The following is a 461,373-nucleotide window of genomic DNA, read 5'->3' on the forward strand; positions in this document are numbered from 1 at the left end:
ATCAAATCCAGGGCCGCTATTTTTGCCAAATAGCTTATAAAAAACCGAATAAATAACACAATTTAGCGACATATTAGACCAGTTTTTTATACCTTAGTCGCACGATTAGTGTTTTAATTGCAAAAATTTTCTGCGCCGTTCAAAGCAGATATAGCAGTGAGAGAGATTTAAATGAGCTGGTTAGAAAAGATCTTACCAAAAACAACCAAGTCTACAGGTCGTAAAGAAATTCCTGAAGGTGTTTGGGCTAAATGTGGTGATTGTGACACGATTGTTTACAAGGCAGAACTAGAAAAACAACAACATGTTTGCCCTAAGTGTGATCATCATATGCGCATTGGCGCTCGCAAGCGTCTTGAACAGTTTTTAGACGATGGCGAACAAGTAGAATTGGGTCAAGATTTAGAACCAAAAGATGTTCTTAAATTTAAAGATTCAAAAAAATACTCAGATCGTATCACTAGCGCACAAAAAGTAAGTGGCGAAAAAGATGCATTAGTTGCAATGACAGGTCGCTTAAAAGGTGTACCAGTTGCTGCGGTGGCATTTGAATTCTCATTTATGGGTGGTTCTATGGCATCGGTTGTAGGTGCGCGCTTTGTTGAAGCGGTAAATGCATGTCTTGAGCGTAAAATGCCGTTAATCTGTTTCTCAGCTTCAGGTGGTGCGCGCATGCAAGAAGCACTTATGTCATTAATGCAAATGGCAAAAACAAGTGCAGCACTTGATAAAATGAGTGAGCAAGGCTTGCCGTTTATTTCAGTACTTACTGACCCTACCATGGGTGGTGTATCTGCGTCATTAGCGATGCTAGGAGATATTAATATTGCTGAGCCAAAAGCACTTATTGGTTTTGCAGGTCCACGCGTAATTGAGCAAACAGTTCGTGAAACTTTACCAGAAGGTTTCCAGCGTTCTGAATTCTTATTAGAGCATGGTGCAATCGACATGATTGTTGACCGTCGTGAAATGCGCGACACCATTGCACGTCTTGTTGCGAAATATATGCACTTGCCGTCAACTGAACAAGAGCATAGAATTGCATAATCTAAACTGATTTAGCAACTTATTGCACTATGACACATGTTGTACCAAGCCAATCGTCGAGTCTAGATGATTGGCTTTGTTATTTAGAAAGTATTCATCCTTCAAACATTGATATGGGTTTAACTCGCGTTCGCCAAGTAGGCGAAAAGCAAGGTTATACCTCACTTCCAAATGTTATTTTAATTGCTGGCACAAACGGTAAAGGCACTACAGCCCGTTGTTTAGAGGCCATTCTACTGGCGCAAGGTTACTCTGTTGGTACCTATGCTTCGCCGCATCTTATTCGCTATAACGAACGCGTACGCATTAATGGCGCCGAATTACCCGATCAAGACCACGTAGATGCATTTCATGCACTTGAACAAGGGCGCGGTGACATTAGCCTGACTTATTTTGAGTTTGGTACACTGGCGGCACTTGAAGTATTTAAGCAGAAAAAACCTGACTACATCTTATTAGAGGTAGGTTTAGGTGGTCGATTGGATGCTACCAACATTGTTGAGCCAATTGCTTCTGTTATAACCACTATCGATTTAGACCACAAAGAATACTTAGGTGATACTCGAGAGTTAGTGGGTAGAGAAAAAGCCGGTATTTTTAGAGCGCATGCTCCGGCAATTGTTGGTGATTTAGCGATTCCTAATTCAATTTGGCAATACGCAGAAGAATTAGGCACTCAAGTAATTGCAGCGCAAAGAGATTATTCATTCGAGTTAAGCAGTGATGCGCTTGACTATAAAAATGACAAATTAGCCTTTCAATTGCCTGTGCCAAATATTCCGGCACAAAATGTTGCAACGGCAATCACAACGCTTGATACATTAGGCCTATTACCTAACGAGCAAACACTCCGTGAGGTGCTAACTAACCTTGTCGTTGAAGGGCGTTTTCAGCGTTTAAGTGAAAAGCCGTTGGTGTATGCAGATGTTGCTCATAATCCTGAGTCTGCTCGCTATCTAGCAGCTAAATTGGCACAATTTAAAGCGTGCGGTAAAAATATTATTGCTTTGACTGGTATGTTACAAGACAAAGACCAAAAAGCCGTATTTAACGCAGTTAAAGCACAAGTAGATGAATGGCATTTAGCGACGCTGTCATGCTTTAGGGGCGATAAGGCTGAAAATCTTTCAGCTAATTTACAAAGTGAAATTGAATCGCCAAAACAGTCTTTACACGCAAGTGTAGCGCAAGGTTTAAACACTATTTTAAACACCATGGATGATGAAGATTTGCTAATTGTATTTGGCTCATTTTACACTGTGGCTGATGCAATTGCGTTTTGGCAAAATAAGGAGTGAGGGTGACTAGTCAATTTATCAACCGTTTAGTGGGTACCATTATCGTTGTAACAGCAGCGATTGTGTTTATTCCTAATATTTTGGATGGTGAAAAGGTACAAAAAAGAGAAACCTTTAAAGACATTCCTGAGCGCCCTGAATTTAAAGCGATAGAACTTGATCCTGAGCCTGACCAAACGCTTGCTCGTGAATCACTGCCAAGTACGCCTGTGATTGAAGAAGCGGCGATTGATGAAGGTCAAAACTCACCTTTTAACAACGAACTCTCAGCCGATCAGCAAATAGCACAAACAGAAGCTGAAATCATTGAAGAAAAGCAAGTGGCTACGGTTGAAGTTGATGCAAAACCAGCTGTAAATGAGGTTGAAGTTGAGCCTAAAGTTGCTGTTAAACGTGCTGAGCAAAGTAACCTTAATGAGTTTGCTTGGGTGATTCAATTAGGCAGTTTTTCGCATAAAGCAAATGTTGATTCTTTATTGGCTAAATTGAAAAGCGCAGGCTTTACAGCATTTACCAAACCAATTAAAACACCCTCAGGCACGTTAACAAAAGTGTTTGTAGGCCCTGAGCTAGATAAGCAAAAGTTAGAATCGCAATTACCTCAGTTAAAAAAATTAACCAAGCTAAATGGTCGAGTAACACAATTCGAAATCACAAATTGAGCTGGCAATTAAGCGTAAGCTTATATAAAATGCGCGCGAAACATAAAAGGGCAGGTTAATATGATCTGGGTAGATTACACCATTCTGGGTATCATCGGGCTTTCATCCTTGATAAGTTTGATGCGCGGCTTTGTTAAAGAAGCAATGTCGCTAGCTGTTTGGATTGCTGCCTTTTTTATCTCAAGCATGTTTTATGAACACCTCGCTGTTTTTCTTACAGACCAAATCTCCGAACCCCTAGTACGTAATGGTGCTGCAATTGCAATCTTGTTTTTCTCAACTTTGATTGTCGGCAGTTTAGTCAATTATGTGCTTGGAGAATTAGTCCAAAGAACAGGGCTGTCAGGCACTGACCGAGTAATTGGTTTGGTATTTGGCGCTTTGCGTGGCGTGCTTATAATTAGTGCACTATTATTTTTTCTCGATGCTTTCACCAGTGCCCCAAGTAAAGACTGGTGGAGTCGTTCAAATTTAATTCCAGAGTTTAGCTTTATTATTGAATGGTTTTTTGAATACCTAGAAGATAATTCAAGCTTCTTAACTCAGTAACCCCTTATCAGGCGAGGATTTTTCTCATGTGTGGTATCGTTGGTATCGTCGGAACTACCCCGGTAAATCAAACCCTTTATGACGGTCTAACCGTTTTGCAACACCGTGGTCAGGATGCGGCGGGTATTATTACCATTGACAATAACACCTTTAGCTTACGTAAAGATAATGGCCTTGTGAAAGATGTATTTCACACACGCCATATGAAACGTTTACAAGGCGATATGGGTATTGGTCATGTTCGTTACCCAACGGCTGGTTCTTCAAGCTCAGCTGAAGCACAACCGTTTTATGTAAACTCGCCATTTGGTATTGCGCTTGCGCACAATGGCAATCTAACAAATGCTGAAGCGTTAAAAGAAGATTTATTCAAAACAGCAAAGCGCCACGTTAACACCACATCAGATTCAGAAGTGTTACTGAATATCTTAGCCCATGAACTTGCAAAGCCTAATAAACTAGAGCTTTCGCCTGAAGATGTATTTACTGCGGTAACGACTGTAAACAGCAAAGTAGTTGGTGGTTATGCATCAATCGCGATGATTATCGGTCACGGTATGATTGCATTTCGTGATGCTAATGGTATTCGTCCACTGGTATTCGGTAAACGCGAAACAGAGCAGGGTGTTGAATATATGTTCGCATCTGAAAGTGTTGCTCTTGATGCGTGTGGTTTTGCATTTATTCGTGATGTTGCACCAGGTGAAGCTATTTTTGTTTCTAACGATGGTCAATTACATTCACAGCAATGTGCATCGAACGCTTCTTATAGCCCGTGTATTTTCGAATTTGTTTATTTTGCTCGCCCAGATTCTACAATTGATAAAATCTCAGTTTATGCAGCGCGTGTAAACATGGGTACTAAACTTGGCGAAAAAGTTAAGCGTGAATGGGCTGATAAAGAAATTGATGTAATCATTCCAATTCCTGAAACGTCATGTGATATTGCGTTAGAAATGGCAAATGTACTTGAACTGCCTTACCGTCAAGGTTTCGTAAAGAACCGTTATATTGGTCGTACCTTTATTATGCCGGGTCAGGAGCTGCGTAAAAAGTCGGTACGTCGTAAACTTAATGCAATTGCACAAGAGTTTAAAGGTAAAAACGTATTACTTGTTGATGATTCAATTGTACGTGGTACAACATCTGCGCAAATCGTTGAAATGGCACGTGAAGCAGGTGCTAAAAATGTTTACTTCGCATCTGCGGCGCCAGAAATTCGCTTCCCGAATGTGTATGGTGTTGATATGCCATCAGCGCAAGAACTGATTGCTCATGGTCGTGAAGTTGAAGATATCAATGCAAGCATTGGTGCAGATGGCCTAATCTATCAATCACTAAATGATTTGATCAGTGCTGTAAGCCAAGAAAATCCAGAAATTACGAACTTTGAAACATCGGTTTTTGATGGTAATTATGTAACTGGTGATATTGACCAAGCTTACCTAAACCGTATTGACGCACTGCGTAACGATGCTGCAAAATCTGACCGCGAATCAGCAATGTCTTCAGGTTTAGAGCTTCATAACCAAGATGCTAGTGAATAATATTTACTAAATTAATCGATAAAAAAAGGAGCTTTAAGCTCCTTTTTTGTTTATTAACTATGTTAGCTAGAAATTTTTATTCAGCCCGATGTAAACATGGGTCCGAAGCCTGATGTCCACATAATCGCAGTTGCAGCAAGAATAATAACCAGTAGCACTAGGCCGCAAGTCACAACAGAGCTTGCATATATAAAGCCACGTTCTTCTGGAATATGCATTAGAATTGGCACTCCGGTGTAAAGTAAATACACTGAATAAGCGACAGCACCGCAGCCTACCAAAACAATAAACCATAATTCAGGATACACCGCAGCAAGCGCAGACATAAAAATAGGTGTTGATGTATACGCTGCTAATTCAAGTGTTTGTGTATAACTTGGTTCAGCTCCAAATGTAACCGCCATCCAATGTGCAAGGTATGCCAGTGTAAATACGCCTGCAATAAGAGCGAAATACATTGAAATCGCAAGTAACATAGCGCTTGATTCAGTTAGGAATATGCGATCTCCAACACCGACACTCCAACCTAAATAAACTGCTGAAAAATAACCCATTACACTTGGTACTAGTGCAATAAGCAAGATATGAGACATGCTATAACCAAAGCTTTCGTGGCGAGCATCAATAGTTTGCCACTCTTCTTTTGGGTGGGCGTATAAACCCCAAAGGTGATTTAAAATCATATTGTGTTCCTTGTATTACCCTAAATTGATTGGCTAATGTGATTTTTGACTTCAAATTCAACAATTAGCGTTTGTTGTTTTTTTAAACAGGTCATTACTACTTATTGGTGATTGTTAATAAAATGTCAAGAAATATAATTGAAGGTTTTCTTTAAAATCTGATGAAGATCAATGCAAACAAAGGTGAAATAAGAAGATTCAAGACTTAGTTTAAGTTGTTATGATAAAATTAGTTATTATTCATTTTTGTCTAACGTAGATATGAGTTTAGCTAAATATCAAGATTTACTAGCCCCCATTTATCAGTTTTTACAGTGTGAAACCCCAGATGAATGGGTAACTGAAGCCAAGAGAACTGAAAATTTACCCGTTTTGTTACTAGACCATTTAATTTGTGAATTAAAAGCTGGGCAAACGGCAATGTGGCTTATTCGTAAATATGCCGCAGACAAAAAAAGCGGCGAAGCCTTACTTGAGTGGTTTCAGCCTTATGAAAAGTTTGTTTATAAGAAAGAAGGTTCGTTAGAGTCACTCGCTGAGCATTACAAGCTTAGCAAAGAAATCGTGCCCAAAAGCGATTCGAATTTTGGCCAAGACTTGATTGATAAAATGGTGTTGCTAATTAAAGAAGAGCTTCATCACTTTTACCAAGTATTAGAGATTATGGTAGCGCGTGGCATCCCTTACGAAAATATCACAGCGAGTCGATATGCTAAGGGAATGATGACACATGTGCGTACCCACGAGCCTGCAATTTTAGTTGATAAGCTGATCTGCGGTGCTTATATAGAAGCTCGTTCTTGTGAGCGTTTTGCCAAGCTAGCCCCACACTTAGATGATGAATTGTGTAAATTCTACATTTCATTGCTTCGCTCAGAAGCCCGTCATTATGAAGATTATCTAGCTCTTGCTCAGCAGGTTGCGGGAGAGGATATTTCAGAACGAGTGAAATTTTTCGGTGAGATAGAAGCCGAGCTTATTTCATCACCTGATGATGATTTTAAATTTCACAGTGGAAAACCAAAAGAGCGCAGTTAGCGCTCTTTTTGATTGTGTTCAGTTTATAAAGGCTCACTAATCAGTTTTATGCCTTGTTGTGATGCCTCGATATACCATAAATCGGTATACCAATCGCCAAGTACATAACGTGTTTTATTGTTGTAGTTATGCACATTAGGGCGGTGAGTGTGACCGTGGATCATCTGACTAACATTAAATTTAGTAAAATATTCTGACACAGTTTGTTCGTTCACATCCATAATGGCTTGCGACTTCATTTTTTTTGATTGTTTACTGTGGGCACGAATTTTAGCTGCTTTCTTTTGGCGAAAACTGAGCGGTAAATTAAGCATTAAAGTTTGCCACCACCATGAACGGCTTTTTTTACGAAATTTTTGGTATTCAATATCATCAGTGCAAAGCTCATCACCATGACAAATTAGTGTCGGTGTGCCGTATAAATTAATGACCGTTTGTTCCGGCAGCAATGTCATATCGCATGCTTTGGCGTAGTGCTTTTTAATTAAAAAATCGCGATTACCATGGGTAAAAAAAAGTTTTATGCCTGATTGGCTTAATTTATTTAATTCATGGGCGACTTTTTGATTGAGTGCTGTATGGTTGTCATCACCAATCCAGGCTTCAAAAAAATCCCCAAGAATATATAGCGCGTCTACCGATTTGGCGTTTTGCTGTAATTTATTAAGAAAGGAAAAGAAACCTTGATTAATCAAGGAAGTGTCGTCGCTTAAATGAAGATCTGCAATAAAATAGGTTTTATTCATAGTAGGCCAGAAATTGCCCCGCGAAACGCAGGGCAAAAGATGCTAATTAAGCGTCGATAGTTGCGCTTTCAATCACAACAGAATCAAGCGGCACGTCTTGGTGGAAACCATAGCTACCTGTTGGTACAGCTTTGATTTTCTCAACAATATCCATACCTTCAACTACTTCACCGAATACACAGTAGCCCCAACCTTGTGATGTTTCACTAGTGAAGTTTAAGAAGTCGTTGTTGTTCACGTTAATGAAAAACTGTGCTGTAGCTGAGTGTGGATCTGGCGTACGTGCCATTGCAATCGTACCTACTTTGTTTTGTAGGCCGTTATTTGCTTCGTTTTCAATTGGTGCTTGCACGTCTTTTTGTTCCATATCCGCAGTGAAGCCACCGCCTTGCACCATAAAACCGTCGATAACACGGTGGAAGATAGTACCGTCATAAAAACCCGATTTTACGTAGTTAATAAAGTTTTCTACTGTTTTCGGAGCTTTTTCTGCATTTAAAGCGATTTTGATGTCGCCAAAATTGGTTTTAATAGTAACCATGTTTATTCCAACTGTTAGTTTTTAATAAGTGTCAGGCTATTTTATAAAATATCTGGTAATAGAACAAAGAAAGATTTATCCGTTAACCACAACCATGTTAAAATGCCGCTTTAGTATGCGCAAACATAGAGGAAATTATAAATGTTGCAGATTTACAACACACTTACACGACAAAAAGAAGCCTTTAAACCACTAGTAGCTGGCAAAGTAGGCATGTATGTGTGTGGTATCACCATTTATGATTACTGTCATGTGGGTCATGCACGCACTTATGTGTCGTTTGATGTGATGAATCGCTTTCTTCGTCATGCTGGTTTTGATGTAACTTATGTACGAAATATCACAGACGTAGATGATAAAATCATCAAGCGTGCAAATGAAAATGGCGAAGCAATTGATGCGCTTACGGTGCGCATGACTAAAGCAATGCATGAAGATTTTGATGCGCTGAATATGCTACCTGCAGATATTGAGCCTACTGTAACCGGTCATATGGATGAAATCATTGCGATGATTGAACGTTTGATTGAGAAAAAGCATGCCTATGTAGCAAACAATGGTGATGTACTCTTTGATGTATCAACCTTTGAACAGTACGGTGCATTATCGCAACAAGACTTAGATATGCTTCAAGCGGGTGCGCGCGTTGAAGTTGCTCAAGACAAAGATGATCCGCTTGATTTTGTACTTTGGAAAAAAGCCAAAGTAGACGAGCCATCATGGTCAAGCCCGTGGGGTGAAGGACGCCCTGGTTGGCATATTGAGTGTTCGGCAATGAGTAACAAGCATTTAGGTGCGCATTTTGATATTCATGGTGGTGGCTCAGATTTACAATTCCCTCACCACGAAAATGAAATTGCACAGTCATGCTGCGCAACCGGTGAAAAGTATGTAAATACTTGGATCCACACTGGCATGGTGCAAGTAAATAAAGAAAAAATGTCTAAGTCGTTAGGCAACTTCTTTACGCTGCGTGATGTATTAAAAGAGTATGATCGTGAGTCGGTACGCTTTTTCTTGATTAATGGTCATTATCGTAGCCAGCTGAATTACTCAACGGAAAATTTAGAACAAGCGCGTGCAGCAATGGAACGTATTTACACAGCACTTCGCGGTGTTGAGTTAGTTGAAACGTCACTTGAAAATGATTATGTGGCGCGTTTTAACGCAGCGATGAATGATGATTTCAATACGCCTGAAGCACTACCGGTAATTTTCGAACTTGCAAAAGAAATTAACCGCTTAAAAGATGAAGATGCAAACCAAGCTGGTCAACTTGCATTTATTCTAAAAACGCTGGGTGAAATATTAGGTATTGCACAGCAAGATCCTGAGAGCTTTTTACAAGGTGAGCAGGATGATAATGAAGTGATAGAAATTGAAGCCTTGATTTTACAGCGTAATCAAGCCCGTGCAGACAAAAACTGGGCACTTGCCGACGAAGCCCGTGATAAGCTAACCGCTATGGGCGTTGTGCTTGAAGATAGCGCAGGTAAAACAACTTGGCGTAAAGCTTAATTAAGCTTAAACAATAAAAAAGGTTGCCACGGCAACCTTTTTTATTTCGGCTAGATTTAAATCTAAACTCTAGCTGTGATATGTTTCACACGCTTCAAGTGTGTTCGCAATTAAGCTTGCAACTGTCATAGGACCAACACCACCTGGTACTGGGGTGATAAAGCTGGCGTTTTGTGCAGCTACATCATATGCCACATCACCCACTAATTGACCTGATTCTAAGCGGTTAATACCTACATCAATAACAATCGCACCTTTTTTAATCCACTCACCAGGAATAAACTCTGCTTTACCCACAGCAACAACAACTAAATCAGCGCGGCGTACATGTTCTTCAAGGTTTTTAGTAAACTTATGACATACCGTTGTTGTACAACCAGCAAGTAATAGCTCCAATGCCATTGGACGACCAACAATGTTTGATGCACCAACAACAACAGCATCCATACCTTTGTACTTAACGCCTGTAGAATCAAGTAATGTGATAATGCCTTTTGGTGTACACGGACGAAGTGCAGGCATACGCTGTGCTAAGCGGCCTACATTATATGGGTGAAAACCATCAACATCTTTATGTGGTGTAATTCTTTCAAGAATTTGTTCAGCATCTAGACCTTCCGGTAATGGAAGCTGTACTAAGATACCATCTACTTCTGGGTCATTATTTAACTGCTCAACTAAATCCAGCAATTGTTGTTGTGTTGCATCACCAGGTAAATCAAAAGATTTAGAAACAAAACCCACTTCTTCACATGCTTTACGTTTTGAGCCAACATAAACTTGGCTGGCAGGATCTTGTCCTACTAATACAACCGCAAGACCGGGTGCGCGTTGACCTTGTTCTTTACGTTCTGCTACGCGCTGTGCAACAGATGTTCTAACTTGTTTTGCAATTGCTTTGCCGTCAATGATGTTTGCTGACATTAAAAAAACCTACATATAAGATACTAAAGTGTGGAGTGGGGCGCATTTTCTCATGAATTTACCCAATAGCCAACAGTGCAAAGCGGACAAATGTCCGATAAATTTGTTTATCTTTTATTCGTTACAATAGGGGGTATAACAAAAACTGAACACTTAGTGCTAAAATTAACCACTTAAACACTTTTTTCAAAAAAAAGGTTTGACGGGACTAGGTCAAATCACTATTATGCACCCCGTTGTTTACGAGCACTCACATGAATGTTCAAAAGCAGTCGGCGTTTAGCGCAGCTTGGTAGCGCACTTGGTTTGGGTCCAAGGGGTCGCAGGTTCAAATCCTGCAACGCCGACCATTTTTATAAAGGGTTTCTGCACTATAGGTGTGGTTCGAAATGCGCCCGTAGCTCAGCCGGATAGAGCAACGGCCTTCTAAGCCGTCGGTCGAAGGTTCGAATCCTTCCGGGTGCGCCATTTATAAAAATATAACAACACACTGCATAAAGTAGTGGCGGCTGTAGCTCAGTTGGTAGAGCCCTGGATTGTGATTCCGGTTGTCGCGAGTTCAAGTCTCGTCAGTCGCCCCATCTTACTTTATTACTGTATCGGCGTTTAGCGCAGCTTGGTAGCGCACTTGGTTTGGGTCCAAGGGGTCGCAGGTTCAAATCCTGCAACGCCGACCATTACAGTAACACATCTTTTGTCGGCGTTTAGCGCAGCTTGGTAGCGCACTTGGTTTGGGTCCAAGGGGTCGCAGGTTCAAATCCTGCAACGCCGACCACTTTACTCTCTCAAAAATTTCTAAATTTACACTCTAATTTCCTTAAAAATACTGCTATATCTAACCATTTTTATTAATTTCGTTAGGATACTCGACTATCTCAATTATTGCGTTATAATGCCGCGTCTAAAGTTTAACTTGAAACGCTTCATACCAATCTGGTAAGCAAATTTTAGGGTTTGATTATCAGATTGGTATTAGGTTTATTCCACAGTGGGCACAGGGTTTAGCAAAAATATTAATAAACTCTCACTGGGTAAAGGAAGGCGTAGAAACGCCAAATTAAAAAGATTGAGGTAAAACATGCAAGTTTCTGTTGAGACTACTCAAGGCCTAGAGCGCCGTATTACGATCACTGTTCCTGCTGAGAACATTGATACTGAAGTTAAAAAACGCTTACAACAACTTTCTAGAACACAGCGTGTAGATGGTTTCCGTCCAGGTAAAGTACCTGTGTCTATCATCAACAAGCGTTACGGTGCAGCAGTTCGTCAAGAAGTAGCTGGTGATCTAATGCAACGTAAGTACATCGACGCTGTAATCGCTGAGAAACTAAACCCAGCAGGTGCTCCTTCATTTGAGCCAAAAGCGCTTGAAGCAGGTAAAGATTTAGAGTTCTCTGCAACGTTTGAAGTTTACCCAGAAGTTGAAATCAAAGATTTAGAAAAAATCGCTGTTGAAAAGCCAGTTGTTGAAGTAACAGATGCTGATCTTGAAAACATGCTAGTTACACTTCGTAAGCAACACGCTACTTGGGTTGAAACTGAAGAAGCAGCAGCTGCTGATAACCGTGTAACAATTAACTTTGTTGGTACTATCGACGGTGAAGAGTTTGAAGGCGGTAAAGCTGAAAACTTCCCATTAGAACTTGGTCAAGGTCGTATGATCCCAGGTTTTGAAGATGGTATCGTAGGTAAGAAAGCAGGCGAAGAAGTTGTTGTTGACGTAACTTTCCCTGAAGAGTACCACGCAGAGAACCTAAAAGGTAAGCCAGCGCAGTTCACTATCACAGTAAACAAAGTAGAAGTTCAAGAATTACCAGAACTAACAGACGAGTTCGCTGTTAACTTCGGTATTTCAGAAGGCGGCCTAGACGCACTTAAAGAAGAAGTTAAGAAGAACATGAGCCGTGAACTTGACCAAGCTGTTAAAGCACAGGTTAAAGATCAAGTAATCAAAGGTCTTCTTGAAACGAACGAAATTGATGCGCCTAAAGCACTTATCGCTCAAGAAATCGATGTACTTCGTCAGCAAGCTGCACAGCGTTTTGGCGGCAACGCACAAAACATGCCTGAGCTTCCAGCTGAGCTTTTCCAAGATCAAGCGGCAACTCGTGTTAAAACTGGTCTACTTCTAGGTGAAGTAATCAAGTCAAACGAAATCAAGCCTGATGACGCTAAAGTTGAAGAGCTAATCGCAACTATGGCTTCTGCATACGAAGATCCAAACGAAGTTGTTGAATACTACAAGTCAAACGAGCAACTAATGCAACAAATGCGTAACGTAGCTCTTGAAGAAGCTGCAATTGATTCAGTACTTGCAAAAGCGACTGTTTCAGAAGTAGCTAAAGGCTTTGATGACATCATGAATCCACAAGCTGCGCAATAAGTCATTGACTTAAACGTTAGCTAACGATTAAATGGCTCGTGTATCTCTGCAAAATTTGCAGTTTGTACCGGGCCATTTTTATTGCCGGTAATCTGATAATCAGTTGGAATGTGAATTCCGCATTGTTTCAGCGTCATATGTTAACAAAACTAGGTTAGGACTTTGTTAGCACAAAAGGAAAGTATTAATAATGTTAAATAACCCACTCGATCCTTTAAATGCATTAGTACCAATGGTTGTTGAGCAAACAGCTAAAGGTGAGCGCTCTTACGACATCTACTCGCGATTATTAAAAGAACGTGTTATCTTTTTAACAGGTCAAGTTGAAGACAATATGGCAAATTTAATTGTTGCCCAGCTATTGTTTTTAGAATCAGAAAATCCTGAAAAAGACATTTTTATTTATATTAACTCGCCGGGTGGTTCAGTAACGGCGGGTATGGCAATTTACGATACAATGAACTTTATCAAGCCAAATATCAGTACGGTATGTATTGGTCAAGCGGCTAGTATGGGTGCATTCTTATTATCAGGTGGTACAAAAGGTAAGCGTTTCTGTTTACCAAATTCACGCGTGATGATCCACCAACCACTTGGTGGTTTCCAAGGTCAGGCTTCTGATTTTGAAATTCATGCTAAAGAAATTTTATCAATTAAAGATAAACTAAATAGATTAATGGCTGAGCACACAGGACAGCCACTTGAAGTTGTCGCAAACGATACTGATCGAGATAACTTTATGAGTGCTCAACAAGCAGTTGACTATGGTTTAGTTGACGGCATACTTTCACAACGAGATTAATATTTAGCGCTGCTATAAATCCTTTGCCATACTGGTAAAGAAGCTCGTTGTAAATTAGTTACCTTTTGTTTTTAAAAACATAAAGGTCGAGAAGAATATTAAGAGGTAGCTTAATGTCTGAAAATCGAAGTGACGGCGATAAGAGCGGTAAATTATTGTACTGTTCATTTTGTGGTAAAAGCCAGCACGAAGTTCGTAAACTTATCGCAGGGCCATCAGTTTATATCTGTGATGAATGTGTGGAACTGTGTAATGACATTATTCGTGAAGAAATAAAAGATATTGCGCCAGCACAAGCAAGCCAAGATAGTTTACCAACACCAAAAGAAATTCGCGGTAATTTAGATGACTATGTTATTGGTCAAGAACACGCGAAAAAAGTGTTGTCGGTAGCGGTATATAACCACTACAAACGCCTACGTCATTTAGGTGGCAAGAACCCTGTTGAACTAGGTAAGAGTAATATCTTACTTATCGGTCCTACAGGTAGTGGTAAAACACTCCTTGCTGAAACTATGGCGAAGCTACTTGACGTGCCATTCACGATGGCTGATGCAACCACATTAACTGAAGCAGGTTATGTGGGTGAAGATGTTGAAAACATTATTCAGAAACTACTGCAAAAATGTGATTATGACGTTGAAAAAGCACAGCGTGGTATTGTGTATATCGATGAAATTGACAAGATTTCTCGTAAAGCAGATAACCCGTCAATCACACGTGATGTTTCAGGTGAAGGTGTTCAGCAAGCTTTGCTTAAACTGATTGAAGGTACAGTTGCTTCTGTGCCGCCGCAAGGTGGTCGCAAGCACCCACAACAAGAATTTTTACAGGTAGATACCTCTAAGATCCTCTTTATTTGTGGTGGTGCGTTTGCAGGCCTTGATAAAGTAATTGAAGCTCGCAGTACTAAAAATACCGGTATTGGTTTTGGTGTAGACGTTAAATCAAGTGATTCTAAACGTTCACTAACAGAAGCGTTCCAAGATGTTGAACCAGAAGATTTAGTAAAATATGGTTTAATACCAGAATTTATTGGTCGTCTGCCAGTTGTTGCTACATTAGGTGAGCTTGATGAAGCAGCGCTTATTCAAATTCTAAGTGAACCGAAAAATGCACTGACAAAACAGTATGCATCACTCTTCGAAATGGAGAATGTTGAATTAGAGTTCCGCGAAGATGCGCTTAAAGCAATTGCTCATAAAGCAATGGAGCGCAAAACGGGTGCTCGTGGTCTTCGTTCAATTGTTGAAGGTGTGCTACTAGATACCATGTACGAACTTCCATCAATGGAAGAGGTATCAAAAGTTGTGATTGATGAAACCGTGATTAAAGGTGAGTCAGATCCTATTCTGATTTATGAAAATGCCACGCCTGACAAAGCAGTTTCTGAATAATTGACTGATTATTGAACGAAAAAGGGGCCTAATGGCTCCTTTTTTTATAAAAGCATTGATCTCTTTAAAAGAGATCCCCATATTCACAATTAATCTAAAAATTTATAATTCGCTGACTAAACTGAATACAGTTTAATGCAGCCTAAGTTACCAGTTTTACGCAAGGAACAAGTATGACCCTTGAACGTACCGATACGATTGAAATTCCAGTTCTCGCGCTTCGTGATGTTGTGGTGTATCCGCACATGGTTATTCCGCTATTTGTTGGCCGTGAAAAGTCAATAAAATGCCTTGAAGCCGCAATGGACAACGATAAGCAAGTGTTGCTTGTCGCACAAAAAGATTCGAATATCGATGAGCCAGAATCATCAGATATTTATGAAGTGGGTACAGTTGCCACTATTTTACAACTTCTAAAGCTGCCTGATGGCACTGTAAAGGTGCTAGTTGAAGGTACGCAACGCGCAGCAGTGAAGGAATTTGTATCTACGGAAGAATTTTTTGTAGCTAACGCAGAGTTTTTACAATCCACTGAAATTCCTGAAGCAGAGCAAGACGTCTTTATGCGAAGTGCTATCAATCAGTTTGAAGGTTACGTCAAACTGAATAAAAAGATAGCACCTGAAGTACTCAGTTCGGTTTCTGGTATTGAAGAAACAGCGCGCTTAGCAGACACCATGGCTGCACATATGCCGCTTAAAGTTGCTGAAAAGCAAAAAGCACTTGAGCTTGCTGATGTGAAAGAACGTCTTGAATACTTAATGGCACTGATGGAAGGTGAAATTGATGTATTACAAGTTGAGAAGAAAATCCGTTCTCGCGTTAAAAAGCAAATGGAAAAGAGTCAGCGTGAGTATTACCTCAACGAGCAAATGAAAGCGATTCAAAAAGAATTAGGTGATATGGATGATGTCCCTGACGAATTTGAAGGTTTGACTAAAAAAATTGAAGAAGCGGCAATGCCAACCGAAGCTGAAGACAAAACTAAGTCTGAGCTTAATAAACTTAAAATGATGTCGCCAATGTCGGCAGAAGCTACGGTGGTAAGAACCTATATTGATACCATGATTGGCGTACCTTGGAAAAAACGTTCTAAGGTGAAAAAAGACCTGGCTAAAGCACAGGAAATTTTAGATGCCGATCACTATGGTTTAGACAAAGTTAAAGAACGTATTATCGAGTATCTAGCGGTTCAGCATCGCACCAATAAATTAAAAGGGCCAATTTTGTGTTTAGTAGGTCCTCCAGGTGTAGGTAAAACCTCTTTAGGCCAATCGATTGCGCGTTCAACGGGGCGTAAGTATGTACGTATGGCGCTCGGTGGTGTGCGTGATGAAGCGGAAATTCGCGGTCACCGTCGTACTTACATTGGCTCTATGCCGGGTAAAATTGTTCAGAACATGTCTAAGGTGGGCGTTAAAAACCCGTTATTCTTGCTTGATGAAATCGATAAAATGTCATCAGATATGCGTGGTGACCCAGCATCAGCACTACTTGAAGTACTAGACCCTGAACAAAATACCAGCTTTAACGATCACTACTTAGAAGTTGATTACGACTTAAGCGACGTTATGTTTGTGGCAACATCAAACAGCTTTAATATTCCAGGGCCATTACTAGACCGTATGGAAGTAATTCGTTTAGCGGGTTATACCGAAGACGAAAAGCTGAATATTGCAATTCGCCATTTAATCCCTAAACAAATTAAACGTAATGGCTTAAAAGACGAAGAAATTTCAATTGAAGATAGCGCTATTATCGGCATTATCCGTTACTACACCCGTGAAGCAGGTGTGCGTAGTCTTGAGCGTGAAATTTCTAAACTGTGTCGTAAAGCGGTTAAAAACATCCTTCTTGATAAGTCACTTAAACAAGTTGTTATTAACGAAGACAACCTTGAAGACTACTTAGGTGTTAAACGCCACGATTACGGAAAAGCAGAAGGTAGTAATAAAGTAGGCCAAGTAACTGGTCTTGCTTGGACAGAAGTTGGCGGTGACTTACTGACAATTGAATGCGCTTCTATGGCGGGTAAAGGTAAATTAAATTATACCGGCTCGCTGGGTGATGTGATGCAAGAGTCAATTCAAGCGGCAATGACAGTTGTACGTAGCCGTGCTGAAGCGCTTCGCATTAACGAAGATTTCTATGAAAAGCGTGATATACACGTACACGTTCCAGAAGGCGCTACGCCAAAAGATGGACCAAGTGCGGGTATTGCAATGGTAACAGGTTTAGTTTCGAGCTTAACAGGTAATCCTGTACGTTCAGAGGTTGCGATGACAGGTGAAATCACCCTGCGTGGCGAAGTGCTACCAATTGGTGGCTTAAAAGAAAAGCTGTTAGCGGCACACCGTGGTGGCATTAAGACCGTAATTATTCCAAAAGAGAATGAGCGTGACTTAAAAGAAATTCCTGAAAACGTGATGGAAGGCCTATCAATTCACCCTGTGAAGCAGATTGAAGAGGTGTTAGAGCTCGCTTTAGCCGAGCCAATTGCTAGTTTTTCAATCGAAACGGCAAAAAATTAAAAAAATTCATCAAAAACCATCGAAAAGGGCTTTTCAAATAAAATCTCTGTGCTAAGTTAGGCACTGTAATTTTTTGCTAGCCCTTTAACGACGGTGATTAGCGCGAATTTTTATCGTTAATTTAACGCATTATTTTGGTGCATTAACTTAGCCTTTGTGTGGTAATAAACCACGATTAAATAATAACAATGGAAGGGGATGATATTGTGAACAAGTCTCAACTAGTTGATCAAATCGCAACAGATGCAGATATTTCTAAAGCAGCGGCTGGCCGTGCGTTAGATTCATTCATCGAAGCAGTAACAGGTGCACTAAAAGACGGTGATTCTGTTGCATTAGTAGGTTTTGGCACTTTCTCTGTACGTGAGCGTGCAGCACGTACTGGCCGTAACCCACAAACTGGTGAATCAATTGAGATTGCTGCTGCAAATATTCCTTCTTTTAAAGCGGGTAAAGCTCTAAAAGACGCAGTAAACTAATTGACTGTAGAAGGCTAAACTTGCCGTTTTCAAATTAACCTTTGAAACAGCAATTTTAATCTTCAAGTAAAAAGGCGCATCTGATAAGATGCGCTTTTTACATATATAGCGTCCTGTAATTATGTTCGCTTAGTTGTACAAAAGATGTACGTTTAACGAATGTAGTCACTAATAAACTCGGCAGTGATGCAGTCATTTCAGTACTAACTGAAACAGAAATAAGAGAAAAAACAATGCTAGAGAGAATCAGAGAAGGTTCACAAGGTGCAACGGCAAAAGTCATTTTAACCTTGGTGATTTTATCATTTGCTCTTGCCGGTATTGGTAGTTATTTAGGTCAACCTACGGAAACGCCTGTTGCAACTGTCAATGGCAAGGAAATTAGCCAGATGAGCTTCGCTCGTGCTTATGAGAACGAACGCAGCCGTCTAGAACAGCAATTTGGTGAATATTTTTCACAAATCGCCTCAGACCCAGCATACACAGCACGTATGCGTGAAAATGTTATCCAGCGCTTAGTACAACAAGAATTACAAATGCAACTTGCGCAAGAGCTTGGATTACGTGTTAGCGATGAAGCAATCAAAAAAGAAATTCGTAACATTCCTGCATTTCAGGTTGCTGGTGAGTTTAATAACGACCGCTACCTGCAAGTAATCCGTCAGATGAACTATCAGCCAGATGGTTTCCGTGATTACCTTCGCAAAGAAATGACACTTAACCAGCTAGCGTCTGCATTAATTGCGACAGATTTCACTTTAGAAAACGAATTAGCAGCAACGGTTAAATTACAAAATCAATTACGTGATATTGAGTCTGTAACTTTGAGTGCGGCAAATTTCAAATCAGAAGTTACGGTTTCTGAAGATGAAATTAAAGAGTATTACCAGCTTAATCAAAACCAATTTATGGCACCTGAAATGGTGGCGCTGGATTACATTGAGCTAAAAGGCACAGAACTACCGCTTGAAGAAGCCGTAACTGATGCTGAAATCGCAGCAAATTATGAAGAGAATAAAGCACTTTACATGGAACCTGAGCGTCGCCGTGTAGCGCATATTCTTGTTGAGAACTTAGAAGACGATGCAGCAGCGCAAGCTAAAGCAGAAGAAATTCTTGCTGAATTACAAAATGGTGCTGATTTCGCTGCAGTTGCAAAAGAGAAGTCAGACGATTTAGTAAGTGCTGAAATCGGTGGTGATCTTGAGTGGATTGACCGCGATATGATGGACCCTGAGTTTGAAGCAGCCGCATTTGCACTTGAGAATGTGGGCGATTTATCAGAAGTGGTTAAATCTGAATTCGGTTATCACATCATCAAGCTAACTGATTATGAACCAGAGCAAGTAAAACAGCTTGCGGATGTTTCTGCTGAAATTAAAGCACAATTAGAGCTTGATAAGCGTTTAAACCATTTCTATGAAGTGCAAACACGTGTTGCTGATCTTGCATTTGAAGTGGCAGATAGCTTAACAGATGCAGCTGAAGCTGCCGGTGTTGAAGTAAAATCAACGGGTCTTTTCTCGCGTAACAATGCGCCTGCACCTTTGAATAACCCTAAGGTGTTAAACACGGCATTTTCTGTTGAGATTTTAGAAGACGGCGTTAACTCTGAGCTAATTGAAGTTGCTGATGAGCATATTGTGTTTATCCGTGCAAAAGAACATAAAGCTGCTGCAGTTAAACCACTTGAAGAAGTATCAGCAGGTATTCAACTTACGCTTGAAAACCAAAAAGCGAGCGAGCTTGCGAAAGAGAAAGCACAAGAGCTTTATGCAAGTTTACAAGCAGGTACAGCATTGAGTGATATTGCTGCGAAGGCAAATGCAGAAGTAGTAGCGACTGCAGGCGTGAAGCGTCAATCGTTTGCTCCTTCATACGAAGTTGTTCAAGCGGTATTCAAAATGCCAACTCCAAGTGCTGAAGTGCAAAGCTCTGAACTAGTAACATTAGGCAATGGTGATGTTAGCTTAGTGGTACTAAATAAAGTATACGATGCTCCAGCAGCTGAAATTAGTGAACAAATGCGTGACGGTATTGCTCGTCAGCAAGTAAATAAACACTATGAAGGCTTTATTAAAGCGCTACAAGATAGTGCTGATGTAAAAACAGCGTCAGTTGCTGCACAAGAGCCAAACTTATAAAGTTTAGCTAGTAAAAAAGCGCCAATTTGGCGCTTTTTTTGTTTCTACTAGATTAATTTAATTAAGCGTAATCTCTGAATAGTTAGCAGGCGAGCATACGCTCTGCAAGTTTGGTTTGAGGGCTATTAAATACCTCGTGCGTTTCACCATATTCAACAACTTCACCTTTATGAAGAAGCAGTAAACTATCACTCATATGTTTTACCAAGCTTAGATGGTTGGTAATTAATACATAGCTCAATCCAGTTTCGCGTTGAAGGCGCAATAATAGATTAACCGTTTGGGCGCGTACCGATGGATCTAGCGAAGATAACGCTTCATCTAACACCAGCACCTTAGGATCTAAAATAATCGCACGAGCAAGCGCTACACGCTGGATTTGACCGCCTGAGAACATATGCGCGTAATAGTTACGGTGTTCAGCAAGCAAACCAACATTTAACAGGGTTTGGTTAATTTTCTCGCGACGGGCTTGGCTATCAAGATTTGTATTCAAAACTAAAATTTCATTTAGAATACTGCCAATTGGCGTGCTGGGGTTTAGGCTTTTCATCGGATCTTGGAAAATTAGGCGAATATCTTTGGTGTTTTCCACACGTCCACCATCATCTTCAATGATTTGCCCATTCAGCAAAATTTGACCGGAGCTAGAATTATCTGCCCCAGCAAGTATTTTTCCTAACGTGCTTTTACCTGAACCAGTTTCCCCAATAACAGCCAACGTTTCACCTTTACCAAGGCAAAAAGAGACATCTGATACAGCATTAAACTGTTTGCTTCGGAAAAGTCCCGCACGCACGTTAAAATGCTTATGCAGGGCTTGAACTTTTAAGATCGGCTCCATTAGCATTTTTCCTTATTGATATTTAATGGGAAATGGCACGCGTAGGTATGTCCATGGCTATCAGTCAAACGTGGCGTCATAACACACTCACGCTGCGCTTGCGGACAGCGGGGGCCTAAACGACAGCCTATAGGTAAATGCTGTAGTGTAGGAATTGTGCCTTTTAGGGCATAAAGCGGCGCTTTATGGGCAAGGCTCTGGTTATATTCAGGTAAGCTTTTTAATAATGCTTGAGTATAGGGATGCTTTGGTTTAGTAAAAAGCGTTTGTGTACGGCCAGCTTCAACCATCTGTCCACAGTACAAAACATGCAAGCCATGTGTCCAATCACTGAGTTCTGCTAATTCATGGCTGATCATCAAAATCGACATGCTTTTAAGTTGATTTAAACTGCGGAGTAAGCGGAATATTTGGGCACGGGTTGTACTTTCGAGTGCGGTTGTTGGCTCATCGGCAATTAACAGCTTAGGTGAGCGAGCAATTGCCATTGCAATCATCACCTTTTGACAGATCCCCTCTGACAATTCATGGGGGTAGCTATCAAATACATGGGCGTGTTCTTTAATACCTACTTTATGAAGCAGTGCCATTGCCCTTTTTTTCAGAGCTTTTCGTTTTTGTAAAAAGTTACCTTTTAAATTATTACGTGGAATACACTCAATCAGCTGATTATACACTTTGGCTGTCGGGTCAAGGCAGCTACTGGGTTCTTGGTAAATCATGGCAATTTCATTACCAATTAACTGGCGACGTTTTTCATTACTTAAACGCATTAAGTCGATACCACGCCAGTGCATTCTATCGGCAGTTATGCGCCAGCGCGCATTTAACACACCCATTAATGCTTTTGCTATTAGACTCTTACCAGAACCAGACTCACCCACCAGTGCATGCACTTCGCCTTCTTTTAAACTGATACTGACTCGGTCAACCGCGCGGATCACGGTATCACCGGTATCTAGTTCAATGGTTAAATTGCGAATATCGAGTAATTGCATTAGCTGGCCTTTCTTTTTTGTAGGGCTTGGCGTAAACCATCACCAACAAGATTAGTCGATAGAATTGTGATAAAGAGTAAAAAACCGGGAAGGGCAACAGTCCAAGGTGCCAGGTAAATTAGGCTTAGGTTCTCCGCCAAAATTGCACCCCATTCGGCAGTAGGAGGCTGCGCACCTAATTGCAAAAAGCCAAGTGCTGCAATATCCAAAATTGCGGTAGAAAGTGACATTGTAAAGATCAGCACTATTTGCTCATAAATATTCGGCAAAATGCCTTTACCTAAAATACGCCATTTACTTGCACCATCTAGGCGGTGAGCAATTACATAATCTTTACTCATTTCTTGGCTTACAATATTTCGAATGGAGTGAATATATTGTGGCAGCAGTGACAAAATAATCGCCCACACTGTATTCATTAAGCCTGGGCCTAAAATTGCTACGATAATAATGGCAAGTAATAGACTCGGAATAGCGAGCGTCACATCAAGTAAATGATTTAATACAGAAGAGCGCCAGCCTTTACTCAGTGCTGCCATAATACCTAAAATTACGCCAAAGAGTGTGGTGAGAAGGGCTGTAACAATAGCTAAACCAAACGTGGTGGTGGCACCATTCATTAAACGTGATAGCAAGTCACGCCCTAAGCCATCCGTACCAAGTAAGAAGTTAACACTGCCTTGGTCGTCCCAAGAGGGGGGTAAAATTAACGAATTGTTATGTTGTTCGTTAATACCATAAGGCGCAATTAATGGGGCAAGTATGGCCAGCACCGTTAAGAATAAAAAGATCCACAAACCCAACAAAGCAAGGTGATTTGACTTAAAGTTACGCCATAAATGACGTAATGGCGACTTGTTTGAGTCTTCTGTAAATAACTTAAACTTGGCCATGGCTTTGGTTTCTCGAAACAGGATCTAATAAATTATGCAGAATATCGGCTGCTATATTGGCAATAATCACAAACAATGAAACGGTTAATAAGCCGCCTGAAATCGCAGGGTAATCACGTTGGTAAATACTGTTAATTAGCCATTGACCAACACCTGGCCAAGAAAAAATAACTTCAGTAATCATTGCCAATGTAATCAGTGTACTAAATTGCAAACCAATCTGTTTAATAATTGGTAATAAAGCGTTTTTTAGCGCATGACGAGTGATAATTTCATAGCGGGTTAATCCCTTGGCGCGGGCTGTTTTGATATAAGGCTTATCAAGTACTGTAAGCGTTGAATCTTTAGTAAAGCGTGTTAGAACGCTTGTGGGATAAGTTGCCAGCACAAGAGTTGGTAGCGTTAAATGTTGAAATGCATCTAAAAGAGCTTGTTGTTTGTAATCTATATCACTTAACAAAATATCAATTAAGATAAAACCTGTGGTGTCTGGGATTTCATATAGCAAACCTATACGCCCACTCATCGGAAGCCAACCAAGGTGTAAACAAAAAACCATAATTAGTACTAACGCTAACCAGAAAATAGGCGTAGATATCCCAATTAGCGCAAATGAGTTAACAGTGTGATCAGGCAATTTTTTATGGTATGCAGCAGATAAAATTCCTGCTGGAACACCAATAATGATTGACACAATTAAGGCATAAAAAGCCAGTTCAATGGTCGCGGGAAACAGCTCTTTTATATGCTCAAATACAGGTTGTCCCGACGAAAAAGAAGTGCCCCAATCACCATGGAAAATATGTGTTATAAACTTAATATATTGAGAAAAATAACTCTTATCGAGTGCGTACTTTTGCTCTAACGCATCGCGTTCGAACGAATTTGGCGATTGCACACCGCTTAAATTCGAAACTGCTTCACCTGGGAACAAATACGCTAACGAAAAGGTAAACGCACTAAGTAACAACAGCATAAAAAAGAATAGCGTCAAGCGTCTTGCAAGGTAATCACGTAACATCAGTCTTTCCTCGCGTTGGCTAGTGAAATACCACCAAACGGCGGAACTTCAACCCCTTTAATATGGGTTGATTTTGCTTGTAAACGCAGCCCATGGGCAATGGGTAGTAAAGGAAGCTCTTGAGCAACCATTTGTTGGGCAGCGAAATACACTTCTTTACGCGCATCAATATCATTTGTGTCATGTGCTTTGGTTAGCAGTAAATCAAATTCGGCATTACACCAATTTGACGGGTTTTTACCACTAAATACAGAAGCACAACTAAGAATTGGGTTTAGAAAATTATCGGGCTCAGGCGAATCCGCCGCCCAACCAATTAATACAGAGTCATGTTGATGAAGCGTTAAGCGCTCTAAAAACGTATTCCACTCATATTCAACAATATTTACCTTAATGCCAATTTGTTTTAATTCACTTTGAATAAGCTCTGCCATTTTTCGTGCATTTGGGTTGTAAATACGGCTCACTGGCATGGCCCATAAGTCCATAGTAAAACCGTCTTTATAGCCTGCAGTTTCAAGTAACGATTTAGCTAAATCTAGGTTGTAACTAGGGTAATTCGGTTGTGCCTGATAAGCCCAAGATTCTGGAGGTAAAATCGACTGGGCAAGATCTGCATTATTAAAATAAACCGCTTGCAGTATTTTTTGTTTGTCGATGGCGTGAGAAATAGCACGGCGAACTTCAACTTTATCAAATGGCGGTTTTTGCGTATTAAATGCCAGATAGCCAACATTTAAGTTGGCCAGTTTTTCAACATCAATATCTGCGCGATTATTTAATACTTCAATATGTGCACTGCTCGGGTGCGCCGCAATATCACATTCGCCTGTAAGTGCTTTTGCAATTCGCGTGTTGGAGTCTGAGGTGATATCAAATACCAACTGTTCAATTGCGACGTCACTGCGCCAGTAATGTTCATTACGGTAAAAGCGAACAAACGCATCGCGTTTAAAACGTTTATATTTATAGGGGCCGGTGCCAACAGGCAAGCGATCAATATCTTCTAACGACTCGTTTTTTGTTAATTTATCAGCGTATTCTTTTGAAAGCACAATGGCAAAGTCAGTAGCCATATTTGATAAAAAGCTGCTGTCTGAACTAAAAAGTTCAAAAGTAACTTGGTATTCACCAGTTTTGGTGACTGATCGAAATGATTGATCTAAACCGATACTTTGAAAATAAGGGTAATTGCCACCGCCAACAAAATGAAAGGGGTTATATACATCAAATAAACGGGTAAACGTAAAAACCACATCATCGGCATTTAATTTTCGCGAAGGAATAAAGTAATCCGTTTGATGAAAATCGACATCATCCCGTAAATTGAAAACGACTTTTTTGCCATCATCTTCAAATGACCAACTGGTCGCCAGTTCAGGAATAAATTCACCATTTGAAGGGTCAATAGAGAGTAAACGGTTATAGAGTTGATGTGAGATAATATCAATGGTTGAACCGGTAGTGGTTAATTGTGGATTAAACGAAACAGGATTTGCTTCGGAACAATAAACCAAACCGTTGATGTTTTTTTGTTCTTCAAACGAACAGGCAGCAAGAAAAGTGCAAGCAATAATAGCCGACACCTTTTTGCTGTTACTTAGAAGTAACTCTTTTATTTTTAGCAAGTTACTTCTTTTCTTGTAAGTTAATTTTGCTGCTTTATAGCGTTCGCGCACTGGCATCTAATAGATTGTATTTTTTTAAGTAGCCCCGCAGCTGATGATAGGTTAATCCTAAACTGTCAGCTGTTTTTCTTTGATTATATTGGCAATATTTAAGTGCGTCATTAATTAAATCAATTTCGTACTGATTTGAGAGTGTTTTTAAATCACATGGAAAGCTAAATTCAGATTTCGCAGTGACGATATTTTCACTCACAGCTTCAGTGGGTGTTTCATTTGACTCAACTAAAGGTGTCGAAATTCTATCGTTAGTTTTGACCTTTTGTTTTGGTCTAAATGGGCTAACAAAGGGGTCAAGAATAATATCATGTACCGGCACGTGCGGATTTGCTGCGCGATAAACACTGCGCTCCACAGCATTTTTGAGTTCACGGATATTGCCCGGCCAATGATATTCCAATAAGGTTTCTTGCGCTTTACGTGTAAACCCGCTGAATAATTCCCACTCTAAATCCCGTGCCATATTAATTGCAAAGTTTTCTGCCAGTAGCATAATGTCTTCTTTGCGCTCCCTTAGCGGTGGTAGGGTAATTACATCAAAGGCTAAGCGGTCGAGTAAATCACTGCGAAACTCGCCTTGTTCAGCAAGACTGGGTAAATCTTCATTGGTTGCACACACTAAGCGTGTGTTAACACGAACGGTAGACTTACCACCTACACGTTCAAATTCGCCATATTCAATAACGCGTAAAAGCTTTTCTTGAATAAGCCCTGATGTATTGGCTAATTCATCTAAAAACAGTGTGCCACCATCCGCGCGTTCAAAACGGCCTTCATGGCGTTTGCTTGCGCCGGTAAATGCGCCCGACTCGTGGCCAAATAGTTCGCTTTCTAACAAGTTTTCATTCAGTGCTGCACAGTTGAGTTTTACGTAGTTCTGATCCCAGCGACTGGATAGAAAGTGTAAACGTGCTGCTATTAGTTCTTTACCTGTACCACGCTCGCCAATAATCAGTACTGGTTTATTTAATTGTGCCACCTGAGAAACATGCTCTAATACTTCTAAAAAGCTGTTAGACTGGCCTAAAAGATTGTCCTGTTGATTAGTTCGACTCATTTTTACTAACTCTTGGTCAAATTTGCTAACATCTAGTGTATTTTAATTCTAACTGTGTTTAAAGTTTTTTATATTTCAAAATATTTCTATTTAAAAACATTGGGTTAGTTGTTATTTAAAAGTTGGCAAGCATCTTGATAATGTAATATCGGTCAGTCATAAATTTTAAATTTGAGGAAAGTATTATGGGAATTTTTTCACGCTTTGCAGATATTGTGAATTCGAACATTAATGCACTTTTAGATAAGGCAGAAGATCCAGAAAAAATGGTTCGTCTGATTATTCAAGAAATGGAAGACACGCTTGTAGAAGTGCGTTCAACTTCAGCGAAAACGATTGCTGAAAAGAAAGAATTAGCACGTCGTGTTGAGAAACTTGAACAAGAAGCTGCGGATTGGCAAGCTAAAGCAGAACTTGCGTTAAGTAAAGATCGTGAAGATCTTGCGCGTTCAGCGTTAGTTGAAAAGAAAAAATCGACAGAAGCGGCAAGTGCTGTTGCACATGAACTTGCTCAAGTGGAAGAGCATATTGAAAAGTTGCAACATGAAGTGGCTGCACTGCAAGACAAACTTGCAGATGCAAAAGCACGTCAAAAAGCGATTATTCTTCGTCAACGTTCTGCTGAATCTCGTTTAGGTGTTAAAAAAGCGCTAGATTCTTCTAAAGTTGAAGATGCGTTAAGTCGCTTTGAACATTACGAAAACAAAATTGATGGCTTAGAGTCACAAATTGAATCGTATGAAATGGGTAAAAAGTCATTATCCGATGAAATCGCAAGTCTTCAAGACGAAGAGAAAATTGATGATGAACTAGCTGCTCTTAAGAAAAGCATGGCTAAAAAAGATAAGTAATAATTAAAGCTTGGGAGAGCAGGAGGGCACTATGAGTGGGTTTGAAGTTATAGCAGTTCCAACAATCTTGTTTATGATATTTGTTGCGCCATTGTGGTTAATTCTACATTACCGTAGCAAAAAACAAGTCAGTCAAGGATTAAGCGAACATGAGCACCGCCAGCTAATTGAATTAGCAAATAAAGCAGAAAAAATGGCTGATCGCGTTAAAACGCTAGAAGCAATTTTAGATGCGGAGGCGCCTGAGTGGAGGGCTAAAGTATGAGTAGACGCAGAGGTGAGTTATATCGCGACCCGAAACGCGGCAAGTTAGCAGGTGTGTGCGCAGGGTTAAGTGATTACTTCAATATGGAGCTGTGGCTAGTAAGGATTATCTTTATTTCAGCAGTACTCTTGCTCGGTGGCCCATTCTTTATTGTTGCTTATATTGCATGTTGGTTTATTTTGGAGGTAAAGCCGGAAACCTTACCTCATCAAGGTAAAACCGAAACGATTGATACTGAAAGACCAATCGAAGTTAAATCGAAAGTGTGGCAAGCGGGTGAACCACCACGTCGTGCACTACACGATTTGAAAGAACAGTTTGATCGTATTGATGGCCGCTTACAAGCGATGGAAAAGTACGTTACTTCACCGGAGTTTACAGTGAGCCGTGAAATCAACAAACTATAGTCACTCAGCGAACAATTGAAACGGGTAAGTTTATGAAAATAACTTACCCGTTTTATATGCAAGGAGAGGGTTATTAAGCATTCAGACCAATTGCAAAAATTGCGTGCAAAAGCCACAAAGCTGGTTAAGCGTGGATTAGATCAACATGTTAAGCTGGCGGTTACTGGACTCAGTAAAAGCGGTAAAACAGCCTTTATCACATCACTCATTCATCATCTGACAAACGCAAAAAGTCAGATGCCATTTTTTTCACTGCAGCAACAAGAGCGTTTTATAGCTGGTAAATTAGTTGGTCAAGATGATTTAAGTGTAGCAACGTTTGATTATGTGCATGCACTCTCTGAACTGCAGGCTGGTAGATGGCCTGAATCCACTAATCGGTTGAATACGTTGCGACTAAATTTGAAGTACAAGCCAAGTAGTGGTTTGCGCTCGCACTTAACGGATGTTGCCACACTGACAATTGATATTTTTGATTACCCTGGGGAGTGGTTGCTCGACTTACCCATGCTCGATGAGTCATTTATAGAGTGGAATAACCGCCAATTTGCATTGTTAAAAAAATCGCCAAGATACCCGCATAGTGAAGCATTTTTAGCAAAGCTTAATCAGTTTGATTGGACACAAGAAGTTGATTACAGCCAGTTAAAAGCTCTGGCACTGGAATACCGTGATTTACTTTTGCTATTTAAAAATCAATGCCAGTTAACAGAGTTACAACCGGGCCGTTTAATTATGCCGGGTGAATTGGAAGACGCTCCGATTACGCTGTTTTTCCCGGTGAAAACCATTGATCACCAAACACTGGCAAATGCTCCTGAAAATAGTTATTTATTCACCTTAAAACAACGTTTCGAACAATATAAAAAAGACGTGGTGAAAACCTTTTACAGTAACTTTTTTGGTGGCTTTGACAGGCAAATTATTTTAGTTGATTTATTGGGTGCGCTGGATAAAGGGCGTGATGCATTAGTGGAACAAAGTGATGTTTTAAAGTCGTTACTTAAACATTTTGATTACGGTAAAAGTGGTTTCTTAAGTCGCTTATTTTCCCCAAAAATAGACAAAATTCTATTTGCTGCTAATAAAGTTGACCATTTAAGTGTTGAGCATCATAAAGATTTAGCGCTGCTATTAAACAACTTAATTCTTGATGCGCAAAATGATTTAAATTACCAAGGTGTGACCGTTGAAACCATGGCGATGAGCTCAGTCAAGGCAACCAAACAGGTTAAAGTGACTGAAAATGGTCAAGTGCTCAATTGTATTTTTGGTAAGTCAGTTGATAGTGAGCAGTTGCTTACCTATTTGCCGTCACAACCACCGATGCGATTGTTATCAGAAGAACAATGGCCAGAGAATGGGTTTTCGTTTCCTAGTTTTTATCCGTTATTGTCAAAACAAAACACGCTTGAACATGTCAGGCTAGATCATGCCATTGAGTATTTAATTGGGGATAAAGTGCTATGAGTGAATTGCAAAAAGGGCGTGTAATTAATCAATTTACTGAAGAGCAAGATCAACAATTACAGTCAATCTTGGAAAATGTAGAAACACTACAACAAGGAAAGGTGATTGAACCGACTGAAATTGAGCTTTTAGAAGATGAACATCAATTTGAGAACGAACTTGAAGCCCTTGCTACATCTTCTAAGCCAAATTGGCTTGGACGAATTTTTGTTTTATCTTTGATGGTTTTAGTATTTAGCGAAGTGATTTTTTCACTGATTGATGCAATAAATTCATCGCCTGTACTTGCTGGCGTTTACGGCATTGCAATAACAACGGCGCTTGCTTTGATAGGCAAGGTTGTTTTCCGCGAATTTACTTTGTTACGCAAACTTAAATCGACAAAAAATCAACAGTTAGCTGGCGCGCGCTTGATGGAGTCGGTGCAAATTGGCGAAGCTAAACATTTTATAACCTCGATAAATCAGCATGTAAGCAATGAAAAATTAGCGATGATGCTGTCTCAAATAGATGAGCACCATACCGATAAAGAAGTGATGTCGCTTTATGCTAATACTGTTTTAGCAGAACAAGATAAACAGGCTCAAGATATCATTAAAAAATACGCATCAACTTCAGGGGTGATGGTAGCCATATCACCTATTGCATTAGTAGATATGGCAGTGGTGCTATGGCGCAGCACTAAAATGATAGAAGACATAACCAAAGTGTATGGTTTGCCGCTAGGCTATGTTAGCCGCATAAAGTTGTATCGAATGACCTTAAAACAAATGCTGTTTGCAGGCAGCGCCGAATTGATTAGCGATTTTGCCACAACAGCCCTCAGTGCCGAGCTTGCAGGAAAATTATCTGCACGTGCAGCACAAGGGGTGAGTGTAAGTATCTTTACCGCACGTATTGGCTATAAAGCAATGGAATTAAGCCGTCCGTTACCTGGCTTACCTAGCAAGAAAAACTTGTTAACATCATGCGTTAAACTTGCAATCGACAGTGTTAAAACAAAAGATAATAGCCAAAGTGGAAAATAAACTTTACGCATTTTTGGGCTTTTGTATACAATTTTAGCCGTCTAACAATCTAGCTTGCTTGTTGTTTTTTCAGTTGTGCATTAATTATGTAATTAATAATTATGACAACAATTTAAGCAAGTAGTATGAAATCACAACTTTCGGATAAGAGCTTATGTATTCATGGTGGCAAACAGCATGATCATGCACATGGCCCTTTAAGCACCCCAATCTATCAATCATCCACCTTTGTTTTTGATAACGCAGAGCAAGGCGCAGCGCGCTTTGCTGGCGAAGAAGCAGGCTATATTTATTCGCGCCTTGGCAATCCAACTACGCGTGAATTAGAACTGAAAATAGCGGCATTAGAAGAAATGGAAGATGGCGCAGCTACAGCGACGGGCATGGGAGCAGTCTCTGCGTCGGTGCTTAGCTTTTTAGAAAAGGGCGATCATCTCATTGCCTCTAAAGCGGTATATGGCTGTACTTTTGCGTTGTTTTCACACATGTTGCCAAAGTTTGGTATCGAAGTAACGTTTGTTGATATGGAAGATCATAGCGCTGTTGAAAAAGCACTAAAATCAAATACCAAAATGATCTTCGCTGAAACTCCAATCAACCCAAACCTTGTGGTGATTGACCTTGCCTTTATTGGTGATTTTGCCAAACGCAATAATTTAATTTCGGTGATTGATAACACCTTTATGACGCCACTTTTGCAAAAACCAAAGCACTTTGGCATTGATATAGTGCTGCACAGTGCAACCAAGTACTTAAATGGCCATGGCGATGTGGTTGCTGGTCTAGTGTGTGGTAGCAAAGACCACATTGAGACAATTAAATTTACTGTACTGAAAGATATCGGCGCAACTATAAGCCCGCATGATGCTTGGTTGATTATTCGAGGTATGAAAACCCTCAGTGTTCGCATGGAAAGACACTGTAGTAATGCACAAAAAGTGGCAGAGTTTTTAGCTCAGCACGACAAAATAGAACAAGTATATTACCCAGGCCTAAAATCTCACCCAGGTAACAAATTTATTGGCACGCAAATGAAAGCGGCTGGTGGTGTGATTGCGTTTGAATTAAAAGGCACACTTGAAATGGGAGCGCAGTTTATCAATGCAACTAAGCTGTGTACTTTAGCTGTAAGTTTAGGTGATGCCGAAACTCTTATTCAACATCCAGCATCAATGACGCATTCGCCTTATACACAAGAGGAGCGATTAGCTGCGGGCATTTCAGATGGGCTTGTGCGTATTTCCGTTGGTCTTGAAGAAGCTGACGATATTATTGCTGATTTAGCGCAAGCGCTTGAGCAAATCTAGTTAAATTATCTTTACATGTGGCTAAGTTAAGAGACGCAAAGCGTCTCTTTTTTTCAAAAAAGTATGCGCTTAAAATTTCTAAAACACTTCATTAACAAAGCAATAAGTTCATAAATCATATTTTTGTAATAAAAGTTGTACACTGTGGTGTTGTAAATTTCCTTAATTTATAAGGCTGTTTATTTTTATATACGCCTATGTAAATTTAATGATACAAACTAAGGTGTGTGCTGCATTTCCAAAAGAGCCATGATCATTACCTTTTATGTAACTTTGTCATAACATCTAGAACATCTTAATCCGACAGTTAATAACATAATTAATCGTTTGGATGTTGTGCTTAAGCAAGCGACTTGCTTGCTGTTAAAGAGTAAATTTTATGGGCAAAAGTAGTAATTATATTTCTAAACAGCCAGATGATAATGGGTTTATCAACTGGACTGACGAAGAAAATCAAATTTGGTCAGAGCTGATCGCACGTCAATTAGAATGTATAAAAAATAAAGCGTGTGATGAGTATATGCATGGCTTAGAAAAGCTAAACCTGCCGCTTGACCGTATTCCTCAGCTAGAAGAAGTAAGTAAAGTACTTCGTGAAACAACGGGTTGGGAATGTGCACCTGTGCCTGCACTTATCGACTTTGATGAGTTTTTCCGTTTACTAGCAAATAAACAGTTTCCGGTGGCGACTTTTATTCGCTCACGTGAAGAGTTTGATTACTTACAAGAGCCAGATATTTTCCATGAAATTTTTGGCCACTGCGCGATGCTAACGCACCCTGCGTTTGCAGAATTTACGCATAAATATGGTCAACTTGGCTTAGCTGCTGAGAAAAAAGATCGTGTGTATTTAGCGCGTTTATACTGGTTTACTGTAGAGTTTGGCTTAATGCAAACCAAAGATGGTTTACGTATTTATGGTGGCGGTATTTTATCAAGCCCAGGCGAGACACAATATGTGTATTCAGATGTGCCTCAAATCAAACCGCTTGAGCCACTTGATGTGCTTCGTACGCCTTATCGCATCGATATTATGCAACCGTTGTATTACACCATTAATGCGATTGAAGATTTATTTGATATTTCTCAGCTCGATATTATGTCGCTTGTTGAAAAAGCAAAAGCGCTAGGGCTCCACGAGCCACTATTTCCACCTAAACAAAAGAAAGCAAGTTAGAAAAGGGTTTATTATGTCTGAATTAAGTGCTCAAAAATGTGAAGCGTGTCGTGCTGACGCACCAAAAGTTTCAGATGAAGAGTTAGCTGTATTAGTTAAGCAAATTCCTGATTGGACACCAATTGTGGTTGACGGCATTATGCAATTAGAGCGTGTTTTTAAGTTCAAGAACTTTAAACTTGCACTAGAATTCACCAACAAATTAGGTGCAATGGCAGAAGACGAAGGTCATCACCCTGGTATCTTAACTGAGTGGGGCAAGGTAACGGTTACTTGGTGGAGCCACTCGATTAAAGGTCTTCATAAAAATGACTTTATTTGTGCAGCGAAAACAGATGCACTGCTAGAAGATTAATCACTTCTAAATAATCAAAAAGAGCGCTAATTAGCGCTCTTTTTTGGTATTGGGATTAGAGACTCATAAATGGATTCTGCCAAAATCGCCGCTTCAGAGTTATCTCGATACTTGTTTTTAAATGTAATATCACATACGTTTTGAAAACAATTGATCGATGTTTCAAGCGTTTCCGGACGTTTAAATTTTGCCATGGTTTTTTCAAGAGTTGAAAATGCATATTTCATTTCGACTCGAACGGTTTTTGTTTGGAAAACTTGGTTTGAAAATGAATTACTGTTAGAGGTTGATAGAATTAAATGCTGATTTAACAACCAATACCCAATACATAATAACAAAGAGAATAGGTAAAACGTCAGTGTTGGTTTAGATAACTCTTGAAAAGAAAATGTTCTGAATGAAGCAATCATTGACTTAATATTTTAGTAGTTTTTTTATACTAAAGCATATAGTTGTAAATTTAACAATAAGTTAAATGAGAAGAAAATAAAAAAGCGCCATTAGGCGCTTTAAAATTAAATTTTAAAACAATTACTCGCTAACAGAGCGAAGAAGGGCGTTGATACCCACTTTTTCACGAGTTTGTTGGTCAACCTTTTTCACGATAATTGCAGCGTATAGGCTGTGTGAGCCGTCTTTTGATGGCAGTGAACCAGGTACAACAACTGCGCCAGCTGGTACGCGGCCATAATGGGTTTCGCCCGTTTCACGGTCATAAATACGCGTGCTTTGGCTAATATAAACACCCATTGAAATTACTGCGCCTTCTTCTACCACTACACCTTCAACAATTTCTGAGCGTGCGCCAATAAAGCAGTTATCTTCAATAATGGTTGGGTTAGCTTGCAATGGCTCTAAAACACCACCAATGCCGACACCACCTGAAAGGTGAACGTTTTTACCAATCTGTGCGCATGAACCAACTGTTGCCCATGTATCAACCATTGTGCCTTCATCAACGTAAGCGCCAATGTTCACATAAGAAGGCATTAACACCACATTTTTGCCAACAAAGCTGCCCTGACGAGCTACCGCATTTGGTACTACGCGCATGCCTTCTTGCTTAAATTGCTCTGGTGTGTAGTCAGTAAATTTAAGTGGTACCTTGTCGTAAAATTGGTTAACACCATCGCTCATTGGCGCGTTGTCACGAATTCTAAATGATAATAAAACAGCTTTTTTTAGCCACTGGTGTACAACCCATTCACCTGAGATTTTTTCAGCCACACGTGCTTTACCTGAATCTAATAGAGCGAGGGATTCGTTAATTGCGTTGAAAACCTCATCTGTAACAGATGATGGTGAAATATTGTCGCGATTTTCCCATGCTTGTTCGATGGTTAATTTTAAATGTTCCATGGTGTGCCTTTAATCGTTTTCGGAATTGAATTTTTCAAGTAAGCGGTTTTTCAACACGCCACTTTCTTGTTCATTTAATGCGTCATAGTCTGCGTTTGATACCACAAAGAAGTCTTCTGCACGTTCACCTATGGTTGTGATGCGCGCAGCGTGGATATGTAACGCTAAACTTGAAAATACATCGGTTATTTTGGTTAATAAGCCAGGAATGTCAACCACTTGAATTTCGACAAGGGTTCTGTCCTTTCGGCCATGCTGCGAGACAATAACGCGCGGTTTGATATTAAAATCTTTAAAGCGCTTTTTACGATCTTTCTTTAAACGAAGCTTTTTATTTGGTTCATCAATGACTTGCTGAATTGACTTCTTGATAGAGCTAGCGCGACTTTGACTTGTTACAGGTTCGCCGTTTTGCTCCAAAATAACAAAATTATCAACCGCATAGCCATCTTTGGTATTCATAATTTGTGCGTGCAAAATATTTGCTTTTTTGGCACCTAAAACCGCTACCAAGCGTGCAACTAAATTGGCTTGATCAGGGCAATAAACAAATACTTGGCTGCCGCCATTTATGGGTTTTCCTGAAAGTAAAACAATGCCTTTGCTAGGATCTTTGGCTGCTAAAATATGTTCGCATTGCCACGCAATCATTTGTGCTGTAAAGCGGGTAAAGTAGTCTGGTTTAAAACGCAGCCATAGCGTATCAATTTGTTCTTCAGCAAAGCCTAAATTAAGTAAACGTTGTTTTGCTTGATCTTTCTTGTCGCGAATTTGGTCACGTAAGTCCATTGGATTTTCAAGTCCGCGTCGTAGCGCGCGCTGTGTATGAACATACAAATCACGAAGAAGCGTGCTTTTCCAGTCATTCCAAAGGTTATCATTGGTGGCGCGAATATCGGCTAGGGTTAAGCAATAGAGATAATCGAGTTGTTTTTCATTTTTAACTCTTGCTGCAAATTCCGCAATTACATCTGGGTCGTTGATGTCTTTACGCTGGGCTGTGACCGACATAAGTAAATGATTTTCAACAAGCCACGCAATAAACTTGCCTTCAAAAGAAGATAAGCCATGGAGTTTTGCAAACTCTCTGGCATCCACTGCACCAAGCTCTGAGTGATCGCCACCACGTCCTTTGGCTATATCGTGGAAAATACCGGCTAAATAGAGCAGCTCTGGCTTCTCCATACGCACCACAATTTCACGGCAAAGAGGAAACGTATTGGCACACTCTGGCTGGAAATAATGATATAGATTTTGGATTAAACGGTGAGTATGTTCATCTACCGTATAGGCATGAAATAAATCAAATTGCATTTGCCCGACAATATTACGCCAGTTTGGTAAATAGGCCGATAAAATGCCGTGTTTGTGCATTAACGTAAAGGCGCGCCCCATGCCATTTGGGTGCGAAATTAGTTTAAGCAGCATCGCACGACAAAGGGAATAATCCTGTAAATCGCCAAGCAAACGGCGCCTTACTTGGCGTAAAAGGCGAATGGTGCTTGGGTAAATATGGGTAATTTGTGGGTTATCTGCAATATGCCAAAACAGCTCAATAATCTTTTCGCGATGGAAAAATACTTGCGGATCTTTAACGCGAATTTGATGACCAATTTGCTCAAAATCGTTATTAATATCACTGACTTTGTAATTTACATGGCCGCTTAAAATGCTTTGCTCAAAATAAGAGAGCAGCATTTGGTTAAGTTCGCGCACGCGTCCCATAATGCGAAATAATCGCTTCATCATACGCTCAACAGCTGCACGTCCATCATCACCAAAGCCTAACAATTTTGCTGCTATTGGTTGATAGTCAAACAGTAAACGGTTTTCCATGCGCCCTGCGGCAAGGTGCAGCGCAAAACGAATATTCCAAAGGTTAACAATGCATTCGAGCAACTCTTGGTGCTCTTCAAAGGTTAAATAGCCATGTTCTACCAACTCTTCGAGTGTTTGCGAACGAAAATGCTTTTTTGCCACCCAAATAATGGTTTGTACATCGCGCAAACCGCCGGGATTTTCTTTTAGATTGGGCTCGAGATTATAGGCCGTACCATGGCATTTTTTATGACGCAGCTCTTGCTCATCGCGCTTGGCAATAAAAAACGTATCAGACTTCCAAGCAGATGTTTCAATTAATTTTTTTTGTAAAGCTTGGTAGTTTTCTTCATCGCCACAAACAAGGCGAGATTCGAGTAAACTGGTGGCAAAATTTACGTCACTCTTTTTTTGCTCGATAGTTTGTTTTAGGGTGCGCACACTGTGACCAATATCAAGGCGAAGATCCCACAAAAAGGTGACAAACTGAGAAATAATCTCTTGTGTTTCTTTGTTAGGTTCTTTGTTTACCAGCAGTAAAAAATCGATATCGGAAAATGGGTGTAATTCGCCGCGTCCATAACCGCCTATAGCAATTAAATCGCCATGTGATTGCAATTGATACTGATGATAGAGACGACTTAAAATCGCGTCGATTAACTGTGCACGCGCCTTAACTAAACGCTCAACAGGTTGATGTGAAAATTGCTCTTCGAGCCACAGGTAAAATTGTTCTAGAAGGTGTTTGTAATCATCGAGTTGCTCGCATTTTGCGAGCAACTGTGTAAATTTTTTTGTTATTGCCATTGATGGCCTTCTTATGCGCTATGTTCGATCACTCTCGGAAGCTCATCATCTGATCGTAGCGTAAGAATTTCAACTCCGTTTTTAGTCACAAGTAGTGTGTGTTCCCATTGTGCTGACAATGAACGGTCTTTTGTTACTACTGTCCATTCGTCTTTTAGCAGCTTACATTGACGTTTACCAACGTTCACCATTGGTTCAATCGTAAAGCACATGCCTTCTTGCAGTACCTCACCTGTACCAGGCTTACCATAGTGCATTACTTGTGGCTCTTCGTGGAACTCAGCGCCAATGCCGTGGCCACAATATTCACGTACAATTGAATAGTTAAAACCTTCAGCGTATTTTTGAATTGCTGCGCCAATGTCACCAAGGCGAACACCCGGTTTAACCATTTCGATAGCAAGGTATAAGCTTTTTTGTGTAATTTCACATAAGCGTTTTGCTTGAATTGATGGCTGGCCTACGTAAAACATTTTTGAGGTATCGCCGTGGTAACCATCTTTAATTACCGTGATATCGATATTAATGATATCGCCATCTTTTAATGGCTTGTCATTTGGAATACCGTGACAGATAACGTGGTTTACTGAGGTACAAATTGACTTTGGAAAACCGTGATAGTTTAGTGGTGCTGGAATAGCATCTTGCTCGTTTACGATATAATCGTGGCAAATTTGGTTTAGTTCATCAGTCGTCACGCCCACTTTAACGTGAGGTTCAATCATTTCTAATACTTCAGCTGCTAAGCGCCCAGCAACTCGCATTTTTTCAATTTCAGCTGGGGTTTTAATCACTGCACTCATTTAAGCTCCAAAATTCTTTAAATTATGGTCAAACACGACATCGATTTGCTTAGTTCGTTTGACTGAAAATCACTCATAAAATTTGAGTTCTGATTGTTAATATGGTATAAAGCGCGCCGTATTTTTACAATTAAAATTTAAATTTCCTCGGGATTTTTAAGTTGATTGTAGTGAATACACTTAAACTTTAATTTTTAACACACACACATATCGGCACATACACTTGGGTGCAGGGCGCTAAATTAAGCAAACTGTTGGTGCTATGGGATATGTGGAGGCCTAACCCAAAATTACAGAGGAATATAAAAATGGCAAACGTTTCTATGCGCGATATGCTACAAGCTGGCGTACACTTCGGTCACCAAGCTCGTTACTGGAACCCTAAGATGAAGCCGTTCATCTTCGGTGCACGTAACCGCGTACATATCATCAACCTAGAGAAAACTGTACCTTTATTCAACGAAGCAATGTCTTTCCTTAAAGGCGTAGCATCAAACAAAGGTAAAATCCTTTTCGTTGGTACTAAGCGCGCTGCAAGCGAAGCAGTTAAAGAAGCTGCACTACGTTCTGACCAGTACTACGTAAACCACCGTTGGTTAGGTGGTATGCTAACTAACTGGAAAACAGTTCGTCAGTCAATCAAGCGTCTTAAAGACCTTGAGACTCAAAGCCAAGACGGTACTTTCGAAAAATTAACTAAGAAAGAAGCGTTAATGCTTACTCGTGAAATGGAAAAGCTTGAAAAGAGCCTTGGCGGTATCAAGAACATGGGCGGTCTTCCAGACGCTATCTTCGTTATCGACGCTGATCACGAGCACATTGCTATTAAAGAAGCAAACAACCTAGGCATCCCAGTAGTATCTGTTGTTGATACTAACTCAAACCCAGATGGTGTTGATTTCATCATCCCAGGTAACGACGATGCTATCCGTGCTATCCAGCTTTACACTAACGCTGTAGCAGACGTGGCTGTTGAAGGCCGTGAAAGCAACATCGCTGTTCAAGCTGAAAAAGACGACTTCGTAGAAGCTGAGTAATAGCGCTTATCAAGCCTTCATGAAAGTATCATAGAAAGCTTGATATTCTGATGATTAGGGGGAGCTTGCTCCCGCTTATTTTAAATAGATTTTGGATTTGAGGACATACTAATGGCTGTAACTGCTGCCCTAGTTAAAGAATTACGCGAGCGCACTGGCGCTGGCATGATGGATTGTAAAAAAGCACTTACTGAAACTAACGGTGATATCGAGTTAGCGATCGAAAACATGCGTAAGAGCGGTGCTGCTAAAGCTGCTAAAAAAGCGGGTAACATCGCTGCAGAAGGTACAATCCTTATCAAGCAAGGTGAAGGTTTCACTGCGCTTCTTGAAGTTAACTGTCAAACTGACTTCGTTGCTAAAGACGAAAACTTCCTAGGTTTTGCAAACACTGTTCTTGATGCAGCTGCTGCGTCAAAAGCTGATATCGATGCACTTAAAGAGCAATTCGAAGAAACACGCGTTGCACTAGTTGCTAAAATCGGTGAAAACATCAACGTTCGTCGCGTTGAGTACATCGATGGCGCTAGCGCTGCTGCATACCGTCATGGCGACCGTATCGGTGTTGTTGTAACTGGTGAAGCTGACGAAGAAACACTTAAGCACGTTGCAATGCACGTTGCTGCTTCTAAGCCTGAGTTCCTTAACCCAGAAGATGTTCCTGCTGAGGTTGTAGAGAAAGAAAAAGCGGTTCAAGTTGAAATCGCAATGAACGAAGGTAAGCCAGCAGAAATCGCTGAGAAGATGGTTGTTGGTCGTATGAAGAAGTTCACTGGTGAGATCTCTCTTACTGGTCAGCCTTTCATCATGGAACCTAAGAAATCAGTTGGTGAGTTCCTTAAAGAGAAGAACGCTACTATCTCTGGTTTCATTCGCCTAGAAGTAGGTGAAGGTATCGAGAAGAAAGAAGAAGACTTCGCTGCTGAAGTAGCTGCACAAATCGCAGCAGCTAAAGGCGAGTAATCGACTTTTTTCACTTAGCAAAATGGCTTTTGCTTTTGCGCTAAGAGATAAAATTCTTTAGAATAACCGCGCTATAATTAGCGCGGTTATTTTTTGCAACTTTTTCAGCCAGGACTACTATGAACACAAATCGTAAGCCAGTATTTAGACGAGTTTTATTGAAATTAAGCGGTGAAGCTCTAATGGGCCAAGAAGGCTTTGGTATCGACCCATCAATTCTTGACCGTATGGCACAAGAAATTAAAGAGCTTGTAGAGTTAGGCGTTGAAGTAGGTGTGGTAATCGGCGGTGGTAACTTCCTACGTGGTGGTACACTTGCTGAAAACGGCATGAATCGTGTTGTTGGTGACCATATGGGTATGCTTGCAACGGTAATGAACGGTTTAGCAATGCGCGACGCGCTGCACCGTGCATATGTTAATGCACGTCTAATGTCAGCAATTCCACTAAACGGTGTATGTGATGCTTATAACTGGGCAGAAGCTATTAGCTTACTGAAAACTGGCCGTGTTGTTATTTTCTCAGCAGGTACAGGTAACCCATTCTTTACAACAGACTCTGCAGCATGTTTACGTGGCATTGAAATTGAAGCTGACACAGTATTAAAAGCGACAAAAGTTGATGGTGTATACAGTGATGATCCGGTGAAAAACCCAGAGGCAACACTTTACCCAACTTTGACTTACAGCGAAGTAATCGAAAAAGAATTAAAGGTGATGGACCTAGCGGCATTTACCCTGGCTCGTGACCACAATATGCCAATCAGTGTATTTAATATGAATAAACCAGGCGCGTTAAAACGTGTTATCCTTGGTGAAGATGAAGGTACGCTGATTACACATAAATCAGCAGAATAAGCTATTAGTTAGGAAGATTAACGTGATTAAAGAAATCCAACAGCATGCTGCAGAACGTATGCAAAAGAGTGTTGACGCGCTAGGCTCACAATTATCAAAAATTCGTACTGGCCGCGCACACCCAAGCCTTTTAGACGGTATTCAAGTATCTTACTACGGTGCTGACACACCACTTAACCAAGTGGGTAACGTGACAATTGAAGACAACCGTACTCTTGCGATCAGTGTGTTTGATAAATCACTTACGCAAGCGGTTGAAAAAGCAATTATGGCGTCAGATTTAGGTTTAAACCCAATGTCAGCGGGTACAGTTATTCGCGTACCATTACCTCCACTTACAGAAGAGCGTCGTAAAGATCTTATTAAGATCGTACGTGGTGAAGTTGAATGTGGCCGTGTTGCAATTCGTAACATCCGTCGCGATGCTAACTCAGACGTTAAAGCACTGTTAAAAGACAAAGAGATTTCAGAAGATGAAGCGCGTCAAAGTGACGACGAAGTTCAGAAGCTAACGGATAAATACATCAAAGAAATGGATGCTATTTTATCTGCTAAAGAAGCTGAATTAATGGAAATCTAAAACAATTTTTGAGCGCTTTTACGCTCAATCATTGAACAACTAAATTATTAGTTTTAAAGCGCCGTCTAGGGTATACTAGACGGCGCTTTTTACTTTAGGAAACGACACTTAATGACAATCACCAAGGATGCTATTACTCAACAAAGCTTACCGCGTCATGTTGCCATAATTATGGATGGTAATGGACGTTGGGCACAAGCAAAGGGTAAGCCTCGCGTGTTTGGTCATAAAAAGGGCGTTGAGTCAGTTAGAAATGCGGTGAAGTTCTGTCGCCAACTGAACATAGAATCGTTAACGCTTTTTGCATTTAGCAGTGAAAACTGGCGCCGTCCTGAACAAGAAGTGACTACCTTAATGGAGCTCTTCATGTTTGTATTGACCAATGAAGTAAAAAAACTCGATAAAAATAATGTTAAGTTGAAAGTGATAGGTGATATTAGTCGCTTTTCTGACAAGCTACAAAAAAGCGTGCAGAAAGCAGAACAATTAACTGCAAATAACACTGGCTTGACACTCAATATCGCAGCCAATTATGGTGGTCAGTGGGATATTGCCCAAGCTGCAAAACAACTAGCAAAACAAGTTGAAGCCGGTGACTTATCCGCTGATGATATTGATGAAAATGTGCTATCACAGTACATTAGCATGCATGAACAAGCGCCACTTGATCTGTTAATTCGCACTGGAGGCGATTTACGCATAAGCAATTTCTTATTGTGGCAAGCGGCTTATGCTGAACTTTATTTTACTGATACACTTTGGCCAGATTTTAATGAACAAGCGTTTGCAGATGCAATCGCATGTTATGTTTCACGAGAGCGTCGCTTTGGTTGTACTGGCGAACAAATAAAAGAACTACTTGCTCAATCGTGATTTTAAAAGGGTAATTTGATTTGTTAATAAAACGTATTTTAACTTCTTTGGTGTTAGCGCCAGCAGCGCTTGCGCTTGTTTTTTTCACTCCTCTTGAGCTTTTCAGCCTAATTGCAGGTTTGATTGTGTTGCTCTCTGCTTGGGAGTGGTCAGCGTTTATGGGGCTTAAGAAATTCGCTGCACGCATGAGCTATGTTGCAGGTACAGCAATTATTTTATTTATTGCAAACCTATTCTGGCCAATTGAAAGCTTATGGCAAAATGGCAAATTAATTGGTTCTGCAAATTATGTCTTTACCTTAGCCGTCGCATGGTGGCTAGTCGCGTGTGCACTGGTATGGACCTACCCAAGAACAGCAAAAGCGTGGCACAGTGGTTTGACGATGCGTGCTATTGCCGGTTTATTAACGCTTCTTCCTATGTGGTTAGCACTTAATGTACTTCGTAGCAGCGAATACGCTACCAATGCAACGCAAGGTTCAATTTTAATTATGGTTGTTCTTGGCATTGTTTGGAGTGCCGATATCGGTGCTTACTTCTCAGGTAAGAATTTAGGTAAACACAAATTAATGCCGTTAGTTAGTCCCAACAAAACAATTGAAGGGCTAGTAGGTGGTTTAATTTGTTCGGGTATTTTTGTACTGGCTTTTTGTTATTTCACCAAAGTACCAACGGATAAATGGTTTCTTTACGCGGCTATGGCTGCGGTAGTCGGACTTTTCTCGGCTGTTGGTGATTTATTAGAGAGTATGTTTAAGCGCGAAGTTGGCTTAAAAGACAGTGGTTCATGCTTACCTGGTCACGGCGGTATTCTCGACAGAATTGATAGTTTAACCGCTGCAGCACCTCTTTTTGCCGCATTTTATGCTTGGACCTTGGTGGCATAATGCAACGTGTAACAATACTTGGTTCAACGGGTTCTATCGGTACAAGCACACTTGATGTCATTGCACGAAATCCAGAGTTGTATCAAGTTTTTGCGCTTGTGGCGGGTAAAAACTGGCAGTTAATGGTCGAGCAATGCAAACAATTTTTACCGCAATATGCCGTCATGCAAGATGCAGAAGCTGCGCAGCAATTATCACAATATGTAGCTCAACAGGGTTTACCAGTTACTGTACTTAGTGGTGAGCAAAGTGCATGTGATGTTGCTAGTGACGAGTCGGTAGACTCTGTTATGGCAGCTATTGTTGGAGCGGCTGGCTTGATGCCGACTCTTGCAGCGATTAAAGCAGGTAAACGCGTGTTACTCGCCAATAAAGAATCACTTGTGATGTCGGGTGAACTGTTTATTAATGAAGTAAAACACTCTGGTGCAACGTTATTGCCTATCGATAGCGAACATAATGCAATATTCCAGGCGATGCCATCGAGTGTGCAAGAAAACTGTTTCAGTGCAAATTTAGCTCAGCATGGCGTAAGCAAAATACTTTTAACGGGTTCGGGTGGACCTTTCAGAACACGCGATTTAAATACCTTTGCCAATATTTCAGTAGATGAAGCGGTAGCCCATCCAAATTGGGATATGGGTAAAAAGATTTCAGTAGATTCAGCCACTATGATGAATAAAGGCTTAGAGTTTATTGAAGCAAAATGGTTATTTAACGCAGAGCCTGACGATATTCAGGTAGTAATCCATCCACAAAGTATTATTCACTCAATGGTGCAATACACTGATGGCTCAGTATTGGCGCAAATGGGTAATCCTGATATGCGTACGCCAATTGCCCACGCTTTAGCTTTTCCAAAACGAATTGACGCGGGTGTTGCGCCACTCGATTTCACGCAAATGGTCGACTTTAGTTTTATTGCACCTGATTTTGAACGTTACCCGAATTTAAAGTTAGCTATTGATGCATGTAGTGAAGGTCAATATGCGACTACTGCGATTAATGCTGCTAACGAGCAGTCTGTAGCTGCGTTTCTTGAAAATAAGATTGGCTTTTTAGATATTTACCGCATTAACTCCCAGGTACTCAATGAGATTGCTAAGCAACACAAACACTTGGCAATAAATAATCTAGATGAGATTTTACAACTGGATAGTGAAGCTCGTGCGCTGGCAAATAACATGATTACAGGGAGTTGTTAGTGGAATTTTTGTGGAACTTACTGTCTTTCGTATTAGTGATTGGCATTATTGTTGTAGTGCACGAATATGGGCATTTTTGGGTAGCGAGACGCTGTGGCGTTAAAGTTATTCGTTTTTCTATTGGCTTTGGTAAACCGCTGTTTAAATGGTATGACAAACTCGGTACTGAGTATGTTGTTGCTGCGATCCCGCTAGGTGGTTATGTAAAAATGCTCGATGAGCGAGTGGAAGATGTTGCGCCTTCTGAGCGCACAGCAGCTTTTAACAATAAATCTGTTTACCAACGTATCGCAGTTGTAGCAGCGGGTCCAATGGCAAATTTTGTATTTGCCATTGTTGTTTCTGCCATTATGTATATGGTGGGTGTGCGTTCATTATTGCCTGTAATAGGTGAAGTGGTGCCTGGCAGTTTAGCGGAGCAAGCACGGCTACAAGCAGGGCAACAAATTACAGCTATAAACGATAAAGAAGTTTACGGTTGGCGTGAAACGTTGTTAATGCTCATGGAAAACATTGGCGAGCAGCAAGTTCGCATTAGTGTTAAAGACGATGATTTAGGCTATCAACAAACCTACCTCAACTTATCCGATTGGCAATTAAAAGATGATGGTAATCCAATTGTTGATATTGGTATCAAACCATTTAGACCATTAGAGACTATGCGCCTTGGTCATGTGCAAAAGGACAGTCCTGCAGCAAATGCTGGACTTCAAGTTGAAGACACAATTCACCTTGTTGATGGTGAACAAGTAACCTCTTGGCAAAGTTTTGTAAGCCGAATTCAACGCTCGCCAAATTCGCCATTATTACTTACTATTAGCCGCGGTGATGAGAAGCTCAATATTGAAGTTACCCCAGGTAGCAAAAAAAATGATCAAGGGCTTAATCAAGGCTACTTAGGTGTGGTACCCTTTGTTGAAAATTGGCCATCGTGGATGATTTCGACACAACAATACGGTGTCTTTGATGCAATTGTTTTGGGTGTTGATAAAACAATTCAATTAATAAAAGTAAGTTTTGCAACAGTAGTAAATTTGATAACAGGACAAGTTTCTGTTGCTAACTTAAGTGGTCCGGTAGGGGTGGCAATCGGCGCCGGAGCCAGCACTAGTAGTGGCATCATGCCATTATTGGAATTCTTAGTATTTGTTAGTGTGAGCATTGGTTTTTTCAATTTGTTACCGCTGCCAATTTTAGATGGCGGCCATTTAATGTATTACATCATTGAACTTATCAGAAAAAAGCCAGTCTCTGAAAAGACACAAGAATTAGGTTTTAGGATTGGTGCGCTAATCCTTATATTGTTAACTTGCCTTGCGCTGTTTAACGATTTTACGCGGTTATAAAGGAAATCAAATAATAACATGGCTATAAGAAAACAATTGGCTGTAATAAGTTTATTGGGAGCAAGCTTTACTGCTCTCGGCCAACAAGACTCCTTTATTGTAGAAGATTTAAGAGTTGAAGGATTGCAACGTGTTGCACTAGGTGCCGCATTAACGCACATTCCTATTAACATTGGTGATAACCTCGACAGTTACACAATTTCAAAAACGATTAAAGCTCTCTATGGTTCGGGCCATTTTGATAACATCAAAGTGGTACGTGATGGTGATACGGTTATTTTCCAAGTGACGGAAAGACCAACCATTAGCGTTATCGAATTTGAAGGCAACAAAGATATTAAAGACGAGCAACTAAATGAAAGTTTAGAGGGGCAAGGTATCCGTAAAGGTGAGCCGCTCGATATGGTTGTTGTCGATGGTTTAGAAAAAGGGCTAATAGAGTTCTTCCACGGCATTGGTAAATACAATGCAGCGATTGATGTTTCAGTTACACGTTTACCGCGTAACCGTGTAAAGCTGAAGCTTGAGTTCAAAGAAGGTGAGGCTGCATCAATTCGTCAAATCAACATCGTTGGTAACGAATTATTCTCTGATGAAGAGCTGTTAGCACTTGCGGAATCACGTCAGGATTTGCCTTGGTATATGTTTATGTCAAACGACAGATACCAAAAGCAAACAGTACAAGGCGATTTAGAGAAAGTACGTAGTTACTACCTTGACCGTGGTTACCTTAAATTTAATATTGATTCTACCCAAGTATCAGTAAGCCCAGATAAAGAATCTGTATACGTAACTGTAAACGTTACCGAAGGTGAGCAGTTTACTGTTAAAGAATTTGATTTTATGGGTGACTTGCTTGGTCGTGAAGAGCTTATTCGCGCAGTTATTCCACTTAAAACGGGCAAGTTATACAACGGTTCTGTGGTAACAGCGTCTGAAGAGTTTATTAAAAACTACTTAGCTCGCTTTGGTTATGCCAATGCTGAAGTGCGAACTATTCCTGATATTGATGAAGAAAACAAAGAAGTAAAACTAACGCTATCGGTAGACCCTGGTAAACGTATTTACGTTCGTCGTATTAACATCGGCGGTAATGAAATTACTTCTGATGAAGTAATTCGTCGTGAAGTCACACAGCTTGAAGGTGCATGGCTTTCTAACAGTACACTTGAGCGTTCTAAGTTACAAATTCAACGTTTAATGTATATGGAAAACGTTGATTTTGAAGTGTCGCCTGTACCGGGTAAAGATGACCAAGTAGATGTGGACTTCACTGTAAAAGAGCAATCAGCGGGTAGCTTTAATGCTGGTCTTGCATACGGTTCATATAACAAGCTGCAGTTTAATATCGGTATCAGTGAATCTAACTTCTTAGGTACTGGTGACCAAGTTGCATTTAATATCAGTACGGCAACCGGTTCACAGAACGTGAGCTTATCGCACACAGACCCATATTTTACAAAAGATGGTATTAGCTTAGGTAACTCGATCTTCTTCCAGAACTTCGATGCAAGTAAGTACAGCCTAATTGACTATAAGAGTAAAAAATATGGCGTTGGCTCAAGCCTAGGTATTCCGGTAAATGCAAATAACCGTCTAAACTTTGGTGCAACGGTTTCAAAAGAATACTTATCAGAACTTTCAGAGTACGAGCAAACACGTATTATGCGTGAGACGTTCTTAGACCCTGAGAATCCAGATGCAGGTTTTGAATTCTTAAAGCTTGAATTAAGTGCTGGTTGGTCACGTGTAACGCTTAACCGTGGTATGTTCCCAACAGCAGGTTCGAAACAAAGCTTAACGCTTAAAGCAACAACACCTAATTCGGATCTTAATTACTTTAAAGTTAATTATGATTCACGTTTCTACTGGCCATTAAGTACAAATCATAAGTGGGCATTCTCTGCGAAAGCAGCGCTTGGTTATGGTAATGGTTACGGTGAAACAAATGGCTATGACCAAATTCTTCCGGTACAAGAGTTCTTCCGTATTTCAGAAATGGATTTACGTGGTTTTGAACGAAATACTATTTTACCACGCGCAATCGTTGTAGGGCCTACATGGCTTCCAGGCACACCTGGTGGTGATGGTTCACAAGGTCAAATCGGTAGTGATCCTAAGTTTGACAATGTTGAACCGTATGGTCGTATTGGTGGTAACGTGAAGGCTGTTGCTGGTCTTGAAATGATTGTACCAACACCATTCTTAGACGATGAGAACAGTAGTTCTGTTCGTACTAGTTTATTTGTTGATGCGGCGAACGTATGGGATACTGAGTTCGATGTAGATCGTTACGCTAACCTAACGCCAGATGAACAAGCATTACTTGAAGATTACTCGGATCCAAGTCGTTTCCGTGTTTCAACAGGTTTATCAATTCAGTGGATTTCGCCAATGGGCCCTATGGTAATTAGTTTTGCCTATCCACTTAAGAAAGAAGAAGATGATAAAACTAAGGGTATTAGTTTTAACATAAGTAACACATTCTAAAAGGAATAAATTCGTGAATAAAATGATTAAAACAACCGCCATGACTTTGTTAGCTACTTTTCTAATGGGTGCTTCAGCAAGCTCTTTTGCTCACAAAGTTGCGATTGTAAATGTACAGCAAGTATTTTCTGGTGCTCCTCAAGCGGCAGCAATTAAAGCAACGTTAGAGTCTGAGTTCCGTGAGCGCAGACAAGAGCTAGAAAAACTGCAAGGAGACATTCGTTTTGAAGTTGAAAAATACCAGCGTGAAAACGCGACGATGAGCAAAGCACAAAAAGAAGCGCATCAGAAGAAAATTCAAGAGTTACAAAAAGCATTACAAGAGAAAGGTCAGCCTTTACAACAAGAAATGCAGATGCGCCAAGCACAAGAAACAAAAAAACTTGAGTCTATTATTTTCCAAGCGATTGAAGCAGAAGCGAAAGAAGGTAAATATGACGAAGTTAAACCTGCTGCTGCAAGCCTTTATGTAAACGAGAAAAAAGTAGATAATATCACTGATAAAGTTGCAGAGCGTGTAGCAAAGGCTAACTAATAAAATTTATGAAATTACAGCAAATTGCTGAGATTTTAAATGCTGAGCTGGTCGGTGATGACTCGCTCAGCATTTCTCGTATAGCAACCCTAGAAAATGCAAAAGGCGATGAAATTAGTTTTCTTGCCAATAAAAAATACCGCGTACAATTAGCATTCACTAATGCAGGTGCTGTCATTTTGTCAGCGAAAGATGCTGAACATTTTTCGGGTAATAAAATCATTGTTGCAAATCCCTATTTGGCTTATGCCTTATTAGCACAAGCAATGGATACAACGCCTTCACCTGCAAGCGATATTCATGCGACAGCAGTTGTAGATGCCACGGCAAAAATTGGCAATAACGTGTCTATTGGTGCAAATGCAGTCATTGAAGCGGGTGTAGAAATTGCCGAAGGCGCATCAATTGGTGCTGGTAGCTTTCTTGGTAAGGGTGCTAAAATAGGTGCCAACACAAAGATTTGGGCTAATGTAACGATTTATCATCAAGTTGAGATTGGTGAATCTTGCTTAGTACATGCTAATACTGTAATTGGCGCTGATGGCTTTGGTTATGCAAATGAACAAGGTCAATGGGTTAAAATCCCACAGCTGGGTTCGGTAATTATTGGCGATAAAGTTGAAATTGGTGCAAGCACCACAATCGACCGTGGCGCGATTGGCGATACCGTAATAGAGCGCAACGTGATTATTGATAATCAGGTGCAAATTGCACACAACGTTGTGATCAAAGAAGGTACTGCAATTGCAGGCTGCGCCGTGGTGGCAGGTAGCACCACCATTGGCAAATACTGTCAGATAGGCGGTATGTCGGCAATTACTGGCCATGTTGAAATTGCGGATGGCGTAATTCTTACAGGTATGTCGATGGTCATTAGTGGTATCGACAAGCCAGGCATTTACTCTTCAGGTGTGCCGCACAGTGACAACAAAGAATGGCGCCGTAATATGGCGCAATTACGTCAGCTTTCAACGATAAACAAACGATTAAAGGCAGTTGAGCAAGCGCTGCCGGAGCGTGATGAATAACCTTCGTCATGTGTTATTGATCGTTTCAGTGTAAAACTGAGACGAGGATATAAGTTAGGTTAAGGAAAAAGATTTTGGCAGAACAATTAAACAGCTTTGATATTCAAGAAATCCTAAAGCTATTACCGCATCGTTACCCAATGCTATTGGTTGATAAAGTAGTTGACTTTGAACCGGGAAAAACGCTTCACGCGATCAAAAATGTCACAGCAAATGAGCCAATTTTTACAGGCCACTTCCCTGGGCAGCCAATTTTCCCTGGCGTAATGATTTTAGAAGCATTAGCGCAAGCAACAGGTTTACTCGGTTTTAAAACAACCGAAAATCGTGGCGATAATGAACTATATTTATTTGCAGCCATTGATAATGCACGTTTTAAGCAACCAGTATTACCAGGTGACACGATGCACCTCCATGTTGAGTTCTTAAAAGAGCGTCGCAATATGTGGAAATTTTACGGTGAAGCGAAAGTTGACGGTAAAGTTGTATGTTCAGCTGAGTTAATGTGTGCAAGAAGAGAGTTATAATACGTGATCCATCCTACTGCAATTATTGAGCCTGGTGCTCAACTTGGCAACAACGTAAAAGTTGGTCCTTACAGTTATATTGGCAACGATGTTGTGATTGGTGACGACTGTATCATTGAATCGCATGTTGTTATCAAAGGGCCTTCTGTGATTGGCACTGGTAACCATATTTTCCAATTCGCTTCAGTGGGTGAAGCGTGCCAAGACAAAAAGTACAAGGATGAACCAACAAAGCTGATTATTGGTGACAATAACGTGATCCGCGAATGTGCCACAATTCACCGTGGTACCATTCAAGATGAAGGCATTACCAAAATTGGCTCAAATAACTTATTTATGGCGTATACGCATGTTGCGCACGATTGTGTGATTGGCAACAACTGTATTTTCGCTAATAACGCAAGTGCAGCAGGCCATGTTCATGTAGGTGACTGGGTGATCCTTGCTGGTAACTCGGGTATTCACCAATTTTGCCATATTGGCTCACATGCGTTTGTTGGTATGTACTCTGGTGTAAACCAAGATGTGCCACCTTTTGTAACTACCATTGGTACGCCAGCACGACCTGTAGCAATCAACACCGAAGGCCTCAAGCGCAGAGGTTTTGAGTCAGACGAAATTATGGCATTACGCCGTGCTTATAAGTTGCTTTACCGTAAAGGTAATAAGCTAGATGAAGCGCTAGCTGAAATGGAAAAAGAAGCAGAGCAGTTTAAAGCCGTGCAAACCATGATCGATTTCGCTAAATCATCTAGTCGTGGACTTATCCGATAATGATATCGGATAAGCCATTACGAATTGCACTTATCGCCGGGGAACACTCCGGCGATATTTTAGGTGCAGGATTAATTAAAGCACTAAAACAACATTACCCAAACGCCTCGTTTGAAGGTATTGGCGGACCGCGCATGTTGGCTGAAGGCTTTAAAACCCATTTTCAAATGGAAGAGTTGGCTGTGATGGGCGTATTTGAAGTACTGCCTAAGCTGTTTCGCTTACTGAGTATTAAAAAGCAAATCGTTCAACACTTTATTGATAATCCGCCCGATATTTTTATTGGTATCGATGCGCCAGATTTTAACCTACGTGTTGAAAAACCACTCAAAGCCGCTGGTATTAAAACTGTGCATTACGTCAGTCCATCGGTGTGGGCATGGCGCGAAAAACGCGTTTTTAAAGTGGCTGAAGCGACTAACTTAGTGCTTGCACTGCTGCCATTTGAAAAAGCGTTTTATGATAAACACAATATTCCGTGCGAATTTGTTGGTCATACGTTGGCTGATGAATTACCACTTGAAGATGATAAAGAAGCAAGCAGGGCACTTTTTAATTTAACTACAAATGATAAAGTTTTAGCGGTACTACCTGGTAGCCGCGGTTCAGAAGTGACTTTACTGAGTGAGCCATACATTCAAGCTGTGCTTCTTGTTAAACAGCAACTTCCCGATTTAAAAGTGCTGGTGCCTCTCGTAAATGAAAAACGAAAAGACGAGTTTTTAGCAGTAGCTAAACAATACCAAGCTGAAGATGTATTTACACTTGTCGATTGTAAATCGCGAGAAGTCATGACTGCAGCTGATGCTGTGCTATTAGCGTCGGGTACAGCTGCGCTTGAATGTATGCTATTAAAACGCCCAATGGTGGTAGGCTACAAGTTAAAAGCCCTGACATACCACTTAGTGACACGCTTATTTAAATTTAACATCGAACATTTTTCACTTCCTAATTTATTAGCGGGCAAGCAATTAGTTCCTGAGCTACTGCAAAATGATCTGACACCAGAAAATCTGGCCAGTACCTTGTTGCCGCTACTTGAGAATGATCAAACTGCACTTAAAGAGACTTTTTTTGAAATGCATAAAGCATTAAGGCTCGACGCAAGTAAACAAGCAGCACTTGCTGTAAGTAACGTTATAGAGAATAAAAATGACTGAGATTATTCGCCCTAATACACAGTTAGTTGCCGGTGTTGATGAAGTAGGACGTGGTCCACTCGTGGGTGATGTGGTAACTGCAGCAGTAATTTTAGATCCAAACAACCCAATTGCTGGGCTTGCAGATTCTAAAAAGCTCACAGAAAAAAAACGTTTAGCGTTATACGATGAAATTATCGAAAAAGCGCTGTGTTTTAATATTGCCAGAGCCACTGTGCCAGAAATAGATGAGCTTAATATTCTACATTCCACTATGCTTGCCATGAAACGTGCAGTAGAAGGGTTATCAATCCCTGCGGAATTTGTGTTTATTGATGGTAATCGCTTGCCAGATATTAATATACCAGCACAAGCTATTGTTAAAGGCGATAGTTTAGTTGCCGAAATTAGCGCAGCATCCATTTTAGCTAAAGTGACTCGCGATAACGAGATGAAGGCGCTAGATGCAGAATACCCGCAATATGGCTTTGCAGGTCATAAAGGTTACCCAACTAAAGCGCATCTTGAAGCGCTTGCACTTCACGGCGTAACACCGCATCATAGAACCAGTTTCAAGCCAATAAAAACGATAATCGCGCAGGCCAATGGCGAGCTTGCGTAAAGCAAAATAGGCAAACAATGCAAGATCCTCGATTTATACACCTGCGTGTACACAGTGACTTCTCGATGGTTGATGGCTTAGCCAAAACTAAGCCAATTGTCAGTAAAATAGCAGAGCAAAAAATGCCTGCATTTGCGATAACCGATCAAATGAACTTGTGTGGTCTTGTGCGCTTTTATGGCGCAGCCCATGGTGCTGGCATTAAACCCATTGTCGGTGCCGATATTTGGCTAAGCAGCCCAGACTTTCCTGATGAACCATGTCGTCTAGTAGTACTTGCCAAAGATAATCAAGGCTATAAAAACTTAACCCTGTTAATTTCTAAAGCGTTTAAGCGCGGTCATGTAATGCAGCGCCCGATGGTTGATAGAGATTGGCTGATTGAACATAAAGAAGGGTTAATTTTACTCTCAGGTGCGAAAGATGGTGATTTAGGTAAAGCCTTATTAAAAGGCAATAACGACCTTACCAAATCCATTGGTAATTTTTATTTAGAACATTTTAAAGATCATTTTTATATTGAGCTAATTCGTACCGAACGCGAACAAGAAGAAGACTACCTCCACAGTGCTGTTGGCTATGCTCAATACTCAGGTTTGCCGGTTGTTGCCACCAATGAAGTGGTTTTTCTTAATAAAGAAGACTTTGAAGCCCATGAAATTCGCGTAGCAATCCATGATGGTTACACCTTAGATGACAAACGTCGTCCTAAACGTTTTTCAGAGCAGCAATATCTAAAAACTGAAGAGCAAATGTGTGAGTTGTTTTCGGATATTCCAGAAGCACTTGAAAACTCAGTTGAGATTGCCAAACGCTGTAACGTAACCATTCAATTAGGCACCTACTTCTTACCGGATTACCCAACCGGTTCGCTGTCGATTGAAGATTTCTTAGTTAAAGTATCGGTAGATGGTCTTGAAGAACGTTTACAATTTTTATTCCCTGATGAACAAGAGCGAAAAGAAAAGCGCGGTGAGTATGATGAGCGCCTAAAAATCGAACTGGATGTAATTAACCAGATGGGTTTCCCAGGTTACTTCTTGATCGTAATGGAATTCATCCAGTGGAGTAAAGATAACATTATTCCAGTGGGTCCAGGGCGAGGCTCGGGTGCCGGTTCATTAGTAGCTTATGCACTTAAAATCACAGATTTGGATCCCTTACAATTTGACTTACTTTTCGAACGTTTCTTGAACCCAGAACGTGTATCCATGCCCGATTTCGACGTCGATTTCTGTATGGATCGACGCGATGAAGTAATTGACCACGTTGCTAAGCTCTATGGACGTGATGCGGTATCACAGATCATTACCTTTGGTACGATGGCGGCTAAAGCGGTAATACGTGATGTGGGCCGTGTACTTGGTCACCCCTATGGTTTTGTTGACCGTATTTCAAAATTAGTACCGGGCGATCCGGGTATGACCTTGGCAAAAGCGTTTGATGTTGAACCGCGTTTGCCAGAGGCCTACGACACAGACGATGAAGTGAAAGAACTTATCGATATGTGCCGAATTTTAGAAGGCTGTACACGTAATGCTGGTAAACACGCCGGTGGTGTTGTTATCTCACCAACAACCATTACCGATTTTGCTGCACTTTATTGTGATGACGAGGGTAAATTCCCGGTTACGCAATTTGATAAAAACGATGTAGAAACAGCAGGCCTTGTTAAGTTTGACTTCTTAGGGTTACGTACCTTAACCATTTTACAATGGGCTATCGATATGGCCAATGAGCGCTTAACGCGTGAGCAAAAAGAACATATCGATATCGCCGCTATTCCGCTTGATGATCCACCGAGTTTTGAATTATTACTGCGCGCCGAAACAACCGCAGTATTCCAGCTTGAATCGCGCGGTATGAAAGATCTTATCCGTCGCTTAAAGCCTGACTGCTTTGAGGATATGATCGCACTGGTTGCACTTTTCCGTCCAGGTCCTCTTCAATCGGGCATGGTAGATAACTTTATCGACCGTAAGCACGGACGTGAAGAAGTGTCCTATCCAGATGCGCAGTATCAGCACGAAAGCCTACAGCCAATTTTGGAACCAACCTACGGTATTATTCTTTACCAAGAACAGGTAATGCAGATTGCTCAGGTACTGGCAGGCTATAGCCTTGGTGGCGCAGACTTACTTCGTCGTGCAATGGGTAAGAAAAAGCCAGAAGAAATGGCCAAGCAGCGTTCAACGTTTGAAGATGGCGCCAAGCAAAATGGTGTAGATGGCGAACTTGCGATGAAGATCTTTGACTTGGTTGAAAAATTCGCAGGTTACGGCTTTAACAAATCTCACTCGGCAGCATATGCGCTAGTATCCTACCAAACCCTGTGGATGAAAACCCATTATCCAGCAGAGTTTATGGCGGCAGTAATGTCGGCTGATATGGATAACACCGATAAGATTGTGACCTTAGTTGATGAATGTGAGAATATGAAACTCACATTGCTTCCACCTGATGTAAATTCGGGTTTGTATAAATTCACAGTTAATCAGCAAGGTGAAATTGTCTACGGTATCGGTGCAATTAAAGGCGTTGGTGAAGGCCCGGTAGAAGCGATTTTAGAAGCGCGACAAGCGGGTGGTCCATTTAAAGATTTATTCGATTTTTGTGCGCGTGTTGATATTAAACGTTTAAATAAACGTGTCATTGAAAAGCTCATTATGGCCGGTGCAATGGATAAATTAGGGCCAGAGCAAACGCAAAGTGCGCGTTCTGTTCTCATTGCCAGTTTACCTGATGCGCTTAAATCAGCGGATCAACACAACAAAGCTGAAGCGCTTGGTCAAAGTGACTTATTTGGCTTATTGGCAACAGAGCCTGAAGAAGTTGCAGCCGCGTTTGTACAAGCGCCAAAGTTTACTGATAACGAATGGCTAGAAGGTGAGCGTGAAACACTTGGCCTTTATTTAACAGGCCATCCAATAAATCAGTACCGTAGTGAACTCAAAAACTACGTTTCAGGGCGACTTGTTGATTTACAACCAACAGACCGTGATGTAACGTCAACAGCGGCAGGCCTTGTGATTAATGCGCGTACCTTAATTAATAAAAAAGGCAAGCGTTGGGGCTTACTCACATTAGATGATAAAAGTGCTCGAATTGATATTCGGTTATTTCCTGAACAGTTCGAAACTTACCAAGATCTGCTGCAAATGAACAATATCTTGGTGATATCTGGTGTGGTCAGCTTTGATAACTTCTCGGGTGGTATTACAATGACCGCTCGCGAAGTTGCGAGTATCGAATCTGTTCGCGAAAAACGGGTTAAAAACATAAAAATGACGGTGAAAATGCAAGAAGTGAATGATAACTTCTTGTCTCGTTTAGAGCATGCCATCACCCCGTACAAATTTGGTACTTGCCCGATAAGAATTCAATATGAACGCCCAGATGCAACAACTGAGCTTTCATTAGGAACACAGTGGTGTGTTACACCCAGTGACGAGTTACTTGCTAATCTCTCACGCTTAGTAGCACAGAATATTGAACTAGAATTTAATTAGGTAGTTTAGAGCATGAGTCTCAATTATCTTGATTTTGAACTTCCAATCGCAGAGTTGGAAGCAAAAATTGAAGAACTTAAAAATGTAGGTCGCGGTGGTGAACTGGATCTGAGTCTAGAAGAAGAAGTATCACGTCTTAAAGAAAAAAGCGTGGAACTGACAAATAAAATTTTCTCAAATCTAGGCCCGTGGCAAGTGTCTCAGCTTGCACGTCACCCTTTACGTCCGTATACCAAAGATTATATCGAACGTATTTTTACAGAATTTGATGAGTTGGCAGGCGATCGTGCATTTGCTAACGACCCTGCAATCGTAGGTGGTATTGCACGTTTTGATGGCGAACCAGTAATGGTCATCGGTCAGCAAAAAGGCCGTGATACAGCTGAAAAAATCAAACGTAACTTTGGTATGCCAAAGCCAGAGGGTTACCGTAAAGCATTGCGCTTAATGGAAATGGCAGAGCGTTTTAATATGCCAATCATTACTTTCATTGATACTCCTGGAGCATATCCAGGTGTTGGCGCAGAAGAGCGCGGTCAAAGTGAAGCAATCGCTAAAAACCTAAAAGTGATGGCAGGTCTGAAAGTACCTGTGATCTGTACGGTAATTGGTGAAGGTGGTTCGGGTGGTGCACTGGCGATTGGTGTGGGTGACCGCGTAAATATGCTTCAGTACAGCACTTATTCAGTAATTTCACCTGAGGGTTGTGCTTCTATTCTTTGGAAGAGTGCAGAAAAAGCGCCATTAGCTGCAGAAGCGATGGGGGTAAGTGCTGATCGCGTTAAGAGCTTAGACTTAATCAACTCAATTGTTGATGAACCGCTAGGTGGTGCACATCGTAACTACGATGCGATGGCCAAGTCGCTTAAAGCACAAATTAAGCGTGACTTAAGCGAACTGAAAGCTTTATCATTAGATGAAATGTTAGAGCAGCGCTATGAGCGTTTAATGTCTTTTGGTTACTGTTAACCTCAAGATTAAGGAAAAAGCCGCATTTTGCGGCTTTTTTTGTTTATGAAAGATATGTATCAAACGTTTAAACACTACCTACTTGCAAACAAGTTTACCAAATTTACAGTTGCGCTTTCGGGCGGAGTTGACTCGGTGGTATTACTACATCTTGCCAAACGTTTTCGTGATGAATTAGGCACTATAGAGCTTAAAGCGGTGCACGTTAACCATGGCTTAAGTGATAATGCCCCAGATTGGCAAAAGTTCTGTCAAGCACTTTGCCAAAGTTGGCAAATCCCATTTGAAGCATCAGAAGTGTCACTTAATCTTAGCCCACGGCAAAGCCTTGAAGCCATAGCCCGAGATGCAAGATACCAAGCCATTAAATACAGTATGCTGACAGGTTCGTGTTTATTGGTTGGGCAACATATCGACGACCAAGTAGAAACGTTTTTTATCAGATTAAAACGCGGCGCGGGTTTGCTTGGGCTTGGTGCAATGACACGCGAAAGTACTAATGATGTTGGGTTATTTATTGTAAGACCGTTATTAGACTTTACGCGAAACGAAATTGAGCAATATGCAACTGAGCACGCGTTGACGCATATTACCGATGAATCCAATACCGATGATCGCTTTGACCGAAACTTTTTACGCAATCAGGTATTACCTTTATTGAATGCACGTTTTCAAGGGTTTAATCGTACCGTACAACGTGTCACACAATTACTGCAATCACAGCAGCAATTACTGGATGAATATATTGCTGAAGATGCCAAATTGTGTGTGCAAGGAAACAAAATCTTCCTTGAAAATCTGCACTCATTTTCGCGCACTCGCATTGAAAATCTCATTCGTTATTGGCTTAAAAATAAGCATCTCAGGTTGCCTTCACAAAAAGTATTAAACCAAATTGTGGAGCAGGGGTTAAATGCAAAAGCGGATGCACAAGTGCAAATACATTGCGGCGATTTTATGGTTTGTCGCTATCAATCTGCGCTTTATGTAGTTTTACCTGAAGCATTTGCCGCAAAAGATGTGTTCAATATCATTTTAGATGAAATTGATACGGCAGGGCGCATATTTAAACGCGTACAATCACACCATGGTATTCGTTTACCGCATGAAAGTGAGAGTGTCAGCTTACGATTTAATATTGGCAGCGAACAGTTTACTTTGAAAAAGCGTAACTGCACTAAGTCTGTCAATACCTGGCTTAAAGAAGAAAAGGTACCGCCTTGGCAGCGCCCTTATGTTGCTGGGGTTTTTTATAATGATAAACTTGTGCAAGTAATTGGTCTTGGTGTTGATAAGCACGCATATGCACAAAATGGCGTGCTTTGGATTGAAGAGGAGTAAAATGAAAACTAGTCAAGCAGTCGGGTTTTCTTTAATTGGGCAGGCACATATTGGATTAATCGTGTTTGCAGTTGTTTTGGCAATTAGTCTTGTGCTGTCGCTTAATTTAACCGTCGTGACTTATGGCGCCGTTTTTGGTGCTGTCACCGCATTGTTACTTTTAGCATATTGGCTCGGTAAAGGCGGTAAGTTCTTTGTATTGGCAGTCATGTGCCCTTTGGTGTGTATTATTGTTACGCCGATAACCAGCTTTTTTGAAATAGCCAATGTACTCGGTGCTTTCTTTGTTGGGCTTTGTTTTATCTTAACGGTTTATCGATTAAAAAAAGGAAGCTAAGCTTCCTTTTTTAGAGGGTTTTACAGCAATCCCGCCCGTCTTTTTTGGCTGCATAAAGTGCTTTATCCGCTCGCTCAAAAATACTACAAGGAATATCTTTTGCGTTACTTAACGAAAAACCAATACTGGTTGTTACCCCATGGGTCTTAAGTAGTTGGTGGTTATGTACACGCTTTTTAATGCGGTTAGCCAAAATATGGCTCACGTCGAAATTATCATCGTCGATTAGAATAGCAAATTCATCACCACCGAAACGAAATACAGTGTCTGTACCACGAACACAGTCAGTCAAAATATTTGCGAAATCAATTAATACTTGATCGCCAATTTGGTGACCATGGCTGTCGTTAACTTGTTTAAAGTTATCTAAATCCAATAGCATTAATCCAAAACTTCTATGGTGACGACGGCTGCGCTCAAGTTTACGGTAAAGGCTATCGTCAAACATGCTGCGGTTGTTTAAACCGGTTAAAGCATCTTTGGTTGCTAATTTTTTGACGCGAGAAAACAACAGTGCATTGCGCAGAGGGTAAACAAGCACAGTATGTAATTTCGCTAATTTTTGTTTTGCGTAGTGTGTTAGATTTTGCGAAAAATAGATTAATTGACCAAGACGTTCGCCGTCAGCAACTAAATCAAACGCGTAATTTTTGCCTTCAGGTTTACTACCAGTCATTTCAATAACGCCTTCGGTGCTATGAAACTGCAGGCCTGCAAATTGCACAAGGCGTGATGCTTCAACCGAAAACATATTAATTAACTTGGTTAATTCGAGCGTTTTCTGTAATTGTGTAACCAACGCATGGGTTTGACTAACCTCATTCTGGTCGGAATAAAGTTGCCCATACGGCAAATAATCGCCGCTATTGTCTGGCTGGCGCGTTAATACATGTACGTTTTCCACTTTAATACCCTCATACTACCGCAAAATATAAAGTACACAGTGATAAAGCAAAAACTAAGCCATTATTACTAACTGGCAGAAAAACAACCACTTGCTATAGTTAATTTAACGCTCAATTGCATTCGCCAATGCGATGACATTTTTTTGTCGCGTTTCTTAAACTTTATACCGAGGTGGTATTTGCAGCATTCGTTTGGTGTTTATTTTTATATTTTAATTGCCGCAGTGGTTTTAATTTGGTTGTTTAAAAGGCTGAATTTACCGCCTATTTTGGCGTATCTAGCTGTTGGTATATTAGCTGGCAAAGATGGCTTTTCTTGGCTTGAACAAAGCGAACAAATCCATTTTATTGCAGAGCTTGGTGTGGTTTTTTTATTGTTTAGTCTAGGTCTTGAATTTTCAATTCCTAGATTACTTGCAATGCGCCATATTGTGTTTGGTGTTGGGGTAATGCAAGTGGTGCTCACTACATTAGTTGCGATGATATTACTGTGGGTTGCAGGCATTTCATTGGTTGCCTCTTTTAGCATAGGCAGTTTAGTGGCACTGTCATCCACAGCCATTGTAGTAAAGCAAGTTAGTGGCTCACCACTGTTGCGCTCGAGGCAAGGGCAGCTTGCTATTGGTGTGCTGCTATTTCAAGATATTGCCGTTGTGCCGCTTCTTATTGCGTTGCCCCTTTTAGCAGGTGGTACTGAGCAATCGTTATGGTTAACAATTTTAACTGCACTTGCGAAAGGAGCTGTGGTTATTGCGTTATTAATGGCGGTAGGTAAATGGGTTTTACCCAAAGTTTTCAGTGAAATTGCGCAAACTCGCAGCGATGAATTATTTGTTTTAACCACTATTTTAGTTGCGCTAATAGCCGCCGCGTTAACATCTGCATTTGGTTTATCAATGGCACTGGGTGCATTTTTAGCGGGTATGATGCTTGGAGAAAGTGAATATCGTCATCAACTAGAGGCTGATATTCGCCCATTTCGCGATATTTTAATGGGTCTGTTTTTTATCACTATTGGTATGCAGCTTGATATGGCATTTGTGCTGACCAATGCGCAGTGGATTGCACTCGGCTTAGTCGGTTTATTGACACTCAAAGTTGTCATTACTTATTTTGTTACCAAAGTAGTGGGTGAAAGTCATGAAAATGCACTCGCTACAGCGCTTATGCTATGCCAAATGGGGGAATTTAGCTTTGTGCTTATTTCATTGGCGCTTAAATTCTCCTTGGTAAATTCAGCGAATGCCTCATTGTTGTTATCGATAGGTGTTTTGAGTATGGCAATTACCCCTTATCTTGTTGATAACGGCGGCATGCTTGCATTAAAAATTCTTAATTTTGTTGCACCAAATCACCTCAATAACAAACAACCAAGTATTGATAGCAGCGATAGTCGTTTTGAAGGTTTAAGCCAACATGTAGTGATTTGTGGTTATGGTCGTGTAGGGCAGATTATCGCTCGATTTTTGAAAACCGAAGCCATTCCATTTGTTGCGATTGACAGCGATACAATTCGGGTGAAAGAAGCACAAGCGGCAGGGGAAAATATTTACTTTGGTCAAGCCAAGCAAAAAGAGGTGTTAAAAGGCGCTAATATAGCGAATAGCCGTTTGGTAATTATCACTATTTCAGATAAAGACAGTGCACTCAGCATTGTAAATTCAATAAAACAGCTGGCGCCTGACGTTAAAATACTCATTCGCATGCGGGATGACAGGCATTTAGCTGAGCTAAAGGCACAAGGTGTTACCGAAGTCGTACCTGAAAAATTAGAAGCCAGTTTAATGCTAGTGTCTCATGTACTCTTTTTAACAGGCGTTCCAGTAAGGCGTATTTTAAGGCGAGTACAAGCAGAGCGGCGCAACCGCTATGGCTTGCTTCATGGCTATTTCCCAGGGGACAGCACCCCCTTATCGCCGGATTCATCAGAGCACCTCGAATTTCTTCATGCAATCGCAATCACCGAAGATGCGTTTGCCAAGGGGAAATCGCTTAATGAGCTGAATTTAACCAAACGAAGAGTGGATGTTACCGGTCTGCGCCGCGATGGCAAAGAGATAAGTTCACCAGGCTTAGATACTGTGCTATTAGCGCAAGATATATTAATTGTGCGTGGTAAACCTAGAAGAGTTGAACGTGCTGAGCGCTACTTACTCGAAGGGCGCTAGCACGATCAACCCCTTTTGCTCTATTGCATATTGGTGAATTCGAGGAACGCCATAATTTCATCAAGTTGAGCAAGACCATCCTGATACCCAATTTCAATTAAATGTTGGGTATATTCTTTTTCGAAAAGTAGATAACTAACCAAAGATGATTCTGAATGCTTTTTAACACCGATGCCACGCAGTAGCATTTTTATTGGGGTTGGCATTAAATCGTAATATTCGGTAGCAATAGCGTTAAAGTTTTGCGACGGGTTGATAACGAAGTGTGCAATACGTTTAAGCTCTTTATGTTTATCACGCGCTGGAATGAGCGATAGGGTACGGTTGATACGTTCTAGGCGCTCGATATCAGCACGTAATGTGTCGGAAAAAATTGTATCAAGTAAATGGCCAGCAATTGTTGAAATACCAGGGTAATGAGGTTGAAAACCAAAGTATTTGTTGTCAAATGGTTGCTCAACCCCAATTACAAATATCTTTTCAGCCCCTAAATGAATAGCCGGGCTAAGTGGAGCGTGTTGGTGTACTGAACCATCACCAAAATAACCTTGGCGGATTTTAGTACTTGGGAACACCATTGGGATCGCACTCGATGCCATTAAGTGCTCAATGTTTATGGTGGTTTTTTCACCGCGCCGTTTTGCTCGTTGCCATGATTCTGAGTGTTTTGCCTGAAAAAATGCAACGGAATCGCCACTTGAATAACTTGAAGCAGTAATTGACAGGGCTTCTAAATAATCGTTACGGATATTATTATCAATCCGCTTTAAATCGAGTACAGAGCGTAGTAAGTTTCTAAGTGGTTGGTTATTAAATAAACTTGCTGGTGGATGGTTTTCATAATCGGATTGAAAACTGCGCAGCATATTGGCAAAAATATGGCCAAACACAGATGAAAAATTAGTGTGGTAAACTTGCTCTGTGCGAAAGTTCTTCCACACATATTCGAGCTTTTTAATTGCTAATTGATAACACGAAGCATAACAACCTAGCGCTGTGGCATTTATTGCGCCTGCTGAGGTGCCATTAATTATTGCAAACGGCGTTATTTGATTACGCGGTAAATTTTGTGCAATGGCTTTTAAAACGCCTACTTGATATGCAGCCCGCGCACCGCCTCCGGTTAGAAGCAACGCAATTTTTGTTTTATGTTTTGAACTATTACCGCTACTATTCATCAGATACTTTGTATTCTCCCTTTATTCTTAATTTAGAGCACTTTAGATCTAAAATAAATATTTAAGCAGTGAAAAATATGACAACACAATCTCAAAGTAAATTACCGTATTTAATTGGCCTCGTGCTGGTGGTTGTAGTAATTAGCGTTGCTGCATGGCAATTGCTTAAAGGTGAAAAACCTATTCCAACTGGTGAGCGCCAAGTTATTGATTTGCCTTCACCTGTGGTAGAAGAAACTCCAACCATAGAAAAAACTGTTGAAGAACCTGAAATTGAGCCACAGCAGCCAACTGAAGTTGTGATTAAAGAGCCTGAAATTGAGCCGCCGGTTGAAACTACTCCTGTTCGTCAATTACCCGCGTTAGATGACAGTGATGCAGTTGTTAAACAATCGCTTGCTGATGTAGTGTCTGTAAATATGCTAAAGCTGATTGTTAATGATGACTTAATTCGCCGTGCGGTGGTGTACACCGAAAATTTAGCCGATGGTAAACTTGCTAAAAAACATCAAGTGTTTGTTGCGCCAAAGCAAAAATTCTCAGTAAACGATGGTGCCATTATCACTGTTAATCCAGAAAGTTTTAAACGCTATGATGCATATGTAGCACTCTTTACAGAGCTTTCTGATACACAAGTAATGGGTTTAATAAACGAATATAAACCTTTAATTCAAGAAGTATATGATGAAATTGGCTTATCTGATTATGATTTTGAGCAGCGATTAGCGTTAGCGATTACACATTTACTCCAAACACCTGAGGTACCTTTAGATACGCCTTTAACAAGCCAATCGGTTAGTTATAAATATGCAGTACCTGAGTATGAAGCACTTTCTGAAGCACAAAAGCAGTTGTTACGCTTAGGACCAGACAATATGAAAAAGGTTAAAGTAAAACTTAACCGCTTGTTAAATCAGCTATAAGGTTAATTGTTGCGCAGTTAGTTGGTGTTAGTAAACTTTTGCTTGAACTTCAAAGGCAAAATAGTGATAATTCATGCGCGCAGTTAAGCAACAATGCTTATCTGAACCACTATGGTGATCTTATTGGTCCTCCCGCAATAATAGCATGTGAACTTGGTCAGGCCCGGAAGGGAGCAGCCACAGCGTGTGACTTATGTGCCGGGATGTGGCTGGTAAGATTGCCACCCATTCTTTTCATAGCTTAACACCCCAAACTCTGCTAAGTTTAAAAAACATTTGTGTGTTGTAATACGTGATGTAACTTCACTTAAGTTGTTTATAGCTGCAGGTTTACTTTGAGCAATTCTTTATTATTTTTACGTTTACTTTTGTGCGTACTGTCGTTTTGGTTAACCCCATTAGTTGCAAAAATTTATATTCATACTGATAGTGCTGATGATTTAAATAATTTTGTTCATAGGCAAATGCAAAGCCTGTCTTCAGCGACAAATCTTTTAGCACTTGATCCAACTAATAACGACCTGCACTTTGAGTTTGTGCCACTTAAGCGTTCTTTAAAGTTTATGCAAAAAGGCGAATCAATTTGTGTGATAAACAAAATCCAAACAGCGCAAAGAACAAAGCAATTTATTTTTAGTAAGCCAGTAAACTTATTTTTAAGTCGACGTTTATATCAACATGCAGACTTACCCTATAACCCCACAAGTGAACCTGTTAACTTAAAGGCACTTTTTGCAACTTTCCCCGAAAGGCGCTTAATCATTTCAGATCAGATATCTTATGGCGACAATCTTGATAAGTTCATTAGTGAACTGCCTGAAAATAATAAAATAATCCGTCGTGGTGCATCGCATATAAGCGGTGTGTTAGATATGTTTTCGGAGAAACGCGGAGACTACGCGTTACTTTATCCTCTTGAACTCAGTAATAGCAGTTTAAATAAGCCAACGTTGAATTTTGAGATAGCTGGGATAGAACCCTATATTCTAGGGCGTTTGATGTGTATAGATAGCGAAAAAACAAAGAAATTAATAGAGCGCGTTAACCAACAAATAGATAGGCTTAATGAAGCGGGGGTGTTGTTAAAAACCCACCTTGAATACTACCCAAAAGACATACATTCACAAGTAACACGCTATTTAATGAAAGAATTTTCTAAAGATTAAAGAGATTCACTTTCTTTTACTTTATTTTCAAAATCTTTTGTCACGATATCAAGCGCCTGTAACACCGTTTTGGCATCAAGATCATGCTGCTCAAGCAACATGATCAAATCCACAGCCAGTTTTACGTGATTAGGCGCATTTTCAAGTGTGTTTTTATCACTCATCGGTGGTGCCGCGTTTAGCTACCGCCGCTTTAGCAAATGCAATGGCATCACGAACTCGCTGCTCCATTTCTAAGCGCTCACTTTGTGATGAGTAAAATGCCATATCTACTTCAAAACGAATATAGCGTGCAGGTAATTGATTTAACGCTGTACAACAGAAATCTGCGAGGGTGTCATTATCATAATCATCTTCAATTTTTTGTCTTTCAATTTCATCAATTAAAAGTTTTTCGTAATAATTATGAATGTCGTCATGTAATTTCATGCTATTCCTTAAGATTACCAATGTGACTGTATTTAGTATTGCTTATATCTCAGCAATCGTCTATCCATTTGTCATGCTTAAATAAAGTTGCTTGTGTACTTTGACCAAATTCATAATATCTCGCTGATACCCTCCACCTGAGACTGTGAATAGTGGGAGCTCATGCTGTTGACAGAAATTAATAACCTCACTGTCGCGTTGTTTAACACCTGCGAGACAAATATCAAAATAGCCTAGCTCATCCAAAGTAAAAATATCTGCTCCCGCGTTATAAAGTACGATATCGGGTTGTTCAATTAAAATTGTTAAAAAGCACTGCTGTAAAGCGTTTAAATAATCAGGTGAAGTGGTTTGTTTCTCTAGGGCAAAATCGTAATCTGAATGCTGTTTTTTTGCTGGGAAGTTTTGTTGGCAATGCATTGATATTGTCACGATATCATCAAACTTTTCAGCACATACTGCTGAGCCATCCCCTTGATGCACATCTAAATCAAGTATTACAACTTTTTCGCACTGTGATGTATCAATTAAATGCCTTGCCGCAATGACTAAGTCATTAAAAATACAAAAGCCACTACCAAAGTTCGGATAACTATGGTGGTAGCCGCCGCTTATTTGACAAGCAAGTTTTGTCGCTAGGGCAGTTTCAGCACCTTGAATGGACGCTCCAATCGAGTAAAAAGTTCTCTCAACCAAGGCTGGCGACCATGGAAAGCCAATTTTGCGTATTGCTTTACTATCGAGCGTTCCGTTCACAAACTGTGAAACATAGTCAGCGTCATGCACACTGGCAATCTGCTCCAAAGTGGCTTTAGAAGGTGTAATAAAAGCGAATTCTTCTGCTAATTCCGTGGTTATAAAGTCATAAATAAGTGCGTATTTTTGTATAGGAAAACGATGGTTTTCGGGTAAATCTAATGCGGAATAACTTGAGTGATAGAAAATGGGAATTGGCATTATCGATTTGATTTTTCTGCGAGTTGGATTTTTTCTTCTACTGCAGTTATCGCTTTGCGACAACGGCCTAACCTGCCATGAAGCACTAAAATTTCATTATTGAGTTCAGTTGCACGAGCATCATTGCAATTAAGCTTTTCGTTTTGCCTTAATTCAATCATTTCGAGCAGGCGTCTTTCAAATTCGTGATTTTGAGATAATTCACGATAGAGTTCTTGAGAAGATTGAACGATTTTTTTTACCACTTTTTTATAGCGTGCAACAGGCTTAAATTGTTGCTCTTTTTGCCATACGCTTGTCGCTTTGAGTGCGGTAATGATCGCTTCAATTTGCTGTGCAATCGTCTCAAGGGCAAAGCGCTGGGCATGGCGTCGTTCAGCAGGGGGGAGGGATTCAATATTTTCGACGACTTCGGTTAAGTAGTCAGTCAGTTTGATGCTTTTAGTGCGAAATAAATGATGCTCAAACAGCCCATGCTGATTCCTTATAAAACGCTCACTTTTAAATAGCTTTTGTTCATCGAATTGCTGACAGCTTATTTTCAGGCGTTCGATTTGCTGTAACAGAGCATTGATTTGCGAATTTGTTTTAAGCATACACATCAATTATCAATTTAATGGCAAGAATTATCACCACAGTATTAAATACTGGCTTAATTAACTTGCTGCCAAACTTTATTGCCGAATGTGCCCCTATCCATGCGCCTAGCATAATAAAGGCTCCCATGGTAAGGCCTAACATAAAATGCACATGACCTAATGCAATAAATGTTGCTAGTGATACCACATTACTAATGAAGTTCATTGAACGCGCAACACCACAATTAAGCAAAATGCCCATTTTGTAGAGAAAACTATTTGATGCAGTCCAAAAAGTACCTGCGCCTGGGCCTGCCACACCATCGTAAAAGCCTAAAATTAATCCCTGCCAGGTTTGCTTTACTTTTAATTGTGGGGTTTGCTCAGGTAATTGCATATTTTCAGCAAATTGGCTTTTATTGAATAAGCTGTAGACGGCAACACAAATAATCACAACAGGTATTAGTAAATTGAGGAATTCTTGCGTTAAAAAATCAACCATTAACGTGCCTAACACCGCACCAAGTGCCGTTGCACAGGCAGATACTAACCAAAAGCGAGGGCTAAACAGTTTCTTTTTGTAATACGTTAAACTCGCAGTAACCGAACCAAAACTTGCTGCCAGTTTGTTGGTGCCGAGTGCTAAATGGGGAGGTAGACCCGCTGTTAACAACGCAGGCACAGTTAACATACCGCCGCCGCCAGCGATGGCATCAATAAAGCCTGCTGCTAAAGCAGCGGAACAAAGCACAAGCCAAGTTGTTGGCTCTAAAGCTATTTCAATCATTAGTACTCGATTTTTCGTTTGAACGGAGGTAGCGAATCCAGCATGGCTTTACCATAGCGTTTAGTGACTAAACGTCTATCTAAAATGGTAATTTCACCAGTATCTGATTCTTTTCGCAGCAGTCTACCACAGCTTTGCACTAATTTCTTTGCCGCTTCAGGTACAGTGATAGACAAAAATGGATTACCACCTTTCGTTTCGATATATTCACTTTGCGCTTGTTCAATGGGTGAAGTCGGAACGGCAAACGGAATTTTGGTAATAATCAAATTAGTTAACAAATCTCCGGGTAAATCCAAGCCTTCGGAAAAACTTTGTGTGCCAAACAAAATAGAACCTTTACCGTTTTTGACTTTATCGCGATGCAAGGTAAGCAATGCGTCACGAGATGCCTCTCCTTGCAACAATAGGCTGAAGCCTTTTTTTCTAAGTCCTTCAGCTACTTGATTCATTTGCCAATAAGAGGCAAAAAGCACTAAATTCGCTTTATCTTTTTTGATGTAGTTTGGCAGTACTTTAATTAGCTCGTCACTAAACTCTTTGTGATTAGGTTCTTTAGCTATATTCGGAATGGTTAAAACGGCATTTTCTTTGTAATCAAAAGGTGATTGCGCTTTTATATATTTTACGCCTTCGATTGGTTTAAGCCCTGCTTCAAAGGCAAAATGATCAAACGAGCCCAGCGCTGAAAGAGTAGCTGAACAAAGCACCGCACCAGCACATTCTTGCCAGAGCTTATCGTGAAGGTAATAGCCAACTTGAATAGGGCAGTCGGCAAGCAGATAATCTACGTGATTTTTATATTCAAGCTGCTTAAGCCAACGTGCATGGGGGGGAGTTGATTGTTCGATTGATAAATTACCCCACAGTTTGGCAAAACTATCTAAGCGGGTTAAATACGTGCCGCTTTCGGCAAGTATCGGCTCAGCCACCTTTTTACTTACATCCCCATCAGATAAATCAAGGGTTAGGGCATCATGCATTTTGGTTAAAAATTTAAGCATATTGTTTGATGATTGCTTTAAATCTTTTACCCAGTTACTAATGCCTTTGGGTAATTGGCCTTGCTCAAAGCGATGTACATTGTCTTCATTAAATTCGAAGTAGTTATCGGCGAAAAAGTTTTTTACGTTTTTGAGATCTTTTGCACTGTCATTTATAGCGTCAGCGAGTTTAAAGTTAAGCCCTGTTGCGCGACTTGAACTAATTGCATTGGCCATTTTTTGGTTAAATTTTGCCAGCTTTTCAAGCCATTCAAGCGTTGCCACTAAGGTACTTGAAGCCGATGAAAAATCTCGTGCTACCTGGGGTAAATGGTGTGCTTCATCAATCACATAAATACTGTCTGCTGGCTCTGGCAAAATAACGCCGCCACCAAGCTCTAAATCAGCAAGTAATAATGAGTGGTTTACAATAATCACATTTGCTTTGGCCAAACGGTCTCGCGCGCTATGAAACGGGCAATGCGCATGGCTTGATAGTTGCCTTTGACACGAATGCTTATCGCTTTGAATTAAACGCCAAACGTTATCTGAAATCACACTTGGCCAAGTATCTCTATCACCTTGCCAAGAGCCTTTTTTATAAGCCGCTTGTAGTTGCTTAATCGTGTCAATTTCTTTATCGCTAAGAGGCGAATCGGTCGTAGCTAAAAAGTTAAGCTGCGCTGGATCATCTATTAATGCGTTGTATAAGCGTTCGGCACATACATAACGTTGACGCCCTTTAGCCAATTCATAACTTACTTCAATGCCAGAGTTCTTTGCAAAAAAGGGCAGCTCTTTATTTATTAACTGTTCTTGAAGTGCCACTGTCGCCGTAGAAATAATTAAACTCTTTTTATGTTGTTTGGCATAGGGTATCGCTGCCAAACAATAGGCTAATGATTTACCAGTACCTGTTCCGGCTTCAATAACGGCAATACGCTCAGTGCGGTGGTAATTGCCTGCAAGTGTTTTTGCGATTTCAGCCACTAAATAGTTTTGGCTTGGACGTGAACGATAATCGGGAAGCTTGGCTGCGATATTGGTGTGAATAGTACGGATCGTTTTTTTTAAGGAATCAGCCAGCATGTAGGGTCCGAGAAAAGGCGTTTTGTTGATTTTAAAGCTGCTGGCAATGAATAACAATGCAATACAGGCAAATTTTCTTTTGTTAGACTGTCGCGATTATTTATTAGTTAGATGTGTTAATGGCATTAGAGCGCACTTTTTCAGGTTTATTGCTAACAAAACAGCAATTTGATCGCGACGGTAAACTGGTTCTTGTTTTTTGGCTTAGAGCTAAAGAAGGGCCAGTACGCGTTGAAATTGAAAATGAACAGATTGTGGTATTTTGTTTAGCTGAAGATGCCAATTGGTTTGCATCAACGCTTTCACGAGAGGGGATTTTTTTTCAGCAAAAGCCATTAACACTTAAACATTTTAATCAAAGTAAAATTGAAGGTTTTTATTTCTCAAGTATAAAAGATTTTTTTGCTGCTAAGGTATGTGCAAATGAAGCAGGCTTGATGCTTTACGAGCAAGATATTCGTCATTGTGACCGCTACCTGATGGAGCGCTTTATTCAAGGGCAAGCGTGGGCAAAGGGGCGTTATCAATTTAAAAATGGCGTACATTGCCTTTATCAAGCAAAGTTGGCTAAAAGTGATGAAGCAAGTTTACATTCGTCTGAACTAACATGTTTATCTATTGATATTGAGTGTAGTGGTTTAGGTGTTTTGTATTCCATTGGCTTTTATAATACGTCGTTTAAAAAAGTAGTGATGATTGGGCAAGGGCAGCAATTGCCTTGGTTAGAGTGGGTTGATGATGAAACCGCCTTACTTAAACGATTTGTCGAAATCATTGATGCGCTTGACCCAGATATTTTTATTGGCTGGAATGTCATTGATTTTGACTTCTCGGTATTATTTAAACGTGCAGAAGAATTAGGACTTAGATTACCAATAGGTCGCTTTTCCAGCCAATTACGGATTAATCAATCCAAAGTAAATAAACTGTCCTTACCCGGCCGAGTTGTGCTTGATGGCATAGACATGCTTAAAAACGCAAGTTATCACTTTTCCAGTTTCCGTTTAGGGCAAGTCAGTTATGAGTTACTAGGTGAAGAAAAGCTCATTCAAGGGGGCGATACTCTTGCTGAAATTGAGCGCCAATTCAAACACGAAAAAGAAGCATTGGCAGAATATAACCTACAAGATTGCAAATTAGTGTGGGATATATTTGAAAACAAATCGCTTATAGAGTTTGCCATTGCCCGTGCAAAGTTAACGGGTCTTGATCTACATCGTTTAGGCGGTTCGGTAGCGGCTTTTACTAACCTTTATTTACCACACCTTCATCGCGCAGGTTACATCGCCCCAAATTTAGGTGAATCACCAGTGCATTTCGAAAGCCCCGGTGGTTATGTTATGGATTCTATCCCAGGGCTTTATCAAAACGTATTAGTGCTTGATTACAAGAGTCTTTACCCCTCAATAATTCGCACTTTTAAAATAGATCCTCTCGGATTAATTGAAGGCCTTAAGCAACAAGACGCTATTGACGGATTTAATGGGGCAAAGTTTTCTCGTGAACACCACTTTATTCCAGCATTAATTTTACAGTTATGGCAAGCAAGGGAAATTGCTAAAAAGAACCAAGACGAAACCATGTCATATGCAATCAAAATTATCATGAACAGTTTTTATGGTGTGTTAGGTTCGTCAGGTTGTCGTTTCTTTGACCCACGTTTATCAAGCTCAATTACCATGCGCGGTCACCAAATTATGAAAACGACAAAGCAACTCATAGAAGCACACGGGTTTACGGTGATTTACGGGGATACTGATTCGACATTTGTTGCTATTGACGACGAAATGTCAAAACAGCAATGTGATGAGATAGGCAATGAATTAGCGCAAGTAATTAATGCATACTGGCGGGAGGAATTAAAAGAAAAAGGATTAGAAAGTGCACTGGAACTTGAGTTTGAAACGCATTATAAGCCTTTCTTTATGCCAACATTACGCGGTGAAACTACTGGGTCCAAAAAACGCTATGCGGGTATCAACCAGTCCGGTGAGCTTATCTTTAAGGGCCTTGAAGCCGCAAGAGGGGATTGGACTGTACTTGCAAAAGAATTCCAAACAGAACTTTATTTGAAACTCTTCACTAACCAAGCTGTAGAAGAATACATTACATCACAGGTGGCATCATTAAAAGCGGGAAAATTTGACGATAAATTAGTGTATCGAAAACGCTTAGGGCAAGACCTTGAAATGTATCGTCGCAATATCCCACCTCATGTAAGAGCAGTTCTTGACTACCAGTTAGTACATCCTGATTTTTTCATTAAACGTGGTGATTGGGTAAATTATATTGTCACACTTGATGGTCCCTTGCTCCTGACTGAGCAGGATGTAAATCAAGTAAACCGTATCGATTATCAACACTATTTAGATAAACAATTAAAGCCGATTGTAGAAGCGATTGAAAAAGAATTGCAGCTAAGTTTTGAGCAATTAGTTAATGAGCAGCAAAGCCTATTCTAAAAAAGTTCAAAAAAAATGTAATTAATTGATTACATCTTTAATTTTACGTTCCTTAGAATTCGAAATTATTTATTTTCAATAAGTTATACTTTGTTATAGAAAGTGTGTCAGATGTTTCCATGTGTGTATAAATGTGATCCCCCTGAAACATTTGGGTCTCAAATGTTAAAACTTTATAAACAGATGTTGACCGATGTTTACCCTTATGATTATTATTGCCCTCGGATAAATGAGTTTCGACTCGATAAAAAATCAATCAACAAATTGTTAGATTGTAAATAAAAGTAAATCCACAAATGTGGTCCAGGGAGAAATCTAAATGTTAAATAATAAACTAGCAAAAGCAGTTCGCTTAGCGATCGCTTTTGGTGGTGCTAGCACTGCTGTATTTGCAGCAAACGCTAACGCTGCTGAAGAACAACAAGCTGCAGAGCAAGTAGAACGTATCGAAGTAACTGGTTCTCGTATCAAGCGTACTGATATGGAAGGCGCAAGCCCTGTAACAGTTATGTCAGCTGAAGAGATTAAACTTTCAGGTTATTCTCGCGTTGAAGATATCTTAAACCAATTACCTCAGATCGAAGCAGCTGAAACTTCTTTCTTAGCTAACGGCGCAACAGGTACAGCGACTCTTGACTTACGTGGTCTAGGTTCAAACCGTACTCTTGTTCTTGTAAATGGCCGTCGTCTTCAAGCAGGTTCAATCACGTCACAATCTCCTGACGTTAACCAAATCCCAGCTTCTCTAATCAAGCGCGTTGAAGTACTAACTGGTGGTGCTGCTGCGGTATATGGTGCTGACGCAGTTGCTGGTGTTGTTAACTTCATCATGAATGATGACTTCGAAGGTCTTCAAATGAACTTCGGTGCTTCTGGTTACCAGCACAACAACGATAACAAATACATCCAAGGTTTAATGGATGATAAAGGCTTTGAATACCCAAGCGGTAGCACAGGTATTGATGGTCGTTCTTACAGCATCGATTTAGCTATCGGTGGTGCATTCGACGGTGATAAAGGTAACGCAGTTGCTTACGCTGTATGGCGTCGTAACGATGAACTTCTTCAAGGTACACGTGATTACTCTTCTTGTGCACTAAACCGTACTCAATCAGCTTGTGGTGGTTCTGCAACTACGCCTAACCCACACTTCGACATGTACCCAATTGTTGATGGTGAAGTAGACTACAGCCAAAACTTCTTTGGTTACCTAAATCCAAATGGTAATGGTTTCATCGAAGATGATGGTTACCGTTATAACTATGCGCCAGTTAACCACTTCATGCGTCCAAATGAGCGTTTCTCATTCGGTACTTTCGTAAACTACGAAATCAATGAACACTTCCGTCCGTACCTTGAAGCATCTTACATGCACAACCGTACTGCGGGTCAGATTGCTGAATCAGGTACTTTCTACAATGAAGAATTTGTATTTGATTACAACAACCCACTTATTTCAGACGTTCAAAAGCAGCAGTTACAAACGTGGTTTGGTCAAACTGATGCAGATCAGTTCGTTGGTTACATTGGTAAGCGTAATGTTGAAGGTGGTGCTCGTGCAGATAACCTAGAACACTCTTCTTACCGTATCATTACTGGTGTTGAAGGTGAAATCAACGACACTTGGTCATACGATGTTAGCTATAACTACTCAGCAACATCTTCTAGCTCAGTATACATCAACGATTTACTAGCTCCGAAGATTGGTCCTCGTGTTGGCGCTGTAGGCACAGAGTGTGTTGAAGCAGATGGCTGTTTATACTACAACGTATTTGAATTAAATGGTGTAACACGTGAACAGGCTGATCAACTAGCTGGTGTTGGTATTCAAACAGGTTTAGTTACTCAACAAATCTTAAACGGCTACGTTTCAGGTGAAATCGAGCAATTACATATTCCTTCAGCTCCAGCTCCTGTAGCTGCGGTATTTGGTTTCGAGCGTCGTGAGCAATCATACGAGCGTATTTCTGATACGGTATATGCAGAAGGCCAATTACTTGGTCAAGGTGGTCCTTCAGCTAGCCTTGAAGGTGATATTGAAGTAACTGAATTCTTCTCAGAATTCCAAGTTCCAGTACTTGATGAGTTAAACATGAACGCGGCTTTCCGTTGGTCTGATTACTCAACTTCAGGTTCTGATACTACGTTCACTGTAGGTGCAGACTACACATTAGCTGACGCTTACAAGTTCCGTGCAAGTTTTGCAAAAGCAATTCGTGCTCCTAACGTAGGTGAACTATTCTCAGCTCAAAACATTGGTCTTTGGACTGGTGATGACCCTTGTGCGGGTACAGATCCTTCTTACTCACTTGAGCAATGTCAACGTACAGGTATGACTGCTGCACAATACGGTACAGGTGCTGTTTCTAAATCTCCAGCTGGTCAATACAACCAAGTTTCTGGTGGTAACACAGAACTTAACCCTGAAGAAGCTGATACAATTACACTTGGATTAGTTGCTAACCCATTTGAAAACTTCAACTTCACTATCGATTACTTCGATATCCAAATGGAAAATGTAATCGCATCTGTAGGTGCAGAGCGTATTCTTAACAACTGTGCTACAACTGGTGATGCGTTCTTCTGTGATAACATTACTCGTAGCCCGTCTGGTAGCCTTTGGTTAGGTCAAGCAGGTTATATTACTAACCTTAGCGACAACATCGGTGGCCGTCACTGGCGTGGTGTTGACCTTACAGCTAACTACAGCATGGAGTTAGGTGAAGGTTCTCTTGATTTCAACCTAAACGGTTACTACAACATCAAGAAATTAGTTCAACCAGTTCTTGCTGATTCAAGCCTAGATTACGATTGTACTGGTACTATCAGCACAGACTGTTTCACTACTCCTAAGTGGCGTCACACTTTCCAAGCTGATTACTCTATGAACGATTGGCGTGTAACAGCTAAGTGGCGTTTCTACGGTGCGGTTGATTATGACGGTACTGCAGATACTAAACTAGTAGAAGAAGGCGGTGTAGATGCATACAACTTCTTTGATGTATCAGGTAGCTACTCAATCAACGAACACGTAACTGTGATCGGTGGTGTGAACAACATCCTTGATGAAGAGCCACCAATGGTAGGTAACTCACTATCTACAAATGCTAACACTATTTCTGGTTTCTACGATACGTTAGGTCGTTTCGTGCACCTAAGTGTTAACATGACATTCTAATTTATGCTTAATCGCTAAATTATTAAAAAGCCTGCTTATGCAGGCTTTTTTTATGAGAGAATAAAAATTAAGTCGTATTTTGATAGAGTAGTCGTTTAATGAAATTTGATAACCACAAACTCACTCCACAACAAGCAAATTTATATGAAATAGCGACCAATGCTAGGCGTAACAAAAACTACTTAGTGGCCTTAAATTGTGTAAATGATATCTTAAATAACTTATCTCATTTCGAACCTGCAGTTTTAGAAGCGGCATTAATATTGTTTGAAACAAAGAATTTTGGAGTTGCTGAAAATATTCTTCTTAAATTAATCGATTCACCTTTTGAAATTTATCCTAAAAGTCATGCGCTTGCGGTAATTAATAAAAACAAGCGCAACTTTAAAAACGCAATTTATTATTATCAAAAAGCATGTGCACAAAAGCCTAATTCCGTAGTGGATTTATTAGGATTAAGCTTTTGTTATGCACAGGTTGGCGATTTTGATAATGCAATTAAGACTTGTAAAACACGCTTGGCTGAAGATGCAGAGAATGCGTTATTGGATGATTATCTTGCCACTTTATATACACAATCAAATCACTATGATGAAGCAGAAACACTTTTATTAAAAACAATTAATGCTAATGGGGAAAATTCAAAGGCGCTTTACACTTTAGCTACCATCAAAAAAGCACAAGGTGATTTAGGTCAAGCGAAAGAATTGTATAAAAGGGCAATTGAGATAACACCTAATCTAGTTATGGCGCATTATGGCCTTTCTGTTGTGACAAATTATAAAAAAGAAGGCAAAGAGCATTTAGCGCAACTTAACAGCTTGTATTCTAATCCACAATTGCATGTTCAAGATCGTATTTTATTAGCATTTGCCTTAGCAAAAGCTTATGAACAAAATGAAGAATATAAACAATCATTTAGTTATCTTAAACAAGGCAATGATTTACGATTTAAAATGTTAAATTATGATGTAAAGGCGGATTTAGCATTTATTGACAGCATAAAGTCTGTTTTTACAAGAAAAGATATCGAACCACTGCAAAAATTCGGTAATAAATCAATTAAACCGGTATTTATAATAGGGATGCCAAGATCAGGTACCACTTTAATTGAAAAGATATTAGGTTCACACACATCGGTATACAGTGCGGGTGAAATTGATACTCTGTTTTCTATTGGTTGCTCTTTGTTAAACCCAACGTCTTATTTATTTAAAGACTTGAGTAATATTCGAAAAGAAGAGATTCATACTTTAAGTCATCGCTATCTCTCAAAGATTGAGAGCTTATCAAGTCATCACGATTTCGTAACGGATAAATTGCCGCTTAATTTTTTAATGGTGGGTGTAATAAAAATTCTTTTCCCAAATGCAAAAATTATTCATTGCAAACGAAATAAAATTGATACTTGCTTATCGATATATAAAAAGAATTTCAGTAATGACAATTATCGTTTTGCATATAACTTAAATACTTTAGCAACTTATTATAATAGTTACGAAAGTTTGATGGCACATTGGCATCAGGAATTTCCTTCAGAAATTATTGATGTTGATTATGAAATCTTGGCTCAAAACCCTAACAAAGAGCTGCCGATTTTAATTGATAAATGCGGCCTTGAATGGCAACAGCAGTGTTTAGACTTTCATAAAACACCTGGTCTCGTACAAACAGCGAGTGCAGCACAAGTGCGCGAACCAATGTATACACGTTCAATTAATCTTTGGCAGCACTATAAAGAAGAGCTAAATGACTTAATCAAACGATTAAATTAATCATACAAATTGAATAATTATGAATTTTCAGAAGCAATACAGCTTCTTTATAAATTAAAAAGGTTATTTTTTTTAAAAAATTATTAAACGTAAAAACTGTTAATATTTTTTTACTAAAATAATCCCTTTTGTACCTCTAGCTGTTTAGATACAAAGCCTGAATCTTGATCTAAAAAACGCTCAATTGTAAATGGAATGTTTACGGTTTTGTGGGTGTTAACTACAAATTTAACTCGAAGCAGTATTTTACTAAGTTTGGCAGTTGACACTTTTGTATCCATTTAGCATTATTGGTGAGTTGGTGCATTTTTAAAGTGCACCCTTCATGATTGAGTTTTAATCAGTTTAAATTCTAAAAAAGTAACATTACTTAATTGGTTGGGAACTATGTCTGTTAAAATCAGAAAAAGTCTTGTAGCTTCAGCGTTGGTTGGCGCGGTTGCACTTACAAGCAGCAATGTGATGGCAGATCCTTTGAAAGACATTCACAATGTTGAAGGTCAGACTATTAAGGCTGCACAAAAGTCTCAGAACAAAATCGATAACGTATTCGAGCAAACAGTTGAACTGAAAGCGGAATATGATTCTACGGTTAACCAAACTGAGATCCTAAAAGTTTATAATGATCACCTAGCGCGTTTGGTTGCTGACCAAAATGCGGGCATTGAATCATTAAATAAGCAAATCAAAGAAATCGATACGACTAAACGTAACGTTGTGCCTTTGATGTATCGCATGATCGATACGCTTGAGCAATTCATCAAAGCGGACGTTCCTTTTGACACTGAAAAGCGTTTAGACCGTGTTGAAAAATTACGTGAATTAATGACTAATGCATCAGTTACTACTTCAGAGAAATACCGTCAGGTTCTTGAAGCATACCTAACTGAAAAAGACTACAGCACAGTTGTTACTGCTACTCAAGGTGCATTAAACCTTGACGGTCGTGATATCACTGTTGACTTCGGTCGTGTTGGTCGTATCGCTTACGTAGCACAGTCTCTAGACCTTAAGAATGCTTGGGTTTGGAACAACTCTACTAAGCAGTGGGACAAACTAGGTGACGAATACCTAAGCCCAATCACTGATCTAATCCGTATGGCGCGTAAGCAAAAAGCGTTAGATCTAGTTGAACTTCCAATCTTTGGCGCGGAGTAATCACGATGAAGAAACTATTTAAAGGTTTAGCAGTTGCTGCTGTTCTTTCTGTTTCTGCAGGTGCTGCGCTAAATGCACACGCAGATACAGCTGCTCTAGATAAAATCCTTGAGCAAGTTAAGCAAGACCGTATCTCGTCTGGTAAAATCAACAAGCAACGTGAGCAAGAGTTCTTATCAGCTCGTGCTGACAAGCAAGCGTTATTAAACACTGCTAAGCGTGATCTAGCTGCTGAAGAAGCACGTGGTGACCGTCTTAAGAAGCAATACGCGCAAAACGAAGCTACACTAGCGGCTAAAGAAGCAGAATTAGAAACTGCTAAAGGTACGCTTGGTGAAATGTTTGGTGTTGTACGTCGTGCAGCTTCTGAAACAATCGGTTCAATCGAAGCATCTCTAGTTTCTGCTGAAAAGCCAGGACGTGAAGAAGTTCTTCGTTCTCTAGCTGCTGCTAAAGAACTACCAACTACTCGCGAACTAGAAGAACTTTGGATTGGTCTTCAAACTGAAATGACTGAGTCTGCGAAAGTTTCATCTTTCGAAGCTAAAGTTGCTCAGTTAGACGGTTCTGAAGTTAACGCTAAAGTAACTCGTATCGGTAACTTTAACCTTATCTCTGATCAAGGTTACTTAATTTACCACCCAGAAACTAAGCAAATCCAGCCGTTAGGTCGTCAACCAGATGGTTACGTTCTTGCATCTGCTGCTGACTTACAGTCTACAGCTGCTGGTTCATACGCAGGTTTCTACACTGACCCTACTCGTGGTTCAATTCTTCGTCTAAACACGCAGAAAGCAACTCACGAAGAGCGCTTCCACCAAGGTGGTACGGTTGGTTACCTAATCGCAGTATTACTAGTTATCGGTTTCATCGTGGCGATCATCCGTCTTGCTGACCTAACAGTAACTACTACTAAGATCAAATCACAACTTAAGAACCTTAACACACCAAACGAGAACAACCCGCTTGGTCGTATTCTTAAAGTTTACCAAGACAACAAAGACCAAGATGTTGAAAACCTTGAGCTTAAGCTTGATGAAGCGATTCTTCGTGAAACGCCTCGCATCGAAGCTGGTGTTAACATCATCAAGATCTTTGCAGCTATCGCACCTCTAATGGGTCTATTAGGTACGGTTGTTGGTATGATCGAAACATTCCAGCAAATCACGTTATTCGGTACTGGTGATCCGAAGATCATGGCTGGTTCAATCTCAATGGCACTTGTAACTACTGCTCTAGGTCTAATTGCGGCACTTCCGTTAATCCTAGTTCACGCTATCGTTGCGAGCCGTTCTAAGTCTGTACTACACATCCTTGATGAGCAAAGCGCTGGTATTATTGCTGCTCACGCGGAGAAGGAGAAAGCCTAATGCTAGTCCTGATAGAGATCTGGGAATCTGTCAGGGATTTTGTTGCTACAGGCGGCCAAGTACTTTATGTGGTCGCAATAGCACTCTTTCTTATGTGGGTATTAATGATTGAGCGCTATTGGTTCCTAACTAGTGTGTTCCCTAAAATGAAAAAAGGGATCATCGCTAACTGGGACGCCCGCCAAGACACTACGTCTTGGTACGCACACAGAATCCGCGAAGCATGGATTTCTGAAGCGTCTGAGAAATTAGATGAGCGTATGTTGTTGATCAAAACATTAGTAGCTGTTTGTCCACTTATCGGCTTATTAGGTACTGTAACGGGTATGATCGCGGTTTTCGAAACCATGGCTACTCAGGGTACTGGTAATGCTCGCTTAATGGCATCAGGTATTTCAATGGCGACGATCCCAACAATGGCTGGAATGGTTGCAGCACTATCAGGTGTATTCTTTAGCACACGTCTAGAAGCGAAAGCTAAGATGGCTAAAGATAAACTGATTGATAGCCTGCCGCATCACTAGAGAGAGATTTGAATATGGCACGTAATAAACGTATCCAAGATGAAGATGCAGCGGTAGATATGACACCGATGCTGGATATTGTTTTCATCATGCTTATCTTCTTTATCGTAACAACGTCATTTGTTAAAGAAGCTGGTATTGATGTAAACAAACCTAAAGCTGCGCAAGCTACCAAGAAGAAAAATGCAAATATCTTTATTGCAATTCGTGGTAACGGCGAAGTTTGGATGGATAAGCGTCAGGTAGATGTAGAACGTGTATCTGCGAACATCGAGCGTCTATTAGCTGAACAACCTACTGAAATCGTAATTATCCAGGCGGATAAAGAAGCGAAACACGGTGTGGTTATGAAGGTTATGGACCAAATCAAGGCCACTGGTGACTTGAAAATTTCAATCGCTGGAGATAAGTAATGATTCGTTTTCTGTTTTCACTGATTGCAGGTGGGGCAGTTACTTTCGGCTTATTCTATTTCATGGCGTTCTTGATCTCTGGCGGCGATAAACGCGCCGCCAATGACCAAGAGCAGATTGTAGTCGAAATTATGACGAATCCGCCTGAATCAAAGGTGCAGGAGAGGAAGCGTGTACCGCCTCCGCCTCCGCCGCCACCTAAGCAGCCGCCTAAACCGCAGCCGCCACAACCTGATAATTCGAGTAATAGTAACTCAGGATTACAGTTTAATATGCCATCAATTAGCGTTGGTGGTACGGCAGGTGGTCTAGATGGCCCAGGCGCATTTGGCCGAGATGGTGACGCAACACCAATCGTTCGAATTGAGCCTAAATATCCGCCACAAGCTGCGCGTGATGGTAAAGAAGGTTGGGTACAACTTCGCTTTACAATCGATGAAGTTGGTGGCGTAACTGATATTGAAGTAATTAACGCTGAACCGAAACGTATTTTTGACCGTGAAGCAAAACGTGCTCTACGTAAATGGAAATACAAGCCTAAGATCGTTGATGGTAAACCACAACGTCAAGCTGGCATCGAAGTTCAACTCGACTTTAAACTTGACCAAGGTAACTAGGAGGCTGTATGAAAACTTTATCTAAAGTAACCGCGCTAGCCTTATTAATTTCGCTTGGTGGTGCAGTTTACTCTGCACCTACTTTGGCAAAAGCTGATCCTGCAAAAGTTGAAGAACGCAAGAAACGCAAAACCAAAGTTATGGGTGAACGTACTGGTAAGAAAGTTGTTAAAGCATTTGATGTTTACAACGGCGACCAGGAAAAAGGAATCGAGGGTGATGTTCCAGCAGCTTTAGCATTGATGAAGGAAATTTCGCCTTCTGATGAATTTGATAAAGCGCAGGTTAATTACTACATGGCGCAAATGAGCTACCAGCTTGAACAGTTTGATGAAGCAATTCGTCTTGCTAAAGCGGCAGCAAAGCCTGATGTTCTAAACTTTAAAGACCAAGCGACGGTAATGAAGCTAATTGCTGACTTACAACGTCAAGAAAAGCAATATAAAGAGGCTCGTGAGTCTTATTATGCTTGGATGGACTTTACGGGTGAGGAAGATGCAAAAGTTTATTTAGCGATTGCAGCTACTTACTACGAAACAAAAGAATACAAGAACATCATTGCTCCAGCAGATCGTGCAATTGAATTGTCTAAGAAAGAGCCAATCAAAAACGCTTACGACTTAAAAGTAGGTGCTTATGTTGAGCTTAAGCAATTCAACAACGCGATTAAAACAAGTGAAGAGCAAGTTAAGATTTGGCCTACAGAATACAAGCTATGGACACGTTTAGCTTCTTTCTATATGACAGTTGAAGACTACAAAAAAGGTCTTGCAGCTGCGAAAGTAGCAGAACGTAATAATGCGTTAGAAACATCTAACCATTTTAAATTCCTAGCTAGCTTATATTCACTTAACGAAATGCCTTACCAAGCAGGTGTTACACTTGAAAAAGCGGTAAAAGCAAACAAAGTTAAGAAAGACAAGTCTACAGTTTCTACACTTGGTGCATATTTCCATAATGCTAAGCACTATGAAAAAGCAGCTAAGTTATATGTTGAAGCAGCTGAATTCGATAATGACTCTGAGTTATATCGTAAAGCAGGTTCAATGTTAGTAACTAGCGAAGACTATGCACTAGCTGTTCAAAACTTGAATAAAGCATTAGAACTTGGCAATAGTAAGAAAGGTCAGATTTACTTAGACCTTGCAGAAGCTTACCTTCAGCAAGAAAAGTACAAACTGGCTTATCAGAACGTTCAGAAAGCGGTAGATTATCCGCAGACGAAGAAATTTGCTAAGAGCTGGTCTCAGTACATTAAAGATAAAGCGATCCGTAAGGGCGTTAAAATCTAATTGATGTACTCTGCAAAAAAGCCCCAATAGGGGCTTTTTTATTGCCTAAAATTTATAAGCGTTTTTAGTTTAATGAAGAGAATAGGTATCTATTTGATAGGTATTTATACCGCTTTCTTCGGCGCAGTGAAGAGCAGTAATTGTCCTCTCAAATACCGTTTCTGGCTCAATACCATTATCTGGTAGAACATTAACTGCACCAATACTAATGTTACAATGCAGTAAACCGAGCTTTTCCTGCTCCTGTAAAGCATGTTGTATTCGCTCCACAATAACTTGTGTGCCACTTGCATCTAAACCAAATAACCCCATTGCAAAACAGTGTTTATTAAAGCGACACGTGATGTCTGTACTGCGTAACGTTTGCTCGGTCAAAATATTGCCGACTTGGATTAAGCGAGCTGTATCTGCTTCATTTAACAACTTGATATGTGGATTAAATAATAAAATGGATAAACTGTCTTTATCGCGGATAAGTCTGTGCCATTCGCGGTTAAAAATTTCCATAAAGTAGGCTTGGTTGTATAATCCTGTTTCTGTATCGCGAAATGAGGCGTTTTGAAATGAAAAAATCATATGCGCTCCAGATTTACATTCTCTTTTAAGGTTAGATTACATTGATTAAATTTACGCAATTATTCATCGCAATTTGTACTGCTTTTTTATTATTAGGGTGTGAAAAGCCAGTTGAAAATAAAAGCCAAGAAGAATTAATTGCTGAATATAAAACTTTAAACAACCTGCTTCAGCCTCTAAAACAGCAAACGAGTGCACCAGTATGGCCATTTAGCGATGATTATTTAACATCACGCGATAATATCCTTAAACAGCTTCTAAGAGCGGATAAGAGCAATACAGAAGTCGCTTTATTAACTATTGAACAGCGCTTTACTGAACGCTTTTTCCCATGGCCTTATAATGCCAATCCAGTTTTGAATTATGTTAATTCGAATTCGCAAATTAATGATGTTGCTTTAGCTGAATTTATTACCTTTACACAAGGCAAAATGCTTTCAGCCTATCAAGACAAGGTAAGACTTAGTCATTTTGAATTAACGAGACTACAGCAGCATGTAGCTCAGGCTAAAAACAAACTTGCAGATTATCCGCATTCAGTTGATGCACTAAATACATTCAATCAGTACTTAGCGGATTATGTTCCAAGACGTAGTCCTGGCATTGGTGCATTGCCAAATGGTAAAGATTGGTATCAAGCTCGTTTGAATTATTTTGTTGTAAGCGCGCAAAAACCAAATGATATTCTTAACCGCTTACTTGCGATTAAAACGGACTTACCAAGTGAAACTAAGTTTATCACTTGCTACACAACCAATCAGTGCAATAACACAAGTGGATTAGACTGGCGAACTGCTTACAGCAATCGCTTGGAAGAGTTTAACAATATTAAGTTTGGCATTGAACAAGCAATCATTGCCGAAGTAGATTATGGTATCCATGCACAAGCATGGAGTAGTGAGCATGCACTTACAGTATTGCTTAATGAATTAAAGATTTCTAACGCTCAGGCAAACTTAATATTAAAAAGAATATTGGAAGAGCCTGCGCTTGCAATGGTGAATATCCCATTAGGTAATTAACCTAATGGGAGCAGCTCTTACAACGTTGTGTTGCAGGGTCATCATTGAGCAATTCAAGCTCAATGGGTTCTTCGCAATCGGCACAGTAGCCATATTGGCCAATATCAAACTGGGCTAATGCTGCTTCTAACTGAACCAAACGGCTCAATTTAGGTTCATGATTCAATAGAAAATGCTTTTCCAGAAAATCTGGCCAATCACTATAGTTGATGGTATGTAAGTCATTAACAATGGCAGGTTGAGCTTGTCCATAATGCTCAATAACGTCTTTACGTAAAGTATCTAACTCTACTTGTAGCCTGCGTTTGAATAACTCAAGTGATACTGTCATTCTCATTCCCCTTTCAATTCCAAGCACATAGATAGTGCAATAATGAATTATAGGGGCGGACTTTTTAACGCGACATGATATGAATCAACAACTCGTAACTTTGTTACTCGCCTGTAAAATTTTATCTAGCACTTCTTGGCTTGATTTTAAGCGTTTAATTTCTTCGAAGAAAATTTCAGCTTCAGGGTAATGCAGCTTTAAGTAAGCTAGCCACTGTTTAGTACGACTCGCAAAATAACGTTCGCTGTTACCGCCATCGCAGTGCATGTTCGAATCAACAATATGCGTTAACACAGCTTGCCATGAAATAGGCTGATAATCTTTTAAGAGTCGCCTTGCAGCAATTTCAGCAGCAAGATCAGGTTGAGCTAATGCGCCTCGACCAAGCATAACGTGTTCGCAACCACTGCGCTCTTTACACAAGGTGTATTGCTCGAAATTCCAAACCTCACCATTAGCAACAACTTCAATATTACTATTTTCTTTAAGAGGTTTTATTTTTTCCCAGTAAGCAGGTGGGCGGTAGCCGTCACGTTTAGTCCGGGCGTGAATAGCAATACTATTTGCGCCGGCACTATTAACAGCATCAAATATTTCTTGGCTTTGCGAACTGTCATCAAAACCAAGACGCACTTTAGCTGAAACCTCATCCTTTTCAGGTACTGCATCACGAACTGCTTTTACGATTTGGTAAATTTGCTCAGGCTCTTTAAGTAAAACTGCGCCGCCTTTACTTTTATTGACGGCTTTTGCAGGGCAGCCAAAGTTTAAGTCTACACCATGAGAGCCTAATTCAACGGCACGAACGGCATTTTCAGCAAGAATAGGCGCATTTTGCCCAAGTAATTGAATACGAACAGGTGTGCCTGCTTTGGTTTTTCCTGAGAAATTAAGTTCAGGACAATAGCGGAAAAATACCCGTGGCGGTAAAAGCGCATCAACAACACGAACAAATTCGGTAACACATAGATCAAACCCACCAAAATCGGTAAGTAATTCTCTCATATGGAAGTCAACAACACCTTCCATTGGGGCCAAAATTAGTTTCATCGCTACGCTTATCTTGTGATTCTCGGCGGCGATTTTAACGAGCTTAAAAGCTAAACACTATTATTTTTTTAATTACAGCGCTAAACTGAGTTTGCTCAATGGGTTAGCTGTACCATAATGAGATTTACTAAGTAATTGACCAAAAAAATTAAATTTATTTGAAATAATATTTATAAAAGCTAGGTCACCTTAAACAATCAAGTAAACGTAAAACGAGACAACTATGAAAACACTTAATAAAAATTCAGTAGCAATGACAGTGGGTGCGGCAGTAATCGGTGCATCAAGCCTAGTAGCAACAGCGGCTCACGCAAACCCATTCCAAGTAACTGCAATGCAATCTGGCTACATGCTAGATGCAGGCGAAGGTAAATGTGGTGAAGGCAAATGCGGCGGCGACAAAAAAGCTGAGAAAGAAGGCAAGTGTGGCGAAGGCAAATGCGGCGGCGACAAAAAAGCTAAGAAAGAAGGCAAGTGCGGCGAAGGCAAATGCGGCGGCGACAAAAAAGCTAAAAAAGAAGGCAAGTGCGGCGAAGGTAAATGCGGTGGCGACCACAAAGCTAAGAAAGAAGGCAAGTGTGGCGAAGGTAAATGCGGCGCTCAAAACAAAGCCAAAAAAGAAGGTAAGTGCGGCGAAGGCAAATGCGGCGGTGACCACAAAGCTAAAAAAGAAGGCAAATGTGGTGAAGGTAAATGTGGCGGTGACAAAAAAGCCAAAAAAGAAGGTAAGTGTGGCGAAGGCAAATGCGGTGGCCACCGTTAGTTAATAGCTTAAAAGGCCAGCTTAGCTGGCCTTTTAGTTAATTAGATAATAAAAAGGTTTGGAGGGGCAGTGAATAAACACGATTTCGGTATGGTAGGGCTAGGGCTTAGGCGTGAAATGCTTGACCCTTTAATCGACAATTACCCAAAGCAAGTGGACTTTTTAGAAGTCGCACCAGAAAACTGGCTTATTTTAGGTGGTGCATTAGGGAAGAAGTTTAAGCGGCTTACTGAGCAACACAACTTTGTCTGTCATGGCCTTTCTCTTTCTATTGGTTCGCCAGAGCCACTTGATATCGACTTTATTAAAGATCTCAAGGTGTTCTTCAAACAACATAATATTAAAGCTTACAGCGAGCATCTAAGTTATTGCTCAGGTAAAGGCCATATGTATGACCTTATGCCAATTCCATTTAGTGAAGAATCAGCACGCTATGTTGCAGAGCGTATTCGTACGGTACAGGACATTCTTGAAATGCCTATCGCCATGGAAAACGTATCGTATTACGCAGCGCCAGCACAGCAAATTTCAGAATTAGATTTTACAAACTTAGTGCTTGAAGAAGCGGATTGTGAGTTATTGCTAGATGTAAATAATATTTACGTTAACGCTATAAATCACGGTTATAGCGCCTCTGAATTTTTAAAAGGCTTACCTTCAAAACGTATCAGTTATGGTCATATTGCAGGCCATTACAACGAAGCAGAAGATTTAATTGTTGATACCCACGGTGCAGATGTGGTTGACCCTGTATGGCAGCTTTTACGTGAGGCCTATCAAATTCATGGTGTGTTCCCAACCTTGTTAGAACGCGACTTTAATATTCCTGAAATGTCAGAATTGTTAGTTGAAGTAGACACAATCGCGACGATTCAAGCCGAACAAAGCAAGCGAGAAAGTGCTTAATGAGTTTTCAAGCAACACAACATGCTTTTATGCAGCATATTCGCGACCCTGAAAATAACGCGTTTCCAAATATTGAAGACCGCCGTTTAGCTATTTACCGCGAACTCTTTTTTAATAATGTTGAAGGCTTTGTTAGCTCCGCATTTCCAGTATTACAGTCACTTTACAGCGAAGAAGATTGGCTGGTATTAGTACGCAAATTTTTTAGCCAGCACGATTGCAAATCGCCTTATTTTTTACAAATTTCAGAAGAATTTCTGGCGTTTTTATCAAATGAATACCAGCGTACAGATGCCGATCCGGAATACATGCTAGAACTTGCCCATTATGAATGGGTTGAACTTGCACTCTCAATTGCAGATCAAGACCCTAATGAAGGGCAAATTAGCGATATACAATCACAGCCTTTGTATTTTTCATCATTGGCATGGCGAGTAAGTTATTCTTACCCAGTACAATTTGCATCAAGTGATAATCCGCAGCTAGCGGCAATGGATGAAGGTAATCACTTAGTGATTTACCGCGATAGCTATGATGACATTCAGTTTGTGGCAATTAACGGCATCACAGCCCATTTATTACAGCAAATTGAAAGCAACCCAGGTATTAGTTTTAGTGCTTTGCTAAATGTGATGTTAGCGGCGTTACCGCAAGTTGAGGCGTCAGTACTTGAAAGTGGTTTAGTAAGCACGCTGATTGATCTTGCTGAAAAAGGCGTATTGGTCACAAAATAACACTTTTGATCTAGATCAACTTCCTCTATCATATGCGGCGATTTTTCGTGCTTAAGATGTAGAGGTAATTATGGCGCAAAAAGGTGATTTTAAAGATCCGTTCAATGCAAAATACTTCATTGGTTTCCTAGCTGTGTTTGCAGGCATTGGTTGTTTAAATGCAATTCTAGGTTGGGCGACTTTACTAAGCGCTTAATTTAAATACCACCACGTATTTTCGTGATGATTTGGCCGATTTATCGGCCTTTATTGTTTCTGAAATACGCTAATCTTACGAATCCTCCGCATTTGATATTCGTTTTTATGTCAAACTTTGTATAATGACCTGTAATTAAAATATTGGGGAAAACCATGACCTTGTCAGTTTCAGACTTAGAACTAGTAAAAAACAGCATTGCGACTGTGCCAGACTATCCAAAGCCGGGCATCATGTTTCGCGATATTACTAGCTTATTAGCTGAGCCAAAAGCATTCCAAACGGTGCAAAAAGCACTGGTTGAAAAATATAAAGACAATGCATTCGATGTGATTATTGGCACCGAATCTCGCGGCTTTATATTTGGCGCGCCACTTGCGCTTGAGTTAGGCATTCCATTTGTTCCTGTACGTAAGCCTGGCAAATTACCACGCGAAACAGTTTCACAATCGTATCAATTAGAATACGGTGAAGACACGTTAGAAATCCACAAAGATGCGATTAAAGCTGGCGATAAAGTGTTACTTGTAGACGACTTACTTGCAACAGGCGGTACTATTGAAGCAACTGTGAAACTTGTTGAAAAGTTAGGTGGTAAAGCAACCGATGCAGCTTTTGTAATTTCATTACCTGAACTAGGTGGTGAAGCGCGTTTAGCTGGCCTTGGTCTAAACATACTTAAACTAGTTGAGTTTGAAGGCGAGTAAATGAGCTATCAAGTTCTGGCAAGAAAGTGGCGTCCACAAAACTTTCATCAGTTAGTTGGGCAGCAACACGTTAAACAAGCCTTGGTAAATGCGCTTGACCAAAAGCGATTACACCATGCGTATTTATTTACCGGTACCCGTGGTGTAGGTAAAACCACTATTGCCAGAATTTTTGCGAAAAGCCTTAATTGTGAATTAGGCATTACTAGCCAGCCTTGTGGTAGCTGTAATGCCTGTATTGATATTGAGCAGGGTCGCTTTATCGACTTGATTGAAATCGATGCGGCTTCACGCACCAAAGTAGAAGATACCCGTGAAATTCTCGATAACGTACAATATGCGCCAACCCGTGGTCGCTATAAAGTGTACCTTATCGATGAAGTACACATGCTCTCAAAACACAGCTTCAATGCGCTGTTAAAAACATTAGAAGAGCCACCGGAGCACGTAAAGTTTTTACTTGCGACGACCGATCCGCAAAAATTACCCGTCACGATTTTATCTCGCTGTTTGCAATTTAACTTAGCAGCACTTTCTGAAAATGAAATCGAAACCCAGTTAACGCATATCCTTAATCAAGAACAACTTGGTTTTGAGCCTGAAGCGCTTAAACAACTCGCGCAAAGTGCCAAAGGCAGTATGCGTGATGCACTGAGTTTAACCGACCAAGCCATTGCACAAACTAACGGTAATATTACCCACCTAGCAACCAAACAAATGCTGGGCTTAATGGACATTACGTGGGCGCAAAGTTTATTGATTGCGGCAATGGCAAGTGACGGCGAAAGTTTATTAGAATTAAGCGCCAAACTAGGCTTACAAAATGGCAATTACGGTGCTGTTTTAGATGACTTAATTAAATTATGCCATTTGATTTTAGTTGCTAAATTAGTGCCAACAGCCGCGCAGTTGAGTGAACAATACGCTGACTTTATTAGCCAGCTGGCAGTAGAGGCAGATACCCGTGAAATTCAGGTGTATTACCAGCTGCTGTTAAACGGTAAAAAAGACTTAATGCTGGCACCGACAGAGCAACTTGGCTTTGAAATGGTTATGCTTAAATTATTGGCGTTTGAACCTGCTGGCATGCAAGCTCAGCAGTCAGCGCAGCAAAACCAACAAGTGCAAACATCACAAGCGACTCCAAACGCACGCGTTTCATTAAAAGAGCAATTAAAAAAACAAAAAGAAGCTCTGGAAAATAAGCCGATTGCGCAACCAGAGCTTCAACAAAAGCCACAACCAGAGCCACAATCTGAACCAGTTCAAACTATTTCTGCTGCACCAGCGGCAGTTGCAACGCCAACAATAGAACAAACGCCACCAGAACATTCTGTACCAGAAGTTGTGCAAGCTGAATTAGAGCAGCAAGTAAATCAGCAAATGGATGATATACTTGCACAAGCTGAGCAGTTGACAGCGCAATCGCCTGCACCTGCAATGTTTGAGCAACAGCAACAGCAACAGCAACAGCAACAGCAACAGCAACAGCAACAGCAACAGCAACAGCAACAGCAACAGCAACAGCAACAGCAACAGCAACAGCAACAGCAACAGCAACAGCAACAGCAACAGTCGTTTGACAGTGCGCCCGTGCCAGAGCAAGCTCCAGAGCCTTTAATCGAGGCCGAGCCGCAAGTTGAAGAATCAACACAGCCAAGCTTTGAGCAAAGCTATAACAATGAAGCCGAAGCCATTGCTAAAATTTTAGCACGCCGCAATGTGTCAGGTTCTGGCTCACTTATTCAGCCGGATGGTAGCGAAACGTCGATAAAAAAGACTGAGCCCCAGCAAAGGGGCGAAAATTTTGCAAAACCAAAACAAAGCCCTCTTGAAAAATACCGCGGTGAAACTCAGCATGTGGCACCTGAGTTAATTGAACAATTAACGCCAGAGCCAAAGCAAGAAGTTGCGCCTGCCCCAGAGCCGCAAATAATTGAAGGCTTCGAAAGCCCAATTTCGCAAGAGCGTTTTGCCCATCAACAAGACGATTGGGCAAACAAAATTGAAATAATGGGGCTTGGCGGTCGCGTGCGACAATTTGCACTGCACAGCATATATCAAGAGCAGGGCGCACACGTTAATTTGCTAGTTGATACTGAGCAAAAGCACTTAGACTCGCCAATGCTGCGCGAACAATTACAACAAGCGTTATCACATTTAAAAAATATGCAGGTTGAACTCGCAATAGAATTTAACGATGTGGTTGAAAATACACCGTTTAAAATTCAGCAAAAGATTGATGCGTTTCGTCATCAACAAGCCGTGCATACCATTAAAAACGATCCAATCATCACTCAGCTCATGACACACTTTGACGCAGAGCTAGATGAAGGTACAATAAAAGCATTATAATTCTGGTGGTAATATCACTGCCATGCATTAAAAGAGAGAAAGAATATGTTTAAAGGCGGAATGGGCAACCTAATGAAGCAAGCGCAGCAAATGCAAGATCGCATGCAAAAAGCCCAAGAAGAAATTAAAAATATGGAAGTAGTTGGTGAATCAGGCGCAGGCCTTGTGAAAGTAACTATGCTAGGTAGCCACAATGTACGTCGTATTGAAATTGATGAGTCATTAATGGAAGACGACAAAGAAATGATTGAAGACCTAGTAGCTGCAGCAATCAACGATGCAGTACGCCGCGTTGAAGAGCAAACGGCAGAGCGCATGCAAGCAGTAACTGGCGGTATGCAGATGCCTCCAGGCTTCAAAATGCCGTTCTAATTTAGAACGCTTTAACGTTTTAAAAAATAGCGCCTTTTGGCGCTATTTTTTTTGCGCCAGTACTTATCTATTCCCGTATTTTTCGTTTGCAGTCTCTTTTAGTGCATATGTGCATGTCATGTATACTGGGTTGAAAACATTTTAAGGATTAATATAAGGGAAATTAACTATGAGCAATCATCGACAAACCTTAACTGAGCTTATGGACAGCCACTTCACCTCTACACCTGCCAAGACTTATGACTGTGATGAGTACGGATCAGCGCATACGCTTACTCCTTTAGAAGCTGATAACTTAATTGCAGAAGCCATGCCTTACTTAGAACAGTACGCTCGAACGGGTAACCCCGCGGAACTTCTGAAGCTTGTTGAGACGCTAACTTCGGTCGGCTGTGAGGATAAAACACAGGTGGCTATTTTGGAATTTGCTAACGGTAAACGTCCTGAGGGGCTAATCACCCAGCTAGCGCCTGATGCGTTTTTAAGTGAAGCATTGATGATGCTGCGAAAGATGATTGATTTGAGCCATTAATATGGCTCCTTTAAATTTGACATGATTTTTGAGGCATCTTCTCTTTAAATATTCTTCATAATTCCTAATCTGCTTCTAACAGCTAAAAACCATTTTGCACCTTGTTTGGCACATATATTGATTTAGTTAAATACTATTTAGTTAAATCGTTCTAAGGATGCATTAATATGGTGCAAGCGCTATCTGCCAAGTTTCTCTCTCATTTTATAGAAAAACATTCGCTTTCTCAGGAAGTTAAAAAAACAATAAAAACTTGGTACGCACCTATCGCAGAGCAAATTGCACTGCACCAAAATAGAACAAAACAGCCAATAGTCATTGGTATAAACGGTTGCCAAGGTTCGGGTAAAAGCACACTTACAGACTTTTTAAATCAATATTTACGCATGTATTTTGGTTTAAATGTGGTGTCGATTTCGCTCGATGATTATTACTTATCTGCTTCTGAGCGCGAAGAACTTGCCACAAACATTCACCCGCTACTTGGCACACGCGGCGTACCGGGTACTCACAAAATTGATCAGCTAGATCATGATTTAGCAGCGCTTACGCGTAAAACGCTAAAACGCCCTTTGTTTATTCGCCGTTTTAATAAAGCCACAGACAATCCATTCCCATCAGATAAATGGACCAAAGTTACATCAGCGCCCGATGTGATTATTTTAGAAGGTTGGTGCGTTGGGCTTAACGCAGAGCCTCAAGACGCATTAAAAACACCTATAAACGCGCTTGAAGCAATAGAAGACCAAAACGGCACATGGCGAGAATACGTAAATAATCAGCTAAGTGGTGTTTACCAAAATGTGTTCGAGCGGGTAGACCGCTGGATTATGCTAAAGGCACCTAGTTTTGATGTGGTGGCACAGTGGCGCAAAGAGCAAGAAGCCAAACTGCGTTTGCAACAAGATAAACTGCCAGCCAGTAAAATTATGAGTGAGCAACAAATAGAGCGCTTTGTGCTGTTTTTTGAAAGGCTTACCCGCGTTGGTTTAGTTGATTTTAGCCAAACCACCGACATCACTTTGCACCTAAATGAAACACGCAAAATAGTTGAGGTAACAGGGCGCTTTAAACAGCTCTGTTTTCCTGAAAAGCTCGCGGTATTTACTGACCTTGATGGCACCTTGCTTGATCATTACAGCTACGAGTTTCAACCTGCAAAAGTCAGCGTGTTTTTATGCCACGAACTGGACTTTCCTATTATTCCTTGCACCAGCAAAACCTATAAAGAAATTATCGCAATTCGTGCTCAGCTTGGACTTGGCACGCCGTTTATTGTGGAAAATGGTGCCGCTGTGTTTTTACCCAAAAAATGGTTAAAAGAAAGCGTAATTGAAACCAAAGATCTGATTGAGTTTGGCGAATTCTACATTAAAGAATTTGGCCAGCCACGCAGCTTTTGGTTAAGCCAGCTAAAACAACACGCCAGCGATTTTGCACATCTTTATAAAGGCTTTGCGCAAATGACGAATAGTGAGCTGGCGGAGCTTACAGGCTTAAGTGAAAAAGACGCGGAAAAAGCCAAACTGCGCCATTACTCCGAACCCTTACATTGGAGGGGGGAAGCCTGCCAGAAAAGCGCATTTATAAAACGCATGCGCGAACACGGCGCAACCATTATTGAAGGTGGGCGTTTTTTACATGTGTGCGGTGACGAAAATAAAGGGCTAGCGCTTAACTGGTTATTTAACCTAATTAAAGGCGAACTGCCAGGTGATTGGCTAAGTGTGGCACTAGGCGACAGCGAAAACGACAGCGCCATGTTAGAGCAAGCCGATATCGCAGTACAAATCAAATCAATGACCCATCCGTTTATTTCGCTTAATCGTGAAAAAGGCGTTATGCGTTCAACTATGCCTGGGCCTACTGGCTGGCACGAAGTAATGATGCAACTTATTAGCGAGCTTGATAACCATCATATTGAGCGCATTAAATCGATTATTAACCACCCTCTGAAGGAGAAAGACTATGGCTGATTTTTACCAAAACGGCATTGTAACCACGCTACATAATCTAACTAATCGAGGTGTGGAAGAATTAGAAAACGAGCTGGTTGAATTTTCTAAAACGCGGCCAATGGGATTAATTTTACCGTCGCTTTACAGCGAGCTAGAAGGTGAAGCGCTGCCTAAAATTGTTGAACATTTAAGTGAAGTGCCATATTTATCGCAAGTGATTATTGGCCTAGACAGAGCCACTGAAGATGAGTTTTGTAAAGCCATTGAGTTTTTTAAATATTTAGGGCAACCGCATCAAATTTTATGGAATGATGGCCCACGATTAAAACAGCTCGACGCCGAATTACAAGCGCTAGGCGTGGCACCAACCGAAATGGGTAAAGGCCGTAACGTGTGGTATTGCATGGGGTATGCATTAGCCACTAAAGAGGCAGAGTCTATCGCTTTGCACGACTGTGATATTTTAACTTACGACCGCAGCTTAATTGCCCGTTTAATTTACCCTGTAGCGCACCCGCAATTTAACTACGAATTTTGCAAAGGCTATTACGCCCGTTATTCCGATGGCAAGCTTAATGGCCGTGTGGCGCGTTTGCTTGTTACACCATTATTAAAAGCACTTAAACGCGTGATAGGCCATAACGACTACCTAGATTATATGGATAGCTACCGTTATTCGCTGTCGGGTGAGTTTTCGTTTAGACGCGATGTGCTAAACGATATTCGCATTCCTAGCGATTGGGGGTTAGAGATTGGCGTACTTTCTGAAATGCAGCGCAACTATGCATCAAACCGTTTATGTCAGGTAGATATTGCCAACGTGTACGACCACAAACACCAAGATTTATCGCTACATAATAGCGAAGGTGGCTTATCTAAAATGTCGATAGACATAACCAAAGCGTTTTTTAGAAAGCTTGCTACCCAAGGTTACACCCTAAACACCGAAACCATGCGCACCATAAAAGCCACCTATTACCGCATTGCGCTCGATTACATCGAAACCTATAAAAACGACGCGATTATCAACGGCCTGCAAGTGGATATTCACACCGAAGAAAAGTCAGTAGAAATGTTTGCTAAAAACATTATGGCGGCAGGGCAGTCGTTTTTAGAAAAGCCCATGGAAACGCCGTTTATTCCATCGTGGAACCGCGTAATTAGCGCCATGCCCGATGTGCTTTCGCGCTTAGAAGAGGCTGTAGAAGAAGATTACCTCGAATTTTCAGCAAAACTGCGCAAAAAGGTAAGCTGATGACCTATCCATTGAAAGAAAAACTGCTTAAGCAACTGCAAGTAATTTATGAAGGGGTCGCAATAGAAGATTCGGTGGATGCCATCGCCGATAAGCTTTTAACCCAAATGGCGTTAAGTGATGATGCGCAAGGGCCAACGCCATTTTTAAATCGCTGGAATGAATCGGATATTGTGATGATCACCTATGGTGACAGCATAGTATGCGACAGTGAAAAACCGCTGGTCACTTTAAAACAATTTATTGATACACATTTAAGTAATGAGCTAAGTGGCGTGCATATTTTGCCGTTTTTCCCCTACAGCTCAGACGATGGTTTTTCAGTGCTGGATTATTCCAGCGTGAATGAATCTCTGGGTGATTGGCAAGACATTAGCGCCATAAGCAAAAGCTATAAGTTAATGGCCGATTTAGTGATTAACCACTGCTCAGCGCGCTCCATTTGGTTTGAAAACTTTATAAAAGGCGAGGGCACAGGCCACAATTACTTTTTTACTGCATCGCCAAGCGACCCGCTTGATAAAGTGGTTAGGCCGCGTACATCGCCCTTATTAAAACCAGTAACCACCAAACAAGGCGAGCAGTTTGTGTGGTGTACCTTTAGTCATGATCAAGTAGATTTAGACTTTTCAAACCCAGAGGTGCTTATTGCCTTTGTGGGTATTATTAAACAATACCTAGATGCGGGCGTGAGAATCTTCCGCTTAGATGCCATCGCTTTTTTATGGAAAGAAATTGGCACAAGTTGCATTAATTTGCCGCAAACCCATGAGGTAGTAAGGCTGTTACGCACGCTGATAGAATGCGCCAATGAAAACGCCATAATAATTACCGAAACCAACATCCCAAATATTCAAAACTTAGCGTATTTTGGTAATGCCAACGAAGCCCATGCAATTTATAACTTTTCGCTGCCGCCGCTACTTATTTACAGCTTAATTTCAGGCGATTGCCAAGCGTTAAAACACTGGTTAATGCGCATGCCACCTGCGCAAAATGGCACCTGCTATTTTAACTTTATTGCATCGCACGATGGCATTGGTTTAAGGCCAGCAGAAGGTTTACTGAGCGAAAGCGAAATTGCCACCATGGTTAACACCATGCAAAACTTTGGCGGGCTTATTTCGTGGCGAACAGGAGAAGATGGCAGCCAAAAACCTTACGAAATGAACATTGCTCTGTACGACGCGCTTAAAGGCACAACAGATGGGCCCGATAAACATCAGTACCAGCGGTTTATTTGCGCCCATAGCATTATGATGAGCCTAGAAGGCATTCCCGGTATTTATATTCATAGTTTGCTTGGCACTGAAAACGACTATGAAAAATACAACAACACCCATCATAACCGCGCGATTAACCGCCACCGCTGGCAAAGCGAATTGTTAAATGAGCAACTTGCCAATCCGTACAGCCATCACAGTAAAGTACTAAGTGGCCTAAAAACCTTGCTAGCAATAAGAAAACAGCAAAATGCCTTTCACCCCAACGCCACCCAATTTGTGTTGCAATTAGGGCCAGAACTGTTTGGTGTGTGGCGGCAATGTATGAATCGCAGCCAAAGTATCTTTTGTATTGCTAATATTACTAATAAGCCAGTATCGCTTCGTTTAAACGAGCTTAATTTAATTGAAACAGAGCACTGGTACGACTTACTCACTGATCAGCAAATTAACGATTTAAACAGCGAGTTTGCGCTGTTGCCATATCAAACTATTTGGCTAACCAATAAACGTAAGGGAGTATAACAATGAAAAAAGTAACCAAAGCGGTGATCCCCGTTGCAGGTCTTGGCACACGTATGCTGCCTGCAACCAAAGCCATTCCAAAAGAAATGCTAACACTGGTAGATAAACCACTTATTCAATATGTGGTGGAAGAAGCGGCCGCTGCTGGCATTAAAGAAATTGTGTTAGTAACCCATGCCAGTAAAAACTCCATCGAAAACCATTTTGATACCAGTTTTGAGTTAGAGGCTCAGCTAGAGTCGCGGGTTAAACGCTCGCTCTTACAAGAAGTTAAAAGCATTAACCCCAAAGGCATTACCATGATTTCGGTGCGCCAAGCCGAGGCAAAAGGGCTAGGCCATGCCATTTTATGTGCGCGTTCGGTAATTGGCGAAGAGCCATTTGCGGTAATTTTGCCCGATGTAATTATTGATAAATACCACTCAGATTTAGGCGTAGAAAACCTCGCGAAAATGGTTAGTAACTACAACGAAACAGGCGTTAACCAAATAATGGTAAACCCAGTAGATATGGCACAGGTGCAAAGCTATGGCGTGGTTGATTTAGACAACCAAACCCTGTGTGCAGGCGAAACTGCTAAAATTATTGGCATGGTAGAAAAACCACCACGCGAAGAAGCCCCTTCAAACCTTGCCATTACAGGCCGCTATGTACTTTCTGAAAGCATCTGGCCAATTTTAGCTAAAACCCCACCAGGTGCAGGCGATGAAATTCAGCTAACCGATGCGCTTTATACGTTATTAGACCAAACAGGGTTAGAGGCGTACCAGCTGGTGGGCAAAACTCACGATTGCGGTAATAAACTAGGCTTTATTAAAGCTAACATAGAATACGCCATTCAACGTGCTGAGTTTAAAGGTGAGCTGACCGATTATATTGAAACCATATTGGCCGAGAACAAGCATTAAGTTACAAGAGCTGTATTTACTCGGCAATTACAACATTACCTGTAGGTAATAGTTCTAAAAAAGCCTGTTTTAAAGCACTTTTTGCACTGTTATCGCCATGGACAATTTTAATTGTGTGCGGCTTACGCTTAATACGTTTTACAAAATTGAGTAAATCGTTTTTGTCGGCATGGGCTGAATAGCCACTAATGGTGTGCACGCCAGCATTAATCGTGACCTTTTCGTGGTTAAGTATTACATAGCCATTGTTTGGGCCATATTGTTGAATATCGCGCCCTGGTGTACCGCTGGCTTGGTAGCCAACAAATATAATATCGGCAGTTTTGTTGGGTAAAAAGGTGGTTAAATAGTTAACAATGCGGCCACCACTGCACATGCCGCTGGCGGCAATTACAATGGCTGGTTGTTTATTTTTGGCAAGGGCACTGACCATGGCGAGGTGCTCTTTATGGCTATCCACAGTTATCAGCTGAGAAAAATCGAGCGGATGCCGATGGGCGTTAAGCTTGCGCTTGGCTTCATCATCCCACAAAGCTTTAAACTGCAAATAATGGGCAGTAAAGTTAGCCGCCATGGGCGAATCTACAATCACATTAAGCGATTGCCAAATAGAGTTGTGTTTGCGTTCTTGATAAATAAATTGTTCTAGTTCGTATAACAGCTCTTGCGTGCGGCCAATACTAAACGCCGGAATGATTACCACGCCATTGTCGGCAACCGCTTTTTCAATCACCTGTTTTAGTACTTTGGCGCGGGTTTTTCGCCCTTGGTGTATTTTATCGCCATAAGTCGATTCAATCACTAAAGTGTCGGCACGGTAAGGGGATTTAGGCGACGGCAATAGCGGTGTGTAAGGTGCACCTAAATCGCCACTAAAAACTACACGATGATTTTGTTTGCCTTGGGTTATGTCAATCTCAACATAACTGCTACCTAAAATATGACCAGCACGCTGTAACCGCATCTTTGCTTTAGATGTTTTACTTGCACATGTAATTGGCTGCCAACAATTAAAATCAAGGGCAACAATTTGCTTTTTAAGTATTTTTAAAAAAGTATTAATAAGTGACTCATCACGGGTAACGCCAATTTTAAGCGCATCTTCAATCACTAATGGCAACAACTGCGCCGATGCCTTAGAGCAATAAATAGGCCCTTTAAACCCCGCCGCAAGTAAATAAGGAATGCGCCCAACATGATCAATATGCACATGGGTAACAACAAGCGCAGCAACAGTTGCAATATCAAACTCGATAGCAAGGGCATTATCACCACCAGTTCGCTGCTCATCCCCCTGAAACAAACCACAATCAATGAGCACACTAGCAGTATCATCAATCATTAGCTGGTGGCAAGAACCGGTAACACCATTAACCGCCCCATGATGAAGAATTTCAATGTCCATATTTCAATTCCGATATTTATTAGTACATTATGTTTAGATAATAGCGTTATAAAATGATATAAATAAACAAATTTATACTGTGAATTTTGCTATGATTTATTTCGATACCGCAGCGTCCTACCCAGTTCTACCTGAAGTGCAAATAGCTTTAAAAGAAGCATTTGAAAATACATTTGCAAATTCTGCATCGAGCCACTTTTTAGGTGAGCAATCTCTTGAGCAAGTTAATAAAGTAAGAGAGCAACTTGCTGAAAAAATTGGTGCGTTTGCTAGCGAAATTGTCTTTACAAGTGGAGCTACTGAGTCGAATAACATCGCATTTAAGAGTGTATTATTCGGTGGTGATGTTGCTGAAAACAAAAAACATATAGTAATTTCAGCGATCGAGCATAAATGTATTTTTTCAATCTGTGACTTTCTTGAGAAGCAAGGGTATGAATTCACAATTGTGAAGCCTAATTTACAAGGAATTATTGAACCAGAATCTATTAGAGATGCGTTAAGAGAAGACACTGCTTTAGTATCTGTAATGCATGTAAATAATGAATTAGGAACGATAAATCCGATATCTGAAATAGGCAAAGTTTGCTTTGAAAAGAATGTTTTATTTCATACTGATGCAGCTCAGAGTTTTGGCAAAATAGAGATTGATGTTGATGATATGAATGTAGATATTATGTCATTCTCAGCCCATAAAATAGGTGGCCCCAAAGGTATTGGTGCAATTTACATCAGAGATTTAAGAAAACACAATTTACAGCCAGTAATACACGGAGCAGGACAAGAAGATGGATTAAGAGGTGGAACAGTTGCTACCCCTCTGATTATGGGATTTGGTACTGCAATCGAATACTTTGAAAAGTACTACCAAGCGTTTAAAGAAAAGAATATTAAACAATACTTATTGCAGCAGCTGGAAGAACAAAATATACATTATCAAATAAATGGACATTTAGACTCTTTACCTCATTGTTTGTCATTAAGCTTATTAGAAGTAAATACGGGTCTGTTGATTAGAGAAAATGAGAGCTTAATGTGCTTGGCACAAGGTTCAGCTTGCTCCTCAAAAGAAATCGAGGCATCTCATGTACTAACTGCACTTGGGTTAACTAGAGAAGAAGCTGAAAATACATTTCGCATTAGCTTTTCGTACGACATAAGTATCAAGGACATTGACCTCTTAATTGACGCCATAAAAAAAGCAGCTTAAAAGCTGCTTTTTTTATTTATAACATGTAACACAGGCTCCACCGCCTTCAGCTTCATCGTAAATATCGTCGAGTTCACCGAACTCACAATACCCTTCAATATCACCTAGCAGTGCATTTCTACGCTTTTTCTTTTGGAAGCGAGCAACTTTTTTCTCATGATTTTCAATTATGCGCTTTTGTACTTCAGGGTCTTCTAAAGTTTCTAGCGGGGTACCTTGTCCCATCCAGTAAAAACGTTCACCAACTGTAGTATTGGTATCATCACCTTTTTCAAAAGCTTTTGCTTCTTCAAATAAGTCGGGGTGCATTTGCATTAATTTCACCCACTCAATTTTACGTTGGTAAAAGCAGAACGTACAACCTGAACGAGAGCGCCATTTATAATATTCCGGCAGTTCTAAACCATTACGTTGTAGTATATTTTCAATATCACTACGCACAATGCCATGTTCACGAAACGGAAAAACCGATTCAATGGGCTTTTCAATAGTCATATATCCAGTACGTTCTGGTTCATCAGCGCGTATGCCAACAAAATTTTTAATTTTATAACCGTCTTTGATAAAACCATCTAACCACTGTTCAAAGGGTTTTAGCTTCATTTGAACAGTACACCAACGATCTCGTTGTGATGGTAAATAGTTACCATGCTCTTTTAGTAAATGGGCGAAATCTTTTTCACCACGTCCTTCAATATTATTTAGTGAACGTGCGTTTAGGCGATGAATATACCCTAATTTCTCTTCTAGCTTATCGATAAAATCATTCGTTTCAGGTAGTTCATACCCTGTGTCAGTGAAAAAATATTCAACTTCTAGTTCGGGGTACATTTCCTTAACAAACAGTGCAAGAGCACTACTGTCTTTACCTCCTGAAAGACCAAGAACATATTTAACTTTTTCAGTCATCAATAGTCTCCTCAGTGACATCATCCATTAAATCAGCAAGTAGCTTAGATAATGCTGCGAGCTGTTTTTCTTTTGAAATATCAGACAAGTTAGACTTAATATTACTAACGGCTTTAAGCACTTGAGTATCATCAGTTAAACCATGTTTTATAAAACTACCAAATTCTTTGTGCTTACCATTGTCATCCAATGTCATTAACGCTAATGGTTTCGACGTACCTTTGTTTTGGATGTTGCCAAAAGATTCTATGCGTCTAAATTGAATGCATAAATTTTGTAGTTCATCAAAACCATTGCGTAAGTGTTTATCTGTCCAGTTACGCTCTGGAGTACCAGTAGTTAAATTGATAATAAATTCGAATTTAGTTTTAGCTGTTGGCTTATCTTGATTATCAATATAGGCAGCGATACGCTTGGCAAATTCTTTGACATTTGGTCGCTTTGCAACTGTGTCGACAAAAATACATCGTTCTTTAAGTTGCTCATTAAAATCTTCACCAAGCATTGAAGTTATGACTTGTTTAAAACCATTAAATAAAATGTCATGTTGCGCAGTAAGTTCTTCGATTGCCCGTTTTAAGCTAGTCGCCAATTGTTTTTCTACTGACGGATCGTCTTTACTAAAACCAAAAACGGTAGGTAAATCATCTAAAATCAACTTAAATGGATCGTTTGCGCCAATTACTTTATTTCTAAAATTCCTAGCTTCTTTAGACAATCCTTGCTGATGTTCTTCCCCAAAATTGTCACCACTTGTTTTCTTAACCCATGAAGGCAACTTATGAACAATGCCAACTATATGTTTGGCGATGTTGAGTATCGCACCATTTGGTTGCGTTTCACCGAGAGTTGCTTTTGCTAGGTTATCCAATAAGTGTGTTTGAATTTCAGATATCTCAAAATACCTTACAGCAGCTTCATGTGGGTACTTGTAAATCTTGTTAACAAGTTCTTCATCTAATTCAGGGATAAATACAAATTGTTTAGTTGAATCAAAATCATAAAAAGCTACTTGGCCCTCTAACGACTTCAATAATGCAAGGCCATAAATACAACATAAACCTGAAGTTAAACCGTAAGGTGGTTTCATCCACATATCATAAAGTGCAGCAAGAGTAACATGCTGGTTTTTAGAGTGTTGCTTAATAAATGTTACGCCATCTTGCCAAAGAGTATGCATTTTAGGGTTGTTATTTATCGCTTGTTTATCCCAATTGTTTGGGAACAGATAACCCTCGCTTGTTTCTAAATGCCACCCTTTACTCTTTAAGCAGGAGAGATAAAGCCCTTTTTCTGGAGGAAAGCTATTTTCATCAAATCCCAGATCTTTTTCATCACCATATTCAAACATTGCGTTCATTAGCTTTCTTATGGCGCTATTTGCACTTCCCGAAGGTTTTGAGCGATTTACTAATTCATTAATAACGCTTGGAGCTTTGGCAAATATAATATTAGCAATCTGAGATGCTAAAACTGTTAGCGATGCATTAGCTAGTTTTTTACCTTTGTATTTCCAACTAGCATCTTTAAATAAACGATGTAACTCTTCTGCAACTTTGTACTTAGCTTGGGTTATTCTCGTTTCTAATTCATTTTTTGCGATGAGATCATGATTTATTTTGCTTTCTTCTTTAGCAATTTGATTAAGTGCAATTAATTCAATAGCTTCAAGCTTTAATGAATCAAAACTTTCTACATTACCAATAGCAATATATGAATCGTCTGTAAGAGAATTTTTTAACTCTTTAGCAACACTCGTATTTGTGGGTAACACAAAGTGTAAAAACGTTTCACCTGTAACAGGTGTGTTTGAAAGAGCAGCAATCAAGTTTTTATCCAGCTTGTTAACAAGCTTAGTGGATGCCCAACGCATAGTACCTGTTTCATGATAATGCGCTGTTGCTAGCGTATTTTGCGGTAAATCACAAACCTGTGTCCAATCCACACCTTCGCTAATGGCCTCAATACGTTCATTGATAAGCGTATTGATATCAATATCACTGCCTTGAAATACGAATAAAGCATCGTGCTTTTGACGGTAAATAATTACTGTCCAATTTTCTAGGTCACTTATGGCGTTATCTACATCTTGTTTAGAATAGCCGCGAGTTACAAAGTAATTCGAGATAAATGCACGTTTAGCGTGTAAATGATGGTGGAAGCCAAAAATGGTTAATAACGCAATTACTTTAGTAATAGCTACGTGAAGCTCAGCCCCTTTTTGACTCGCCCTATGAATTGCATCACAACCTTCTAACCAAGCCTTACTATCATGAGATGTAACAATTAAATGATGTAAGTTATGATGCAAGTAATCCCAATATGCTTCAGGTTGATATAGTGCAAGTGATTCATTTAATTGGTTATAGTTTGTCTCTAAAAATTCTCGAAATGCTAGCTTTTCATGGGATGCTAAAAAGCCAAACAAACTTCTTTCATTTTGAGAAAAACGTCTGCGAGAAACAGGGCCGAGCAATAAACTAACAACGGGATCAAGCGGAAGAGTATTTAAAAGTGCGTTTGCATTTCTCGCTTGATTAACAAAAGACTCGCTGACTACATTAACAAGAGATTTATGTTGTTCTGTTAATGCGTTCGAAACTTTTGCGTGTTTGGCAATTGAATCACCCACAAGAATAAGTGATTCATCAATGGATGGGTTAAAACTCAGGTCACGGTAACGACCCTGCACTTTTGCCCATTCTTGCTGAGTTTTACTGTCTTTATTTTTTGCGTAATCAGAAAATGCCTGATGTAAAAAGCCAATGATAACGACTGGACTTTTAGAGTTTTGTACAATATCTGCTAATGATTGGAATAGGTGCAGATCTTTGTTTGACCTTGATTGATAATCAAGTGCTTTACCCATTTCGTCGAGTAAAATGATCACACCGTCTTTATCAGTATTAGGTGTCGCAAGAAGTTTCTTAATTTCTTTTAAACAAGCTTCATCATCATATGAGCTAATAACGTCTTCATCAAATTCAACACTATAAGCTTTTAATAAGCTCACTAAAATACTATTGCTGGGTGCTTCTAAACCACACACATGTTTAATGGTTTGCCAACCATTTTTAATATTAAAGCGTGAATTAAAGTCAGTAATAATTGATTGCGAATTATCTAATTTTGCTTGAGCGTAATCACGCTCATTTGAGTGTTGGCTTAACAGACAACTTAAAAACAACGCAATAGTTGATTTACCTGAACCATAAGGGCCTGTAATAGTGTAGGCACGCTGGGTACTGCTTTGAAATTCACGGCTAATAGTATCAATTACGTTAACAGCGGTACCATGAACAATAAAATCATCAATAAAAGGTTTTAGATCTGACGTATCAACATCAATACGTGTTGAGCTTTTATAACGTTGGTTAATATTAATTAATAAGTCAGACATTTTATTGGCCATAATAGATATCTAAATACTTGTCAGATTGGTTTTCAGGTGATTGGTTAATGTTAACTTGTCGCAAGCCCAGAGAATCAACCCATGATATTTTACCAGCGCTAAACTCTTGTAATTCATCTAGTTTTTGACCTAAGCCTGACTCTGAAAGGCGAAATATACGACCAGGCGAGCAGGGCTTAGTTAATAGTGAATCAAAGTCAATTGTAGTGACATTAGAATCTACAGTTTCTAGCTTATAAAACTCAAGCAATGCATAGGCAAATATTTCAATAGGTAATTCCGGGCGTTCAGCAAGTGCGCTTACATAAAACCCAGCGCCATTGTCTTGTAATAAATTGAGTTCTGATAATGGGCTTGTAAAATGATCTTCATCAACCTTTATACTTGTTTTTGATTTAGCCAATTTTGCTTTTTTACAATAAGTATTTAAAAAACAGTCAATGTCTTTTTTAATTGTAGAAATGTTACCTACTTCAGATTGAATCAATTGAGTTGCAGCGCTATAACAGTCATCAACAAATTTTGACTTTTCGAAATGCTGAACATTTGCGTAATTAAAGAAGTAACGATATGCCGTTAAGTGCTTGTCATTGAAATTAAGCCAAAAATGTAAAAGCCAAATTGACCCAATTTTTTCAAGGTAAGGATCAGCACCAGGGCTGATACCGTCACCAAATAAGCGTTTACCTTGCGGGGTAATATGATGGACGTAAGAGTTTTGCTCGCGCGAAGCATTAATTACACAGCTTGATTCTGCCCAATACTGTATTGCTTTGACCATGTTTTTACCAACACCTAAACGTACGATCGATTCACGTATGCCTTCTTCGTCAGTACTAGTAAACTTACCTTTTAAATTCAAATGATTAACAGCTTTGTATAACCATCCATAGCGCAGGGGAAAGGTATCGTGCCCTGTAAATTTAGCTTTCATGCTTAAAACTACTCCTGGAGAACTTGTCCAACAGCAGTAATGTTATATGGAATTAAACCTAAGAGAAAGTGCTTTTTGTATATTTATACAGTTATTAAGCAAATAGTCTAATTTGATTGTTTTTTTGCATGCAATTGTGTAAATATATGTATTTAAAGATGATTATGGATAATTATTAGGTACTTCGGTTTAGTTTTAATTTCAATAATCGTTACTTGATTATGTGTTTGCATTATAAGTTAAGGGATTACATGTTAACTAATTTATTAAGCCATTTTTCAGAAGATGAATTGTTGAGCTTTTTACCTCAAAGCGCTATTAAATTTGCTATACGTTACTCTCAAGATGATGAGAATGAAAAAGGCTACAATTTAAAAAAACTTGCTGCAATTGTTGCAAACACAAAGCAAAGCGAGTTTATTTTTAACGCAAGTTTGCGTGAAAAATTAATCAGCAGATTAAGTTCAAATGACTTTATTGCTTTATTCCCTGAATTCAATTTAAGTGCTTCACAAGTAAAAGCTTCACATTTTGATGCTGCAATTAGTTGGGCAAATGTAAACATAGAAAAATTTGCTGAAAAAGTTGGTCTATCTGAGCTATTTGCACAAAACAACGCAACTCACAATGTGCTTGAAAGTATTTCATATATTGAACCAAATTATTCCCTTTACCCCTACCAACAAGACATAAGCCAACAGGTCCTTAAATCTCTAGAAGAAAAGAACAAAAGAGTGCTTATTCACTTACCTACAGGTGCTGGTAAAACACGTACAGCGATGAACATTGCATGTGAGCATTTACGAAAATCACCCAAGAATGTTGTTTTATGGCTAGCAGATCGTGAAGAGCTTTGTACACAAGCATTTGATGAGTTTAACAAAGCATGGCGTTCATTAGGTAACCGCCCGACATCAGCTTATGGGTTTTACTCGAATTCAAATGAAAGTCTAAGTGGCATTGATTCTGGTTTTGTTGTTGCTGGGTTACATAAGTTCTTAAGATTACGTAAATCAGAATCCAAACAGCTAAACATACTTTACAAAAAACTTAGGGAAGTAGTTACTTTAGTGATATTTGATGAAGCACACAAATCAATTGCACCAGAGTTTCAACAAGTCGTTGATGACTTTATTGAGCATGATGAATTTAACGCTGACCTCATTGGTTTAACAGCTACGCCGGGTCGACAATTTGGGGTAAATCGCCAAACTGAAGAAGACAAGCAACTTGCTGATTTTTACTTTAATAATAAAATTTCAATGAGGTTGTCAGGGTATTTATCACCCATTGACTATTTAGTCGAAAATGAATTTTTAGCAAAAGCAAACTTTAAATCTCTTAATTACGATCATTCAAATATTGCAGCATATGAGCTTGTTGATGCAGGAGGTACAGAGACATTAAAAGCACTAGCGAATAATTTTGAGCGAAATCAAAGAATTTTAAATACAGTTAAAGCTGAGTGTGACAAAGGATCACAAATTATTGTTTTTGCATGTAATGTTGAACATGGGATTAATATAGCAACAGCGCTGGCTTACATGGGAATAAAAGCCGCTTCTGTTGATAGCAAGTTTGATACATCAGATAGCCGCCGAGCTAAAATTGCGCAATACAAAGCAGGTGAATTACAAGTGCTTGTTAATTTCAATGTATTGACAGCGGGATTTGATGCACCGAAGACAAATGTAACCGTAATCGCAAAACCAATGAACTCGCTTGTGCAGTATTTACAAATGGCTGGACGAGCAATGCGCGGCTTTAAAAGCGGCGGTAATAAAGAATGTACAATTTATACAGTAATGGATGATATCCCAGAGTTCCAAAGTATTAATCTCGCGTTTGATTATTGGAATGGCATGTGGGCAGATGAGGAGCAAGAAAGTGAGTAACCGATTTTTAAGTGCAGAAACTGTTATCGAATCTTTACGTGATAATGGCTATAACAACACAGCGTATGCATTAGCCGAGTTAATAGATAATAGCTTACAAGCAAAAGCAACACGTGTTGAAGTCGGCTTTATCGAGCAGCAGCCAATAAATAAAAAAAATTACACGGTTACGGAAATCGCCCTTTGGGATAATGGCATTGGTATGTCGCCTGAAACTTTACGTAAGTCTATGCAGTTCGGTGGTGGCACGCATCGCAATGATAGTGAGGGTATGGGTAAATTCGGAATGGGATTACCTAATTCATCCATTTCTCAATGCAAACGCGTTGATGTATGGAGTTGGCAAAATGGTGGAGAAGCTTTTCATACCTTCCTTGATATTGAACAGATGAAAACAGGTGATTTAGAAGAAGTCCCTGAACCATGCAACAAACCGATACCAGAAAAGTTTGCAAAAGCATTTTTTCCTCAACGCCCTGAATCTGGCACCCTCGTCATTTGGTCAGAATTAGACAGACTTAGCTGGAAAACAGGCAAATCTATTTACAAGCATTGTGAACATTTAGTTGGCAGAATGTACCGCCATTTTATTGCTGAGGATAATATCAAAATTGATAGCCTCATATATCGTCATGATGGTGCCGAATCATTAAGTGTGTGGGAGCGTTTAAGTTTTAAAGCAAATGACCCGATGTACCTACTTAAAAACACTTCGTTACCAGAATTGCCTGGTAATTATAAAGATCAACCGTTTTTTGAATTGCAAGATGAAGAAGTCATATCAATCGAGTATTTAGATAAAAACGAAGTACCAAAGCGTGCAGATGTAAAAGTCACAACATCAATGGTTAAAAAAAGCATTGCAGACAAAATACTCAAAAACGAAACAGGTAAGCTTGGGGGAACAAAGTGGGGGAAACACTGTAGTAAAAACGTCGGTGTGTCTATTGTTCGTGCTAATCGCGAGTTAGTACTTCGTGATTCGTTCTTAACATCGGCACTTCGTGAAAGTAAAGGGCGATTTATTGGTATTGAGGTATCTTTCCCACCGGTATTAGATTCTGTTTTTGGTGTTACCAATAACAAACAAGATGCAGTAAAACTCATTCCTTATGACATGAAGTCGATTAGTACGCAGGCAGGCTTCGATACTGAACAAGAGTACCTTCGTGACCTTGAAGAAAACTCAGATTCACTTTTACAAGTATTAAAAGTTGTATCTGTCATAAAGAAACAAATAACCGCGTTAACGAAATCACTGGAAACCATAAATGTTGAGGGTAAAGGTGTAAAGCTAGATCCCGGTCAGCAAAAGCCTTCGGAAAGTGCAGCAACTAAAGCGACAGTGGGATCGCAGCATAGAGCTAAAACAGGGCATCAAGCAAAAGAAGATCATACTGAAGAGCTGAAAAAAGATGATGTTGTTGACCACCTTAAAAATGCTGGTGGGATGACTCAAGAGGAAGCGGAGGAAAAAGCAGATCGTTTGATTTTGACTGGTAATCGTTTCTTAATTGAAGATGTTGCCCGCGATTCAGATGCATTTTTTGATGTTGCAACAAGTAAGGGCTTAACACTTGTGTTATTTAACACCAATCATGTTTTTTATCAGAAGCTTATCAGCAAATTAGATGAAGAGCAGCTTGAGGTTATGCAAACGGCAATAGCGGGTTTCGCAAGGGTCATGAATGAAACAACTGATGAAAAACGTCACAACTATTTAAATACCATTCGCAGAGAGTGGGGCATGGTAATCAAAGAGTTTTTTGATGAACATGAAGGTGATGATGACGAATTTTAATTTTGCTTCAAGGATGAACATTGAAAAAGTTACTTTCAAGCAATGAATTAACGTATGAAATGGAGCGTTTACTGCCAGTAAGCGCTACAGTTAATTTAATTAGTGCATTTGTGACACTACCTGCTGTAGATTGGGTATTAACACACCTGCAGCCTCAAACCACAATATGCGTTGTGGGAAGATTGACCCCTAAAGACTTCATTGATGGCGCAAGTGATATTAATGCCATTAGGAGTTGCCTTCAAAATGGCATCAAGGTTAAAGCGCTGGCTAATCTTCATGCCAAAATTTACCAGTTTGATGATGTGATTTTCCATGGTAGTGCAAACCTTACGGGAAAAGGGTTAGCCCTTGTCGAAAACCACAATGTTGAGTCTTCCTCTAAACTTGAAAACTGCGTTCAATCAAATGCATTTATACAAAAAATAGTAAATAGTGCAATTGAGTTAAATTTAGCTACGCTCGATAAAATGCAGTCGTTTATCAATGAGAAAACATCGAGCACGGAAAAGCCATTGGAATGGCCTGTTGAGATTTTAGCTCCAACAAGCGAGCTATTTGTGAGTGATTTTCCTCTCGGCAGCCCTAGCGAGTTTGTACATGAATATTTACTCAATAATAGCCTTACTTTTGCTCAAATCGAATCGCAAGAAGACTTTGAATTACAGCAAGCATTGTTTAAAAACTCAAAAGTATATCAATGGCTCAAACAACAAATAATTAATAATAGATCAGAACGAGATTTAGGTTTTGGTGCAGTATCGAAGCTCATTCATGATGCATTAGCAGATGACCCCGCACCTTATCGCCAAGAAATAAAAACACTCCAGGCAAATCTATATTCCTACCTTAAAAAATACGCAAGTGATGAGATAGAAATATATATGCCAGGTAGAAGAAGTGAAGTTTTAAGATTTAAATAGGATACAAAATGGATTTAAAAGGCGCGAAAATTGTTAATTTTTATCAGATTAGTGGAGACGTGCAATCTGAAGGATCTGATGTAAATAAAGTTAAGATCCCTCACTATCAACGTCCATATAGTTGGGATAAAAATATGGTAAAAAAACTTATCGAGGATTGGCATAATCAGGATGAAACTGAATATTTCGCTGGCTCTATAGTTACAGTTGCAGACAGAGCTAAAAAAACTCACGATCTTATAGATGGTCAGCAACGTTTTACTACAATATTCCTCACTAATTACGTACTTTTTTTGTTATTACGGGTTACAACAAGACAAGCAATAGCCCAGTCAAAAATACTTCATTTGTCAGATTTATTTGAGCAGCTACAAGAATCAAGTAAATTTCTTTTTGTGCATCCGATTGAAAACTTCGATCGTGGAACTCTTTTAGAGGAGTTCCAAGGAATTGAAGAAATGGATGGTGAAGAGAAAGAAGACGGAAGAAGCAAATTTTCAACTAAATATAGATCTCTAGTGCGTTTACCTGACCTAATGGAAGATAGTGCTGATTTTCAAATAACTCATAGTGAAGAACTAGCTGCATTTATTAGTACTCAACAGACTTTATTGAGTTACGATAGGCAGTCTTTTAACCATAGCTTTTCTAAAGCGTTATCAAGGGTATACATAACATTAAATGATCAAAATAAGCCAAGATTACGAATTAACGAATCTGATCTTACTAGTATAGAACGTCAATATACGGATGCGATTCAGCAGATTTTTGAATCTTTCATGGAATTAAATAAAAAAGAAAAGCCATTTGAGATTGCAAAATCACTTGTGGAGAGAATGGTCTCTTTTTTGAAAGAAATTAAATTATGCCTTGTTCAAACAGGTAACCCTAAGGATGCATATACGTTGTTTGAAGTACTTAATGATCGCTCAATGGCATTAGCTGACTTAGACTTAATTAAAAACCAATTTTATAAGCAATATTGCTTAAAAAATAATGAAAGTGATTCTGTGATTGATTCTAAAATCGAACTTTTAGAAAATCAGTGGGGAGATAGAATATATAATGATACAGCTGACTATAGGAAAAAATATATTACGTACTTCGCTACAACATTCCTAAGCGGGTCAACCTCTGTAGGGTATAACCAAAATGATAAATATCGCGAGGTAATTAAAGCGTATTTAGATACACAAGGTAAATATACATCTAATAGCATAGTTGTCGATTTTAACATTTTCCAAGCGTGTAAGTTAATTGTTAATAGCTTTGATTTGAAAGATCGGGAAAGAGAAAAATTTGCACTTAAAGCTGAATATAATAAAGATAGAAGTCCTGCATATAAGGCTGTCTCACTGTTGTGCGCTCTTAAGTATAATGGTGTTATTGCTGGTTATGTTTGCTTATTATTGAAATATATTCAGAAATATATAACTTCTAGTTTTAGCTATGAGGAAGTTAAACAATTCTTGAGCGAACTTATTGATAATAGTAGCAAGGAAAAGTTTAGCGATCTTAATCAACAAGCTGTCAAGCTGTCACATTTAGCCTTACTTCATAAGGATTATAAAGGTGCTAGAGATGCCTCTAACCGTTTAATTGTTATGAATCACAAGGGGTCAGAAACTATATCCTATTCTGATATAACACCTTTGAATGATGATAACAGGGAAGTTTTCTATTCATGGCTTGATAGTTGGCAATATAGCCCTTCTGAAATTAAAGTAAGAATTTTATTTGCTAAATTACTTTCAACTTCTCTAGATCCTGAAGGACTTACTAGAAAACGAATTAATATAGGGATGTCCGAAGAAGAAGTCGCTAGATTACATTTGGATCATATGGAACCTAAAACTTTTGAAGAGAGTAACTCACACTCATATTTTATGGATGATTCTCGAGATTATCACGTCAACTCTATTGGAAATATGTTTCCTCTTACGCAAAGTGAGAACATAAGTAAATCCAATAAGCCATTTGTTGAGGCTTTTAGCTTTATATCTAAATCTGGACTTGGGGAACATTGGGTTACTCAAGAAACAAAGAAACTGTTTGATGATAACAACTTTAATAAAGTTCCTAAGCAAGAGTTTTTTACTAAAAGGAAAGCTATGTTAAAAGAAAAGTTTTATCAGTCATTAAAATTGGAGTAACTTGAATTAAAGTTTATTGAAACGATAACCTTTAAGCGATAGTGCTTTCAGGTTAAGTAAATTTTCGATTTGAATTTTATTTAGCTTTGTAACTTCGGTAAATTCAAACTCTTTCGAAAGGCGTTTATTAAACGCCTTTTGTTTTTTGTAATCGTCAAACGTTTCATCAATGTAATTAATTTTATCGAGTAGTAGAGGACGCTTTTCTTCTATTATGTAATCGAAAAAATCGACATCTTGTTCTGCCATTTTTATTTTTACGCGTTCTTTAAGTTGTGGCAGTGGGGTTGTTTCAAAACCTTCAAATCCGAGTAATGTTACTTTGCCAGAGTTAATGTGTATTTTAATCAGTTGAATATCGTCAAGGTCACCAAACATTTGAAGAGCAGCGCCAATGTATACCCTAAGCACTAGTGGTAGTTGGGGAATAAAATCTTTATGTAGTGTTAGGGCGTGTGGTAATCCATTCTCATAATCAAGTTTACTGGCAGGCAATGTTTTATTTGCGTCTAAGCAAAGTTGATTAATTAGATCAACATTAGCAATTTCATATAATAGTTCGGTTGCTTGGTTTTGCACTATTTTGTAATTATCAAAAAAAGCTTTGATATCGCGTTTTAAATCTTCCGGCTGTTGTGTGTATGGTTTACGTTTTTCAAATTGGGCGAGTGCAAAGTATAGTAATATGTCCTCTTTTCGCATTTGCTCTGCAAGCGTTAACTCTTCTTTGTTATACCATTTTAATACAAGTTGCAGTGCCTTCTTATTTGAGCCGATTACTTCTTTTATTTTGCTTGAATGGTCAAATTCGTCATTTGCAGGGCTCCTACCTAAACTTAAACAAGTAATCCAAAAAGATTCAAAAAGTTTCTCATGCTGTGTAAATAGTATGCGTGCTTGGTTTTCATTTACAGGTTCAGGGGCGGTAAGGTGTTGCCAATGATAAGCACGCTTATGCCTGTTTTGTAAAAACTGTTGTTCTAGTTGTTTTTCTTTGAATATAAAAAAGATACCGGGTGAAACCGCAATGGCTGTTTCATCAAGTGTCATTTCAATGAAGGTTTTAAGTTCTGTTTGTGTATAGTATTTTTGAAATGTATTTCGGCTAGTAATAACGCCATCTTTATAGGGTTGAAATTGACTTATCAGGCTTTCATTTCCAAGCATGGCTGAAACTACAAGTAACTTATCACTTAGTTCCCAAGCACCTAATATCGCTTCGATACGTTCATCCCTGTCCTCTATCACATTTATTACAAATCCAATGTTAACGATATCAGAGTTTACCTTATCAGCATCGGGTCGGTAGTTAGGGTCCCATCCAAGTGCATCTATACCATGTGCTTCTAATTCTCTTAAATCATCACCACGCCCACAGCCATAATCGAATATAGAGTAGTCTCCAGTTAGGTAGCCATTTTTAGCAAGGGCTTTCATAGGAGCTGAAAGTTCATAACGAACGATAGCAGTTAAATGCCTATCGATGGTTTGTTCATTTTCCAGTTCAGGCAGTGCAGATGCACGAAAAAGGCGCCCGTTTACCAATTCATAGCCTTTTTTCGCTATGAGTCTTAACCATGAATTTTGAAAGCCGATCATCCGTGTATTTTCATATAAACCTGCTTGTTCGCCTTCTGCGGTGATATCACAAAATAACTGATAACTTGGGTGTTCTTCACCTATCATTGTCTCTTTACGGTGAAGTATCGGCGGGTTTTCAGAGCTGTCGTACTTGGTAACTTTATGAGTAAGTTTTACAAGATCTACAGTCACACTTTGATGAAGGGCAGGGTAAGAGTCATTATAAAATTCAGGGTAATGTAAAAGCGATAAGCGGAATTCAGATTTAAACAGCTTTACGAGATTCCATTTATCATCGGGAATCTTAAGTGCTTTTGCGACAATCTCGACAAACTTTTTTAACTCTAATGGTGCATGAGCGAATGCGTCTTTATGAAAGTAAATGGCATCTGGTAATTTCTTGGCTACTTTTACTTTTTTGACTAGTTCTTTAAATTGTTCTGCATTCATAGTTAGTAATTTGATAAGTGGAGCGCATGGACTTTCGAAGGATTAAGCTGTTCTAAACAATAAAGCTCATCGTCTCTGTTTACAATAGCAGGGCATTCAGCAATGTAAAAATCAATTCCATTCTCTTTTTTAACACTACGCAGATACACAGGTACTATTGGCATACTAGGTGGTAATTTTTGCAGTACACTTAATACAGGGTATAACAGTTTGTGTTTTGCAAGTGTATCTAGTTTGTCACCATGTTTTGCTTCAACAACAAATAAATGTTCTTTACCGTTTCTTTTCGCTACAAATATTGCATCAATTTCAACTTGTCCATCTATGTGTTCTAACACAGTTTCATTATGAAGTAATGGTTTAAATTTAAAGGTAAAAATGCTTTGACCAGTTGCAGGGACAATAATATTTTGGTCTTTTTCAAAGTTTAAAGCTTCAGCCAATAAGCCTGATGCAAGCGCTAAATTTACCACAGATGTTTCTGTTACTTTTGGGAGTAATTGAAAGGCAAATAAACTTCTTATTGAAACATTAGGTAAATATAGTTCAGGCGTTAAAGAAGAAAAAAGTGCATTATCATCGAAAAAAAACTGCTTTACATTGTTTGTTTTAATAAGTGAAAAGCGTGTTTGTTTGCAACCTTTGCGAGAGCCCAGCCTCAAGGCCATAGTATTCGATGCTTTTAACTCTTTTGGTAGTTTAGAATAAGAATCAATTGATATGCTTGGTGCTGTCTGTGCTTTGCTTCCTACTGACGCCGCATAGTTTTGAAAACTAATGGGTAGTGTTATTTCTGTATTTTCCGATTCCATTTGAGCAAGTAGCTTGCTAAATACCATACTAATCTTCCTTGCTAGTTATGTTTTCAAAGAAATAAAAGTAGGCTCGACCTCGCTTTTCAAACTTTAGTTCACCACGTTCACGCCTATGCATAAGTTCACAATCACTTATCTTTAGTAGCTTTTTAGTTTCTTTACTGGTTAGCCATTGGCCTTGTTGTTTGCTATCCATAAACCATTTACAGTTTTATAAGTTAATCAAAAGAATAAGGAAGTTTAAGAACTATAACAAGTATGGAGGCGCTACAAAAAGTGATGAGCTCTAAACAAATGCATTGGTGTAGTGAATTCTGTAACGCAGTGAGCACTAAAAAGCACAATTCACAAATTGAAGTGTTATTTGGTTTATATACTCATGGTTTGCTTGCTGAAGACTAAAATATAGATACGGCTTTTTCTCCAAGAACTAAGCCCTTAGTCAATTAATTTTACCTAACGCTAATTTAAAGTAACTATTTCTTGTTTTTACTTTGAAAATTAGCGTTCTAATTTTCAAAACTTACCTTTATCTCACTTGTTCATTTCTTTGTTTTGCATAAATTGAGCAATTATTGTGTGAAATAACCCTGCTTTTATTACAGTTATTAGTCAAAATGATTACTTAATTGTGAAAATTCGTAAACACGATAGATTTAAAAAGAATAGACCTTTTCATTTTGGTTATATGCTTGAGTTTGCTTACTTTGCAAGAGAATAAATTAAATTTACCTATTGTTTACATATGTACCTGATTGGGGTTCCTAATACTTGTTGCCTAGTTTGAATGTGCTAGTAAAAAGGTATTTAAATTAACCTAACTCTATGTTTAATATTGGTTATTTTGTTTTTATTGGCTTGTGAGTGGTGTTGTTGCTCTAATTTCATTAATTGTTAATCATGTGTTATCACTAATGGGGTCGAAAGACAGTTAGCTAAATTCCATTAGGGGGAAGTATGAGTAACAAAACAATCGGCAAGCGCTTATTTAAAATGAGTGTTTTGTCGTTAGCTGTTTCTGGGTGGGCAGCCCAAGCAGCGGTTGATTGCAGCAATATTGCCGAATGGCAATCGGGCGTGGCGTATACTGGCGGGCAGCAAGTACAAAAAGCCAATACCGCTTATGAAGCAAAATGGTGGACACAAGCAGACCCTGTAACACATTCTGGGCAATACCAAGAGTGGAAAAACCTAGGTGCATGTCGCGATGGCCAACAAAACCAAGCGCCATTGGCTGAGGTTTTATCACCTATGAGTGGTAGTTCTTTTACTGAAGGTGACAGCGTTGTCATTGAGGCGCAAGCATCAGATAGCGACGGTACAGTGGCTAAACTGGAAGTGTTGGTTGATGGGGCTGCCATTGCAACGCTAACACAAGCACCTTACACAACTAGTTGGGTAGCGGTGAAAGGGCAGCATCAAATTAGTGTGCGCGCAACCGATGACAAGGGCGCAGAAACAGTGTCTGCTGCAAGCAGCATCAGCGTGGCAGAAGTAGTGCCAGATAACTATGCGCCAACGGCAGGTATTACAAGCAATGCGGGTTCTAATTCTGTTAATTTGAATGACAGCGTTGTCTTAAATTTGACCGGTAGCGATCAAGACGGCACTGTTGTTAGCCTAGAGCTATTCCAAGATGGTGTTTCGGTTCTGCAAGTTGCTGGCGCAAGTGGCAGTTTTACGTTTAATGCAACCACGCTAGGCAATACGCAATTCAGCTTAGTGGCAACCGATGATAAAAACGCAGTGTCACAAGCCGCAGTATTGAGCTTGCGTGTTGTTGATAACACAACCGAGCCTGGCGACCGTGATGCCTGTAAACCAGAAGGGCTTTACCAAACACCGGGTGTAAATACACCTTACTGTACTATTTACGATGCTGATGGCCGTGAAGATATGGGTGCCGATCACCCACGTCGTGTAATTGGTTATTTCACTAGTTGGCGAAATGGCGCTAATGGTCAGCCGTCTTATTTAGTGGATGATATTCCATGGGATAAAATCACTCATATTAACTATGCGTTTGCCCATGTTGATGCAAACAATAAGGTATCAATTGGCGATCCAAATGCAGCTGGCAATGCGGCAACCAATATGGAATGGCCTGGTGTTGAAGGTGCCGAGCTTGATCCAAGCTTGCCATACAAAGGTCACTTCAACTTACTGAATAAATACAAAAAACTGTATCCAGACGTTAAAACACTGATTTCAGTGGGTGGTTGGGCAGAAACAGGTGGTTACTTTGACGCAAGCGGCAACCGTGTTGCTAGCGGTGGTTTCTACACCATGACAACCAACGCTGATGGCTCAGTTAACACGGCAGGCATTAACGCATTTGCGAAAAGTGCCGTTGAATTTATTGAAAAATACGGCTTCGATGGTGTTGATATCGACTACGAATACCCATCATCAATGAATGATTCAGGTCACCCTGATGATTTCCCAATTTCAAATGCACGCCGTGCAGGGCTAAATGCCTCTTACCAAGTGTTAATGAAAACACTACGTGAAGAGCTTGATAAAGCAGGTGAACTCGCAGGTAAACACTACATGCTTACCATTGCATCACCGTCATCAGGTTATTTACTGCGTGGTATGGAAACGTTCCAAGTTACTAAATATCTCGATTACGTAAACATTATGTCTTACGACTTACACGGTGCATGGAACGACCACGTAGGCCATAACGCAGCACTTTACGACACAGGTAAAGACTCAGAGCTTGCGCAGTGGAATGTGTATGGCACCAAAGAGTTTGAAGGTATTGGCTATTTAAATACCGATTGGGCGGTTACGTATTTCCGCGGTGGTTTAAGCGCAGGTCGCATCAACATTGGTGTGCCGTACTATACCCGTGGTTTTAAAGATGTATCGGGTGGCGAAAACGGTTTATGGGGGCGCGCTGCGTTAGCTAACCAAGCTGATTGTGCCAAAGGTACTGGCGTAGGTGAGAAAAACAAATGTGGTAACGGTGCAGTTGGCATCGACAACATGTGGCATGACCTAGACGAAAACGGCAACGAAATGCCAGCAGGCAGTAACCCGTTATGGCATGTTAAAAACCTACAAAATGGCATTTTACCTAGCTACTTAGCTGACTATGGTTTAGATCCAGCTAACGATCCAACTGATAAGCTAGTAGGCACTTACACCCGTCATTACGACTCAGTGGCCGTAGCACCTTGGCTTTGGAATGCAGACAAAAACGTGTTCCTATCAATCGAAGATGAAGAGTCTATGGGCACTAAAGTTGATTATGTTATCAACAAAGGGCTTGGCGGCATCATGTTCTGGGAACTGGCTGGTGACTTCGATTACGATAGCGTTAAAAAAGAGTACTTTATGGGCTCTACTATGACGTCGCTTGCGTACAACAAGTTTGCACAGGCGGCTTCTAAGTACGACATCAACAAAGGTGAAAAAACGCATCAATTACCAGCAGAGGCAGTTGACGTAAGCTTTGTGGTAAAAGACTTCCCAATTGGTGATGACAACTACCCAATTGCACCAACCTTTAGCTTTACCAATAACTCAAATATTGATTTGAGCGGTGCAAAAGTATCGTTTGATGTGCCAGTAGCAACCTCTGCTATTTTCAAATCAAACTGGAATGCACAAGAAAAACTCGGTATGGCAGTTGAGGTTAATCGCTCGAACGCTGCGGGCAATAACATTGGCGGTTTTGAAAACGAGTTCCACCGTTTCTCAATCTCATTTGTTAATGAGTGGGGCGGTGCAGCTAAATCGTTTGCGCCGGGCGAAACCATTAATGCGCAAGTAATGTATTACATGCCAATTACTGGCCCTGTAAACCTTGTATTTGAAAAAGATGGCAAGCAATACGCCGCTAAATTTGAATACCCACACCTTCCAGAGGCAACGCCGGGTAACGGTGGTGGCACAGGCGGTGGTAATACCGATAGCTGTGAGGGTGTCGCAGTTGCAGATATTCCAGTGTATCCAAACTTCCCTCGTACTGATTGGGCGGGCAACCCGTCACACGCTTCAGGCGGTGACTTAATGATTGATGGCGCATCGACTGCGGTTTACAAAGCCAAGTGGTGGACATCAACCGAGCCTGGCAAATCTGCCGATTGGGATAGCGTTTGTACGTTATAAACCAGCCTATGTGAGGCCTTGCGCCTCACAGTTTGGAGAACATTATGAATACTAAATTTACTTTAAGTGTGTTGTCTGGCTCGGTGCTTTTAGCGTGTGCAACGGCATCGCTAAATGTAAGTGCACATGGCTACATGGATAGCCCAAAAGCGCGTCAGGCATTTTGCCAAGCACAGGGCGGATATTGGTGGCCAGCTGATGGCAGCAATATTCCAAATTTGGCGTGTCGTGCGGCATTTTTAGAATCAGGCCATGTGCAGTTTATTCAAGAACATGAATTTGCTGTAAATACACCTGATTACCTAAACCAAGCAGCGGTTGAAGCCAATGTACCAAATGGCACCTTATGTGCCGCGGGCAGTGCAGAAAAACGCGGTATGGATTTACCGTCACCCCATTGGCAAAAAACCGTGGTTACGCCAAATGCTAATGGTGATATTCAAATTCGTTACCGTGCAACTACGCCACACAACCCTAGCTTTTGGCAGTTTTACTTAACCAAACCGGGTTTTAACCCTGCTACCGATACCCTTACTTGGCAAAATATTGAGCTTATTCAAAGCCACGACAATATTGAGTTTGTGAAAGACCCAGATGGTAAACGCTATTACGAAATGAGTGTGGCTATTCCAGCGGATCGCAGTGGCGACGCCGTGCTTTATAGCCGTTGGCAGCGGGTTGATGTGGTAGGTGAAGGCTTTTACAACTGTAGCGACATTGTTATTGAGCGCGACACTGTAATCCCAACGGATTGGTTTGCGCTAGGTTACTTTGTCCGTCAAGGGCAAGACGCAGTCGCAGGCGATAGCGTACATGTACGTTTATTTGATGCGACTGGCAACGAAGTTGTAAATCAGCTGTTTGCTGTAACCGCTGAAAACCAAGCTACTTGGCAAAGCGATCTCGCACAAAAGCTTAACCTTGATTACGCCAGCGAAATGCAAGTAGGTGTTAAAAATAGCGCAGGCGAGATTGTATTTGATGATGCAAATTTAGCGTCTAACCAAGTATTTGCGACGTCAAGTGATCACAGTTTTGCATTATCAATCATTTCAGCGCCTGAAAACACCGCCCCTCAGGTACACCAAGTTTCACCTGTGAGTATGGATGAAGGCACGCAAACACTTGTGCACGTGCACGCGTTTGACGATGAAAACGACCCACTTACGTACCAATTTACGGTGCCAAGTGAGTTTACCTACTCAGTGGATGGGCCAAACTTAACGCTGGTTGCGCCAAGCGTAACGGCAGCCACAAACTTTACCGTAAATGTAACAGTGTCAGATGGCAAGTTATCAACGCCATCAAGCTTTACTGTGACGGTAAACGATGTGGTTGTTAACCCAGATGTACCAGCATGGGATGCCAACAAAGCCTATAACGCAGGTGAAAAAGCAAGCTACCAAGGCAAGGTTTATAAAGCCAAGTGGTGGGTAAAAGGCGAAACACCGGATACAAGCAGCGCATGGGAGCTAGAAACACCCTCTCAAGGTGATGCTTGGCAAGTGGGTAAGGCTTATTCGGCAGGCGATACCGTAACTCACAACAATCAAAAATACCAAGCACGCTGGTGGACGCAAGGCGAAGAGCCGGGCACAGCTGCCGTGTGGCAACAACTTTAACCCGTTACCCCTTGCCGCAACGGCGGCTAGGTTTCGGTCGTTGCGGTTTTTTAATAAATTTAAGAGAACATAATTATGATTAAAAAGTTATCTCTAGCAGTCGCAGCTGCGCTTTGTTCAGGACAAGCATTTGCTGCACCTTCAGCTCCAAGCATTAGCTGGGAAGATCAAAAATATTCGTTTGTTGATGTTAATATCGACGGGCAGGGCTCATACAAGTCGCTTGTTACCCGCAAAGACGTGGTTGATATTGCGATTAAATGGAATTCGTGGAGCGGTGATGGTGGCGATGGCTACAAAGTTAAATTTGATGGTGTTGTCGTAAACGAAGGCAGTCTGCCTGCGGGTACTAAGTCGGGCACTATTACTTTCCCTTACACTAAGTCGGGTCGTCATCAAATGACGGTTGAGCTTTGTGAAGGCACTACCTGTGCTGCAAGTGCACCAAAAGCGATTGTGATTGCAGACACAGACGGTGGTCATTTAGATCCATTACCAATGAATGTTGATCCAAATAATGGCAACTATGGTACATCGCCAGATACAGTTGTAGGCGCGTATTTTGTAGAGTGGGGCATTTATGGCCGTGACTTTGATGTAACAAAAGTGCCGGGCCAAAACTTAACGCATATCTTGTATGGTTTCATTCCAATTTGTGGCGCGAACGAGTCACTAAAAGAAATTGAAAACGGCAATAGCTGGCGCGCACTACAAAAAGCCTGTGCAGATTCACAAGATTATGAAGTGGTTATTCACGACCCATGGGCTGCAATTCAAAAGTCACTGCCAGGTGTTGATGCAAAAGACCCTATTCGTGGTACTTATTCGCAACTAATGGCGCTTAAACAGCGTTACCCAGATTTAAAGATCTTACCATCGGTAGGTGGCTGGACATTGTCTGACCCATTCCATGCCTTCACTGAAAAAGCAAACCGCGATGTGTTTGTGGCGTCTATGAAAGAGTTCTTAAAAACATGGAAATTCTACGATGGTGTGGATATTGACTGGGAATTCCCAGGTGGCGGCGGCCCTAATCCAAACCTTGGAGACCCAGCAAAAGATGGTCAAGCTTACATTGATTTAATGAAAGAGCTGCGTGCCATGCTTAATGAGCTAGAAGCTGAAGTGGGCAAACCGTATCAGTTAACCTCGGCAATCGGCATGGGTTACGACAAAATTGAAGACGTAAACTACCCGCAAGCGGCGCAGTACATGGATTACATTTTTGCTATGACTTACGACTTCTACGGTGGTTGGAACAATGTAACAGGTCACCAAACTGCGCTTTATTGTGGCAGCCATATGAGTGTTGGCGAATGTGATGGTACAGGCCTTGATGACAAAGGCGAGCCGCGTAAAGGCCCTGCTTACACCGCAGATAACGGCATTCAACTGCTACTACAACAAGGTGTAGAGCCAGGCAAAATTGTACTTGGTACAGCAATGTATGGCCGTGGTTGGGAAGGTGTATACCCAGCAAACGCAAGCGATGGCACTAACCCAATGACTGCACCGGGTAACGGCAAGCTAACTGGTACTTCAGCACAAGGTGTGTGGGAAGCAGGCGTTATTGATTATAAAGGCATTAAAGCCCATATGATTGGCGCGGCTGAAACTGGCATTAATGGTTTTGAAGTTGGTTATGATGAAGTGGCTGAAGGTGCTTATGTTTGGAATAAATCAACAGGTAAATTAATTACTTACGATAGCCCTCGTTCAGTAAAAGCGAAAGGCCAATATGCGCGTAATTTAGGCCTTGCAGGTTTATTCGCGTGGGAAATTGACGCAGATAACGGCGATATTTTAAATGCAATGCATGAAGGCTTAGGCGTTGTAGGTGGTAATACTAAACCTGTGGTATCAGTACCGGGTGTAACGACGGTTAAATCAGGTGAAAGTGTTGTACTTTCAGCTACGGCAAGTGACCGCGATAACGACCCACTAACGTACAGCTGGACAGGTGATGCAGCCTTAACTCTTACTGGTGTTAACACCGATACAGTGTCAATTGCTGCACCAACGGTAACGCAAGATACTGATTACACAGTAACCGTTGCTGTATCAGACGGTACTGACACTGTAACTAAATCAGCGATTATTCGTGTGGTTTCAGATGTGGTTGTAATTAACGAACCGCCTGTGGTTTCGCCAATCGCTAATGTAACAGTGGAAGAAGGTAAATCAGTAGCAGTTAGCGTATCGGCAAGCGATGCTGACGGCGATACACTGAGCTATAGCTGGAATGTACCAACTGGTTTAACGCTTTCAGGCAGTGGCGCAAATGTATCACTTGCTGCGGGTGAAGTAACAGCAGATACCAACTACACAGTGTCTGTTACTGTGTCGGATGGTACTGATGAAGTTACAGAAAGCTTTACGGTAACAGTGACAAATGTTGATGCTGGTGGCACTACAACTTGGAATGCCGATGCAATCTACACTGGTGGCGATACTGTGCTTTACAACGGTGTTGAATACAAAGCGAAGTGGTGGACACAAGGTGACCGCCCAGATCTTGGCGGCCCATGGGAAGAAGTGATCTCAAATGATGGTCAAGTTCGCGCATGGCGTGCAGACCTTGTTTACAACGCAGGTGACAAGGTAACCCACAACAATGAAACATATACAGCTAAATGGTGGACCAAAGGCGAAGAGCCAGGCGTTGCAGCTGTTTGGGCAAAGTAAGTTTTCAAAATGAGTAAAAAGGCAGCTTAGGCTGCCTTTTTTATTGCCTTCATTTGCTGCATGCGAAGTTTTAGTAACTATTTGTTTGTTATTTGCTTTTATAAATTTTATTTGTACTAATAAAACAAGTCTCGGTTCTTTATTTAATGTTAAATTAAAAAATCTGTGACGTTTCACCTCTTTGCTTTGTCTTTATAGATAGCACTCATAAATAAAAAGAAAAATGACTGGATTCAATACGCAACTACAAATGGAAGTGATTAAACAAGCGCAAGTGGGTGATCAACTTGCCATGGAGCAAATTTACCGCACTTACTGTAACGCAACATACACCTTGGCATTTCGCATTTGTTACAACCGCATTAGCGCTGAAGATATTACGCAAGAAGCCTTTATTAAAGTGTTTAAAAACATTGCTAATTATGCGTTTGATGGCAATTTTGCCGGTTGGATAAGAAAAATTGTCGTAAATGAGGCGATTAACTTTAATAAATCAAAATTTAATCAAGTAATGGATCTTGAAGAAGATTTAGATTCAGGTTTTGAAAACAGTATTTTTAATTGTGAGTGGGTAATTAATACCAACGAAATTGAGTACTACCTCAGTTTGTTAAGTGAACTTGCAAGAACAGTGTTGATACTGCATCAAGTGGAAGGGTATACCCACAACGAAATAGCAGAAATGTTGGGTAAAACTGAGAGCTTTTCGAAAATGACCTTATTAAGAGCATTTCGCACTATTCATAATGAAATTAAGTCACAGGAGAGACATTATGCACTTAAATGATCTCGCATTATTAGCACCCAGCAAAGCGCAATTTGCTCATTTACAGCAATGTGATGAGTGCCAATCCCGCTTAGACAACTTACAAAAAGTGAATGCACAGTTGAATGCTTTACCTGAGCTTGCACCGTCTGAATTAAGTTGGCAAAGAATACAGAAAACGTTGAAACAAAATGAAGTAGTTGAAGACGCAAAACCCCCAATATTTTTAAATTGGAAGATAGGCGCTCGCGTTGCAGCATGCCTAGGTTTTGTGGTGTTAGCAGGTTATCAATATGTACTTCATAGTTCGCTGAGTAAAACTCAATTGGAATTAGAAAACGTTATTGCCCAAAACGAACAATTATATTTGCAGCTCGAAAATATGCGTTCAAGTGAAAATGCATACGATATTCAGCTAGCAAAAATTGATTACCTAATAAACCAACTCGATAACAAATTGCAGCAGGCATATCTCGAAAATCAAAGTGAGCAGCAAATTCTCCAGTTATGGCAATCAAGACAAGCATTGCTAAAAGAAATTGAACAGTTTTCTGTAAATAATCAGATATAAGGAAGGCTTAAAAATGAAAAAGTACGGATATTTATTATTAAGTATTGCGGCAATTGCATGGCAACAAAATGCGTTTGCAAGTGCAAATACTTATTCGCTTACTGAACAATCAGAACAACTGTTAACTCAGCTTGAAAATGATATTTCTGCGACGTTCTTGTCTTTAGCAAAAAGTGTTAAATCCGATGCATTAGACTATGCCAATTATAGTTTCACAATTCCTGCCAAACGTTACGCAGATTTAGGGGTTGAACTTGATTTTATGAGTGAGCCAACAGGCTTTAAAGTGCTTAAGGTAATTGAAGGCAGTGTAGCTGCAGAGCAAGCGCTGCAGGTTGGCGATATAATTACGCATATCAATCGTGTTTCAATTCAGCGCCTCAAAAAAGAGTGGGACTTTACGTCACTTTGGAATATTCAGCCAAAAAACCGGAAACGCTCTGCAGAGATATTTACCCATTCAAGGCAATTTGACGATATCAATACACTTTGGGATATCACACCTGAAAAATCGCTTTCTTTAACATTATCGAGCAATGGCGAAGAGCGTAAGGTGTCTGTGGTGTTACCTGCAATCTCCGTACCCAGTGTCACAATTAGTATTGGCGATGAAATATCTGAGAATCAATCACACACTGAAAGTGCTGGGTGTAGTGCTGTTGTGCTAGACATTACAAAAATGCCCAAAGGGTTAGGCACGTTACAGGCATTAGACTTTGCCAAAATAAATGGTACGCCTGTTCGAAGTTTAGGAATCAATAAAAATATTCTAAGACGTACTTTCAATAGTGCTGAGCAGCAACAGATTGCTTTTCGCCTTAATAATGATCTGTGGAATGGTCATGAAGAGGATATCCAGATGACTTTGAAGCTTGAGCCTAATACACGTTATTTTATTGTGGGCAAATTAGCGCTCCAAAGCAGCCATTTACGAACACGAAATACTTGGTTTCCACTCGTGTGGAAAACTGAGCCGATGGATTGTAATTAGCCAATATTGAACGGATTAAGTGAGGATAAATATGAAGTTATTTACTAAAAAGGTTTTTTTATTAGCGCTGGTAGCATGTTCAAGTCAATTGGCGGCGGCAGAGTCCAATCATTTTGTGGCTTCACAGCTAGTTACTAAACAACTGAAAGAAGAGTTGATAGATACGTTAATTGAAGTTCAATTAATTGAAGCACGTAAAAGTGGTGTGTCATCTTTAAGTCTAACCCGTATCATACCAGCGAAAAGCTATGCCGATTTAGGCATGCTAGTAAAACCAAGCAAAAAAGCAGCTGGTTTTGAAGTCGTATCAATTTCTAAACTGGGTATGGGGGCTGACCTTGGTTTGAAACGCGGCGATGTTATAACAAGCGTAAATGGTGTTGCAGTTGCAAGTGCAAAAAAACCAAATACCTTATGGCAAGTTGAAGTAGGCGACTCAATCAGCCTTGAATATTTATCCAATGGAAATCTGAAAACAGCGAGTACGACAGTACCTGGGGTTAAGTTGCCGCAAATTAAAATTCAGGTTGGTGGTTAGCGTTAGTTATTGCATTATAAAAAGGCTGCTTAGGCTGCCTTTTTTTATTTTATGGAGAATTAATTCAATAATTTTTAAATTAACATGCGCATGATCTACAAGATTAATATTTAGCGACTATTATTGATATAAGGAACTGAATATATTCGATATTTAAATGGGAAAAACCATCAGGCTAATAATCTACTGGCTGACTTTTACATTATTTGCGTTTGTTGCAAATGATGCCTATTCGAGTGGTCAAACTTCCTCACTGATTAACGAATATTCTGTTAAAAAATTAACTGCAGAAGACGGTTTTGTTTCCTCTGAAATTTATTCCATTATTCAAGACACACAAGGCTTTTTGTGGTTTGGTACCGCTGAAAATGGAGTGATGCGATTTGATGGTCGAAAAGTCGTACTATTTGAATTTGATAAAATGAGTGAGAACGGTTTATCACACAACGATGCCGGTAATTTAATGCTCGATCAGCAAGGCAATATTTGGATTGGCACCTGGGGTGGCGGCGCAAATTTATATAATCCCAAAACGGGTCGTTTTGAAAACTTTATTCACAGTGATTCAGAGTCCAACTCAATTTCATCCAATCGTATTCAATCGCTACTGCATGATCAAACAGGCACGGTTTGGCTTGGTACCTACGATAAAGGACTCAATCAATACTTAGGGAATTACCAGTTTGAATCCATCACGAAAACTGATGACGGCGATACAAGCTTATCGCACAATCGCATTTGGGATATTGCGGACGCAGACGATGAGCACTTGTGGGTAGCAACAAGTTATGGTTTGAACCGATTTAATAAAAATACCAAAACGTTTACGCATTTTTATCCAGATCCAGCTAATAAAACCCCAACAGATGCAAATGAGATAAGAAGTATTTTAATCTCTAAGAAAAATACTTTTTATGTTGCAACACAACAAGGCCCGTTTATGTTTGAGGCGAATACAGGGGTATTTACACCAATATTAAGCACTGAAAAACAACCACTTGGCCAAGTTAATTCGATGATTGAAGACCGCGATGGTTATATTTGGTTCGTTACAGCGTCTGGTATTTATCGATATGATAATAGTATCGAGTCGTTAGAGAAACTCAATTTAGGCTACAGCAATGGCTTTCGCATTATTTTTGAAGATTCGTATGGTGTGATTTGGATTACTAACGAAGTGCATGGCATTTTTAAGTTAACGCCACAACGTAAGTTTAAATCCATTAATAGTCCTAAACTGGCTTCGCCTAATGGGCTTTTAGTGGATGAGAATGGTGACATAGTGATTGCTTCCTCTTCTTCTGCGTTATTTAAATGGCATGTTCGTGCCCAAATGTTAGAAAGCCTTTTCGAACCGATCTTTACAAAAGAAAACGGCCTTATAAATAGTGGTGCAGTTGAAAAGCCAATTTTGTTAAAACAAGACCGCGAAACACTATGGTTAGCGCAAGATCAGGGGCTTGCTAAAATTAATCTTGAGAGCAAACAGGTTGAAATTATTCAGTACCCTAAAACGGCAAAAAATTATCAGGAGTTTCGTGAATTACGTTCGCTTGCTTTTGACAAACAAGGAAACCTTTGGATTGGCACCTACAAAAATGGTGTTTACCTTTACAATACAAAGACAAAAACATTTGAGCATTTAAATCATCTACATGGATTATCTCACCCAGAAGTTTTAAAGCTTTTTTACGATAACGCACACAATATGTGGGTAGGAACGGGGGCAGGTATAAGTCTATGGCTTCCAAAGCAGCAACGTTTTCGTGTGTTTAAAATGGAGGGCTCTGACGAATCTAGTTTACTTGGCAGCATCGTACAAGATATTTACCAAGCAAAAAACGACGATATTTGGATAGCCACACAAAAAGGGTTAAATCGCTACCTACCTCAAAGCCAAAAATTTCAGCGATTTAGCGAATTAAATGGATTGCCTACATCACTTATCAGAGCGGTTGTTGATGATGAAAATGGCAACTTATGGCTCACTACTAATAAAGGTATCTCAAAACTCAACCCGAACTCGGGTGAGGTGACTAATTACGACGGGCGAGAAGGAATTTTAGGCTCAAACTACTATGCCAATAGTTTAGTGGTTGGGGCAAACGATACCTTATTTACAAGCAGTCAACGTGGGGTTGAATATTTCAGTACAGATTTTGAAGAAAAACAAGCTAAATCACCGAATGTAGTGCTTACTGGCTTCAGTAAAATGGGAGAGCGTCAAAAGCTCGCAACACCTTATTCGTATGTCACCGATATCGACTTATCCTATCAAGATTATTTTGTTTCATTTGAATTCTCTGTGCTTGACTTTAGTGCACCAAATAAAAACCAATATGCCTATAAATTAGAAGGTTATGATGATAATTGGATTGAAATTGGCAATAATAATTCAGCATCATTCACTAATTTAGATGGTGGAAACTACACATTGCGTGTTAGGGCTACTAACAGCTCGGGAAAGTGGAATGAAAACGAATTATCAATCAACCTCCATGTATCGCCATCGCCCTTTAAAAGCTGGTGGGCATATACCACTTACTCCATCATTATTTTAGGTTTAATTTTCTTCGTTATTTATTTGAGAACACGCTTACAACAAAATGAAATCGCGAGACAAAAACAGTTTGTAACCACACTTGAAGAGCAAGTAGCTGAAAAAACATCGTCACTCGCGCAGCAAGCCAATGAACTAAAAGAAGCGTTACAAAAAGCAGAAGCCGCCACCAAGTTAAAATCAGAATTTTTAGCGAATATGAGTCATGAAATTCGTACACCAATGAATGGTGTGCTTGGCATGCTGCAATTACTAAAAGACAGCGAGCTGACAACCGAACAAACACATCGGGTGGATATTGCCAGCTCCAGTGCTAAATCACTTCTGACATTGATTAACGATATTCTGGACTTTTCAAAAATCGAGGCGGATCGCCTTGAACTAGAGTACATTGATTTTGATCTGCAAGATGTGATTGAAAAGCTTGCCGAGGCCGCTGCATTAGATGCTGAGCAAAAGGATGTGGATATTATTTTAGATTTAAATGGGCTTTATTTGACTCATGTAAATTCTGACCCTGGTCGTATTCGTCAAATTCTCACTAATATTTTAAGTAATGCGGTTAAATTTACTGACGCTGGGCAAGTGTTAATTCGTGCACAACTCGAAAAGAGCACTCGTTCGGGTTTTCTTCAGTTTAGCTGCGAGATTATTGATACGGGCATAGGCATTTCAAAAGATAAACAAGCAAGCTTATTTGATGCATTTAGCCAAGGTGATGCATCAACGACACGAAAATATGGTGGCACAGGACTTGGTTTGAGCATAACTCGTAGGTTATGTAATTTACTCCACGGGGATGTAGTTGTTAGCAGTGAGCTTGGTAAAGGCAGTTGCTTTACAATTACCTGTTTGGCTAAAAAGGTAAATGTGCCTGTAACACCAGAAGCAGTAGCTCAATTTCCTTCATTAAAGATAATGTTGGCTGACAGCAATGTAGATAATTGTGAGGTATTAAAAGCACAGTTAATGCGTTTATCTGCAAAGGTGGATGTGTGCCATGACATAAACCAAATTACTAACAAATTTAATGCACCTGCAGAAGTCACTGAGATCTTTATTATCGAACGAGCCTTATTTAATGGGTTGGATGAGCATACCAAGCAAAGCCTAAAACGTTTACAAACAAAAGTAGTTTTATTAGTGCCTTTCAGTGAAACGCTTGAAAATCAGGGCTATCAACAACTGGGTATCAATCTTCACTTATTTAAACCGGTAACACCCACACGTTTACGCGCGGCCATAAACACCCTAATGAGAACACATGAACAGTTACCAGAAGAAAATAAGCAGAGCCAAGAGCCAAACAAAAATGAATTGTCGCAGCAACACTTTATAGGCACGCATGTATTGTTAGTTGAAGACAACCCGGTAAATCAAATTGTTGCATTGAATGTGTTGAAAGGTTTAGGAGTCAGTGCCGATGTTGCTTCAAATGGCCACGATGCCCTTGCGTCATTAAAAGCAATGACGGATAAAAATCTCTATGCAGTGATAATAATGGACTGCCAAATGCCTGAAATGGATGGTTATGAAACGTCATCACGTATTAAAGCGGGCGAAGCAGGTGAACATGCCAAGCACATTCCTATTATCGCGATGACTGCCAATGCCATGCAGGGCGACAAACAAAAATGCCTCGAAGCTGGCATGGATGACTACATGACAAAACCAATAGAAAAAGACGTTGTTTATAGCAAATTGAAGCGATGGCTAACGTGAAACAATGTGAATTAAATTACTAGCGTTTACTTTCAGCGTTTATTCCTCGCCATAACGCATTACAAAATTCACTCCTTCTACCTTTTGGGTTATAATCCCCGCCCTTAAATTTCGTGTTTACTGACTAGGGGCTTTATGACAGTCGAACAATTTGATCCAAACAAAACTACGACACTAGAAACGGCTAAAAAAACCATTGCGGCACAAGAGAATACGCAGTCGCAATCTGCCGATAAAGGCTCTAAGGTCGGTTTCGTCTCTTTGGGCTGTCCTAAGAACTTAGTTGATTCTGAGCGTATTCTTACTCAGCTTCGCACCGAAGGTTATGAAGTGGTAAATAGCTACCATGATTCAGACGTGGTGATTGTAAATACGTGTGGCTTTATCGACAGCGCAGTGCAAGAATCGCTTGATACCATTGGCGAAGCGTTAAAAGAAAACGGCAAAGTAATTGTGACGGGCTGTTTAGGCGCGCGCGAAGATGAAATTCGTGAAGTACACCCAAATGTTTTAGGCATTACTGGCCCGCATTCATATGAGAATGTGATGGAGCATGTACACGAGTTTACCTCAAAGCCAAAAGCGAACCCGTTCACCAGTTTAATTCCTGATCAAGGCGTGAAGCTCACACCAAAACACTATGCGTATTTAAAAATATCGGAAGGCTGTAATCACCGTTGTACCTTCTGCATCATTCCATCAATGCGTGGTGATTTAGACTCGCGCCCAATTGGTGATGTGTTATCAGAAGCCGAGCGTTTAAAACAAGCTGGCGTAAAAGAGCTATTGGTAATCAGCCAAGATACCAGCGCTTACGGTGTTGATGTTAAACATAAAACGGGCTTTTGGAACGGCATGCCAGTGAAAAGCGATATGCTTAATCTGTGTCAGGCGCTTAACAAACTAGGTATTTGGGTGCGTTTACATTACGTTTATCCGTATCCGCATGTGGACAATGTGATCCCACTGATGGCAGAAGGTAAGCTATTGCCTTACCTTGATATTCCATTCCAACATGCGAGCCCAAAAGTGCTTAAACTAATGAAGCGTCCGGGCCAGGCTGAGCGCACGTTAGATCGCATTAAAAAATGGCGTGAACTGTGCCCTGAGCTGGTTATCCGCTCAACCTTCATTGTTGGTTTCCCAGGTGAAACTGAAGAAGATTTCCAAATTCTGTTAGATTGGCTTGAAGAAGCACAACTTGACCGTGTTGGCTGTTTTAAATACTCACCAGTTGAAGGTGCAAAAGCCAATGAAATTGAAGGCCAAGTACCAGAAGATGTAAAGCAAGATCGTTTCGAGCGCTTTATGATTAAACAACAAGCAATCAGTAAAGCGCGCCTTGCAAAACGTGTTGGTCAAACCATGCAAGTGCTTATCGACGAAGTTGACGAAGAAGGCGCAATTGGCCGAACTTACGCAGATGCACCTGAAATTGATGGCTTAGTTTACTTAAATGAAGAATTTAATGTAAAACCAGGTGATATTGTGAATGTTGAAATTAAGCATTCAGATGAATATGACCTTTGGGGTGAAGTGATTCGCTAGCCAGAAGGTAAAACTAAGATATAAAAAAGGCCGCAATTGCGGCCTTTTGTTTGTCTTCAGAGATGGATCTAATTAAGGTTTGTATTGCGCATCTAACGTCACGCCAGAGAATGTGCTGTAAGCATATGCACCTAAGTGCCATTTTCCTGCTGCTGGGTTAGTGATAGTACATGTTTCAGTATTACCATTGTTCCAAGAACGGCAGTCATAAGCTGATGTTGTAGGTTGGCTACCGTTACGAATGTAAAGATCGGCATCGCCTGTGCCGCCAGCAAGTGTTACTGTAAAACTAGACATGCCTGCAGGTACATCGATTGTGTAACGAGCCCATGCACCTCGGCTAGCAGATACATTATCTACAGAGCCACCACCACCCGTGTTGCCACCTGATGTTGTAATGTTACCTGTGAGTGAAGCACCTGAGTATGCGCTGTAGGCATTTAGCATAATGTGGTACGTGCCCGCTGTTGGGTTATCAATAGAGCAGGTTTCGCCATTGCCTGAGTTCCAAGAGCGACAATCAAAGCTAGATGTTGTTGGTTTGCTAGCAGAGCGCACATATAAGTCAGCATCACCAGTACCACCTGCTAAGTTGAATGTCACATTCGTAGCACCTGATGGAATTTCCATCGTGAAGAATGACTGTGCGTTTTTAGCGCCTGATAGACCTGTTTTCGCAACGCCATTTTCAAGTACATTGTCACCTGTTGGTGGCGTAGTATCACCTGATGCCGCATTTACTGCTGCAAGTGCATCAACAATACCCGTACCACAGTTTGTACACGTTGCTGGGAATGAACGCGTTGTTGATTTTAAGATTTGCTCAATTTCATCTGGTGTAGCCGTTGGTTTCGCTTGCTTAATTAGCGCAGCAACACCTGCAACATGCGGTGCAGCCATTGATGTACCTTGCGAGTAACCGTAACTGTCGCTACCTGGGCCAGTTGCACCTGAGTTGTAAGTTGATAACACACCTTCAGGGTCGTTAGCGAAACTTTGTGCACCACCTGGCGCTGCAACATCGATGTTTGCACCATAGTTAGAATAGTATGCACGGCCACCGTTACGACCAACAGATGCTACGTTTACAACGCCTGAACAGTTACCTGGGTTGTAATTTGCAGAGTTGTCATTGTCATTACCCGCTGCAATTACGACTACCGCACCATTTGAGCGTGCTGTATTAATCGCTGCTTGGGTTGTTGCGCTACATGCACCTGAACCACCTAAGCTCATGTTAATTACAGATGCAGGGTTGGCATTTGCAGTTGTACCTGACACTGAACCACCCGATGCCCAAATGATGCCGTCAGCGATATCTGAAGTTAAACCACCACATTTACCAAGTACACGCACAGGCACAACTTTAGCGCCATAAGCAACACCAACAACACCTTCGCCATTGTTAGCAACTGCAGCAACGGTACCTGCTACGTGAGTACCGTGCCAGCTTGAGTTTTGATCAGCGCGTGGTACTGGTTGACCTGAACTGTCTGTACCACATTCACCTCTGGTTGTTGCATCACCTGGGTCACGTGCATCGCTATCACGACCGCCACCATCATTTGCCACAAAAGTGTTAGAGATCATATCGTAACCAGGTAGCAGGTTAGCACTTAAATCAGCATGTGGGCGGTAGCCTGTATCAAGTACAGCAACTGTTACACCAGCACCTGTTGCTTTATCCCAAGCACCAGGCAGATTCAAACCACCCGTTGACTCATAGTAGTGCCACTGATCTGAGTATTGTGGGTCGCTTGGTGTTGCAAATGGCTTTAACATTTGGTCGATTTCGATGTACTCAATATCGCCAGACGCAATCATGTCTTGCATATATTGCTGAGTTTGCTCAGCAGATAGCTTACCGTCTACTTTTACAACGTGAAGACCTTCAAGTGCCATTGGGCGAACATAGCGTGATTGCTTATTTAATTTTGTTTTGAAGTTAGAAACAAATGATTGTGCAGAAACACGAGGCACGAATGTTTGTTGATCGGCCTGATGGTCAAACTCAGCTAAGGCTGGGCTTTGATTTTTATATTTAATGATGAACTGTGTTGATAATTGCGTTTGGCCCACAAGTTTTGCTTTTACTTCAGCAAGTTGTGTTGGCTCTGCCAATGTATTTGCATTAGCGCTTATCGCAAGTGGTATTAGCGTTGCTAATAAACTCTTTTTTAATAATTTATTATTATTCATAGTATTCCCTAAGTTATTTTGTTGCTTAATATTTTGTGCCCATAATGGGATCTATTGTTAATTTAATGTGAAAGCTAAACAAATAAATTATTAAAAACGAATAACTTAATAGCAAATAGTTATAAGTAAGAGGAACTCTTGCACAGCGCTGCTTTTTGCAGTGTAAATGGATGTTAATGGATATATTTCAATGGTTTATGAATTGTGCGACAGGGCATTTGTCCGGTTTAAGCATAATTAATACAAAACCATGAGGTGAAATTAAGATAATTTGAAGTGTTATTTTTGCTTTTATCGCAACAATGGTGCTTTATTACGAAAATGGTTGTAGTTATAGTGGGTGATAGCCAAACCAGGCTGGTTTTATATCTTGGCTTTTGCCTGAGTAGGTTAATTCAATAAAATAACCGTCTACTAAATCAATGGGCAGTAGGTCGTCAACTTCCATTAATCGGTCTTTGTGGGTTTTTTGCAGTTGTGTAGGTGCGCGACTGAGCGCGATTTGTTTTGCTTGCTCTGGTGAATTGGCAACAATTAATTCAAAGCTATGCTGCTCCATAATATGTTCAGGATAATAAGCACCTAAGTTGACAAAGTATAACCTCTGCTTTGACTCTGAGTGTTGCTGCGTTAAGGTAATATCAAAGCCATCAACATGCTTGATTTCACAATAACTATCCATGTGAACATTGGCTTTATCGCCGCACCACTGCTGCTTGAGCGTTGTAAATGTGTGCTCAATGCTTTCGCCAATAACAAAGCGAATATCATGCATTTCAATATTACAGCCCGTGACCTTACCGCCTAAACACACCATAAATAATCGATTCATAATATTCACTCACGTTGCAGTTTTAGTTAGTCACGCATAAAAGTTACGCGTTTAATTAAACCGTTTTCAATTTGGTAGCTGGCAATCACCACAACATCGTTATCAAGGTTTTCTGGATTGTTTGATGCGCTGCAAGCACGCTCTTTGTCTACTAAAAAATTGCCATTTACAATACGGCTTAGGGAAGTGGCATTTAAATAAACCAGCGACGCAAATTTAGCGCCATAGCGTTTAATTAGCTCGTCTTTTCCTTGGTATTGTAATCCGCCAGGAAACGCATGAATTTCAACATCATCATGGTAAGTTGCAGCAAATGCATCTATATCGCGGTTGTTATAAGCATCTAGTTGTTTATCAACAATTGCGATTGTTTGTTTTTCTTGTTCCGTAAGCGTCATTTTCTATTCTGTATTAGCCCAAAGAAGGGGATTGTAGTAAAGTTTTACCTTTCAAAATATGATTTTGCGATGAATTTTCACCAATCATCCAATATCAATTATTAGTGAGCCGAAATGAATCAAACACAATTGCAGCAAGCCCTTAAACACCATTTTAACTTTGATGAATTTCGTGAAGGACAAGGGCAAACCATTACTCAATTGCTGAATGGTCATTCAAGCCTGGCTGTTTTCCCTACCGGCTCAGGTAAGTCATTGTGTTATCAGCTCACAGCACTTTTGTTACCGCATTTAACCTTAGTGGTGTCACCCTTACTCGCGCTGATGAAAGATCAGGTGGACTTTCTAAATAGCAAAGGCATCAAAGCAGCTAGTTTAGATTCAAGCCTTGATAAAGATAGCTACTTTGATGTGGTAAACCGCGTAAGACAAGGTGAGATTAAGATTTTAATGGTCTCGGTAGAGCGCTTTAAAAACGAACGCTTTCGACAGTTTATTAATTCGGTTGCCATTTCAATGCTGGTGGTTGATGAGGCCCACTGTATTTCTGAATGGGGCCATAACTTTAGGCCGGATTACTTAAAATTACCTCAGTACCGCGAAGACTTGAAGATTCCTTTGGTATTGCTGCTCACCGCAACAGCAACCAAAAAAGTAAAACTTGATATGGCTAACAAGTTCGCTATCAATGAGTCGCATATTGTGCAAACAGGCTTTTACAGGCAGAACTTAGACTTATCGGTTATTCCTGCGCTTGTAGGGCAAAAAGAGTCGCAATTAATTGAACTAGTACGCTCGCAAAACGGCTGTGGCATTGTGTATGTTACGCTGCAACAAACAGCCGAAAGTGTTGCGGAAAAATTAAGGCAAGCTGGCGTAAATGCGGTGGCTTATCACGCAGGGCTTGGCAGCGACGTGCGCCAGCAATTACAAAACCAGTTTATGCAAAGCAATAACCAAGTGGTAGTTGCGACGATTGCCTTTGGTATGGGGATAGATAAAAGTGATATTCGCTTTGTAGTGCATTACGATTTACCAAAATCAATCGAAAACTATTCACAAGAAATTGGCCGCGCAGGGCGCGATGGGTTGCCATCTAACTGTTTTGTTTTGGGTAATTTAGATGATGTCACCACGCTTGAAAACTTTGTTTATGGCGACACGCCAGAGCAAGCAAGTTTAGAGCGATTTTTTGCAGATATTCGTGAAAATACCGAGGATAACCAGTGGCAGTGCCAAATTTATGCATTGTCGCAATTTACCAATATTCGCCAACTCACTTTAAAAACTTTGTTAGTGCAGTGCGAATTACTTGGTGTACTGGTGCCAAAATACAGTTACTTCGCCGAGTATCGTTATTATTTTAAGTTAGATCGTGCTGCAATTTTGACTAAGTTTAATAGCGAACGCCAAACCTTTTTAAATCAGCTTTTTAATGCTACCGACTTTAAGAAAAAGTGGGGCAGTATTGATGTAAACGAATTTGCGTTGCAATCGGGGCTTGAGCGCTTTCGAGTGTTATCGGCACTTGAGTATTTACATGAGCAAGGTGATATCGAACTTGAAAGTAAACAGCTTATCGATGTTTATCAAGTGGATAGTTCGCAGCTTGAAAACCCTGAGTTGGTATCGCAGTTAGCCACGTATTTTTTAAACAATGAAAAAAGTGAAGTGGCGCGTATTAATACCATGCTGCGCTATTTTCAGTTAGACACCTGTTTAAGCTACAACTTAGCACGTTATTTCGATGACCAAGGTGCGCCACAGCAGTGTGGTCATTGCAGTGTGTGCCGTGGGCAAATTGCTCAGTTGAATTACATTGATACGCAAAAACAGTTAGTTGAAAGCCAAATTAACGATTATTTAGCACCGTTAGATATTGCACTTAATGGGCAAGGATTTGCACTAAGCGACACCCTTGCAGCGCGATTTTTAACAGGCCTAACACAACCTGTATTCACTAAAGTAAAGGCGTCGAAAATGGCAGGGTATGCGGTGTACGATAGCGTGCCATTTGAAGCCGTTAAAAATGCAGTAGCGCGAAATCGCTAAGCGATTTTTTCGATGTATTCAAGCGCGGTCATTTGGTGATAAGTGACATCGCTATGCATTACATGGGTTGGATTTGGGTCAACAATCTCAATAGGAATTTGATTTTGCCGTGCAATTTCGAGCGCCATTTGGGTAATGTTGACACTAAAAGATGTACCCATAAACACCATTTTATCGGCGTTAAACATGCGGTTTTGCGCCTCGGTTATTTGATAAAGTTCGGTATAAAACTCATCAAATAAAAGTACATAAGGTTTTAATGACACATTAAGCTCAGGCCCGTGTTTTGAAATCTTAAAAATATCGAGTAACGATGTTTTAAGATTTTGCTCGTCTACTTCATGCCATGGCGCTTTAAAACGCTCAACCACAGGCCCTTGTTCATGAAAGTAAGTTACTTCATCAATACGCCCGTGAATTGAAATGTAATTTTCATTGCCCGCTTTGCCATCAAGGCCATCAATGTTTTGTGTGATCAGGTCTTTATCGGCAAGCCAATAGTGTGCGCCGTTCGGACCATGGTTTCGGTAAGTCACAAATCGTTTGTAATACCAAGCTAAAAACTCAGCTGGATTGTGTTGATACATGGCGCGGGTAGCCATTTCCTGTGGTGTGTAATTATTACTGCCAATGGTCCAGTAACCATCTTCACCGCGAAATGTAGGAATACCACTGGCGCTACTTACGCCAGCACCAGTGATGTATAACGTGTTATTCATAGCCTAAAGCACTTCTTTTTCGAGTTTTTAGTAGTTTATCGCCAAATTGAAATAAACCAAGGCTGACTAGAATAATCGCTGCACCTACTACTAACGACACTGACAACGATTCATTATTCAGTAATGTACCAAGCGCAATAGCAAACCCCGGAGTTATTAACGTGATAAGCGCAACCGTGCTGGCATCTAGCTTTTGCAGTACGTGAAAATATGCCAAAAAGCCAAGCAATGACCCAAAAACACCAAGGTAAATAATCGAGCCAATAGCGCGCTCACTCCATAAACTTGGATTAAAAGTGCCATCAACTAACAACCAAGTGATAAAAAAGAGTGGCGTTACAATCACCAGCGCGCCAAAGGTAGTTGCCATTGGGTGAATTGCTAATTTTACGGTTTTTACCATGACGCCACTTAAACTAAAACAGCATACCGCAGCAAGTACGCACAAAAGGCCAACATTAAATACCGATTTACCTACCAGTTGATCTTTACATACCAGTGCTAAACCAAGCACCGACATTACCAGTGCGACCACTTTTATTTTGCTGAACTTGGCTTCATTTAAAATACGCTGTGCCAGTAACCCTGACAAAATAGGCGCAAGGCCAAATACCAGCGAAATAACACCTGAAGGCACTGATTGTGCGGCGAAATAGCTCAGCATCATACCGCCATAAATCCCGAGAGCTGAATAGCTGTATAATTTTATCGCTCTGCCATGCCAAGGTAGACGGATATTCGCAATTGCCATCACAAATGCGCCAAGCACAAGCGCGATTAACATGCGTAAAAATACCGACATGGTTGGCGGAATAGAGTCGCTGCTCCAGACAATGCCAAGTGGTGTGGTCGACCAAATTAGCACGACAAAAAAATACGATACCTTAACAGGCATGATAGCGTTCCTAAGTTTGGCAGATAAAAGAAGTGAGGAGGAGAGACTAACCGCTTTTACCTGCGGTTATTACATTTAACCGCGTTAAGTACGACGAAGTAGGGCACTGACCATATTGGCCTGCCATGTGTTCCATACTTGTAGCGAGTTAATTGAGTTCATTGCTATAAAATAAATTTTACTTAAAGAAACTATAGAGTCGTTTGGAATGGGTATGAAGTCAAGCAGAAAAAAGGGTAATTAAATTACCCTTTACGATTTAAATGTAAGTAAAGATTTCTAATTAATTGGCGCTAATAACTTTGGGTTGGTTACTAACTGGCGTACGCCATGCGCGTGGTCTTCTTCAAATACGTTTGCTTCACACCATTTACCAATAGTATTGATGTTTAGCTTTGCACACTGTGGACGTACATTCCATGTAACTTGAAGTGGAGAACATGACTTTTCAGTGAAGCTTGGACCTGTAGTTGAACCTAAAAACTCAACCGGTGCACCTGTATTATTTGGGATGTGCTTTGCTTGATGATAACCATTTACTACATTGCCGTCGTAGCTTAAGTCGTTAAAATCTAACGCATCGTTATCATTTACTAAAGTAAATACTTGAGTCTCTACGCGTAAATCTGGGTTTGCACATTTTTCACTTAAGCATGAGCCTAAACCTTTACCCGGCTTAACATCACATGACGTATGTACCCAGTGTACTTCAATGGTGTCACCCGGCTTTAAACCTTTACAGATTGGCCCTTTTGGTGCTTTTAATTCAGCAGCACTTAATGACTCAGAGATATTACATTGGTAACCGCCATATTTACCATCACCTGCGAACATTGAAAAATCCTTCGCTTTGTGTTCGGCATTTTTATGGAAGTGGATATTACATAAATTAAGTTGTTCTTTTGCTGGCGCTTTGCTGAATACTACTTTGTTTTCGCCAAGTAGGTCATCAATATCACGTGGTGTTTGCGGACCAAAGCCTTCACATGTGTCTGCGATTGCAGCTGCGCTAAAACCAAGTGCTAATGCAGGAAGAAGAGCTTTTTTAATCATATTTAGTTTCCCTTAAAAGTGTTGAAGCACGCAAAATCAACCAAACAAACAACACCTCATGTTTTATAATCTGCTGCGTAATATTGGCGTCTTTACGTTTTGTCTTTTCAGGGGAGTGCGAGTGTACCATGGCTGAAATGGCTTTTTGTGAATTTAATGATTTTTTTAATTGTTTTTTATTTAACATTATCGCAACAATAAAAGCTTGATAAGAGGTTGCTTATTGCCTTATAGGGGCTTATAATCCTCTGCATATTTTTGGTCGCGCTCAGCGCGTCTCACAAGTAAATGTGACGATACAAAGATTGTTTGAATTTCAAACTTTCTTTATCAATGTCACTGTCGAAGGTAAACGACATTAAACTTTACTTGATTGGCGCGGGATGGAGCAGCCTGGTAGCTCGTCGGGCTCATAACCCGAAGGTCGTCGGTTCAAATCCGGCTCCCGCAACCAACACCCTGTTACTTTAGTAACTTGCGCGCATTACTTAATGCGCGTTTTGCGTTTAGGCAAAGTGTATTTGCCTAATTTGGTTTTCGACCCGCACCAAGCTTGGCCGACGGCCACACAGATTAGTTTTTGATGTGACGCCCCGCTTGGTTCGGGGCGTTGTTGTATCTGAAACGCTAGAAGTTGGGGCATATGCCCTTTTTTTGTTTGTATGGAGAGATGTTGTGACTAAACTCGAACAAGATTTAATAGCGATGTTTGAGCCTACCATTGAGGATATGGGCTTTGAATTATTGGGCTTAGAGTTAGCGCAAGCGGGCCGCAATTCGACGCTGCGCGTGTATATCGATCATGAAAACGGCGTTAATGTAGATAACTGTGCCGATGTCAGCAGACAAATTAGCGCTATCTTGGACGTTGAAGATCCGATAACGAATGAATATAACTTGGAAGTTTCTTCTCCGGGCATTGACAGACCATTATTTAAACCAGAACACTTTGTTAAAGCTACAGGTGAAGAAGTACGTTTACGTACCAAGCTTCCACAAGACGGTCGCCGTAATTTTAAAGGCGACTTAACTCAGGTTAATGGCGATATGATTACGCTTAACATCGATGGTGCTGATTTTATGATCATGCTATCGAATGTTGAAAAAGCGAACATCATCGCTAAGTTTTAATCGTGCGAAAGGAATAGGGCAAGCGAGGCAAGAAGATGGCAAAAGAAATACTTTTGGTGGCAGAAGCTGTTTCGAATGAAAAAGCAGTACCACGAGATAAAATTTTTGAAGCACTAGAGTTCGCACTAGCGACAGCGACAAAGAAAAAGCACGAAGGTGATATTGATGTACGTGTAAGTATTAACCAGAAAACTGGTGAGTACGACACTTTCCGTCGTTGGATGGTAGTAGAACCTCAAGAAGACGGTAGTTTAGAGCACCCATTCCGTGAAATTACAATAGAAGCTGCGCAGATTGATGAACCAGAAATCCAGCTTGGTGATTTTGTTGAAGAACAAATCGAGTCAGTTAAATTTGACCGTATTACAACGCAAACTGCGAAGCAAGTAATCGTACAAAAGGTACGTGAAGCTGAGCGCGCACTTGTTGTTGAAGCATACAAAGATCAAGAAGGTGAGATGATCACAGGTGTTGTTAAAAAAGCAACACGTGATGCAATCGTACTTGATTTAGGTAATAACGCAGAAGCGGTTATTTACCGTGATGATATGCTACCACGCGAAAATCACCGTCCAGGTGACCGTGTACGTGGTTTATTATATTCAGTTAAGCCTGAGGCACGTGGTGCACAATTATTTGTGACACGTTCTAAGCCTGACATGCTTATTGAACTTTTCCGCATCGAAGTACCAGAAATTGGTGAAGAGATGATTGAAATCAAATCAGCTGCGCGTGATCCTGGTTCGCGTGCAAAGATTGCGGTTAAGTCAAATGACAAGCGTATTGATCCAGTAGGTGCGTGTGTGGGTATGCGTGGTGCACGTGTACAAGCCGTATCAACTGAGCTATCAAACGAACGTATTGATATCGTGCTTTACGATGATAACCCAGCGCAATATGTAATTAACGCAATGGCACCTGCAGAAGTAGCGTCAATTGTTGTTGATGAAGATTCGCGTTCAATGGATATCGCAGTAGAAGCCGATAACCTAGCGCAAGCGATTGGTCGAAATGGTCAAAACGTACGTTTAGCAAGCCAACTAACTGGTTGGGAACTAAACGTGATGACTGTTGAAGATATGCAGAAGAAAAATGAAGAAGAGTCAGACAAGCTGATCTCATTATTCACTGAAGGTCTGGATATTGATGAAGACTTCGCTCAGTTCTTAATTCAAGAAGGTTTCTCTTCACTTGAAGAGGTTGCTTATGTACCTGTTGCTGAATTCCTTGAAATTCAAGGTCTAGATGAAGCGACAGTGGAAGAACTACGCGAACGTGCTAAAGCGGCATTAACTACGCAAGCACTTAAAACAGAAGAGTCTTTAGAAGGTGCAGAACCTGCAGAAGACTTACTAGGCCTAGAGGGCTTAGATCGTCACCTCGCATTTGTAATGGCGAGCAAAGGTGTAGTTACCCTTGAAGATCTTGCAGAGCAAGGTGTGGACGAACTTGTAGACATTACTGAACTAAGCGAAGAACAAGCGGGTGAGCTAATTATGGCTGCACGTAACATTTGCTGGTTTGGCGACGAATAATTATTGACGGAGGTAAAGTAAATAATGGCAGAAGTAAGTATTGATAAACTCGCCAGCGACATAGGTACAACTGTTGATAAGCTAGTACAACAGTTTAAAGACGCTGGAATTGAGAAATCTCCGTCAGATCAAGTTACTGAAGATGAAAAGAATCAGTTATTAGATCATTTAAGCCGTGCACATGGTGGCGAAGGCACAAGCGCGCCAACGCGCATGACGCTACAACGCAAAAGCAAAAGCACATTAAGCGTGCCAAGCGGTTCGGGTAAAGCGAAATCTGTACAAGTTGAAGTACGTAAAAAGCGCACTTACGTGAAGAAGAGTGCACTTGAAGAGCAAGCGGCTGAGCAAGCAGCAGAGCAAGCACGTATTGAAGCTGAGCAAAAAGCACAGCAAGAAGCAGAGTTAAAAGCAAAGCAAGAAGCTGAACTTAAAGCGAAGCAAGAAGCTGAGCAAAAAGCAAAAGAAGCGGCTAAGCAAAAAGCAGCTCCTGAAGCAAAAGCAAAACCAGCTGAAGCGCCTGCACCAAAACTAACTGCTGAAGAAAAAGCGGAAGAAGAGCGTCTTAAGCGTGAAGCGGAAGAAGTAGCGAAGCGCAAAGTGGAAGAAGAAGCTAAGCGAGCTGAAGAAGAAGCTAAGCGTCTTGCTGAAGAAAACGAAGCGCGTTGGAAAGCTGAAGAAGAAGAGCGTAAGCGTCGCGAAGAGACTGCTGATTACCACAGCACATCTTCACAAGCTGCACGTTTAGCTGAAGACGAATCTGACATGAAAGAAGAACAGTCAGCTCGTCGCGCAGGTAAGAAGAAGAAAAAAGGCAAAGAAGAAGAAGTAGTTGTTCGTGGTAAAGGTAAAGCTGCTAAAAAAGGCAAGCTTAAAGCACCTCAGTCACTGCAACACGGTTTCCAAAAGCCTACTCAAGAAGTAACACGTGACGTTCGTATCAGCGAAACAATCACGGTTTCTGAACTTGCTTCACGTATGGCAGTTAAAGGTACTGAAGTTATCAAGACCATGATGAAAATGGGCGAAATGGTAACAATTAACCAAGTACTTGACCAAGAAACAGCATCTTTAGTTGCTGAAGAAATGGGTCACAAAGTGGTACTTGTTAAAGAAAACGAGCTGGAAGAGAAAGTACTTTCAGACCGTGGTGATGAAGGTGAGCAAGCACCACGTGCACCAGTAGTTACTGTTATGGGTCACGTTGACCATGGTAAAACATCAACACTTGATTACATCCGTTCTAAGAACGTAGCAAGTGGTGAAGCAGGTGGTATTACACAGCACATTGGTGCATACCACGTAGAAACTGATAACGGTATGATCACGTTCCTCGATACTCCTGGACACGCGGCATTTACGTCAATGCGTGCTCGTGGTGCGAAAGCAACAGATATCGTAGTACTTGTGGTTGCAGCAGACGATGGTGTAATGCCACAAACAATCGAAGCGGTACAACACGCAAAAGCGGCTGAAGTACCACTGATTGTTGCAGTGAACAAGATTGATAAAGAAGGTGCGGATCCAGATCGCGTTAAAAACGAACTTTCACAGCACGATGTAATCCCAGAAGATTGGGGCGGCGATGTACAGTTTGTGCACATCTCTGCAAAAGTAGGTACAGGTGTTGATGAGTTATTAGAAGCGATTCTAATGCAGGCTGAACTACTTGAACTAACAGCTGTTCATGATGGTATGGCATCAGGTGTTGTAATTGAGTCTCGTCTTGATAAAGGTCGCGGTCCAATTGCTTCTATACTTGTTCAATCAGGTACGCTTAAGCAAGGCGATATCGTTCTTTGTGGTTTAGAGTACGGCCGTGTTCGTGCAATGCGCGACGAAGATGGTAAAGACATCAAAGAAGCGGGTCCGTCAATCCCTGTTGAGATTTTAGGTCTATCAGGTGTACCTGCGGCTGGTGACGAAGCAACGGTAGTTAAAGACGAGCGTAAAGCACGTGAAGTTGCACTTTACCGTCAAGGTAAATTCCGTGATGTTAAACTTGCACGTCAGCAGAAAGCGAAGCTTGAGAACATGTTCTCTAACATGACCGAAGGTGATGTGTCTGAAGTGAACGTGGTACTTAAAGCTGACGTACAAGGTTCAGTAGAAGCTATCTCTGATGCACTTGTTAAGCTTTCAACTGATGAAGTTAAAGTTAAGATTGTTGGTACTGGTGTTGGTGGTATCACTGAAACTGATGCAACACTAGCTGCAGCGTCAAACGCAATTGTTGTTGGCTTTAACGTACGTGCGGATGTTTCTGCTCGTAAAGTAATCGATAGCGAAAACCTAGATTTACGTTACTACAGCGTAATCTACGACCTAATCGATGAAGTTAAGCAAGCAATGTCAGGTATGCTTGCACCAGAATTCAAGCAAGAGATCATTGGTCTTGCTGAAGTACGTGATGTGTTTAAGTCACCTAAGATTGGTGCAATCGCTGGTTGTATGGTTACTGAAGGTCTTGTTAAGCGCAATAACCCAATTCGTGTTCTACGTGATAACGTTGTTATCTACGAAGGTGAACTTGAATCACTACGCCGCTTTAAAGATGACGTTCAAGAAGTTCGTAACGGTATGGAATGTGGTATCGGTGTTAAGAACTACAACGACGTTAGAGTTGGTGACCAGATCGAAGTATTTGAAGTTGTTGAAGTTCAGCGTAGTCTGTAACTTTCGCTTCAATAATTAGATAATTCTTTGGGGGCTTTATGCCCCCTTTATGCTATTTTTCTCAAATAGTATTTAAGAGGAATAAGAAAAGTTTATGAGAGAATTTTCTCGTACCGATAGAGTGGGTCAACAGATCCAAAAAGAAGTGGCACTAATTTTACAACGTGAAATTAAAGATCCACGTTTAGGCATGATCACCGTAAGTGCGGTTGAAGTATCACGAGATTTATCTTATGCCAAAGTGTTTGTCACAACACTAAGTGATCATGACGAAGAAAAATCAAAATTGATTATGAAAATTTTAGGTGAAGCACAGGGCTTTGTTCGCTCACTGCTTGGTAAACGTATTCGCGCGCGTATCGTACCTGAAATCAAGTTTGTAATGGATACCTCACTATTAGAAGGTATGCGCATTTCAAATCTCGTGGATAAAGTGATCCGTGACGATAATGAAAAGCGTGGCGATGCAGCTCCAGAGGACAAAGAAGACTAATGGGGCGCAGACAAAAAGGCCGTGCAATTGACGGCATTTTACTGTTAAACAAGCCTACAGGTATCTCATCAAGCAAAGCGCTGCAAATTGCCAAAGGCATTTATTTTGCACAAAAAGCGGGTCATACCGGTGCGCTTGATCCTTTAGCAACCGGTATGTTGCCAATTTGCTTTGGTGAAGCGACTAAGTTTTCGCAGTTCCTGCTAGATACAGATAAAACGTATGTGGTACGTGCCAAATTAGGCGTACGTACAGACACCTCTGACTCAGATGGTGACGTTGTTGAAACTAAGCCAGTAAATATCACTGAGCAGCAGTTAGTTGATGCGGTAAAGTCATTCGAAGGTGAATCAGACCAATACCCATCAATGTATTCGGCACTTAAGTTCGAAGGTAAACCACTGTATTACTATGCGCGTCAAGGTATTGAAGTACCGCGTAAATGTCGCAAAATTAATGTGTTTAGTTTAACCCTAGACGAAGTTGATTTTGACAATAACGAAATTCAAATGACCGCGCATGTTAGCAAAGGCACGTATATCCGAACGATTGTAGACGATTTAGGTGAAAAACTGGGCTGTGGCGCGCATGTGATTATGCTGCATCGCAGTGCTGTTGGTCATTATCCTGCCGAGCAAATGATGACGCTTGATGAATTGCAAGCGATTCTTGATGACGCAAAAGCAAACGACATCACACCAAGCGAAAAGCTTGATCCATTATTATTACCAATGGATACCGCGTTACATGGCATGACCGAAGTGTGGGTAACGGATGGCCAAGCGAAAGCATTTAGCCATGGGCAGGCGGCAACCATGCCAAACTTACCGGATGGTGAGTTTAAGGTGATGCGAAAAAGCGACAATCGCTTTATCGGAATTGGTGAGCGTAATAGTGATGGGCAGCTTAAATCTAAGCGTGGCCTGTCGAATACGCAGCCAATCGAAAGCAAATAAAGTTATTGTAGTAATTTAAAATGCTGGTAGAATACGCCAGCTTATTTGCTTTGGCTGAATTAGTGATCGGCTAAAGTAATTTAATTAACTCACTAAATTTTGGAGTCTAAAATGCTAAGCATTCAACAAAAAGCTGAAATCGTAGCTAAATTCGCACGTTCTGAAGGCGACACAGGTTCACCAGAAGTACAAGTTGCTCTTTTAACTTTCGACATCAACAAGCTTCAAGGTCACTTCGCAGATCACAAGCATGATTTCCACTCACGTCGTGGTCTTCTTCGCAAAGTAAGTCAGCGTCGTAACCTACTTGACTACCTAAAGCGTAAAGACGTTGAGCGTTACACTGCGCTAATCAAAGAGCTTGGCCTACGTCGCTAATCAATTTGATTCTAAGAAAGGAGCCTCGGCTCCTTTTTTTGTGCCTGAATTTTATTGTTTTACAGTTAAGTTGCTTACTAAATGAATCTTAGTCGTAATGCACTTATAAATTGATAAAAACCAAGCCTATTAAGTCAGCGTGTGATTTTAACGCTACTTAACACTCTAAAGCGTAAAGACGCTCCGCGTTACACTGCGCTAATCAAAGAGCTTGGCCTACGTCGCTAATCAATTTGATTCTAAGAAAGGAGCCTCGGCTCCTTTTTTTGTGCCTGAATTTTACTTTTGTTCAGTAGAATACTTCATCGGATGGAATCAAAAGACTATCTTAAAGCCCTTTTTTGCGCTGCGAGACTACCATCTTTCGCGCTATGCAGTATACTAGCGCACAAGTTAATGACTTAGCCTCAAACATTGCTAAATCATTTACTTATTAAACTGATGCCAATTGTAGTAGTTAATCGATTTTGACTTTGAAACTGCAAATACGATTACCTACTGTAATTGGTGTTATTCAAATAGTTATACATTTTAAAGGATTTTTTAATGCAACCAATTATTAAAAAATTTCAGTTTGGTCAACATGAAGTGACTTTAGAGACGGGTGCTGTTGCTCGTCAAGCAGATGCAGCAGTTATCGCGAGCATCGGTGATACAGCAGTACTTATCTCTGTAGTAGGTAAGCGTGACGCGGCACCTGGTCAAGATTTCTTCCCACTAACAGTTAACTACCAAGAGCGTATGTACGCTGCTGGTCGTATTCCAGGTGGTTTCCTTAAGCGTGAAGGTCGTCCAAGCGATGGCGAAACATTAACTGCACGTCTTATTGACCGTCCAATCCGTCCACTTTTCCCAGACGGTTTCGTAAACGAAGTACAAGTAATCGCGACAGTTGTTTCAATTGATCCAGAGATCAAGCCAGACATCGTTACATTAATCGGTACTTCAGCAGCACTTGCTATTTCAGGTATTCCATTTAATGGTCCACTTGGTGCGGCGCGCGTTGGTTACATCAATGACCAGTACGTACTTAACCCATCAACAACTGAGCTTGTTGAAAGTAAACTTGACCTAGTAGTAGCTGGTACTGAAAACGCAGTACTTATGGTTGAATCAGAAGCTGAAGTGCTTTCAGAAGACGTGATGCTTGGCGCAGTTGTATACGGCCATGAGCAATCACAAGCGGCTATTCAAGCAATCAAAGAGTTCCAAGCTGAAGCGGGTAAACCTGCATGGGATTGGACTGCACCAGAAAAGAACGTAACGCTTGCAGACAAAATCGCAGCGATTGCAGAAGAGAAAGTAGGCGCAGCTTACTTAATCACTGATAAAGTAGCACGTAAAGAAGCGATTTCTGCTGCAAAAGCTGAAGTAGTTGAAAAACTAACTGCAGAACTAGCTGAAGACGAATCACTTGATGAGCAAGAAGTAGGTAAACTATTTGGCTCATTAGAGAAGAAAATCGTACGTGGCCGCATCATTGCTGGCGAAAAGCGTATCGACGGTCGTGAACCAGACATGGTTCGTGCACTAGACGTAATGACAGGCGTATTACCGCGTACTCACGGTTCAGCTATCTTCACTCGTGGTGAAACGCAAGCACTTGTAACTGCAACACTTGGTACAGAACGTGATGCACAGATGATCGACGACCTAACAGGTACTAAGACTGATCGTTTCATGCTTCACTATAACTTCCCTCCATACTGTGTTGGTGAAACTGGTTTTGTTGGTTCACCTAAGCGTCGTGAAATCGGTCACGGTAACTTAGCAAAGCGTGGTATTGCTGCAGTAATGCCAAGCCTTGAAGAATTCCCATACTCAATTCGTGTGGTTTCTGAAATCACTGAATCAAACGGTTCTTCTTCAATGGCATCAGTATGTGGTACATCACTTGCGCTTATGAATGCAGGTGTACCAACTAAAGCATCTGTTGCTGGTATCGCGATGGGTCTAGTAAAAGAAGGCGACGACTTTGTTGTTCTTTCTGACATCTTAGGTGATGAAGATCACTTAGGTGATATGGACTTTAAAGTTGCTGGTTCATCAGAAGGTGTAACTGCACTACAAATGGATATCAAGATTGAAGGTATCAACAAAGAAATCATGCAAATCGCGCTTAATCAAGCAAAAGCGGCTCGTATGCACATTCTTTCTGTAATGGACCAAGCAATCGACAAGCCAAGTGAAGAGCTTTCTGAGTTTGCACCGCGTATCTATGTTGTAAACATTCCACCTAAGAAAATTGCTGATGTTATCGGTAAAGGTGGCGCAACAATCCGTGCACTAACGGAAGAAACGGGTACAACTATCGAAATCGAAGATGACGGTACAGTTAAAATTGCTGCAACGAACGGTGAAAGCGCACGCGCTGCAATCGCACGTGTTGAGCAATTAACAGCAGAACTTGAAGTAGGTACTATCTACTCAGGTAAAGTTGTTCGTATCGTTGACTTTGGTGCGTTTGTAAACGTATTACCAGGTAAAGACGGCTTAGTACACATTTCGCAAATCAGCGAAGAGCGTGTAAACAACGTAGCTGATCACCTAAAAGTAGGCGACGAAGTACAAGTTAAAGTACTTGAAGTTGACCGCCAAGGCCGTGTGCGTCTAAGCATCAAAGAAGCGATGAAGAAAGACGACGCACCAGCTGAAGTAAATGCTGAAGAAAAAGCATCAGAAGAATAAGTCGATTAAATAGACTTAGCGATAAAAAAGGGGCTGTATAGCCCCTTTTTTTATGCTCTAATAGCAAAGAGGTAAATTTTAAGGATAGATTTTAGTGAATAAATTGAAACGGTTTTTTGCAACGTTAGCGATAGGCGCAAGCCTTGTTGGTTGTCAGGCAACAAATGAGACTGAAACGGGAGATCACCCGGTTGTAAACGTTCCATTTGCAGGCCCATTGCAACATGACTTTCGTAAAGAGTTGGAAATTGCCCGTATCAATCAAGCACTAAATAATGTTGATATCACCACTGAGCAACGAGCTGGTTTGCATCATAAACGTGGTGCCTTATATGACAGTGTTGGCTTATCAACGCTCGCTCGCCTCGACTTTAACTATGCCTTAAAACTAAAACCTGATTTTGCTGAAGTGTATAATTTTACTGGTATTTACTACACGTTAAGCATGCAATATGACCAAGCATATGAAAGTTTTGATGCGGTAATTGAATTGCTGCCCGATCATGAATATGCCTACCTTAACCGTGGTATTGCACTTTATTATGGTTCGCGTCCCGATCTCGCTGAACATGATTTAAAGAAATTCCTCGCAGCAGATAAAACCGACTCTTACCGTGCAGTATGGGTTTATTTAGCAACGCGTAAAGTAGATGCAGAGCGTGCATATAATGAATTAAAGCAACATGCAGTTGAACTTGACCAAACGCGTTGGTCTTATCAACTGGTACAGTACTTTTTAGGCGAGCTTTCTGAGCGTGATTTATTGTTTAATGTGCAAAAAGATTTAACCAGCCATCGTGAGTACCTTGAGCGTCTTTGTGAAGCGTATTTCTACCTTGCTAAAGATGCAGTATCTGACAATAAGCCGTTAAAAGCAGAAGACTATTTTAATTTAGCAATGGCTACTAACGTGTATGAATTTGTTGAATATAAATATGCACGATTAGAATTACGTTTACTTTATAGCGATGATCAAACACCTGACGAAATCCAGTGAAGTGGTTAATTGTTGTTGTTTTAAGTAGCTTACTTTCATCAAGTTACTGTTTTAATGAAAAACGCCTATTACAGGCGTTTTCTGCTTATCCAAGCCAGCTTTATGCTACCTTAGCTCACTTTGCAATTTTGCCCGATGTTGATGATTTTCGAGACTCAACTGATCACCTACGAGTGTATGCTAATTTCAAAAACCCAGATGCAGAAGCTTTATTAGCGCAAGCCTTTATTGAAAATGCGAGCCTCTACCAAAGCACCTTATTAACTGCGGGTAAAAATGGGTCGATGCTTGCCAAACGAAAGCTTGAAGATTATTTAAAATCAACCGAACAATGGTTAGCAATTCAAAATCTACCTTGGCAACTACCCGAACAATTACACACTGATGCAGCGATGTCGTTAAGGCAACCGCTTGATAATACTGTGCTACAAACATCCTTAATTTATCCATCAAAAAACTGTGCTGAAAAAGTGATGCTAGTGGTTAGTGATTTAAGCAGTTTTAATCACGTTAAAGCGCTTAAAAAACGCTTTGAGACAACGTTTGACTTACCAATATGCTTAAGTGAGCCAGTTTATTTTGATGCGACAAAGATCAAGTGCTCAAATAACCCTAAAACTCGTATTCAGTGTGTGCTAAGCAATAATAAGGTGTTGGAGCGTTATACTTACGATAAATTAGCTTTCTTTAGTAAACAGGGGATTGCTAATGCCTTTGCAAATCAGCTGCATATGAGCTACTTGCAATCAGAGCGTGTATTACTGCATGAACTGATGCATTTATATGGCTTTATAGATGAATACCCGCTAAAAAAAGCGCTGGCACAGCGTATGTGTAATGTTGAGAAGAAAACTCGAATTGCCAAAAACATTGTGGTATTGCCAAATCCCGATAATGCAGCAGAGCGAATTTCTTTCAAAGGTCAAGATTGGTATAAAACAAATACCTGCGATAATGCAAAAGGGCAGGCATATAAACCCGTTTCAATAACGTCAAATTTAGAGCTGTTAGACTTGCCATTACCGAGCTTGTATAAAACCTGGTTAACACAAGCAATGCTAAACGAGAACAACTTGTAGTTAATAGATTTACACGGTTTTTCAATAGTCTTTATTCAGTATTTACACTATATTTATTAAAACCATGAAATGGCTCGTTTTGTGTTCAATTACATACGCTTAATCTAGACATGATAGTCGTTTCTAAAGTATAAATAGAAGAATGTATGCATAGCGCAATCACGCGCGGCTACGCAACTTACTTGCTAGCATAACTCATGCTTTAACCTTGTTGTAAAAATAGGGAAAAGCCAAAGGATAAAACTATGTCATTAATGTGGATACCTGTGTTATCCCTGTTAGGCAGCTTATTTGCAGCGACGACGAATAAATTTTCTCGTACAAATGCTGCATTAGCGATTGCGATATTTCCAGTTGTAGCGCTCGCCATCGTTCTCTATCACACTGCGAGTGTATTGGATGGCAACGTCATCCGCGAAAGTGTGCAATGGATCCCACTACTTGGGATCAATATTAGTTTTAGGCTTGATGGCCTCGCATTATTATTCTGCTTAATGATTTTAGGCATTGGCCTTTTAATTATTCTGTATGCCCGTTATTACTTAAGCAGTAATGATAATATGGCGCGCTTTTACACTTTCTTAATGCTGTTTATGACTGCAATGCTCGGCATTGTGCTGTCTAACAACGTTATTCAAATGTGGGTGTTCTGGGAACTTACCAGCATTAGCTCATTTTTGTTAATTAGCTATTGGTGGCATACATCAGAAGCGCGTCAAGGTGCGCGCATGGCACTGACTATTACAGGTGGTGGTGGCCTTGCGCTGCTAGGTGGTTTAATTTTACTTGGTAATATAGTTGGCAGTTATAACCTTGATGATATTTTAAATAATGGCCACATTATTAAAGAGCATGCGCTTTATCCGGTAACGCTTATTCTGATTTTGTTAGGCGCCTTTACCAAATCAGCTCAGTTCCCATTCCACTTTTGGTTACCGCATGCAATGGCTGCACCTACACCAGTAAGTGCGTATTTACACTCAGCTACTATGGTTAAAGCGGGTATCTTCTTACTGGCGCGTTTTTATCCTGCATTATCAGGTACCGAATTGTGGTTTGCGATTGTGACGCTAACGGGTTTAACAACCTTAATTGTGGGCGCTTATGTAGCGCTGTTTAAGCATGATTTAAAGGGCTTGCTGGCTTATTCAACAATTTCGCATTTAGGTTTAATCACGCTGTTATTTGGTCTAGATACCGAATTGGCCGCAGTAGCAGCGATTTTCCATATTATTAACCACGCGACGTTTAAAGCTTCGCTATTTATGGCAACCGGTATTATTGACCATGAGACAGGTTCGCGCGATATGCGAAAGCTAAATGGTTTATGGAAGTATTTACCTTATACAGCAACGCTCGCCATGGTGGCAGCTGCGTCAATGGCTGGTGTACCGCTGTTAAATGGCTTCTTATCAAAAGAGATGTTTTTTGCTGAAACACTGCATCAACATGTTCTTGGTTCAATGTCTTGGTTAATCCCTGTGCTTGCAACGTTAGCAGGTGCTTTCTCAGTGGCATATTCAATGCGCTTTATTCATGATGTTTTCTTTAATGGTGAACCTATTGGCATCAAAAAGGATATTCATGAACCGCCACGATATATGCGCGTTCCAGTAGAAGTGCTGGTTGCCCTGTGTATCATTGTGGGTATGTTCCCGAATTTCGCAGTGGACTCAATTTTAGCAAGTGCATCGTTAGCGGTAGTCGGCGATGGCACTTTGCCTCAATACAGCCTTGCGATTTGGCATGGTTTGAATTTACCCCTATTAATGAGTTTCTTAGCGGTTACAATAGGTTTGCTAATTTATTGGCAACGTAAGTATTTATTCCAGTTTAATGCTTCATTGCCTGAGATAGATCCAAAGAAAGCATTTTTAAACGGTCTTGACCAAATTGCAGCATTATCTGAAAAAATTATGTTTCGCATGGAAACAGGCTCATTACAGCGCTACATAGCATGGCTATTAGTTACTGTGCTTATATTTGCAGGTATTCCACTATTTGACATGCTTGAATTAGCTGGTGACCAACCTTTACAACCACTAGATCCGCATAATGTGATTGGTGCAGGCCTATTAATTGTGGGTGCAGTTGCAACGGTTATTTGTCATCGCTCGCGAATGACATCATTGCTGATGATATCAATTGTAGGTTTGATGGTATCGGTGGCATTTACCCGTTTCTCTGCACCTGATTTAGCACTAACGCAGTTAACAGTTGAAGTTGTAACCATCGTATTGTTGATGCTTGCGCTGTTTTTCTTACCGCACCGTACACCGAAAGAGTCTACCTCGTTACGCCTTGTTCGCGATGTGGGTATTGCGTCAGCAGTAGGGGTGATTATTGGCTCTATTTGTTATGCAATTATGACCCGTCCACTTAATTCAATTTCGCAGTTCTTCGTTGAAAACGCGAAAATTGGTGGCGGTGGTACTAATGTGGTTAACGTTATTCTGGTTGATTTCCGTGGTTTTGATACTTTAGGTGAAATTACCGTATTAGGTATTGCTGCACTTGGTATTTATAAATTACTGCTCAATTTACCACTCTTTATGCCCGCCAGTGATGGTGAAGGTCGCCCATGGGCAATCGAGCGCTATCCAATGTTGCTTGCAAGTATTTCGCAAGCACTTCTACCGCTTGCGTTAATGGTGAGTGTGTATATTTTCCTTCGTGGTCATAATTTGCCTGGTGGTGGTTTTATTGCGGGTCTTGTCACCGCGATAGCGATGATTTTGCAATATATCGCACGAGGCTCAGATTGGATTTATTCATGTTTAGATATCAATTACCGTAAGATTATTGCATTTGGTATCGCAATTGCCTTTATAACGGGTATTGGTAGTTGGTTCTTTGACAGACCATTCTTAACATCATGGTTTGATTATTTCGATATTCCACTTATCGGCAAAATTGAATTAGCAAGTGCCATTGCATTTGATTTAGGTGTTTATTTAACGGTAGTAGGTGCAACCTTAATGATTTTAGCAAGTTTAGGTAAACTGACATTAGCAAGCCAACATAAGGAGCCAAAATAATGGAAGTACTTTATGCAACTTGTGTTGGGGTGTTATTTGCCTGCGGCGTGTTTTTGATTTTACGTGCTAGAACGTTTCCTGTGGTATTAGGTTTGACCATGATGTCGTATGGTGTGAATTTATTTTTATTCGCATCGGGTCGTATTCATAGTAACAAAGCCGCGGTGTTAGGCGAATCAGCACAATATGCTGATCCATTACCGCAGGCTTTGGTGCTTACAGCGATTGTAATTGGCTTTGCAATGACCGCATTTGTGGTGATTTTGGCTATCCGTGCTCGTGCGGACTTGGGGCATGATCATGTTCATGCACGTTTTCCTAAGATTAAAGGCAAGGAGTAGTAAGCGTGCCACATTTTGTATCTTTGCCGGTATTAATGCCGATGTTGGCAGGCATTTTATTATTATTGCCACCATCAGGTAAAAACCTTAAAGCGCGCCGAATTGTATCGAGCATAATGGCTGTTTTAACGTTTGCAGTTAGTGCTTACATGTTAAAAAATGCATTGAGCGGCGAAATTTTTGTTTATGCCATTGGTAACTGGCAAGCGCCATTTGGTATTGTGCTAGTTGCAGATGTAATGTCATCACTGTTAGTGGCATTAACCTCGTTTCTTGCAATGGTCTGCGTGTTTTATTCGTTGTGTGGTGATGATGAGGCTGGGAGCTTTTTCCACCCTCTATTACATTTTTTACTGCTAGGGGTGAATGGTGCGTTTTTGACAGGTGATCTATTCAACCTCTTTGTATTCTTCGAAGTATTGTTGATTTCATCTTATGCACTATTAATGCATAGCTCAGATAAACACAAAACCCAATCTGCTTTGCACTATGTTGTCTTAAACTTGGTGGGTTCAAGTGTTTTCCTAGTTGCGCTAGGTATTTTATACGGAGTGCTTGGTACCTTAAATATTGCCGATATGGCGCTTAAAGCTGCTGAATTATCAGGTGATGACCGTGCACTGTTAAATATTGGTGGCATGTTACTGCTTATTGTATTTGCACTAAAAGCGGCGGTGATCCCACTGCAATTTTGGTTACCAGCGACGTATTCTTCGGCATTGCCAGTTGTTGCAGCGCTATTTGCCATTATGACGAAAGTCGGCATTTACGCCATTATTCGTGTTTACCCAACGATTTTTGTTGAACCAAACAGCGCATCTACACATATCGCACAAGATTGGCTGTGGCCTGGCGCAATCATTACTTTGATTATGGGTATTCTTGGTGTTCTTGCCAGTAAAGATCTACGTATGATCGTGGCAAACTTGGTGATTATTTCAATTGGCGCGCTTATCGCTGCGATTGCATTTAACACGCCAGGGGCAATTGCAGCAGCACTTTATTATTTAATTCATTCAACCTTAGTTACTGCAGGTTTGTTCTTATTAGCCGATGTGATTGGTAAACAGCGCGGTAAAGTAGCGGTACGTTTAGTACCTGCAAAACCGATTGGTCAGCCGATTTTAATGGGTACTAGTTTTATTGTGTTTGTACTTGCTGTGGTTGGTATGCCACCATTCTCAGGTTTTATTGGAAAAGTGTGGTTATTACAAGAAGCGTTAAACGTTGATAAAGCACCTTGGTTTTGGTCTGTTTATTTAGTGGTATCGCTACTTGTATTAGTGACGCTAACGCGAGCAGGTTCGCAGCTTTTCTGGCGCCACAATGGTCAAGAACCTTCAGAAACTAAAGCGACACCTTGCCAACTTATTGGTGTTTTAAGTTTATTACTTTGCTCTCCATTACTGAGCATTTTTGCCGGTCCAATTAGTGAAATTACTACACTGGCAGCAAGTCAGGTTTTTGATATTACAGGCTTACAACAAGCTGTGTTAGGAGGTAAGTAAGATGCGTACTGAAGCTCGTTTTAGTTTATTCCCAACACCATTTCGAAGCATTTTATTGTTTTTTGTCTGGCTGTTATTAAACAACAGTTACTCGCTAGGTCATATTGTACTAGGTGCAATTTTAGCAACTGTGATCCCGTTAATTACTTTACGTTTTAGAGAGCCTCAGCCTTTAATAATGCGTAAGTGGCTAGCATTTAAGCATTTCTTACTGGTGCTTTACGATATTGTAACTGCCAATGTGCAAGTGGCATTTTTGATTTTAGGGCCAATTAAAAAATTGCGCCCGGCATTTGTAAAGGTACCGCTAGATTTAACCCATGAAATGCCAATCACTTTACTCGCTAGTACAGTATCACTGACACCAGGTACTGTTAGCGCTGAAGTGTATCCGTTCCCAGAGTCTTTAGCTGAAGGTGAAGAGATTAAGGAACGTTATTTACTTATTCATGTACTTGATTTAGATGATGAAGCAGAGCTAATTGCTACCATTAAACGTCGTTACGAAGCACCGCTTAAGGAGATTTTTCAATGTTAAGCACTGTTATATTAATTGTATCGGCAATGATAGGTGTGTCACTGTTACTTAATTTGTGGCGCTTATTACGCGGCCCATCGGTACCTGATCGCATTTTAGCGCTTGATACCATGTACATAAACAGCATTGCGCTGATTGTACTGTATGGCATTAAGGTGGCTTCAGAACTTTACTTTGAAGCGGCACTACTGATTGCAATGCTAGGGTTTGTGAGCACCGTTGCGGTGTGTAAGTTTTTATTACGTGGCGATATTATTGAGTAAATACCATGGCAGAGATTATTGTTTCATTACTATTGTTGTTAGGTGGCGTATTTATTCTAATTGGCTCAATTGGAATGAATCGTATGCCTGATTTTTTTATGCGTCTTCATGGTCCAACTAAAGCCACGACGCTGGGTATGGCTGGAGTGTTGATTGCGTCAATTGTTTATTTTAGTGCGATTGTAAACGAGCCAAGTGCAAAAGAGATTTTGATTTCTATTTTCTTGCTGATCACCGCGCCAATTAGTGGTTATATGCTGATTAAAACAGCAATACATCACAAACTGAAAGCGCATAAAGGCACAAAGGGTATCGAAAACATCGAAGAAGATTAATTCAATAGCTTATTTTAGGTATTAAAAAAGACGCGATTTGCGTCTTTTTTGTTGGGCAGAAACGGGATTACTCCGCGTTTTTAATATTTGAATAGGTCACTTTAGCAATTAACTCAGCTTTCTTTTGCTGCTTATCGTTCTGCTTTGTCGTGTTATCTACCTTGAAACGTACTGTGTTTTCAGCTTTTTGCTTTGCGAAATCAGTGATTTCAGTTTTAAGCTCATTATGAATGCTATGCGTAAACTCTTGAATAATAGTTGCTTCTTGTTTTGAAGGAGCAGCTACTACACTTAAGCTTGTCATTGCTGTAAAACACAGAATCCATTTAGTCATTTCAGTTCTCTTCCTAATTGAACAAATTATATTTATGCTTCTGGGCAGCATAAATATTAAATTTTTTAAAACATTACTTAATTTTTTAAGAGGAAACCTATGGTTGGTTGGCGGTTTTTTCTCTTGGTGTAAATATTAACCAAGTTAATTGCCTTTTAAAAACGATGATTTATAATGCGTTCAGATAAAAAAAACTAATGAATTCGTCATCAGGTTGTCATGTCTAGAAGATTGCCCCCGTTAAATTCGCTTAAAGCGTTTGAAGCTGCTGCCCGCAACTTGAGTTTTACCAAGGCTGCAGATGAATTGTTTGTAACGCAAGCTGCCGTTAGCCACCAAATTAAAACATTAGAAGATCACTTAGGCTTAAAACTATTTTTACGTCGAAATCGCTCTCTTTTACTCACAGAGGAAGGGCAGGCGTACTTTCTAGATATCAAGGAAATTTTTACCCAATTAGTTGATGCAACTGAAAAGCTATTGGCACGCGGTGCTAAAGGTTCGGTGGCCGTGAGTTTAACGCCGAGTTTTGCTATTCAATGGCTGGTACCAAGATTACAAGCGTTTAATGAACTTCATCCTGATATTGATATTCGAATCAAAGCCCAAGATTTAGATGAAAACTCATTAACCGATGATGTGGATGTGGCAATTTACTACGGCCGCGGCCATTGGAGTGGTGTACAAAGCCATAAACTGCATACTGAGTATTTCGTGCCTTTGTGTAGTCCTTTATTACTTAATGGCCCTAAACCCTTAGCCGAACCCGCAGATCTACAGCATCATACTTTACTGCATGATATGACGCGTAAACCTTGGAAAAATTGGTTTAAAACTTTAGGTGTAAATAATTCGCGGGTAAACCAAGGGCCAATTTTTAGTCACTCGTCGATGGTGCTGCAAGCGGCAGTGCACGGGCAGGGTATTGCTCTTATCAATAGTGTATTGGCAAAGCCTGAACTTGACGCAGGGCGACTCGTTATCCCATTTAATCACCACCTAGAAAGTAAAAACGCGTTTTACCTTGTACTACGTGAATCGCAAACTGAGCTTGGTAAAATTGTGGCATTTAAAGAGTGGATGTTAAGCATGGTTGAAAAAGAACAAATTGAGGCAGGTTTTAATGATTAATTGGGTTAAAGCTGATAATGCCAAAACTCAGCTGATTTTTGCGCATGGTGCTGGTGCGGGTATGGATTCTGAGTTTATGGTAACCATGGCAGCCAATTTAGCAAAATTAGGTGTAGACGTTGGCTTATTTGATTTTGAATACATGCAACAAGCCAAGGCTGAAGGTAAGAAGCGCCCGCCGCAGCGTGCACCAAAACTGTTGGAGTACTTTGCCAAAGTGATAGAACAAGCAAACCCAAAACTCCCCTTATTTATAGGCGGAAAATCAATGGGCGGACGAGTGGCCTCTATGCTTGCATGCGAACACACCGTTAAAGGCGTTATTGCTTTTGGTTATCCATTTCATCCACCAGGCAAATTAGATAAGCTGAGAATTGATCATTTCCCAGCGCTAAAAGCGCCGCTTGCGGTGATCCAAGGCGAACGAGATACCTTTGGAAAAAAAGATGAGGTAGAAAGTTATCCAATATGCGATAATGTGACCACTTTTTGGATCTCCGATGGAGATCACTCATTAGTACCACGAAAAGCGAGTGGTTTAACCCAACTGCAAAATTGGCAAACAGCTGCTGAATTTGCATCTCAATTTATCGCAAAAAAATTATGAATAAGTTTATCTTAGCCACCGGCGGCATATTATGTGCGCTTGCGGTGATGTTAGGTGCGTTTGCTGCGCATGGACTTAAATCACACATTAGCCCAAGTATGATTACGGTGTTTCAAACGGGTGTTGATTATCAGTTTATTCATGGCTTAGCGCTTATTTTATTCGGTATATTGAGCCATTTAGGGTACAGATTAAAGTGGGCCAGTATTTTTGCCATGTTAGGTGTTGTCTTTTTTAGTGGCAGCCTATACTTGTTGGCAACAACAGGTAGCAAAATTTTTGGCCCAATTACGCCAATAGGTGGCGTGTGTTTTATTGTGAGTTGGCTGATATTTACCATCAGTGTTGTAAAACATCAGTCAGTTCAAACTAAGTAAGTGAGAAAAATGTCAGCGATTGTTATTTATTGTCGACCGGGTTTTGAAAACGATTGTGCCGCTGAAATCAGCCACCATGCAGCACTGCGTGAAATTGGTGGTTTTGTAAAAGCGAAAGACAACAGCGGCTATATTACGTTTAACTGTTATGATCCGCTTGAAGCAGAAGTTGTTGTACGTAAACTGCCGTTTAAAGAAATGGTTTTTGCACGCCAGTGGTTTGTTGGTCAATTGGTAGATAAAATGCCAATTGAAGATCGTGTATCAGCGATTTCCGAAGCGGTTGCTGAGTTCCCACTATGTGGTGAATTACGTGTAGAAACACCAGATACAAACGACGGTAAAGAGCTGCAAAAGTTTTGTAAGAAGTTCTCTGTGCCACTTCGCAAAGCACTGGTTGCACAAGAGACTTTATTAGCTAATGAAGTGAAAAACCGTCCAGTATTACATGTGATGTTTTTGTCAAACAGCGCAGCTTATGTGGGTTTTTCTTACAGCTATAATAATTCACCGTTTTATATGGGTATTCCGCGTCTGCGTATGCCAAAAGATGCGCCAAGCCGCTCAACCCTAAAACTGGATGAAGCATTTCATGTATTTGTGCCTAAAGATGAGCAGGAATCACGTTTGCAACCAGGTATGCGTGGTGTTGACCTAGGTGCATGTCCAGGTGGTTGGACATACCAACTTGTTCGCCGTGGTATGATGGTACAAGCTATCGATAATGGCTCGATGGCAGAATCGCTAATGGAAACAGGCCAAGTTAAACATAAACGTGAAGACGGTTTTAAATTCCGTCCAGATAAACGTAATATCGACTGGTTGGTTTGTGACATGGTTGAAAAACCAATTAAAGTGGCAAACTTAATGATTGACTGGGCGGTAAATGGCTTTGTTAAAGAGCAAATCTTTAACTTAAAACTGCCAATGAAAAAGCGTTTTGATGCGGTTTATCAGTGTTTAAATCTGATCCATGAAGAGCTAACTAAGTACAACATCAAGTATGAGCTACAAGCGAAACACTTATATCATGACCGTGAAGAAATCACTGTGCATATTCAAATCTTAAAAGTACCGCAGAACGTTTATAGTTAATTGTTCTGATTACTTAAATTAAAAAAGGCTGCGTTTGCAGCCTTTTTTGTGTTTGTTTTAAGCTCGGTAATTAATACGATAGTTCTCAACAAATAACCGTGTTGCACCACATACAGCCACAGGCATTACGATTAAGTTAACAATCGGCACCATACTAAAAATTAATACAGCAGTACCAAAACCATAACTTAAGCCTTGTTTTTGTTTTAAGTGCTGGCGCGCTTCAACAAACGGAATTTTGTGATTATCAAACGGGTAATCAATGTATTGCACGGCAAACATCCACGCACTAAATAAAAACCACATTACCTGACCAAACACCGGAATAAATAACAGTAAAATCAAAAACAGCAGTGCTTTTGGTAAATAATAAACCAGTTTGGATAATTCGCGGCCAAGCATGCGCGGCACATCTTTTAGTAAGTCAGCTAGCCCATCGTCATTAACTCGCTGTCCTGTTAAATACAGTTCAACTTTTTCACTCAGCAAGCCATTAAATGGTGCCGCAATAAAGTTAGTAATAACAGTAAATACCATTGAATAGATAAATAGCACGAGCAGTAATGCAATCGGCCAAATAATAAATTCCAGCCAAGATAAAAAGTCTGGCAAGTAGCCATTGACGTAGTTAACACCTTGCTCAATCCAACCGATAATAAAAAACAGCGAGCTACCAAATAACACAAGGTTAATTAATAGCGGGATCAGCACAAATCGCTTTAACCCTTTTTGGCTAATTAAACTAAAGCCCGATAAAAAATATTCGAACCCTTTTCCTAACTGCATGGAAAACTCCAAAAAACAATGACTAACCTTGCTTAGTATAATAAGTCGATAAAAGGCTTTAAACCAGATTTTACTGTTAAGCGTTACAAGTTGTTTCAGTTAGGGTAAATCTGATAAAGTTGAGCTTTATTATTCTCATAAATTAGACAGTCAAATAAGAATAAAATGCGTCTAGCCTCAATTAAGCTCGCAGGTTTCAAATCGTTTGTTGAGCCAAGCAAAATACCATTTCCTGATCAAATGACTTGTGTTGTTGGTCCAAATGGCTGTGGTAAATCAAACGTAATCGATGCTGTGCGCTGGGTGCTGGGTGAAAGTTCAGCGAAAAACTTGCGTGGCGATGCCATGACAGACGTTATTTTTAATGGTTCAACCGAGCGTAAACCAGTGTCGCAAGCATCTGTTGAATTACTGTTTGATAATACTGAAGGGCGCTTGCCTGGCACGCTTGCATCGCGTAACCAAATTGCAATTAAACGCCTAGTTACTCGTGAAGGCATATCACAATACTATTTAAATGGTGAAAAATGCCGAAAGCGTGATATTACCGATATTTTCCTAGGGACAGGGCTTGGACCACGCAGTTATGCGATTATTGAACAAGGCATGATCTCGCGTTTAATTGAGAGTAAACCGCAAGATTTACGTATCTTTTTAGAAGAAGCTGCGGGCGTTTCTAAATACAAAGAAAGGCGCAGAGAAACTCAAACACGGTTAAATAGCACACGTGACAACCTCGAGCGTTTACTCGACTTACGTAATGAACTCGAAAATCAGCTTAACGTATTAACCGAACAAGCAGAAAAAGCGCGTACATACACCACGGCGAAAGCCAATGAACGTACCTTAAAAGCACAAATTTGCGTGCTTAAATGGCAGGCACTTCAACAAAAGTTACTAGAATGCGAAGCAAAACTTAAAGACATTGATGAACAGATTGCCTTTTTAACACAGGCCCATACTGGTCATGACGATGTTATTTTGGCTCTTAAATTAGCTATAGAGCAAGCCACTGACATGGTTAACGATGCGCAGCATCAAGAGTTTCAGTTGCGCAATAAATTAGCCCGAGATGAGCAGGATAAAATTCATAAACAGGGGCAAAAAACGCAACTAATTCAGCGTATAGAGCAACTGCAAAGGCAACATCAGCAAATCACCCAAGACCAGCTCGACACCAAAGAAAGTCATCAAGAACAACAAGCGCAGTTATCACTTTGCCAAGTAGAACTGACCGAATATGAGGAGCTGCTTGAATTGAGTTATGCAAAGTATGAAGAACAAAAAATACAGCAAGATGACTTTTATAACGCTTACCAAGCCAGTTTAGGTGAAAACCAAACCTTGATGCAAAAGCAGCAAACTCTACAAACAGCTGTTTCATCGCTCAAGGTAAAAGAAGCAACCCTTAAGCAACAACAATGCGCTGCCAGTGAGCAACAACTAAAGCTTCAAGATGAGTGCGCCAAGATTAAAGCGCAATTAACGTCATCTAAACTTGATGACATAAAAGCAAAACATAGTAAAACGCGCAGCGATTTAACCGAGTTAAATAGCGAAGTGCAGCAAGCACAAACAACGCTTTTGCAAAAACAATCTTTGCTTAATGAGGCTCAGCGTGAATTACAGGCGCTTCAAAGTAAACGTGATGCATTGGCACTGGTGTTAAGTGAACACACGGATAATTCGACAGCATCTAAAAACCTGCTTTCTTCACTTAAGGTAAGTGATGACTGGCAACTTGCCGTTGAAGCGAGCTTATTTAATTTAAGTTTTGCAGCACTTGTTGATGAACTTGATGAAAACTTATTACAGCCACAAATTTGGCCACAGCAAACAAGCGCAGTGGTTGGAACACTTGCTGAAAAAGTAATTGTTGGTGAATACCCAAGTTATTTTAATGAGATTGCCGCTGTTGAAGATGTAAACGAGTTACAACGTGACTTTTGGCAAAGTGCATTCCTGTTTGCTGTCGACAAAAAAGGTAACTTACGAGGCGCTAATTGGTTTTTGCCTTGTCAATTTGACCGTGAAAACTCACTGTTGGTTAAACACCAAATACTAAATGACATTGAATCATCACTGCCAACGTCTGAGCAAAACTACAAAGCAGCACAGACTGCCTTAAATGCACAGCACAAAACGCTTGAAAAACTTCAAAATACAGAGCAAGCGTTACAAATCACATTTAGTGAACTAGAGCGAGAGCTCACGTTAAAACAAACTGAATATAGTTATGCTGAGAAGCGCTTAGCTGAGCTAACACAGCAAGGCGAAACACAAACGCAATTGCAGTCACAATTTGACGAAGAGCTAGTGAAACTTGAAGCTAAGAAAGCGCCACTAGAAGCAGAATTTGATGAGATAGAAGAGAGACTCACAGCAAGTAAAGAGAGTCAATCAAGCCTAGAGGCGGCTTATCACAATGCCAAACTAGTTACCCGTCAATTACAAACAGCATGGGAAAGTGAAAAAAATCAATTTCACAAAATTCAGTTGCATCTTCAAACACTGCAAAACCAAGCTGTACTGAGCGAATCTAAACTAAACCAGTTTGCGTCGCGTTTTGAAGAGCTAAATGAGCAGCTTGAAGAAGCAAAGCTTGCCCTTGAAGAAGTGCAACTGCCGCTCGTTGAGCTTGATGAAGCCATTGCTGAGCAGCATTTAATGCTGGAAGCGCAAATAGAACAAAAAGCGCTAAAACAGCAAGCACTTGATGATGCCAAAGAAAAATTAAAACAAGCAGAGTCAGGTATAGGTACTGAGCAACAAAAATTAGATGCACTTAAGCAAACAAAACAAAATATTGTACTTGAGCAGCAGAGCTTCCAACTGAAATCAGAGGCGGCACTTGCGCCTCTTGCTGAACTAAATACGCAGTTAAAAGAGGTAATTGCCCAGTTGCCAGAAGATGCAAAACTCGCCTCATTGCAAAACCAATTAACCAAAGTTTCGAATGAGATTAATGAGCTTGGTGCAATTAACTTGGCGGCCATTGAAGAGTTTGATAAAGCATCTACGCGTAAAAATTACTTAGATCAACAATATGAAGATCTAGTAAGTGCACTGGATACATTGGAATCTGCCATCGTTAAAATTGACCGCGAGACTAAGCAGCGCTTTAAAACCACTTTTGATCAAGTTAATAGTGGTTTACAAAACCTGTTTCCAAAAGTATTTGGTGGCGGCTCAGCGTATCTTGAACTGACATCGGACGATCTACTTGATACCGGTGTTGCAATAATGGCAAGGCCGCCAGGTAAAAAGAATGCCACAATTCATTTATTAAGTGGCGGTGAAAAAGCACTAACGGCGTTGTCGTTGGTTTTTTCAATTTTCCAATTGAATCCCGCACCATTTTGTATGTTAGATGAAGTAGATGCACCACTGGATGATGCGAATGTAGGTCGTTTTTGCCGTTTAGTGGAAGAAATGTCACAAGACGTGCAATTTGTGTATATTAGTCATAACAAAATAGCCATGGAAATGGCTGCACGTTTAACGGGTGTTACAATGGCAGAGCCTGGTGTATCAAGGGTTGTTGCTGTAGATATCGAAAAAGCACTAGAAATGTCTGAGTCAGCGTAAAGCCAACTCAATTTGGTATAAATTATCAGCAACTAGTCTTATCTGTTCACTTTGCAATGGATAAGCAGTTGAAATTAATCAGCGGTTGCTTAATAATTTTGTAAATCGGAAAAAAATATAATTTAAGGGTACTTGAATGAGTGACGAACTAAGGTGGGTGTTAATTATTGGTGGTGCGTTAGTAATTGGCGGCGTACTGCTTCATGGCCTTTGGTCGATTCGTAAAAATGACAGCCGCACACTTGTTCAAGAACCAAGTGCGACCCCAAATAAAGATGATGTTGCACCAGCAAGTGAAAAATCAACCGTTGTTGAGCCTAAAATGGATGCAAAGTTGAATGTTAATGATGAACCTGAACTTGGTGATATATCGATTAGCATTGATGACGATGAACCAAAAGCACAGGTTGAACAAGAACCAGAGCAAATTGAAGACGGTAAAACAGCGGTTCAAGATTACATTATTATTCATATTCAAACGGAAGAAGGCTTGCCAATGCAGGGCTCTTCGTTACTGCCGCTACTTTTAACGTTAGGCTTTAAGTATTCTGAAGATGGTTTCTTTAACCGCCATGAAGATGCATCGGGTCAAGGGGCTGTTTTATTCCGTTTAGCAAACATGTTTAACCCTGGCACGTTTGATATCGATAATATGGAACAGTTTTCAACTGAAGGCGTAAGTTTATTTATGACTCTGCCATGTGCAGGGGATAGCTTACCATCGTTCAATATGCTTCACAGTGCAGCAAAGAAAATTGCCGATGAATTTAGTGCGACAATTTTAGACCATAATCGCCAAGAACTTGATGTTGCTACTGTTAGACAGTATGTGGAAAAAATTAGAGAGTTTGACGGTCTATAACGTCAACGTCACACATTTTATAAAAGCCACCAAACGGTGGCTTTTTTAGCTATTAAGAGGAAGTCACCGTGAGTGCGGCTGAGCAAATTAAGCAACTTAAAGCACAGATCGAAAACCATAATTATCAATATTATGTGCTTGATAACCCAACTATTCCTGATGTTGAATATGACCGCTTAATGCGAGAACTAATCGCATTAGAAGAAGCCAATCCAGAACTTAAAAGTGCTGACTCACCAAGTCAAAAAGTGGGTGGTATGGCGCTGGCAGCGTTTGACAAGGTAAATCATGAAGTGCCTATGTTGTCACTTGATAACGCATTTGATGAAGAGGAATTTTATGCGTTTGATAAACGTATGAAAGACCGTTTAAAAGATAGCACTGACCTTGCATTTTGCTGTGAACCAAAGCTTGATGGCTTAGCGGTATCTATTCTTTACGAAAATGGTGTGCTGGTACGCGCTGCAACACGCGGTGATGGCCAGGTCGGTGAAAACATTACTGAGAATGTAAAAACCATTCGCAATGTGCCACTGCGTTTACGTGGCGACTCTATTCCTGCGCGTTTAGAAGTGCGTGGCGAAGTATTTATTGATGATAAAGGCTTTGCCAAGCTGAACCAAACGCAACAAGAAAAAGGGGATAAAACCTTTGCTAACCCACGCAATGCAGCGGCAGGTAGCTTACGTCAATTAGACCCTAAAATTACCGCATCTCGCCCATTAATGCTCTACGCCTACAGCACAGGTGTTGTTGAGGGCTTTGAGTTAGCAAATACGCATTTTGAGCAACTAATGCAGCTGAAAGAGTGGGGCTTACCTGTATGCCCTGAAATCCGAACTGCTAACAATGCCAAAGAAGCCTTTGCCTATTATTCAGATATTCTTGGCCGCCGTGCAGCACTTGGCTATGAAATTGATGGTGTTGTAATTAAGGTTAACGATAAAGCCATTCAGCAAACGCTCGGTTTTGTCGCCCGTGCGCCGCGTTGGGCTATTGCTTGTAAATTTCCAGCCCAAGAAGAGCTTACCACGTTATTAGATGTTGAATTTCAGGTTGGCCGCACAGGTGCAATTACACCTGTTGCCCGTTTAGAGCCAGTCTATGTGGGTGGTGTAACCGTATCAAATGCAACATTACATAATGCAGACGAAATTGCCCGTTTGGGTGTGCATATTGGCGATACGGTGATTATTCGCCGTGCAGGAGATGTGATCCCGCAAGTAGCGAGTGTGGTGCTCGAGCGTCGCCCAAGTGATGCTAAAGAGATTGTTTTCCCAACAACGTGCCCTGTGTGCGATTCGCACATCGAACGCATTGACGGGGAGGCCGTTGCCCGTTGTGGTGGTGGTTTAGTATGTGAAGCGCAGCGCAAAGAAGCGATTAAGCATTTTGCCTCACGTAAAGCACTTGATGTGGATGGTTTAGGCGATAAAGTGGTTGAGCAACTGGTTGATCGCAAATTGATTCAAACCCCTGCAGATTTATTTAGTTTAAGCCAAGGGCAGATTGAATCTCTTGAACGTATGGGGCCAAAATCGGCCGAGAATTTAGTTGCTGCACTTGAAAAAGCGAAGCAAACCACACTCGCGAAATTTTTGTACTCACTGGGTATTCGCGAAGTAGGCGAAGCGACAGCGCAAAACTTAGCAAATCATTATAAAACCTTAGAGGCACTTCAAAACGCGTCTATAGAGGGCTTACAGGACGTATCTGATGTAGGTGAAGTGGTTGCCAAGCATGTTTATTACTTCTTTAAAGAAGAACACAACCAAACGGTTATTGAGGCATTAATTGCTGCTGGATTACACTGGCCAGCGATTGAAGAAAAATCGCAAGATGAAATGCCTCTTGATGGCTTAACCTATGTGCTTACCGGCACTCTTAATCAAATGGGCCGTAGTGAGGCAAAAGCAAAACTGCAAGCACTCGGGGCAAAAGTATCGGGTAGTATTTCAGCAAAAACACATGCGCTGATTGCTGGTGAAAAAGCGGGCTCTAAACTTACTAAAGCACAAGATTTAGGTGTTGAAGTGTTGACGGAAGATGACATGCTAGCCCTTTTTGCAAAATACGAGTAAACAATGTCAGAGGTTGTAAACTTTTTTTCATCGTTAAATAGCCAAGTTGCGACTTGGCTTTCACCTTATCTTAGCCAGATAGTATTAATCGCCTTAATTTGTTTAACTGCGATATACGGTGCCAGTCTAAATAAGGCGGTTAAACGGTTAATTGGTCAGCAGAATTTTTTTGCACGTACGCTGGTGTTCGTTCTTGTTACAGGCGTCGGTGTTGGCAGTTTAATTGTGTTTGTGAATCCTTATTTGGTGCGCTTATTTCAGCAATTAGAGCGAGGTTTCTTACCTCTGGTTGTGTTTGCTTTGTTTGTGGTACTAGGCGTACTGGCTGATAGGAAAAATCAAGTATGAGCCGTTTTGGCCCAGAGTATTGGGATAAAAACGGTTATTTTAGAGCGCCATTAGGTTTTGTGCTGGTGTTGGTATTGCTGTTAAGGCCTTATATTTTGTGGCTATTTGCAGCGGCATCACGACGCGAAGATTTAAACTTAATGGCGATTTTCTACCCGCAAAAACAACAGTTTTTTGTTGCCCTTGCAATCGCTGGGTTAAGCATCATCGTCACCTTTTGCTATTTGTTTAGGCGCCCCAATGCTATGCAGTGGCCTAAATACATTTGGCGTTATGCGCGCTGGTTATTGCTTGCTAATGTTGTGATGGATTTAACCTGGTCGCTACTACAAGCAAAAAGCCAGTATTACAGCTTCTCAATCGGCTTGGCAGTACAGTTAGTATTGCTCAGTTGGGCAGGGCTATACTTGCTTAAAAGTCGTTATTTAAGCGTTTATTTTAACGAGTGGCCAGAGCCAGAAGAAAAAGAGAAAGATTAGCAACTTATAAAACCGATTTAATCATCGGTTTTAATTTTTCAAGGCGTGCTTGCTGTTCGTTATCTAATTTAGCGCTTTGAACCGTTTCATAACATCGTGAAATAAGCTCTTTATTGATACTGGTAGGGTGCTTGTTGTCTAACATCACTTGCAATAAGTTTAATGCAATATTGGCATTTTTTGGCATTATGCGAAATGCTTGAGTAAAGAAGCTAAGTGCCTCTTCATATTTGCCTTTTTCATAGCTGTGTACTGCATTGTTATTGAGCTCTTTTGGCGAGTAACGTATTTCATCGCGCTCTTGTCGCTCTTGTTTTAGGTAGGCGTTAAGTGCTGTATTCTCGCTTTGATATTTTTCGCAGTGTTCAGCTAATTGTGTAAATAGCTGATTTGCTTTGTAATGCATTCCTAGCTCATGAAAGGCTTTTGCTTTATCTAAGGTATCATCAATAGAGCGAATGATCGGTTGATCTTCCAGTTGCTCGACTAATGCAATGGCTTTGGCGTGCTCATCTTTTAAATAATGGATCCGTGCATTAATCACATCTATTTGTTCTTGCGCTTTGCTGTCAGGGAATTGCTTGCGTAATTGTGATAAACATTCATTACTTTGCCGAGTAAGACGATTTACCATATCAGCCTGATCAAGTGTTAGCGCATAATCAATGCCAGCACGGGCAAGATTAAGGTAAATATCAGGTTTGTCGTGCATAGAATGCTTGGCATACTTCACTATTTCTTTATTTACTTTAAAGTGCTTTTCATGATCGTGATTGTATTTTGTGAGTACGATAAGATCTTCTTGGCGCTCAATATTGCGCGGTGCTAATTTGGATGCAAGTGATAAGTAATGTTGTGCTTGGCCGTAGTTTTCTAAATAAAGCTCAAGTTTTCCCAATAAATTATAACCAACTAAACGTGTTTCTGGCTTGGTTAACATTACCTCTAAGATGTTTTTAGCTTGTGTAAACTCACTGTTTTGAATATAAGCTTCAACTAACCCAACCCTTGCCCAAGTGAACTTTTGAATATTGAGTACTGATTTAAAAAAATCGACGGCTTCAGCGGTGCGATTTAATCGCAAAAGCAACTCACCACGAAGTTTTAATAAAATAGGGGAGAGGTTGTTTTTGCTGCTGTCAGAGAGCATTTCATTAACATAGCGAAGCGCTTTTGAATCATTGCCTACATCAATAAAATCATAAATTTTAGCCAGAGCTTGTTTGCGCTTTAGCAATTTAATAATGCGCTCGCCAAATACTTTAAGTGAAAATGGTTTAGCAAGAAAATCATCGGGCTGTAGCTCAATTACGCTATGCACTAAGCTAGTGTCGGTTTCTGCACTAATAAAAATAAAGCCGCAGGTATGTTTAATTAAACGCTTTGCTTTTAACTCTTCGTAAAGTTGATAGCCATCTTTAAGTTTACCTAGATTAAACGAGCACAAAACTAAATTAAAGCTGTGCTCTTGGCATAGACCAAGTGCCATTTTTGCATTTTCAGCAATTGAAATATCACTAAAGCCTAAGCTTTCAAGCGATTGTTTCATATAGCTTAATGCTAATGGTTGGTCGTCTATCAGTAAAATACTAGATTCGTATAAGCGTTTATTGTTCATCGCATTCTTGAGTGCGCGGTCATACTTAAACTATATAAAACGGCAGCAATTGTAGCAATAAAATAGGGGGTTTTTAGGATAATTGTTTTGATTTAAAAGGTGTTTTAGTAAAAAGGTAGGTTCAATATGGTGGGTCGTACTGGACTTGAACCAGTGACCCTCGCCTTGTAAGGGCGATGCTCTCCCAACTGAGCTAACGACCCATATTGATATTCTATAATGGTGGGTCGTACTGGACTTGAACCAGTGACCCTCGCCTTGTAAGGGCGATGCTCTCCCAACTGAGCTAACGACCCATTATAGATTTTTAATTTAGTGGTGGGTCGTACTGGACTTGAACCAGTGACCCTCGCCTTGTAAGGGCGATGCTCTCCCAACTGAGCTAACGACCCGCTAAATTAAAGTGTTTTGCAATGGTGGGTCGTACTGGACTTGAACCAGTGACCCTCGCCTTGTAAGGGCGATGCTCTCCCAACTGAGCTAACGACCCATGCAAAACTGTGACTAAATGGTGGGTCGTACTGGACTTGAACCAGTGACCCTCGCCTTGTAAGGGCGATGCTCTCCCAACTGAGCTAACGACCCCAAATAGTCATTTCTAAAGTGGTGGGTCGTACTGGACTTGAACCAGTGACCCTCGCCTTGTAAGGGCGATGCTCTCCCAACTGAGCTAACGACCCGCTTTAGAATCACAACACATTGCTGCGTTGTTGTGGGGCGCTATTATAGATTTAGTTCAACTATAGTCAATACTTGTTTTCACAAAAATGTGTTAAGTGGACTTAAAATGAACAACTTGACTAAATGTCAATCGCCTTGATTGCTTTTAGAGCAAGGCTTAGCTCTAAAAATACGATTTGCGATTGATTTTTAGTCATTTATCTATCGCGTTTAAATTAAGCTTTATAAAAAATTAGCATTTATAAAAAATAAATTTAATGGTTTTATGTTTAATGCAGCACTTAAATAATCCTCTTTTGAAGATAATGTTTAATTGCTGCAATTAATTTTGTGGCATTTGCATAATTGCAAACAAATGCTCATTAACAACTGAGCTTTGCTTTATTAAATGATTCATTGCAAAGTGGCCTGCATTAAAATCAACAACGAAATTTGATAAACAACAGCTTGATAGGCACTTTTAATATGTGGGATGAATTTCGCTTTAAATTATTATTAATAGCTGCGTATTTTTATTTTGTTAGATAACAATAGTTAGACACACTCATAAATAAGGTGAAACACTCTTTTGTCTTTTCGAGGTTGAAGGAACGAAATAGACTGTTTTATTAATTTATAAAGACTAATGGTGGAAGATGTTTCTTTACATCAGTTAGCTAACAACGATTTGAAACTATATAGACAATGGAAACTACACATAATAAATAACACACAGCTACAAGCAATTGTTACCCGCAAACAATAACCAATTTATTTTATTGAGATTAAGTGAAACGGCTTAAATTGAGCCCTGCCATAATTAATGCAAACCTAGTGCTAGCCTTTAATAAAAGTGGTGAAATACAATTTAACTGCGAATTCTCTAATAGACTCTTTATAAAAACTTCAACGATAAATTCAAAGCAATGGCAGCATTAAATAAGGCAGTGTAGCCAGGTTATCTATTGTTGTTAGCTAATCAAGCGCCAAATTATTCTTTTGGCAAAAGATAGAAATATAAGTAGGAGCAATATAAAGCAGAGTATTGAATTTGATATTTCGGTTTTTATCCGAAATTCTTACCTGTTGATAATCTACTTTTGGTTAAGCATTTAATTAAGGTTAAGTTAAATCCAAATTTGCTTTCACTTTATTAATAAAAGTACAAGCCAGCTGTTTATTTGTGATTTTGAAGGAACCTTTATTGTGTTGAACATAATAAAGCGATTAAAAACTCAATAGAGAAGGGCGAATTACCATTGTATTAAGAATAAAAGGTTATTCACATGATGATCTTTATACTCATAGAAAGACGTTAAATGCATTTATGAAGAAAATAATAATGACAATGTGCTTTGCATAAACCCAAATAGCGGCGAAGACCTGAGCGTATTAATGCACTTATATTCAATCTTAGTTGGTAAAGTGAAAATCTATATTCAGGTTTTACCAAGTATCAGCTTTATTTCGACTATAAAGTGTTTACATTAACTTGATAACGCACTAATGGCCTCTCTAACATGTATAAAATTTGATAGCTAGGATCTTGAAACTGGTCGAAAAATCACAATCTTGATGAACAAACGTGCATCTTGATTAAAAATGGTGCGAACAATGCACTATGCTTAAAAAAATGTTGACTTTATTTTGCTGGCTCCATAAAATGCGCCCCGTCTTCAGCGATACACGAGTTATCTCTTGAAGATGCAGTTTGGGGCTATAGCTCAGCTGGGAGAGCGCCTCGCTGGCAGCGAGGAGGTCTGCGGTTCGATCCCGCATAGCTCCACCAATAACTCTTATGGTTTGAGTCTAAATAACCAGTCCTAGTGACAACGCCATGTTGTCCCCTTCGTCTAGAGGCCTAGGACACCGCCCTTTCACGGCGGTAACAGGGGTTCGAATCCCCTAGGGGACGCCACTTACTTTTAAACTTCGGTTTTAAAAAAGTGGGGTGAGTCATTAAAGCTCGTATGGTAAGAGTCTAAATAACCAGTCCTAGTGACAACACCATGTTGTCCCCTTCGTCTAGAGGCCTAGGACACCGCCCTTTCACGGCGGTAACAGGGGTTCGAATCCCCTAGGGGACGCCACTTACTTTTAAGCTTAGGTTTTAAAAAAGTGGGGTGAGTCATTAAAGCTCGTATGGTAAGAGTATAAATAACCAGTCCTAGTGACACACTATCTTTATAGATATTGCGTCCCCTTCGTCTAGAGGCCTAGGACACCGCCCTTTCACGGCGGTAACAGGGGTTCGAATCCCCTAGGGGACGCCACCTTCTCTACATAGCACAGTTTTATTTTTCTTATACTTTCTTCTCTAATTTAATATAATCGCTATATCTATCATAAAGTTATCTTCTTATGAACTATCGTGGTTTTACATTAATTGAATTGATCATTGTGATTGTTATTTTAGGCGTTATAGCGGTTACCGCATTACCTAAGTTTTTAGCAATTTCGAGTGATGCACGAGCAAGTTTTATTGATCAACTTGAGACAAGTGTAAAAACAGCAAACCAAATGGTTAATGGTAAACTTCACATCAAAAATGTTGTTAAGCAACAACACAATAGTTTATCGCAAGTGATTGATATTGCCTTAGACGGTAATGGTAGCTTGGAAACACGCCTCATATGGCATTATTTAGATAACACTTATATCCATAAGTGGTTGGATGCTTCCAGCGATACTATCTTTGAATTAGAGGGTATAACCCATGCTTATGTCGGTTATGATTTTGATAATGACGGGCGAGTGAAAGACGATAACTGCTATTTTCTATACGTTCAGGCTCAAAGTGTCGTTTTAGGACCTAGCTACGAAAAGATGCTAACGGGTTGTTAGCATCTTACAAACGCATACTTATTTTGCTTTCTTTTGAATAAGTTCAATGGCATAGCCATCAGGGTCTTTTACAAAAGCGATTTCGGTGCTACCTCCTTTTACAGGGCCAGGTTCGCGCGATACTACACCGCCTAATGCTTTAATCTCTTCGCATGCTGCGTAAATGTCATCATATTCAATGGCTAAGTGGCCAAAGGCATTGCCGTGATCGTAGCTGTCAGTATCCCAGTTATAGGTCAGCTCAATCACTGCGTTTTCTTTTTCGTCGCCATAGCCTACAAACGCTAGTGTATAACGATACTCAGTATTTTCTGAACGTCGCAGTTCTTTCATACCAAGTACTTTGGTATAAAACTCAACAGACTTATCTAAATCCGCCACACGGATCATGGTATGTAATAAGCGCATATGTGCCCCTTAAAAAATGAAGTCTATTTGAACACTTAGTTTAAAATCATTTCTGATAGTGTAATAAGTGCCAAATAAGTAAGGTATTTATAAATTTAGGTTATTGGGTTTGATACGAAGTTTTTAAAGGTGTAAAGGGGAAAGGTTCCAAATTAATGGAACTTACTTTAGCTTGGTTAGATACTGCGTTTGCCAATAAAGAATGTGAGTGTTCAGAGGTTTAACAAACTGTTTGAGGTTAGTTTCAAAAGGCCAACTGCCATACATTATACATCTAATATATTGATTTAAATTGAAAAAATTTAACTTGGAAAAATAATTTTAAATTTATATAAAAATATATTGCATCTGCAAAAAAGTGATTTATTATTCGCCTGCTTCTTGTTGATAGCCAATCCGAGTACATTGCAATTTATTGCAGCAAGGCGATAGAGCAACTATCCAAGAGTGAACTTGAATATTTAAGTATGTTTAACTCGCTCGAACTCAAAAATGAGTTTATTTGATTAGTTTAGTTTTATTGACACTGCTCGGAGAATCGCTATGTCTTTAACACCTGTGATGGCGGCTGTTGCGCCTATTACCAATCTTGATGTTTGCCATGGTTTAGTAATTGAAAAACCACAAGCTGAACAATTAGTTGCACAATTTGGTTCACCATTAATGGTGTTAGACTGTGATCTTATTCGAAGCCAGTATCGTGCTTTAAAGGCCGCATTACCAAATGTTGATTTACACTATGCGTTAAAGCCATTACCACATCCAGCGGTAGTAACTACATTACTTGCTGAAGGCGCGTATTTTGATTTAGCAACAAACGGTGAAGTCGATCTTGTACAATCGGTAGGAGTGCCGAGCGAGCGTACAATTCAAACGCACCCAATTAAACGTGATATTGATATTTCACATGCGCTAGCGTATGGCTGCAATGTGTTTGTGGTAGATAACATCAACGAAATTGATAAGTTTGTTAAGTACAAAGATCAAGTTGAGTTATTGGTACGCGTAAGTTTTCCAAATCCTGAGGTATTGGCAGACTTATCGAAGAAATTTGGTTGCTTACCTGAAGATGCTGTAACACTCATTCAGCACGCTTTTGATTTAGGTATTCGCATAAAAGGTTTATCCTTCCATGTTGGCTCACAAACCAAAAGCGGTGTGAAATACGCAGATGCGATTAGCAAATGCCATCACATTATGACGGCGGTAATTGATGCAGGTTTACCAGCACTTAGCACACTTGATATTGGTGGTGGTTTCCCAGTGAAGTACACACCAGAAGTGCCAAATATTGCTGATTTTTGTGCACCTATTCGTGATGCATTAGCGAAGTTACCTGAAACAGTACGCGTGATTGCTGAACCAGGGCGTTTTATTGTGGCAACGGCAGTAACTAATATTGCATCAGTAATGGGCCAAGCGGTGCGCGGCGGTAAAACATGGTATTACTTGGATGACGGCTTATACGGTTCGTTTAGTGGGTTAATGTTTGATGAAGCTAAGTATCAGATAGAATCAGCTCAAACAACTGGTGAGCGTTTTATGTCAGTACTTGCAGGTCCAACATGCGACAGCATTGATGTGATCCGTGAAGAAATTATGTTACCTAAACTGGAAAATGGCGACCTTATCATCTCGACCATGATGGGTGCATATACCTCATGTACGGCGACGGATTTTAACTTCTTTAAGCGCGCAGCTACTGTAGTATTAAATGAAGTTGAAAGCACTAATCTAGTTGTAAGTGCTTAATTACTTTATTTAAGTAAAATATTCGCAAAAAAGGGCATTTAAAATGCCCTTTTTACTTTATTAAATACCTGTGAATTATAAATCAACCTTATCTTTAAATTCACACAAGTCTTCGATAATACAGGAACCACACTTAGGTTTGCGAGCAACACAGACATAACGGCCGTGTAAAATAAGCCAGTGGTGAACATCAACTTTAAATTCGGCAGGTACTACTTTTTCAAGTTTTGCTTCAACAGCATCAACGTCTTTACCCATGGCGAATTTAGTGCGATTTGATACACGGAATATATGAGTGTCGACTGCAATCGTAGGCCAGCCAAAGGCGCAGTTTAAAACAACATTAGCGGTTTTACGGCCAACGCCGGGTAGGGCAACGAGGGCTTCTAAGCTTTCTGGCACTTGGCTGTTGTGTTTTTCAATTAAGATTTGGCTTAATTTATAAACGTTGTTAGCTTTTGAGTTATACAGGCCTATGGTTTTTATATATTCTTTTAAGCCTTCAACGCCTAAAGCCACAATCGCTTCAGGTGTGTTTGCTACAGGGAAAAGCTTACGGGTGGCTTTATTTACCCCAACATCAGTTGCTTGCGCTGATAAGGTAACCGCTACCAATAATTCAAATGGGTTTGAATATTCTAACTCTGATTTTGGTTCGGGATTGTCAGCGCGTAAACGCTCTAAGATTTCAAGGCGTTTTGTTTTGTTCATATGATTAATCCAAACTTGTTACGCGCGCGCGTGGTGCCTTTTCAACAACAGGTTGTATTTGTTTTGCTTGTTGTTTGGCATCGATAGTGTTTTTAAGTGCGATTAATAAACCCATACCTAAAAAAGCGCCAGGCGATAAAATCGCGAGTAAAAATTGCGTATCTGTTTTCATTACTTCAATGCGCAACACTTTTGCCCAATCACCTAATAACAAATGTGCACCGTCAAATAACGTGCCTTGGCCGAGTAATTCTCGCATTGCACCTAACATTACAAGCACAATTAAAAAACCTAGCCCCATCATCAAGCCATCAAAGGCGGCAAGTGGCACAGAATTTTTAGAGGCAAATGCTTCAGCACGGCCAATAATAGCGCAATTAGTAACGATAAGAGGGATAAAAATACCCAGTGATAAGTAAAGCTCGTGACTAAACGCATTCATTAATAATTCTATCATCGTCACAAATGCGGCGATGATCATCACAAACACAGGAATACGAATTTCTTTCGGTACCCATTCGCGCACGATTGCGACCGTAACATTTGAGCCAAGCAATACAAAAAGAGTAGCAAGGCCAAGGCCAAGTGCGTTGGTAATGGTTGCAGAAACAGCAAGTAACGGACATAAACCGAGCAGTTGCACCAGCGCAGGGTTATTCTTCCAAAGGCCTTGATTAATAATATCGCGCAGTTGTTCAGTCATTGTTTACTCCGCATATATTAGCACTATTAAATAAGTCTTGATGTTGATTTTGTGTGTAAAGGCTTGCACGTTTTACAGCACTTATTACCGCTCTTGGGGTAATTGTGGCACCAGTAAATGCATCAAACTCACCGCCATCTTTTTTAACAGCCCAAGTTGTATCTTTAATTGAAGTAGGGCGCTTGCCATTAAAACTTTTGATCCAATCTGAACGGCGGATTTCTACCTTGTCACCAAGCCCTGGTGTTTCTTTATGTTCAATAACGCGTACGCCAGCGATGGTGCCATCAATATAGATGGCTGATAAGATTTCAATATTACCGCTATAGCCATCAGGTGCTGTTGATTGTAATACGACAGCAACTGGTTTACCGTCTTTCTTCGCACGGTATACTTTGGTTGGTGCTGAATGATTTAAGTAATCCTCAGCAATCTCAGTACAGTCTAAATACAGCGTATTAGTGTATTCATTGCCATCAATCACCTGACTTAATGTGGTCATCAATTTTTGCTGTTTGTTTTGTTCAATTGCCGGTTTGGTTAAAATGTAGGTGAGCGTAACCAAAGCAGTACTGGCGATTGCAAATGCCCCTAAAATAAGGGAGTTCTTTGAGATTGATTTAGTTAACATTATTGCTCCCTCGCCCCATAAACTTTTGGCTGGGTATAATAATCAATTAATGGCACAGCCATATTGAGTAACAGCACAGAGAAAGCCACAGCATCAGGGTAACCACCGTAAGTACGAATAATGTACACAAGCAAACCAATTGCAGCGCCATAAATTAAACGCCCTCGATTGGTGGTAGATGCAGACACAGGATCAGTGGCGATAAAAAACGCCGCTAACATGGTTGCGCCGCTGAATAAATGCAGAATAGGACCTGTGCTGACTCCAGGGTGAAAAACGACGCCAATACTTGCACAAATGGCCAAGCTCGCTAAAAAGCCAACGGGAATATGCCAATTAATAATACGCGACTTAAGCAAGTAAATACCGCCAAGTAAGTAAGCAACATTCACCCACTGCCAGCCTATACCTGCAAACTCACCAAAAATTGGACTTTGCAGGCTTTCAGAAGTGGTTAAACCTTTACTTAAACCCGTTTTAAGACTGTCGAGAGGTGTAGCCATTGATACACCATCTACGCCAAGCCTTAGTTGTTCTGTCGTGAAGCCACTTTGCGTTATGCCAGTAAAAATAACACTAATCTCATCAAGCAAAGAATGTTGATTAAAAGCGAGTTCTAATGGTGGCGACCAAGTTGTCATTTGTACCGGAAAAGAGATAAGCAACAGGACATAACCCGCCATAGCTGGGTTAAATAAGTTAAAACCAAGTCCGCCATAAAGCTGTTTAACAAAAATAATCGCAAATGCTGTGCCGATAACAATTACCCACCAAGGTGCTAGCGGTGGAATACTAATCGCGAGTAAAAGAGCGGTTAATACTGCGCTGTAGTCAGACAATGCAGTTTGTATATCACGTTTTCTTAGCTTAAGTACCAATGCTTCAGCTACAACAGCCGTTGTGATGGCAAGAAGGAGTTGAATAAGAACACTAAAGCCAAAAAAATAGGCTTGGCAAACAATGCCTAAACTTGTGGCAAGACACACCTTAAGCATAATCGTACTAAGCGATTTATGACTGTGATTATGCGGTGAACTGGTTAAGGATAATTGCACGTTATTCTGATCCTTTATCTTGTTTGGCTTTTTTTGCTTTTGCCTTGGCTATCGCAGCTGCAATCGCGGCTTTTTTTTGCGCTTCAGCATCTAGAGGCACAGCTTGTTCTTGGCTCATTTCATCTTTAGGCAAATCGCGACCTTCGATTTGGCTATTGTTCTGTTCATTTTGCTGAACATCACCTGCTAATTGTGACTCAGCTTCTTTTGCTGCTTTTTTCGCTTTAGCGCGAGCAATGGCTGCGGCAACGGCGGCTTTACGCGGATCTTCTTCACTTGGCGTTTCTGACTCAGCTGCTTGCGTGTCAGCGTTTTGTGATTCTACTTCTTTTGCTGCCTTTTTCGCTTTAGCACGAGCAATGGCAGCAGCAACAGCAGCTTTACGCGGGTTGTCTTCACTTGGTGCTGCTGGTTCGGCAACTTGCAGGTCAGCGTTTTGTGATTCTACTTCTTTTGCTGCTTTTTTCGCTTTAGCGCGGGCAATGGCTGCGGCTACGGCGGCTTTACGCGGATCATCTTCACTTCGCGCTTCTGACTCGGCTGCTTGCGTGTCAGCATTTTGTGATTCTGATTCTTTTGCTGCTTTTTTCGCTTTAGCGCGAGCAATGGCAGCAGCAACAGCTGCTTTACGCGGATCGTCTTCACTTGGTGCTTCTAACTCGGCTGCTTGCATGTCAGCGCTTTTTGAGTCAGCTTCTTTTAATGTTTTTTTCGCTTTAGCGCGCGCAATGGCTGCGGCAACGGCGGCTTTGCGCGGATCTTCTGTGCTTGCTGGTTCAGATACAGCAGCTTCAGAAGCCACGGTTGTTGAATCAAGGTCACTAGATGCTTTTTTAGCTTTAGCGCGAGCTATGGCTGCGGCGACAGCTGCTTTACGAGGGTCACTTGCAGTATCATTTACATTTGACGCTTCAGCTTGCTCAGCTTTTTTCGCTTTAGCACGCGCTATTGCAGCTGCAACAGCATCCTTTTTATTGTCACTAGCGACAGATGCTGGTTTTTCTTCTTTATAGGCACGAGCTTGGGCTTTACGTTCTGCACGCAGTTTTGCCATTTCGGAGTTGTCAGGCTCACCATTTTCGGAACGTTTGGCTTTAGCGCGAGCAAGCGCTGCGGCAACCGCTGCACTTTTATCATTTGATGCAACACGTTTAGAGGCTTCTTCAACTTTCGATTTAGCTTCGTCAGTGGTACGTTTTGCAGCACGTTTGTGGCGATTTTGACGTTCTTCTTGCTCTCGTTTTAAACGTTCGTTACGTGCTTCAAATCGCTCTTTGGCGCGCTCTGCTTTTATTTTATCTTCGCGCTCTTGGCGGATTTCTGCTTTGGCGACACGGTAATATTGCACTAACGGAATTTCGCTCGGGCAGACATAGGCGCAGGCACCACATTCAATACAATCAAATAAGTTATGTTCTTCTAATTTGTTGTACTCTTTACTTTTTGCAAACCATTGTAATTGTTGCGGTAATAAACTGGCAGGGCAGGCATCGGCACACGCGCTACAGCGTATACAGGCTTTTTCCTCACCAGGCATCGGCATTTCTTGCGAACTTGGCGCCAGTACACAGTTACTGGTTTTAATGATAGGCAAGCGCACGCTGGGTAAGGTAAAGCCCATCATTGGGCCGCCCATAATCACCCGTTGCCACTGCTGTGGTTGAAAACCAGTTTGTTCTAGTAAAAATTTAATTGGCGTGCCAAGTAAACTCCAAACATTACAAGGGCTTGCAATGGTGTCACCGGTGACTGTTACAACACGTTCAATTAATGGCTTACCATGGTAAATAGCTTGGTATATAGCGTATATGGTTCCAACGTTATGCACCACCATGCCAATATCAGATGGAATGCCGCCTTGTGGTACATGTTTAGATGTCAGTATTTGGATAAGCTGCTTTTCACCACCAGAAGGGTATTTGGTAGGTACCGGACATACTTGGGTGTAATGGTCGTTTTCGCACGCTTTTTTTAGTGCTTCAATTGCTTCAGGCTTATCGTCTTCAATACCAATTAAGATTTTTGTTGGTTGGTAAAGCTTGCGAAGCACCTCTATGCCTTTAATTAATTCATTAGCATGTTCACGCATCAGCATATCGTCAGCACTGATGTAAGGCTCACACTCAACACCATTAATAATTAAAAACTCAATCTCGTTTTTTGGCTGAGCCTTAATATAGGCAGGGAAGCCTGCACCACCCATACCACTAATACCGGCATTTTGGATGCGGTCGACGATTTCTTGGTTAGATTTAGCGTAGAAATCAGGCCAAGGGGCAAGCTCACACCAAGTATCTTCACCATCAGGTGTTAACACTACACTGGGTTCAGGTAGTGCACTTGGGTGAGTTGACGGCTTCATTGCGATTTCGCTGATAGTACCTGATGTTGGTGCGTGAACTGGCACACTCCAGTGGCCAGCAGCCTCTGTCAACGGCTGACCTTTAAGCACATAGTCACCAACGTTTACAAGTAATTTGCCGTTATCGCCAATATGCTGCTTAATCGGAATGGTTAAGCTTTCAGGTAGCGGTAAACGCTTAATCGGTTGTTGTGTTGAACTTGCTTTATTACTCGCAGGGTGAACTCCCCCTGGAATATTCCAAAGCTTACCGCGTTCAATTTGTTCTAAAATAGATTCCACCAACAACCTCTATTCGATATTTGTAACAGGAATGGTTTCTAAGTCCCATTTCCAGTTTTTACTTGTAGTTTTTACTGGCACCATGTCTATGCAATCAACTGGGCAGGGCTCAACACACAGATCGCAACCTGTACATTCATCTATTAATACCGTGTGCATTTGGCGAGTAGCACCAACAATGGCATCAACAGGGCAAGCCTGAATACATTTGGTACAACCAATACATTCGTCTTCACGAATGTATGCAACTGTTTTAATGGGCTCTTTTTCTTCACCGCCAGCTAAAGGTTTGGCTTCAACCCCCATTAAATCTGCAAGTTTTTGTACTGTAGCTTCACCGCCCGGCGGGCATTTGTTCACATCATCACCATTAGCTATGGCCTCAGCATAAGGGCGACAGCCAGGGTAACCACATTGGCCGCATTGCGTTTGTGGAAGTATTTCGTCAATTTGGTCAACGATTGGGTTACCTTCAATTTTGTAACGAATAGCTGCAAAGCCAAGCACAGCACCAAATAACAGTGCCAAGCCGCCAAGAGCAAGTAGGGCGTAGAATAAAGTCATTTACAGTTTAACCAACCCGGTAAAGCCAAGAAACGCAAGCGACATTAAGCCCGCAGTGATCATTGCAATGGATGCACCTTTAAATGGTGTTGGTACATCTGCAGCAGCCAAACGCTCGCGCATTGCAGCAAATAAAATTAAAACTAATGAAAAGCCAACCGCGGCACCAAAACCATAGATTGCGGATTGTAAAAAAGAATGTTGTTCACGTGTGTTAAGTAGCGCAACACCAAGTACGGCACAGTTTGTGGTAATCAAAGGCAAGAAAATCCCAAGTAAGCGATAAAGTGTCGGGCTGGTTTTTCTTACTACCATTTCAGTAAATTGTACTACCACAGCAATTACTAAAATAAAGCTCATAGTGCGTAAAAAGGTCAGCTCTAAAGGCACCAAAATATATTGATTAACAAGGTAACTAGTGACCGAGGCGAGGGTAAGAACAAACGTTGTGGCAAGCGACATGCCAATTGCAGTATCAAGTTTGCCAGAAACACCCATAAAAGGGCATAAGCCTAAAAATTGAACTAGTACAAAGTTGTTTACTAATACAGTTGCAACAAGTAACAGTAGATATTCGGTCATTGATATATTTTACGCGCTAGATTTGGCGTTTATTATCCGAATTTTCGGATTAAAGCTCAACTTATTCTGCTAAACAATGCGCATTCAATATAGAAAGTTTAATTTACGCAAAAAAATAAGGGACATTTTGTCCCTTATTTAACTAAATTTTTAAATAAAATTTGCGTGAGATTAAATCTCTTTTGGCTTTTCGATGTAATAGCCTTGCGCGCCATCTAAACACAATTGTTCAATAATGTGCTTTTCTTCTTGGCTTTCAACACCTTCGGCAAGTACTGTTACTCCAATGCGGTGGGCCAAATCGACCATTAATCGCATAAAGTATTGGTTGTTTTTATCTTCTTCTAAACCGCGGGTGTAGGTAGCATCCATTTTAATAAAATCAGGCTTAAGGTCGCGGAAGAATTTAAATGAAGTTAAACCAACACCAAACCGTTCAACTGTAATACGCGCACCGACACGGTGGATCATATCAATAAAGCGTTTTGATGCTTTTACATTTTGTTGTAAGCCAAATTCACTTACTTCAAAAATTAATTTTGCAGCAATCGCATTATCTTTTAATAAACGACGTTCTAACCAAATTGAAAACTGCTCATCATGTGCACTTTTAGCCGACACATTTAGGCCAAAAAACTGATCGTTGAGGTTACGCGTTTTAATTGCATTAATCGCTTCTTCAATTACTAGTCTATCAACATGCGCATGTTGATTTAGCTTTTCACTCATCGCAAGGAACGAAGAGGTTGGTAGAATATGATCTTCGGATGTTTTGAAACGTGCGAAAATTTCCGAGTAGGCCTTTGCGCTGCGACTCGTTGGCATAATTGTTTGTATCATTAACTGAATACGGCTGTTATTAAGCACATCATCAATTACTTGGCGCCAGTTTTGGTTACCAAAGCTCGCAGATACATTATCAAGAATGTCGCTTTCTTTTTGAATATGGTAGCCATTGGTTGTTTTACTTTGTGCCATGCTAAGCGCAGTGTCTACTTGTGCAAGCAATGGGCTTAGCGGTTTGCCTGTTTCAAATGACACAATACCAGTATTGGCAACGCTAGTAAGCTCGACATGTTGCTGAAACTCAGTAAATTTACTTTGTAATACTTCACCGAGTTTTTCAGCTTCTTTAATCGGCACATTCATTAATAAAATAGCAAAGTCCGAACTATTTAGGCGATAGCTGCTACTGCCTGAATATGTGCCAATCGCTTGTGTAATTAATTCAGATACATCTTTGATATATTCATCGCCTTGCTGATAACCTCGGGTTTGGTTAATTAAGCTCAGCTCAGTACAACGCACAACTGCAAGTGTACCAAAACATGGCTTTTCAGCATTTTCCACTTGATGTTCGTAATGTTCGATAAATAAGTTGCGATTACCAAGACCTGTAACAGTATCTTTATAGGCTTCACGTTTAATATCAAGCGCTGACGATTCAATGTCTTTTTGCTTGCGCTTTAAAAAAGTATTTAAACGCACAATGCTTGGGAAAATATTACTAATTGTGCCATCTGCAAGAGATGAATCTAACTTGCCATCTTTGTTATCATTTTCGATGTACTTATCAACCATATTTGAAATGGCATCGCCTACTTTATTGGAGGCTTGGAGTAGGGTGAGCTTTAACGTAATAAAAGGCACTAGGGTTAAAACTAAAATCACCAAGAATAAAATCAAAAATGCGTTTTGCATAATTTCTGCGGCTTGCTCTAGGCGTAGAGTAAACTCAATTTTTAAACCTAAGTCGCTGCCAGCGCCATGTTGAGAGCGAATAAAGGGCTGATATTCTTGTAATTTCTTTACTAACACCGGCAGGTAATCTTGATTACCTTGATTGCTAAAAATAGTTTCGTTTTCTTTGTCCTTAATAACCAATTTATCAAGGCCGTATTGTAATTTAATATTTTTTGCAAATGCTTCAATGTCTTCATCTGGTTTTAACTGCGTTAATTCCAAATCGATTGCACGTTGAACTTTTAATTGTTGCGAGTTCGCGTATTGGTGCAGCGCGGAGTTGAGCATATAACCCGTCAACGCGGTCGCCAGTACACAAAAAAATACTTGAATCGTAATAAAGCGAGTCAGTCCTGCCATGGTTTTTCTTATCTCACGATGTAAAAAATTGTTAGATCGTATTAAATGAAGTAGGGGACAGCTAGTTGTTTCCACAGATGTCAATTTTGTGTAACAAACGCACCATCATTAATACAAAAAATCGCTTATGAAATGGTAAGTTATATTCTAAGAAAAGTCTAATATTGGTGATAAGTTGTAATAGATTGAGATTTGGCTCCCCCTCCCCGACTCGAACGGGGGACCTGCGGATTAACAGTCCGTCGCTCTAACCAACTGAGCTAAGGGGGAACAACAATAGAGTAGTGCTTTGGCTCCCCCTCCCCGACTCGAACGGGGGACCTGCGGATTAACAGTCCGTCGCTCTAACCAACTGAGCTAAGGGGGAACAAGCATACTTAAAAGTAGATTAACGATTGGCTCCCCCTCCCCGACTCGAACGGGGGACCTGCGGATTAACAGTCCGTCGCTCTAACCAACTGAGCTAAGGGGGAATCGTTAAATGTTAAGAATTTGGCTCCCCCTCCCCGACTCGAACGGGGGACCTGCGGATTAACAGTCCGTCGCTCTAACCAACTGAGCTAAGGGGGAATGGCCTTCTCAACGGGGCGAAATATTAATGACAGCATGGGGAAGTGTCAACAACTATTATTTAAGAAAGTTAAAAAAGTGGTTTGAATGCGTATTTGTTGTTCAACTTGCTAGTTTTTTGGCTTTTTCTGTAGGTTATTTGGCCAGTTCATATTATTTTAGAAGGTATTGCAGAGTAGGGAATATTGCTTTTCATAAGGAAATATAGCTTAAATTACCTAAATGTAATTTTTAAAAGGGTATATTTTGCTTCCAATTAAAGTGTGTTTATAGATTTAAAGTTTTAATAAATGCCACTTTAATTAATCCAGCAACCAATAACGTTTTTAATGCAAGCCAACCTGATCTACTTACTTAAAAAAACACCTTTATTATAATTAAGTAATAGCCACATTTTAGTCAGAAGACTCAAATTGCTATGCATTTGTAGTTACACCACGATATCAAGTTTGCTTAAACAAAACCGTTAAAGGCATTTTATTAAGCTCGATTATTGCGGCTGATTGCAAAAAATTTGTCATAAATATGTGCTAATGAAAAAGTATCAATATTAAATTTCATTCACTAAATATTCTAAAATTAAGCTTTGTAATTTCATTATAAAAATTTACAACCGCTTATTAATAAAGGGCTGTATTTAGTTATCCACTAAATCTGTGGATAACTCTGTTTATGAAACTTTGAGAACATATTCGAGCCCTTTATTTCTCGGCCGTAAGAGAAATGCAATAGTTTTAAGTAAAAAAATAATTTCTATAAAAATCATTCGGTTATGTAACTTGGTTCTTTTTGGTTAAGAAGTGTGCGAAATCTTGTTGCGGTATATTTATTGCTCAAGTTGTTGTGCAAAAACTAGTCTGAAGGCATGTTGTTAGCTGTTACTAACTGAGTATCTATTGCAATTCCGTCATATTTCTTTGTAAAAGTTGTAAACCAAATGACTTTCGTGTTTACTTTTTGTTTACATGGTGTTTTTGCTTATTCAAAATCTTAAATTGAGATGGTATCAACGCGTTCATTTCATTAGAATGTTGCCGTGCTTATATAAGGGTTCTCATGCAACAATCTAAATCGCAAAAAGAAAACAGTACCGCATCGCTTCTTGAAGCGCCTATCGATAAAACGCTTGTGAAAATGACAGTTCCGATGATCTTTGGCATGATCACATTAATGCTGTTTAATATAGTCGATACTTTTTTTGTCAGTATGTTAGGCACAGATCAACTCGCTGCGATTAGTTTCACCTTTCCAGTGACATTTACCGTAATTAGTTTGGCGATAGGCCTAAGCATTGCAACATCAGCGATTATTGCAAAGGCACTTGGCGCTAATAATAAAGCAGAGGCACGCTTTGATGGCGCAGTGGCATTAATTGTTTCAGCTTTACTGGTACTTATTACTTCATTTATTGGTTATCTGTTAATTAATCCAATTTTTACTTTGCTGGGTGCAACACCAGAGCTGTTAGTTTATATCCATGATTATATGGCTGTATGGTTTGTTGGTAGTGCACTGTTAATCACCCCTATGATTGGTAATGCGGTATTGCGTGCCAGCGGTGATACAAAAACACCGAGCATCATTATGGGTGGCGCTGGTGTAATAAATGCCATTCTCGACCCAATTTTAATATTCGGCTTTGGCCCAGTACCTGCCCTTGGTATTCAAGGTGCAGCGATTGCCAGTGTGATTGCGTGGTCGTTTGGTGTTGCTTTTATTCTTTATTTACTCATTGTTAAACGCAAATTGGTTGCATGGGAAAAATGCCAACAGAGTTTTATGACAGCTACTATTAAGATGCTTAAAATTGGTGTGCCAGCAGCCAGTGCAAATATGCTCACGCCCATTGCGATGGCTATTATGACTGCAATTGTTGCCACCTATGGCGCACATGCCGTAGCTGCTTTTGGGGTAGGTAGCCGGATAGAATCTATCGCGAGTATTGTTGTGCTAGCACTTTCGATGACTTTACCTCCTTTTATTAGTCAGAACTTTGGGGCTAATCGCTATGATCGTGTAGAAGAGGCGTATTTGATCAGTCTTAAATTTGTACTCGTATGGCAGTTTATTATTTATTTAGTACTGATAGCACTCAGTGGCGTAATTAGTCACATATTTGCACAAGAGCAAAATGTTATCGATGTGATCAAGCTGTTTATTTATATTTTACCGCTAGGATATGGTTTACAAGGCATAATCATTCTAACCAACTCTTCTCTAAATGCGCTGCACAAGCCAATGCATGCATTGGTGTTAAGCATTGTTCGCTTATTTGTGTTCTATTTACCTTTTGCTTATGTAGGTAGTCTAATAGCTGATTTAGAAGGGCTCTTTATTGGAGCATTGATTGGTAATCTTTGTACCGCAATAGTTTCGTATAACTGGTTTAAAAAGCAAATTGCACAGTGCCAAAATAAAATTTCACCACAAACGGCGTAGGAGAGAGCATGAGTAAGGATGGAGTAACTGATTTTAAATTAGTGTCACCTTTTAAACCAAGTGGTGATCAACCAACTGCAATCGCTAAATTAGTTGAAGGTTTAGAAGCAGGACTTGCGCATCAAACGTTATTAGGCGCCACAGGTACAGGTAAAACCTTTACCATGGCCAATGTTATTGCTGAGTTAAACCGACCAACCATTATTATGGCGCATAACAAAACGCTTGCAGCTCAGCTATACGGTGAAATGAAAGAGTTCTTTCCTGAAAATGCGGTAGAGTATTTCGTTTCGTACTACGATTATTACCAACCTGAAGCCTATGTGGTTGCCAGTGATACCTTTATCGAAAAAGACGCTTCAATTAACGATCACATAGAACAAATGCGTTTATCAGCCACCAAGGCTTTATTAGAACGTAAAGACGTTATTATCGTTGCGTCAGTTTCTGCCATTTATGGTTTAGGCGATCCTGACTCCTATTTAAAAATGATGTTGCTGATTAAACAGGGCGATACTGTTGATCAGCGCGACTTACTGCGCAGACTCGCTGAACTGCAATACACTCGTAACGATATTGATTTTCAACGCGGTACGTATCGAGTACGTGGTGAAGTCATTGATATTTTTCCTGCTGAATCAGAAACCATGGCAATTCGGATTGAAATGTTTGACGATGAAGTAGATCGCATCAGTATTTTTGATCCGCTCACAGGTGCGGTGGAGAGGCATATTATCCGTGCCACGATTTACCCAAAAACCCACTATGTAACGCCACGGGAGAAAATTTTAGCGGCAATTGACAATATTAAAGAAGAGTTGAAAATTCGCCGTAAACAGCTGCTCGATAATAACCGTTTAGTTGAAGAGCAAAGGCTTGCACAGCGCACCCAATACGATATTGAAATGATGAGTGAGCTGGGGTATTGCTCTGGCATTGAAAACTACTCGCGTTATTTATCAGGTCGGGCGCCTGGCGAGCCACCACCGACGTTACTTGATTACTTGCCAGATGAAGCCTTAATGATCATTGATGAATCGCACGTTACAGTTTCGCAAGTAGGTGCGATGTATCGTGGCGATCGCAGCCGAAAAGAAAACTTAGTTGAATATGGTTTTCGTTTGCCATCAGCGCTTGATAACCGTCCATTAAAGTTTGAAGAATTTGAAGCGATTTCACCGCAAACCATTTATGTATCAGCGACCCCTGGCGATTACGAATTAGAGCGCTCAAATAACGAGGTGGCCGAGCAAGTTATTCGTCCAACAGGTTTACTTGACCCTGAACTTGAAATTCGCCCTGTCGCCACGCAAGTTGATGATTTGCTCTCTGAGATATACAAACGAGTGGAACTTAATGAACGTGTGCTGGTTACAACCCTTACTAAACGCATGGCGGAAGACCTCTCAGATTACTTAAACGATCACGATGTCAAAGTACGTTATCTGCACTCAGACATTGATACCGTTGAACGTGTTGAAATTATTCGCGATTTACGTGCTGGCGTATTTGATGTTTTGGTTGGTATTAACCTTCTTCGTGAAGGCTTAGACATGCCTGAAGTGTCACTTGTTGCTATTTTAGATGCCGACAAGGAAGGTTTCTTACGCTCAACGCGCTCGCTTATTCAGACCATAGGTCGCGCTGCGCGTCACATTAATGGCCGGGCTATTTTATATGCTGATCGTATCACTGATTCAATGAAACGCGCGATTGATGAAACTGAGCGTCGCCGTAGCATTCAGCATCAGTACAACCTTGATCATGGCATTACGCCACAAGCACTGAATAAGAAAATCACCGACATTATGGATGTCGGTGAGCAAGTTGATGCCAAAGACGCTAAGCCTCGTAAATCACGTTCAGTGGCTCACAAAGAAATTTTATCTGCGGATGAAATTAATAAGAAAATTAAACAACTGGAATCTGACATGCTGGCGTTTGCACGCGACCTTGAATTTGAAAAGGCAGCAAAAGTACGTGACGAAATCCAACAACTACATCAAGAACTGATTAATGCCTAAGATTGATTTAACCCATTTACTGGCTGCCATTGCACAGGGCGCGCCTTTTAGTGATGAAGTATGCCGTGTATACCACGGTCGTGGCGACAGCCAAGGCGATACCAACTTTATTAACTTGGATTGGTATCCGCCATATTTATTTTTAGCTTGTTATAACCCCATTGAAGATGATGTTCAAACTGAGTTAACAAATGCCGTTTGGCAAGCGCAGCAACAAGCAGGCTTGAATGCAAGTGGCCTAGTATTTCAATATCGGGCAGGGCGCGATACACAGGTCTCTGTGCCATTTGGTGAAGTACCCGAGCGGTTTGAAGTAAATGAGCTCGGTGCGAGCTATTGGGTGCAACTGACAAAAACGCAAAATACCGGGATTTTCCCCGATATGCGCGAAGGGCGTGCATTTGTTAAAAATAACAGTAGAGATGCAAAAGTTCTTAACTTGTTTTCCTATACCTGTGCATTTTCGGTGATTGCTAAATTAGGTGGGGCGCATCAAGTCATTAATATGGATATGAATAAGTCCGTGTTAAGAACCGGTGCTGATAATCATCGTTTAAACAATGTGGCTGAAAATATAAGTTATTTACCTCACGATATTCTGAAGTCCTTTGGTAAATTAAAAAAAGCTGCGCCATTTGATGTGATAGTGGTTGATCCGCCTAGCTTTCAAAAAGGCAGTTTTGTGCTGACCAAAGATTATCAAAAAATACTGCGCCGTTTACCGGAACTGTGCCATAACGACACCCAGTTATTGTTATGTGCAAATAGCCCAGATGTCAGTGAAAGCATGTTTATTGAGATGATAGCACTTGCCACCGAAGGTAAGTTATCACTGGTAAAACGCTTACCCGCTGCGCCGCGCTTTGAAGAACAGGATGGTGCTAACTTAAAAGCTATGGTGTATCGATTATCGGTAAATTAGAGTATTTATTTCAATAACTTATAGTAATTACTCTAATTAGAATTATTTCATATTTATGGATCTTGTGTTGCCTTGCTAGGATGGACTTAGTGTGTCTTTCACACAGCATGGAACTCAAATAATAAATTGGAATAATTATGAAATTAAAACTCGCCCTTATTGCGAGCTCAATATTAGGTTTAACCGCCTGTGGTGTTGACTACGAGGTTGAACCTATTACTCCTGAGCCCGAGCAACCTTCCGTATTACATGCTTTTGATCCTGATGGCACTTTATCTGCCTCAATCCGCTGGACAGATTACGGTGTGCCGCATATCACCGCAGATAACTTACAAAGCTTAGCGTTTGGCTCAGGTTATGCGTATGCCAAAGATAATATGTGTATTTTGGCAGATCAAATAATCAAAGTAAGTTCCGAGCGCTCTAAATACTTTGGCCCAGATAAAGTACCTGGCTCTGGTGATAGCGCAAATATTATCTCCGATTTCGGTCATAAAGCATTACGAGTAATGGAGCAGGCAACAGCACGTTACGATGAAATGAGCGAGCGTTCACGTGCACTCGTTGAAGGTTATGTGGCAGGTTACAATAAATATCTTGCAGAAACACCAGTTGCAGAGCGCGATCCTCACTGTGGTGCTGCACCATGGCTTAAACCTATCGAAAAGGAGCAGCTTGTTGCATACATGTTCTCCACCTCGCAACTCGCTAGTGGCTTACGCTTTTTAGATACGTCATTTTATGCCAATCCAGCGATGGGTGATGAGTATTTACCGCGTTTTCCTCGTTTAGAAGGCAGTGAAAAACCTTTTTCGATGTCATTCCAAGCCAGTGCCCCCGATTTAGATTTGGGCGATTTAGGTTCAAATGCCTGGTCAATTGGTAAAGATGCAAGCGAGAATGGCAAAGGTATTTTACTCGCTAATCCACATTTTCCATTTACTGGTCACCTGCGTTTTTGGCAGTCGCATTTAACCATTCCAGGCCATATGGATGTAATGGGCGCTGGCTTGCAAGGAATGCCGGGTATTGTCAACATCGGTTTCAATCAGCACCTTGGTTGGACTCATACGGTATCTAAGTCACGCCGTTTTGTTACTTACCGTTTAGACCTTACTGAAAATAATCCGATGCAATATGTGGTTGATGGCGAAACCAAAGACATTTCAAAACAAACTTATTTAGTTGAAGTGATGATAGCGCCGGGTTCTACCATGTACTTGGCAAAAGATTATTACTACAGCCACCATGGGTTAATGATAGAAACCCCGCCGACAATTCCATTATTCCCTTGGGATGACAAACACGCGTTTACTTTAAAAGACGCCAGTGAGTTTAATATGGATTTAATCGACCATTGGTTGGCGCTTAACTTAGCAACTAATTTGGATGAATTTCAACAAGCATTCAAAGACTACAACGGTATTCCTTGGGTTAATACTATGTATGCTGATAATGCCGGTAATGCCTTTTACATCGATAAAAGCAACGTACTTAATTTGAATGACACCGCGCTTTCACTTATGCGTACAGAGCCAACATTAGTGGCAACACGTAATATGCTGGGTTTTGATGTACTCCCTGGCAATACCGCGCTATTTGAAGCCAATGGTTTAAATAGCTATGAACAAGCGCCAAAACTATTGCGTAGCGATTATATTCAAAACTCTAACGACTCTTATTGGGCAACCAATCCAGCAGAGCCTTTGTCAGGTTATTCTATTTTGTATGGGGATGATCTATCGCCTCTGTCACTGCGTACCCGTATGAGCTTAAAAATGTTGGCAGACAGCCGAGGTGAAGATGCACTCTTTAATGCTGCGGAAGTAGAGTCGGCACTTTTCAGTAATCGTAGTTATTTACATGAATTAGTTGGCAATGAACTGATTGCTCAATGTGAAGCAAATGGTGCAAATCCGATTGCAGTAACAGACTTGGTATCGGTTGATGTGTCAAAGGCGTGCACGATTTTGAAAAATTGGGATGGGCGCTTTAATTTAACCAGTAAAGGTGGCCAAATTTTACGTGAGTTTGCGTATAACTTTAATGCACAAGCGCAGCTTACCGTGCCGTTTGATGTAGCCGATCCGGCGAATACACCAAGCTCATTGATTGCTGATGGCTCGGCACTTTGGTCGCTAGCCAAAGCCGTTGCGGATTTACAAAAAGCCAATATTGCCCTTGATGCGCCGTTATCAGAAATTCAATTTGCTGAAAAAACATTAGCGAATGGTCAAGGCAGTGGGGTTATTTACCCTTGGGCTGGGGCAAAGCACGTAGAAGGTGGGTTTAATATCTTCTCATCAGCAGAAAGTGACGATACCCTTTACGCTATTCATCAATACCCACGAGCTAAATCGGTAACAACCGATAGTACTCTTGCGTCAGGCCTCGCAAATGATGTGGGTTACCATGTGAATTATGGTTCAAGTTGGATGTTTGTTGTTAACTTTAAAGAAGACGGCCCCGAGGCACGTGGTTTATTAAGCTATTCACAATCGAGCAATGACAACTCAATACATATGGATGACCAAACTAAACATTACTCTGAGACAACTCGTTTGCGTCCAATAGTATTTAAAGAAAGCGACATTGCTGCAAGTACCATTGAATCAATGGAAATCAGCCAGTAATTTTCAGACAAATAAAAAGCGCCAAGTGGATACTTGGCGCTTTTTTATAGTTTATTAATCTCTTTGGCTACTTGATAACCTTCATCAGTCACTATTTTTTCAAGTACTTGCACACGTTCAGTTAGCTTATTTATTTGTTGTTTTAGCTCATCGGTTTGTGCGTCACTTGCTTGATTATGCTTTAGTGTTTTTTCTTTAAACTTAATATGTTTGTTATACATATCAGCAAGTACACCAAAACCCACAGAGAAAAACACAATCATTACCACCATCGTTGTTCCGCTCATTGTCACTCCTAACTTTTTCTTAATGTTGTAATTAGCTTAATGCAAAACGGATCAGTAAGTGAAGTTTAATGATAAACGGCTATATTTGGTGTTTTTCGAGCCGATACAAAAAAGCTTTGTAGCTTAATCCTAATAATTTAGCAGCAGCGGTTTTGTTATTATCAGCACGTTTACAAGCTTGCAGTAAAATATCGCGTTCAAATTGATGCCAATCAATGCCTTCATCTGGGATCACAAATTGCTCGCTTTGAGCAGGTGATTGGCTATTGTGGTTAAGGCTTTCTACTAACTCATTTTCATCACCAAGAAGGGCATAGCGCTCAATACAGTTTGATAATTGCCTTACATTACCTGGCCATGAATAACTAAGTAACTGTTTTAAAGTAGTTGCACTCAATTGTTGCTCTTGGCTGCCATACTGCTGACAAAATTTAGTTTTAAAGTGATGAATCAATTTACCTATATCTTCAGTACGCTCACGAAGGGCAGGCATATGAATAGGCACTACGTTTAAGCGGTAATATAAATCTTCACGAAAAAGGCCTTCTTCCACTTGTGCTAACAGCTGCTTATGGCTTGCTGCAATGACACGCACATCAACCGAGACTTCCTCGTGGCAACCAAGTGGGGTAATTACTCCCTCTTGTAAAAAACGCAGCAGTTTTGTTTGTAATTGTGGGCTTAGCTCGGCAACTTCATCTAAAAAAAGTGTACCACCATTTGCGGCGGCAAATTTACCGAGTTTATCTTGGTTTGCACCAGTAAATGCGCCTTTTTTGGCACCAAATAATTCTGCCTCTGCGATGGACTCAGGAATGGCGCCGCAATTAATGGCTATAAAAGGGGAATCTTTGCGCGGTGATATTTTATGTAATGCGCGCGCGGCAAGCTCTTTACCCGTACCACTTTCACCACTAATTAATACGGTTGCGCTGGTGGAGGCGACTTTTTCGATGCGCTGAAATACCTTTTGCATACAGGGCGCGCTACCTATCAACTCGACCATGGTATCTTGCTGGCTAAGTTGGCTATTGAGCGTTTGATTTGCTAACCGAAGTTGATTGGCTTTGTTTGCTTTAGCCAGTGCTAGCAGCAATTCTTGGCGCTGAAAAGGTTTGGCTAAGTAGTCATCGGCGCCTTTTTCAATTGCAAGAGCAGCGTGATCGATGGAGCCATAAGCGGTTGCGATTACAATACCAACAGGAAAATTATTGCTGCGCGCAAATTCAAGTAAATTAAGGCCACTTAATTGACCTAACTTCCAATCACTAAAGATTAAACTAATTTGGTTATTAGCTTTTAAAGCGACGATAGCTTCTTCTACGCTCGTAGTTGCCTTAACAATAAAGCCTTCAGCACTAAGCATTGACGCAATAAGTTCATTTTGCGCAATATCATCTTCTACCAATAAAATATGTGCGTTTTCCATTACAGCTCTCTTTTAAAAATTGCACGAAAGTGACTGCCATGAGCGTCACTATTTATGAGTAGAATATCACCACCGTAATATAAATTAATGATTTGCTTGGCAAGGTAAAGACCAATACCGGCGCCGTCGGGTTTATCACTGACGTGCGGGCTAAATAAATGGGGCTTTATTTCAGCGCATACACCGTTGCCCTTATCGAAAACATCAACATGTATTTCAGACTCTTTTTCACACACGTCTACTTTAATTGCGTTGTTATTTTTGCCAGCTTCAACGCCATTCACAATAAGTGTATGGAGAATGCTGCGTATTTCCGTTTCTAACCCGGTTATTTTAAGGTGGTTATCGCAATTAATCGTGATCGGGGTTGCTTCGTTTAATAACTCTAATTTGATGTCATTAAGTACCGCATTAATAGGTACTAGTGCGGTACGCTCAACTTTGCCTTTCGATAAGGTAAGCAGGGCATTAATGTTTTTGTCGATATGCTCAATTTTGGTATGTGCAATTTGCTCAAGTTTGGCGCGATTTTCCTCTGGTGCTTTAAAATACTGATCAATGGTTAAATTAAGAGTATGCACAGGATTACGCAGTGCATGGGCAATGCCACGGCTAAGTTCACCTAGTTGTGCTAAGTGTTTTTTCTGCTCCATTTTGTGTTGTTCTTCAGCAAAATTGGCAAGCTTAGTGCTCATAGAGTTAAATTGTTGAGCACAACGTTTTAATTCAGTCACGCCCTTTGGCGGAATTTGAATGCCCAATTTATCTTTATCTAATTCATCCATTGCACTGATTAGTTGATTAATCGGTTGCGTAATTTTATTGGTAAGCCAAAGCGCCAATAACAGAGCTATTGCCGATGAAATTGCAATGCTCCAGAGAATTAAATGGGTGAAACGCTCAAAGCTCGAACTGTCTGTCAGGTATTCGGTTGAAATTTGATGATGTAACTGCATATTATCGAGATTATCAACCGCCATAAACACCGCTTCGATTTGTTCGGCATTTTTGCTAAAAATTTCAATACTGCGCTCGTTATCTTGGTCTAGCACTATTTGTCGTTTTACAACGGTAGTGGTGCCGTCTGATGTCTCAGAACCACTTGACCCATGACTATCATTTTCGGCGCTTATATGAAATTCAAATTTAACTTCTTTGTTGCTACCATCGTTAGGTGCAATTTCAACTAATTTTTTGCGAACTTTGTCTTTTGTGCTTGTTAAAATCTTTTCAGTTAAACGTTCACTTTTATCAACAATTTCATTTTCAATTTGTTGTTTAAAATAAATCGTCAGAGCCGTTTGCACTAATGCGACACTTGCAAACAAAAACACCAACGTAATGATTAATAGTTTTCGAATACTCAAAAAGCCATTCCTTAGGTTAAAAGTGTAACAATCCACATTACAAACTTTGTACCATAATACTTGCATTCATTTAAGCTGTTATAACACATTGAAAATTAGCTGATAATTTTTAAAAGACAAAAAAGTAATAGAAGAAGTAAATCGTTTCCAAGTTGATATATCCCGATATCAGGAGATTAGTAACCGCATATCAGTATCTATTTCAAGATGCCTCATAATGAATTTTTATAAATTACAATAAAATCAATATATTAAAAATTGGCATGGTATTTCCAATAGGATTGGCTGTAACAAATTAACACAACCATAGAATAAGGAATTCATTATGTTACTGAAAAAAACACTGCTATTACCTGTTATTGCGACATTAACCTTTGCAGGTGCGAGTGCTATTGCTGGCGAACAAGAAAAGAAAGTAAAAGTGGTAGAAATGAAAACAGACATAGAACTTGTTTCTGCTGATGGAGATCATGCGCCAATCAAATTGGTATTTGACGGTAAGCCAACTGAAGAGGAAATTGAAAAGGCAATTGCTGATTTATCACCTGAAAAGCAAGAAAAAATCCGTAAAATTGTTAAAAACTTAAATGTTGAACACAGTGATGATGGCGTAAAAGTATTTGCCTTTAAAACGGGTGATTCAGATGTTGAAAAGCATATCGAAATTCATTCAGATGCAGAATTTTCAACAACCGATGGCAACAATGTGTTTGTGATGAGTGATGGCACCAAACATGCCCAAGTATTTAAGTTTAAATTTGAAGGTGAAGAAGGTGATGGTGCGTTCAAAGCAATTAAGCATTTACTTGAGTCAAGCGAGTTAACACCGACTCAGATAGTTGAGCTGCAAAATATTTTAAGTCAAAAATAATCGAAATATTTCATCAATCGAAGCCAAACAGTGTTAACAATATTTGGCTTCGTTTCTTCCCAAATTTCATAAATTATTGAATTTATATCTTTTATTTGATGTAACAACTCACCTCTTGCTTATTGAGTAGTATCACGCTTTTTTCGTATATTAATACTACATTGTAGAATTAATTGGACGCATCAATTTATTTATTCTACATTGTGATAAAAATAGTCATTAGTATCATTATGCAAGAAAAATATTTGGGCGAGTTTGAACAAATGGTAATGCTCGCCATTTTAAAATTAGCTGACAATGCCTACGGTGTTTCAATTCGTGAATTATTAATCGATGCAATTGGACGCGATGTGAGTGTGGGGGCACTTTATACCACGTTAGAGCGACTCGAGAAAAAAGGGTTGTTAACCAGCTCGCAGGGAGAAGCGATAGCACAGCGCGGCGGTCGTGCCAAAAAATTCTATGTCGTATCAGGGCAGGGCAAACAAGCATTAAATCGCTCTAAAAATGCGTTAGAAACACTTTGGCAGGGTATCCAGCTAAAGCAAAAGGCGCTTTATGCATAATTCAGCTCCACTCAAACAACCTGAAGGTGAGCCGCTTTTAAAAGTGCTTGCGAACAAATTATTAGCATGGTCATTGCCAGAATCACTGGTTGACGCAGTGATTGGCGATCTTGAAGAAACGTATTTATTAAAACAACAACAAGGGCAAGCAAGTATTGTTCTTCAATACTGGTATTGGCAGCAAGCGCTGAATCTTGCATACCGTTTTATGCCGACAACACAACTAGGGTTAATTATGTTTATTCTGAGCTTAGTAGTATTTCTATCAATGATGGTATTTGGCATGGCAATGGGCGCAGATGTTACTGCCTTTATTGACGTACCATCTGCTATGTTGGTGTTTCCACCGGCCATTTTCTTTGCTATTGCCGCCACCTCTTGGCATGATTTTCTGTTTGCTTTTGGCTGTGTTGTTAGTGAAAAAGGGCAATTTAGTGAGCGTCAATTGATACAGTCAAAACGTGTTTTTGCTGTGCTCGGCAATGTTGCTATTGGCTGTGGTGGTATTACTACACTGATAGGTTGGGTTGCCATAGGATCAAATATTAGTGCTGAAGAGTTCAGCAGTATTATTGGCCCGGCGTTTGCCGTATCAATTTTAACCTTTTACTACGGTGCTATTTTAAAAATGATTTGTTATGTAGCCGAGCAGCGCATCGCATCAAAAATGCTGGATGAATAAGTAATAAATTCAAGCAACAAAAAAAAGCCCGTAATTTTCAAATTACGGGCTTTTTTTATTAGAACACGTTAGTTGACTTTCTTTCTGCCAGAAAATGCATGTGAAAGTGTCATACCATCCACTAAATCCAGTTCTCCACCTACAGGCACGCCGTGCGCAATACGTGATGCACTGACATTTTGCTTGGCACAGATATCGGCAATGTAATGGGCTGTTGTTTCACCTTCAACAGTAGGGTTCGTTGCTAAAATCACTTCTTCGATGGTGCCCGATTTAAGCTGTTGCTCAAAAATATCAAGGCCAAGCTCCATAGGGCCAATACCATCAAGAGGGGATAAATGCCCCATTAAAACAAAGTAGCGGCCTTGAAATTGGCCTGTTTGCTCAATCGCAAGAATATCCGTTGGTGATTCCACAACACACATTAGCGCAGAATCTTGACGTTTTGGGCTTAAACAAATATCGCATTGATCGGTTTCACAAAAAGTACGGCAGCTTTTGCAATGGCCAACGTTTTCCATTGCAAAGGTAAGACTTTGACCTAATTGACGACCACCATCACGATCGTGCTCTAACAAATGAAAAGCAATACGCTGTGCTGATTTTGGACCGATGCCCGGCAAGCATCTCAATGCTTCAACAAGTTGGCTAACGCCAGAGGTTAATTTCATACGGAGTTTGTATTTTCCAAATTTGCTATAACATACACTAAGTTATTAACTGAGCCAATTATTCGAAACTGAGATTACTGGGTTTCGTTAACATTTGGCTATTAAGAGGTACAGGCTCATATAATGGCTCAACTTTAGCATTGCGCAGCCATAATTTTCCGTTTCGAATGAGCAAAGCGCCAAATGAAACAATTTCAGCGTTTTCACTATATGGCAGTACAACTTCAATATCTTGCCAATCACTGCTACCGCCACTTCTCGAATAGCGTAAGTTATCAAAAGCAAGATTATTTCTGTCTTTGTCCTCAATACGCAACCAAATACTGGCCATACTTTTAACAAATTGATGCTTAATTTGAGCACTAAATTTGATTGCTTTGACACTTTTATCTTTAAAACGAAAACGTTTTAAAGCAACACCAAATTTAGGTTCGTTTATTACACTTTCGAGCAATAATGCATTACCATCCTGGCGTAAAGCGTATTCGCCTTTTAGTTCATCGCTTATCCACCATTGTTGAATATCGGAAGGGTGCTCTCCAAAGGGTAATTCACCAAATGGTTCAGTGTTATAGCCAACAATATTAAGGTACTTTGTTCGCTCTGGGCTTTCAGCTTCTTTTTTAGGTGATTGAATTTTATATACTTTACTAATGTCTTTCGCGTCAGCCGGTGCGTTACTGAAGTTAAAATCATCAAACCATACTTGACCCGAGCCAAGTAACTTAGCAGAGTAGCTGAGCACAGATGCATTCTCAGGGATCAGTGCAATAATCGAAAATCGCTGCCAATCTTTATTGTATTCACTAGCACTGAAGCTCACTTCAGCTCGTCTTATTACGTCGTCATTTTCATTAAAGATATCTAAGTCGAATAAGACCTTACCAGTTAGATTTTGCGCTTTAAAATAGCCTGAAAATTCAATTTTATTACCAGTATAGGTGGCAGCGTTGACGGTTTGACGTATTAAGCCGACACCTTCATCAATGGGTAATTTATTAATTATAAAAACGCTTTTATTGCCCTCATGAACCTGGTTTTTAGAAAAACCATAACGGTAATGACTGTAAGGATAAGCGAAAAAATGCCAGTCTTGTAACTCAGGTGCGTTGTTTATGGTAAGCATTTGATGACTATTTAAAAAATCAAAATGCGTTAATTGCACACTGCGGTCGTGAATCGCTGAATAGATAAAAGCGGTACAGCACAAAATTAATAAAAAACCTATGGTACGAATAGCGATTGTCATTATTGTTATTTACTCAATGCAATTTAGCTCGCGATTGTAGCGAGAATAGGAACCATTTAAAACAAATCTTGGTTTGTTTGCTGATTAATTCAACAAGTGCCTAAGAATTAAATTTTTTCCCTTGAAATCTTAAATCTCAACCTTATATAAGTTTCAACATGGTTAAGAACGAAGATTTTGACGGAGTAATCAATGTCTGCCCAAAAAGAAACATTTGGTTTTCAAACCGAAGTAAAACAATTATTACAGTTAATGATCCATTCTTTATATTCAAATAAAGAGATCTTTTTACGTGAACTTGTATCAAATGCCTCTGATGCAGCAGATAAGTTGCGATTCTTAGCGCTAGAAAATAACGACCTTTATGAAGGTAACGGTGAACTGCGCGTTCGCATCAGCGCCGATAAAGAAGCTAATACAGTGACTATTTCTGATAACGGCATCGGTATGACACGTGATGAAGTGATTAGTTCACTGGGTACTATTGCTAAATCAGGTACCGCTGAATTTTTCCAAAATTTAACCGGTGACCAAGCGCGTGACTCACAGCTGATTGGTCAATTTGGTGTTGGTTTTTATTCAGCGTTTATTGTTGCCGACAGTGTTACTGTGCGCACGCGTAAAGCAGGTGAAACTGAGGCGACAGAATGGCATTCGAAAGGTGAGGGTGAATACACGCTCGCTGATATCGAAAAAGCGGAGCGCGGTACTGAAATTATCCTTCACTTACGTGATGATGAAAAAGAATTCCTTGAAGAGTACCGTTTACGTTCAATCGTAACTAAATATTCGGATCACGTTTCAATTCCAGTTGAAATGTACACACCACCAACGGAAGAGTCTGAAGGTCCTGATGGTGAAAAAATTCCAGCAACACCAGGTGAATGGCAAGCAATTAACAAAGCAACCGCACTTTGGACGCGCGATAAATCAGAGATTTCTGAAGAAGAGTACAAAGAATTCTACAAACATGTCGGCCACGACTGGGAAGAGCCACTAACGTGGGCTCACAACAAAGTTGAAGGTAAAACAGAGTACACTAGCTTACTTTATATCCCGAAGAAAGCGCCATTTGATATGTGGAACCGCGACCGTCAACATGGTTTAAAACTGTATGTGCAACGCGTATTCATTATGGATGATGCTGAGCAGTTTATGCCTAACTACTTACGTTTTGTTAAAGGTCTATTAGATTCAAATGATCTACCACTTAACGTATCACGCGAAATTCTTCAAGATAACAAAGTAACGCAAGCAATTCGTAAAGGCTGTACTTCACGTGTGCTTAAAATGCTTGAGCGTATGGGCAAAAATAAGCCTGAAGAGTATCAAACATTCTGGAATGAATTTGGTCAAGTGATCAAAGAAGGTCCAGCGGAAGATATGGCAAATAAAGAAGCGATTGCGAAGTTACTTCGTTTTGCGTCTACTGATTCTGACCTAGAAACGCAAAATGTATCGCTTGAGCAATACATTGAGCGTATGAAAGAAGGCCAAGATAAAATCTACTATGTAGTAGCAGATAGCTTCCAAGCTGCGAAAAGCTCGCCACATCTTGAAATCTTCCGTAAGAAAGGCATTGAAGTACTGCTTCTTTCAGAGCGCGTTGATGAGTGGATGATGAGCCACTTAACGGAATTTGATGGTAAACAGTTTGCGTCAATTACCCGCGGTGATTTAGATCTTGGTAACTTAGATGATGAAGAAAGCAAAAAAGAGCAAGAAGCATCAGAAAAAGAAGTTGAAGGCTTAATTGAGCGTGTTAAAACGGCACTAGGCGACAAAGTAAAAGAAGTGCGCTTTACTCACCGTTTAACTGATTCGCCAGCGTGTGTGGTTGCTGATGAACATGATATGAGCTCACAAATGCAAAAGCTGATGGAGCAAATTGGTCAAAAGGCACCTGAAACGAAACCGGTATTTGAATTAAACCCAGAGCACCAATTAGTGAAACACCTAAATAATGTTCAGGATGAAGATAATTTTGCACAATGGGCTGATGTGTTACTCGACCAAGCATTACTTGCTGAGCGTGGTAGCTTAAAAGACCCTGCGGGCTTTGTATCTCGCTTAAACAAACTGATGTTAGATTTAAGCAAGTAACCAGTTTAAGGTTAAAAGAAAAGGGCGCTAAGCGCCCTTTTTTATTAAATAAACTTCATCTTATGTAGTTTATTGCTCAGTTGTTTCACTTGCGTTTGGCTCAATTTGTTTATGTTGTTTTATCACGGTCCACGCTTCAAACATTACTAACACACACACTACAAGTACAATAATATCAAGGCTTACAAGTAACCAATTACCAGCACTGTAGTATTCTTGCAACTTAAGAATACCAGCCAAGAACGCCATCACTAAGACAAATAGCATGGGCACTAAAGTGTATCGGGCAGGGCGTCCCATCTTAATCAGCATCACAGAGATAACCAATAAGGTAAGGCTTGCTAAAATTTGATTTGTAGAGCCAAATAATGGCCAAATGATCATGCCGCCTGAGCCTGACGAACCGCCAGCACCAAAGGCCAACAGTAAACAACAGGCAACCGCAATTAGGGTTGCAATAATGCCATTTCTAAACGCACTGATTTGGTAAATTTCACCCCACTCTTGAATGATATAGCGTTGTAATCTCACGCCAGAGTCCATTGTGGTACCGGCAAATAACACTACCATTACTGCAAGTAATGTGGAGGCAAGTTCTGCTGGAATGCCCCAGCCTTGATAAATCAAGTTAGAGCCACCTTGAATAAACGCACCAACGCTGCCTGCACCAAGGTGACTGTACACTTCGTGCCATTCTTGTGGACTCATTGCAAGCGTTACGCCACTGACTGCAACAATAGTAATAAGCGCAAGCGAACCTTCGCCTACCGCGCCTAAATAGCCTACAAAGCGGGCATCAGTGTCTTTATCTAACTGTTTAGAACTTGTACCGCTCGACACAATACCGTGGAAGCCAGACACTGCACCACAGGCGATGGTGACAAACAGCAGCGGAATAATACTTGGAGTAGATTCAGCAACTTCAGTATTAAAAGCAGGCGCTGTGATGTCTGGCATAAACATAAATACCGCACCGTAAAGTAGGATTAAGCCAACTAATAGTTGTACGCCATTAATAAAGTCGCGCGGTTGCAGTAACACCCAAACAGGTAAAAGTGATGCAATTGCGGCATAGACAAACAGCAAGATAATCCAATTAGCTTTATCACTTAAACCAAACATTTCTTTTGGCAGAGCCATTGGCATTTCACTGCCTGCGTACACTGTGAGGTAAAGTGCTATAACACCTAACACACAAAGGAACACAAGGTTAAAATTACGGCGAATTAACTGACCTATAATTAAGGCAAATACAATTGCAGCCCACGCAGGTAAAACCGCTGTTGGTTGGCTAACAAATGAGTTTGCGATAACCACACCAAACACTGCGTTTACCATTAGCAGCACTAAAAACACCACAATCATAAAAAGTGCGCGGGTACGTTTACCGATCACCTCTTCAGACAAGGCGCCAATCGATTTTCCTTTATGACGACTACTTGCCCATAGCGCGCCCATATCGTGAACGCCAGCAAAGAAAATGGTACCTAATACAACCCAAATAACCGCAGGTACCCAGCCCCAATAAACAGCAATGGCAGGTCCGACAATTGGCGCAGCTCCAGCAACAGAGGTAAAGTGATGACCCCAAAGTACGACTTTTTTAGTGGGAACAAAATCAACGCCATCGTTAATTTCGTGGGCGGGGGTAATGTATTTATCGTCCATTTGAAAAATACGCGAGGCGATGAATTTTGAATAGACAAACCAGCCAAACAACATGCCGATAATGCCCAGTAACACTATAAACACGGATTGCATATAAGTTCCTTGTTATTGATTATTATTTGAACCAGCTTAAAGCAGCCTAAGATAAAAGCAAGCAAGAACACCTCGACTTTGGCATTAGTTAGGGGATTTAGTTGTGAACTTAAACTGCAAAATGGCGATTGCGTCACAGTAATTAAACAAAGATTAAACTTTTGGCTAATCACTATTGAGAATCAGTTGTCACTATGAAAGAATCCCCACAATTAAAAAACATCTTGAGGAAAGGTCATGCGCATTATTCTTTTAGGAGCGCCAGGTGCAGGTAAAGGTACACAAGCACAATTTTTAATGGATAAGTACGGTATCCCACAAATTTCGACAGGCGACATGTTACGTGCTGCGATTAAAGAGGGCACACCACTTGGACTTGAAGCTAAAAAGGTAATGGACGCAGGTCAACTTGTATCTGATGAAATCATCATTGGTCTTGTTAAAGAGCGTGTTGCAAAAGCTGATTGCGAAAACGGTTTCTTGTTAGACGGTTTTCCGCGCACTATTCCTCAAGCTGACGCAATGAAAGAAAATGGCATCACTGTTGATCACTGTATTGAGTTTGATGTTGCTGATGAAATCATCGTTGAGCGTATGGGCGGCCGTCGCGTTCACCCAGGTTCTGGTCGTGTATATCATGTAGTTTACAATCCGCCAAAAACGGAAGGTAAAGATGACGTAACGGGTGAAGACTTAATCATTCGTGATGACGATGTTGAAGAAACAGTACGTAAGCGTTTAGCAATTTACCATGAGCAAACTAAGCCATTAGTAGATTACTACCGTGCAGAAGCTGATGCGGGCAATACGCAGTACCAAAAACTAGATGGTACACAAGCCGTTGAAGCAGTAAGCGCACAGCTTGCAGAATTACTTGGCTAATTAGACCAAGCATTAAAAAAACCGCCAATTGGCGGTTTTTTTGTGTTTATTTTTTACAGCTTTTTCAGTGCAGCTTCTACCGAAATATAATCGGGCTCCTTGGCAAGGTTAGTCACCAGTTGTTTATAAACCACGGTATGCTCTTTATCTAAAATGATCACACTGCGCGCCAGTAAACCCATATCTTCAATTAACAGACCATAGTTTTGGGCAAATTCGCGCCATACTGCATCCGATAAAGTATGTAATTGCGTGATGTTTTCTGTTTTACAAAAACGGCTCTGTGCAAATGGTAAATCCATACTGATGGTAAGCATCACCACATCACTGTAGTTATTGGCAATTTTATCGTTAAAGTGTTTGGTTTGAAGGCTGCATATACCAGTATCGAGACTTGGTACTGTACTGATTAACACAGCTTTACCTGTAAAGTCACTTAATGACACTGGCGCAAATTTATTGTTTGCAGCTTTAAAGTTGGGTGCTGACTGACCAAGTTCTAAAGGCTTACCACGCAAAGTTAGCTTGTTGTTATTAGCAGATACTTTGCCCGAATCTACTTGGTTCACAGGAAATTGGTATTGTTCTGCCGATACAGTCAATGCAAAAACAGAAGCAGTCAGTAAACCAGTTAAGGTGATCATTTTTTTTAACATCATAATTTCAAATACACAGCGGCTAAAAGTTAGGTTAATTTAGCATAAGCCTAAACTGTTGATAAAGCGATAGTAATGGATACTCAACAGGGATATAGTAAAAGAGGTACAACCACTGGCTAAATTGTGAAGATTTAGCTATTTTGTGAACTATTTTTTTGTAATTTGTTACAATTTTTAGCACAATAGTCGTAGTTTCCATGCAGTGCTAGTGAAATCCAACTTCCTGCTCTAAACTTAAAAAGACTAATAATAAGAGTGATAGTATGGCTACCCCAGTTTTAATATGCGATGACTCACGTTTAGCGCGACGACAACTTGCTCGCTCTTTACCTGACGATTGGGACATACAAATCGAATACGCTGAAAATGGACTTCACTGCTTAGAGCAAATAAAAGCGATTCAACCGGAAATATTGTTCCTTGATTTAAATATGCCCCAAATGGATGGCTATGAAGTGCTGCAAGCAATTCAAGAGCAAAATTTACATGTCTTAGTTGTCGTGGTGTCTGGTGACATTCAGCCAACAGCCAATGAGCGTGTAATGGCATTAGGTGCAATCGACTTTATCAAGAAACCGTGTGATGCCGCTAAGCTCGAAGAAATCATTGAAAAACATGGCATTAAAGACAAAGCCATGCGAGAGCGTCTGCAGCATTCGCTAGGTGAGCAGCTCGACCCAGAATTACGCGATATTTACCAAGAGATCACTAACGTCGCCATGGGGCAAGCAGGTAATTTACTTGCGCGTTTGCTTAATGTGTTTGTTGAATTGCCAATCCCGAATGTTAATGTTTTGGAAGTAAACGAACTTTCCATGGCATTACAATCAATTGATACCAACGCATCGACATCAGGCGTTTGCCAAGGGTTTATTGGTGGTGGTGTTTCTGGTGAAGCCTTATTACTACTCAATGATTCCAGCTTTGTCGAAATTGCTTCATTGATGAATTATGAAGGTGAGCTCAATCAAAAAGTCGAATTAGAACTGCTAATGGATGTCGGCAATATTTTGATTGGTGCAGTGTTAACAGGGCTTGCCAAACAACTCGATATGCATTTTAGCCAAGGTCACCCTGTGGTCATGGGGCAACATTGTAATGTGGCTGATTTGGTTAGTACCAACCAAGACCGCTGGCAGCGTACTTTAGCAATTGAGATAAGTTATGGTATTGAAAACCATAATATTAATTGTGATTTAATGCTGTTATTCACGGAAGACTCATTAAAAACACTGAAGTTTAAAACTCAATATTTATTAGAAGACTAACACTATGAGCGTAGACTTTGAACTCAATGAAATTCACTGGATGATGGATATGTTTAACACCATCGACGTTGGCCTTGTGGTGTTAGACAGAAAGTACAATATTTGCGTTTGGAATGGCTTTATGGAAGCGCATTCAGGTTTATTACCCAGTGCAGTAAAGGGCAAAGACGTATTTGACGCATTTCCGGGTATTGATGAGGCGTGGTTTCGTTCAAAAGCGGAATCGGTATTTGTGCTAAAAACCCGTTCTTTTACTATTTGGGAACAACATCCGTATATTTTTAAGTTTAAAAATTATCGCCCAATCACAGGTAAAGCGGATTATATGTATCAAAACGGTACGTTGATCCCACTGACCAACACTACAGGTGAAGTATCCCATTTGTGTGTGATTATTTACGATGTGACGGATGAAGCAGTTAATAAACTTGAGCTTGAACAAGCAAATGCAAAATTAGAAGAGCTCAGTCGAGTAGATAGACTCACTAATTTGTATAACCGTGGTTTTTGGGAAGAAAGTTTTGCGAAAGAGTTTAAACGTCAACAACGCAGTCATAACAAAAGCTGTTTGTTAATGTTTGATATTGATCACTTTAAAAAGATCAATGATTTATATGGCCACCCGGGTGGAGATGCGGCGTTATGTTTTGTTTCGCAAACATTGAAAAATGTACTTCGAGAATCTGATGTTGCAGGTCGTTACGGTGGCGAAGAATTTGCCGTAACCCTTGTTGATACCGACATCGAAGGGGCAAAGATATTTGCCGAGCGATTAAGGAAAACAATCGAACAAGCTGTTATTCATTATGAAGAGTCTGAAATTACACTGACTATCAGTATTGGTATTGCGCAGTTTGATGGCAAGTATACAAAGTACGAGCAGTGGATTGAAGATGCTGATAAAGCGCTTTATCGCTCGAAAGAATCAGGGCGCAACACAGTAAGCGTTGCTTAAGAACAGTAAGCGCTTTTCAGCGCTTACTCGTCATATTTTCACTTTAATTAGTCGGCGAGAATTCCCCAGCCATCGCCATAACCATTTAATGGGTTGGCAACCGATTCTAAATAATTTTCCATATCTGTTATCAGCTGATGGTCTGGTACCATTTCAATACTAACTAGTACTTCAAACACGCCTGTATCTGCACATTTTTGCTGTTTAGTTGCTGGTGCTAAATCATCTTCACTAATTACTTTTGCGAATTTATCAGCATCACCTTGTGTTTCAAACAAAATGAAAAAGTCCAGTGTATGTATTTTGCTTAAATCCACACCTTCTTGGTGCATCTCAGCTAAAATTTGACCGTTATCGTCAGTTGGAAAGTCCATTAAGGTACTCATATAGTAATTTATAGCGCTAAGTTTACTGTGTGCGTTTGACTGGGTAAATATATAATCGCGAATGTTTTTGTTTATTAGCGCAATTTGTCGGGTTAGAATAATTTATCTTTTCTAAAACTTGAGTTTAACTTGTTACGCTACCTTGTTTTTTTTGCTGTTATTTTTTGGAGCATATCAGGTTTTGCAGCGCAAACAGTGTCAAATATCACTGTAAAAGCAAACGATGAAGCCTTAAAGCGTAATGTTGAATTATACCTTAACGAGCTTAAGCAGCAGACGTTCTCTCCTAGTATTATCAAAAAAGCAAAGACACTTAGCCAAAATGCACTTAAACCTTTTGGTTATTACTTACCTCTGATTGACGTTAAAGCTGAAAATAACGACGGTAAAGTAAAGCTAGTTGTTATCGTAGAACCCAAACAGCAAACCAAAGTAAGTCAACTCGATATCCAAGTATTTGGTGAGGCTAAAAATCAGCAAGCAGTGAATGAGCGCATTGCAAAGCTAGGTATTAAGGTCGGTGATGGGCTTAGTCATAGTGCATACGAAAAAGCCAAAGCCCTTATTAGTGCCACATTATTTGAAAATGGTTACTTTGATACAAAGTGGTTAAAACATGCCATTGAAGTGAGGCGGGGCACCTCATCTGCCATTATTCGCTTACATGTGGACTCGGGTATTCGCTATAAATTTGGTCCGATGATTATTGCTAAAGAGATAAAAGCAAATGACTTAGTTCATCGACTCAATCCGATGATCGTCGGAAATGCCTACGATAATGCCATTGTGAGTGACTTTAATATCCAACTTTCCAATATGCCTTATTTTAAGAGCGTGCGTGTTTATCCCGATATTGTAAATCGTCAAAATGGCGAGGTTTCGGTAATCGTGCAGCTTTTACATAAGCCCGAAAATAGCTTTGAAGTGGGTGGTGGTATCAGCACCGACGATAATGGTATTAAACTTCGGTTCAAATGGACAAAGCCTTGGATAACCAATGACGGTCACTACCTTGAAACAAACATCGAAGCGAGTCAGATTGACCCACAAGCACGCATTAGTTATACCATTCCTGTGAACGATCCTAATAATGATGTTTGGCGTTTTGGTGCAGGCTATATTTATGATGATCTTAAAATTTCACGAAAACTAACAACGCAAGCGCAAAGGCAATGGCTTACCGACAATAACTGGGTACGTACCGCGTTTGTTAAGTATGAAATTGAAAATTATGAAATTGATAGTGTTAACTACCATAGCAATATGGTGTTACCTGGCATTAGCTATGCGCGAAAACGCACGTTAGGCGGCACAACACCTTATTGGGGTGAGCAGTTATTGGTTTCAACAGAGTTTGCGAGCGAGCATTTAGCGTCTGAAGTTGATCTTTTTAAAGTACAAATTTTGGGTCAGCATTTACGCACTTATGCAAATCGTCATATGGTGCTGGGTAGGTTAAATGTAGGCGCAATTGTCACTGACGATATCAACGCTGTGCCAATATCCATGCGTTTCTTTGCTGGTGGTGATAAAAGTGTACGTGGTTATCGCTATGAGTCTATTGCGCCTAAAATTAAAGAGCAAATTGTGGGTGGCCAATATTTAGTAACCGCAAGTGCGGAATATAATTATCAATTTTTACCTAATTGGCGTGCAGCACTTTTTGTTGATGCGGGTACCGCCACTAATGACTTTGATGAAGAAATTCAAGTAGGTACAGGTTTAGGCCTGCGCTGGTTAACGCCAATCGGCCCAGTACGAATAGATTATGCTTTTGCGATAACTGATGATACGCGAACTGGCCGTTTTAGCATTACCATAGGGCCTGAAATATGAACGACGCTGTAAAACAAAGCCCTCCAATGAGCAAACGCATGTTACGTTTTGTACGTAATCTGTTTTGGGCAGTGATTATTCTTCTGATAGGTATTGTTGCATTACTGTTTAGTGGCATTGGTAACCAAGTGCTTGTTTATGGCGCCAATCAATTAGTGCCTAATTTAGCAATTGAGACAGATGGCAAGCCTTTACTGCGAGGTGGAAAATTTAGTGTTAATTACCACAATGCGCAAATAAAGCTAAACCTTAAAAACATGGTACTCGATTTGCGCTTTTATTCTTGTGCCGATCTCTGTTTTGAAGAACTTAGCGCTGACTTAGTGGATATTGCTTTAACTGGTGACACTAAACAACAAGCGAATACAGATGAAACTGAATTAAGCAAAATTTCTCTGCCATTGTCTATTGCTGTAAACACCTTTAGCGTTAAGCAAATTATGTTTTCACAAGGGCAATTAAACGCTTCGATTAGCGATGTTTTTACTCGCTTAAAATTGCGAGAAAATGAACTTAACATTGCGAAAATCACGGCTGGTAAAATTGATATTGGTTTAGCGCAAGCAGAGCAAAATACTGCATCGGTTTCATCTGCTAAAACGATTAGCTTGCCTGAAATATCCCCAATCCATTTTGAAACACCGCTTAATTGGCAAATAGGTGAACTTGCAATTTCGCAATTTCAGTTACAACAGGGCGAAACGACTCAGCTTATAAAGAATATAAACTTGCAAGCTGGGCAACATAACAGTGACATAACGATTGCAAAGTTATCCCTTGTTTATCAAGACTTGCGAGCAAAGCTAGAGGGCAGTTTGTCGTTATCTGATAATAACCCTTTAAAGGTTGCGCTTGACGTTAATAACAAAGAGCATCAGGTTGAAACAACAATCTTTGGTGATTTAGCAAAGCTTCGCCTAGAAAGTGAATTAACAGGGCTTTATTACGCTAAACTTGATGCATCAGCATCGTTACTTGAAAAACAGTTGCCGTTTAATTTGTCAATTGAATCTGACGCACTAAGTATTTCAGAGCAAGCGCAACAAATCACCGTTCAAAATTCAACTATTAAAGCAGACGGTAATCTTTCAACTTTTCGCTATCAATTGAATACAAATGCAACACTTTCAGGTTTACCAAAAATGGCGATTGAAAGTGTCGGTGAAGGTAGTCTAAGCGAAATTGATATTGACCGCTTTTTAATTAAAACAGCTAAAAGCAATTTATCGCTAACGGGTAATCTAAACTGGCAACAGGGCATTGAAGCTTCGCTATTTCTTTTATCAGACAAGATAAGTGTTGAAGAATTTGAACCAACAGTTGCTTCTGATATTGCCTTAAAAGGAGCTGTCGATTTTACTTCTGATGGCATTAATTGGCAGCTCAAAGTGCCAGAGTTTTCTCTCGCAGGTTATGTTAATAATGCACCGATTGATGCCAACATTGTATTGGCACTAGACGATAAACTTCACGCAGAAATTGACGAGTTTACAATTTCAAGCGTAGATAACCAGCTCACGCTTTCAGGTGATATTAACAAAAACTGGAATGTAAGCGGTAACTTAAATCTCGTAAATCCCGAAACTATTGATAGCCGTCTTTCAGGGCAGGGAAAAGCCGATTTTAATATCACCGGTGAGCTCAAAACACCCTTTGTAAATTGGCAAATGGCGCTTAATCAGCTGGCTTTTCAAGAGTATCGCATCGACAAAATTATAAGTAGTGGTACCTTAGATTTTGCCAAAAACTACCTTGCCAATATATCACTTGAAGCTGCTGGTATTAACCTAGATGAGCAATCTATTAATAAAATTGTGCTAAATACATTTGGCGATTTACAAAACCATGACGTCAAACTGCAATTGCACTCTGAAACAGTCAATATTAACTCTCAAATAGAGGGCGGTCTTAACGGTGAACGGTACCGTGGCCAAATTAAGCAACTGGCATTCAAAAATGAAAAGATCAATTTATCGAATCAACAAGCGATAGTGTTTGATTACGATCTTAACAAAGGCCTTGCTAATGTAAGTGAACATTGCTGGTCAGGGACTAATACTGCTTTTTGTCTTGAGGCGATAACGGCCTCGGCAGAGAAAGGCAATGTCGATTTATCACTGACGCATTTCGATTTATCAGTTTTGAGTTTGGTTTTACCCAAAACAATTTCGCCATCCGGTGAAATTACAGGGCACTTAAACGCCCGTTGGCAAGACGCTAAACTCTTATCAATTGATAGTGAGCTGCAATCAAACACCATAAATTTTGGTGTAAATGAAAGTTTTATCAACACGATAGTACCAATTGAGCAACTGTTTTTTAAGTTAAAAGCAGATGCGTCGGCAATTGCTTTAGATACCAATATTAAGTCTTCTGTGCTTGGCAATATTATTGGTGATATTGATATTAGCGATGTGTCAGGCAAACGTCCGCTTAAAGGTAAGCTTGCATTACAGGCGCTGAATTTTACTAATCTAAAAGGCTTTAGCCAGCAAATTGATAAACTTGCTGGCGAGCTAAATGCTGATGTGACACTTGCAGGCAGTGCATTTTCACCGCAAGTTCAAGGGCAGCTCAATTTAAGTGACTTTGCATTTTTAGCGCCGTGGACACCGTTATCGATTGAACAGGGAAACCTGAATATCGCCTTTAATGATGACAGTGCGACGCTAACAGGAAAGTTTTTTGATAATAATCAGGGAAATATTGCCATTGAAGGTAATGCCGACTGGCAGCAAGAGCCAAGCATTAATGCGCGTATTAATGGTGATGCATTTAAAATCGCTCTTGAGCCAAATTTATGGTTTGCTATCTCGCCAACCATTGAAATCAATTATGCGAAGCAGTTTGCTGATGTAAAAGGTAAAGTCCATGTTGTGGATGGCCGCGTAAAAGTAAAAGAAGTACCTGAAGGTGCGGTAAGTGTATCGGATGATGAACTAATTATTGATGCAGCTAAACAGCAAAATAAATCGGTGCCCATTGCGTATAGCCTTGATTTGGCGATTTTGATTGATGATAAAGTACGAATTGATTCATTTGGTCTTCGCTCCAAACTAAAAGGCGATGTGCTATTTAAACAAGTCGACAATACGCCTTTAATTGCAACCGGTGAAATTGCTCTGCTTGAAGGTGAATACCGCGCATTTGGTCAGGAGCTATTGATTGAAACAGGCCAACTTATTTTTAATGGTCCAGTTGATAAACCGTTATTAAATGTGCGTGCTATTCGTAACCCTGATCTTACTGAAGATGGCGTTACAGCAGGTGTTAAGTTAACGGGCAATGTTGAAGAGCCGCGCTTAGATGTGTTTTCAGATCCAAATATGGATCAAGCGATGGCGTTATCCTATTTACTTTCAGGAAGAGCACTTAGCGAGTCAAACTCGGCCAGTGACGGTATGCTTACACAGCTGTTATTAGCAAGAGGGCTTGCAAGAGGTGAAGGCAGCATAAGTAAAATAGGTGAAGCTTTTGGCATAGATGATGTTTCGTTGTCTTCCCGCGGCAGTGGTGAAGAAACCAAAGTTGAAATATCCGGTTATGTAGCGCCGGGTATTCAAGTGCGTTACAGTATTGGTATTTTTGATTCGATGAGTGAAGTTGCAGTGCGTTACCAATTGCTGCCAAAACTATATATTGAGGCGATTAGTGGCATTAATGATTCACTCGATATTTTGTATAAATTTGATTGGGACTAATAATGATAAAACTAACCCAACTTGCCCTTGCAACAGGTTTAATGTCGCTCTGTGCAATGCCGTTAATCGCCAAAGAACAAACACTGTCACCGGCAGCAGTTATTGAAAAATCATCCACTAATGAATGGCGCTCACTTGATTTAGAAAATACTCTCATTTTGACGCTTAACACGGGTGATGTGGTGATTGAGCTTAACCCTGAGCTTGCGCCAAATCACGTAATCAATTTTAAAAAGTTAGTGAGAGAAGGTTTTTATAATGGCCTTAATATCTACCGTTTTGTTGAAGGTTTTGTCGCGCAAGGTGGTGATATTTCTGAAAAGAAACAACCGAAGAGTGCAACTAAAACGGTAAATGCTGAATTTATTAAAGAAACTAAACAACCGATTGAGATTCAGCTGGTTGATACAAAAGATGGTTATGCTGATAAAACCGGATTTTTAAATGGCTTTGCTATTGCACAAAACGCCACAGGTACAAAAACTTGGCAAACTCACTGTATTGGAAACTTTGCAATGGCGAGAGGTAACGATATAAATAGTGGTGGTACCGAGTTTTACGTGATTTTAGGTAATCATCGTTACCTTGATTTGAATATCACCTCTTTTGGTCGTGTGGTAAGTGGCATAGTGCATATTCAAAGGCTTAAGCGTAAGCCAGAAACAACCATTGAAGATGTTAATTTTAATCCAATAAAGGGTTTTGCTGTGGCAGCGGATTTAGCAAATTCTCCAGCTCATAACCTTGAAGTGATGAAAACGCAAAGTGCTAGCTTTAAGCGCTATATCGAATCGAGGCGAAATCGTCCAGAAGAGTGGTTCCAGCATCAAGCAAACTACATTGATGTGTGTGGTTTAAGCGTACCAATGCGTAACAAAACCAGCGAAAAACATTAATTAACCTGAGCTCGGGATAATAAATTACTTTCTAGCAGCTACTTTTTCTTATTACTGCGTTAAATTTGTTTGCAATAGACTCGCTATTGACGCACAAATTTGCCTTGTACTAAGAAAAACTATCAAGCTAGAATGTATGAAACAACATAGCTAATATATTTCAAATACTTAGTTAACTTCTTAACCCGAGTTCAGGTTAATTACCCTGAGTTCAGGTTAAATAAAGTAACCGCTATTGGCGGTTACTTTTTAATTTAAACTGGGTTGTAGCATAATCGCTAGAACGATATGGGTTGATATCTAAGCCACCACGGCGAGTATAGCGCGCGTATACTTCCAATTTGCTCATCGCAAAGGCGTTTTGTAAATCACAGTACAAACGCTCAACACATTGCTCATGAAATTCATTATGGTTTCTAAACGAGATTAAATACTTTAATAAACTTTCGTGATTGATTTTTTTGCCGGTATAACGGATTACGACAGAGGCCCAATCTGGCTGAGAAGTAATTAAGCAGTTCGATTTTAACAGATGGCTGTATAGTGTTTCAGTGACAACTTCAGCACTCTCATCCGCTTGCAATAAAAGGCTATTTAAATCGTATTCAGTTACTTCAATATCTAAATCGTCTAAACAAATACCTGTAAATGGCGTTGGCATTAAACAATCAAACTCGTTGGCATTAAATAGTTTCACTACTACGTTACAGTTTGCAGCTTTTGATAAGTCGTCAGTGAGTATTTGCGCTACTTGCGCCATCGAATCAAACTTTGTTTGATTAAAGCTATTTAAGTACAGTTTGAATGACTTTGATTCAATAATATGACTGCTGGTGGCAGGAAAAATAAACTCAGCAACGGCAACAACAGGTTTGCCTTTTTGATTTAACCAAGAAAGCTCGTAGCCTGTCCAAGTATCTTCACCTTTAAATGGCAATGCACTTTCATCGATATTTAAATCGTCGCGATTGAGTTTACGGGCAATTGGAAACAGTAGCGAAGCATCATAGCTATCTTTATATTCGGTTTGTTGGCCGAGTAAAGCACCTTTTAGCTCAGGTGCATCTTGGTAATGTGACATAATCAGATTAGAATCGATAAATAATTTACTATTGTAACGAATAAATTAGGCAAAGGCAGTATGTCAATTAGCGAAAACTTACAACGCATTTATACCGAGATAAAACAATTAGCAGAACAAAAAACAGGTCAGGCACCGCGTGTCTTCCATGACCCGCAGTGGCCAAGTCCATGCGAAATTGCAGATTCAGTTGAAAATGACAGTGTGGCTTGGCAGCAAGTAGCGCAACAAGGCAGTTTAGATAAACTGGAAGATGCGCTAGAAACACAATTTCCAGAGCAGCTTAAAGCGTACTTTGCTAGTTTTTACAGTGATAATTTATTTGTTAGCTATCAAGAGCATAACCTGTGTTTGTTACAGGCATGGAGTGAGCAAGATTTTGACCGATTACAGCAAAATATCACGGGTCATGTATTAATGAAGCGCCGCCTAAAACAAGCGGATACAGTATTTTTTGCCACCTGTGAAGAAGATGACTTGTTACTTGTAATGGATTTATCTGATGGCAGTATTTGGTTGGAGTATTTAGGTAAAGCACCACATCACAAATTAGCTGATTCGATGGATGCGTTTTTAAGCGAGTGTAAAGGGCTTTATTACGTTCAATAATGAATTATTAAAACGTATTACAAAACAATAAGGCGCATAATGCGCCTTATTGCTGTATTGATATTACTGAAAGTCCCACGAAATATTTGATACCAATTCGCAATCATCACAGCGAAAATCAAATAAGCCAAACCAAGGCTCATCTAAACGCCAATCACCATTACATTTTGGGCACTTGCGCGAGAGCTCTTGCTCTTTAGATAACCCGCCTACACGGTATAAATAGTAATACACAGGCTTTTTGGTTAAATAACGAATACGTTTAGAGAGATCCATGCCTCGTCTAAATAAATCACTATCAATATCAGCGAGCTCTTTAATTGCGGCAAACTCGCAGCGGGTAGCGCCATTAATTTGAATTTGGTCACAGGCTTGCCAATCTTCTTGCCATTTCAGCAGTGCTTTAAAATCGCCATTGGCAACGGCAGGTACTTTGTAAAGCGGTACTGGCATAAAATCATCACCGCAATACAGCGGACTACAGGTATGTAAGTAGGTCGTGTACAAAATATAGCTAGAAGGGGATGTGCAGGTATCTGAGCCATTTGAATGAATATCTTGGCCAATTACTTTTACTTTTGGATGAAGTAAACCCGCTTCATTGAGTTTATCTAAGCTAAATTTAACAAATGGACTGTGGTTTAACGGGTGCAGAGCATCTTCTTCTGGACACATAACTCGGGTAATAAAAAAGCCGTCTTTCAAGGTGGTAGGGAATTCTTCACCAATGATTTGGCCATTAAAACGAAGTGCATTTACAAGGCGTACAATCGCTTGCTCAGCTGCTTCTAGTGTAGTGTCTTGGTAACAGTCAAAAGTCAGATCAACAATATACATAAATCGTTATTTAGTTTCTAAAAGCGAAAGAAGTTTATCGAGCTTTGCTTCGATGCGGTCGAGTTGACTTTGTGTTTGCTCAGTTTGCTTATTTGGTGTAGCAATAATCTGTCTAGCGTTTTGCTCAAAGTCAGATGGATTTTGTTTATAACGTGCCAAAACATCAATAATAATTGGCATAGGCACTGGCTGGGATAAATTAGCCTTTACTAAAGCAACATTCGGTTGCTTTTTTGCAGCTAGAAGTTTGCTGATAGCAGCAATAACGATGTCTTGCATAACGTTGCCCTTTTAAAATATTCGGGCAAGTTTACTGTAAACTAACGAAGCAAGCTATCAAGTTGGTCGATAATTTCACACCAATCAGCATCCAGTTCAAATGATTCTTTTATAAAAGCTGATTGGCTCTGATTCCAAAAAGGCGCATCTGCTAAATTAAGGCTAGGCGCTATTTTATGTGAACTGATAAATGCATCGATTGCATGCTCGCTTGAATCTAATCCGAGCTGTGAAAATAAATCTGCCATAGTGTGCGAGCCAGACTCCATTTGTTCTCCTTGTAGCATTGCTTAAGTCAATATAAAACAATAATAATTATAGAATAGCTCAAATAATGTGCTAACTTGAGATGTGAACAATAATAATAAAGGAAGCGATTATGTCTGATGTAACTATTGATCCAAGCGAAACCAGTGAACAACTCAAAGCCTCTTATCTCACTGCAGAAGATTGCAAAATTGCGGCGAGCGTTCTTTACCAGGCATACCATGATGATGAACTTTTTAAACAAATATTGGCTTACGACAGTGCAAAACCTGCTGTTTATGAAAAAAAATTAAGGTTACTTATTCGCGAAGAACTGGCTTCTTTTTGGCAAAATCACCAGCATTTAATAGGGGTGTTTGCTGATGACAACTTACTTGCGGTAAGTTGTGTACAAAAGGCGAATGATGCACTTGCTGCAGATAGAGTGTGGCATTGGCGTTTAAAGTTAATGTTAAATACTGGCATGCTATCTACTAACCAGCTCATCGAAAAAGAAAAAGCCATTCATCAAGCGCTCGCTGCCTTCCCTAACTGTTGCTTTATCTCATTATTTGCAGTTGATCCCCATGTACAACATCAGGGTATTGGCCGTTATTTATTAAGGGCGATTGATGATGTGGTAAAAAGCGATGATGCAAACTACAGTGCTGTTTTTATAACGCGCGACAGATACAGCGCTCTATTTATTAGTGAAGGCTATCATGCTGAGCAGGAACTGACATTTACCAAAGTATCCGGAAAATTATTTGTGAAGGAAAAAGTCGTTAATGGGTAATTTTGTTGTAGGAAATATCTCACATAGATGTAAGTTTGTGATGTTTTACTTCCCGAAATAATACCATAATTAAATGTAACCTTATGTAATTAAAGAATAATCTAAATATGTCTAAAAGATTAATAAATTTAAATTGAATTTACCTTATTACTCTCAAGAAAAATTGCCCCTATTATTAACACAACAAGGAAGCGAACATAACGGAATTATGTTCTTCTTGCCAAGGAAAGGACTTAGGCATTGATACAGGATGTATCAAGGGATCAAAGGACAAGGACGCAAGGACGATTGTGCGCTAAATGATTTAGCGTTTTGCTGGAAGCAAAAAGGATAAACGCAGGAGCGTTTCAAGGATGGTTTAGGACAAACCAAAATACATGGAAAGGCTAGGACGCGAAGGGATACCTCAGGGAGAGGTTTGGAATTAGGACAAGGATGGCAAGGGGATCAAGGAATGGTTTCCTTCAATGGATGAGAAAGGATGTGCTTCGGCACTATTGGTTACGGAAAACCACAGAAAAAAGGATATTTTTTCGGATTTGAGGCGCGACATTATGTTGCGCCTTAGTTTTTTCTGATGCCAGAAAATGATTTTCTAATTTAGTTTGTGTGGTGGCACATCAACACTGACAATTTTATCATTCTCAAGATTTACAATCCCGGTATAACTGTCTTGCCCATTACTGGAAAATTCCCACGCAAAACTGGATTTTAAACCTGGTTTACCATTTTTAAGAATGCCCACACGCTTTTTAATGCAGGCAATACTTAAAAACTGCACATTAAGTTGTTTGCTATGGCGATTGGCGTATTCGCGCGCACTCTCTGCGGCTTGTCGGTCAAGCCAGAACAGATAAATAACACATGTCACACCAAGAATAAGCCAAATCGACGCCATAAAGTTACCACACGTTTATTGTTGAAATAGTTTTCCGATTGCTCTTGAAAGCTGCTCGCTGCGATTTTGCATTCGGATCATAGCTAACATATGTGGGCGCAAACTTGGAATTGCAACAAGGTCTGCAAAAATGCCAATAAATACATCTTGTTCTTGATGTGTTGCTAAATATTCCATGAGTACGACTAAATGGGGTTCAAGTACATGCCAACAACGGCCTGTAAGCGTTAATACAAGGTCAAGATTAAGGCAATGTTCGTCTGCCATAATTTCAGCGACTGCACGCTGTAAGATACCGAGCGCACTCGTATTTGACATCATTCGTAAGTAATTAATGATGTTTTCAGTATTTTGCTGTTTTAAGGCTTTTTCAAACTGCACATAAAAAGCTTCAGTTAATGATACTGAAATGGTGCTATGTTCAAGGGTTGCAGCAAGCGACTGAACCACAGGCTGAGGCAGTTTTCCAAGCGCATTAATTAGATTTTGCTGATTGCGCTCAGTGAGGCGGATAGCAAAATCGGCAATTCCTTGTAAGCCAAGTTGTTGCCAATCATCAAAGCCCAACTTTCCACTAAAATAAAGCTCAACATGTTCATAATAGGCAGAAGCACTTTGCTTTAATTCATTTTTAATAATCGCGTTGAAGGCCGCAAGCTTATTAGCATTCGGTGTAAATACATAAGGGTTATTATCGAGTTTACTTTGCGCTTCATCATCGCCAGTTAATTGAGTGCCTAATGCTTCAAGTACCATTGAGGCAAAATGATTACGACTTGCCAAAATAAGTTTACTTTGTTCATCCAGAGGCATTTTTAAAAACCAAATGTAAGGAGTTTTTGACTCCTGGCTATTCCAAAACTGAATGGCGAAAAAAGCATGCTGCTGCAGTGGAAATGGATAGGGGATTTGATTATTTTCTATCTGAAGAAACGTTGATTTATCAATTTTTTGAATTCGGCGACCCATATCATAAACACGCCAACTTGTGCCTGCATTATCAAGAAGTTCAGCAAGGCTTGAAATAGATTGTTGCATTAAAAAAGACCCATTAGTGCGTTTTGGCTATTATACAATGAAATACAGGTAAGTTTTGATAAAATGCCGCGATATAAATTTAAAACTAGAATTGTAAAATGATAGATGTTTTGTTCATTGAACTAGAGCAAACCATGAAAACACATGGACTCTGGTCAGAAACGCCACCCAAAGCAGATGCTTTTATGTCTACAGCGCCTTTTTGCTATGACTCCATGTCATTTGAAAACTGGCTTCAATATGTTTTTATTGTACGTTTTAAGCAGCTAATTGCTGCAAAACAAGCCCTGCCAAGAGGAGCAAATATTTCTCCAATGGCAGAGCAAATGCTTGCAGAATATGTTGATGTTATTACCGTAATTAAAAAAATTGATAAGGCACTTAGCTAATGTATGGGGAACTTACCATTTTATACCGTGATGAGTACTTTATTGCGGTTGATAAACCTTCAGGTTTATTAGTTCATCGTTCATTTTTAGATAAACGTGAAATCTACTTTGCTATGCAAATGTTGCGAGACCAGATTGGTCAACACGTTTTTCCACTTCATCGTTTAGACAGACCTACGTCTGGTGTGCTCTTATTTGCACTTAGCAGTGACGTAGCGCGAATCGCGAATGCTCTTTTTTCAGAGCATAAAATTAGCAAACGTTATTTGGCGCTAACACGCGGTTTTGCACCAACGTCAATAGAGGTTGATCACCCTCTTAAATTTAAGCATGACAAAATTGCGGATAAATTTGCAGATAAAGATAAACCTGCACAAGAAGCACAAACGAGCTTTAATTGTTTGCATCAGGCAGTTATTGATAAACCATTAGGTAAGTTCCCAACGGTTCGTTATTCGCTTATTGAATGTTTTCCTAAAACCGGCCGTAAACATCAAATTAGACGCCATTTGAACCATATCAACCATCCCATTTTAAATGACGCAAATTATGGTGATAACAAGCAAAACCATTTTTTTCAGCAAGAGTTTGAAATGAATCGGTTAATGCTGTTTGCTAAAGATTTAACCTTCGCGCATCCAATTACAGATGAAAAAATTCATATAAGTGCATCTATTGGTGAACAAGAACTTGCATTATTTGAAAAATTGGGTTGGCCTAGTAATGAACAAGCTTATCAGTTGGCAAAAATAGATTAGTCTGCATAAACTTAGCTAAGGTATTAAATCAAGGAAAGAAAATGGCAAATATTAAGTGCTTCATAGGTACAGTTTATGGTGGTGCAGAAGCGTTAGCAGAGCAATTAAAACCAATCGCAGAAAAACAAGGCCACGACTTATCACTATTTAATCCTGGCACAGTTGCTGATTTTATTGAAAGTGATGTGATTTTGGTGATCACGTCCACAACAGGTCAAGGCGATATTCCTTATGAATTAGAATCTTTGTATCTTGCGTTAGAGTCGGAATTTCCAACAATGCAAAATAAGCCGTTTGCTGTGATTGCGATGGGTGATAGTAGTTATGGAGACACCTTTTGTGGTGCAGGTGAGAAATTTCGAGAATTATTACTTTCATTGCAAGGTAGTGAGGCGGTCGCTATGTTAAAAATTGACGCGACTGAAAATTACGACCCTGCACCTGTTGCATTACCTTGGTTTAATACATTTTTAACAGCATTAAATTAAAAAAGCGGCAAATGCCGCTTTTTTATTCTTTTTCTTCAAAAGCTGCTTTCTCTTCAGCAAGCTCTTCTTTTAATTTTCTAATTTTTAGCCCTAATTCCTGACCGCGATAACGCGCGTAATAGGTACAACCGATAAACATACAGCTGGCAAAGAATAACTCTAAAAGTACAAACACTAGTTCGCCTTCAGCCACCCATAGTGATGTAAAACCGTGAAGGAAGTAGATGATTACGATAAAATTTGCCCAAGCGTAAGTGTATGGTTTATCTTGAATAATGCCTTTAAGCGGCAACAATAAAGGCACAATGTATAAACCAATAATAAAGCCAATACTGTAACCCTCACGAGGCACCAGCCATAACAGCCAAACAGGCATTAAGATGAGTAATCCGATGTAGCCGAGTAACGCGATTTTTTGATAACGCTTTGTGATTGCTTTCTTTTCTAAGTTGCTCATTGTAATTGCTTAATTAATTTAGCTAGGCGATTGCCAACACTGTGGCAAATACTGCTCTCTTCAACGCTTAGCTGACTTGAATTTGTTAACCCAGAAACATGGCTTGCACCATATGGGGTACCGCCTGTTTGTGTTGCGCTAAGTGCAGGTACATCATATGGTACACCGCAAAGTAACATACCGTGATGTAGTAGAGGCAGAGACATGGTAAGTAAGGTAGATTCATTGCCACCATGAAGACTGCTTGAAGAAGTAAATACGGCTGCAGGCTTGTCGATAAGCTCTCCTGCAAGCCAAATATCGCTGGTGGTTTCCCAAAATTGTTTGGCAGGAGCTGCCATCATCCCAAAGCGAGTAGGGCTGCCAAAAGCAAGTCCTGCGCACTGCTTTAAGTCATCAATTGAAACTTTTAGCTCATCACTGTCATCAGTGAAACAGCGTATTTTTACGTCAACACCGGCATGTTGCGCTGCATCACTTATTTCGTATGCCATGTTTTTAACTGAATCGGTACGAGAGTGATACAGCACTAATAAATATGACATTAAATAATTGCCAATACGCTTTCTGGAGGACGGCCGATTGCGGCTGTATCAACATTTACAACAATTGGGCGCTCAATCAATTTTGGATTAGCTACCATAGCTTCAATTAATTTCGTCTCGTCAGATTCATTGCTTAATTCAAGCTCTTTATAAAGCGTTTCTTTGGTGCGCATTAACTGACGTGCTGAGTCAAAATTTAACATTGAAAGAAGCTGTTGAATGTCATCAACACTTGGCACGTCTTTAAGATACTCAATTACTTCAGGTGTCACTGAATTTTCTTCAAGTAGAGCAAGAGTTTCACGTGATTTTGAACAGCGCGGGTTATGGTAAATTTTAATTGTCATAAAAATCTCAAATCAATTTTTTGCGTGATTGTAATTCGACTGTACTTTAAATTAAAGTTTAGCGAGCTCTTTTTGCATTAAACGGTATTCTTTTAACCGCGCTTTTAAACGTTGCTGCTTGATCTCATCATCAGTATCAACATGGTTTAATGCTTTTTGTACTTCGTTTGATGCTTGTGAATAGGCGCCATAATCGGTCAAAATACTTGCACGTAATTCGTGGTAAGACGCTTTGTCATCTTGCTCTTTATAAGTCTGCGCCATTAACTCCTTGCCCAATACATGTTCGGGCTTCTCCAGTAAGAAATACTTTAAGAGTTTATGTGCAAGCTCAAAGTTACCAGCTGTAATTGCTGCATTTGCATAATTGAGAGTTACCACTTGGTTATTAGGTTGGCGCTGGTATTCTTTTTTAAGCATTTTAAGCGCTTCATCATATTTCTTTTGGCCAAGCAATAAATCAGTTCGTGAATCTAATAAAAACAAGCTGCCAGGCACTTTTTTCTCAAGAGAATCAAGTAACTCAGCGGCTTCATCATATTTTTCTTGATCGATCAAAGTAAGTGCTAAGCCATATTCAGCTGCGGTTGTGTGTGCAAAACGGTTGATGCGAAGGTATTTGCGAAATTCCTCTTCGGCTTTAGCGCTTTCTTGCCCATAACGCGCTAAAACACGGGCTTTTGCAAGGGAAAAATCCAGCGACGAATCGATAAAGCGTTCTGGGTATTGTAGTGCACGCATGCGCACGTCAGAAACACGCGAGTCTGGCAGTGGGTGAGTTAGTAAAAAAGCCGGTGGTTTTGGCATATGACGCATTTGGTCAGACAGTTTTGCTAAAAATTCACTGGATTCTCTTGGATCAAAGCCTGCGCTATTAAGTGTTTGCATGCCTACGCGGTCAGCTTCTTGCTCGGCACCACGGCTATGGGTTAACTGACTTAATTGCGCTTGGGTTTGACTGGCTGCCAATATAGCCATACCTGCATCAGGTGCAACCATGGTAGTTAGAATACCGGCAATCATCCCTGCAATGGTTAAGCCTTGATTATCTTTAGCTTGCTGTAATCGCCTAGCTAAGTGTCTTTGTGTAACGTGTGCAATCTCGTGACCAATTACCGATGCAAGCTGGCTTTCGTTGTCAGCGTTAATGATAAGTCCCGTATGCACGCCAACATGGCCACCATAAAAAGCAAAGGCGTTTATGTCTTTATTGTTTATCCAAAAAAACTCAAAGGGAAATCTTATATCATCAGCATGTGCGACTAAGCGATTGCCTATGTTTGTGAGGTATTCGTCAAGTACTGGGTCTTGCATAACACGCGATGTACCGCGCACCTGCATCATCATTACTTCACCAATTGCGCGCTCTTTCTCAATGGATAAAACCTGCACTGCCGATGTACCTAAGTCGGGCAGCTTGAAATTACTTTGCGCAACTACTGGTAGTGAGAGTGCAAAACAAAAACAAGCAAGTTTTCTAAAAAGAGTCGGTTTTGGCATATTAGTCCTTTTTTTGTTGCATTTCGTTTGCCATCAATTGTGTGAGTGCAAGCTCATCTTCGCATGCCGCCGCTGTGCGTTCGGCTTTTTGGTAGTATTCTTTAATTGAAACACCGGAAAGTTTTACGACGTTGAGTTCACTCTTTAAAAATTCAATGGTTTTATGCACTACTTTATGTGAATGCAATATTAACGCTTTGTCAGCTTCATCGCCGCGTTGAAAATAAAATTGAATGTATTTGTGTAATTGGTTAATACGTAAAATACTTCGCATGCTATGCGGATCCCAAAGGTTAAATTCCATTAGCTTGTTGTCTTTTACGTATTGATCAATTTCTTTCTCTTTGGCATAGGGATAGGCTAAAAGTTCAAATCCGCGGTCGGTAAATGCTTGGTAAAGTGCAATGCGAGGAGGGTTATCGCAGACAATTTCGCCGGAATCTAGCTCCTCGCCCCCGAGTAAATCTAAATTCCAGTTGCGTTTATTGGTAATCCGTTTAATAGCGTTATCGAACCCATGACTGAAAATGCCCTCGGCTTCACTTACCGATGATGCCACCATATGATAAAACGGTGGTAGTTCCCCCCAATTAAGCTGTTTTTTGAACCAGTTAATGTCTTTTAAGGTAGGATTTTTAGGTAAATCATTTTTTTTACTTTGATTCGTCATAAAAAAGAAAACTACTATCATCAAATTCCGCGTTTATAATGAGAATTTAGCATAATCATCAAAAACTTGCTTGCGGTTTGTTAATTAATACTTTTAGCTAACAAAGATGGGCTGTTTAAAGAAAAATAATATGCTAATTTAGCAGCGCTTTTTGCTAACAAAAATAACAAATATGTATGATTTAACTCAGTTTGTATGTCCACAGCTATTTGTTCAATTTAAATATATTTTGAAAAGACATAAAACGAACGAAGCATTGGTGTTTTTATTTGCAGGTAATGCACAGATAAATGATGTGCTACGTTATTTAGAAAATCATCAGTTTCAGTATTCATTTAAAGAAAATCAGTTAACTGTGTCTCATTTTGGTAAGGAATCTTTTTAGTGCTTCATATTTTTAAACAGTGGTATACACGAAAGTTTTCAGATCCTAATGCCATTACTTTACTTATGCTGACATTGGGTTTGGCTGCCGCGTTATACTTTTTTGGTACTTATATTATCCCCGTAATGGTTGCGTTAGTAATTGCCTATTTGCTTGATTGGCCGGTATCTAAACTCATGAAAATGGGCTCGTCCCGTATTGTTTCAAGCACAATTGTGATGTTGTTATTTAGTGGTGTCGTAATATCCATTATCGTTGGCATTATTCCTGTGCTTTGGCAGCAATTGTCAAACTTTGTGCAAGATTTACCTTCGATGCTTGAGCAAGGTAAAACCTATTTATTAACTTTGCCTAGCAATTACCCTGAATTGGTAAACCCGGAACAAATAAAAACAATTCTATCTTCGGTGGAAGGGCATGTTGTTACAATTGGTCAAACGGTGTTATCAACATCATTAAATTCATTAAAAGATGTGGTTGCTTGGCTTGTATATTTAATTTTAGTGCCACTCTTAGTGTTTTTTATGCTCAAGGATAAACATGTACTGCTTTGTGGCTTTGAGCAATTTATTCCAAAAGAGCGAAAGTTAATAAGCCAAGTATGGCAAGAAATGAATCAGCAAATTATGAACTATATTCGTGGCAAAATATTTGAGATTTTGATTGTTGGTTCAACCACATTTATTACCTTTACAATTCTTGATTTAAGGTATGCGGCACTGCTTGGCACGCTCGTTGGCTTTTCGGTTTTGATCCCATTTGTTGGTGCGGCACTTGTAACGATTCCTGTTGCCCTTGTTGCACTGTTCCAGTTTGGTGTTGGCAGTGAGTTTTGGTATGTGATAATCGCTTATGGAGTTATTCAAGCGCTAGATGGAAACCTGCTAGTGCCGATATTGTTTTCTGAAGCTGTGGACTTACACCCAGTGTACATTATTGTTGCGGTATTATTCTTTGGTGGCTTATGGGGATTTTGGGGGGTGTTTTTTGCAATTCCATTGGCTTCATTAGTAAGAGCGCTTTTAAATGCGTGGTCGTTATCAAGTCATGAAAAAGCCGCAAGTGCATAATTTGACAAATTAAACGCATTAAAAAAGCGCATATTTTTATATGCGCTTTTTTTGTCAGATCAAAAAATTAATTTTTTGGTTGAGCATCAATTGACTGACCGTTCACCCCAATTGAATCATCTGACATCAAGTAGAGGTAAGTTGGCATTAAGTCAGCTGGTGTTTTTAGCTTGTCTTTGTCTTCGCCAGGGAAGGCAATTGCACGCATTGCAGTGCGCGTTGCACCTGGGTTGATGCAGTTAATGCGAATATTGGTTTTACCCACTTCTTTTGACCAAGTTTGCATCATGCCTTCTGTGGCAAATTTTGAGATGGCATATGCGCCCCAGAACTCACGACCTTCACGACCAACACCACTAGAAGTAAATACGATTGATGCATGAGGAGCTTTACGTAGTAATGGGAAAAGCGATTTCGTTAATACTGCTTGAGCCGTCACATTTACTTTCATGATATTTTCGAAAGTAGACACACAGAAATGCTCTAACGGTCCGAGTGAACCAATAATTGAAGCATTATTTAACAATCCATCTAAACGACCAAATTCGTTTTCAATGGTTGCTGCTAAATCGCGGTAATGCTGTTTAGTCGCACCTTTCATATCTAATGGAACGATTGCTGGCTGCGGAGCACCAAGAGCGATAATTTCATCGTAAACAGCTTCAAGTTTAGCAACTGTTTTACCTAAAAGAATTACGGTTGCGCCATTCTTGGCAAATTCGATAGCCGCAACTTTACCAATGCCATCACCGGCACCTGTTACGAGAATGACTTTTTCCTTTAAAGCGTCATTACTTGCTTGATAATCATGCATATTAGTTATGGTACTTAAAAATTTTCGCCATCATACCATAGTCAAGTAAAATAGTTTTGCGATTTATTTAAATTTAGGTGGAGAAATTGCTTTGTTTAAGTTAACTTTAACTGGTCTAATGTCTTAATAATAACCACCGACAAATTAAATTTTGGTAATTTATTACCAAAAACACACAATAAAAAAGATCGGGTTTGGAGCAATAAAATGAAAAAAGTGCTACTCACAATGGCAATTACAACAGCATTATACGGCTGTGGTGAAAGCTTAGAAGATGTTAAAAATGAATCAGAAGTTGTCGCACCTAAGGTTGCCGGTTCTGTTGCATTTGATCCCTCAAACGGTGTTGTCTCAGTTCCTAATGACTTGCTTTTCTTAGGTACAACCGATGGTACATTAAATATGCCAGGTGAAGCCGCCGACGAAATTGATTATTCAGACCCACAAACGTCTTTAGGTGCGCTTGATGGTTGGTCAACGCAATCGCCTTATCAATTATCACTTGATGTACCTGCAAGCTTAACGCTTGATGCAAGTACAGTTAATGGTGATTCTGTACGATTATTTGAAGTTGTAATGGGCGCGAGCATTACAGATGCTGAATGTTCACAAGTGCAAGCGGGTATTGCATGTAAATTTGTTAAAGAACTTACATTCGGTGTTGATTATTTTGCCCAAGCTAATGGCAACAACATTGCAATTGTTCCTCTTAAGCCATTCAACCAAGGTTCTTCATACATCAATGTAGTTACTAATTCGTTACGTGATACGCGCGGTGAATCATTTGCGCCATCAGAAACATATGGTTTAGTAAAACTTGATATTAACTCATTACCACTTGTAACGGATGAGCAAAAAGCGCTTCAGGCAGTAATTAATAGTTACGAGAATGTGGTGATCCAGTCTGGTTCACTCACTAAAGCAGATATCATTTATTCAGGTGCCATGACGATTCAGTCGGCAGGTGCCGTAATGAGCATGGTTAAGAATGTGTATGCGATGAGCGCAGCAACACAACAAAACATGCCACAGTTAATGATGGGGCCTTCAACTGGTATGACTGTAGGCGATGTGCTTTTCCGCTCACAAGGTGCACAGCCGCCATCACCAGTATTTGACCAAATTAAATATGAACGTGGTTCAGTTGTATTACCGCATTATTTAAAAACACCTCAAGCTAAAGAAGATTCAGCACTAAATCATACCTATTGGAAAGGTTTGTGTGATAGTGCGGCGACGCTTGCAGGTTTTAGAGCGCAAGGTGGCAATGTGCCAGCAGAGCCAATTAACGAAAAAGATGCTATTTGTTTCAATGCAACAAATGGTCTTTTACGTGATTTAGGTTTAGATGAACAGCGTCACTTAACTAAATACAACCCATTACCAATGCCACATAGCTATGCCAATGTGCCAGTTCAAGTTACTACACCAGCAGATGATTTAACTGTATTAAACGTGGTTCGTTCTCAGCTTGGTTTACCTGCATTAGCAATGCCTGCAACAGGTTGGCCTGTTGTCATGTTACAGCATGGTATCACCAGCACTAAAGAGAGCATGCTAGCAATCACGGCAGCGTTAACCCTGCAAGGCTTTGTAACTGTTGCGATAGACCACCCGTTACACGGTGAGCGTGGTATTGATGTAGATGGTGACGGCGAGTTTGATTTCAATGCATCGGGTGAAGACGGTAATGTACTTCATTACATGAACCTTTCATCAAACTTAGTAGCGCGTGACAATATGCGTCAATCAATGGCTGATTTACTAGGCTTACGTTTGTCGCTTGCTGCAACTAACCTTCAAGGTATCAACCCAACAGATGTGAGCTTTGTTGGTCACTCATTAGGTGCAGTTGTTGCACCTGGTTTCTTAGCTGCGGCAAATGAATCAGTAGCGCCATTAGTTGGTGAGCAGACTGCTGCATTAATTGACCCACTATTTAGAGTGAACACAATTGCTTTAGCAAGTGGTAGTGGTGGTATTGCCGGTTTCTTACTTGAGTCAGATGCTTTTGGTAATGTGATTAAAGGATCTGTACTTGCTGCTGCAGGCACAGCTGATTCAGCAGAGTTTATCGCATTTATGCAATCTGAAGAAGGCATGCAAGCGTGTGCTCAGTATGCAGGTTCACAAAGTGACTATGCAGGATGTGCGTTTGTAGCTTATACAACTAAGCTAACTCTTGCAGGCGAGACTGTAAAGCTAGCGAGTATTTCAGGCACAATTAGCCAGTTTGCATTTGCTATTCAAACGGCTATTGATGCTGCGGATTCGAATTCACTAGCGAGTAAAGTTGCTTCACAAGGGGCTGCAATCTATCAAAATGTGGTTGTAGGCGATGGCGAAGGCAATCCTGCAGATACTGTTATTCCACCTTATTCAACGGTAAGCCCGTTATCAGGTACAGTACCTTCAGGTCAGTTAATGGGTCTTACACCAGTTGCTACTTCACAAGTAACTGCTGAGCCTATGAGCTACATGGTTAAGTTCACAAAAGGTCACCATGGCTCTGTATTAACGCCTGCGCCAGCATACGGTGTTACTCCTGCTGATGCAGCTGCTGCCAATGCTGAAATGCAAGGCCAAGTAGCGTCATTCTTAGCAACAAGAGGCTTAATGCTTCAAGTTGCGAATGAATCAGTTGTTACTGAATAACTAAATATTGATAAAAAGCCGCACATCTTGTGCGGCTTTTTTTTTGTTTGAAATTTAATTAGAGTACGCAAAACAGTATTGATGGAGTTTACTTTGGAATTTTTATACGAATACGGATTATTTTTAGCTAAAACTGTCACTTTTGTGATCGCCTTTGCCATTATCATGGTGTTAATTGTGGTCGCTTCAGTAAAAAACAAGACAACAAAAGGTGAGCTGACAATTGAAAACTTGAGCGAAAATTTAGATCTTCAAAAAAAGCAACTACTGAGCGTTGCGCTTGATAAAGAGGCATTTAAAAAGTTTGAGAAGTCAGAGAAGAAAAAGTCAAAAGAGAAAAACACTGAAGAGAAAAACAAGGTATTTGTTTTATCTTTTAAAGGCGGTATTGATGCTAAAGAAGTTGAATCGCTTAGAAAAGAGGTGACCGCAATTCTTCAAATAGCAGAAACAAACGATAAAGTTGTTGTGAAACTAGAAAGTGGTGGTGGAGTGGTGCATGGCTATGGCCTAGCTGCATCTCAATTAGCAAGACTTAAGCAGGCAGGGCTCGAACTCATCGTCAGTGTTGATAAAATTGCAGCTAGTGGCGGTTACATGATGGCATGTGTTTCAGATAAGTTTGTATGTGCGCCATTTGCAATGATCGGCAGTATTGGTGTGATAGCGCAACTTCCTAACTTTAATAAATTGCTGAAAAAGAATAATGTTGAATTTGAACAAATAACAGCAGGCGAATTTAAACGCACACTAACGATGTTTGGTGAGAATACAGACTCGGGCCGTGAAAAGTTTAAACAGGAGCTAGAGCAAATTCATGCACTGTTTCGTGAACATGTACAATCAGCAAGGCCAGAACTTAATGTAGAACAAGTAGCTACAGGTGAAACTTGGTTTGGCACAGATGCTTTAAAAATGGGATTAGTTGATGCAATTCAAACAAGCGATGATTTGCTGTTATCTTTAAACGAAGAATTTGAGTTGTATATGGTGACCTATCAGAACAAAAAAGGGTTATCAGATAAATTAGGCATTGGTGCAAGTACAGTACTTGATAAAATTTCTGAAAAAATACTCTCAAAAAGCAAAGAGTTATACCACTAGAAAAAGCCGCTATTTAAGCGGCTTTTTTAATGCAGACTGAAATCGGTTAATTTAATTTTTCGAATTCTTTTCCTGCATTTTCATCGTTGAAAATCGCTTCATCGAACTCACCTTCTGATTTAGCAACAATACAGGTCACCATACAATCACCTGTTACGTTTACAGCGGTTCGTGTCATGTCTAGCAAGCGATCCACACCGATGATTATGGCAATACCCTCAACAGGTAATCCTACTTGATTTAGTACCATAGCTAGCATGATTAAGCCTACACCTGGCACACCTGCAGTACCAACAGAAGCAAGGGTAGCCGTTAAAATAACCATTAAATAGTCAGTAAAGCTTAAATCCACAGCGAAAACCTGAGCGATGAATACTGTTGCTACCCCTTGCATGATTGCAGTGCCATCCATGTTGATGGTTGCACCAAGCGGTACTGTGAAAGAAGCTACTTTATTATCTGCGCCAAGTTTTTTAGTTGCTGTTTCAAGTGTCACCGGCATTGTTGCACTAGAACTTGAAGTACTGAAAGCAAAGATTGAGAGCTCTTTAATTTTATTTAAGAAGATTGCAGGATTTAAACCTGTGAATGTTTTTAGTAGAGAAGGGTAGACAATAAGTGCATGCACAAAAAGCGCAAGTAAAACTGTACCGAAGTAGAAAATGAGTTTAACAATTAAATCGCCTTCAATGTAACTAAACAATTTTGCCATTAAGAAAAACACACCATATGGTGCAATGTTCATTAAAATTGTTACAAGCTTTAAGATAATTGTGTTTAAGTCTTCAAAAACGGCGGTAAGACGTTTACCCGCATCGCCACTTAGTGCCATAGCAATACCAAATAACAAGGCAAATACGATTACTTGCAGCATATTACCGCTCGACATTGCATTGATTGGGTTTGTAGGGAACATATTGATAATAACATCAACCAGTGTCGGCGCTTGCTTTGCGTCAAAGGTTGAAGTGGTTGGCATATTAATACCTTCACCAGGATTTATAACTAAAGCTAGTGTCATCGCGATGGTGATTGCAATAGCTGTAGTTAGTAAGTAAAGACCAATTGATTTACCGCCTAATCGACCTAACTTTTTAGGGTCACTCAGGCTGCATGTTCCACATACTAATGAAATGAAAACCAAAGGAACAACAAGCATTTTTAAGCTGTTAACAAAAATTTGCCCGCCGATATGGAAAATACCATCAACAAAAAAACCTTTGAACGAAAAGGTAAATTCACCGGCAGATAATGTGAAATCGCCTGAATCAGCCATTAATGCTTTAAAAATAAATCCGGTGATAATACCCATCACCATACCGATGAGAATTTTGCTAGTAAGTCCCATTCCTTTAGGCTGTAATGTATTGGTTGTCATAATTTAGTATGTATATTTATTGTGATTTTGTGCATAGCCTACCAGTGAACGTAAAAAATTAAAGGAAATACGGTAAGTTTTTTTAAAAATGCTATGATTTTTGTTGGAATATTAGTTTAATATAGATTACATAACTCTAATTATAATTATTTATGCAAGGGAGAAGTTATGCCTTCAAACCGATTACTCTTTGCTTTACTCTTTAGCTTTGTGCTAACTGGGTGTGGCGGCGGTGGTAGCTTAGAGTCACCAAATAATGGCGGCGGTGAAAACCCAGGTAGTGGTACAGATGGTGTTATCACACTAGAAATAACAGTTTCTGATGAAAGTGGTAACCCATTAACAGAGTCAAACCCAATAACTCAAAGTAATCAGGGGATTGTCACCGTAACTGTTAAAAATGATGGTAATGCTGTTACTGAAGGTATTGTTGCTTTCTCTACAGAATATACCGGTAAAATTTTATCAGAAACTGGCACACAAATTTTAGATGCTGACGGTGTAGCAACTGTAAAACTTAGCTCTGGTGATTTTAAAGGTGCAGGAGCCGTTACTGCATTGCTTAGTGGTACAGAAATCAGCAAAAGTGCTTATTTCTTCTCATCAGGTGATGATGCATCTGTTGAAACAGCTCAAACTTTAATAGATATCAAGTTACTGACTGATTGTAATGATGGTTGGGAGTCAAACAGAGATCTAGTTAAGCTTGATCCATTAGAGCCAAGTACCGGTTGTACGGTTCTTTCTAGGGATATCTCTTCAAACCAAATAGGTACAGTTTTTGTTTCAGTAGCTAACGCAAGCTCAGGTGATGGGTTCAAAGATATTCTTATTGATGCTTCTAGCACAGTTGGAAAGCTACTACCAGAGTCTGGGAAGCAAGTGACTGATAACTATGGTATTGCACTCCTTACTTTTGAACCTGGTACTAAGAACGAAGCAGGCGAAATTACTGTTTCTGCTCGAGATGTATCAAAAACAAAAGCAATCAGTGTCGGTGTCGCTGAATTTACCTTAGCAATTGACAATGGACTTAACCTTAAAACCGATAATTCCGGAGAGTATGTGCCACTTGCAGCTGGTGCAACAACAGTTATTACAGTTGATATCATTGATACAGATGGTACTCCATTGACTGTACCTCTTGATGTAGAGTTTAGTTCTGCTTGTAGTCAAAATGGTGGTGCAAAAATCGATGCATTATCTACGAGTATCGGCGGAAAAGCATCTGCTACTTACCTTTCACAAGGCTGTAATGGTAACGGTAGTGATATAATCACAGCTTTTGTAAACGGAAAGTCAATTAGTACTTCATTACCCCTTTCTAGTTCACAAGTGGCGTCGATCGAATTTATTGATTCAACACAGTCTGTTATCGCACTAAAAGGTACTGGTGGCAAAGGTCGTTCTGAGTCGAGTAATATTTCATTTAAATTAAAGGATGAACTAGGAAAGCCAGTAGCTAACAGCCGTTTAGATTTTAAATTAAATTCTTATAATGGTGGTGTTTCGCTAAATCGCTCATCGATCAATACCGATAGCGATGGCATCTCTCAAGTGACAATTACAGCTGGTAAAGTTCCTATGAGTGTTCGCGTTTATGCGTGTTATATTCCTGATAGTGAAATTCCGGATACTTACCCAGTTGATGATGTAACATGCTGGAAAGAGCGTTACGATACATGTAAAACAAACTCAAATGCTGAAGATTGTCCAACTGGAAACTTAAGCTTTGTAGACCTTGATGCTCAGATTATGACGGTCTCTGACCTGCTTACAATTACATCTGGTCTACCAGATAACGATAGCTTTAGCTTAGCTGCAGAAACCTTATCGGTAGAGGCTTTATCACATGATGGTGAAGTAAGTGACTTAACGATAAGCATGGCTGACCACTTTGGTAATTTTGTACCGGATGGTACAGCTGTTTACCTTCGCACTGAAGGTGGCGCTGTGGGTTTAATTGATAGTGAACAATATACAGATTTACTTCGCTGTGAAACGGTAGACGGACAGTGTACTGTTCAATGGAAAAGCCAAGATCCAAGACCTTTCACCGACGGTAAATGGGGTAATTCAATAAGCGCTATCAACCCTAAAACAGGTAACGTTAATTGCGACCCATGGTTTGGTTCACCTGCTCCATGTTTGAACGGAATTGTTAATGCTAATAGTAATGTCAATGGTGTACCTCTTGGTGCAAGAGCAACTATTTTAGCTACTACAGCTGGTGAAGAAAATTATATTGACCGTAATGCCAATGGCATGTTCGATTCAGGCGAGTTTTATAGTTCATATGATCTGCCAGAGGCATTTGTAGATAACAACGAAAATGGCCAGTTTGATGGAAATGTCGATTGTAGTACAGGCGTTAATTGTATCCCAACTAATACAGATGGTGGCGAGTTTGAGGAATTTGTAGATCTAAATGGTGATGGCGAATACACAGCTGCAAATGGCAAATTTAATGGACTAGTATGTTCTGAACAAGCTGAAGCAAATGGCGACTGTAGCAAAAGTTTAGTTGATTTACGTCGTAATATTGAAATTGTAATGTCTGGTAGTACAGCATTTGGGCGTTACACAATTCATAAGAGTCATTATGTCCCATCTTTTCATGGTACTAATGGTTCTATTCCTGCTAATTGTTCAGATGTAATTTTAGAAAAATCAGCTGATGATACTTGGGAGTTTGAGAATGGCCAAGATAATAAGTTTGTACTGTTAGAGCTTGAAGAGTCAGAAAATCAAGATTACTGTGATATTAAATCTGCTGATATTTCACGTATTTACATCCATATAGATGATGATAATAATAGTAGCACCCCTGCTAATTGTGATAGAGAAGGTGCAGTATATGAAAATGGAGCATGTACTTCTGAACTAGATCAAGCTATTGATGTTGGTTTAACGAGTGTTTCATTCCAATTCTACTACAGCGATATTTATAATAACCCACTACCAGCAGGCACAACTGTTGAATATAGTTCAAGTAACGGTGATACAGATGCTGGTTCGTATGTGTTAGCAAATTCAACTGCTACAGTAGCAGCTGGACGTGGACACTCAGTAAGTCGAGAGGGAACACCTAATAAGCGAACTTCAGGTGAATTTATTTATAAATTTTTAACACCAAAAGGGACGCTTTCTGATGTCCCATTGATTATCAGAGACGAAGGTTAATATTTTCTAACGATTTAAAAGCGCCTTAATGGCGCTTTTTTTATATCTTTTATCTTTTCATTTTTTAATCAGAGCGAACATTTTTGCAGCTAACACATGTAAAAATAGTGAGTTTTTTTAAAAATATGCTTGTCACACTGGCACTTTGTCGATATACCTTTAATAATAGCGCCCAAAATGGGTTAACAGATTAAATCGCACTGCGTAAGTAAAATAGGCAAATATGGGTAAGTCGTTAGTTATTGTTGAGTCACCGGCCAAGGCGAAAACAATCAATAAATATTTAGGCAAGGATTTCGTCGTAAAATCCAGTGTAGGGCACATTCGTGATCTTCCTACATCAGGTAATGCGAATAAAGCCGCAACTAAATCACCAGCTGAAGTACGCAAAATGTCACCAGAAGAGAAAGCTAAATATCGTAAAGAAAAGGATTACGCTAATTTAGTTGCTCGTATGGGTATTGATCCAAATAAAGGATGGCAACCTCACTATGAAGTGTTGCCGGGTAAAGAAAAAGTCGTTGCTGAACTGCAAAAACTCGCTAAAGACGCTGATTGTGTCTATCTCGCAACCGATTTGGATAGAGAAGGGGAAGCAATTGCTTGGCACCTAGAGCAAGTAATCGGTGGCGACGAGAGCAAGTATAAACGCGTTGTTTTTAACGAAATTACCAAAAATGCAATTCAAAATGCTTTTGCCGAACCTGGTGAATTAAATATAGATATGGTTAACGCGCAACAAGCGCGACGTTTCCTTGACCGCGTTGTGGGCTTTATGGTTTCGCCTTTGCTTTGGGCGAAAGTGGCGCGTGGATTATCTGCAGGGCGTGTTCAATCAGTAGCTGTGCGTTTATTAGTTGAGCGTGAGCGTGAAATAAAAGCATTTGTACCGGAAGAATTTTGGGATATTCACGCTGAGTTAAAAGCGCAAGAAGAACAAATTCGCTTTGCAGTTACTAAATATTTAGGCAAAGCGTTTGAGCCAAAGAATAAAGTTGAAGCAGACACTGCCGTAGCAGCCCTTAAAGGTGCAAATTACACAGTTTCAGAAACAGAGCAAAAACCTAGTAAAAGTAAACCTTCGGCACCATTTATTACTTCAACAATGCAACAAGCGGCAAGTACACGATTAGGTTATGGTGTTAAAAAGACCATGATGTTAGCTCAGCGCCTCTATGAGGCCGGTTTCATCACTTATATGCGTACTGACTCAACAAATCTATCAAATGATGCTGTAGAAGCGTGTAGAGGCTATATCGAAAATCAATTTGGGGAACAGTATTTACCATCATCTCCAATTCGATATTCATCTAAAGATGGCGCGCAAGAAGCGCACGAGGCAATTCGTCCATCGAATGTTGAAATTTTATCAGGCCACTTAGATGGCGTAGAAGCCGATGCTAAAAAATTATATGAATTAATTTGGCGTCAGTTTGTTGCTTGTCAAATGACACCAGCAGAATATGATTTAACAACGATTATCCTTGCTGCAGGTGATTATGAACTTAAAGCCAAAGGTCGCGTATTAAAATTTGATGGTTGGACACGCGTTCAACCTTCAGTTAAAAAGAAAAATCAAGAAGAGCAAGCACTACCACAAGTTGCAAAAGGTGAAGTAGTTAATTTAATAGAACTTGACCCGAAACAACACTTCACGAAACCGCCAGCACGCTTTAGTGAAGCAAGTTTAGTGCGTGAGCTTGAAAAGCGTGGTATTGGTCGTCCATCAACTTATGCATCAATTATCTCGACTATTCAAGACCGTGGTTACGTGCGAGTTGAAAACCGTCGTTTCTTTGCTGAAAAGATGGGTGAAATAGTTAATGAGCGTTTAGTTGAAAGTTTTAGTGATCTGATGAACTTTGACTTTACAGCTAAGATGGAAGAGCGCTTAGATGACATTGCAGCCGGTGAGCGCGAATGGACCCAGGTGCTTGATAAATTCTATCAAGAATTCTCGACAAACCTTGAAAAAGCAGGCTCTGAAGAAGCCGAAGGCGGTATGCGTACAAACCAAGTTGTGGAAATAGATTTATCTTGTCCTACTTGTAGCCGTAATATGGGAATTCGTACTGCCACAACCGGTGTTTTCTTGGGTTGTACAGGTTACGCGCTACCCCCGAAAGAGCGCTGTACTCAAACCATGAACCTGGTGCCAGGCGAAGAAGCCGTTGCAGCTGATGTTGAAGACGAAGAAACAGAAGTGCTTCGTCAGATGAAACGTTGCCCTAAGTGTGAAACAGCAATGGATTCATACTTAATCGATGAAGCCCGAAAATTACATGTATGTGGTAATAATCCAGACTGTGATGGTTACTTAATCGAGCAAGGTAGCTTCAAAATCAAAGGCTACGATGGCCCTGTTATTGAATGTGACAAATGTCAGTCAGAAATGCAGTTAAAATCAGGTCGTTTTGGTAAGTATTTTGGTTGTACTAACGAAGAGTGTAAAAATACGCGTAAGTTACTTAAAAACGGTGAAGCTGCGCCACCAAAAGAAGACCCAGTTCACCTTCCTGAACTACCTTGTGAGAAATCAGAAGCGTATTTTGTACTACGTGATGGTGCTTCAGGGATCTTTATGGCAGCGTCTACATTCCCGAAATCGCGTGAAACACGTGCACCTAAAGTATCTGAACTGAAGCGTTTTCGTGATCGCATTTCGCCTAAATTCTATTATCTTGCAGATGCTCCAGAGAAAGATCCTGAGGGTAATGAAGCAATTGTTCGCTATAGTAGAAAAGCAAAAGAGCAATATGTTATGTCTGAAGTAGATGGCAAAGCAACCGGCTGGACTGCGCTGTATGCGAATGGCAAATGGGTTGAAGAGTCAAAAGCCAAGGCTAAGCCTAAAGCGAAAACAAAGGCTAAGAGTTAAAATTTATCAAAAACGAAAAACGCAGCTAAATAGCTGCGTTTTTTATTTGTAATAAAAATATCCAAAAATAATTTTTATAAATTTTAGATTGAGTAAAAGAAATCGAAGCACTAATCAAAGAAAATATATTATGGATAGGGATAAGGAAAATGGTCGGCATAGCAGGATTTGAACCTGCGACCCCTGACACCCCATGACAGTTTTAACCCCTGTTAAAATAACATATTAACCTATAATCTCATTGTTTTTATTGAGTTTATCAATTCTTTAAAATTCTGGTTATTTCACAAAATTACGCTATAGTGGCTACATATTGGCTACACGAGCGTAAAAAATGGCTACTCCCACCAGCATTACACAAGCAAAACTCAATGCGTTTTTAAAAACAGCTAAGGAGCGTGAGCAACTAGGTTGTGACAAGATTAAAGGTTTTTTCTTTGTTAAGTTAAAAACAGGTGGTGCATGGCGTTTAAGATACACTGACGTAACAGGTAAACGCAGAACCTACACCATAGGGGGTATTAACCTAAAGCCAATAGAAGCGGCTGAAGTAGCCTTAGAAAAGCAGCCGTCAATTAAAAATGGAAAAGACCCAATAGCCGAAAGAAAACGCTTAGCCACTGAACAAAAGCAAGCTGAACAAGAAAACAAAGCTAAACAGTATCTAAATACAGGTGTTTACTTTGAACAGATTTACACCCCCTATAAAGAACAAAATTCAAAAGCAGGTAACGATACGCTAAAAGGTATCAAGCGCAACTTTGCACACTTGTTTGATAGAGATATGGATAAAATTACCAGTGCGGATATTTTAAGCTGGTATAACAAACGCAGAAAAAAAGGCATTATGCGTACAACGCTTGTGCGCGATTTTGGCGCATTTAAAGCTATGCTGAATTATGCCACCCGTTCAGCCGATACAAACACACAGCCAGTGTTAAGTAACAACCCAATTAAAAGTTATGTATTGCCGCAACTCACTAACCAAGAGTTAGAACAATACGAAAAGCACACTGAGAAGCTTGGTGCTCAGCGCGATATATTCACCCAACAAGACAAAGCCGCTATAACAAAAGGCTTAACCCTATTTGCAGATAAAATACGTGAGCAAAGGCGTTCAAGCCGCAAACATGGCAAAGCGCATTTACAAGATTTAGACAGTGCCACCTTTGCACATTGGTTTGAGCCGTTTTGCCACATTGCTAGGTTAACAGGTATGCGTCCAGCGGATATATACGCCCTAAAATGGGAATACGTTATTTATAACCAGTTTAACGATCAAACAACCCTAGTTTTCACCCCAACTAAAACTAAGCGCAACGGCAAAGGTAAAAAGGTTAAGTTTCCTGTCACCAAAGAGTTAAACAAAATATTGAATGACTGGCGTTTGCAATGTGGTTCACCCGAAACAGGTTATATATTCAAATCAGAGCGCACAGGCACAAAGCTCGATAGAAAAGCTCACCTAACACACTGGAAAGCAGTAAAAGCGCTAGGAGAGGTCACAGAGAGCCTAGATTTCTATTCATTTAGGCATAACTTTATATCTGAATTAGTAGCGCGTGGTGTACCCGTATTAACCATTGCTGGTTTAGTAGGGCATAGTGACGGATCAATGATTGCCGAAAACTATTTAAAGCATGATGAGCAAGTAAACGCAGCAATTTTAGAAGATATTTTCAAATATAATGACGTTGATTTAAAAGGAATTAGAAATGTTAGATAAATTAGTTTTTAAAGTTGAGCCAGAGGAAAAAAAACTGATTTTAGAGCATGTGCCAAAACAAGAGTTAATAGACGCTATTAATTTAGTTTCTAAGTATCCACATATTGTGATTGAGATTGGTGCATTTAGGGTTGGCTATCAAGGCAATGAATTATGCTTTTATAAGATGAATAGACCTCCGACTAGGATTATGCCTGAGCATAATAGAGTTTCTAGAGACTCAGATAAAAGGGAAATTAATTGGGCGTTAAAAACATTCGTTGAGCGTGTAGAGTCAGATGTTGAAATACCAGAGAATTTAATTAGGTTTGTGTCAGGCGGAGTAAAAGAATTTCTTAACGGGGGGAAGCCTTGGTTACAAAAAACAGATAAAAGTATAGAAAATGCATCTTTGATTGCTCTTATTCAAATATGTAAGGAAAGATACAGCGAGATTACTCTTACAGAAATAGGTGATTGTATTGGCACTACAAAATCAGGCGTATCAAGGCTACTAAACAAAGTAAAATCAGAAGACAAAATAGCAATAAACTTCCACAAAGGTATTTATAGAGAAATGTACAAAAGTTCAAATAAAGCAGATTTGCTAAATGCATTATTTGAGCTTAAGAGCGGTTCACAAAACTAATTTTAAAAATGTGAACCGCAGTAATATACCAGTTGATAGTATTTCCCTTGAATTAAACAGAAACAAAGGGCTATGCTATGAAAAATGAACATTTACGTTTAAATCAATCTGCTAACTATATTGGCGTTTCATTAACTACGCTATGGCGCTTAGGTGAAACAGATCCAAGTTTTCCACCAAAAATTCATATAACTAATCGCTGCTGCGTATATCGCAAATCCGATCTTGATGCTTGGCTTGCAAGTAAGGAGGTTTAGCTATGATTGATATTACTAAGCTTACTTACCCTATAACATTAAAAACCCTTGAATATGAAGCACCAGAAGCTTATCAAGAGCTTATAAGTATGGACGCTGAACTTCGTACTGTTTTGCTTACTTGGCTTAATGGAGAAGCCACCAGTCCGCCAAAGCGTAACAACGCAGATAGAGAGTTCGATAAAGAAGATGCAAAGCAAAGTGAGTTAAAACTAAAACATTTTGTTGAGTTTGAATCTGCGCCCGTTGGCAATTCTAAATTTGTAGTTCATTTAATGACAGAACAGCAAAGGCATGACTTTTTTAATGAACGTGAAGCAATGAAAGAACGCGTAAAAAGAAAAGTTAAGTGCGAGCAGGTAAAACGGGCAAAGTCAGACTTAAAGCGCGTTTATAAAATATTAGGGCAAGCTACTAAAGCAGAACTAATGCAGCTCGAAGCCGCAAATGATCCACTCTATAAAAAAGAAGCTGAATAGCCTATCTAGCTAAACAGCTTTCCTATTAATCAAGCTGGTGGGTGGTCGGCAAACTCAACCCACTAGCTTTCTAAAGGGTATATCAAATGCCAAGTAAACGAAAGAAAAATCCTTATCAAGTTGACTACTATAATAAGGCTCGTGGGGGGGTAGTTGTATTACCAAATGTTGTTCTAGAAAGTAAACGATATTGCACTTTGAACCCCCAATCAAAAGTCATATTAAATTACATTGCAAGCCAGTATAACGGTTATAACAACGGAGATTTATGCGCCACTTTATCTGTATTTAAAAAGTATAACTTTACCAGTAATGACACTATCTCAAGGTCACTAAAGCAGCTTGAAAACAATGGGCTAATTTTTAAAACAAGAGTAGGTGGTAAAGACTGGCGTACAGGCGGTAACTTACCAAGTTTATATGCCATTACCTGGCAACCTATTGATGAGTGCAAAGGTAAGTTAGATGTAGACCCAACAACGAAACCGCTAGTGAATTTTTTAGAAGAAAGCCGATTAAGAGCTTAAATATTGCTTGCTCCGATTTTCGGTAGTTGGTTAGCTTATAATAGGTGCGTGGTATAGGGCTGTAGCGTAGTTGTTATAAAGAGCATAAACCGATAATCGGTAAGCTATAAAGTAGAAAAATAGTAGCCATAAACCGTTTATCGGTAAGCTTTAATTATTACCATATAAGACGTATGATGATTTAAAATTGAAATTAATGGATTGATTATGTTTAGACGTTTAATAGGGCTATTTCGTTCAACAAAGAAATTAACCTCAAAGGAGCTGCTGAAAATAGCCTCTCAATTAAAGAAAGAGAAAAAATATGAACAAGCTTGTGAAACTTTAGAGTCTGCTTTAAATAAAAATGATGGTGAACTGATCTTTTTAAAAGATCGATTGAGACTTCCAATGTATTTACAATTAGCAGGAAGAAATGATGAAGGCTGGAAAGAGCTTAATAGATTAACGCTAGAATATACCGACCATTTATCGCAATGTGATATAACCAATCAGATGAGGGTATTTCTACAGAAAGAAAAAAAATTCGAGTTAGCATTTCATGCTTACACTTGGAATATATGCAAACAATTGGAATTATATAATCATCATTTACGCGAAATAGAAAAAAGCACTGATTATCTTAGTAAGACTATCTATTCAACAAAAGATAAAACAATCTTTGGCTATACCGATAAAGGTAACGCTATTACAGATAAATCCTACGAGCATTTCAAGAATAAAGTTGATAGCCTTACAAGTGTCCGTTCAATTGAAAATATTCTAGGTTCAACTATAAAAAAGGCGAAATTAGATTATTGTTCTTCTGAAATCTGTAATTACTTGAACAGATATTTAACAGAGAACAAGACATTTCAAGCTACAACTATGCGAGATAGTTTAACTCAAATTATTTTAGCCAATAGATCATAAGCTATTTTGCTAGTTTCCGTGGCATATAAAAAGAGTTTTCCCTCACTATAAAAAAGGAGTCTAGTGTTTTTTCGACCAATACGCGCGAAAACCTATATGACTTCCGAATACTAATTTTTGAGGTATATAAAAAAGGCTTCTACTTCTCGCCTGAGAAACCTAACAAAACCTGACATAACCTGAAGTTTATTAAATACTGGCTACATATTGGCTACACGGAAGATAAAAGGGAATATAGAAGAAAAGAAAAATGGGTGTAAGTCTTTGAAAAGAATGGTCGGCATAGCAGGATTTGAACCTGCGACCCCTGACACCCCATGACAGTGCGCTACCAAGCTGCGCTATATGCCGACATTTGTTGCTAGTGTATTCTTGCAAATAGTTAAAATCAACTACTGTGCGTTTTAACTGCGTGATAAATATACGATTTCATCAATAAATATAATTGAGCCCTTTTCTTTAGTTTCTTTGCAAAATGATTTCATCAAAATGTTGCTTCATTTTCTCGCTTAGAAGTGGCTGAGCCTCTGCATTCGGGTGAATGCCATCTGGTAGCATTAAATTAGATTCAGTCACAACCGATGTGATAAAAAAGGGTATGATAGGAAGCTGCTTTTCATTTGCCACTTGCTGATAGGCATCTTTAAACATTGTTGCATAACGTTTACCAAGGTTTGGTGTTATTTCGATTTCCATCAGCAGCACTTTCGCGTTTGCAGCAATACTCTTATCCACAATTTGTTTTAAATTTTGTTTTAATAGCTTAACGGGGTAGCCGCGAAGGCCATCATTGCCACCAATTTCAACTAAAACCCAGTCCGGTGTATGTTCAGCTAATAAAGCAGGCAAACGTTGTAATGCGCCACCACTTGTCTCACCGCTAATACTTGCATTTATCAACAAGATAGGGGATTTTTCTTGGTTGTACGCATTTTGTAACAACTGAACCCAAGCTTGGTCTTGTTTTAGGCCATAGCCTGCGCTTAAGCTGTCACCTAATATAAGAATTTTAGTTGTTTGATTACTATTGCTTTTACCATCACTGTGATCGGTGTTGGCAGTTACTGAGTAACTAATAACGAAAAAGATAACAAATAAACTACGTAATAACATTGAGAGTCCTATGAATAAACTTTCGCAAATGAATGTGATTCAGGTAAAAGACCTTGGAAAAACTGTCGCAACACTTGATGGCGACCTAACTATCCTCTCTGGCATCAGTTTTAATGTCAAGCCGGGTGAGTCAATTGCGATTGTTGGCGCGTCGGGTTCAGGTAAATCTACTTTACTTGCGCTTCTTGCAGGCCTTGACAGTGTAACTAAAGGCGAAATCTATTTAGATGGTGAACCACTTCACAACCTAGATGAAGAGCAGCGCGCAGCAGTACGTGCTAAAAGTGTCGGTTTTATTTTTCAATCATTTATGTTGGTGCAAAGTTTAACGGCGCTTGAAAATGTCATGTTGCCAGCAGAATTAGCAGGTGAAACAAACGCTGAAGAAAAAGCAAAAGAGTTACTTGATAAAGTAGGGCTATCGCATCGCTTGCATCATTTTCCATCACAGCTATCAGGTGGTGAGCAGCAACGTGTTGCTATTGCGCGTGCATATATTGGTGAGCCAAAGGTGCTTTTTGCCGATGAGCCATCAGCCAATCTTGACAGTAAGAACGGCCGCAGAATTGAAGAATTGTTGTTTGACTTAAACAAAGTGGTGGGCACAACCTTAGTGCTGGTTACCCACGATGAGCATTTAGCTGAAAAATGTCAGCGCACCATTCATATTGATGCAGGGCAACTAATTGATGACCGTATCGGAGTTCAGGCAGATGTGGGCTAAATTAGCGTTTAAACTCTTTCGCCAAGAATTAAAACGCGGCGAACTTAACATTATTTTGTTGGCGATTGCCCTTGCGGTTATGACAGTAATGACATTGTCATCCATTACCGACCGTATTGGCCTTTCTATTAATCAAAAAAGCAGTGAGTTTATAGCTGCAGATAGAGGCTTACAAAGCAATCATAAACTGCCTGAAGAGTTTCTTACTAAAGCCATCGATGATGGTTTGCGCACCGCCACTTGGTATGGCTTTGATAGCATGTTGTTTGCTAAAGATGAAATGCAAATTGCTTATATTAAAGCAACCGATGAAGGCTACCCACTTAAAGGGCAATTAAAACTAAAAGATAGTTTTGATGGTGAAGAATATGTAACAGAAGCACATCCACAACCAGGCAATATTTGGCTGTCCGATACGGTATTTTACAGCTTAAATATTGAAGTTGGAGATCAGGTAGAAATTGGCGAAGCCACTTTTGTTGCTGAAAAAATACTGGCTGAAGAGCCAGATGCCCCTTTTGCCATTTTTTCGAGCTCACGTCGCGTATTAATGAACATTGCTGATGTTGAAAAAACTCAAGTGATCCAACCGGGCAGTCGTGTTTCTTACCGTTATTTATATGCGGGCACAGAGCAACAATTATCCGACTATTATGCCTGGTTGAAACCACAACTACTTGAAAATCAGCGCTGGTATGGGGTTAAAGATAGACAAGGCCCTGTTTCTGACTCAGTAAATCGTGCAGAGCGCTTTCTGCTGCTTGCTGGTTTACTCGGCATTATGCTTGCTGCAGTGGCAATTGCCGTATCAGCAAGGCGTTACTGCGAGCGCCAGTATGATCCCGTGGCAATGATGAAAACACTAGGTGGTTCGCGTACCACAATCCGTAATATTTACATCACGCATTTGCTTTTAGTAACGCTTTTTTCGGTAGTAATTGGCTTACTACTTGGCTTTATATTACAGGTGGTTGCAATTGATTTACTGAGTGAAAAAATGGGTAAAGCATTGCCAGCAGCATCCTTTTGGCCAATGGGACTTGCCACATTCACCGGTATTATTTGCGCGGTGATGTTCTCACTTAAGCCATTAATGGATTTATTTGATATTCCACCAATGCGCGTACTACGCCGTAATTTAGGTGATTCCCTTAAAGTATCTAAACTTCACGTATTGTTAGCAACACTCACGGTATTTGCGCTGATGTGTCTATTTAGCCGCAGCTTTGTCATTGCTGGCATCATGTTTGTGTCGTGTGCATTACTTGCAGCCATGTTATTTGGTTTAAGCAGATTACTTTTTACATCATCACGTAAGCTTGGTTTAAAACCAAGTAACAGTTGGTCATTGGCCATTGCATCACTGCAAAAACGTGCCAATGCCAATGCGGTACAAGTGATTAGCTTTGCGTTGGCAATCAAGCTCATCTTGTTTTTGGTTGTTATGAAAAACGATTTAATAGCGGATTGGCAATCGCAACTACCCGAAAACGCACCGAATGGCTTTTTAGTTAATATCAGCGAATATGAGCGAACAGATATTGCTAACTTCCTTGCTGAGAATAATATTCAGCAAACTGACTTTTATGCGGTAGTACGTGGGCGCGTAAACAGCATCAACGGCGAATTAGTTGCGCGCTCAGTTTCAGCAGAAGAAAACGAAAAGCGTGATGAAGAAGCGCGTTCTGGTGTTGGGCGCGAGCTGAACTTAACATGGCGCGACACTTTGCCAAACCACAATACCATAGTAAAAGGTGAGTGGTTGAATCCAGATGAAAATGAGCTTTCAATGGAGCAATCCATGGCTGAGCGTTTAGGTGTCGATATTGGCGACGAGCTTGAATTTTTAATTGGTTCACAACGTTTTAGCGCCAAAATTACTAGCCTCAGAGAAGTAAACTGGTCAACCATGCAGCCAAACTTCTTTATTATATTAAGTCCTAAAGTACTCTCGCAGTTTCCAGCAACGTATATTTCAGCGGTAAGTACACCTAATGAATCTAAACGTGCTTTGCAGCAACTTGTTCGTAATCATCCGAGTGTCAGTATCATAGATGTGGACTCAATGATTAAACAAGTGCGATCTACCATTGATCAAGTCGCAACGGCAATAAGCTTTGTGCTGGTCATTGTTGTGATATGCGGCGCATTGGTGCTGGTGTCGCAAGTGCAAGCAAGCCTTCATGACCGTATGCAAGAAGTGGTGATACTACGAACTTTGGGTGCTAAGGCTAAGTTAATTAAAAATGCAGTGCTTTATGAGTTTGTATTACTTGGGCTATTTGCAGGTATTGCTGCAGCGCTTTTCAGTGATGTAGCACTACTCATAGTGCAATATCGCATGTTTGAGCAATTTGGTAACCTTCACCCAACGATGTGGGTGTACGGCCCTGTTGTTGGTGCTCTTTTTGTTGCGTTATTAGGCTATGGTTTAGTCGCGAAAACCTTACGTAAAAATACCCAAGGTTTGGTACGCGCTCTATAAAAAAAAGTGGGCGTTAGCGCCCACTTAACACATTTTCTAATGCGGGTTTTAACTCGGCATATTGAAACTTAAAATCTGCATCATTTAGTGCTTTTGGTAACACAGCTTGGCCAAACACCAATAAATCAGCCATCTCACCAAACAACATTCTTAAAACAAACTCGGGCATTCTTAATAGACTTGGCCGGTTAAGCGCTTCACCTAGGCTTTCACTAAATTCATTATTTGTTACTGGGTTTGGTGCAGTGGCATTAAACACTCCGTGAAGTGACTCATTTTCAATTAAATATAAAATGATGTTCACCATATCGTTAATATGGATCCACGACATATATTGCTTGCCATCTGCAATTGGGCCGCCAAGATAAAATTGAAATGGCGGTATCATTTTACCCAGTGCACCACCTTTTTTGGCAAGCACAATACCAGTTCTTAAAATACATACGCGGGTTTTCTCAGAACTCGCTGATAGCGCAAGTTGCTCCCATTTTTTACATAAATGATGACTGTATTCATCAAAAGGTTGGTTATTGTTTTCGGTAACAGGTTCGTTTTGCCTGCCATAAAAACCAATGGCACTGCCTGATATAAAGGTATGGGGAGGCGTTTTTGCAGCTTTAATTTTCTCTGCGATTTGCGCTGTTATTTGCCAGCGACTGGCTTCTATTTTGGCTTTTTGAGAGGCTGTCCAGCGTTTATCTGCAATTGGTTCGCCTGCTAGGTTAATCACGCAGTCAATTTCATTAAAATCAATGTCATTAATAGTTTCATGGGCATCAACATGATGGCCTAATAGTGTAAAGGCTTTTTCTTTGCGACGCGTTAGCACCACCAATTTGTGATGGTTTGCAAGGTGCTTACATAAGTGCGAGCCAATTAGGCCTGTGGCCCCTGTTATTAAAATATTCATAGATAAATCAAATAGCTTCCTATTTGCCACGCTTATACTGTAGCATAGCCTTAATTAGAACAATGTCATAATACGAACTAAGGATAGCCATGGTTCAGCAAAATTTGACCGGCGCCAGTAAAAGCTTGCTCGTCTTTGCAGCACTAATTGTCGTACTTGCAGGTTTAAAATTAGCGAGCGCAATCGTCGTACCATTTCTTCTGTCTGTTTTTATCGCCATTATCTGTAGCCCACTTATTGAATTATTAGGGCGCTATCGCGTACCGAAAGGGGCCGCGATTACCATTGTTATATTGCTCATTTTATTGGTGGTTGTCAGCCTAGCAGGGCTTGTGGGGCAATCTGTAAATGGTTTTTCGCAAAATGTACCTGTTTACAAAGCACAACTGCAAAATGAGTTTTCCGGTCTGTTATCCACTTTAGCGCAATACAATATATTGATAGATAAAGAACGCATCATGTCGTTCTTAGACCCAGGTAAACTGATTGATGTTGCTGCCAATACCCTTGCAGGTGTAGGTGGCATTATGGCTGATTTATTTCTGATTATTTTAACTGTAGTGTTTATGTTGCTTGAAGCGCCTTATATTGGCAAAAAAGTGCATTTAGCGTTAGACGACCCAGAAATGAAACAAAAACAAATTGATTTATTTTTGGATTCGGTAAATTCATACCTCGCAATTAAAACCTTAGTAAGCCTTGCTACCGGTTTATTGGTAACCTTAATGTTATGGGCTTTTGATATCGACTATTTCATTCTTTGGGGCGTATTAGCGTTTTTCCTAAACTACATACCTAATATTGGGTCGATTATTGCTGCAATTCCTGCTGTGCTATTGGCGGTTGTTCTACAAGGTGTCGGTGTTGCTGGCATTATTGCTGCCGGTTATATGGCAATTAATACCGTAATGGGCAATATGGTTGAGCCACGTTATATGGGCAAAGGGTTAGGTTTATCGCCACTTGTGGTGTTCTTGTCGTTACTGTTCTGGGGTTGGCTGTTAGGCACGGTTGGCATGTTACTTTCTGTGCCCCTCACTATGGTTGTAAAAATAGCCTTAGAAAACAGTGAAGAAGGAAAATGGCTTGCGGTACTGTTAGGCGGTGAAGAGCAAGTTAATGAAGAAATTGAACAGTAAATAACGGTATAAAAAAGAAAAGGGTTAGCACGTGGCTAACCCTTTTTTTGTTTACAGGTATTTAAGAAATGTCGATAAACTGGATTTTCGCTCATGGTTTTCTTCATGGCTAAATACATTGGCCTTGTTAAACCTAGGGCGCCTAATGGAATTGATTTAATTAAGCCTTGGCTTTCATACGGTGTTACTAACCAATCAGGTAGTGCAGCAACGCCCATACCAGCGCTTACTAGTTGGAAAATCAATAAGCCTTGATCAACGGTTTTTAAAGTGCCATCAAAGCGCGCGTTTTGGATAAAGTGTTTAAAAATATCTTGGCGCTCGCGTGGAATAGGGTACGAAATTATGGTCTCGTCTTTTAAATCGAGCGCTGTTACATACGCTTTTTTAGCAAGTGGGTGATCTGGGCTCACAATCAGCTTTAATTTAAAATCAAATAAATGGGCGTATTCAAGACGCTCAGTTTCGCGAATATCCGATGTTAAAACTAAATCTAACTCATCATTTAATAGCTCTGGGATTGCGTCGTAGCTAAAACCGCGCTCATAGTCGACTTTTATATCAGGCCAAAAGTTATTGAACTCTTTAATGGTTGGTAATAACCAGTGAAAACACGCATGACACTCAACACTTAAACGTAATTGTGAAATGGGTTGGTTCAGGCTTTCTTTTAAACGACACTTTGTTGCTTCAACCTTAGGCAACACATCGTGGGCGAGTTCTAAAAGCAGCATACCTTGTGGTGTAAAACGCACTGGGTGGGTTTTTCGCTCAAATAACTGGCAATCAAGTTTGTTTTCTAAGTCTTTGATTTGGTGTGATAAAGCCGATTGTGTTAGGTATAGCTCACGTGCCGTATTTACTAAAGAACCCGTTTCTTTTAGCGTGGCGATGGTTTTCAGGTGTTTTACATCTATCATCTTTAAGAATACTCATATTAAACTTGAACGATCATGAGAGAGCTTCGATACTAGCTGTTTATTTTTCATGTTTCAATGCTCAGAAGCTCAAATTAACGCCATAATGATAATAAATTGCTATTTTATATATTTTTAATAGTTATGATAGCGCTGTCATTAATCTTTTGGTCGTGTACCTTATTTGGTCTGGTGTTTTCATTATTAGTTTTTCTCAAGTTAATTTGGAAAAACTTGCGATTTAATTGAAAGAAATTTAAATCTAGTATTTAGCCGTCTAAACGTCTCAAATAAAAGGATATCAAGATGGCAATTACACTACATAATTTAGGCTTTCCACGAATAGGCAAACAACGTGAACTAAAAAGAGCAGTTGAATCTTATTGGCGTGGCGAAAGTTCGTTAGCTGAGTTAAAAGCAAAAGGACAGGCGATCCGCAAAGACAACTGGCAGTTACAAAAAAGCCAAGGCATTGAACTATTACCCGTTGGCGATTTTGCTTGGTATGACCATGTACTTAGTACATCTTTGTTGTTTGGTGTTGTACCAAAACGCCATCAAAGTAGTACAGGGGCAATTGATTTAGATACTTTATTTAGAATTGGTCGTGGTAAGGCGCCTTCGGGTTGTGCTTGTGCAGCCAGTGAAATGACTAAATGGTTTAACACTAATTATCATTACATCGTGCCAGAACTGTGTGAAGACCAAGTATTTGAAATAAGCTTTACTGAATTGTTTGAGCAGGTAAAAGAAGCAAAGCTACTTGGACACAACATAAAGCCTGTGCTTGTCGGCCCTGTTACCTTCTTGCATCTTGCGAAAACGGACACTGATTTTGATAAATTATCCTTGTTGCCACGTTTGTTAGTTGCCTATCAAGAGGTGCTTAGTCAGCTAGCTGAGTTAGGTGTTGAGTGGGTACAAATAGATGAGCCTATTTTCGCACTAGAGTTATCAGAAGAGTATCTCGAGGCACTTTCTACTAGTTTTGCTAAGTTGCATGGGCAGGGCGTTAAATTACTGCTCGCAACTTATTTTGGCTCAATAGAACATCACCTAGATACCATAGTCAATTTATCAATTGATGGTTTACACCTAGATTTAGTGGCTGAAACACAAGACATTTACAAGATTAATCACGCCATTGGCAATAATAAAATTTTATCACTAGGGGTAATTAATGGGCGTAACATTTGGAAAGCGGATCTGCTATCAATCTATCACCAAATAAAAAATGTGGTGTCATCGCGAAGTGATGTTTGGCTTGCGCCTTCATGCTCTTTACTACACACCCCCGTTGATTTAGAACAAGAAAGTGCGCTTGATAGTGAGATTAAATCTTGGCTTGCCTTTGCTAAACAAAAAGGCTTTGAACTTAAATTATTAAAAGATGCGTTACTCACAGGTGATTTAACCACACTTACAGAGTATTCAGCGCCAGTAATAGCGCGTAGCAAGTCATTAAGGGTAAATAATCAAGCGGTTAAGAATCGTGTTGAGGGTTTAACTGCAAATGATGGTAAACGCATCAGTTGTTTTTCAACGCGCCAGAAAATCCAAAAGTCAGCGCTTGGCTTACCAATTTTGCCTACTACAACAATTGGCTCTTTCCCACAAACCGATAACATTCGTAAAGCAAGGCGTGATTTTAAAGCAGGCAATATTACGCAAGCGCAATACACAACCCAGATGGAAAATGAAATTGCCTATGCCGTAGCGCAGCAAGAAGCCGTTGATTTAGATGTATTGGTTCACGGTGAAGCTGAGCGCAATGATATGGTGGAATATTTTGGCGAGTTGCTTGAAGGCTTTGCCTTTACCCAATTTGGCTGGGTGCAATCGTATGGCTCGCGCTGTGTTAAGCCTCCGATAATTTGGGGCGATATAAGCCGTAAACAACCAATGACAGTTAACTGGACTAAATATGCCCAGTCATTAACAAATAAAAAAATGAAAGGCATGCTTACTGGCCCCGTCACTATTTTGTTTTGGTCGTTTATTCGTGATGATCTTGATAAACCAACGATTGCCAATCAAATTGCACTCGCGCTTAGGGATGAAGTGGTAGATTTAGAAAAAGCTGGCATCGATATCATTCAAATTGATGAACCCGCATTTCGAGAAGGAATGCCATTAAAAGCATCAGAGTGGCAGAACTACCTAGACTGGGCGGCTTATGCATTTAGAGTAAGTGCATCAGGGGTGAGCGATCAAACCCAAATTCATACTCATATGTGTTACGCCGAATTTAACGATATTATCGCGGCAATTGCTGATATGGATGCGGATGTCATTACCATTGAAACGTCACGTTCTAATATGGAATTACTCAATGCCTTTGAGGATTTTGACTATCCCAATGAGATAGGACCAGGTGTTTATGATATTCACAGTCCAAATATCCCAGACGTTAACTGGATTAAAGCGCTGATGAAAGAAGCCGCCAACAAAGTGCCATTAGAGCGATTATGGATAAACCCTGATTGCGGTTTAAAAACACGTGGATGGCCTGAAACAATCGCTGCGCTTAATAATATGGTAACTGCAGCAAAAGAGCTCAGACAAGAGCTCGCATAAGGAAAGTGTAACTTACGGGAAAACTAACTTAGTTTTCCCGTTGTTAAGAAGGTATAGGCTTGTTTTGCAGGCATAGGTTTTGCCACTAAAAAGCCTTGGCCGTATTGGCATTTAGTTTGTTTAAGTACATCAAGCTGCTCTTCAGTTTCAATACCCTCGGCAACAACATCAAAGTCTAAAGAGCTTGCCAGTGTCAAAATCGCATCAACTAATGGGTGGCTTTCATCGCGTTTTAAATTATCAATAAAGCTTTTATCAATTTTTAAAATATGAATAGGCAGTTGATGTAAATACCCAAGTGCCGAATACCCTGTACCAAAGTCATCTAAGCACAGTTTAACGCCACAGGTTTTTAGTTTTTCAATTATCTCAGTTGCAAGGGCCAAGTTTTCAATTAAGCCCGACTCGGTAATTTCAATACATAAACTACCAAGCGGTAATTGATACTCGTAGTAAAGTCGTTGAATAAAGTCAGCAAACTCTAACGTTGAGAAATGCTTAGACGAAACATTAACTGTTACCTTAAAGCTTTCAGGTATTGCACCTTGCCAAATTTTAATTTGCTTAGCTGCCAGTTCCAAAATATGTAAATCGAGCGCGAGAATTTGCCCTGTTTCTTCTGCAAGTGGAATAAAATCAGCAGGTGAAACAAAACCACGTTCAGGATGATGCCAGCGCACAAGCGCTTCAAAGCCAATAATTTCACCCGTTTGAATGGTAAAAATTGGTTGATAAAACAGAGCAAATTCATGTTTCATCATGCCGCTTTGAATATCACTTTCTAAAAGCGCGGCGCCTTTTAGTTTTTGCCTCATGGTGTCGTTAAAAAACTGTACTTTGCCACGGCCAATTGATTTTGCTTGGTACATTGCTGCATCCGCGCGCTGCAAAATTTTATAGGCTTCGTCAGTTTCTTTATTGGCAAATGCCACGCCAATACTGGTTGATGCCTGCAATAAATGGTCATCAATAAGCAGTGGATCTTTTAATGCTAACTTTATGCGCTCAATTACAGGGGTAACATCTTCCGCACCAAAAATATCACACAGTAAAATAGCAAACTCGTCGCCACCTAAACGGGCGAAAGTGTCTGTTTCACGAATGCATTTATTAATAATCTGGCAGATTTTAACTAAAAATTTATCGCCGACTTGATGCCCTAAGGTGTCGTTGATTATTTTAAATCGGTCAAAGTCTAAGTAGAGCAGGGCGTGTATTTTTTGGTTTTCTGTGCGCCCTAAGGCATGTATCGCATGAGTTAGACGGTCGATTAACAATGCGCGGTTGGCAATGCCTGTGAGTTCGTCATGCATTACTTTGTGTTGCAGCGCTTTTTCAGCAAAAACACGATTAAGCACTAATCGAATTTGTTGGCTGATATAAGTTAATAAGTCTTTATCATGTTCGGTATAACACACACTTTGGTTATAACTTTGCACCACAATAATGCCCGATAACTCATCGTTTAAATCAAACGGTACGCCAAGCCAAGAGTTAGGCAAAGCGCCAATTAAATGAAAATCGTCATTTTCGATGTGTGCTTGATACTCATCACCATTTAAAAGTACGGCTTGTTGTTTATTAATGGCGAATACAGAAGCTGTTTTTTGAATTTGTGCATTACTAAAGCGTTTAAGCGTAATGCGCTCAACACCATGCTCAATAATATAAGGGATTTCTAAACCGCGAGTCTGTTTGTTGTAGTAACCTATAAATAAGTTTTCAGCAGGTAAAAGGGTATTAACAATATCGTGTAACCCTTTATAAAAATTATCCATGGTTTGCGAATCAGAACTTAAATTGGCAATTTGCAGCATGCCTTTTTCTAATCGCTGAGCATAGTTAAGCTGGTTGATGGTGTCGGTTAAATTAGCAACGGTTTTACATTGATCAATTTTGGCACTGAGCATAGATGCAACGGTGGTCAAAATACTTAAGTGATCTTTGGTGTAATAATTTTTTTCAGGGTGCTCACAATCAATAACGCCCAATACTTGGCCGTCATACACCAGCGGCACACATATTTCAGAATGCACATTACCGCTTATTTGCAAATAACGCGGATCAGTCGTTACATCGCTAATAATTTCCGCACAACCAGTTTCAAACACATGACCGCAAATGCCTTCATTAATCGCAATGGAAAGTTGATCACTTTCAGCTTTGTCGTGTTTATAGATGGAAGAAACTTGAGTAAGGGTTTGTTTTTCTAAATCGGCTAAAAAAATAGAACACTCATCAAATCCCAAGCGTTTAACTACTTGGTGTGTGACGTAGTCATACAATTCATCGAGATCAACAATACGAATGAGTGATGAGGCAAACTCATTAATGATGCTGAGCTGATTAGCTCGATTGGTCATTGCGTCTACATTATCGCTTGATGAATACTGCATAAAAGCGCTTGCTAACCGTTTGTAATTTTAAATTAACACAAATGTAACTCAGCAAGCACTTTTGCTCAATAAAAGTTTGTTTTTCCGTTATAAAATATGATTATGTTCGGCAGTGATTTTAAGCGCTTTTGGCATTAGGTAATCACGATACAAATAGCGGTACAATTTGTTTGGTTTCGCTTTAACAGCGGCTTCTTGATAAGGATTAGCTTGTTTGTACGTTGCTAAATAGTTTGTAAAGTTATCACCATGTTTAGCTACCAGACTATCAAGCAACTCACTGTAGCCATCAAAGTAATCTGTACGCAAAAAGTGTGCTAACTGACGATAATCATCTAAGGCATTTTCAGATAAATAACGGTGCGCTAAATACGACCATTGGTAAACGCGTTTTGACCCATCCTTATAAGTCGTATCAAATACTTCACGTAGGCTAGGCCATTTTTCTTGCTCTGTTTCATGTAATAATTTATTTACGCGATCGTTGCTTTTACCCTGTGCAATTAATTCAGCACCACCTTCGCTCCACCATACTAAGTGGCTAGGGAAGTGGCCAAAACCGTCGTATTTATTAAAGCGGCCATCTAAGTAGTGGACGTATTCGTGGTTTAGGTTCCAAACCGAAAAATCTTCTTTCCAAAAAGCTTTAAAAGAATAGAAAGTAGCTTGGTTACCTGGTTTGCTTGGCTTACCTTCAATGTACATACCGCCATTGTCGGTGCTGATATCAAAAATCATTTGGCCGTGCTGGTTGTAGCCTGTGTAGTTATCAAAAATAACAACGCGAAGTGCTTCATTAAAATCGTTTGGCACAGGTTGGCGGTTGGTGGCATATACGTCATGGAAATGTGATTCTTGCGAAATTAAACGCTCACAACTGATATTTAGCTGCTCGGTAGTTAAAGTTTGCGCGCGAATAAACAGCGAATCTGAACATTTATGGTTAATTGGTAAGGCGTCATCCAGTGTTATTTCGCTGCAGCGGCCTTTAAATTCATCATCACAAGCTGATTTACCACGGAAGCTATTAACTAAATAACGCTGTGAAAAGATAAACTCTTTATTTGTTTTTGGGTTTTGCTCAAGTGCCGCCCACACTTTTTCATCAAGTACTTTTTCAGCTGCTTCATCATCTAAAATGTAATGAAGGTAGCCAAGCGCCCAAGCCGCGTGCGCTTGCTGCCAGCTATTATCGTTTTGAAGTAAATCGAGTAATTCTTGTTGCCAATTAGTTTGTGCAAGTACCGCTTGTTTAATCTCATCCTTACTGCGTGCTTCAAATGCTAAAAAGCCTATTGCTCGAAGTTGTTCCCACTTAGCATATTGTGCTGCAAGCGGGCTTGCATCGCTAAGCGCTACATTTGGTAATAAAGGTAAGTGTTTAGCTAATTTATCTTTTAAATTATCAAAGTAGTAATAACGGTAAAGCGTTACCGCGTAGTTTTCGATAGCACGATAGTCGTCTTTAGCGATGGTTTGCATACGGGCAAACAACGCGCTATCAAGTGCTGTTAATTGCTCAGATGTTAAATTCTTCGTATTGCCAAAATAGCTAAAACCACGCAGGGCATAAAGGGTTTCATTAATGTCGGCGCCAGCGTTTAAATTGGTAACTAGGGCATCAAAGTCACTGCTGGTTAAACCTAATTGCCAATAAGCTTGTGTGTTAATTGTGATAGGGCTTTGTAAAAGCGTGGCTGTTGGCTCGTTGATTGTCGATGCACAACCCGAAGCAAGTAACCCTGTTAATAACAGAGAAGTAGCGCGTGTTAGTTTCATTTTTGGTCTCTATTTTTAGTAATGTGTGCGCTAACTTATCAAAAAGGGATATTGTATACAATTATTATCGATAAACCTCTACGCTAGCGCTTTACAGCAGCATCACAAGTCAATAAGATCAGCACAATCGGACGTTCGTCCGCTCACCGTCAATAAAAGGTAGGATCATGACAGACACAACTGCTAAATTAACCATTACTCGCCCAGACGATTGGCACATTCACTTACGTGATGGCGACCAATTAAAAGACACCGTACGTGACGTAAGCCGTTACATGGGTCGCGCGATTATTATGCCTAACCTTGTACCACCAGCAACCTGTACTGATTCTGCCCTTAGCTACTACGAGCGAATTCAAGCGCACAATAACAGCAACTTTGAGCCGCTAATGGTGTTATATCTAACAGATAAAACAACGTCAGAAGAAATTAAAAAAGCGAAAGCGAGCGGTAAAATTGTTGCTGCTAAATTATACCCAGCAGGCGCAACGACTAACTCAGATTCAGGCGTAACTTCAATTGAAGGCATGTACCCAGTATTTGAGGCAATGGCTGAAGTAGGTATGTTGTTACTTATTCACGGTGAAGTAACAGATTCAAGCATTGATATTTTTGACCGCGAAAAAGTATTTATTGAAAACATTCTGTGCAAAATTGTGGATGATTTCCCAAATCTGAAAATTGTACTTGAGCACATTACGACGAAAGATGCGGCAGAGTTTGTAGCGGCAGCAGGTGATAATGTTGCAGCGACCATTACGGCTCACCATTTACTGTATAACCGTAACCACATGCTAGCAGGTGGCATTCGTCCTCATTACTACTGTTTACCAATTTTAAAGCGCAATATTCACCAAGAAGCGTTAATTAAAGCGGCAACAAGCGGCAGCAAAAAGTTTTTCTTAGGTACGGATTCAGCGCCACACCTAAAAGATAAAAAAGAAGCGTCATGTGGTTGTGCAGGTTCTTACACTGCGCACGCAGCACTTGAGCTATATGCAGAAGCATTTGAAGAAGCTGGTGCACTTGATAAGTTAGAAGCGTTTGCGAGCTTTAATGGCCCAGACTTCTACGGTTTACCACGCAATACCGACACAGTGACACTTGAAAAAGACACTTGGCAAGTACCAGAGTCATACCCACTAGGCGATGACGTGGTTGTGCCAATTCGCGCAGGCGACGAAATCACGTGGAAAGTGAAGTAACAAACACATTTTCAAATGTAAAAAAAGCCCGCTATTTGCGGGCTTTTTTGCTTGTGTTATTAAATAAAGTTAGCTTGATGGCTACGTTTTTTCTTCATTCTTTTTTAAGGTTTGCTCTGAACTTGTATCAAAATCTGGGTGTTGCTGCTTAGTAAACTCTTGGTCATCAAATTCTTCATCGTCTAAATCTTCAGAGCTAAGATTTTCTTCTTCAACCACCAGCAATTGCTCGTGCGCAGTGGTTTCTTCAATACGCGGATCCATAGTTGCAGCCAGTGGCGATGCAGTAACATCGGATGTACCCACCACGTAATCGGTTGGCTCTGGTTGTTCCGCTTTTTGTTTCGAGTTAATAAAACTCAATGACACAAACATCACCACAGTAAGTGAAGCGATTGAGCCATATAAAGCTTGATGACCAAAATGCGCCATTATTTGGGCATTCACTGCCGACCCAACGGCTGCGCCTGCGCCAAACATAATCAGTAAGGCAGAGGACACGCCTACGCGATCTTCGTCTTCTACACGCGAGTTTGCCAGTGCGGATGAAAGCGGATAAAGCGTAAAGGCGAATAGGCCAAAAGCAAACGTAAGGGCATAGGCAAAATACTGCTCAAGCGGCAATAAAAATAACGCTAAACTCACAGCACAAATAGCAACGGCATTGGTACGAATAAGAATACTACGGCGAATTTTGTCAGAGATAACACCCATCGGCCACTGGGCAAGTAAACCTGCAAAAATGGTAATCGACATAAATAGTGCAATTTCTTGTGCGCTAAAGCCCGAAAGGCTCGCAAAGGTAGGTGCTAAGCCGTAAAAACTACCATTAATAATGCCAGCAAAAAGCACCGCAGTAAGTGATTGCGGCACCTTTTTAAAGTAGTCAAATAAACTCACTTGAATTGGTTTGAGTGGTTTAGGGTGAATTCTTCGGGTAATAGAAATCGGAATTATACCAAGCGACAACGCCATACAGACTAAAAAGAGCGGGGCATAGCCAAGCTCTGGGAAATGCGATAATGCATATTGACCAAGCACCATACCAAGGTAAGAGGTGATCATATAAAACGAAAACACCCGGCCACGGGATTCAGGCGCTGCTTGTTCATTAAGCCAACTCTCTAACACCATGTAATTACACATCATACTAAGGCCAACTATTAACCTAAGCACTAACCACAGGTAAATATTGTCACTGAGTGCATGCGCTGCAACGCAAGCTGTTACCGCCGCGGTGCTCGCGACAAAAGTACGAATATGACCAACCGATTTGATTAAGTGGTAACCTAATTTAGAACCAAGTAACAAACCTAAATAATAAAATGAGGTGAGTAAACCAATCCAAAATGTAGAGACATTATGTTGGCCTAAATAAAGCGCTAGGTAAGTGGTGAGTAAACCCGTTCCACCAATCAAAAATAAGTTTGTGAAATAAAGCGAAGGGAATGATTTCATTGAAATACTTTTTTGCACGGTTAGGCAGTAATACTAGAGGATTGAGAGGGGATTTCCAAGGGATAAGTTGGGGTTTTTGATGTTGAATTTTATTGGTATTAGTTAGCGAGTAAAGTCGTGACTTTGTGTGAGTGGAAAGGGGAGTGAAGTTAATTAAAAAACCTGTTTTTAGTAAATCAAGGAGTGATTTTAAGTTAACAGGCAAAGTGCAAGACCTGACCCTCAAGCCTTGAAATCTAAATATACGCAGACAATTTTTATAAAAATTAACTATATTTGTCGCGCTGGCGACGGCAGCCAAAAGGGGGCTAACGCCAGCCCCCCTTTGGATTCCCCTGGCGCTCCCAAAATCAAACTTAATCTTCAAACGTCTTTTAAATGTGAACATAAACGCCATGAATCGACATCCATGCCTCAGCATGGCTTGCTCGACCGCTACGCTCCCTGTCTCGCATTATTCATTTAAAATCAGTTTTCAGGTTTGATTAAGGGGGAAGTTAATCTCAGCAAAAGACTTCAAGGTCGCAAATGAGCGAGGAACAGCCGTTCACAATTATGATTTCAAAAGATCATACCTATGTTAACTTTTGATTTCGTTGAATACCTGAAAAGTATGTGTATTTGCACAGGTATAATAGCTAACCAATCAAAAATGTGATTTTACTTCCTATTAAATAAATATATTAATTCTCGCTTTACCTAGCCCATAAAATTCAACTTATTGATTAATAATTAGATTTTTAAAGCTATTTCGTATTTAATAGGACACAACTGAGGGCTCGATAAGACAGGTCTCGCTTTCTTTTCGAAAATTAAATACGTTAGCGCCCTTTAAAATGTAATTTATTAATATTAATCAATTGCTTATTGTTATTTTTTTATCAAATTTTAGGTGATGTCTGAAAATTACATATCCGGCATTCTCGATAATAAGCGTTATGTTTTAAATAAGGTTCAGCATGGTTGATGATAATAAAAATAACCCACCTGAGGCAGCTTTTTTAGGAATGCCCAAAAAGGTTACAGAACTTGTTAAAAATGAGTCTGATCGTGGCGCAATCTTGATCCTTTCAGCATATTTAGAAGAAATATTGGGTTTGTTACTTCAGTCGATCTGCGTGACAGAAAAACATGGACAAAAGCTACTAGAATTTAATTCTCCTGCTGGGGACTTTAATTCTAAAAGGGTTCTTTGTACTGCTTTAGGCTTAATCAGTGATGATGAAGATAAAGCACTAAAAATCATTCAAAATATTAGAAATAAAGCTGCTCACTTTGACAGAAAAGGTAGAGGCTTTGATGTTCTATTTGATTCGGAACCTACCGTAAACCAAATCATAGAACTTTCGAAAGCACTTAATACTAAACTTAGCTCAAAAGAACCATCTGCAGTGAAAGAACAATTCAATAGTAATTGTAGGCTTTTATCAACAAAACTATATGTTCGGCTTCCTAGGGTTAGAAGAATGGTTCAACCTAAATCTAATAAAGATGAAGCGTCAGAAATTCGAAAGAAATTTAAAGGAACAGAGGTTGGGAAAGCTTTAGAGAACATGAGAGATGAAGCTAAAAAAGGGAACTTGGATAAACTAAATGAAATGATAGGGCTTATTGGTCATTTGGCTAGTAGCTCCAAAGATAGCAAGAAAAAAACATAACTAGAATTTAAAGCGGGACTGCAAACAGTTTGCTCGGTTTCGCTACGCTACACAATTTTAGTAAACTATTATCAGCCCCTTAAATTGGCGTTAACTTTATATCAAGCAATTGTGCTTTCAATGAGTGAGATGAAATGGATTTAAAAATTAAACTAACAAGTAAGCCGGATAGACTATCTACAAGCACTTTAGCCGCTTTGATCTCGCATTTTACGACTGCAATAGAGCAAAGCGTTTTTGAAAGTATGTGTTCAATGAATAAAAGTACAAGTAGAAATCAAATCAGAAAAAGTGTGTATGGAAATATTCATTTAGACGTTGAAAGAGTTGAAAAAGGATCATTCATTCTTTTTATTACGGGTGCTATTGCAGGGACAATAGCCTCATGTTTCTATGATGCAGTCAAGAAAAGGCTATCCAAAAGACTTTCACAGGAAGAAGTGATTGAAGTGGTAAACAAACATTTGCCTGTTATTACTAAAAACTTAGAAGAAGACTTGAAGTCAAAAAAACGATTTGGTTCATTGTATGTAGACGAAATAAATATCTCTGTGAATAACAATGGGAAATTTCCAGAAATGGCGATAGATGTATCGTTAGGGTTACCTGAAAAAGAACATATGCCAATAGATTCCGAGTCCCAAATAGAATACGTAATCCGACTTCAAGAAATAAAAAGAAATAGGAAGGACAAGTAAATGTTAGAAAAACTTATTGCACCTTTTGTAGTAGGAATTGCGGTCGGCTTTGTTTTGTTATTTGGTTCAGATGTTAAACAATTTTTATTACCTGACTATGAAGTTACATATAAAGTGGTTTCTTCAAAAAAGTTATTAGGCCCTGAGGATGTCGGCAGAAAAGAAATACCTATTCTGGGAAAGAAAGTTTCAGATGTTTATGTGACACAAGTTGATTTGAAAAACTCAGGAAAAAAATCAATTAAAGATATTGAAATGTTATTAGACATAAACAGTATTAATGCACCTGAATTGTATAGAGTATTTTATATAACTAATCCTGAAGAAATGTTCGGTGATGTAGATTTTAATAACTTTAAGTCAAAGTTATCAAAAAAAATAAAGCTGAAAGAGTTTGTGGAAAAAAATGAAATAACTATATCTGTGATTTCATCAGAACAGTTAGAGCTGAAATTTATAGCAAACAAAGCAGGAGTTAACTTTAAAGAGTTTACAGAAGAAGAGACCGTTGAAGATCATACTTATGTTGCAATAATGTCTGCGTTATCTGTGATTATTGGTAGGTTATTGATTGATTTTTTTGGGTTTTTAGTTGCTTTGTACCGAAGAAGAACGCGCTGAGAAAGTTAACAAGTTGCTTAAACGGGCAAAAAACAGTTGGCTTTTGCTCGTTCCTCGCTAATTTTAGCCAACAATTTTATTGCTGCTTAGCAAAGCGTTTTGTGTTCTAAATGGAGTTTGAAAAACTATGAAGTACGATGATGCATCATGGCATTATGGTGGTGACTACCCCGCAGGATTGCCAGAAAAAAATGCTTATACTCATACTGGAGTTTTCCTTGCGTGGGCTCTAGTTCATGGCATGGTTGGTGAAGTACATAACTTTGAGCGGCCAGAAGATGTGCAAGCCGTAAAAAGCAAACTTAAAACTGGCGGTCAATTTCTTGCTGATAATTGTGATGGTAAATTCACTGATGAAGATCTCAATGATATTGGCAATAAGTTTGCTTCGGAGTTCTACGAAAATGAGTATTTTTCCGTATATGTTGAGGCTGTTGACCCAGAAGAAAAATACGAAACTATTTATCATGTACCAGATACCTGGGAAACATATGATAAAGTGGCACCAGTAATCTCTAAACATTTTGAAATGTGGTCTCAATCGAACACATAACAAACTGTTTAAAATGGACATTTTAGGGAAATTGAGCGTGTCGAAAATTATCTTACAAGGACATATCTTAGTTCCAGACCAAGAATTAGTGGTTGTTAAAAATGAGCTAGCTACCCACATTGAGTTGACTCGCCAAGAAACTGGTTGCATTAAATTTGAAGTTGTTCAAGATAAATTCCAGTTAAACAAATTCACGGTCTATGAAGAGTTCATGGATCAAAAATCATTCGACAACCACCAACTGAGGGTTAAAAGCTCTGCTTGGGGCAAGGTTAGTCGCAATGTCGAAAGGCATTATCAGATAACTGGCAGTGTCAAAAACGTATAACGAGAGAGTATGGTACCGAACGTCCGAGTTTGGCACTGAACAGTCTTTAGAAGAAGGTATTTAGATTCACTCCTTCACCCCTTAATCAAACCTGAAAACAAAATTTAAATGAATAATGCGAGACAGGGAGCGAAGCGGTCGAGCAAGCCATGTACAACAGGGACGTTGTTTCATGGCGTTTATGTTCACGTTTAAATTTTGTTTGAAGAATTAGTTTGATTTTGGGTCGGCTTTTTCTTGGTTCGTTCTTTTTGGCCGTTTAAAAAGAATGAACGAGGGCGCCATGGATGGCGCTAGATACCCGCATGGAAGCAAGCTTTACTATAGTTTTAAACTATAAAACCGAATATTCCCTCATACCTTCTATCCCAAAAATCATTCCACTGCGTTCTCCATTGGGTAATAACAGTTGAAATGGTTTGTTTCGAAGGGCGATTGGGCGGTAATCGGCAACGTTAACGAAGCGTTCAACTACGCTGTAATGCACAAGTGGCATACAGTCTTCCATACAATCAACGCGCACTTGCCTTGGGTTTAATGTTTTTGATGACATAAAACCAGTGCGGGCTTTTTGGTGCAGTGGGGCATCAATTTGCGGGAAAATGGCGATATCGTCAGAGCCGATAGATACCTCATTTTCAGAAAGTTTTGAGTAATCTACTTGATTAAGTTCAAGTACTTTTAAGCCAAAGTGTTTTGCCTCTTCAAGCATAAAGCTTAAGCAAATATCGGCAAGGCCATCATGCCAAAAGCCACCGCCAATATCTGAGTGTACACCTGCAAACCACACTTCTTTTACGTTGGCGCCAGGTGCCATAAGTAAAGGTTGAAAGGCTATGCGGCGTTCGTCAATTGCAACCAAATGCACTGCTTGTTGAATGAGCGGGCTAACGCTATTGTTTTCAAAAACCACATCACTTGCGGGTAGGGTATGTGCGCTTAAATCAGGCATGCCGATAGACGCAACAGTGTCATAAACGCCTAAAAAGGTGATTTTTCGCCCTTGCTCAGTCAGTTTGCTAGCAAATCGCCTTGCAATTGCGGCGCCGCGACTAAAACCAAAAATAAAAATCTGGTCATCACCTGTTAGCGTTAAGTAATCATCATAGGCTTGCTTGTAAATGCTTTCTAAGTCAGCGTACTCTGGCGCAAACATGGTATTAAACACTTGGCTTAACCAATTGCCGTAGGTGCCAATGCCTGCGTAATAAAAACTTTTTTGCTGCTCAAAGGCGTGGCTTGTATTGATTAAATCACCACCGCAAAAAATATGGGTTTTTAAAACGTTGCTGATGCTGCTGTTATAAAATGCATCATCAGCGTCATTTGGTTCGTTACAGGTGCCATCAAAACAAAATACGGCATTCATTAAAACTGTCCTTGTTTGTAAACGTGTTATTTCATGATTAAATTAGTTTGTTAGGCTAAGGGCTATCATACTTTGTGCAATGTAGTAGGTTGCTAAAATAGCAGGTTGGCTCCACACATACTCTTTAACAAAACGGCGATATGCCAAAATTGAGTCCGACACCATAAAAAATAGTGCGCCAACAAAGGCGTAAAGGCTCATGTAGTGCCACGATAGCTGGAAGAAGTTATAGCTGGTAAGTACCATTAAGGTCAGTGCCGTGGCATAGGCATAAACCGGAATTCGCAGCTTGCCTAAATGCTTATTTAAAATGGCAATTAATACCCCTGCATAGGCTAATAAAAAGAGTAGCAACCAGCCATTAAATTCAAAACCTTCGGTATCAGTAAAGGCGATTACATAAGCAACATGGGCGATAAAAAACGCGATAAGCCCTTGCAAAAAATAATCTTTTTTAAGCATTAAGAATATGTCGCCAATAAGTGAGAAGACTAACCCGCCAAATACCCAATAGTGAACAGGGGTAAAAGTGTTAGTTTGCATATACGCAAGGCAAATGATCAAAATGGTGGTTAACGGCTTAAAAATATAACAGAGAGCGTCTTTTTTTAAGCTATCAAAGTAAATATGACTGTATGCCGAAATAAAAATAAAAGGCAGGAGTGTATTAAACATAATTAACGGTTTTACAACAAAATTGTGACCAAAATACGCAAGAACTGCGAAGAACTCAACAATTTAAAACAAAAAGCGGCACTTATTTTGTGCCGCTTTTAAATAATTTGCGCTCTGGTTAAATTAGCTTGCTGCTAAATTACTTTCAGTGTCGCTAACTTCAATCCAATCGTTTTCATCCACCCAGTTTTGTTTACCATCGCTTACTGTACGAATAGGTACGATGTATTCACAGCTTACTTGCGGTTTAACTGAGGCAAATAGCGGGACAAAACCAAAACTGTAAGCTGTTTCAATAATCGCTTGTTGGTTTTGCGGGTCGATATCTGCCGCTTCGTCAATGTAGATAGGAATACGGTATTTGCTTTGTTCTTTATCTGCCAATAAGTAGCGAATAAACAACATGCCGCACAGTAGCTTAATGGTAATACGCGTACCGTTTGAGCCAGCAGAATCGATTTTATCAAAAGTATCTTGCTCGCCTGCGCGATTGACTACTACAAAGCGAATATCAAATAAATCACTTAAGGTTAAACCACCATTACCGGTGGCAAGTTCAATTAAATGATCCTTCGCGCGATTAATCTCTTTTTCATCAAACGCTTGTTGGCTAAGTAAGTCGAGCGTGTCTCCGTTATCGAGCTTATTTGAGGTAGCGATAATGGTATCAATACTTTCAATAAGCTGTTTGCGCGGCAGCACTTCAATTTTAAAGCTCTTTAAGTTTGAAATACGGTGCTGGCTAATGCCGCCATTAAAGCTATTCATTTCACGGCGCAGGCGATCTAAATCTTCGCGCAGGCCTTTAATGGTCGCGGCTACTTCGGTCAATGCCACACGCGCTTGGCGTTCCACCGCTTGTTGTTCGTTATCAAGGTTATGATATGCATTAATCACTTTTTGATACTTTAAGTATTCGTCCGTTTCGCCATCAAACTTTGTCAGGCCTGCGTTGTAAATATGCAGGTAGGTGTTTGATACGTTAACCGCAAAATTTCTAAGCTCATGACAATCTTTGTTAAAGCCATGAATTAAATCGGCTAAGTTATCAAAATCAATGGTGATATCAATTGGGTAGGGCGTTGATTTTCCAGAGTAAAAATCAAGAGTATGGTCAATACGTTCTGATTTTACTTGCGCTAAACGGGCACTTTGGCGCGCCAGCATATCGCGGTTAGCTTTAATTATTGAGCGTCTATCAGCAATGGTGGCAACAGCATTTTGCACTTCGCTGAGTAACCCTTCTACTTCGTCTTGCTCGCTTTCAAGTTGTGACAGCAATAACTCTTGCGCCTCAATTGAGGCAAGCATAGTAGTGTATTTAGCAAATTGACTCAGTGCGGCTTCATGCGCCATTACCGTTTGATACAGGGTTTCTTTTTCCTGCTTTTTGCCTTCTAAATCAACGGCAACTTCTTTTTGTGCCAGTAATTCTTTTAGCGATGTTTCAAACGCATTAATTTGCGCTTTAATGGTTTCTTTATCATCGCCCGATTGCATTTTAAGAGCGCTCAAGCCCTTTAATGGAATATCAATGCCGGGCAGTTTTGCGACATTACCTTCAATTGAACGGGAAATTAAATCAAGCAGTTCACTAAATGCAGTTTCATCATGAATGGTAATGTCGTTTTTACCCGACGTTGCCATGGTCATAATATCGTGGTTAAGCAGGCACGAAATATCTTCTACTTCTTTCAGGGATAAGTCTTCACGCATGCGAGTAAATAAATTGTACTCAAGGTTTTTAAGCTGCTGTTTTAAGCTCTTAATTTGCTTGGTGGCATCTTTAATGCGGAAATCAAGGGTAACAAGTGATTGCCCTTCGGCGCTGGCAAGGGTATGCGAGAGCGCATCGTATTCTTTTTTAACTTGTGAAAGTTCGGCTTTTAACTGCGCTTCGTTAACCAGCTCAAACTCACTTTTAAGGGTTGAAAATTCACTAAACCAAGCATCTAGCTGGGTGCGTTTACGTTCTATTTCACGTAGTTGACCTACATACAGGCTTTGGCGCTGTTCAAATTCGATTTTCTCGCTTTCAATGCCTTCTAGCTGCTCGGTGATTTCAATTAGCTTGTTGTCGTTAAAGTCGCTGTAATCAATTAAGGCTTTATCAATTTTTGGCGCAAAGGCCGCAAGTTTACCTTTTAGTGCACTTTGATGCTCTAACATGCTTTCAAGCGCAGTGATGGCTTCGCCATTTTGCTCAAGCGCTTTTAACTCTATTTTTGCACGATTTACTTTTTCAAAGGCGCGTTGCCACACATCGTAAAAGTCCACCTTGGCGTTTGACATATGACGTTCAAACACTTTTAACATAAAGCGTTTTACATCTTGCGCGCCAAGCTTATGTAAGTTAAGAATTCGGCGGAAGATCTCTTTATAAATCGGTGCGTCATGGGCATGATTGAGCGGGATCATTTTAAGGTTAAGCACGCTATCAAACGGTGTTGCACCACCCGTCAGAAGGGCATTTAGCTCTTGTGCTTTAAGTTCATACGGGGCGTAACCTTTTTCACCTAACTCTTTAAATAGCTGAGTGTATTTTAAAATGCGTTTGTTTTGTGTGTAGTCGGCTAAATCTAATTTACCGTGGTAGCAAAAATACTGGTAACCATACCCTGCGACTTTACCAAGGCCAGCAACACCAATAACTACTGAGCCATGTGGGAGTTCTGCTTCTAGTAGAATATACGATTGATCAGACGCGAAATAGAATTTACGGGTTTCGTCAAGGTCGTGTCCGTCCCATTCGGTTAAACGCAAATCGTTAATCAGTGGAAACTGTAATGCGTTGATAACCGAGCTTTTACCTGTGTTATTAGGCGCACAAATAGAGCTACTTTTATTGAGTGGAATCACACATTTTGCGTAACCTGCGGTATTTAAGAGGGCAAGCTTGGTTAAACCATATAATTCAGTCATTACACTTGCTCCTCATCCATGTGACTTTGAAAATTGCTAATATCGTTTAGGGCATCTAAATAGCGGTGCGCTGAGGCAAGAATACGAAAACCCAGTTCGGTTTCGCGGGCAACACCAAGCCTTACCATACGTAAAAACACATCGCGGCGCATATCGCTACCCGAAAAGATCTCTAGCTGATCAAATAAGTGCTTGTTGTTTTGCACTAAGGTCATCATCAGTTCAAGGTCGATATCGCTATCGAATAGGGCAACTAGTGGATCTTTACCGAGGTTGGCATAGTGCTCAATCAACACGTAAATGGTAAGGGCAAATGAGCGCGAGATTTTCCCCATATTTGGGGTGCCCTCATCCACTTGCAGGTAATAAAACCCGCGGGCATCGTGAACAAGGGTTTGGCCAAGAGCAGCAAAAAGCGCTTCATAAGCATCAAATTCTTGATCAAGTTGTTGAAATAGTTGGCTGTCTTGCTCGCAAATATGGTAGCCAGACACCAGTTTTTTATTGATTGCTTTAAGCTCTGAAAGCAATGATAAATCGATTTGAGACATAAAAGTTAATCCGATGAAACTGAACTTGCGAGATACGGCTTGAGCGTAAGCTGTTTATTACCACTTTGAATGGTTACTTGCTCGCCGTGTGAAATAGCGAGCGTGTTATCGCTAGCTAGTTTTTGGTAAAGGTATAATAACTCGTCAGTTTCTAGTTCATCATAGGTGGTCGTTAAGAAATCCATAATAGACGCTTTTTTGCTGCGTTTAGCTTGCGTAAAGCGTTGTTTTACTTGATTGTAATCTGGAATGTTCGGTGCCGTGTATTGATTCACCGCACTCATATCCGGTAATTCGTACTCGTCGTGCTCAAACTCCGCAAGCTCGGCCATATACGCAGTGATTTGGTTGTTAGAACCAAGCGACAATCGCTGCGCCTCTGAGCTAAAGTACGGCATAAATTCGCCAAGGATTTTATCCACCCCTTGTTTACGAATAAGCGCAAGTACCTCTGAGGTTTGCTTGGTTAGCTGGGTATTGCGGCGCAGCTCTTCTCGCAGTGGCAATAATACATCGGCACTTTTGGTGAGAGATTGCTGACCAATTAAATACATATCTAAAATACGGCTGCGCAATTGCTCTAGCTGGCGCTTTTCGTGTTTAAATTTGCCAAGGGTCGTGAAGTGAATTATCAAGTCACTCAGTGAGGCTTCAATTTGCTCAAAACACAGCTTAAATTCGCCGCCAATATCCACCATATTGAGCATTGGTTCAATGTATTCATCAAATGCTTCAATGACCGCTTTATAGCGTTTTGCCAACGTTAAATTAGAGTCGTTAGATTTAGCTTGTTCAACCAGGTTAAAAATAGCGTTTTGATTATGTTGAAATAATTTAACAATTTTACGCACGCGCTCATCCATAATGCGTGCATTTCGCTTGATTTCCATTTCGTCATCATTAAAACCGGCATGTGACAAACGTTGGTTTAAGCGTGCTAAATCTTCTACCAAAACATGAATTTCGCCAACTAAGCCAAGGCTTTCTTCTTGCAATAAAAATTGCGAGAAATCAGCAATTGCTCGGTTGATTTCAAGTTGTGATGATTTTGCTAGTGGAATGATAATTTCTAGCTGGATCAACTTGTTAATTTGTTTAAACACGGCCTCAGATGAGAGCTTTGAGTCTAATTTTTTTAATAAGCTCTGAGCATCTTGGAAACTAAAATCACCAAAATCAAAGCGTTTTATTAATGCTTCAATCAGTGACCAGTTCTCTACCAAGGTCGTTAGAATTCTTTTAGGTGGGATCATATTTATCCACGTTAACTTGATATTTATCCAAAAAGTAAATTTTTTATAAAAAAAGTGTGTTATTAGACTAAAACCGTAGTGGTTTTAGGTAATCTACAATGCTACACTTCGCGCCGCTCTGCTGACTAACGTTTTCAGTAGTGTTCGTTCAAATTTTTAACTCAACTCTACAGGTTAAAATAACAAGATGGTGTCAGGTGTTATTCTCGCGCTGATAGCAATCGCTTTCGTGCTGATTGTTATAGAGGATATTATCCATGTAAACAAAGCCAAAACAACGCTATTTTTTGGAACTTTGTGCTGGATTATTCTCTTTATTTCCCCTTTACATGGGCAAAGCCCAGAATCTGTTCAAAAAGAACTCGATCACAATATTTTAGAAATTGCGACCTTGTGGTTGTTTTTGATGGCGGCGATGACCTTTGTTGCTTATTTAAACTCGAAGGGGTTTATTCAAAGCTTGGTGCATAGGGTATTGCCTAATGAAATGAGTGAACGCAATTTAATGTATTTAATAGGTGCGTTTGCGTTTTTCTTCTCGTCGATTTCTGACAACATCACTGCAACGCTGATATCGCTTGCGGTTGTGATGTCGCTTAAGCTTGATGCCAAAAAATTAATTAAATATGCCACGCTCATTGTATTTGCGGTGAACTCAGGTGGTGTATCGCTTATCACGGGTGATGTAACTACTTTAATGATCTTCCTCGCTGATAAAGTAACCATTGCTAACTTGTTGTTATTAGTTGCACCAGCTGCTTTTTCTGTATTTATTTTGGCAGCGATGCTGAGCATGGGCATGAAAGGCACCATTACCTTTGAAAAAGTAGAGCTACGCCGCATTGAAAAAACCGACATTACCATTGCGTGTATTTTTGTTTCGACCATCGTAGCAACGCTAATGTTTAGTGTGTGGTATCACATTCCACCTTTATTAACCTTTTTGTTTGGCTTATCGCTGATGTTTTTGGTGGCGCAATTCTTAATGCGCAAAAAAGATGTGAACAAAAAGATCATCGACTATGTACGTGAAATTGAGTACGACACCTTATTATTCTTCGTTGGGGTATTACTGCTTGTTGGTGCAATGAAAGAAATTGGTATTTTAAACCAGTTTACACACCTGTATGAAGTGTTAGCGCCAGAGTACGCAAACTTTATTATGGGTATTTTGTCAGCCGCGGTTGATAACGTTCCGCTTACTGCAGCACTACTAAAAGCAGATATCGTAATGGATACGCGCCAGTGGTTAACCTTCACCTATGCAACAGGTGTGGGTGGTTCAATGCTGATTATCGGTTCAGCTGCAGGTATTATTGCGATGAGCAAAATTAAGGAACTGACCTTTGTAAGTTACCTGCGCATGTTTATGTATTTGATGATTGCCTACACCATTGGTTATTCATCATCGTATTTAGTTGGTTGTTTATTTCTTAATTAGTGATTGACAGCTAGACGGCTAAACGGTAAATTTCAAAAGCCTTCTTTTTAGAAGGCTTTTGTTTGTGTGCTTATTAAGTATTCAAACACAGAAGAGGTGCATTAACCAGGTAGTAGATTCGAGGGCACATTCCCGACGACGGTCTATCAGGGGGTTAACTGCCGAGGAGTGATCTGGATTTGTGGCCAGTTTGCTTCGGTTCTAGAAGTTGAATCTTCGGGACTGTCACCTGTAACAGGTGGAGAGCTTCTGGCAGAGACTATCCTGATGTAATCAATATCGTTCCTTGCCAAGTTCTCCTTATTAAGATTTAAAGGAGAGACTGTGTCTAATTCAAATATCAATGTAGCAAAATTTGGTGGTACCAGCGTCGCTGACTATGACGCAATGGTGCGCTGTGCTGAAATTGTTTTATCAAACCCAAATACCCGTTTAGTGGCGGTAAGTGCAAGCTCAGGTGTTACTAATCACTTAGTAAGCCTTGCCAATGACAGTTTAACGGTTGAAGAGCGCCAAGCACATATCGATGCGGTTGTTGCAATTCAGCACAATATTACCGATAAACTAACATTAGATGCAGATATCACTGATGGCTTTTTAGCAACACTTGAAGCATTCAAAACCCTTGCACTTGAAAATGAATTTGACGACAAAGCAACCGATGAGCTTTTGAGTTTTGGTGAGCGTTTATCATCGTATTTATTTACGCAAGTATTGCGCAGCTTAGGCGCACAGTCTCAGCGTTTTGATGTACGTGAAGTGCTTGCGACAAATTCACATTTCGCCAAAGCAGAACCGAACGTTGCACGCACACGTACTTTAGCAACTGAAAAACTTTTACCATTACTTGAGAATAACATTGTTGTAACTCAAGGTTTTATTGGTGCAAATAGCCAAGGTGAAACAACAACCTTAGGCCGTGGTGGCTCTGATTATAGTGCTGCGTTACTAGCAGAGGCAGTAGACGCAAAAGCCGTTTACATTTGGACAGACGTTGTTGGCATTTTTAGTACAGATCCACGTTTATGTGCAAAAGCAGCACCGATTGCAAAGCTGAGCTTTGATGAAGCGGCCGAAATGGCAACCTTTGGTGCCAAAGTATTACACCCTGCAACTATTTTACCAGCAAGCCGCAGTGGCATTAGTGTGTTTGTTGGTTCTAGCAAAGCGCCAGAGCAAGGCGGTACATGGATTGAGAAAGAAAAGTCTGAGCAAGCCGGTATTCGCGCAGTAACCCAGCGTAAAAATCAGATTTTATTGACCCTTAAAAGCCCAGAAATGCTTCTTGCGAGCGGCTTTTTAGCACGCGTTTTCACTATTTTAGCGAAATACAATATTTCGGTAGATTTAGTGACTACCTCTGAAATCAGTGTTGCGTTAACGCTTGATAATGCGCCAAATGCATTACGCCCAGAGCTTGATCAAGCTTGCCTTGATGAGCTAAGCGAATTTTGCCATGTAACGGTTGAGAATAATTTAACCTTGGTGGCATTAATTGGCTCTGAAATTCAGTTACGCCATGGTGAAATTAACCTAATGGGTGTACTTAGTGAATTTAACATTCGCTTAATTTGCCATGGTGCTAGTAAACACAATCTGTGCTTTTTAGTAGAGCAAAGTGAATCAGATAACGTTGTGCAAGCGATTCACAGCCGTTTGCTCGAAGCCTGTTAAATTGGGTTTAAGCAAAACTTCAATAAGCGCTGGTGGCTGAAAGACAGTTGCTGGCGCAGCTAAAGAAAAGTCAAACTGCTTGGTTTGACAGCTATAAGCGAGCAAATTGTTATTGGCATAGCCTTCGTACACATTGGGTGCTAATAATTTAGCAATGGGAACCGCAATGGCTTTGGCCAGCGCTTCTTTTAATGTCCAGATACGAAAAAAAGTATCGGACATAGGGTTTGCTCTCTCAATTTCATTAATTTCATCAATATGATAAAAGTGCTTGGCTAATTTTAGAAAAGGGCGCTTTTCTGAAATAAATTCTAGGTCGATACCCATACGCTCAGGTGTGCTTGCCAAATAAACCGCAACCCAACCTTTAGAATGACTGATCACCAGTGACAGTGGCAAAGTGCTGTTTTGATACTTAATTACCAAACGGGCACTTGGTTCGTCAAAAAACGTTGTAAGTTCTTTGAGTTCAATCGCGAAGTATTGCTGTGCTAAGCATTTAATTAAATAACGAGATGCTAAATATTCCCGTTTTGCGCTGTCTGATTTGCGCCTTTGCATAATCGCGATTTCACTTGGTGACAAAATAGATTCGATGTTTATTTGGTCAAAATTAAGGTATTGGCTATTGGCTATAACTAAATTGATTGGTGACTTGGGGTTTAGCACGCTAAAATGCGCGCGCTCAGGCGAGTTGCCTGTTATTGGTGGTTTTTTGTTGTTAATCGTTTCCATACCCGATAGATTAGTCTTTTAGCCAAGCGTAGCCATTATATTTGCTGCAGTATATCTTGCTTGGTTTTATAAGTCGTGGTGTAGATAATAAAAATAAGAGTTCAATATGGCACAAATTAGAGATGGCTTTCAAAGTCGTTTAGGTTTTGTCTTAGCGGCAGCAGGTGCAGCCGTAGGTTTAGGCAATATATGGGGATTCCCGACGCAGGCTGCAAATCACGGTGGCGGCGCATTCTTACTGGTTTACTTTATTGTAATCTTTTTACTCGCATTACCTGCGCTTTTTACTGAGCTTTATATTGGCCACAGTGCACAAGCGAACCCAGTAAAAGCATTAGCTGAGGCGTGCCAATCAACAAGTAGAAAAATGGGTGCAGCTGCAGGTTATATTGGCCTTGGTGGTGCAATTGTGATGCTCAGTTTTTACAGCATTGTTGCTGGCTGGATGCTGGCGTTTGCCTTAGAGCCAATAGCAACTATTTTAGGGCTCACTGATATTGCCACTTTTCTGAAATCAGACTCCTTACTGCGCAATGTTATTTTTACCCCGCTGATGTTGATTTTAACTGCCAGCATTATTTTAAAAGGTGTTAAGTCTGGTATTGAAGTATGGTCACGCCGTTTAATGCCAGTGTTATTAGTATTGCTACTTGTCTTGATTGCTTACATTGGCACACTTGAAGGTGCAAGCGATGGCTTTAAGGCCTACTTATTACCTGATTTTAGTAAAGTAACCGACCCGGATTTAATTATTGCAGCGATGGGACAGGCGTTTTTCTCATTGTCGCTGGGTGTTGGTTGTATGATGATTTATGGCTCATACCTTAAGCGCGATGCAAATGTGGCAAAAATGTCGATTTCGGTTGCCATGCTTGATACCAGTGTTGCATTTTTAGCGGGTTTACTAATTATTCCGGCACTTTATGTAGCGCAAGCGCAAGGTGTAGAGATTATGCAAGGGGGCAAACTAATAGGTGAAGGCCAGCTAATCTTTGCTATTTTGCCACAGCTGTTTGCAACCTTAGGTGCGTTTGGGCTTGTAGTTGCTTTAGTATTTTTTGTACTGATGTCGATTGCATCACTTACGTCAACCATTTCATCTACAGAAATCCCTGTATCTTTTTTAGTTGAAAATCATGGTTTTGATAGAAAACCTGCGACATGGCTGGTAACAATTATTGTAGGTCTTTGTTCAAGCGTTATTATTGTCAATTTTGATTGGTTATTTGGGCTAGTGATAACCGTATTTACGCAATACCAATTACCATTAATGGGGTTATTTTACTTTGTGGTTGTTGGCTGGTTTTGGCAGCGTGGCAATATGCTTCATGAATCAAATAAATTGGGATATAAACTACTTGCGAACTATATCCGCTTTATTTGCCCAATCTTAATGTTAGCGGTATTTGCTAACGTAGCATTTAAATAGTTTTTAAAAAATAGAATAAAAAAAATGCGCGTTTAAAACGCGCTTTTTTTATTTAACTTCATTAGTTAATGGTGAATTGGCAATGAATTCATTCACATTGTGAAGTGTAGTAGCAACAATTTCACTCACAGCTTCTTTTGTGAAAAAGCCTTGATGACCAGTAATAAGGACATTAGGGAAGGTGAGTAGACGTTGGAAAACATCATCGTCGATAATTTCACAGCTCATATCTTTAAAAAACAGTTCAGACTCTTGCTCGTACACATCGAGTGCTAAGTATCCCAATTTGCGTGATTTAAGCGCAGTTATACATGCTTTCGTGTCAATTAAAGCACCGCGGCTAGTGTTAACAAGCATCACCCCTGGTTTCATTTGTTCGAGTGCTTCTTCATTGATGATATGCAGCGTATCGTTGGTGAGCGGGCAGTGAAGGGCAATAATATCTGATTGCTGGTAAAGGGTTTCTAGGCTAACTGGCTTCGCTAGCTCACTTTCGGCAAATGGATCAAAATAGATCACGTTAGCACCAAATCCATTTAAAATTTTAACAAAAGCGCTGCCAATTTTACCAAGGCCAATCACACCAACTGTTTTGTTATGTAAGTTAAAACCAAGTAAGCCATTTAAATCAAAGTTGTTTTCTTTAACGCGGTTATAGGCTTTATGAGTTTTACGAGAAAGCGTTAGAATAAGTGCTAAGCAATGCTCTGCTACAGCCTCAGGGCTATAAGCAGGGACTCGCACCACTTTAATGTTATGCCTTTTTGCGGCGTTTAAATCTACATTGTTAAATCCAGCACAGCGTAGCGCAATCAACTTTACCCCAAGCTGACTTAAGTTTTTAATCACAGTTTCATCAAGCACATCATTCACAAAACAACAAATACCATCAAACCCTTCAGCGAGTTTTACGGAGCTTTCGTTCAGTGGCTGCGAAAAATATTCGGCAGAGATATGTTCTGGAAATTGACACTCAAATGCGGAGATATCGTACTTTTGTGTACTAAAAAATGCGAGTCGAAAGGACTTAGAACCCATGTTGCTTTCCTTAACCAGATGTAAGCCTATAATTCAATGCGTTAAATGATTATACTCAAACGCAGTTTTGTAAAGATTAAAAGTGAGTAAGTTATGTCGATTAAGGTTGCATTTATTGGTTTGGGTGTAATGGGTTACCCGATGGCAGGGCATCTTAAAAATGCTGGCTATGAAACCTGTGTTTATAACCGTACCACAGCAAAAGCGCAAAAGTGGGCAAATGAATATTTGGGTAGCTTTGCACAAACGCCTAAAGCTGCATCTGAAAATGCTGACTTTGTGTTTGTTTGCGTGGGCAATGACGACGACTTACGACAAGTTGTGAAAGGTGAAGATGGCATACTTGCTGGCATAAAGCCTGGTGCAATTATTGTTGATCACACAACGACATCAGCTGAAGTAGCGAAGGAGCTAGCTGAACTTGCAAAAGCGCAAGGCAATGATTTTATAGATGCGCCTGTTTCAGGCGGACAAGCTGGCGCAGAAAATGGTGTATTAACAGTAATGTGTGGTGGTGATGAAGCGGTATTTGCAAAAGCACAGCCGGTTATGGCTGCATTTTCACAGTTTAGTCAATTATTAGGCCCAGTAGGTGCAGGCCAACTTTGCAAAATGGTAAATCAAATTTGTATCGCGGGTGTGGTACAAGGACTTGCAGAAGGCATGCACTTTGCGATGAATGCAGGCCTTGATGGTGAAAAGGTTGTTGAAACTATTGCTAAAGGTGCTGCAGGCTCGTGGCAAATGGTTAATCGCCATAAAACCATGCTTAAAGGTGAATATGAATTTGGTTTTGCGGTTGATTGGATGCGTAAAGATCTTGGGATCGCGTTAGATGAAGCACGCAAAAATGGCTCGCAATTACCAATGACTGCGATTGTTGACCAATTTTACAGTGAAGTTCAAAACTTGGGTGGTGGACGCTTTGACACCTCGAGTTTATTAGCGCGTTTAGAATCATTTAAACAAAAATAAACACGCTTTAAATACAATAATGCAGCCAAGCTTACTGGCTGCATTACGATTACAAAACCAGCTCAAAGTTATGGTTTTTAATATTATTGCCTATTGCACAAAGCGTGCTAATTTCAGCTAAATTAAAACGCTTAATCTCACCACAATTTAATGCAACTTCAATGTATTCAACACCCTGACTTGTTCTAAGGTTAATAGCTTTGCCACGATATGTAATGTCGCTATGTAACATGATTTTAATATTGCTTTGGCGCATACAAACTATTTCAAAATAATCATGTAAATCGCAGTTAATTAGTTGTGTCATAAGTTTACCTACACACCTACCAACTCGATTATTGCATGACCCTGCTGATTTATTTTTTGTATGGTTTCGGGGTTCGCAATTTCGCTATGGCAAAATTGACAGCGACTTTGACTTATTTGGCTTACCTCAATGCCATTGGCTTTCAAATATTGTTCAGCAAACTGTTTTACCTTAGACACATTGGCATCATCCACCAACACATCAAAATGAAGGTAATGGCCGTTATTTGTTGTGACATGGGTATCATAAATGTGTACTTGCATTGTTTTCTCCTTCTTTACAGCTTTTTGCCAGGCAATGATAAATCGCCAGATGCAATATCAAATACGTTAGTGACACATAAAAGAGGTGCGTGGATCTGTTGATTTACCTTTAGTGCTGCTGTTACGGCATCAAATTGAAAATCAGCATTGTCGGCAATTGCACTTAATGGCACTTTGATTGTGACTTGGTTTTGATGAAGGGTAAAATCATAACCTGGGCTGTCGATGAAAATTGGTAGCTTTGGCCATGTTTTTGGCAGCTTAGGTTGGGTATTTTCTGGAATATCTTTTACTTTTAAAGATCCTGAACCACAAGCATCGTCTTTAGTTAAGACCACCCAGTGGCTGTGCCATAAATCGCCGTCGTTAGTTAGCACACCATCGTTGTTCTCATCATAAAGTGGTGTATCGTCAAAGTCAGGGTGAACGGTAAGCACTAAAGCCAGAATACCTTGATCGGCTTCAAAGCCAACTGCGGCACTATTTAAACTCGTAGGCCAAACATAACTGTAGACTTCAGCTCCGCCTAAGGCGCCAACAGTCATTGGTTGTGCGCTGCCAGCCTCACCACTTACTAGCTGTTGAAATTCTAAAAAGCCGTTTTTGGTTGTCACTTTTGCATGAATAATGTCAAAGCTCGGTGCGATATTTTCATTTGCAGGGCTTTGTATATGGCCTGCATGTTTATCGTGTGCATTCACAGCAGATGAAAGAATTAATCCTAGGGTAATTGCCGTTAGTGATTGTTTGAAATAGTACATAATAATCTCCAATTTAATATGGTGTCGACTCGACATTTGTTTATCATGCGCAGAAAAATTTTATCTTGTCAATATTGTTTTGACTCGATACTATATTGTTTATGAAAAATGATATTTACTATGTTCTTGAGCGGCTCGCGAATGTGTTGCGTCAGGAAGTCAGATATATTGGTGCAGAGCAGGGGTTATTACCCGTGCAGCAAGAAGCGCTGTATTATTTATCGGTATGTAACCGCTACTCAGATACGGCTGCTGCAGTAACTGATTATTTAGGTTTAACAAAAGGGACTGTGTCTCAGACACTTAAGGTACTTGAAGGCAAAGGGCTAATAGCTAAAGAAAAAGACACGCATGATAAACGGGTAACCCACATAGTATTGACGCAACAAGGCAAAACATATTTAGAGAAAACCAGCCCGCCTGCGAATTTTTTAGGGGCACTTGACGAACTTCAACAAACTGATATTGCTCAATTACATGGTAATTTACATGCATTACTTAAGGCGTATCAAAATCAGCGAAATCGTACTTTATTTGGTGTGTGCAAAGCGTGTAAGTACAATTTAAGTGAAGAAGATGGCTTTCGTTGTGGGTTAACAAAACAACCTCTGTCATCTCACGATGTATCACTTATTTGCCGTGAATATCTAGAAAAATCAGAGTAATCAAAACCTAAGCGTGTTTTACATCGCTTAGACTGTTTTATAATGTGTAATTGAGTTCTTAAGTTGTTGATTTGAAGCTAGAAGGCCTTCAATTAGTTGATTTAGCGTTTCCATGTCATTGGTGATTGTGTTTGATTCTTCACTAATCACCGTGACTTGTTCGGTTATATGTGAGGCTGCTTCTGATTGTTCCTCCGTTGAAAGTGAGACTGTTTTTAAGCGGTTTTGTATGCTGCTGATTTGGTTGTACAAAGTATTAATATTTTCAAGCGATGAATTACTGTTGGTAGAAGTGAATCTGCTCGACTCATGAATATTTTCCATTAAACCCTTTAACTCTTCAGCGTCGTTTTTAACCAGTTCTAATACACTGCTAATTTCACTGGTGGCATCTTTTGAGCGTATAGCAAGCTGTCTAACTTCATCGGCGCCTACGGCAAAACCACGACCTTGCTCACCTGCACGGGCTGCTTCAATAGCGGCGTTTAATGCCAACAAGTTGGTTTGTTCAGCTATGCTATTAATACTTTCGAGAATCGACACGATTGACTGGCTTTTGTTATGCAGGCTTTCGGTGGAATTAAAGGCACTTTCATTTAGTTGGATCAGGGTATCAAGGGAACCCTTAGATTGCTCAGTGATTGCACGTGTATGCTTAGATACATCATCTAACTTTGATGTGCTATCCATTGATTCATCCATTTGACTTTTTATACCCAAGGTAGTTTGAAAAAGCTGTTCGGTTGAACTTGCAATACTATGTAAAGCACCATCATTTTTAATTATTTGTTCAATAACATGGCTGCTGACATCTGAAATTTTATCGATGCTTTCACTCATTACTTGAAGCGCATTTGATAAGTGACCAACCAGATTTTTTTGTGAGTCTAGCAATTTGTCAACATCACGACTAATTGAGCCCAATTCGTCATAAGAATCATCATTTAAGCGAATGGTCAAATCACCAGAACCTGAGATATACGAAAGAGTTTCTTTTATGTGGTTAATTTTAAAGGTAAGTCCTTTTATTACACGAATATTCGCCCACACTATAATTATTGCTGCGATTACGAGTCCGATTAGTTTCAAGTAAAGCGATTGGTAGTAACTAGAAATTGTCTGCTCTGTTTGCAAACTAATTTGGCTTGTTAATTCAGTTGCATGTGTTTTTACGTTGTTTATATAGTCGGTGGTCGTTGCAAACCATTGACTGGGCTTTGGCCATTGTGATGAATCTATTTGACTAATAAATATATCCGAAATGGTTTTTTGAATATAGTTACTGAATTGTTGAACAGAATTTTGAGTAAAAAACTGCGCTTGAGTATCATCATCTGATAACAGTGATTTGAATCGATTTATGCTGGCAATATATGCCGATATTTCTTGCGCTTGTGTCGCATTAAACGCTTTAGCACCAAGAATGCCGTTAAGTTTTCCCCGTACTTGGCCTAAGTGTTCTTTTAAATGCGAGAAAGAATAAACTTGAGTAAATTGATTACGGGTGTGGCTATTGGAAATAGAGAGGGTAATGGCCCGAACTAAATCAAGTGCCATTAAATTAATTTCAGAGTAATAGTTGAACGCTTCTTTACCATTTCGATTATCAACTTGTTGGCGAATGCTTGCGCGGTTATTGATCTGGCTTTCCAATCGTGATCTTAGTTTAGTAATGCCAGGTGTTAAGTTATCCATTTTTGCAGATTTAAGCTGTTGCCAAGCGTTATCGGCTTTATTTCGTTGTTGTTTTACTTTTGAAAGCTGTAGAGCGGCCCCTGAACCAATGTAACCTGCAGATAACCCTCTCTCAACTGCAAAATTATGCGCGACGTTATCGGCTTTTAAAGCAAGTGTAAGCAGCATTTGGTCACGCTTTGCACTCTCAATATTAATAAGGTCTTTTTGCATTGAAATCGCAATTAAAAGAAAAATAAACAAGGTAGTCACAACCGAAATTGCGATAATTGCTTTTTTAAAAGAGAGATTTTTGAGCATGCTTACTTCCTTGTTCTGCTTGGGTGAGTACTTTATTAAAGTTAGAACAAGTTGTTTGATTTTCAAGCAGCTGAATCGACTGAAACAATAATAGAATGCTTACAAATACCTGTGAGTTCGTGTATTTAGAAATTAGCGGTAAAATTATGCTGCTCGATTGGGCTCTCGATAGCTTTAAGTTGTTTTATATTAGTAAGATTGATATGAATAAGCGCATTATCTAACTGAGTAATAGCTAGATATTCATTGCCATCACGATTAAGTAAGCCGTGAGCAGTACCACAAAACTGCTGGTCGGATACCAGAGTGACGACTACTTTTGAGTGGCGCATACACACAATCTCAAAGTAGTCGTAATCAATACATGAAATTTTCTTTTTCACTATAAGCTCTGTGCATAGTGGTAAAGCGATTTTAATATCGCCATTTTTTTCTCGTCACTTTCATGTTCATGGGCAAGGTTTTCTAGTGTCAGCATAAAATCGTTTGCATCAAGAGAAGGGTTATCTTCGCCATGCATTAATTTGGCTTGGCAATACTTGCGCCATTTTTCGAGCTCTTGATGATTAAGGCTTTCAGGCCAATTACGTGCACGATAGCGAAACAGCATTTCACTGTATTTCGCATCATCAAAGTCTAATTGAAGACCTGCTAACTGGCTCGGTTCAGTTGAACGAATAATATCGAATTTTGATTTGTCGCCGCTTGAGGCAAATCCTTGGTAAAGTGCATAATCAGGGTTTGTAATAGGTGTTAAATGGCTATCATCGTTAAATACCTCAACCACTTTTTCGCGAAGCTCTGGGTGCGCGCGAAGTAACTTGAGGTTTGCTAAACAGGCTTCTCTATTTATACCCAGTCGTTCTGCGTTTTCAGGTAACAATGTCTTTGCTGGTGCAATAAACGGACATTTATTTATATGCACTTGCTTTAGGCCAATTGGCAGTTGATCTTCGCCCAGATTTTCACGTTTTGTATAAAGACGCTCTCGAATTTCTTCAACACTTAATTCAATTAACGGGGTAGGGTCTAGCGCTAAATTCACACAAATTACCGCGTTTTTATTTTGATGGTGAAACGCAATTGGCGCAATCCAAGTAGTGCAGCCTTGGCTTGCAGGAATTTTTGAAGAGACATGCACTAAAGGCGTCATATTAAATACATCTATTAGCTCTTGCGCTGCTTTTTTAAAACGTAAGCCAAAATAAAAATGATAGAGTTTGGGCTGTTTTTCTTTTATAAGTTTTGCTAGCGCAATTGTGGCTGTCACGTCACTCAGTGCATCGTGAGCATTACCATGATCAATACCATTTGCTGCAGTTAATTCTTCTAACTTAAAACTCGGTGAACCATCTTCTTTTTCTGGCCAATTGATGCCTTCAGGGCGCAGTGCATAAGTAGCGCGAACTAAATCGATAATGTCCCAACGGCTGTTACCATTTTGCCATTCACGTGCATATGGGTCGTAAAAATTACGATAAAAAGTATACCGTGATACTTCATCGTCAAAGCGAATACTATTGTAACCTGCAACACAGGTATTTTCTTTGGCAAATTCTTGATGAATCTTGCTAATAAAGTCAGCTTCGCAAATACCATGCTTCATTGCATGTTGCGGTGTAATACCTGTAACCAATGCCGCCATTGGGTGAGGCAGGTAATCTGCTTGTGGTTTGCAGTAAATAACCAAAGGCTCGCCAATAATATTTAGATCGTGATCAGTACGAATGCCTGCAAACTGGCTGGGCCTGTCTTTTTGAGGGGTCGCTCCCCACGTTTCGTAGTCGTGCCAGTAAATTGTTGGTTGTTCTTGGTTATTCATAAAAAAGCATAATTCGTTTTGAAATTGAAAAGGTGATGGTCCAATTAAACTCGTGACTTTAGCCTAAAAATAGCGCTTTGATAGAGATAGCTTTGGGCAAAGTAACTTCAAACTTTTCAAAGATTTTTATTTAGCCTAATCATAACATTTAACATTGATAATGTCCTTGCTTACACTGACATGGACTTTTTGTGTCGTCTATTTGTTGCATTTTAGTTAAATGTTAAACCTTAACAACACGCGGTCACAGCTTGGTCACACTTTCCCACAGATGCTTACTTAACCTTACTTCGCTTGATTCATATCATTATGTTTTGTTTGAGGAAAAGGAGCTAAATATGAAAAAATTGGGATTGGTTACATGTATCTTGGCGGTGATTGCTGGGTGTAATAATGAAAGTAATAATTCGACAAGCAAGCCTACGGTTAGCACAGGGCAGGCAAGTAAAATAGATGAAATGTTTTTTCAACAAATTAAACAAGCTGGCGAATATGATACACCGTGGCAGGGTTACCAATTTGATAAAGTTGGGATGTATCTGATCCATGCCGAGGATAAGCAAGTTAAAAACGCTTATATAGTTAATGCAAAAGAAACTATCCCAGATGCTGTTGCATTAGATAAGCATTATGGCATTACCGTGCAACAACTAAACGAAGAGAGTGTTGCTGCGCATGACAAATTACTAGAAGGCAATGGCCTTTTTGATTTTTATTATAAAATTAATAACCACCAATATTATTTGCAAAGCTATAGTGAGCAGTCGGTCAACATCTCAGACATGTTAATTACTCCAGCGATTTCATTGGCCTATCACGAAGCATTTCATATTTATCAACACAACACTTTTAAACAGCCAACAGGGCGAGAACAACTCGATTTTGATGAACTTTGGAAATATCCACTTGATGAAGAAATGGTGACGCTCAAAGTAATGTTGTTAGCTTTAATGTCAGATTTGCCAAATAAAGTGTTAAGCAGTGAAGAAACATTACATTTTATAAAACAATATACCGTACTAACGGATGAAATGATGCGAATTGATAGTTCGCGTACTGGTGATGCATCAACAGGTTGGGTTTATAAACATGGGTTAGGGCAAGAGCTGTTTGAAGGCAGAGCACTGTATGTTGATGTTATGATGTCACGAGAGGTGATTTCTTCTCATAAATATAAACCCTTTAGTTTATTAAATCCGCTTAGACTTGATGAAGAACAATATGGCTACAAACAAATAAGTTCAAAAAAAGAGAAAGAGCAATATTTTGCCTTTAATATGTTTTATGAGTCTGGCGCATCGATTATTTGGCTGTTACTTAATTACGGCATTGACCCTAAACAGCTAGAAAATGGGCGATATCCATATTCGATAGCTAACGAAATTGCCAATTTGAGTGAGCAAGACAGTTATTATTTACTGCGCGACTTAAAACAAACAACACTTTGGCATCAAGCCGAGCAAAGCGCTAAGCGTTACAACGCATTTAATTAATCAAACGGATGTATTGCTAATAGAGTTAAAGGTGCAAATAAAGTACGTTATCAAATTGACTTAAATCAAAAGAAGATAACTCATAACATGCGTGCGGACATTCGTCCTTATAATCTATAATCACTTTAGTGAGAATGATGCGTGCAAAACACATCCCTTGAATTATTTGATAAGTGTATGAGCCAAAAAGGCTCTTCACTTTTTTATTTTGGTGAATCTTATGCAATTACCTACGGTTGATTATACCGCTGAAAATGCGGCTGAGCAGTTTGTTGAGTCGTTACGCAATACCGGCTTTGGTGTATTAAAAAACCACCCAATTTCGCAAGATTTAGTTGAGTCGATTTATAAAAACTGGCAAGACTTTTTCAATTCGAGCGAAAAACATGATTTTCTGTTTAGCAAAGAAACGCAAGATGGTTATTTCCCACCAGAAGTATCTGAGGTAGCTAAAGGTTTCACTGTAAAAGATATTAAAGAATACTTCCACGTTTACCCAAATGGTCGTGTACCTGCACAATTAGAAGCTGAAATTCGTGAATACTACCGTTTAGCTAACGAGTTTGCGTCTACGCTACTAAGCTGGGTGCAAGAATATGCGCCAGCAGACGTGAAAGCGAAGTTTTCAATTGATTTGAAAGATATGATTTCAAACTCAGAGCAAACGTTATTACGTGTTCTACATTACCCACCAATGACGGGCGATGAAGAGCCAGGTGCAATTCGTGCAGCAGCGCATGGTGATATTAACTTACTAACAGTTTTACCTGCGGCAAATGAGCCAGGTCTTCAAGTGCAAGACAAAGATGGCGGTTGGATTGATGTGCCATGTGACTTTGGTAATCTGATCATTAATATCGGTGATATGCTGCAAGAAGCGTCAGGTGGTTACTTCCCATCGACAATTCACCGTGTAATTAACCCAACAGGGAAAGCGTCTGATAAATCACGCATCTCATTACCGTTATTTTTACATCCTCGTCCAGATGTAGTGCTTTCAGAGCGTTACACTGCAGACAGCTACTTGAACGAACGTTTAAAAGAGCTAGGTGTAAAATAATAAAATAGCCCGCAGTTGCGGGCTTTTTTTATCTAGTTATAACCTCGTTCAAAACATTTTTCGTCCTGACTCGGCTGAAACGGCTTACTAGCGTGTTTCGAATTGTCGACTGGTTGTTGGCGGTTAGCAGGGGGGCATAAGCTTCCTGTTGAATTTCCCATTTTCTGTGTTCCTGTTGTCATTAGGTTATTTCAATTTAGCCACGTTAAGTTAGTGCGAAATACTGTTAACTTATAAAAAGTGACCGAAAATTTACTAGAACAAAGGATGACATCAACAAGTTGTAATTGTATTTATCTAAAACAGGTCGTACCTGCCATAGTTGCTGTGTTCTTGCCTAGTGCCTATATTTGTAACAGGATTTTTGTATTTTGTATACACTACAAATAAAAAAGTTTACTTTTTAATCAGCTTTTCTACTGCGGTCAGTAAGCGCGTGGGATCAAACGGTTTTGTTAACCAACCAGTTGCGCCACTGTTTTTCGCTTTTTCTTTTTTATAACTACTTGATTCGGTTGTAAGCATCAAAATGGGAACATATTGATGTTCTGGTAGTCGGCGAATTTTAGGAATTAAACTAAGCCCTGACATATTGGGCATATTAATATCCGTAATCACCATATCAAATTGGTGTGTTCTTAGCTTTTCCATTGCATCCACACCATCTACTGCTGTCATCACTTGATAGCCAGCACCACTTAGGATTGCTTCAATCATTGAGCGGATAGTGTGTTGATCATCAACCGCGAGAATATGCGCCATAACTCACTCCTTTTTAACGCTAATTTTTATAACAAATTAAGTATAGGAGCTTACATTTGAATTTGGCAAAGTTAGTACGCAGGTTGTCTGCTTCAGATCAAGGAAAATAGGGCAACTTTAACAAACTTGGTATTTATAAAATAAAAAAACACTGTACAGAAGTGTAACAGTGTTTGGTTTGATTCAAGAAAATGAAAAGATTAGTTAAACGAAACGGCGATGCCCTTGTTCATAAATTGCATGATGATGTTGATCTATCGCTCTTAAAACATCGCTTCTAGTAATAACACCGACAAGGCGTTTGTTAGCATCAACCACAGGGTAAATTTTGGGTTTGTTGGTTAACATTGTTTGGGCTAAATCAAGTACTGAATGCTCTTCGTCGATGGCAAGTACATCAGTACGCATAATATCAACCACTTTGTAATGGCTCTCGTTTTGGTATGTATCTTCAAGCATGCGCTCTAAACAATCTTGCTCAGATAAAAAACCAACAACATGGCGATGCTCATCAAGTACAGGCCCACCAATTTGATGCGCAATTAGCAATCGCTCAGATGCTTCACTAACTGTCATTTGAACTGTGAAGGTGACAGCGCGGTGTGTCATATAGTCTTTAACTTTAATTGAATGCATGACTTGCTCTCTTTTTCCATATCTTATTTAAAGCTTAGTTCGCAATTTTATGATTTGCCAAGAGAATCAGGTTTGCATTGCTATTTTATAAATGTTGGTTAAAGTGAAGTAGGAAGATGTTACCTATTAGTCGAAGTGACAGATTTTAAAATCTTTAAATTACATATGGTTACATGCATTGCGTTCCTGTAATTGCAAAAACTATAAAAATTTAATGACAACGCTGTCATTATTTGTGTAACATTAAATCAACACATGGGTTGAGGAAATCCGTAAAAGAGAATAGTGACTGCCAGATTTTGGCTCACTAGACAGTGCGCTTTTACGATAAAAAATATAAGAATTGAGGTTGTTTAATGGTTGCAAGTAGTGCAAATAAAGAGCAAATCTTTATTGGAATAGACGGTGGCGGTACGAAGTGTCGTGCAACCGTATTTTCGAGCCAAAATGGGGTGTTAGGTACAGGACTCGGAGGTCCCGCAAACCCATTGCATGGCTTAGATCGCACACTTGAATCCATTATGGTTTCAACCCAACTGGCAATTCAAGATGCTGGATTAAACCTCGACAAAGTTAATGACGTGGTTGCAGGGCTTGGTCTTGCAGGTGTTAACTTACCGGGTCTTTATCAACAAATTCAAGATTGGCATCACCCATTCAAAAAGATGTATCTAACTACCGATTTGCACACAGCGTGCATTGGCGCACATGAAGGTAAAGATGGCGCGGTAATTATCACAGGTACAGGGTCATGTGGTTTCTCATATGTCAACGGTCAAAGTACAATCCTAGGCGGCCATGGTTTTGCACAAGGCGATAAAGGCAGTGGTGCTTGGCTTGGACTTGAGGCGGTTAAAGCTGCATTATTAAGTTTAGATGGCTTAGGGCCAAAAACGTCGCTTGCAGATATCTTATTAGCACATTTTAAAGTAACTGATGCAATGGGCATTGCTGAGGCGATGGCAGGAAAACCATCAAGCAGTTATGCGCAACTTGCTCGCCCTGTTTTAGAGCAAGCAAAGCAAGGCGATGAAGTTGCACTTGCCATTGTAAAAGACGGTGCTCGTTATATCAGTGATTTAGCGTATAAATTATTAGAAAATAAACCACCACGTTTATCTATGATTGGTGGTTTAGCTGAGCCATTACAAGATTGGCTAGATAAAGAGGTTGTTGAAAACGTACAACCTGCAATGCAGCCGCCAGAAATGGGCGCTGTTTATTTCGCACAAAACTCGATAGAAGGTTAATTATGTCGACGACTACCTACTTTGCGACGCGCCTATTTACAGGTGAACAGTTTTTAGAAAATGTCAGTTTTGTGGTTGAAAATGGTGTTATTACCGAGTTTGTGAACGGTCAAGCTGCAGGTGCAATCGCACTTACTGGCACTGTGGTTCCAGGTTTTATTGATGTACAAGTAAATGGCGGCGGTGGTGCATTTTTTAATGCAGATCAAAGCGTTGAATGTGTCGATAAAATTGCAAAAGCACATGGCCAATTTGGTACAACCGCATTGTTACCAACACTTATTACAGACAGTGTTGAAGTAATGGAGCGTGCAGCTGATGCAACAGCTCAGGCAATTAAAGATAAAGTGCCAGGTATTGTGGGTGTACACTTCGAAGGCCCTCATTTGTCTATGCCAAAAAAAGGCACGCACAGTGAAAAATTTATCCGTCCTATTTCGGAAGCTGAATTTGCTGTTTTTGAGCGCCAAGATTTAGGCATTAAAGTAGTAACACTTGCACCTGAGAATGTATCTGTTGCAGATATCAAACGCCTTGTCGCGGCGGGTGTAAAAGTGTCTATTGGTCACACTAATGCTGATTACCAAACAGTGCTAGCAGCACTTGAGGCAGGCGCAGATGGTTTTACGCACTTATATAATGCAATGAGTGCATTTACATCGCGTGAGCCAGGTGTTGTGGGTGCAGCACTTACAGATACACAATCGTGGTGTGGCTTAATCGTTGATGGTCACCATGTTCACCCAGTGTCAGCGAAATTTGCAATTGACAGCAAAACGCGTGGCAAAATTATGTTGGTAACGGATGCAATGCCGCCTGTAGGCACCGATGATATGGAATTTGATTTCTTTGATGGTCGTAAAGTTATTCGTACTGGCGATAGATTAAATTCGACTACCGGTGAATTAGCGGGCAGTGTGCTTGATATGGCTGGCGCTGTGCGAAACACCATCAACACCCTTGATGTTAGCTATGCAGAAGCACTTCGTATGGCATCACTTTACCCAGCACAATATTTAGGGCTGGGCACGCAAAAAGGTCGCCTTGTGGCGGGCGCGGATGCTGACTTTGTGGTGATGAGCGACGATTACTATGCGCAAGAAACCTATGTTGCAGGCGCAAAACGTTAAAAGATTCCTGGGCAAAAACCCTGCTTTGAAGTAACAAGCGGGGCTTTTTTTTATCTAAAAGAAAGTAAAATTAGCGGTCGTATTTTTAGGGGAAGTACGTAAATAGAAATTAAATCAAACGAAAAGTAAGATGCAACGGATTGTTTCTCTCTGTATGATTTTACAAGTTTTAAAACGAGGTTGTCGTGAGCGATACAAATAAAAAAGCAAAAAAGCGTTTGGCGTCATTAGATGCACTGCGTGGCTTTGACATGTTTTGGATTTTAGGTGGCGAGAAAATTTTTGCCGCCTTATTTGTTTTAACCGGTTGGGCTGGTTGGAAAGTTGCTGAAGCACAAACATTGCATAGCCAGTGGCATGGGTTCACTTTTTATGATTTGATTTTCCCACTGTTTATTTTCCTCTCTGGTGTGGCGATGGGTTTGGCGCCAAAGCGCATTGATCACTTGCCATTTAATGAACGAAGACCAATTTATATCAAAGCGTTTAAGCGTTTATTCTTATTATGTTTTTTTGGTGTACTTTATAACCATGGCTGGGGAACAGGTGTGCCACTTAACCCTGAAGAAGTACGCTATGCCAGTGTTTTAGGGCGCATCGCAATTGCTTGGTTTGTTGCCGCAATGTTGGTTTGGCATACCAGCTTCAGAACCCAAATGTTCACCCTTGCGGGTATTTTAATTGGGTATTGGATTTGGTTATGTTTTATTCCAGTACCAGGTGGTGTAGCAGGTGATTTATCTGCAGGTGGAGCAGGTTCTTGGAATGCGTGGTTTGATACAAACTTGTTACCGGGTATCACTTACCAAAATAAGCCAATGGATCCTGAGGGGATTTTGTCGAGTGTGCCAGCGATTGCAAATGCGCTGTTTGGTGTGATTGCAGGCCGTTATATTAAACAAGCGCAAGAGCGTGGCGAGTGGAAAACAGCCGGTATTTTATTTGCTGCGGGTCTAGTTGCACTGGCATGTGGCTGGCTTTGGGATATGGTGTTCCCAGTAAATAAAGACTTATGGACTTCGTCGTTTGTGATGGTAACGGTAGGGTGGAGTTTCATTTTACTTGCGGTGTTTTACGCGGTAGTTGATTTATTAAACCAACAGCGCGCAGCGTATCTGTTTGTTATTATTGGTGCGAATTCAATTGTTATTTATTTGGCATCCAGTTTAGTTAATTGGGAATTTATTTCTAAGAGTGTGTTTGGTGGTGTGATTGCTGCGGTACCAGCACCTTGGCAGCCATTGTTCGCGGTATTTGCCTTATTAGGTGCGCAATTATTAGTTTTACATTGGCTTTATAAACGTAAAATTTTAATTAGCGTTTAAGTCTATGCCCACAAAGGCAGATGAAGAATAAGTAAAAGCTGGCACTGCCAGCTTTTTTATTTGGTGTTTTCATATAACTAATTTTAATTAGCAAATAACGATTATTTATTCACTTTTACTTTACAAATTTGTAATTAGACGCAATAATGACAGCGTTGTCATAATGGTAAAGCCTAATATCGTCAGTATCCCGATTAGGTTTTGTGATCTATGGATTATCTTTACTTGCACGGACAGATATCCATAGATCCCATTTTTATTTAACCCCTTACTAGAGCCTTCCCTATGCAAATAGTTATTTTAAAAGATGCAGCAGCAGTGGCCGAATACGGTGCTCAGATTTTTATCGATCAAATCAACAGAAAATCAGATTCTGTATTAGGTTTAGCAACGGGTTCAACGCCTGTGGCACTTTATCAGGAACTTATCAAAGCAAATCAAGCAAACAAAGTAAGCTTTAAGCAAGTGACAAGCTTCAACCTTGACGAGTACCTTGGGTTAGATGGTGACCATCCACAAAGCTATCGTTTTTTTATGAACGAACAATTATTTAATCATGTTGATATTGATAAGAATAATACCTTTGTACCGCCAGGTGATGCGCAAAACCCAATCACTGCATGCAAAATGTATGAAAATAAAATCTCGCAAAGTGGTGGGGTAGATGTGCAGTTATTAGGTATTGGCCGTAATGGTCATATTGGTTTTAATGAACCATCATCAAGCTTGGCATCACGCACGCGCGTTAAGACTCTAACCAAAGAAACAGTTGAAGATAACGCACGTTTCTTTGCTGAAGGTGAATTCCAACCACACTTATCAATCACCATGGGTATTGGCACGATTTTAGAAGCTAAAAAAGTGGTTCTATTAGCAACGGGTGAAAACAAAGCCGATGCAATTCGCGATATGTGTGAAGGTGCTGTATCTGCGGTTTGTCCTGCATCAGCATTACAATTCCACCAAGATGCAGTAGTAGTAATTGATGAAGCGGCTGCTAGCAAGTTAGTGAATGCAGAGCTTTATAAGCATATTGAAAGCGAAAATCAGAAGTTACAACAATACTTAGCAGAACTACCAAACTAAGCATTTTGTAACATCATTTTTGTTTTAAAAAGCGCCATTGGCGCTTTTTTTATGTTTTAATACAAGCATACTAAATTCAATAAATTAGCTATGCAAAACCTGCCTTTTAGTCAAATGCCGCTGGCACGTTGTTCGCGTGAGCGCAGCAAACCCGAATTTATCAAAACTCAACTTAATCGTGTTGATGCAAAAGTATTGCTCTTTTATCAAGACAATATGCTCTCAACAAGTCATTTGGATGATTTGCTATGGTTAAGTGTGGAACATGTTTCTCAAATTTTAGGTCGCAAACCACACCTATTTTTAGGGCTTGATAATGAAACGCCTTACTTTGCCATGGAAATTTCTCAGCAGGAGTTACAACTGGATGAGCTAAGTTGTTATCAAACTTTGCCTTTTAGAACTCAACTTGCAAGTTTCCCTGCAACAAGTGTTGCGATTGCGGGTTATGCTAAAACCTTACTGCACTGGCATAAAACTCACGTGTATTGTGGCCGCTGTGGCAGAGAGAATATATCATTTGAAGGTGGCTACTCACGAAAGTGTACTAATAAACAATGTGGTCATATCACCTTTCCTCGTCACGATCCTGCGGTGATTATGATAGTGAAAAAAGTGTTTGATGATGGCATTGAACGCTGTTTGCTTGGCCGTCAAGCGTCGTGGCCAACTGGCAATTACTCTGCGCTTGCTGGGTTTGTGGATGCCGGTGAAACTCTTGAAGAGGCGGTTATTCGTGAAGTAAAAGAAGAGTCAGGCGTTGACGTGCATGAGGTTGAATACATTGCATCGCAACCTTGGCCTTTTCCCAGTTCCGTGATGATAGGCTTTATTGCAACGGCTAGCAGCGCAGACATTGATATTGGTGAAGATGAATTAGAAGATGCACGCTGGTTTAGTCGCGATGAATTAGCCGAATTTGGTGAGTGGGGCGATGAAACTAGCACCTTTAAAAAGCCACGCTTTAGTTCGATTAGCCGCTTTTTATTAGAGCATTGGATTAACTCATAACAAATTTGATTTGATTAGACGTCTAAAAGTCTATTTAATATTTGCAACAGAACCAAGAGTAGATTTGATAAATGAAAGCTAATACCCAAATTATTCACGCAGGTCGTAAAACAAAATATACCCAAGGCGTGGTGAATCCGGTCGTTCAGCGCGCTTCAACCATTGTGTTTGACTCTGTTGCGCAAATGAAAGAAAACACTGCAAAACGCGGCGAACAAGTACTATTTTATGGGCGTCGTGGCACGCATACTCACTTTGCCCTGCAAGATGCTATTGCTGAGCTTGAACAAGGCGCAGGTTGTGCGTTATTTCCAAGTGGTGCGGCAGCGGTAAGTAACGCTATTTTGTCGTTTGTAAAAACCGGTGACCATATTTTAATGGTGGATACGGCGTACGAACCAACGCGCGATTTTTGTGACAAAATTTTAGCCAATATGGGCGTAAGTACGACTTACTATGACCCGATGATTGGTGAAGGCATAGTCGAGCTTATTCAAGACAATACGGTACTGTTATTTTTAGAAGCACCCGGTTCCATTACCATGGAAGTGCAAGATGTACCGCTACTTACCAAAATTGCTAAAGCACATGATTTATTAGTGTTTATTGATAACACCTACGGCAATGGTTATTTTTTCAAACCACTTACACATGGTGTAGATGTATCCATTCAAGCGGCAACCAAATACATCGTTGGTCACTCAGATGTGATGATGGGCGTTGCGATTGCAAATGAAGCCTGTTGGGAGCAATTACGTGAAAATGCGTATTTAATGGGGCAATGTACTTCTGCTGATGATGCCTATTTAGCGCTGCGTGGCTTGCGAACCATGCCAGTGCGTTTAAAACAGCATGAGCAAGCAGCGTTAGAAATTGCAAATTGGTTAAAAGACCACCCACTTGTGGATCATGTGCGTCACCCAATGCTTGATTCATGCCCTGGTTCAGAAGTCTTTAAGCGAGATTTTAGTGGTAGTACAGGGCTTTTCAGTTTTGTTTTAAAAGAGGGTAATCAAGCCGCGATTACCGCGTTATTAGACGGTATGAGCCATTTTAAAATGGGCTATTCATGGGGTGGTTTTGAAAGTTTAATTACGGTTACAAGTAGTTTTAATCGTATTCGTACAGTGACTCAGTGGCCATACGCAGGACCTTTAGTGCGAATTCATGTTGGACTTGAAGACGTAGAAGATCTTAAACTGGACTTAAAAGCAGGACTAGAACGTTTCCAAGCACAATTAAAATAAAGGAATTTTATGGTTTCAACTAGCTTTCACCGTGTAATTGCATTTGCACAATTTGAATTTTCACGGTTTTTATTTTCTAAAAGAGGGCTAGTTGCCATTATTAGCTACCTTGCAATCTGGGCACTTATTCTGACCAATGTGGTGGCAAAGGGAGCAGCATTTTTCAAAAATCCCCAGTTTGAGCGTTTTATTGCACAGATACTCGGCGAAGTGGGGCTTGAAAATTTATCAAATTGGCCGGTACCCGAGCTCATTGTGTTTTGGTTAGTTGCGGTGCTTACCTTTCCTTTTTTTGCGATGTTTTCTTCTGCCGATCAACTTTGTGGCGATAAAGCGCGCGGCACCATTCGATTTTTATTACTGCGAGCAAAACGAGAAGATTTATTGCTAGGTCGCTTTTTAGGGCAAGTCATGGTGGTAAGTTCGTTTATCTTACTTGCGTTATTTGCCAGCAATTTTTTGATTGTATGGAACGACAGTACGCAATTAACGGCAGCACTAAATTTAAGTAGCGGCATTTTTATCGATTTGGTGTTTGTTGTGTTACCGATGATCGCCTTTATGCTGTTACTGAATGTCTATTCTACTTCATCTAAACAAGCGATAGTGCATTGTCTGTTATTGCTTACCTTGGGCAGTATTATTATTGGTTTACTAGCCGATTATGTGTGGCAAGGTCTTGAGTTATTAAGTTATTTATTACCTAACGCTAATTTGTTTAACACCTTGTCACTAACTGCCAGTAAAGCAGATCAGTATTTACTTCCTTTAGCGCAGACTGTGGCCTACGGTGCATTAACCTTTACTTTATTTAAGAAGCAAGGGGTATAACCATGATTGAACTTAAAAATGTAAGTAAGCATTTTGCTTCAAATAAGGTATTGGTTGATGTTTCGATGACCATTCCAAGTGGCGAACCAGTTGCAATTATTGGTCCTAATGGAGCAGGTAAAACCACGCTTTTTAGCTTAATTTCAGGGTTTATTTCACCGAGTAGCGGTGAAGTACTGTTTGATGGCAAGGCGATACCACATAGTGAGCAATTTGGAAAACTAGCTGTGCTGCCGCAAGATGCACAGCTTGATCCGCGCTTTACCATTGAAAAGCAATTGGCATTTTTTGCCACACTTCAAGGTTTTACTAAAAATGATGGCATAGCTGAGGTTGCACGTGTACTTGGACTCGTTGGTTTACTTGAACATAAAATCAAAAAGCCTCAAGAGCTTTCTCATGGTATGCGAAAGCGTGCGTGTATTGCACAATCACTGATTGGTAACCCATCTTTTGTATTACTTGATGAGGCCACCGCGGGCCTTGACCCGGTGCATGCCAAAGAAGTCCGAGAGCTTATAGCAAGCTTGAGTAAAGATATTACCTTTATTCTAAGCTCACACGATTTAGCAGAGCTTGAACGCTTGTGCCAACGTGTATTTGTGTTTGAATCGGGCAGTTTGAAACAATACTCAGGTGATAGTGATACTACTTCACAGGCCTATTTAACACTGAGATTGAAACAACATTTAGATAATTTAGACAACGTGATTACTAAGCTTAATGGCTTAAGACACATAAAAATAACCCAATCACGTGAATACCTAATTGAATATGATGCCAGTGTCACTGACTTTGATATTCAATTACTGCAATGTTTACATCAACAGAGCATTGCATATCAGCAAATTTATAATGGAAAAACACTTGAAAACCAGCTATTTGATTAAAAACTTCAATGCATTAGATTTACCAACAGAACCAAGTTATGAGCTTGCCTGTGCTATTTGCGACTTTACCAATGAAAGTCACTGGCAGCCGCTGATAGAACAAATCTGTGAAAATAATGACTTAGCACTTACAGTGTTACAGCGTGCAAGCTCAGGTGAAAATCCAACGTTTGTACTTGAAAGTGCGAGCAAGCAAACGTTCTACATTAAATTTATTGCGCCGAATTGGCTTTTTCAATATCACCATGAGAAAGAAGCACTTAATGTATGCGACGCGGCAACACTTCCGATTGCGACACCTAAATTGATTGCACATGGTGAAATTAACAATTGGGGTTACATTGTCACTGAAGGGCTGGAAGGTCAGTTGCTCTCAGATGTGTATAACGAACTTACACTTGAAGAACAAAAATCGATTGCTGATCAGCTAGGGCGTTTTTGTTTGCAAATGCACAGTATCCCTATGGAAAAGTCGAGCGTATTGTACAAAGGCTGGCAAAAATTTATTGATGAGCAATACCACAATAGCTACGCCCGCCGAAAGCGACAAGGCTTACGAGCAGACTTTTTAGCCGATTTTATCCCTTATATTTCACATACGCCTTACAAAGCACCTGAAACAACTAATTTATACCTTGTTCATAGTGACTTACACCCAGGGAATTTACTGGTAAAACGTACTGATAAAGGAATATTTCTCTCAGGTGTGATTGATTTTGGTGATGCACTTATCTGTAATGAACCTTTGTTTGAACTTACCACCGTGGGTTTATTAATTGCAAAAGGGAAATCAGAAATTTTTCATCAATTTTTAGAAAGTTATTTGTATCAAGTCGACGACAAACGTGCTTTTTTAAACACATTAATGACACTGACATTGTTGCGACACACTGGTAATTTAAATTATCTCATCGAGTATGTGCCGGGTGTGAAACAATGTACAAACTGGCAAGATGCCGAACAGTATCTTTTCCCGTTATAACAGCAAAGGAGCTAACCATGGGACTTTTATCTGGTTTATTGGGTAATGCAAGCGAAGTAAATAGCGAAGAAGTAGAGCGTTTTATAGATTCAGCGCTTATAGACGGTGAGCAAATCGAAAAAGCCTATAAGGTGATCCGCGATGTGATGGTGTTTACAAATAAACGCCTTATTTTAGTAGACCGTCAAGGTGTCCGTGGCAGCAAAGCGGAAGTTTTATCTATCCCTTACGGTAAAATCACTAAATTTAGCAAAGAGTCAGCAGGCACGTTTGATCTCGATGCGGAATTAAAGATCTGGTTAGGCTCAGAGCCAAATCCGCTAACTAAAGAATTCAAAGCGGGTGATGATATTGATCAGGTCTACAAAATTTTAAGTCAGTACACATTAGGATAGTGCAACACACAATATGAAAAAATTAATTTTATCTTCTTTATTTCTCGTTTCAGCTGGCGTAAATGCTGCTAGTTATCAATCGTTTAACGAGTTTAATTATGTAAATGCCGATAACTACGATGGTTTTGCATTGAGCAGCCATTATTTCTTTAAACCACAAGCTATGATAGGTGTGTTAGATGAGTTTGGTTATTTAAATACCGATACTAATTTGTATGGTTCAATTAATAACTTCTACGATGATAATGCTTACAATATTGGTGGTGAATATTTCTTAGAGAATAATGTTTTTATTACCGCAGATGTGGCTAAACAAGGCGACTTTGATGCCTTTAGCGTTGGCGCTGGTTTTTTACTGAATGATGATTTTAAAGTAAGTGCCCGTTACAGTGATACTGATAACGCAGACGGCGAAGTATTTGCGCGTGCTGAATACAATCATCAAATCAACCGCATTGATTACCTTGCGTTTAGTTTTGATACTGAGGTAGACCTAGATAGCTGGGAGTTGGCGTCTCGCTATTTTATGGCACTTAATAGCGCGCAGCATTTAGCAGTTGATGCTTCAGTGACTGAAACTGGAAATGATTTAGTAACGCGGGTGTTTGGTACCTACTATTTAAACCAAGCAATCTCTGCGGGTGTTGGTGTTAATGATGGCAAGTTTGAAGTAAAAGCGAAATATTATACGGACGCCAATTTTGCCTTTTCAATTAGCTATCAAGATATTGATGAAGCTCTTGTTTTTGCTGTTTACGGCCAGTTCTAAAACTATTTAAACAATAAAAAAACCGCTGAATTTCAGCGGTTTTTTTGTTTAAGCTAAGTTATACCAATTCACTTAAATAGCTGATCATCCTAGCGGGCTAAATATCATGCTAACTGCGTTAAAATTTATCAATGTAGAACAACTACATAAGAAAAATTCCGCCTTGTTACCATTTCATTTATCCAGCGCTATCCCTGATCACATACTTAACAGAGTTGGTATTAGATTACCAACCGCACTGGCGGCCTTTGTTTTGCTCATCTAAGTATTTTTGTAATGGTGCAAAGTAATCAAGAATTGCTGTTGCATCCATTTCTGGTTTACCCGTTACGCTTGCAAGCGCTTCTTGCCATGGACGGCTAGAACCCATTTTCAGCATCGTATCTAAACGCTCACCTGCTTCTTTTGAGTTATAAACGCTACAACGGTGAATAGACTCTTTGCTGCCTGCGATTTCACATAATGCGCGGTGGAATTCAAATTGTAGAATATGCGCTAAGAAATAACGCGTATAAGGTGTGTTACCTGGTACGTGGTATTTCGCGCCTGGATCAAAGTGTTCTTCAGTACGAGCCACAGGAGCCGCAACACCTTGATACTTTTCACGCAGTTCCCACCATGCTTGGTTGTAGTTCTCTGGTGTTACTTCACCTGAGAATACTTTCCAGCGCCATTGGTCAACAAGTAGGCCAAATGGGATAAATGCAATTTTATCCATTGCCATTTTCATTAGAAGACCGATATCTTTTGATTCATCCGGTACTTCATCAAGTAAACCGATTTCTTTTAAGTAACCAGGTGTTACAGAAAGGGCGATAGTGTCACCAATTGCTTCGTGGAAGCCATCGTTAGCACTTTCTTGATAGTAAATTGGTTGCGTGTTGTAAGCGCGCTGGTAGAAGTTGTGGCCCAGTTCGTGGTGAATTACCGAGAATTCTTCACCAGTACGTTGGATACACATCTTAATACGTAAGTCGTCTTTGCTATCTAAGTTCCAAGCTGATGCGTGACATTGCACGTCGCGATCTTGTGGCTTAGTAAACAGTGAACGCTCGTAGAATGTCTCAGGTAATGGTGCAAAGCCCATAGATGTAAAGAATTTCTCAGCACCGCGCACCATTTTTAGTTCGTCGTAGTTGTGCTTAGCAAGTAGTTCAGTTACATCGTAACCTGGATCAGCATTTGCAGGTGCAACCACATCGTAGATATTACCCCACGTTTGTGCCCACATATTACCAAGTAAGTGTGCTGGAATTGGCTTGTCTTGTGGTACTTTATCTTCACCATATTTTTCGCCCAGTTTTGCGCGAACATGACAGTGTAGTGAGTTATAAAGTGGCTTAACTTGACCCCAAATACGATCTAGCTCTTTTGCAAAATCATCAGCTGGCATATCGTATTTACTACGCCACATTGCACCTGTATCTGCATAGCCAAGCTCGTTAGCACCTTGGTTGGTTAATTTAACTTGTTGCTCGTAAAGTGGACGCATTGGTTTAGCAACTTCACGCCAGCCAGTCCAAATATCAAGTAATTCGTCGTAATCACGGCTTGTTGCCATGGTTGCTGTCATATCGCCAAGGCTTAAACACTTACCGTCTTCTTTACAGTACTTACCTTTACCATAAAGGCCGCCAAGTTCAGCAACGATTTTTGAAAGCTCAGCTGTTTTAGCCGGATCTTGTGGTGCAGGCAGCGTTAGTGCCAGCTTAAGTTTATCAAGTTTACGGCGGCTATCTTCGTCTAGGTCTAATTTATCAAACTTAGACGCTTCATTTGCTAAACGAACTACAGCAGCTGTCATCTTTTCGTTTGCTGCTGCTGATAGGCCCGAAGTATCGTGAGTGATAAAGTTTGCGTAAATCCACTCAGCACGGCTAACTTCGTTATAAAGCGCCATTAATTCTGTTTCAGTATTCGCTAAAAACGCTTTTGCGTCTTGAGCTGTTACTTGTTGTGTTGCAGTTGATTTTTCTGAATTATTTGCATTACAGCCAGTTAACGCGACGGCTGATGCTACCAAAATTGCTGGTAGTGAGAGTTTAAATGGTGTCATTTTATTATCTTCCTTAGCTGGATGGCTTTGCGCCAATCTTCGCCATAATAGCAGGGCTATAAAACTGGGTAAACGTAGTTAGACTTTTTCGCGGATATGTCCATACTTGAATAAGAGTCAAATAAAGTCCAGGTAAGGTTTTAGAATGTTGATTTTTATAATAATTGTTTTTGCTATTGCAGCGATATTTGGAATTCGTGCAAACCGCCTTAGATTTGTAACAAAACCTGTTTTTAATTACTTCAAAAAAGCCTTGCCACCGCTTTCAGATACTGAGCGTCAAGCTATGGAAGCCGGGGATATTTGGTGGGATGGTGAGCTATTTTCTGGGCGACCAAATTGGCAAACATTTAGAAGTTATCCAAGCCCCAAACTCAGCCACGAAGAGCAAGCATTTATTGATAATCAAGTAACCACATTATTAGATATGTTGGACGATCATCAAATTGTTTCAGAGCGCGATTTACCAAAAGCGGTTTGGCAATATTTAAAAAAAGAGGGCTTCTTTGCTTTAATCGTGCCGAAAAGCCATGGCGGACATGGTTTTTCGGCCTATGCTAACTCCACAATTGTGAGCAAAATTGCGTGTTCTAGTTTATCAGCTGCGGTCACCGTGATGGTGCCAAACAGTTTGGGGCCTGCGGAATTACTTGCTCATTACGGCACTAAAGAGCAACAAGATTTTTGGCTACCAAAACTGGCAACGGGAGAAGAAGTTCCCTGTTTTGCATTAACCGCATTAGATGCAGGCTCTGACGCCGGTGCGATACAAGATTATGGTGTGGTGTGTAAAAAACGTTATAAAAATAAAATGACGTTGGGCATAAAACTCAATTGGCAAAAACGTTATATTACGCTTGCTCCGATTGCAACGGTGATAGGGCTTGCGTTCAAACTTTATGATCCGGATGGATTATTGGGCGATAAAGAGGATTTAGGTATTTGCTGTGCACTTATTCCTGCCAAAACCAAGGGTGTTACAAGTGGTAAACGTCATGACCCGATGGGCATGGCATTTATGAATGGTCCAACGACAGGTGAAGATGTATTTGTTCCACTTGATGCATTAATTGGTGGTGAGGACTTTATTGGCAAAGGCTGGCGAATGTTAGTTGAATGCTTAAGCGCAGGGCGGGGGATTTCCTTACCTGCACTGGCAACTGCTACTGCGCATTTAACCACACGCACAACCAGTGCTTATGCATTAATTCGCAAGCAATTTGGTTTACCCATCGCGCATTTTGAAGGTGTCGCAGAAAGCCTTGCGCATATAGCTGCAATGAGTTATCTCACTGAATCTACACGGCGCATGACCACAACGGCGCTTGATCTCAATTTAAGCCCTGCAGTGGTAACAGCAATAACTAAATATCACCTTACCGAACTTGGTCGAGATATTATTAACCGCGGTTTTGATATCCAAGCAGGTAAAGCAGTGCAAAATGGGCCAAGTAATAGCTTAGCAAGTGCTTATAAAGGTACACCTGTGTCCATTACTGTTGAGGGTGCAAATATTCTGACACGTTGCTTAATGATCTTTGGCCAAGGTGCAACGCGCTGCCATCCGTTTATTTTAAAAGAGATGGAAGCTGTGGCATTGGAGGATGAGCAAACGGGTTTAAGTCAGTTTGATAATTACTTGTGCAAACACATAGTGCATACCATGGGTAATTTTGCTTTTAGTTTTTTCCATTCGCTCACCTGTAATTGGTTTGTGCCAAAGGTAAGTGCTGGTCCGGTTGCGCATTATTATCAAACGTTATCAAAGCTCAGTGCGTCTTTTGCGTTTTGTTCTGATTATGCGATGTTGCTATTAGGTGGTTCGTTAAAGCGTAAAGAAGCTACCTCGGCGCGCCTTGGGGATATTTTGAGTCAGCTTTATTTAGCAAGTAGTGTGCTAAAACGTTATGAAGACGATGGCAGGCAAGTTTCAGATTTACCTTTTGTGACTTACGCTATTGACCATTGTTTGTATGAAATTGGGCAGGCATTTGAGGCATTTTTTGCCAATATAACACTTGGAAAGCTTATTCGTATTACAGTTTTCCCATGGGGAAATCCTTACAAAAAGCCAAGTGATGTTACGTTGAACAAAGTGGTAAACAGTTTGAGTAAAAACACAGTTATGCGCGAGCGCTTGTGTAACCTTTGTCATATTAAGGCTGGTAGTGACATTGATAATATGGAACGCTTATTGGTGCTCTTGGCAGAGCAAAAAGATTTAATTTCTCGCTTTGAAAAAGCCATGAAACAAGCACGCTTTGATATTAAATTTAACCGTTTAACAGCTATCACTTCATTAGATGATTTTAGCGAAGAAGACGTAGCCTGTTTAACTGAATATGAAACGTTAAGGCAAGCAGTAATAAATGTGGATGAGTTTGACGAGCTTTAGTGAATGCGCAAGGGGCTGATGATGTAAGAATGGATCAGCCCTTATTAAATTTTTACTTTGTTTAACGAGCGTAAGGGTCGTCCAGTACTTTTTCGATATACCAAGCACCTTTCACTTTAACTAACTGAATTTGGCGCATATCTGCAACTTTGTTGCCGTTATGCTTACCATGTAAAATAACATTTAATGTTGCGGTATCGCCAAAGCGTTTTCGCACGCTGCGGCTGCCATGGTCAATCTCAATTTCTACTTCGTCGAAGCGCATATTTAAGACATTGCGGGCAAATTGTTTTGTTGAACCATATGATTTAATTACACGGCCATATTTTGGGATAGATGCATTAACAGCTTTATTAATATCATCTTCTAATAAAATCGCGTAAAAGAATTCTGATGCTTTATATTCAGGAGAGTCGTTATCAGCCTTGATTTCAGGGGCCTCTTCTGAGCAAGCCGCAAGAGCGAAAATAAAAAGTGATATAAAGATTTTGCGAAACATAAGCCTAATTGTAGTTTTTGTATTTAGGCTAAGTGTGGAATGATTTTAACAGGATGTAAAGTGCGAAGCGGTGCTTCGCACTTTTAGCAAAGATAATTACTGAACGAGTTCTTGCTCTGTGAACTCTTCAGCAAATAATGGGCTCGTTAAATAACGCTCTGCTGAACTTGGAAGAATAACAACAATCTTCTTGTCTTTATTCTCAGGTAGTTCAGCAATACGCTTAGCTGCAACTACAGCTGCACCTGAAGAGATACCTGCTAAAATACCTTCTTCTTTCATTAGGCGGTGCGCCATTGCAATTGCGTCTTCGTTTGATACTTGCTCAACGCCATCAATCATTTCAACGTCTAAGTTGCCAGGGATGAAACCAGCACCAATACCTTGGATTTTATGTGGGCCTGGCTTTAATTCTTCGCCTGCAATTTTTTGGCTAATAACTGGCGAATCAACTGGCTCAACAGCAATTGATTTAACATCTAGGCCTTTTTCTAATTTTAAGAAACGGCTAGTACCTGTGATAGTACCACCTGTACCAACACCTGCTACGAAGAAATCTAAATCACCGTCAGTTGCTTCGAAAATTTCAGGACCTGTTGTTTCAAAGTGAATTTTTGGGTTCGCTGGGTTTTCGAACTGTTGTAATAGGATGAATTTCTCAGGTGCACTTTGCTGAATTTCTTGTGCTTTTTCAATAGCACCTTTCATACCTTTAGCACCTTCAGTAAGTACTAAATTTGCACCTAGTGCTTTTAATAACTTACGACGTTCAAGGCTCATTGTGTTTGGCATTGTAAGCGTTAGCTTGTAACCGCGTGAAGCAGCAACAAATGCAAGTGCAATACCAGTGTTACCAGACGTTGGCTCAATAAGTTCTTTGTCTTTTGTCAATTCACCTGATTTCTCAGCTTCCCAAATCATTGACGCGCCAATACGACACTTAACGCTGAAGCTTGGGTTACGCGCTTCGATTTTAGCGTAAACATTACCAGAAGTTACGCGGTTTAATTTAACCAGAGGTGTGTTACCAATGCTAAGTGAATTGTCTGCAAAAATATTACTCATTGTGTGTATCCCTAAATGTTCGGATTCATTTAGGCTAAGCATACTGCCTAATGGCAAAAACAAAAGGAAAGTTTGGCTATAATATATATCCCTTTTTTGCATAAAAAAGGGAGTACGCGCTCCCTTAATACTATTTACTGTTAAAGCATCCAAGCATAAGACATTTTTAAAAATACCGAGCGGTCGGTTTTTTCAATTTTAGTTAAATCATCATCCTGATAGCCATTGTCTGAATAGCCAGCAAAAAACACCGTTTGCGGATTTACTTTATAAGAGTAAAGTAATTGAGTTGAAAAGCCTTTGTAATTGGCTGTTACTTCATCGATGTAATTATCTTGGTTTCGCTCAATATCGCGATATATAACGGCAAGCCTTACAAAACTGCGCGTATTAAATTGATAACTTAGACGAGCATCCGTGAGATTGGCAGTAAATAAGTCATCGCCCGCAGCATCCATAGTTTCAAATGTATGACGAAAACGCAGTTCTAAATGACGGTTTAAATTTACATTAATCACCGGCTGAATACGGGTTTTGTCACCTAGGCGGTTATTGGCAAGGTCAATATGATTGCCTGTATTTGCATAAAGCGACGCAAATACGCCTGAGAGTGGTTTAAACTCTAAATACATACCAATTAAATTTTCATTGAATAGGGTTGTATTACCATCAATGGCTAAATTTGCTTTGTTATGACGCAGGCCAACACGGTCGCGCTGCATTAACTCAAATTGAATAAAGCTCTGTAATGGGCCATTAAGTGACAATTCGCCTTGCACTTCTTTTTCTAACAGTTCGCCGTTGTCATTATGACTGATATCCCAATCACCATAAAACTCAATACGATTATACCAATCGACATCTTGCTCGCCGTACCATCTATAGCGACCACCAGTAACAAATTTATTGAAATCGATTTGATTCATAAAACCTAAGTCACCACGAAAATCTTTTCCTAAATTGTCGTAGCGTGCAAATAGGCTCCAGTATTTTTCGTTATGCTCATAACTTAATTTATAAGCAATATCGTTAATTGCATCTTCAGCACTTACACGAAGGTACTGCTCGTTAATATCACAATCTGCTAAGCCATCGCATTGCGTGGTCGCTTGCTCTTTACAATCAGCAAGGCTATCAGCATCACAAATGCTTTCTCTAAATTCATCAGAATATTTTGTTTGTGAGAAGGCAACTTGAGCAATAAAGGTATCGTTTTCAGTTAAACGGTATTTGCTATCGAGTGATGATAAGTAGTTGTAATAATCATCAGCACTACGCGCTGTGGTGGTCGCAGCCATTGAAAAGTCATTGGTAAAATCATAGCGATAACGCGCCGCTAAATTGTTACTTTTACTTTCTAGCGAGACAATGGTTGACCCTAAATTACCAGGAATAATCACATTACTTTGATTGTCATTAGCCATGAATGCACCGAATGTGTGGCCTTCAAGGCTGCCTGTGAGTTTTACCCCTGCATCTGGCTCTGCCACATTGCGGGTGTAAATTATATTCCAAGGTGTTGAAAAGTAATCGGTGTTTTCTAAAAAGAAAGCACGCTTTTCAGGAAAAAAGAGAGTGAAACTATTGTTTATGCCGAGTTGAGCGACATCCGCTTCAACTTGTGAAAAGTCAGGGTTTAATGTTGCAGTAAGGGTAACTTCAGGTGTGATACCCCATTTAACATCAAGACCAGGCTCTAGCGAATTATCCGCTTGCCAATCTTCCATTGGATTAGTTGATACATCGCGGCTTTCACTTCGACCTGCCACCACAGTTGGAACCAGTGTTAAGTTATTGCCTTGTTTTGCTTGTTCAAAGCCAGAAACTGTTTGCATTTGGCAAACCCAACAACTGTTAGCGTGGTCGATGTTAATGGATGAAATACGCAGGCGCTCATTGCGCGGTAAAAACCGAACAAATTCCATCGCCATATCTTTACGTTGTTGACCCTGTTCAAAGTTCAATATGCGAAATGGGATTGATACTTCTACAACATAACCCGTATCGGTAATTTGACCCGCACTGTGCCAAATACCATCCCATGCATCGCTTTCATGGCCTGTCAGTGCATCTTCAATAGAGTCCATTTGCACGCCAAGGGGATTAATAAAAAACTGATAGGCAAGTTTTTCGTTGTTATATGAATCGATTTTTAAACCAACTAAGTCATCACTCCAGTTTTTGTCTCTATCTCGATAAAAAGCGCGGATTTGTTCTGGTTTAGAGTCAGATACCACAAATGCAACATTGAGTGACTCGCCATTTTCATAAACTAATGCATAGGCCTTCTCATCGGCTGTGACATTTTCGTAGGGCCAAGTGATGTTATCAATATTTATTCGTTTAGCTTGTTGCCAAAACGTTTCACTAAGTTGACCGTCAACGTTTGGGGTTTCTGAGATAAAAGGAATTGATAAAGTGGAGTCTGTTTTAGCAATTAAGGGTGTTGATAAAAGGGCTGCACACAGTACTAGCTGTTTTTTCATGATGATTTGCACGAACTTCTTATAATTTGCGCAAAGTTTAGTGCGTGCTAAGCAAGGGGGCAATTTGGATAAGGTTAAGTAACAAAAAATAACGATAAAGCTATTCACTTTATCGTTATTTTAAAAGTATGGGCTAAAACAGAATGGTGTTTAGCGTGCCACTAGCATCATTACGCCAGGGATAACAAAGAAAGCACCTAATACATAACCTAATGCAACCGTTTTGTTATTTGAGCCAACTTCTGCAAGTTTGCTTGCTGCACGAAGTGGTAATTCGCGTAAGAATGGCGTGCCATAAATAAGTGCCACTGCAAATACGTTGAACATTACATGCACTAGAGCGATTGTTAGAGCAACTTCAGCAGCCGCACCTGTAATTGACGTTGCAGCAAGTAGGGCAGTAATGGTAGTACCAATGTTTGCACCTAGCGTGAATGGGTAAATTTGTTTTGTTGAAAACACACCACTACCAGCAAGCGGGATCATTAGGCTTGTAGTTGTTGATGAAGACTGAACCATTACTGTAACCACAGCACCAGAAGTGATACCTGCAATAGGGCCTTTACCAATAGCGCGGTGAAGCATTTCTTTTGCTGTACCCACTAGGGCTTTTTGTAGTAGTTTTCCAAGAGTAGTTACTGCAAATAAAATCATTGCAATACCAACAACAACCATAGCTACACCTAACATTTTACCATCAAAGAAGGCTAAACCATCTTTAACAATACCTACTGCAGGTTTAACAAGCGGCTTAATAAAGTTATAGCTTTTAAGCGATAAATCAGCATCACCCACAAATAAGTGTGCAAGGCTTTGTGATAATTTTTGTAATAAACCAAATGCCAGTTCAAGCGGTAAGAAAATCGCTACAGCAATTAGATTGAAGAAATCGTGCACTGTAGATGCTTCAAACGCGCGCTTAAACTCTTCTTTTGAACGAATATGACCAATTGATACAAGTGTATTGGTAATTGTTGTACCAATGTTTGCACCCATAATCATAGGGATTGCAATATTAATTGGTAAACCGCCTGCTACTAAACCAACAATTACCGATGTTACTGTTGAAGACGATTGCACTAATGCTGTTGCTAACGCACCAAGTAATAATGCTACAAATGGGTTGGTTGCAAAGGCAAAGATTTCTTTTGCACCTTCGCTGCCGCCGGATGCTAATTTAAAACCACCACTTACGGTACTTACTGCTACTAACACCAAATAAACTAAAAATGCGATAGCAGCCCAGTTAATTAGTTTGGCAGCTACACTTTGCTGAGGGTTTATTGGATTTGATGTATTTTCACTCATTACATTTCTCTTCATTTACCGACGACAGATTTTGTCGTTTTTTTGTGACAATAAAATGTCATTTTTATTACGGCGCGGATTAAAACAGAGAAATATGAAAGAAATATTACAGTCGATGTAATATTTTTGTCATGACGATAAATAAATACCGACTTTGCGCTCTAAAATGCTGTTACAAATGCGGATTTTACGAATGTAATCGATTGTAAATGATAAATAATTTATTAAATCGCTGACTTAGTGAACAAACAGTCAAAATCACATTATAAATGCGTTTTAAGTTGTTCGACTTTACTAATTTGTATGGTAAGGTTAGGCCAATTAAATATGTATTAGATTTATAACCGTGAGGTAACCCCTTGATTAACGTACTGTTAGTTGATGATCATGAACTAGTTCGCACAGGTATTAAGCGTATACTGGATGACGTACGTGGATTTAAAGTGGTTGGCGAAGCAAAGACTGGCGAAGAGGCGGTTCAGTTTTGTCGTCAAAATAACCCAGACATTGTACTCATGGATATGAATATGCCAGGCATTGGTGGCCTTGAAGCAACCAAGAAAATCTGTCGTTTTTGTCCGGATGTAAAAGTAATTGTACTTACAATGCAAAGTGAAGATCCTTTCCCAAGCAAAGTAATGCAAATTGGTGCTCATGGTTACCTGACTAAAAGCGCAGGACCAGAAGAAGTAGTTAATGCGATTCGTGCGGTTAAAACTGGTCAGCGTTATATAGCACCAGAAATTGCTCAGCAGATTGCACTTGCGCAATTTAGTGGTCGCAATGACGAAAACCCGTTTGCTTCATTATCTGACCGCGAACTGCAAATAATGCTGATGATCACTAAAGGTGAAAAAGTACAAACTATTGCAGATCAATTAAATCTGAGCTCTAAGACTGTTAACTCTTATCGCTATCGAATGTTTGAAAAGCTGAATGTGGGTGGCGATGTTGAGCTTACACATCTTGCTATTCGTCATAAAATGATTGAGATTGACTCTGATTAAATGATGTCGGCGTTTAACGCAAAAGCCTTTCTTAAAACTGTTACTTCAGAACCTGGCGTCTACCGAATGTTAGACGCAAAAGGGCAAGTAATTTACGTTGGTAAAGCAAAAAACTTAAAAAAGCGACTTTCAAGCTATTTTCGCGAAAATATCCCTGAGAATAAAACTCGTGCACTGGTTGCAAATATTGCTCAAATAGAAGTTACTCTCACCAATACAGAAACTGAAGCATTACTGCTTGAAAATAATTTAATAAAAAAATACATGCCGCGTTACAACATATTGTTACGCGATGATAAATCATACCCATATATCTTACTTACAGATCATCAGCACCCTCGCTTAGCTTTTCACCGCGGTACGCGCAAAATTAAAGGTGAATATTTTGGCCCCTATCCAAGTGCTGGGGCTGTGTCGGAAAGCTTACGCTTAATGCAGAAAATATTTCCGGTACGTCAATGTGAAGATGCTTATTACCGTGCGCGCAGTCGTCCTTGTCTTCAATATCAACTAAAGCGATGTTCAGCACCGTGTGTTGGCAAAATTTCTGATACGGATTATTTGCAAGAAGTGGATATGGTTAAGAAGTTTTTGGCCGGGCGCTCATCAGAGGTAATCGCAGCACTGGTTGAAAATATGGAAGCGGCGAGTATGTCGCTTGAATTTGAAAAAGCGGCGCAAATTCGCGATCAAATATTACTGCTTCGTAAGATGCAAGAGCAGCAAGCAGTTTCGGGAAATGTTGCAGAACTCGATGTAATTGGCTTTGCTGCTAAAAATGGGCTGGTGGCTGTACATGTTTTAATGATCCGCGATCATAAAATATTAGGCTCTAAAACCTATTTTCCAAAAACCCCTAAAGACAGTTCAAATGAAGAGGTGCTCGAATCCTTCTGCGCGCAATATTATGTGCAACTATCAAATACTGGGCGTATTCCAAAACAGTTAGTGGTGCCTTTTAGTTTTCACGGAAGTGACACACTTGCCGATGGTTTATCTTCGATTTGCAGTAAAAAAATAACCTTTATTACTGCACTAAGGGGAGAAAAAGCCGATTACCTTTCGCTAGCAAATAAAAATGCAAACAATGCATTAGAAGTTAAACAAAGTGCTAAAGATTCTATTGCTAAACGCTATGCGCAACTTAAAGACACCCTTAGTTTAGAAACAATTAATCGCATGGAATGTTTTGATATTAGTCATACCATGGGCGAAAACACCGTGGCATCTTGCGTCGTGTTTGACGATCAAGGACCTGCCAATAAAGAATACCGTCGATTTAATGTTGAAGGCATCACCCCTGGTGATGATTATGCCGCTATGGCATTTGCACTTCGTAAACGTTACAACAAATTAACGGATGAAACAAAAATCCCTGACATTATATTTATCGATGGGGGTAAAGGGCAGTTATCGCAAGCTGAAAACTATTTTGCTGATTGGCCGCATAGCAAGTTACCGTTATTAATTGGTGTTGCAAAAGGGACTTCACGTAAGCCGGGTCTTGAAACATTATTAATAGATGGTGGTCGCAGAACGGTAAATCTGTCTTCAGATGCGCCAGCCTTACATTTAATTCAACATATTCGTGACGAAAGTCACAGATTTGCTATTGCTGGACATCGAAATAAACGTCAAAAGCAACGTAATACCTCAGTGCTAGAGGAGATCTCAGGGGTTGGCGCTAAAAAACGTCAAGCTGTATTAAAATATTTAGGTGGCATTCAAGGGGTAAAAAGCGCTACTATTTCTGAACTGGAGCGAGTGCCGGGTATTAGCCGCAGTATCGCAGAACGAATCTATCATCATTTACATGATGACAAATAAATAAAATACCAATATGTGGAACATTCCTAATACCTTAACAACTTTTCGTCTAATTTTAATTCCGATTTTTATTATCTTCTTTTTTATTCCTGCTAAATGGTCTTTCTTTTGGGCAGCCTTTATCTTCTGGTTGGCTTCGGTAACCGATATGCTTGATGGTTATTTAGCAAGAAAGTTGCAGCAGTCGACACCTTTTGGCGCGTTTCTCGACCCTGTTGCTGACAAAGTAATGGTATCTGTTGCGCTTATCGCACTGACGCAACATTACCAATCACTTTATATAACCATTCCAACGATTATTATTATTGGGCGTGAAATTATTGTTTCTGCCTTACGTGAATGGATGGCCGAAGTAGGTGAACGTGCAAATGTGGCAGTATCACAATTAGGTAAAATTAAAACTGCAGCGCAAATGTTGGCGATCATTGGACTAATTTGGCAGTACGATAGCCAAATGATTACGCTTTCGTTTGTTTTATTCTATATAGCGACTATCTTAACCTTTATTTCGATGGTGCAATATTTAGTTGCTGGCTGGGGCGCGCTTTCACAAGCAAACAAATAAATTCGTGTTTATGCATCGATATCGCAGCATAAATGAGTGTTTTTAAATCATTTTAGATAAAAAATAATCAAACGAATTAAATCCGACATTTTTATGTTGACGCGTTTAATAATCTATGTAGAATGCGTCGGTGTTGAGAGGGGAGTGGTTAACTAACTACCCAATTGGAAGAGCGAGTATAGTTCAGCTGCTCGAGGTAATTGTAGCAACTTAGGTTGTTAACTTACCAAGTTAAAAAACGGTTGATATGGATGCGAGTATAGCTCAGCTGGTAGAGCGCAACCTTGCCAAGGTTGAGGTCACGAGTTCGAACCTCGTTACTCGCTCCAACTTCTAATAGAAGTCGGCGGAATGGCAGAGTGGCCATGCAGCGGATTGCAAATCCGTCTACCTCGGTTCGACTCCGGGTTCCGCCTCCATTTTCAACAATCCACATGCGTTAGCAACCCGATGCCCGGGTGGTGGAATCGGTAGACACAAGGGATTTAAAATCCCTCGCTGGTAACAGCGTGACGGTTCAAGTCCGTCCCCGGGCACCATTGATTTTAGAATCAATTTGATGCGAGTATAGCTCAGCTGGTAGAGCGCAACCTTGCCAAGGTTGAGGTCACGAGTTCGAACCTCGTTACTCGCTCCAAATTGGTTTTACTGTTACGCAGTAGCCCGTTGCCCGGGTGGTGGAATCGGTAGACACAAGGGATTTAAAATCCCTCGCTGGTAACAGCGTGACGGTTCAAGTCCGTCCCCGGGCACCACTTATTATGAGTAAACGACTCATTAAACGTTTAGGATGCGAGTATAGCTCAGCTGGTAGAGCGCAACCTTGCCAAGGTTGAGGTCACGAGTTCGAACCTCGTTACTCGCTCCAACTTCTTATGAAGTTGGCGGAATGGCAGAGTGGCCATGCAGCGGATTGCAAATCCGTCTACCTCGGTTCGACTCCGGGTTCCGCCTCCATTATAAATCCACATGCGCAAGCAGCCCGTTGCCCGGGTGGTGGAATCGGTAGACACAAGGGATTTAAAATCCCTCGCTGGTAACAGCGTGACGGTTCAAGTCCGTCCCCGGGCACCACTTTCTTATAAAACTCCTCTTTGATATCACAAGTACCTATTTTAAACGCTTTTTCATAAATTTTTTTTGCTTTGCATTGTCCGATGTTTTAGGATCAGGCACATCATGGAATACAAGTTTAACACATTGAAAAACGCACTGATTTTTACCTTATTGAGTTTACTTAGCTTTTCTTTATTAGCTGTTGAAGTAACTGATCTATATCAATATAAAGCGGTTGTCGATAATAAAACTCAGAGCGAGCAACGACGCGCAAATCGCGTTGGTTTTATTGGCGTACTTGAAAAGGTATCAGGCCAATCGATAGATAGTTCTCACCCAGCTATTAAAGAGGCTTTCCAGAGTCTTTCACGTTTTGTGCTTAAGTACGAATATGAAGAGTCGCAGTATCAAACGTATTTAAAAATTCGTTATCAACCGCAGCTAATCGATGGTGTTCTTAATGAGATGGCGATCCCAATTTGGGGTAATCGTAGACCTCTTGCGCTTATTTGGTTAGCAATTGAAGAAGATGTTCAGCGCAGCCTTGTTACAAAAGAAGATTATCCGCAAATATTCCACTTGCTCGAAACCAATAGTAATAATGCAGGTTTACCAATAGTAATGCCATTGCTCGATCTTGAAGATCGCATGAATTTGAGTGTGACTGATGTTTGGGCAAATTTTCCTCAGCAAATTTTAGCTGCTTCCAGCCGTTATGAGCCTGAAATCATTGTTTCAGCAAGGCTTTATCAACGCGATAATGTATGGTTATTGGATTGGCAATTTACCAATCAATCAAGTTTTAAATTACACCAACTATCAGGTGATAAGCTTACAATCGTTGGCGAACTGGTTGGCAGCATTTCAGAGCAGATAGCAAAGCAATACGCTATTTTAGGGCAAACTGACACATCAAATACTGTGCAAATTTCTTTTTATGGTGTTAGTGGCTTAAAACAATTAGAAGCATTAAAAACAAGGCTGCGTTCTCTGACTCAAGTAAGTGAGCTTGATATTCAATTTCGCCAAGGTGAACGCGTTGATTTAACACTCTATTTAAATACCCATGTTGATAGTTTGAAAAAAGCACTGCAATTGGACTCGCAGTTTGAAGTGATTTTTGATCCATTCAGTCAAAAGGATACTCAGCAACTTGAATATAACTGGCTAAATCTGTAATGAGTGAATACCAACAAATGGCGTTACCCGTCACACTGCCTGACGATGAAACGTTTATGAGTTTTTTTGGTGGTGAAAACTCCCATGTGGTAAAGCAGCTTGAGGTCGGTTTAACTAAGCTAGAAGGTACGGCATTCAATTATGTGTATTTATGCGGCTTTTCAGACTCAGGAAAATCTCATTTACTGTATGCAACGTGTATCCGCGCGCAAGAACTTGGCTTATCGTGTTTTTTACTTTCGTGTAAAGATTTAGCTTGGCTTGATCCCCATGTATTAGATGACTTAGAAAAACTTGATGTGATTTGTATTGATGATATTCAACAAATCGCGGGCGACCCTCTTTGGGAAAAGGCGCTCTTTAACTTTTTCAATCGTTTTAATAGCGATGGCAAAATGTTAGTGGTGGCAGGGGATTTACTGCCAAATATGCTCAATATAAATTTACCGGATTTAGAATCTCGCCTTAATTGGGGCACTACGTTTCAAATTCGCTCTATGAGTGATGATGATAAAGCTGAAGCCCTAGTAAAACGCGCTAAAATGCGGGGATTAACACTGACAGAAGAAGCGACACGCTTTTTGTTGTCGCGAGTTAGCCGTGATATGCGGGCACTGCTTGATATTCTCGATAAACTCGACCACGCCTCTATCGTCGAGCAGCGCAAATTAACGATCCCCTTTATCAAAACTATCCTGAATTTATAATCATAACAAAGCACGCAAAGGGTGCTTTTTGTTTTCCGAATCGATAATTCTTGTTTTGTGCTGATTTTGAGCTAAAAAATGTGTGATAACGTGCTTTTTTGCACTGTGATGCTCTAGTAAAAAGTGTTGCTTTTCGGGTATCATAATGGGCTAATTTTTATTAAAAAATGTCACGTTAATCGATAGTTAAACGTTACGAGAAATCTAACTAACAATTTTGAAAATTGAGTAGTTGGCAAAAACGAGTGAAAAGCCCTTATGAATTTAGAAGCAATCTTGGCTGAAGCCCTTGAAGCTGTTGAGAAAGCCAGTGAAATCGCTCACTTAGAAGATGTGCGCGTAAACTACCTAGGTAAAAAAGGTGAGATTACCAGCTTATTAAAAAGCTTAGGTAAAATGGACCCTGAAGAACGTAAAACTGCAGGCCAGGTAATCAACCAAGCGAAGCAGGAAGTTCAAGAAAAAATTAATGCGAAGCGTGAAGCGCTACAAGAAAAAGCATTAGCTGAAAAACTAGCAAAAGAAACCATTGATGTAACATTACCAGGGCGAACTCAACCGACCGCTGGTTTACATCCTGTAACACGTACTATCGAACGAATTGAGAGCTTTTTTGGTGAGCTAGGTTTTGCTGTAAAATCAGGTCCTGAAGTGGAAGATGATTTCCACAATTTTGATGCGTTAAACATTCCAGAGCATCACCCAGCACGTGCTGACCACGATACGTTTTACTTCAACCCCAAATTAGTACTGCGTACGCAAACAAGTGGCGTGCAAATTCGTACTATGGAAGCTGAGCAGCCGCCGCTTCGTATTATTTCACCAGGCCGTGTTTACCGTAACGATTACGACCAAACGCATACACCGATGTTTCATCAGGTGGAAGGTCTTATGGTTGATAAAAACGTAAGCTTTACTGAATTAAAAGGTATTTTGCACGATTTCCTTCGCAACTTCTTTGAAGAAGATATGGAAATTCGTTTCCGTCCTTCTTACTTCCCGTTTACTGAGCCTTCAGCAGAAGTTGACGTAAAAGGTAAAAACGGTAAATGGTTAGAAGTATTAGGCTGCGGCATGGTTCACCCAAATGTACTTCGCTCAGTTGGCATTGACCCAGAAGAATACACAGGTTTTGCATTTGGTATGGGTGTTGAACGCCTAACTATGTTGCGTTATGGCGTAAACGACTTACGTGCATTTTTCGAAAACGATTTAAAATTCCTAAACCAATTCAAGTAAGAGTGAAGTAACAATGAAATTTAGTGAAAAGTGGCTAAGAGAATGGGTTAACCCTGCAATTGATACTGACGCACTTTCTGAGCAACTGTCGATGGCAGGCCTTGAAGTTGATGGTTTAGATGCTGTTGCTGGTAATTTTTCAGGCGTAGTAATTGGTCAAGTGGTTGAATGTGGCCAACACCCAGATGCAGACAAATTACGTGTAACAAAAGTTGATGTTGGCGAAGACGAACTACTCGATATCGTATGTGGTGCTGCAAACTGTCGCCAAGGTTTAAAAGTAGCGGTTGCTAAAGTTGGCGCGGTATTACCGGGCGATTTTAAAATTAAGAAAGCAAAATTACGCGGTCAACCTTCTCACGGCATGTTATGTGCATTTGAAGAGTTAGGCATGGCTGATAGCTCTGATGGTATTTTAGAATTACCTGAAGATGCAGTAATCGGCACTGACATTCGTGAATACTTTGGTTTAGATGATGTCACCATTGATGTTGATTTAACGGCAAACCGCAGTGACTGCCTTGGCATTAAAGGCCTTGCGCGTGAAGTTGGTGTTCTGAATAACCTTGATGTTACCAATGTTGAAATTACACCAGTTACACCATCTATCGATGACAAAATTGACATCGAATTGGTGAATCCTGAGTCATGTCCACGTTACTTAGGCCGTGTAATCAAAGGCATTAACTTAAATGCTGAATCACCATTATGGATGGTTGAAAAACTCCGCCGCAGCGGTATTCGTTCAATTGACCCTGTGGTTGATGTTACTAACTATGTGTTACTTGAGCTTGGTCACCCAATGCATGCATTTGATTTAAATGCAATTGAAGGTGGTATTAAAGTTCGTAACGCAAATCCTGGTGAAGAGCTTGTATTACTTGATGGCAATACAGCAAAGTTAAAAGAAAGCACGTTACTAATTGCTGATCACCAAAAAGCGCTTGCTATGGCTGGTATCTTTGGTGGTGAAAAATCAGGTGTTACTGAAACAACACAGGATATTTTGTTAGAAAGTGCATTCTTTAGCCCTCTAGCAATTGCAGGTCAGGCGCGTAGCTACGGTTTACATACTGATGCATCACACCGTTATGAGCGCGGTGTTGATTATAAACTTCAGCATGACGCAATGGAGCGTGCAACTCAGTTATTACTTGAGATTGTTGGCGGTGAAGCAGGCCCTGTAGTTGAAGCTGTATCTGAAGCGCACCTACCAAAAGCTAAATCAGTGACATTACGTCGCGCACGTTTAGACCGTGTAATTGGTTATCACATTGATGATGCAACGGTTACAAATATTCTTACACGTTTAGGTCTAACGGTTAGTTTTGACAACGATACTTGGCAAGCAGATGTACCAAGTTACCGTTTTGATATTTCAATTGAAGAAGATTTAATTGAAGAAGTGGCACGTGTATTTGGTTACAACAATATTCCAAATGTTGCGCCTACAGCAAAACTTGCAATGACACAGCATCAAGAAGCTATTTTGCCTCTAAAGCGTTTCCGCAATGAATTAGTAAGTCGTGGTTACCAAGAGGCGATTACCTACAGTTTTGTTGATCCTAAAGTTCAAAACTTACTACACCCAAGTGCAGATGCGTTGGTACTACCACACCCAATTTCAATTGAAATGTCTGCAATGCGTGTTAGTTTGTTGCCTGGTTTATTATCTTCATTGGTATATAACCAAAACCGTCAGCAGTCGCGTATTCGATTATTTGAATCAGGCTTAAAGTTTGTAAAAAATGACGCTGCAGAAAATGGTGTTGAGCAAACGCAAATTATTGGCGGTGTGATTTATGGCAATACTCATAACGAACATTGGGGTGTTCAATCACAGCCAGTTGACTTCTTTGATATCAAAGGCGATGTAGAAGCATTACTTAGTTTAACCTGTGATATGGCAAATATTTCATTTGTTGCAGAGCAAAATGAGGGCTTACATCCAGGTCAATCAGCATCAATTTTAAGAAATGGTAAAAAAATTGGTTACTTAGGCTGTATTCACCCAGAAATACAGTCTAAACTAAATATTAACAATCAAGTTTTTGCCTTTGAAATCGAGCTGTTAGGTTTAGAAAGCCGCGTTTTACCTGAAGCGGTTGAAGTTTCTAAGTTCCCATCAAACCGACGTGATATTGCGATTGTTGTTAAAGATTCGGTTAATGCTGGTGATATTTTAGAGTCAATAAAAAAAGTTGGCGGAAATCAACTAGTTGACCTAAACTTATTCGACGTGTATAAGGGCAAAGGAGTTGAGGCTGATCACAAGAGTTTAGCGATTGCATTAACCTTACAAAATGCAGAGCGAACGCTTGAAGAGAAAGACATTAACTCAATTGTAGACTTAGTGGTGGCCGAATTGGCTGAACAATTTAACGCATCGTTGAGGGACTAGATATGGCGCTTACAAAAGCCGACATAGCTGAACACCTATTTGTAAAACTGGGTATTAACAAAAAAGACGCTAAAGATTTAGTGGAAAGCTTTTTTGAAGAAATTCGTACAGCACTTGAAAGTGGTGAACAAATTAAGCTTTCTGGCTTTGGTAATTTTGATCTTAGAGATAAAAAAGAGCGTCCTGGACGCAATCCTAAAACGGGTGAAGATATTCCAATTTCTGCGCGCAGAGTTGTAACTTTCCGCCCAGGTCAAAAACTGAAAACTCGCGTAGAAGTCGGCACAAGCAAAGACTAACCTTACGTGTATAGCCAATTCGAAAAAGCCTGCTTAAGCAGGCTTTTTTATTTGGTTTTTAATTTAGGTCAGTAAAAACTATCTGGGTGAAGTAAATTTACCATCCTCAATACTACTCATTGTATTGCTAGCAAGGCTGGCAAGCTCACTTAATGATTTACCTTGATTAGTAAGCTCATATTCTAGCGGTGCTAAATCAATATTTTCTACACCAGACTCTTTTGCCACTAATGCCCAAATATAAGACAGTTTATATTCTTTCATTTGATAAAACATATTAGTGAGAGAGGTATAAATTTCTGGTTTAGCACTTTGACCTGCAGGATTTAGCTCGAGCGCATGGTAGAGTTTATCAATCGCCAAATCACTATCAAACTTTGTGTAATAGGTTGCGAGCTTGTATTGAAACTCAGATGTTTCTAATTCACGTTTTTCATCCATAGCAATAAGTGATTGCATTGCACTTTCATCACCATTTCTCGACCAGTGATAAAACAATAAATGAGGGTATTGTGAATTACGTGTTTCTTTAGATAATCGGTTTATTTCTTTGAGTGCTGTTAAATGCCCTTTAACACGCGACGTTGTTTTCTCTTTCAACTTAATGTGTTCAATACTTGCGGCAAGTTCAACGCATTTTGCATAATCATGAAATGCTGTTAGTAATTTGTATTTAGTCGCATCATCTGGCGTTTTCGATTCGGCGTAACGGCCTAAAATTACCTCTGCACGCTGTGTGTTACAGTGACTGTCAGTATTGAGATCAGCGCAAAACTGATCATTTTCATCACAAATTTCACGAATACTTTTGGCGTTATCGCAACCAACTAACATGGTTAGCAGGCAAAGAGCTGTTATTTTCTTGAGCACAGTAAAAACAAAAATTATCCATTAGATTGCCTAAGCTTAGCGAATCCTTGTATTAAATGTAATAGTGCTCAGCTGATAAATTGAATAAATTTGTTTTAGCGCAAAGACATAATCGGGACAGGGCGAAAGTCTAATGCTTAAATGGTGGAAAAAATAATGCAATTAAATTAGAATGCACGCGTCTAAAGCACTTCTCACAATTAACGCTTTAGGCTATCCGTTCAAAATTTTACGTTTAGGTAGACAAAATGACCTCATCTCACGAGCAAGATTATCTGAATAGCTGGCAGGAACGCCAAGACTTCGCTGAAAGCATGCAACCAATTATTGGTAAGCTTTACCGTAACCGTGGCATCGAAATTGCCATCTACGGTCGTCCATTAATTAATGCAAGCACTATTGACGTTATTAAAGCGCATAAAACTGTAGCGCAATTCGAAGACAGCAAATTACGCCTGCGTGAAAGCTTCCCGTTTTTAGAAGCTATCGACAAGATGGAACTGACATCAGCACGTATCGATTTAGGTAAACTAGCTTATGCTTATATCTATAAAAATGCGGGTGAAGGTCGTTCAATCGAAGAATACCTAGCAGCAGAACTTGCTGAAATCCACAATAAAGAAGACAAAATTGAACCGCGTGACGTAGTACTTTACGGTTTTGGTCGTATCGGTCGTTTATTAGCACGTCTTCTAATCGAGAAAAGTGGTCCTCACACAGATTTACGTTTACGTGCTATCGTTGTACGTGGCGGTAAAAAAGGTGACCTTGAAAAGCGTGCAAGCTTATTACGCCGCGATTCAATTCATGGTCCTTTCAATGGTTCAATCACTGTTGATAATGAGCGTAATGCAATCAAAGCAAACGGTAGCTACATTCAAGTTATCTATGCTAACTCGCCAAGCGAAGTTGATTACACGCAATACGGCATCGAAAATGCACTTGTTGTTGATAACACAGGTATTTGGAAAGATGAAGATGGCCTTGGTCAACATTTAGCGGCTAAAGGTGCTTCTAAAGTGCTTCTTACAGCACCTGCAAAAGGCAATATCAAAAACGTAGTTTACGGCGTAAACAACAAAGATATCCTTTCTGAAGATACAATTATCTCTGCAGCAAGCTGCACAACAAATGCAATTACGCCAACGCTTAAAGCATTAAATGATAAGTTCGGCATTAAGAATGGTCACGTTGAAACTGTTCACTCTTACACTAATGACCAGAACTTAATCGATAACTACCACAGTGCAGAGCGCCGTGGTCGTGCTGCGGCACTTAACATGGTTATTACGTCTACTGGTGCAGCTAAAGCGGTATCTAAAGCATTACCAGAGCTTGAAGGTAAGCTAACAGGTAACGCAATTCGCGTACCTACACCAAATGTGTCAATGGCGATTCTTAACCTTAACCTTGAAACAGCAACAACTGTTGAAGAGTTAAACGAGTTCTTACGTGAAACTGCGCTTTATTCAGATTTACGTGACCAAATCGATTACACCGCATCTACTGAAATCGTATCAACTGACTTAGTTGGTAGTCGTTATGCTGGTGTTGTTGATTCGCAAGCTACAATCGTAGATGGTGACCGTGTTGTACTTTATGTTTGGTACGATAACGAATTCGGTTACAGCTGTCAGGTTGTACGCTGTATGCAAGATATGGCTGAAGTAACGCACCCAAGCTTACCTCGCTAATACTTTTTTTGATTAAAAGCCGGCCAATGTGCCGGCTTTTTTATTCATTTACTCGCATATTGTTTCAGCCAACCAGTAATTTTGGTAGGCTTGAAGTTATTGTGCGTTAGGGAACACAGTTAATGAGAATTACAAGTCAATTTGATAGCGGTAATATCGAGGTATTAAGCCTCGAAAATCGCGAAGATATTCAATTAAAAATTAAAAACGATAACCAATCTGAATTTTTTCAGTGGTTTCACTTCAAGCTTGAATCACAAATCGATTTATTACATCGACTTACTATCGTCGATTTAGATAAATCTGCGTACCCAGAAGGTTGGGTTGATTACCAAGCTGTGGCATCTTATGACCGCCAAACATGGTTCCGTGTACCTACACGGTTTGAAAATAATCAATTGATTATTGAATTCACGCCAGAGTGTGAGCAAGTGTATTTTGCTTATTTCGCGCCTTATAGTTATGAGCGCCACCAAGATTTACTTTCTTGGGCTCAAACACATGAAAGCTGCACCATCGAAACGCTTGGTGAAACAATTGATGGCCGTGATATTAGTGTTTTACAAATTGGTGAACCTGCTGATGACAAAAAAGTAATTTGGATGATTGCTCGCCAGCATCCAGGTGAAACAATGGCTGAATGGTTTATTGAAGGTGTACTTCACAAGCTATTAGATGATGAAGATGCACATGCTGCTGCATTATTAAATAAAGCCGTTTTCTATATTGTGCCAAACATGAACCCTGACGGCAGTGTTCGTGGCCACTTGCGTACCAATGCGGTAGGTGTAAACCTTAATCGTGAATGGCAAACGCCATCAATTGAGAAAAGCCCTGAAGTTTATTACGTGCGAGAGAAAATGTTCGCAACAGGCGTTGATATGTGCCTCGATGTGCACGGTGATGAAGCAATTCCGTATAACTTCTTTGCTGGTAGTGAAGGTATTCCTCGTTACGATGCACGTTTAAAAGATCTTGAAGACAGCTTTAAAGCGGCAATGTTTGTAACGACACCTGAGTTCCAAGATGAATTCGGCTATCCGAAAGATGAGCCGGGTCAAGCAAACTTAACGGTTGGCTCTAGCTGGGTAGGCCAAGAATTCAATTGTTTATCTTACACAATTGAAATGCCATTTAAAGACAATAACGGCTTACCAGATGTTGATTATGGTTGGTCAGACCGTCGTTCATACTCATTTGGACAAGACACACTTGCAGCAATCGTAAGTGTGGTAGATAAATTACGATAATAAAAATAGGGGAGCTTATACCAATTCACTTAAAATAGCTGTTCATTATAGCGGGTTAAATATCATGCTAACTGCGTTTGAATTTATCAATGTAGAACAACTACATAAGACAAATTCCGCCTTGTTATCATTTCATTTCACCAGTGCTACTTCTGATCACATACTTAATAGAATTGGTATTGCTACCCAAAATAATAATAAGAGGAACAAGTTGTGGAAGCATTTGGCAATTTTTTAGATATGCTAGATGGTATGTTAGGGAGTGCCTTTTGGTTCCCATACGTACTGCTTGGTGTAGGTCTATTTTTCACCATTTATTTAAAATTTCCTCAGGTACTGTATTTTAAACATGCCTGGAAAATAGTAAGTGGTAAATATGATAAAAAAGAACATGAAGGTGATACAACGCACTTTCAAGCGCTTGCAACAGCACTTTCAGGTACCGTCGGTACAGGTAATATCGGTGGTGTAGCTCTTGCGATTTCAATTGGTGGTCCTGCTGCGCTTTTCTGGATGTGGATGACCGCGTTCTTTGGTATGACAACCAAGTTTGTAGAAGTAACGCTTTCTCACAAATACCGTGTTAAAACTGAAGATGGCACTATGGCCGGTGGTCCAATGTATTATATGGATCGTCGTCTTAATATGAAGTGGCTTGCTGTATTATTTGCAATCGCAACCGTAATTAGTTCGTTCGGTACAGGTTCACTGCCACAAATCAATAACATTGCACAGGGTATGGAAGCGAGCTTCGGTCTTGAGCCAATGTTAACAGGCGGTGTTTTAGCAATTTTACTTGCACTTGTTATTTTAGGTGGTATCAAGCGTATCGCGGCCATCACGTCACGTGTTGTACCATTTATGGCGGCTGTTTACATTATTGGTGCGTTTGGCGTTATCTTCTATAACATTGAAAATATTGGCCCTGCATTTGCGTCTGTATTTACTAATGCGTTTACAGGCTCTGCAGCAGCAGGTGGCTTTATTGGTGCATCATTTGCGTATGCGTTTAACCGTGGTGTAAACCGTGGTTTATTCTCAAACGAAGCAGGTCAAGGTTCAGCGCCAATTGCCCACGCATCTGCTAAGGCGGACGAGCCGGTATCAGAAGGTATGGTGTCAATTCTTGAGCCGTTCATTGATACAATCATTATTTGTACACTTACAGGTTTGGTGATTTTGTCATCAGGTGCATGGACTGAAAAGTTTGATACTCGCTTTGAGCGTACTAGTATGGAATTCATTGATGGTAACTACCACGAGCGTGTTGAAGCACAGCGTAACGAGTTATATGCCTACCTGAATGAACAACAATCAAGTATTAAACCATTTAGCGGTAAGTTGAATGTAATTGAAGGTAAAGCGGTAAATCAAAACTTTACTGTAATTCATAACCGTTCAGTTGGTGAAGAAATTCGTTTCCTTTTAGATGGCGACCACCTTCACACTGGTACAGTAGTGATTGAAAAAGGTAGCATCGTTGATAAAAGCATTGTTGTTCGCGGCAAGTCACTTGTTCATTCTGCGGAACTAACAACACTAGCGTTCCAACGTGGTTACTTTGGTGAAAACGGTCAATACATTGTATCGATTGGCCTATTACTATTTGCATTCTCTACAGCAATTGCTTGGTCATATTACGGTGACCGTGCAATGACTTACCTACTAGGTTCGCGCTCAGTTATGCCGTATCGTGTATTTTATGTTGCGGCGTTCTTCTGGGCATCGTTTGCAGATACAACGCTTGTTTGGAAACTTGCAGCGGTGGCAATTGTTGTAATGACCTTACCTAACTTATTCGGCATTATGTTGCTTCGTAAAGAAATGAAGCAAGAAGTTGATGATTATTGGGTGAAGTTTAAAAAAGACAACAGCCAAGAAAAAGAGTAAACTAAAAGGCGCCGAAAGGCGCCTTTTTTAGTTAGCTTTAGGGAGCAGTAAATGGCGAGGATAAGTTGTCCAGCGTGTAGTAAACCAATCTCTGATAAACACAAAGTATGTCCACATTGTGACACTGCAGTTGCAGGTCTAGATGAGCATGAAAGAGAAAAGCTTGCTTATCGTCGATATATCAAACGTAAACAAGGGTTGCTAAACCATTCTTTTGTTGCACTGATTATTTTCCTTGGTGGTTTTTTATACCTTTACTCCCGTGAGCCCGTGCCTGAGAGCCTAGAACAAATTACAACTTACGGTGCCATTGCCGCAGGTTTTATCTGGTACATCATTAATCGTATTCGCATAATTTTATTGAAAAAGTCGTAACATGAATATCGAACAATTAGTTAACTCCCTTACTCCTGAAGTATTTGCACGCTTAGAATATGGCGCATCGACAGGTAAATGGCCTGACGGTACGCCTTTAAGCGACGCACAAAAAGAACAAACAGTACAGTTAGTGATGCTTTACCAAGCTAAGGTTGCCAAAAGCAACGAACAATTTACTATCGGCGAAGATGGTCAAATGGTTCAAAAATCAAAAGCACAATTAAAGAAAGAATTTAGTCCACAAAATGAGATCGCAAGGTTCGCGCAAGATGATATTTAGTAGTTTATTCACGCCGAAATGGAAAAGTAAGAAAGTAGCCGAACGTTTAGTTGCGGTCAGTAAACTTGATTTAAATAAATCAAAAGAAAATGCGATTTTAAATCAGCTAGCGCAATCTGATGATAATGAAAAAGTACGCATTGCAGCATTAAAGCGCATCAATGATATTTCACTGTGGTGGAAAACATACAAACAAACAACGAGTCAGTCACTGCAAAATAGCGCAGAAAAAGAGATATTTAATCAGCTAGCGCAGCATACACCCGATGAAGAAGAGTTAAACATTCTTATTAAACGTTGTGACAAACCGCAGCAGCTAGAATCGTTATTGCCGTTAATAACCGACTTTGATAAAAAAGTAGCATTGTTAAAACGTATTGGTAATAAAGCGCTTATTTCAGATTTTTTTATTTCAGCCACTGAATCACAACAACCTCTTTTAGTGCCGCTTATGAAAAGCGTACAGCTAGATAAAGCGATTGTTAAACATGCAAAACCTGCACTGGCAAAACAGCTTAAGGAAGAGGCTGAAAAACAACAACGTGAAGCGTTAAAACCACAACAAGTTAATCAGGCTGTAACGCTTGTTTTGGCAAAACTTAATGCACTCAGGGATAAGTTTGATTACATCAAATGCGCTGACGAGTTAACTGTGTTATCAACAGAGTGGCAAAATCTAGAGCTAGAATATCTTGCAGACAAAGAGCAAGTTGAAGAAAAGCACCAAGTCATTTTGGCAAAAGTTGAGGCGCATTTAGCAGCATTAAAAGTAAAGTTTGATGAACTAAAAGCGCAAGAAAACCAAAAAGCACAAATTGAAAACGCTAAAAATAATGCTTTAGCATTGAATAAAGAAGCGGATGGCGCACTGAATACTTTATTAAGTGACCCAACTCCTGAAAATCTGGCGTCTCTTAATGCTGTGATTGCGAAAATGCAGACAGAGCTTGCGAGTTTAAAGCAGTTAAGCTTGCCTACGGCGGATTTCCAAAAACAATTATTGGCTATTGAAGGGCAGTGTGAAGAAGTAAAAGCGGTGATTGATTTACTGCCAGCTATCGCCTCACACGTAAATAAAGCAAAATCTCTTACCATTGCAACAGATCTGCACACGCTTGATGCTGCACACGCTGAAAAAGACGAGTGGTTTAATGCATGTAATGAAATGATTAAGGCGCTACCCAAGCCATTAATGCGTAATTATCTAAATCAATTACGTAGCCATGACAAAGTTTGGTACTCAGCACACAAAGCCTTATTTAATGAGGTTAAGTCATTACAAGCGGGTATTTCTAAACAATTAAAAGACATTAAGCGTTTAATTGAAGCAGGGCGCTTCAAAGTGTGTTTTGGTATTTTCAAAGGTGTGCAAACGTCGTTTAGTGAACTGCCAACATCAGCACAGCAGCGCCTTGAAGCTGACTACCAATATGTTGAGCAAGAGCTTACTAAAGTAAATGAATGGCAAAGAGAAATTAGTTTACCAAAACGTCATGAGCTTATAGCTGAGGTAAATGAAAAAATTGCTGAACAATCAGATAATATTGAAGAGCTGAGCACGTGGATTAAAATTGCACGTAAGCGTTGGAACGAGCTTGGTTATGTTGCAACCGACGAAGAAAAAGCACTTGATGAGCAATTTAATTTGCAATTAGAAGTCGCGTTTACACCTTGTCGTGATCATTATGCTGCTCTTGAAGCGGTGCGCGAAGAAAATGTGGCAAAACGTCAGTTGCTGATAAATGAGTATCAAGCACTTTTAAGCGCTTTACCAAATATCAACCTGAAAGATATTGAAAAACAATATAAAAAGTTAAAGCAAGACTGGCGTGACGCGGGTGAAGTTGATAATAAACGCTACAAACATTTATTAGCGAGCTTAAAACCAATTGATAATCAGATCTTTGCATTTATTAAAGAAAGCCACAGTAACAATGCATCATTAAAAACCCAGTTAGTTAAAGATGCAGAAGCTTGTTTAGCTAATGACAATATTGATGATGTGATTAACCAACTGAAAGCGCTTCAAACACGCTGGAAAGAAATTGGTTTTGCGGGTAAAAATCATGAGAATCAACTTTGGAATGCGTTTCGTGAAATTAATGATAAAGCATTTTCATTACGCGACACTCAGAAAAAAGCTGAGCGTGAGCAGCAAGACTCACAGCTTGTTGCATTTCAAAATCGTTATACAGAGATAAGCAATGCAGCTGTTCATAATGATTTTACTTCACTGCAAACTGCCATAACACAATTGAAATCATTGAAAGCAGAGTTGTTTGATGTTTCGTTACATAAAACAAATGTAGCTAAAGATATCAACGAACTGATTTTGCAATATCAAAACCACATTGAAACGCTAGAAAAAGCAAAATCTCAAGAGAAAATAATTTCTTTATTTGCCGCACTTGAACAAGGTGACATTCCAAGCGAATGGCAGCAAAAAGAAGTAAGTGAGCTTTCAAGGCATCAATTAACAATTCGATTAGAACTTTTAAACGAATTAGAGTCGCCTGAAGCCGATACTGCACTTCGTCTGACTGAACAAGTAACCTTACTACAAGAAAAGGTAAACGGTAGCATGCATGATAATGAATCATTATTAAATGCGTGGCTAAGTCATGGTGACCTTGATGAGGCATCACTTAAACTGCTAGCTAGAATAAAGCCTGCATTTATTTAAAGTTTGCTGAGTTTATATAAAAATAAAGCCACGTTTTGTGGCTTTATTTTTTCAACTCAGCTCGCTCGGTGCGAAGTCGGCTTAGCTTGTCTTTTTCAAGGGAAAGGCGCTCTTTGTAGCTTTCTTTAATGCGTTTTCGCTCTTCTTTTACTTCCTTTTGAAGCGCCTTTTTTTCATCACTATTCATTGTTTGAAGAAGTTTACTATTAAGCTTTTCTAACTCAAGAAAGCGTTCTTGTTTGAGGGAGCTTATTTTATTTAGCACACCTTTAATTTTGCTATCAAAAGCGTTAACCCTCTGATTAGTTGTAAATTCAGTTAGGGTATTTTTATTTGCAAACGGTTTGGATGATGTATTTACTGGGGCAAACGAGCGTTTTTCTTGGTTTAGTTCAGCTTTGCAAGGAAATTGACTGAATGTTGTTCCTTGCTCTGAGGTACATTGGTAATAATCAGGTGTGGATAAGGCTATTAAGGGAATAAACGCAAGGGTAGCGAGATATTTCATTGTAGTTCCTTCTATACTCTAGTGACATCCTGTCATCTACTAGAGTATAGAAAGGGAATGGCTATTGCTCAAATTGCTTGAGTTTTTTAAGGCTTTCTACCAGGAAAGGTACTTCCAGTTGGCTTTCTATTATAAAGCCTTGCTGAGCTGAAATTGTTTCGTGCTTTCCATCGGAGGTCAGCAGTGTCAGTTTATCTTTTTTATAAATTAATAGGGTGTTTCCACTTATATTTACACCGGTTTCATTTTCATTAAATAAGTTATTACCTAGCGTAAATTTGTTTGTACTTTGGCAAGCAAATGTCGTTGCTAAGACACTGGTGATAACATCTTGAGGTGTTGTAATGGTGGCTGGTAGCAGTGATTCGCTAGTGTATAGTGTGGATTTGTGCCAAGCGCTTTCACTATTATCTATAACCGCATAAGCATAATCAGCTTTTTGTCCAATCGCTTTGTTTAAATCATCCTCTGACTTAATGTAAAACATGGTTAAATTACCATCAACATCTTCTGCTAGACGCGGTAAGTTGATAAACGATCCCCTTACCGTATTACTCCATGCTGGTAAAATACCTTGGGTACGAATCGTTTTTTGATAATAACTTGGCAAACCATAAATTAGATTAAAGAGAGACTCTTGTTTATTGGCAGGCTGATAAAAATTTTCAATAGGGTTCAACGCGTGTTTTTGTAAATACGTGTTTAGTAATTCTTCAGAGTCAAAAACGTACACCAGCGCTTTGCTATCCATTGCTTTGCAAGAAAGCGCATCTACAGGGGCTACGTAAGTTACCTTATCATTCGCAAAATCGACACTTTGCGCTTCTTTGTATTCTTCTAAATCAACAAGTTGATAACGTGCTAGTAGGCTTTTTGCCGTTGTCGGGTAAGAAAGAGGTAGCACATTATCTTGCTTTGTAATATCGAGTTTAACGTTTGCATCAGCCCAAATATGAATTAAATGGCTTGCTACAAATGCAAAAATAAAAATCGGTGAAATATAACGGCGAAAAGGTTTTTGTCTTAACTCGGTTAGGTGGCGCCATGTAAAGTTACTGGCGATAAGTTCAAAAAACAAAATGACAAAAATAATGCCGCCTGCGACAAACAAGGACAACGTTGGGTTTGTCGAAATAGTATCACTTATTAATGAGACGATTTGCTCAAAAACTTGAGGTGAAAGGTGATAGCCCAATTGGAAATACACATAAGCATCAAGCGCTAAAAGTGACATTGTAAAAGTGGCTATAACCGCCGCCATACCACGAATATGGCGGGGGTAGGGAAACACTAAACTGAGCGGAAAAATTGTCAGCACAAAACATAAAAACGTTAAAAAGCTGATATGACCAAGCCAATTAAAAATTAAAAAGGCTTTACCTGAGAGTGTCATTGGTAGCGGATCTGAAATTAAATACAGACTGCTCACCACGAGCGCAAATAATATATTTGCAAAGGTAAACCAATGACCCCAACTTAACAGCTTTGCTGCTTTTGAAGAAAACGCCTGTTGTGATGACAAATTCATAGCGTTACTTTACAGAGTCTTTTAAGGCTTGTGTAAAGTTGTCGATCAGTGCTTGTCGTTGTGCAGCAGGGACTTTTTCATTAATAATATGAGAAAGTGTATTTCCTAAACACATTAAGCTTAAATCGAGTGGCGCTTTATGTGCTACGAGGGTTTTTAAAAGGTCATCTACAAGATTTTCTACTTGCTGGTCTGAATATTTTGATAAGATAGGCATCAATTAAGTTCTAATTTTATAAAATTACTCATATTTTAACATTTGAGGCGTGAAAAACAAAGATGACAGTGCAAGTAGAAAGACTCGTCGTTCACTATGTAGACAAAAAAGACGAAACCGTTGAAATTCATCTACGCAATGATGAAATGCCAGTAAATGACAAAGTAAACATTTTTATTGAACAACTACATCATGCTTATAACGGTAAACCAGGCAAAGGTTTTTGTGGTTTCAGCCCTGAGAAAAATGGCGTGGTGAGTTCATGTATTCAAAGTTACCGTCAAGGTGACATGCATTTTTATCATTTAACTGAGCAAGCAGCAGAGGTTTTAAAAGAAGAGCTTAATAAATATGCCTTCAACGAAACCGGCTACTTAATATTTTGTCACTACCGTTTTGTGGCAGATGATTATGTCATGATTGCGCTTGTAAATGTTAAAGAGCATTACTCAATTAACCAAGAGCTAGATTTAACCTCATCGCGTCATTTAGATATTGCTAAAATGCAATTAGCGGCGCGAATCGATCTCAATGGTATGGCGACAGCGCTTGAAGATAATCGTTACATTTCCTTTATTAAAGGGCGCGCTGGTAGAAAAGTAGCTGATTTCTTTTTAGATTTCTTAGGTTGTGAAGAGGGTATTGACGCAAGACAGCAGTCTCAGGCTATGCTTTCTGCTGTAGAGGATTATTTATCTGATAGACAGTTTGATAAATCAGAAAAAGATGATTTACGCAAACAAGTATTTGATTACTGTTCTGATTGTGTCGCAACAGGCAGTGACGCAGATGTTTCTCAGTTATCAAATACCATTAGTCGCGATGAAAGTGTGAGCTTTGATAGCTTTTATAAAGAGCAGGCTTACGATCTTGAAGAATCATTTCCAGTAGATAAGAAAACAGTCACTTCAATGGTTAAATTTTCAGGTCAAGGCAGTGGTGTAAGTGTTAGTTTTGAGCGCAAGCATTTAGGAGAACGTGTTTTTTATGATAAGTACAGTGATACGTTAACCATTAAAGGTATACCGCCAAACTTGAAGGATCAATTAGAACGTTTTTTTGAAGAAAACTAATTAGTTTTTATTTAAAAACGTCAAATTCAGATCGACCTATCTGATTTACTCGATTTAAAACAAAAAAAAGAGCCGCATTTAGCGGCTCTTTTAGTTACAACTTAAGATTAAACTGTTTTTGCCATTGGCGCACTTGCTCTACCCACAGGGTTAATGCTGCCTGGGCGCATTGCACTTGCCACAGGTACTAGACGTTCATCATGGGCCATTGCTGTTGGCATGATAAAGCCTTCTGTAAGTGCTGCACCTGTTGCTTTCGTCATCGGTGCACTTGCGTGAGCGTATACTGTCCCATTCGGTGTTGGCTTAGTATCTTCAGCAGAAATTTCAGCTTTGTCACTTTCAGTGCCATCAGTGTTTTCAACTGCTGGTGCTTCAACTGCCACTTCTTCAATTGGTGCTGCTTCAACTTCTACGTCTGAAGCTGGCTCAGGGGTTAATTCTGGCGCTGGCGTTTTGGCAACTTCTTCAATAACGCTCGGCTCTTCTGAATCAACATTATTAGCTTCAGTGTTTTCAGTTGTGTCTGCTTCAGAAACTGGCTCAACTACCGCTTCAGCTTTGATGTCTTGAACTTTTTCTTGCTCAGCATCAGAGGCTGGAGTCTCTAAAGCAGCTGATTGACTAATTTCAGGTGTTTCTACTGCTTGCTCTTCGATTACAGCTTCTGCTTCTGGCTGCGCTAAAGACTTTTTATCGTCTTTTTGCTCTTCTTCAGCCATTGCTTGATCTGCAACTGGTACAAAACCTGGTGATTCAGTTGTCTCGATTTCGATATCAGATTTGTTATCACTTGGCTTCTTACGACGTTGTCCAGCAGCACGCAAGTGGCGTGGCGAACGACGAGAGCGCGTACGAGTTTCTTTTTCCGCATCAGAAGATGCCTCTTCAGTTGCATTATTTTCTACCGCTTGCACTGTTGTTTCATCTTCTTTTGCAGAAGAAACAACTGCTACAGGTTTTGCATCATTTGCGTTATCAACAACCTTTTCAGTTACTAACTCTTCTGTTGCAACTTCTACTTGCTTCGGCGCTTCTTCAGCTACAGGCGCTGGCTTTTTCGCTTTAGCTGGTTTGTTTTGCGCTTTAGTTGTTTCAACTGGTTTTACTGATGTTTCGCTTGTTACTTCCGATGCACTCGGCGCATCAACTACAGCTGCGTCATTGGTTGTTTCAATGCGTACTTTTTTACGCATATTTCGTCTTTGACGACGCTCTTTAACTTTAACCGGTTGCTCGGTTTCAGCTGCTTCAACAGGCAGTTGTTCTTTTTCGACTTTTGGCGCATTAGAACGATTGTTGCGGCGACGACGGTTGTTATTCTCTTTTGAATTACGTTTGTCTTCACGTGGCTCACGTTGTTCACTTTGCTCATTAGCCGTTTGCTTGTTACGGTTATTTGGTTTGCGTTGATTACGACGACGGTTGTCATTACCACGTTGGTTGTTACGACGTCCGCCACGCTTTTTAACTGGCTTTTCTGGCTCTTCTGATGCGAATAAGCTACCAAACCATTTAGCAATTTTAGCAAATAAGCCTTCTTTAACTTCTTTTTTAACTGGCGCTGGTTCACTTGGAACTACTACACCTTGAAGTACAGGTTGCTCTTTAACCGCTTTTTCAGCATGAATAATGGTTTCAATTTTAACTTCTGGCGCTTGAACTTGATCAAAGCTTACCGTTTCAATTGTTTCGTCTTTCTTTAAACGCAACACTTCATAATGTGGCGTTTCTAAGTGTGGATTCGGAATAATCACAACATGACAGCCATGACGCTTCTCAATACGACGAACACTCTTACGTTTTTCGTTAAGTAAGTAGGTCGCTACAGGCACTGGTACCTGCGCGTTTACTTGCGAAGTATTGTCTTTAATTGCTTCTTCTTCTAATAGGCGAAGAATCGATAGCGCTAATGATTCATTAGAGCGAACAGTACCTTGGCCATTACAGCGAGGACAAGTGCCTTGACTTGCTTCACCTAATGACGGGCGAAGACGCTGACGCGACATTTCAAGTAGGCCAAATCGAGAGATTTTGCCAATTTGAACACGTGCACGGTCAGGTTTTACTGCATCTTTCAAACGATTTTCTACAGCGCGTTGGTGACGCGGAGGAGTCATATCGATGAAATCGATAACAACTAAACCACCAAGGTCACGTAAACGAAGTTGGCGTGCAATTTCGTCAGCAGCTTCTAAGTTTGTATTTAATGCTGTTTCTTCAATATCACCGCCTTTTGTTGCTTTAGACGAGTTGATATCGATTGACGTAAGTGCTTCTGTTGGATCAATTACAATTGAACCACCTGATGGTAAACGCACTTCACGTTGGAAAGCAGATTCAATTTGGCTTTCAATTTGATAGTGAGTAAATAATGGTGCGTCGCCTGTGTATAGTTTTACACGGTTAATAAAGTCAGGACGGAAACGCTCAATGTGTGCTTTTGCTTCATCGAATACGCGTTGCTTATCAATCAGGATTTCACCAATATCACGACGTAAATAATCGCGAATAGCGCGGAAAATTACATTACTTTCTTGGTGTATTAAAAACGGAGCAGAGCCGCTTTCAGATGCTTTTTTAATAGCATCCCAATGTACAAGTAGTGCACGTAAATCATATTCAAGTTCTTCGAATGATTTACCAACACCAGCGGTACGTACAATTAAGCCCATACCTTTTGGTAATTCTAAACGTGATAATGCTTCTTTTAGTTCAGTACGTTCATCACCTTCGATACGGCGAGAAATACCGCCAGCACGTGGGTTGTTAGGCATTAATACTAAGTAACTACCAGCAACACTGATAAAGGTTGTAAGTGCAGCACCTTTTTGACCGCGCTCTTCTTTATCCACTTGTACGATTACTTCTTGGCCTTCTTTAACAACATCTTTAATGTTTGGACGACCGTTGAAGGTATAACCATCAGGGAAATAACTGCGGGCAATTTCTTTAAGAGGTAAGAAACCATGACGTTCTGCGCCATAGTCAACAAAAGCTGCTTCTAGAGAAGGTTCTACGCGAGTAATTTTACCTTTGTAGATATTTGCTTTTTTTTGTTCATGGCCAGGGCTTTCGATATCTAAATCATACAAGCGCTGTCCATCAACCAGTGCAACGCGCATTTCTTCTTGTTGCGTTGCATTGATCAGCATACGTTTCATATTGTTAAACTCTATAATAGTAGTAGAGATCAACAACCATACTTGTTCAGACACCCACGAAATTGTGCAGTCTCACGACTGGGCTGTCTGGGTGGAGTATTACTCCGAGTTTCTGTTAAAGCCTTGCGGCAGGTGCTCGGCATAGTGTTAGCCCAGCACAAAAATTCATTTAAATATATTCTGAACGACGTTTGGTCGTAAATCTCGTATTTTATCTTTTAAAATACGTTTATTAGCTTAGTTTGATGGGGCTTTTCCGGCTCACAATCTAGTACACTCATTGCTTCAGGGGGCCACTACATGCGCTTTAAGATCGTTAAAAGCTTTTGAAAGCTGTCAGAGACCTGTATGATCTGCGTCTTAAAGCGTGTTTCATCGTTAGCTTTGGCTAATAAAACACCAAATTGACTGTTGGAGCGGAATTTTTGCTCTCAAAAGTTCAATTTCGAACGCGATTATCCCATTAAATATGGACGCTTCGCAACTAAATTATTACTCAAATCAGTGATTAGGCAATGTCAGAACAGCAAAAAAATCAGGTCCAATTTGTTGATATCGATGAAGGCAATGATGGCCAACGAATTGATAACTTTTTAATTACCTTTTTAAAGGGTGTGCCTAAGAGTGCCATTTATCGCATTTTGCGAAAAGGTGAAGTGCGCGTAAATAAAAAACGCATTAAACCGATATACAAACTGAAAGCGGGCGATATGGTACGTATTCCGCCAATCAAAGTTGCTGAAAAACAAGAGTTTGTGCCTAAAAATCTCGATAAAATCAATAAGCTTGAAGACGCCATTCTGTTTGAAGATAAATACTTGATGGTTATTAATAAGCCTTCTGGCATGGCAGTACATGGTGGCAGTGGCTTAAGTTATGGCTTAATTGAGGCGCTACGTAGTATTCGTCCTGAAGAGCGTAACCTTGAGTTAGTGCATCGTTTAGACCGCGATACATCAGGTTGTTTGCTGGTTTCAAAAAAACGCTCCATTTTACGTGGTTTACACGAGCAACTGCGCGAAAAAACCATGGAGAAAAATTATTGGGCACTAGTTACGGGTAGTTGGGCAAGCAAAATTAAAAATGTTACCGAGCCACTTCGTAAAAATACCTTGCAATCAGGTGAGCGTGTTGTGCGAGTTGATGAAGCAGAAGGTAAACCAAGCCAAACGCGTTTTCGTGTATTAGAGCGCTTTGGTCAATTTGCGACATTAGTACAAGCATCACCTGTGACAGGGCGAACACACCAAATTCGTGTGCACACGCAATGTAAAGGTCATCCAATAGCATGTGATGATAAATATGGCGTGGCTGAGTTTGACAGTGAAATGAAGAAGAAGGGCTTAAACCGTCTTTTCTTACATGCTCATGACTTAACCTTTGTTCATCCTAAAACAGAAGAGTCTATGCGCGTTGAAGCGCCGTTAGATGGTAATTTAAAAAATTGCTTAAAGACACTTCGTGAAGATAGCCAATGAATAACAAACAATTAATTATTTTTGATTGGGACGGTACGTTAATGGATACCGTGCCTAAAATTGTTAATACAGTAAAATTGGTGGCAGATCGTCATCAATTACAAAGACCGAGTGACGACGAAATTCGTCAAATTATCGGTTTAAGTCTTGATGTTGCTATCGATACCCTTTTTAAAAACCCTGCAATGGCGTTTGAACTCGCAGAAAGTTATAAAGACGTTTATGTATCGGAAGACGATACACCTGCATTACTATTTCCACATGTTAAAGAGTGTTTAACCGCCTTAACAGCAAAAGGGTACACATTAGCCGTCGCCACTGGTAAAAGCCGCACAGGTTTAAACCGCTTAATGGCCGAGACTCAGTTGAGTGACTTTTTTAAAGCCACACGAACCGCCTGTGAGTGCGCATCAAAGCCATCGCCTGAAATGATTTTAGAAATTTGTGATGAACTTAATATCGCAAGCGATAAAACCGTGATGGTTGGTGATACAACGATGGACTTAGCGATGGCAAACAATGCTAAGGCAACATCCGTTGGTGTAAGTTTTGGCGCTCACCCTGTTAGCCAATTAAAGCCACTAAAACCAATCGCCATTATTGATCAGTTTGAGCAGCTAGTAGACTTGTTTTAAATTAAACAAAGCTTAGATTAAGTGGGTCAACATCAAACTCATGTAATAACGATGTGAGCTTGATTAAAGGAAGACCCACTAAACTGTTTGGGTCCTCACCCACAATTTTATCAAAAAGAACAATACCCAAGCCTTCAGATTTAAAACTGCCAGCACAGTTTAATGGTTGCTCTATATCGATGTAATTCTCAATTTGGATTTGCGTTAACTCTCTGAAATAGACCTGTGTAATATCGTGGGTCACATGGAACTTATCTGATTCAATATCAAAAACCGCTAAAGATGTAATGAACTCTACTTTTTGACCTGAAAAAAGAGTTAGCTGTTCAATTGCTTTTTCTGGTGTATGTGGTTTACCTAATATCTGTCCATCAAAAAGGGCAACTTGATCCGAACCTATCACAATACCTTGCTGGTAAAATTGCGTGGCTGTTTGCGCTTTTTCAATTGCTAATCTTTCGACTAATTCAATTGGCGCTTCATTCGTTTTGGCGCTTTCATCAATGTCTGGTGAAAATGCATCAAATTGCGGCAATATTTTTTTTAAAATTGATTTTCGAAACGGTGAACTTGACGCTAAAATAAACGGGGTTTTCATGATAATTTTCAACGAATACTTACTTTTTGCGCAGAATAGGATTCAATTGCCCTAAATGCAAAGGAAAGTTGAATTTTATTTTGACTATAAGTCTAACAATCTATATGATGCAGCCCCTATGCAAAAGGTGAAGATTCCGATCACGCTTGATCCGGTAAGAACAGCGCAAAAACAGGTCAGTTATGACGGTGTTGTGTTGTTTGAACAACTTCCTCGATTACTCGAAGTAGTTGTTAGGAGCGAGGGTGAGGTCGAAGTTAAGATTCATTTCAGAAAAGATGAACAAGGTATTAGTGTTGTCGAAGGCCAAGCCAAAGCCAACATTACTACAGTTTGTCAGCGCTGTAATGAAGAGTTAGGGTTGGATTTGGAACTAGACTTTGCTTATTCGCCAATAGGTATAGGTAAGTCATCTGAGCATCTACCGTCATGTTATGACGTTGTAGAGATGGATGAGGAAGGTGAAATTAACTTACATCAACTTGTTGAAGACGAGTTAATGTTAGCCATCCCAATAGTACCGATGCATGAAGAGTCTCATTGCAGATTTTCAGAAAAGCCATTGAGCTTTGGTGAAATAAAAGCAGAAGATGACAAACCAAATCCATTTGAAATTTTGAAACAACTTAAGAAAGATTCTTAGGAGATAAGGCAATGGCTGTACAAAAAAGCAAGAAGTCTCGCTCTAAGCGTGGTATGCGTCGTTCACACGATGCGATCAATGGTCCAACTCTAACTGTTGATCCAGTATCAGGTGAAACTCACCGTCGTCACCACGTAACTGCAGACGGTTACTACAAAGGCGAAAAAGTAGTTTCTTAATCGAGCTATTTTGATGTCTAATCTAACCATAGCGTTAGATATAATGGGGGGCGATTACGGCCCCCGTTCTTCGTTGCCAGCAGCAATTGAAGCTGTTAATTTGCACGATAATATCACCCTGATTTTATGTGGTAACGAAACACTTATTCGCACTGAGCTTGAAAAGCTCGACGCACTGCAACATCCTCGATTACATATCAAACACTGTAGTGAAGTTGTTAATAACGACGACAAACCTGCTACGGCATTACGTTCAAAAAAAGATTCTTCCATGCGAAAGGCCCTTGATTTAGTTAAATCAGGTGAGGCGCAAGCATGTGTATCTGCTGGCAATACAGGCGCTTTATTCGCAATGGCTTACTGCATTTTGAAAATGCTGCCAGGCATTAGCCGTCCTGCACTTATTAGCTCTGTGCCAACAGAAAAGCCAAAACCAGTCTACCTTCTTGACTTAGGTGCCAACGTTACTGCTGACCCTGAAACATTATTTGAATTTGCTTTAATGGGCAGCGTGGTGGCCGAACAGTCACAAGGCATAAAAAACCCGACAGTAGGTTTACTTAATATTGGCGCTGAAGTAATAAAAGGCCATGATGATATCAAACGCGCAGCAGAAATTTTTGAGCAATCGGACGCAATAAATTACATCGGTTACTGCGAAGGCACAGACATTTTTAAAGGTAAGGCCGATGTTATTGTGTGTGATGGTTTTGTAGGCAATATTGCACTAAAAACCTGCGAGGGTATCGCTAAAATGATCATTCATAAGCTGAATAAAACCCTTAAGAAAAGTATTTTTTATCGTGCAGCGGCACTTTTAATGTTTCCAGTGCTAAAAAAGCTCTATAAAAAGATGAACCCCGACCAGTATAACGGTGCAAGTTTGGTAGGATTACGCGGTATTGTGGTTAAAAGTCACGGTAATGCAAAATCGCCTGCATTTTTAGCAGCGATTAACGAAGCCGTGAGAGAAGTTGAAAAGCAACTTCCTGAAAAAATTGAAGCCCGTTTTGCAGCACTAAAAGGCCAACAATTGGACCTTGAAAATGTGGACAAAGATTCATTTTGTTCACCCTGCAATAAGTAAGCGCATTTTTTCCACTTAAAGAATTTTTATAACCAGCACCTGCTGGTTTTGTTTTGTTATAGAAGAAGAAAACTATGTCAAATAACACAGCGATTTTATTTCCTGGTCAAGGCTCACAATCAGTGGGCATGTTGGCTGAATTATTAGCTGAATCAGAAGTAGTAAAAGCTACTTTCAGTGAAGCAAGCGATGCACTGGGTTATGACCTTGCGGCATTAGTGCTAGAAGGTCCTGCAGAATCACTTAACGAAACACACCGCACTCAGCCGGCGTTATTAACGTCAAGTGTTGCAATTTATCGTCATTATCTTGCCAACGGTGGTGAAAAACCAAGTGCTATGGCAGGTCATAGCTTAGGTGAATACTCAGCGCTGGTTTGTGCTGGTGTAATTTCACTTGCTGAAGCAGTAAAACTGGTTGAAAAACGTGGTATTTACATGCAAGAAGCGGTTCCAGCAGGTACCGGCGCAATGTACGCAATTATTGGCCTTGCTGATGATGCGATTGCAAAAGCATGTATTGATGCAGCTCAAGGTGAAGTAGTGTCACCAGTTAACTTTAATTCACCTGGTCAAGTGGTTATTGCAGGCCAAAAAGCAGCGGTAGAGCGTGCCGGAGAATTATGTAAAGAAGCGGGTGCAAAGCGTGCATTACCGCTTGCTGTAAGTGTGCCGTCTCACTGTGCATTAATGAAGCCAGCAGCTGATAAGCTAGCTGAAGATTTAGCAGCAATTACATTTAATACACCTGAAATCTCAGTAATTAATAATGTTGATGTAGCTACTGAAACTGCAAGTGAAGCAATTAAAGATGCACTTGTACGCCAGCTATATAGCCCAGTACGTTGGACTGAAACTGTGCAAAAACTAGCGAAAGATGGCTTAACATCAACTTATGAATTTGGCCCAGGCAAAGTATTGACTGGTCTTGCAAAACGTATTGATAAAAGCGTTAGCTGCGAAGCAGTTAATGATTTGAACTCTATTTCTAGCGTGTTAAACGCCTAATTATTGGAACATTTTATGAGTAACTTATTCTCTTTAGAAGGTAAGGTTGTACTAGTAACCGGCGCGAGTCGTGGTATTGGTAAATCAATTGCTGAAACGCTTGTATCACTTGGTGCGACGGTTGCAGGTACGGCAACTAGCGAAGGTGGCGCGGCCAATATCAGTGATTATTTAGGTGAAAACGGTAAAGGTTACGCACTTAACGTAACAGACGCTGAATCAATTGAAGCAACATTAGCTGCGATTAAAGCTGATTTAGGCGATATTGATGTACTAGTAAATAATGCCGGTATTACTCGTGATAATCTGTTAATGCGCATGAAAGACAGTGAATGGGATGACATTATCGACACCAACTTATCGTCAATCTTCCGTTTATCAAAAGCGGTATTACGTCCAATGATGAAAAAGAAAAAGGGTCGTATTATTAACGTAGGTTCTGTTGTTGGCACTATGGGTAATGCAGGTCAAGCAAACTATGCTGCGGCAAAAGCGGGTGTGATTGGTTTTTCTAAATCAATGGCACGTGAAGTAGCTTCTCGCGGTATTACGGTTAACGTAGTTGCACCAGGTTTTATTCAAACTGATATGACAGATGAGCTAACTGACGAGCAAAAAGCAGCAACGCTTGCTAACGTGCCGTCAAACCGTTTAGGTCAGCCGAACGAAATTGCAGCGGCTGTGGCTTATTTAGCATCTGACGCTGCTGCTTACGTAACAGGCGAAACTTTGCATGTAAATGGCGGCATGTACATGATCTAAGCCAAACGCTTATCGCAATTTCGGCGAAATTGTTTAATTTAGGCTTGAAATTGCGGTGAAAGTAGGCGATAAAAGGTTAGTTTTTGATTTGTGAGGTTCGACCAGATAATAAAAATGGAAATGAATCTTGAATCATAAAATTTTGCAGCGTAAACTACGCCGCAATCTGAAAAATAACGCAAAGCGTTTTTTAATTAAGGAAATAAGAATGAGCAACATCCAAGAACGTGTTCAAAAAATCATCGTAGAGCAACTAGGTGTTCAAGCAGAAGAAGTTAAAGCAGAAGCATCATTTGTTGATGATTTAGGCGCTGATTCACTAGACACTGTAGAACTAGTAATGGCTCTTGAAGAAGAGTTTGACACTGAGATCCCAGACGAAGAAGCTGAGAAGATCACTACAGTTCAAGCAGCTATCGATTACGTTACTGCTCACGCTGAGTAATAAAAGCTTAGACAGTAAGGCAGCATTCCAGCTGCCTTTAGTTTTTCAAAAGCCCGCTTTAGGGCTTTTGTATTATCTGCACCTAATATATTTTGGAGATGACTGTGGCTAAACGTCGAGTAGTGGTTACTGGCCTAGGTATGTTAACCCCTCTAGGTAATGATGTTGATTCAACATGGCAAGGTTTATTAGCGGGTCAAAGTGGAATTGGTTTAATTGACCATTTTGATACGACTGACTTTGGTACTAAATTCGCGGGTCTTGTAAAAGATTTCGACCCAACGCTATACATGGCGAAAAAAGATACCAAAAAAATGGATTTATTCATTCAATACGGTATTGCCGCTGGTGTACAAGCGTTTAAAGACTCAGGCCTTGAAGTAACTGAAGAAAACGCTGAGCGCATTGGTGTTGCGGTAGGTTCTGGTATTGGTGGTTTAACACTAATTGAAGAAAACCACGTTAAGTTATTGAATAGCGGTCCACGCAAATTATCACCGTTTTATGTGCCTTCGACCATCATTAATATGATTTCTGGTCATTTGTCGATCATGCATGGCTTAAAAGGTCCTAATATCTCGATCGTAACGGCATGTACAACAGGTCTTCATAATATTGGTCATGCAGCACGTATGATTGCTTACGGTGATGCAGACGCAATGGTAGCAGGTGGTGCAGAAAAAGCATCTACGCCAATTGGTATGGGTGGTTTTAGTTCGGCACGCGCGCTTTCTACACGTAACGATAACCCACAAGCGGCGTCTCGCCCTTGGGACAAAGACCGTGATGGTTTTGTACTTGCAGATGGTGCAGGTGTTGTTGTTTTAGAAGAATACGAACACGCAAAAGCACGTGGTGCAAAAATTTATGCTGAGCTTGTTGGCTTCGGTATGAGTGGTGATGCTTATCACATGACGTCACCACCAGAAGATGGTGCTGGCGCAGCCCTTGCGATGAAAAATGCACTTAATGATGCAGGTGTAAATGCAGAGCAAGTGGGCTACATTAATGCGCACGGTACATCAACACCAGCAGGTGATATCGCTGAAACCAACGCTGTTAAGTCTATTTATGGCGCAGCGGCAAGCGATGTATTAGTAAGCTCGACCAAATCAATGATGGGTCACTTACTGGGTGCTGCAGGTTCTGTTGAATCAATTGTAACGATTTTATCGCTTCGCGACCAAAAAGTAACACCAACAATCAACCTTGATAACCCAAGTGAAGGCTGTGACTTAGACTATGTTGCGCATACTGCGCGTGATGCTAAGTTAGACTATGCCCTATGTAATTCATTTGGCTTTGGTGGAACTAATGGCTCTTTATTATTTAAGAAGATATAATCGTTAGCAGAAATCAAAAAGTATTAAAAGCCTAGGATTTCCTAGGCTTTTTTGTCGGTATGGATATAACAATAATCAACAAAAATAATCCAAATACAGTGCCTACGAATGACAGAGCATTTCAGTACGGTGATGGTTTTTTTACTACCATCAAAGTTGTCGACGGTGAAGCGCAGTTATTAGAAGAACATGTGGCAAGGCTTGAACAATGTAGTAGTCGTCTTTTCTTTGACAGTATCAACCTGACTGAAATTGAATCGAAAATTAAACAGGTAGCGCAAACTCAGGCGCTTGCAGTTGTAAAAGTGGTTGTTAGTCGCGGTCAAGGCGGGCGAGGCTATCAAATACCTGAAACCCAATTACCGCAAGTTTACATAAGTTGTTTACCCTTTCCTGAAAATTACTTAACAATAAAAAACACAGGCATTGAACTTGATACGCTTGAAACACCGCTTGCTATTAACCCATTAACAGCAGGCTTAAAAACCTTAAACCGACTGGAACAGGTATTAGCCAAGCAAGAGCTAAAGCAAAAAGGGTTTAATGAAGGGTTGTTACTAAACTGCAATGCTGAAGTGATTGAAACAACAGTTGCTAACTTACTGCTATTAAAAAATGGCGAGCTATTTTCCCCTTGTCTTAAAAACTCAGGGATTTATGGCGTATATTTAGCGCATCTTGCAAAGCAACTCACAATTACTTTTAAAACACTTACTCTTGAAGATTTTTACGCTGCTGATAATGTATTTTGCTGTAATAGTTTAATGGGTATCGTGCCCATTACCCGTATTGATAATACCGACTATGATAAAGACGCTGCGCTAACTTATTTAAGTGAGATTGCGCTATGATCCGTGCGCTTGCTTTTATCTTTACGTTTGTTGTGGCTGCTAGTGCATTTATAGGTATTCAGCTTAAACAATTGCAAACTTCTCAAATTACAATTAATGAGCCAACACTTTATCAAATAAAAGCGGGTACCGGTGTGAATGCAATGTGCCACGCATTTCAAAAGAATAACTGGGTGAAGGATTGTTTTTGGTTAAAAGTGTACGCCAAAATTAATCCCGAAATGGTTAAGTTAAAGCAAGGTATGTATTTGATTGAGCAAAAACCTCTGCTTGCGATGATAAGCGATATGAATAATGGGCGCGATCATCAATTTCCATTTACTATTTTAGAAGGTAGCACCTTTAAACAAGTGCTAAGTGATTTTAAAAACGCTAAATACCTTGAACAAGTATCTGACATCGCATTAAAAAATGCGCTTAAAGATATTGGCATCAAACAAGATAACCCTGAGGGCTGGTTTTACCCCGACACCTATTTTTATTCTGCTGGTGATAGTCAGTTAGATATTTTAAAACGCGCCTATCAGAAGATGGTTAGCACCTTAGACAGTTCATGGCAAACACGCGATAAGGCCGTTCCTCTTAAAACCAAGTATGACGCGTTAATTTTGGCATCGATTATTGAAAAAGAATCTGGCCATAATGCCGAGCGAGATTTAATCGCTTCTGTATTTGTTAATCGCATTAATAAAGGCATGCGCTTACAAACCGACCCAACAGTGATTTATGGCTTGGGGGATGAATATCAAGGTGACATTAAATCGGAGCACTTAAGGCGCCATACGCCTTATAATACATATCGAATTAATGGTTTACCGCCTACACCGATTGCAATGCCATCAGAGCAAGCTATTTACGCGACTTTGAATCCGCGTTACTCTGATTTTTATTATTTTGTGGCATCGGGTGGTGGCGAGCATCACTTCTCGAAAACATTAGCTGAACATAATGCAGCAGTTAGGAAATATTTATTAAACAAATGATTGGTAAATTTATTGTAATTGAAGGCCTTGAAGGCGCAGGAAAGTCATCTGCAATTGCTGTTTGTCAGCAAGTATTAAATGACGCAGAGATTAGTTTTGTGAATACCCGTGAGCCAGGCGGCACGCCACTGGCAGAGTCGCTGCGTAGCCTTGTTAAAGCGACACATGAAGAAAAAGTAAGTGATGCAACAGAGCTGTTATTAATGTACGCAGCGCGTTCTCAATTGGTTGAAAATGTAGTTACACCAGCACTTACAAAGGGCGAGTGGGTACTAGGTGACAGACACGATTTATCGTCACAAGCCTATCAAGGCGGTGGTAGAAAAATTGAAAAACATAAACTTGATGCTTTAGCCAATATTGTCCTGGGTGATTTAAAACCAGATTTAACCCTGTATTTGGATATTGACCCTAAAATTGGCTTGGCACGTGCTGCTAATCGCGGTGAACTTGACCGCATAGAGCTTGAGCAGCTTAGCTTTTTTGAAAGAACCCGCGAGGTTTATTTAGCAGCTGCAAAAAGTGACAGTAGCATAATTACAATTGATGCCAGTCAGCCAATGGATAAAGTACATTTAGACATTAAAAATGCACTTAAACATTTTATAGCAGGGGCAACTGCGTGATCCCAACGTGGCTTCAAATTGATTATCAAAGATTAGTTGCGCTTGGTGCAAATAAACAATTGCATCATGGGCTTTTATTACTTGGTAATCAGGGAGTTGGCAGTTTTGATTTGGCTCAGCAACTTGCCTTTGATTTATTGTGTTTAACTAATCCCATGCAGGCATGTGGCCACTGTAAAGCATGTCTATTAAATCAAAGTCAAACACATCCAGATTATTTATTAATTACGCCAGAAAAAGACACGATTAGTGTTGAACAAGTACGTGCAATTAGTGACTTTTTTGTTACCAGCGCAAGTTATCAGGGCAATAAAGTTGTTATTATTAAAAATGCTGAGAGCTTAACGTTATCTGCGAGTAATGCACTGTTAAAAACATTAGAAGAACCTAACAGCAATCGCTACTTAATGTTATTAGCGCAAAATAGCGCTGCGCTGCCTGCGACTATTTTAAGTCGTTGCTTTAAAGTGCAACTAAGCGTTGACCTTGAGCTTGCTAAGTCTTTTATCAGTAGCTTAGGCATTGATATTAATGCACCATGGGTGAGGGCTTTTCTACACAGGCCGCAAACCCTTGCACTTTGGCAGCAGCAAGAGCAAATTAATGTCATAGAAGATTTATACACTATGATGATGCAAAGTGGCATGCAAACACGCCATAAGCAATTGCTTGAACTTTTTAATCAAAACCCTGATTATATAGACATATTTGTGCAATTTTACGCACAAAAATTGCAAACTGAGCTACTCAGTAATACGCTTGATATAAAACGCTACCAAGAAAAAAGCCAAGCGTTACTCAGCTTTGCAGATAAATTTAAAGAAGTTAAAGGACTTAATTTGTCATTACAGTTAAATCAATTACTGAAAAAATTAAGTTATTTATAAATAGGACATTATTTTGCAAGAATTACTCGTTGATTTTGAAGACACACGTGAGCTTTACAAAAGCTACATGCCTTACCTTAAAACAGGTGGCTTATTTGTTCGTACTAATATGCAATTTGAAATGTCACAGCCCCTTGCGCTTCGCATTAGCTTACCAGATGCACTTGAAGAAGATGTGATCACCGGTGAAGTAGTGTGGATCACACCGCAAGGCAGTCAAAACTCTAATCCACCGGGTATTGGCGTTAGCTTTATTGATGATAAAGGCCAAGTACGCGATAAAATCGAAAAAATGCTTGGTGGTATGTTAAACTCTAGCGATCCCACTTATACCATGTAGTTTATGGACTTTTTGTGATTGTAGATTCTCATTGTCATTTAGACAGATTAAATTTTGATGAGCTTGGCTTATCGCTCGAACAAGTTCTTGATAACGCTCGCGCCAAAAAAGTAGAACACTTTTTATGTGTATCAGTCACCCTTGACCAATTTCCAGGTATGCTGGAAAAAGTGCAAGGTTTTGATGATGTATCAGTAAGCTGCGGCGTTCATCCGCTTGATCAAAAAGATGTACTTGATAAAGGCCGTTTATTAAACCTTGCTAATAACGAAAAAGTCGTCGCTATTGGTGAAACCGGTCTTGATTACTATTACAGTAAAGACACCCACCAAGTGCAAAAAGATTCGTTTGCAGGGCATATTGATGTGGCAAATGAATTAAATAAACCGCTGATTATTCATACCCGAGACGCAAAGAAAGACACGTTAGACATTATGCGTGCGCACAACGCTGAAAACTGTGGTGGTGTACTCCATTGCTTTACTGAAGATTGGGAAATGGCAAAGCAAGCACTCGACCTTGGTTTTTATATCTCTATTTCAGGCATTGTTACCTTTAGAAATGCCGCAGCACTGCGTGAAGTTGTTGAAAAAATACCGCTAGATCGTTTGCTAATTGAAACAGATTCTCCTTACTTAGCGCCTGTGCCGCACCGTGGTAAAACCAATCAGCCTGCATACGTTGAAGATGTTGCATATTTTATTGCGGATCTTAAGAAACTATCGTTTGCAGAGCTAGCTAAAGCCACTACAGATAACTTCTACCAGTTATTTAAGCTCGCCAAGTAAAATACGTTGGAAAATTGCGTGACCTTGCCTCTTTTACTTACAGGCCCGATGATCCGAAGAGCGGAGCCATCGAAAGTCACGCTGTTTTTTGTCAGCAGCAAATCTCATCCATTTAATGTAAGCTCGTCCACGTTAGTTGATTTTTCACAGTCGCATCATTTTTTGCCACTGGGCGAGCATTGCTTTTGTCATTATTACTTTTTAACGCCAAACGCCAATTCGTTATTTCCTGTTGATGTTCTTGTTGACTATCAACTGAGTTTAAATGATGAACTAATTGATTTAAGTGCTTATTTTCTAGAAGGGCAAACGCAATGTGCGTTTGTAATTCCAAAACAACTAAAAAGCATTCTACATGGTTCGTGCCGCAACCCACATCATGAGTCAAAAGATGCGTTAATCACCGCAAGTGATTTTCTCGCGTCTAAACGTCAACAAGCAAGCGAAGAGCCAAGTGTGTTGATTATGTCGGGCGACCAAATATATGCCGATGATGTGGCAGGCCCGATGCTACTTGCAATCGAAAAGCTAATTGATGCACTTAAACTGTTTAAAGAACCGTGTTTAATTGAACCGCTTGAATTTTCGTCAAGCCAAACACTGTATACACGCGATACTATTTTACCTAATACCAAATGGCACGAACGCTCAAAGCTTGAACTAGGTTATTGGCTGCGCCGTGACTTAGAGCACTTTACTAGCCTTAAATCGCACAACCATTTGGTGCATATTGAAGAGTTTTTTGCTCTTTATTTGTTAACAACCAGTGCGGCTTGTTGGCATTTAATTGATATTGACAGCTTAATTTTTGATTCAAACAACGCAAGCCATCAAGGCAAGTTTCGAGAGGAAAAGTCGAATATCACTGAGTTTGTGAAAGGCTTGCCTATTGTTGAAAGGTTACTTGCTAATATTTCGCACATCACAATGTTTGATGATCATGATGTAACGGATGATTGGAACTTAACAGCTGGCTGGGAGCAAGCGGTTTATTCTAATCCAGTAAGTAAACGTATTATTGCCAATGGCCTTATTAGTTACTTAGTGTTCCAAGGAGTAGGCAATGATGGCGGCGAGTTTACAGAAAAACTCTTGCTACAACTTGCAGATCACATTGGCAATGGCTACAGCAATATAAAAGCTTTTGATAAACATATTTTGGCATTTGATAAATGGCATTATTGTTTAGACACCACACCAAAAATAATCGCGCTAGATACGCGTACGCATCGCTGGCGTAACGAAACAGATTTTAATGAGCCATCAGGTTTGCTTGATTGGGAACAATTGGTAGAACTTGATAATAAAATGACCGGCCTTGAAGAGGTGATCCTGATTTCTCCGGCTCCTGTGTTTGGCGTCAAATCAATTGAAGCAATCCAAGCAATATTTAATTTTTGTGGTCAGCCGTTATTGGTAGATGTTGAAAACTGGATGGCCCATGAAGGTGCTGCGCGTAAATTAATGCAAATTTTCAAGCGTGCTGATACCCCAATTGAAACACTTATTTTATCGGGCGATGTGCATTATTCATTTTGCTTTTCTGTACAAAGCCGATTTTCAAACCGCGATAACCGTATTTGGCAATTAACCGCTAGCGGTATAAAAAACGAATTTCCTAAATCCCTACTTAATAAATTAAATACACTAGATAGTATTTTATACCACCCAAGTAGCCCGCTAAATTTCTTTACTAAGCGTTGGCAAATGAAGGTACATAAGCATCGCCATAAAGAGTCACAAAAACATTTAGTGAGTGATTCGGCGATAAGTTTAGTGCACCTTGAAAACGAACGACTAACGCAATATCAGCTTTTGCATGGTGATGGAAACATCACAGAATTCGATTTACGCGAAAAAAGCTGATTTAACGGCGGGTTTTTAGCGTTCATAGCAGGGTAAAATACGCTTTTTTAGCTTCAAATACAGGGTATTTGGCGGTGTTAAAGGCTAGATAAAAATTGCCCAGGACCAATCCACATTGTCCTGGGCTTAGGGGAATGGCTCATTTGATGAGCCGTGCGCTAACTTAAAAACTTTATCATTCATAGGGAGAAGTGAAAAAGTATTAGTAATTGTAGTTAAATTAATCCAAAAAAGGAAATTTTTGCTCAAAAAATAACCTCAACTAAAACAGTTGGTTACAGACTTTTTAAGATTTTGTTAACAAATGTATTCACGGTTATTCCCAAGTTATCAACTGGCTATCCCTAACTAATTCACGTGGTAAACCGTTTTTAATTTTGTTTTTTTGCCACTTACCTAAACCCACACAGGTATTATTTAGCATTAACAGTACTTCGTCTTTGTCGGAGGTTACTTGTGCTAATTTAATATCTTTACCCTGAAAGTAGTCAGAAGCCTCTGAAAGTGACAGTTTATGGGTGTTTTTAAGGGCTTCAGCGCCAAAACAAGTTGCAAATTCGTGATTTAAACGAACCCCATTTTTATGAATCTTACCCAGTAAAATACCAATGCGGCTGTATTTAATTTTATCGATCACGTTGGCTATTTTTGATGGGAACAACCAAAGCTCTTGCTCGCGTTGCCAAAGCTCGCCAGCAAGCGGTTTCATCGCAAATTGTTTTTTGATTATTTGGTTAAACTGCTCGGTGATTTTTTTATCGGCAGGGGTAAACGGAAATGCGCCTTTTTTTATTTTTGGTTCAGGCTGTGACACATGGGATTTTTTAATAAACTTGGCTACAAAGAAACCCTCAGTATCGTAAATTTGTGGCCAAATATGTAAGTAACCTTCATCGGTTGCTGAGGCCTCTGCATTTTCAAATAAATGATTAAGCGGCACTACCTCAATATGCTCAGCAAAAGTGGTTAACAGGTGTTGGCATACTGCTTGGTTTTCAAGCGGTGTTAATGTGCAGGTTGAATAAACCAAAGTACCACCAGCTTTTAAAGCATAAAATGCACTTTCAATCAGGCGCTTTTGCACATCAGCAATTTCAATATTAGATTCAATGGACCAATTTTTTAGTGCATTTTCGTCTTTACGAATAGTACCTTCGCCAGAGCATGGGGCATCTAACAAGATATGGTCAAAACTCTGTTCCATATACTGGCCAAAAATACTTGCGTCAAAATGCGAAAGGGCGCAGTTGCTAATACCCAAGCGCTGCATATTGGCACTTAATGACTTTATTCGTGAGCTCGAATACTCATTGGCTACTAACACACCTTCGCTTGAAAGTGCTTCGGCAATTTGTGTTGATTTACTGCCAGGTGCGGCCGCCATATCTAGCACACAGCAATCGCTTAAATCATTGCCATCTAATAGGGCAGTGACAGGCATCATTGAACTTGCTTCTTGCACATAGATACAACCAGACAAGTGAATATCGGTATTTCCAAGCGAAAGTGATTGTTGGTTTTCAGGGCGCACTAGCCAAAAGCCGTTTTCACACCATGGCACTTGCGTAATTTGCCAATCGTTTTGATCTGCGTACTGTTTAAAACTGTCGACAGACATTTTTTTTGTATTGACGCGTACAGCTGTTCTAAGTGGCTTCTTACATGAGGCTAGGTAATCGTCAATTGATAGGTGAGAAGGAATATAACTTTCAACATCATCAACGAAGGTTTGTGGAATAAAAATATTAGCGTGCACTTTTTCTCTGCCAACAAAGGTATTTACACCAATAATACAGGAAATGTGGCACACTAAGCAGCATTCATAATAATAATAATCTGATTATGCTTAACAAAATTTGGTTATCTTTCTTTATTATTGCGTTTGTATCAGCGCTTGCTACGTGGATGGGCGGTGATGGCCTTGTATTTGAACGGCTGGTAAAAGCCGTGTTTAGTATGGCAAAAGTCTCCGTTGAAATTGCTATCGGCTTAATTGGTGCGCTGTGTTTTTGGTTAGGGATAATGAAAATTGCCGAGCGCGGAGGTATGGTTGATGTATTGGCTAAAGGTTTATCGCCACTCTTTACACGCTTAATGCCTGATGTGCCAAAAGGCCACCCAGCATTTGGTTCCATCACCATGAATTTAAGTGCGAATTTACTTGGCCTTGATAACGCCGCAACGCCAATGGGCATTAAAGCCATGCATGATTTGCAATCGCTTAACAAAACACCTGATACTGCAACCAATGCGCAAATTCTGTTTTTAGTATTAAACACCAGCTCAGTAACCTTATTTCCAATAGCGGTATTTGTTTATCGCGCGCAGCAAGGCGCTGCCAGCCCAACGGATGTATTTATTCCTATTTTATTAGCAACCTTTGCTTCAACCTTTGTTGGCTTACTTGTTACTTGCGCTATTCAGCGAATAAAACTGTTTAATACTGTTGTACTGTTATACCTTGGTGGGTTAGTGGCCATCGTGATGGCTCTTATTTTGTATTTTATGAACCTGACTACAGAGCTGATGCAAACGCACTCCGCTATTTTCAGCAACTTTTTAATATTCGCCTTTATTATTGTGTGTTTATGTTGGGCAAGCATTAAAAAAATAGATGTGTACGACAGCTTTATTACAGGTGCCAAACAAGGGTTCGAACTGTCTATCTCTCTTATCCCATATTTATTAGCCATGTTATGTGCCATAGGGGTGTTTAGAGCGAGTGGGGCGCTTGATTATGTATTGGATTGGCTGCGTACTTTAGTGATTACGCTAGGCGGTGATACACAATTTGTAGATGCCATGCCAACCGCTTTTATGAAGCCACTTTCTGGCTCTGGCGCGCGGGCAATGATGTTAGAAACCATGAATACCCACGGCGCAGACTCATTTGCAGGGCGTTTAGCATCGACTATTCAAGGTTCTACCGAAACCACTTTTTATGTGTTAGCCGTGTATTTTGGTGCAGTTGGCATTAAGCATACCCGCCATGCAGTAGGCTGTGGCTTGGCTGCAGATTTAGCAGGTATTTTAACTGCCATTGGTGTGTGCTATTGGTTTTTTGGTTAGTTATTATAAAATTAAACGTTTACAAATGCGACAAGGGACTAATTACACCGTTACCACCTTGTTGTAATATATGTGTATAAATTTGCGTAGTTTTAACATCGCTATGACCTAATTGATCTTGTACTGTGCGAATGTCAGCGCCATTTTGCAGTAAATGTGTGGCGAAGGAGTGCCTGAGTGTATGTGGGGTAATTGGTTTATTCAGGTTTGCTTCTTGTGCTGCACTTTTGATGGCCTTTCTAACTCCTGTTTGATGGAAGTGGTGACGGCGTATTTCGCCTGTTTCAGGATCGGCGCTTAGTTTATGAGAAGGAAAAAGATATTGCCAAAGCAATGATTTATTTGCGTTTGGATATTTTCTAGCAAGTGCATTAGGCATCCAGACCCCAGCGTATTGTTTATTTTGCAAATCAATCTTTAAATATTCATCAACTTGTATGATTTGATTTCTTAGCATGGGTATAAGTTCAACAGCAAGCGTGACGACTCGATGCTTTGTTCCTTTACCGTTCCATATACGAACACATTTATAGTCAAAGTCAATGTCTTGAACTCTCAATTGCACCGCTTCCATAACACGTAAACCACTGCCGTACATTAACCCAGCAATTAAATAGTAACGTTTTTTAAGGCAACTCATTAAACGCCTAACTTCGTCTGGCGTCATGACAATAGGAAGCTTTGCTTGCCTTTTACTACGCACAAACGATAGATTGCAAGACAACTCATTACCAATAATATGTTTGTAGAGAAAAGCTAATGAGTTTAGTGCAGTTGCTTGTGTTCGCGGAGATACATTACCTTTGAGTACAATATAATCTAGATATTCGATTACTTCGTTATCTCCCATTGATGCAGGGTGGCGCTTATTGTGGAAATGTATAAAAGAAGCAATCCATTTTAGATAAGTCTCGACAGTTCTGATTGAATATTGGCGTGTTAACATAAATTCAGCAATATAGTTTAAAAACGGAGAACGTGTTTTCATTATTTCATCTAATTAATACTGTTTGTTTATACAGTATTGCGTAATTTCTCCTATATTCAAGAAAACGACCCAATGGGTCGTTTTTAAAATTCATAAAAAATGTAGCAGCAAAAAAATATGATATATAGCAACAAATTACGATTTATGTTAAAAGTGGTTTAATAAGATAAATGACCCAATGCTCGGTAGAAAAACGACCCATTGGGTCGATATTAAATTGTTATATGCAAAGGAAATTATGCAGCCAACTCATAGCCATCCGTTATCAATTCCATTATTGGCTTTAGCATTTTTACCAGCCATCACAATAGTTGCGTGGCCTGTTGCTTTGTTTATGTCAGTATTCATTTTTGATGCGCCTGATTCAGATAACATTTTTGCGAACTGGATTATTGTTTTAGTTTTGCTGACATATCCAATTCCAAGCTACTTAGGCTTTAAAAAAGCGAAACATGGTCACGAAACCGCAGATTTAAGAGAATGTTTCAAAGGCTTTGTGTTAGCTTATATTTCTCTTTTAGTTTTTTATGTTGCATCATGGTTCACGCCATTTTTTAACTAGTTACGGAGTAGTTTGCATATAACAAGTTACTCAAAAGGACGCAAAACGCTTGGCTTGTGCTCCTTCGTCGCTAATTTTAGCCAAGCATTTATGCGCCCATTAGTAAGGCGTTAGAAAGCCTATGAAGAATTTGAGTTACCTTTTAGCTTTGTTGTTTTTATTTGGTTGTGGGAAGAAAGAGCCAGATCCTGTTTGGGAGTGGGGGTATTTACCTTCGTCAGAAATATCGAACTCTAAACGAGAACAATGTGCTCACGAGTATTACCAGTCTTTTCCAATTTCGACAGATAGTGGAGAAAGCCTTAGGATTGGACAAAGTTCTATTTCCGGCCGTTCTCATAAACACTATTTGGGTTCTGGCTGTATGGTTGCTTCAGTAAGCACAAGAGTCTATTTGGATACTGACAAACAAGCTAATAACTTTTACTCGGTTTCTGTTTCAATGCCAACTTTTGATGATAGATGCAGGAGTAACTCTGACATACCAGCATGTAAGGAAAGCTCAGTTAGTCACACAGTCTTATTTTCTAGAGATATTTTAGCTAGTGAGATTGGTGACTATTTTAAAAGTAAGACTATGAATCAAATCGTAAGTTATGACGAACATAGCCGTGTTGTAACTTTTCAACTTAGAAATAAAAGTCTTGAGTATAGTATCCAGGCTTTCTAACAAAATAAATTAAAAGTGCGAACAAAAACTGATGGCTTTGTCCGTACCTCATAAATTTTAGCCAACATTATTTATCCATTAATAAAGTGCTATTTTTTCGGGTTATTAGTAATGAATGAAATTGAAAAGAATCAGTTAATTAAAACAAGCTGGGATTTGCATAGTTTGGTAGAAAATAGCTACCTTGCAAACCCTGCTATTCAAGGTGATGAAGAATGGCTTGAAAAACAGCGTATTCTATTAGCAGATATGGCCATTCATTTGTTACAAACGGCTGTAAAGCCAGGCAACATTGAACTGGATAAATTAAAAAATAATCTGCATTCAATTCTGACTATCGCAGATCAATTTTTACCGAACTCAGAACTTAAAAAAGCAACAGAGAAGCTTTACGATTAACCATATATCAACTTAATTAAAGCGGGACTGCTAAAGCTTGGCCAGTTTTGCTTTGCTTCAAGTTTAGCCAAGCATTTAATCGCCACGTACTGGGGCGTTAGTTTAATAAAAGGATTTTGGTCATGTTTGAAAATATTGCAATCTATTCAGGGTTAATTGCAACAATCTGGATCTTCATTGGTGTGTATGTCGCAGGACGATTTTACGAAGGTTACAGTCATTCTAAACAATTTTGCAGTGAACTCGGTGCAACGGGTAGCCCAACTGAAAAATTGTCTCCTTTAATTAATAATTATCCGCTTGGTTTTCTGTTTTGTTTTTTCGGTTGGTATTTGGCACAACTTTCAGACGTTTCAATCTTAGTTAATGTTTCTGGATGGCTGATTATTGCGCATGGGGTTGGTACTTGGATAGCAGGTTACTTCCCAATGGACGCCGATCCATTTACGAAGAATCCAACGTTTAATTGTAAAGTACACTCATGGGCTGGTTTCATAATGTTACTTTCGTTAGTTATCGCACCAATATTAATTGCGATAAGTCCTACGACTGACATTATCCCATTTTATTTTCGTGTATTTTCTGTAGTTACTGTTGTCGGTGCTGTTTATTATCTTATTACTATGGCTAAAGCGATAAAATCACAAAGTAACCCGGGAATCCATCAGCGTATTTCATATGGCATTCAGCTTATTTGGTTAAGTGTTTTTTCATTATTGTTGGTTTAATTGTTAACTAACATGTAATTTTTGAAGGTATGTTTCAAGCTTGGCTAGCGCTTATCTTTTCTAGCATTAGCCAAGCCTCATTTACCATTATGCTTGATGCTGGCACTGCCTTAACTTAATGCAATAATATTTTTTAATATTGAAACCCTTCTTATACAATCTTCAAACGCCTTTTGTCGACAATTAATACCCATTTAGTCTAATTTAATAAAATAAATTGCTAAAATTGTCGACAATCTGTTGATCTCTTCGTGGATCACTCCTATATTACTCCTAGTTATTGTCGACAATAGTTAGGTTTTAAATTGGAAAATGAAGTAAAAACAGCGTCAGATAAAGTTTTTGTCGACATTCGCCAAGCCATTGTGGAAGGCGAAATAGCGCAAGGCTCAAAAATTTCTGAGCCAGAACTCTCCAAAAAGCATCAAGTTAGTCGCGCAACCTTGCGTGAGGCACTTAACCGTTTAGAAAGCTGCCATTTAATTGAACGCAAAGCCAATGTGGGCTGCCGTGTAATTTCGCTTACCCCAGAAAAGTTAGATGAAATCTATCAAGTACGCAGCGCCCTTGAGGGTTTAGCATGTCGTTTAGCGGCAAGCAATATGACTGACGATGAAATCAATCAGGTAAAAGCCTTACTTGATGAGCATTTGTCGACACAACGGGTGCGCCAAGGAGAGTCTTATTACCAAGAAGAAGGTGACTTAGATTTTCACTACCGCATTATTAAAGGCAGTAAAAACAGCCATTTAATTAATCTATTATGCAACGAATTATACCAATTAGTGCGAATGTACCGAGTGCAAATGGGTATGAATGGCCCACGTGTTAGCAAAGCATTTGATGAGCATTTGGCTATTATTAATGCCATTGCAGCGCGCGATGGCGAACTAGCCGAATTATTAATGAAAAGACATATCGCAGCGTCAGGTAACAATATTGAACGTAAGTTTCAGTAATGTGTGATGCCAATAAAAGTGTAAACAAATTTAGTTAGCGTAACGCTAGCGTACAAATATAAAAATACCGTTCAAAGGAGACATACATGTCAGCAGGTTTGAAGTTTCGCCAAGCATTAGCAGAGAACCAACCACTTCAAGTGGTCGGCACTATCAATGCCTATACTGCAATGATGGCAGAGAAGGTAGGGCATAAAGCTATTTACTTATCAGGGGCAGGGGTTGCCAACGCAAGTTACGGTTTACCCGATTTAGGCATGACAAGCTTAGATAATGTGCTTGAAGATATTCGCCGTATTACCAGTGCATCTGATTTACCGCTACTAGTAGATGCAGATACAGGCTGGGGTGGTGCATTTAATATTGCGCGTACAGTAAAAGAAATGACAAAAGCAGGTGCAGCGGGTTTTCATATCGAAGATCAAGTCGCGCAAAAGCGTTGCGGCCACCGTCCAAATAAAGAAATCGTAAGTCAGCAAGAAATGGTTGACCGCATTAAAGCGGCGGTTGATGCAAAAACTGATGAGCATTTTTACATTATGGCGCGTACCGATGCGTTTCAAAAAGAAGGGTTAAATGCCGCAATCGACCGCGCAGCTGCGTGTATTGAAGCAGGTGCCGATGCAATCTTTGCAGAAGCCGTGCACGACCTTGCCGACTATAAAGCATTTAGCGATGCGCTTAATGTACCAATTCTTGCCAATATTACTGAATTTGGCCAAACACCAATTTATTCAAAAACCCAATTAGAAGAAGTGGGTGTGGGCATGGTGCTTTACCCGCTAAGTGCGTTTAGAGCAATGAATAAAGCGGCACTTAATGTGTACAACACTATTTTAAGTGAAGGCTCGCAAGCAAGCGCAATTGATTCAATGCAAACCCGCGCCGAGTTGTATGACTTTTTAGATTACCACTCGTTTGAAAACACACTTGATAAACTTTTTCAGAATAATAAATAAGGGGCAGGAAAATGGTAGATAAAGCATTAGGCGGAGCAGGATTACGTGGTCAAGTTGCTGGTGAAACAGCGTTATGTACAGTTGGTAAATCAGGCAGTGGTTTAACGTATTGTGGTTATGATATTTCAGAACTTGCAGATAAAGTTGAATTTGAAGAAGTATCGTACCTTTTAAGCCGTGGCGAATTACCAAATCAATCACAACTTGATGAGTACAAGGCAAAACTAAAATCACTACGTGGTTTACCTGCGGCACTTAAAACCGTTCTAGAATCTATTCCGAAATCAGCGCACCCAATGGATGTAATGCGTACCGGTTGCTCTATGCTGGGTAACCTTGAAATGGAAACTGACTTTAACGACGTGAACGACCATATCGACCGTATGGTTGCAGTATTCCCAAGTATTATTTGTTATTGGTATCGTTTCTCGCATGACGGTGTACGTGTTGATGTTGAAACTAACGATGATTCAATTGGCGCTCACTTCTTACATTTATTACACGACAAAGCACCAAGCGAGCTATTTGCTAAGGTAATGAATGTATCGCTAATTTTATACGCAGAGCATGAATTTAACGCATCTACCTTCACAGCGCGCGTATGTGCATCAACGCTGTCTGATGTGCATTCATGTGTAACCGGTGCAATCGGTTCATTGCGTGGCCCACTGCACGGTGGTGCGAACGAAGCGGCAATGGAAATGATTGAAAACTTCACAAGTGCTGATCAAGCTGAAGAAGCACTGATGGGCATGCTTGAGCGTAAAGAAAAAATCATGGGTTTTGGTCACGCAATTTACCGCGAGTCAGACCCGCGCAATGTGATCATCAAAAAGTGGTCTGAATTACTTGCGAAAGAAGTAGGCGATGACGTGCTTTATCCAGTATCTGTTCGCTGTGAAGAAGTAATGTGGCGTGAGAAAAAACTGTTCTGTAATGCTGATTTCTTCCATGCATCGGCATATCACTTTATGGGTATTCCAACAGCGTTATTTACGCCAATCTTTGTAATGAGCCGTGTAACAGGCTGGACAGCACACGTAAAAGAGCAACGTGCTAATAACCGTATTATTCGTCCAAGTGCTGATTACACAGGCCCAGAAGCACGCGAAGTACCACCTATTTCAGCGCGTTAATTTCTAAGTAATTCGCATTATATCAAGGCATGTCTAGCATGCCTTTACTCCGAGTTTGTTGTGGAGCCCATATGAATACCCAATACCGTCAAAAGCTAGGCAATACCGGCCTAGATTATTTTAATGTTGAAGCCGCGGTGAATGCCATTTCACCGGGGAGCTATCAACAATTACCTTATACCTCAAAAGTGCTTGCAGAGAATTTAGTTCGCCGCTGCGAACCTGCAATGCTAACAGATTCGTTAAAACAACTGATTGAACGTAAGCGCGACCTTGATTTTCCGTGGTTTCCTGCGCGCGTGGTGTGCCATGATATTTTAGGCCAAACCGCACTGGTTGATTTAGCAGGCCTTCGTGATGCCATTGCAGAGCAAGGCGGCGACCCATCATTAGTTAACCCTGTTGTGCCAACACAGCTGATTGTTGACCACTCCCTTGCGGTAGAGCACGGTGGTTACGATAAAGACGCGTTTGAAAAAAACCGTGCGATTGAAGATCGCCGTAATGAAGACCGCTTCCATTTTATTAATTGGACTAAAACGGCATTTAAAAATATTGATGTTATCCCTCCGGGTAATGGTATCTTGCACCAAATCAACCTAGAGAAAATGTCACCTGTTGTACAAGCACGCGATGGCGTTGCCTTCCCAGATACGCTAGTGGGTACAGACAGTCATACACCCCATGTAGATGCCTTAGGCGTTATTGCCATTGGTGTAGGTGGCCTTGAAGCGGAAAGTGTGATGTTAGGCCGCGCATCTTATATGCGCTTACCTGATATTGTCGGTGTTGAAATTGTAGGTGAGCGTAAGCCGGGTATTACTGCAACCGATATTGTGTTAGCAATTACCGAGTTTTTACGTAACGAAAAAGTGGTGTCTACTTACCTTGAATTCTTCGGTGAAGGTACGCAGCATTTAAATTTAGGTGATCGTGCAACCATTTCAAATATGACGCCAGAATACGGCGCAACTGCGGCCATGTTCTACATTGATGAAAAGACCATTGATTACTTAAAGCTAACAGGCCGTGAAGACAGTCAAATTAAGCTAGTAGAAGAATACGCTAAAACCACAGGTCTTTGGGCATCTGAAATGACTGAGGCGAAATACGAGCGCGTATTGACCTTTGATTTAAGCGCGGTTGGCCGTAATATCGCAGGGCCTTCTAACCCACATCGCCGCGTAGCAACGAGTGAACTTAAAAACACTGATTTACTGGGTGATTATTCGCATACAGATACACAAATGCCAGATGGTGCGGTAATTGTCGCGGCTATCACTAGCTGTACCAATACATCAAACCCGCGCAATATGATTGCCGCAGGTTTAATTGCGCGCAATGCAAATAAACTCGGTTTAACCCGTAAGCCTTGGGTTAAATCTTCGCTTGCGCCGGGTTCTAAAGTGGTTAAAAGCTACTTGGAAGAAGCAAACTTACTACCAGAGCTTGAAAGCTTAGGTTTTGGTGTGGTGGGTTTCGCCTGTACATCGTGTAATGGTATGAGTGGTGCACTAGACCCTGTTATTCAACAAGAAATTATTGAGCGCGATTTATACACGACTGCAGTACTTTCAGGTAACCGTAACTTTGACGGCCGCATTCACCCTCATGCTAATCAAGCGTTCTTAGCGTCACCTCCACTGGTTATTGCCTATGCAATTGCTGGGAGTATTCGTTTTGATATTGAAAACGATGTACTGGGTGTGTCAGCTGAGGGTAAAGAAATTCGCTTAAATGATATTTGGCCAAGCGATGAAGAAATTGATGCGGTAATTGCAAAAAGCGTTAAGCCAGAGCAATTTAACGCAGTTTATACGCCAATGTTCGATTTAACCGTGGATTACGGCGAAGACAATAATCCACTATACGATTGGCGCGAAATGAGTACTTATATTCGCCGTCCGCCATATTGGGAAGGCGCACTTGCAAAACCTCGTACTATGACAGGCATGCGTCCGCTTGCTGTTCTTGGCGATAACATTACGACTGACCATTTATCACCGTCTAATGCTATTCAAGCAAGCAGTGCAGCAGGGGAATACCTTGCCAAAATGGGGTTACCAGAAGAAGACTTTAACTCATATGCAACGCACCGTGGCGATCATTTAACTGCTCAGCGTGCAACCTTTGCTAACCCTAAACTGTTTAATGAAATGGTGACAGAGAACGGCGAAGTAAAACAAGGATCACTTGCGCGTATTGAGCCAGAAGGCAAAGTAACGCGTATGTGGGAAGCAATTGAAACCTATATGGAACGTAAACAGCCGCTAATTATTATTGCCGGTGCTGATTACGGCCAAGGTTCATCTCGTGACTGGGCGGCAAAAGGTGTGCGCTTAGCAGGTGTTGAAGCCATTGTGGCAGAGGGCTTTGAGCGTATTCACCGTACTAACTTAATTGGTATGGGTGTTATGCCGCTTGAATTTAAAGCTGGCACAACACGTAAAACACTGTCAATTGACGGTACAGAAACCTTTGATGTAAAAGGCGAGCCTGCGCCAGGGTGTGACTTAACGCTGATTATCAATCGTGCAAATGGCGAAGTGGTAGAGGTGCCGGTAACCTGTCGTTTGGATACAGCCGAAGAAGTCTCTATTTACAGTGCGGGTGGCGTACTACAACGCTTTGCACAAGACTTTTTAGCGGAGACAGCAGCGAGTTAATCGCTGCTATACCTCACTATGACAACAAAATATAAAGTCCCTGCAACTTATATGCGTGGCGGCACCAGTAAAGGGGTGTTTTTTAAGCTAAGCGATTTACCGCTTGAAGCGCAAAAGGCTGGCGAATTTCGCGATAAGTTACTAATGCGTGTTATTGGCAGCCCTGATCCTTACGAGAAGCAAATAGATGGTATGGGCGGTGCAACGTCTAGCACCAGTAAAACAGTGATTGTCGCTAAAAGCGAGAAAGCGGATCACGACGTTGATTACTTATTTGGTCAAGTTGCAATCGATAAACCAAGTGTTGATTGGAGCGGTAACTGCGGTAACTTAACGGCTGCTGTGGGCGCATTTGCCATTAACAATGGGTTAGTGGATGCGTCGCGTATTCCTCAAAATGGTGATGTTGAAGTACGTATTTGGCAGAAAAACATCGAAAAAACGCTGGTGGTACAAGTACCCGTAAAAAACGGGGAAGTTAATGAGGTTGGCGACTTTAAACTTGATGGTGTCGCATTTGCGAGTAGCGAAATTAAAGTACAATTCCTTGCGCCATCCCCAGTGGGCGAAAACATGTTCCCAACCGGGAATTTGGTCGATACGTTAACGGTTGACGGGTTAGGCGATATTCCAGCAACTATGATTAACGCGGGTATTCCCACCATTTTTGTTAATAGTCATGATATTAATTACAGTGGTGTGGAGCTGCAAGAAGACATTAACAGCGATAGTGACAAGCTGGCCTTTTTTGAGAAGCTAAGAATTGCAGGGGCGCTTAAAATGGGGTTAATTAGTGATGCGAGTGAAGCGAAAACGCGCCAGCACACGCCAAAAATTGCGTTTGTTTCACCATCGCAAGATTACATCAGCTCAAGCGGCGATATGGTAAAAAGTGATGACATTGATTTAAATGTGCGTGCGCTTTCTATGGGTAAACTGCATCATGCGATGATGGGCACAGCAGCAGTTGCGATTGCGTGCGCTGCTGTGACCAAAGGCACATTAGTAAATTTAGCTGCTGGTGGCGGTGAGATTTCAGATGTGAACTTTGGTCATCCATCAGGCACCATGAAAGTCGGCGCCAAAACAGTTGAAACTGACACTGGTTGGCAAGCAGAATTTGCCAGTATGAGCCGAAGTGCAAGGGTAATAATGGAAGGGGTGTTACACGTACCTTTGTAAATGCACTGTAAAAACAAAAAGTAAGGGGGAAGTTTCGACTTCCCTTTTTCATTTTTAGATTAGTGGTTTTATCCTAAAACACTGTAGGAAATAACCCTCATGCGAACGACAAATACGTGATAATTGTAAAATTGAGGTGAAATCTGACTATTTTTTAATAAATAATGATTAGAATATTCATACTATTGATTTTATGCGAATAAACGTGCGGTTGTGCATTAAATAGGGCTTTTTATAATAGCCACCGTCGAGACAACAACTACACAAGGAAAGTAGCATGAATAAAACACTATTGGCGGGCTTAATTACTCTTTCATCATTTGCAACGTGGGCAAATGAGTATCAATCTATTAGTCACGCAGCTTATGCTGACATTGAAGAAGACAACCTGTTTCACATCGAAACGCTATATTATTTTGATGCGCGACAAGCACTTGGTCCATACAATGAATTTTCTTACATCAACACCAAGTCTAACATCGGTGCGTTTTACAACGACAATGATGATGTTGACACAATTGGTGTGCGCGGTGAATACTTCTTCAATAATTTTGTAGCAGGTGCAAGCTACAATAATGCAGATTCAAATTGGGGTGATGTAGATTATTATGAGGCTTCATTTGGCTATTTATTTACACCTGACTTAATTGCACGCATTCACTACCGTGATTCTGATGCGCGAGGCATCGATGGCAGTTTTTATGCAACTGCACAGTACAATTTAAGCTTAAACACAACGGATTATGTTGGCTTTACTGTATCAGTTGATGAAGAATTTGATTTCTTTAGCCTAGATACCAAATATTATGCAGAGCTTGGTCAAGGCCGTTACTTAACAGTAAATCTTGATATTGATACGGGTGATTTTGATCATTGGTTATTAGGTTCAAACTACTATTTTAATAAAGGTTTATCAGTATTTGCATCAGTTAATAAATCAGATGATATTCAAATTGGTGGACGTTATTACTTTAATACCAATTGGGCCTTATCGGGCAGCTACGGTACAAATCTAGATAGCGATTTTGATTACGATATGTATCAAATTAACTTAACGGCACAGTTTTAAAAGCATTTTCAAATGAGACTTAAAGGAAGCATTGCTTCCTTTTTTTTGTTATATCGAAAAATTCAAGATTCTAAATAAACCATAGACTTAACACCTTAAAATAGTGATAATTTTTTTTTGCTCGATTAAGGACAAGTAATGAGTACAGAATTAATTTTAAATAGCGGCCAAACTTTATTTAAACAAGGTGACAAGGCTGAGCGCATGTATGTTGTTCGCTCAGGTAAAATTAAACTGATCAAGTCAAAAATGGGTCAGTCGGTAGTGTTGGGTTACTTTGGTACTGGTGAGTTTCTTGGCGAAATGGCAATTATTACCGGATCGAAAAGAAGTTGTACGGCTATTGCGGCAGAAGACTCAGTTTTACAGGTATATGAAAGTGCACGCTTTGAAGAAATGTTAGCTAATAATTCGGGTGTTGCAGCGCGAATTATTGAAGGTTTAGCTGTACGCCTTGAGAAAACAACTGAACGATTAATGGAGCCTGTAACGCTTCTTGAAGCTGAAACCGAATAGTTACCTGCTCGGTATCGTTTTACTTTATAAATACACAGTGTGCTAACCAAATAGTTAGCCGCTTTACAAGGAAAGTTAATGCTAAAGCAGGCACAAAAGTATTGGATTTTTAAAGCATGCTTGTCTGCTTTTTTTAGTTTTGTATTTGTTTATTTCTTTAGTTTTACATCAATTTATAGTCAATTAGAAAACTTCCTCTTTGATAGACAATCTAGACTGATTTCGCCAAAGTTATCCAACACAGATATTGTGCTTGTCACGATTGATGAAGCAAGTTTGTTACATTACCAAACTGCCTGGCCTTGGCCATTAGATTATCATGTTAATATGATAAATCGCCTTGAAAAGGCCGGTGCGAAAGTTGTTTATTTTGATTCTGCCTTATTTGGCCATTTGCATATTAAATTAAAGGAAAACGCCACTGACTTTTTAAATGCAGTTAAAGTCAGTAAAACCCCCATTTATATTGGCGAAGAATCCCTGCTTACAAAGCCGTTAACAGATTTTCAATCTCGTTACACAAAAGCCGGAGCAAAATCTGCAAAGGTAAAAATAATTCCAGACTTAGATGGTGTTGTGCGCGAAATCCCTTTTGTAAAAGGCAGTCTCTGGCTATCGTTTGGTGAACAACCTATAGTAGATAGTGGCCGTATCCATTTTGTCGGTGATAAGCATACCTTCCCAACGATTTCTTACGTTCAAGCAGCTGACACTGTTAGGCTTCCAGATAGTGTGTTTAACGATAAAATTGTATTGGTGGGATTGGATACTTATACAAAAACACGCCTTTTACTTAAAAACGAGTATCAGTACTTAACGCCTTTTACACAATTAAAGGGCAACACCATGTCAGCAATAGAGGTGCATGCAAACCTCATTGAAAATATCAGGCACGATTTATTTTTAAAGCCCCTTCTAGATTGGCAATTTATTTTTATCTCACTTGTTGTAATGCTGCTTGCAATTATGTTTTTTACAGCTGCAAGTATCAAAAAATCGCTGTTAGGTTTGGTAAAAATGCTTTTGTTAATTGGGGGGGTATCGTTACTGGCATTTTATAACCAAGTTTATTTGCCCACGCTAAGTTTAGTGCTGTTAGTGTTTAGCTGTTATTTGTTTTATTTCATTATTGGTTTTAGAAAAGAACAAGCACAACGTCGCTTTATAAAACGCGCTTTTTCACGATATGTATCAAGCCATGTGTTGGATGATCTAATGAATGATCCAGATAAATTAGAACTAGGCGGTGAGCGTAAAGAAATCACTGTGTTATTTGCTGATTTGGCTGGTTTTACAAAACTATCTGAACAACTTGAAGCTGAGCAAGTTGCAGATATTTTGCATGAAATACTGACAGCGCTTAGCAAAATAATTGTTAAAGACGGTGGCACAATTGATAAATACATTGGTGATGAGGTAATGGCATTTTGGGGTGCGCCTGTGGCTGAGCCTCTTCATTTTGAAAAAGCCATTGCTGCAGCTATTGAAATGCATCAAAAATGCGAGAAGTTAACGGATAGATTAAACACACGCGGATTACCGCCTGTTCGCTTAAGAATGGGTATAAATTCGGGTGAAGCGATCGTCGGTCACCTAGGTTCAGATGTGTTGTTTGATTACACTTGCATCGGTGATACGGTCAATCAAGCGGCACGTTTAGAAGGTGCAAACAGGCTATACGGCACTGATATACTGATTGGTGAAGCACTTTATCTGAAATTAGAAGAAAAACACCAATTTGTTTTAATTGATGATGTGCTTCATAAAGGTAAATCCGAAAAAACAAAAGTATATGGTTATTTTCCAAATACGTTATTAACCAATAAACTCAATTTGGCATTTTCAGCTTATAACGCCCAAGATTGGCAGCGTGCTAAGCAGCTTTACAATGAGTTAAAAGACAGCTCAGACTTTGAAATACTAGCCGAACTGTTTTTGCAGCGTATCTCCCAAAGCGAAGTAAATATGCTTAGTGATGATAAGCAAGGTGAATCTCATTTTAAAAACAAATAGTTTGCTAAGCTTAAAAGGGAACTCCTCTTTTTAAATAAGCTATGACTTTTCAGCATCGCCAGAAATTACACACTGTTTTCACTTGCATATTTGCCTTTATTCTCTGGCTTTACCTTTATTTTTTTGAGCTTGCTTTGCCTTTAGATAATGCGCTCTTTGATTTGCGGGAGCGCAATCAAGTGAATCACCGCATACCCTCACAAGAGTTAGTTATCATCACGATTGATGACAAGTCGATTGAGTCAATGAAAAATGTGGCGGGGCGCTGGCCTTGGCCACGAAGCGTTCATGCTGAACTAATCGAGGGGTTAAATCGTTACTCCCCAAGCGTGATTGCCTTTGATGTACTGTTTAATGAACCTGATATCTATCGTCCTGATGATGACCTCTATTTTGAACAAGTATTGAATGAGGCAAACAACGTTCATTTAGCCCTGCTAGGTTTAGAAACTTCCAATCAAGCAAAGCAAAGTGAATATCGTTTAGCGCTTTTTCCTTTTACCAAGAAGCCAGGCGAAAAGAAAATAGGCAGTGTTAATGTCTTCAGGCAAAACGATGCTGTAGTAAGACAATATCTATCTAAAATAAGGGTGAATAACGATACCTATTTATCACTCGGTGCACTTATAGCGAGTGCACCATCAACAAGTTTATTGCTGAGTAATACAATTAAACTTAAATGGCAACACCAAGATAAATTTAAACAGTACAGTTATGCTGATATTTACAATGCGGTAGTGAATGAAAACAGCACTTTCTTACAGAAGTTTAAAAACAAAAGGATACTAATTGGCGCTACGGCAGCAGGATTGTTCGATGAAGTTGCAACACCCATTTCTAATAGTGAACCAGGTGTGTTCGTTATTGCAAATGCAGTGTCTAATTATTTAAAAAATGAATATTACAATCAGCTAAGCAGTCTAGTTGTTATCTCTTCGGCATGTGTGCTGATGATACTGTTCAGCTGGGTTTATTTATTTAAATTATCATTAGTTAGGCAATTTTGCTTATCGACCGTGGTGTTAGCACTGCTGATAATACTGCTTTGGCAAGGCTATTGTTATTTAGCAAAAACACATAGTGATTTACCGCTTGGTGCGTTAATTTGTGCTGTTGGGCTTGCCTATATTTCACAATTTCTAATGCACAGTTATGTGCAATACCGCGAAAAACAGTATGCAAATAGGCTGTTTGGCAGATTTTTAGACCCGAATGTGGTTAAAAATTTATTAGATCATCAAAATATTGCGCAGTATGGCAGTAGCGATATTGTTGAAGTAACTGTTCTATTTAGCGATATTCGTAATTTCACCGCACTTTCTGAAAAACACGATGTAACTGAAGTTGTTGCACTATTAAATGATTATTTGTCGATGCAAGTTGCAACAATTTTTAAGCATAATGGCACACTTGATAAATTTATCGGTGATGCGGTAATGGCTTTTTGGGGGGCGCCCATCAAATCTGATAATCATGCAGAACAAGCGATTTTAGCTGCACTTGAAATGGAACAAAACTTATTAAACTTTAGAGCCCGTTTAGCAAAGAAATATCAGTTTTTTGACATTGGTATTGGCATTCACAGTGGCAAAGTAATGTGTGGATTTATCGGCACCGATCAGCGTTTAGACTATACTGTGCTTGGTGACACAGTTAATTTAGCCAGTCGTATTGAAGGGTTAACCAAGGCTAGTAATCGTATTTTAGTGTCAAAACAAACCGCACAAAGGACGAATCTCAACTTTCTGTATGTTGACAAAGTAACCGTAAAAGGACGTGAAGAACCTGTGGAACTACTAACGCCGGAGCGATAGTAAAATGAAACTAATAACTTATTTGTTAATGTTAACTCTTTTTCCTTTGTTATGTATTGCAAAAACAGAAACACCTTCTCACAGTAAACCTGCAATTGTTGCGATGGCAACAAACCTTTATACAGAGCCTTCAATTAAAAGTGATGTGGTCGCATCGAAAGAAGTTGGCGATCCATTACAAATCGGCAAACGTCACCGTGCTTGGTATTTTGTTGAAGAACAAACACAGCCTACTGCTTGGGTTAAAATGCTTGCTGTTCAACTGGCTACTCAACCAAGGAGGAGTGGCGATTTGGGGGTTGTGTCGTTAATAGAGTCAATAAATTCAAAGCCTACCGCGTCAACCGCAATAAGGGGGTTTGATAAGCATGCCTTTGATAATGTCACGCCAAATAAAGCACTTTTGAAACCGCTCGATTCATTTAAACCCAACATGCGCGATTTAAATCAATTTATTGTAAATGGCAAACTAACGCACGCCGAGGTGCCAAATGATTAAACAACATTTTTTAATTATTATTTGTGCATTTTTAGTTGTGAGTTGTAATGCAACAGGTGTGAAAATAGCCGGCGTCGATGTAGGTGCATTGGTAAATCAAGGGGTTAATGTTTATGAAAGTCAAAGCTTTGATGAAAATAAAGAGCAGCAGTTAGGGGAAAATTTAGCATCTGTGTTGGTATCGGTAGCGCCAATTCATCAAGATAAACAGATAAACCAATACGTGAACAAAGTCGGTCGCCATTTAGCAAATCATTCGAGCCGCCCGACGCTAAACTGGCAATTTGCTGTGCTAGATAGCGATGACATTAATGCGTTTGCAGCACCTGCAGGATTTGTATTTATTACTTCAGGCGCCTTACTGCAATTAGACAGTGAGGCCGAGCTTGCTGCGATGTTAGCACATGAAATTATTCATATTACAAAACAGCATCATGTCGAAAAAATTAAAGAGTTAAGTTTACAAAGTGCCCTCACAGAAGTGGCATTTGTTTCAGCAGAAGCCTATCAAACACATAGTGGCGCAAATAGGTCATCTCGTAATTTAACTCAATGGGCGAGGGCGCTTAGTTCGATGGCAACGGAGCTTTATAGTAAAGGGCTAGATAGAGACGACGAAATCGAAGCGGATATTGAAGCTGTTAATTTAATGAGCAAAGCAGGTTATGACGTTTTTGCTATGGCCTCGGTGCTGCAGAGAATCGCTTCAATAACACCCACCGACAGTGCACTTGCAAGCCTTTATAGTACGCACCCAAAACCGTCAGAGCGGTTAGAAAAAATTGCTGCAACCTTTGATGATTTTGAATCATTTAAAGGGCAAAACTTACAAGTTCGCTATCAAAATACTATTTTCAAATAGTACTTTTTACTGGTTTTAAATGTTGATTAAAAAATAAGCTTGTCAAACTAAAGCCCTTTCTTTATGTTTTTTGAAAAAAGGAGGCTTGCAATGTCAAATATGGCTGAACATGCATTATTTAATTGTCAACAAACAGAACAAGCACAACTTGATACGGATGTGAGCTGTTTTGAATGTACCAAGTGTTTTAATATCAGCACACAATGTTTAATTGATGTGTGTCCGCATTGTGGCGAAGCGTTAAAAGAGCGTAACTTGCGTCCAAGTGAACTACTAGATACCCAAGAAACGCATTGTAGTCGCTCTGTATCGAAAGACGATGGCACGGTGTTTTACGATGATTCTAAAATTGCTTAGTATTCTGTAGTAAACAATCTGCCATGCACTTTAATGGCGTACTCATCGGTCATCGAAGAAATATAATCACATATTTGGCGATATCCTGTTTCGCCTTGCTCTACTGCATTTTGGTAAATACTTTGTCGCGTATGCGGTAATAATCTAAGAGGATCGCTTGCAAATGCTGCAAACAGATCTGAAATTATTTTTTGCCCTTTAAACTCGATTTGTTGCATTTCTGGATGACGGATCACATTTTTAAAAACAAACTGCTTTAATCCTTCAAGTAATATTGTTAAATCATTTTCAAGGTATACCTTGTGATCAAGCAGTGGGCTTTCAAATTTACCTAATTGCTTAATTCGCGCTTGGGTTATAAATAAGTTAACCAGCTCGCCAATTACATCTTTTAGATCGGCTTCATCGTGTGAAAATAACTGAGCAGATATACGCGGTAAATTGGTTTTTAGCCAGCCTTTTTGTAGTGCACCTAAATGATCTTCAACAAAACCTTGCCATTGATGGGCTGTTACCATGCCTGTTGCAATTGCATCTTCTAAATCGTGAACACCATAAGCAATATCATCGGCTAGTTCCATTATTGAGCAATCAAGCGACTTATAAAGCGTGCGAGAAATACCATTACTATTCTTAGCAAACTGGGTAAATGTGGTTTTATCTTGGTTTGATAGGGGCGATAAAATCCAATCAAATACTGTGGACTCTTCGCAATATAAGCCTTTAGCTGGTAGCCAGCGTGTAGAGTTTATAAAGCGATCTTGTCCGCTGTCTGTTGGAATTTGCCATAAATGCTTTATAAGCTGCGGATATTTAATAAAACCAAGTAATGTTCGGCGCGTTAAATTCATGCCATAGCCTTTACTGTAGGGTTCTAATTTTGCAACGATCCTTAACGTTTGCGCATTACCTTCAAAGCCGCCATGCTCACGCATCATATAATTAAGCGCCGTTTCTCCGCCATGGCCAAATGGCGGATGACCAATATCGTGCGCTAAAGAAAGCGTTTCAATTAAACTGCGACACGGCAAAAATGCACTTACGTTATTGTTGGTTTGATTCGCCCTTAATTGGCCTAAAATACCACTGGCAATTTGTGCAACTTCTAGAGAATGAGTAAGACGAGTACGGTAAAAATCATTGACACCAATGCCCATAATTTGAGTTTTGGCCTGCAAGCGTCTAAACGCTGCCGCATGAATAATGCGTGAGCGGTCTTTTTGATAAGGTGAACGTTTGTCATCTGGGCGATGCTTGTTTTCTTGATACCGTCTTGCTAACCATTCTTCAGTCATTAATTACCTAGTTAATTTATTAAAATCATAAAGTTATTTTAGACATAAATTGCAACAACTTAAAACACTATTAAGCGATAAGATGTGCCATAGTTTAATAAAGGCTGTTTTGGAGATGTATTTATGCCATTACCATTATTACTCGGTGTTTCCGCAGCGGCAGTATTTGCAAATTCGATGTATCGCAACGAATTAAAAGAGCAAGATAAACGCCGTCGTTATGGTTTAAGTAGTAACGATGCAATAGGGCGCTACCCATGTGATAGTTTGCCAAGTGATAAAAGTGTAGCGCTAGAATTGGGCAATATTGTTTGTTGTGGCGTTTATAATGGCTTTATCCATACAGGTTTAGTGATTGACGATAATCTTATATTGGAACTGCATGGTTCTGGACTTTCTCGAGCGGTAAGTTATAAACGGTTTTTGGCTGATCGCAGTGGCGATAATATTTTTGTTGCCAGCGACCAAACGGGTAATAGCTTTAATTTTACATTTGATGATGATCATGTGGCATCACAATTATTTGCATATCATCCTTATCATGTCAGTAAACGTAACTGCTATTCTCATACGTGGTTTTGCTTAACTGGCGAGATGAAACCCTTTGCAAGCTTTGAACTATTTAACGAACAACTACGTAAAATCGTTAATTCTAGCTTGTATTGGGATAGGGCTAAATATTAAAAGCTTACGTCTACACACGCATTGGTGTAGAATTGTTCCCTTTTTTAGACATTTCTACTTACTAAAAATATTTATGAAGTTATTGTTAAAAGTAATCCTATTTTGTTTATTTGGTTACATGTTGCTGTCGCCTTGGTTAGATAAATCCGCTGAGTCACTAGATAGAAACAAAGAAGAAGTAGCTAAACCAGTTGTAAAAGAAAAGCCTCTTCACAATGTTAAGCTGCCAGATTTTGCCAATATGCATAATGTGCAAAAGCGTAAGCAAGCCTTTTTCGATTTATTAAAACCTTATGTTATTGCAGAAAATAAGCGTATTTTGACCCAGCGTGAGATGGTAGACTTAGCCTTAACGGAGTTAGAGCTTGGTTATGAAATTCCTACAAATCAAATTGCTGCTTTAACTGATATTTTCGCTGAATACAAAATTGCTGATGAGATAAATGAAGATAGCTTAATTGTTGCACTTAATCGTGTGGACAGTATTCCAGTTGCGATGGTTTTAACACAAGCAGCTAATGAATCTGGTTGGGGCACCTCACGTTTTGCTCGCATTGGTTTGAATTTTTTTGGTTTATGGTGCTTTAAAGAAGGTTGTGGCATGGTGCCAAATCAGCGTAACGAAGGGCGTAACCATGAGGTTGCAGCGTTTAAATCGTTAGAGCAAAGTGTAAAAGCTTATTTTAGAAATATAAATACACATCCTGCCTATCAACAACTTCGTGATCTAAGGCAAAGCAATCGCTACGATGAACAGATTATACTTGCTGAGAAATTGTTATACGGACTTGGCAGCTACTCAGAGCGCGGCCATGAGTATATTGAAGAGTTGAATCAAATGTTGGTAACGAATCAAAGGTATTTCGGTGAATAAAAAAATATTAGCTGTAAGTTTGTTTCTGTCGAGTGCCTCTTTAGGGGCAAATGCTGCAGAATTTGTAGTGTCTTATGATGGCTTTTATGACCGTTTAAAAGTGATGTCTAAAGGTGATTATGCAAGTGCTGATGTCGGTTTTTACCTAGTTAATCAACATGCTAAGCCATGCGCTATTGAAAGCGGCAGTATCATTACAAAAACCAATGAATACCCTTTAAATTACACTAACAACAGTAAACTACTTTTGCCATTTGATGAAACGCTAGATAAAGATAAAGCATTGATTGTGGTGCAGCCAAAAGGCGATGATCAATGTCAGCTTAAAATGCAAATGGAATCTAGCCAAGAATATGGTGATAGTGTCTCAATAAAGCAAATGGCAGTGCTTTATGACGAGTTTGATGATTTGATGGGACGTTTATCGGGCTTTTTTATGCGTACTTTGTTTTCGTTTATGATGCCTGAAGTAAAAGGGGTGACGCTTGTATTTGATGGCCCTGCATCTAAGCCTATGGGAGCAGATGAATTTATTAGCTGCAAAGACAATCGCTGCACTATTCAAACGCCAAATACCTTAGACGAAAATAAGAGGTTGACCTTTTCACAACCAATTAAACAAGTTATCCCGTATATTGCTAAGTAACCTGAGCTCGGGATAATAAATTACTTTCTAGCAGCTACTTTTACTTATTACTGCGTTAAATTTGTTTGCAATAGACTCACTTTTGACGCACAAATTTGCCTTGTACTAAGAAAAACTAACAAGCTAGAAGGTTTGAAGCGACACAGCTCATGTATTTCAATTGCTTAGTTAACTTCTTAACCCGAGTTCAGGTTAAGCAATTACAAGATCTTAAAACAAAAAAACCAGTTCATTTGAACTGGTTTTTTTATATCAATTACGTATTAATCTACAGTAACTAATTTTAGCGTGTTGGTTGCGCCCACTGTTTCCATCGCATCACCGTGCGTTAGAATAACTTTGTCGCCAGATTTTAAGTAACCTTTATTAACTAATGTTGCTAAAGCTTGCTTAACGAGTGAACCTGAATCGTAATCAGTTGAATCAAAATACACAGGGTAAACACCACGGTATAGCGCAGTTTGACCAAGTGTACGTTGATGGCGAGATAATGAATAAATTGGTAAACCTGAGCTGATACGCGACATTAATTTAGCTGTGCTACCTGATTCTGTAAGTGCAACAAGTGCTTTAACTGAATCTAAATGGTTTGCAGCATACATAGCAGAAAGCGCGATTGTTTCAGATGTATTTTCAAACATTGAATCTAGACGATGTTTAGAAATTGCAGTTTGAGGTTGTGATTCTGCACCTAAACATACACGAGCCATCGTTTCTACCGTGATAGCAGGGTAGTCTCCAGCTGCTGTCTCAGCTGAAAGCATTACAGCATCTGTACCATCAAGTACGGCATTTGCAACGTCCATAACCTCAGCACGTGTTGGCATTGGGTTATCAATCATCGATTCCATCATTTGTGTTGCAGTGATAACGGTACGGTTAAGCGTACGAGCACGGCTGATAATTGCTTTTTGTTTACCAACAAGTGCAGCATCACCGATTTCAACACCTAAGTCACCACGTGCAACCATCACAGCATCTGATGCAAGCACGATATCATCAATCGCTTCTTCTGATTCAACTGCTTCAGCACGTTCAATTTTTGCAAGTAACTGAGCTTTTGAGCCAGCAGCTTCAGCAAGTGAACGTACGTAACGCATATCATCACCAGAGCGAGGGAATGATACAGCAATGTAATCTACTTCGATTTCTGTTGCTGTGATAAGGTCTTCTTTGTCCTTTTCAGTAAAGGCAGGCGCTGTTAAACCACCACCTAAACGGTTAATGCCTTTATTGTTTGAAAGTACGCCACCAACTGTTACCGTTGTGTGTACTTTATTACCAACAACTTCATCAACGGTTAATTGAATAAGACCGTCATTTAAAAGTAACAAGTCACCAGATGATACATCTTGCGGAAGTTCTTTATAGTCGATACCTACACCATTGATGTCACCTTCACCTTTTTCCATTTCGGCATCAAGGATAAATTTAGCACCAACTGCAAGCTCAACTTTACCTTCTTTAAAGGTTGATACACGGATTTTTGGACCTTGAAGGTCAGCAAGAATGGCAATGTGTGTATCTAATTTCTTTGCGATTTCACGTACTTTTGCCGCACGATCTTTGTGATCTTGTGCTACGCCATGAGAGAAGTTTAGGCGAACAACATTCGCACCTGCTTTAATTATTTTTTCTAAATTGTCATCTCTATCTGTAGCAGGACCGAGTGTGGCAACGATTTTGGTACGTCTTGGCATTTAGTAGCTCCCATTAGCTATTTTAAATATTCTTTGCGTTTCACATTAGTAAGCTAGTGAGGCTAGCTTAATATACTTGCTTTTTGTGTGGTTAGTAGATTATGACACCGGTGTCATGTTGGCGTCAACATGTCGCACACTAGAATTAGTATGAATAATATTTATGTAAATTTTATTATACGCCATTTAAATTATCTTAACAGCCTCTAAAAAGGACATAAGTCCGCTGGAATCGGCCGTTAGGAGATTGATATTCGGTATAGAATTAAACAAAACGAGTAAAATTAAGGCCTCGCAAAGAAATTATAATCTATAATTTTTTTAATAATAAAATTGCATGCTGGTCGAAAAGCCATATAATGCGCGCCATTACCGCTTAACTAATTTCAACTTTCAGTGTAAACAATGCACTGTTTTAGTTGATTTTAGCAATGATTTCACACCTAACAGTTAGGAGAATTTATATGCAAGTCGCATTAGTTGGCTTAGGCGTTATGGGTAAGAACCTTGCCTTAAACTTAATTGAGAAAGGTTTAAACCTAGTAGCCTATGACAAAAACCCAGACGCAGGCGAAGATTTACTTAGCCTTGCAAAAAAAGAAGGGTTTGCTGAACGACTGCATATTGTTAGCGACTTAGCCGATATGGTTCGTCGCCTTGAAACACCACGTTCTATTTTGCTTTTAGTACCAGCGGGTGAATTAGTAGACCGTGTATGTTCAGAGCTTATTGAAGCGGGCGTTGAAATTAACGATATTATCGTTGATTGCGGTAACAGTAATTACAAAGACGGCATCGCGCGTAAACTTAAGTATCAAAACAAGTTTGAATTTGCCACTATGGGCATTTCTGGTGGTGCAGAAGGTGCACGCCATGGCCCGGCAATGATGGCGTCAGGCTCTGAAGGTGGTTGGGAACGAATAATTCCTTTCTTTGAAAAAGTGGCTGCGAGTCATAATGGCGAATCATGCTTTGCGCGTGTAGGCCAGTCTGCATCAGGCCATTTTGTTAAAATGGTACATAACGGCATCGAATATGCGCTAATGCAATTAATTGCTGAAATTTACCACTTACTTCGCTTAGGTTGTGGTAAAACTAACGATGAAATAGCGGCGCTTTTTGATACGTGGTCAGAAGGTGAACTCAATAGCTATTTATTATCAATTTCTAGCCACATCTTAAAATTAAAGTCAGAAGACGAAACTGCAATTGTTGATCTGATTGACAATAAAGTAGGCGCAAAAGGCACTGGACTTTGGACTGCGCAAAACGCACTAGAGTTAGGTATTGCTGTGCCTTCATTAGTGGCTGCTGTTCAAGCTCGTCATTTAACGAATACGCAAGACACACATGCGGCATTAGAAATGACGTATGCGGCAAAACAGCCGGCGAAAGTTGATATTGATCTGGAAGAGTTGCGTAAAGCGTTCCATTTAGCGAGCCTTCTGTGCTACCGCCAAGGCTTAGCTTTAATTAAAGGTGCATCGCGTTCGCACCAGTGGAAAGTAGACTTATCTAAAACACTGCAAACATGGCGCGCTGGCTGTATTATTCGTGCAGATTACCTTGATCAAATTGCAGAAGGTAACGGCTTTATTGATGGTCTTGATGACGAAGTAGTAGCACTTAGAAACATTGCTGCTGATGCTGTGAAATCGGGTTTAGCATTTCCGGTACTTGCCGCTACGCAAACCTATTATGCAACACTTACAACGCCTAGCAACGGCCATTTAGTGCAAGCACAACGTGATTATTTTGGTGAACATGGTATTAAAACTCACGAAGGTGAAACATGCCATTTAACTGATTTAACGCATATTGACGCGAAAGTAAGATAATGGATAAAAAATGGCAAACACACCTTAACGACGCACAAAAACATGTGTGTGTTGATGGGGGCACTGAATACCCATTTACGGGTGAATATAACGATTTTTTTGAATCGGGTGATTACTACTGTGTTTGCTGTAATGCGCTGTTGTTTAAATCGGAAGATAAATTTCAGTCAGGTTGTGGCTGGCCTGCCTTTAGCTTCAGTGAAAAAGAGAGTATTCGTTATCTTCGTGACAGCTCTCATGGCATGGAGCGTATTGAAGTGCGTTGTAAACAGTGTGATGCCCATTTAGGCCATGTCTTTAACGATGGACCGCCACCTACGGGCACGCGTTATTGTATAAATTCGGTTTGTTTGAATTTCAAATCGAAGTAGTTCAAAAAAGCGCTTAATAGCGCTTTTTTTATTTGTAAGCAGAGTGATTAGCGGGTCAGTTCACCTTTCAGATTATCTTGCATCAAATGGCGTACTGTTTCAGATTCTAAATTCTGGCTTAACAGATAGTGTAACTTCGTTAAACACGCCTCGAGAGTCATATCATAACCACTAATTACGCCAGCATTTAGTAACGCATTACCGGTTGCATAGCCCCCCATATTGACACTGCCTTGAATACACTGCGTCAGGTTGATAATAACTAAACCTGATTGTGTGGCATTACTAAATAATTCAAGCATTTCAGGGTTTTGAGGGGCATTACCGACACCAAAACTCAATAGTACAAGCGCCTTTAAAGAATCTGTCATCATGCTTTTAATAAGGTCGACAGAAATGCCAGGGTACAAATGCAATACGGCAATTTGCTGAGGCGTAATTTTAGTGACGTCCAGTTTATTATTTAAGCTTGGGCTTAATTGTCCGGCAACTAATTCAATATTTATACCCACTTTTGCAAGCGGCGACATATTTGGTGAGCCAAACGCGGCAAAACCATCAGCATGCATTTTGGTTGCACGGTTACCACGGTAAAGTTGATTATTGAAATACAAACTTACTTCACCGATAGGGTAATTGGCAGCAAGGTACATAGCATTAAGTAAATTAACCTGACCGTCTGAGCGTAATTGTGACAAAGGAATTTGTGAGCCTGTCACAATCACTGGCTTGGTTAGATTTTCAAGCATAAAGGAGAGGGCAGATGCGGTATAGGCCATGGTGTCAGTACCATGCAACACAACAAAACCATCATAATCGGCATATTTTTCTTTAATATCATCTGCAATTAACTGCCAATGCATTGGGCTCATATCTGATGAGTCGATAAGCGGGCAATATTCGTGAATATCAAAAAGTGGCATTTCTTCACGATTAAACTCGGCACTGGATTTTACTGTTTGAGTAAGAAAACCTGCAGCTGGGATATAGCCTTTACTAGATTTCTTCATCCCGATAGTACCGCCGGTGTAGGCGATATAAATTTTTTTTCTTTTCATAAAAATAGCCCAGTGAAAACACTGGGCTATTATAATTGAAAAGTGTTTGTATAAGTAGCGTTTAGTAGCTAACTGTACACACTAAACACTTGGCATAAACACCATTTGGATCATTAAATTGCTCTAAGCTAGATACTTGCTGTTTAATGCCTTGCGCTGTTTGCATAATGCTGTTTTTAACAGGTGCGTAATCGTCTTTGGCAAAATAAGCGCTAATAAATGCAGCGGCTTGAGATTCGCCGAAGATTTTTTGCATTAACATTTCTTGCTCGGTAAGTTGTTGCTCAATGGTGATCACGTCGTACATTGAAAGGCTAGCAAGCTCAGCAGCACGTTCAATTGCATCTTGTTTAGTACCAAGGGCATCAACTAGGCCAAGCTCTTTAGCTTTTGTACCAATCCAAACACGACCTTGTGCAACTTTATCTACGTCTTCTTTTTTCATGCCACGCGCTTCTGCAACAACTGTTAAGAAACGGTCATAAGCACTTTCAACTGACATCTGAATTACTTCACCAAGCTGAGGCTCAAGTGGACGTAACATAGAAAATGATGCCATATCTGTTGTTGCTACACCGTCAGAGTAAATACCTAATTTTGCAAGGGTATTTTCAAATGTCATTAACGTACCAAATACGCCAATAGAACCTGTGATGGTGCTTGGTGCAGCCCAAATTTCATTTGCATTAGCTGCAATCCAGTAACCACCTGATGCTGCAACTGAACTCATAGAAGCGATAACAGGCTTACCTGCATCTTTAAGTGCAAGCACTTCGGCACGAATAATTTCAGAAGCAAACATACTGCCGCCGCCTGAATCAATACGAAGTACTACCGCTTTTACCTTGTCGTTTAAGCGAGCACGGCGAAGAAGTTCAGCAGTAGAGTCACCACCAATTTCACCTGCTTTACGCTCACCATCTACGATATTGCCTTTTGCTACAATTACAGCAACTTTATCGGTAATTGGGTTTTCCATAGGGAATGGTGGTTTTAACGTTTTAAGGTAATGGCTAAACGAAATTTGTTTAAATGACTTACCTGATTCGTTTTTGCCCACTTCTGCAATGAGTTTTTGACGTAATTCTTCTTTGCTTGCAAGTGAATCAACCCATTTATATTGAAGCGCGTACTGACCTGAATGACCATTCACGTTGGCAAACTTTTCTTTGTATGTTGCCATGTCTTCAGCAAAATTAGTTACTTCAAAACCGCGGTGAGCTGCAACGTCTGTTTTATATTCCTGCCAAAGTGCGTCTAACCATGCTTTATTTGCTTCTTTTGCAGCATCTGACATGTTGCTTCGAATTAGCGGTTCTACAGCTGACTTAAATGTACCTACACGGAAAATATGCTGCGAGATATTTAGCTTATCGATAGCTTCTTTGAAATAAAGTGGGTAGGTGGCATAACCCGAAATATCAACAGCGCCGTATGGGTGCATTAAAATTTCATCGGCTTTACTAGCGATGTAGTATTGTGCCTGAGTGTAGTAATCACCATAGGCATACACTTTTTTGCCACTTTCTTTAAACTTATCAAGCTGGGCAGCAATTGCTTTCAGCTTGTTAAGGTGTGCGCCTTGCATTTTTTGTAGATCAAGTAACAACAGCTTAATTTTTTTATCTTTTGTTGCGTACTTAATTGTCATTAAAATATCATCAAGTAGCACTTCAGGTGGCTCATCGCTTGAACCCATAGAATCGTTTAACGCTGCTTCAACTGGGTCAATATATGTTTTTTCTTCAACGATATTGCCTGCAATTGAAAGCACTAGAGCAGAATCTTGCTCAACGATAATTTCATCCTCTGAACTTAAAATTGACACAAAAAGTGCAATTAAAATAAAGGAAAATATAATATTTAATACGAGGCGTCTTGAAAAATTAAGAAAATTCCAAAAGCCTACGATAGCCTTTTTAACCAAAATCTTATCCTATCTATAGATTTATCATCTATTACCATCTTAACTTACTTTTTAGTCAAACTTAAATGAAAAACGTAACGAAGTGTTTAGCAAAAAAGTTTAGTTAAAACATTATAGTTAGTGAGTATATTGAGAGATCACTTTGGACAAGCTTGAGTTAACTGGTTAAACCAGTTAAAGTGCTTGAGGTATGACCAGTAGAGTAAGTAGCAAGTATGTTAGAACAAGAATTAAAACTGAAAAACAATTCACTGCGAAATCGCCTTGTAATGGGTTCAATGCACACCGGCCTTGAAGAAGGTTTGTGGAATGTTAAACGCTTAAAAGCGTTTTACGAAGCGCGCGCAAAAGGTGGTGTAGGCCTAATCATTACCGGAGGCTTTAGCCCAAATTTGGTTGGCAAATTAACTCCAATCTCATCATCATTTAATACATTTTTAGATGTGCTTAAACATCGCCCTGTGACTAAAGCGGTACATGAGCACGGCGGCAAGATTTGTTTGCAACTGCTTCATGCAGGGCGCTATGCCTATCATCCATTTAATCAGGCACCAAGTGCAATTAAGGCACCAATCAATCCTTACAAGCCGAAGGAGATGACCCTTAGCAATATAAAAAGCACCATAAAATCATTTGCAAAATCAGCAAGGCTTGCAGAGCGTGCAGGTTATGATGGTGTTGAAATAATGGGCTCGGAAGGTTATTTAATTAACGAGTTTATGGCGCCTCGCACAAATAAACGCACAGATGAATACGGTGGTTCAAACGAAAATCGCATGCGCCTAGCAAAAGAAATTGTTGAAGCTGTGCGTCGTGAAGTAAGTGATAAGTTTATTATTGTTTTCCGTATCTCTGTGATGGATTTAGTAGAAGATGGTTCGACTCAAGAAGAAGTGATTGAACAAGCAAAAGTGTTAGAAAAAGCGGGTGTTGATATTTTTAACACAGGTATTGGCTGGCATGAAGCGCGTGTACCAACAATTGCAAGCATGGTACCGCAAGGGGCTTTTGTTGAGGCAACCGAATTACTTAAACAACATGTGTCAGTGCCATGTGTTGCGGTAAACCGTATCAATACTCCAGAACTTGCCAATTCAATTTTAAACAATAATTCCGCAGATTTAATATCTATGGCAAGGCCATTACTTGCTGATCCTGACTTTTTTAATAAATACGTTGAAAACAAAAGTGACAACATTAACGTGTGTATTGCCTGTAACCAAGGGTGCTTAGATAACGTTTTTAAAGGAAAGCGAGCCACTTGTTTAGTTAATCCACGTGCAGGTTTTGAATTAGACTATTCATTAGAGCCTACAACTAACCCTAAAAATGTATTGGTTGTAGGTGGTGGACCGGCAGGTATGGCAGCAAGTTGTTATTTAGCTGAAAAAGGCCATAAGGTAACGCTTATTGAGCGCTCTATAGGGTTGGGTGGTCAGTTTAATTTAGCAATGCGTGTACCAGGTAAGGAAGACTTTAACTATACGCTTGACTACTTTAAATCTGAACTCGCTAAGTTAAATGTGGATGTACAGCTTCAAACATCATTCGAAAATAGCATGTTTGAGCAATATGATAATGTTGTTTTTGCAACAGGTGTACGCCCTCGAGAAGCATCATTTGAATTAAAAGATGGTCGTACACTACTTGCTTATGATGAAGTGATCCGTGGTGAAGTTGAAATTGGTAAGGACGTTGTTATTTTAGGTGCCGGTGGTATCGGTTTTGATATGGTGGCGTTTTTAGCTGAAAAAGCAAATAAATCGGTTGATGAATTTAAGCAGCAGTGGGCAATTAATGTTGAACATACACCACATGAAATTCCACATAACATCACCATGTTAAAACGTAGCCCAGGCCGTTTTGGTAGTGATCTTGGTAAAACTACGGGGTGGATCCATCGCGCTGTTGCTAAACAGCAAAATGTTAAGCAAATCAGTGGTTGTAATTACATTGAGCTAAATAAAGACGGGTTAGTAATTGAAATTGATGGTGAAAAACAAACAATTCCTTGTGAATCTGTAATTACGTGTATCGGTCAGGTTTCCAATACAGATACCTTTAATAAAGAGCTAGAAAATGGCAAATATGCATCTAAAATTGATGTGATCGGTGGTGCAAAATTGGCTTCTGCAATTGATGCAAAACGTGCCATTTTTGAAGCCTTACAGGTAGCACGCAAAATATAGTGAATAATTAACAGTGTTTTACCGGTCTTTAATGTATTACTAAAACTTAGAGGTCGGTATGACGCTGCTTAATTTTTATAAAACATTCCTTTCTAAAAGCCAAATTTTATCTGGTTTACCACCATTACTATTTCGCTTAATACTTGCGCCAATAATGATTATTGCTGGTTACAGTAAACTTGGCTTAAGCGAAAACCCAGAAACATTCCTACAAGCTATTTCAGCATTACCAAGTATTGTTTCTTGGTTTGGCAATGCAGAGTGGGGGCTAGGTTTACCATTTCCATCATTACTTGCATTTTTAGCAGCTTGGACTGAATTTCTAGGTGGGTGGTTACTATTTCTTGGTCTTTTTACCCGGATTGTTTCAATTCCATTAGCGTTTACAATGTTTGTAGCAATAACAACGGTACATTTAGAAAATGGCTGGTTTTCTGTTACACCAACAAATAGTGAAATAAGTGCCGCAAAAGTACTTGATTGGCTACATGTACCTGGCGCAAAGGCTAGTTTAGAAAACTCTAAGCAAGCATCCGAGCGTTTAAATAAAATGCGTGAAATTCTAGAAGAGAATGGCTACACAGAATATCTCTATGAAACTGGTAAACCGGTAATTCTAAATAATGGCATTGAATTTGGCTTTATATACTTTGCAATGTTGCTTAGTTTGTTTTTTACAGGTGGCGGCAGGTTTTTCAGTTTAGATTATTGGCTTTCACAAAGGTTTTTCTCACAAAATCACGTTAAATAAAATAACTTGGCCATTGTGGGTCAGTACTTATTTTAATTAAAACACCTAATTGAGAAGAGCGTTAAGCTCTTTTCTTTTCACTGTAGTTTGTTAAGCTTGGCAAAAAACTAACATGTCAGCTTAATGAACGCATTAGAACTCTTATTAGAACGTCAATCAGACAGCAAACTTACTACACCTGGGCCAACACCTGAACAACTCGAAATTATTAAACAAGCCGCGTTACGTGTACCTGATCATGCTGCACTAAAACCATGGCAATTTATTCTGGTTGAAGGCGATGCCCGTGAAAAATTAGGTGAAATTTATTACCAAGCAGCGCTTAACAATAATGCCGATGAAAAAACACTAGAACGAGCCAAAGAGTTACCGCTACGTGCACCTTTAATCATCATTTGTATTGCGAAATACAAGCCACATGCAAAAGTACCGCGTATTGAACAAGTGCAATCTGCTGGTTGTGCTGTGATGGCGATGCAACAAGCCGCATTTGCGCAAGGGTTAGCAGGTGTGTGGCGTACCGGAAGTTATGCGCAAGATGAATATGTGAAACAGGCACTTAACCTTTCAACCGATGATGAGCTTGTTGGCTTTTTATATCTTGGTAGCAAAGTGAACGATATAAAAAAATCGCGCAATATTGATGCTTCTGACTTTTTTACATGTTTGTAGGTGAATAATGTTAGGTCCGATCACAACTGGAATTGATGATAAATTTCTTAGCCAAGAAGAGTATGAAGTATTAAAGCATCCGCTTATTAATGGCGTTATTTTATTTTCACGAAATTACGAAGACCCAGAGCAGCTTCTGGCGCTGACTAATAGCATAAAAGCAATTAATCCGAAGTTGTTGGTGTCTGTTGATCATGAAGGTGGCCGAGTACAACGCTTTCGCGATGGGTTTAGTCAACTTCCTAGTATGTCTGATGTATTTCAACTTGAAAATGCCAGTGAAAAATTACATGACATTGGTTGGACTTTAGCGGCGGAGCTATTAGCTTGCAAAGTTGATTTTTCATATGCACCGTGTGTTGATGTAAATGGCATTTCACAGGTGATTGGCAATAGAGCTTTTTCATCAGAACCAGAAAAGGTGGTTACTGGTGCAAAAGCCCTCATAAAAGGCTTGCACAGTGCTGGTATGAAATCGGTAATTAAACATTTTCCGGGACATGGCTCAGTTGGCCCAGACTCACACATTGCAATGCCAGTGGATGACCGCAGTTTTGTCGATATTACTGAGTATGACTTAGTACCATTTAAACGTTTAGTTGCAGAATCATTGGCAGATGCGGTAATGCCAGCACACGTTATTTATTCAGAAGTTGACAAAAATCCAGCGTGTTTTTCTGATTTTTGGCTTAAAACGGTACTCAGAAAACAATTAGGTTTTAACGGTCCCGTGATATCTGATGATATGGGTATGCAAGGGGCTGTTCAAGTAGGGGATTATCCTACTCGTGTAGCTAAAGCCCTCGATGCTGGCTGTGATACAGTCTTGCTTTGCAATGAAAAGCCGGGTCTGTATCAAGTGATGGATAGTTTACCAATTGAAAAGTATCAACACCATGGTGCTCGCATGGCTGTTTTTCACCAAAAAACTTACCCAAGCTGGGATGATGTTAAGCGCGATCAAAGATGGCATAACTGTCAGAAAATAATAAATAGCTAATTAATATGACGAATAATAATAAAAATATCCTAATTGGTTTGTTTTCAAGTGTAATAGCTTACCTTGCATGTGTTTATTTTTGGCAACAGCCACAAGTAATTGCTTTAACTGTTGCACTTACGCTTCTAACGGCCTACTTTTGGATTACAGAAGCATTACCTATTCCGCTTACCTCACTTATCCCTATTGGAATCTTCCCTTTTGTTGGGGTGTTAACACATCAGCAGGCGGCCGCATCGCTCGGTTCACATGTGATTGTGCTTTTGATGGGGGCGTTTATGCTCGCCGTTGGTATTGAAAAATCAGGGGTACATAGACGGATTGCCTTCACAATTTTAAAGGTCATTGGAGGCGATAGCGCGCTGCGCATTATTTTCGCCATTATGGCAACCAGTAGTATTTTATCGATGTGGATTTCGAATACGGCAACCGTTGTTGCATTATTACCGGTTGTGCTAGCGATTTGTGCGTCAACTGATAACAGCCGATTTAAAATTGCGTTATTACTTGGCCTTGCTTATTCCGCCTCTCTTGGCGGTGTTGGTACATTAATTGGTACGCCGGCAAATGTGATCTTTGCGTCTGTCTATGAAGAATTTGCAGGGGAAGAGTACGGTTTTATCCGCTGGATGAAAGTAACGGTGCCAATTATTGTAATAGCAATCCCGTTAATGGCGCTGTGGTTAGCAAGAGGCATCAAACTGTCGGCTGCTATCCATTTACCTAAATGCGATGAATGGCAAAGTGCTGAAAAGCGTGTGTTGTTTATTTTTGCCATTGTTGCGTTACTTTGGGTTTTCAGAAAAGAACCCTTTGGTGGATGGTCTGGTTTACTTGATATCAAAACAGTAGGGGATTCATCCATTGCATTATTAGGTGTAATCGCAATGGCAATAACACCTAATGGTAAAGGTGGTCGTTTGCTTGAGTGGCAGGATGCAAAAGATATTCCGTGGGGCATGTTGTTACTTTTTGCTGGCGGTATTTGTATTGCTAAGGCCTTTGTATCAAGTGGTTTAAGTGAATTGCTAGGGCAGTTTTTTGTAGCGCTAGGTTCATTACCAGTGTTAGTCAGTTTACTTGCACTTGCCATTGGTGTGTCATTTTTAACTGAGATTACATCAAATACAGCAACGGCAACGCTAATGATGCCAATTATAGCTAGCGCTGCAATAGCGCTTAATTTACCGATTGAATTATTGATGATCCCTGTGGTGATAAGCTGTTCATGCGCGTTTTGTTTGCCAGTAGCAACTGCACCAAACTCGATAGTATTTGCCAGTGGCGAAGTATCAATAAAAGATATGGCGAAACAAGGTATGGCGCTTAATATACTCGTTGCCACAATTGTTGCGTTAGTTTGCTTTTATTTCTTGACTTAAAGCCAAAATAGGCTATTTCAAATTTGTCTATTTTTTGTTAAGGTGGTGTATTAACAACCAATTTAAACCATAAAATAATAAAAAGGCGCAGTTATGAATAACTTGTTTTTGCGCGAAAAAGAAAGTTGGTCAATTTGGCTTATTTGGGGCATTGTGTCAGCAATAGCAGTGTATATTACTGCATCGCAGTCACGTGATATTAGCCATATTGTCTTTATTAAACTGGGCGTATTTTCGCTTTTAACCTGGTACATGGCCTATTTAAAACGCTTTTCGTTTTGGCGGGCGATGAAAATCTCACTGGTAGTGTTTTCTATTGCAGTGACACCAGTATTATTTTTTAATTTTGAAGCTGTTAGCTTATTAAAAAATGCAGACTTAGTTTTAAAAATAGCTGTTTTAACGGCGATAACGGTTATTTTTAGCTTAATTTGTTCGTTAATTGCACGTCAGCCAAAAGAATACTATTAAATAGTAATTTTTTACTTTACAACGTGATCCGAACTCATTAATATGCGCCCCAACAACGGAGAGATGGCTGAGTGGTTGAAAGCACCGGTCTTGAAAACCGGCATAGGTTAATAGCCTATCTAGGGTTCAAATCCCTATCTCTCCGCCACCTCATTCCCAAAACCGCCTTTATGGCGGTTTTTTTCGTTTTGGAGTTTGATTATGAATAATAAAGCGAAGACAGCACTTTTTATTTTCTTTTTTGCCGCTGTTTATAGCCTGGTACTTCAACAAGGTATTTTACTGCTTACTGACTACTTCACTGTGAAAGTTGATTCATTGATTTTGATTTGGCAAAGCTACCTTGGTCTTTTTATTTTTAATTTACTGGTTGCGCAAACGACACGTAAATATTTCAAAGCTGATCAACGTTTGTTTTTTTCTATTATGATTGGCTGTGCTTCGGCATTATTGCCAACGGTATTTTCTTATGACTTGTCCGCAGTATGGTCATTATTGTTAGCAAATGCCGTTATTTCAATTATGGCGCTACTTGCACAAAGTAAGCTTGAGACAATGCAGAGCAAAAGTCAGTAATTGCGGTAACAAGTGATGCCTAACTATGTTAGACTGGCATTTTTATAACTTAATTAAAGTATAGAGATTATGTCAGACACATTTAATTCAAATGCAGAAAAAGCAAGCTACGGTATCGGCCTACAAATGGGTGAGCAATTAAAATCAAACCCATTCGAAGGTTTAAACTTAAATTCAGTATTCGAAGGCATGAAAGATGCTTACACTGGTGCTGATTTCCAAGTTGAGATCCCTGCGATTCAAGCAGCATTTGAAGAAATTAATGCTGAAATCACAAAGCGTCGTGAAGAAGAAGCAAAAGTACTTGCGGCTGAAGGCGAATCTTTCCTTGCAGAAAATGCAAAGCGTGCTGAAGTAACTGTTACTGCTTCAGGTCTTCAATACGAAGTGTTAACTGCTGGTGAAGGTGAGAAACCAACTGCAGATTCAACTGTTCGTACACATTACCATGGTACGCTAATCAACGGTGACGTTTTTGATAGCAGCTACGACCGTGGTCAACCAGCTGAGTTCCCAGTTGGCGGTGTTATCAAAGGTTGGACCGAAGCATTACAAATGATGCCTGTTGGTTCAAAATGGCGTTTATATGTACCACACGACCTTGCATACGGCGAGCGTGGTGCTGGTGCGTCAATCGCACCTTTCTCAACACTTATTTTTGATGTTGAGTTACTAGATATCGTATAATTTAAGTACGAATAAGAAAGCCAGCAACATGCTGGCTTTTTTTGTATCTAAATTATTGGTTATATACAACGGGCAGGTTTAGGTAAACCAGCAATTTTTGTTGCTTGTTTGGCAGGGCCTTTTGGAAATAACTTATACAGGTATTTACTGTTTCCTTTGTCTTCGCCTAGTTGTTTTGCCATTGCTTTAACTAACATCCGTATCGCGGGGCTGGTGTTAAATTCTAAATAGAAATTACGCACAAAGTTGACAACTTCCCAGTGATTTTCGCTGAGTTCAATATTTTCATGTTGTGCTATCTGTTCTGCGAGTTGTTCACTCCAATCTGCTTGGACTTTTAAATAACCTTCTTTATCGGTTTCAATGGTTTTACCATCAATTAAATAACTCATTGTTTTTACCAAGTTATGTGTTGTTCACTTTGAACAATAAGTGTTACCCATTGTTCATCAGATATAAGTTTTACTGTTGGATGTTCAATGCCGCGCGCTTTAATGTCAGTTTCAAGGGCATAAACATCACAACTATTGTATTGAGATGTAAAATGTGACGCACTGTAACACGCATCTGATATAAGCAAAATGCTATCATTATCAGCGATGATCAGCTGTTGTTGAATATACTCTGATAAAGGTTTGTTAAATACATGAAGGATCACAGGGTCACCACTTGATGTTGTTTTAAAAGTAGGGTGCGCTTAGCATTTTCATCTAATGCAACGACATCAAAAGCAAATTGAGATTCATTAATACCAAGATCCTTTAGTGATTGTGCGCATACATAAATATGATCAATGTCATAAAGCGCTAATGTGCCAAAAGCTTTAAGGTAATTCTTAATATTTAAATCTTCAATGGATTGCCCAGCAAGTAAAGCGAATAGGGCATTGCCTTGCAGAAGCAAACTAACTTCTTGATCAATGGCTGCGAAAATAAGTGCCATATCAAGGCTTTCTTTTAATCTGGCATCGACAAAAGGCGACTCATTACAAATAACTAAAAATGACTTCATTTAATTTGTACCCATTTATCTGTTTGAGCAACATCCATTGCAAATTCAGCAAGACCGGCAACTTCAAAAGGGTGTGTATTTGAAATCGCTAAACCACGTTTTTCAGCTGCTGTAACACATAGGGTAAGTTTGATGCCTAACTTAGCAATCGAATGCCAAACATCCATAATTTGTAACTCATCACTCGGCAGTGAAAAATGTTCGCTTGCGTGAAAAACAGCATCTTGATAAAGAAATACGCCTTTAATTGTATGCCCAAGTGTTATTGCACTATTAATAAAGCGAGTTAGATGTTGCAAACTATCATGTGAGGTGACGTTCGCATGATAACTAATAATGATAGATGCCAAAATTAATCCAAAAATAAGCCCCGATATACGGGGCTTATTTTATTAAACTTTTACAGTTTAGTCATTATTTGCACCTAGAAGATGCAAGATAGATGTGAAAAGGTTGTATACATTTAAGTATAAGCTCACCGTTGCACGAATATAATTTGTTTCACCGCCATTAATAATACGGCTAGTATCAAATAAAATTAAGCCAGACATAATGAATACAACAGCGGCATTAATCGCCATGAAAGCAATGCTGCTACCGATAAATAGGTTAACAAGGCTTGCTACGATAACTACTAGCAACCCGATAAACAGGAAACCACCTAAGAAAGAAAAATCTTTTTTAGTTGTCATTGCGTAAGCAGATAAGCCAAAAAACACTAATGCAGTAGAACCAAGTGCTTGCATGATAAGCATTGGGCCGTTTGGCATTGCCGCGTAGTGGTTAAGCATTGGGCCAAGTGCTGCGCCCATTAAACCAGTGAACACAAATACCCATGGTAACCCTGATGCGCTGTCTGCTTTTTTGTTAACAACGAATAGGGTGATTAGTCCACCAATGCTAAATACCAAACCCATCATATAAGGTAATTGCATCGCCATAGAAATACCTGCTGTAACTGCACTAAATAGTAAAGTCATACCAAGTAACATATAGGTGTTGCGTAATACTTTGTTTGTTTCAAGTACTGATTGCGCCGATTTTGGCGACGAGTACGTATGGTTAAAGCTCATAAATAACTCCTTAAATTGAAACGCATTCCTGTTAGGTTTCAGAACTGCAAACAGCATATCAATTAACAACATGGGTAGCAATTCTATTACCTTTATTAGAACGCATATAGCTGCTATTTAGTTCAAAAAATTAAACAAAATAATTAAAGGGGTGAGAGTTGTGTGGATATTGTACTTTTTGGCTGATTATTGTGCGGTTAAACAAAATATTGAAAAAAAAGCTTCACAAGTGAAATCGAATCCCCTAATATTCGCCCCGCTGCGGAGAGATGGCTGAGTGGTTGAAAGCACCGGTCTTGAAAACCGGCATAGGTTAATAGCCTATCTAGGGTTCAAATCCCTATCTCTCCGCCACTTTCTTTATTTGCGGAGAGATGGCTGAGTGGTTGAAAGCACCGGTCTTGAAAACCGGCATAGGTTAATAGCCTATCTAGGGTTCAAATCCCTATCTCTCCGCCACCTTCTTCCTATACTTAAGTCTACTATCTATTTTATCCTTATTTGCCATGCTAAAGCTGTGTTTAAACATAGTGATTCGGTTATGGATAAAAAAACAATTCTTAAAGGCATTGCTTATTCACTTTTCTCACCCTTCGTTATTGGGTGTTTAATCGGTGCTTATTATGTCATTACACTGGAAGGTGGTAATAGCAAACTATTCTTTTCAATTCTGTTAAGTGCAGTAGCAAATGCGCATATTGTTGGTTTAACAATGGCAATTTGTGTTGTGCCTTTATATTTATTTCTAATAAAACGTAGTAAAACCAATAATACTGCTGTAATCACAGCCGCGTTATTTGGTGGTGCACTATTCAGTTTTATGTTTAATGTGGCATCGGGACAAGTGTTTATTGTTAATACTGCAATGGCAATATTAGCTGCGGGTATTTTTATAATGACACAAAAAAAACGAATCTAGTTTTTCAGGCGAATAAATAGTAAACAAAAAAGTGAATATTTCGCGATATTCACTTTTTTTAGCTTAAAAAGGTTTCATTTGTTGTTCTGAAAGAGTACCTTTAAGCTTTGTGAATATTGAATTGTTAACTTTTCCAAATAATGAATAAAGAAAGCTTATATCAAAGTTTAAATAATCAAGTAGTGGCTTTGATTGAAGATGAATCTAACCTGATAGCTAACCTTGCAAACGTTAGTGCGTTATTAAATATCGCACTAGAAGACATCAACTGGGTTGGTTTTTATTTATTAGAAAACGACACGCTTGTACTAGGTCCTTTCCAAGGTAATCCAGCATGTGTGCGTATTCCGATTGGAAAAGGTGTTTGCGGTACTGCATTTGAAAAACAACAAACATTACGTATCGAAAATGTTCACGATTTTGAAGGCCACATTGCTTGTGACGCTGCTTCGAATTCTGAAATCGTAATTCCACTTATTAAAGATGGTCAATACATAGGTGTATTAGACATTGATAGCCCAAGCTTGAATCGCTTCGATGAAGATGACCAAACGGGTTTGGAGCTTATCATGTCTTCACTTAAAGAGTATCTTTAATATGAAAGATTGGTTGAGTGTTCAGGATTACCTTTTTGGCATTGATCAAGTAGGTGATTGGGAAGGGCAAGAAGAAGCTGTTGCTGAAAATCTTAATGAACTTATTCACATTGCTTGGCAAGCGCTTCCAGATGAAGCAGACGCTGAGACAATAGACAGAATTATTGAAGGCATTTGGGAACATTTGCGTGGTGATACCGCGATTCTAGATGCCGAGCATGAAGAATTAATCGATTGGGTGTTACATTATGTGGCAAACCAATTGGAAAACAATTTAGACGAAGAGATTTAAACTTAAGGTTAAACACATGGACTCTACTAACAAGCTAAAAGACATTAAAGAGGTATTAAATTACCTTTACACAGAGTTTCCAGCCTGCTTTAAAGAAAAGGACGGTATTAAGCCGTTAAAGGTTGGTATCTTTAAAGATATTGCTGAGCGTATCGACAGCGATGAACGTGTAAGTAAAACACAAGTGCGTCAAGCACTTCGTAAATACACTTCAAACTGGCGCTACCTTGAATCAGTTACAAAACATGAGTTCCGTATTGACCTTGATGGTAACGATGCTGAAAAAGTAGAAGAAGAGCACGTAGAGCATGCTAACAAGGCACTAGAAGAAAGCCGCGCAAAGCTTGCAAAACGTAAGAAAGCAGCTCCTCGTAATGCGGGTGAAAAGAAATCTTACAAAAAGAAAGGGACTTTTGCTGATAAAAATGCTGCAAAAGGAACTAAATTTAATTCTAGTAACACTAATAAAGACAAACCTGTTCGCCGTTCAAACAAAGTAGAAGCGCTACCTTCAGGTGATATTAAAGTGAACGCTGAAGTTAAAGTAAAACTTGGCCAAGCTTTAGTTAAAGGCACAATCACTGAAGTGAACAAGGAAGACATTCATGTGGTGCTAGTTACTGGCATGCAGGTGAAAACTAAAGCAGAGAGTCTATTTATCGTATAAGGAGACAGTGTATGAGTGAGAAGTTTAAGCTTATTCCACTGGCGGCAGCGCTATTTTCAGCAAATTTATTTGCTTCTGCCGATACAATTAGCATTGAAAATTTACCTGAGTTAAAACAGGAAATACAGCATATTGCTGCAACCAAGCGAATAACAAATTTATTTACTCGCTCACACTACAAACTTATTCGATTAGATGATGACTTATCTAGCCAAATCTATGACCGCTATTTAGAGTCAATCGACAGTAACAAAAGCCTGTTTCTGCAATCAGATTTGGCTAAATTTGAACATTTCAGGTATGAGATTGATAATGCGTTAATAAAAGGCGATATGTCTTTTGCATTTGAAATCTTTAACCTGAATATGCGTCGCCGTTTTGAACGCTTTGAATACTCACTTTCTTTACTCGATAAAGAAATGACGTTTGATAAAGAAGACAATTATTACTTTGACCGCGAAGATGCTGCGATTCCTACTACTATGAAGGAATTACATGAAATCTGGCGTCAACGTGTTAAATATGATGCACTTCGTTTGAAACTTACTGGCAAAGAATGGCCAGATATTCAAGAAATTCTAAAAAAGCGTTACCGTTATACTCTTAAACGTATTTCGCAAACTAATAGTGAAGATGCGTATCAAATTGCGATGAACTCGTTCGCAAGAAGCATAGAAGCTCATACCTCTTATTTATCGCCACGCCGTGCAGAGCAATTTAAGCAAGATATGCAGCTTGAATTGGAAGGAATTGGCGCTGTTTTAGGTGTTGATGAAGATTACACTGTAATTCGTTCATTAGTGCCAGGTGGTCCGGCGTCGAAAACTGAAAAACTTAAGTCAGATGATCGCATTATTGCGGTTGCGCAAGGGCAAGACCAATTTGTTGATGTAATTGGTTGGCGTTTAGATGACGTGGTAGACCTTATTAAAGGTCCTAAAGGTACTAAGGTTCGCCTACAGTATTTAAAAGGCTCTGATTCTCACGGTACGCCACACGAAGTTGTGATTGTACGTGATAAGATTCGTTTAGAAGATAAAGCTGCTAAATCTAGTGTATTTGAGCCAGTTTATTCAGAGCTTGATACAAAAATCGGGGTGATTGAAATACCTGGTTTTTACAATAACCTCTCTAAAGATGTGAAGAAAGAACTCGCCAAGTTACAAGAGCAACAGGTCGATGGTATTGTTATCGATTTACGTGGTAACGGTGGTGGTTCACTGTATGAAGCAACACAATTATCAGGCTTGTTCTTTGATAAAGGCCCGGTAGTTCAAATTCATAACATCAATGGTAAAGTTGAAAAACAAAAAGACCGTGATGGTGTTACCTATTACGATGGCCCTTTAACGGTACTGGTAGACCGCTATAGTGCATCTGCTTCTGAAATTTTTGCAGCAGCAATGCAGGATTACGGGCGCGCTGTAATTATTGGTGAACAAACTTTCGGTAAAGGCACAGTTCAGCAGCACAGAAGCCTAACTAAAGCGTTTGATTTATTTGAAAACCCACTAGGTAGTGTTCAGTACACAATTGCAAAATTTTATCGCATTAATGGTGGCAGTACTCAGCACAAAGGGGTGATCCCAGATATTAAATTCCCAAGCCCAATTGACCCTGCAGAGTGGGGTGAAAGTCAGGAAGATAATGCATTGCCTTGGGATCATATTCGTAAGGCGAATTATTCAAAACTTGATGATTTATCACCAGCAATTACGTTTTTAACGGATAAACACAAAGAGCGTATCGCAGCTGAACCTGAATTTATCTATCTTAATGATGACATAGCAGTTTATCAAAAAGAGAAAGATCGTGATTCAGTGACGTTAGTAAAAGCTAAGCGTGAAAAGCAACGTGAAGAAGATAAAGTTAAAGCATTAGCGCGTGCAAATGAACGCTTAAAACGACTAGGCTTAGACCCGATTGCATCTTTAGATGATGCACCTGATGTACTGGATGAAATTGATCCTGGACTTGAGGAAGCGGTGCATATTACATCAGATTTTATTAAGTATGGCCGTTACGCTAAACACTAATTAGCAATGATTTTAGCAAGCGCCGATTTTCACAAAGTCGGCGCTTTTTTATGTAAAACTAAAAATAAGAAATGTCAGCACTTTGCCGTTTAGGTGATATAAAGTTGATAAATAATGACAACAATTTGAGGTATCTTTGTGAAGCAAGTAAAACAAGCGACCTTTTTAGACGCTTTAATTCCAATAAGCGTTTTAGTGCTACTGCTTGGCACATCCGTTTATTTATACAGTGATGATTCATCGTATGGTCCTAACCAAATAGCTTTATTATTTGCTGCAGCAATTGCGGTTTTAATTGGTTTAAAAAATGGCTTTAAATGGGATGAACTCGAAGAAGCCATGGTTAAAGGTATAACCATTTCTTTAGGCGCCGTACTGATTTTATTAATGGTTGGTGCGCTTATTGGTACTTGGTTGCTATCAGGCACAGTTCCGTCATTAATTTATTATGGCCTGCAACTAATAAATCCTCATTGGTTTTATGCTGCAAGTTGTGTGCTTTGCGCCATTGTAGCGCTAAGTATTGGTAGCTCTTGGACTACAGCAGCCACAATCGGTGTTGCATTACTTGGGGTTTCAACCGGACTTGGGCTTGACCAAGTTGTTACGGCAGGTGCTGTTATTTCAGGTGCTTATTTTGGTGATAAATTAAGCCCGCTCTCTGAGACAACTAACCTAGCACCAGCGGTTGCTGGTAGTAATTTATTTGAGCATATTCATCACATGCTTTGGACCACCGTACCGAGCTTCATTATTGCTTTGATTATTTTCTTAGTGATGGGTTTCAATGCGGAAGGGATCCCAAATGAAGGGCGCATTGAAGAAATCTCAGGTATTTTGTTACAAAACTTCAATATTGGCATTGAAATGTTAGTTCCACTAGTGGTGTTATTGGCGCTTGCAGTTAAAAAAATGCCTGCATTCCCTGCAGTTGCAATTGGTGCCTTTGTAGGTGCAATTTGGGCCTTATTATTTCAACAAGATTTAATCGCAAATCAAATTGAGAGCGGTGTAAATCAATTTGTCGGTACCTTTAAGTTGGTTTGGGCTGCATTTTTTAATGGTTTTAGCATCACAACTGGTGATGAAAAAATGGATAGTCTTCTAAGCGGTGGCGGTATGTCTGGCATGCTTAATACTACTTGGTTGATCATTTGTGCCTTGATGTTTGGCGCGGTTATGGAAAAAGTAGGCCTATTAAAAGTGTTTGTTTCGGGTATTTTAAAAATTGCCAAAAGCACAGGTTCACTTATCGCATCAACAATAGCTACCTGTATCGGCACAAATTTAATTGCTGCTGACCAATATATGGCGATTGTTATGCCAGGTCGTATGTTTAAAGAAGAGTATGAAAAACGTGGTCTTGCTAATGTGAATTTATCACGCACTTTAGAAGATGGCGGTACCATTACAAGCCCATTAATCCCATGGAATACTTGTGGTGCATATATGCAAAGCGTGCTTTTAATTAGCCCATTAGATTATGCAATGTATGCGTTTTTCAATTTAATTAATCCAGTGCTAGCGGTTATCTATGCCTATTTCGGCATTAAAATTTTAAAGCTAGAGCCGAAACACGTTCAATCTCGTGAAGCATAACTTAGTAGAGTAAATTTTATGAGCGATCAACATATTTCAACTAACCAAGCTAAGTATCGTAAAGATTATAAAGCGCCTGAATTTTTAGTTGATTCACTGTATTTAGAGTTTGATTTACAGCCTACACAAACACGTGTATTACAAAAATCACAGTATAAGCGCGTGGGCTCTTCGCAAAGTGAGCTGTGGTTAGATGGTGTCAATCAAACACTGCATTGTATCAATGTAAATGGCGATGTTTTTACTGAATATGAAACGTTTGAGCAGGGTATTTTATTAAAGAATTTACCTGCAGAATTTGAACTGCATATCGAAACGGAAATAGACCCAAAAAACAACACATCGTTAGAAGGGTTATATTTATCTGATGGTGCTTATTGTACTCAATGTGAAGCAGAGGGATTTCGTAAAATCACCTATTTTCAAGATAGACCTGATGTTTTAACAAAATACACCGTTAAGGTTATTGCAGATAAATCGTTCACTCACTTGCTTTCAAATGGCAACAAAATTGACAGTGGCGAACTTGCTGACGGAAGGCACTTTAATGTGTGGCAAGATCCGTATAATAAACCGAGCTATTTATTTGCCTTGGTGGCTGGTGATTTTGATGTTTTACAAGATAAATTTACGACACGTTCTGGTCGTGATGTGTTACTTGAGTTATTTGTAGATAAAGGCAACTTGAGTAAAGCAGATCATGCAATGGCATCGCTTAAGCGTGCAATGAAATGGGATGAAGAGCGTTTTAATCTTGAATATGATCTCGATATTTACATGATAGTTGCTGTTGATTTCTTCAATATGGGTGCAATGGAGAATAAAGGATTAAACATCTTTAACTCTAAATGTGTACTTGCCAACCAAGCAACTGCAACAGATAGAGATTATCACACCATTGAAAGTATTGTTGGTCATGAATATTTCCATAATTGGACAGGAAACCGTGTTACTTGCCAAGACTGGTTCCAGCTTTCATTAAAAGAAGGGTTAACGGTTTTCCGAGACCAAGAATTTAGCTCTGATATTGGTTCACGTGCTCTTAACCGAATTGATGCAGTTAAAGTAATGCGCGGTCCTCAGTTTAGTGAAGATGCAGGTCCAATGGCACATCCGATTAGACCGGATAAAGTAATCGAGATGAATAATTTCTATACGGTTACTGTTTACGATAAAGGATCAGAAGTGATCCGTATGATGCATACCTTACTTGGCGAAACTAATTTCCAAAAAGGCATGCAACTCTACTTTGAACGTCATGATGGTACCGCAGCAACGTGTGATGATTTTGTGAGCGCAATGCAAGATGCGTCAAACATTGACTTAAGCTTATTTTCAAAGTGGTATAGTCAATCTGGCACGCCAGAGTTAACAGTCATTCGTGAATATAATGAGTCGGATAGGTCATTAACATTAACTGTGTCGCAAAAGACTGCGCCAACGCAAGACCAAAATGAAAAACAAGCGCTTCATATTCCGCTTGCAATCGAACTTATCTCTCCTGAAGGGGTTTCACAGCCGCTGCAAATTAATGGTGAGTTAATTGGTAATGTGGTAAGTCTGAAGCAAGAAACACAACAGTTTATTTTCGAAAATATTGATGCCGATTCATCAGTTGTATTTTTAGAAGATTTTTCAGCGCCTTGTAAAGTTGTGTTTGAGCAATCGCTAAATGAATTGATTTTAATAGTTAAACACGCACGTAGTGATTTCTCAAAATGGGATGCGATGCAACGTCTGATGATTGTGTGTTTAAAAGAGACAATTGATAAAGGCGAAGAATTACCAAAAGCAATCATAGATTTATTTGAATATTTACTCGCATCAGAAGTGTCGGATCTTTCTTTACTAAGTGAATTAATCACACTTCCTAGTTTTGACAGTATTGCTGCAACGTATGACACAATTCCTGTTGATGAGATATGTGCACAATTGGCGTCTGTAAAATCAACATTAGCTAACTTATTAAAAGACTCACTTGTCGAGCGATATAACGGTCTTTCTGAAACTGGTGGTTTAGATGCTCATAGCGTTGGCGTTCGAACACTAAAAGGGTGTTTGCTTGGTTATCTAACGCTCACTGATTGGCAGTTACTTTCAAGTGAACTTGAAAGTGAGTTCGAAAATACGAATATGACCAATAGTTTAAATGCGCTTAATGCTGTGTGCGATAGCCTACATGCATCACACTCAAACTTCTTAGCGCGATTCAAAGAGAAGTGGCAACACGATGTGCTTGTTCTTGATAAGTGGCTTGCACAAATTGGTCGATTAAAGACTGAGCATGTAACCAATACAATTTCACAGATGTTTGATAGTGGAGAGGTTGATATAACAAACCCTAATCGTGTCCGTGCATTGTTGATGAGTTACTGCATGTTCAATCCACAAGCTTTTCATGCGATTGATGGCTCAGGTTATAAACTTTTAACCGATTTATTGATTAAACTTGATAAAATTAATCCACAAAATGCTGCTCGTTTAATTACGCCTTTGCTAAGTTTTAAACGCCATACAATTGAACGGCAAAATAACGCTAAGCAACAATTACAGCGTTTAGCAGCAATTGCTGATCTGAGTCCAGATTTGTTTGAAAAGGTGAGTAATGCCCTCAATGGTGAGTAAAACTTACTATTTTTCAATAAATCTCAATTACGATGAGTGTATGGCCTATTACAAGGGCCATTACACTCAAGTGCAAGTATTGAGTGATTGCGGTAAAACAATCCGCTTTGATGCTTCAAAATTACGTCCTTTTATTTCTTCTTTGGGTATAAAAGGGCGTTTTCGTATCCATTTAACTGCTGAAAATAAATTTATTTCTATAGAAAAAATACTTTAAAAACATTTTGTTAACCTAATGTTTCCATCTTTTTTAAGAACTTTTTTAAGTTCTTTAGCATAAGCACTTTTCATTTCGATTATTTAACTGGTAAGATGTCTTACCTATGTGATTAGAAAGTAGAATATCTAATAACAAGAGTGAATATGTAATCATTTTTTAATGATTTCGCGATATCTCATGTTTTACTTGTAATTTTATGAATTGCTTTCTATCGTTACAAGCATACTAAAAACAATAACTTGATAACAAAACAGCCCGCCATAGGGGGAATATATATGATAAAAAGTCCTCTTTTTGTCAAAAACAAACTGGCTTTAGGTGTTACAGCTGCGTGTATGGCACTTGCAAGCCAAACTGTTTCAGCCGCATCATTTGAAGTTGGTGGTTTTGAAATACAATTTGACTCTACTTTTTCATACGGTACAAGCTACCGTGTTGAAGACCGTGATTTTGATAATCAAATCGGTAAATCTAATCATCCTCGCTTTGATTGGACTGGTTATCACCCAGCACTAAACCCTATTTATTCATCAAGTGATATCTGGTCACAACCAGGTACATACTCGAATAATGGTGATGCAGGTAACTTAAACTTTGATAGTGGTGAAGCTTTTTCACAGTTATTAAAGGGCACACATGAATTAGAAATTCGCAAAGACAACTTTGGTTTCTTTACGCGTTTTATGTACTTCTATGATTTTGCACTGAATGATACTGACTTAGCATATAAAAACCCAACGTCAGGTCAAGGTGTAGATCCATGTGCAAATAAAGAATCAGAAGAATTAGTATGTAAAGATCTTCGTTTATTAGATGCATTTGTATATGCAGATTTTGATTTAAACGAAGGTTACAACCCGCTTTCAATCCGTTTAGGTCAACAAGTAGTTAACTGGGGTGAAAGTGCGTTAATTTCTCACGGTATTAATATTAACCCAGTTGATATTGACCGTTTAAAAGCACCAGGTGCTGAAGTAAAAGAAGCGTTTATCCCTGTGGGTATGCTTTGGGCTTCATTAGGTATTACTGAAAACGTTTCAGCTGAAATGTTCTATCAATATCAATGGCATGAAACACGCCTACCTGTTGCTGGTACTTATTTATCTACAAATGACTTTGCTGCAGTTAATGGTAATGCGAACAACGTTCAATTAGGCTTTACCTCTAATCCTGATATTGATTTAGCGTATTTAACAAATTCACTTAACAATATGTACACTCAGTGGGGTCAAGTTTTAGCGGCACAAGGTATGGATCCTTCAAGCGCTGAAGCACAGTCTTTACTTGCAAGTATGTATCTTGCTCACCCAACGAAAGTTGCAATTAAAGCCAATGGCGATAAAGCCATGAAAGAGCCAAAAGATTCAGGTCAATATGGTTTGAAGCTAGGTTGGTTCTCGCCAGAACTTAATGAAACTGAGTTTGGTTTCTACTATGTTAATTATCATAGTCGCCGCCCATTAATTTCAGGTAAAGCGTCAGATTTTACAGGTGCAGCGATTGGTCATGACTTAGCGTATATTGCTAACAACACAATTACTGCTGATAACATCACTAACTTAAAAGGTTTCACTGAAGCACAGCTTGAATATCCAGAAGATATCAAAATGTATGCATTCAGCTGGAACACTGCGATTGGTGAAACAGCGTTTGCCGGTGAATTTACTTATCGTCAAGACGAGCCACTACAAATCGATGACGTAGAGTTATTATACGCAGGTATGGCTGAGCAACTTGCAAACCCAGGTGTACCAGATGCGGTACGTCAAGACATGTTTGCGGGTATTTCACAAGTTGAAACGGTATCACCTGGTGAAGTAGCGCAAGGTTATATTCTTCGTGATTCAGCACAACTTCAATTTAGCTTAACGCATTTATTCGGCCCATCACTTGGTGCTGATAGTTGGGCGGTGCTAGGTGAAGTAGGTGGTGTGCATATCCAGGATATGCCTGATTACGATGAACTACGTTTAAACACGCCTGGTACTGCGCGTAGTGGTGTAATGCAAGGTCCTGCAGGTGACTATACTGCACTTCATTTATTACTTTCTAATGGTCCGGAAACAAATCAGTTTGGCTCTGCAACATCTTGGGGTTACCGTTTAGTTGCGAAAGGTGAGTATAACAACCTATTCTCAGGTGTTAACTTCTCTCCGCGTGTTGTTTTTGCACACGACGTAAATGGTACAACGCCGGATCCAATGTTCCTGTTTGTTGAAGACCGTATGTCTGCTTCTGTTAACCTTAACTTTAACTATCAAAACCAGTGGTCGTTTGACTTTGGTTACAATAGTTTCTGGGGTGGCGGTAGCGCAAATGGCTTAGCAGATCGTGATTATGTTTCATTTAATATCAAGTATTCAATTTAAGGGTAACAATATGATTAAAAAACCTACCCTAGTAGCGCTTGCTTTAATTGGTGTGTTTAGCGCATCATCGGCAGTTGCTAAGATTTCAGCTGAACAAGCTGCTCGCTTAGGTCAAGATTTAACACCACTAGGTGCTGAAAAAGCGGGTAATGCAGATGGTTCAATCCCTTCTTGGGAAGGTGGTATTACAAAAGCGCCTGACAATTACAAAGTTGGCGATCACCACCCAGATCCATTTGCAGATGATAAAGTGCTTTTTACTATCGATAAATCGAATCTAGAACAGTACAAAGAGCTTTTATCACCAGGTCAAATCGCAATGTTTGAAGCTTATCCAGAAAGTTTCAAAATGAATATTTACCAAACACGTCGAAGTGCGTCATACCCTCAGTTCATCTATGATGCAACGAAAAAGTATGCAACTACGGCTGAATTGGTAGAAGAAGGTAATGGTATTAAAAATACCGCTATCGGTATTCCATTCCCTATTCCTGAGACAGGTTTAGAAGCGATTTGGAACCATATTCTTCGTTACCGTGGTTTATCAATCAAACGTTATGGTGGCCAAGCAGCACCTACTGCTAGCGGTGACTACAATATGGTTGGTTTTGATGAGAAGCTTCTTGTTAAGTATTCAGAGCAAGATGCAACACCTGAATCATTACAGAAATCGAATATTCTGTTTAAGTTCAAACAAGAAGTTACTGAACCAGCTCGCCTTGCAGGTACGGCTTTACTTGTTCATGAAACAATGGACCAAGTATTAACACCGCGCCAAGCTTGGACATACAACACAGGCCAACGTCGTGTTCGTCGTGCGCCAAATGTTGCTTATGATGCACCAGGTACAGCGTCTGACAGCTTACGTACTACTGATGACTTCGATATGTTTAACGGTTCACCAAATCGTTACGATTGGAAATTACTTGGTAAAAAAGAAATGTACATTCCATATAACAGCTACAAGCTTCACAGCAATGAGCTTAAATATGATGACATTCTAAAGCCTGGCCATATTAATCCAGAACACGTACGTTATGAAAAGCACCGTGTTTGGGTTGTAGAAGCAAATCTTAAAGAAGGTACGCGTCATATTTATAAGAAACGCGTGTTCTTCATTGATGAAGACAGCTGGCAAATCCATGTTGCGGATCTTTACGATAACCGTGACCAACTATATCGTGTAGCAATGGCTCACGGTGTGAACTATTACGAAGTACCAACTCATTGGAGTACTTTGGATGTATATCACGATCTTAACTCACGTCGTTACCTAGCAATTGGCTTAGATAACGAAGAGAAGATGTATGACTTCCAAGAGATGTTCAAAGACACTGAGTTTACTTCTAACGCCTTACGTCGTTCTGGTCGACGTTAATAAATAATACGGCCCGCGAGGGCCGTTTTTCTCACAACGCTACATATATGAAAAATTATCTATTTTTAATCGGCTCACTTTTGGCGACTAGCGCTATTGCGCAAGTATTACCTCAACCTGCAATTCCCGCTCAATTAGCGGCGCAAAATCTATTAACAGATATTACGCGTACCAGCGAGGCAACTCTTGCTGTTGGTAAGTGGGGTAATATTGTTTTCAGTAACGATTCGAATACGTGGCAACAGGCAAACTCACCCGTTCAAAGTCTGTTAACAGCAGTTCATTTTGTTGATAGCCAACATGGTTGGGCTGTAGGTCATGATGCTACGATTTTATATACCCAAGATGGTGGTCAAAACTGGCAAATTCAGCAATATCTGCCAGAACTTGATAAGCCATTATTAGATATTATTTTCTTTGATAAAAACCACGGTTTGGCTATTGGTGCTTATGGTTTAAGTTATCGCACGTTGGATGGTGGTATATCGTGGACACGAGAATTTTACGATTCACTTTTATTTGAAGATGACCGTAATTACTTAAATGAATTAAAAGAATCCGATCCAGAAAGTTACCAAATCGAAACTCAGTCAATTTTACCGCATTTTAATAGTATTTTTGTTGACGGTGATACGCTTTGGCTAGTAGGTGAGCTAGGCCTTATGGCTACAAGCACTGATTTAGGAAAAACTTGGGAAAGACGTGACGAAATCTATGCTGGTTCATTTTTTGCGTTTAATAAACTGAACGACCAGTACTTAGTCGCGGGCTTACGTGGCACTGCATTTGTCAGTGACGACGGTGAACAGTGGACACAATTAGACACTGACACTACAGCATCAATTAATGATATTGAAATTGTGGGTAATAAAGCGGTTTTACTTGCAAACGGTGGTGTGTGGTTAACTTACAGTAATAACCAAATAAAAAAATCTGTGACAAAAGATGGTAAGTCACTATTGGCAGGTGCGACTGAGCAAAATGAGTTGATCATCGCATCAGAGGCTGGAATACATAAAATTAGCGTGCAGTAATTATGAATTCAATTTTAACAAAAATAGAAACGAGCCTTTTTAGACACCGCTTAGCAGTACTTTTTATTTTTATTGCAGCGACCGTTTTTTTAGGTTTTCAAGCAACGCAAATCAAGCTTGATGCATCGTTTAATAAAAACATTCCACTTAATCATGAATACATGCAAACCTACCTTAAGCACGAAAAGCAATTTGGTGGGGCAAACGGCATTTTAATTTCGGTGTGTGACGAACGCGGTGATATTTTTAATCCTGAGTTTTTTACCCAATTAAAAAATGTACATGACCAACTATTCTTTATTCCAGGTGTTAACCGTCCACTGGTAAGTTCAATTTTCGCGCCGAGTGCACGTTTTGTTGAAGTTGTTGAGGATGGTTTTGCTGGCGGTCCAATTATTCCGGCGGACTTTAAAGCTGATGCCCGTGGCCTTGCAACGGTGAAAGAGAACATCGAAAAGGCCAAAGTTGTTGGCCGTATGGTTGCGAATGACTATTCATGTGCAATGGTTACGGCCCAGCTAATGGAAACCGACCCAAAAACACAAGAAAAACTAGATACTCTCGCATTTGCTGAAAAGCTTGAAAGTGAAATCCGCACTAAATTCACAACTGACAACGTATCAATCCATATTATTGGTTTTGCGAAAATGGCAGGTGATGTAGCTGATGGCGCGAAAGATGTTGTGTTGTTTTTCCTTATCGCAATTTTAATTACGACTGTAATGGTATGGCTTTTCTGTAAAAGCATGAAGCTAACCATCCTGCCAATTGTGTGTTCATTAATCGCGGTTATTTGGCAATTAGGTTTATTAAACCTTGTTGGCTTTGGTTTAGACCCAATGTCAATCCTTGTACCATTTTTGGTATTTGCGATTGGTGTAAGCCACGGTGTTCAAATGATTAACAGCATCGGACAAAAAGTTGCACAGGGACTTTCTAATAAAGTTGCTGCGCAATCAAGCTTTGCCGCACTGTTAGTGCCAGGTGGTATCGCTTTACTTTCAGATACAGTTGGTTTTATCACGCTACTTTCTATTGATATTGGTATTATTCGTGAACTTGCGATTACAGCAAGTTTAGGTGTTGCAGTTATCATTTTCACAAACCTAGTGCTATTACCTGTAATTGCGTCTTATCTTGATTACACGAAAATGAAACGTGTTGATGATGGTAATGGTGATACGCATGATGCATTTGCGGGTATTCGTGAATTATTAGTGAAGGCAACAGAGCCAAAAACAAGTAAAGTGATTTTGTTTGTTGCTGCGGCATTATTTGTATTCGGTTTTATTAAATCAAATGAAATGCAAATTGGTGATTTACATGCAGGTGCACCATCACTTCATGAAGATGCTCGCTACAACCAAGATACGTTTTTGATTACCGATAAATACTCTATTTCTGTAGATATTTTAAAAATCATCGTAGAAGCTGAACCAGAAGCATGTACTTTCCACGACACAATGGAGCGTATTGATCGCTTCCAATGGAAACTACAAAATGTTGAAGGAGTTCAGTCTGCTGTTTCACTTAGTAGCATAGCGCAGCAAGTAAATGCTGGTTACAACGAAGGTAATTTAAAATGGCAAACATTACCACGCAATACTGCGTCACTTGTGCAAGCGTCAAGCCGTGTTGAAACAAGTACAGGTCTACTAAATAGTGATTGTTCGGTTATGCCAATTGTCGCCTTTATTGAAGACCATAAAGCTAAAACGATTAATCATGTAATTGATGCAGTTAAACAGTTTGCAAAAGAAGAGGGCACAGAGTCACTTCAGTTTAAACTAGCTTCAGGCCCTGTAGGTGTAATGGCGGCAACAAATGAGTCAGTAAGTGAAGCACAATTGCCGATGATGATTTATGTGTACGGTGCGGTAATTATTCTTTGCTTTATTAGTTTCCGCTCGTTACGTGCAACAATTGCTGTTGTGTTACCACTGTATGTAGTATCTACGCTTGCGCAAGCACTTATGGTATCACTGGAAATTGGTTTAACTGTAAGCACGTTGCCGGTAATTGCATTGGGTGTAGGTATTGGTGTTGACTATGGTATTTATATCTTATCATCGATGAGCGGGTTATTACGTCAAGGCGTGCCACTGACAGATGCTTATCGCCGTGCGCTTATCGAACGTGGTAGTGCGGTGTTGTTCACTGGTATTACGCTAGCTGTTGGTGTAAGTACTTGGGTTTTCTCAGCACTTAAGTTCCAAATGGACATGGGTATATTGCTGACCTTTATGTTTTTGGTCAACATGTTAGGTGCTGTACTCCTCCTACCAGCACTCGGTACCTTGCTATGGCGTAAAAAAACTTCTGAATAAATGTGTACTAAAATGGCCAGAAATGGCCATTTCTATCTATATTTAGTGAATAGTAAGCCAACTGGTTGAAATATGTACAGGTTTGCTACAAAAAATGCTATTTAAATCTATGCTAAAAGAGTTAGAATTCACCTGACTCCACTGCAGTTAGTTAGACTGCAAATAGTTACCGTTCACAGGTAGGTATAGATAAGGAACACATAATGACTCAACAAGAAGGCCAAACCTCAGTTTTACTGGAAAACGTATCATCTCTGATCCGCAGTAAAGTGAAAGCCACCAATGTGTCACTTGTCGAAAAGTTTGCTAAAACTCTATACAGTAATATGTCTACTGAAGATTTAGCGAGCCGTAATGACAGTGATTTATATGGCGCAGCACTTAGCTTATGGAATAGCTTAGAAAAACACACAGATGATACCGCGCTAATTCGCGTGTTTAATCCAGAGCTAGCTAACAATGGTTGGCAATCCTCTCACACCATCGTTGAAATTATCGCTAAAGACATGCCGTTTCTGGTTGATTCGGTTCGTATGGCTTTGGCTCGCGAAAATATCGTTTCGCATTTATTACTTCATTCACCTCTTAAAATTAAACGTGATAAAGACGGTTTAATTTCTGCATTATCAGGTATGAAGACAGAGCAAGAATCTGACTCAAACAAAACAGTGTTCTTTATTGAAATCGACCGTCAGTCAAATCAGTCGGTAATTACAGCTATTAAGCAAGAGTTAGAGTCAGTTTTAGCAGATGTTTCTGTTGCAGTAGAAGACTGGTTAGCGATTAAAGACAAGCTCGTTTCTATCAGCAAAGAATTACCAAAGCGTAAAGGCTATAAAAACAAAGACGAAGTTAAAGAAACTGTTGAGTTTTTAGATTGGCTTGCAAAAGATAACTTCACTTTAATGGGTTACCGTCAGTATGACTTATCACCGATTAAAGGTGACTATAAGTTGACAGGTGTTGCTGGTACCAGTTTAGGTATGATGAAAAACTCAGATGAGTCAAAAGCACGTCTTTTATCTGAGCTACCTGAAATTGCCCGTAAAGAAGCACAAAGCGATAACTTGTTAATCTTAACCAAAACAAATTCGTTATCACGCGTTCATAGACCAGCATACATTGACTACATCGGCATTAAACGTTTTGATGACAAAGGCAATGTTATTGGAGAAGACCGCTTTATTGGTTTATTCTCATCAAGTTTCTACAACAATAGTGCTGCAGATGTACCAGTATTAAAGAGCAAAATTAAACGCGTTCTTGATATGACGGATTTTGCGCCGGGTACGCATGCTTACAAAGCTGTTTTAAATATTCTAGAAACCTATCCTCGTGATGAGCTATTACAAGCGCGTGAGCGTGAATTACTGGAAGTCGCTTTAGGTGTTCACCATATGCAAGAACGCGATATGTCTCGTGTTTTTGTTCGTCAGGATACTTATGGCCGTTTCTTCTCTTGTATGGTTTATGTACCAAGAGAACGCTACAACACAGCACTTCGTCGTGAGACGCAAAAAATCTTAGCCAATGCCTTTGGCTCAAATGAAAAAGTTGAATTTACAACGTTTTTCTCAGAATCAATGCTAGCACGTACGCATTATACGGTACGTGGTTGCGACCAAAATGTTGAATACACAGTGAAACAAATCGAAAGAAACCTTATTGAAGCCGCACGTACTTGGGAAGACAAACTTCACACTGCACTGCTAGAAAGAGCAGGTGAATCACGTGGAAACGAATTAACGCGTAAATATGCGAAAGCATTTGCAAGTGCATACCGTGAACAAGTGTTACCAAGTGCAGCTGTTGTTGACATTGAAAAGCTGGAAAGCCTATCAGACGACAACAAACTTGCGATGCTTTTCTATCGTCCACAAGAAAGCGCGAACACCAATGAAGTTCGTTTAAGTCTTTATCACAAAAATGAACCAATTCATTTATCAGATGTAATGCCAATTATTGAAAACTTTGGTTTACGTGTTATTGGTGAAACGCCGTATTCAGTTAAGACCGAAGATGGTCAAGTAAACTGGATTATGGATTTCAGCATGCTGATCAGTAAAGATGGCCTTGGTGATTTTGAAAAAGTATCAGAGCGCTTTCAACTTGCTTTACTTAATGTTTGGAACAATAAGCTTGAAGACGATGGCTTCAACAAGCTGGTACTAGCAGCAAGTTTAAAAGGTCGTGAAGCATCAATTATTCGTGCTTACGCTAAGTATATGCGTCAAATTGGCGTTACTTTCTCACAAAGCTATATTGAAAGTACGTTTGAAAACTACCCACATATTGCGCAGTTACTTGTAAAACTATTCGATAAGAAGTTTTCGCCGAAATCTAAATTCACTGAGAAGGGTTACGAGAAAATCGTTAACGAGATCATTGCTGAATTAGATAACGTAGCTAACCTAGATGATGACCGTATCATTCGTTTATATGTTGATATGATTAATGCAACACTTCGTACTAACTTCTATCAAAAAGATAAAGACGGAGTTAATAAGTCATACATTTCGTTCAAGGTTCAGCCAAGCCTAATTCCTGAAATGCCACTACCACTGCCAGCGTTTGAGATTTTCGTTTACTCGCCACGCGTGGAAGGTGTTCACTTACGTGGTGGTAAAGTTGCTCGTGGTGGTCTACGTTGGTCAGATCGTCGTGAAGACTTCCGTACAGAAGTACTAGGCCTTGTTAAAGCGCAGCAAGTTAAAAACACTGTAATTGTACCAGTTGGTTCAAAAGGTGGTTTTGTTTGTAAGCAGTTGCCATCAGATCGTGATGCCTTCTTTAAAGAAGGACAAGAGTGTTACAAACTATTTATCCGTGGCCTATTAGATATCACAGATAACATTCACCATGGTGAAATTGTGCCACCAGTTGATGTAGTTCGTCATGATGAAGATGACCCGTACCTAGTTGTTGCGGCTGATAAAGGCACAGCGACGTTCTCTGATATTGCGAATGGTATCTCTGAAGAGTACGGCTTCTGGCTTGGTGATGCTTTTGCATCAGGCGGCTCTATTGGTTACGACCACAAAGCAATGGGTATCACTGCTAAAGGTGGTTGGGAATCTGTTAAACGTCACTTCCGCGAAATTGGTATTGATTGCCAAACAACTGATTTCACCTGTGTAGCCATTGGTGATATGGCAGGTGACGTATTTGGTAATGGTATGTTGCTATCAGAGCATATTCGCTTACAAGCAGCATTTAACCATATGCACATCTTTATTGATCCTAATCCGGATGCAGCATCGTCTTTTGTTGAGCGTAAGCGTATGTTTGAATTACCGCGTTCATCTTGGGAAGATTACAATAAAGACTTAATTTCACAAGGTGGTGGTATTTTCTCACGTAGTGCGAAATCAATTACGCTTACCCCAGAAATTAAGAAAATGTTAGGCACTAAAAAAGTAACCATGACACCTAACGAATTACTACGTGCAATCTTAATGATGCCTGTAGATTTAATTTGGAATGGTGGTATCGGTACTTACGTTAAAGCGAAGAAAGAGTCACACGCAGATGTAGGTGATCGTGCAAACGATGCACTACGTGTAAATGGTGAAGAGCTTAACGCTAAGATATTTGGTGAAGGTGGTAACTTAGGTGCTACTCAGTTAGGTCGTATTGAATTTACGTCTAACGGTGGCCGTATGAATACCGATTTCATCGATAACGTAGGTGGTGTTGCGTGTTCAGATAACGAAGTAAATATTAAGATCTTACTTAATGTTCTAGTTTCTGAAGGTGATTTAACTAAGAAACAGCGCGACGAGCTTCTTTATTCTATGACTGATGAAGTTGGCCGTATGGTAATTAAAGACTGTTACCGTCAAACACATACGATTTCTGTAACTCAGCTTAAAGGTCCGCAAACATTAAAAGAGCAGATCCGCTTTATTCATGCGCTTGAAAAAGAAGGCAAGTTAAATCGTGATATCGAGTTCTTACCGTCTGATGAAGAATTAGCAGAACGTCAAGCTGCGGGTGCTGGACTAACACGTCCTGAGCTATCAGTACTTGTTTCATATGCGAAAATGGTGTTAAAAGAGCAATTAGTGGTTGAAGAAATCACTGATAATCCGTTCTACCGTCACTTACTTGTTGAAGCATTCCCAGTACCACTGCGTGAACGTTTTAATGACGCAATGGACAACCACCCATTACGTGCAGAAATCATTGCGACTAAACTTGCTAATGAAATTGTTAACGACATGGGCCTTAACTTTGTTGTGCGTATGAGCGAAGAAACGGGCGCACCGGTAAGTGAAATTGTACTTTGCTATTCAATGGCGAAAGCAATATTTGAGCTTGGTCAGGCATGGCAAGAAATTTCTGAACTGGATAATAAGATCCCGTCAATTGTTCAAACTGAAATGCTTTATCAATTACGTCGCACTGTTCGCCGTGCAACGCGTTGGTTCTTACGTCACCGTAACAAGTCACTGAATATCGAACAAACGATCGAATTCTTTGCACCAGCATTCGCTGATTTAAGCAAAAACATCACTAGTTATATGGTTGCTGAGGAAGCTGAAAAGCTAAATTCAGAAATTAATATGCTAGCGAAAGAAGGTGTTCCTGAAGCTCTTGCAAAACGCATCGCTCAGTTGTCTAGCTTGTTCTCAGTAATGGACTTAGCTCAGGTTGCTGACGCTGCGAATAAACCAATTTCACAAGTATCTGAAACGTACTTCAAGTTAGGTGCAGGTATGGGTCTTCACTGGTTCCTTGACCAAATTACGCAGCAACCAGTTGCTAACCATTGGCAAGCACTGGCACGCGCTTCTTATCGTGAAGAGCTGGATTGGCAACAACGTTCACTTTCACAAGTTGTTCTTAATAATTGTAAGACCACAGAATGTGATGTTGATACCATTATTGAAGGCTGGATGGATGAACATCAAGTGCTGCTAGAGCGGTGGGAACTGATGCTTGCTGAGTTTAAAACCTCGCAAACCCATGACTTTGCGAAGTTCTCAGTTGCATTACGTGAATTAATGCTACTTAGCCACAATTGCGATACTGCGCAATAACAAAAATTTAGATACAATACCCCGGAATTTTCCGGGGTATTTTTTTATTAAGAGGTCAACACAATTATGTTTTATGATTTAGCGCGTCGTTTTATGTTTAGTAAAGATGCTGAGTGGTCGCATGACTTTGCTTTATCAAACCTAAAGCGATTTGCCAATACACCGTTATCGATGTGCTGGTCTCAATCGGTTGCAAGCAAACCAACTACTTTCCTAGGATTAGAATTACCAAACCCTGTAGGTCTTGCTGCAGGTCTTGATAAAAATGCTGAATGTATTGATGCATTTTCTCAAATGGGTTTTGGTTTTATTGAAGTAGGGACCGTGACACCTCGTCCTCAAGCGGGTAATGACAAACCACGTATTTTCCGTTTACCTGAAGCAAATGCCGTTATTAACCGTATGGGATTTAATAACAAGGGTGTTGATTACTTATTGGAAAATGTTAAAAACGCGCGTTTTAATGGCATTTTAGGTATCAACATTGGTAAAAACAAAGATACGCCAAACGAACAGGGTAAAGACGACTACATTCATTGTATGCGTAAAGTATTTACGAGTGCATCTTACATCACTGTAAATATCTCTTCACCAAATACTCCAGGATTACGTGATTTACAATATGGTGAAGCGCTAGATGATTTATTAAGCTCACTTAAAAATGAACAGCTTGATTTGGCAGCTAAACATGGTAAAGAAGTACCAATGCTTGTAAAAATCGCACCAGATCTTGATCAAATACAAGTTCAGCAAGTATCAGAATCATTGATCAATAATAAAATTGATGGCGTGATCGCTACAAATACAACACTTGACCGTACTGCTGTTGAAGGTATGAAACATGCTGATGAAGCAGGTGGCTTATCAGGTCATCCAGTTCGTCAGAAATCAACAGAAATCGTTAAAGAAATTAAGCGTTTAACTAATGGTGAATTACCAATTATCGGTGTTGGTGGTATTGATTCAGCAGAATCTGCAAAAGAAAAACTATCAGCCGGCGCTGATTTAGTGCAAGTGTATACTGGTTTTATTTATCAAGGCCCGCCAATGATCAAAAAGATCATTGATGCCTTATAAGGATCGGTTATTTAACTTTATGATCCTATTGAAAATAATCTAAAAAATAGTTTATTTTTAAAGCGATAGCTCTATAATCCTCAAGATGTCACGTTTTGGGGATTTTTTATGTTACAAGCAGGGAAAGATTGGCGATGGTTTACGTGTGAAAACCGTAATCGTCTTGTGTTATTCGTAGAATCGACACAAGAAGAGCTTGTAATGCCTTATAAAACGCGACAATTGACACAATCAGCCATAGAAGGCGGATGTTTTAGCTTAGAAGATGCCGCACTGTATGAGCAAATTTGCCATTATCTTGCAGCATTTAACCTCTGGAGCGAAGGTGAAATTGCTGTTATTGCACTTCATGCGACTGCTGCAAAACTGCATTTAAAACCCGTACTCGCCAAAAGTTGGTTTTTCAAACCTTACCAAGGTCATATTCCAAGTACAGAAGCCATTATTACGCTTAATTCACATCAGCAATCAGGGCAATTTCTAATCATTGAATGCGACAGTGAAAGTGCACTTTGTATGTGCTTAGAACATCACATGCAATTGGATGAAAACTTTTCATTAAATCGCTTTGAGACGATAAAAGTACTTAATGATAGAGTAAACCCTATTTTAATCAATCAATCACAGTTAAAACGCGCATAGGCTTTATCGCACCCTTGTTTTAAAACTGTTATACTTCAGCCAGATTTTTTAACAGGGTTTTTGCTTTGAGCAATTCACTATCTTTTATTGCACTAACGTCGATTGGTGTAGAAAACTTACTTGCTACTGAAATTCAAGATATAGGCGCTGAGATCACCAAGCAAACGGTTGGTTCGATTCGTTTTAATGCGTCAAATTTACAAGCTCAAACATTGTGTCTTGTTAGCCGTTACGCAACCCGTGTGATGATGTTACTGTGTGAATCAGATCAGATTAATACTAAAGATGACCTGTACGGTTTAGCGAAGCAATTTGATTGGCAAGAATATTTTGGCCCAAGCCAAACACTTGCAATTGACTTTAATGGTACAAATCGCGAATTAAAAAATACGCAGTTTTCAACGTTAGTAGTGAAAGACGCAATTGTAGATAGTTTTTTTGCCAGCCATCAACAAAGACCAAATATTTCAAAAACATCACCTGATGTGCGAGTCGTAGGGCGGTTAAATAAAGAAAGATGTGCCCTTTATATTGATTATTCAGGACCAGGTCTTTCTCGTCGCGGATATCGCCCACACCAAGGTGAAGCTCCTATTAAAGAGCACTTAGCAGCGGCTTTGGTTAGTCGCTCAGGTTGGTTAGAAGACCCATCACGCCCACTGTTTGATCCCTGTTGTGGTTCTGCAACGCTTTTAATTGAAGCGGCAATGATGGCATGGAATATTGCACCGGGTCTTTATCGAAAAGAGTTTGCATTTCAATCTCTTCCGGGATTTCGCCCGGCAAAATTTAAAGAATTAAAACAACAATTAAAAGATAAACAAACGGATCAAAAGCTTTACCTAATTGGTAATGACATTGATGGACGTGTGTTAGATAAAGCACGTCAAAATATTGAACATTTACCGTTTGCTAAATTTATTCAGCTAAAACAAGCGGATGCTAATAAATTAACGGCTGTAGCGAAACTGCCAGGTGTGGTTTTATCAAACCTACCTTATGGTGAACGTTTAGGTGAAAAAGCTGAACTGGTAAATTTATATCGCCATTTAGGTGATGCCTTTAAAAAGCATTTTAAATATTGGCATTTAGCGCTTTTTGCTACCGATATTAGTCTATTAGCACTTCTGAAACTTGCAAAGAAAAAGCAATACAAACTTAAAAACGGTCCGTTAGATTGTGTCTTAAATCTTTATGATTTAGATGAAAAAAATACTGAACAATCACGCGAAACAAAGCTTAACTATGATGGTTCAATGGCTTTTGCAAACCGCCTAAAGAAAAACAAACAAGGCTTAAAATCATGGCTTAAAAAAGAGGGGGTTAGTTGTTACCGTTTGTATGATGCAGATATTCCTGAATACAATGTTGCAGTTGATGTGTATAACGAATACTTAGTGATCTATGAATATGCACCGCCAAAAACCATTGATGAAGTAACCGCGGAAAAACGCTTACAAGATGTAATATATTTAAGTGCACAAACGCTTGATATTGCACCAAGTAATATTGTGGTCAAGCAGCGTAAACAGCAAAAAGGTAGCGCGCAGTATCAAAAAGCACAGCGTACCGATAAATCTAAAAATAATATGACCGTTGAAGAGTATGGTGTGAAATTTAAAGTTAATTTGCACGATTACTTAGATACCGGTTTATTTTTAGATCATCGTTTGGCAAGACGTTATATTCAACAAAATTGTAAAGACTTACGTGTACTAAATTTATTCGCATATACCTGCAGCGCATCAACACATGCTGCCGTTGGTGGCGCAAAGTCAGTTACCAGCGTTGATATGAGTAATACCTACTTAAAGTGGGGACGTGAAAACTTTGCTTTAAATAATTTAAACAGTCCACGCTATCACTTTGAACAAGCGGATTGTTTAGCGTGGCTTGAACAAGCAAAAGGTCAATTTGATTTTATCTTTTTAGATCCGCCTACGTTTTCAAATTCAAAACGAATGAAAAAAGAATTTGATGTTCAGCGCGATCACATTAAATTGTTCACCTGGGTAAAACGTATACTTGCACCAAATGGTACTTTGTTATTTTCGAATAATAAGCGCGGTTTTACGATGAATGAAGAAGGTTTACTTGATTTAGGCCTTATTGCTGAAAATATTAGTGAAAAAACACTTTCTCCTGACTTTAAACGCAATAAACAAATTCATAATGCATGGTTAATTCGTAATGCCTAACATCACGCTTTATCATACTGATGGCTGTCATTTATGTGAGCAGGCCTTTGATTTATTTATACAAGCAGGCCTTGAAGAAAATGTTAACTTGATTGACATTGTAGAAAGCGAAGCGCTGATGGCTGAATACCAAACAAACATTCCTGTTGCACAATTTAGCACAGGGACTAAATTATTTTGGCCGTTTACTCTTGAAGACATTTTAAATAATAAGTAAGCATGGATTTAATAAGAATTACAGGTGCCCAGCTGGCGTTTGGCACTCATCCTTTACTCAATAACGCCGACATGCTCATCGAAAGTGGTGAGCGAGTATGTATCGTAGGTCGAAATGGTGCGGGTAAATCAAGTTTGCTTAAAGTGCTTGATAGCCAAATTCAACTTGATGACGGGGAAATTAACCGTTTAAGTGGGTTGAAAATAGCGCGCCTTGAGCAAGACCCACCTAAAGGTGCAAACGGCACTGTTTTTGACTATGTTGCCAATGGTTTACCTCATATTGCATCGTTACTGATTGAATACCATGAAGTAAGTGCCAAGTTAAGTCATGACAATAGCGAGAAAGTGTTAAAACAGTTTGAACGTTTGTCTTCGCAGTTAGAAGCTAACGACGGCTGGCGTTTTGAAACGCAAATTAATCAAGTATTAAGTCAACTAGAACTTGACCCAAATAGCGATTTAACGTCGCTTTCAGGTGGTTGGCTTCGCAAAGTCGCACTTGCTAAAGCATTAGTCGGTGAACCTGATTTATTATTACTTGATGAGCCTACCAACCACTTAGATGTTGCCAGCATTGAATGGTTAGAAAAGTTTCTAAGAGAATTTAGTGGCGCAATTGTATTTATTTCTCACGATCGTGCCTTTATTCGTTCGATGGCGACACGTATTCTTGATTTAGACCGCGGTAAGCTTGTTTCTTACCCTGGAAATTATGAAAAGTACTTAGAACAAAAAGAGCATGCATTAAAGGTTGAAGAAAGCCAAAATGCTTTGTTTGATAAAAAACTCGCTGAAGAAGAAGCGTGGATCCGTCAGGGCATTAAAGCCCGTCGAACGCGTAATGAAGGTCGAGTGCGTGCACTTAAACAACTCCGTGTAGAGCGTAAAGCAAGGGTAGAACGTCAAGGAAAAGCAGACTTTAACATCGAAAGTGCTCAGCGTTCAGGCAAGCTAGTATTTGAAGCTAAGGGTATTAGTCAAGGATTTACAAACAAACCAATTGTGAAAGACTTCTCAACATTAGTTATGAGAGGTGACCGTATTGGTTTAGTTGGGCCAAATGGCGTAGGTAAAACTACCTTGCTTAAAATTTTATTTGGTGAATTGTCACTAGATTCAGGCAAAGTAAAACAAGGTGTTAACTTGGAAGTTGCTTACTTTGATCAATATCGAGCCGTACTTGATGAAGAAGCAAGCGTGCAAGACAACGTTGCTGACGGTAAGCAAGAAGTCAATATTGGTGGTCGTAGCCGACATGTGCTTGGTTATTTACAAGACTTCCTATTTCCTCCTGCACGCGCTCGCTCGCCAGTTAAATCTCTGTCTGGTGGTGAAAAGAACCGACTTTTACTTGCCAAACTGTTCTTAAAGCCAAGTAACATTTTAGTGCTCGATGAGCCAACCAATGATCTTGATGTTGAAACGCTTGAACTTCTCGAAGAAATTTTAGCCAATTATCAAGGTACTGTATTGGTTGTGAGTCACGACCGTGAATTTATTGATAATACATGTAGCACTGTTTGGGGCTTTTTGGGTGACGGTAAAGTAGTTGAAGTTGTTGGTGGTTATCAAGACTTTCAAAATTATGCTGCGTCACTTGCTGAAAGAAATGCAACTGAACAAAAACAAAATGACACAGAAAACGACAAAAAAATCAGCGATAAGCCTTTAGCAAAAAAATCAGGCAAGTTATCATACAAATTAAAACGAGAACTCGAAGAGCTACCGGCTTTATTAGAATCGCTAGAACAAGAAGTTGAAGAACTTCAGGAAGTTGTTAATTCTCCAGATTTTTTTAAGCAAGATAGTGAGCAAACTCAGAAAACCTTGAACCAATTACAACAAGCAGAGTCGAAGCTTGAAACCGCTTTTATGCGCTGGGAAGAATTGGAACAGTTACAGGATCAGTAGTAGGAATAAAAATGAAATATAAATTACTTGCAGCGGCAGTTTTTGCTGCAATCACGCCTCAGGTTCAAGGCGCTACTCCATATGTTTTAGAAGAACTTGGTAACCTTAGTTACGCAAAACACGCATTTGTAACTGATATGAATGAAGCTGGTCAAGCAGTTGGCATGGCACAAGGTGTATTTGATATTCATATTGATGTTGCTGAACTGGACTTCGAAGATTCAGCAATCAAAAACTACTATGAAGGGCGTAAGAGTGCATTTGAAAATATTGATGAAGAAATTACGTTTACCTTAGAAGATATTCAAAACGGTACAATTAACGGAGATGCACAGCAGTTTTTGCAGGATTTTCTACGCGAATACTATTCAAGTAGCCGTTACCAAAAAATCTCAGCTAACAAAAGCTTAGAATACAATGTAGGGATTGAATTTAACAACCCTACGACTGAAAAAGTTTTTTTTGATGTTGAAGATGCAGATTATGAAGGTTTAACCCGTTCTGTTGAAAATATTTACACTGCTATTTCTGAAGATGGCGTAAAAGTTGGTTGGGGTTCTGCTCCTTATACTAAGATTCAATTTACCCCAGATGGTGACACGGAATCAGAAACGCATTATATCCGTGAGTTTACACGCCGTGGTTTTGTAATTACACCAGCTGGTGAACGCGTTGATTTAATGCCAATTGAGCAAACGTACGGTGGCATTTCAACTGCAACGGGTATTCAGAAAACCTCCGATGGTTATGTTGTGGTAGGTGAATCATCAGTTAGTATTGCATCAGATGCTCAAGAATCATTGGATAATCGTTGTGACGGCGAAGCACTGCCTTTAGAAGTATGTTATGAAAGCTATGTTACATCAAGTACACGAGCACTTTTTAACCGTCATGCAACAAAATGGATTTTAGATAATGACTTTAATGTTGTTGATACCATCGATTTAGGTATTGGTATTGTTCCTGATGAAGATGAACAAAAAGATGCGTGGATAAGTGCAGCTTTAGCAATTAGCTCAAATGATATAGCAGTTGGTTATTCGGTTGTTCGCTATAAGGATGGTGACAGTAAAAGAATCTATCCTGTTTATTATAAAGATGGCGATGTTGTTGAGTTTATTGATGAAAGCAAATATGAAAATGGTGGTCGTGCTGTAGCTATTAACAATAATAATATATTTACTGGCTATGCTATTCAAAAAATTGAAAACACATCTCGCAGCAAGTTTTTCTATCATGATATTGCCACTGGAGAAACCATTTTTCCGAAGGATTTCTTCAAAAGTAGCTCTGCAGTTGCAAACGATATTAACGATAATGGTTTAATTGTTGGCCAAGGTGAAGTTGAAACAACGTCTTCTGCAAGTCGTCGTCGTGAGGGCTTTATTTACAACATTAATACTGAATCATTTACCAACTTAAATGATTTACTACCATGTTATGCCAGCGATGGTGAAACCGCATACCCATATGTAGTGGCAGAAGCAATCGGCATTAATAACGACGGTACGATTTATGGTACAGCGACTAAAACTGTTGATAAACGAGATGCACAAGGTAATGTGGTAGTAGATAGCACTGGTAAAGTTGAACAAGAAAGTATTGTTGTTCCTGTAAAACTTACTTATAACCCAAATGGTGTAGCAGATACTTGTCCACCAAAGGAAAAAGAAACCTATGAGCGTCAAGGCGCTTCTACAGGCTTGATTGGCTTATTACTTCTTCCGCTTGTGGCCATACGAAGACGATTTTTCAAATAACATAAAAAAACCTCACAATCTTGTGAGGTTTTTTTTGATTTGAAAAAACGTAAAAAATCACTTCTTATTGTTACGTGCTTTCCACTGTTTTAATACTGAATAACGCCAAAGGTAATCAATACCAAAGTAACCAATAGCAGAAGCGGCTGCGGCACATACAAAACTACCTACCATAAATGCCGGTCCAATACTCGACAAACTGTCAACAAACCATTGCCAATTGGCTTCAAAAGTAAAATCTTGCTTTTGCTGCCCAAGCACCAAATAGCCAACTAAATAGTTAAAATAGAAAATAGGTGCCATAGTTAAAGGGTTAGTGATCCACACTAAAGCAACAGAGAGCGGTAAGTTAACGCGAAATGGAATCGCAATTGCTGCACTTAGCAGCATTTGAAAAGGAACTGGAATAAATGCCCAAAATAAGCCCACGGCGAATGCACCACGTGCAGAACGTCTATTTAAATGCCATAAATTTGCATCATGTAATACGTCACCAAAAATACTAAGCGTTTTATTTTGCTTAATCTTGTTGTGATCTGGTAACAACTTTTGGATCGTCTTTTTTGGCATCGCGGTATACATCTTCCTTTTTGGCAAAGCATTGCATGCTTTGTTCTAGGCTGCATATTGTCGCTATTTTTACTCAATACGCCAGTCTTTTTTTTAACAATTACACTGATTGTACTAGTGGGTGTATTAACAATACCTAATCTTAAGACAAAGATTGTTGTTATTAGTGCGTTATTATTCGGTTTGGCATATCCAATTATCTACTACCACTGCATCTATGATACTCACTTGAGTTACGCCGAATTACAGCAAAAACAGCTGATTAAAGGAAATGTCGAGCGCATTGATGACTATTTATATACCTATCGGCTGAGTGTCAAACCATCTGTATTAGGCACGGAAAAAATAGCTAAACATAAAAAACTCACACTACAACTTTATTTAACAAAACAGAGTTTCGATAAAAACACGGTGAGAATAGGGGATACAATTACAACATTAGTTAAATTAAAACCCATTGTGCCAGTAGTAAATGAAGGGATTTTTGATCGCCGCCTTTATAATTTTTATCACGGCATAAAATATAAAGGCAGCATTAGCAATAACAGTCTATTTAAAGTAACCAGCAAAGATATCAAGCAAAGAGCGCGATTTATAGAGTTCTCAGAATATGCTTGGCTTTACTCAGCTGTTTTATTTGGCGATACCAGCAAAATGCCAAGAGAATTTAAAGATATATCAAGACAGTTAGGCATTTCACATTTATTTGCCGTTTCAGGGTTACATATGACGATTGTGTTTGCTTTTAGTTATTGGGTTATTCGGGTTTGCTGTCTGTTTTTTAATAAATTTAATCGTTTAAAGGTATTACCACTTTTAGTAGGTATTCTATCTTGTGTTTTATATTTACACTTTTCTAATTATGCCACTTCAGCGCAACGTGCTTTTATAATGCTTTGTGCTTTTTGCATCTGCTGGCAAATTAATCGTGCATACATTGGCTATCGAGCGCTTATGTTTGCGTTACTTTGTGTATTTATTTTTAACCCATTTGTGCCATTAACTGTTGGTTTTTATTTTTCGTTTGCTGCGGTGTTCAGTATTCTTATTTCACTCGATTTAATCAAAAAATTTAAAATTAGGTCTTACTTAGCTAAATTTTTCGTTCTTCAAGTTGCTATTACAATAACGTTAATACCAGTTACGGTGTTCTTTTTTAATGGTTTTAGCATTTACAGTTTGTTTGTAAATTTAATTGCCATTCCTTTTTTCTCTGTTGTGCTAATGCCCGGCATCTTATTGGTTTCGTTACTATCAGCACTATTGCAATCAGAGTTATTTATAATCTTGCTTGATCCACTACTTGCTTTGATTGTGGCTAGCATTAATGAATTTAATGATATTGGCTCTTGGCTAAATTTACCGAGTATCAGTTGGCAACTAACAGTTTTGCTTCTGATAAGTAGTCTACTTTTGCTTTACACCCGTTATTCACTTTATTTAACACTGCCATTAATGGTGTTTTATTTATCACAAGCAAGTTTTAACCAAGAGCAGTTGGTGATCAGAGTGTTAGATGTAGGTCATGGATTGGCAGTGCTGTTAAGTCACAATAACCAAGCTGTTTTATATGATGTTGGCGCAAAATACAGTGATTATAGTTATGTAAAAAGTGTGATTTTGCCTACATTAAGAATCAATAACCTTAAATTGATGAGTACAGTGATAAGCCATGATGATAATGATCACAGTGGCGGTTTAAGCCATATTATTGAAAATGGCAAATTAGCTACCATCAGTGGCTTTGGCAAAGCATGTAGCTTTAAGGCAAACTGGTTAAGTAACATCACATTTGAATCAATTTCGATAAACACAGCGTTTAAATCTGACAACAATAATTCGTGTGTAGTTTTAGTTACTTATAAACATTTTAAGTTGTTGCTAACTGGAGATATTGAGAAAAAAAGAGAACACGCACTTTTAAATGATAAGAGAATTGCTGATATTGATGTGCTTATATCACCACATCATGGAAGTAACAGCTCGTCAACTGACGCGTTTATTAAGCATACTAATCCGTCATGGGTGTTACATTCAGTAAATGCATATAATCGTTGGAAATTTCCTTCGCTTAAAGTGGTTGAGCGTTATGCTTCAAATAATATAAAACAGTTAGCCACATACCGTGGCGCAATCAAAGTAAGTGTAACGGATACAAACTACACAGTTAGTTCGCAAAAACAGCTAAAAAATTATTGGTTTCTAGTTGATTAACACTCAGTTCGACTTGGGTTTTACAAATAGGCGCTATACAATAAGCACAAATCAACTTAAGTTTCACTCATGTCGACCTCATCAGAATATTACAAACGCTTATTAACCTATGTAAAGCCCCATAAATTAGCTGCTACTTTTGCCATAATTGGTATGCTGGGCTATGCCGCAATGGATGGTCTTTTTGTATATTTGATGGATCCATTTATTGAACAAGGGTTAACCGCTAAAAACCAAGAAGTCATGAAATGGGCACCTGTAGTCGTCGTTCTGTTGGTACTTTTCCGTGGGGTGTTTAACTTTGTCTCAAGCTATTGCTTAGCAAATGTGGGTTCACACGTGGTGATGGCTATTCGCAAAGAATTATTTGCTAAATTACTTCATTTACCGGTGTCATTTCACGATCAGCATTCAACTGGAGAGCTCATTTCAAAGATCACCTTTGATGCAGAGCAAGTACAAACAGCGATAACAAAAGCCTTAATCACTATAGTAAGAGAAGGCGCATTTGTTGTTTTCTTGGTAATTAATATGTTAGTGGCAAGCTGGCAATTATCATTGTTATTTATTCTAGTTGTACCGGTTGTAGCTGCTATTGTATCAGTTGTTTCTAAAAGGTTTCGCGTAATTGCAAAACGAATTCAAGATGCAATGGGTGGCGTAACCCGCGCGTCTGAGCAAATGGTGAAAGGGCATAAAGTTATTCATTCATTTGGTGGTCAAGAAATTGAACAGCAACGTTTTGCTGATGTTAATAACCGTAACCGTCAACAACGTGTAAAAATGGATGCGACAAAAGCACTTAGTGTTGCCAGTATTCAAATTATTGCAGCATCAGCAATTGCAATGGTGTTGGCTGCAATTGGCTTTAACCTTGTTGAACCAATTTCTACAGGTGCGTTTGTTAGCTTGTTAACTGCAATGATGATGATGCTGCGCCCGTTAAAACAGCTATCAAATGTGAATGTAGAATTGCAGCGGGGTATCGCTGCAGCAAAAAGTATTTTTGATATTTTAGATTTAGATAATGAAAAAGATACAGGCTCAAAAACGCTGGAAAAATGTGATGGTCATATCACCATTGAGAATTTGTCGTTTGCCTACCCAAATACAGAGCGCAATATTCTAAACGAACTATCGATGGATATTAAACCTGGGCAATCTGTTGCATTAGTTGGGCGCTCGGGTTCTGGTAAATCAACACTTTCTAACTTATTACCTCGTTTCTACGATACCTATACGAGTGGTGATATTAAACTTGATGGGCTATCGCTTAATAGCTTTGATTTAACTTGGCTACGTGAACAATATGCCATCGTCTCGCAACAAGTTGTGTTATTCAACGATACGATTGAGAACAACATCACTTACGGTTTTAAAGGTGAGATCACTTCGGAAAAACTACAAAAAATTGTCGAGCAATCACATGTTTGGGAATTTGTAAAAGACTTACCAGAAGGTTTACAAACCATTGTCGGCGAAGATGGCGTAATGCTATCAGGCGGTCAGCGTCAACGCATTGCAATTGCACGTGCACTTCTTAAAAATGCGCCAATTTTAATTTTAGATGAAGCTACATCAGCACTTGATACTGAGTCAGAAAAATTAATTCAACATGCGTTAAACGACTTAATGAAAGGCCGAACTTCGATTGTTATTGCGCATCGTTTATCAACGATTGAAAACTCTGATGTTATTTATGTTTTGGATAAAGGCCAAATAATCGAGTCGGGCTCGCATACTGAGTTACTTGAAAAGCAAGGAGCTTATTTAGCGCTTCAAAAAATGCAGGCAAATGATTAATGAAGCTAGTTGAGCGCAGTTGGTACAGTAAATTCGGCATTACATGGTTGCTATTACCTCTTAGCGCGCTGTTTTACTTGGTTGCTAAATACCGTTTTTATACTCTGCGTAAACTACAAAACCAAAGCGATAAGCCCAAAGTGATAGTTGTTGGCAACATTGCAGTTGGCGGTACGGGTAAAACACCCTTCACAGTGTTTCTTGTTGAGCATTTAAAAAAGCAAGGCCTGCGTGTTGCCGTAATTTCACGAGGCTATGGTGGTGAAGTTCAATCTAAACCTTTATTAGTTGATGAGAATGTTAGCGCAGAGCAATCTGGCGATGAACCAAAATTGATTGCCCTTAGGTGTAAAGTACCTGTTGTAGTTTTTCCAAAAAGAAATGAAAGTATTTCATTTTTAAACAACAAGTATTCATTAGATGTCATTATTGCCGATGATGGTTTGCAACATTACCAAATGCCTAGAGCTATTGAGTTATGTATTGTCGATGCTACTAGGCGTTTTGGTAACAAATTAGTTCTACCTGCGGGCCCTTTAAGAGAGCCATGTTCCAGGCTAAATCATGTTGACCTAACAATATATAACGGTGATACGTGCAATATTGGGTATACGCTCGTTGTTGATGGTGTATACCGAGTGAAAGATCAAAAAGAAATTACCGATTTCTATGAGCCGTTAACCTTGATTAGTGCCATTGGTAACCCATCGCGCTTTGAGAAAACAGTAGATGAAATGAATATTAAGGTGCTCGGTCATCATATATTTAAAGATCATCATAATTATCAAGATACTGACTTTGCAATGCTAACAGGTCCATTGTTAATGACTGAAAAAGACGCTGTAAAATGTCAGGCATTTGCAAAATCAAATTGGTACTACTTAAAAGTATCAGCACAACCAACACAACAATTGCTCAACAAACTTGGGCAGTTATTAAACGACAAAGGGATCCATAACCATGGCATTTGATACTAAATTACTTGAAATTATTGCCTGCCCAGTAACTAAAGGTCATCTTAAGTTTGATAAAGAAAATCGAGAACTTATTAGTACTCAAGCTAAACTTGCTTATCCAGTACGCGATGATATTCCGGTGTTATTAGAAGAAGAAGCGCGTGAGTTAACGCTTGAAGAGGTTGAAAAGTGGAATTCCTAGTCGTTATTCCCGCGCGTTATGCATCGAGTCGTTTACCTGCTAAACCCCTTGCGGATATTCAAGGTAAACCTATGGTGCAACACGTTTATGAAAAAGCACTTGCTTCAGGCGCTCACCGCGTTATTGTGGCGACTGATCACCCAGCGATATTCGATGTTGTAACCAAATTTGGCGGTGAGGCTTTGATGACGCGAGAAGATCATGATTCAGGTACAGAACGATTAGCTGAAGTAGTTGAAAAATTAGCACTTTCAGATGATACCATTATTGTAAATGTACAAGGTGACGAGCCATTAATACCACCTGAAAACATTTCACAAGTAGCAAGGCTATTAGCATCAGACAGTGCACCGATGGCGACATTAAGTGTCGCAATTTCTGATGTAGAAGAAGCCTTAAACCCGAATGTAGTTAAAGTGGTTGCTGATAATCAAAATAACGCAATTTACTTTTCACGAGCAACCATTCCTTATGATCGAAATCGCTTTTTAGGCAAAGATAAAATTTCTGAAATAGGGGATTTTTATCAACGTCATATTGGTATTTATGCTTACCGTGCTGGGTTTATCAAAGAATATATTTCACTTGAAGTGTCTCCTCTTGAGCAAATTGAATCACTTGAGCAATTACGTGTGCTTTATCATGGCAAAAAAATTAAAGTACAAACAGCAGTAATCGCACCGCAAGCAGGTGTTGATACGCCTGAAGATTTAGCAAAAGTGAATGCGTTTTTAGCTAAGTAAGCAATGGTACTTAATATAATTTACAGCTGTGAAGATTTTTATGTTGTTGAAAAACCGCATAACGTTAGTTTTCATAGTGAAGAGGGAGTAGGTTTTTTTGCAAGCTTTGAGAAGCAAGTAAACGAATCTCTTTTTCCCGTTCATCGCCTTGATAAAATGACATCAGGCCTTGTTTTAGTGGCGCGAAATAAACAAGCAGCCACTGAATTTGGTGAGATGTTTAGTCAAAAACAGCAAGGAAATATTAGTAAGTACTATGTTTCGATTGCCACAGGTAAACCTACAAAAAAACAAGGTTGGGTAAAAGGTGACTTAGTGAAATCGCGTCGCGGTTGCTATAAGTTACAAAAAACCACAGAAAACCCATCAATTACGCGTTTTGTTTCATGTTTAATTTCGCCTGGACTACGTTTGTATTTATTACAGCCAATCACAGGTAAAACGCATCAATTGCGTGTAGTTCATAAAAGTTTGGCAGTGCCGATATTAGGTGATGAACGCTATGGAGCAGATGCAAGTGAGCGCGGTTACCTTCATGCATTTGCACTAAAGTTTAATTTTAAAGGCACTGATTATTCGTTTTTAAATATGCCAAAAACTGGGTTATATCAACAGCCTGAAGTAATTTCCCTGATTGAACAATGGCAACAGCCATGGCACGTTTTTAATTAAGATATATTGGAACACTTATGACAGAGTCATATCAGAATCGCTTTGGCGGCATCGCACGTTTATATGGCGTTAAACAACAAGCGCTACTTTTAAACGCACATTTCTGCGTTATTGGTATCGGTGGTGTTGGCAGTTGGGTTGCTGAAAGCTTAGCTCGTACTGGAATTGGTAATATTACGCTAATTGATTTAGATGATATCTGTGTTACCAATGTAAATAGACAAATTCATGCGCTATCTTCAACAATTGGCGAAGCAAAAGTGGATGCCATGGCGAGTAGAATTAGCGAAATCAATCCAGACTGTAAGGTAAGTATTGTTGATGATTTTCTGACGCTTGAAAATATCAAAGAGCATATTCAAAACTTCGATTATGTAATTGATTGTATTGATCAAGTAAAAGTAAAAGCGGCACTCATTGCTCATTGTAAGCGAAATAAATTGCCAATAATTACTATTGGTGGAGCAGGTGGTCAAATCGACCCAAGTCAAATCAGAATAGGGGACGTAGCTAAAACTAAGCAAGATCCTTTGCTTGCAAAAGTACGTTATTTATTGCGTAAGCAATATAACTTTTCAAATAACCCAAAACGAAAATTTAGTGTTGATTGTATCTATTCAGAAGAACAACTTGTGTATCCATCGAGTGATGGTTCTGTATGCCATGCAAAAGCGGGCGCTGATGGTAATATGAACATGGATTGCCAAACGGGTTTTGGTTCACTTACTATGGTAACTGGCAGTTTTGCGTTCTTTGCTGCTGCAAGAAGTGTGAAAAAATACCTAGAGAAATGTGAGCGTAACAATCAAGTATAGAAACTTTGATTGTTAGCTATACATTTAAATTCTAACAATTGCATACAATATATTTAGTTCACTTGGTAACACTAACTATTTTGTATTGCAAAATCAGAAATTTTTTGCGCAATTGCTAGAATTCCATTACCTCTACTTGGGCTTAAATGTTGAATAAGCCCAAGAGATTCAAATTCAGATTGAATATTTATTCGTTTAAATTCATCAATTGTTAGTCCGTTAACCATTGAGCAAATAATAAATATAAGCCCTTTAACAATACGCGTATCTGAATCTGCACTAACAACCAAACGTTCTTCACTTTCATCAAAATCGATATATAGCCACACGTTGCTTTCACAACCATGTACTTTTGCGTCGTCAATTTTTAATTCATTTGGTAATTTTGGCAGTTGTTTACCAAGCAACATAATGTCACGATATTTGTCTTGCCATGCATTTTTGCTAATAAAATTTTGCTTAAGGTTTAAATATTGTTCAGTCATATTAATCTAATAATTCAATAGCTTGTTTAAGTGCAAAGATAAATTTGTCGATATCTTCATAGTTGTTGTAGCAACTTAAACTCACTCGAATGGTACCTGCGACGCCAAGTAAATTCATAAGTGGCTGCGTACAATGATTACCGCTTCTCACTACAATACTTGATTGATCTAATAAGGTTGCAACGTCTAGGTGATGCTCGTCTTTATAATTAAAACTTACAGTGCCGATATTATTTTCTAAATCACCATAAAGGGTGAGACCATCAATTTTTTTAAGTTGTTCAATTGTGTATTGATACAAGGATTGTTCATAACTACGCTGTGTGTGCATTGCTTCTGAGTTTAAAAAATCGAGCGCGGCACCAAAACCAATAATACCGGCTATGTTCGGGGTACCTGCTTCAAAACGTGCATTGCCTTGACGGTAGTGTGAACTTGAAAAGCTAACTTGCTCAATCATTTCACCGCCAGTTTGATAAGTATCAAGAAGGGCAAGACTGTGAGGCTTGGCTATCAGTGCACCCACACCGGTAGGGCCGAACATTTTATGCGCAGAAAGCACATAAAAATCACTGTTTAACGTGTCCAAATTGGGCTTAAGATGTTGCATAGCCTGTGCACCATCGACCAAGGTGATTGCATTAACATTTTTTGCTGCATCAATTAGTTGTTCTATCGGTAGTATATTACCAAGGGCATTCGATGCATGGGTCACAGCCACAAGTTTAGGTTTTAAACTGCTTATCATGTTTAAACTTGCTGAAATGTTTAACAAACCTTGATGATTAATTGGTAATACACGCAGCTCTGCACCAGTACGTTTACACAATTCTTGCCATGGAACCAAATTAGCATGATGCTCTAATGCGGATACAACAATGATGTCGTTAGGCTCTATGTGTTTATCGATGCTTGAAGCAACCAGATTAATTGCTTCAGTCGCGCCTTTGGTCCACACAATCTGCTCAGGTGAAACAGCGCAATGAGCAGCTAATTTTGATCTAGCTTGCTCATACATTTGTGTTGTATTGCTCGCTAATTGGCTAACACCACGATGAACATTAGCATTATTAAAATTATAAAAATGGCAAAGTGCATCGATTACACATTGTGGCTTTTGAGTCGTAGCGCCATTATCTAGGTAGATAAAATCTGAATGTGAAAAAAATGGAAATTGTGACCGTATTTCGTGATTATCTAACATGGTTCTACCCTAAAAACTGAGCAGCGATTTTAAAGAAATGAATAATATTTGGCAATGAATGGGGTGTTTCAGCTATAAAAAAAGCCGCAATTGCGGCTTTTTTTATCTAAAACATAATTAACGAGACGTTACGTCTTTAAAATCACGCTTAGTTTCACCAGTGTATAACTGACGAGGACGACCGATCTTTTGACCTGGCTGAGATAACATCTCATCCCAGTGTGAGATCCAACCAACAGTACGAGACATTGCAAAGATTACAGTGAACATGCTTGTTGGAATACCAATCGCTTTAAGAATAATACCTGAGTAGAAATCTACGTTAGGGTAAAGTTTCTTCTCGATGAAGTATGGGTCTTCTAATGCGATTTGCTCTAAACGCATTGCTACGTCTAGTAGTGGATCTTCAATGTTAAGCTCTTTAAGCACTTCGTGACACGTTTCGCGCATTACTGTAGCACGTGGGTCGAAGTTCTTATAAACACGGTGACCAAAGCCCATTAGACGGAACGGATCGTTCTTATCTTTTGCTTTAGCAACGTATTCATCGATACGGTCTACTGAACCGATTTCTTCAAGCATTGTTAGACACGCTTCGTTTGCACCACCGTGCGCAGGGCCCCAAAGAGACGCGATACCAGCAGAGATACATGCGTATGGGTTAGCACCTGATGAACCAGCTAAACGTACAGTAGACGTAGACGCGTTTTGCTCGTGATCCGCGTGAAGCATGAAGATGCGGTCCATTGCTTTTGCAAGAACTGGGCTTACTTCATATTTTTCAGCTGGTACTGAGAACATCATATGTAAGAAGTTTTCAGCGTAGCTTAAATCGTTACGTGGATACACAAATGGTTGACCGATGTTGTATTTGTAACACATCGCCGCAATTGTCGGTAATTTTGCAATTAGACGAACAGCGCTACGGTGACGTTGTGCAGGATCTGTGATGTCTAAATCTTTGTGGTAGAAAGAAGAAAGTGCACCAACAACACCACATAGCATTGCCATTGGGTGAGAATCTACACGGAAACCTTGGAAGAAAGCACCAATTTTTTCGTGAAGCATAGTGTTAGTTGTGATTTCGTTTTCAAAACCAGCTAATTGCTCTGCATTTGGTAACTCACCATTTAAAAGTAAGTAACAAAGCTCGATATAGTTTGATTTTTCAGCTAACTCATCAATTGCATAGCCGCGGTGAAGTAAAACACCTTTAGCACCATCGATGTATGTGATAGCTGATTCACATGAACCAGTAGACATGAAACCCGGGTCGAACGTGAAGTAACCATGGCTGCCTAGGGTACGAACGTCGATAACGTCCTGACCAGCTGTGCCAGAGTAAATAGGAAGTTCGATAGGATCTAGCCCATCAATATGGACCGTGGCTTTTTTGTCTGCCATCTAATTATCTCCTTTAAATATAACAAACCAGTTTGTTATTTTTGATACGGATGTTAAGCAAATTCTATCTATTCTAACTTATAAATAGGGAAGAAAGTCAATTTAAATGCATCAATTGATGATAACTATTCTTTGATCGAATAAATATTATACCAATGGCTACTTCGCAAGCACCTCTTATTAAACAAGAATTGTAATAGGCCATATGGTCTTATATACTGTGGTAGGCATTCTGAATGGTGAATGCCTTTCGTCTGAAGTGAATGCTGTTTTTTCATACTGTGACTCGTCATTACGGTGTGGCAAATTTCACTTTGATGGTTCCATCAAAAATTTGATGGGTTATAACAACAATAGTTGGACTCCTTAGAGTCAATGGGCAAGTAACAGTGAAAAAGCAAAGACCTGTAAATCTAGATTTATCTACTATTTCGATGCCAGCAACTGCTAAAGCTTCAATTCTTCACCGTATTTCTGGTGTAGCGTTGTTCTTCGCTTTATCTTTTGTAATTTGGGCATGGTCTGAATCACTTTCTTCTCCTCAAGGTTTTGAATTCGTCAAGAGCCTGTTTACCGGGTTCATTGCCAAATTCATTGCATGGGGTGCGGTAATCGCGCTTCTATATCACCTAGTAGCTGGTATTCGTCACCTACTTATGGATATGGGCCGTTTCGAAGAATTGGGTTCAGGTAACGCAAGTGCAAAATTTGTAATGGCACTTTGGGTTGTATTAGCCGTGTTAGCAGGAGTATGGATATGGTAGTTAATCAAGCATCTCTAAAACGCGACGGTGTACAAGATTTTGTATCATTACGTGCAACAGCACTTGTATTAGCGTCATATGCTCTGTTTATTTTAGGGTATTTCCTTACTACTCCAACTGTAACGTTTGAAGCGTGGCAGGGTTTATTTTCAAACTTGGCAGTAAAAGTGTACACACTAACTGCGTTAGTTTGCATGATGATTCATACCCGTATTGGTTTGTGGCAAGTTTTAACGGATTACGTTAAGTGTTCAAAATTGCGTGCAATCCTAGGCTTTTTCTTAAACTTAATGGCTTTTGCTTATGTAGCTGTTGGTTTCTTTGTTCTTTGGAGTGTTTAAGTGGCTATTTCAACAAGAGAATTTGACGCTGTAGTAATTGGTGCCGGTGGTGCTGGTATGCGTGCTGCACTGGCTATCAGTGAATCAGGTAAAACTTGTGCACTTATTTCTAAAGTATTCCCAACCCGTTCTCATACGGTATCTGCACAAGGTGGTATCACAGTTGCTTTAGGTAATTCCCATGAAGATAACTGGGAATGGCATATGTACGATACTGTAAAAGGTTCTGATTACATCGGTGACCAAGACGCAATTGAGTACATGACTAAAACTGGTCCTGAAGCAATTACAGAACTTGAAAACATGGGTTTACCATTTTCACGTTTTGAAAATGGCCGTGTTTATCAGCGTCCTTTCGGCGGTCAATCGAAAAATTTTGGTGGTGAACAAGCAGCACGTACTGCAGCTGCAGCTGACCGTACTGGTCACGCGCTTCTTCATTGTCTATACCAACAAAACGTTAAAAACAAAACCAATGTATTTTCTGAATGGTATGCATTAGATCTTGTTAAAAATGATAACGGTGATGTTGTTGGTTGTACTGCAATCGATATCGAAAGCGGTGAAGTTGTTTACTTCAAATCTAAAGCGGTTGTTTTAGCAACTGGTGGTGCAGGTCGTATCTTCGCATCTACTACTAATGCGCACATAAATACGGGTGACGGTGTTGGTATGGCAACGCGTGCTGGCATTTCAATGCAAGACATGGAAATGTGGCAGTTCCACCCAACGGGTATTGCAGGTGCAGGTACACTTGTAACAGAAGGTTGTCGTGGTGAAGGTGGTTACCTTCTAAATAAAGACGGCGAACGCTTCATGGAACGTTATGCGCCAAACGCAAAAGACTTAGCGGGTCGTGATGTTGTTGCTCGTGCAATGATGACTGAAATTCGTGAAGGTCGTGGTTGTGAAGGCCCTTGGGGTACGCACATCAAACTTAAGTTAGATCACTTAGGTGCTGAAATGCTTAACCTACGTCTACCTGGTGTTTGTGATCTTTCTAAGACGTTCGCACACGTAGATCCTGCAAAAGAACCAATTCCTGTAATCCCAACATGTCACTATATGATGGGTGGTGTACCAACTAACGTTAATGGTCAAGTAATTGATGTTGACGGTGCTGGTAACGAAAAGCTCGTTGAAGGTTTATTCGCGGTTGGTGAAATCGCGTGTGTATCTGTTCACGGTGCAAACCGCTTAGGTGGTAACTCACTTCTTGATTTAGTTGTATTTGGTCGTGCAGCGGGTAACTTCCTTGGTCAATACTTAAAAGACGCGCCAGTATCAAAAGACGCATCTGAATCTGATCTAGAAGCAGCGATGGCTCGTTTCAATCGTTGGGAAACTTCTAAACCAGGCCAAGGCGAAGATCCTGTACAAATCAAAAAAGACCTACAAAAATGCATGCAGCTTAACTTCTCGGTATTCCGTGAAGGTGATGCAATGGCTACAGGTTTACAAGAACTTAAAGAAATTCGTGAACGTCTACAGCACGCACGTCTTGACGACAAGTCATCTGAGTTCAACACGCAACGTATTGAGTGCTTAGAACTTGATAACTTAATGGAAACTGCGTACTCAACTGCTGTTGCTGCGAACTTCCGTACAGAAAGCCGTGGTGCTCATTCTCGCTTCGATTTCCCAGAGCGTGACGATGAAAACTGGTTATGTCACTCAATTTACAGCCCAGTGACGGAAGAAATGTCTAAGCGTGAGGTGAATTTTGCACCTAAAACACGTGAAGCCTTCCCACCTAAAGCACGTACTTACTAGGAGCGAAGTCAATGGCACAATTACAATTTTCTGTCTATCGTTACAATCCAGATGTTGATAACGCACCACGTATGCAAGACTATACCCTTGAGGTAGAAGAAGGTCGCGATATGATGGTATTGGATGCACTTTTACAACTAAAAGAGCAAGATCCAACGCTTTCATTCCGTCGTTCATGCCGTGAAGGTGTATGTGGTTCAGACGGTGTTAACATGAATGGTAAAAATGGTTTAGCGTGTATTACCCCATTATCTGCATTAGGTAAGGGTAAAATCGTTATCCGTCCATTACCAGGCTTACCTGTTGTTCGTGATTTAGTAATTGATATGTCTCAATTCTATTCACAATACGAAAAAGTTAAGCCATTCTTAATCAATGACAAGCCAACAGGTGGCGAAGAACGTCTTCAATCAATTGAAGAGCGTGACAAGCTTGATGGCTTATATGAATGTATTTTATGTGCATGTTGTTCAACTTCATGCCCATCATTCTGGTGGAACCCTGATAAATTCATCGGTCCTGCTGGTTTGCTACATGCTTACCGTTTCTTAGCTGATAGCCGTGATACGGCGACAGAAGAGCGTTTAGCAGATTTAGATGATGCATTCAGCGTTTTCCGTTGTCACGGTATTATGAACTGTGTCAACGTGTGTCCTAAAGGCCTTAATCCTACTAAGGCAATTGGTCACATCAAGTCTATGTTACTTAACCGTTCTGTATAATTCGGCGGTAACAAAAACACTGCGGCGATAACATTATGTTGTCGCCGTTTAACTAAAACTTAGTATTCTGCGCTAGTAAAAAGGGCTTATAAATGCACGAAGGTGTAATGAAGGCATGGCTAGAGTCTTCTCACTTTAACGGTGGTAACGTTGCATACGTAGAAGAGTTGTATGAAGCGTACTTAGATGACGCAACATCAGTTTCTGACGAATGGCGTGAAGTGTTTGACGCACTACCGAAAGTAGAAGGCGTGGATGTAGATGTAAAACATTCCGAAATTAGAGCACAATTTGCCGAGCTTGCGAAAAACAAGCATAAAGAAGTAGTCGTTGCAGCAGGTGGCGCATCTGATGCAAAACAGGTTAGGGTTCTGCAGTTAATTAATGCATACCGTTTCCGTGGTCACCAAAACGCAAACCTTGACCCATTAGGTTTGTGGCAGCGTGAAAAAGTGCGTGATTTGACACTTGAACACCACGATTTAACGGATTCTGACCTAGATAAAGAATTCAACGTAGGGTCATTTGCTTGTGGCAGTGACACTATGAAACTTAAAGACTTATATGCAGCACTTAAGAAAACCTACTGTGGTTCGATTGGCGCTGAATATATGCATATTACGTCTACAGAAGAAAAACGTTGGTTACAACAGCGTTTAGAATCTAACTTTGCCCAGCCTCAATTTAACACTGAAACTAAGTTACGTATCCTTAAAGGCCTTACGGCTGCTGATGGTCTTGAAAAATACCTAGGCGCTAAGTTCCCTGGTGCAAAGCGTTTCTCACTTGAAGGTGGCGATGCGTTAGTACCTATGCTTAAAGAGTTAATTCATAGAGCAGGGGAAAGTGGTCAGGAAGAAGCTGTTATTGGTATGGCTCACCGTGGACGTTTAAACGTATTAGTGAACGTATTAGGTAAAAACCCACAAGTGCTTTTTGATGAATTTGCTGGTAAGTACGGCGAATTAGCAGGCTCTGGTGACGTTAAGTATCACATGGGTTTCTCTTCTGATTTCGCAACTACGGGTGGCAACGTGCATATGGCGCTTGCATTTAACCCTTCTCACCTTGAAATCGTTAACCCTGTGGTTATGGGTTCTGTACGTGCACGTCTTGACCGTTTAGGTTGTACTAATGGTTCAAAAGCATTACCAATCACTATTCATGGTGACTCGGCAATCGCTGGCCAAGGTGTAGTTCAAGAAACCTTTAACTTATCACAAACACGTGCGTTCAGCGTGGGCGGTTCAGTTCGTATCGTTGTAAACAACCAAGTAGGTTTCACAACGAACAAACAAGAAGATGTTCGCTCAACTGAATACTGTACTGATATCGCTAAAATGGTTCAGGCACCAATTTTCCACGTGAATTCTGATGATCCTGAAGCGGTTGCTTTTGTAACACAGCTTGCACTTGATTTCCGTAACAAGTTTAAGCGTGATGTTGTAATCGATTTAGTGTGTTACCGTCGTCACGGTCACAATGAAGCTGATGAGCCTAATGCAACTCAGCCATTGATGTATCAGAAAATCAAAAAGCACCCAGTGCCACGTGAAATCTATGCTCAAAAATTAGTTTCTGAAGGTGTATTAAGTGCTGATGAAGCGAAGAGATTAGCTGATGATTACCGTAATGGTTTAGATAACGGAGTTTGCGTTGTTGATGAAATTCAACCAGATACAAAGCATTCATCAGATTGGTCTAAGTTTGTAGGTCACGATTGGGATACTGCGTACGATCCAGCACTATCAATTGAAAAGCTAAAAGCCCTTGGTGAAGCAGTTTCAAGCTACCCAGAAGATCACAAAGCACAGTCGCGCGTTAAGAAAATCTATGATGATCGTAAAGCGATGGCTGCAGGTGAAAAACCACTTGATTGGGGTATGGCTGAAACACTTGCATATGCGTCACTTGTTGACGAAGGTACAGATATCCGTATTACCGGTCAGGACTCAGGTCGTGGTACTTTCTTCCACCGTCACGCGGTTGTTCACAACCAAGCAGATGCATCAACTTATTTACCACTGCAAAATATCCGCGAAGGTCAAGGTGCTTTTGAAGTATATGATTCAGTATTATCTGAAGAAGCAGTTCTAGCGTTTGAATATGGTTATGCAACAGCTGAACCAACATCGTTAGTATGTTGGGAAGCACAATTTGGTGACTTTGCGAACGGCGCACAAGTTGTATTTGACCAGTTCTTAAGTTCGGGTGAACAAAAGTGGGGCCGTTTATGTGGTTTAACAATCTTGTTACCACATGGTTATGAAGGTCAAGGTCCAGAACACAGCTCTGCACGTTTAGAGCGTTATTTACAGCTATGTGCTGATCACAATATGCAAGTATGTGTGCCTTCAACACCTGCACAGGTTTATGCGATGATCCGTCGTCAATCAGTACGTCCATTACGTCGTCCATTGATTGTAATGACGCCTAAGTCATTATTACGTCATCCATTAGCAGTTTCGAGCTTAGAAGAACTTTCAACGGGTGTTTTCAATAACATGATTGATGAAATCGATGATATTGATGCAAGCAAAGTTGAACGTGTTGTTTTCTGTAGTGGTAAAGTTTACTACGAATTACTACAACAACGTCGTGAGCAAGAACTTAACAATATTGCTATTGTGCGTGTTGAGCAGTTGTATCCATTCCCACATGCGGAAATGGAGACAATTATGCAACGTTACCAACACGTTAAAGATTTCGTATGGTGTCAAGAAGAGCCGCAAAACCAAGGCGCTTGGTATTGCTCGCAACACCATTTCTGGGATGCGATTCCACAAGGTGCTAACCTAAGTTATGCAGGTCGTAAAGCTTCTGCATCGCCAGCATGTGGTTATATGTCTACCCATACTAAAGAACAAAACGCGTTGATCGCCGACGCCCTTACAATTAAAAAATAAGGAATAAGAGATGACAACCGAAATTAAGGTTCCTGTTCTTCCTGAATCTGTTGCAGATGCAACAGTTGCAACATGGCATGTGAACGTTGGTGATAAAGTTAGCCGCGATCAAAACCTTGTTGATATCGAAACAGACAAAGTAGTTTTAGAAGTTGTTGCACCGGAAGATGGTGTAATTACTGAAATTTCACAAGCGGAAGGTGCAACAGTACTTGGTGAACAAGTGATTGCATTATTAGGTGCTGCAGATTCAGCTGCAGCTCCTGCAGAAACAACAGCAGCGCCAGTAGCGGCGCCAGCAGCAGAAGGTAAAGAAGTGGATATTAAAGTTCCTGTGCTTCCTGAATCAGTAGCAGACGCTACGATTGCAACATGGCATGTTCAACCTGGTGAAGCGGTAAGCCGTGACCAGAACCTAGTTGATATCGAAACAGATAAAGTAGTTCTTGAAGTTGTAGCACCTGAAGACGGTGTTATGGGTGACCACATCCATGCTGAAGGTGATACGGTTTTAGGTGAACAGATCATTGGTAAGCTAATTGCCGGTGCAGCTGCTGCATCAGCACCAGCAGCTGCTACAGAAGCACCAGCTACTTCTGACGAAAACTCAGATGTATTAACACCTTCTGTACGTCGTTTAATTGCTGAGAAAGGCCTTGATGCTTCACAAATCAAAGGTTCTGGCAAAGGTGGTCGTATCACTAAAGAAGACGTTGATGCGTTCTTAAAAGCTCCTGCAGCAAAAGCAGCAGCACCAGCGGCGGCAGCTCCAGCTGTTGCACTTGGTGAGCGTACGCAAAAGCGTGTTCCTATGACACGTCTTCGTAAGACAATTGCTAACCGTCTTCTTGAAGCTAAGAATTCAACTGCAATGCTTACTACGTTTAACGAAGTTAACATGAAACCAATCATGGATCTTCGTCAGCAATACAAAGATGTATTTGAAGAGCGTCACGGCATCCGTTTAGGTTTCATGTCTTTCTACGTGAAAGCTGTTACTGAAGCGCTTAAGCGTTTCCCTGAAGTAAACGCGTCAATTGACGGTGATGACATTGTTTATCACAATTACTTCGATATCAGCATCGCAGTTTCTACACCGCGTGGTCTTGTAACACCAGTACTTCGTGACTGTGACAAGTTATCAGTTGCTGAAATTGAAAAAGGTATTCGTGAATTAGCACTTAAAGGTCGTGATGGTAAACTTACTGTTGATGACATGACTGGTGGTAACTTTACTATTACTAACGGTGGTGTATTTGGTTCATTACTATCTACGCCAATCATCAACTTACCGCAATCATCTATTCTTGGTATGCACAAAATCCAAGATCGTCCAATGGCGGTAAATGGTAAAGTTGAAATTTTACCTATGATGTACCTAGCACTATCGTATGACCACCGTCAAATCGATGGTAAAGAATCTGTTGGTTTCTTAGTTACAATTAAGGAACTACTAGAAGATCCAACACGTTTATTACTAGACGTTTAATAGATTTGGATTAAAAAATAAGCTGTGGAGTTATTCGCAGCTTTTTTTTTGCGCCTTTGGTCGTACTGGGGTTTTCATACAAGGTTGGTGCGACTATACTAGGTGCGCAATTTGGGATGGTTGAACAAAAGTTCAACCCTTTACGTAATACAATTGGAAAAGCATCATGAATTTGCATGAGTATCAGGCAAAGCAATTATTTGCCGACTATGGTTTACCAGTTTCTGAGGGTTACGCATGTGACACTCCTCAGGAAGCTGCAGAAGCTGCTGATAAAATTGGCGGTGACAAGTGGGTTGTTAAATGTCAGGTTCACGCAGGTGGACGTGGTAAAGCGGGCGGTGTTAAGCTTGCTGACAGCAAAGAAGAAATTAAAGAATTTGCACAAAACTGGTTAGGTAAGAACCTAGTTACTTACCAAACTGACGAAAATGGTCAGCCAGTAGCAAAAATCCTTGTTGAAAGCTGCACAGATATCGCTAACGAATTATACCTTGGCGCTGTAGTAGACCGTGCTTCTCGTAAAGTTGTTTTCATGGCATCTACTGAAGGTGGTGTTGAAATCGAACAAGTTGCTGAAGAAACACCAGAACTAATTCACAAAGCTGAGATTGATCCACTAGTAGGTCCTCAAGCTTACCAAGCGCGTGAACTAGGCTTCAAACTAGGTTTAAACCCTACTCAAATGAAGCAGTTTGTTAAGATCTTCATGGGTCTTGCTAACATGTTCAACGATCATGATTTCGCACTTTTAGAAATCAACCCATTAGTAATCACTGACGAAGGTAACCTTCACTGTCTAGACGGTAAAATCGGTGTAGATGGTAACGCTTTATATCGTCAGCCTAAAATCCGTGAAATGCACGATCCGTCACAAGAAGACGAGCGTGAAGCGCACGCAGCTCAGTGGGAACTGAACTACGTAGCACTAGACGGTAACGTAGGTTGTATGGTTAACGGTGCGGGCCTAGCAATGGGTACTATGGACATCGTAAACCTACACGGTGGCAAGCCAGCTAACTTCCTAGATGTTGGTGGCGGTGCAACTAAAGAGCGTGTAGCTGAAGCATTCAAGATCATCCTTTCTGATGACAATGTTAAAGCAGTACTAGTTAACATCTTCGGTGGTATCGTACGTTGTGACATGATCGCAGAAGGTATCATTGGTGCGGTTAAAGAAGTTGGTGTAAATGTACCTGTAGTTGTACGTTTAGAAGGTACTAACGCTGATCTTGGTCGTGACGTTCTTGCTAACTCTGGCCTTGACATTATCGCAGCTGAGTCACTAACTGACGCTGCTGAGAAAGTTGTTGCTGCTGCGGAGGGCAAATAATGTCTGTATTAATTAATAAAGATACTAAAGTAATCTGTCAGGGTTTCACTGGTGGCCAAGGTACTTTCCACTCAGAGCAAGCGCTTGAGTACGGTACACAAATGGTTGGTGGTGTTTCTCCAGGTAAAGGTGGTCAAACTCACCTAGGTCTTCCTGTATTTAACACAGTACGTGAAGCAGTAGAAGCAACAGGCGCAACAGCTTCTGTTATCTACGTTCCAGCACCTTTCTGTAAAGATGCAATCTTAGAAGCTATCAGTGCAGGCATCGAGCTAATCGTATGTATCACTGAAGGTATCCCAACGCTAGACATGGTTGACGTTAAAGTTAAGCTTGACGAAACTGGCGTTCGCATGATTGGTCCTAACTGCCCAGGTGTTATCACTCCGGGTGAAACTAAAATCGGTATCATGCCTGGTCACATCCATAAGCCAGGTAAAGTAGGTATCGTATCACGTTCTGGTACACTTACTTACGAAGCTGTTAAGCAAACAACTGATGCTGGTTTCGGTCAATCAACATGTGTTGGTATTGGTGGTGACCCAATCCCAGGTACTAACTTCATCGACGTTCTAGAAATGTTCGAAAATGACCCTCAAACTGAAGCGATCGTTATGATCGGTGAGATCGGTGGTACAGCTGAAGAAGAAGCTGCTGAGTACATTAAAGCTAATGTAACTAAGCCTGTGGTTTCTTACATCGCTGGTGTTACTGCTCCTCCAGGTAAGCGTATGGGTCACGCTGGTGCGATTATCGCTGGCGGTAAAGGTACAGCTGACGAGAAATTCGCAGCGCTAGAAGCAGCAGGCGTTAAGACTGTTCGTTCACTAGCTGATATCGGTAAAGCACTAGCAGAAAAAACTGGCTGGTAATTTTCCGAACCTTCTATAAAAAGGCTGCTTATGCAGCCTTTTTTAATGCACAAATTTCGTGTTCTTGAAGTTTATGAATTTGTCCCAATATTTTAGTTTAATTAAATAGCGACTTATTTTGGTAAATTGTAAATGGTGTTTGCACTTCACGAAGTAGCAAAACATCATAAAATATCCAATTAGTCAGTTATTTAATTTTCAAACGTAATAACCGTTCAGTTACTTAACTACAGAGCTGTTATTCGCATTTTTATTTCATATTTTTTTAGCTCATGCCTTGTTTTCACCTAGGCGATAAGGCTTTTATTTGTAATAATTAGCGCGTTAATTTATTTAATGAATATAGGAAAATTTCGCAATGGCGGAAGCAGAAAATCGAGCAACTAACTTTATCACTAATATTATTGATAAAGATTTAGCATCTGGAAAACACGCAGCAACTCATACGCGTTTTCCACCAGAACCGAATGGTTATTTACATATTGGTCACGCCAAATCTATTTGCCTAAATTTTGGTATTGCGAAAGACTATCAAGGCCTATGTAACTTACGTTTTGATGACACAAACCCAGAAAAAGAAGACATCGATTACGTAAATTCAATTCAGCAAGATGTTAAATGGCTTGGTTTTAATTGGGATGGTGAAATTTGTTATTCTTCAAACTATTTCGATAAGTTATACGATTATGCAGTAGAGCTAATTGAAAAAGGCTTAGCATATGTATGTTTCTTATCACCTGATGAAGCACGTGAGTACCGCGGCACATTAACGGAAGCTGGTAAAAATAGCCCGTACCGTGACACCAGTGTTGCAGAGAATTTAGCGCTTTTCGAAAAAATGAAAAACGGTGAATTCAAAGAAGGTGAATGTGTTTTACGTGCAAAAATTGATATGGCGAGCTCATTTATGGTGCTACGCGATCCAATCATTTATCGTATCCGTTTTGCACATCACCACCAGACAGGTGATAAGTGGTGTATCTACCCAATGTACGATTTCACACACTGCATTTCAGATGCGCTAGAAGGCATTACTCACTCGCTTTGTACTCTTGAGTTCCAGGATAACCGTCGTTTATATGATTGGGTGTTAGATAATATTTCGCTTGAATGTCACCCGCAGCAAATCGAATTTTCGCGTTTAAATCTTGAATACACACTAATGAGTAAGCGTAAGCTAAATGCATTAGTTGAAGAAAAGCACGTTGAAGGCTGGGATGACCCGCGTATGCCAACAATTGCTGGTTTAAAACGCCGTGGTTATACGCCAGCGTCTATTCGTGAGTTTTGTAAGCGTATTGGTGTTACAAAGCAAGACAACATGGTTGAAATGGGCATGTTAGAAGCGTGTATCCGTGATGACCTTAACGAAAACGCGCCGCGTGCAATGGCTGTACTTGATCCAATTAAAGTTGTTATCGAGAACTTCCCAGCAGATAAAGTGGAAGAACTAAACGTTCAAAACCACCCAAATATCGAAGAAATGGGTTCGCGTGTTGTACCATTTACACGTGAAGTGCTAATTGAACGTGAAGATTTCCGTCTTGAAGCGAACAAAAAATATAAGCGATTAGTACTTGGTAAAGAAGTACGTTTACGTGGTGCTTATGTTATTAAAGCTGAACGTGTTGACCAAGACGATGCAGGTAACATTACTACTATTTACTGTACTTACGATGATGAAACTCTAGGTAAAAACCCAAGTGATGGTCGTAAGGTTAAAGGTGTAATTCATTGGGTAAGTGCAACGCAAGGTGTGCCTGCCGAAGTACGTTTATACGACCGTTTATTTACTGTGCCAAACCCAGCAGCAGAAGATGATTTTGCCACAGTATTAAATCCAGAGTCGTTAGTACGTTTAACAGCTGCAGTTGTTGAGCCTGCACTTGCTAATGCAGAGGTTGAAGTAGGTTATCAGTTTGAGCGTACAGGTTACTTCTGTCGTGATAGTAAAGCCGAAGGTTTAGTTTTCAACCGTACCGTTGGCTTGCGTGACTCTTGGGCAAAAGAAGAAAATAAAGACTAAGTTTTAGTTTAAAGGGATAGGGTATCTATCCCTTTAAGCCTCAAGTTTAGCTATAAAAAAAGCGCCAATTGGCGCTTTTTTTTAAAATATAAGTTTAGCTGTTTTCTTCAGCAAATTGCTTACATGCTTCTTTATCTTCACATTCACCGTATAGGTAAAGTGAATGATTTGTTAGCTTAATGCCGTTGTCGTTAGCAATTTCTTCTTGGCGTGTTTCGATAACATCATCTTCAAACTCAACCACTTTGCCACACTTTAAACACACTAAATGGTCATGGTGTGTGCTGCCGGCTAATTCAAATACCGATTTACCACCTTCAAAATGGTGACGTGTAACAATGCCAGCATCATCAAATTGGTTAAGTACACGATAAACAGTCGCAAGACCAATTTCTTCGCCTTTATCTAATAAGATTTTATATACATCTTCAGCGCTGATATGTTGATTATCTGGTGATTGTAAAATCTCTAAGATTTTAATTCTTGGCAGTGTTACTTTTAAACCTGCTTTTTTTAGCTCTAAATTGTGATCAGTCATCAACTTGGTCTCGTTTTTATCTTGTTTTGTCTTTAATAGCACGACGTTATTGTAAGGCTATACTAGATATAGCCTAATGTAAACGCAGGTTTTATTTTAATCTTCTAATTCGGCCAAGCACATTTCGTCATATACTTGAGCACACCAATCTTTAATACGCTTTTCAGTTAATTCAGGTTGGCGATCTTCATCAATACCTAGACCTACAAAGTGGTTATCATCAACAAGCGCTTTCGAAGCTTCAAATTCATAACCCTCAGTTGACCAGTGACCAACAACGATTGCACCACGCTCAGTCACGATGTCATTGATCATGCCCATCGCATCAAGGAAGTACTCAGCGTAATCTTCTTGGTCACCACAACCAAAAATAGCTACTAATTTACCTTCGAAGTTGATTTCTTCAAGCTCAGGGAAAAAATCATCCCAATCGCATTGCGCTTCACCGTAATACCAAGTTGGAATACCGAATAGAATTAAATCAAATTCAGCAATATCTTCTTTAGAGCTTTTAGCGATGTCATGAACATCAACCATTTTTTTACCTAGCTCTTTTTGAATTAGCTTGGCGACGTGCTCTGTATTACCTGTATCACTACCAAAAAAAATGCCTACGCTTGCCATAGTTTATTACCTTTTTGTCGCTAATTTCTCTTGCAAAATAATTTCAATCAATGCGCTTCGACTCACATTTTGTTCTTCTGCCATATCGTTTAGTGCTTGATACAACTCAGAAGAAACCTTGAATTCGACACGCTTTAAACCACGAGCTTTATCACGTTTAAGTTGATTTCGCTTATTAATTTTAAGCTGTAATTCTCGTGGTAGGGGGTTTGTTTTAGGTCGCCCCGGACGTTTATCGTATTCGAATAAATCTCGGGTCGTTCTATCTGATTCCGCTTTGGCCATTATCCAACTCCAGCACCTTGCCAAAATACCTGAATAAGACCTTTCGCAATAAACCCAGAACAGCCTAAAAAAAGCACCAACCAAACGACGTAACGACCAAATTTTGGCACATCACCTTTTTTTAAAACATCTTGGATTGCCATACCTATGAAAAAGAATATTCCGGCTAAACCGAAATAGAGTCCAAGGATATCAATACCATCTAATAATTTATCTAACATTATTATTCTGAATCTGCGCGAAAACGGCCGCAACTATAGCATAGTAAGCCGTTAAATACATTATCAAAGATCAAAAATAGTACCCATGTAATAAGTAGGTTTTTTCTATTTTTTCTCTCTATTAACCAGCAACAAATTGACTTATTGCTAAATTTACCTGGCTTGGCTTTTCAGCATGTAACCAATGGCCAGCACCTGCGATTATTTTTGCTTTAGCATTGGGAAATAGCGCAGCAATTTCAGGGCGGTGTGATTCTAAAATATAGTCAGAATTTGCGCCCTTAATAAAGAGAGTGGGCTTTGTATATGCTAAACCTTCAGGTTTTGCCAATATCGCATCATATGATGCAATTATTTGCTCTACATTAAAGCGCCAACTAAAACCAAGTTCAGTTTTTGCTAAGCTTTTTAATAAAAACTGCCTTACGCCAGGTTCTTCAATAAATTCAGCTAACTGAGCATCTGCCTCACTTCGATTATTAATCGCGGCTAAATTCACGTTTTTTAAGCCATTGAATACATTTTGATGTCTTGGTGTGTAGTGTGTTGGTGCTATATCTAACACAATGAGCTTAGCTATTCGCTCACCTTGGCTTAAAGCCATTTGCATCGCCACTTTTCCACCCATGGAATGACCCACAAGAATGCACTGATTAATATTTAATGTGTTTAATAAATTAAATACATCGTCAGCCATCACTTGGTAGTTCATTGTAGCATCGTGAAATGATTGGCCGTGATTTCTAAGATCGACGTTGATAACTTGATGGTTTTCACTGAGTGGTTTGGCAATGATATTTAAATTTTCTTTAGAGCCAAATAAGCCGTGAATTACGATAATAGGCAAGTTGTCTGTATTATCGCCAAGTTGTGAATAATTTAATTGCATTTGCGTAGTTAAGCTAATGAAAAGCAGCATTGTGCCGAGTGAAACTTGAAAAAGCAAACATAGAGAAATCAATTTAAACTCGTTATACTATGCGAGATTTTTGCTAAATTCGTCTAACAATTAGGATAACCATGAAAAAAATCGAAATCGACGACGAGTTATATCAGTATATAGCAAGTAATACTCAGAGTATTGGTGAAAGCGCGTCTCAAATTTTACGTCGCCTATTAAAGCTAGATACAGATCTCCCAAATCTTCCAGCTACTGAAACTGTGGAAGTTGAAGAGCAGGTTGCGCCAAAAGAGAAAAAAGAACATAAGTGCGATAACGTGTTTAATATTTTGAATAAAGAAGAACTTGCAATGCAAAAAGGCGTTGTAGGGCGTTTTCTATTTATTCTTTCTGCTCTTCATCGCACACACAAAGGTATTTTTAATCGTGTGCTTGATATCAAAGGCCGTGATCGTATTTATTTCGCTACTAACAAAGACGATTTAATTGCATCTGGTAGTAGTACTAATCCTAAAAACATTATGGATAGTGGCTATTGGGTTATGACTAATTCAAACACTACACGTAAAAAAATGATGGTTCACGAAGTTGCCATATCTCTAGGCTACAGTGAAGACGAAGCAGAAAAATTACGCGATTACTTATAATTTAAAGGTGGATCATGGCAAACCATGAAAGAGCAGGGCAGCGCGCCTTACAATCAGACTTAGTCAACATTCCTAAATTAGTATCATCATATTATTTATATGAACCAGATATTGAAGAACACCCTGAGCAGCGTGTTGCATTTGGCACATCGGGTCACCGTGGTTGTTCATTAAAAACTAATTTTAATGAATCACATATTTTGGCAATCACCCAAGCTATTTGTGATTATCGAAAACAAAATAATATTTTTGGTCCGCTTTTCTTAGGCAAAGATACTCATGCCCTTTCTGAAGCTGCATTTAATTCAGCTATTGAAGTGTTAGTGGCAAACGAGGTTCAGGTTGTAACGCAAGAAAATGATGATTACACGCCAACACCTGTAATAAGTCATGCGATTGTAACGCACAACCAAATACATAGTGCTGAACTTGCTGATGGCATTGTTATTACACCTTCTCATAATCCACCTGAAGATGGTGGTTTTAAATACAATCCGCCAAATGGTGGTCCAGCTGATACCAATATCACAAAATGGATTGAAGATAGAGCGAATCAACTTTTAATTGAAGATTTAGTTGAAGTTGAACTCTTCCCATTTGTTAAAGCTAAACGTTCTGGTTTTATTCAATATCAAGACTTAATTACACCTTATGTAGAAGACCTTGCAAACATTATTGATATGCAAGCAATTAAAAATGCAGGTATTAAAATTGGTGTAGATCCGTTAGGTGGCTCTGGCATTAATTTTTGGCCAGTGATTGCCGAAAAATACGGTTTAGATATTACCGTTGTTAATGAAAAAATTGACCCGCAATTTTCTTTTATGACGCTTGATAAAGATGGCAAAATTCGAATGGATTGTTCATCGCCTTATGCAATGGCAAGCTTAATTTCACTTAAAGATAAGTTTGATATTGCGGTTGGTAATGACCCTGATTATGACCGTCATGGTATTGTTACGCCAGATGGTCTGATGAACCCTAATCATTATTTAGCAGTAGCAATTGACTATCTGATAAGTCACCGCCCAGAGTGGCCAATTGATGCTAAAGTGGGTAAAACACTGGTTTCTAGTGCAATGATCGACAAAGTTGTTGCTAAACATGGCCGTGAAGTATTTGAAGTACCTGTAGGCTTTAAATGGTTTGTTGATGGTTTATTAGATTCAAGCTTATTGTTTGGTGGTGAAGAAAGTGCAGGTGCTTCTTACTTACGTCGTGATGGCAGTGTTTGGGAAACTGATAAAGACGGTTTTATTCTTGCACTTTTAGCCGCTGAGATTTTAGCTGTGACTGGTAAAACTCCAAGTGAGCATTATAACGCTTTAACAGAAGAGTTTGGTGCACCAATCTACAAACGTTTAGATGCGCCAGCTAACGCACAGCAAAAAGAAAAGTTAGCTAAATTATCGGCTGACGATGTAACTGCCGATACCCTAGCAGGCGACAGTATTTTAGCAAAACTCACCCATGCACCTGGTAATGGCGCAGCAATTGGTGGTTTAAAAGTAACAACACAAAACGGTTGGTTTGCTGCACGTCCTTCTGGTACTGAGGATATTTATAAGATTTACCTTGAGTCTTTTGTATCTGAGGCACATTTAAAAGAATTAGAAACTGAAGCTATAGCTTTAGTTAATTCAGTTATTTCTTAAAATTTAAGATGTTTTAAAAGGCGGTTTACCGCCTTTTTTATTATGTAAAGATGAGTAACATGACAACAAATAATCTCTCACAAACAGGTGATTTCTTATCAATATCACGTGCCAACGAATGGCATTTAGACCCATTTAATTTTAGCTTGAATAACGGTACTCAAGTTGAAGTACTTGATACGGGGGTAATTCAGTTTACGCCAGTACAATATGGTAATAAAGACATTGTACTGTCATCAGCCATTCACGGTAATGAAACTGCGCCAATTGAAATATGTGATGAACTTATCAAAGCGGTTATTAAAGGTGAATTGCAACTGGCACATCGTGTTTTATTCATTTTTGGCAATCCAGCTTCGATGAATGTGGCTGAGCGCTTTGTTGAAGAGAACTTAAATCGCCTATTTTGTGGTGCTCATAAACAAGGCGAGCAAAATAATGAAAAAATTAGGGCTGCAAAATTAGAGACGTATGTTTCAAATTTCTTTAATCAGCAAAGTGAAAATGGCCGTAAACGTATTCATTATGATTTACACACAGCAATTCGTGATTCTAAAAACGACAAGTTTGCTGTCTATCCTTTTTTAAATGGCAAACCATGGAAAAAAGAAGAACTAAGCTTTTTACTAAGTTGTGGTGTTAATACCATCTTAATGATGAAGTCAGCTGCGACAACATTTAGCTATTTTTCAAGTAGTACATTTAATGCAGACGCCTTTACTATCGAGCTTGGTAAAGTAAAACCATTTGGTCAAAACGATATGACACGCTTTGAAAAAGCGAAAAACACACTTACAGATTTAATCTCTCAAGAAACGATGGTTTATCCCGAGTTTAACTTTGCTGATTTTGAATTGTTTGAAGTACATCGCACAATTAATCGGACTCAAGAAGATTTTCGTTTTCCGTTTAGTGATAGCGCTGCAAACTTTACTGGGTTTGCTAAAGGTGAGCTACTAGCAACGGATGGCGATACAGATTATTTTGCTGAAGTTGATGGTGAAGCCATTATCTTCCCAAATGCAAAAGTTGCACTAGGACAGCGCGCACTTCTTACCGTGATCCCCCTGCAAAATAAAACTGATTTTGTATAAATATCTTGCCACACCTTTTAGGATATTCAGCTAAAATTAGTTGAATATCCGTTTACGTTAACGTAAAGTCGAGCTAACTTTAATTTAATATTAGTCCAATTTATGGGTGATATGTACTAATCATACCAGTCACTTGCATAAATTAGCTGTTTAAATTGTTTGGTTGAAGTGTTTGATGCGTCAAATTCAATTTACCTAACGTTTAAGTGTCTCTCAGCACAATGCTAATTATGTTGCTTAATTGGATATTTACGCATTTTTAAAGCGCTACATCATTAGAGGTAAGCTATGACGAACCCGCAAAATGTGTCTTTAAATGTTACGCAGGCACTCGAATTTATCGATCCTTCAGCATTAGACATACCTACTGTTAGTTTATTAGATGAAAATGGTCATCTAGTTAAAGGAGCAGTTGATCCAAATATTGACAAAGAAACCGCATTAAAAATTTACAAAACAATGCGTTTTATTCGTGCGCTAGATGAGCGTATGCAAGCAGCACAACGCCAAGGGCGTGTTTCTTTTTACATGCAATGTTTAGGTGAAGAAGGTGCTGTAACAGCAAGTGCCGCTGCATTAAAAGACGATGATATGATCATGGCGCAATATCGTGAGCAAGCAGCCTTACGTTACCGTGGTTTTAGCCTTGAGCAGTTTATGAACCAAATGTTCTCTAACGAGAAAGATTTAGGTAAAGGTCGTCAAATGCCAATTCATTATGGTTCAAAAGAATTGCATTATATGACTATCTCTTCACCACTAGGTACGCAAATACCTCAGGCAACGGGTTATGCGTATTCGCAAAAAATCCCACACATTAATGCTGAAAATGGCGAATTAAGCTCTGAGATTAACAATATTACCTTATGTTATTTTGGTGAAGGTGCCGCTTCTGAAGGTGATTTCCACGCAGGTCTTAATATGGCAGCGGTTTTAAAAGCGCCAGTTATCTTTTTTGCACGAAATAACGGTTATGCGATTTCAACGCCTGCAGATGAACAGTTTGCAGGTGACGGTATTGCCAGTCGTGGTGTTGGTTACGGTATTAAAACGATTCGTGTTGATGGCGCAGATGCGTTAGCAGTTTATGCGGCAACACAAAAAGCACGTCAATATTCAGTTGAAACGGGTAACCCAGTGTTAATCGAATCAATTGCCTATCGTTTAGGGGCGCACTCTACATCGGACGACCCAACAGGTTATCGCTCAAAAGAAGAAGAAAGCACAAATACTAAGTGTCCAATTCAACGCTTTAAAGGTTACTTGCTTAGTAAAGGCTGGTTAGACGAAGCTGAAGATAATGCGCAAGATGAAGCGCTACGTGAACAAATCTTAGATGCCGTAAAAGTGGCTGAAAAAGTGGCTAAGCCACCAATTGAAGATTTAGTAAGCGATGTATACGACACGCCAATTCCATTACTTGAAAAACAACTTGAAGCATTAAAAGCGCACGTTAAAGCTCATCCAGACGCTTATCCGACAACGGCAGGGAGAATCAAATAATGGCACAAATGAATATGTTACAAGCGATTAATTCTGCGCTTGATATTTCTATGTCAGAACATCCACTTGCCTGTATTTTCGGTGAAGATGTTGGTTATTTCGGTGGTGTATTCCGTGCTACTAGTGGCTTACAAGAAAAATATGGTAAACACCGTGTTTTTAATACGCCATTAACTGAGCAAGGTATTTTAGGTTTTGCCAATGGCTTAGCTGCGGCGGGGGCTCCTGCAATTGCTGAAATTCAATTTGCGGATTATATCTTCCCAGCCTTTGATCAAATCGTAAATGAATCCGCTAAATTCCGTTACCGCAGCGGTAATGAGTTTAATGTTGGCAAGCTTACCATTCGCACACCTTATGGCGGTGGTATTGCCGGCGGTTTATATCATTCGCAATCACCTGAAGCTTATTTTGCCCATACACCAGGTTTAAAACTGGTTGTGCCGCGCAATGCTTACCAAGCAAAAGGCTTATTACGCGCTTGTATTAAAGATGATAACCCGGTTATTTTCTTTGAGCCAAAGCGTCTATATCGAGCTTCTATTGGTGATGTGCCAGAAGATGATTTCATTATCCCAATTGGTAAAGCTGAAGTTGTATCTGAAGGTTCTGATATCACGCTTTTAGCTTGGGGTGCGCAAATGGAAATCATTGAAAAAGCAGCTGAAATGGCAAAAGAAGATGGCATAAGTTGTGAAGTGATTGATTTACGCAGCATTCAACCATGGGATGTTGACACTGTTGCAAAATCTGTGATGAAAACAGGGCGTTTACTTATCAGCCATGAAGCACCTGTAACCTGTGGCTTTGGTGCTGAAATCGCAGCGACTATTCAACAAGAGTGTTTTTTACATTTAGAATCGCCGATTAGTCGTGTGTGTGGTCTAGATACACCATACCCACTTGCGCTTGAAAAAGAATACATTCCTGATGCATTGAAAGTGTTATCAGCTATTAAGCAGTCTGTGCAGTTTTAAGGAGTAGTTATGAGCCAAGATTTTATTCTACCGGATATTGGTGAAGGCATCGTTGAGTGTGAAGTGGTTGAATGGTTAATTGCAGAAGGTGACACTGTAAAAGAAGATCAGCCTATTTGCGATGTAATGACTGATAAAGCACTGGTGCAAATTCCTGCAGTACATAACGGTGTTATTACTAAGCTTTATTACCAAAAAGGTGAAATTGCTAAAGTACACGCGCCACTATTTGCCATGGATGTTGAAGGTGCACCGGCAGCACAGCAGCCAACAAGTTCAGCACCATCAGAGTTAACTCAAGAGGCACCAGTGCAAACGGGTACAGCGCTTGAAGATTTTATTTTACCAGATATTGGTGAAGGTATTGTTGAGTGCGAAATTGTCGATTGGCTTGTTGCTGAGGGTGATGAAATCAAAGAAGACCAAGCCGTTTGTGATGTAATGACAGACAAAGCGCTTGTTCAAATTCCTGCAAAACACACCGGTCGTGTGACTAAGCTGTATCATCAAAAAGGTGAAATTGCCAAAGTGCATGCACCACTTTTCCAAATGGAAGTAGCAAGTGCACAAGTTATCGATATTCAAAAGAAAGTGGTAAACGCACAGCAAAATGCGCCCGTTAAGCAACAACAAGAAGAATTACCAGTTGTAGCAAATGCAGGCAAAGCAGTTGCAAGTCCAGCAGTGCGCCGTTTAGCTCGTGAGCACAATTTAGATATTTCAAAGGTTGTTGGTTCAGGTAAAAATGGCCGTGTGTATAAAGAAGATATTCAGCGCTTCTTAAATGGTGATAGTAACAGCCAATCAGTTTCGCCAGTGGCGACACAAGCTGTACCAAGTTTGGCAAGTACACGTGTTGAGCCAATTCGCGGTATGCAAGCAGCGATGGCAAAGCAGATGATGGATTCAGTTTCTACTATTCCACACTTTACGTTAAGCGATGAAATTGATTTAACCGATCTAATCAGCTTACGCAAAGATTTAAAAGAGCAGTATGCAAAGCAGGGTGTTAAGCTCACCATGATGCCTTTCTTTATCAAAGCGCTTTCGTTAGCACTGAAAGAATTCCCTGTGATCAATTCACAGGTAAATGCCGATTGTACTGAGCTAACGTATTTCAATGACCATAATATTGGTATGGCAGTAGACTCAAAATTAGGCCTATTAGTACCTAATATTAAATCATGCCAAACTAAGAATATGGTTGAAATTGCCAATGAAGTATCGCGTTTGACTGATCAAGCACGTGAAGGTCGTGTGAGCCCACAAGATCTTAAAGGTGGCACTATTTCAATTTCTAATATTGGTGCAATTGGGGGTACTACAGCGACGCCAATTATCAATAAACCGGAAGTTGCTATTGTTGCCCTTGGTAAACTTCAACACTTACCGCGTTTTAATGTTAAAGGTGAGGTTGAAGCCCGTGCAATTATGCAAATTTCATGGTCAGGCGATCACCGCATTATTGATGGCGCAACCATGGCGCGTTTCAATAATTTGTGGAAGCATTATTTAGAAACACCAAGTGCCATGTTAATGGCAATGAGTTAATAAAAAGGGGTCGAAAGACCCCTTTTTATATTAAGTAAAGTAAATAACCAATTAATAAACTTGGTACTGCAGTATACAAAGTACCAATCAAAGCCGCTTTTGGCGCAAGGGCAATCGCAGGGAAGAGCGCATCACCATCATTGGATATGGCATTTGCCATTAACGCTGAAAATGGAATGTGACCTTGCATATAAAGCGTAGTGACGATTATTTGTGGTCCACAACCCGGTAACAGCCCTACTAAACAGGCCATTAAAGGCATTAAGTAAGTGTACTGATTAAATAACAGTGAAATATCAGTTCCGAGCCATAGTTTGAATAACTCATAAGCTAAGAAACCAATAACCACCCAACTGGTAATAAAATGCGTATCTTGCAGCACTTTAACTTCTAAATTATGTTCTTCTACATCATCTTCTGCTGTTACATCTTGGTACGTTTTACCAATTGACGAGAGCGACCACAAAACAGCTACTATAAAACAACAGACAGCAGCAATGCTTGTAATAGAGCTTGATACGCCATCACTAAATTGAAACTGAAATGCTAATAACAAGGCCACAATCGTCATTGGTAATACGATACTTTGCCAAAACCGTTTACTAAAAGTGGTGATTAACTTTGGCACATTTTTACATTGATGCTGTTGGTCTTCTGTTTGCTCTGGCACTAAATAGTCAAATTTATGAAATCTATTTACTAGCCAACCAAATAAGGTACCTGTAATAACACTTATCAATAACACTAAAAGTGCGGTTTGTGGTTTTGCTGCGATAAGTAAAAAGGCTGCGTCACCCATAGTTGAAATTAATACAGCGACAAATGCCCCAAAGCTTGCCTGTTTTTTAGTGTATTGCGTCACCACAATAATTGCACCACCACAGCCTGGTAGTGCGCCTAAGAGTGCTGCAAATGGTACTTCGAGTCTTGGTGCTACTTTGGTTATATAACTGATCTCTAATTGCGGGAAGCGTTTTACGGCAATGTAATAGCCGTAAAGGGTAATGGCTACAAATATGCTTACTTGTAAAAAGGCATCAGCTAGGGCAGTGATCACTATATGTTGGGTGGTTGGATTAAGCCACAAACACACTATGATTAATGGAAGGAAAAGTCGCTTATAAGCTAAAACACTTTTAACAGTGTGTTTTGAAACAGTTAATTGTGAGAGAAATAGAAACATAGTGATACCTAATATGCGATTAGTTTCACTATAGTACTAACGGTAATGCGAATCAATCCCATTACCGTTTAATTTAATCAATTGCTATGATTATTTTTTTCGTTGGAACTCAGATTTTTCGTACCACTTTGGCCAATCTTTGCTGTCAGCAATATCTAAGCCTACTTGATAAAATAACTGAAGATCTTGGATTGCACCTGATAAATCCCAGCCATTACGGAATTGATCACATGGCTGATGGTAACAACCACGTAAAATTAATCCCATACGCTTGCGGTATCGTGCAGTTTCTTCGTCAATCGCTTGTGTTCCACCGCCTGAATACATTGCTGGAATACCCATTTGTGCAAATGCAAAGTGATCTGAGCGGTAATAACCACCGGCAGCAGGGCGAGGGTCGCCTGATAAAGTACGGTTTTGAGATTTAGCAGCACGTGCTAAATATTCATCCATTTCAGATTTACCTGCACCAACCACACTAATATCTGTAACTCGGCCCAACAGGTTTAAGCTATCCATATTGATGTTAGCAACCGATTTATTTGCGGCAATAATTGGATTAGCTGCATAGTATTTAGCACCAAGTAAACCTTGCTCTTCAGCAGTTACCGCTAAAAAGGTAATTGAGCGAGCTGGTTTTGTCGGTAACATTGAAAATGCTTCTGCAATTTCAATCATACCAGCGGTTCCTGTGGCGTTATCGTGTGCGCCATTATAAATATTATCGCCTTTTTTATTTGGATCTTTACCTAGGTGATCCCAGTGTGCAGAGTAGATAATGTGTTCATTTGGGGTGCTATTACCAGGTAGTGTCGCAATAAAATTACGTGAAATTGATTTTTTAATTTCACTTTTAACTGTAACAGACGCTGTTAAATCACCCATATCAACAGAGTAAGCACCTTTGGCTGCTTTTTCTTTCTCTTTTGCAAAGTCTAACCCTGCTTTAGCAAATAGTTCATTAGCAACGTCTAACGTCACCCAACCTTCAACGGCAACGCGGTCCATATTGTTATTTTCTTTTTGAAAACCAAATTGTGGGCCTGACCATGAATTCTCAACAACTGACCAAGGGTAAGATGCAGGTGCGGTTTCATGTACAATAATCGCACCTGCGGCACCTTGACGTGACGCTTCTTCATATTTGTAGGTCCAACGGCCATAGTAGGTCATTGCATTACCTGTAAATAACGTGTCATCTTGCGTCGCAAAGCCTGGGTCATTTACCAAAATAACTACGGTTTTACCTTTTACGTCAATATCTTTATAGTCATTCCAATTATATTCTGGCGCGTTAATTCCATAGCCAACAAACACCAGCTCAGAATTCTCAATCGATTCAAGTTCGCTCATGCGGCTTGTGCCCATCACCATATCTCTTTTGTACTGATATGCTTTACCGGCGATGTTAAGCGTCATATCTGGTGATGCTTCAATTGAAACTAAAGGCACGTCTTGGTAAAAGCTACCGTTATTACCGCCAATAAAACCAAGTGATTTGAAGTGTTTTTCTAAGTAAGCGAGAGTGAGCTCTTCGCCTTTGGTTGACGGCGCGCGCCCTTCGAATTCATCTGATGCGATTGTTTTTATATGTTCGCTAAGCTGCTTTGCATTGATACTGTTATACGCAGCATTGAGTGCTTGTTCATTATTTTGTGTCGCACAGCCACTTAATAGCAACGAGACAGCAAGACCTATTGGTGTTAGTTTTTTCATAATTCAACCTGTGTCACAAATTTAGCCGATTATAAAAACTAGTTTAGTGTTGTGCTAGTAAATGCGGTAAAGTAGCGCTTTTAGTTTTATTCTTTTAAATTACCTGCATGAAATTTGAAGCCCCAGCGCATTGGACGACTGATTTTTTACATCATGGTATCTTTGACGATCTAAACCGATTATTTAATCTTGACCAATTTGAACAGTGGCCAGCACTTGACTGGTTAAATCAGCATGCTATTGGCATTAAAAATAAAAATGACCAACAAATAACCTTTGTAGCTAATGATGATATTGATTGGCAACATGGTTATTACGAAGAAATTATCTATGACAAAGGTGAAATCCCAACGCGCTTAGAAAACTGGCATGATTTGTTTGGCGCGTTTATTTGGTTATTATTTCCGAAAACAAAAGCCTTGCTAAATAAACTCCATATCGAGCAGATAAAATTACACGGCAGAGTTGAGCGCTCTAAAAAGCGTAATGCAATCACATTATTAGATGAATGTGGCGTTGTGATTGTTTGCAATGAAGCACAAGCACATTTACTGCAAAATCATTTATGGGTAGATGGCTTTTTCGAAAACCGTGCTGATTGGTTTAACTCGATTTGGCCGTTTATGTTTGGTCATGCGAATTACGAAATGGCAACCCGCCCATACTTAGGATTGACCGGTAAAGCGCTTTATATTACCGCTCATCATGATGATTTGCCTAAATCCCTTGATGAAAAGTATGCTTGGCTTGATACGACCCTTGAAAAACTTATAGAACAACAAGATATATTGTGCGATAACAGTCATTTGTTCCCGTTACCGTTACTAGGTGTGCCGACTTGGTATGAGAGTAACAAAGACAAAGCATTTTACGAAAATACCGATTATTTTCGACCTAAACGAAGGAAGTTGAAATGATAGAAGTATCGGCGCTCAAAAAGCGCTTTAAACTTACCAAAGATCACAAAGTGAAAAACGATGAGAAAAAAGATCCGCGGGAAGATAAAGATTATTTTCATTCGGTACGTGATGTGTCATTTACCTGTAACCAAGGTGAAGTGCTTGGCTTATTAGGGCCAAACGGTGCTGGTAAAACAACCACATTACGTATGCTTTCCACTGCGCTTAGTCCTGATGAAGGTCAAATTAAAATTAATGGTATTGATGTCGTTAAAAAACCGCTTGAAGCCCGTAAAAAAATTGGCTTTTTGTCAGGTTCTACTGGTTTATATGGCCGTTTAACGGCAAAAGAAAACATCGAATACTTTGCACGCCTTCATGGCATGAATAAACAAGCAGTAAAAACACGTTGTGACGAATTATTTGAAATGCTTGATATGCATAGCTTTTTAGATAAGCGTGCAGAACACTTATCAACGGGTATGAAGCAAAAAACCAACATTGCGCGTGCTGTAGTGCACAACCCTGAGGTGATTGTGCTTGATGAGCCAACCACAGGCCTTGATATTATGACTACTCAAACGGTCATCAGCTTTATTCAAAGCATTAAAGCACAAGGTACTCCGGTTATTTTTTCAACTCACCACTTAGATGAAGTAGAGCTTTTATGTGAGCGCGTCAGTGTGATTGATAAAGGTATTACGTGTTTTGATGGCACGATTGGTGAATTTAAAGAGCGTGGCCGCAGTGATGTACTTAACAACGCGTTTTTAACGATTTTAAAGGAGCAACAAGGTGTTTGAAGTATTTTTAAAAGAGTTAAAAGAGCTACTGCGTGACAGAAAAACATTATTATTTGTAGTTGCACTGCCGGTTGCCATCTTCCCAATCATTTTTGCTTTAATGGGCTTTTTAATGAGTAAAGCTGCTATTGAAGCAGAGCAAAAGGTGCATACTTATGCGATTATTAATGCCCAATACGCGCCAGAATTTAAAGATAAACTGTTTTACCATAAAAACTTCAAATTGGTTGAAGGTGATTTTAAAACAGTCGATGATTTAAAAACGGCAGTACAAAACGAAGTAATTGATGTAGGTATAGTGATTACTGACGATGCGCGTTCATCTCTTGAAAACGGTAAAAGTAATTCATGGCAGGTTGTTTTCAATGATTCTTCATCACTTAGTTTTATCTTTGCACGTATCAAAGAGATGGCAGAAGAGTTTTCACAAACACTGCAAAGTGAGCAGTTTAATAAGCTTGGAATTGCCATTGAACATCAAGAAGCGCTGCTTAACCCAGTCGTGCTTGAAAAAGTCGATACTGCCGATTTACGTGAAAATTTAGGCGAAAAACTAGGGGCACTTATTCCGTATTTATTAATTCCGCTTGTACTTGCAGGTGCTAGTTACCCAGCGATTGATTTAGGCGCTGGTGAAAAAGAGCGGGGCACACTTGAAACACTTTTACTTACACCTATTTCGAGAACAGAGCTGGTACTTGGTAAGTTTTTCACTGTGTTATTTACCTCTTTGGCAACCGCGCTCATTACTGTCGCCAGTATGGGCATATGGATGAAAATGGCAGGTAACTTCTTTGAGGTAGAGAAAATCACTGATGCATTTTCGATGCTAGGCTTTGCTGATTTTGCACTTATTTTGTTATTGCTGATTCCGCTTGCATGTGTGTTTTCATCACTTGTTTTGGCGATTTCGATTTATGCACGTTCATTTAAAGAAGCGCAAAACTATATGGGTCCACTTTCGATGCTTGCATTTTTGCCGCTTATTGTTGCGATGATGCCAAATATGGAACTCAGCATGAGTACTGCAATGGTACCAATTACCAATGTTGCACTAGCTATTAAAGAGATTTTAAAAGGCACAGTAGATTACAGTTACGTTGGTATGATCTTTATTGCCACGGCAGTGCTCGCGGGTCTATTAATGACGGCATGTGTGCATTGGTTCAAAAAAGAAGAAGTGCTATTCAGATAAACGCTTTCTTGTTTAACGATAAAGCCCAACTGTGTGTTGGGCTTTTTTATATGTTTTTTCTAGCCTTGTTTTCAGTGCATCCCATTTTACATATAGACATCTGGCTAGTTAAAAATTCAGCTTCTGATATTCAAAGCTTTTAAAATGATTATTTCCTATTATTCAATTTGTTATGGGTTTTCCGTTTATCACTTTACGGCAAAAATAACCCATTACTTACAAAATGAAGTGTTTGTAAATTTTAACACGCTAGTGATTAAGGTATTTTTTAGCTGAATAAATTACAAATAGAGCATTTTTTTATAAACATCTTTATTAATTAATGGTATATGACTAACTTATAAAAGTAGTCATTATTAGAGTCATTTATGAGAAGTTACCTTATTGCTATTATTTCAGGGTGTGTATTTAGCGCTACTGCGTTTGCATTTGATAGTGATAACGATAAAGTGCTTGATAATTTTGATTTAAATCCACAAAAGAAGTCAGCGTTTTTTGCTAAAAATACCATTACTGTTTCTCAGCTTTCAGGTTTTTATTCTGATATTTCAGTTGCTGGCCGTTATCGTTTTGGTGATGATATTTTAATTACTGGTACACAGTTTGAAAAACTAATCGATCCGGTTGTTGTTGTGTATCAACACAATAATGTTTTTAATTTTAAACCTACCTCAATTAGTAGCGAAGGACTC

398 protein-coding genes, 32 tRNA genes, 1 other RNA gene, 1 pseudogene and 1 riboswitch (2 of these 433 running past the window's edge) are annotated in these 461,373 nt (G+C 39.9%); of the genes and pseudogenes, 296 read left to right on the plus strand and 136 right to left on the minus strand.

The window, feature by feature from the left end; translation table 11 throughout:
* The 6 genes from truA to purF form a co-directional block, all read left to right on the plus strand.
* On the plus strand, window positions 1-40 hold the final stretch of the coding sequence (gene truA / locus AAEU29_RS00485; RefSeq protein ID WP_421971614.1) for a tRNA pseudouridine(38-40) synthase TruA. Its footprint begins 752 nt before the window's first position; only the last 40 of its 792 coding nucleotides appear in the window; its start codon lies off the left edge, out of view; the stop codon is at window positions 38-40.
* 131 nt (window positions 41-171) lie between these two features.
* Window positions 172-1,047, plus strand: coding sequence for an acetyl-CoA carboxylase, carboxyltransferase subunit beta (gene accD, locus AAEU29_RS00490; protein WP_274761439.1), 876 nt, complete (start codon window positions 172-174; stop codon window positions 1,045-1,047).
* 29 nt (window positions 1,048-1,076) lie between these two features.
* The gene (gene folC / locus AAEU29_RS00495; protein ID WP_421971615.1) at window positions 1,077-2,345 is read left to right on the plus strand and encodes a bifunctional tetrahydrofolate synthase/dihydrofolate synthase; all 1,269 of its coding nucleotides are present in this window, start codon (window positions 1,077-1,079) and stop codon (window positions 2,343-2,345) included.
* Between the two features lie 2 nt (window positions 2,346-2,347).
* On the plus strand, window positions 2,348-3,007 hold the full coding sequence (locus AAEU29_RS00500; RefSeq protein WP_421971616.1) for an SPOR domain-containing protein: 660 nt from the start codon (window positions 2,348-2,350) through the stop codon (window positions 3,005-3,007).
* Window positions 3,008-3,067: 60 nt separating this feature from the next.
* A complete protein-coding gene (locus tag AAEU29_RS00505) occupies window positions 3,068-3,556 on the plus strand; it encodes a CvpA family protein (RefSeq protein ID WP_274761436.1) in 489 nt (162 codons plus the stop codon).
* A 26-nt stretch (window positions 3,557-3,582) separates the two neighbouring features.
* Complete coding sequence (gene purF / locus AAEU29_RS00510; RefSeq protein WP_421971617.1) at window positions 3,583-5,103, plus strand: amidophosphoribosyltransferase; 1,521 nt, start codon at window positions 3,583-3,585, stop codon at window positions 5,101-5,103.
* Window positions 5,104-5,183: 80 nt separating this feature from the next.
* On the opposite strand, the gene AAEU29_RS00515 is transcribed toward purF, so the two are convergent.
* Complete coding sequence (locus AAEU29_RS00515; protein WP_421971618.1) at window positions 5,184-5,786, minus strand: Yip1 family protein; 603 nt, start codon at window positions 5,784-5,786, stop codon at window positions 5,184-5,186.
* Between the two features lie 261 nt (window positions 5,787-6,047).
* On the opposite strand from AAEU29_RS00515, the gene miaE reads away from it, so the two are divergent.
* Window positions 6,048-6,824 carry a tRNA isopentenyl-2-thiomethyl-A-37 hydroxylase MiaE gene (gene miaE, locus AAEU29_RS00520; RefSeq protein WP_421971619.1) on the plus strand — a complete coding sequence of 259 codons (777 nt, stop codon included), beginning with the start codon at window positions 6,048-6,050 and terminating at the stop codon, window positions 6,822-6,824.
* Between the two features lie 23 nt (window positions 6,825-6,847).
* Here miaE and AAEU29_RS00525 read toward each other — a convergent pair whose 3' ends face one another.
* Complete coding sequence (locus AAEU29_RS00525) at window positions 6,848-7,570, minus strand: UDP-2,3-diacylglucosamine diphosphatase (protein ID WP_421971620.1); 723 nt, start codon at window positions 7,568-7,570, stop codon at window positions 6,848-6,850.
* Between the two features lie 46 nt (window positions 7,571-7,616).
* Complete coding sequence (locus AAEU29_RS00530; protein ID WP_274761430.1) at window positions 7,617-8,111, minus strand: peptidylprolyl isomerase; 495 nt, start codon at window positions 8,109-8,111, stop codon at window positions 7,617-7,619.
* A 141-nt stretch (window positions 8,112-8,252) separates the two neighbouring features.
* Between AAEU29_RS00530 and cysS the strand changes: the two genes are divergently transcribed.
* A complete protein-coding gene (gene cysS / locus AAEU29_RS00535; RefSeq protein WP_421971621.1) occupies window positions 8,253-9,629 on the plus strand; it encodes a cysteine--tRNA ligase in 1,377 nt (458 codons plus the stop codon).
* 69 nt (window positions 9,630-9,698) lie between these two features.
* On the opposite strand, the gene folD is transcribed toward cysS, so the two are convergent.
* A complete protein-coding gene (gene folD / locus AAEU29_RS00540) occupies window positions 9,699-10,553 on the minus strand; it encodes a bifunctional methylenetetrahydrofolate dehydrogenase/methenyltetrahydrofolate cyclohydrolase FolD (RefSeq protein WP_421971622.1) in 855 nt (284 codons plus the stop codon).
* A 273-nt stretch (window positions 10,554-10,826) separates the two neighbouring features.
* Between folD and AAEU29_RS00545 the strand changes: the two genes are divergently transcribed.
* The 11 genes from AAEU29_RS00545 to AAEU29_RS00595 all read left to right on the plus strand — a co-directional run bounded on the left by AAEU29_RS00545 (window position 10,827) and on the right by AAEU29_RS00595 (window position 20,289).
* Window positions 10,827-10,903 (plus strand) — tRNA-Pro (locus AAEU29_RS00545).
* 41 nt (window positions 10,904-10,944) lie between these two features.
* Window positions 10,945-11,021: transfer RNA gene (locus AAEU29_RS00550), tRNA-Arg, on the plus strand.
* Window positions 11,022-11,058: 37 nt separating this feature from the next.
* Window positions 11,059-11,134: transfer RNA gene (locus AAEU29_RS00555), tRNA-His, on the plus strand.
* Window positions 11,135-11,153: 19 nt separating this feature from the next.
* Window positions 11,154-11,230: transfer RNA gene (locus AAEU29_RS00560), tRNA-Pro, on the plus strand.
* Between the two features lie 21 nt (window positions 11,231-11,251).
* Window positions 11,252-11,328, plus strand: a tRNA-Pro gene (locus AAEU29_RS00565).
* A gap of 303 nt (window positions 11,329-11,631) precedes the next feature.
* Window positions 11,632-12,936 carry a trigger factor gene (tig, locus tag AAEU29_RS00570; protein WP_421971623.1) on the plus strand — a complete coding sequence of 435 codons (1,305 nt, stop codon included), beginning with the start codon at window positions 11,632-11,634 and terminating at the stop codon, window positions 12,934-12,936.
* A gap of 190 nt (window positions 12,937-13,126) precedes the next feature.
* Window positions 13,127-13,738 (plus strand): ATP-dependent Clp endopeptidase proteolytic subunit ClpP, encoded by a 612-nt coding sequence (gene clpP / locus AAEU29_RS00575; RefSeq protein WP_274763409.1) that lies wholly within the window; start codon window positions 13,127-13,129, stop codon window positions 13,736-13,738.
* Window positions 13,739-13,851: 113 nt separating this feature from the next.
* Entirely contained in the window at window positions 13,852-15,135 is a 1,284-nt protein-coding gene (gene clpX, locus AAEU29_RS00580; protein ID WP_421971624.1) for an ATP-dependent protease ATP-binding subunit ClpX, read from the plus strand.
* Between the two features lie 173 nt (window positions 15,136-15,308).
* Complete coding sequence (gene lon, locus AAEU29_RS00585) at window positions 15,309-17,666, plus strand: endopeptidase La (RefSeq protein ID WP_421971625.1); 2,358 nt, start codon at window positions 15,309-15,311, stop codon at window positions 17,664-17,666.
* Between the two features lie 206 nt (window positions 17,667-17,872).
* Window positions 17,873-18,145 (plus strand): nucleoid-associated protein HU-beta, encoded by a 273-nt coding sequence (hupB, locus tag AAEU29_RS00590; RefSeq protein WP_274763406.1) that lies wholly within the window; start codon window positions 17,873-17,875, stop codon window positions 18,143-18,145.
* A 233-nt stretch (window positions 18,146-18,378) separates the two neighbouring features.
* Window positions 18,379-20,289, plus strand: a complete 1,911-nt coding sequence (locus AAEU29_RS00595) for a SurA N-terminal domain-containing protein (RefSeq protein WP_421971626.1) — start codon at window positions 18,379-18,381, stop codon at window positions 20,287-20,289.
* An 82-nt stretch (window positions 20,290-20,371) separates the two neighbouring features.
* Here the strand turns inward: AAEU29_RS00595 and AAEU29_RS00600 are convergent, their stop codons facing one another.
* The 6 genes from AAEU29_RS00600 to pspF are packed head-to-tail and all read right to left on the minus strand — an operon-like array spanning window position 20,372 to window position 26,787.
* Window positions 20,372-21,133, minus strand: a complete 762-nt coding sequence (locus AAEU29_RS00600; RefSeq protein ID WP_421971627.1) for an ATP-binding cassette domain-containing protein — start codon at window positions 21,131-21,133, stop codon at window positions 20,372-20,374.
* The gene (locus AAEU29_RS00605; protein ID WP_421971628.1) at window positions 21,133-22,131 is read right to left on the minus strand and encodes a peptide ABC transporter ATP-binding protein; all 999 of its coding nucleotides are present in this window, start codon (window positions 22,129-22,131) and stop codon (window positions 21,133-21,135) included. Before AAEU29_RS00605 ends, AAEU29_RS00600 begins: the two co-directional genes overlap by 1 nt.
* Window positions 22,131-23,024: an ABC transporter permease subunit gene (locus tag AAEU29_RS00610; protein ID WP_274763402.1), complete on the minus strand. Its 894-nt coding sequence runs from the start codon at window positions 23,022-23,024 to the stop codon at window positions 22,131-22,133. Before AAEU29_RS00610 ends, AAEU29_RS00605 begins: the two co-directional genes overlap by 1 nt.
* Entirely contained in the window at window positions 23,011-24,045 is a 1,035-nt protein-coding gene (locus tag AAEU29_RS00615) for an ABC transporter permease (RefSeq protein WP_421971629.1), read from the minus strand. The genes AAEU29_RS00610 and AAEU29_RS00615 overlap by 14 nt, the downstream gene beginning before the upstream one ends.
* Window positions 24,045-25,730, minus strand: coding sequence for an ABC transporter substrate-binding protein (locus AAEU29_RS00620; protein WP_421971630.1), 1,686 nt, complete (start codon window positions 25,728-25,730; stop codon window positions 24,045-24,047). The genes AAEU29_RS00615 and AAEU29_RS00620 overlap by 1 nt, the downstream gene beginning before the upstream one ends.
* Window positions 25,708-26,787 carry a phage shock protein operon transcriptional activator gene (gene pspF, locus AAEU29_RS00625; protein WP_421971631.1) on the minus strand — a complete coding sequence of 360 codons (1,080 nt, stop codon included), beginning with the start codon at window positions 26,785-26,787 and terminating at the stop codon, window positions 25,708-25,710. The genes AAEU29_RS00620 and pspF overlap by 23 nt, the downstream gene beginning before the upstream one ends.
* A 185-nt stretch (window positions 26,788-26,972) precedes the next feature.
* Here pspF and pspA point away from each other — a divergent pair, with 185 nt between their 5' ends.
* The 8 genes from pspA (at window position 26,973) to AAEU29_RS00665 (ending at window position 33,647) form a co-directional block, all read left to right on the plus strand.
* The gene (gene pspA, locus AAEU29_RS00630; protein ID WP_421971632.1) at window positions 26,973-27,638 is read left to right on the plus strand and encodes a phage shock protein PspA; all 666 of its coding nucleotides are present in this window, start codon (window positions 26,973-26,975) and stop codon (window positions 27,636-27,638) included.
* Between the two features lie 31 nt (window positions 27,639-27,669).
* Window positions 27,670-27,903, plus strand: a complete 234-nt coding sequence (gene pspB, locus AAEU29_RS00635; protein ID WP_274761820.1) for an envelope stress response membrane protein PspB — start codon at window positions 27,670-27,672, stop codon at window positions 27,901-27,903.
* Window positions 27,900-28,310 (plus strand): envelope stress response membrane protein PspC, encoded by a 411-nt coding sequence (pspC, locus tag AAEU29_RS00640; protein WP_274761819.1) that lies wholly within the window; start codon window positions 27,900-27,902, stop codon window positions 28,308-28,310. The genes pspB and pspC overlap by 4 nt, the downstream gene beginning before the upstream one ends.
* 90 nt (window positions 28,311-28,400) lie before the next feature.
* Window positions 28,401-29,780, plus strand: coding sequence for a YcjX family GTP-binding protein (locus AAEU29_RS00645; RefSeq protein WP_421971633.1), 1,380 nt, complete (start codon window positions 28,401-28,403; stop codon window positions 29,778-29,780).
* Window positions 29,777-30,808 (plus strand): TIGR01620 family protein, encoded by a 1,032-nt coding sequence (locus AAEU29_RS00650; protein WP_421971634.1) that lies wholly within the window; start codon window positions 29,777-29,779, stop codon window positions 30,806-30,808. Before AAEU29_RS00645 ends, AAEU29_RS00650 begins: the two co-directional genes overlap by 4 nt.
* Window positions 30,809-30,933: 125 nt before the next feature.
* Window positions 30,934-32,115 carry a methionine gamma-lyase gene (gene megL, locus AAEU29_RS00655; protein ID WP_421971635.1) on the plus strand — a complete coding sequence of 394 codons (1,182 nt, stop codon included), beginning with the start codon at window positions 30,934-30,936 and terminating at the stop codon, window positions 32,113-32,115.
* A 379-nt stretch (window positions 32,116-32,494) separates the two neighbouring features.
* Window positions 32,495-33,292: a phenylalanine 4-monooxygenase gene (phhA, locus tag AAEU29_RS00660; RefSeq protein WP_421971636.1), complete on the plus strand. Its 798-nt coding sequence runs from the start codon at window positions 32,495-32,497 to the stop codon at window positions 33,290-33,292.
* A 13-nt stretch (window positions 33,293-33,305) separates the two neighbouring features.
* Window positions 33,306-33,647: a 4a-hydroxytetrahydrobiopterin dehydratase gene (locus AAEU29_RS00665; protein WP_010559688.1), complete on the plus strand. Its 342-nt coding sequence runs from the start codon at window positions 33,306-33,308 to the stop codon at window positions 33,645-33,647.
* Window positions 33,648-33,673: 26 nt separating this feature from the next.
* Here the strand turns inward: AAEU29_RS00665 and AAEU29_RS00670 are convergent, their stop codons facing one another.
* From AAEU29_RS00670 to map, 4 genes are all read right to left on the minus strand, one after another.
* On the minus strand, window positions 33,674-33,874 hold the full coding sequence (locus tag AAEU29_RS00670) for a hypothetical protein (protein ID WP_421971637.1): 201 nt from the start codon (window positions 33,872-33,874) through the stop codon (window positions 33,674-33,676).
* A gap of 304 nt (window positions 33,875-34,178) precedes the next feature.
* Window positions 34,179-35,006 (minus strand): 2,3,4,5-tetrahydropyridine-2,6-dicarboxylate N-succinyltransferase, encoded by an 828-nt coding sequence (gene dapD, locus AAEU29_RS00675; RefSeq protein ID WP_421971638.1) that lies wholly within the window; start codon window positions 35,004-35,006, stop codon window positions 34,179-34,181.
* 9 nt (window positions 35,007-35,015) lie between these two features.
* Window positions 35,016-37,631 carry a [protein-PII] uridylyltransferase gene (glnD, locus tag AAEU29_RS00680; RefSeq protein ID WP_421971639.1) on the minus strand — a complete coding sequence of 872 codons (2,616 nt, stop codon included), beginning with the start codon at window positions 37,629-37,631 and terminating at the stop codon, window positions 35,016-35,018.
* Between the two features lie 11 nt (window positions 37,632-37,642).
* Window positions 37,643-38,434, minus strand: coding sequence for a type I methionyl aminopeptidase (gene map / locus AAEU29_RS00685; protein WP_372770707.1), 792 nt, complete (start codon window positions 38,432-38,434; stop codon window positions 37,643-37,645).
* A 308-nt stretch (window positions 38,435-38,742) separates the two neighbouring features.
* Between map and rpsB the strand changes: the two genes are divergently transcribed.
* From rpsB to AAEU29_RS00780, 19 genes are all read left to right on the plus strand, one after another.
* Window positions 38,743-39,471, plus strand: coding sequence for a 30S ribosomal protein S2 (gene rpsB, locus AAEU29_RS00690; protein ID WP_372770706.1), 729 nt, complete (start codon window positions 38,743-38,745; stop codon window positions 39,469-39,471).
* A gap of 111 nt (window positions 39,472-39,582) precedes the next feature.
* Window positions 39,583-40,434 (plus strand): translation elongation factor Ts, encoded by an 852-nt coding sequence (gene tsf / locus AAEU29_RS00695; protein ID WP_372770705.1) that lies wholly within the window; start codon window positions 39,583-39,585, stop codon window positions 40,432-40,434.
* A gap of 119 nt (window positions 40,435-40,553) precedes the next feature.
* Window positions 40,554-41,291 carry a UMP kinase gene (pyrH, locus tag AAEU29_RS00700; RefSeq protein ID WP_372770704.1) on the plus strand — a complete coding sequence of 246 codons (738 nt, stop codon included), beginning with the start codon at window positions 40,554-40,556 and terminating at the stop codon, window positions 41,289-41,291.
* A gap of 22 nt (window positions 41,292-41,313) precedes the next feature.
* Window positions 41,314-41,871: a ribosome recycling factor gene (gene frr / locus AAEU29_RS00705; protein WP_421971640.1), complete on the plus strand. Its 558-nt coding sequence runs from the start codon at window positions 41,314-41,316 to the stop codon at window positions 41,869-41,871.
* Window positions 41,872-41,982: 111 nt separating this feature from the next.
* Window positions 41,983-42,744, plus strand: a complete 762-nt coding sequence (gene uppS, locus AAEU29_RS00710; protein WP_421971641.1) for a polyprenyl diphosphate synthase — start codon at window positions 41,983-41,985, stop codon at window positions 42,742-42,744.
* A gap of 20 nt (window positions 42,745-42,764) precedes the next feature.
* Window positions 42,765-43,631 carry a phosphatidate cytidylyltransferase gene (locus AAEU29_RS00715; protein WP_421971642.1) on the plus strand — a complete coding sequence of 289 codons (867 nt, stop codon included), beginning with the start codon at window positions 42,765-42,767 and terminating at the stop codon, window positions 43,629-43,631.
* On the plus strand, window positions 43,631-44,836 hold the full coding sequence (gene ispC, locus AAEU29_RS00720; protein WP_421971643.1) for a 1-deoxy-D-xylulose-5-phosphate reductoisomerase: 1,206 nt from the start codon (window positions 43,631-43,633) through the stop codon (window positions 44,834-44,836). Before AAEU29_RS00715 ends, ispC begins: the two co-directional genes overlap by 1 nt.
* Window positions 44,836-46,182: a sigma E protease regulator RseP gene (rseP, locus tag AAEU29_RS00725; RefSeq protein ID WP_421971644.1), complete on the plus strand. Its 1,347-nt coding sequence runs from the start codon at window positions 44,836-44,838 to the stop codon at window positions 46,180-46,182. Before ispC ends, rseP begins: the two co-directional genes overlap by 1 nt.
* Before the next feature lie 18 nt (window positions 46,183-46,200).
* Window positions 46,201-48,672: an outer membrane protein assembly factor BamA gene (gene bamA, locus AAEU29_RS00730; protein ID WP_421971645.1), complete on the plus strand. Its 2,472-nt coding sequence runs from the start codon at window positions 46,201-46,203 to the stop codon at window positions 48,670-48,672.
* 13 nt (window positions 48,673-48,685) lie between these two features.
* On the plus strand, window positions 48,686-49,207 hold the full coding sequence (locus tag AAEU29_RS00735; RefSeq protein ID WP_421971646.1) for an OmpH/Skp family outer membrane protein: 522 nt from the start codon (window positions 48,686-48,688) through the stop codon (window positions 49,205-49,207).
* Window positions 49,208-49,215: 8 nt separating this feature from the next.
* Window positions 49,216-50,235: a UDP-3-O-(3-hydroxymyristoyl)glucosamine N-acyltransferase gene (gene lpxD / locus AAEU29_RS00740; protein ID WP_421971647.1), complete on the plus strand. Its 1,020-nt coding sequence runs from the start codon at window positions 49,216-49,218 to the stop codon at window positions 50,233-50,235.
* A gap of 74 nt (window positions 50,236-50,309) precedes the next feature.
* The gene (fabZ, locus tag AAEU29_RS00745) at window positions 50,310-50,762 is read left to right on the plus strand and encodes a 3-hydroxyacyl-ACP dehydratase FabZ (protein WP_038642235.1); all 453 of its coding nucleotides are present in this window, start codon (window positions 50,310-50,312) and stop codon (window positions 50,760-50,762) included.
* 3 nt (window positions 50,763-50,765) lie between these two features.
* Window positions 50,766-51,536 (plus strand): acyl-ACP--UDP-N-acetylglucosamine O-acyltransferase, encoded by a 771-nt coding sequence (gene lpxA, locus AAEU29_RS00750; RefSeq protein ID WP_421971648.1) that lies wholly within the window; start codon window positions 50,766-50,768, stop codon window positions 51,534-51,536.
* Window positions 51,536-52,696 carry a lipid-A-disaccharide synthase gene (gene lpxB, locus AAEU29_RS00755; protein WP_421971649.1) on the plus strand — a complete coding sequence of 387 codons (1,161 nt, stop codon included), beginning with the start codon at window positions 51,536-51,538 and terminating at the stop codon, window positions 52,694-52,696. The genes lpxA and lpxB overlap by 1 nt, the downstream gene beginning before the upstream one ends.
* Window positions 52,689-53,297, plus strand: coding sequence for a ribonuclease HII (gene rnhB / locus AAEU29_RS00760; RefSeq protein WP_421971650.1), 609 nt, complete (start codon window positions 52,689-52,691; stop codon window positions 53,295-53,297). The genes lpxB and rnhB overlap by 8 nt, the downstream gene beginning before the upstream one ends.
* A gap of 17 nt (window positions 53,298-53,314) precedes the next feature.
* Complete coding sequence (gene dnaE, locus AAEU29_RS00765; protein WP_421971651.1) at window positions 53,315-56,806, plus strand: DNA polymerase III subunit alpha; 3,492 nt, start codon at window positions 53,315-53,317, stop codon at window positions 56,804-56,806.
* A gap of 12 nt (window positions 56,807-56,818) precedes the next feature.
* The gene (accA, locus tag AAEU29_RS00770) at window positions 56,819-57,775 is read left to right on the plus strand and encodes an acetyl-CoA carboxylase carboxyl transferase subunit alpha (RefSeq protein ID WP_372767873.1); all 957 of its coding nucleotides are present in this window, start codon (window positions 56,819-56,821) and stop codon (window positions 57,773-57,775) included.
* A 54-nt stretch (window positions 57,776-57,829) separates the two neighbouring features.
* The gene (gene tilS, locus AAEU29_RS00775) at window positions 57,830-59,116 is read left to right on the plus strand and encodes a tRNA lysidine(34) synthetase TilS (RefSeq protein WP_421971652.1); all 1,287 of its coding nucleotides are present in this window, start codon (window positions 57,830-57,832) and stop codon (window positions 59,114-59,116) included.
* A 1-nt stretch (window position 59,117) separates the two neighbouring features.
* Entirely contained in the window at window positions 59,118-59,453 is a 336-nt protein-coding gene (locus AAEU29_RS00780) for a hypothetical protein (protein WP_421971653.1), read from the plus strand.
* Window positions 59,454-59,463: 10 nt separating this feature from the next.
* Here the strand turns inward: AAEU29_RS00780 and AAEU29_RS00785 are convergent, their stop codons facing one another.
* The gene (locus AAEU29_RS00785; protein WP_421971654.1) at window positions 59,464-60,357 is read right to left on the minus strand and encodes a GGDEF domain-containing protein; all 894 of its coding nucleotides are present in this window, start codon (window positions 60,355-60,357) and stop codon (window positions 59,464-59,466) included.
* Window positions 60,358-60,537: 180 nt separating this feature from the next.
* Here AAEU29_RS00785 and AAEU29_RS00790 point away from each other — a divergent pair, with 180 nt between their 5' ends.
* Window positions 60,538-62,526, plus strand: a complete 1,989-nt coding sequence (locus AAEU29_RS00790) for a monovalent cation:proton antiporter family protein (RefSeq protein WP_421971655.1) — start codon at window positions 60,538-60,540, stop codon at window positions 62,524-62,526.
* A 20-nt stretch (window positions 62,527-62,546) separates the two neighbouring features.
* Here AAEU29_RS00790 and AAEU29_RS00795 read toward each other — a convergent pair whose 3' ends face one another.
* The gene (locus AAEU29_RS00795; RefSeq protein ID WP_421971656.1) at window positions 62,547-63,704 is read right to left on the minus strand and encodes a patatin-like phospholipase family protein; all 1,158 of its coding nucleotides are present in this window, start codon (window positions 63,702-63,704) and stop codon (window positions 62,547-62,549) included.
* A gap of 77 nt (window positions 63,705-63,781) precedes the next feature.
* Here AAEU29_RS00795 and AAEU29_RS00800 point away from each other — a divergent pair, with 77 nt between their 5' ends.
* The 3 genes from AAEU29_RS00800 (at window position 63,782) to AAEU29_RS00810 (ending at window position 65,793) form a co-directional block, all read left to right on the plus strand.
* Window positions 63,782-64,627: a DUF3014 domain-containing protein gene (locus AAEU29_RS00800; protein WP_421971657.1), complete on the plus strand. Its 846-nt coding sequence runs from the start codon at window positions 63,782-63,784 to the stop codon at window positions 64,625-64,627.
* 121 nt (window positions 64,628-64,748) lie between these two features.
* Window positions 64,749-64,845: signal recognition particle sRNA small type (gene ffs, locus AAEU29_RS00805), an RNA gene on the plus strand.
* A 117-nt stretch (window positions 64,846-64,962) separates the two neighbouring features.
* On the plus strand, window positions 64,963-65,793 hold the full coding sequence (locus AAEU29_RS00810) for a transporter substrate-binding domain-containing protein (RefSeq protein WP_421971658.1): 831 nt from the start codon (window positions 64,963-64,965) through the stop codon (window positions 65,791-65,793).
* On the opposite strand, the gene AAEU29_RS00815 is transcribed toward AAEU29_RS00810, so the two are convergent.
* The 6 genes from AAEU29_RS00815 to dinG are packed head-to-tail and all read right to left on the minus strand — an operon-like array spanning window position 65,790 to window position 70,616.
* A complete protein-coding gene (locus AAEU29_RS00815) occupies window positions 65,790-65,957 on the minus strand; it encodes a YbaM family protein (protein WP_421971659.1) in 168 nt (55 codons plus the stop codon). The genes AAEU29_RS00810 and AAEU29_RS00815 overlap by 4 nt on opposite strands.
* Entirely contained in the window at window positions 65,950-66,222 is a 273-nt protein-coding gene (locus AAEU29_RS00820) for a late competence development ComFB family protein (protein WP_421971660.1), read from the minus strand. Before AAEU29_RS00820 ends, AAEU29_RS00815 begins: the two co-directional genes overlap by 8 nt.
* A 60-nt stretch (window positions 66,223-66,282) precedes the next feature.
* A complete protein-coding gene (locus AAEU29_RS00825; RefSeq protein ID WP_421972286.1) occupies window positions 66,283-67,173 on the minus strand; it encodes a histone deacetylase family protein in 891 nt (296 codons plus the stop codon).
* Between the two features lie 5 nt (window positions 67,174-67,178).
* Complete coding sequence (locus AAEU29_RS00830; protein WP_421971661.1) at window positions 67,179-67,775, minus strand: primosomal replication protein; 597 nt, start codon at window positions 67,773-67,775, stop codon at window positions 67,179-67,181.
* Window positions 67,768-68,544 carry a sulfite exporter TauE/SafE family protein gene (locus tag AAEU29_RS00835; RefSeq protein ID WP_421971662.1) on the minus strand — a complete coding sequence of 259 codons (777 nt, stop codon included), beginning with the start codon at window positions 68,542-68,544 and terminating at the stop codon, window positions 67,768-67,770. The genes AAEU29_RS00830 and AAEU29_RS00835 overlap by 8 nt, the downstream gene beginning before the upstream one ends.
* Window positions 68,544-70,616 carry an ATP-dependent DNA helicase DinG gene (dinG, locus tag AAEU29_RS00840; RefSeq protein WP_421971663.1) on the minus strand — a complete coding sequence of 691 codons (2,073 nt, stop codon included), beginning with the start codon at window positions 70,614-70,616 and terminating at the stop codon, window positions 68,544-68,546. Before dinG ends, AAEU29_RS00835 begins: the two co-directional genes overlap by 1 nt.
* 119 nt (window positions 70,617-70,735) lie before the next feature.
* On the opposite strand from dinG, the gene AAEU29_RS00845 reads away from it, so the two are divergent.
* The 9 genes from AAEU29_RS00845 to AAEU29_RS00885 all read left to right on the plus strand — a co-directional run bounded on the left by AAEU29_RS00845 (window position 70,736) and on the right by AAEU29_RS00885 (window position 83,405).
* Window positions 70,736-73,078 (plus strand): DNA polymerase II, encoded by a 2,343-nt coding sequence (locus AAEU29_RS00845; protein WP_421971664.1) that lies wholly within the window; start codon window positions 70,736-70,738, stop codon window positions 73,076-73,078.
* A 319-nt stretch (window positions 73,079-73,397) separates the two neighbouring features.
* Window positions 73,398-76,256, plus strand: coding sequence for a TonB-dependent receptor domain-containing protein (locus AAEU29_RS00850; protein WP_421971665.1), 2,859 nt, complete (start codon window positions 73,398-73,400; stop codon window positions 76,254-76,256).
* A gap of 98 nt (window positions 76,257-76,354) precedes the next feature.
* Window positions 76,355-78,031: a tetratricopeptide repeat-containing sulfotransferase family protein gene (locus tag AAEU29_RS00855; protein ID WP_421971666.1), complete on the plus strand. Its 1,677-nt coding sequence runs from the start codon at window positions 76,355-76,357 to the stop codon at window positions 78,029-78,031.
* 387 nt (window positions 78,032-78,418) lie between these two features.
* Window positions 78,419-79,189 carry a DUF3450 domain-containing protein gene (locus AAEU29_RS00860; protein ID WP_038642200.1) on the plus strand — a complete coding sequence of 257 codons (771 nt, stop codon included), beginning with the start codon at window positions 78,419-78,421 and terminating at the stop codon, window positions 79,187-79,189.
* Between the two features lie 5 nt (window positions 79,190-79,194).
* Entirely contained in the window at window positions 79,195-80,559 is a 1,365-nt protein-coding gene (locus tag AAEU29_RS00865; protein WP_421971667.1) for a MotA/TolQ/ExbB proton channel family protein, read from the plus strand.
* Window positions 80,559-81,083, plus strand: coding sequence for a MotA/TolQ/ExbB proton channel family protein (locus tag AAEU29_RS00870; protein ID WP_372767835.1), 525 nt, complete (start codon window positions 80,559-80,561; stop codon window positions 81,081-81,083). The genes AAEU29_RS00865 and AAEU29_RS00870 overlap by 1 nt, the downstream gene beginning before the upstream one ends.
* Before the next feature lie 14 nt (window positions 81,084-81,097).
* Window positions 81,098-81,496 carry an ExbD/TolR family protein gene (locus AAEU29_RS00875; RefSeq protein WP_372767833.1) on the plus strand — a complete coding sequence of 133 codons (399 nt, stop codon included), beginning with the start codon at window positions 81,098-81,100 and terminating at the stop codon, window positions 81,494-81,496.
* Entirely contained in the window at window positions 81,496-82,113 is a 618-nt protein-coding gene (locus AAEU29_RS00880) for an energy transducer TonB (RefSeq protein ID WP_421971668.1), read from the plus strand. Before AAEU29_RS00875 ends, AAEU29_RS00880 begins: the two co-directional genes overlap by 1 nt.
* A gap of 8 nt (window positions 82,114-82,121) precedes the next feature.
* Entirely contained in the window at window positions 82,122-83,405 is a 1,284-nt protein-coding gene (locus AAEU29_RS00885) for a tetratricopeptide repeat protein (protein ID WP_421971669.1), read from the plus strand.
* Between the two features lie 69 nt (window positions 83,406-83,474).
* Here the strand turns inward: AAEU29_RS00885 and AAEU29_RS00890 are convergent, their stop codons facing one another.
* A complete protein-coding gene (locus tag AAEU29_RS00890; RefSeq protein ID WP_421971670.1) occupies window positions 83,475-83,981 on the minus strand; it encodes a GGDEF domain-containing protein in 507 nt (168 codons plus the stop codon).
* 41 nt (window positions 83,982-84,022) lie between these two features.
* Between AAEU29_RS00890 and AAEU29_RS00895 the strand changes: the two genes are divergently transcribed.
* Window positions 84,023-85,003, plus strand: coding sequence for a hypothetical protein (locus AAEU29_RS00895; protein WP_421971671.1), 981 nt, complete (start codon window positions 84,023-84,025; stop codon window positions 85,001-85,003).
* Window position 85,004: 1 nt separating this feature from the next.
* Here AAEU29_RS00895 and AAEU29_RS00900 read toward each other — a convergent pair whose 3' ends face one another.
* Together AAEU29_RS00900 and AAEU29_RS00905 are read right to left on the minus strand one after the other, a co-directional pair.
* Window positions 85,005-85,334 carry a TraR/DksA family transcriptional regulator gene (locus AAEU29_RS00900; protein WP_421971672.1) on the minus strand — a complete coding sequence of 110 codons (330 nt, stop codon included), beginning with the start codon at window positions 85,332-85,334 and terminating at the stop codon, window positions 85,005-85,007.
* Between the two features lie 84 nt (window positions 85,335-85,418).
* The gene (locus tag AAEU29_RS00905) at window positions 85,419-86,384 is read right to left on the minus strand and encodes a tRNA-dihydrouridine synthase (protein ID WP_421971673.1); all 966 of its coding nucleotides are present in this window, start codon (window positions 86,382-86,384) and stop codon (window positions 85,419-85,421) included.
* Between the two features lie 223 nt (window positions 86,385-86,607).
* Between AAEU29_RS00905 and AAEU29_RS00910 the strand changes: the two genes are divergently transcribed.
* The 12 genes from AAEU29_RS00910 to galU all read left to right on the plus strand — a co-directional run bounded on the left by AAEU29_RS00910 (window position 86,608) and on the right by galU (window position 98,818).
* The gene (locus AAEU29_RS00910; RefSeq protein ID WP_421971674.1) at window positions 86,608-87,147 is read left to right on the plus strand and encodes an HvfA family oxazolone/thioamide-modified RiPP metallophore; all 540 of its coding nucleotides are present in this window, start codon (window positions 86,608-86,610) and stop codon (window positions 87,145-87,147) included.
* 90 nt (window positions 87,148-87,237) lie between these two features.
* Complete coding sequence (locus AAEU29_RS00915) at window positions 87,238-88,053, plus strand: HvfB family MNIO-type RiPP peptide maturase (RefSeq protein ID WP_421972287.1); 816 nt, start codon at window positions 87,238-87,240, stop codon at window positions 88,051-88,053.
* Window positions 88,053-88,787 (plus strand): HvfC family RiPP maturation protein, encoded by a 735-nt coding sequence (locus AAEU29_RS00920; RefSeq protein WP_421971675.1) that lies wholly within the window; start codon window positions 88,053-88,055, stop codon window positions 88,785-88,787. Before AAEU29_RS00915 ends, AAEU29_RS00920 begins: the two co-directional genes overlap by 1 nt.
* Window positions 88,788-88,857: 70 nt before the next feature.
* The gene (locus AAEU29_RS00925) at window positions 88,858-88,983 is read left to right on the plus strand and encodes a hypothetical protein (RefSeq protein WP_267884427.1); all 126 of its coding nucleotides are present in this window, start codon (window positions 88,858-88,860) and stop codon (window positions 88,981-88,983) included.
* A gap of 155 nt (window positions 88,984-89,138) precedes the next feature.
* Window positions 89,139-89,690, plus strand: coding sequence for an adenine phosphoribosyltransferase (gene apt / locus AAEU29_RS00930; RefSeq protein WP_421971676.1), 552 nt, complete (start codon window positions 89,139-89,141; stop codon window positions 89,688-89,690).
* A complete protein-coding gene (dnaX, locus tag AAEU29_RS00935; protein ID WP_421971677.1) occupies window positions 89,691-92,045 on the plus strand; it encodes a DNA polymerase III subunit gamma/tau in 2,355 nt (784 codons plus the stop codon).
* A 45-nt stretch (window positions 92,046-92,090) separates the two neighbouring features.
* Window positions 92,091-92,417, plus strand: coding sequence for a YbaB/EbfC family nucleoid-associated protein (locus tag AAEU29_RS00940; RefSeq protein WP_421971678.1), 327 nt, complete (start codon window positions 92,091-92,093; stop codon window positions 92,415-92,417).
* Window positions 92,418-92,586: 169 nt separating this feature from the next.
* Complete coding sequence (locus AAEU29_RS00945; RefSeq protein ID WP_421971679.1) at window positions 92,587-92,949, plus strand: hypothetical protein; 363 nt, start codon at window positions 92,587-92,589, stop codon at window positions 92,947-92,949.
* A gap of 167 nt (window positions 92,950-93,116) precedes the next feature.
* Window positions 93,117-94,925 (plus strand): HAD-IIB family hydrolase, encoded by a 1,809-nt coding sequence (locus tag AAEU29_RS00950; RefSeq protein ID WP_421971680.1) that lies wholly within the window; start codon window positions 93,117-93,119, stop codon window positions 94,923-94,925.
* Complete coding sequence (locus AAEU29_RS00955) at window positions 94,918-96,162, plus strand: glycosyltransferase family protein (protein WP_421971681.1); 1,245 nt, start codon at window positions 94,918-94,920, stop codon at window positions 96,160-96,162. The genes AAEU29_RS00950 and AAEU29_RS00955 overlap by 8 nt, the downstream gene beginning before the upstream one ends.
* Window positions 96,162-97,910 (plus strand): sugar phosphorylase, encoded by a 1,749-nt coding sequence (locus tag AAEU29_RS00960; protein WP_421971682.1) that lies wholly within the window; start codon window positions 96,162-96,164, stop codon window positions 97,908-97,910. Before AAEU29_RS00955 ends, AAEU29_RS00960 begins: the two co-directional genes overlap by 1 nt.
* Window positions 97,911-97,912: 2 nt before the next feature.
* Window positions 97,913-98,818, plus strand: a complete 906-nt coding sequence (galU, locus tag AAEU29_RS00965) for a UTP--glucose-1-phosphate uridylyltransferase GalU (protein WP_421971683.1) — start codon at window positions 97,913-97,915, stop codon at window positions 98,816-98,818.
* Window positions 98,819-98,834: 16 nt separating this feature from the next.
* On the opposite strand, the gene AAEU29_RS00970 is transcribed toward galU, so the two are convergent.
* Entirely contained in the window at window positions 98,835-100,217 is a 1,383-nt protein-coding gene (locus AAEU29_RS00970) for an MBL fold metallo-hydrolase RNA specificity domain-containing protein (RefSeq protein WP_421972288.1), read from the minus strand.
* Between the two features lie 97 nt (window positions 100,218-100,314).
* Between AAEU29_RS00970 and AAEU29_RS00975 the strand changes: the two genes are divergently transcribed.
* A complete protein-coding gene (locus tag AAEU29_RS00975) occupies window positions 100,315-101,433 on the plus strand; it encodes a cysteine desulfurase family protein (protein ID WP_421971684.1) in 1,119 nt (372 codons plus the stop codon).
* A 12-nt stretch (window positions 101,434-101,445) separates the two neighbouring features.
* Here AAEU29_RS00975 and AAEU29_RS00980 read toward each other — a convergent pair whose 3' ends face one another.
* Genes AAEU29_RS00980 through AAEU29_RS00990 form a run of 3 tightly spaced genes read right to left on the minus strand, consistent with a single transcriptional unit; the run spans window position 101,446 to window position 106,688 of the window.
* Entirely contained in the window at window positions 101,446-102,342 is an 897-nt protein-coding gene (locus tag AAEU29_RS00980) for a phosphoadenosine phosphosulfate reductase family protein (protein WP_274761175.1), read from the minus strand.
* Window positions 102,335-105,742 (minus strand): hypothetical protein, encoded by a 3,408-nt coding sequence (locus tag AAEU29_RS00985; protein WP_421971685.1) that lies wholly within the window; start codon window positions 105,740-105,742, stop codon window positions 102,335-102,337. Before AAEU29_RS00985 ends, AAEU29_RS00980 begins: the two co-directional genes overlap by 8 nt.
* A gap of 1 nt (window position 105,743) precedes the next feature.
* Window positions 105,744-106,688 (minus strand): DUF4007 family protein, encoded by a 945-nt coding sequence (locus AAEU29_RS00990; RefSeq protein WP_421971686.1) that lies wholly within the window; start codon window positions 106,686-106,688, stop codon window positions 105,744-105,746.
* Between the two features lie 251 nt (window positions 106,689-106,939).
* Here AAEU29_RS00990 and AAEU29_RS00995 point away from each other — a divergent pair, with 251 nt between their 5' ends.
* Genes AAEU29_RS00995 through AAEU29_RS01010 form a run of 4 tightly spaced genes read left to right on the plus strand, consistent with a single transcriptional unit; the run spans window position 106,940 to window position 113,460 of the window.
* Window positions 106,940-108,583: a DEAD/DEAH box helicase gene (locus tag AAEU29_RS00995; RefSeq protein ID WP_421971687.1), complete on the plus strand. Its 1,644-nt coding sequence runs from the start codon at window positions 106,940-106,942 to the stop codon at window positions 108,581-108,583.
* Window positions 108,576-110,384, plus strand: a complete 1,809-nt coding sequence (locus AAEU29_RS01000) for an ATP-binding protein (protein WP_421971688.1) — start codon at window positions 108,576-108,578, stop codon at window positions 110,382-110,384. Before AAEU29_RS00995 ends, AAEU29_RS01000 begins: the two co-directional genes overlap by 8 nt.
* Before the next feature lie 20 nt (window positions 110,385-110,404).
* On the plus strand, window positions 110,405-111,307 hold the full coding sequence (locus AAEU29_RS01005; RefSeq protein ID WP_421971689.1) for a phospholipase D-like domain-containing protein: 903 nt from the start codon (window positions 110,405-110,407) through the stop codon (window positions 111,305-111,307).
* Window positions 111,308-111,315: 8 nt separating this feature from the next.
* Window positions 111,316-113,460: a GmrSD restriction endonuclease domain-containing protein gene (locus AAEU29_RS01010; RefSeq protein ID WP_421971690.1), complete on the plus strand. Its 2,145-nt coding sequence runs from the start codon at window positions 111,316-111,318 to the stop codon at window positions 113,458-113,460.
* Window positions 113,461-113,466: 6 nt separating this feature from the next.
* Here the strand turns inward: AAEU29_RS01010 and AAEU29_RS01015 are convergent, their stop codons facing one another.
* Complete coding sequence (locus AAEU29_RS01015; protein ID WP_421971691.1) at window positions 113,467-115,491, minus strand: DNA phosphorothioation-associated putative methyltransferase; 2,025 nt, start codon at window positions 115,489-115,491, stop codon at window positions 113,467-113,469.
* 2 nt (window positions 115,492-115,493) lie between these two features.
* Window positions 115,494-116,330 (minus strand): DUF6997 domain-containing protein, encoded by an 837-nt coding sequence (locus AAEU29_RS01020; RefSeq protein WP_421971692.1) that lies wholly within the window; start codon window positions 116,328-116,330, stop codon window positions 115,494-115,496.
* A 255-nt stretch (window positions 116,331-116,585) separates the two neighbouring features.
* On the opposite strand from AAEU29_RS01020, the gene AAEU29_RS01025 reads away from it, so the two are divergent.
* From AAEU29_RS01025 to rimO, 10 genes are all read left to right on the plus strand, one after another.
* The gene (locus tag AAEU29_RS01025) at window positions 116,586-116,708 is read left to right on the plus strand and encodes a hypothetical protein (RefSeq protein WP_421971693.1); all 123 of its coding nucleotides are present in this window, start codon (window positions 116,586-116,588) and stop codon (window positions 116,706-116,708) included.
* A gap of 555 nt (window positions 116,709-117,263) precedes the next feature.
* Window positions 117,264-120,425, plus strand: coding sequence for a glycosyl hydrolase family 18 protein (locus tag AAEU29_RS01030; protein ID WP_421971694.1), 3,162 nt, complete (start codon window positions 117,264-117,266; stop codon window positions 120,423-120,425).
* A 44-nt stretch (window positions 120,426-120,469) separates the two neighbouring features.
* Complete coding sequence (locus tag AAEU29_RS01035; RefSeq protein WP_421971695.1) at window positions 120,470-122,047, plus strand: lytic polysaccharide monooxygenase; 1,578 nt, start codon at window positions 120,470-120,472, stop codon at window positions 122,045-122,047.
* Between the two features lie 75 nt (window positions 122,048-122,122).
* The gene (locus tag AAEU29_RS01040; RefSeq protein ID WP_421971696.1) at window positions 122,123-124,732 is read left to right on the plus strand and encodes a glycosyl hydrolase family 18 protein; all 2,610 of its coding nucleotides are present in this window, start codon (window positions 122,123-122,125) and stop codon (window positions 124,730-124,732) included.
* A 223-nt stretch (window positions 124,733-124,955) separates the two neighbouring features.
* Window positions 124,956-125,519, plus strand: a complete 564-nt coding sequence (locus tag AAEU29_RS01045) for an RNA polymerase sigma factor (RefSeq protein ID WP_421971697.1) — start codon at window positions 124,956-124,958, stop codon at window positions 125,517-125,519.
* Entirely contained in the window at window positions 125,506-126,069 is a 564-nt protein-coding gene (locus AAEU29_RS01050) for an anti-sigma factor (protein ID WP_421971698.1), read from the plus strand. The genes AAEU29_RS01045 and AAEU29_RS01050 overlap by 14 nt, the downstream gene beginning before the upstream one ends.
* A 13-nt stretch (window positions 126,070-126,082) precedes the next feature.
* Window positions 126,083-127,060: a PDZ domain-containing protein gene (locus tag AAEU29_RS01055; RefSeq protein WP_421971699.1), complete on the plus strand. Its 978-nt coding sequence runs from the start codon at window positions 126,083-126,085 to the stop codon at window positions 127,058-127,060.
* Window positions 127,061-127,091: 31 nt separating this feature from the next.
* Window positions 127,092-127,598 (plus strand): PDZ domain-containing protein, encoded by a 507-nt coding sequence (locus AAEU29_RS01060; protein WP_421971700.1) that lies wholly within the window; start codon window positions 127,092-127,094, stop codon window positions 127,596-127,598.
* Window positions 127,599-127,755: 157 nt separating this feature from the next.
* A complete protein-coding gene (locus AAEU29_RS01065) occupies window positions 127,756-131,880 on the plus strand; it encodes a hybrid sensor histidine kinase/response regulator (RefSeq protein WP_421971701.1) in 4,125 nt (1,374 codons plus the stop codon).
* Window positions 131,881-132,015: 135 nt separating this feature from the next.
* Window positions 132,016-133,428: a 30S ribosomal protein S12 methylthiotransferase RimO gene (gene rimO / locus AAEU29_RS01070; protein ID WP_421971702.1), complete on the plus strand. Its 1,413-nt coding sequence runs from the start codon at window positions 132,016-132,018 to the stop codon at window positions 133,426-133,428.
* Window positions 133,429-133,500: 72 nt separating this feature from the next.
* On the opposite strand, the gene AAEU29_RS01075 is transcribed toward rimO, so the two are convergent.
* The 3 genes from AAEU29_RS01075 to AAEU29_RS01085 form a co-directional block, all read right to left on the minus strand.
* A complete protein-coding gene (locus AAEU29_RS01075) occupies window positions 133,501-135,627 on the minus strand; it encodes a S8 family peptidase (protein ID WP_421971703.1) in 2,127 nt (708 codons plus the stop codon).
* Window positions 135,628-135,958: 331 nt separating this feature from the next.
* On the minus strand, window positions 135,959-136,459 hold the full coding sequence (locus tag AAEU29_RS01080) for a DUF1543 domain-containing protein (RefSeq protein ID WP_421971704.1): 501 nt from the start codon (window positions 136,457-136,459) through the stop codon (window positions 135,959-135,961).
* Window positions 136,460-136,485: 26 nt separating this feature from the next.
* Complete coding sequence (locus tag AAEU29_RS01085) at window positions 136,486-136,857, minus strand: nuclear transport factor 2 family protein (protein WP_421971705.1); 372 nt, start codon at window positions 136,855-136,857, stop codon at window positions 136,486-136,488.
* A 114-nt stretch (window positions 136,858-136,971) separates the two neighbouring features.
* Here AAEU29_RS01085 and AAEU29_RS01090 point away from each other — a divergent pair, with 114 nt between their 5' ends.
* The gene (locus AAEU29_RS01090) at window positions 136,972-138,909 is read left to right on the plus strand and encodes a RecQ family ATP-dependent DNA helicase (RefSeq protein ID WP_421971706.1); all 1,938 of its coding nucleotides are present in this window, start codon (window positions 136,972-136,974) and stop codon (window positions 138,907-138,909) included.
* Here AAEU29_RS01090 and AAEU29_RS01095 read toward each other — a convergent pair.
* The 4 genes from AAEU29_RS01095 to AAEU29_RS01110 all read right to left on the minus strand — a co-directional run bounded on the left by AAEU29_RS01095 (window position 138,906) and on the right by AAEU29_RS01110 (window position 141,763).
* Window positions 138,906-139,628 carry an SIR2 family NAD-dependent protein deacylase gene (locus tag AAEU29_RS01095; protein WP_421971707.1) on the minus strand — a complete coding sequence of 241 codons (723 nt, stop codon included), beginning with the start codon at window positions 139,626-139,628 and terminating at the stop codon, window positions 138,906-138,908. The genes AAEU29_RS01090 and AAEU29_RS01095 overlap by 4 nt on opposite strands.
* The gene (locus AAEU29_RS01100) at window positions 139,621-140,523 is read right to left on the minus strand and encodes a DMT family transporter (RefSeq protein WP_421971708.1); all 903 of its coding nucleotides are present in this window, start codon (window positions 140,521-140,523) and stop codon (window positions 139,621-139,623) included. Before AAEU29_RS01100 ends, AAEU29_RS01095 begins: the two co-directional genes overlap by 8 nt.
* A gap of 279 nt (window positions 140,524-140,802) precedes the next feature.
* A complete protein-coding gene (locus tag AAEU29_RS01105) occupies window positions 140,803-141,576 on the minus strand; it encodes a delta-class carbonic anhydrase (RefSeq protein WP_421971709.1) in 774 nt (257 codons plus the stop codon).
* Complete coding sequence (locus AAEU29_RS01110; protein ID WP_421971710.1) at window positions 141,569-141,763, minus strand: hypothetical protein; 195 nt, start codon at window positions 141,761-141,763, stop codon at window positions 141,569-141,571. The genes AAEU29_RS01105 and AAEU29_RS01110 overlap by 8 nt, the downstream gene beginning before the upstream one ends.
* A 190-nt stretch (window positions 141,764-141,953) precedes the next feature.
* On the opposite strand from AAEU29_RS01110, the gene AAEU29_RS01115 reads away from it, so the two are divergent.
* From AAEU29_RS01115 to AAEU29_RS01195, 17 genes and pseudogenes are all read left to right on the plus strand, one after another.
* Window positions 141,954-142,030, plus strand: a tRNA-Met gene (locus AAEU29_RS01115).
* A 221-nt stretch (window positions 142,031-142,251) separates the two neighbouring features.
* Window positions 142,252-142,707, plus strand: coding sequence for a ribosome maturation factor RimP (rimP, locus tag AAEU29_RS01120; RefSeq protein ID WP_038643347.1), 456 nt, complete (start codon window positions 142,252-142,254; stop codon window positions 142,705-142,707).
* Between the two features lie 35 nt (window positions 142,708-142,742).
* Window positions 142,743-144,242, plus strand: coding sequence for a transcription termination factor NusA (nusA, locus tag AAEU29_RS01125; RefSeq protein WP_421971711.1), 1,500 nt, complete (start codon window positions 142,743-142,745; stop codon window positions 144,240-144,242).
* A 24-nt stretch (window positions 144,243-144,266) separates the two neighbouring features.
* Window positions 144,267-146,918 carry a translation initiation factor IF-2 gene (infB, locus tag AAEU29_RS01130; protein ID WP_421971712.1) on the plus strand — a complete coding sequence of 884 codons (2,652 nt, stop codon included), beginning with the start codon at window positions 144,267-144,269 and terminating at the stop codon, window positions 146,916-146,918.
* 94 nt (window positions 146,919-147,012) lie between these two features.
* A complete protein-coding gene (rbfA, locus tag AAEU29_RS01135; protein ID WP_372769018.1) occupies window positions 147,013-147,411 on the plus strand; it encodes a 30S ribosome-binding factor RbfA in 399 nt (132 codons plus the stop codon).
* A complete protein-coding gene (gene truB / locus AAEU29_RS01140; protein ID WP_421971713.1) occupies window positions 147,411-148,367 on the plus strand; it encodes a tRNA pseudouridine(55) synthase TruB in 957 nt (318 codons plus the stop codon). Before rbfA ends, truB begins: the two co-directional genes overlap by 1 nt.
* 111 nt (window positions 148,368-148,478) lie before the next feature.
* Window positions 148,479-148,745, plus strand: a complete 267-nt coding sequence (gene rpsO / locus AAEU29_RS01145; RefSeq protein WP_372769014.1) for a 30S ribosomal protein S15 — start codon at window positions 148,479-148,481, stop codon at window positions 148,743-148,745.
* Window positions 148,746-148,871: 126 nt separating this feature from the next.
* Window positions 148,872-148,973, plus strand: a pseudogene (locus AAEU29_RS01150) (30S ribosomal protein S15); the annotation flags it as partial.
* A 318-nt stretch (window positions 148,974-149,291) separates the two neighbouring features.
* Window positions 149,292-151,433 carry a polyribonucleotide nucleotidyltransferase gene (gene pnp / locus AAEU29_RS01155; RefSeq protein WP_421971714.1) on the plus strand — a complete coding sequence of 714 codons (2,142 nt, stop codon included), beginning with the start codon at window positions 149,292-149,294 and terminating at the stop codon, window positions 151,431-151,433.
* A gap of 94 nt (window positions 151,434-151,527) precedes the next feature.
* The gene (nlpI, locus tag AAEU29_RS01160; RefSeq protein ID WP_421971715.1) at window positions 151,528-152,430 is read left to right on the plus strand and encodes a lipoprotein NlpI; all 903 of its coding nucleotides are present in this window, start codon (window positions 151,528-151,530) and stop codon (window positions 152,428-152,430) included.
* Window positions 152,427-153,509, plus strand: a complete 1,083-nt coding sequence (locus AAEU29_RS01165) for a peptidase M76 family protein (protein ID WP_421971716.1) — start codon at window positions 152,427-152,429, stop codon at window positions 153,507-153,509. Before nlpI ends, AAEU29_RS01165 begins: the two co-directional genes overlap by 4 nt.
* Window positions 153,510-153,754: 245 nt before the next feature.
* Window positions 153,755-156,547: a monovalent cation/H+ antiporter subunit A gene (locus AAEU29_RS01170; protein WP_421971717.1), complete on the plus strand. Its 2,793-nt coding sequence runs from the start codon at window positions 153,755-153,757 to the stop codon at window positions 156,545-156,547.
* Window positions 156,547-156,888, plus strand: a complete 342-nt coding sequence (locus tag AAEU29_RS01175; RefSeq protein ID WP_038642118.1) for a Na+/H+ antiporter subunit C — start codon at window positions 156,547-156,549, stop codon at window positions 156,886-156,888. The genes AAEU29_RS01170 and AAEU29_RS01175 overlap by 1 nt, the downstream gene beginning before the upstream one ends.
* Before the next feature lie 5 nt (window positions 156,889-156,893).
* Entirely contained in the window at window positions 156,894-158,396 is a 1,503-nt protein-coding gene (locus AAEU29_RS01180) for a monovalent cation/H+ antiporter subunit D (protein WP_421971718.1), read from the plus strand.
* 1 nt (window position 158,397) lies between these two features.
* On the plus strand, window positions 158,398-158,934 hold the full coding sequence (locus tag AAEU29_RS01185) for a Na+/H+ antiporter subunit E (protein ID WP_421971719.1): 537 nt from the start codon (window positions 158,398-158,400) through the stop codon (window positions 158,932-158,934).
* Window positions 158,928-159,197, plus strand: a complete 270-nt coding sequence (locus tag AAEU29_RS01190; protein WP_274761212.1) for a K+/H+ antiporter subunit F — start codon at window positions 158,928-158,930, stop codon at window positions 159,195-159,197. The genes AAEU29_RS01185 and AAEU29_RS01190 overlap by 7 nt, the downstream gene beginning before the upstream one ends.
* A 5-nt stretch (window positions 159,198-159,202) precedes the next feature.
* Window positions 159,203-159,532: a Na+/H+ antiporter subunit G gene (locus tag AAEU29_RS01195; RefSeq protein ID WP_274761214.1), complete on the plus strand. Its 330-nt coding sequence runs from the start codon at window positions 159,203-159,205 to the stop codon at window positions 159,530-159,532.
* A gap of 67 nt (window positions 159,533-159,599) precedes the next feature.
* Here the strand turns inward: AAEU29_RS01195 and AAEU29_RS01200 are convergent, their stop codons facing one another.
* Window positions 159,600-159,866, minus strand: a complete 267-nt coding sequence (locus tag AAEU29_RS01200; RefSeq protein ID WP_421971720.1) for a hypothetical protein — start codon at window positions 159,864-159,866, stop codon at window positions 159,600-159,602.
* A 219-nt stretch (window positions 159,867-160,085) separates the two neighbouring features.
* On the opposite strand from AAEU29_RS01200, the gene AAEU29_RS01205 reads away from it, so the two are divergent.
* Genes AAEU29_RS01205 through rlmM form a run of 4 tightly spaced genes read left to right on the plus strand, consistent with a single transcriptional unit; the run spans window position 160,086 to window position 163,076 of the window.
* Window positions 160,086-160,997: a transcriptional regulator GcvA gene (locus AAEU29_RS01205; protein WP_372769250.1), complete on the plus strand. Its 912-nt coding sequence runs from the start codon at window positions 160,086-160,088 to the stop codon at window positions 160,995-160,997.
* Window positions 160,990-161,604: an alpha/beta fold hydrolase gene (locus AAEU29_RS01210; protein ID WP_421971721.1), complete on the plus strand. Its 615-nt coding sequence runs from the start codon at window positions 160,990-160,992 to the stop codon at window positions 161,602-161,604. The genes AAEU29_RS01205 and AAEU29_RS01210 overlap by 8 nt, the downstream gene beginning before the upstream one ends.
* Window positions 161,601-161,981, plus strand: a complete 381-nt coding sequence (locus AAEU29_RS01215; protein WP_421971722.1) for a DUF423 domain-containing protein — start codon at window positions 161,601-161,603, stop codon at window positions 161,979-161,981. Before AAEU29_RS01210 ends, AAEU29_RS01215 begins: the two co-directional genes overlap by 4 nt.
* 9 nt (window positions 161,982-161,990) lie before the next feature.
* On the plus strand, window positions 161,991-163,076 hold the full coding sequence (gene rlmM, locus AAEU29_RS01220) for a 23S rRNA (cytidine(2498)-2'-O)-methyltransferase RlmM (protein WP_421971723.1): 1,086 nt from the start codon (window positions 161,991-161,993) through the stop codon (window positions 163,074-163,076).
* Between the two features lie 57 nt (window positions 163,077-163,133).
* On the opposite strand, the gene cysZ is transcribed toward rlmM, so the two are convergent.
* Window positions 163,134-163,862, minus strand: a complete 729-nt coding sequence (gene cysZ, locus AAEU29_RS01225; protein WP_274763271.1) for a sulfate transporter CysZ — start codon at window positions 163,860-163,862, stop codon at window positions 163,134-163,136.
* A 165-nt stretch (window positions 163,863-164,027) separates the two neighbouring features.
* On the opposite strand from cysZ, the gene AAEU29_RS01230 reads away from it, so the two are divergent.
* The 5 genes from AAEU29_RS01230 (at window position 164,028) to AAEU29_RS01250 (ending at window position 171,220) form a co-directional block, all read left to right on the plus strand.
* Complete coding sequence (locus AAEU29_RS01230; protein ID WP_421971724.1) at window positions 164,028-167,450, plus strand: AAA family ATPase; 3,423 nt, start codon at window positions 164,028-164,030, stop codon at window positions 167,448-167,450.
* Between the two features lie 136 nt (window positions 167,451-167,586).
* Complete coding sequence (gene zipA / locus AAEU29_RS01235; RefSeq protein WP_421971725.1) at window positions 167,587-168,312, plus strand: cell division protein ZipA; 726 nt, start codon at window positions 167,587-167,589, stop codon at window positions 168,310-168,312.
* Window positions 168,313-168,380: 68 nt separating this feature from the next.
* Window positions 168,381-170,393 (plus strand): NAD-dependent DNA ligase LigA, encoded by a 2,013-nt coding sequence (gene ligA / locus AAEU29_RS01240; RefSeq protein ID WP_421971726.1) that lies wholly within the window; start codon window positions 168,381-168,383, stop codon window positions 170,391-170,393.
* 3 nt (window positions 170,394-170,396) lie between these two features.
* Complete coding sequence (locus AAEU29_RS01245; RefSeq protein ID WP_421971727.1) at window positions 170,397-170,741, plus strand: DUF3392 family protein; 345 nt, start codon at window positions 170,397-170,399, stop codon at window positions 170,739-170,741.
* Complete coding sequence (locus AAEU29_RS01250; protein WP_421971728.1) at window positions 170,738-171,220, plus strand: DUF2919 domain-containing protein; 483 nt, start codon at window positions 170,738-170,740, stop codon at window positions 171,218-171,220. Before AAEU29_RS01245 ends, AAEU29_RS01250 begins: the two co-directional genes overlap by 4 nt.
* 4 nt (window positions 171,221-171,224) lie before the next feature.
* Here AAEU29_RS01250 and AAEU29_RS01255 read toward each other — a convergent pair whose 3' ends face one another.
* From AAEU29_RS01255 to AAEU29_RS01285, 7 genes are all read right to left on the minus strand, one after another.
* Window positions 171,225-172,838: a response regulator gene (locus tag AAEU29_RS01255; RefSeq protein WP_421971729.1), complete on the minus strand. Its 1,614-nt coding sequence runs from the start codon at window positions 172,836-172,838 to the stop codon at window positions 171,225-171,227.
* 127 nt (window positions 172,839-172,965) lie between these two features.
* Window positions 172,966-173,041: transfer RNA gene (locus AAEU29_RS01260), tRNA-Val, on the minus strand.
* A 17-nt stretch (window positions 173,042-173,058) separates the two neighbouring features.
* Window positions 173,059-173,134: transfer RNA gene (locus tag AAEU29_RS01265), tRNA-Val, on the minus strand.
* A gap of 20 nt (window positions 173,135-173,154) precedes the next feature.
* Window positions 173,155-173,230 (minus strand) — tRNA-Val (locus AAEU29_RS01270).
* A 22-nt stretch (window positions 173,231-173,252) separates the two neighbouring features.
* Window positions 173,253-173,328 (minus strand) — tRNA-Val (locus AAEU29_RS01275).
* Window positions 173,329-173,347: 19 nt separating this feature from the next.
* Window positions 173,348-173,423, minus strand: a tRNA-Val gene (locus tag AAEU29_RS01280).
* Between the two features lie 19 nt (window positions 173,424-173,442).
* Window positions 173,443-173,518: transfer RNA gene (locus tag AAEU29_RS01285), tRNA-Val, on the minus strand.
* Window positions 173,519-175,211: 1,693 nt separating this feature from the next.
* Here AAEU29_RS01285 and AAEU29_RS01290 point away from each other — a divergent pair.
* The 5 genes from AAEU29_RS01290 to AAEU29_RS01310 all read left to right on the plus strand — a co-directional run bounded on the left by AAEU29_RS01290 (window position 175,212) and on the right by AAEU29_RS01310 (window position 176,342).
* Window positions 175,212-175,287 (plus strand) — tRNA-Ala (locus AAEU29_RS01290).
* A 53-nt stretch (window positions 175,288-175,340) separates the two neighbouring features.
* Window positions 175,341-175,416 (plus strand) — tRNA-Glu (locus AAEU29_RS01295).
* 96 nt (window positions 175,417-175,512) lie between these two features.
* Window positions 175,513-175,588: transfer RNA gene (locus AAEU29_RS01300), tRNA-Glu, on the plus strand.
* 107 nt (window positions 175,589-175,695) lie between these two features.
* Window positions 175,696-175,771: transfer RNA gene (locus AAEU29_RS01305), tRNA-Glu, on the plus strand.
* 88 nt (window positions 175,772-175,859) lie between these two features.
* Window positions 175,860-176,342, plus strand: a complete 483-nt coding sequence (locus tag AAEU29_RS01310) for a prepilin-type N-terminal cleavage/methylation domain-containing protein (protein ID WP_421971730.1) — start codon at window positions 175,860-175,862, stop codon at window positions 176,340-176,342.
* A gap of 18 nt (window positions 176,343-176,360) precedes the next feature.
* On the opposite strand, the gene gloA is transcribed toward AAEU29_RS01310, so the two are convergent.
* A complete protein-coding gene (gene gloA / locus AAEU29_RS01315; protein WP_421971731.1) occupies window positions 176,361-176,750 on the minus strand; it encodes a lactoylglutathione lyase in 390 nt (129 codons plus the stop codon).
* Between the two features lie 543 nt (window positions 176,751-177,293).
* On the opposite strand from gloA, the gene AAEU29_RS01320 reads away from it, so the two are divergent.
* Window positions 177,294-178,502, plus strand: a complete 1,209-nt coding sequence (locus AAEU29_RS01320; RefSeq protein WP_421971732.1) for a type III PLP-dependent enzyme — start codon at window positions 177,294-177,296, stop codon at window positions 178,500-178,502.
* Window positions 178,503-178,577: 75 nt separating this feature from the next.
* Here the strand turns inward: AAEU29_RS01320 and nth are convergent, their stop codons facing one another.
* The 12 genes from nth to AAEU29_RS01380 all read right to left on the minus strand — a co-directional run bounded on the left by nth (window position 178,578) and on the right by AAEU29_RS01380 (window position 188,065).
* On the minus strand, window positions 178,578-179,213 hold the full coding sequence (nth, locus tag AAEU29_RS01325) for an endonuclease III (RefSeq protein WP_421971733.1): 636 nt from the start codon (window positions 179,211-179,213) through the stop codon (window positions 178,578-178,580).
* 4 nt (window positions 179,214-179,217) lie between these two features.
* Window positions 179,218-179,916, minus strand: coding sequence for an electron transport complex subunit E (locus AAEU29_RS01330; RefSeq protein ID WP_421971734.1), 699 nt, complete (start codon window positions 179,914-179,916; stop codon window positions 179,218-179,220).
* Window positions 179,909-180,547, minus strand: a complete 639-nt coding sequence (rsxG, locus tag AAEU29_RS01335) for an electron transport complex subunit RsxG (protein ID WP_274763444.1) — start codon at window positions 180,545-180,547, stop codon at window positions 179,909-179,911. Before rsxG ends, AAEU29_RS01330 begins: the two co-directional genes overlap by 8 nt.
* A complete protein-coding gene (gene rsxD, locus AAEU29_RS01340) occupies window positions 180,547-181,602 on the minus strand; it encodes an electron transport complex subunit RsxD (RefSeq protein ID WP_421971735.1) in 1,056 nt (351 codons plus the stop codon). Before rsxD ends, rsxG begins: the two co-directional genes overlap by 1 nt.
* Before the next feature lies 1 nt (window position 181,603).
* On the minus strand, window positions 181,604-184,246 hold the full coding sequence (gene rsxC / locus AAEU29_RS01345) for an electron transport complex subunit RsxC (protein WP_421971736.1): 2,643 nt from the start codon (window positions 184,244-184,246) through the stop codon (window positions 181,604-181,606).
* A gap of 9 nt (window positions 184,247-184,255) precedes the next feature.
* Complete coding sequence (gene rsxB, locus AAEU29_RS01350) at window positions 184,256-184,810, minus strand: electron transport complex subunit RsxB (RefSeq protein WP_421971737.1); 555 nt, start codon at window positions 184,808-184,810, stop codon at window positions 184,256-184,258.
* Entirely contained in the window at window positions 184,811-185,392 is a 582-nt protein-coding gene (rsxA, locus tag AAEU29_RS01355; protein ID WP_038642068.1) for an electron transport complex subunit RsxA, read from the minus strand.
* Window positions 185,393-185,563: 171 nt separating this feature from the next.
* Entirely contained in the window at window positions 185,564-187,495 is a 1,932-nt protein-coding gene (locus AAEU29_RS01360) for an EAL domain-containing protein (RefSeq protein WP_421971738.1), read from the minus strand.
* Window positions 187,496-187,688: 193 nt separating this feature from the next.
* Window positions 187,689-187,765 (minus strand) — tRNA-Asn (locus tag AAEU29_RS01365).
* A gap of 20 nt (window positions 187,766-187,785) precedes the next feature.
* Window positions 187,786-187,862 (minus strand) — tRNA-Asn (locus AAEU29_RS01370).
* A gap of 29 nt (window positions 187,863-187,891) precedes the next feature.
* Window positions 187,892-187,968: transfer RNA gene (locus AAEU29_RS01375), tRNA-Asn, on the minus strand.
* A 20-nt stretch (window positions 187,969-187,988) separates the two neighbouring features.
* Window positions 187,989-188,065: transfer RNA gene (locus AAEU29_RS01380), tRNA-Asn, on the minus strand.
* A gap of 1,056 nt (window positions 188,066-189,121) precedes the next feature.
* Here AAEU29_RS01380 and AAEU29_RS01385 point away from each other — a divergent pair.
* The 4 genes from AAEU29_RS01385 to AAEU29_RS01400 all read left to right on the plus strand — a co-directional run bounded on the left by AAEU29_RS01385 (window position 189,122) and on the right by AAEU29_RS01400 (window position 196,083).
* A complete protein-coding gene (locus tag AAEU29_RS01385; protein ID WP_421971739.1) occupies window positions 189,122-190,504 on the plus strand; it encodes an MATE family efflux transporter in 1,383 nt (460 codons plus the stop codon).
* An 8-nt stretch (window positions 190,505-190,512) separates the two neighbouring features.
* A complete protein-coding gene (uvrB, locus tag AAEU29_RS01390) occupies window positions 190,513-192,528 on the plus strand; it encodes an excinuclease ABC subunit UvrB (RefSeq protein ID WP_421971740.1) in 2,016 nt (671 codons plus the stop codon).
* Window positions 192,521-193,450 (plus strand): class I SAM-dependent methyltransferase, encoded by a 930-nt coding sequence (locus AAEU29_RS01395; protein WP_421971741.1) that lies wholly within the window; start codon window positions 192,521-192,523, stop codon window positions 193,448-193,450. Before uvrB ends, AAEU29_RS01395 begins: the two co-directional genes overlap by 8 nt.
* A 137-nt stretch (window positions 193,451-193,587) precedes the next feature.
* The gene (locus AAEU29_RS01400; RefSeq protein WP_421971742.1) at window positions 193,588-196,083 is read left to right on the plus strand and encodes a penicillin acylase family protein; all 2,496 of its coding nucleotides are present in this window, start codon (window positions 193,588-193,590) and stop codon (window positions 196,081-196,083) included.
* 44 nt (window positions 196,084-196,127) lie between these two features.
* Here AAEU29_RS01400 and AAEU29_RS01405 read toward each other — a convergent pair whose 3' ends face one another.
* The 3 genes from AAEU29_RS01405 to AAEU29_RS01415 all read right to left on the minus strand — a co-directional run bounded on the left by AAEU29_RS01405 (window position 196,128) and on the right by AAEU29_RS01415 (window position 199,166).
* On the minus strand, window positions 196,128-196,370 hold the full coding sequence (locus AAEU29_RS01405) for a hypothetical protein (protein WP_038642059.1): 243 nt from the start codon (window positions 196,368-196,370) through the stop codon (window positions 196,128-196,130).
* A gap of 79 nt (window positions 196,371-196,449) precedes the next feature.
* Window positions 196,450-197,799 (minus strand): sigma-54-dependent transcriptional regulator, encoded by a 1,350-nt coding sequence (locus AAEU29_RS01410; protein ID WP_421971743.1) that lies wholly within the window; start codon window positions 197,797-197,799, stop codon window positions 196,450-196,452.
* Complete coding sequence (locus AAEU29_RS01415; RefSeq protein WP_421971744.1) at window positions 197,799-199,166, minus strand: HAMP domain-containing sensor histidine kinase; 1,368 nt, start codon at window positions 199,164-199,166, stop codon at window positions 197,799-197,801. The genes AAEU29_RS01410 and AAEU29_RS01415 overlap by 1 nt, the downstream gene beginning before the upstream one ends.
* A 325-nt stretch (window positions 199,167-199,491) precedes the next feature.
* Between AAEU29_RS01415 and AAEU29_RS01420 the strand changes: the two genes are divergently transcribed.
* The 3 genes from AAEU29_RS01420 to AAEU29_RS01430 all read left to right on the plus strand — a co-directional run bounded on the left by AAEU29_RS01420 (window position 199,492) and on the right by AAEU29_RS01430 (window position 201,285).
* A complete protein-coding gene (locus AAEU29_RS01420; protein WP_421971745.1) occupies window positions 199,492-200,037 on the plus strand; it encodes a hypothetical protein in 546 nt (181 codons plus the stop codon).
* A 230-nt stretch (window positions 200,038-200,267) separates the two neighbouring features.
* Window positions 200,268-200,603, plus strand: coding sequence for a PadR family transcriptional regulator (locus AAEU29_RS01425; protein WP_421971746.1), 336 nt, complete (start codon window positions 200,268-200,270; stop codon window positions 200,601-200,603).
* Window positions 200,596-201,285, plus strand: coding sequence for a MotA/TolQ/ExbB proton channel family protein (locus AAEU29_RS01430; RefSeq protein ID WP_421971747.1), 690 nt, complete (start codon window positions 200,596-200,598; stop codon window positions 201,283-201,285). The genes AAEU29_RS01425 and AAEU29_RS01430 overlap by 8 nt, the downstream gene beginning before the upstream one ends.
* Before the next feature lie 68 nt (window positions 201,286-201,353).
* Here AAEU29_RS01430 and recR read toward each other — a convergent pair whose 3' ends face one another.
* Together recR and AAEU29_RS01440 are read right to left on the minus strand one after the other, a co-directional pair.
* Complete coding sequence (recR, locus tag AAEU29_RS01435) at window positions 201,354-201,956, minus strand: recombination mediator RecR (RefSeq protein WP_421971748.1); 603 nt, start codon at window positions 201,954-201,956, stop codon at window positions 201,354-201,356.
* A gap of 58 nt (window positions 201,957-202,014) precedes the next feature.
* The gene (locus AAEU29_RS01440; RefSeq protein WP_421971749.1) at window positions 202,015-203,205 is read right to left on the minus strand and encodes a hypothetical protein; all 1,191 of its coding nucleotides are present in this window, start codon (window positions 203,203-203,205) and stop codon (window positions 202,015-202,017) included.
* Between the two features lie 192 nt (window positions 203,206-203,397).
* On the opposite strand from AAEU29_RS01440, the gene htpG reads away from it, so the two are divergent.
* Window positions 203,398-205,308: a molecular chaperone HtpG gene (gene htpG, locus AAEU29_RS01445; protein WP_421971750.1), complete on the plus strand. Its 1,911-nt coding sequence runs from the start codon at window positions 203,398-203,400 to the stop codon at window positions 205,306-205,308.
* A 69-nt stretch (window positions 205,309-205,377) separates the two neighbouring features.
* Here the strand turns inward: htpG and AAEU29_RS01450 are convergent, their stop codons facing one another.
* The gene (locus AAEU29_RS01450) at window positions 205,378-207,069 is read right to left on the minus strand and encodes a carbon starvation CstA family protein (protein WP_421971751.1); all 1,692 of its coding nucleotides are present in this window, start codon (window positions 207,067-207,069) and stop codon (window positions 205,378-205,380) included.
* A gap of 237 nt (window positions 207,070-207,306) precedes the next feature.
* Here AAEU29_RS01450 and adk point away from each other — a divergent pair, with 237 nt between their 5' ends.
* On the plus strand, window positions 207,307-207,951 hold the full coding sequence (gene adk, locus AAEU29_RS01455) for an adenylate kinase (RefSeq protein WP_421971752.1): 645 nt from the start codon (window positions 207,307-207,309) through the stop codon (window positions 207,949-207,951).
* 53 nt (window positions 207,952-208,004) lie between these two features.
* Here the strand turns inward: adk and tpx are convergent, their stop codons facing one another.
* Window positions 208,005-208,607: a thiol peroxidase gene (gene tpx, locus AAEU29_RS01460; RefSeq protein ID WP_421972289.1), complete on the minus strand. Its 603-nt coding sequence runs from the start codon at window positions 208,605-208,607 to the stop codon at window positions 208,005-208,007.
* A gap of 266 nt (window positions 208,608-208,873) precedes the next feature.
* Here tpx and AAEU29_RS01465 point away from each other — a divergent pair, with 266 nt between their 5' ends.
* Together AAEU29_RS01465 and AAEU29_RS01470 are read left to right on the plus strand one after the other, a co-directional pair.
* Complete coding sequence (locus AAEU29_RS01465) at window positions 208,874-209,878, plus strand: response regulator (protein WP_274761772.1); 1,005 nt, start codon at window positions 208,874-208,876, stop codon at window positions 209,876-209,878.
* Window positions 209,879-209,882: 4 nt separating this feature from the next.
* Window positions 209,883-210,833: a sensor domain-containing diguanylate cyclase gene (locus AAEU29_RS01470; RefSeq protein ID WP_421971753.1), complete on the plus strand. Its 951-nt coding sequence runs from the start codon at window positions 209,883-209,885 to the stop codon at window positions 210,831-210,833.
* A 47-nt stretch (window positions 210,834-210,880) separates the two neighbouring features.
* Here AAEU29_RS01470 and AAEU29_RS01475 read toward each other — a convergent pair whose 3' ends face one another.
* Window positions 210,881-211,207 carry a ribonuclease E inhibitor RraB gene (locus tag AAEU29_RS01475; protein ID WP_372770657.1) on the minus strand — a complete coding sequence of 109 codons (327 nt, stop codon included), beginning with the start codon at window positions 211,205-211,207 and terminating at the stop codon, window positions 210,881-210,883.
* 207 nt (window positions 211,208-211,414) lie between these two features.
* Between AAEU29_RS01475 and AAEU29_RS01480 the strand changes: the two genes are divergently transcribed.
* From AAEU29_RS01480 to AAEU29_RS01490, 3 genes are read left to right on the plus strand one after another with little or no spacing between them, the layout of a single operon-like run.
* Window positions 211,415-213,055 carry an autotransporter assembly complex protein TamA gene (locus tag AAEU29_RS01480; protein WP_421971754.1) on the plus strand — a complete coding sequence of 547 codons (1,641 nt, stop codon included), beginning with the start codon at window positions 211,415-211,417 and terminating at the stop codon, window positions 213,053-213,055.
* A complete protein-coding gene (gene tamB / locus AAEU29_RS01485) occupies window positions 213,052-216,756 on the plus strand; it encodes an autotransporter assembly complex protein TamB (protein WP_421971755.1) in 3,705 nt (1,234 codons plus the stop codon). Before AAEU29_RS01480 ends, tamB begins: the two co-directional genes overlap by 4 nt.
* 2 nt (window positions 216,757-216,758) lie before the next feature.
* Window positions 216,759-217,652, plus strand: coding sequence for a peptidylprolyl isomerase (locus AAEU29_RS01490; protein ID WP_421971756.1), 894 nt, complete (start codon window positions 216,759-216,761; stop codon window positions 217,650-217,652).
* Between the two features lie 232 nt (window positions 217,653-217,884).
* Here the strand turns inward: AAEU29_RS01490 and queF are convergent, their stop codons facing one another.
* Window positions 217,885-218,733, minus strand: coding sequence for an NADPH-dependent 7-cyano-7-deazaguanine reductase QueF (gene queF, locus AAEU29_RS01495; RefSeq protein ID WP_421971757.1), 849 nt, complete (start codon window positions 218,731-218,733; stop codon window positions 217,885-217,887).
* Between the two features lie 60 nt (window positions 218,734-218,793).
* Between queF and syd the strand changes: the two genes are divergently transcribed.
* Window positions 218,794-219,342: a SecY-interacting protein gene (gene syd, locus AAEU29_RS01500; RefSeq protein WP_421971758.1), complete on the plus strand. Its 549-nt coding sequence runs from the start codon at window positions 218,794-218,796 to the stop codon at window positions 219,340-219,342.
* Between the two features lie 63 nt (window positions 219,343-219,405).
* Here syd and AAEU29_RS01505 read toward each other — a convergent pair whose 3' ends face one another.
* The 3 genes from AAEU29_RS01505 to AAEU29_RS01515 are packed head-to-tail and all read right to left on the minus strand — an operon-like array spanning window position 219,406 to window position 220,727.
* Window positions 219,406-220,179, minus strand: a complete 774-nt coding sequence (locus AAEU29_RS01505; protein WP_421971759.1) for a Zn-ribbon-containing protein — start codon at window positions 220,177-220,179, stop codon at window positions 219,406-219,408.
* 6 nt (window positions 220,180-220,185) lie between these two features.
* Complete coding sequence (locus tag AAEU29_RS01510) at window positions 220,186-220,458, minus strand: hypothetical protein (RefSeq protein ID WP_421971760.1); 273 nt, start codon at window positions 220,456-220,458, stop codon at window positions 220,186-220,188.
* Between the two features lie 41 nt (window positions 220,459-220,499).
* Window positions 220,500-220,727, minus strand: a complete 228-nt coding sequence (locus AAEU29_RS01515; protein WP_421971761.1) for a DUF2789 domain-containing protein — start codon at window positions 220,725-220,727, stop codon at window positions 220,500-220,502.
* Between the two features lie 110 nt (window positions 220,728-220,837).
* Here AAEU29_RS01515 and AAEU29_RS01520 point away from each other — a divergent pair, with 110 nt between their 5' ends.
* Window positions 220,838-221,500, plus strand: coding sequence for a GNAT family N-acetyltransferase (locus AAEU29_RS01520; protein ID WP_421971762.1), 663 nt, complete (start codon window positions 220,838-220,840; stop codon window positions 221,498-221,500).
* Window positions 221,501-222,095: 595 nt separating this feature from the next.
* Here the strand turns inward: AAEU29_RS01520 and AAEU29_RS01525 are convergent.
* Both AAEU29_RS01525 and AAEU29_RS01530 read right to left on the minus strand, forming a co-directional pair.
* Window positions 222,096-222,398: a DUF3301 domain-containing protein gene (locus AAEU29_RS01525; protein WP_274761760.1), complete on the minus strand. Its 303-nt coding sequence runs from the start codon at window positions 222,396-222,398 to the stop codon at window positions 222,096-222,098.
* Between the two features lie 15 nt (window positions 222,399-222,413).
* Window positions 222,414-223,436, minus strand: a complete 1,023-nt coding sequence (locus AAEU29_RS01530; RefSeq protein ID WP_421971763.1) for a DUF3549 family protein — start codon at window positions 223,434-223,436, stop codon at window positions 222,414-222,416.
* Window positions 223,437-223,534: 98 nt separating this feature from the next.
* Between AAEU29_RS01530 and AAEU29_RS01535 the strand changes: the two genes are divergently transcribed.
* From AAEU29_RS01535 to AAEU29_RS01545, 3 genes are read left to right on the plus strand one after another with little or no spacing between them, the layout of a single operon-like run.
* A complete protein-coding gene (locus AAEU29_RS01535; protein ID WP_421971764.1) occupies window positions 223,535-223,825 on the plus strand; it encodes a YqcC family protein in 291 nt (96 codons plus the stop codon).
* Window positions 223,825-224,583, plus strand: a complete 759-nt coding sequence (truC, locus tag AAEU29_RS01540; protein ID WP_421971765.1) for a tRNA pseudouridine(65) synthase TruC — start codon at window positions 223,825-223,827, stop codon at window positions 224,581-224,583. Before AAEU29_RS01535 ends, truC begins: the two co-directional genes overlap by 1 nt.
* Window positions 224,584-224,624: 41 nt before the next feature.
* Window positions 224,625-225,071, plus strand: coding sequence for a flavodoxin domain-containing protein (locus AAEU29_RS01545; protein WP_421971766.1), 447 nt, complete (start codon window positions 224,625-224,627; stop codon window positions 225,069-225,071).
* Window positions 225,072-225,093: 22 nt separating this feature from the next.
* Here the strand turns inward: AAEU29_RS01545 and AAEU29_RS01550 are convergent, their stop codons facing one another.
* From AAEU29_RS01550 to AAEU29_RS01570, 5 genes are read right to left on the minus strand one after another with little or no spacing between them, the layout of a single operon-like run.
* Complete coding sequence (locus AAEU29_RS01550; RefSeq protein ID WP_421971767.1) at window positions 225,094-225,528, minus strand: DUF2069 domain-containing protein; 435 nt, start codon at window positions 225,526-225,528, stop codon at window positions 225,094-225,096.
* A complete protein-coding gene (locus tag AAEU29_RS01555; protein ID WP_421971768.1) occupies window positions 225,525-226,073 on the minus strand; it encodes an NAD(P)H-dependent oxidoreductase in 549 nt (182 codons plus the stop codon). The genes AAEU29_RS01550 and AAEU29_RS01555 overlap by 4 nt, the downstream gene beginning before the upstream one ends.
* Complete coding sequence (gene arsC / locus AAEU29_RS01560; RefSeq protein ID WP_421971769.1) at window positions 226,073-226,420, minus strand: arsenate reductase (glutaredoxin); 348 nt, start codon at window positions 226,418-226,420, stop codon at window positions 226,073-226,075. The genes AAEU29_RS01555 and arsC overlap by 1 nt, the downstream gene beginning before the upstream one ends.
* A gap of 51 nt (window positions 226,421-226,471) precedes the next feature.
* The gene (gene bepA, locus AAEU29_RS01565; RefSeq protein WP_421971770.1) at window positions 226,472-227,920 is read right to left on the minus strand and encodes a beta-barrel assembly-enhancing protease; all 1,449 of its coding nucleotides are present in this window, start codon (window positions 227,918-227,920) and stop codon (window positions 226,472-226,474) included.
* A gap of 1 nt (window position 227,921) precedes the next feature.
* Window positions 227,922-228,590 (minus strand): hypothetical protein, encoded by a 669-nt coding sequence (locus tag AAEU29_RS01570; RefSeq protein ID WP_421971771.1) that lies wholly within the window; start codon window positions 228,588-228,590, stop codon window positions 227,922-227,924.
* Window positions 228,591-228,974: 384 nt separating this feature from the next.
* On the opposite strand from AAEU29_RS01570, the gene AAEU29_RS01575 reads away from it, so the two are divergent.
* Window positions 228,975-230,045, plus strand: a complete 1,071-nt coding sequence (locus AAEU29_RS01575) for an AI-2E family transporter (RefSeq protein ID WP_421971772.1) — start codon at window positions 228,975-228,977, stop codon at window positions 230,043-230,045.
* Between the two features lie 67 nt (window positions 230,046-230,112).
* On the opposite strand, the gene AAEU29_RS01580 is transcribed toward AAEU29_RS01575, so the two are convergent.
* Window positions 230,113-230,859 (minus strand): YciK family oxidoreductase, encoded by a 747-nt coding sequence (locus AAEU29_RS01580; RefSeq protein WP_421971773.1) that lies wholly within the window; start codon window positions 230,857-230,859, stop codon window positions 230,113-230,115.
* A 207-nt stretch (window positions 230,860-231,066) separates the two neighbouring features.
* Here AAEU29_RS01580 and AAEU29_RS01585 point away from each other — a divergent pair, with 207 nt between their 5' ends.
* Window positions 231,067-233,514 (plus strand): VolA/Pla-1 family phospholipase, encoded by a 2,448-nt coding sequence (locus tag AAEU29_RS01585; RefSeq protein ID WP_421971774.1) that lies wholly within the window; start codon window positions 231,067-231,069, stop codon window positions 233,512-233,514.
* A gap of 93 nt (window positions 233,515-233,607) precedes the next feature.
* Window positions 233,608-234,618, plus strand: coding sequence for a protease SohB (gene sohB, locus AAEU29_RS01590; protein WP_421971775.1), 1,011 nt, complete (start codon window positions 233,608-233,610; stop codon window positions 234,616-234,618).
* A 46-nt stretch (window positions 234,619-234,664) separates the two neighbouring features.
* On the opposite strand, the gene AAEU29_RS01595 is transcribed toward sohB, so the two are convergent.
* Window positions 234,665-235,996 (minus strand): dicarboxylate/amino acid:cation symporter, encoded by a 1,332-nt coding sequence (locus AAEU29_RS01595; RefSeq protein WP_421971776.1) that lies wholly within the window; start codon window positions 235,994-235,996, stop codon window positions 234,665-234,667.
* A 168-nt stretch (window positions 235,997-236,164) separates the two neighbouring features.
* On the opposite strand from AAEU29_RS01595, the gene AAEU29_RS01600 reads away from it, so the two are divergent.
* From AAEU29_RS01600 to AAEU29_RS01635, 8 genes are all read left to right on the plus strand, one after another.
* Window positions 236,165-239,179, plus strand: coding sequence for an Ig-like domain-containing protein (locus tag AAEU29_RS01600; protein WP_421971777.1), 3,015 nt, complete (start codon window positions 236,165-236,167; stop codon window positions 239,177-239,179).
* A gap of 223 nt (window positions 239,180-239,402) precedes the next feature.
* The gene (gene topA / locus AAEU29_RS01605) at window positions 239,403-242,057 is read left to right on the plus strand and encodes a type I DNA topoisomerase (protein WP_421971778.1); all 2,655 of its coding nucleotides are present in this window, start codon (window positions 239,403-239,405) and stop codon (window positions 242,055-242,057) included.
* Between the two features lie 334 nt (window positions 242,058-242,391).
* Window positions 242,392-243,783: a tyrosine-type recombinase/integrase gene (locus AAEU29_RS01610; protein WP_421971779.1), complete on the plus strand. Its 1,392-nt coding sequence runs from the start codon at window positions 242,392-242,394 to the stop codon at window positions 243,781-243,783.
* Window positions 243,773-244,411 carry a hypothetical protein gene (locus AAEU29_RS01615; RefSeq protein ID WP_421971780.1) on the plus strand — a complete coding sequence of 213 codons (639 nt, stop codon included), beginning with the start codon at window positions 243,773-243,775 and terminating at the stop codon, window positions 244,409-244,411. Before AAEU29_RS01610 ends, AAEU29_RS01615 begins: the two co-directional genes overlap by 11 nt.
* A 77-nt stretch (window positions 244,412-244,488) precedes the next feature.
* Entirely contained in the window at window positions 244,489-244,668 is a 180-nt protein-coding gene (locus AAEU29_RS01620) for a helix-turn-helix transcriptional regulator (protein ID WP_421971781.1), read from the plus strand.
* Between the two features lie 2 nt (window positions 244,669-244,670).
* The gene (locus tag AAEU29_RS01625; protein ID WP_421971782.1) at window positions 244,671-245,147 is read left to right on the plus strand and encodes a hypothetical protein; all 477 of its coding nucleotides are present in this window, start codon (window positions 244,671-244,673) and stop codon (window positions 245,145-245,147) included.
* Between the two features lie 86 nt (window positions 245,148-245,233).
* On the plus strand, window positions 245,234-245,674 hold the full coding sequence (locus tag AAEU29_RS01630; protein ID WP_421971783.1) for a hypothetical protein: 441 nt from the start codon (window positions 245,234-245,236) through the stop codon (window positions 245,672-245,674).
* Between the two features lie 207 nt (window positions 245,675-245,881).
* On the plus strand, window positions 245,882-246,586 hold the full coding sequence (locus tag AAEU29_RS01635; protein WP_421971784.1) for a hypothetical protein: 705 nt from the start codon (window positions 245,882-245,884) through the stop codon (window positions 246,584-246,586).
* 274 nt (window positions 246,587-246,860) lie between these two features.
* On the opposite strand, the gene AAEU29_RS01640 is transcribed toward AAEU29_RS01635, so the two are convergent.
* A tRNA-Pro gene (locus tag AAEU29_RS01640) sits at window positions 246,861-246,937 on the minus strand.
* Window positions 246,938-247,045: 108 nt separating this feature from the next.
* Entirely contained in the window at window positions 247,046-247,699 is a 654-nt protein-coding gene (locus AAEU29_RS01645; protein WP_421971785.1) for an arylesterase, read from the minus strand.
* Between the two features lie 10 nt (window positions 247,700-247,709).
* Between AAEU29_RS01645 and AAEU29_RS01650 the strand changes: the two genes are divergently transcribed.
* Both AAEU29_RS01650 and AAEU29_RS01655 read left to right on the plus strand, forming a co-directional pair.
* Complete coding sequence (locus AAEU29_RS01650) at window positions 247,710-248,423, plus strand: ABC transporter ATP-binding protein (RefSeq protein ID WP_421971786.1); 714 nt, start codon at window positions 247,710-247,712, stop codon at window positions 248,421-248,423.
* Entirely contained in the window at window positions 248,413-250,908 is a 2,496-nt protein-coding gene (locus tag AAEU29_RS01655) for an ABC transporter permease (protein WP_421971787.1), read from the plus strand. Before AAEU29_RS01650 ends, AAEU29_RS01655 begins: the two co-directional genes overlap by 11 nt.
* 13 nt (window positions 250,909-250,921) lie before the next feature.
* On the opposite strand, the gene AAEU29_RS01660 is transcribed toward AAEU29_RS01655, so the two are convergent.
* Complete coding sequence (locus tag AAEU29_RS01660; protein ID WP_421971788.1) at window positions 250,922-251,818, minus strand: TIGR01777 family oxidoreductase; 897 nt, start codon at window positions 251,816-251,818, stop codon at window positions 250,922-250,924.
* An 89-nt stretch (window positions 251,819-251,907) separates the two neighbouring features.
* Between AAEU29_RS01660 and AAEU29_RS01665 the strand changes: the two genes are divergently transcribed.
* Window positions 251,908-252,957 carry an AI-2E family transporter gene (locus AAEU29_RS01665; protein WP_421971789.1) on the plus strand — a complete coding sequence of 350 codons (1,050 nt, stop codon included), beginning with the start codon at window positions 251,908-251,910 and terminating at the stop codon, window positions 252,955-252,957.
* Window positions 252,958-252,992: 35 nt separating this feature from the next.
* Here AAEU29_RS01665 and AAEU29_RS01670 read toward each other — a convergent pair whose 3' ends face one another.
* On the minus strand, window positions 252,993-253,877 hold the full coding sequence (locus tag AAEU29_RS01670; protein WP_421971790.1) for a LysR family transcriptional regulator: 885 nt from the start codon (window positions 253,875-253,877) through the stop codon (window positions 252,993-252,995).
* Between the two features lie 303 nt (window positions 253,878-254,180).
* Between AAEU29_RS01670 and metE the strand changes: the two genes are divergently transcribed.
* Window positions 254,181-256,451: a 5-methyltetrahydropteroyltriglutamate--homocysteine S-methyltransferase gene (gene metE, locus AAEU29_RS01675; RefSeq protein WP_421971791.1), complete on the plus strand. Its 2,271-nt coding sequence runs from the start codon at window positions 254,181-254,183 to the stop codon at window positions 256,449-256,451.
* A 23-nt stretch (window positions 256,452-256,474) separates the two neighbouring features.
* Here metE and AAEU29_RS01680 read toward each other — a convergent pair whose 3' ends face one another.
* Both AAEU29_RS01680 and AAEU29_RS01685 read right to left on the minus strand, forming a co-directional pair.
* The gene (locus AAEU29_RS01680; protein ID WP_421971792.1) at window positions 256,475-258,847 is read right to left on the minus strand and encodes an EAL domain-containing protein; all 2,373 of its coding nucleotides are present in this window, start codon (window positions 258,845-258,847) and stop codon (window positions 256,475-256,477) included.
* 87 nt (window positions 258,848-258,934) lie between these two features.
* Window positions 258,935-260,626 carry a collagenase gene (locus AAEU29_RS01685; protein WP_421971793.1) on the minus strand — a complete coding sequence of 564 codons (1,692 nt, stop codon included), beginning with the start codon at window positions 260,624-260,626 and terminating at the stop codon, window positions 258,935-258,937.
* A gap of 167 nt (window positions 260,627-260,793) precedes the next feature.
* Here AAEU29_RS01685 and pyrC point away from each other — a divergent pair, with 167 nt between their 5' ends.
* Entirely contained in the window at window positions 260,794-261,831 is a 1,038-nt protein-coding gene (pyrC, locus tag AAEU29_RS01690; RefSeq protein WP_421971794.1) for a dihydroorotase, read from the plus strand.
* Window positions 261,832-261,912: 81 nt separating this feature from the next.
* On the opposite strand, the gene AAEU29_RS01695 is transcribed toward pyrC, so the two are convergent.
* Window positions 261,913-263,289, minus strand: coding sequence for an MFS transporter (locus AAEU29_RS01695; RefSeq protein WP_421971795.1), 1,377 nt, complete (start codon window positions 263,287-263,289; stop codon window positions 261,913-261,915).
* A 959-nt stretch (window positions 263,290-264,248) separates the two neighbouring features.
* Here AAEU29_RS01695 and AAEU29_RS01700 point away from each other — a divergent pair.
* From AAEU29_RS01700 to AAEU29_RS01720, 5 genes are all read left to right on the plus strand, one after another.
* Window positions 264,249-264,947, plus strand: coding sequence for a hypothetical protein (locus AAEU29_RS01700; protein ID WP_421971796.1), 699 nt, complete (start codon window positions 264,249-264,251; stop codon window positions 264,945-264,947).
* Window positions 264,948-265,081: 134 nt separating this feature from the next.
* Entirely contained in the window at window positions 265,082-265,645 is a 564-nt protein-coding gene (locus tag AAEU29_RS01705) for a hypothetical protein (protein WP_421971797.1), read from the plus strand.
* Window positions 265,646-266,266 carry a hypothetical protein gene (locus tag AAEU29_RS01710; protein WP_421971798.1) on the plus strand — a complete coding sequence of 207 codons (621 nt, stop codon included), beginning with the start codon at window positions 265,646-265,648 and terminating at the stop codon, window positions 266,264-266,266.
* A gap of 127 nt (window positions 266,267-266,393) precedes the next feature.
* On the plus strand, window positions 266,394-266,819 hold the full coding sequence (locus AAEU29_RS01715) for a DUF7832 domain-containing protein (RefSeq protein WP_421971799.1): 426 nt from the start codon (window positions 266,394-266,396) through the stop codon (window positions 266,817-266,819).
* Between the two features lie 37 nt (window positions 266,820-266,856).
* Window positions 266,857-267,147, plus strand: coding sequence for a putative quinol monooxygenase (locus AAEU29_RS01720; RefSeq protein ID WP_421971800.1), 291 nt, complete (start codon window positions 266,857-266,859; stop codon window positions 267,145-267,147).
* 334 nt (window positions 267,148-267,481) lie between these two features.
* On the opposite strand, the gene AAEU29_RS01725 is transcribed toward AAEU29_RS01720, so the two are convergent.
* From AAEU29_RS01725 to AAEU29_RS01745, 5 genes are all read right to left on the minus strand, one after another.
* On the minus strand, window positions 267,482-268,516 hold the full coding sequence (locus AAEU29_RS01725) for a phospholipase effector Tle1 domain-containing protein (RefSeq protein ID WP_421971801.1): 1,035 nt from the start codon (window positions 268,514-268,516) through the stop codon (window positions 267,482-267,484).
* Window positions 268,517-268,558: 42 nt separating this feature from the next.
* Window positions 268,559-269,191 carry a lysoplasmalogenase gene (locus AAEU29_RS01730; RefSeq protein ID WP_421971802.1) on the minus strand — a complete coding sequence of 211 codons (633 nt, stop codon included), beginning with the start codon at window positions 269,189-269,191 and terminating at the stop codon, window positions 268,559-268,561.
* Window positions 269,192-269,314: 123 nt separating this feature from the next.
* Window positions 269,315-272,113: an Mks condensin complex protein MksF gene (locus AAEU29_RS01735; RefSeq protein ID WP_421971803.1), complete on the minus strand. Its 2,799-nt coding sequence runs from the start codon at window positions 272,111-272,113 to the stop codon at window positions 269,315-269,317.
* On the minus strand, window positions 272,113-272,664 hold the full coding sequence (locus tag AAEU29_RS01740; RefSeq protein ID WP_038641964.1) for a condensin complex protein MksE: 552 nt from the start codon (window positions 272,662-272,664) through the stop codon (window positions 272,113-272,115). The genes AAEU29_RS01735 and AAEU29_RS01740 overlap by 1 nt, the downstream gene beginning before the upstream one ends.
* Before the next feature lie 5 nt (window positions 272,665-272,669).
* Window positions 272,670-273,917 (minus strand): MksB family condensin complex protein, encoded by a 1,248-nt coding sequence (locus AAEU29_RS01745; RefSeq protein ID WP_421971804.1) that lies wholly within the window; start codon window positions 273,915-273,917, stop codon window positions 272,670-272,672.
* A 187-nt stretch (window positions 273,918-274,104) separates the two neighbouring features.
* On the opposite strand from AAEU29_RS01745, the gene nhaD reads away from it, so the two are divergent.
* Window positions 274,105-275,358 carry a sodium:proton antiporter NhaD gene (nhaD, locus tag AAEU29_RS01750; protein WP_274761717.1) on the plus strand — a complete coding sequence of 418 codons (1,254 nt, stop codon included), beginning with the start codon at window positions 274,105-274,107 and terminating at the stop codon, window positions 275,356-275,358.
* Window positions 275,359-275,441: 83 nt separating this feature from the next.
* A riboswitch (Lysine riboswitch) is annotated at window positions 275,442-275,615 on the plus strand.
* A gap of 130 nt (window positions 275,616-275,745) precedes the next feature.
* Window positions 275,746-277,032 (plus strand): lysine-sensitive aspartokinase 3, encoded by a 1,287-nt coding sequence (gene lysC, locus AAEU29_RS01755; protein ID WP_421972290.1) that lies wholly within the window; start codon window positions 275,746-275,748, stop codon window positions 277,030-277,032.
* Here the strand turns inward: lysC and AAEU29_RS01760 are convergent.
* Window positions 276,982-277,767: a 4'-phosphopantetheinyl transferase family protein gene (locus AAEU29_RS01760; RefSeq protein WP_421971805.1), complete on the minus strand. Its 786-nt coding sequence runs from the start codon at window positions 277,765-277,767 to the stop codon at window positions 276,982-276,984. The genes lysC and AAEU29_RS01760 overlap by 51 nt on opposite strands.
* A gap of 106 nt (window positions 277,768-277,873) precedes the next feature.
* On the opposite strand from AAEU29_RS01760, the gene AAEU29_RS01765 reads away from it, so the two are divergent.
* Window positions 277,874-279,196, plus strand: coding sequence for a sodium-dependent transporter (locus AAEU29_RS01765; protein WP_421971806.1), 1,323 nt, complete (start codon window positions 277,874-277,876; stop codon window positions 279,194-279,196).
* 48 nt (window positions 279,197-279,244) lie between these two features.
* Here the strand turns inward: AAEU29_RS01765 and AAEU29_RS01770 are convergent, their stop codons facing one another.
* Window positions 279,245-280,234: a 2-hydroxyacid dehydrogenase gene (locus AAEU29_RS01770; protein WP_421971807.1), complete on the minus strand. Its 990-nt coding sequence runs from the start codon at window positions 280,232-280,234 to the stop codon at window positions 279,245-279,247.
* A 93-nt stretch (window positions 280,235-280,327) separates the two neighbouring features.
* Between AAEU29_RS01770 and AAEU29_RS01775 the strand changes: the two genes are divergently transcribed.
* A complete protein-coding gene (locus AAEU29_RS01775) occupies window positions 280,328-281,209 on the plus strand; it encodes an NAD(P)-dependent oxidoreductase (protein WP_421971808.1) in 882 nt (293 codons plus the stop codon).
* A gap of 49 nt (window positions 281,210-281,258) precedes the next feature.
* Here AAEU29_RS01775 and AAEU29_RS01780 read toward each other — a convergent pair whose 3' ends face one another.
* Genes AAEU29_RS01780 through AAEU29_RS01790 form a run of 3 tightly spaced genes read right to left on the minus strand, consistent with a single transcriptional unit; the run spans window position 281,259 to window position 282,540 of the window.
* Window positions 281,259-281,516, minus strand: a complete 258-nt coding sequence (locus AAEU29_RS01780) for a Rho-binding antiterminator (protein ID WP_421971809.1) — start codon at window positions 281,514-281,516, stop codon at window positions 281,259-281,261.
* A gap of 8 nt (window positions 281,517-281,524) precedes the next feature.
* On the minus strand, window positions 281,525-281,779 hold the full coding sequence (locus AAEU29_RS01785) for a DUF2024 family protein (protein ID WP_421971810.1): 255 nt from the start codon (window positions 281,777-281,779) through the stop codon (window positions 281,525-281,527).
* Window positions 281,780-281,793: 14 nt separating this feature from the next.
* Window positions 281,794-282,540, minus strand: coding sequence for a hypothetical protein (locus AAEU29_RS01790; RefSeq protein ID WP_421971811.1), 747 nt, complete (start codon window positions 282,538-282,540; stop codon window positions 281,794-281,796).
* Window positions 282,541-282,641: 101 nt separating this feature from the next.
* Here AAEU29_RS01790 and AAEU29_RS01795 point away from each other — a divergent pair, with 101 nt between their 5' ends.
* Window positions 282,642-283,205, plus strand: a complete 564-nt coding sequence (locus AAEU29_RS01795) for a MarR family winged helix-turn-helix transcriptional regulator (protein ID WP_421971812.1) — start codon at window positions 282,642-282,644, stop codon at window positions 283,203-283,205.
* 27 nt (window positions 283,206-283,232) lie between these two features.
* Here AAEU29_RS01795 and AAEU29_RS01800 read toward each other — a convergent pair whose 3' ends face one another.
* The 3 genes from AAEU29_RS01800 to sbcB all read right to left on the minus strand — a co-directional run bounded on the left by AAEU29_RS01800 (window position 283,233) and on the right by sbcB (window position 287,022).
* On the minus strand, window positions 283,233-285,200 hold the full coding sequence (locus tag AAEU29_RS01800; RefSeq protein WP_421971813.1) for a methyl-accepting chemotaxis protein: 1,968 nt from the start codon (window positions 285,198-285,200) through the stop codon (window positions 283,233-283,235).
* A 125-nt stretch (window positions 285,201-285,325) separates the two neighbouring features.
* A complete protein-coding gene (locus AAEU29_RS01805) occupies window positions 285,326-285,583 on the minus strand; it encodes a Rho-binding antiterminator (RefSeq protein ID WP_421971814.1) in 258 nt (85 codons plus the stop codon).
* The gene (gene sbcB / locus AAEU29_RS01810) at window positions 285,583-287,022 is read right to left on the minus strand and encodes an exodeoxyribonuclease I (protein WP_421971815.1); all 1,440 of its coding nucleotides are present in this window, start codon (window positions 287,020-287,022) and stop codon (window positions 285,583-285,585) included. The genes AAEU29_RS01805 and sbcB overlap by 1 nt, the downstream gene beginning before the upstream one ends.
* A gap of 338 nt (window positions 287,023-287,360) precedes the next feature.
* Here sbcB and AAEU29_RS01815 point away from each other — a divergent pair, with 338 nt between their 5' ends.
* On the plus strand, window positions 287,361-288,515 hold the full coding sequence (locus AAEU29_RS01815) for a hypothetical protein (RefSeq protein ID WP_421971816.1): 1,155 nt from the start codon (window positions 287,361-287,363) through the stop codon (window positions 288,513-288,515).
* A 220-nt stretch (window positions 288,516-288,735) separates the two neighbouring features.
* Window positions 288,736-289,575 carry an isopenicillin N synthase family dioxygenase gene (locus AAEU29_RS01820; RefSeq protein WP_274761726.1) on the plus strand — a complete coding sequence of 280 codons (840 nt, stop codon included), beginning with the start codon at window positions 288,736-288,738 and terminating at the stop codon, window positions 289,573-289,575.
* A gap of 396 nt (window positions 289,576-289,971) precedes the next feature.
* Here the strand turns inward: AAEU29_RS01820 and AAEU29_RS01825 are convergent, their stop codons facing one another.
* Both AAEU29_RS01825 and AAEU29_RS01830 read right to left on the minus strand, forming a co-directional pair.
* A complete protein-coding gene (locus AAEU29_RS01825) occupies window positions 289,972-290,337 on the minus strand; it encodes a response regulator (protein WP_421971817.1) in 366 nt (121 codons plus the stop codon).
* Window positions 290,338-290,541: 204 nt separating this feature from the next.
* Window positions 290,542-290,973, minus strand: a complete 432-nt coding sequence (locus tag AAEU29_RS01830) for a CBS domain-containing protein (RefSeq protein WP_274761728.1) — start codon at window positions 290,971-290,973, stop codon at window positions 290,542-290,544.
* Window positions 290,974-291,329: 356 nt separating this feature from the next.
* On the opposite strand from AAEU29_RS01830, the gene nagK reads away from it, so the two are divergent.
* The 11 genes from nagK to AAEU29_RS01885 all read left to right on the plus strand — a co-directional run bounded on the left by nagK (window position 291,330) and on the right by AAEU29_RS01885 (window position 301,889).
* Window positions 291,330-292,223 carry an N-acetylglucosamine kinase gene (gene nagK / locus AAEU29_RS01835; protein WP_421971818.1) on the plus strand — a complete coding sequence of 298 codons (894 nt, stop codon included), beginning with the start codon at window positions 291,330-291,332 and terminating at the stop codon, window positions 292,221-292,223.
* 2 nt (window positions 292,224-292,225) lie between these two features.
* Entirely contained in the window at window positions 292,226-293,353 is a 1,128-nt protein-coding gene (gene nagA, locus AAEU29_RS01840; RefSeq protein ID WP_421971819.1) for an N-acetylglucosamine-6-phosphate deacetylase, read from the plus strand.
* Between the two features lie 185 nt (window positions 293,354-293,538).
* Window positions 293,539-294,678 (plus strand): transmembrane glucosamine N-acetyltransferase NagX, encoded by a 1,140-nt coding sequence (gene nagX, locus AAEU29_RS01845; RefSeq protein WP_421971820.1) that lies wholly within the window; start codon window positions 293,539-293,541, stop codon window positions 294,676-294,678.
* A gap of 285 nt (window positions 294,679-294,963) precedes the next feature.
* Window positions 294,964-295,764: a glucosamine-6-phosphate deaminase gene (gene nagB, locus AAEU29_RS01850; RefSeq protein WP_421971821.1), complete on the plus strand. Its 801-nt coding sequence runs from the start codon at window positions 294,964-294,966 to the stop codon at window positions 295,762-295,764.
* A gap of 90 nt (window positions 295,765-295,854) precedes the next feature.
* Entirely contained in the window at window positions 295,855-296,775 is a 921-nt protein-coding gene (gene nudC / locus AAEU29_RS01855) for an NAD(+) diphosphatase (protein WP_421971822.1), read from the plus strand.
* A 71-nt stretch (window positions 296,776-296,846) separates the two neighbouring features.
* Window positions 296,847-298,022, plus strand: coding sequence for a cystathionine beta-lyase (locus AAEU29_RS01860; RefSeq protein WP_421971823.1), 1,176 nt, complete (start codon window positions 296,847-296,849; stop codon window positions 298,020-298,022).
* A 9-nt stretch (window positions 298,023-298,031) separates the two neighbouring features.
* Window positions 298,032-298,853 carry an ABC transporter permease subunit gene (locus AAEU29_RS01865; protein ID WP_421971824.1) on the plus strand — a complete coding sequence of 274 codons (822 nt, stop codon included), beginning with the start codon at window positions 298,032-298,034 and terminating at the stop codon, window positions 298,851-298,853.
* A gap of 2 nt (window positions 298,854-298,855) precedes the next feature.
* Complete coding sequence (locus AAEU29_RS01870) at window positions 298,856-299,743, plus strand: ABC transporter ATP-binding protein (protein WP_421971825.1); 888 nt, start codon at window positions 298,856-298,858, stop codon at window positions 299,741-299,743.
* Window positions 299,709-300,725, plus strand: a complete 1,017-nt coding sequence (locus AAEU29_RS01875) for an aminoglycoside phosphotransferase family protein (protein WP_421971826.1) — start codon at window positions 299,709-299,711, stop codon at window positions 300,723-300,725. The genes AAEU29_RS01870 and AAEU29_RS01875 overlap by 35 nt, the downstream gene beginning before the upstream one ends.
* A gap of 17 nt (window positions 300,726-300,742) precedes the next feature.
* Entirely contained in the window at window positions 300,743-301,120 is a 378-nt protein-coding gene (locus AAEU29_RS01880) for a PH domain-containing protein (protein WP_372769169.1), read from the plus strand.
* Window positions 301,121-301,133: 13 nt separating this feature from the next.
* The gene (locus AAEU29_RS01885) at window positions 301,134-301,889 is read left to right on the plus strand and encodes a putative porin (protein WP_421971827.1); all 756 of its coding nucleotides are present in this window, start codon (window positions 301,134-301,136) and stop codon (window positions 301,887-301,889) included.
* Window positions 301,890-302,115: 226 nt separating this feature from the next.
* Here the strand turns inward: AAEU29_RS01885 and AAEU29_RS01890 are convergent, their stop codons facing one another.
* Entirely contained in the window at window positions 302,116-303,945 is a 1,830-nt protein-coding gene (locus tag AAEU29_RS01890) for a M2 family metallopeptidase (RefSeq protein WP_421971828.1), read from the minus strand.
* Between the two features lie 145 nt (window positions 303,946-304,090).
* Between AAEU29_RS01890 and AAEU29_RS01895 the strand changes: the two genes are divergently transcribed.
* Complete coding sequence (locus tag AAEU29_RS01895; protein WP_421971829.1) at window positions 304,091-306,340, plus strand: acyl-CoA dehydrogenase; 2,250 nt, start codon at window positions 304,091-304,093, stop codon at window positions 306,338-306,340.
* A 61-nt stretch (window positions 306,341-306,401) separates the two neighbouring features.
* Here AAEU29_RS01895 and AAEU29_RS01900 read toward each other — a convergent pair whose 3' ends face one another.
* From AAEU29_RS01900 to AAEU29_RS01915, 4 genes are all read right to left on the minus strand, one after another.
* Window positions 306,402-306,839, minus strand: a complete 438-nt coding sequence (locus AAEU29_RS01900; protein WP_421971830.1) for a hypothetical protein — start codon at window positions 306,837-306,839, stop codon at window positions 306,402-306,404.
* Between the two features lie 96 nt (window positions 306,840-306,935).
* Window positions 306,936-307,904 (minus strand): cysteine synthase A, encoded by a 969-nt coding sequence (gene cysK, locus AAEU29_RS01905; protein ID WP_421971831.1) that lies wholly within the window; start codon window positions 307,902-307,904, stop codon window positions 306,936-306,938.
* Window positions 307,905-308,044: 140 nt separating this feature from the next.
* A complete protein-coding gene (locus AAEU29_RS01910) occupies window positions 308,045-310,390 on the minus strand; it encodes a carbohydrate binding family 9 domain-containing protein (RefSeq protein ID WP_421971832.1) in 2,346 nt (781 codons plus the stop codon).
* Between the two features lie 150 nt (window positions 310,391-310,540).
* Window positions 310,541-311,698, minus strand: a complete 1,158-nt coding sequence (locus tag AAEU29_RS01915) for a Na/Pi symporter (RefSeq protein ID WP_421971833.1) — start codon at window positions 311,696-311,698, stop codon at window positions 310,541-310,543.
* Between the two features lie 359 nt (window positions 311,699-312,057).
* Here AAEU29_RS01915 and uvrY point away from each other — a divergent pair, with 359 nt between their 5' ends.
* The 16 genes from uvrY (at window position 312,058) to ihfA (ending at window position 321,978) form a co-directional block, all read left to right on the plus strand.
* Window positions 312,058-312,705, plus strand: a complete 648-nt coding sequence (gene uvrY, locus AAEU29_RS01920) for a UvrY/SirA/GacA family response regulator transcription factor (RefSeq protein ID WP_038641865.1) — start codon at window positions 312,058-312,060, stop codon at window positions 312,703-312,705.
* 3 nt (window positions 312,706-312,708) lie between these two features.
* A complete protein-coding gene (gene uvrC, locus AAEU29_RS01925; protein WP_421971834.1) occupies window positions 312,709-314,532 on the plus strand; it encodes an excinuclease ABC subunit UvrC in 1,824 nt (607 codons plus the stop codon).
* Window positions 314,533-314,545: 13 nt separating this feature from the next.
* On the plus strand, window positions 314,546-315,097 hold the full coding sequence (pgsA, locus tag AAEU29_RS01930) for a CDP-diacylglycerol--glycerol-3-phosphate 3-phosphatidyltransferase (protein ID WP_421971835.1): 552 nt from the start codon (window positions 314,546-314,548) through the stop codon (window positions 315,095-315,097).
* 253 nt (window positions 315,098-315,350) lie between these two features.
* A tRNA-Gly gene (locus AAEU29_RS01935) sits at window positions 315,351-315,426 on the plus strand.
* A gap of 16 nt (window positions 315,427-315,442) precedes the next feature.
* Window positions 315,443-315,516, plus strand: a tRNA-Cys gene (locus AAEU29_RS01940).
* Window positions 315,517-315,549: 33 nt separating this feature from the next.
* A tRNA-Leu gene (locus AAEU29_RS01945) sits at window positions 315,550-315,636 on the plus strand.
* A gap of 22 nt (window positions 315,637-315,658) precedes the next feature.
* Window positions 315,659-315,734 (plus strand) — tRNA-Gly (locus AAEU29_RS01950).
* Between the two features lie 31 nt (window positions 315,735-315,765).
* A tRNA-Leu gene (locus AAEU29_RS01955) sits at window positions 315,766-315,852 on the plus strand.
* Between the two features lie 37 nt (window positions 315,853-315,889).
* Window positions 315,890-315,965, plus strand: a tRNA-Gly gene (locus tag AAEU29_RS01960).
* A gap of 15 nt (window positions 315,966-315,980) precedes the next feature.
* Window positions 315,981-316,054, plus strand: a tRNA-Cys gene (locus AAEU29_RS01965).
* 30 nt (window positions 316,055-316,084) lie between these two features.
* Window positions 316,085-316,171 (plus strand) — tRNA-Leu (locus AAEU29_RS01970).
* A gap of 105 nt (window positions 316,172-316,276) precedes the next feature.
* Complete coding sequence (locus tag AAEU29_RS01975) at window positions 316,277-317,332, plus strand: DUF8605 domain-containing protein (RefSeq protein ID WP_421971836.1); 1,056 nt, start codon at window positions 316,277-316,279, stop codon at window positions 317,330-317,332.
* Window positions 317,332-318,039 (plus strand): DnaA inactivator Hda, encoded by a 708-nt coding sequence (gene hda, locus AAEU29_RS01980; protein ID WP_421971837.1) that lies wholly within the window; start codon window positions 317,332-317,334, stop codon window positions 318,037-318,039. Before AAEU29_RS01975 ends, hda begins: the two co-directional genes overlap by 1 nt.
* Before the next feature lie 258 nt (window positions 318,040-318,297).
* Window positions 318,298-319,278: a phenylalanine--tRNA ligase subunit alpha gene (gene pheS, locus AAEU29_RS01985; RefSeq protein ID WP_372770415.1), complete on the plus strand. Its 981-nt coding sequence runs from the start codon at window positions 318,298-318,300 to the stop codon at window positions 319,276-319,278.
* Between the two features lie 13 nt (window positions 319,279-319,291).
* A complete protein-coding gene (pheT, locus tag AAEU29_RS01990; RefSeq protein WP_421971838.1) occupies window positions 319,292-321,679 on the plus strand; it encodes a phenylalanine--tRNA ligase subunit beta in 2,388 nt (795 codons plus the stop codon).
* A gap of 2 nt (window positions 321,680-321,681) precedes the next feature.
* Complete coding sequence (gene ihfA, locus AAEU29_RS01995) at window positions 321,682-321,978, plus strand: integration host factor subunit alpha (RefSeq protein WP_038641849.1); 297 nt, start codon at window positions 321,682-321,684, stop codon at window positions 321,976-321,978.
* A gap of 78 nt (window positions 321,979-322,056) precedes the next feature.
* Here the strand turns inward: ihfA and AAEU29_RS02000 are convergent, their stop codons facing one another.
* Window positions 322,057-322,812 (minus strand): DUF2989 domain-containing protein, encoded by a 756-nt coding sequence (locus AAEU29_RS02000; RefSeq protein WP_421971839.1) that lies wholly within the window; start codon window positions 322,810-322,812, stop codon window positions 322,057-322,059.
* A 284-nt stretch (window positions 322,813-323,096) separates the two neighbouring features.
* Here AAEU29_RS02000 and AAEU29_RS02005 point away from each other — a divergent pair, with 284 nt between their 5' ends.
* The 6 genes from AAEU29_RS02005 (at window position 323,097) to AAEU29_RS02030 (ending at window position 331,023) form a co-directional block, all read left to right on the plus strand.
* The gene (locus tag AAEU29_RS02005; RefSeq protein ID WP_138634885.1) at window positions 323,097-324,542 is read left to right on the plus strand and encodes a glyceraldehyde-3-phosphate dehydrogenase; all 1,446 of its coding nucleotides are present in this window, start codon (window positions 323,097-323,099) and stop codon (window positions 324,540-324,542) included.
* 122 nt (window positions 324,543-324,664) lie between these two features.
* Window positions 324,665-325,792, plus strand: a complete 1,128-nt coding sequence (locus tag AAEU29_RS02010; RefSeq protein WP_421971840.1) for a M14 family metallopeptidase — start codon at window positions 324,665-324,667, stop codon at window positions 325,790-325,792.
* 213 nt (window positions 325,793-326,005) lie between these two features.
* Window positions 326,006-327,682 carry an alanine/glycine:cation symporter family protein gene (locus AAEU29_RS02015; protein WP_421971841.1) on the plus strand — a complete coding sequence of 559 codons (1,677 nt, stop codon included), beginning with the start codon at window positions 326,006-326,008 and terminating at the stop codon, window positions 327,680-327,682.
* A gap of 51 nt (window positions 327,683-327,733) precedes the next feature.
* The gene (locus AAEU29_RS02020; protein WP_421971842.1) at window positions 327,734-328,057 is read left to right on the plus strand and encodes a hypothetical protein; all 324 of its coding nucleotides are present in this window, start codon (window positions 327,734-327,736) and stop codon (window positions 328,055-328,057) included.
* Between the two features lies 1 nt (window position 328,058).
* Window positions 328,059-328,340 (plus strand): YeaC family protein, encoded by a 282-nt coding sequence (locus AAEU29_RS02025; protein WP_372770399.1) that lies wholly within the window; start codon window positions 328,059-328,061, stop codon window positions 328,338-328,340.
* Window positions 328,330-331,023 carry a DUF349 domain-containing protein gene (locus tag AAEU29_RS02030; RefSeq protein WP_421971843.1) on the plus strand — a complete coding sequence of 898 codons (2,694 nt, stop codon included), beginning with the start codon at window positions 328,330-328,332 and terminating at the stop codon, window positions 331,021-331,023. The genes AAEU29_RS02025 and AAEU29_RS02030 overlap by 11 nt, the downstream gene beginning before the upstream one ends.
* A 43-nt stretch (window positions 331,024-331,066) precedes the next feature.
* Here the strand turns inward: AAEU29_RS02030 and AAEU29_RS02035 are convergent, their stop codons facing one another.
* The 3 genes from AAEU29_RS02035 to AAEU29_RS02045 form a co-directional block, all read right to left on the minus strand.
* Window positions 331,067-331,531: a hypothetical protein gene (locus AAEU29_RS02035; protein WP_421971844.1), complete on the minus strand. Its 465-nt coding sequence runs from the start codon at window positions 331,529-331,531 to the stop codon at window positions 331,067-331,069.
* A 61-nt stretch (window positions 331,532-331,592) separates the two neighbouring features.
* On the minus strand, window positions 331,593-333,059 hold the full coding sequence (locus AAEU29_RS02040) for a DUF3413 domain-containing protein (RefSeq protein WP_421971845.1): 1,467 nt from the start codon (window positions 333,057-333,059) through the stop codon (window positions 331,593-331,595).
* Between the two features lie 4 nt (window positions 333,060-333,063).
* A complete protein-coding gene (locus tag AAEU29_RS02045) occupies window positions 333,064-333,276 on the minus strand; it encodes a YejL family protein (RefSeq protein ID WP_372769004.1) in 213 nt (70 codons plus the stop codon).
* 62 nt (window positions 333,277-333,338) lie between these two features.
* Here AAEU29_RS02045 and yejK point away from each other — a divergent pair, with 62 nt between their 5' ends.
* On the plus strand, window positions 333,339-334,349 hold the full coding sequence (gene yejK, locus AAEU29_RS02050) for a nucleoid-associated protein YejK (RefSeq protein WP_421971846.1): 1,011 nt from the start codon (window positions 333,339-333,341) through the stop codon (window positions 334,347-334,349).
* A gap of 107 nt (window positions 334,350-334,456) precedes the next feature.
* Here yejK and rne read toward each other — a convergent pair whose 3' ends face one another.
* The gene (rne, locus tag AAEU29_RS02055) at window positions 334,457-337,513 is read right to left on the minus strand and encodes a ribonuclease E (RefSeq protein WP_421971847.1); all 3,057 of its coding nucleotides are present in this window, start codon (window positions 337,511-337,513) and stop codon (window positions 334,457-334,459) included.
* A 515-nt stretch (window positions 337,514-338,028) separates the two neighbouring features.
* Between rne and rluC the strand changes: the two genes are divergently transcribed.
* Window positions 338,029-338,991, plus strand: a complete 963-nt coding sequence (rluC, locus tag AAEU29_RS02060; RefSeq protein ID WP_421971848.1) for a 23S rRNA pseudouridine(955/2504/2580) synthase RluC — start codon at window positions 338,029-338,031, stop codon at window positions 338,989-338,991.
* Complete coding sequence (locus AAEU29_RS02065; RefSeq protein ID WP_421971849.1) at window positions 338,988-339,626, plus strand: HAD-IIIA family hydrolase; 639 nt, start codon at window positions 338,988-338,990, stop codon at window positions 339,624-339,626. The genes rluC and AAEU29_RS02065 overlap by 4 nt, the downstream gene beginning before the upstream one ends.
* 1 nt (window position 339,627) lies before the next feature.
* On the opposite strand, the gene AAEU29_RS02070 is transcribed toward AAEU29_RS02065, so the two are convergent.
* Window positions 339,628-340,224 carry a Maf family protein gene (locus tag AAEU29_RS02070; RefSeq protein WP_421971850.1) on the minus strand — a complete coding sequence of 199 codons (597 nt, stop codon included), beginning with the start codon at window positions 340,222-340,224 and terminating at the stop codon, window positions 339,628-339,630.
* 118 nt (window positions 340,225-340,342) lie between these two features.
* Between AAEU29_RS02070 and yceD the strand changes: the two genes are divergently transcribed.
* The 14 genes from yceD to AAEU29_RS02140 all read left to right on the plus strand — a co-directional run bounded on the left by yceD (window position 340,343) and on the right by AAEU29_RS02140 (window position 352,031).
* The gene (gene yceD / locus AAEU29_RS02075; protein WP_274762479.1) at window positions 340,343-340,867 is read left to right on the plus strand and encodes a 23S rRNA accumulation protein YceD; all 525 of its coding nucleotides are present in this window, start codon (window positions 340,343-340,345) and stop codon (window positions 340,865-340,867) included.
* Window positions 340,868-340,878: 11 nt separating this feature from the next.
* Window positions 340,879-341,046: a 50S ribosomal protein L32 gene (gene rpmF / locus AAEU29_RS02080; protein WP_010559953.1), complete on the plus strand. Its 168-nt coding sequence runs from the start codon at window positions 340,879-340,881 to the stop codon at window positions 341,044-341,046.
* Window positions 341,047-341,056: 10 nt separating this feature from the next.
* Entirely contained in the window at window positions 341,057-342,133 is a 1,077-nt protein-coding gene (plsX, locus tag AAEU29_RS02085; RefSeq protein ID WP_274762480.1) for a phosphate acyltransferase PlsX, read from the plus strand.
* A gap of 74 nt (window positions 342,134-342,207) precedes the next feature.
* Window positions 342,208-343,140 carry an ACP S-malonyltransferase gene (gene fabD, locus AAEU29_RS02090; RefSeq protein ID WP_421971851.1) on the plus strand — a complete coding sequence of 311 codons (933 nt, stop codon included), beginning with the start codon at window positions 342,208-342,210 and terminating at the stop codon, window positions 343,138-343,140.
* Window positions 343,141-343,155: 15 nt separating this feature from the next.
* Entirely contained in the window at window positions 343,156-343,902 is a 747-nt protein-coding gene (fabG, locus tag AAEU29_RS02095) for a 3-oxoacyl-ACP reductase FabG (RefSeq protein WP_421971852.1), read from the plus strand.
* Window positions 343,903-344,110: 208 nt separating this feature from the next.
* The gene (gene acpP / locus AAEU29_RS02100; RefSeq protein WP_274762483.1) at window positions 344,111-344,347 is read left to right on the plus strand and encodes an acyl carrier protein; all 237 of its coding nucleotides are present in this window, start codon (window positions 344,111-344,113) and stop codon (window positions 344,345-344,347) included.
* Window positions 344,348-344,451: 104 nt separating this feature from the next.
* Window positions 344,452-345,690 carry a beta-ketoacyl-ACP synthase II gene (fabF, locus tag AAEU29_RS02105; RefSeq protein WP_274762484.1) on the plus strand — a complete coding sequence of 413 codons (1,239 nt, stop codon included), beginning with the start codon at window positions 344,452-344,454 and terminating at the stop codon, window positions 345,688-345,690.
* 59 nt (window positions 345,691-345,749) lie between these two features.
* Window positions 345,750-346,541, plus strand: coding sequence for an aminodeoxychorismate lyase (gene pabC / locus AAEU29_RS02110; RefSeq protein ID WP_421971853.1), 792 nt, complete (start codon window positions 345,750-345,752; stop codon window positions 346,539-346,541).
* Window positions 346,538-347,524 (plus strand): endolytic transglycosylase MltG, encoded by a 987-nt coding sequence (gene mltG / locus AAEU29_RS02115; protein ID WP_421971854.1) that lies wholly within the window; start codon window positions 346,538-346,540, stop codon window positions 347,522-347,524. The genes pabC and mltG overlap by 4 nt, the downstream gene beginning before the upstream one ends.
* The gene (tmk, locus tag AAEU29_RS02120; RefSeq protein ID WP_421971855.1) at window positions 347,521-348,150 is read left to right on the plus strand and encodes a dTMP kinase; all 630 of its coding nucleotides are present in this window, start codon (window positions 347,521-347,523) and stop codon (window positions 348,148-348,150) included. The genes mltG and tmk overlap by 4 nt, the downstream gene beginning before the upstream one ends.
* Complete coding sequence (locus AAEU29_RS02125; protein ID WP_421971856.1) at window positions 348,147-349,037, plus strand: DNA polymerase III delta subunit-related protein; 891 nt, start codon at window positions 348,147-348,149, stop codon at window positions 349,035-349,037. Before tmk ends, AAEU29_RS02125 begins: the two co-directional genes overlap by 4 nt.
* 13 nt (window positions 349,038-349,050) lie before the next feature.
* Entirely contained in the window at window positions 349,051-349,377 is a 327-nt protein-coding gene (locus AAEU29_RS02130) for a PilZ domain-containing protein (RefSeq protein ID WP_054981038.1), read from the plus strand.
* A gap of 14 nt (window positions 349,378-349,391) precedes the next feature.
* A complete protein-coding gene (locus tag AAEU29_RS02135; protein ID WP_421971857.1) occupies window positions 349,392-350,165 on the plus strand; it encodes a TatD family hydrolase in 774 nt (257 codons plus the stop codon).
* Between the two features lie 48 nt (window positions 350,166-350,213).
* Window positions 350,214-352,031 carry a metallophosphoesterase family protein gene (locus AAEU29_RS02140; RefSeq protein WP_421972291.1) on the plus strand — a complete coding sequence of 606 codons (1,818 nt, stop codon included), beginning with the start codon at window positions 350,214-350,216 and terminating at the stop codon, window positions 352,029-352,031.
* Between the two features lie 316 nt (window positions 352,032-352,347).
* On the opposite strand, the gene rsmF is transcribed toward AAEU29_RS02140, so the two are convergent.
* Window positions 352,348-353,787, minus strand: coding sequence for a 16S rRNA (cytosine(1407)-C(5))-methyltransferase RsmF (gene rsmF / locus AAEU29_RS02145; RefSeq protein ID WP_421972292.1), 1,440 nt, complete (start codon window positions 353,785-353,787; stop codon window positions 352,348-352,350).
* Window positions 353,788-353,873: 86 nt separating this feature from the next.
* Between rsmF and AAEU29_RS02150 the strand changes: the two genes are divergently transcribed.
* Entirely contained in the window at window positions 353,874-355,100 is a 1,227-nt protein-coding gene (locus AAEU29_RS02150) for a nucleoside recognition domain-containing protein (protein WP_421971858.1), read from the plus strand.
* Window positions 355,101-355,119: 19 nt separating this feature from the next.
* On the opposite strand, the gene AAEU29_RS02155 is transcribed toward AAEU29_RS02150, so the two are convergent.
* Window positions 355,120-356,088: an integron integrase gene (locus tag AAEU29_RS02155; protein WP_421971859.1), complete on the minus strand. Its 969-nt coding sequence runs from the start codon at window positions 356,086-356,088 to the stop codon at window positions 355,120-355,122.
* 238 nt (window positions 356,089-356,326) lie between these two features.
* Between AAEU29_RS02155 and AAEU29_RS02160 the strand changes: the two genes are divergently transcribed.
* The 16 genes from AAEU29_RS02160 (at window position 356,327) to AAEU29_RS02235 (ending at window position 372,479) form a co-directional block, all read left to right on the plus strand.
* Window positions 356,327-356,650 (plus strand): hypothetical protein, encoded by a 324-nt coding sequence (locus tag AAEU29_RS02160; RefSeq protein ID WP_421971860.1) that lies wholly within the window; start codon window positions 356,327-356,329, stop codon window positions 356,648-356,650.
* A 121-nt stretch (window positions 356,651-356,771) separates the two neighbouring features.
* A complete protein-coding gene (locus AAEU29_RS02165) occupies window positions 356,772-357,320 on the plus strand; it encodes a hypothetical protein (protein ID WP_421971861.1) in 549 nt (182 codons plus the stop codon).
* A 111-nt stretch (window positions 357,321-357,431) separates the two neighbouring features.
* Entirely contained in the window at window positions 357,432-357,719 is a 288-nt protein-coding gene (locus tag AAEU29_RS02170) for a hypothetical protein (protein WP_421971862.1), read from the plus strand.
* 122 nt (window positions 357,720-357,841) lie between these two features.
* Window positions 357,842-358,447 carry a DUF998 domain-containing protein gene (locus AAEU29_RS02175; RefSeq protein WP_421971863.1) on the plus strand — a complete coding sequence of 202 codons (606 nt, stop codon included), beginning with the start codon at window positions 357,842-357,844 and terminating at the stop codon, window positions 358,445-358,447.
* A gap of 305 nt (window positions 358,448-358,752) precedes the next feature.
* Window positions 358,753-359,406, plus strand: a complete 654-nt coding sequence (locus AAEU29_RS02180; protein ID WP_138632415.1) for a GntR family transcriptional regulator — start codon at window positions 358,753-358,755, stop codon at window positions 359,404-359,406.
* Between the two features lie 86 nt (window positions 359,407-359,492).
* Window positions 359,493-360,365: a methylisocitrate lyase gene (gene prpB / locus AAEU29_RS02185; RefSeq protein ID WP_421971864.1), complete on the plus strand. Its 873-nt coding sequence runs from the start codon at window positions 359,493-359,495 to the stop codon at window positions 360,363-360,365.
* Between the two features lie 11 nt (window positions 360,366-360,376).
* Window positions 360,377-361,501: a bifunctional 2-methylcitrate synthase/citrate synthase gene (prpC, locus tag AAEU29_RS02190; RefSeq protein ID WP_421971865.1), complete on the plus strand. Its 1,125-nt coding sequence runs from the start codon at window positions 360,377-360,379 to the stop codon at window positions 361,499-361,501.
* 71 nt (window positions 361,502-361,572) lie between these two features.
* Window positions 361,573-364,167 carry a Fe/S-dependent 2-methylisocitrate dehydratase AcnD gene (acnD, locus tag AAEU29_RS02195; protein WP_421971866.1) on the plus strand — a complete coding sequence of 865 codons (2,595 nt, stop codon included), beginning with the start codon at window positions 361,573-361,575 and terminating at the stop codon, window positions 364,165-364,167.
* 18 nt (window positions 364,168-364,185) lie between these two features.
* A complete protein-coding gene (gene prpF, locus AAEU29_RS02200; protein ID WP_421971867.1) occupies window positions 364,186-365,349 on the plus strand; it encodes a 2-methylaconitate cis-trans isomerase PrpF in 1,164 nt (387 codons plus the stop codon).
* Between the two features lie 277 nt (window positions 365,350-365,626).
* Entirely contained in the window at window positions 365,627-366,418 is a 792-nt protein-coding gene (locus tag AAEU29_RS02205; RefSeq protein WP_421971868.1) for a putative porin, read from the plus strand.
* 138 nt (window positions 366,419-366,556) lie between these two features.
* Complete coding sequence (locus AAEU29_RS02210) at window positions 366,557-366,934, plus strand: Crp/Fnr family transcriptional regulator (protein ID WP_421971869.1); 378 nt, start codon at window positions 366,557-366,559, stop codon at window positions 366,932-366,934.
* Window positions 366,935-367,012: 78 nt separating this feature from the next.
* Window positions 367,013-368,947 (plus strand): CHASE2 domain-containing protein, encoded by a 1,935-nt coding sequence (locus AAEU29_RS02215; RefSeq protein ID WP_421971870.1) that lies wholly within the window; start codon window positions 367,013-367,015, stop codon window positions 368,945-368,947.
* A 41-nt stretch (window positions 368,948-368,988) separates the two neighbouring features.
* Window positions 368,989-370,761: a CHASE2 domain-containing protein gene (locus tag AAEU29_RS02220; RefSeq protein ID WP_421971871.1), complete on the plus strand. Its 1,773-nt coding sequence runs from the start codon at window positions 368,989-368,991 to the stop codon at window positions 370,759-370,761.
* A gap of 4 nt (window positions 370,762-370,765) precedes the next feature.
* Entirely contained in the window at window positions 370,766-371,260 is a 495-nt protein-coding gene (locus AAEU29_RS02225; RefSeq protein ID WP_274762534.1) for an SH3 domain-containing protein, read from the plus strand.
* Window positions 371,253-372,122 (plus strand): M48 family metalloprotease, encoded by an 870-nt coding sequence (locus tag AAEU29_RS02230; RefSeq protein ID WP_421971872.1) that lies wholly within the window; start codon window positions 371,253-371,255, stop codon window positions 372,120-372,122. Before AAEU29_RS02225 ends, AAEU29_RS02230 begins: the two co-directional genes overlap by 8 nt.
* Window positions 372,123-372,212: 90 nt before the next feature.
* Window positions 372,213-372,479 (plus strand): hypothetical protein, encoded by a 267-nt coding sequence (locus AAEU29_RS02235; RefSeq protein WP_274762536.1) that lies wholly within the window; start codon window positions 372,213-372,215, stop codon window positions 372,477-372,479.
* Here AAEU29_RS02235 and AAEU29_RS02240 read toward each other — a convergent pair.
* Window positions 372,476-373,774 (minus strand): anti-phage deoxyguanosine triphosphatase, encoded by a 1,299-nt coding sequence (locus tag AAEU29_RS02240; protein ID WP_421971873.1) that lies wholly within the window; start codon window positions 373,772-373,774, stop codon window positions 372,476-372,478. The two genes, AAEU29_RS02235 and AAEU29_RS02240, sit on opposite strands and share 4 nt — an antisense overlap.
* 123 nt (window positions 373,775-373,897) lie before the next feature.
* Between AAEU29_RS02240 and AAEU29_RS02245 the strand changes: the two genes are divergently transcribed.
* The 3 genes from AAEU29_RS02245 to AAEU29_RS02255 all read left to right on the plus strand — a co-directional run bounded on the left by AAEU29_RS02245 (window position 373,898) and on the right by AAEU29_RS02255 (window position 375,978).
* On the plus strand, window positions 373,898-374,458 hold the full coding sequence (locus AAEU29_RS02245) for a hypothetical protein (protein ID WP_421971874.1): 561 nt from the start codon (window positions 373,898-373,900) through the stop codon (window positions 374,456-374,458).
* A 73-nt stretch (window positions 374,459-374,531) separates the two neighbouring features.
* Window positions 374,532-375,332 carry a glucosaminidase domain-containing protein gene (locus AAEU29_RS02250; protein WP_421971875.1) on the plus strand — a complete coding sequence of 267 codons (801 nt, stop codon included), beginning with the start codon at window positions 374,532-374,534 and terminating at the stop codon, window positions 375,330-375,332.
* On the plus strand, window positions 375,325-375,978 hold the full coding sequence (locus AAEU29_RS02255) for a DUF2987 domain-containing protein (RefSeq protein WP_421971876.1): 654 nt from the start codon (window positions 375,325-375,327) through the stop codon (window positions 375,976-375,978). The genes AAEU29_RS02250 and AAEU29_RS02255 overlap by 8 nt, the downstream gene beginning before the upstream one ends.
* A gap of 263 nt (window positions 375,979-376,241) precedes the next feature.
* On the opposite strand, the gene pyk is transcribed toward AAEU29_RS02255, so the two are convergent.
* Window positions 376,242-377,678 carry a pyruvate kinase gene (gene pyk, locus AAEU29_RS02260; protein ID WP_421971877.1) on the minus strand — a complete coding sequence of 479 codons (1,437 nt, stop codon included), beginning with the start codon at window positions 377,676-377,678 and terminating at the stop codon, window positions 376,242-376,244.
* 464 nt (window positions 377,679-378,142) lie between these two features.
* On the opposite strand from pyk, the gene gnd reads away from it, so the two are divergent.
* Together gnd and msrB are read left to right on the plus strand one after the other, a co-directional pair.
* The gene (gene gnd / locus AAEU29_RS02265) at window positions 378,143-379,516 is read left to right on the plus strand and encodes an NADP-dependent phosphogluconate dehydrogenase (protein ID WP_274763208.1); all 1,374 of its coding nucleotides are present in this window, start codon (window positions 378,143-378,145) and stop codon (window positions 379,514-379,516) included.
* Window positions 379,516-379,887 carry a peptide-methionine (R)-S-oxide reductase MsrB gene (gene msrB / locus AAEU29_RS02270; protein ID WP_274763209.1) on the plus strand — a complete coding sequence of 124 codons (372 nt, stop codon included), beginning with the start codon at window positions 379,516-379,518 and terminating at the stop codon, window positions 379,885-379,887. The genes gnd and msrB overlap by 1 nt, the downstream gene beginning before the upstream one ends.
* A gap of 47 nt (window positions 379,888-379,934) precedes the next feature.
* Here msrB and ansA read toward each other — a convergent pair whose 3' ends face one another.
* Complete coding sequence (gene ansA, locus AAEU29_RS02275; RefSeq protein WP_274763210.1) at window positions 379,935-380,945, minus strand: asparaginase; 1,011 nt, start codon at window positions 380,943-380,945, stop codon at window positions 379,935-379,937.
* 61 nt (window positions 380,946-381,006) lie between these two features.
* Entirely contained in the window at window positions 381,007-382,872 is a 1,866-nt protein-coding gene (gene sppA / locus AAEU29_RS02280; RefSeq protein WP_421971878.1) for a signal peptide peptidase SppA, read from the minus strand.
* A 215-nt stretch (window positions 382,873-383,087) separates the two neighbouring features.
* Between sppA and AAEU29_RS02285 the strand changes: the two genes are divergently transcribed.
* From AAEU29_RS02285 to bamJ, 9 genes are all read left to right on the plus strand, one after another.
* Window positions 383,088-385,061 carry an oxidoreductase gene (locus tag AAEU29_RS02285; protein WP_421971879.1) on the plus strand — a complete coding sequence of 658 codons (1,974 nt, stop codon included), beginning with the start codon at window positions 383,088-383,090 and terminating at the stop codon, window positions 385,059-385,061.
* A 58-nt stretch (window positions 385,062-385,119) separates the two neighbouring features.
* A complete protein-coding gene (locus AAEU29_RS02290; RefSeq protein WP_421971880.1) occupies window positions 385,120-385,812 on the plus strand; it encodes an HvfX family Cu-binding RiPP maturation protein in 693 nt (230 codons plus the stop codon).
* Window positions 385,813-385,935: 123 nt separating this feature from the next.
* Window positions 385,936-386,484 (plus strand): NAD(P)H nitroreductase, encoded by a 549-nt coding sequence (locus tag AAEU29_RS02295; protein WP_421971881.1) that lies wholly within the window; start codon window positions 385,936-385,938, stop codon window positions 386,482-386,484.
* Between the two features lie 7 nt (window positions 386,485-386,491).
* Window positions 386,492-387,484, plus strand: a complete 993-nt coding sequence (gene nagZ, locus AAEU29_RS02300) for a beta-N-acetylhexosaminidase (RefSeq protein WP_421971882.1) — start codon at window positions 386,492-386,494, stop codon at window positions 387,482-387,484.
* A 5-nt stretch (window positions 387,485-387,489) separates the two neighbouring features.
* Complete coding sequence (locus tag AAEU29_RS02305; RefSeq protein WP_421971883.1) at window positions 387,490-388,866, plus strand: SLC13 family permease; 1,377 nt, start codon at window positions 387,490-387,492, stop codon at window positions 388,864-388,866.
* Between the two features lie 93 nt (window positions 388,867-388,959).
* Entirely contained in the window at window positions 388,960-389,337 is a 378-nt protein-coding gene (locus tag AAEU29_RS02310; RefSeq protein ID WP_421971884.1) for a hypothetical protein, read from the plus strand.
* Window positions 389,338-389,394: 57 nt separating this feature from the next.
* Window positions 389,395-389,485, plus strand: a tRNA-Ser gene (locus AAEU29_RS02315).
* Between the two features lie 53 nt (window positions 389,486-389,538).
* Window positions 389,539-389,913 (plus strand): hypothetical protein, encoded by a 375-nt coding sequence (locus tag AAEU29_RS02320; RefSeq protein ID WP_421971885.1) that lies wholly within the window; start codon window positions 389,539-389,541, stop codon window positions 389,911-389,913.
* A 69-nt stretch (window positions 389,914-389,982) separates the two neighbouring features.
* Window positions 389,983-390,600: a BamJ family beta-barrel-assembly machinery protein gene (gene bamJ / locus AAEU29_RS02325; RefSeq protein WP_372767111.1), complete on the plus strand. Its 618-nt coding sequence runs from the start codon at window positions 389,983-389,985 to the stop codon at window positions 390,598-390,600.
* Window positions 390,601-390,659: 59 nt separating this feature from the next.
* Here bamJ and AAEU29_RS02330 read toward each other — a convergent pair whose 3' ends face one another.
* The 5 genes from AAEU29_RS02330 to AAEU29_RS02350 are packed head-to-tail and all read right to left on the minus strand — an operon-like array spanning window position 390,660 to window position 392,684.
* Window positions 390,660-390,992, minus strand: a complete 333-nt coding sequence (locus AAEU29_RS02330; RefSeq protein ID WP_421971886.1) for a TusE/DsrC/DsvC family sulfur relay protein — start codon at window positions 390,990-390,992, stop codon at window positions 390,660-390,662.
* 5 nt (window positions 390,993-390,997) lie between these two features.
* Window positions 390,998-391,258 (minus strand): sulfurtransferase complex subunit TusB, encoded by a 261-nt coding sequence (tusB, locus tag AAEU29_RS02335; RefSeq protein ID WP_421971887.1) that lies wholly within the window; start codon window positions 391,256-391,258, stop codon window positions 390,998-391,000.
* Window positions 391,255-391,611: a sulfurtransferase complex subunit TusC gene (gene tusC, locus AAEU29_RS02340; RefSeq protein ID WP_421971888.1), complete on the minus strand. Its 357-nt coding sequence runs from the start codon at window positions 391,609-391,611 to the stop codon at window positions 391,255-391,257. Before tusC ends, tusB begins: the two co-directional genes overlap by 4 nt.
* The gene (locus AAEU29_RS02345; protein WP_421971889.1) at window positions 391,608-391,961 is read right to left on the minus strand and encodes a DsrE family protein; all 354 of its coding nucleotides are present in this window, start codon (window positions 391,959-391,961) and stop codon (window positions 391,608-391,610) included. The genes tusC and AAEU29_RS02345 overlap by 4 nt, the downstream gene beginning before the upstream one ends.
* 57 nt (window positions 391,962-392,018) lie before the next feature.
* The gene (locus AAEU29_RS02350; protein WP_421971890.1) at window positions 392,019-392,684 is read right to left on the minus strand and encodes a Bax inhibitor-1/YccA family protein; all 666 of its coding nucleotides are present in this window, start codon (window positions 392,682-392,684) and stop codon (window positions 392,019-392,021) included.
* 263 nt (window positions 392,685-392,947) lie between these two features.
* Here AAEU29_RS02350 and AAEU29_RS02355 point away from each other — a divergent pair.
* From AAEU29_RS02355 to AAEU29_RS02455, 21 genes are all read left to right on the plus strand, one after another.
* Window positions 392,948-393,038: transfer RNA gene (locus tag AAEU29_RS02355), tRNA-Ser, on the plus strand.
* Window positions 393,039-393,052: 14 nt separating this feature from the next.
* Window positions 393,053-393,143: transfer RNA gene (locus tag AAEU29_RS02360), tRNA-Ser, on the plus strand.
* An 82-nt stretch (window positions 393,144-393,225) separates the two neighbouring features.
* Entirely contained in the window at window positions 393,226-393,603 is a 378-nt protein-coding gene (locus AAEU29_RS02365) for a hypothetical protein (protein ID WP_274762592.1), read from the plus strand.
* A gap of 140 nt (window positions 393,604-393,743) precedes the next feature.
* Entirely contained in the window at window positions 393,744-394,199 is a 456-nt protein-coding gene (locus AAEU29_RS02370) for a free L-methionine (R)-S-oxide reductase MsrC (RefSeq protein WP_421971891.1), read from the plus strand.
* Window position 394,200: 1 nt separating this feature from the next.
* Entirely contained in the window at window positions 394,201-394,491 is a 291-nt protein-coding gene (locus AAEU29_RS02375; protein WP_372767125.1) for a hypothetical protein, read from the plus strand.
* A gap of 16 nt (window positions 394,492-394,507) precedes the next feature.
* Window positions 394,508-395,158: an RNA chaperone ProQ gene (proQ, locus tag AAEU29_RS02380; protein WP_421971892.1), complete on the plus strand. Its 651-nt coding sequence runs from the start codon at window positions 394,508-394,510 to the stop codon at window positions 395,156-395,158.
* A gap of 11 nt (window positions 395,159-395,169) precedes the next feature.
* On the plus strand, window positions 395,170-397,194 hold the full coding sequence (gene prc / locus AAEU29_RS02385; RefSeq protein ID WP_421971893.1) for a carboxy terminal-processing peptidase: 2,025 nt from the start codon (window positions 395,170-395,172) through the stop codon (window positions 397,192-397,194).
* A gap of 138 nt (window positions 397,195-397,332) precedes the next feature.
* Window positions 397,333-398,793, plus strand: a complete 1,461-nt coding sequence (gene nhaC, locus AAEU29_RS02390; protein WP_421971894.1) for a Na+/H+ antiporter NhaC — start codon at window positions 397,333-397,335, stop codon at window positions 398,791-398,793.
* An 18-nt stretch (window positions 398,794-398,811) separates the two neighbouring features.
* Window positions 398,812-401,418 carry an aminopeptidase N gene (gene pepN / locus AAEU29_RS02395; RefSeq protein WP_421971895.1) on the plus strand — a complete coding sequence of 869 codons (2,607 nt, stop codon included), beginning with the start codon at window positions 398,812-398,814 and terminating at the stop codon, window positions 401,416-401,418.
* Window positions 401,408-401,635, plus strand: a complete 228-nt coding sequence (locus AAEU29_RS02400) for a DUF2835 domain-containing protein (RefSeq protein WP_421971896.1) — start codon at window positions 401,408-401,410, stop codon at window positions 401,633-401,635. The genes pepN and AAEU29_RS02400 overlap by 11 nt, the downstream gene beginning before the upstream one ends.
* A gap of 278 nt (window positions 401,636-401,913) precedes the next feature.
* Complete coding sequence (locus AAEU29_RS02405) at window positions 401,914-404,007, plus strand: DUF1302 domain-containing protein (protein ID WP_421971897.1); 2,094 nt, start codon at window positions 401,914-401,916, stop codon at window positions 404,005-404,007.
* Window positions 404,008-404,017: 10 nt separating this feature from the next.
* A complete protein-coding gene (locus tag AAEU29_RS02410) occupies window positions 404,018-405,385 on the plus strand; it encodes a DUF1329 domain-containing protein (RefSeq protein WP_421971898.1) in 1,368 nt (455 codons plus the stop codon).
* Window positions 405,386-405,432: 47 nt separating this feature from the next.
* Window positions 405,433-406,419 carry a WD40/YVTN/BNR-like repeat-containing protein gene (locus tag AAEU29_RS02415; protein ID WP_421971899.1) on the plus strand — a complete coding sequence of 329 codons (987 nt, stop codon included), beginning with the start codon at window positions 405,433-405,435 and terminating at the stop codon, window positions 406,417-406,419.
* Window positions 406,420-406,421: 2 nt separating this feature from the next.
* Entirely contained in the window at window positions 406,422-408,746 is a 2,325-nt protein-coding gene (locus tag AAEU29_RS02420; RefSeq protein ID WP_421971900.1) for an efflux RND transporter permease subunit, read from the plus strand.
* 203 nt (window positions 408,747-408,949) lie between these two features.
* On the plus strand, window positions 408,950-413,788 hold the full coding sequence (locus tag AAEU29_RS02425; protein WP_421971901.1) for an NAD-glutamate dehydrogenase: 4,839 nt from the start codon (window positions 408,950-408,952) through the stop codon (window positions 413,786-413,788).
* A gap of 66 nt (window positions 413,789-413,854) precedes the next feature.
* Window positions 413,855-414,865 carry a quinone-dependent dihydroorotate dehydrogenase gene (pyrD, locus tag AAEU29_RS02430; protein WP_274762606.1) on the plus strand — a complete coding sequence of 337 codons (1,011 nt, stop codon included), beginning with the start codon at window positions 413,855-413,857 and terminating at the stop codon, window positions 414,863-414,865.
* A 108-nt stretch (window positions 414,866-414,973) separates the two neighbouring features.
* On the plus strand, window positions 414,974-415,507 hold the full coding sequence (locus tag AAEU29_RS02435; protein WP_421971902.1) for a cell division protein ZapC domain-containing protein: 534 nt from the start codon (window positions 414,974-414,976) through the stop codon (window positions 415,505-415,507).
* A 65-nt stretch (window positions 415,508-415,572) separates the two neighbouring features.
* Window positions 415,573-417,705 (plus strand): bifunctional 23S rRNA (guanine(2069)-N(7))-methyltransferase RlmK/23S rRNA (guanine(2445)-N(2))-methyltransferase RlmL, encoded by a 2,133-nt coding sequence (rlmKL, locus tag AAEU29_RS02440; RefSeq protein ID WP_421971903.1) that lies wholly within the window; start codon window positions 415,573-415,575, stop codon window positions 417,703-417,705.
* Window positions 417,698-417,922: a glutaredoxin family protein gene (locus tag AAEU29_RS02445; RefSeq protein WP_274762609.1), complete on the plus strand. Its 225-nt coding sequence runs from the start codon at window positions 417,698-417,700 to the stop codon at window positions 417,920-417,922. The genes rlmKL and AAEU29_RS02445 overlap by 8 nt, the downstream gene beginning before the upstream one ends.
* Window positions 417,923-417,924: 2 nt before the next feature.
* Complete coding sequence (gene uup / locus AAEU29_RS02450) at window positions 417,925-419,835, plus strand: ATP-binding cassette ATPase Uup (RefSeq protein WP_421971904.1); 1,911 nt, start codon at window positions 417,925-417,927, stop codon at window positions 419,833-419,835.
* 11 nt (window positions 419,836-419,846) lie between these two features.
* Window positions 419,847-421,595 (plus strand): DUF3466 family protein, encoded by a 1,749-nt coding sequence (locus tag AAEU29_RS02455; protein WP_421971905.1) that lies wholly within the window; start codon window positions 419,847-419,849, stop codon window positions 421,593-421,595.
* A 57-nt stretch (window positions 421,596-421,652) separates the two neighbouring features.
* On the opposite strand, the gene AAEU29_RS02460 is transcribed toward AAEU29_RS02455, so the two are convergent.
* Complete coding sequence (locus AAEU29_RS02460) at window positions 421,653-422,165, minus strand: DUF2062 domain-containing protein (protein ID WP_421971906.1); 513 nt, start codon at window positions 422,163-422,165, stop codon at window positions 421,653-421,655.
* A 57-nt stretch (window positions 422,166-422,222) separates the two neighbouring features.
* On the opposite strand from AAEU29_RS02460, the gene AAEU29_RS02465 reads away from it, so the two are divergent.
* From AAEU29_RS02465 to tcdA, 7 genes are all read left to right on the plus strand, one after another.
* A complete protein-coding gene (locus tag AAEU29_RS02465; RefSeq protein WP_421971907.1) occupies window positions 422,223-424,379 on the plus strand; it encodes a DNA internalization-related competence protein ComEC/Rec2 in 2,157 nt (718 codons plus the stop codon).
* Window positions 424,380-424,448: 69 nt separating this feature from the next.
* A complete protein-coding gene (gene msbA / locus AAEU29_RS02470; protein ID WP_421971908.1) occupies window positions 424,449-426,182 on the plus strand; it encodes a lipid A export permease/ATP-binding protein MsbA in 1,734 nt (577 codons plus the stop codon).
* Window positions 426,182-427,153, plus strand: a complete 972-nt coding sequence (gene lpxK, locus AAEU29_RS02475; RefSeq protein WP_421971909.1) for a tetraacyldisaccharide 4'-kinase — start codon at window positions 426,182-426,184, stop codon at window positions 427,151-427,153. The genes msbA and lpxK overlap by 1 nt, the downstream gene beginning before the upstream one ends.
* On the plus strand, window positions 427,143-427,340 hold the full coding sequence (locus AAEU29_RS02480; RefSeq protein ID WP_421971910.1) for a Trm112 family protein: 198 nt from the start codon (window positions 427,143-427,145) through the stop codon (window positions 427,338-427,340). The genes lpxK and AAEU29_RS02480 overlap by 11 nt, the downstream gene beginning before the upstream one ends.
* The gene (kdsB, locus tag AAEU29_RS02485; RefSeq protein WP_421971911.1) at window positions 427,328-428,083 is read left to right on the plus strand and encodes a 3-deoxy-manno-octulosonate cytidylyltransferase; all 756 of its coding nucleotides are present in this window, start codon (window positions 427,328-427,330) and stop codon (window positions 428,081-428,083) included. Before AAEU29_RS02480 ends, kdsB begins: the two co-directional genes overlap by 13 nt.
* A 3-nt stretch (window positions 428,084-428,086) precedes the next feature.
* Window positions 428,087-428,755 carry a pseudouridine synthase gene (locus AAEU29_RS02490; RefSeq protein ID WP_421971912.1) on the plus strand — a complete coding sequence of 223 codons (669 nt, stop codon included), beginning with the start codon at window positions 428,087-428,089 and terminating at the stop codon, window positions 428,753-428,755.
* A gap of 17 nt (window positions 428,756-428,772) precedes the next feature.
* The gene (gene tcdA / locus AAEU29_RS02495) at window positions 428,773-429,570 is read left to right on the plus strand and encodes a tRNA cyclic N6-threonylcarbamoyladenosine(37) synthase TcdA (RefSeq protein ID WP_421971913.1); all 798 of its coding nucleotides are present in this window, start codon (window positions 428,773-428,775) and stop codon (window positions 429,568-429,570) included.
* Window positions 429,571-429,641: 71 nt separating this feature from the next.
* Here tcdA and AAEU29_RS02500 read toward each other — a convergent pair whose 3' ends face one another.
* The 3 genes from AAEU29_RS02500 to AAEU29_RS02510 all read right to left on the minus strand — a co-directional run bounded on the left by AAEU29_RS02500 (window position 429,642) and on the right by AAEU29_RS02510 (window position 432,663).
* Window positions 429,642-430,055 carry a SufE family protein gene (locus tag AAEU29_RS02500; protein WP_421971914.1) on the minus strand — a complete coding sequence of 138 codons (414 nt, stop codon included), beginning with the start codon at window positions 430,053-430,055 and terminating at the stop codon, window positions 429,642-429,644.
* Between the two features lies 1 nt (window position 430,056).
* The gene (locus tag AAEU29_RS02505) at window positions 430,057-431,259 is read right to left on the minus strand and encodes an aminotransferase class V-fold PLP-dependent enzyme (RefSeq protein WP_421971915.1); all 1,203 of its coding nucleotides are present in this window, start codon (window positions 431,257-431,259) and stop codon (window positions 430,057-430,059) included.
* Window positions 431,260-431,376: 117 nt separating this feature from the next.
* The gene (locus tag AAEU29_RS02510; protein ID WP_421971916.1) at window positions 431,377-432,663 is read right to left on the minus strand and encodes a citrate synthase; all 1,287 of its coding nucleotides are present in this window, start codon (window positions 432,661-432,663) and stop codon (window positions 431,377-431,379) included.
* 389 nt (window positions 432,664-433,052) lie between these two features.
* On the opposite strand from AAEU29_RS02510, the gene sdhC reads away from it, so the two are divergent.
* From sdhC to glnS, 9 genes are all read left to right on the plus strand, one after another.
* A complete protein-coding gene (sdhC, locus tag AAEU29_RS02515) occupies window positions 433,053-433,427 on the plus strand; it encodes a succinate dehydrogenase, cytochrome b556 subunit (protein ID WP_421971917.1) in 375 nt (124 codons plus the stop codon).
* The gene (sdhD, locus tag AAEU29_RS02520; RefSeq protein ID WP_421971918.1) at window positions 433,421-433,768 is read left to right on the plus strand and encodes a succinate dehydrogenase, hydrophobic membrane anchor protein; all 348 of its coding nucleotides are present in this window, start codon (window positions 433,421-433,423) and stop codon (window positions 433,766-433,768) included. The genes sdhC and sdhD overlap by 7 nt, the downstream gene beginning before the upstream one ends.
* Window positions 433,769-435,541, plus strand: a complete 1,773-nt coding sequence (sdhA, locus tag AAEU29_RS02525; RefSeq protein ID WP_421971919.1) for a succinate dehydrogenase flavoprotein subunit — start codon at window positions 433,769-433,771, stop codon at window positions 435,539-435,541.
* 11 nt (window positions 435,542-435,552) lie between these two features.
* Window positions 435,553-436,263, plus strand: coding sequence for a succinate dehydrogenase iron-sulfur subunit (locus tag AAEU29_RS02530; RefSeq protein ID WP_010560044.1), 711 nt, complete (start codon window positions 435,553-435,555; stop codon window positions 436,261-436,263).
* Window positions 436,264-436,355: 92 nt separating this feature from the next.
* Entirely contained in the window at window positions 436,356-439,169 is a 2,814-nt protein-coding gene (locus AAEU29_RS02535) for a 2-oxoglutarate dehydrogenase E1 component (RefSeq protein WP_421971920.1), read from the plus strand.
* Between the two features lie 10 nt (window positions 439,170-439,179).
* A complete protein-coding gene (gene odhB / locus AAEU29_RS02540; protein ID WP_421971921.1) occupies window positions 439,180-440,658 on the plus strand; it encodes a 2-oxoglutarate dehydrogenase complex dihydrolipoyllysine-residue succinyltransferase in 1,479 nt (492 codons plus the stop codon).
* Between the two features lie 166 nt (window positions 440,659-440,824).
* Window positions 440,825-441,991, plus strand: a complete 1,167-nt coding sequence (gene sucC, locus AAEU29_RS02545; protein ID WP_274760728.1) for an ADP-forming succinate--CoA ligase subunit beta — start codon at window positions 440,825-440,827, stop codon at window positions 441,989-441,991.
* On the plus strand, window positions 441,991-442,863 hold the full coding sequence (gene sucD / locus AAEU29_RS02550) for a succinate--CoA ligase subunit alpha (protein ID WP_421971922.1): 873 nt from the start codon (window positions 441,991-441,993) through the stop codon (window positions 442,861-442,863). Before sucC ends, sucD begins: the two co-directional genes overlap by 1 nt.
* A 358-nt stretch (window positions 442,864-443,221) precedes the next feature.
* Complete coding sequence (glnS, locus tag AAEU29_RS02555; RefSeq protein ID WP_421971923.1) at window positions 443,222-444,889, plus strand: glutamine--tRNA ligase; 1,668 nt, start codon at window positions 443,222-443,224, stop codon at window positions 444,887-444,889.
* Window positions 444,890-444,983: 94 nt separating this feature from the next.
* Here glnS and fur read toward each other — a convergent pair whose 3' ends face one another.
* The 5 genes from fur to AAEU29_RS02580 all read right to left on the minus strand — a co-directional run bounded on the left by fur (window position 444,984) and on the right by AAEU29_RS02580 (window position 447,446).
* Window positions 444,984-445,427: a ferric iron uptake transcriptional regulator gene (fur, locus tag AAEU29_RS02560; protein WP_421971924.1), complete on the minus strand. Its 444-nt coding sequence runs from the start codon at window positions 445,425-445,427 to the stop codon at window positions 444,984-444,986.
* A 96-nt stretch (window positions 445,428-445,523) separates the two neighbouring features.
* Entirely contained in the window at window positions 445,524-446,051 is a 528-nt protein-coding gene (gene fldA, locus AAEU29_RS02565; protein ID WP_421971925.1) for a flavodoxin FldA, read from the minus strand.
* Between the two features lie 6 nt (window positions 446,052-446,057).
* Entirely contained in the window at window positions 446,058-446,336 is a 279-nt protein-coding gene (gene ybfE / locus AAEU29_RS02570) for a LexA regulated protein (protein WP_421971926.1), read from the minus strand.
* Window positions 446,336-446,557 carry a DUF2788 domain-containing protein gene (locus AAEU29_RS02575; RefSeq protein WP_038641650.1) on the minus strand — a complete coding sequence of 74 codons (222 nt, stop codon included), beginning with the start codon at window positions 446,555-446,557 and terminating at the stop codon, window positions 446,336-446,338. The genes ybfE and AAEU29_RS02575 overlap by 1 nt, the downstream gene beginning before the upstream one ends.
* A 121-nt stretch (window positions 446,558-446,678) precedes the next feature.
* Window positions 446,679-447,446 carry an alpha/beta fold hydrolase gene (locus AAEU29_RS02580; protein WP_421971927.1) on the minus strand — a complete coding sequence of 256 codons (768 nt, stop codon included), beginning with the start codon at window positions 447,444-447,446 and terminating at the stop codon, window positions 446,679-446,681.
* A gap of 131 nt (window positions 447,447-447,577) precedes the next feature.
* Here AAEU29_RS02580 and seqA point away from each other — a divergent pair, with 131 nt between their 5' ends.
* The 6 genes from seqA to AAEU29_RS02610 all read left to right on the plus strand — a co-directional run bounded on the left by seqA (window position 447,578) and on the right by AAEU29_RS02610 (window position 454,885).
* Window positions 447,578-448,105: a replication initiation negative regulator SeqA gene (seqA, locus tag AAEU29_RS02585; RefSeq protein WP_421971928.1), complete on the plus strand. Its 528-nt coding sequence runs from the start codon at window positions 447,578-447,580 to the stop codon at window positions 448,103-448,105.
* A 14-nt stretch (window positions 448,106-448,119) separates the two neighbouring features.
* The gene (pgm, locus tag AAEU29_RS02590) at window positions 448,120-449,760 is read left to right on the plus strand and encodes a phosphoglucomutase (alpha-D-glucose-1,6-bisphosphate-dependent) (RefSeq protein WP_421971929.1); all 1,641 of its coding nucleotides are present in this window, start codon (window positions 448,120-448,122) and stop codon (window positions 449,758-449,760) included.
* A 50-nt stretch (window positions 449,761-449,810) separates the two neighbouring features.
* The gene (astE, locus tag AAEU29_RS02595; RefSeq protein ID WP_421971930.1) at window positions 449,811-450,854 is read left to right on the plus strand and encodes a succinylglutamate desuccinylase; all 1,044 of its coding nucleotides are present in this window, start codon (window positions 449,811-449,813) and stop codon (window positions 450,852-450,854) included.
* A 288-nt stretch (window positions 450,855-451,142) separates the two neighbouring features.
* Window positions 451,143-452,357, plus strand: a complete 1,215-nt coding sequence (locus AAEU29_RS02600) for a thiamine pyrophosphate-dependent dehydrogenase E1 component subunit alpha (protein ID WP_421971931.1) — start codon at window positions 451,143-451,145, stop codon at window positions 452,355-452,357.
* Entirely contained in the window at window positions 452,357-453,334 is a 978-nt protein-coding gene (locus AAEU29_RS02605) for an alpha-ketoacid dehydrogenase subunit beta (RefSeq protein WP_421971932.1), read from the plus strand. Before AAEU29_RS02600 ends, AAEU29_RS02605 begins: the two co-directional genes overlap by 1 nt.
* Window positions 453,335-453,343: 9 nt before the next feature.
* Window positions 453,344-454,885 (plus strand): dihydrolipoyllysine-residue acetyltransferase, encoded by a 1,542-nt coding sequence (locus AAEU29_RS02610; RefSeq protein WP_421971933.1) that lies wholly within the window; start codon window positions 453,344-453,346, stop codon window positions 454,883-454,885.
* 25 nt (window positions 454,886-454,910) lie between these two features.
* On the opposite strand, the gene AAEU29_RS02615 is transcribed toward AAEU29_RS02610, so the two are convergent.
* Together AAEU29_RS02615 and AAEU29_RS02620 are read right to left on the minus strand one after the other, a co-directional pair.
* Complete coding sequence (locus tag AAEU29_RS02615; protein WP_421971934.1) at window positions 454,911-456,068, minus strand: putative manganese transporter; 1,158 nt, start codon at window positions 456,066-456,068, stop codon at window positions 454,911-454,913.
* Between the two features lie 90 nt (window positions 456,069-456,158).
* On the minus strand, window positions 456,159-457,784 hold the full coding sequence (locus AAEU29_RS02620; RefSeq protein ID WP_421971935.1) for a M28 family metallopeptidase: 1,626 nt from the start codon (window positions 457,782-457,784) through the stop codon (window positions 456,159-456,161).
* Window positions 457,785-457,891: 107 nt separating this feature from the next.
* Here AAEU29_RS02620 and AAEU29_RS02625 point away from each other — a divergent pair, with 107 nt between their 5' ends.
* From AAEU29_RS02625 to AAEU29_RS02640, 4 genes are all read left to right on the plus strand, one after another.
* The gene (locus AAEU29_RS02625; RefSeq protein ID WP_274760710.1) at window positions 457,892-458,701 is read left to right on the plus strand and encodes a DUF3025 domain-containing protein; all 810 of its coding nucleotides are present in this window, start codon (window positions 457,892-457,894) and stop codon (window positions 458,699-458,701) included.
* The gene (locus AAEU29_RS02630) at window positions 458,698-459,486 is read left to right on the plus strand and encodes an ABC transporter ATP-binding protein (RefSeq protein WP_421971936.1); all 789 of its coding nucleotides are present in this window, start codon (window positions 458,698-458,700) and stop codon (window positions 459,484-459,486) included. Before AAEU29_RS02625 ends, AAEU29_RS02630 begins: the two co-directional genes overlap by 4 nt.
* On the plus strand, window positions 459,479-460,681 hold the full coding sequence (locus AAEU29_RS02635) for an ABC transporter permease (RefSeq protein WP_421971937.1): 1,203 nt from the start codon (window positions 459,479-459,481) through the stop codon (window positions 460,679-460,681). Before AAEU29_RS02630 ends, AAEU29_RS02635 begins: the two co-directional genes overlap by 8 nt.
* Before the next feature lie 368 nt (window positions 460,682-461,049).
* Window positions 461,050-461,373, plus strand: partial view of a hypothetical protein gene (locus tag AAEU29_RS02640; protein ID WP_421971938.1) — the beginning only. Its footprint extends 339 nt past the window's final position; 324 of the gene's 663 nt are visible here — the first part of the coding sequence; its start codon is at window positions 461,050-461,052; its stop codon lies off the right edge, out of view.

It is taken from the genome of Pseudoalteromonas aquimarina, from assembly GCF_049257255.1.
Classification (GTDB): domain Bacteria; phylum Pseudomonadota; class Gammaproteobacteria; order Enterobacterales; family Alteromonadaceae; genus Pseudoalteromonas.

Coding starts and splice junctions, on each gene's coding strand:
- accD (WP_274761439.1), top strand. CDS start 172: ATGAGCTGGTTAGAAAAGATCTTACCAAAAACAACCAAGTCTACAGGT.
- folC (WP_421971615.1), top strand. CDS start 1,077: ATGACACATGTTGTACCAAGCCAATCGTCGAGTCTAGATGATTGGCTT.
- AAEU29_RS00505 (WP_274761436.1), top strand. CDS start 3,068: ATGATCTGGGTAGATTACACCATTCTGGGTATCATCGGGCTTTCATCC.
- purF (WP_421971617.1), top strand. CDS start 3,583: ATGTGTGGTATCGTTGGTATCGTCGGAACTACCCCGGTAAATCAAACC.
- AAEU29_RS00515 (WP_421971618.1), bottom strand. CDS start 5,786: ATGATTTTAAATCACCTTTGGGGTTTATACGCCCACCCAAAAGAAGAG.
- miaE (WP_421971619.1), top strand. CDS start 6,048: ATGAGTTTAGCTAAATATCAAGATTTACTAGCCCCCATTTATCAGTTT.
- AAEU29_RS00525 (WP_421971620.1), bottom strand. CDS start 7,570: ATGAATAAAACCTATTTTATTGCAGATCTTCATTTAAGCGACGACACT.
- AAEU29_RS00530 (WP_274761430.1), bottom strand. CDS start 8,111: ATGGTTACTATTAAAACCAATTTTGGCGACATCAAAATCGCTTTAAAT.
- cysS (WP_421971621.1), top strand. CDS start 8,253: ATGTTGCAGATTTACAACACACTTACACGACAAAAAGAAGCCTTTAAA.
- folD (WP_421971622.1), bottom strand. CDS start 10,553: ATGTCAGCAAACATCATTGACGGCAAAGCAATTGCAAAACAAGTTAGA.
- tig (WP_421971623.1), top strand. CDS start 11,632: ATGCAAGTTTCTGTTGAGACTACTCAAGGCCTAGAGCGCCGTATTACG.
- clpP (WP_274763409.1), top strand. CDS start 13,127: ATGTTAAATAACCCACTCGATCCTTTAAATGCATTAGTACCAATGGTT.
- clpX (WP_421971624.1), top strand. CDS start 13,852: ATGTCTGAAAATCGAAGTGACGGCGATAAGAGCGGTAAATTATTGTAC.
- lon (WP_421971625.1), top strand. CDS start 15,309: ATGACCCTTGAACGTACCGATACGATTGAAATTCCAGTTCTCGCGCTT.
- AAEU29_RS00595 (WP_421971626.1), top strand. CDS start 18,379: ATGCTAGAGAGAATCAGAGAAGGTTCACAAGGTGCAACGGCAAAAGTC.
- AAEU29_RS00600 (WP_421971627.1), bottom strand. CDS start 21,133: ATGGAGCCGATCTTAAAAGTTCAAGCCCTGCATAAGCATTTTAACGTG.
- AAEU29_RS00605 (WP_421971628.1), bottom strand. CDS start 22,131: ATGCAATTACTCGATATTCGCAATTTAACCATTGAACTAGATACCGGT.
- AAEU29_RS00610 (WP_274763402.1), bottom strand. CDS start 23,024: ATGGCCAAGTTTAAGTTATTTACAGAAGACTCAAACAAGTCGCCATTA.
- AAEU29_RS00615 (WP_421971629.1), bottom strand. CDS start 24,045: ATGTTACGTGATTACCTTGCAAGACGCTTGACGCTATTCTTTTTTATG.
- AAEU29_RS00620 (WP_421971630.1), bottom strand. CDS start 25,730: ATGCCAGTGCGCGAACGCTATAAAGCAGCAAAATTAACTTACAAGAAA.
- pspF (WP_421971631.1), bottom strand. CDS start 26,787: ATGAGTCGAACTAATCAACAGGACAATCTTTTAGGCCAGTCTAACAGC.
- pspA (WP_421971632.1), top strand. CDS start 26,973: ATGGGAATTTTTTCACGCTTTGCAGATATTGTGAATTCGAACATTAAT.
- pspB (WP_274761820.1), top strand. CDS start 27,670: ATGAGTGGGTTTGAAGTTATAGCAGTTCCAACAATCTTGTTTATGATA.
- pspC (WP_274761819.1), top strand. CDS start 27,900: ATGAGTAGACGCAGAGGTGAGTTATATCGCGACCCGAAACGCGGCAAG.
- AAEU29_RS00650 (WP_421971634.1), top strand. CDS start 29,777: ATGAGTGAATTGCAAAAAGGGCGTGTAATTAATCAATTTACTGAAGAG.
- megL (WP_421971635.1), top strand. CDS start 30,934: ATGAAATCACAACTTTCGGATAAGAGCTTATGTATTCATGGTGGCAAA.
- phhA (WP_421971636.1), top strand. CDS start 32,495: ATGGGCAAAAGTAGTAATTATATTTCTAAACAGCCAGATGATAATGGG.
- AAEU29_RS00665 (WP_010559688.1), top strand. CDS start 33,306: ATGTCTGAATTAAGTGCTCAAAAATGTGAAGCGTGTCGTGCTGACGCA.
- AAEU29_RS00670 (WP_421971637.1), bottom strand. CDS start 33,874: ATGAAATATGCATTTTCAACTCTTGAAAAAACCATGGCAAAATTTAAA.
- dapD (WP_421971638.1), bottom strand. CDS start 35,006: ATGGAACATTTAAAATTAACCATCGAACAAGCATGGGAAAATCGCGAC.
- glnD (WP_421971639.1), bottom strand. CDS start 37,631: ATGGCAATAACAAAAAAATTTACACAGTTGCTCGCAAAATGCGAGCAA.
- map (WP_372770707.1), bottom strand. CDS start 38,434: ATGAGTGCAGTGATTAAAACCCCAGCTGAAATTGAAAAAATGCGAGTT.
- rpsB (WP_372770706.1), top strand. CDS start 38,743: ATGGCAAACGTTTCTATGCGCGATATGCTACAAGCTGGCGTACACTTC.
- tsf (WP_372770705.1), top strand. CDS start 39,583: ATGGCTGTAACTGCTGCCCTAGTTAAAGAATTACGCGAGCGCACTGGC.
- pyrH (WP_372770704.1), top strand. CDS start 40,554: ATGAACACAAATCGTAAGCCAGTATTTAGACGAGTTTTATTGAAATTA.
- uppS (WP_421971641.1), top strand. CDS start 41,983: ATGACAATCACCAAGGATGCTATTACTCAACAAAGCTTACCGCGTCAT.
- ispC (WP_421971643.1), top strand. CDS start 43,631: ATGCAACGTGTAACAATACTTGGTTCAACGGGTTCTATCGGTACAAGC.
- bamA (WP_421971645.1), top strand. CDS start 46,201: ATGGCTATAAGAAAACAATTGGCTGTAATAAGTTTATTGGGAGCAAGC.
- lpxD (WP_421971647.1), top strand. CDS start 49,216: ATGAAATTACAGCAAATTGCTGAGATTTTAAATGCTGAGCTGGTCGGT.
- lpxB (WP_421971649.1), top strand. CDS start 51,536: ATGATATCGGATAAGCCATTACGAATTGCACTTATCGCCGGGGAACAC.
- rnhB (WP_421971650.1), top strand. CDS start 52,689: ATGACTGAGATTATTCGCCCTAATACACAGTTAGTTGCCGGTGTTGAT.
- dnaE (WP_421971651.1), top strand. CDS start 53,315: ATGCAAGATCCTCGATTTATACACCTGCGTGTACACAGTGACTTCTCG.
- accA (WP_372767873.1), top strand. CDS start 56,819: ATGAGTCTCAATTATCTTGATTTTGAACTTCCAATCGCAGAGTTGGAA.
- tilS (WP_421971652.1), top strand. CDS start 57,830: ATGTATCAAACGTTTAAACACTACCTACTTGCAAACAAGTTTACCAAA.
- AAEU29_RS00780 (WP_421971653.1), top strand. CDS start 59,118: ATGAAAACTAGTCAAGCAGTCGGGTTTTCTTTAATTGGGCAGGCACAT.
- AAEU29_RS00795 (WP_421971656.1), bottom strand. CDS start 63,704: ATGAATAGTAGCGGTAATAGTTCAAAACATAAAACAAAAATTGCGTTG.
- AAEU29_RS00800 (WP_421971657.1), top strand. CDS start 63,782: ATGACAACACAATCTCAAAGTAAATTACCGTATTTAATTGGCCTCGTG.
- AAEU29_RS00815 (WP_421971659.1), bottom strand. CDS start 65,957: ATGAGTGATAAAAACACACTTGAAAATGCGCCTAATCACGTAAAACTG.
- AAEU29_RS00820 (WP_421971660.1), bottom strand. CDS start 66,222: ATGAAATTACATGACGACATTCATAATTATTACGAAAAACTTTTAATT.
- AAEU29_RS00830 (WP_421971661.1), bottom strand. CDS start 67,775: ATGCTTAAAACAAATTCGCAAATCAATGCTCTGTTACAGCAAATCGAA.
- AAEU29_RS00835 (WP_421971662.1), bottom strand. CDS start 68,544: ATGATTGAAATAGCTTTAGAGCCAACAACTTGGCTTGTGCTTTGTTCC.
- dinG (WP_421971663.1), bottom strand. CDS start 70,616: ATGCTGGCTGATTCCTTAAAAAAAACGATCCGTACTATTCACACCAAT.
- AAEU29_RS00845 (WP_421971664.1), top strand. CDS start 70,736: ATGGCATTAGAGCGCACTTTTTCAGGTTTATTGCTAACAAAACAGCAA.
- AAEU29_RS00850 (WP_421971665.1), top strand. CDS start 73,398: ATGTTAAATAATAAACTAGCAAAAGCAGTTCGCTTAGCGATCGCTTTT.
- AAEU29_RS00855 (WP_421971666.1), top strand. CDS start 76,355: ATGAAATTTGATAACCACAAACTCACTCCACAACAAGCAAATTTATAT.
- AAEU29_RS00860 (WP_038642200.1), top strand. CDS start 78,419: ATGTCTGTTAAAATCAGAAAAAGTCTTGTAGCTTCAGCGTTGGTTGGC.
- AAEU29_RS00865 (WP_421971667.1), top strand. CDS start 79,195: ATGAAGAAACTATTTAAAGGTTTAGCAGTTGCTGCTGTTCTTTCTGTT.
- AAEU29_RS00870 (WP_372767835.1), top strand. CDS start 80,559: ATGCTAGTCCTGATAGAGATCTGGGAATCTGTCAGGGATTTTGTTGCT.
- AAEU29_RS00875 (WP_372767833.1), top strand. CDS start 81,098: ATGGCACGTAATAAACGTATCCAAGATGAAGATGCAGCGGTAGATATG.
- AAEU29_RS00880 (WP_421971668.1), top strand. CDS start 81,496: ATGATTCGTTTTCTGTTTTCACTGATTGCAGGTGGGGCAGTTACTTTC.
- AAEU29_RS00885 (WP_421971669.1), top strand. CDS start 82,122: ATGAAAACTTTATCTAAAGTAACCGCGCTAGCCTTATTAATTTCGCTT.
- AAEU29_RS00890 (WP_421971670.1), bottom strand. CDS start 83,981: ATGATTTTTTCATTTCAAAACGCCTCATTTCGCGATACAGAAACAGGA.
- AAEU29_RS00900 (WP_421971672.1), bottom strand. CDS start 85,334: ATGACAGTATCACTTGAGTTATTCAAACGCAGGCTACAAGTAGAGTTA.
- AAEU29_RS00905 (WP_421971673.1), bottom strand. CDS start 86,384: ATGAAACTAATTTTGGCCCCAATGGAAGGTGTTGTTGACTTCCATATG.
- AAEU29_RS00910 (WP_421971674.1), top strand. CDS start 86,608: ATGAAAACACTTAATAAAAATTCAGTAGCAATGACAGTGGGTGCGGCA.
- AAEU29_RS00915 (WP_421972287.1), top strand. CDS start 87,238: ATGGTAGGGCTAGGGCTTAGGCGTGAAATGCTTGACCCTTTAATCGAC.
- AAEU29_RS00920 (WP_421971675.1), top strand. CDS start 88,053: ATGAGTTTTCAAGCAACACAACATGCTTTTATGCAGCATATTCGCGAC.
- AAEU29_RS00925 (WP_267884427.1), top strand. CDS start 88,858: ATGGCGCAAAAAGGTGATTTTAAAGATCCGTTCAATGCAAAATACTTC.
- apt (WP_421971676.1), top strand. CDS start 89,139: ATGACCTTGTCAGTTTCAGACTTAGAACTAGTAAAAAACAGCATTGCG.
- dnaX (WP_421971677.1), top strand. CDS start 89,691: ATGAGCTATCAAGTTCTGGCAAGAAAGTGGCGTCCACAAAACTTTCAT.
- AAEU29_RS00940 (WP_421971678.1), top strand. CDS start 92,091: ATGTTTAAAGGCGGAATGGGCAACCTAATGAAGCAAGCGCAGCAAATG.
- AAEU29_RS00945 (WP_421971679.1), top strand. CDS start 92,587: ATGAGCAATCATCGACAAACCTTAACTGAGCTTATGGACAGCCACTTC.
- AAEU29_RS00950 (WP_421971680.1), top strand. CDS start 93,117: ATGGTGCAAGCGCTATCTGCCAAGTTTCTCTCTCATTTTATAGAAAAA.
- AAEU29_RS00955 (WP_421971681.1), top strand. CDS start 94,918: ATGGCTGATTTTTACCAAAACGGCATTGTAACCACGCTACATAATCTA.
- AAEU29_RS00960 (WP_421971682.1), top strand. CDS start 96,162: ATGACCTATCCATTGAAAGAAAAACTGCTTAAGCAACTGCAAGTAATT.
- galU (WP_421971683.1), top strand. CDS start 97,913: ATGAAAAAAGTAACCAAAGCGGTGATCCCCGTTGCAGGTCTTGGCACA.
- AAEU29_RS00975 (WP_421971684.1), top strand. CDS start 100,315: ATGATTTATTTCGATACCGCAGCGTCCTACCCAGTTCTACCTGAAGTG.
- AAEU29_RS00980 (WP_274761175.1), bottom strand. CDS start 102,342: ATGACTGAAAAAGTTAAATATGTTCTTGGTCTTTCAGGAGGTAAAGAC.
- AAEU29_RS00985 (WP_421971685.1), bottom strand. CDS start 105,742: ATGTCTGACTTATTAATTAATATTAACCAACGTTATAAAAGCTCAACA.
- AAEU29_RS00990 (WP_421971686.1), bottom strand. CDS start 106,688: ATGAAAGCTAAATTTACAGGGCACGATACCTTTCCCCTGCGCTATGGA.
- AAEU29_RS00995 (WP_421971687.1), top strand. CDS start 106,940: ATGTTAACTAATTTATTAAGCCATTTTTCAGAAGATGAATTGTTGAGC.
- AAEU29_RS01010 (WP_421971690.1), top strand. CDS start 111,316: ATGGATTTAAAAGGCGCGAAAATTGTTAATTTTTATCAGATTAGTGGA.
- AAEU29_RS01015 (WP_421971691.1), bottom strand. CDS start 115,491: ATGAATGCAGAACAATTTAAAGAACTAGTCAAAAAAGTAAAAGTAGCC.
- AAEU29_RS01020 (WP_421971692.1), bottom strand. CDS start 116,330: ATGGTATTTAGCAAGCTACTTGCTCAAATGGAATCGGAAAATACAGAA.
- AAEU29_RS01025 (WP_421971693.1), top strand. CDS start 116,586: ATGAGCTCTAAACAAATGCATTGGTGTAGTGAATTCTGTAACGCAGTG.
- AAEU29_RS01030 (WP_421971694.1), top strand. CDS start 117,264: ATGAGTAACAAAACAATCGGCAAGCGCTTATTTAAAATGAGTGTTTTG.
- AAEU29_RS01035 (WP_421971695.1), top strand. CDS start 120,470: ATGAATACTAAATTTACTTTAAGTGTGTTGTCTGGCTCGGTGCTTTTA.
- AAEU29_RS01040 (WP_421971696.1), top strand. CDS start 122,123: ATGATTAAAAAGTTATCTCTAGCAGTCGCAGCTGCGCTTTGTTCAGGA.
- AAEU29_RS01045 (WP_421971697.1), top strand. CDS start 124,956: ATGACTGGATTCAATACGCAACTACAAATGGAAGTGATTAAACAAGCG.
- AAEU29_RS01050 (WP_421971698.1), top strand. CDS start 125,506: ATGCACTTAAATGATCTCGCATTATTAGCACCCAGCAAAGCGCAATTT.
- AAEU29_RS01055 (WP_421971699.1), top strand. CDS start 126,083: ATGAAAAAGTACGGATATTTATTATTAAGTATTGCGGCAATTGCATGG.
- AAEU29_RS01060 (WP_421971700.1), top strand. CDS start 127,092: ATGAAGTTATTTACTAAAAAGGTTTTTTTATTAGCGCTGGTAGCATGT.
- AAEU29_RS01065 (WP_421971701.1), top strand. CDS start 127,756: ATGGGAAAAACCATCAGGCTAATAATCTACTGGCTGACTTTTACATTA.
- rimO (WP_421971702.1), top strand. CDS start 132,016: ATGACAGTCGAACAATTTGATCCAAACAAAACTACGACACTAGAAACG.
- AAEU29_RS01075 (WP_421971703.1), bottom strand. CDS start 135,627: ATGAATAATAATAAATTATTAAAAAAGAGTTTATTAGCAACGCTAATA.
- AAEU29_RS01080 (WP_421971704.1), bottom strand. CDS start 136,459: ATGAATCGATTATTTATGGTGTGTTTAGGCGGTAAGGTCACGGGCTGT.
- AAEU29_RS01085 (WP_421971705.1), bottom strand. CDS start 136,857: ATGACGCTTACGGAACAAGAAAAACAAACAATCGCAATTGTTGATAAA.
- AAEU29_RS01090 (WP_421971706.1), top strand. CDS start 136,972: ATGAATCAAACACAATTGCAGCAAGCCCTTAAACACCATTTTAACTTT.
- AAEU29_RS01095 (WP_421971707.1), bottom strand. CDS start 139,628: ATGAATAACACGTTATACATCACTGGTGCTGGCGTAAGTAGCGCCAGT.
- AAEU29_RS01100 (WP_421971708.1), bottom strand. CDS start 140,523: ATGCCTGTTAAGGTATCGTATTTTTTTGTCGTGCTAATTTGGTCGACC.
- AAEU29_RS01105 (WP_421971709.1), bottom strand. CDS start 141,576: ATGATTAAAAAAGCTCTTCTTCCTGCATTAGCACTTGGTTTTAGCGCA.
- AAEU29_RS01110 (WP_421971710.1), bottom strand. CDS start 141,763: ATGTTAAATAAAAAACAATTAAAAAAATCATTAAATTCACAAAAAGCC.
- nusA (WP_421971711.1), top strand. CDS start 142,743: ATGGCAAAAGAAATACTTTTGGTGGCAGAAGCTGTTTCGAATGAAAAA.
- infB (WP_421971712.1), top strand. CDS start 144,267: ATGGCAGAAGTAAGTATTGATAAACTCGCCAGCGACATAGGTACAACT.
- rbfA (WP_372769018.1), top strand. CDS start 147,013: ATGAGAGAATTTTCTCGTACCGATAGAGTGGGTCAACAGATCCAAAAA.
- truB (WP_421971713.1), top strand. CDS start 147,411: ATGGGGCGCAGACAAAAAGGCCGTGCAATTGACGGCATTTTACTGTTA.
- rpsO (WP_372769014.1), top strand. CDS start 148,479: ATGCTAAGCATTCAACAAAAAGCTGAAATCGTAGCTAAATTCGCACGT.
- pnp (WP_421971714.1), top strand. CDS start 149,292: ATGCAACCAATTATTAAAAAATTTCAGTTTGGTCAACATGAAGTGACT.
- AAEU29_RS01170 (WP_421971717.1), top strand. CDS start 153,755: ATGTCATTAATGTGGATACCTGTGTTATCCCTGTTAGGCAGCTTATTT.
- AAEU29_RS01175 (WP_038642118.1), top strand. CDS start 156,547: ATGGAAGTACTTTATGCAACTTGTGTTGGGGTGTTATTTGCCTGCGGC.
- AAEU29_RS01185 (WP_421971719.1), top strand. CDS start 158,398: ATGCGTACTGAAGCTCGTTTTAGTTTATTCCCAACACCATTTCGAAGC.
- AAEU29_RS01190 (WP_274761212.1), top strand. CDS start 158,928: ATGTTAAGCACTGTTATATTAATTGTATCGGCAATGATAGGTGTGTCA.
- AAEU29_RS01195 (WP_274761214.1), top strand. CDS start 159,203: ATGGCAGAGATTATTGTTTCATTACTATTGTTGTTAGGTGGCGTATTT.
- AAEU29_RS01200 (WP_421971720.1), bottom strand. CDS start 159,866: ATGACTAAATGGATTCTGTGTTTTACAGCAATGACAAGCTTAAGTGTA.
- AAEU29_RS01205 (WP_372769250.1), top strand. CDS start 160,086: ATGTCTAGAAGATTGCCCCCGTTAAATTCGCTTAAAGCGTTTGAAGCT.
- AAEU29_RS01210 (WP_421971721.1), top strand. CDS start 160,990: ATGATTAATTGGGTTAAAGCTGATAATGCCAAAACTCAGCTGATTTTT.
- AAEU29_RS01215 (WP_421971722.1), top strand. CDS start 161,601: ATGAATAAGTTTATCTTAGCCACCGGCGGCATATTATGTGCGCTTGCG.
- rlmM (WP_421971723.1), top strand. CDS start 161,991: ATGTCAGCGATTGTTATTTATTGTCGACCGGGTTTTGAAAACGATTGT.
- cysZ (WP_274763271.1), bottom strand. CDS start 163,862: ATGCAGTTAGGAAAAGGGTTCGAATATTTTTTATCGGGCTTTAGTTTA.
- AAEU29_RS01230 (WP_421971724.1), top strand. CDS start 164,028: ATGCGTCTAGCCTCAATTAAGCTCGCAGGTTTCAAATCGTTTGTTGAG.
- zipA (WP_421971725.1), top strand. CDS start 167,587: ATGAGTGACGAACTAAGGTGGGTGTTAATTATTGGTGGTGCGTTAGTA.
- AAEU29_RS01245 (WP_421971727.1), top strand. CDS start 170,397: ATGTCAGAGGTTGTAAACTTTTTTTCATCGTTAAATAGCCAAGTTGCG.
- AAEU29_RS01250 (WP_421971728.1), top strand. CDS start 170,738: ATGAGCCGTTTTGGCCCAGAGTATTGGGATAAAAACGGTTATTTTAGA.
- AAEU29_RS01255 (WP_421971729.1), bottom strand. CDS start 172,838: ATGAACAATAAACGCTTATACGAATCTAGTATTTTACTGATAGACGAC.
- AAEU29_RS01310 (WP_421971730.1), top strand. CDS start 175,860: ATGAACTATCGTGGTTTTACATTAATTGAATTGATCATTGTGATTGTT.
- gloA (WP_421971731.1), bottom strand. CDS start 176,750: ATGCGCTTATTACATACCATGATCCGTGTGGCGGATTTAGATAAGTCT.
- AAEU29_RS01320 (WP_421971732.1), top strand. CDS start 177,294: ATGTCTTTAACACCTGTGATGGCGGCTGTTGCGCCTATTACCAATCTT.
- nth (WP_421971733.1), bottom strand. CDS start 179,213: ATGAACAAAACAAAACGCCTTGAAATCTTAGAGCGTTTACGCGCTGAC.
- AAEU29_RS01330 (WP_421971734.1), bottom strand. CDS start 179,916: ATGACTGAACAACTGCGCGATATTATTAATCAAGGCCTTTGGAAGAAT.
- rsxG (WP_274763444.1), bottom strand. CDS start 180,547: ATGTTAACTAAATCAATCTCAAAGAACTCCCTTATTTTAGGGGCATTT.
- rsxB (WP_421971737.1), bottom strand. CDS start 184,810: ATGACTTTATTCTACGCCCTACTTGCTCTTGGCGGCTTGGCACTGTTA.
- rsxA (WP_038642068.1), bottom strand. CDS start 185,392: ATGACCGAATATCTACTGTTACTTGTTGCAACTGTATTAGTAAACAAC.
- AAEU29_RS01360 (WP_421971738.1), bottom strand. CDS start 187,495: ATGGCAGGACTGACTCGCTTTATTACGATTCAAGTATTTTTTTGTGTA.
- AAEU29_RS01385 (WP_421971739.1), top strand. CDS start 189,122: ATGCAACAATCTAAATCGCAAAAAGAAAACAGTACCGCATCGCTTCTT.
- uvrB (WP_421971740.1), top strand. CDS start 190,513: ATGAGTAAGGATGGAGTAACTGATTTTAAATTAGTGTCACCTTTTAAA.
- AAEU29_RS01395 (WP_421971741.1), top strand. CDS start 192,521: ATGCCTAAGATTGATTTAACCCATTTACTGGCTGCCATTGCACAGGGC.
- AAEU29_RS01400 (WP_421971742.1), top strand. CDS start 193,588: ATGAAATTAAAACTCGCCCTTATTGCGAGCTCAATATTAGGTTTAACC.
- AAEU29_RS01405 (WP_038642059.1), bottom strand. CDS start 196,370: ATGAGCGGAACAACGATGGTGGTAATGATTGTGTTTTTCTCTGTGGGT.
- AAEU29_RS01410 (WP_421971743.1), bottom strand. CDS start 197,799: ATGGAAAACGCACATATTTTATTGGTAGAAGATGATATTGCGCAAAAT.
- AAEU29_RS01420 (WP_421971745.1), top strand. CDS start 199,492: ATGTTACTGAAAAAAACACTGCTATTACCTGTTATTGCGACATTAACC.
- AAEU29_RS01425 (WP_421971746.1), top strand. CDS start 200,268: ATGCAAGAAAAATATTTGGGCGAGTTTGAACAAATGGTAATGCTCGCC.
- AAEU29_RS01430 (WP_421971747.1), top strand. CDS start 200,596: ATGCATAATTCAGCTCCACTCAAACAACCTGAAGGTGAGCCGCTTTTA.
- recR (WP_421971748.1), bottom strand. CDS start 201,956: ATGAAATTAACCTCTGGCGTTAGCCAACTTGTTGAAGCATTGAGATGC.
- AAEU29_RS01440 (WP_421971749.1), bottom strand. CDS start 203,205: ATGACAATCGCTATTCGTACCATAGGTTTTTTATTAATTTTGTGCTGT.
- htpG (WP_421971750.1), top strand. CDS start 203,398: ATGTCTGCCCAAAAAGAAACATTTGGTTTTCAAACCGAAGTAAAACAA.
- AAEU29_RS01450 (WP_421971751.1), bottom strand. CDS start 207,069: ATGCAATCCGTGTTTATAGTGTTACTGGGCATTATCGGCATGTTGTTT.
- adk (WP_421971752.1), top strand. CDS start 207,307: ATGCGCATTATTCTTTTAGGAGCGCCAGGTGCAGGTAAAGGTACACAA.
- tpx (WP_421972289.1), bottom strand. CDS start 208,607: ATGTTAAAAAAAATGATCACCTTAACTGGTTTACTGACTGCTTCTGTT.
- AAEU29_RS01465 (WP_274761772.1), top strand. CDS start 208,874: ATGGCTACCCCAGTTTTAATATGCGATGACTCACGTTTAGCGCGACGA.
- AAEU29_RS01470 (WP_421971753.1), top strand. CDS start 209,883: ATGAGCGTAGACTTTGAACTCAATGAAATTCACTGGATGATGGATATG.
- AAEU29_RS01475 (WP_372770657.1), bottom strand. CDS start 211,207: ATGGACTTTCCAACTGACGATAACGGTCAAATTTTAGCTGAGATGCAC.
- tamB (WP_421971755.1), top strand. CDS start 213,052: ATGAACGACGCTGTAAAACAAAGCCCTCCAATGAGCAAACGCATGTTA.
- AAEU29_RS01490 (WP_421971756.1), top strand. CDS start 216,759: ATGATAAAACTAACCCAACTTGCCCTTGCAACAGGTTTAATGTCGCTC.
- queF (WP_421971757.1), bottom strand. CDS start 218,733: ATGTCACATTACCAAGATGCACCTGAGCTAAAAGGTGCTTTACTCGGC.
- syd (WP_421971758.1), top strand. CDS start 218,794: ATGTCAATTAGCGAAAACTTACAACGCATTTATACCGAGATAAAACAA.
- AAEU29_RS01505 (WP_421971759.1), bottom strand. CDS start 220,179: ATGTATATTGTTGATCTGACTTTTGACTGTTACCAAGACACTACACTA.
- AAEU29_RS01510 (WP_421971760.1), bottom strand. CDS start 220,458: ATGCAAGACATCGTTATTGCTGCTATCAGCAAACTTCTAGCTGCAAAA.
- AAEU29_RS01515 (WP_421971761.1), bottom strand. CDS start 220,727: ATGGAGTCTGGCTCGCACACTATGGCAGATTTATTTTCACAGCTCGGA.
- AAEU29_RS01520 (WP_421971762.1), top strand. CDS start 220,838: ATGTCTGATGTAACTATTGATCCAAGCGAAACCAGTGAACAACTCAAA.
- AAEU29_RS01525 (WP_274761760.1), bottom strand. CDS start 222,398: ATGGCGTCGATTTGGCTTATTCTTGGTGTGACATGTGTTATTTATCTG.
- AAEU29_RS01530 (WP_421971763.1), bottom strand. CDS start 223,436: ATGCAACAATCTATTTCAAGCCTTGCTGAACTTCTTGATAATGCAGGC.
- AAEU29_RS01535 (WP_421971764.1), top strand. CDS start 223,535: ATGATAGATGTTTTGTTCATTGAACTAGAGCAAACCATGAAAACACAT.
- truC (WP_421971765.1), top strand. CDS start 223,825: ATGTATGGGGAACTTACCATTTTATACCGTGATGAGTACTTTATTGCG.
- AAEU29_RS01545 (WP_421971766.1), top strand. CDS start 224,625: ATGGCAAATATTAAGTGCTTCATAGGTACAGTTTATGGTGGTGCAGAA.
- AAEU29_RS01550 (WP_421971767.1), bottom strand. CDS start 225,528: ATGAGCAACTTAGAAAAGAAAGCAATCACAAAGCGTTATCAAAAAATC.
- AAEU29_RS01555 (WP_421971768.1), bottom strand. CDS start 226,073: ATGTCATATTTATTAGTGCTGTATCACTCTCGTACCGATTCAGTTAAA.
- arsC (WP_421971769.1), bottom strand. CDS start 226,420: ATGACAATTAAAATTTACCATAACCCGCGCTGTTCAAAATCACGTGAA.
- bepA (WP_421971770.1), bottom strand. CDS start 227,920: ATGCCAAAACCGACTCTTTTTAGAAAACTTGCTTGTTTTTGTTTTGCA.
- AAEU29_RS01570 (WP_421971771.1), bottom strand. CDS start 228,590: ATGACGAATCAAAGTAAAAAAAATGATTTACCTAAAAATCCTACCTTA.
- AAEU29_RS01580 (WP_421971773.1), bottom strand. CDS start 230,859: ATGCATGATTATCAAGCAAGTAATGACGCTTTAAAGGAAAAAGTCATT.
- AAEU29_RS01585 (WP_421971774.1), top strand. CDS start 231,067: ATGAAAAAAGTGCTACTCACAATGGCAATTACAACAGCATTATACGGC.
- AAEU29_RS01595 (WP_421971776.1), bottom strand. CDS start 235,996: ATGACAACCAATACATTACAGCCTAAAGGAATGGGACTTACTAGCAAA.
- AAEU29_RS01600 (WP_421971777.1), top strand. CDS start 236,165: ATGCCTTCAAACCGATTACTCTTTGCTTTACTCTTTAGCTTTGTGCTA.
- topA (WP_421971778.1), top strand. CDS start 239,403: ATGGGTAAGTCGTTAGTTATTGTTGAGTCACCGGCCAAGGCGAAAACA.
- AAEU29_RS01610 (WP_421971779.1), top strand. CDS start 242,392: ATGGCTACTCCCACCAGCATTACACAAGCAAAACTCAATGCGTTTTTA.
- AAEU29_RS01615 (WP_421971780.1), top strand. CDS start 243,773: ATGTTAGATAAATTAGTTTTTAAAGTTGAGCCAGAGGAAAAAAAACTG.
- AAEU29_RS01620 (WP_421971781.1), top strand. CDS start 244,489: ATGAAAAATGAACATTTACGTTTAAATCAATCTGCTAACTATATTGGC.
- AAEU29_RS01625 (WP_421971782.1), top strand. CDS start 244,671: ATGATTGATATTACTAAGCTTACTTACCCTATAACATTAAAAACCCTT.
- AAEU29_RS01630 (WP_421971783.1), top strand. CDS start 245,234: ATGCCAAGTAAACGAAAGAAAAATCCTTATCAAGTTGACTACTATAAT.
- AAEU29_RS01635 (WP_421971784.1), top strand. CDS start 245,882: ATGTTTAGACGTTTAATAGGGCTATTTCGTTCAACAAAGAAATTAACC.
- AAEU29_RS01645 (WP_421971785.1), bottom strand. CDS start 247,699: ATGTTATTACGTAGTTTATTTGTTATCTTTTTCGTTATTAGTTACTCA.
- AAEU29_RS01650 (WP_421971786.1), top strand. CDS start 247,710: ATGAATAAACTTTCGCAAATGAATGTGATTCAGGTAAAAGACCTTGGA.
- AAEU29_RS01655 (WP_421971787.1), top strand. CDS start 248,413: ATGTGGGCTAAATTAGCGTTTAAACTCTTTCGCCAAGAATTAAAACGC.
- AAEU29_RS01660 (WP_421971788.1), bottom strand. CDS start 251,818: ATGAATATTTTAATAACAGGGGCCACAGGCCTAATTGGCTCGCACTTA.
- AAEU29_RS01665 (WP_421971789.1), top strand. CDS start 251,908: ATGGTTCAGCAAAATTTGACCGGCGCCAGTAAAAGCTTGCTCGTCTTT.
- AAEU29_RS01670 (WP_421971790.1), bottom strand. CDS start 253,877: ATGATAGATGTAAAACACCTGAAAACCATCGCCACGCTAAAAGAAACG.
- metE (WP_421971791.1), top strand. CDS start 254,181: ATGGCAATTACACTACATAATTTAGGCTTTCCACGAATAGGCAAACAA.
- AAEU29_RS01680 (WP_421971792.1), bottom strand. CDS start 258,847: ATGCAGTATTCATCAAGCGATAATGTAGACGCAATGACCAATCGAGCT.
- AAEU29_RS01685 (WP_421971793.1), bottom strand. CDS start 260,626: ATGAAACTAACACGCGCTACTTCTCTGTTATTAACAGGGTTACTTGCT.
- pyrC (WP_421971794.1), top strand. CDS start 260,794: ATGACAGACACAACTGCTAAATTAACCATTACTCGCCCAGACGATTGG.
- AAEU29_RS01695 (WP_421971795.1), bottom strand. CDS start 263,289: ATGAAATCATTCCCTTCGCTTTATTTCACAAACTTATTTTTGATTGGT.
- AAEU29_RS01700 (WP_421971796.1), top strand. CDS start 264,249: ATGGTTGATGATAATAAAAATAACCCACCTGAGGCAGCTTTTTTAGGA.
- AAEU29_RS01705 (WP_421971797.1), top strand. CDS start 265,082: ATGGATTTAAAAATTAAACTAACAAGTAAGCCGGATAGACTATCTACA.
- AAEU29_RS01710 (WP_421971798.1), top strand. CDS start 265,646: ATGTTAGAAAAACTTATTGCACCTTTTGTAGTAGGAATTGCGGTCGGC.
- AAEU29_RS01715 (WP_421971799.1), top strand. CDS start 266,394: ATGAAGTACGATGATGCATCATGGCATTATGGTGGTGACTACCCCGCA.
- AAEU29_RS01725 (WP_421971801.1), bottom strand. CDS start 268,516: ATGAATGCCGTATTTTGTTTTGATGGCACCTGTAACGAACCAAATGAC.
- AAEU29_RS01730 (WP_421971802.1), bottom strand. CDS start 269,191: ATGTTTAATACACTCCTGCCTTTTATTTTTATTTCGGCATACAGTCAT.
- AAEU29_RS01735 (WP_421971803.1), bottom strand. CDS start 272,113: ATGACTGAATTATATGGTTTAACCAAGCTTGCCCTCTTAAATACCGCA.
- AAEU29_RS01740 (WP_038641964.1), bottom strand. CDS start 272,664: ATGTCTCAAATCGATTTATCATTGCTTTCAGAGCTTAAAGCAATCAAT.
- AAEU29_RS01745 (WP_421971804.1), bottom strand. CDS start 273,917: ATGATCCCACCTAAAAGAATTCTAACGACCTTGGTAGAGAACTGGTCA.
- nhaD (WP_274761717.1), top strand. CDS start 274,105: ATGGTGTCAGGTGTTATTCTCGCGCTGATAGCAATCGCTTTCGTGCTG.
- lysC (WP_421972290.1), top strand. CDS start 275,746: ATGGTGCGCTGTGCTGAAATTGTTTTATCAAACCCAAATACCCGTTTA.
- AAEU29_RS01760 (WP_421971805.1), bottom strand. CDS start 277,767: ATGGAAACGATTAACAACAAAAAACCACCAATAACAGGCAACTCGCCT.
- AAEU29_RS01765 (WP_421971806.1), top strand. CDS start 277,874: ATGGCACAAATTAGAGATGGCTTTCAAAGTCGTTTAGGTTTTGTCTTA.
- AAEU29_RS01770 (WP_421971807.1), bottom strand. CDS start 280,234: ATGGGTTCTAAGTCCTTTCGACTCGCATTTTTTAGTACACAAAAGTAC.
- AAEU29_RS01775 (WP_421971808.1), top strand. CDS start 280,328: ATGTCGATTAAGGTTGCATTTATTGGTTTGGGTGTAATGGGTTACCCG.
- AAEU29_RS01780 (WP_421971809.1), bottom strand. CDS start 281,516: ATGACACAACTAATTAACTGCGATTTACATGATTATTTTGAAATAGTT.
- AAEU29_RS01785 (WP_421971810.1), bottom strand. CDS start 281,779: ATGCAAGTACACATTTATGATACCCATGTCACAACAAATAACGGCCAT.
- AAEU29_RS01790 (WP_421971811.1), bottom strand. CDS start 282,540: ATGTACTATTTCAAACAATCACTAACGGCAATTACCCTAGGATTAATT.
- AAEU29_RS01795 (WP_421971812.1), top strand. CDS start 282,642: ATGAAAAATGATATTTACTATGTTCTTGAGCGGCTCGCGAATGTGTTG.
- AAEU29_RS01800 (WP_421971813.1), bottom strand. CDS start 285,200: ATGCTCAAAAATCTCTCTTTTAAAAAAGCAATTATCGCAATTTCGGTT.
- sbcB (WP_421971815.1), bottom strand. CDS start 287,022: ATGAATAACCAAGAACAACCAACAATTTACTGGCACGACTACGAAACG.
- AAEU29_RS01815 (WP_421971816.1), top strand. CDS start 287,361: ATGAAAAAATTGGGATTGGTTACATGTATCTTGGCGGTGATTGCTGGG.
- AAEU29_RS01820 (WP_274761726.1), top strand. CDS start 288,736: ATGCAATTACCTACGGTTGATTATACCGCTGAAAATGCGGCTGAGCAG.
- AAEU29_RS01825 (WP_421971817.1), bottom strand. CDS start 290,337: ATGGCGCATATTCTCGCGGTTGATGATCAACACACTATCCGCTCAATG.
- AAEU29_RS01830 (WP_274761728.1), bottom strand. CDS start 290,973: ATGCATTCAATTAAAGTTAAAGACTATATGACACACCGCGCTGTCACC.
- nagK (WP_421971818.1), top strand. CDS start 291,330: ATGGTTGCAAGTAGTGCAAATAAAGAGCAAATCTTTATTGGAATAGAC.
- nagA (WP_421971819.1), top strand. CDS start 292,226: ATGTCGACGACTACCTACTTTGCGACGCGCCTATTTACAGGTGAACAG.
- nagB (WP_421971821.1), top strand. CDS start 294,964: ATGCAAATAGTTATTTTAAAAGATGCAGCAGCAGTGGCCGAATACGGT.
- nudC (WP_421971822.1), top strand. CDS start 295,855: ATGCAAAACCTGCCTTTTAGTCAAATGCCGCTGGCACGTTGTTCGCGT.
- AAEU29_RS01860 (WP_421971823.1), top strand. CDS start 296,847: ATGAAAGCTAATACCCAAATTATTCACGCAGGTCGTAAAACAAAATAT.
- AAEU29_RS01865 (WP_421971824.1), top strand. CDS start 298,032: ATGGTTTCAACTAGCTTTCACCGTGTAATTGCATTTGCACAATTTGAA.
- AAEU29_RS01870 (WP_421971825.1), top strand. CDS start 298,856: ATGATTGAACTTAAAAATGTAAGTAAGCATTTTGCTTCAAATAAGGTA.
- AAEU29_RS01875 (WP_421971826.1), top strand. CDS start 299,709: ATGGAAAAACACTTGAAAACCAGCTATTTGATTAAAAACTTCAATGCA.
- AAEU29_RS01880 (WP_372769169.1), top strand. CDS start 300,743: ATGGGACTTTTATCTGGTTTATTGGGTAATGCAAGCGAAGTAAATAGC.
- AAEU29_RS01885 (WP_421971827.1), top strand. CDS start 301,134: ATGAAAAAATTAATTTTATCTTCTTTATTTCTCGTTTCAGCTGGCGTA.
- AAEU29_RS01890 (WP_421971828.1), bottom strand. CDS start 303,945: ATGACACCATTTAAACTCTCACTACCAGCAATTTTGGTAGCATCAGCC.
- AAEU29_RS01895 (WP_421971829.1), top strand. CDS start 304,091: ATGTTGATTTTTATAATAATTGTTTTTGCTATTGCAGCGATATTTGGA.
- AAEU29_RS01900 (WP_421971830.1), bottom strand. CDS start 306,839: ATGTTTCGCAAAATCTTTATATCACTTTTTATTTTCGCTCTTGCGGCT.
- cysK (WP_421971831.1), bottom strand. CDS start 307,904: ATGAGTAATATTTTTGCAGACAATTCACTTAGCATTGGTAACACACCT.
- AAEU29_RS01910 (WP_421971832.1), bottom strand. CDS start 310,390: ATGAAAAAACAGCTAGTACTGTGTGCAGCCCTTTTATCAACACCCTTA.
- AAEU29_RS01915 (WP_421971833.1), bottom strand. CDS start 311,698: ATGAGTGAAAATACATCAAATCCAATAAACCCTCAGCAAAGTGTAGCT.
- uvrC (WP_421971834.1), top strand. CDS start 312,709: ATGTCGGCGTTTAACGCAAAAGCCTTTCTTAAAACTGTTACTTCAGAA.
- pgsA (WP_421971835.1), top strand. CDS start 314,546: ATGTGGAACATTCCTAATACCTTAACAACTTTTCGTCTAATTTTAATT.
- AAEU29_RS01975 (WP_421971836.1), top strand. CDS start 316,277: ATGGAATACAAGTTTAACACATTGAAAAACGCACTGATTTTTACCTTA.
- hda (WP_421971837.1), top strand. CDS start 317,332: ATGAGTGAATACCAACAAATGGCGTTACCCGTCACACTGCCTGACGAT.
- pheS (WP_372770415.1), top strand. CDS start 318,298: ATGAATTTAGAAGCAATCTTGGCTGAAGCCCTTGAAGCTGTTGAGAAA.
- pheT (WP_421971838.1), top strand. CDS start 319,292: ATGAAATTTAGTGAAAAGTGGCTAAGAGAATGGGTTAACCCTGCAATT.
- ihfA (WP_038641849.1), top strand. CDS start 321,682: ATGGCGCTTACAAAAGCCGACATAGCTGAACACCTATTTGTAAAACTG.
- AAEU29_RS02000 (WP_421971839.1), bottom strand. CDS start 322,812: ATGTTAGTTGGTTGCGATAACGCCAAAAGTATTCGTGAAATTTGTGAT.
- AAEU29_RS02005 (WP_138634885.1), top strand. CDS start 323,097: ATGACCTCATCTCACGAGCAAGATTATCTGAATAGCTGGCAGGAACGC.
- AAEU29_RS02010 (WP_421971840.1), top strand. CDS start 324,665: ATGAGAATTACAAGTCAATTTGATAGCGGTAATATCGAGGTATTAAGC.
- AAEU29_RS02020 (WP_421971842.1), top strand. CDS start 327,734: ATGGCGAGGATAAGTTGTCCAGCGTGTAGTAAACCAATCTCTGATAAA.
- AAEU29_RS02025 (WP_372770399.1), top strand. CDS start 328,059: ATGAATATCGAACAATTAGTTAACTCCCTTACTCCTGAAGTATTTGCA.
- AAEU29_RS02030 (WP_421971843.1), top strand. CDS start 328,330: ATGATATTTAGTAGTTTATTCACGCCGAAATGGAAAAGTAAGAAAGTA.
- AAEU29_RS02035 (WP_421971844.1), bottom strand. CDS start 331,531: ATGAAATATCTCGCTACCCTTGCGTTTATTCCCTTAATAGCCTTATCC.
- AAEU29_RS02040 (WP_421971845.1), bottom strand. CDS start 333,059: ATGAATTTGTCATCACAACAGGCGTTTTCTTCAAAAGCAGCAAAGCTG.
- AAEU29_RS02045 (WP_372769004.1), bottom strand. CDS start 333,276: ATGCCTATCTTATCAAAATATTCAGACCAGCAAGTAGAAAATCTTGTA.
- yejK (WP_421971846.1), top strand. CDS start 333,339: ATGACAGTGCAAGTAGAAAGACTCGTCGTTCACTATGTAGACAAAAAA.
- rne (WP_421971847.1), bottom strand. CDS start 337,513: ATGAAACGTATGCTGATCAATGCAACGCAACAAGAAGAAATGCGCGTT.
- rluC (WP_421971848.1), top strand. CDS start 338,029: ATGTCAGAACAGCAAAAAAATCAGGTCCAATTTGTTGATATCGATGAA.
- AAEU29_RS02065 (WP_421971849.1), top strand. CDS start 338,988: ATGAATAACAAACAATTAATTATTTTTGATTGGGACGGTACGTTAATG.
- AAEU29_RS02070 (WP_421971850.1), bottom strand. CDS start 340,224: ATGAAAACCCCGTTTATTTTAGCGTCAAGTTCACCGTTTCGAAAATCA.
- yceD (WP_274762479.1), top strand. CDS start 340,343: ATGCAAAAGGTGAAGATTCCGATCACGCTTGATCCGGTAAGAACAGCG.
- rpmF (WP_010559953.1), top strand. CDS start 340,879: ATGGCTGTACAAAAAAGCAAGAAGTCTCGCTCTAAGCGTGGTATGCGT.
- fabD (WP_421971851.1), top strand. CDS start 342,208: ATGTCAAATAACACAGCGATTTTATTTCCTGGTCAAGGCTCACAATCA.
- fabG (WP_421971852.1), top strand. CDS start 343,156: ATGAGTAACTTATTCTCTTTAGAAGGTAAGGTTGTACTAGTAACCGGC.
- acpP (WP_274762483.1), top strand. CDS start 344,111: ATGAGCAACATCCAAGAACGTGTTCAAAAAATCATCGTAGAGCAACTA.
- pabC (WP_421971853.1), top strand. CDS start 345,750: ATGGATATAACAATAATCAACAAAAATAATCCAAATACAGTGCCTACG.
- mltG (WP_421971854.1), top strand. CDS start 346,538: ATGATCCGTGCGCTTGCTTTTATCTTTACGTTTGTTGTGGCTGCTAGT.
- tmk (WP_421971855.1), top strand. CDS start 347,521: ATGATTGGTAAATTTATTGTAATTGAAGGCCTTGAAGGCGCAGGAAAG.
- AAEU29_RS02140 (WP_421972291.1), top strand. CDS start 350,214: ATGATCCGAAGAGCGGAGCCATCGAAAGTCACGCTGTTTTTTGTCAGC.
- AAEU29_RS02150 (WP_421971858.1), top strand. CDS start 353,874: ATGCTTAACAAAATTTGGTTATCTTTCTTTATTATTGCGTTTGTATCA.
- AAEU29_RS02155 (WP_421971859.1), bottom strand. CDS start 356,088: ATGAAAACACGTTCTCCGTTTTTAAACTATATTGCTGAATTTATGTTA.
- AAEU29_RS02160 (WP_421971860.1), top strand. CDS start 356,327: ATGCAGCCAACTCATAGCCATCCGTTATCAATTCCATTATTGGCTTTA.
- AAEU29_RS02165 (WP_421971861.1), top strand. CDS start 356,772: ATGAAGAATTTGAGTTACCTTTTAGCTTTGTTGTTTTTATTTGGTTGT.
- AAEU29_RS02170 (WP_421971862.1), top strand. CDS start 357,432: ATGAATGAAATTGAAAAGAATCAGTTAATTAAAACAAGCTGGGATTTG.
- AAEU29_RS02175 (WP_421971863.1), top strand. CDS start 357,842: ATGTTTGAAAATATTGCAATCTATTCAGGGTTAATTGCAACAATCTGG.
- prpB (WP_421971864.1), top strand. CDS start 359,493: ATGTCAGCAGGTTTGAAGTTTCGCCAAGCATTAGCAGAGAACCAACCA.
- prpC (WP_421971865.1), top strand. CDS start 360,377: ATGGTAGATAAAGCATTAGGCGGAGCAGGATTACGTGGTCAAGTTGCT.
- acnD (WP_421971866.1), top strand. CDS start 361,573: ATGAATACCCAATACCGTCAAAAGCTAGGCAATACCGGCCTAGATTAT.
- prpF (WP_421971867.1), top strand. CDS start 364,186: ATGACAACAAAATATAAAGTCCCTGCAACTTATATGCGTGGCGGCACC.
- AAEU29_RS02205 (WP_421971868.1), top strand. CDS start 365,627: ATGAATAAAACACTATTGGCGGGCTTAATTACTCTTTCATCATTTGCA.
- AAEU29_RS02210 (WP_421971869.1), top strand. CDS start 366,557: ATGAGTACAGAATTAATTTTAAATAGCGGCCAAACTTTATTTAAACAA.
- AAEU29_RS02215 (WP_421971870.1), top strand. CDS start 367,013: ATGCTAAAGCAGGCACAAAAGTATTGGATTTTTAAAGCATGCTTGTCT.
- AAEU29_RS02220 (WP_421971871.1), top strand. CDS start 368,989: ATGACTTTTCAGCATCGCCAGAAATTACACACTGTTTTCACTTGCATA.
- AAEU29_RS02225 (WP_274762534.1), top strand. CDS start 370,766: ATGAAACTAATAACTTATTTGTTAATGTTAACTCTTTTTCCTTTGTTA.
- AAEU29_RS02230 (WP_421971872.1), top strand. CDS start 371,253: ATGATTAAACAACATTTTTTAATTATTATTTGTGCATTTTTAGTTGTG.
- AAEU29_RS02235 (WP_274762536.1), top strand. CDS start 372,213: ATGTCAAATATGGCTGAACATGCATTATTTAATTGTCAACAAACAGAA.
- AAEU29_RS02240 (WP_421971873.1), bottom strand. CDS start 373,774: ATGACTGAAGAATGGTTAGCAAGACGGTATCAAGAAAACAAGCATCGC.
- AAEU29_RS02245 (WP_421971874.1), top strand. CDS start 373,898: ATGCCATTACCATTATTACTCGGTGTTTCCGCAGCGGCAGTATTTGCA.
- AAEU29_RS02250 (WP_421971875.1), top strand. CDS start 374,532: ATGAAGTTATTGTTAAAAGTAATCCTATTTTGTTTATTTGGTTACATG.
- pyk (WP_421971877.1), bottom strand. CDS start 377,678: ATGCCAAGACGTACCAAAATCGTTGCCACACTCGGTCCTGCTACAGAT.
- gnd (WP_274763208.1), top strand. CDS start 378,143: ATGCAAGTCGCATTAGTTGGCTTAGGCGTTATGGGTAAGAACCTTGCC.
- msrB (WP_274763209.1), top strand. CDS start 379,516: ATGGATAAAAAATGGCAAACACACCTTAACGACGCACAAAAACATGTG.
- ansA (WP_274763210.1), bottom strand. CDS start 380,945: ATGAAAAGAAAAAAAATTTATATCGCCTACACCGGCGGTACTATCGGG.
- AAEU29_RS02285 (WP_421971879.1), top strand. CDS start 383,088: ATGTTAGAACAAGAATTAAAACTGAAAAACAATTCACTGCGAAATCGC.
- AAEU29_RS02290 (WP_421971880.1), top strand. CDS start 385,120: ATGACGCTGCTTAATTTTTATAAAACATTCCTTTCTAAAAGCCAAATT.
- AAEU29_RS02295 (WP_421971881.1), top strand. CDS start 385,936: ATGAACGCATTAGAACTCTTATTAGAACGTCAATCAGACAGCAAACTT.
- nagZ (WP_421971882.1), top strand. CDS start 386,492: ATGTTAGGTCCGATCACAACTGGAATTGATGATAAATTTCTTAGCCAA.
- AAEU29_RS02305 (WP_421971883.1), top strand. CDS start 387,490: ATGACGAATAATAATAAAAATATCCTAATTGGTTTGTTTTCAAGTGTA.
- AAEU29_RS02310 (WP_421971884.1), top strand. CDS start 388,960: ATGAATAACTTGTTTTTGCGCGAAAAAGAAAGTTGGTCAATTTGGCTT.
- AAEU29_RS02320 (WP_421971885.1), top strand. CDS start 389,539: ATGAATAATAAAGCGAAGACAGCACTTTTTATTTTCTTTTTTGCCGCT.
- bamJ (WP_372767111.1), top strand. CDS start 389,983: ATGTCAGACACATTTAATTCAAATGCAGAAAAAGCAAGCTACGGTATC.
- AAEU29_RS02330 (WP_421971886.1), bottom strand. CDS start 390,992: ATGAGTTATTTAATTGATGGTAAAACCATTGAAACCGATAAAGAAGGT.
- tusC (WP_421971888.1), bottom strand. CDS start 391,611: ATGAAGTCATTTTTAGTTATTTGTAATGAGTCGCCTTTTGTCGATGCC.
- AAEU29_RS02350 (WP_421971890.1), bottom strand. CDS start 392,684: ATGAGCTTTAACCATACGTACTCGTCGCCAAAATCGGCGCAATCAGTA.
- AAEU29_RS02365 (WP_274762592.1), top strand. CDS start 393,226: ATGGATAAAAAAACAATTCTTAAAGGCATTGCTTATTCACTTTTCTCA.
- AAEU29_RS02370 (WP_421971891.1), top strand. CDS start 393,744: ATGAATAAAGAAAGCTTATATCAAAGTTTAAATAATCAAGTAGTGGCT.
- AAEU29_RS02375 (WP_372767125.1), top strand. CDS start 394,201: ATGAAAGATTGGTTGAGTGTTCAGGATTACCTTTTTGGCATTGATCAA.
- proQ (WP_421971892.1), top strand. CDS start 394,508: ATGGACTCTACTAACAAGCTAAAAGACATTAAAGAGGTATTAAATTAC.
- prc (WP_421971893.1), top strand. CDS start 395,170: ATGAGTGAGAAGTTTAAGCTTATTCCACTGGCGGCAGCGCTATTTTCA.
- pepN (WP_421971895.1), top strand. CDS start 398,812: ATGAGCGATCAACATATTTCAACTAACCAAGCTAAGTATCGTAAAGAT.
- AAEU29_RS02400 (WP_421971896.1), top strand. CDS start 401,408: ATGGTGAGTAAAACTTACTATTTTTCAATAAATCTCAATTACGATGAG.
- AAEU29_RS02405 (WP_421971897.1), top strand. CDS start 401,914: ATGATAAAAAGTCCTCTTTTTGTCAAAAACAAACTGGCTTTAGGTGTT.
- AAEU29_RS02410 (WP_421971898.1), top strand. CDS start 404,018: ATGATTAAAAAACCTACCCTAGTAGCGCTTGCTTTAATTGGTGTGTTT.
- AAEU29_RS02415 (WP_421971899.1), top strand. CDS start 405,433: ATGAAAAATTATCTATTTTTAATCGGCTCACTTTTGGCGACTAGCGCT.
- AAEU29_RS02420 (WP_421971900.1), top strand. CDS start 406,422: ATGAATTCAATTTTAACAAAAATAGAAACGAGCCTTTTTAGACACCGC.
- AAEU29_RS02425 (WP_421971901.1), top strand. CDS start 408,950: ATGACTCAACAAGAAGGCCAAACCTCAGTTTTACTGGAAAACGTATCA.
- pyrD (WP_274762606.1), top strand. CDS start 413,855: ATGTTTTATGATTTAGCGCGTCGTTTTATGTTTAGTAAAGATGCTGAG.
- AAEU29_RS02435 (WP_421971902.1), top strand. CDS start 414,974: ATGTTACAAGCAGGGAAAGATTGGCGATGGTTTACGTGTGAAAACCGT.
- AAEU29_RS02445 (WP_274762609.1), top strand. CDS start 417,698: ATGCCTAACATCACGCTTTATCATACTGATGGCTGTCATTTATGTGAG.
- uup (WP_421971904.1), top strand. CDS start 417,925: ATGGATTTAATAAGAATTACAGGTGCCCAGCTGGCGTTTGGCACTCAT.
- AAEU29_RS02455 (WP_421971905.1), top strand. CDS start 419,847: ATGAAATATAAATTACTTGCAGCGGCAGTTTTTGCTGCAATCACGCCT.
- AAEU29_RS02460 (WP_421971906.1), bottom strand. CDS start 422,165: ATGCCAAAAAAGACGATCCAAAAGTTGTTACCAGATCACAACAAGATT.
- msbA (WP_421971908.1), top strand. CDS start 424,449: ATGTCGACCTCATCAGAATATTACAAACGCTTATTAACCTATGTAAAG.
- lpxK (WP_421971909.1), top strand. CDS start 426,182: ATGAAGCTAGTTGAGCGCAGTTGGTACAGTAAATTCGGCATTACATGG.
- AAEU29_RS02480 (WP_421971910.1), top strand. CDS start 427,143: ATGGCATTTGATACTAAATTACTTGAAATTATTGCCTGCCCAGTAACT.
- AAEU29_RS02490 (WP_421971912.1), top strand. CDS start 428,087: ATGGTACTTAATATAATTTACAGCTGTGAAGATTTTTATGTTGTTGAA.
- tcdA (WP_421971913.1), top strand. CDS start 428,773: ATGACAGAGTCATATCAGAATCGCTTTGGCGGCATCGCACGTTTATAT.
- AAEU29_RS02500 (WP_421971914.1), bottom strand. CDS start 430,055: ATGACTGAACAATATTTAAACCTTAAGCAAAATTTTATTAGCAAAAAT.
- AAEU29_RS02505 (WP_421971915.1), bottom strand. CDS start 431,259: ATGTTAGATAATCACGAAATACGGTCACAATTTCCATTTTTTTCACAT.
- AAEU29_RS02510 (WP_421971916.1), bottom strand. CDS start 432,663: ATGGCAGACAAAAAAGCCACGGTCCATATTGATGGGCTAGATCCTATC.
- sdhD (WP_421971918.1), top strand. CDS start 433,421: ATGGTAGTTAATCAAGCATCTCTAAAACGCGACGGTGTACAAGATTTT.
- AAEU29_RS02530 (WP_010560044.1), top strand. CDS start 435,553: ATGGCACAATTACAATTTTCTGTCTATCGTTACAATCCAGATGTTGAT.
- AAEU29_RS02535 (WP_421971920.1), top strand. CDS start 436,356: ATGCACGAAGGTGTAATGAAGGCATGGCTAGAGTCTTCTCACTTTAAC.
- odhB (WP_421971921.1), top strand. CDS start 439,180: ATGACAACCGAAATTAAGGTTCCTGTTCTTCCTGAATCTGTTGCAGAT.
- sucC (WP_274760728.1), top strand. CDS start 440,825: ATGAATTTGCATGAGTATCAGGCAAAGCAATTATTTGCCGACTATGGT.
- sucD (WP_421971922.1), top strand. CDS start 441,991: ATGTCTGTATTAATTAATAAAGATACTAAAGTAATCTGTCAGGGTTTC.
- glnS (WP_421971923.1), top strand. CDS start 443,222: ATGGCGGAAGCAGAAAATCGAGCAACTAACTTTATCACTAATATTATT.
- fur (WP_421971924.1), bottom strand. CDS start 445,427: ATGACTGATCACAATTTAGAGCTAAAAAAAGCAGGTTTAAAAGTAACA.
- fldA (WP_421971925.1), bottom strand. CDS start 446,051: ATGGCAAGCGTAGGCATTTTTTTTGGTAGTGATACAGGTAATACAGAG.
- ybfE (WP_421971926.1), bottom strand. CDS start 446,336: ATGGCCAAAGCGGAATCAGATAGAACGACCCGAGATTTATTCGAATAC.
- AAEU29_RS02575 (WP_038641650.1), bottom strand. CDS start 446,557: ATGTTAGATAAATTATTAGATGGTATTGATATCCTTGGACTCTATTTC.
- AAEU29_RS02580 (WP_421971927.1), bottom strand. CDS start 447,446: ATGCAATTAAATTATTCACAACTTGGCGATAATACAGACAACTTGCCT.
- seqA (WP_421971928.1), top strand. CDS start 447,578: ATGAAAAAAATCGAAATCGACGACGAGTTATATCAGTATATAGCAAGT.
- pgm (WP_421971929.1), top strand. CDS start 448,120: ATGGCAAACCATGAAAGAGCAGGGCAGCGCGCCTTACAATCAGACTTA.
- astE (WP_421971930.1), top strand. CDS start 449,811: ATGAGTAACATGACAACAAATAATCTCTCACAAACAGGTGATTTCTTA.
- AAEU29_RS02600 (WP_421971931.1), top strand. CDS start 451,143: ATGACGAACCCGCAAAATGTGTCTTTAAATGTTACGCAGGCACTCGAA.
- AAEU29_RS02605 (WP_421971932.1), top strand. CDS start 452,357: ATGGCACAAATGAATATGTTACAAGCGATTAATTCTGCGCTTGATATT.
- AAEU29_RS02610 (WP_421971933.1), top strand. CDS start 453,344: ATGAGCCAAGATTTTATTCTACCGGATATTGGTGAAGGCATCGTTGAG.
- AAEU29_RS02615 (WP_421971934.1), bottom strand. CDS start 456,068: ATGTTTCTATTTCTCTCACAATTAACTGTTTCAAAACACACTGTTAAA.
- AAEU29_RS02620 (WP_421971935.1), bottom strand. CDS start 457,784: ATGAAAAAACTAACACCAATAGGTCTTGCTGTCTCGTTGCTATTAAGT.
- AAEU29_RS02625 (WP_274760710.1), top strand. CDS start 457,892: ATGAAATTTGAAGCCCCAGCGCATTGGACGACTGATTTTTTACATCAT.
- AAEU29_RS02630 (WP_421971936.1), top strand. CDS start 458,698: ATGATAGAAGTATCGGCGCTCAAAAAGCGCTTTAAACTTACCAAAGAT.